We start from the raw sequence: 461,373 nt of genomic DNA, 5'->3' as shown, positions 1-461,373 counted from the left end.
CCATCACTTCTGGAATATCATCTGAAGCTAACGTAATATTCATTTTATCCTCGTAGGATGTATTGGGTGCCCAGGTAATATCAATGTTTTTGCCAGTGTACGCTTCTAATTGCTTCAAAATCTCGTTGTCACTTGCAGGTGGTTCAGTTTCAATGTACGGCGATAAAATCGAAATCGTATCATAATCTGTTGCTGAACCTGCTTCCTCCTTCCCACATGCCGACAAAAAAGCGACTGATAGTAACCCCAAACCAAGAATCGTACTTAATTTTTTCACTACTTTTCCTCCTTATATTTTGTTGTTGAGCCCGATTAAATAAACCGCTTTCAATACCAAAAGCATAACGAAAAGCAGGATTTCCAGCAATTGACATTTTTTGTTAATCGTTGATATATGGCTAGGTAGGGAGTTTTGCTCTACATTTGCAGGTATCGTAAATTATAGGAAAAAAGAATAAATAGTTCTTCGTGTTCTTAGTTCGCTCAATCAATTTAATTATCGCAGTTTTTCTGATTCCTATCATTCTTAAATTCTCGTTGTAGAAAGGGTAGCCTAAGTACTGATGTTCTTATTCGTGAGAGATTTGGAAACACCTTATCATGAAAAAAAGACCAACTCATTGGTCTTCTTTGATAATTCATCAGTTTTGTAGTACTAAGCGGATCACCACTTATTCATATTTGACAGAAAGAGTACTACCGCTCATACACATCATTTTGATCCAAGGTTGGCGCTAACGCAGTGACGATCGTTTCCACCATCTTTAAGTTCTCAACCCCTGCAATCTTGCCGAACTCATCGGCATGGATGGAAAGATTTTTCAATGTTAGATTGCGGATCGGTTCTGCTGGGCTGGCCTCGATGAAAAAAGCACGCACGCTTTGTTGTCCTGTTTTGGTGGCTTGCACGTTTTCAATAGTAATGTCGCAGACCTTTGCTGGACCTACTGGAATAGCTGGTTGTACCATCAATTTGTGCCAATAGTCGGGAATCTCTTCCGCATAATCAGCTGGCAGTTCTGGATAACTATAATCTGGGTACCAATTTGTTTGTAAGAGAAAAGGAAAGCCAACATCCTTCATCGTTAAATCCGAAGCAGTGACCTTGCGTATAAATCCACCTCGATTGTTGGCGGATTTGATCCGAAACCCTGCGCCAGTTTGCTCAAAGACGACTTTTTGGATTTTGATCTCTTCGATCCCACCAGAAGTTTCACTACCAATAGCAATTCCTGAACCATACCCTAACTGACAGTCTTTGATCGTGATTTTCCGACAGCTTCTTTGCTGGGCTATGGCTTCTGCCCCACGTCCCGCCTTGATCGAGATATTGTCATCGTTGCAGGAAATGTGGGCATTTTGAATCGTGACTTCTTCACAGGAATCAATATCGATGCCATCAGTACTAGGCCCTTTTCCATTGTCTATCGTGATGCCGTCGATCAATATGTGGTGAGAATACGTGATTTGGGTATTCCAAAAACCCGACTGTACCGACGAAATGCCTTTGATGGTTACTTGCTGACTTTCATAAACAAGGATATTCCGTGGACGCTTGCAATCATAATCTGCTGCCCAGCGTAAGCCTTTCTTTGCATAATCCGCCATCATCCCGCTGGCTTCATCTGTTCCCCAAAACGTTTGCCACCATGTTTCTCCACGACCATCAAGTTTTCCTTTTCCAGAGATCATGACATTTTCTGCGTGAAAAACATTGATCATCGCTGCAGGCCACTTCATATTGATCCCTGCGACCCGATTATCTACTGCGGGATAATCGGCCAGTTCTTGACTACCATACAGAATCGTATCCTCTGAGACAATCAAGTGCACATTGCTTTTTAAAAACAATGCGCCGATTTGATAGGCGCCGGGTGGTGTAATCACTGTTCCCTGCACAGTTGATGCTTGGTCAATTTCTCGTTGCAATAATTGCGTGATATCTTCCATTCTTGCTTACCTCCTACGCTTTTGTTTTAAGCTGTTGATAGGTTTGTCGATACCCATGATTGTAAAAATTGCGCATCGCCAACCTTTTTTCATCTATCATTTCGTTGGATAGAACTGAGTGCTTCTTACTGGCGCTGTCCATCAAGTAAAGCGTTCCTCTTGGCACATCTCGTTGTCTTTTCCCATGTGCTTTCTGGCGTCCTTTTCCCTACATTCTTTACTATAGTCCCCTTATCGGGAAATGAAAGTCCTTTTTGATTTCTGGGGATCGTCTTTTTTTGCATCGTCCTTTCTTGTTAGAAAAATGCGCCTTTTTGTCTACAAAAGCAAAAAGGCGCAACCTGTCAAGGGAGGAAATAAGGTGCTTAACTAACTGTTTCTCATTAGGAGAACCAACGCAGATCATTTTCAAAAGCTTGTTCTACGTGAGTTTCTTTTGTCCCACCATGGATAGTTCGACTGTTTCTTGGCAACTTATTGCGTCACTTATGGCCGCTCGATCAATGATCGCTGCCTCTTTAAAGCTGACCTCCTGACACTGTTCAAAAATCATTTTCTTTTGCCCTTTAGCTGATTCAAAGGCAACTGACTCAAAAGCAACGCGTTGGATCGGTGAAACCTGCTGTGCTTGTTCATCGACAAACCCTTTTAGCTCGACCAAAGGGTTCTGCCCTACGATACGGGTATTCTTGACCAAAATATCCGAAATGATTGGTAACTGTTGGGCTGCCTGACCATCGGCATTGTAAGCGACAGGATGAGCCATGAAACGATCCAACAGGCAATCGATGATCGTCACTTGACGAATATAGCCACCACGATCATTCTGCGCTTTCAATTCTAGCCCATAAAGCGTATTGGTCAGTTGACAATCTCGAAAAGTGATATTTTCGACACCACCAGATTGCTCACTACCAATCGCGATGCCATGTCCTCCTCGAATAGCCAAATCAAACAACCGAATATTTTTCGCTGGTCTATTGATCTGATTTCCTTCTGGATTTTTGCCAGATTTGATTGCGATACAATCATCACCCGTATCAAAAACGGTGTCAAAAATCAGCAAGTTTTGCGAAGAATCAGGATCCCAACCATCGCCATTGTCGATGCCTTTGGACTGAATATTCACTCCATGGGTCACAACGGTGTCACAGTATATCATATGGACAGTCCAGCATGGTGGGTCAATCAACGTCAGCTCTGTCAAATGGATGTTTTTGGCCTGCATCATACAGATCAAACGTCCCCTTACTCGTCTTCCAGGTTTTCCATCAGAAACATATTCTGGATACTGTTCACGGTCTGCATAAGAGTTTCGCATCGCCAGTCCTAATGGATTCCCGCCACCATTGATCGTTCCTTTGCCACAAAGACGGACATTTTCACAAACGATACGCCCTCGATCGCCTTGATCGATATACCCAATGTTGATCAATGAACGGAAGCAAAACAATTCCCAGCCTTCATAACGGCTTAATGGTAAGCCCTCTTGATTCACGCTTCCTAAATACTCGTGAGGGGCAACCCGATACGTTTCTATGTCGAGGCTTGCTTGCAATGTGCCATCTACCTGAAAAATCATATTGCTTTTTAGCTCCAACGCACCAGAAAGGATCACCGCCCCTGTTGGGATCCAGACAGTGCCATTGCTAGGGCAATCGTTGATCGCTTGCTGGAGAATGATGGTACTATCTTCTTTGCCTGCGCTATCAGCATGGTAGGGTGCTTGCGTAACATCTAACACAACACTTTTTTTCTTTGTACGAAAAGTCGTCGTGACTGCGGTATTTGTAAGCAGGCACCCCTGATGATCGAGGCAGATGATCGTTATTTGATACGTTTGATCGGCAGATAAGTTTGTCAACGTCCAATGCGTCTTGTTTGTTGGTCTGGTTTGGATCAAATCGTTGTCTAAAAACAATTGATAACCAAAAATAGCTTGAGCGTGCAGCGGCTTCTCCCAAATAAGGGTCGCTTGATGAGCGCCGATCGTGCTTGGTACGACATGAAAATCAATTACTTGAAATGGTTCCATCGGTTTGTCCTTTCTTCAACGAATTCATTCAATAGAAAAAAGATATTCCAAAACAGCGAATATCTTTTTCCACACTTATTTAAGACCCGTCGTGCTGATGCCTTCAACAATGTATTTTTGAAAAATAAAGAAGATGATCAACACAGGCAGTAAGGAGACCACAGACATCGCGAACATCGCTCCCCAATTGGAGGTGCTGCTAGCATCTAGGAACTGCTTTAAGGCAATCGATACCGTGTAGTTTTGCGGACGTGTAAGGTACAGCATCGGTCCGATCAGTTCTTCCCATTTCCAATAGAAAGAGAAGATCGCAGCGTTTGCCAAGGAAGGCTTCATCAACGGTAGAATCACACGGAAGAAAATACCGACCCGTCCACAGCCGTCCATTTTTGCTGCTTCATCTAAATCTGTCGGGATCGCAGAGACGAATTGAACCATCATGAAAATAAAGAAAGCTTGTCCGAAGTATGAAGGAACGGTTACCGGACGAATCGAGTTAAGCCAGCCTAATTGATTAAACCAAAGATACTGAGGCACCATGATGATCTCTTGCGGCAGCATCATCGTGACCAAGATACAAGCAAACCAAAAGCCTTTTCCTTTGAAAGGAATTCGACCAAATCCATAAGAAATGACAGCCGAAGAACAGACCGCCCCTACCATTGAAATCAACGCGATTTGCAACGAGTTGAAAATATAGCGAATGAAGGGAATCCCTGCGATCCCTTCAAACCCCTTGGTAAAATTTTCTAACGTCCAGCTTCGGGGGATCAACTCCGTTGCCGTTCGAAAAATGTCACTACTAGGTTTAAAGGCACTAAACAGCAGCCAGAAAATCGGATAAAGCATCAGTAATGCAGCAACTAAGATCACGGCATCAAAGAAATAATTTTGTTTTTGTTCACGCATCAATCAAACCTCCTCGTTTTCTTTAAACACCCAAAATTTCGATGTTGCGAACAACAGAATCGTAATCAACCCGACGATGACCAGTAAAATCCACGCTAAGGCTGAAGCATAGCCCATTTTGAAATCGGTAAAGGCTCGTTGATACATGTACAAGGAATAGACTAACGTGCCGTTACGAGGTGAACCCGTCCCATTCGAAATGATAAACGCAGGTGTAAACGTCAAAAAGGCCATGATCGTTTGATAGATCAGATTGAAAAAGATGATTGGTGTCAGGACTGGAACCGTGATATTGAAAAACTGTCTGATTTTTCCTGCCCCATCAATTTCCGCCGCTTCATAATAATCTTTCGGAATATTTTTCAAACCGGATAAGAAAATCAACATCGACGAGCCAAATTGCCACGCTGCTAATAAAATCAAGGTCATCAACGCTAAGCCAGGACTTTTAAAGAAGTAGATCGGGTCTAAGCCGATCGCCGCTAGTACGCCATTGATCAACCCTGAATCGCCAAAAAGATTCCGCCACATGATCGAGACCGCCACGCTCCCACCTAAAATCGAAGGGATATAAAATAATACCCGATAAGCGCCGCTTAATTTCGATGGGCGGTTGATCAGCATCGCCACTGCTAATGCGACGATCAGCCGTAAAGGGACTGCCAACACAACATATTTCAGCGTAACAGTCAGTGACTGAACAAACTTGGGATCATTCGTAAAAATCGTCTTAAAGTTATTCCAGCCAACAAATTGCGCCTCTGTCAATAAATCATAGTCATGAAAAGACATAAAAAGAGAAATCCCCATCGGGACGATAATAAAAGCAAAAAAGCCAATGATGAAGGGTGAGATAAATAAGTAGCCTGTAACCATATTCTGTTTTGATTCTGGTAATCGATTAAACCAGCTTTTGAGTTTCCCAGGTTCTTTTGCCGTGGGTGATTTTGATTGTAGTTCCATAATTTTCACTTCCTACCTCCTATAGTTGATTACGCTTACAAGTTGATTTTAACGAAGTGCTTCTTAAGAATGAATAGAAAAAAAAGTACAGAAATGTGAAAAACTAGAGGACCTATTTTTTTCCCCCATTGTTTCTCCTAAAAAAACGCCTTTACTGAAAAAGTCAGTAAAGGCGCCGCATCTATGCTTATTGATAGTTTTCTGCAAAAATTTCTTCGCAGCGTTGCGTAAAGGCATCATAAGTTTCTTCTGGTGTCATCGTGCCATAAGTGATCTCTGCGTACAGCTCTTTAAAGTACGTGTTGATTTCAGCAAACCCAATTGGTGGGATTGGGGATGGATCACCGACGATGTCTGCAATATCATCTAAGAAATCAGAGGACTCTTGTTCTTCTGGTGTCATGTCGGCATAAAGCAATTCTTTGATGGCATCATTGGAAGGAATCCCCCGCTCAGTACCGATGATCTTATTGGCTTCTTCACTATTCACTAAAAAGTCAACAAACTTCGCAGCTGCTTCTTTTGATTCAGAAGCATTCGCGATCGAATAAAAGAACCCTGGGCGATACGCCATCGCCCCGTTTTCTGAGTCGAATGGACGAGCCAAGTTGATTTCGACATCTTCTGCGGCGGAGGCCTTATAGGTCAAGTATTGATTGGACCAAGTCATCATATAGGCTGCTTTTCCTTGTGAAAACGGATATTGATCCATACTGTTGGCATTGCTAGTCACTTCTGCGGTTGGCATTGCTTTGGCTTGCGTAAGATCTGCGATAGCCCCCATAAATTCAACCCAGTTTTCTTTGGAAAAACCGATCTCTGGTTTGCCGTCTGCATCGTATTGGTATAGATCTTCGCCTTTAGTACGTAAAAAGTATTGCAAAATCGTACTGTTGTCATTGTTATCATTCCAACCATAATCACCGGTTGCTTCAGCGATCGCTGCCGTACTTTCTACAAGGTCATCGAAGGTATAATTGCTAAAGTCGATCCCAGTGCCCCCTTGTTCTACCAATGATGGATTGTAGAGCATCGCCATCGTATTGACAGAAGTTGGTATGCCAAAAACTTTTCCATCTAACTCGCCAGTTGCTAAAATTGATTCTTTGATATCATCGGTTTGAATCTCATTGCCGATAAATTCCGACATATCTGCTAATTGATTTTTCGTTCCATATTGCGCAATGTACTGCACATCCATCTGGATCACATCAGGTAATTCTCCAGAAGCCGCTTTTGTTGCTAGTTTTTTCCAATGGTCATCCCAAGAACCATATTCATATTCAACTTTAATGTCAGGATTTTGTTTCTCAAATTCTTTGATCGATTCGATATACTTCTCGTGTCTGACTTCTGAGCCCCACCAGGTAAAGGAAATCGTCGTTTTCCCATCTGCATCAGCTTCTGAGCTTCCGCTACTATTGCCGTTGTTGCCACAAGCTGCTAAGGTCGCCCCAAGAAACAACAAGCTCGCTGCTTTTAAAAAAGTTTTCTTCATTCTTCTACACTCCTTTTTGTTTGCGCTTACAAGGTGATTGTAATGGAAATCCTCGTTAATAAAAATGAAAAAACAAGAGCAAATATGTGAAAAACTAGACTGTCGTTTTTGCTGAAGGCTAAGCCTTCACGGGCAATAGCTAGAAAAAAATAGAAAAACAGATGAAAAATGTAAAAAAACAGACATGCTCTATTTTTTCCAATATACTATGCTATACTAGCGTTGAAAAGGCTTACTTTTCAAAAAACAAGGTAGGTGGAAACAATGAAAAAAATACAAACCGGACTGTTTCGTCTTTTTACGGTAACAGCTTATTTTGCTAAATTAAACCTTTTATGGCTTTTCTTTACCCTTTTAGGGTTGGGGATTTTTGGCTTCGGTCCTGCCACCGCTGTCACGATTAAATGTTTACATGATTTTCGTAAAACTGGCCATGACTATTCAGCTGTTGCCTTCTGGCAAGCCTACAAGCAAGCCTTTCGCACCTTTTCCCTTTTTGGCATCGGATTATTGAGTACAGTACTCCTGTTGTTGTTTAACTTACGGATTACTCATTTTTTCCCGACTGAAATGGCTTGGCTGCGCCCTGTCTATTTACTTTTAACGATTCTCCTCCTTTACACTGCATTCATCAGCTTTATGACCTATGCCAAAGCCGAACAACACGCTTGGAAACAGACCTTGTACGTCAGTATCTTTCTAGTCTTTCGCTACCCACTGCAAGGCCTTGCCTTGTTGTTTACCTGGTATTTATTGTTTCTCTTATTGACTGCCAAAACCTCCTTGTTACTCGTCTTTGGACTAGTGATTTTCTTGTTTTTCGCTGAATTTTTTCATGGTCAGATGATTGAAAAAACCAAACAATTGCAAGCAAAGCGAGGCAGTGTCCATGAAGTCCCAGAAGCTGATCAATCACTTTAAAAAGCAGCCTTTTGAGCGACAGTTACATTTTGTCTTTTTTGCGACGGTGGCAATTATCGTCTCATTGGCTGTTCTCCTGACCTTAGTTTGGCGACAAGTCTACATGGCGCAGCTGAAAGAAGCCGCGTATAAAGATGTCTCGATCATTTCAACAAATATCGCCAAACGTTTAACTGCCGTCGAAACCCTCTCTTTTCGCATTATCGATAGTGCACCGATCCAAAATGGCCTACAAAGGATCTTGGCACAAGATTCCTTGCAATCCTTAGAGGCGATCGACCAAAAGAATGCCTTAAGTGCAGAAATCAACGCCCTCGTACGCAATGAATCAACGATTCAAAACGTCTATCTCTTTACCCCAACGAACGAAAACATGATCAACTTTCTAGCCGAGACCGACCATATCTTTAATGGCCAAACCATCAAAGATATGATCGAGACTTTGCCCGATAAGCCTGCCAAAGGGAGTTGGTTTTTTGCAAAAGACCTTTCTCAAGGTGTCTATCTGCGAAAAATCTATTCAACAGCCGATCTTTCTTTAACCTATATTGGTACGGTGATATTTCTAGTCAATACGTCCTTCTTTCGTAACGAGATCGAAAGTCTTCCTATTGTCTCTGAACAAAACCAATTTTTCATGGCGTATCAGAACCAATTTTATAGTACCGCAAATGACGAGCAAACCCTCGCTGCGGATCAAAATACCTTGCAGCAGAAAATGGGAACCTTCCAGCGATCGATCGGCTCCATGACGTTTGATAATCGCCAGTACTACTATGCAATGGATCGGAAGACGATGCCGAATATGACCTTCATTTATTTACTGCCTGAAAACCAAGTCTTAGCGGATCTTTATAAACTACAAGGCCTTTCCATCGCTGTGAGTTTACCTTTTTTATGTTTGATTATTGTTGTGATTCGGAAAATAAGCAATCAGCTGACCCGTCCTTTAGCTGACTTGGCTTCGCAAATGGCCGTTCTGCGGAAAACGAAAAAACTGGCCTCTTTAAAGACCCTCGCTGTCCCAGAAAATAGTCAAGAAGAGATCATGGTCCTTTACGAAAGCTACAATACGATGATCGATGAATTAAATGCCTTGATCAAGGACAATTATGAAATGCGTATTTTGTCCCAAGAAATCGAATTTAAGGGATTGCAAGCGCAATTAGATCCACATTTTCTCTACAATACGTTAGACTCGATCAACTGGATCGCCATTGAAAATCAGCAGTGGCAGATCTCAGAGATGGTCACCTCCCTTGCCTATTTGTTTCGTAAAAAAATCGATACCAAGTCTGACTTCACAACGCTACAAGATGAATTAGATATCGTGCACGCCTATATCAATATTCAAAACGTTCGCTTCGGGAAACGGATCGAGTATATCGAAGTAATTTTGGTGAATGACTTGTCCTTTAAGATTCCTAAGTTACTGATTCAACCATTGATTGAAAATGTCTTTAAATACGCCGTCAATGATATGAAGGAGACGTGTCGCCTCATCCTTACGATTGAACAACAAGCAACTTTTCTCCAAGTCAGTGTCTCTGACAATGGCCCTGGTTTTAAAGCCAACTTCTCGATTGAAAAAGAAGGCGGCATCGGATTGACCAATATTCAAAAACGATTGCAACTGCATTATGGTGATCAAGCGTCCTTAGCCATCGTCTCCTCGATTCCCTTCAAAAAGACGACGGTGCGCTTTGTGATCCCCTTAAAAGGAGTGAGTGAAACATGAAAAATATCCTCGTTGTTGACGATGAACCCTTGATAGCAAGTGGTGTGGCTAACCTCGTTGCTTCTTTTGATTTCCCATTAGTGGTCAAAGGAATTTACACAGACAGTGAAGAAGCCTTGGCATTTTGTCAGCAAAACATCATCGACATCGTGATTACCGACATCAATATGCCTAAAGTCAATGGACTTGCCTTGATCAAAAAATTAAAAGCCATCAATCCTGCGATTCAAATCATTATTTTGACAGGCTTTGGCAGCTTCTCCTTTGCCAAAGAAGCGATGGCTTTAGGGGTCAAATTTTTCCTTGAAAAACCTGTTTTTCCGAGCAAGCTTTCAGAAGCGTTGGCTGAGACGATCGAACGCTCTGAACGTCGCCAAATGGAATCTACTCTCTATTTAAAACAACAAATTGAACAATACATCAATAGCTGCGGAGAAGAACCGCTGCCTGAATCGTTCGTTTTTCCATTTTGTATGTACTTATTTGATTCGAAATTCTATCACGCCATCGCTAAGCGGATCGAAAGCTATGAGAACCATCACGAGTTGGTGATCGGTCATCAAAACAAAGTTGGCTATATCCTGAACTTCAGTACGGAAAATACCTTTAATCTCTTTTTTAAAACGAAGGTACAGGCTGCGCATCTAGGAAAAGGGATCGCCATCAATTGCTGGGTCGAAACTCCCGAAAAATTTTTACTCAGTTATCATTTAGGCAAGCGGAACTTGGATAAGGAGTTTTATTTTGATACCTTTGAAGTCATCCAAGAAGCCCAAATCTCACAAGAAAATGTCTATGAAAATAGTCTCTACATGGAATACCGTGAAAAACTTTTGGCATTGATCGACAAAGGCGAACTGACTTTAGCACAAGTTCTTACGGAAAACTTTTTTTCTACCTGTCGCATGGAGCTTTACCCTGTCCAACTATTGCGGCTGCAGGTCAACGATTTGTTATCGGCAATTTTTGAAAACCATCGCATCAAGAAAGACATTTACTTTGATGACTATTCCCCAAAGATCATGCTCTTGAATAATTGGCACGAACTCCAGTTTATGCTGCTTCACTGTATCGATTTGATGCGGGGCAGCTTAGACGATAGCGAGAACATGCAGTTGTCCCAAAAAGTCAACCTGATCATCGAAGAATATTATGACCATGAAGCATTGTCATTGAAATGGATCGCCGCCCATCTTTTGTACTTAAATCCTGAATACTTAGGTAAAACCTATTACAAAGAAACCGGGATTCGCTTCAATCAAAAATTAGCCGAATACCGCATCCAAAAAGCACAAGAACTGCTGAAGAAAAACTACAAAGTCTACGAAGTGGCAGCGATGACGGGCTTTAGCAATGCGCCTGAATATTTTGTTCAAACGTTCAAAAAGATTACTGGTATGACACCAAAGAAATTTTTGAAGCAGCAAGAAAAAGTACTCCTCTCTTAACGTTTCTTCTATACGAAAGCATTGTTTTGTTATTTCAACAAAAGAGGTAGTCCGCTCACGAATGTGAGCGAACTACCTCTTTGACTAACCAGTGATTGATGTCAAACAACTGATGCGACCGTGTTCGTTTTAAGAAATAAACATTTTTGTCTAGCTTACAGCGTAAAGACTTGCTTTAACTCCTGTGTCACTGGCGAATCATCCGAATTTGTTTCCATAAGTTCTGCCATGTACTGCCACCATTTTTGGTTGATTTCGGTTGCCGCTAACTGCTGCCAACGGGTTTCATCTTCAATCTCAAGGTAGCCAAACAACGCAAGGGTTTCTGGATCTAAGAAAATCTGGTAGCTTTTCGCCCCGTGTGCTATGAGCTGCTCTTTTAGTTCTGGCCATAGTTCGCGATGCCGTTTTTCATATTCTGCTTCATAACCAGGATGTAGCTTCATCCGAATCGCTTTTTTGATCATCTTTGTCTGCTCCTCTCTTTATTACGTAAGGTGTTCTGCTTAACAAAATGAAACCAATAGTTCAGTAAATGCTAAAACTGTCAGTGATTGCCCGTAAGGCATTGCCGTAATCGCGATGTTTTTGTAGTACTCCAAGTCTTCTCCCATTCCAGTACCGATGGAAACATTTTGGACTTCTCCATCTTCTGCGACTTGTTCGATCAAACCGGCTAAAGCTTTATAGGCAACATCTTCCCAAGCTTTGTCAATGTAACGCTTATGAACGGCTTTTAAAATCCCATAGGCAAAACCAGCCGTCGCAGAAGCCTCCACATACGAGCTAGGATCGTCTAACAAGGTGTGCCACAGGCCACTTTCATCTTGCATTTCTTGCAAGGCAGTTAGTTGGTCTAAGAAGGTATTGATTAAGAAGCCACGTAACGCATCTCCTTCTTGCAAGTCGAGAATTTCAATGATCTCAGGAATCGCAATGGTGATCCAGCAGTTGCCTCTTGCCCAAAGCGCTTGTGCATAATTGTGGCGTTCTTCAAAGGTCCAGCCGTGGAACCAAAGCCCAGTTTTTTTATCCACTAAGTATTTGATATGGATCATAAATTGTTGTTTTGCTTCTTCGATATAAGCCGGACGATTCAGCAACATGCCAATTTTCGCCAAAGGCAAAGCGGTCATCATCAAGGTATCGTCCCAAAGCTGGTTGCGATTTTCTGGTCCATAGGTCGCATGCTGCAGACCATTTTCATCGGTTCGCGGCATATCATGCATGACCCATTCCGCCCATTGTTCAAGGTAAGGTAAGTAACGAGAATCTTTGGTGTCTTCATAAAGATACGCCATTGCTAAAAGCGGCGCCATCGTGTTGACATTTTTAGGGGGCGCGCCTTCTAACATCCGCTGCTCAAACCATTCTTCCACAACTTGGAGCGCTTTAGGATTTTTGGTGATTTGGTAGTTTTTATAAATGCCATATAGTCCCACCCCTTGCGGCCAGTTCCAAATCCCCCAGCTTTTATCATCAACGATCAAGCCGTCAAAGTCTAATAGAAATTCACCATTATCATCCTTGATCGTCGTTAAATTTTCGATCATGCGATCAATTTTTTGTTCCACGACACGTTTTTCCACAAATAACTGTTCTAAAATCACCATTGGGTTCATCCTCTCATTTCTCTTTGATAGATTGATCGTAACACGCTTACATTTACACGAAAATAGCAGTTATTGACACTTTACTATCTATTCTTGTATGATAAAATCAAACGAGCACGAAAGGAGCCAATCATGGAGAAGCAAAGTGCGGACACGATGATCAACGATCGCTTTGAGGCCTTTCATATCAAAGACATCGTAGAAGAAAACAATACCCTTTATCATTACCATAGTTTTTATGAGATTCACTGTACCTTAAAAGGATCAGCGGTCTTCTTTATCGATGGCGGAGAATTCCCTCTAGAACCTGGTACGATCATCTTGATTCCTCCGAATGTCTTGCATCGAATCGTCCATCAAACTTCTGATTTTTTCGAGCGAACCTACCTGTATATCAATCCTAGTTATCTCGCTGCCCTCTCCACTGCCCAAACAGATCTCACTGCCTGTTTTCGTAGCAACGGCGGCATCAACAGTCGTATTTTATCGATCGATGCTGACCAACTAGACCGGCTACTGCGACCTTTGCGCAAAAAAATGGATAGCAATTATGGTGCCGACTTACTTTATCAAAATCATTTGATTGCGTTTTTGATTTCCATCAATACGATTGCCTATCAGGAAAAAGAACCGCTGTTTTTATCCGACTCACTCTATAAAAATAAAGATATTTTGGCTGCCATTACCTATATCAATCAGCATTTGACCGCTGATCTCTCCTTAGAGACCGTCGCCAAAGCCCTTTTCATGAGTCCATACTCGCTTTCTCGGACCTTCAAAAAAGAAACTGGCGTCGCCTTTCATGCCTATGTCGTCAAGAAACGACTCTTAAAGAGCAAAGAAATTTTACGTAAAACCAGAAGCGCCACCGCCACCTTCGAAGCTTGCGGCTTCAACTCCTATACCCATTTTTTACGCTGCTTCAAACAAGAATTTCAGCTGACACCTAAAGAGTTTTTACAAGAAGAAGCCCAAAATCAGTTTGTCCGTTTTACACATTTTGCAGGAAAAAAATAGCAAGCAGATGAAAAGCGTCCACCATTGGCTCGTGTAAAAAAAGAGTTCCTGCTTCTCTATCCTGAAATTACATGACACAATACAAAAAGAATGACACATTTTCTCGTGTCATTCTTTTTGTATATTATAAAACTTCCCCATTTGAAGCGATCACTTTTTTATACCACTCAAAGGATTTTTTCTTGGTTCGTTTCAAGGTGCCCTTGCCTTGATCGTCTCGATCCACGTAGATAAAGCCGTAGCGTTTACTCATTTGACCGGTGCTGGCTGCTACAAGATCAATACAACCCCAAGTAGTATAACCAAGTAGTTCCACACCATCGATCGTCACCGCATCTTTAAAGGCTTGAATATGTTTTTTTAAATAGTCGATTCGATAATCGTCTGCGACAAACCCATTCTCATCAGGGGTATCGATCGCCCCTAACCCATTTTCTACGATAAACAACGGTTTTTGATAGCGATCATACAATTGATTCAATGAATTTCTCAGTCCTAACGGATCAATCTGCCACCCCCACTCAGTCGATGGTAGATGTTCATTTTTAATTGATGGAAAGAGATTCCCTGTCGCTTGCGCATAGTCTTCTGAATGGGCACTGACCGTTCGCGAACAGTAATAAGAAAAACTGACAAAATCAACCGGCGAAGCCGCTAAAATCGCCTCGTCCTCAGGTGTTATTTTGATCGTTAAGCCTTCTCGTTCAAATTTTTTCAAGGCATAATTGGGGTATTTGCCTCGGGCTTGCACATCGATAAAGAAATAGCCTTCGCGATCACGATTGATTGCTTCTTGGTAATCTTCAGGTCGGCAAGTATAAGGATAATGACTGCCACCAGCCAGCATACAACCAACTTGATTGGTCGGATCGATCTCATGAGCCTTTTGGGTTGCTAAGGCACTGGCGACTAACTGGTGATGCGCTGCTTGGTATTTGATTTCTTGACGATTGTCCCCTTCTTTAAAGACGATCCCGCCACCTACAAAGGGCTGATGCAGCAAAATATTGATTTCATTGATTGTCAGCCAATATTTGACCAACCCGCGATAGCGCTGGAAGACGGTTTCCGCATAGGTCACATAGAAATCAATGAGGCGGCGATTTTTCCAGCCCCCAAATTCCTTGATCAAATGCAGCGGAACATCGAAGTGGGCAATCGTGACTAATGGCTCGATTTGATGTTTTCTCAATTCTTTGAAGATTTTCTCATAAAAAAGCAATCCTTCTTCGTTGGGCTCTTCGTCATTGCCATTTGGAAAAATCCGTGACCAAGAAAGTGACATCCGGTACACGTTAAAACCCATTTCGGCAAAAAGGGCAATATCTTCCATATAATGGTGGTACATATCAATGGCCGTTTGGGCTGGATAAAAAGAATCTTCCTGCCATTCCAACATTTCCAGTTCACCCGCAGCGACCTTTGCGCGATCAGGACCAATTGGTAAGAGGTCGACATTTGATAAGCCACGTCCTCCTGCTAATACGCCACCTTCTGCTTGATTGGCAGCCGTTGCACCACCCCATAAAAAATCATCTGACAATCCCATGTTATTTCCTCCTAGACTTTGACTACAAGTACTTCCTCTTCTTTAGCTACCAATCCTTCTTTCACAAGTTCGACTGTGGTATATTGTGGTGTATTGGTAACGATGATTGGTACTTGTGTGAGATATCCTGCAGCTTTTATCTGCTGCACATCAAACGTCAGCAATCGCTGCCCTTTTGTAACTTTTTGCTCTGCTTCTACTAACGCATCAAAATACTGACCATTTAGTTCCACTGTGTCTAAACCGACATGGATCAACAATTCAATTCCGGTGTCTGAAACCAAGCCAATCGCGTGTTTGGTAGGAAAAACAGCAGCGACTTTTCCATCAAACGGCGCAATGACTTCACCGATGGGTTCATCGACCGCAAATCCTTTTCCGAGTGCTTCAGAAGCAAATGCGTCATCTTTGACTTGATTCAGTGGAATCACATTTCCTGGTACAGGATTGATCAATTGGGTATCTTCTAAGACTACTGCTTTCATCTCCGGAACATCAATTGTCACTTTTGTTTCATATTTGAAACTTAAGGCATAGGTAACGACCGCACTCACCACAGCAGCAATCACCAATGCGAGAATGATGTTCCAAAAATAGCGCATCGTATCATCACCGATATATAGTAAGACTGCTGGGAGACCAGACGAACCGGTCGCAAAGCGATGCGTATTGGTCAAGCCAGCATACAAACCACCAGAAGCCCCACCAATCATTGCCGCAACCAACGGATATTTTTTGGGCAAATTGATGCCATATAAAGCGGGTTCGGTAATCCCCATGTAGGCAGTAATCGCCCCTGATACCGCCAACTGCTTAGTTTTTTTCTCTTTCGTACGCAACGCAACAACTGCTACTGCGGTTGCTTGAGCAATGTTTGAGACCAATGCCCCTGGACCAAAAATACTGTCATACCCAAGTTCTGCCATTTGCATCACCCCTAAAGGAGCAATCCCATTGTGCAATCCAAACATCACCATGATTGGTAAAAAGCCCCCAATCAAAACCGCTGGTACCCAGCTAGCATGGACACTTAAGAAGGTAAAGAAAGTTGCCAAATAGCCACCCAAGATACTACCGATCGGTCCAAATAGCGAGAAGGCTAATGTACCCATTATCAAGAATGTTAGCATTGGAACAAAAACCAGTTCTACTGATTTTGGAATCACTTTGTTCAAAAACTTTTCGACATACGATTGGAAAAAAATCACGATCAGGATCGGAATGACTGATCCCGTATAGTTTGCTAATGTAAAAGGAATAACCCCAAAAAAGTGAACGGGTTCGCCTGCTGTGACCAAGGCACCCCAATTAGGATGCATCATCATAGCAGCCACTGAAGCGGCTAAAATCGGATTGCATCGCAATTTTTGTGCCACAGTGAAGGCCAGGATCATTGGTAAGAAGAAGAAAACACCATCTGCAAAAAGATTCAGCATGTAATAGGTTTGCGAATCAGCGGTGATCACATCAAAGACAATCAACAAAGCCAAAACTGCCTTAACCATTCCAGCACCGGACAATGCCGGAATAATTGGTTGAAACGTTCCTGCCACAAAATCGATCACTGCAGCTGCCGGTCCTTTTTTCTCCCCAGGTTCCGACGCCCCTGATGATTGAAGCGAAACCAATTTTGTGACTTCTTCATAGACATCTTTGACATGTGTTCCAATCACGACTTGATGTACCCCTGCGTTATTGATGTATTTGGCAACCCCATCGAGTGCCTCTAGTTCTCCTTGATCTATCCGCTTTTCATCTTTGACTTTAAAGCGTAATCGTGTTTGACAATGATAGGCATCCGTGATATTTTCTTGTCCCCCCAGATACTGGACGATTTTTTTTGCTAATGATTGATAATTTTCACTCATACATTCCACCCCTAGATAAATTTCAAAGAAAATCTATGTTGTATGTGCTCACCGGTAAAACATACTGTTCTTTCTGCCAGCAATGTACCATTTTTAGATTGCGGTTCCAATACATTTTCCTAAAGTCGAAATGGATTTCACCTTTTCATTAAATACCGCTCTTTTTTCGAAATTTATTCCATTAAAAGACCAAACATCGCCTTGACGAAGCCACTAGAAACAATGATATAATTTACTAGATGATTGTGTTACTTTTGATTTACTGCGATCATAATAGGCTTTTAAACGTAATGGATCTACCAACCAAAAAGAACACCCCGATGATCCCGCAACAACGGATCAAACCACTGCTTCTTCCCCCAACCATTGAAGCAATCCTTATTGAATCACCGATTTGATCTAGCCGGTTATGAACGGCTATTTTGCGTTGGCTTTATAAAAAACAGGCGAAGGGAACGACGGAAAATGACAAATGCGAAACAAGCAATGCCTCCAAAAACGATTTTTTTTCATGAAGACGCTTTTCAAAAAACAGATCAAACGATCATTCGCTGGTTAGGAAACTCTGGTATTCTTCTAAACAGCCGTGGTACTTGTATCATGGTCGATCCGGTCCTAGAAGGATTTGACCTGCCGTTACTGATCGATCTGCCAACCAAACCGTCGGCAGTTCCTCACTTAGATGCGGTATTGATCACCCATTCGGATAACGATCATTACAGCATTCCGACAATTGACAAACTAGTTTCTGTTACCGACAGCTTTCATGGACCCAAGTATGTCGCCGAACTTATGCAAGAGCACTTTCAAGTTGCTGCCCAAGGTCACGAAATCTATGATTCATTCACCGTTAAAAATTTGGAGATTTCTTTAACAAAGGCGTATCACCTTTGGCAAAATGAGACGACAAAATTTGACCGTGTCTTCCAAATTGAGGACTATTGCGGCTTTTGGATCGATACCCCGGATGGTTCCTTATGGATTCCTGGCGATTCTCGTCTTTTACCAGAGCAATTAGAGATGCCTCAACCAGATGCGATCTTGTTCGACTTTAACGACAATGCTTGGCATATCGGCTTTGAAAACGCCGTGAAACTGGCAAATACCTATCCTCATGCTGACTTGATCCTCTCCCACTGGGGTACAGTGGATGCTCCGCATATCGATGCCTTTAATGGGGATCCTGAAACTTTGTACGATCGGATCGTCAATCCAAAGCGGATTCGTCTTGTCGCTGCCGGTGAGCCGATTGAATTGAAATTAACCACTTCCAACAATTTAGAATAGGGAAAAAGGACCACACCGTTTTTGGTGTGGTCCTTTTATTCTTCTGCCATCTCTTTAAACGTCGTTTTTCGGCTCGTCTCTAAAAAACGAGCATTGGTGATTTTCATTTGGATATTTTCCTGATAATCGAGGGAAAAAATCTTAGCAAACAAAACTGTCAAAAGGAATTGAATCGATTCTTCTGTGGAAAAATTTCCGATTTTAGAATACAGTTTTTCTCGGCTAGCAATCGTTAAGACGATCGTCGAATAGTCCCGCAAATAGTTCTCTCCACCACTCGTAATACTGATAATCGGCACACCATTTTTCAACAATGTTTTCACATTTTTCATAGGATACGTTTCTGAATTATTACCAGAATAAGAGATAAGAATGGCACAATCCTGTGGGGTCAGCGTATTAGAAATCAAGCCAGATTCATCCGCATCTGCAAGAAAGGCTTTTTTATGGATCGTGTTTAAGTTGCGTTTAAACAGCTGTCCGAAATAAGAATTTGGACTGCGCCCATAGATGACGATGGTTTGAGCTCCATTGATGAGCCGAGCGGCTTGATTCAGGTCTTTCACTGTCATAAGTGAAGCTGTTTCTTTAATCGTCTGTATGCGCAAGTTCGCCAAGTTTTCAATGATTTCTAATGTATCTGCCGCCTCACCAAAAGGAATGTTCACATCGATCGTTGCTGAGCCATCATCAAAATGAGCCAATTCGTGCATGAAGGCATATACAAATTCTTTCCAACCAGAAAAGCCAAAATATTTTGCAAAACGGACCAGCGTCGGCTTGGAAGTATGGGTCAGTTTTGCGATTTCTTCCATGCTATACTCACTAACTTTTTCTCGATTGCTTAATAAAAAGTCACCGATCGTTCGTCTCGCGTCATTTTGTTTAAACGCTGCTTCTTCAATTTTTTGAAAAAGATACATCTGGTTCTCCCCTCTGATTGCTGCTGTTAGTTTTACACGTCCCATTCATTCACGTTTCTTTCTATTAAAAGCAATGAAGGTGATGAATTGAAGACGAAAAAGCGTGGAGCACGCCAGCGTATGCCTACCCTCGTTCAAAATACAAAAAGAATTTATTTCCTAAAAGGGCGATCATACCAATCAGACATAGCATGCCCCCTGATAAGATCATCTGCATCCCTGCTGTTTCATTGCCACTGACTAGTATCAGCAAGCGTGATGCATAAGGTGCTAACGTGACCCCTAAATTGTAAGCAACGATCGAAACGATCGTGCCAAACTTAGCTTCTGCTTCACCACCAGTTGTCAGTAAGTGAGTGAAAAATGGCATGATGCTACGAAAGGCAAAACCTAATAGTAAAGAACAACCCAAGAGTAGCCCCACCGTCTGCAAGGGATAGGTCAAATAGATGCTGCTTCCTGCAAGCAATGCCGCAATGGGCAGCAACCAGCGATGTAGGCGACTGTATATCAAGCCAAAGGCATTGCCGGCGATAAATGCCCCCGTCGCAATGGCGGCGATCATGTTACTACCTTCGGTGGCGTCCCCGATTCCTTTTTCCAATAACAATGGTGTGATCTGTAAATTGTAATTGATAAACAAGACAACGATTAGAAACAAGAGCACACCCAGAATGAATGATCGCTGTTTCCGTTCTTTTGAAACCGTGACGTTCGCCAATAACATCTCATTAGTCACAGCCTGTGTTTCGTTTGGAATAAATAGCTGGACAAAGAAGAGACTGATCAGGGCAAAGCCATAAACCAAGAAGGACATTTCCCAACTGATTTTCACTAGCTGCCCAACCAGCAAAGTCATAAAGATACCACCTAAACCACCGACGGCACTTTCTAATCCAAGGGCTTTGGCTTTCTTTTGCGGCTCATTTTGAAACAGCAAACTAATCATTTGAATCGCCAAACGATTGAATAAGCCGATCCCGAAGCCAAGAATCCCTCGAGAAAGAAACAAGACGGGAAAGCTCCCCTGATACCATGCCGGCAGCGTGCCAAAAACTGCCACAATGACCAAGCCGGTGACCATCGTGTATTTTTTGCCGATCCTTTTTTCGATCATGCTGGTAGTAAAAATCCCCAGTAAAAGAAACAATGACGGAATTGTGGTCAGTAACCCAATGTAGACCGCTTCAACTTCTGGAAAGCTTGCCGCAATCGCTGGAACATTGGCAGAAATCGCCGGTGCCGAATAGACGACCATTGCCACCGATAGTAGTGCCAGCAACTTCATAGAAAAAAATTTCATAAATACCCCTTTCCTTAAAAACACCTTTTCTTCCTTGTATCTGAACCCAATAGTCCAAGATGACAAAGTGATCCTTTCACTACCTTATTATTCGCTAGATTATCCTCGTTGACCAATGCTTAACGCGCTTGGGCTTTATGCTTGAAAAGCATTGGTCTTCTGTATTTTGCTAGGTTTCTATGGCGATTGCTGGAACTCATTTATGTTTGTCTAAAAAAAGGAAACCTTGCAGTATGTTTTCTGCTAGGTTTCCTTCGATCATTCATTTTTTAACAATCATATCAGCTACACAAGACACCCTAAGAGAACTTATTTCTGCAGCTGTTCTATGACATCTTTCGTAATTTCCTCAGCAGTGATACCAAGTTCAGATAAAACGTCTGCTGCCCGGTAATTATCATAAAATTTCTTTTCTAAGCCATAGTTTTTGACGGCAATCTCACGATCACCCAGGTAGCTGGCAATCATTTGTCCATAGCCACCCTCTCGTATACCATCTTCCAACGTGACAACGAGTTTGTGCGATCGTGCCACAGCATCCAACAACTCTTTGTCGACCCCTGAAATAAACTTAGGATTGATCACCGTTGGCGTAATTCCATGTTGCATCTTCAATTGATCTGCGATCTCTTCCGCTAGCGCATAAAAGTTCCCAACACCGACGATGGCTACCTGCGTGCCAGCTTGAGTCACTTCATTTTTTTGATCGCTATAGTCAGTAGAGACTGCTACTGCCGTTTCGTTGACAGGTCCAACCGGTACCCGGATCGCAACTGGTGCGTTGGTTTGTTCCAGCGACCAATCCAACATTGCCAGATATTCTTCTTTAGAGGTTGGCGCAAGATAAATAAGGTTGGGAATATGTGCCAAAAATGGAATATCAAAAATTCCCAAATGGCTCTCGTCATTCATGCCGTGAATCGATGCACCATATACCAAAATCGTTCCAGGCAGATGATTTAAGGACAAATCATGGGAAATTTGATCAAAACTACGTTGCATAAAGGTAGAAAAAACGGCCCAGACAGGTTTTGCTCCATTTTTTGCTAACCCAGCAACCATCGATACCGCATGTTCTTCTGCAATACCCACATCTACAAATTGTTTGCCTGCTTTTTCTCTTTGTTCCGGAGAAAAAAGCAGCATCGGTGTACCAGCGTTTACTGCCACGACTTTAGGATCTGTCGCCATTTTTTCTAATAAATAATCCGTCGTTAAGCTGTTGTAGGTTACTTGATTGCCGCCAGCAGAAATATATTCGCCGGTTTCTAAACTAAAGGGACCGCCTGCATGAAACTTTTCACGATTTTCTTCCGCAAACTTGAAGCCTTTGCCTTTGATCGTATGAATGTGTAATAAAACAGGATGATCAACATCTTTCACTTTTTCAAATAAAGTAATCAAGGCAGCGAGATCATTTCCTTCATCCAAATAGTGGTACTCAAAACCAATCGCTTTGAACAGATTGTCTGCTGCTTGCCCCTTGGTTTCCCGCAATGCCCGCAAATTCTGGTACATCCCCCCATGGTTTTCTGCAATCGATTGGTCATTGTCGTTGAGGATCACGATGGTATTGGTGCCTAATTCCACGATATTGTTCAAGCCTTCAAACGCTAAACCGCCTGATAGAGAACCATCACCAATCACGGCAACGACGTTATACGTTTCATTTTTTAGATCACGGGCTTTCGCCACACCATTTGCCAACGAAACTGAGGTGGAGGTATGACCGACCGTAAAGAGATCGTGCTCGCTTTCTTTCGGATTCGTGTAACCAGAAACCGCATCATACTGCGCAGCATCAAGAAAGGCATGGGCGCGTCCCGTCAACATTTTATGGATATAGGTCTGATGAGACACATCAAAAATCAGCTTATCTGTGGGAGAATCAAAGACTTTATGCAACGCGATCGTCATCTCAACCATCCCCAGATTGGGGCCATTATGCCCCCCATGGTGACTGATTTTTTCCAATAAAGCAGTTCGTGCTTCTACTACCAGTTCTTGAAGTTGCCCACTGGTCAATTCTTTTAACTCTTTGGGGCTTTTGATTTTTTCTAATAACATGTACGTACCTCCTGTAGAAATGTTTGAATGATTCGTGTGTTTACTCACAAGGAAAAAGACACGAAGTCGAAATGAGTAGATCGTTCTCTGGAATGAAAAACATGGCCATCGGAGAAAGACGCTCTTTTGAGAATCTCTGTCAAACCAAGAAATAGCAAGTTATCCTAAAGGAAAATCGTGATTTTTCTGAGTTTCAACAATCGCTGCTCATTTCTTCTATCTAAAAAGATACCACCTAGAGTTAACTTTAGGTCAAGCACTTTTTGTGAATTTATTCTATTTTGATCCTAACGTTACGGCACGCCGCCATAATGATACAAAAAAAGATAAGAAGCGCTTGCTTCTTATCTCGGGTTTTACTTGTTCAATGGTCATTCTTAAGAAACCTGAGTTTTTTCATTGACCGCTTATTCTTCTTTCTCTAAGCCAACAAACACTCGCTGTTTACGGTTCGATTCTTCTGCAACAAAGTTTAAAACTGTTTTCAATTCGCTAGGCGTTGCCTTTTTCTGTAAGATCGAGAAGTTTCGATGATATTTTATCATGATTGTTTCTACTTTTTCTTTCTCAGTCATTGAGCTTCTCCTCCAATTCTTCCTTTGTGTATGTTAATGGCAAAGCGAACGATACATTGTCAACTGCCATCAACGTATGAGAATCGCGATTTTGAAAATCTTTTATAAAAATGTTAACGGTCACATTTTCTTTATACAATTCCTTCATTTTAATCAAGTTATATCTTGATTGAAAAAAAGCATTTATAAAATGTTCTTTAGGAACAAAGCGTCCTTCTATTTTTTCACGTTGCTTCGTATAATTCCAAGCAATAAAAGGATCTTGATAGATATAATAGATAAGCACTCATAATTCTTTTTTAAGCATCGCGCAATATTTTGATCAGCTTTTTTAGGGTGTAAAGCAAAAATCATTTATTGCGAGAAGTAAGATGGAAAAAAGGTTTCTGTTAGTGAACTAGAAGCAAAAACAGACTACATTCGTTATGCAGTCTGCTTTTTCAGCTTTTTCTATGAAATTTCTTCTGCTAGTTTACGCATGTAAGCTACGTCATCTTCTGAAAGTTTAATAGCTAGCGCTTTACTATTTTCATCTAATTCTTCTGGCGTCATAGACCCACTCAAAACATTAATATTATTACCCTGCGCCAAAATCCACGCAATTGCTAAGTTCGCAATACTGCAATCATATTTATTGCAAAGTGGCTTCCATTTTTGAATCATTTCTACAACCTTAGCTAAATTTTCTTTTTGGAACCATTTCTTTCCATAGCGTGCTGTTCCTTTTGGAGCAACATAGTCTTTATCAATTGTACCTGTTAAGATTCCCATTTCTAATGGTGAATAAGCTTGAATTGTAATATTATTTTGTTTGCATAATGGCATTAGTTCTTCTTCGATTTGTCGATCTAAAATACTATACTTTGCTTGAATAATATCTAATTGTCCATGTTTTAAATATTCTTTTACATGACCAACATCAACATTTGCTGCACCAATCGCACGAATTTTCCCTTCATTTTTCAGTTCGTTTAACACTTCCATCGTTTCTTCAATTGGAGTAAAATATGGTTCAACAGATTGCCAATGACTCATATAAATATCTATATAATCCGTTTTGAGTCTTTTTAAACTCGATTCAATCTCCAGCCGAATAGATTCTTTCGATAAGTTTTTGTAAAGTGATGTTTCTCCTACTTTGTTAAAAAATGTCCCTTCACGTTCCCATGTAATACCAAATTTAGTGATCACAACGTAATTTTTACGTTTATCCCTAATCGCTTTACCAACTATTTTTTCACTATTACCAAAATTATATCCGGGTGCTGTGTCTAAAAAATTGATATTTAAATCTAATGCATGCTGAATAGTAGCAATTGAAACAGATTCATTATCCTTATTTTCAAAAGCTGGTCCACCTCCGATCGCCCATGTCCCCAATCCGATTCTCGATACTTCAATATCTGTTTTTCCAATTTTCATTGTTCTCAATTCACTGTCTCCACCTTTATCAATATTTTTTGTAATTTTCAATCATTTTTTCGACCTGTTCACGGCTTTTAACACCTTCCGTTGCTCCTAAAGACTCAATGGATACGGCAGCTGTTGCATTTCCAAAATAAGCACATTCCTCAAATTTTTTTCCATTTAGTAATTCAGAAATAAATCCTGAAACAAAATTGTCTCCCGCTCCGATAGTATCAATTTTCGTTGTGGAACTTTTTTTAAATGCAGGAACAATCTTTTCAACATCTGAATTTTTTAGATAGCAGCCTTTACTTCCTATTTTAATCACTACATTTTTTACACCAACTTCTAAAAATACATCTGCAATTTCACTAAGATTTTCTTTTCCTGTTAGTTCAGACGCTTCTTCGTAATTTGGAAAGAAATAGTCTACATATGAAAGTGCCTGTCTAATTTCATCAAACGTTTCATCCAATCGTCCCTTGACCATATCCGCACATACAATCATTTCCTCTTTTTTAGCAGCCTTAAATATTGCCACCAGAGCTTCATTATCCAGTAATGGATTGTTAAAAATACTAGCTAAAGATAATATTTTTGCATTCTTTATTTTTTTTATATCGATGTGTTTCAATGACATTTTCCACAAACTACCATTTCGATTCGTAACGAATGTTCGTTCACCATCTTCACGTACCATCCCAATATTTAAAGACGTCGTCAGCTTTTCATCAACTTTTAAATGATCTATAATCACGTTATTTTTATCTGCAAAATCTCGAATAAACTTCCCTGGCACATCGTTTCCTACTACACTCATCAACGAAACTTTATGACCTAGTCGTGTGATGATGGTTGCCTCATTGATCGCATCACCACCTATTTTCATCGTGATATCACCTATCGGATAAGATACATGGTCAAAAATAAATTTCCCCACTGGATAAAGGGGAATATCTACAATTGCTGCACCAATACAAATTACATCTACATTTGTCATTTTCCATTCATCCTCTATTTCAAATTTGCTACTTGAATTACACCTTTGATCAGTTCACTCTTATTATTAACAGAAAATTCAAATGCCTGTTGTGTATTATCGTAATCAAAGTATTTATCAGCCATTGATAAAACATCAAATTTCTTTTTAGAAATAAGATCTATCGTTTTTTTATAATCATTCGCATATCTGAAAACTGTTTGGATTGATACCTCACGGTTTATTTTCAAAAAATCTATTGGTGTATCTCCAGGAATTGTCCCAACAACCATCACTTTCCCACGACGCTTTACTAACTGCAAAGCCATCTTAGCGGTAGGGATTGCTCCGGCTGTTTCAAAAACAACATCTGCACCATACTCACCAATAATTTCTTTGACTTTCTCAACAATTTTTTCATCTCGACCATCAAACGTAGCCGTTGCACCTAATTCAATCGCTTTGTCTAAACGATTCTGTAATACATCAATTACAACAATTTCAGCAGCCCCCATTAGTTTTGCTGATTGAACTGTCATCAAGCCTATACATCCTGATCCCAATATAACAACTTTTTTACCTAGTAGATCTCCAGCCATTTCCGCAGCATGTATACCTACAGCAGCTGGTTCAACCAATGCCCCTTCCACAAGTGACATATTATCAGGTAAGTGATACGTCATATCTGCTGGATGAGCTAAGTAGTTCGTCAATGCCCCTTTATAATTAGGTTGTGTAGCCATAAAATCAACGTCTGGACAAACATTATAAAACCCCTCCATACAGAACTCACATTTATAGCATGGAACTCCAGGTTCAATACATACTCTATCACCAGCTTTTAAATTGATGACATTCTTCCCGACTTTTTCGATGACCCCAGCTACTTCATGACCTAATCCAATCGTTTGATTAGGATCTTTCGGTGGAATATATGGACCAAATTGGAATCCATGTACATCCGAACCGCAAATACCTACATATCCCACTTTTATTAAAACTTCATCATCTTTTACGGTTGGGAGATCCGTTTCCTTCATTACCATTTTTCCTGGTTTTTCTAAAATAGCAACTGTATTTTTCATAAATTCTTCTCCTTTGATTCCCTTATTTCATTTAAGGTTAAATATTTATCTTTTGCTTCTTTAAAAAAATTACTCTCAATCTCTTCAATAGATTTTTTCCTCGTCTCAATCCCAAAGAGAGCCAGAATCAAGGCACATAATCCTAATGTACAACCTAAAACGATAAAAACAGCTTGTACACCATAGTTCGTTAACAACCAAGCTATAACAAATGGTGTAACGATTGCCACGATACGTCCTATTGAGTTTGAGATACCTGCACCACGCATCTTTACTTTAGTTGGCCAGATTTCTGGTGCATAGACTGCTGATGAAAAACTGTTGAAAATATAAAGAACAAAAATCAAAACTGATCCTAAAACAATAATTCGAGATTCCTCTGTTTGAACAGAATAAACATAGCCAAGAATAGCAATGAGACTTATTAAAACTACACCAAACCACTTTCTGGGAAATCTATCCATGAGCAGTGTAGAAGCAAATACTCCTAATGGTGCCCCTATCATAATTAAAGTAGTCATTAATAGCGATCTTGAAATATCTATTCCACTATTCACAAAAATAGTAGGTATCCAAACTGTAATCGTATATAAAGAAATATTCATTGCTATCAAAACTGTTGAAGCAATTATCGTCCGAACCCCTAAATCTCCTTTAAAAAAAGCTTTGAATGGTATTTTTTGTTGATCATGCTCACATACGTTCTTGCTCCCCTGATCAAAACTTAAAGAAATATCTTTTTCTTTTTCAATTTTTGAAATCACTTTATTCATTATTTGTTCACCATGATCAGATTGGCCATTCTCAAAACACCATCGAGGTGATTCATCCAAATAAACGCTTACAAAAATTAAACTAATTATTGATGCTACTCCTCCAATAATAAAAACCCACCGCCAACCAAATGTCGGAATAACCAAAAAACTTACCATCGCAGCAATCAATGGAGAAAAATTACCAATAAGGGACAGCCTTGCTGACCATCTTCCTCTAACTTTCGCGGGGAGAAATTCAGTGAATGAAGCATATCCAATTACTATCCCCGCCCCCATTCCAACCCCCATCGCTCCTCTACAGAAGATTAAGAACCACATATTGATTGATAATGCAGCTAATAGTGAAAAGAGAGAGAAACAGAGTATACTTGCTTGATAAGCTTTTTTTCTTCCATACTTATCACCTAACATTCCACCTAACAATGATCCTAAAAAGAATCCAGCCATCATCGCAGACGAAAACATTGCATTAAAATAATTGTTAGACCATCCTCTATCCACTAAATCTGCCAAGATGGAACTTCCAGATGAATTGAGAAAACCATTGATCTGCAGTCCGAATCCAATCAGAAAAAAAGTCTGCCAATGCCATTTGGAAATTGGCAGCTGATCTAATTTCTTACCTGCTTGTATCCCGTTCATAAAAACCCTCCAGTCGTTTGTTTGCGCTTTCAATATCTTTTCTATATCTTACTTCAAACAAAGTAAAAAGTCAACGTTTCGGACAATAATTCTTTGTTTCGAAGATTTTAAAGTTTGAAAACCTAAAAAAGCATTCTAAAAAGGATAATTCCTTTTTTAGAATGCTTTTCATTAATAGTATATAAAATATCTTTTCCTCTTCTAGTCAGCTTAATAATGCAGTTCAATTTTATTATCAGCGAAGAACTCGATCCAGTCATCACTTGGTTTTTGATCTGTAACCACATGGTTGATTTGACTTATGTCAGATAAATGAACGAATCCTTTTTTACAAAATTTTTCACTGTCGATCAGAAGCATAACTTCAGTGGCCTGGGCAATCATAAGTTTTTTGATGCGTGCTTCAATCTCATTTGTATCTGTTGCTCCCGCACTTTTATCAATACCTTTACAACTGATAACAGCCATTTCTACATTGTAATTTTCAATTGCTCGTTCTGTCAAATCACCTTGCATTGACAGCGTACGCTTGTTAAAAATACCTCCAGTAGATAAAACGTTAACATCAGATACGATTAGTTCTCTCAACGCCTCAGTTGAATTGGTAACAATCGTCATGTCGTCTCTATCTTTCAACAGCTTCAATGCTTCCATTACAGTCGAGCTAGCATCGGCAGAAATAGTATGAACAGAATCAAGTACTTCTCTAACTTTGATGGCAATTCTTTGCTTTGCTTCAATATTGTGCTCCGCTCTTTTGTAAAATGGTATATTTGAAACAGTTTCTTCTGAGTTTAACACTGCTCCTCCATACGTTCTTGTCAGAATTCCTTCTGATTCTAATTTATCTAAATCACGTCGAATCGTTTCCTCTGTAACTGAAAATTTTTCACTAAGACTTGATACAGAAACTTTTTTCTCATTAATCAAAAGCTGTTTTATTAACGATAATCTATCTTTCGCAGCCATATTTCCACCTCCTTAATAAGTCTATCATAGGAACAAAGCAATAGAAAGATTTTTGAATTTGAAACAAATATTTATTCTGCGTTAAAAAGTTTATCCAAAGTAAAAATCTGTAGTTTAGTTTCCCAAACTACAGATTTCTTTTATTTATCCATTTTACCTTCAGTACCAAATAGTTGAATTTTCTCGATTGCTCTTTGTTTCACTGATTGACGAACGGCTCTTTCTAACTCTAAGAAAGAAGAATTTTGTTTTTCTCGAACTGCATTCATTGCTGCTAAGCATAACTCTGTATGGATATTGATTTTGGAAACTCCAAGTGAAATAGATGTTTTTACATCTTTATCCGGAATACATGATGCACCATGCAAAACAATTGGAATATCAATTGCATCTCTCACTTTTTCTAATACATCAAAAGCGATTTTGGGATCCGAAGAATATTCTCCATGTACATTACCAATTGCCACTGCAAGCGAATCACAACCTGTACGTTGAACAAATTCCGCAGCTTGGTTTGGATCTGTATACTGATAAGCAGATAACGCTTCTTCATAAACGGTTTCATTCCCTACATGACCGAGTTCAGCCTCAACTGGAATTCCTAAAGGATGGAAATAGTCGACAACTTCCTTTGTCAAACGGATATTTTCCTCAAAGGGTTCAGCAGATGCATCTCGCATTACCGAATTCATCCCATGATTAAAAGCATTTTGAACGATTTCTAAGCTACGACCATGATCCCAGTGAGTAATGACTGGGACAGAAGCATTCTTCGCCATCGAGACCATCATTGGCGCAAATTCTTCAAAAATCGTATTTCCTATAAAACCTGTTCCAAATGAGATGATAATTGGTGCTTTTGTTTCCTCCGCAGCTTCAATCACTCCCATTAACATTTCTGCATTCCAAACGTTAAAATGCGGAATTGCAAAACCATTTTTTTGTGCTGTTTCTTCCCAATACTTAATATTTGCTAACATATTATCTCTCCTTAGATACTAATCTTTATCATCAAAGTCATAGGTGAAGATGACCTTAACTGCTTCTTTTTTTGCCATCAAATCAAATCCTTTTTCCCACTCTGAAAGACCTAGTCTGTGAGTGATCATTGGCTGCACTCGAATATCCCCTTTTTCAAGTAACCTAATAGCATTACGCCAAGTGGTTGAATCATATGCCATATGTCCGATAATACTGATTGCCCATGTTGTGATATCATTAATTGGATAATTGAATGGCTGGAATCCCATCCCTACGCGGACTACTTCTCCGTTTGGTCTTAACATATCAATAGCTTGTTTCAACGCAATATTTGCACCTGAACATTCAACAACCAACCCAAGATTTTCTTTTCCACAAATTTCCTGACAACGAACTACTACATCTTCTTTTGAACCATTCACCGTGTGAGTGGCTCCTAATTCTTTAGCGATTGGAAAACGTGTTTTTGTATCCTCCTCTAAGCCAACCATTACAATATTGACTGCTCCCATAATCCGAGCGATCTGCACAGAAAACAATCCTAACGGGCCAGTCCCCATTACAACAACATCTTGTCCAGGCAACAGACTTGATCGCTGAGCGATTGCTTTGTATGCATTGCTGATCGGATCTAAAACACATGCATCTTCATAATCTAAACTTTCTGAAATTTCCCAAATTGCATGCTTGTGGATTCGTAAGATTTCTCCAGGAATTAAACAATACTTTGTAAAACCACCACCCCAACGGTTATTATCTAAACCCAAATTAACCTTGTCGAGGCAGGTGAGGAAATCACCTTTCTCACATGATGGACAGGTACCACATACATGTCCAGAGTTATCAGAGACAATCCGTTGACCAACTTGCCAGTCTTTTACTTTTGAACCTACCTTAACGATATCTCCAGCGAATTCATGACCGCGGATAGAGTTAAACTCATCCGATCCGTTTTCAACACGGAAATGTTTCATATCTGCTCCACAAATAGCAGCTGCCTTAATCTCAACTAAAATATCTTCATCGCCAACTTCTGGTACAGGAACATCTATCAATCGATAACCACCAAATTCTTTTCCATATCTTGCTAGTGCTTTCATAATTTTCCCTCCTAATATTTACATTCTTATATACTCAATTTTCAGATTTTTGTATCCGGTATCACATTTCCGATCTCTTCAACTGATGCACTTCTAGTCTCAATTCCCAAAAATAAAATAATTCCTGCAGTAGCCAAAGACACACCACCAAGTAAAGTAAACACCCCTGTGACCCCAGCATTATTTAATAAATAAGCTACAGCGTATGGTGCTGCAATACCGCTGACACGTCCAACAGCATTTGCAAGCCCAGAACCTCTCAGTTTTGCTGCAGTGGGCCAAATTTCTGGAACGTATACAGCTGATGCATAACAAACATACATGTACACAAAAGTAATTAAAAAGAATCCTAGAATTGAGATCATCATAATTGTGGTCTGTAAAGAATAAAAATATCCTAGCACAGCAATGATGATTAGAAGACCTGCCCCCATAATTTTTCTTGGGATACGATCAATGATAAACGTAGCAATAAAAATACCTATTGGAGCTCCAAACATGCTCATTGTATTCAGAACGACGGAATCTTTTAAATCTATTCCTTGTGTCAAAAAAATAGTTGGCAACCAGTTAATTAATGTATATTGCACGACATTCATAGCAATTAATACAAACGAGCCCAATATCACTCTTTTTAACAGCTCTCCTTTGAATAATTCTGAATAAGAGATTTGAACTTCTTGGATTTTTGTATCCGTTCTTTCTAATTCAATTGTTGGCAGCGGCTTTCCAATAGAACGTTCAACACGCTTTTCGATGTCTGTCATGATTTTGTCAGCTTCTACGTACCTCCCCTTTGATTCTAACCATCTAGGAGACTCAGGAAATTTACGGAAAACGATTGCAAAAAGAATAGCAGATAACCCCGCGGGTATTAAAAATTGGATTCTCCAATTTAGTTCAGGAGCAACTGCTGGTGTAATAAACATTGCAATAGTTGAGCAAATCGGATATGACCAGTTACCAATAAAAGAAGCTCTAGCAGATCATGTTCCACGGTTCCTTGAAGGCACATATTCAGTAAACCCAGCAAACAACGTAACTAGCAATGCTCCTAGGGCAAATCCCATAACCACTCGGCATACGATTAAAAATGTCATGTTAGGTGAGAATGCTCCAACTACCATAGATACAATGTGGACTGCTACAAAAAGCAGATAACTATTTCTTCGACCAATTCTATCGCCAATGATTCCACCAATAAATGCTCCTAAGAACATACCTGCAGTTGTCAACGATGAAAATACCGCACTAAGGTTATTGTTCGTCCATCCTATCTCAGCTAACTGAGCGAGAACCAATCCTCCTATAGCATTGCTCCAACTAACTAATAATCCGAAAGCAACCATTCCAAAAAGCCCCCATTGGGCAGAACTTGTGGGTAAACGATCCAAACGCGCACCAGTATTCGGCTTAATATTCTTGTCCATTTTCTCCTCCAATTTTCAGTTTTAGTAAAAAAGATATTCAAAAAAGATAAACGCTTACAACTAGATGTACTAGGTTTTTATATTCTGTATATTACACTACCATTTTTCCGATGTCAACATTTTTTCTTTGTTTTAAAGATTTTGAATTTGATTCACAGATCATGATCCTTTTATATAATCCTATTTATATTCGTCGCGCATCAATTTAGTTAGTTCTCAATAAAAAAATATTTCCTTAAGTTTTCTTCCTACTAACCTCTCTATCTAACATCTTATAGTAGAAGTTTCAGAAATTTTCCCCTCCACTTTATATTTAATAATGTATGTAATAACTTTATAATTCCTATGTAGAGAAAAAAACTGCCATTAAACAGGATACATTCCCTGCTTAATGGCAGTTTGCTTATTTCCGATACATCTTCAATTCCAAGAACAAATCATTATAGATGCCCAGATACTCAGCACCTAAGTTTTCATAGACTTCGAGGTGTTCCATTAATTCATCGGATGGATAGAATTGTTCGTCTTCGGTGATCTCGTCAGGCAGTAATGCCATGGCTTCTTGGTTAGGTGTGGAATAGCCGATGTATTCTGCGTTTTGTGCAGCGTTCTCGGGTTCCAGCATAAAGTTCAAGAAGGCGTAAGCACCGGATTCGTTTTGTGAGGTCTTAGGAATGACCATATTATCGAACCACAGGTTGGAGCCTTCCGAAGGGATCACGTAATGAATGTGCTCGTTTTCGTACATCATGTCGGCTGCTTCCCCAGAAAATGTGACCGCAACCGATGCTTCTTCATTGGCCATGTACATCTTGATTTCATCTGCGACGATGGCTTTGATGTTTGGGGTCATGGTCCGAAGCTTATTGAATGCCTCTTGCAGCTGATCATCGTCTTTGCTGTTAAGAGAATAGCCTAAGCTGTCCAAACCTAATCCCATCACTTCACGCGCGCCATCGATCAGCATGATGCTGTTTGCTAATTCGGGTTTCCAAAGATCGTCCCATTGGGTGATCTCACCTTCATCAAAGAACTTATCGTTATAGACGATCCCCAGTGTTCCCCAGAAATAAGGGATGGAATATTGATTGCCTGGATCAAAACTCAAGTCCAAAAAGCGAGGGTCGATATTGTCTAACCCTTTAATTTTACTGTGATCCAATGGCTTTAAAAGATTTTGTTCCATCATTTTCTCAATCATGTATTCACTCGGTATGGCGATGTCATAGGACGTACCGCCTTGTTGGATCTTCGTGAACATCGCTTCATTTGAGTCAAAGGTTTCATAATTGACTTTGTAGCCAGTCTCTTCTTCAAACTTACTGATCAAATCAGGGTCAATGTAGTCGCCCCAGTTGTAGATGTTGACAACCTCAGCGCCTGCCATACCAGAGGAGCGTTCCAATTCACGGACACCAAAGAGCAAGATCAGGACGATCGCAACAATACCGATAATCAGAGATTGTAGTCGTTTCATCGCAGATTTGCCACCTCCACACGGCGGTTTTTACGCAATTTCTTCGCGCCGTTTTCTTTACTGATAAAGTAATAGCCTACCACCAGGATCATGGAGAATAAGAAGACAAGTGTACTTAATGCATTGATTTCTAAACTGATTCCTTGACGTGCTCTAGAATAGATCTCTACCGATAAGGTACTAAAGCCATTGCCTGTCACAAAGAATGTCACGGCAAAATCATCGAGTGAATAAGTAAATGCCATGAAATAGCCGGCGATGATGCCCGGTGTCAAGAAAGGCAAAATGATATTTTTAATGACTTGAAAATTATTCGCGCCTAAATCACGGGCAGCATCGATCATTGAATCGTTCATCTCTTGCAGTTTCGGCAAGACCATCAACACCACGATCGGGATACTAAAGGCGATATGCGAAAGCAATACGCTGAAAAAGCCTAAGCTAAACCCGCGGAACAAGTTGCCGATCATCGTGAAGAAAATCAAGAAGCTGGCACCAATGATGACATCTGGTGAAACCAACAAAATATTATTCAAACTCAACAATGCCGTTCTCGTTCGGCGTTTGCGGGTATAGTAGATGCCCATCGCACCAAATGTGCCGATGATCGTTGCCAGTAATGCTGATAAAAATGCCAGCATAAAGGTGTTCAACACGATGATCATCAAGCGGGTATCTTGAAAGACGGATTGGTAATGTTCAAAAGTGAAACCCGTAAAAGCATTCATGGTGCCTCCTTCATTGAAGGAATAGAAAATCAAATAAAAGATCGGCACGTACAAAAGAATAAAGACGACGATCAGATAAAGATTGGACCAGCGAAATTTTTTCATTTACGTTGCCCTCCTTTTTTCTTTTCTCCCGTAAACAGCATCACGAGGAACATGGCGATGATCAAAATGACGCCGATGGTCGAACCCATGCCCCAGTTTTGGGTAACGAGAAAGTGCTGCTCGATCGCTGTACCAAGTGTGATCACGCGATTGCCCCCAATCAAACGGGTCAACATGAAGAGGGAGAGCGACGGAATGAAGACGGCTTGGACACCGCTTTTCACACCGTTTAACGACAGAGGGAAAATCACTCGTCGGAACGTATCATAGCTGTTTGCCCCTAGATCGCGACTAGCACTGATCAAAGAGGGATTCATTTCTTCTAAGGCATTAAAAATCGGCATAATCATAAAGGGCAGTTCGATATAGACGGCAACCGTCAAAAAGCTAAAGTCGGTAAACAAAATCTGCTTTGGTCCAACACCCATGATTTCTAGGAAGTTGTTGACACTGCCATGAATGCCGAAAATCCCAATAAACGCATAGGCTTTTAACAATAAGTTGACCCACGTCGGTAAGATGATCAACAGCAGCCATAAATCTTTGTGACGCAGCTTAGTTAAGAAGTAGGCTGTCGGATAGCTGATCACTAAGGTAATCAAGGTGATCAAAAAGGCATACCAAACCGAGTTTAAGGTCATGATCAAATATTTGCCAGAACCTAAGTAGCTTTGATAATTGACCAGCGAAAAGTTGCCGTTCATATCAAAAAAGGATTGGTAGATGATCAATAAGACTGGTGCAATAACAAATAGCAATAACCAAAAGACATAGGGTATCGCATAAAAACGACGCATTTTCGTCATTAGCTTTCCCTCCTAATCTTCGTAGCTCTCTAAACGAGCATCAAAATCTTCTTCGGACTCATTGAAACGCATGACGTGGATGTCTTCTGGTTCAAAGGAAAGCCCGATCTTGCTTCCTTCAGTGGCTTTTCTTGTAGAGTGAACCATCCATTCGTTGCCTTGTTCATCGTAACAAATGATTTCGTAATGCACGCCTCGGAACAATTGCGTGTCTACTTCAACGACCAGCTTGCCTTTTTCCGCCGTCGTCAAATTCAAATCTTCTGGACGGATCACGATCTCAACGGCTTCATTCGGCCGCATCCCGCCATCGACACATTCAAATTGCTTGCCGACAAATTCCACTAAGTTGTCTTCGATCATCGTGCCTGTGACGATGTTGCTTTCACCGACAAAATCTGCCACGAAATGGTTGATTGGTTCATCGTAAATATCCACTGGTGTGCCGCTTTGGACGATCTTCCCTTTGTTCATAACGAAAATCTCATCACTCATCGCCAACGCTTCTTCTTGGTCATGGGTGACAAAAATAAAGGTGATGCCTAGTCGCTGCTGCAATTCCCGCAGCTCGTATTGCATGTCGGTTCGCAATTTCAAATCCAATGCGGACAATGGTTCATCCAGGAGCAATACTTTGGGCTCATTGACGATCGCTCGTGCGATTGCGACCCGTTGGCGTTGTCCTCCAGACATTTCGCTGATTTCACGATTCTCATAACCAGGAAGCTGCACTAGCCGCAACGCTTCTAAGACTTTTTTATTCACTTCATCTTTTGGTAATTTTTTGATTCGCAGACCAAATGCCACATTTTCAAAAACGTTCATATGTGGGAATAAGGCGTAATCTTGAAAGACAGTATTCACTTGCCGTTGATTGGCAGGAACGTCATTGATTCTTTGTCCATCAAAATAAACGTCGCCTTCTGTTGCGTCCGAAAAACCCGCAATGATGCGTAAGATGGTTGTTTTTCCACAACCTGAAGGGCCTAACAATGTATAAAAGCGACCTTCTTCAATATCAAAACTCACTTTTTTCAAAACTGTTTCATCATCATCAAATCGCTTCACCACATTGTTGAATGAAATTATTGTTTTTCCCACACTCTTTCCTCCTGTACTATAAATAAGAATCTGTCACGACTACAAGCACACGGCTTTTTTTGCCCGCAATATTTTTTAATTGATGCGGCTCAGTCGCCTGATAATAAATCGATTGGCCTTTACGAGCCTTGTACTGCGTTTCTCCTAGTGTCAAGGCCACACTGCCCTCTAAGACATAGATAAATGTTTCTGCTAACGATGGTTCAAAGGTCTTGTATTCGCCCGCTTTATCAAAGGTCAGCAAGACTGGCTCCATTTCTTTTTCATTGGAATCGGGAATCAGCCACTTCAATTCATAGCCATTTTCTTCATCATAATAAAGCGTGCTGTCTTCTTCGCGATAAACCACTTGATGCTGCGCATTTTCTTCTCGGAAAAATTCCTCTGGTGTCACGCCTAAAACTTCTAAGATCGTAAAAAAAGTTTCCATAGAAGGCGAACTCAAATCACGCTCCAACTGTGAGATATAGCCTTTCGTCAAATCGGTCCGCTCGCCTAATTCTTCTTGGGTCAAATTCTTTTGAACGCGCAAATTGCGCAGCTTCTCGCCAATCTCCATGTTCATTCCCCCTTTGATTGACACAACTTCAAATAAAAAAGTTTGCTATAAGTAAACTTCATGTTTAATTTCACTTTTTCTAGTATACAAATAATTGCAAAAAACACAAGCTTTTTTTCTTCATTTTTTTGAATTCTTTTCTCTCTGATCAAAAAAAGGAGTGACGCTAAACGCTTGTATTATAAAGGAAAGGAATGGCGGTCCCGTCATTTTCGCTTTTCACAGGTTTAAAAGAACAACTTCTATTTTAACGAAGAAAAGGTAGATTTAATAATAATCTGTTTTTACTGATTTTTTGATAAGAAGACCTGCCTTTTCTTGCTTCACTGGTTAAAAAAATAAAACTTATGGTATTATGAGTACAAACCATCAAAGGAGTGTCTGAAATGACGAATTTCTCTACCTTTCGTGTCATGAATGAACCAAATTTTACTGCTTCACTCACAACTGCAACCCTTGACGAGCTGCCAGCAGGCGATGTGCTTGTCCGTGTTGATTACTCAGATGTCAATTACAAAGATGCCTTGGCAGCAAAAGAAAATGGCGGCGTGATCCGCACGTATCCGATGACGCCGGGAATCGATTTAGCAGGGGAAGTCGTGGACAGTCAGTCTGCTGATTTTGCCCCAGGCGACCAAGTCTTAGTGACAGGTTATGGCTTAGGGGTTTCTCACCCAGGCGGTTACAGTCAATTTCAACGGGTCCCAGCCGAGTGGCTCGTGAAACGTTCTGCTGGTTTTTCAGCAAAAGACAGTATGACCTATGGCACTGCTGGGTTCACAGCAGCTTTAGCAGTGCAAGAATTAGAACAGCTGCACTTAGCAAAAGACGCTACTATTTTGGTGACAGGTGCTAGCGGTGGCGTCGGCAGTGTCAGCATTGCTTTATTGAAAAAACTGGGCTATACAAATATAGTGGCGCTATCTCGGAAAACCGATGCGCAATGGTTGTTGGACCTAGGCGCAGCGAAAATCGTCAGTCCTGATGACGTGGTACCAGAAAAGGTCAAACCATTAGCAAAACAAACGTTTGCAGCGGTCATCGATACAGTTGGCGGTCCATTGCTTGCGGCAGTGCTTCCGCAAATCGCTTATGGGGGCGGTGCCTTCTTATGCGGCAATGCTGGTGGGATCAAAATCGAAACGACTGTCTTACCCTTTATTTTGCGTGGGATTCGCGTAATTGGGATCGATTCGGTCAATGTTTCCCATGAGATCCGCACGGCATTATGGGAGAAATTAGCGGGTGAGTGGAATGTGATCGATCAGCTTTACACGAAAGCCATCACTTTGGAAGACTTGCCAGAAACATTGGCAGCTTTATTAGCAGGCACGCACCAAGGACGGACGATCGTTGAGGTGTCACAAGCGCAATGAGAATTTTGATTACGGCTGGCGGTACTTCCGAAAAAATCGATGATGTTCGTGCAATTACGAATCATTCCACGGGCTCACTTGGTCAGGCCATTGCCAAGGAATGGCTGCAATACCCTGAGGTGACCATCGATTACGTTACGACGAAAACTGCCAAACAACCGCCGACCGATCCACGAGTTACCTGTTATTTCATTGAAGGGACCACGGACTTGTTGGCGCAGTTGACCGATTTATTGACGACCCATTCGTATGCTGCTGTGATCCACAGTATGGCAGTCAGTGATTTCACCCCTGCTGCTCATTTTTCAGAAGCAGCGTTTTATGAAGCAATCAACGATGCCCTACCAGCTTATGACAACCAGGTCACTCCGGCATTGATGGCACACGTGCTCACACAATCTGAAACAACGGCAGGCAAAGTTTCTTCCAATACTGATCATTTGTTTTTAGTGTTGAAGAAAACCCCGAAAGTGATCCAAACCATCAAAGCATTACAGCCGACAACCTTATTAGTCGGATTCAAATTATTAGTAGACGTAGCGGAAGCCGAGTTGTTTGCGGTCGCACGAAAAAGTCTGCTGGCTAGCCAAGCGGATTATGTGTTGGCCAACGACTTGACGCAAATTTCTGGAAACCAGCATGTCGGACACCTTTTGACACAAGAAGGACAAATCGGGACTGGCCGCACAAAAGCTGAGATCGCAACCTTGATCGTTGACACATTACGCAATGACCTGCGTGCTTAGCTAGATGTTTTTTTAGAAAAGGAGAAAGAAACATGAAACAAAAACACGTTCTGCTTGGCGTCAGCGGCAGTATCTCTGCATACAAAGCAGCCGACCTAACCAATGAATTAACCAAAAAGGGCTATGCAGTGGATGTCTTAATGACTCAAAATAGCACACAATTTATTACGCCTTTGACTCTACAGTCATTATCCAAACGCCCGATCCATGTGGATGTTATGCAAGAACGTCAACCAGATCGCATCAATCATATTGAACTAGCCAAACAAGCCGATCTTTTCTTGCTCGCCCCAGCCAGTGCCAACAGTATTGGCAAGCTGGCGCATGGGATAGCCGATGATTTGATCTCAACAGTTGCCTTAGCGTTGCCGTTATCCGTGCCCCGCTTGATTGCGCCAGCCATGAATACCGTCATGTACGAAAACCCGATTGTTCAAAGAAATTTGGGGATTTTGAAAGAAGTCGGCTTCCAAGAGATTGAACCCCGTGAAGCGTTACTGGCTTGCGGTGATTTCGGCAGAGGCGCATTAGCAGCAACAGAAACGATTCTTGAAAAAGCATTAACTGCTTTGGAAGTACGGAGTGTCTAACAATGAAAAAAATATCAACTTTTGAACTTGTCTTAACAGCTTTCTTTTTAGGAATCTTGATTCTTTTAGCATCGGTTCCCTTTCTTGGGTTTATTCCCTTAGGACCAATCAATGCGACAACGATGCACATTCCTGTCGTCATCGCTTCCATTGTATTAGGCCCTCGAATCGGCGGCTTTTTAGGCGGCGCCTTTGGGATCATCAGTATGGTGCGTTCGACCTGGATCATCACCCCGCTTTCTTTTGTCTTCTCCCCTTTCGTACCGATTTATGGGAGTGATCAAGGAAGCTGGAAAGCGATCCTCGTAGCGTTGATTCCTCGTATTTTGATTGGTGTCGTTCCTTACTTTGTGTACAAAGGCTGTCAAAAAATCTGGAAAAACAAACAGCAAAGTCTTTCGCTACTGATTGCTGGTGTTGCTGGAGGCTTGACGAATACGATCCTGGTAATGAACTTGATCTACTTCTTGTTCCAGCAAGAATATGCGGAGGTTGTGGGGAAAGCTGGCAATGCTGTCTATGCAGCGATTTTGGGTGTAATCTTCGCCCAAGGTGTACCTGAAGCCATTGTAGCGGGAATCGCCACGATGGCAGTTGGAACCGTCCTTTTGCGCTTAGTCATGAACCGCAAAAAAAATCGTATCTAAAAAAATAGCGACCGCCCAAAGTTAGCTTTTTGGCTAACTTAGGCGGTCGCTTCCCTTTTGAGTGTCTTATAAACTTTGTGTCATTTGGAGTGCTTCGACAAGCTCTTGATACTGCTCTTGAGTCAAATACTCTTCATAAAATGTCAGATAATCATCGATATCTGCTTGGGTCAAATAAGGCAGCTCTTGCTTGATTTGCAGTAGCAGTTCTTCAAACTCCTCATCCGTCAGCATATAAGAAGACCAATCATCGGCTTCATCATAGCTATTCCAGTACTCATCATCATAATCATTTTCATCCCCATCGTCATAGCTGTCATCCCAACCATAATCATAGGGAGAAAACAATTCTTCTGGGTCAATCAATTCTTCCGCTGTGGGAATCGCAACCGCAGTATCACTTTTCTTCCCTGTAAAAGTCACCGTGGCTCCGATAGTGGTTTGCAGCTCATCTGCTTGCACGAAGTGAAAAGCCATTTTCTGCTGATTTGTTTTCGTATTGACGGTCATAGCTAGGTCAAACTGCTCGACTTCTTCCAGCATCGTTTCTAATTCGGCGACTTGATTTTGATCGGCGCCGTGTTCTTGAGCATAGGTTGCATAATCTGCCAATTCTTCTTTGGTAAACGTGTGGCTGATCGTATCTCCATCTCTTTTGAAAGCATCCGGTTCAAAGGTTTTCAAATAGTCTGCAAATGTCTCATTATGAAAAAGACTGTTCATGGTAAAGAGGTTTTCAGGCGCTTTTTCTGTTTCGGTCGTCCCCTCGTCGTCCTCTGCAAAAGTTCCTTCGCCAAAGTAAGAATCTAAGGTTTCTTGATCGATGCGCAGGTATTTGCCCTCATATTCCGCAGCGTCTGGTTTTGTCCCATAACTGTCACTACCAAATGCGCTGATATACCCTTGCAGTGTTTCATAGATTTCAGCTGACACATACGCTTCTTGTTTTTCTGGATCGACGATCAGCTTGATCGGCAGCTCCTGCCCCCCAAAAGCGACTGCCAGATTGAGTAAAATCGCTTTGGTTTCTTTGTCCTGGACGAAGTCCCCTTTAAATGACGAACCGACTAACTGTGACATCAACATAGAGGCATACCTATCGGCTTCTTGACCGTATTCGCTGCTGCTGCCCATCTCAAACGTATCGATCGTCGCTTGGAATTCACCAGCATTCGCTGCTTGCTGATTCGTCAACTGTTCGGCAAACTGTTCTTGCGGTAATTTCGTACAACCGCCGAAAAGAAAGGCGAACCCAACAAACAAAATGACGCGTCCCCACTTTTTCATCCTGCTCACTCCTTTTCGTTTATTGTACCGAAGACTGCGAAAGCTTACAATCCTAAGCTCTTTTTATCAGCTCTCATGAAAAAAAGATTGCCCCTCGGGACAATCTTTTCGCTAATCTATTCTTCGCCGATGATTCGGACTTCTGTTTCTAAGGTGACATCAAAGGTTTCTTTGATGACTTGTTGGATATGAGCGATCAGTTCGACGTAATCCGTTGCAGTGGCTTGATCGACGTTCACGATAAAGCCCGCATGTTTTTCCGAAATTTGGGCTCCGCCCCATTTCAATCCTTGTAAGCCTGCATCTTGGATCAGCTTGCCGGTAAAATGACCGACTGGACGTTTAAAGACACTCCCACAAGAGGGGTATTCTAGCGGTTGCTTCAATTGCCGCAATTCTGTCAGTTCATCCATCCGCTTTTTAATTTGCTCTTGATCGCCTTTTGCTAGATCAAAGCGACTGCTCAAAATGATCATCTTTTGCTCTTGCAATTTGCTATGACGATAAGCAAATTCCATTTCTTCCTTGGTATAAGTCACGATTTGACCATTAGCCAGCAAAACGTCGCAGGACGCAAAGACATCTTGGATCTCGCCATCATAGGCGCCAGCATTCATAAAGACGGCACCGCCGACACTGCCGGGAATCCCGCAGGCAAATTCAAAACCAGTCAACGATTCATGCAAAGCGACATAGGTGGTATCGATCAACTTTGCTCCAGCATCGACGATCAAAGAAGTGCCGTCCACCACGATTTGGTTCATTTCTGATAGCATGATCACCACGCCACGAATACCACCATCACGGACGATCAAGTTGCTGGCATTTCCTAAGACGATCCAAGGAATCGCTTGTTCTCGGCAATAATCAAGCAGCTGTTTGGCTTCATCTGCTGTTTTGGGAAAAGCCAAAATGTCTGCCGGTCCACCAGTTTTTGTATACGTATAGTTCAATAAGGGTTCATCTTTTAATAAGGCAATTTCAGGGAATTGCGCAATCATCAAGTCTTTATTCACGAGAAGGTTTCCTTTCACAATAAACATCTCACTTATTTTAGCATGTTCAAGGAAAAGTTGCTACCTCTGGTGAATATGATCTTCAACCAATCCCCCCTCTTGAAGGCAAGCATTCCTCCTTGTTTTCCTCATTCCGCTCACTTGCTTTGCGCTTCTGGCTTTTTTAGGTAAAATGGGAGGCGTAGTGGAAAATAAGGAGGAGTCTTAATGAAATTTATTTCTTGGAATGTGAATGGTTTACGGGCCATCGTTAAAAAAAATTTTTCTGAAGTGTTTGAAGCCCTCGATGCTGATTTCTTTTGTTTGCAAGAAACAAAGCTGCAAGAAGGTCAGATCGAATTGGATCTACCGGGCTATCATCAATACTGGAATTATGCGGAGAAGAAAGGTTATTCTGGCACAGCGATTTTCGCAAAAGAACCTGCACTATCGGTCCGTTATGGATTAGGGATCGAAGAACATGATACGGAAGGTCGCGTCATCACGCTGGAGTATCCTGAATTTTTCTTGATTACTTGCTACACACCAAATTCCCAAAATGAATTGCGCCGCTTGGATTATCGCATGACTTGGGAAGATGCCTTTTTGGCTTACTTGACTGAATTGAAACAACAAAAGCCAGTGATTCTCTGTGGTGATTTGAATGTTGCCCATAAAAATATCGACATCAAAAACTGGAAAACCAATCAAAAAAGTGCTGGGTTTACACCTGAAGAACGGGAAAAGTTTTCGACTCTTTTGGCTGCTGGCTTTACCGATACGTTCCGCTATTTCTATCCAGATGCAGAAGGTATTTATTCTTGGTGGAGCTACCGTTTCAACGCTCGTAAAAACAATGCTGGCTGGCGCATCGATTACTTTGTCGTTTCGGATGACTTAAATGAGCGCTTGCTAGACGCCAAGATCCATATAGATATCATTGGCAGTGACCATTGTCCGGTGGAACTGGATCTCAACTAACCGTAGGAAAACTTCAGTTTTTCTTAACGTTTGTTCGCTTTTCATTCTTTGATTTTGTGCTAGAATGGCAATGAGGTGAGTCTGATGAATTTTATCGCAATGGACTTTGAAACAGCAAATTATCAAAAGCATAGTGCCTGTTCCCTTGCACTAGTCATGGTACAAGATAGCAAAATCGTGGGCGAATATTACACATTGATCCAACCGGAAACGGAATTTTTTTGGAAAAACATTCAAATTCATGGCATCCGTCCAGAAGATGTAAAAGAAGCGCCTAAGTTTCCTGACGTATGGAAACAAATCCAACAATATTATCAACTGAACAGTTTGATCGTTGCGCATAACGCTGGTTTTGATACTGGGGTTTTGGCGGGATGTCTTGATTATTATGGGTTGTCACAACCAAATTATCTTTCCTTATGCACGGTGCGAACGAGCCGCAAGCTGTATCCAGAATTTACGAACCACAAATTAAACACGGTTTGTGAGCAATTACAGATTCCTTTACTAAACCACCATGATGCACTAGAAGATAGTCGGGCATGTGCCCAAATCTTATTGCGTCAAGAAGAAGAATTTGGTATCGATCCATTGAAAAAATTGGTTTTAGTCAAATAAATGAAAACGTGCGTCCTAAAGGCTAGCGCAATGCTGACTTTAGGACGCACGTTTTCATTTAAGGAAGGATTCATTTTAAGTCAGATCGATCCAATAATGACAGATTATAGCGCCATCTTCAGGATCAATGACTTTTTCTGTCAATTTACCTCCGTTGTTTTCAATGACTTTGGCGGAGGCGCGATTGGCTTCTTCACAGGTTACTAACACGTTGTTCAAGCCAAATTGTTTGGCCTTTACCAATGACTGTGCCAACATTGCCGAGCCGATGCCTTGCTTTCGATGGTCAGGGTGCACTGAATACCCGATGTGTCCGCCAATTTGGCGCAAATACGCATTAAGTGTCAGACGCAGATTCAAGAGACCGACCACTTTTTGATCTTGGATAGCCAGATAGGTACGGGCGGGAACGAATCCTTCTGGTACCGTTTCTGCTGTTTTAAAATCCACCAATCCCTCTAGCCAGTCTTTGGCTGTCGGACTTTCTACAAGTCCTGCCCCACCGTGGATGACTTCTTGATTCTTCTCGAAGGCTTGCCGATACGCTTCGATGTGATCGCAGTCTGCGATCGTCGGTTCCCGAAACTCCATTTCCTTCACTCCTTTTTATGATTCAAAAAGACGTGCCATCATCAAGACGTCAACTTTTTGCCCCTCGCGGGTTTGCACCGCTTCTTTCATACAGCCTTCTGTTAAAAAACCAAATTTTTGATACAGATGGATCGCCCGTAAATTTCTCGCTTGAACGGTCAACTCGATGCGGGTCAATTCGCCAACTTCTACTACCCAGTCCAGTAATTCTTCAATCAGGAGCGAACCTAAGCCTAAGCCCCAATAGTCTTTTAAAATCGAGATACCGATCTCCCCGACATGGGTTAATTGCCACTCTTCATGGCCTTTGACTGATGCCAGGGCGATCAATTGTTCTTGATCAAATGCCAACAACAGCAAATAGTCGTCCCGTTCATAGATAGCGTCCAGCTGTTCTGCCAATAAGGCTTCTGGCAACGCCAAGCCGCTTTCGTCCATCAAAAGAAAATCCGTTTCTTCTCCTAGCTGTTGACTGACTGCTAACACAGCTTTGGCATCAGCACCCGTGGCTTCTTTGATCTGTAATTGGATTTCACTCATGGGCTGCCTGCCATTTTGTTGTGATCCGTTGCAAAAAGGCGGTTGCTTTGGTGCCATATGCATGACATTTCACAAAACGTTTTTGTTCATCTGTATCATCTTTTTCCAAAATCAGTTCTAAATAATCCTCTGGCAGGGAGGCTTCTAAGAGATTGCCCCACTCGATCACACACAAGCCATCCCCTTCAAAATAATCATCCAGTCCTAAATCTTCTGCACCGTATTCCACCCGATAGACATCCATATGGTACAGGGGCATCCGCCCATTGGTATATTCACGAATGATCGTATAGGTCGGACTTTTGATCAGTTGCTCGATTCCTAGCCCCAAGGCGATGCCTTTCGTCATGGTTGTTTTGCCAGCACCTAAGTCGCCCGTCAATACCAGATTATCCCCTGGCTCGGCTACTTCTCCAATGATTTTTGCAAATGCTGCGGTTGCTTCTAAGTCGTTAATGGTAAACATAGTCCCCATCCTTTGATCAATCTAATTTACTAGTTGCTAGTATAGCCTGTTTTTCAAGGAATTGTAAAGAAGGAGCTTAGGGAAAATTTCCCGACGATCACTGGATCGTTTCTTTTGCGCTCACTTCCTCCTTTGCTGCCCTCAACTTTCCAAAAGCAAAACAAAAAACTGACCCTCAAGGGATCAGTTTTTCATCAGTGTAGCGATTGGCTGCTTATTTTTCCATTAATGTTTGTGCCGCAGTAATGATTGATAATTTGTAGACATCTTCTTCATTTGAACCACGAGACAAATCAGAGATTGGTTTGTTCAATCCTTGTAAGATTGGTCCAATCGCTTCAAAGTTACCGAAACGTTGGGCGATCTTGTAACCAATGTTTCCTGATTGTAAATCTGGGAAAACAAAGACGGTTGCTTTACCAGCTACTTCAGATTCAGGAGCTTTCAATTGCGCAACTGCTGAGATATACGCAGCATCGAATTGCAATTCTCCATCGATTTGGTATTCTGGTGCCAATTCTTTGGCGATTTTTGTTGCTTCAACGACTTTATCTACTTCTGGTGCTTTCGCAGAACCTTTCGTTGAGAAGCTTAACATAGCAACTTTTGGATCGATTTCAAATAATTCAGCGGTTTTCGCTGAGTCAACAGCGATTTCTGCTAATTCTTGTGCATTTGGGTTTACATTGATGGCACAGTCTGAGAACAAGTATTTTTCTTGGTCACGACCACGAACCATTAAGAAAGCACCACTTGTACGGCTCACACCTGGTTTTGTTTTGATGATTTGTAAAGCGGGTCTTACTGTATCACCCGTAGAATGGATCGCTCCTGAAACCATTCCTTCAGTAATGCCCATGTAAGTCAACATCGTACCGAAATAGTTGACATCTTTTAAGATTTCTTCTGCTTGTTCTTTCGTTGCTTTGCCGTTGCGGCGTTCCACAAAAGCTTCAACCATTTCATCCCAACGATCATAATTTTCAGGATCTAAAATTTCAAAGTTTGATACGTTGATTCCGCGAGCTTCTGCTGCTTTTTCGATTTCAACCGGGTTACCGATCAAAACGGGTTCAATCAATTCTTCTGAACGTAAACGGCTAGCAGCACCTAGGATACGAGGATCTGTTGCTTCTGGAAAAACGATTTTGATATGACGACGCACGATTTTAAATTTTAAACTTTCGAATAATTCCACGGGTAAAGACCTCCAGTTTTTTTATACCCTTCCATTGTACAATAACTGCGAAAAAAAGAACAGATAAAAATCCTGTATTAGTCGATTATTTTAAATATCGTTACCTTTTTCACAAATTCACTCATTCTAAATAACACAGTTTTACAACTGTGTTATTTTTTCTGGCAACGCCCAGGAAATCGGTTCTTCCCCTAACGCCAGCAATGCTTGATTGATCTTAGAAAAAGGCTTCGAACCAAAGAATCCTCGATGCGCTGATAACGGACTTGGATGAGGCGCTGTTATAATAATATGCTTGCTGGTATCTAACAAAGCGGCTTTTTTTTGGGCGGGTTTGCCCCAAAGTACAAAAATGACCGGTTCTTCTCGTTGATTCAATTTTTCGATAATCGTATCTGTCAGCTGCTCCCAGCCACGTCCATGATGTGAATAGGCTTGCCCTTCACGTACCGTCAATACGGTATTCAACAATAAGACCCCTTGTTGCGCCCATGGCACAAGATAGCCATGGGACACAGGTGCAATCCCTAAGTCATCGGCTAATTCCTTGTAAATATTGCGTAAGGAAGGCGGTATTTTAACCCCCGGCTGCACGGAAAACGACAGTCCGTGGGCTTGGTGCGGGCCATGATAAGGATCTTGACCTAAGATGACGACTTTTACGTCATGGTATGGCGTCAGTTTAAGTGCTTCATAAATATGATCCATCGCTGGATGGATCGTTTGCTGGGCATATTCTTGTTTCAAGAAAGCCCGTAGTTGTTGGTAATAGGGTTGCTCAAATGATTCTTGCAATTGTTCTTGCCAATCATTGTCCAATAGTCGTTTCATGGCGAATCTCCTTTGTTTTCTTCTAGGATAACAAATCCCTCCCCTTAGAAACAAGAATTACTCTTCGAAAGAAAAAAAATCCGTGATTTATGGTACACTATTTGTAGAAACGATTAAGAAAGGACGCTGACAATGATCAAATTAATTGCTTCTGATATGGATGGTACGCTTTTAAATGCCAGTATGCAGATTTCAGAAGAAAATATCCAAGCAATCAAGTATGCCCAATCCAAAGGAATCGAATTTATGGTCGCAACTGGCCGTAACCGTAAAGAGGCATTGCCGCCGCTGCAAGAAGCCGGGATCGACTGTGCAATGATCACCTTGAATGGGGCCCAAGTCTATGACGAAGCGGGTAATTCATTATTTACTGTGCCGATCAGCCATGAACAAACTCGTTCGTTGATCGACCTACTAAAAGAAAACGACATCTATTTTGAGATCTCAACGAGCAATGGGATCTACTCGGAAAGTCAGACACGTCGGATCGAAAATTTTGCGATCCATACGGCAGAAGCAATGCCCCATCTCACTCATAAGATGGCGATTGCTATGACAGCTGCCCGTTTAGAATTTTTACCGATCAATTATGTCGATGATTTCAGTGAGTTGTTTTCGATCGAAGAATTAGAATTTTTGAAAGTGATCTGCTTCCACCAAGACGGTGCCCGGGTATTGGGTCCTATCACGAAAATCATCGATGGGTACGGCGATCTAGTGGTGACTTCTTCTGGACAAAACAATATTGAGATCAACCACCGAAACGCGCAAAAAGGAATCGCAGTGGCACATGTCGCCAAAGATCGAATGATCTCACTGGCGGAAGTGATGACGATCGGTGACAACTTAAATGACGTAAGTATGCTGCAACTGGCAGGCGTTAGTTTTGCAATGGGAAATGGCGAGTTAGAGGTAAAAGAAGCCGCGAAGTATTTGACGGACACCAATATTGAGGCTGGTGTCGGCAAAGCAATCGTTCGGGCAATTGATGAAAATCTTTAAACCACGCAGCTTTTTGGGGATACATGAGGAGGCGTAAGTATGTCAGAATTTTTCATCCAAGATAGGCAACTTAGCAGAGTCACACGAACCATTGTCAAAGATGAAACAGGCAAATCACTATTTTTGATGGTGGGACGTTGGGGAACAAAGGGCGATGCCCTCTCCCTTTACCGTTTAAATGGGCAAATGGTCGCTAGTATCAAACAAATCAGCTTTACTTTTGGTACACGCTTTGAGATCTACAAAGACTTTGAGAAAGTCGGTACACTGCAAAAAATCTTTAACTGGCCAGGAGATTTCTACTATATCCAGCAGCTTCACTGGGCAGTCCACGGCGATATCTACAATCATCGCTATGGGATCCATCATTTCAATAAAAAGATTATGGAGATGGACAAAGCGACCTTGTTGACGGGGGATTATTATGTACTGGATGTTGTCGATGACCGGGATGCGCCGGTCTGCATCTGTATTGCGGCCGTCATGGATTACTGGCTGTACAATCGGCACCGCAAAAAAGACCATCCTCTTGAGCTTCGACTAACAAATGGAACCAGCTGAAAAATCAGCTGGTTCTTTTTTGCATATGGTCGTAAAGGTGGCCACTGATTTCTCTTTGGGCCACGACTTCAAAGCCGTGCTTTTCATAGAGCCGCTTCGCATGGGGATTTGCTCGGTCAACACTCAAGCCGATCACCTCATAGCCATCTCTAGAAGCAATTTTTGGCAATGCTTCTAATAAGGCTGAGCCGACACCTTTGCCCCGAAATTTCTCAGCCACACAAATGGTATCTAAGTACCATTCATTTGGTAAAGTCTCTTCATCGATAAACAGCTTCATGTCTTTACTCAAACCGTACTGTTCCAGCACTTTATCTAGAGGCTGATCGATCGTCGCCTCTTCTTTGTCTGGGTATCCAAAGGCGACCCCAGCAACTTCTCCGTCGATCTCATTGACTAGCGCACGGCGAAAGCCGTAACGATAATCGGGTTCTAGCATGGCATCTGCCAAGATTTCTAAGGTCTTGGCTTCTCCGATCTCTTTGACAAACGGCAATTCCATGTCCTTTAAAATGACTAAAACGAGTTCAGCCATGACAAAACGATCTTCTTCTTTTGCAAATCTTATCACGTTTTTTCCTCCTTGCTTCTATACATAGAATAACAATTCTTTTAAGAAAAACCAAGTTGAATCAAAAAAATGTCCTACCTGAAGTTCCCTCTATTTATTCATGCAATTCCAAGGGCAAGCCGTCTGGATCTTGGAAAAAAGTCATTTTCTTATTGGTAAAGGTATCAAAACGAATCGGTTCGCACACAATCCCTTTAGCGGCTAACTCCGCTACGACTGCTTCAATATTTTCCACCGCAAAGGCTAAATGCCGCAGGCCGGCTGCTTCGGGAAAACTTGGTCGTGTTGGTGGGTTTTCCACCACAAACAGTTCTATTTCTGATTCCCCAAAGCGCAAGTCGATTTTTACATCTTTCTTTTCTGGGCGTGCGTGTTCACGAATCACTTCAAAGCCTAATTTCTCTACATAAAATTCTTTGGTCTGCTGGTAATCACTGGCGATGATCGCCACATGATGCATTTTTGAAAACATTATTGCCACTCCTTTGTATTGGACTCCTCTCTCAGTTTAAAGCCTTTGGCTGCATTTTACTAGAAAAGACTGCCGAAGTTCTCCTCTTTTCATAAATGGTTTCTGTTATACTAGAAAGCGGAAGGTGATGAAAAAATGAAACTACTCTATATTTCAATCTCTGGAAATACCCGTGCATTCGTCAACCGCTTGTTGGCCTATGCGGATCAGCAAGATACCCCGAGTACTTGGGAAGCCAAAGAAATTCATGACAATAGTATCTTTGAACAAGAAGACGAACCTTATGTGGTTTTTGTCCCTACCTATTTAGAAGGTGGAAATGGCGTCGATAACGGCGATCAGGAGATCCTCACAGAAACCATGCGGGAATACATTGACTATGAAAACAACGTCGCTCTTTGCTTGGGCGTGATCGGCAGCGGCAACAAAAACTTCAATTATCAATATTGTTTGACCGCAAAGCAATATGCGGAGCAATTTTCGATCCCGTTCTTAGCAGATTTCGAGCTGCGAGGCACGACCCAAGATATTGAAAGGATCTATGCTTGTTTGAAAGAAATCGATCCTGCCCACAGCAACACTTAGCTTTAGCCAGCATTCATTAGCCATTAGGAGGACTTTTGCATATGGAACCACAAACGATGGTCATTTTGATCATACTCGCCAGCATTCTCATCTTGACCGCACTAGATATCTGGAATCGGTACAAAGTACGCCGTTATGTTCGGCTTGCTTGGGGAAAGCTTCCCCGTCAGCCCCGCTTTGATAAAGAAGCGAGTTTGAAAAAGGCTTGGCTGACTGAGAAGAAGTTTCACGATTTTGATAGTGAGGTCGATGACATCACTTGGTATGACTTAGATGGCTTTTCGTTGTTTGAGTCCATTAATCTGACGTTTTCCAGTGTCGGTTCAGAAGCGTTGTATCAGCAGTTACGCAATTTTCGTTTCAAAACGGACAAACAGCTGACCAAATTGATCGACTTTTTTGCTGCTGACAGTGCCGCACGCGAACAATCCCAATATACGTTTGCTCGTTTAGGAAAACAAGATGATAATTTTTCGAAAGCCTACTTAGCCAATGAAGCGGCGCAATCCATCGGTTCTCTGCCTTTCTTTGTCTTTTTAGGTGTGCTGCCATTAGTCGGCATCTTGCTGCTCCTGCTGGGGTTTGTCCAAGGCATCCTGTTGACGTTGGTTAGTGTCGTTTTCAATACGATCTATTACTCCATCAAAAAAGCCAAGCTGGAAACAGAATTGAACAGCATGCGCTATTTGGTTCAAACGATTGCCTGTGGCAGTCAGATTGCTAAAATCAACACACCCCTCCAAGATGAGATCAAACAATCCTTGGCACCATTAAAGAAGATTACTCGTTTCGCTTTCTCGTTTCGTGCCAAAAACGGCAGCGAAGGAGACATGTTGTTTGAATACATCAATATCATTTTTATGCTGCCGTTTATTTCCTATCAAACGGTCACCACTACTCTGTCCAAACACCAACAAGCAGCCATCGATCTGTGGAATTTGCTGGGAAAATTGGAAGTCGCAGCCGCCATTTTAAATTTTCGCACGTATATGCCCATCACTTGCCTACCGACCTTCCAAACAAGCGGAGGTGTAGAAGCAACGGGTACGTATCATCCCCTTCTGAGTGAAGCAGTCATGAATGATGTCACTTGGAACCACAATACCCTTGTAACTGGCTCTAATGCCTCAGGCAAATCGACATATGTCAAAAGTGTCGCCATCAACTGTATTTTGGCACAAACCATCCAGACAGCAGTAGCTGAAACCTTTACGATGGTTCCTGGTCACGTTATTACCTCGATGGCTGTCGAAGATGATCTATTTGAAGGCGACAGCTATTTCGTGGCGGAGATCAAATCCATCAAACGCCTGCTAGATACCGTTGCCACGAAACAGCGCTGCTACTGTTTTGTTGATGAGATTTTAAAAGGAACCAATACGGTGGAACGAATCGCTTCTTCTGCCAGCATCATCCATTGGTTGCGAGCCTACCCATCATTGGCCTTTGTCGCTACCCATGATATTGAGCTGACTGAAATTTTGAAAAATGATTGCCGCAACATTCATTTTTCTGAACAAGTCACGGAAGATGACGGCATCTCCTTTGATTACAAGGTCAAATCCGGTCCTGCCTTGAGCCGCAACGCGATCGCCCTCTTAAAAGTCATGGGCTACCCTGAAACGATCGTTCAAGACGCCTACTACGCCGCCAATGATTTTGATCAAAATCGTAAATGGCAGGAATTATAACTTCACACAAACAAAAGCGCCTTATCCCAGTGTCAGTCACAGGATAAGGCGCTATTTTATGTTTCATTTAGTCAAACAAACCAGTCGTTAAACTGTATTGCTCTCCTTGTAGCACATCATATTGGATCAAATTGTAGGCATCATAGATTTCTTGGGCTTCTTTATCCAACGCAAGAGTCGTCTGCCATTGTCCCTCTTGATAATATTGACCCAGTTCAAAAGCCGGCAACTCATCTTGCAAGGCCAACAACAACTGGTAAAACCCGCTGGTTGGTTGATCACTGGCTTCTAATAGGTTCGGCGCAAAATAAAAAGGACTTGTTACTGGTACATCTTCTGGCGCAAAATTCCCTTGCGAATCAACCATCAAAAATTCGGTTTCATGCAGGGCAGCCGTTTCATTTTGATCCTTGATCTCATCGGCATAAATGCCTGGTAAATGATCGCCCCAAAAGACGACCAGCGTTCGCCGATCCAGCTGCTCTAATTCAGCCACAAAGTTTTTCAACGCTGTACTGCTATAAGAGATATCCTGCAGGTAGTTTTCCAAAGAAGCCATATTGCCAGGACCGCTCGCTTGGTAATTCAATGTATCGTATTTGCCAGCATACGGCATATGGGTCTGCATCGTCACTAAATGGACAAATTGCGGTTGCTGATCGTTTTCCAACAATGCCAGCACTTCTTTGTAGGCCGCCTCATCAGAGATGTAAGGATTATTTTCGATTTTGTCGGTATAGGTCATCGTATCTTGATCGATAAACTGTTCAAACCCCATCACCCCATAGACATCCTTGCGTTTGTACATTGATGTATCGTAAGGATGGATCGCCGTTGCCGTATACCCTGATTGTTCCAAGAAAGAAACCAAGGATGGCAGTTGCGTCAATTTCGGCACTAGCATCGTGTAAGGCGTTGTCATTTGCGGATTCAATAGGCCCATGGCAAAACCAGTCAACGCTTCAAATTCGATGTTTGCCGTACCGCCCCCATAATTTTGCGAAAGCATTTTTCCACTGATGGTTTGATCGGCGACGTGGTAATAGTCTTTCAACGGATCGCCGGTGATCGACAAGCCATTTAAATGGCTCGGGTCGGAAAAGCTCTCACTCATCACATAAACGATATTTGGTGCTTCACTTTCACGGTCTTGGTTTTTCTCCGCCGCCTGTGCATTGTAGGTGTCCGCAATCGCTTGGATCGCTTCTTTGGAATACCCCTCAGGCTTCGTCATGGCATCAACCCGCAAGTTGTACAAAAACCCACCGATAAATCCCGTATTGTAATAGTTCATTTTTTGTGAATACGGAATCCAAAGTGCGGTCTGATTGTAGGCTTTGCGTAAAAGGTTGTTGCTGTCGTTGAAGTGTGAAACATAGACTAAGCCCAGCGAACATACGACCAGCATTGCCCCTCGCATTACTTGTAAACGCCGGTTTAATTTGCGGCTGCGATAGATACTCCAGCCGATCGCCCCGATCGCCGCCAGAGCAAAGAGGATGGCTAAGAAAAAGGCGCCATTGCCGATCATGGTTCGTAGAAGGTCGAATTGAGTGACCATCTTTAAATCATCAGGATAGATTGGTTCTTGGCGATAGACCATCTTCGTATGGTTGGCGTACCCTAAGATTCCGATGACGACACTATAAAAGATGCCCCCGATCAGTACTGAACCTGCCAAACTGGCAAACACCCCATACACCAGCAGTAGCACCCCACAAGCCAAGAAAAACTTTGCTGTATGCCACGAAAAGGCAAATTTCAAGGCTAATTCAACGGAAAGATTGTTTTGACACCATTGCAAATATAAATTACTGAAAATGATCAACAGGACGATGGCGATGCCTTTTAATGCGATCTTCAGATAAGGATGGCTATTTATTTTCACGAAGGAACATTCCTCCTTTTCTACACGTTCTAGGTACCCTCGTATTTTATGCTTTCAAGACAAGAAAGTAAAGCCAGGGCAAGAAGCTTTTGTTATTTTTAAAGAAAGCAACCCTCATAAAAAAAGAGTCTAAGGTTTCTTGCCCCCTAGACTCTTCTTTCTATCCGAATGGACCTCAATCACTGGTTTCGTTTATTTCCAAAAATCATCAAAAATCGTGACGGGCAAGTGGCGTTTGTGTTGCGTTTTGTTCCACCAATTTTCAATGGTTTGTTGGGCTTCAGCCGCAATTTCCTTGCCTTCTAAATAGTCATCGATGTCGTTGTAGGTCACTCCTAAAGCTGCTTCATCTGCCACTAAAGGTTTGCCATCTTCCAAGTCCGCAGTTGGGACTTTTGTATACAACGCTTCTGGCGCGCCTAAGTATTGCAAGAGTTGACGACCTTGGCGTTTGTTCAAACGAAACAGTGGTAAGATATCGGCACCGCCATCGCCGTATTTCGTAAAGAAGCCGGTGATATTTTCCGCGGCATGATCTGTTCCCAGAACAGCCCCTGCTTTTTCACCCGCAATGGCATATTGTGTGATCATCCGTTGACGGGCTTTGATATTGCCTTTATTAAAGTCAGAAACCGCTAAGCCTGCTTCTTCCACCGCTTGCACTTGGGCATCGACGGCGGCTTTGATGTTTACCCGCAGCTCAATATCTGGTTTGATAAATTCAATGGCTTTTTTGGCATCTTCTTCATCTGCTTGTTCCCCATAAGGTAAGCGTACCCCTATGAACTGATAGTTGGGATTCCCGGTTTCGCTACGCATTTCCTCCATCGTCAATTGCGCGATTCGGCCGGCTAACGTCGAATCTTGTCCACCACTGATCCCCAAGACAAACGTATGCAAGAACGGATTCTTTTGCAGATACGCCTTTAAAAAATCAATACTCTTACGAACTTCTTCTTTCGGGTCGATGGTCGGTAAGACTCCTAATTCTTTGATAATTTCTTGTTGCATAGTCATAGAAACGCCTCCTCTTATTTTTTGAAGCAGCTGACTGATCTTAGGACCAGCGCAGTTGCGGATTACAAAATCGCGCCATTGGTCTGTTTGCGTACTTTTTCAATCGTGCGCATTTTATGATCCCAGCATTCTTGCGAGAGATCGACTGGGTATTTCTGTGGATTCAAATCACGTTTGTACTCATCCCAAAGGGAATCCAAGCAATTCGTCGCATAGGCTTTGACGTGTTCTAAGTCAGGCACTTGATACACTTGCTGGCCATCTACAAAGATGTCTTGCAACAATGGACGCGCATCAAAGTTCGTCACTGTTTTGTTGATAAAAGTGTGAACAGGATGGAACATGAACAGTTCGTCTGCTGCTTGGGGATTTTCTTCCCATAGCGTGACATAATCGCCTTCGGACTTGCCGTCCGATTTACGGGTGATCCGCCAAACTTGTTTTTTTCCAGGGGTCGAAACCTTTTCGGCATTGCTGGATAATTTGATGGTGTCGATCATTTCTCCCTGCTCATTTTCGATGGCAACCAGTTTATAAACCGCGCCTAATGCCGGTTGATCGTAAGCGGTGATCAGCTTGGTGCCGACACCCCACACATCGATTTTCGCCTTTTGCATTTTCAAGCTTAAAATCGTATTTTCGTCTAGATCATTGGAAGCATAGACTTTGGCTTCCGTGAATCCCGCTTCATCCAGCTGTTCACGGACTTTTTTCGAGATATACGCCATATCGCCGCTGTCGATCCGCACACCTAAGAAATTGATTTTATCCCCCATCTCTTTGGCCACACGAATCGCATTTGGCACACCTAAACGCAATGTATCATAGGTATCGACTAAGAATACGCAATCTTTGTGGGTTTGGGCATACGCCATAAATGCATCATAGTCATTGCCGTAGGATTGCACGAGGGAATGGGCATGGGTTCCGCTGGCTGGGATGCCAAAAATCTTCCCTGCTCGCACATTACTCGTCGCGTCCGCTCCGCCAATATAGGCCGCTCGAGTCCCCCAAATGGCTGCATCCAATTCTTGTGCCCGCCGTGAACCAAATTCCAACAAGGGATCCGTGCCGATCACGGATTTGATGCGGGCAGCTTTCGTGGCGATCAAGGTTTGGAAATTGACCATATTTAGTAACGCCGTTTCGATCAGCTGCGCTTGTGCCAACGGCCCTTCTACTTGAATGATCGGTTCATTGTTGAAGACCAAATCGCCTTCTAACGCTGAACGAACGGTACAAGCAAACTTGAACTCTTTTAGATACTCTAAAAAGGCTTCTGGGTAGCCGCCGATTTCTCGCAAGTAGGCAATATCCGTTTCTGAAAAGGATAAATCGTTCAAATAATCGATCAATCGTTCCAGACCGGCAAAGATCGCATAGCCGTTTTCAAAAGGCATGTCACGGAAATAGCATTCAAACACCGCATTACGATCGGCTCTGCCTAACTCCCAATAGGTTTGCATCATGTTGATTTGGTAGAGATCGGTGTGTAGCGTCAAGCTGTCATCTTTAAATAATTTCTGCATGTTCTTACTCCCTCTAGCTTACTTCTTCTCATTATAGCAAAAAAAACACAAAAGACAGAAAATCTTGTTTTTTTCAAAAAAAAGTTGGGTTTTTGCCAGTACAAGACAATCCACCTGAGAACAAATTGCTCAAAGCATGGGTCAACCTCCTACTTATTGCGCATTATTTACGCGCTCGTATAAGGTCGCCCCTTTGTTCAACGTTTGATTACTATTGCAACGTGCATGTCCCAACTTCTTTCAACTAGTGTTCTTTCACAGGCAATTGAACAAGAATGACATCTTTTCTCGGTTTAGAAAAGGTGATGCCTCTTGCTTCCATTTCTTTACGAATATTAACATTGACGGTCACGTCTTTGCGATCGACCTTCAGCAAACGATGAATCGCTGTGTCGACTTCTTCCCGACTGATTTTCTTTTTATTGTTGATCAATACTAAAGAAATCGTATCAAAACTATCCACATAGAGAATCTGCGTCCGATCAAGCGAGTACAATTTATAGTATTTGATCGCTATTTTGTCGAATAGGTACTTGGAGATGTTCGGGTAAAAAGTTTCCATATTTAGATTTTGGTTTACTGGGGTTTCAATCAACTTCATGCACAACATCCTCTCTCGAAACTAATTCTGTTAAAATAAAGCGGCCAACACCGCCGTCTTCCGCGCGCTCAATGGTTCGATCACAAACTGCTTTGATCGCTGGGCTGGCATTTGCTACAGCCAAAGAAACATCCACCGCTTCAAACATCGCAAGGTCATTTTCACCATCACCGATCCCGTAGCTTTTGGCAGCGGGAAAAGCTTCTAAAAAGCTACGGATCGCCGCACCTTTGGTCGCCAATGGATCAACGATCTCCAGTGTTTGGACAAAGGATTGAAAAATCGCTGCCGTTTCTGATTGGATCATCGCCCGCAGCCGTTCTCTTTTTTCGTCTGACGCTTCCATCAGTTCGATTTTGATGACCTTTATCTCTGGATGTTCCTTCATAAACTGCAACACGTCGTCTTTATGAAGGCATTCGTTGTAGAAGAACTCGTATTTGTAATCAGCGATGATTTGCCCTCGCTCCCCTAACTCCGCGAGTAACTGCTTGCGGCTTTCTTGAAATTGCGCTTCATACAAATGCGCTTGTGGGGAAATGATGCCATGGTCAGTATGTAAGAAATAAAAAACCTCTTCTGTTTCTAAGATACCAATCACTTGCGCCAAGGTCTTATAGGGCAAGGTATGCGTCAAAACAGGCGCTTCTCCTTTTACCATCAGACCGGCGCCGTTTCCGAAAATCACATCGCAGGAAAGGCCTTCTTCCGCCATCATATCTTGAACAAGCTCAAATCCTCGCCCTGTGACAAACACAAAGTGATCCCCTTGGGCTTGCAAACAACGGATGGCTTCTTTATTGATCTCATGAATCGGGTGCCCCATTTCTTGGAACGTCCCATCAATATCAGAAAAAACTATTTGCATCTTATCTTCCTTTCTTTGTTATAATTATAGCACATTTTAAAAAACGCAAAAAAATTTTCTTGACTTTGTCGTTACGTCAACCTTTAGGATACAGGTGTAAGGAGGGAAAAGCCGATGGAATATACGATCAGTGCCTTAGCCAAACTGTCAGGAGTCAGCAGCCGTACCCTGCGGTATTATGATCAGATCAAGTTGTTACAACCGCAACGCACCAACTCAGCTGGTTACCGTATCTACGGGAGGCAGGAAGTCGATCGCCTACAGCAGATTTTGTATTTTAAGTCTTTTGGGCTGTCATTAGAAACGATCCGCGGGGTCTTGGATGAGCCGCAAGCATCGATCCAAACGGTCTTGTTGCAGCATTACCAACAGCTTTTACAAGAACGAGCAGCCCTGGACAGTCTTTTGACCACCTTAGCGCGAACAATCGATTATTATGAAGGAGAAAAGACGATGACCGATCAAGAGAAATTCAGTTATTTTAAGGAACAAAAAATTCGTGAAAACGAAGCAAACTACGGTGCCGAGTTACGAGAAGCCTACGGTGAGGAGATCATCGAAAAAAGCAACCAAAAGTGGCAGCAGATGACCCAAGTCGATTATCAAGCACTGATCGACAACGAAAACCGCTTATTGCAGCTGTTAAAAGAGCTATTGACTGAAAAGGAAGGGAAACGAATCCCTTCTGACAAAGCCCAAATGGCTTTTGCTACACATCAAGCATGGCTCAAACAAGCAGCACCCTTTTACTCAGCAAAATATCACCGATCTTTAGGGGAAATGTACGTTCAAGACGAGCGTTTTACCGCCTATTACGATCAAAAAGCGGGCGTCGGCAGCGCGCAGCTGTTGAAACAGATCATTGACCATTACACCGAATCCCATTAAAAAAACGATGCGCAAGCACGTCCCCTCAGAGGCTTTGTTTGCGCATCGTTTCGTCTATGCTATCGTTTGATGAACTCATAGGGCATGCGATAGTTGCCGCTTTTTTCCATTATCGCCAATTGGACGGCAGTCTCCCCGCAAGCTTGCAAGTGATGATCGATCGTTGAAAGCTGCAGCAGCTCGCTGATGTATAAATTGTCCCGTCCAATCACAAGCCATTCTCCCGGCGCCTGCGATTGGATCCCAGCAGCAACATGATCCCCATTGGTGAAGATTGCTTCGACCCCTTTATCTGCAAAATAAGCAGCTGCTTCTTTGCCATCTTCTTCCGTCAAACAATCCCAAAAGATCAAGTCTTCGGAAAAGGTCGGAAAATAGTCATGAGCCAAACGGACCGTGATTTTTGAATTGCTGCTTAGCTTACGGCTACGTCCCAATGTCACGCCGATTTTCTGGATACCTTGTTCCTTAAAATACGTAAAGACTTCTTTGATCGATTCCTCTCGATCGATATAGGTGCAGCCGTCAGTCAAATACGGGATATTCTCGCAAAAGACGATGCGTCCGTAAGAACGATAAGGCAATAAGGTTTCGATCGGATTCGCCCGCGAAGTAATGATCAAAGCATCAAAACTTTTCGCCGCAAATTCTTGCAAATATGCTTCCTCTACTTGCGGATCATAATTCGTGGCTAAAAGCGTCACCTTATACCCCCGAGCAAACGCTGCTGTCGTGATGCCGCTCAATAATCGATCAAAATAGGGATGATTGACAAACGGCAGGATCACGCCGATGTTTTTGGTTTTGCCGACACTTAATGCCCGCGCCGTGTAATTCGGAATATAGTTGACCTCTTCCATGACAGCCAGGATCTTACGACGCTTTTCTTCACTGACATAAGGATTGTTGTTAATGACTCGTGAAACCGTTGAGACCGAATAGCCGGTCAAGCGTGCAATATCCCGAATGTTTGCCATGACTCACTGCTCCTTAAACGAATAATTGTTCTTTCATATAGTCTATCACACTTAACCCACATGTATAAAATTCATAGTAATCGTTGTGATGGATAAATCCGATCCGCTGAGACCCGAAGTGTTCATCACACGTCAAGTGACTGATCTCATCCACCGGAATTTCTACTAACCGTTCTTGAAAGAACCCTTTTGGCTTCGTCAATACCAGTTGTTGTCCATCAAATGCCAACGTCACATAACAACATTCCGCACCATTTTTCTTCATGTACGTATTCATTTTTTCATCCCGCCTTCCTTTTTATGAATCAAGCATACTGTATGAAACGCGTCTCAGAGCAAGTCATTTGTTTCACTTTTTAACAAAAACCGATCGACCTTCATGTGAATTACTTCGCATATTTTGCTTTTGTTGGTACAATAAAAAGAGAACAGTGCGAAAGGAAGCGCGATTTTTTTAAGGAGGACCGCAAAGTGACATTAGAAGAAGCTTTTTTATTAGACACCTTGCGATGCCGCTTCAAATTTTTAAGAGAAGAACGCGGATTGAGCCCAAAAGAAGTATGCCAGCATCTCGATGTGCCTTACCCCGATTACACCTTATACGAAGCAGGCGATCGCTTACCCGATGTATTGACGCTGCTACACGCAGCTTCCCTCTATAATGTCTCTGTCGATTACTTACTAGGACAGACAGAACGACCAGAACGGTATTTATGCTAACAATTGACTTTATCGAAAAAACGATCAAACGGTCGTTTTTTCTTTTGTCTCTTTCCCACTTTTCATCGATTAGCAACAATTGTTATCTAATCAAATGAAAAAAATCAAATCATGCGGTTCTTCTTGAAAAAAAATGATAGAATAAACCATCATACATAGAAGGAGTTCAAATAAACATGACCTATGCACTAGAACTAACCGATTTACGCAAAGTCTATGCTACCGGCGTTGAAGCGTTGCGGGGCATAAATTTGACGGTGGAAGAAGGCGACTTTTATGCCTTGTTAGGCCCAAACGGCGCTGGAAAGTCCACCACCATCGGCATTATCACCTCTCTTGTCAATAAATCTTCCGGAAGCGTCAAAGTCTTCGGCTACGATTTAGACAAAGAATTGGTCCAAGTCAAACAACAGATTGGTTTGGTTCCCCAAGAATTCAATTTCAATCCCTTTGAAACGGTCCAGCAGATCGTGGTCAATCAAGCCGGGTATTATGGTGTCCCCCGCAACGAAGCCATCAAGCGCAGCGAAAAATACTTGAAGCAGTCGAATTTGTGGGAAAAACGCAATGTTCGTGCGCGGATGCTGTCGGGCGGGATGAAACGCCGTTTGATGATTGCTCGTGCCCTGATGCATGAACCACGGCTATTGATTTTGGATGAACCGACGGCAGGTGTCGATATCGAATTGCGTCGGGAAATGTGGAGCTTTTTGCGGGAGCTGAACCAAAATGGCACAACGATCATTTTGACGACCCATTATTTAGAAGAGGCGGAAATGCTTTGTCGCAACATCGGGATCATCCAATCTGGTGAACTGATCGAAAACACCAGCATGAAGTCCTTGTTGGCAAAACTGCAATTTGAAACCTTTCTTTTTGATATCGCACCGATCAAACAAGCACCAACGATCACTGGATATCCGATCCAAATGGAAGATGAACAGACCATCGCCGTTGAAGTCGCTCGAGACCAAGGCGTCAACGATCTTTTTGCTCAATTCAGCCAGCAAGGGATCAATGTCCTCTCCATGCGCAACAAATCCAATCGCTTGGAAGAACTATTTTTGAAAATCACCGAAGAAGCACACGAAGCGGAGGAAAACCATGTTTAGTCTTTATTTTACAGCCTTAAAAAGTTTAGCGGTCAAAGAGACCAACCGCTATTTAAGGATTTGGGTGCAGACCCTCGTCCCACCCGTCATCACTACTTCCTTATACTTTATTATCTTTGGGAAAATGATCGGCAGCCGCATCGGCGAAATGGGCGGCTTTTCTTATATGGAATTTATCGTTCCTGGGCTGATCATGATGTCGACGATCACTAGTTCTTACTCTAATGTGTCTTCTTCCTTCTTTTCACAGAAGTTTCAAAAAAACATTGAGGAACTCTTAGTGGCGCCGGTCCCTACCCACGTCATCATTTGGGGCTTTGTCTTTGGCGGACTTGGCCGTAGTATCTTGGTGGGCACATTGGTGACCATCATTTCCCTTTTCTTCGTGCCATTACATGTGTATTCTTGGGTCATCGTTGTCTTAACCCTAGTCATGACCGCCATCTTATTTTCATTAGCAGGGTTGCTAAATGGGATCTTCGCCCAATCCTTTGACGATGTTTCCATCGTGCCAACCTTTGTTTTACAACCATTGACCTATCTTGGAGGCGTCTTTTACTCCATCAGCATGCTACCGCCGATTTGGCAAACGATCTCCAAAGTCAACCCGATCGTGTATATGATCTCTGGTTTCCGCTACGGCTTTTTAGGCACCATCGATGTCCCAATTTTCCTATCCATCGGTATTTTGGTCTTGTTCATTGTTGTCTTATACAGCGTATGCTGGTACTTGATCCAAAAAGGCCGCGGGCTGCGTAGTTAATTGCAAAGAAAAAAGATGAACTTCGTTAACGAAGCTCATCTTTTTTCTTTTATTAGGCATTCAAAACGACTTTTTCCAGTAATGCACCGGCTTGGTGTCTGCCTTCTAAATCAGTACTTCCAGAAAATTGCTGCACGCGATCCATGTTGGTGATCAAAACGATCACCATGGTTTCTTTGCCTTGCTGCTTGATATAAGGCAGATCCATTTGTGCCAGTTTGGTTTGCGGAGTGACTTGCTCCCCAGCTTGAACAAAGACATCAAAGCCTTGACCGCCAAGGGAAACTGTATCGATCCCCATATGCACAAGAACTTCAACGCCGTTTTGGGTTTTGATCCCAACGGCATGTTTTGAAGGGAACACAGTGGTGACTTCGCCACTGACTGGTGCAAAGATTTGGCCATCTTGGGACTCGATGGCATAGCCTTCTCCCATCATTTTCGTTGAAAAAACTTCATCTGGTACATCTTCTAATGGGACGTATTCACCATGGGTCACGGCATGCAGATCCACTTCGTTGGTGTAACGATCGCCTTCTGCTGCTTGATTTGGTACCAAGAACCAGCTCATGGCAAAAGATAAGCCGATCGCCAAGATGATCCCTAAAACGGCATAGATAAAGTATTCCCCGATATAGGCTGGCAAACTAAAGATACTTGAAAGAATGTACCCATAAATACGAACACCGAAGAAACTGATGAAGGCAGAAGCCACAGAACTACCAACTGTTGCTGCGATAAAGGCTTTTTTATACTTCGACAAAATCCCGAATAACGCAGGTTCTGTGATCCCTAACAAGCCAGAAACAGCCGACGATAGAATGATCGATTTTTCTTCTTTGGTTTTGACTTTGAAATAAATAGCTGCTGTTGCGCCGGTGATTGCCATATTTGCCATAAACATCATTGGCATCAGCATATCATATCCTTGATTGGCAAAGTTTTGCAAAGCGATCGGGGTCATGGCATGATGCAGTCCCGTGAAGATTGCGATTGGTCGAATCGCCCCTACCACGATTCCTGCTAAGACAGGCGAGATAGTGAATAACCCAGCCACGCCAGCAGCCAATAAGTTTCCTAGATGGATACTGATTGGTCCAATGACCGTTAATGTCAAGATACCAGCGACAAACAACGAAATCGTCGGTGTAAACACGGTACGCAGCACTTGTGGTAAGAGTTTATCGACCCAACGGTAAATATAACTGAGCGCCAGCACGGCAAAGATAATGGGAATCACTGTCCCTGCATAGTTAAAGACGGGTACTGGCAATACGCCGAACAAACGAAAGGCGGAAATGCTCCCTTCGGCTACCGCATTGGTCATCGTTGGAAATTGCAGCGTTGCCGCGATTGCGATCGCTAAATATTGATTGGTTTTAAAAATCCGAGCGGCAGAAGCAGCAACAAAAAATGGCAAGAATGTAAATACGCCGCTCGCAATCATGTCGATCACTAAATAGGTATCTGTTTGATTAGAGATGACATTCAATGCCACCAATCCAGCCATCAATCCTTTGATCATTCCTGCGCCAGCGATAGCTGGAACGATCGGACCAAAAACGCCAGAAACGGTATCCATAAATAAGGAAACGGCTCCTTTTTTCTCTGATGTTTCCCCTTGGTTCGCTTCATCAAGACCTAATTCTTTGGCTAAAGGTGCATAATAATCAGCAACATCCGTTCCTATCACTACTTGCAGCTGATTGCTTTGATATTTTGTTCCTACGACTTTGGGTGTTTTTTCTAACGCCGCATAGTCGACTTTTTTCTCATCCTTTAAATCAAAACGCAAGCGAGTCATACAGTGCCATGCATTGTTGATATTGTCTGATCCGCCAACATCTTTAATGATCTGTTTTACGATGTCTTCTTTGGTCATCTTTTTTTCCCCCTGTTGTTTGCTAACGGTCCTGATCCTTTTGACGGGCGCCCTTTCAGGTGTTTCCGTTTTCACACACATAGTAGCATGCTGACACAGACTTGTAAAACCAGTCCTTTTTTGATAAAAACAGAATAAAAACGCTATATATCAACGTTTCATTATAAAACACTCAAAAATTGGACTGGTTTTATGGTGTATATCCAGTTTTTATTAGACCAAATTGACAGCGGTTGCCAAGCATGTTTCAATGGCTATAGCAACTAGAGACAAAAATTGGAGTGAATGAAATGACACCAACGATCATCACCGACGTCAAAGCCTTTGCGATCAAACCTGATCGCCATAACCTTGTTGTCGTTAAAGTAGAAACGAACAAAGGCGTATCTGGGTTAGGTTGCGCAACCTTCCAGTTTCGCCCACTAGCCGTAAAAACCGTCGTTGACGAGTATTTACGCCCCCTCTTACTTGGCCGCGATGCCAATCAAATCGAAGATCTTTGGCAAGTGATGAATGTCAATTCTTACTGGCGGAATGGTCCAATCACCAACAATGCCATCTCAGGAGTTGACATGGCTTTGTGGGACATCAAGGGACAATTAGCCGATATGCCATTGTATCAACTGTTAGGTGGAAAAGCGCGTACGGCGATTCCCGCCTATACTCATGCCGTGGCAGATAATCTCGAAGACCTTTACCAAGAAATCGATCGCTTCTTGGCTGAGGGGTATCGCTATATCCGTTGCCAATTAGGCTTTTATGGTGGAAATCCTAGCCAACTGCAAACACCCGATCAGCCCATCGCAGGTTCCTATTTTGATCAAACGGACTACATGGATACGACACTGAAGATGTTTGCTGCGATCCAAGAACGATACGGCAATCAATTCCAAATGCTGCACGACGTGCATGAACGGCTGCATCCAAACCAAGCGATTCAATTTGCAAAAGCCGCGGAACCTTTTAATCTCTTTTTCCTCGAAGATATTTTGCCGCCGGATCAAAACAAGTGGTTGCAGCAACTCCGCAGCCAGTCGGCGACCCCGATCGCGACCGGCGAATTGTTCAATAATCCGATGGAATGGCAAGAGCTGGTCAAAAATCAACAGATCGACTTTATGCGTGCCCATGTCTCACAAATCGGTGGGATCACGCCAGCATTGAAATTGGCTCACTTCTGCGATGCGATGGGCATTCGGATCGCTTGGCACACACCGTCTGATATCAGCCCTGTCGGCTTAGCCGTCAACACCCATCTAAATATCCATCTCCACAATGCCGCGATCCAAGAAACGATTGCGATCCCAGCAAATACCCAATCGGTCTTTGGTGGCAGTCCGCAACCAAAAAATGGCTATTTTTATCCCATCGAGAAAAGTGGGATCGGGATCACGTTTGATGAAGCAGCAGCTGCGGAATTTCCCGTGGTTTACCGTCCTCATGAATGGACCCAGAGCCGTACACCAGACGGCACATTGATCACTCCTTAAACACAACAAAAGACATCTCCTGTCCACCGACAGGGGATGTCTTTTGTTCTCTCTGGGTAAAGACGACGCAACTGGCACATTTGCTTTCCTAAAAATCAATCGATGCGTGAGCGATGGATCTCGCGGTCAAAGGGACGGATGTAGGTCACGGCATAATCAATGGCAACGATATTGCTGAACTCATACACGCGGCCGTCTTCTAAAATCGCCCGATTGCTGATCTGCATTGCCGGCGTCCCCCGCTTGCACAATAAAATGCCCGACTGCGCAGTCGATGTGGTGATGGGGGTATAGCTGGTGATGTAGTGGGAAATGCGGTACCCGCAGCTTTCGACATAGCGTTGGATCGAGTGCTCCACGATTTCTTGTGTCAATTCGGGAAATAGGCTGACAGGCAATTTAGACGTTTCCAGCTGTTCGATTTTGTAATTGACGATCCGCACTCGTTCAAAGGTCCAGACTTCCTCATCTGGGCCTATTTGGAAAATCTGCTGTTCATCCAACGTTGCTGCCGCCCTATTCAAGGAAATCATTTTGGAACGGATGCGGTCATAAGGGGTACGGGTCAAGGAATTAAAGATCATTGGGTTTTTGTCCCATTTTTCATGGATAAAAATCCCTGAGCCTTGAACCACTTTGACGATCCCGATCTCTTCAAGGTTTTTGATTGCTTGCTGGATCGTAAACCGCGAAACGCCATAGGTTTGCGCAAGGGTTCTTTGGTTGGGTAGTTTGCCGGCAGAAAATTCTTCCTGATAGATTTTACTCAACAGATCTTGTACGATAAATTCACGTTTTTTCATAACGGCTCCTTCATTTGAGCGGGAGCGATCTCGCTCATGGACCAACTGCAAGCCTTCATATCGATACGACCACTGGCTTTGAAGACCACCCCTTCATCGACGAGTGCTGCTTTTCGCACATTGGCGGTAGGACCAACTAAGACGCCATCTGCCCGCACGACTCGATGGGCAGGGACATCCTGAGGGCTCAAGCGCATCGCTCGACCGACTGCCCGCGCACCGTTGATTTGTCCCAATTTCCATGCGATCTGACTATAGGAGACGACTTTACCAAAAGGGATCTGCCGCGCCAGCGCATAGACTTCTTCATAGAATGGATTCATACTGTTCGCTCCTTCTTTGATCTTTCTATCATAGTACTGGATTCCCTACCAATAGTAAATGAACAGACGCAACTTTAGCAATAGCCGTACAAAAAATCGATCCCTTCTCTAGTAAGCCAAGAACGAATCGAGTAGTCATTAGTTTGGAAAATCAAAGTAGGTTTTCGCATTGTGATAAGAGATATCTGCGACGATCTGTCCTAAATATATTTCATCTGCTGGCAGTTGACCGTCTTCCACCCATTCACTGATCACCTGACACAAAATCCGCCGGAAATACTCGTGGCGTGGATAAGACAAAAAGCTGCGGGAATCCGTCAGCATGCCGACGAAGTTTCCGAGAATCCCACCTTCTGCTAGGGTCGTCAACTGATGCCGCATGCCAGAATACGTATCATTGAACCACCAAGCAGAGCCTAATTGCAGCTTACCTTTGCTTTCTTCTTGGAACGCCCCCATCAGCGCAGTCAACACCGGATAATCTTTGGGATTCAGTGAATACAAAATTGTCTTCGGCAGTAAGCTTTCCGCCTGAAGCTGCGCCAATGTCCGACTTAAGCCCCTCGCTAGACGATCGTCTCCCATCGCATCACCACCGCTATCAGGCCCTAGTTGTTGGAAAAGCTTTTGACTGTTGTTGCGAGTCGCCATCAGATGCAATTGCGCGGTCCAGCCTTGCTTTGCGTATTGGCGCATCAAGTCAATCAGCAAGCCGGTTTGAAACTGTCTGATTTCTTCATTAGTCAGTGTCTCAGTGGTCAAACGCTTTTGAAAAATCGCTTCAAGTGCAGCGACATCATAAGCTTCCTCTCCAAGACGTGACAGACTGTGATCTGCTAAACGACAGCCCTGTTGCTGGAAGTAAGAAATACGTACGGTCAATGCTTCAACTAGCGTTTGATAGCTAGTGATCTCTTTGCTCGCAGCTATAGCCAATTTCTTAAGGTATGCTGGAAATTCTGGATTCTGCAGATTGATTGCTTTGTCAGGACGAAAGGTAGGATACACGGCAAAGGATTCTTCTGCCAGCTTTTGATGATACGTCAACGAATCAATGGGATCATCCGTCGTACAGATCACCTCAACAGCCATCTTTTTGATCAGCCCTCGTGGTGAAAATTCCTTCGTTTGCAGCTGTTGATTGGCTTTTTCCCAAATGCTTGCTGCATTGGCTAGTGTCAACCGTTCATCAATACCAAAGATTCGCTTCAATTCCAAATTGGTCCAGACATATAATGGATTGCCAATGCAAGCCTCCAAGGTCTGCGCCCAAGCACAGAATTTTTCGTAGTCGTCAGCATCGCCAGTGATCAAAGATTCTGCAACACCATTGGCACGCATCAAGCGCCATTTGTAATGGTCTTCCGCCAGCCACGCTTGGGTGAGATTGGTGAAGTTTTGGTTTTCGAAAATCTCTTTCGGCTCTAAATGGCAATGGTAATCAATGATCGGCTGCTTTTTTGCATACTCATGGTACAACTGTTTGGCAAAGCTGTTTTTCAAAATAAAATCGTCAGTTAAAAACATTTCTTCGCTCCTTTTCTTAACGCCCCACGCTCTTGTCGATGGCTTCCCACAACCCTAATAAGTAGGAAGCGCCGATCGCCCGATCATACAAGCCATAGCCTGGACGTCCCGTTTCTCCCCAGATCATTCGCCCATGATCTGGTCGAATGTAGCCGTCAAAGCCATTTTTGTACATCGCTTCTAGGATCTGATACATGTCTAATGAGCCTTCAGAGGAGAGATGCGGTGCTTCATAAAAGTCTTTGTCATTGCCCAAGTATTGAATGTTTCGAACATGAGCAAAAGGAATCCGATCCCGGCGACAAAACTCAGCCAAAATCTCATAGACATTATTGTCTGGGTCTTCGGCGATACTGCCAGTACAAAGTGTGATCCCATTTGACGGACTGTCGACCACGTTGCAGACCCAATCCAAATCATCGCGGTTTTTAACGATACGCGGCAGACCAAAAATCGAATAGGGGGGATCATCTGGATGAACAGCCATCTTGATGCCGACCTCTTCACAGGTGGGAATGATGGCTTTTAGGAAGTAAGCAAAGTTTTCTCTTAATTTGTCATCATCGACATCCTTATACGCAGCAAACAATTCTTTGACATGTGCCAAACGTTCTGGTTCCCAGCCTGGCAAGGTATAGCCAGAGCTTGACTCCTCAACTTCTTTGACGATCTTTTCTGGGTCTTTGTCGATTCCTTCTTTTTCAAATGCCATCGTAGAAGAACCGTCGGCTAAGCGATAATCAAGATCCGTTTTGATCCAATCGAAAATCGGCATAAAATTATAGCAGATCACTTCGATCCCATATGCTGCCAAATTTCGAATCGTTTCTTTGTAGTTTTCGATATACAGGTCTCTCGAAGGCAAGCCAATCTTGATGTCATCATGAATATTGACACTTTCGATCACCTTGAGGGAAAGTCCAGCTGCTTCGACTTCTTCCACGAGCGCCTTGATCCGTTCTTTCGGCCAAACTGCCCCAGCAGGTAAATCAAAGAGTGTGCCGACAATGCCTTTCATCCCAGGAATTTGCCGGATATCTGCTAACTTGATTTTATCGTATTCTTTTCCATACCAACGAAATGTCATTTCCATTTTTTATTCGATCCCTTCTACTGTTTCATGTAATGTTTTACGGACTGCGCCGGTTCCTGTTAGCATCTTAGCGAACAAGTGGCCCACGTTTTCAGCGATCCCTGCTTGATAGAGATCCAAACCAAAAATCTGCGGATTTGCTAGGATTGGTCGAATGATCCCTTGAACATCGGCGGCTGTCCCTAACTGACACTCCCATAAAATCTCTTGTAATTCTGCTAAGAGGGGATCAGGACTTGGGCCAAATGGATGGCCTTCATCATCGATCGCTAATAGATAACGCAACCAGCCTGCAATCGCTAAGGGAATGAAAGTCAGCTCAGAAGCCGAGCCTTCTTTTTCCACATACTTTTTGATGGTTTCGCCAAAACGGATGGCGATTTTCTGTGAGGTATCTGCGGCGATCCGCTGTGGAGTGTCAGGAATCAGCGGATTGGGTAAACGAAGGCCGACCACCTCATCGATAAATTTCTTTGGCTGAATGATCTCAGGATCTTCCACTACCGGCAAGCCTTCACGATAGCCGATTCCTTTGATCAAAGCAACAATATCAGGATCGGACATTTCCGCAGCAATGGATGTATAACCGAGTAAACAGCCGAACAAACTCATTGCGGTATGCAGTGGATTCAAACAAGTTGTGACTTTCATACTATCGGTTTTGTCGACGATCTCTCGACTCGTCAAGATCACCCCCGCTTTATCTAAATTCGGGCGACCATTTGGAAAATCATCTTCAATCACCAAGTAATGAGTCGCCTCTGTGTTAGCAAACGGAGCGATATTCGTTCCTTTATCGGTACGGATGACTGGCAGCTGCTCGATCCCAGCTGCTGCTAAATCTTCTGCAACTGCTGTTGAAGGATTTGGTGTAATCCGATCGATCATTGACCACGGAAACGTCACCTGCGCGTTGTTTTCTAAGTATCGGACAAACGCTTCTGAAACATGCCCTAGCTTTTGCCATTCTTTTGCGATGGTGACAATCGCCGTTTGGAAACGGAGCCCATTTTGCGAAAAATTATCGGTGGAGACCATAGCGATCGGAAGTGCCCCTGATTGAAAACGATCCCATAAAAAGCTAGCCAAAATGCTCATTGTATGGTTGACCTGATGGGGACCCGCAGCAAGATCCGCTTGGACAACAGGTAAAAAATTCCCCTGACTGTCTTTTAAGCCATAGCCTTTTTCTGTGATCGTTACGGTAACCAACTGTAGTGACGGCTCCTGAAATACTTTGCGTATTTGCTCATAACTCGCAGCACGGGAAGGATGGCAATAATAACTAGCCGCCGTTGACTGGAGCAATTTTTTCTCCAACCGTCCCCCTTCGTCCATGATCACTTCTAAAATATCATTCTCGTAAGGGGCATATACTTGATCAATCACCTGTTCATCAAAGGTTTCACAAACTACGATTCCTTTTGTCAGTGCTTGTTGATCGATCAACGTTTGGGCTACTTCTGCGTGAAATGCCCGATACAAATTTCCCCCACCAAAGTGTAGCCATTGAAACTGAGTATCTGATTGATCCGTCACTTCTTTGGGAACGATCGGCATCGTAACTCCTGCCTGCTTCAAGGCAGCAAAATCAAACATCCTACTTCCTCCTTTTTCTTGAAACTGATATATTAGTATTCTAGTTCATTCTATACTGAATTGCAAGCCTTTACAAAAGGTTATTCAACTTATATACTAGTTTTATTACTCAAAACTATCCCTAGGTACCTTCCTTCAGAGTTTTTCTTTAGAAGGTAATTGAATGCCTGATACAGAAAGAAGCGTTTATGTTGAACCCTACAAATTTTCAATCACAAGCTTATGAATCAATCAAAGAGTTGATCTTAACCGCCAAACTGATTCCCGGTCAAAAAATATCTGAAAAGGAATTGGAGCAACGGCTAATCATTGGCAGGACGCCGATCCGTGAAGCAATTATTCGTCTGCGCCGTGAAGCACTGATCCATGTCGTTCCCCAAAGCGGCACCTATATTTCTAAAATCAGTATCAAACAAATTGAAGAAGCTCGTTTTGTCAGAGAGACGCTTGAAAAAGAAGTATTCGTAGCTGCCTGCCAAGCCGTTACAGAAGAACAGCTGAAAGAACTAGAAAAACTCGTTATTTTGCAGCGGACCTATGCCCAATTGAAGGATGAAATCGAGTTTTTCCAACTCGACGAGGCCTTCCATCAGTTGATTTATAAAATCGCCGACAAAGAAAATGTCTGGAATTGGCTACAAACGATCAATCTGCCTTTAAATCGCTTCCGCTTCTTACGTTTAGAAGTGGAGGAATTGTCTTGGGAAATTATTTTGCGGGATCACGAAGAAATCTTAGCCACTTTAAAAGAAAAAGACCAAGCCAAAATTGCTCCCTTGGTCGGACAACACATTGATGTCATTGATAACGATTTGATTTTTGTGGAAAAGGCCTTTCCCGATTACTTTACGGAGTAAAGCTATTTGAAAATCATGGACCCTAAAAACCACCCTCGTCGAGTAGATAGCCTACTTGACGAGGGTGGTTTCATACGCTGAACAAGCGAGAATACGCTCATTCGATTGGGTGATAACTAAAGCCTTGGCCCAGTACTTCTGAGACATTATTGACGATCACAAACGCTTTTGGGTCAATGGTCTCAATGATTTGTCTGATCTGCATAAACTCTTGGTCGCTGGCCACGATCAGCAACACTTGCTTGTCGGCTTGCTGGTAACCGCCTTGGGCAGCCAATAGAGTGGCACCACGAGCTGTTTTATCAAAGACCGCTTCTCGAATCTCGTTCACGTGGTTCTCACTTAAGATCATAATGGATTTCTTCCGGTTAAAGCCCGTTTCAATGTAGGTCATCACACCAGAGGTGATCACGATCGATAATATCGCAAACAAGAACTCTTCAAACCCGAAAACGAACAAGTTCATGGAAACAACGATCGCATCGGTCGCCAGCAAGCCAATCGCTGGATTCAAATTAAAGTATTTCTTGAAAATCAGCGGTGGAATCGTTGTGCCGCCGCTGGAAGATTGATTTTTGTACAAAATCGCTACACCTAGAGCAAAAATCGCACTGCCAAATATCACGGAAAGCAGCCGATCTTCAGCCACCATATATTCTGGGACTAAAGCAATTGCTACTGGAAAAGCAAAACTACCATAGAGGACTTTCAGAAAAGGCCCCTTCCCTAAGAAAGCATAGGCCAGAATAAGCATAAAAATATTCAACACCATAATAACAGCCGCTCGATCCCAACCGAGTGCTGACTCTAATAAAATACCGATTCCGCTGACACCGCCAGCTGCCACATGATGCGGGCCTAAAAATAAATTGATGCTTGCCGCTAGCAAAAAAAGTGCTGCGGTAATTTTTCCATAAGTTTTCAGAATTGTCATTTGTTTCCTCTTTTCTCTGTCATTTTCACAAGGTGATTTCGTCAGTGACCGCCCAGCAGCCATTCTTACTCCTCACTATACGCCCATTTGATGTCTCCGACAAAATTTATGTTTAGCCAGAGGGAATAACCGGAAATCTGTTGGCTGATTGCTTGATTCAATCGTTCTCGCAAGGGATCTTGCCGCCCTACTGTATCGAGAGGACTGGCAGATAAAATCACTACATCTAATTCCACAATAACTTGATTACCGACTTTAGCGGTACGTAACACAAAGTCCACCACTTCTTCTGCGCGCAATTCTTCTTCAACGATCGTCATGATGGACTCTCGTAGTTCTTCTTTCGGTGTTGAAGAAGTCAATTCCAGAATGGCCGCTTTCAACTCTTTAATAGAAAGCTGAATAAAGAACAAGGTGATCCCGATGGAGATGATTGGGTCGACATACATCGCGAAATCTCCATAGGGACTGGCTTGGATCAGCCATGACACAAGAAATGAACCGACGACACCCAGACTAAAGAAAAAGCCGAAACGCCATTGTTCTAGTTCCACCCAATAAAAGGGATGAGTCAGTGGTTTCTTTTTTAAGTACAGGTAAAAGGAAAAGCAGTAGATCGTTCCAACCAGTGAGAAATACAAACCTATTGGATCAATCATGCCGTCACTAACGTGTAATAAACTAAAGGCAGACTCAATAATCCCATAAATTGAGATCAGCAAGATGATACTATATTGAATAAATACCACTAATGGCATCAACGCTTCTTTGCCGAATGGGAAACGTTCAAAATCTTGGGCTTGGATATACTTTGCTACATATAAAGCAATTAGCGACATCACTGCACCAATCAATGTATAAACTCCATCTAACAAGAGAACGTTATAACTGACCAGTAACCCAAAAAGCAAGGCACCGCCGCCATAGATACTCCCAGCGACAATCGATGCCAGCAAGAGCTTGCGTATTTTTTTCTTTTCACTCATGATATTCCTCTTTCTTTTTTTCAAAAAAACTATCAATTTAATTGCATTCTTCTATCTATAAGCCTATCTTCCCATATAAATAACATAAAAAACAGTCATTTTTTTCATACAAAGCGGAAAAAAATAGTGTTGCTGTCACTCACTCTTCCTAGTCCTCGTTACAGATACTCGATTTCCCCGGCCTATTCTTTTTACATTCTGGTGTAAATCCCCTTGACTACGCAGATTGATTCCCTTATCATCAAGGGTAACCATATTCAATCAGAATTTTCAGAATATTCCGTTATATTTTTCATAACGGCGATTCATTGGAAGACAGGGAGGATGAAGAGAGTGAATGAAGCAAAACAAGTCCCGTGGACAGGAGAACCCAACCAACGAGCGATCAACTATTTGAATGAAGAAGGCAAAGTGATCGTCTGCCCCACCAAAGTCGGCTATATTATTGCCGTCTCTGATAAAAAAGGGCTGGAACGCAAGTTTTCGGCAAAGAATCGCAAACGTAATAAACCAGGTGTCGTTCTTTGCAGCTCATTGGAGCAGCTACACGAACTAGCTGAATTAAATGCGGAAACCGCCGCTGTTTATGAAACGTGTTGGAACAATGACGTGTTATTCGGCGCGATTTTGCCTTGGAAAGAATCAGGAAAATCCTATATCCCAAACGATGGCTCAGAGGAATTGATGACGGACGTTCGGGGAACTAGCTGCTTCGTGATTAAATTTGGAGTTCCTGGCGAGCAGATTTCTAAAGAGCTTTGGGAGCAGAATAAGAAGTTGCTTTTCGCCAGCTCAGCGAATCCTTCAGGCAAAGGAAATCGCGGACTTGTTGAAGGGATCGGCGAACAAATCGCGCAAGAAGCCGATCTGATCATCGAAGGCAACGACTATGTTGCATCGATCCAACCAGACAAAACGCTGGAAACCCGCTATGAGCAAGGAGTCATGGTTTCTTTCGTTGACCAAGACGGCAACTTGATTCCAGAGCAAGGAGACCAACGCTCCATCACGCCAGCACCTGTCTTGATCCGTAAAGGACTCGATGTTGAAAAAATCCAAATGTACCTTTCTGATCAGTTCAACTCATGGGACTATCGCCACGGGGAGTACTATTAATCTTTCATCGTCAACAAAGAACCGAAGAACCAGCTAGCTGCCTCCTTTTCAAGGAAAAACGCTCAGCTCGTTCTTCGGTTTTTCTATCGCGTCTCATACATTTTTTGCTACTGTTCCGTTTGAATCTTCAGCTTTCTAGTTAGCGGAAGACCTCATGGCATTCCTTTCATTCAATTACCCTTTCTCCATGCTATGAATCAGTGTCTCTTCTTTTATAAATAAAATTCAACTGGAAGCTATCTACTTATACAAAAAATATGAGCATTATATATAAATCATTATATTTTTTACGAAAAACGAATCCATAATTAGGATCAATATTTTTATCTATTTTAGAATTCCAATTCTTTCTCTGCTATAATACCCTCATAAACACATAGGAGGAACTCTATGAAAAAGCATTCCTCAATTGCTTTCTAGGGGACGACGCCAATGACAGTGACTTTGGACTACACTTACTGCTGGGTTGTGGGCTGCCGCAACACAGTGCTTAGCACAAAACAAAAAAACTAAGCGTGGTACGGATTGCGAAATCGCATGAAGCTGGAAGCAGAAGTAATCGTTACGGACGGTGAATGTGTCCCTAGCCAAAGAAGCCTGATGAAGAACGAACGGAACCCTTTTCTCTCAAAAGAAATCATTCTTTTGGAGGAAAGCAAAATGAGAAAAGATGAAAACACGACCTTTGTTTGTAAAAACTGCAGTACGCCTGTTGCCCCCTTGACCAATGGTTCTTACCGCAACCATTGTCCCCAATGCCTCTACTCGTTACACGTGGATATTCGCCCGGGTGATCGTCAAAATACTTGCCATGGCCTGATGCGACCGATCGACTATCGCCAACATTCCCAAAAAGGCTATCAGCTGCTGCATGAATGCACCCGCTGCAAAAACCAGCAGTGGAATATCGTGGCACAGGATACGCAACAGCCAGACCATTTTATTGAGTGGTTGGCACAAACCGCTGCGTATCACTAAAAACCAAAGAAGACCATGCTTCAGGCTGGTCTTTTTTTGGTTATCAGAACAACGGACCCCTTATACCACTAACTGCTCATAGACATTGTCGTCATAAGAAGCGCTTACTCTAACCTAAAAAACAGCCCGCTGTTTCGTCGATTGGTTGACGAAATCAGCGGACTGTCCTGCTAGTGTCTTCTTAATGATTTTACGTTGGTTTGCGCTTATTCAAAAACGAATTGATTTACAACATGTTTTTAATTGACATATGTTTGAATTCTATAAGAGCTATCATATCAACGTTTAAATACATAAAGGAACAGATGCTCTATCTGATATATGTCAAATACTTACCTTAGATAATCTTTTTCTTGCCCCTTTTCTGCCTCCTAAAATTCCATAGCTAGCTTTACAAAACCATCGACTGTTCGTATAATTTTTTAAAGGGGCGATTTTAAATGTTTGAAGATATGATTGCAGAACAAATCGATGAAAAACTTTCCACCGAATACGCTGCCGTTTCTGATGATGAGAAGGTTTTCTTAGATTTATCTATTCTTGCTGTGTTAGCACAAAGCGATAAATCCATTACTGTAGAACGTGAACGCATCATAAAAAATGGTAAATTTTACGACCGTATGATAATTGAATCTCCACTTAAATTTAAAAATAAGAGGTAGATTAATTTGAAGCAAGAAAAAAAGCTCCCTACTCTAATTGAGTAAGGAGCATTCCAAATATGTCATGAATTTACAATTACAATATGCTGAAAAACATAAAAGTATTTTAGACAATATTCTAAATAATAATATCTATTAGAAAAAAATAATGCTAAAATAAAAAAGAAGAGTGCTAGACGTGATAAGATGGCTTCCCCAAAATTTCATCTTATCCTAGCATTCTTCTTTTTTGTACATGTTGCATATCAAATATTATAGTAGTTGCTTACTTTGTGCAAGCAAAACGTTGTAGAATATAATAAAATGATTTTTTTCACAAAAAAAGCCCCCTACTCAGAAGAGTAAGGGGGCTTTTTACGTTCTCTTTCTGTTCGTATGTGTAAAATATTATACTCTTATTATCAGTCAGTGGTCGACTGAAATACTGATAAGGAGGTTAAGCATGGAAATATTAGTTGGTTGTCCTAAGTGTCATGAGCAAGATAATTCATTTTTTACCGTTGAAATAGACGAAGGGTTTTTCAAAGGAAAAGATGTATGCTGTAATAATAACCACAAAACTTTTTTTATCTCTCAGGATAACAGATATCAATATCTATTCCAACAAGCTATAGAATCATACAATTTAGGTTTTTATATCGAATCTTTCAATGCATTGCACTCTGGCTTAGATGCCTATAAGAAGAATTTTCTCGCTGCTTTTCTTTATAATGAATCAAAAGATATTGATAAAGTTAATTATTGCTTAAAGAGTCTAAATAGATCTGAAAGAATTGCAGGGGCATTCTCAAGCGCTTTTTTCAGTTTATCAAATGGAAATTCGATTGAAGAATTACCCAATAAAATTGTTAATTTTAGAAACATCGTTGTTCATGATGGGATTATTCCTTCGAAAAATGATTGTGAGAAAGCGGGAAATTTAATCTTCAAAATAGTATCTCAAGCAAATGCCGTTTTATGGGATAGATTCGATAAAGAAATAGATTTTCATCCAATCATGCAAGTATATCAAATGGAAAATACCAATTCTATTTTAAGTAAGAAAGGCTTTAAAACTATTTTTGAAAATCCGGAAGAATATGAGCAACGAGGGTACATTTCTCATGTCTTTAGTTTAAATATTTTATCTTCAACAAGTGTCATATCAAATGCAGACATTTCTGACAAATTATTTTCGGAAGCTGTGAAAGAAAGATCATTTCTAATATCAAATTTTTAAGCTCCAACATAAATTTTATAGGATTGATCTACTTGTTCAATTTCTATTTCGTCTATTTCGTTCTCATAGCTTCCATCATGAGCGACTCCGATGATTGTGACTTCTTTGTCAGATTCTAGTTCTGATAGTATTCTAATAAATTCTTTTACTGTCATGTTTTCCACCTCATTTTTTATGTACAAGCCCGCCAAAGCGGGCTATTTGTTTACACTTTTTTAAGAGTGTCATCGCGCAAAGTAATGTACCTAATTACACTACCCAATCGAGTTTTCCCTCTAGTGTAAACTGTACCATCTTTCCCTTTGATTTTGACAACCTCATCAACTGCGATCCTTTGGCCAACTGCTGCATTCCAGCCTGATTTAGTTTTTAATTCTGGTTCGCAATAAAACGTGTCTGCTTTTATTACTTCGTACCATCCTGTTTTCGTTTGATAGGTTACTTTCTTTGCCACTTCACTTGTCCCCCCTGTTTCAAAACCATTCTCAATATCCTTTTTAAATTGCGCTCGAGATATTCCACGCTTTTTCAAGTAAGGATATGGATCTACATGATCGCTCTTGTTGTTTGGTTGATTGTACGTACAGTATTCGTGTGTAAGAATACCCATATTGCCGGAATCTAGTTTCAACGGCAAACCCGCTTCTTTAGCTAAACTACGCAATAGTTCAACGTAGATTTTGTAATCTTCATCGAACTCCGCTTGCGTTTTATGACTTTCGATCAATTCAACTTGAGCATATCCCCATGCATTCCATCCGCCGCCGACATCATAAGCGCCACGATTCACGGGAGCAGTTTGAATGACTCGTCCATTCCCCACGACATGAGAGAAAAATCCACTTTCAATAGGTCGCCGCATATGGTAATCAGCTTCGTTTTGAGCGGTAGAAGTTGGATTCCCTGTACTGTGTGCGTGGATTTGACCATAAGGCGTTACACCTACTTGTGGTGTGTTTGGGCGAATCTGTTTTTCAATCTTTACCATGTTTATCCCTCCAATTTTTGTATGAAAATAGAGCAGCCAATTGGCTACTCCTTCTTTTGTGTGAATTCTTGGCCATCGCCATAATCTGGTTTCTGATCATTACCGCTTAGATTTAATAGTTGTACAAATAATTGATGCATCCCTGTTGAAGCAATCCCACTAACCGCACCATAAACAATCGCTTCAACAGTCAATCCGTTGATCAGCGCTCCTAGGATCGCTCCTAAAACAATAACTATCACTGGAATGTAGCCATTGGCCACTGCTGCAAATACCGGCGTTGACTTGATCAAATACCCCACTACCAAACACGCTACTACAATCACCGGTACTAAATATTCTTGTAAGAAATTCAAATCCATTTTTACTTCCCTCTTTCTTTCCATAAAGATTTTAATTGTTCACCATGCTCAATCAATCGATCGTTGTGTTTATCCAAGCGCTCATCATGCCGCTTTAATTCATCATGAATTGCAACACGATCTGATTTACTTGCTTCTAAATCTCTGGTTAATAAATCCAAATTATGAGCGAGTTTGGTCAGATTATCTGCAATCTTTGTAAAGTTAGACATTACTGGTTTGATTACAAATGCCAGCATTCCCACGATTGTCATAATCCAACCTGCCCAAGTTGCTAACTCCCCAACGTTTAACATATGCCACCTACTTTCCTAAAATAAAAGCAACCGACCATTAAGCCGATTGCTCCTGCTACTACGTATCCTATTCTTTGGTTCCTTCTGGCTTTTTTGCTTCGCCAACAATTTTTGCAACATCTTCACGCAAAATCTCCGGAACGCTCTCGATTGTTCGTTTTCCTTCAATCACGTGAGTTGCATATAACATTTTTAACGCTGAAAATTCCATGGGTCATCCCTCCTTCACTTTGAAAAAAATACATAGTCTGATAATTCCATAAATGCAGCTTGAATCATTTCTGATTCTTCTTGCAGTTGTTTGTTCTCTTGTTTTAACAGTTCTAGTTCAGTGAGTTCTTTCGGTCTATTCTCATCTACGATCGACTGGATAAATAAACTCATTTCTTCCGGGTCATCGTTCATCTCGTTCAAAAGGATCGATTCAAACAAACGGTTTAATGCATCATCGAATCCCGGTCCATTCAAGACTTTTTCAATGTATTGCTTTTTGAATTCTTCTCGCATAATCGATTCTCCTTTTAAAATATATCAGCTCCTGCATATCCCATGTGGATTGTGAGCCATTCGCCACCAGATAAATTAACGTAGTCATTTTTTCCATATCTTGAAATTTCAATGTAACCATCCACTGTAACTCTTACTAGGAGAGTGTTCATTCCTGTGCCTTGAGTTCTAATTTGGTACGTTCTTCGAGGTCTTGCCCAGATCGGCAACTGTGTGCTCACTCTAACCAAATCTGCACTGATCGTTACAGCTCCGTTAGGCTTGAATGCACCAGTGAGCATTACTTGGCGTCCTGTTCTAGAAGCAATTGGTGCATTTTCACCGGTAGTTGAATATTGGCTAAACCCTGATGCAGCGGTGAGCAACGTCTCATTAACTGTTACAAGATCGTTGTATGTTAAGAATGAGCTTGTTAGATCACCCAACCCTCGAGAATCGGCTAATCGAATACCAGAAGTAGTATACGAGGCACGTTGGCTGTAATTTGCTGGATCGTTGACGAAAACATAGAAGCCGTTGGAATCTTGAATCACGCCGCCTTCTTTAATCTTTGCCCCAGTCGATTTGTTGTAATCTTCCCACATAGTGACGTCTTCACCATTCTGGGTCGTTTTCTGACCTTTGCGCCACATTTGAGCAGTACCATCTGGAACGCTTTCTCCACCCCAGAAATCAAATGGACTGACTAAAGTAACACCCGTTAACGTTCCGGCAGTGACATTCCCCAAATTAGCAGTGATTGCAGACAATGTGGTAGCTACTATATTATCCGCTGTAAAAATATAAAGATTAAACTTGCTGCCATTCCATTGATAGGTGGCACCGATAATATAGCCACTCGCTCCGGTATTTTGCCAAAGCATACCAACATAAGGATCAGTTGGTACTGTTGATTGACTGATGATACCAGTTGGATCACCCTTTTCACCTTGTTTGGCAACAGTGTATGAAGTATTTGTTGTATTATCCGTGAAAGTTAAAACGGTTCTGGTCCACAAGAAGTTTCCAGCAGCAACCGTAGGAATTGATGTGCTCCACCCACTACTAGGTGCTGCTGTTCCGCTAGTAGAACTAGCAAAATTAATAGTTGTACTTTTAATCCCATTACCTGTTGCTCCCGTTGCTCCTGTCGAGCCAGTAGCCCCTGTTTCCCCTTTTGCCCCCATCTTCCCAACAGAATAAGCAGTTGAATTGGTGCTATCCGAATAAGTAAGAACAACCCTTGTCCAAAGGTACTGATTCTCAGAAACGCTAGGTATTGAAGTACTCCATGTTCCTGTAGGCGGTGTTGTGCCAGATGTACCAGCCTGATAGGTAGTAGCGCTGGACACGATCCCTTTTCCATCAGTTCCGTTTGTTCCGGCTGGCCCTGTAGCCCCTTGCTTGTTCTTTACTACAATCATTATTTTTTGAATAGTCACAGATTTGTATACCGCTTGATAGGTTGCCGTTCCGACATCTACGGATAGAGCAGTTACTGTATAGCGACCAGCCGAGTTAATGGTGCTGGTCATTCCCGTTTCGGAAACTTTCGAATACGTTACGCCAGATGAGAGTTTTGTCTGACCTTCATAAACAACAAAGTCTCCTACTGCTTTTGAGAAATCTGTTACGGATCCTGCTGCAGTTGCAGGCACGATAATAGAATCATTTGAAAGATACCCACTGATGACTTCTTTTGCATCTTGTCCGTTCGCTCCGTCCTTACCGTCAGAGCCATCCTTACCATCTTCTCCTGCTGGTCCTTGTTGTCCCATGAAGGGTGTCCATGGTTTGTAATCGTCAGGATTATCAGACCCAATTTGATTCGTATCTGAATAGAATCCTTCGTATTTTGGATAGGCATTTTCGTAATCATCTTTAGGGCTGGGCGTGTATAGTACTGGTTTAGCCCCTTTTTGTAGTTTGAAACCTGTTTTATAGGTACCCCCTGAGCTGTCGGCTGACCAACGAATGAAAGCTGTCGTTGATCCGACTGGTGCGAATTGCAATTCACCAGAACCTGATGATGCCCTTTGTAATAATTGTCTACGTATAAATATTTTATTAGAATCATACTCTGCAAGCCTTCCATATCCTGCGCCCTCATATGGCTGAATCGATGAAAATATATCTCCCGGTGAAGCACCGATATAATCCGTTGAAAAATTGTTGTTACTTACTACTAGTTCACCGACACTACCAATGTAATTCTTTTCAATAGCAATCGCATTGTAAACCAAATTCTCATTCGGATAAACCTTGGTAAATGTACCGTCCGCCATCATCCATGCTGGATGAGGAAAATAGGTTTCCCCTTCTTTCCCGTCTTTCACCTTCACAATACTTAACGTATCGCTTAGATTGTCCAAAGTTGCGGTAATGGCGATCAGTGTCCAATCTTTATTGTTCCACTGTGCACTTGTTAAAGTTTTGGTGTTCCCAGTTCCGCCGAGAGTGATTGCGGTTTGAGCAGTGCTTCCAATATAAGGAATAGCAGTGAACGTTGCAGTTCCAGTGACGTTTTGAAGCTTTGCCGATATATTTATCGTCTGTGTCGTCTTAGGCGTGTCATCGGCATTAAAAGCCATGTTTTCAGCTGAAGCAGTTAGATAAAGCAGTTTGGCATCCGCTCCGTTCGCTCCCATCTTTCCTACAGAATACGCTTCAGTCTTTGATTCATCTGTATAAATCAGTGTTGTTTTAGTCCAAAGATACTGATTTGCTGATACGGTCGGAATTGTTTCTTGCCACCCACTTGTAGGCGGCGTGTTTCCGCTTGTTCCTATTGCATAGCTGATCGATTTATCTTTGATGCCTAATCCAGATTCACCCTCAGCACCCATAAGCGTAGGCGTTTGTGTTTCGGATGTTGTGTTATCGGTATATGTTGTGACAACCCTTGTCCAAAGATACTGACCAGCTGGAACATTAGGTCGTGTTGCTGACCATGAGGTTGGTGGGATCGTTCCACTCGTTGATTGTGCATATGTTGCAACCGGTGTGCCAAGTATCCCTCGGCCATCGTCACCGTTTGCAACTTTGACTAAACTAATTTCATCTTGTACTACTGGCATTCTCCCACCTCCTAATAATCAAATGACCGATCGGTGCCTTTGCCAAAGCGAATCAAATCGACATGCCTTGTTTTTGTGTTCAATACGATCACATCCCATAAATCTTCTTCTAAAACCCCTAGCAGTCTGTCCCCTTGGTCTTTCTTCGGACGGCTCACAGAACAGCCGATAGAGTAGTTCACTGTTCCGTTAGTATCTTTACTGATTCGATCGTTGTGCATGTGTCCATGCGCTAAAAAAGCAAGCGTTCCTTTATGACCCTCAAAGTCACAAGAAATACTTGCTGTGAAGTCTGTATTTGCATTGTATGTCCGACTGTACGTACCACCAGTAACAAAACTATCAATGATTCCATCAATAATTTCGTAGTTATATGCGTAATAATCCATATCTGTTTTATAACGTTTGCCAAACGGATAATGTTGATATATGGATACAGTCGTATCAGTTGGGGTGTCTTTCAACACATCATATAGCCATTTTATTTGGGCTTGACGATAGCCAGATACGTTGATATCAATATATTTTGCAAAGCCATCGTCATCTAAACTAATAGGTACATCCTGTGCATTTAGTATAATCACTCTATTTTTCTTATCAGGCACATCGTAGTAATAATACCCCTTCTTATCGAGAGGGTTTTCTACTATATCGAAGATCGTGCTTGGTCTTGTAGCAATTTGGTACATCTCTTCATGTGTGATCACTTGGCGAAGTTTGCCGTGCAGTGAGGTCATTGCAGTTTTAGGCTGGTAATTCTTCACGGTTTTCGTGATCGAATTCGTAACATTGTCTCCCCATGAATTGTTGCAATGGTTTCCCCAAGTCACAAAGTATGGTGCGTTTGACATCCCCAACGTGCTGACTGCTTCTCGATAATTAGACAGTGCGATATTTTTATTAGCTGTTGATCCATCATGTGTATCGCCGTTTAGAACGACATAATCGACATCTACAAAATTGGTAAATTCAGCAACGTTTTTAATATGGCTATTACTACGTCCATAGTTTTCAAGATCGCCACGCCCTATGGAATCAGTCGCATAATGTGTATCTGATATATGGACGCTAGTGATCGTGTCTTTGGTTTGCAAACGCAAAACCTTGCGGGCTACGTCACGCAAACCGTTTAAAAAGTAAATAGCTTGAACAAAGTGGTTATCAAATATTGTCAAAACACAACGGATACTGGACACCTCCGTGAAATCATTAGATGTAACTTGTACCGTCGCTCCAGATTGACTATTTAGTTCCTCCCATGCGGTATCGTGGTTGCCAGATTTATCAACTTTGAACCATAAGATATCCTCCGCTGAAACACTGGATGTAATATCCATACCATCTTTATAGATCGTTGCAGTGATATTTGTTGTTTTTTCTTCTCCGTCAACAAAGCTAACCCCATTATCCGGAATCAACTTGATTAAATACATACTGTTTGGTTTGTTCATTTGCTGCTGCCTTGCCGTGAGATCGCTGCTGATAAGGCTTTTTAGTAATTCGTAATTTCCGATTGTCGCTTTCCTGTCTCTCTTATTACTACCGTTTTGAGAAACTTCCAACACTCTGGCTTTCATCCGGAGAGGCGGATTAGATTCTTCATCAACGAAAGTTACATAGTCACCTATTTCAAATTCATCATCTCTAAAAAGAAAATCTACTTCTGCTGAAAAATTCGGTTGACTTCTTTCTTCGAGGATAGATCGCAATTCATTATAATTATCAATTTGTGCAGTACCTGTACTTGCGGCATATCCTCTCTTAAAGCCACTAAATCTCTCTTCAGAAGTATTTCCCAAGCCATAAATAGCATTCGATTCTCTATCATAAATAATCGATTCACCTTTTCGAGTAAAGAACCGTCCGTCTCCAAATCCAAGATCATCAAATCCGTGATTGGTATCTTGTATTGAGGTGATCAAATTATCAATATCCGTCGATCTCTGCCAACTAACAATATCTTTAGATGAATAAAACACCAACCCGGTATTAGCCGATCCTATTTTAAAATAAATATTGACCTTCTTTCTCACAACTTGTAAGTTCTGTAGTTCAATATCAAATGACATTTCACAATTAAAAGCCTGACATATTTTTTGTAGTCTAGCCAAAGGAGTCTCATCCGTGCTCGTATCAACTATGCGCTTAATGTCTGTTCCTAGTTCATTTACTCCAATCTCCCAGCCAGTATCGTATAGTTCGCGGTTTACATAGTAATCAACGTACTGTTCACTATTACTCGTGAATATTGTGGCTGAACCGTTTTGCAGCTCTAACCCTAAGTCTACCGCTGAAATAGCACGGCTCTTACCGTCAATATCTACATTTTTTCTGATATACAGACAGACGTCTTTACCTCTTGAATCCCGAAAGATGACGAAATTGGCTAATTCTATGTTTGAAGACTTATAAGGGGCGTTGGGATCGAAGGTATTTGTTTTGGGACCGGTTTGAGTGTAAATATCCATAGATAATGAGTTAAGCCTTGTCCCATTTTTTAAACCCACAGTATGAATGTCATCCTTGATAACAATACCTTTGTCGGCTTTAGTATCAATTTTTGCAACAAGCTGAAATTGTCTTGTTAGAAAATAATAAATCACACATATCGCTCCCTTATGGTCAATTCACCAGTAAAACTTCCGTCAGAAATAGCTACGAATTCTGAAAGACCTTTTTCAGCCCAAAAAGCATCATCGCTTCCTGCAACTCGGTACTCTTCTGCTGGAATGCCATTTAGAAAAACATCATTAGTTTCCCCGTCTACAAATAGCTGGTCTCCTTCATAAAATACACGAGGAACAATATCGTTCCCTTCAGAAATTAATTCAGTTATTCTTGTATGAGTTAACTTCATACTCATAGTTCTAAAATCTCGCCACTGAGAAGCAAAAACGTTGATTTGCTTAACAGATAGCATTGCAACAGCATTGTTTGTCCATTCTCTGGTTTTGGATGACCAAACTTCTTTCCATACATTATTAATCAATTCTACTCGCACTAGCTTAAAACTAAATTTATTATTGAATTTTCTCATTTGTATATAGCCGAAGAAACCACCATTGTAAGTTAGTACGTTTTTGGGCAATGATTCTTCGTGAAATCTGTAATCACCTACAAAAAAGGAAAAAGTGACTTTGTCAGCAACATTTGTGTTGTCTTTCATCTCAAATCCCAAGACAAAATTATTGTCTGAATCCGAATAGTTTATTTCAAAAAGTCCTTGGCAGGAAGGGCGCTGTTTAGCATTCCCCGTAGGCTTAAACTCAATTCGATGATAGACCTCTATATCCTGTAGGGCTATAGTCAGTTCTCTAGTTAATGTTGGGCCATGCCAATACCCTTTCTTTGACGTATCAAATGATCCGAAACTTGTCGCAGTAACATCTGTGCTACTCCACGTCCAAGACCCTTCAACTTTAGAAGAATTCTCTCCGTCTTGATAGCGCCATCGAGGTCTTCCCACGTTTGTACTCCATAGATTTTTAGTTGCTGTTCCCATGTCGTCGTTCATTATTTTATTTGACAACTCAACATCTTCATCCTCACTAGGAAGCGAAGTTCCAAACTGAACGATCGATTCGTTACCGACAATGCCGATTGAATGAGCATCGCTTTCAAAAAGAATACTTATGTCGATCGGCGTTTTTTCAGTTCCATTGTTTTCAATATTGGCCACAATACCTTCGCTAGTTGATTGGAAAGGAAAATGTCGTTGATCAAATGAATGTGCCACACCATCCGGAATAAGGAATTTGATGGATCCCTTTCCTAGAAAGACAATTTCATCAACTGGAATATCCCCATCTGGGATGGCTAGATAATACTTATCTGGTTCATCTTCAAACCACAAAGGCACCGGCTCACTCACGTTCAAAATGTCAGCCAGTGCTCTTTTTTTAGTGATCAAGTCATATCTAAGTACAAAGGGCATTGTGATATAGCCTTCATCTGTTAATGATTCGACTAACCTTCTTTGCCCTCTGCCCATGGTAACTAATTCATTGTTTCTGCTTCGACCGATATTTCGTTGCAGTTTGGAGGTGATTCTCAGATAGTCATCTAAGTCATGTCCGTTGAAATTAGCGTTCAATTTAATCTACCCCCATTAAATAAAGTTTCCAAATCATTCATTTCTTGCATTTCATTCTGCAAAGGCTTAGCAATCGCCTTAACAATTTCTCTCTCTCCAATCTGGAAAGTAGCTTGGACTGGTCTGTTGGCGATTTGCGCAACTAAACCAGCAATCCCTGAAAGGTTGCCTGATTGCGAATAGTTGTTGATGATTTGACTAGTGCCGACCATAGCGCCGATATTTTGAGCTCCTGCAGCTATTTCTGGTTGGATAGGTCTCATCAAACCACTTGCCAAACCATCCATTGCCGAAAATGCTTTATTTGCGTATTTTTGGATTCCTACAGCTACTCCTTCTGGAATAAATCTACCGACCTCATCACGCATTATTCTTGACGGCGAATGAATTTCCATAGCTTTTTTCATTCTCGCAGTTATTTGGCTAGCTACACTCGATGCTGCTGCAAGTGCAGCTCCTGAATTACCTCTTATACCGCTAGCCAAACCATTCATAGCTTGATTACCTACCATGTTCATCTGACTTGGTAGAGAGCTAAATGCTTGGGGTATTTGATTAGATGTTTGTTTAGAAATTGTAACTGCTTTTTTCATACCATTTATTATGGTCGTAGTTAGTCTATTTACAGCTGAATTAACCAATCCATTACCATTGTTAATACCTTGTGTTAAGCCTTGAATCAGATATCCACCGAACTGGTTAAATAGTCTTGATGGTGAATTTATTCCTAAAGGTGATTTGAATCTATCTGTTACTTTTTGAGCCAAGTTTTCACTGGCTGTCCCAGCCTGATCAGCACCCTCATTAATTCCAGAAACCAATCCCTCCGGAATATTTTTGCCTATAGAGCCGAAATCAGCCGAGGCCATTTGGCTACTAAGCGTTTCTTTAGCTGAGGTAACTAAGTTTATTACAGAATCAGAAATTCCTTGCCCATCAGTATCGAATGCCGTTTTGAAAGCCTCTATACTTGTACTTCCTGCATTTGAAGCTACTTCATTAAACTTCTGGAATTCTGCATCAGAAGCTCCTACTAGTGCAGCAACTTGAGCTGCCGATTCTGGTCCAGCATCTCTTAACTGCTGCAAAAGTCCTTGATCAAGTCCTCTTTCAGCCAAGGTATTGATATTATCTGCCCACTGACTAATGATTTCCTGATTCTTAGCCATGTTTTCAGTCATCTGTGAAACAGATAGTTCTGATTTAGTATTAATCACATCGTAAGCATTTGTCGCTGTCTCTTGCAAAGATTGATATTGACTGCGCATTGCGTCCATTGCCGATTGTTGCGCTTCATTAAGCATGTCGTAGCTCAAACTTGTATTCGCATTAGCTTCTTGGATAGCAGCCGTAGCCTCTGATTCTGCTTGAGAATACGCACTCAACGCATCTTGTCTTCCTTGCATTAGAATTTCGTATTCGGAAGCATTTGTTTTTTCTTGTTCATGAGTTTCCTCGAGTGCAGCTTGCTGTTCTCGAAGTGCAATGTTGTTTTCTCTTCGGTTTTCAGTACTTCGTCCAGCCAATTGTTCTTCCAAATCAGAAATACTTTCTTTGAGTTGTTTGGACTGTGTTTCTAATTGGATTTGCTCTTTCATATTCTCTGTTATTGCATCGTTATATGCAGTAACTTTACTTTGAGCTTCATATGCTTCTGTCTTTTGTTTAATTAAATCAATGGACTGATTTAAATAGCCAGTTTCTTCATCATAAACAAGATTCAGATCAGAAAACTTACCGTTTAACTGGTCAACAATATCCATTAAATCAGCTTTTTTTGTTTTTGTAAGATCTGTTTGAGAATACAATTCCGACAAGCTAGAAATAAGTGAATCAGAAACTTTGGATTCGGTATCTAGGCTGCTAATGCTTTTTTCTCGCTCAACACGACTTGATTTAATAGAATCATTGAGATCCCTATAAACCTTAGTTTCTTGTTCAACTTTTTCTTTTGCTTCTTTAGATTTCTTGTTGTTTATTACTAATGCTGTTGTTAAAGCGGCAATACCACCAACAATCCAACCGATTGGACCTGTAAGAAAAGTAATAGCTGCGCTCAAGGCTGTTGTGGCAGCCGTCATTATCGCAGTTGCAGCTGCAGTCGCTGATATTGATCCAGTCAATACGCCATACAATACGTTGCTTAGTGTTAGCATACCGTTGTTGGCAGCTGTTGCTGCCATACCGACCTTTTGTACACCTATTTTAGCTATTTCTGCTTCCATCTGAGCTTTTGTAACAATAACCATATTTTTACCACTGCTCAAAGCAGCATCGAGAAGTGTATTTTGATTGGACATAAAGGAAGAAACTGTTTGAATAATTTTTAACGATGCGTAAGCTGCCGCTAATCCGACTAATGCAGGTGATAAAGGTTTAACAATATCAATTGTCGTTCCCAACGTAGAAATAAAGAGGCTTACGACTGGAGTTGATGCTTTAATAGTTGATGTTATGAATTTAAAGGTAGTGTTGACTCCTGATTTTAATCCATCTAAATTTTTGGCGATACTTTTTCCAGTTGCTTCTTTTGATAGGTCATCAAATGCCTCTAATACATTTGCTAGCCCTTTAACAGCAGCATTTCGTAAGTTACTAAATGAAGTAGATATGCCCTCACTATTAATTTTTGCTAACTTTGCCAACTCACCTGTTCCTGTACCTAGTTCAATTAATGAATTGTTGAACTCTTCAAATGTCTTGTCGCCTTCTTTAAGAGCATTGTATAGGTCAAGTTGCGCGGTTTGACCAACAAATCCCATAGCTTCGGCAGTTTTTTGTAAAGCTAGCGGCATCGTTTCTTGTAAACTTCTCCACGACTGCATGTCTACAGCGCCTTTAGATAGCATTTGATTGTATTGAACCATACCACGACTAGCATCTTCTGCACTGGCTCCGCTTGCTAGAAATGCATTGTTAAGAGCTAAAACCGTATCTGTAGATTTGCTTAGGTCTCCTGTGATTGCAGTAAGCTGCTGCGTTTGAGATACTACATCATTAAGTTTAGTGGGCAAACCTTCAATTCCATCAGATAATTTGTTGATACTAGCTGTAGATTCATCAGCAGAAAAACCCAATGCCGACATAACTTTAGGAAATTTTTGCATGGTATCAAATCTATCTATAGCAGCATCTAAAGATTGCTTCATTACATTCAAGGCGGCAGAAGCTACCTTGACTAAACCAAGAGATGTGGCTATTGTTTTAAGACCACTAGAAGCTTTTTGACCTGTCTTGCCAACATTATCAAGATCTTTATTTAAGACTGCAATTTGCTTGCCATCTACTATGACGGCAATTTCAACTTGTCCATCAGCCATCAACTTCCACCTCCTCTTGGTTCAATGAGTATTTCTTTTGTAATTTGTTCATTTCATCAAGGTAATCTTGAGATTCCCCACCCTTTGGCTGCCAAGTCCTAATCTGTATGATCTTGGACATAATAGAGTCATCCGGCAATGCATTTAGCAAGGCTTGAAATTCCATCCACGTCAACTTACCTTGTTGATCAAATAAATTAATTCCTAACGCAAAAAAAGACGCGTAAATGAACTTAGCGTCTAGTTTAAAATCAATTGTTTTCTCTGAAGCATTAGGCATAGGTTCTCCAAGGATGTCTCGTTCAATAAACGTTTCTTCCCCTATGTCTATGTAGTTATTTCTTGCATACAAATAAATCTCAGTTTGTTCTTCAAAAGTTAATTCGAAATCTTCTACTAAATGATCATCAGAGACTTCATATTCAACTAGTAAATCACAAATAAGATCAAGCTTTTCAAACTCCTCTAGATCAAAATCATTCAGAATGTCCAAGATATCCAATACATTGTCAAAAGAAAGATCAAGTTTGAAAATACGACTGCCAATTTGCAAATCATTGACTAAAGGATCATTGAGGCGCATTGAATTCACCTACTTCTTGTTAGCTTTTCGTTTTTGAGCCTTCTTTTTCAAAGCTTCAGCTTTCTTTTTGTTGTACTTATCAGCTCTTAAAGCTGTTTCTTCAAGGATTCGATTAGCAATTGCTTCCGAAAAACTATCAAAATTAACAATGAGTGGGTCAATATAAGGGAATCGATCGTAAATCTTTTCAAATGCTCCTTCACCGAGCAATGCATCATAATCAATTTTCGAGATTTTTTTGCTGATTTCTAAGGCCTTACTTACGTTTTCTTGTAATAAAGCAACTTGTTCTGGATCATCTTCATCAATTTCGCCAAATGATTCAATCTGCTCAATTTCATTTTCCAACTCAAGTCTTTTTGCATCCGCCTCTTGTTGATTAATAAAAAACTTCTGTAGTTCTTCTGCGGATGTTCCAAAGAAAAATTCAACTCCTGCTACTTCGATTGGGAATCCTTCTCTTTGAATGTCAAATTTCAATACTTCTGCTGTCATAATTACCTCCTAGAATGAGGAGAGAGGCCCTATAGCTTCTCTCCATTAATTAAGATGCGGAGTTCTTTACTCTCCGCCTCCACTGGGTGGCGCTGTTACTTCAGGTGTTCTTACATAAGCGATACGGCCGCTAATAGTTTCTTTGGCGCTGGCATCTCCACCACCCGCTTTTGGTTCAAAGATTTTAGCTACACCAATAACAGTAGATCCGTCAGTTTCTTCAATTTTGTGCCATACTTTACGTCCCTCATCGTCAGAACGACGTGCTTTAGCAACAATTTGATGCGCTTTATCAGCAGGATCGTACTGCCCTTCAAATGTCCAAATTTCAGTACGTGATAACAACGTTTCTTCTGCCGTACCATCTAATGAATCGTAGAATACAGAAGAATCTGTTTCTTCATTAGAATCATCCGTCATGGTGGCAATTCTGTTCCCAAAACGCTGCCAAGCAGTATCCCCTGTTGGTGGTGTGTCATCCCCTGTATATGGTGCTAAATAGTGTTTTCGTTTAAAGTTTCCATTTGTTGCCATCTATAATTCCTCCTCGTGTATTGTTACATTTGCTGTTACATCCAATAAAAAAACGAACCAACCTTGCTCATCAGCTTCACTAATGAATGGTTTGTTCGCTATTACTAACCCGTTATACTCAAAGCTATTGTCATTACTAGTAACGCTCATTAAAGCTTCGAGATAGTTCTGAATGATCCAAAGAGTATTGTTGATCAACTCGCCATCTTTAGACTTCATAGCGATTTGATAATTAAGGTTTACATCTTTAGTTCCATCCATATATTGTTGTACCACTCTGCTGCCGGGCGAAGGGTAAACGACCAAAGTTTCCTTATCACTCAGGTAACCAGTACGCATTTTCAATGGCAAATTAATGGTGTTTATAGAATCTTTCAGTCTTTCAACAAAATCCATTAAAACCCAGCTCCTCTCGAAAATGCTTTAACCCAATCTGACATAAACATCCCTTGTGCTCTTAAATCCCATCTTGGGCCTGTTCCTGGTGTAGTGTACTTCCATCCTCCCGGAGCAAAAAAATGACGTCTCGCATATGGTCCATCCCAAATTAGTAAGGATGCATTATATGACAAGTGACCAGTTGACCGTAAAATGCCTTCTCTTTTTGGTACAAAAGGATTCATATCCGATAACATTTGGTTTCCCATCGCATACCGACCACGCTGAATGTTAGGCTCTGAAAACTTTTGTTTAACCCCAGATAGATCTACTTTTACAGAAACCACCATCAAACCACCTCTAATTCATAGCAATAAACTTTAGGCTCATAAGGCTCAACGATAGTATCCACTTTTGTAATTATCATTGTTCGACTACCAATTGTTAACCTAGACTGTTCAACAAATTTAGGACAAGGTGTCGTTAAATTTGGATAGCAAAAGATGACGGCGTTATATAAAAGCTGCTTACCACTTGAACTATTAGAATATTGTGACCCACGATCGATACGAACATTCTTGATCTCTTTCTCAGGTGCATATTCTGCCTTGCCCCAGTCACCATCATCTGATAAGTACTCTTCATAAATGAAACTATCAACTAATGTTTCTAAAGGTGGTTTTTTTACTAACATCTTTTAACACCTCGATATAAAAGACCCGTTCCTTCCAAGTAAATATAAACATCTTCGGGAACGAGAGCCTTACTTTCGTTTTCACCGCTTGCATTGTACCTACTTCCATTGGAAATTTGTGTACGGCCTAGCGAGAAGCTCTGAGGAGCCTTGTTTATACTTTCAAAAGTGTTACCATCCATTTCAATGAAGTACTGAATCTGAGCACAAATTGCATTCTTAAATCTATTAGATCTAAATGGTGTATCTTTTGATAATTCATTAAATTGATAAAAATTACCCGTCAGATTATCCAAGAGAATTTCAGACTTGTTGATATTTTTATCAAAGTCGCTTTTTTGATCATCTCCACTGCCAGTTAGTGATTTGTATTCTTCAAAACTCAAATAAGGCATAACTACCTCCTCCTAAAAAGAGGAAAGCAATTAGCCTTCCTCTGGTTCATTTAGTGTTAGTACGTGGGTATCAGTGAATCCACCGTCTTCAGTTGTACCTGTCGTAGTATAAACACCAGCAGGAACATCTGCAGACCAAGCAATTTGCCCAGAATCGCTAACAGTTAAACCGTTTGTGGTGGGTGTAATCTGATAATCAACAACTTTGTTAGTAGCATTTTCAGGAGCTACTGTTGCTGTTAACTGTCGAGTGCCAGCAGTCCCCGCAACTGCTGTTGATGTTTTAGGCGAAAGTGCGACACCTGTAGCGGGGGTTGTTACTCCCCCAATTTCACTACAGCGAACGCTTCGTCTTTAACAACCATGAACCCGACTGTCATAGTAGCTTTTAGCGCAACCATGTCACGCTCAGCAAGGTTGATTGGATTGCCATCAGATGCAGTGATCGTAGTCAACGTTGCTTGATCAAGGATTTCATAGTTCAAACCTTTTAAGATGCCGTAATAAGCATAGTTCCAGTCGCCGACTAACTCGCCAGTTTCTGTTCCTAAAGTAGATTTAGGCGTGTATGCAATAGGAAGACCCAAGATATCATCAACTCCACTAGTGGTAGCTGTGTTGAAGATTGGCATTCCGTTACCATCTTTAGTCGAACGATATTTAACACGTTGCTTACGAGTCGTAGCAATACCGTTTGGCTCTAAATCTTCCTCTTCAATGAATGCGATCGCTTCATTGATGTCATCGTACTTATTGGCCGTTTCAGTTACAACATTTCCTGCAGCAGTTGCTGCACCTAAGATGTTTTTGGCAAAAGGTGAGTTCACACCAGTAAAGGCTGACTGATCAAATTTCTTATCAAAAGCTTCTGCCACTTCAGGACGCATTAATTCAAAGAAATTGCTAACTGAATAGTCCAAGTTTTCACGGGTAGTTGGGATAATTACACCCAATTTGTAGGCACGCATTTCCGCCTTAACAAATGTTGGCTTGCTAGTTTGGATACGTTCAGCTTCAGATACCCAGTAAGCGCCAACGCCCGTCATGTAGGTAAATTCTTCAATTGGCTTGCTCATAGGTACTTGCTTAGCCAATCGCATGATAGAAGAACCTTGTTTAACATCTGTTAAGATCTGATCAGAAATGCTGCGTGGGATTTCACCAGTACGTGCAGATTGCATAGTAACATTATCTGGATCAAAAGTTGGTGAAGCAAAGAATTGAAGATTCATTTTTAACATTTTGTTTTTTTTCATTTAAATCTCTCCCTATTTTGTAATTCTAAATTCGTTTAGTTTTTCTAATGTGGGACCAGTTACATTATTGTTGCTTCCAGTTGGATTTCCATCCGTCACAATTCTAGGTTTGTCAGTTTCTGTTGATTCATCAAATAGAAACTTCTTGTTTTCTTGTAAACTTTGCAATTGTTCGTCAAACCCCTGTAGCTTGCCGTCTACAACTTTAATTGTATCCTTGTCTAATTGCCCAAGAACAATGTCTTCATCAAGTGCCTTGGCTTCTTTGAGCGCCAATTTGATAGCAAAATCTTTCTGTTGTTCCGAAAGTTGCTTATCAGAATTAGTTTTGGACTCATCGAACTTTGCCTGCAAATCAGCAAGCTGCTGTTCAAGCGCTTCGTTACCTTTTGCAGATTCTTTAAGAGCATCTAGTTCAGATTGATTAGCTTGCAGTTCCTGTTTGGCACTGTCCCGTTCCCCTTCAATGGTAGCTACTTGCGCATTGAGTTGCGTTACGGTCTTACCATGCAAAGCCATCACTGATTTCGCTGTTTCTTCATCAATTCCTAGTGCAATCAAATCTTCTTTTTTCATTTTCTTCCTCCTAAGTGTTTTTAGAGTGGCAACTCCCACTATGAGCCGACTTTTAGAGACTTTCGAGCAGGTCTAAGATAAAACAAAAAGACATTAAGCATGCCTCGAGCTAGATATTTGGATCACCTTCACTTTCTGGCAAATTGCCTACCAGATTTATTCAATCTTTTTTCAGGAGGTTTCTTTTTATATCCAAGTGGGGTAACCGTTACGCATCTATCAACCAGATCTGATTGATCAGCATAACTACCGTAATGCAATTCTTCAACTTCAATTTGTACATTTAGATATTGCGGTTTGTACATAGAAATTCCTCCTTAAAAATCGTCGTATCTAAAATCTTTGAGCAAAGTATTGACTGGTGTGTATACTTTTTCTCTAGCGTAGTTCCTACTCAAATACTCGTTACTATCAACAAGTTGCCGAATCCTTGACTGTGCTAATCTGATCTTCTTACCCCAGTCCTTTGCATTACTGCTTTGACCTAAGGCATCAGAAACCATACGATTTTTCTTGAACTTAACTACTTGCCGCTCAAGGTATCTTTGTCGGTCCATCAACTTGGCAACTTTTGCATTTTCTTCTTGGCTAAAAGTAGGCTGATTATTCGTATTAACACCCGGGATAAAAGGAATATGAAGATGCTGGCAATTTACACCTCTGTGTCCAGAGGGTTCTAAGTATCTAGCTTTCCAATAAGGATCGTAGATACTACGATATTCTTCGTCTGCCTGATCCATTGGTCTTAAATCTGCTACATTACCTTGAATCAAAGAGCAAGCATCACGAGCACCCATATGGCTTGTTACCAAAACCGTATGGATTCCATACTCAAACATTCTTTCTTTTCGAACCTTGTCATAGGTATTATTCAGTGTGGATTTTAAAACAGTGCGCACATAACGCTCTATGCTCCATGTGTGACCGCCTTTATCAATAAAGGTACTCTTAATACCTTTTTGTGCCCATTGTTGCACCGTGCGTTCCAGAGCTTGCTCAAACGTAAAAAGACCACTGTTGAAAGCAGCGGCTGTTTTGTTGATTATATCTTGGTACATATTGGTCGTTGCAGTAGCATAACCAAAATTAGTTGAAATCAAAGTTTGGTTGACGTAGTTAGTTATATCTAACCAAACTTGGTTGTGGTAGGCTCTCATTACATTGTCTAAATTACTGGGAATAGGTAATGCAGCATAAGGAATGGAGCCATCCACGCTTGCTACGAGCTTTTCACCAGTTGATTCAAACATTCTAGTGATTTCAGATTCAGCTAAACCTGTCATTTTAGCAATAACATTAGCTGCATCACGATTAAAAAGATGCAACTCTTGCAATTTGCTTCGCTGCCAGTCGGTTATATCATCATGACCTCTGTTAAGTCTTATCATAATTAGACGTAATAATTCGCCTTCTAACGACTGGTAAAGGTGAGACATGTTGCTAGACCATATATCCAATTGATGGGGTGTGAGAGCCATTCAAATCACTCCTTATACCACTTCCATAATTTGTTAATTGATAAATCAAATCTTGGTGGCATTTTATAATTAAACACTTGATATGACGTTGGAATTCCGAGAACTTTAATCATTATCAAGTACCAAAGAAATGATTTTTTGCGTGTAGGTTCCCACCATTGATCCCATTTCATACCTCTTCCTCCATTTCTTTTCTTAACAGAGATATTTCTTTATTGATTCTTTCGGCGAGTTTAACTTTCATATTGCCAGGAGGGGTACTGGATTGCTTAATCAGCATTCCTCTAATCTTCTTGTTTGTATACATAATGGTAGTTTGACCAAAACAGTGGATACATTCAGCGTATTCATGAATGATTCCACCTTTTAAATGACTGGATTTCCTTACAAGCGGGGTTAGCTCACCGCATAGACCGCATTCAAATAGTTGAGAACTCATTCTTCATCCCCCAGTTCTTTGTTGACAACCAATTGTTCGTTTTCTTGCGGATCCATTCCCAACGCTTCATCTTGGATCTCACGAACAATTTTCAAAGCTTCTTTCTCAGTAACTCCAAATAGTTTTTCAATTGCTCTTTTTCTTGATGTCAATTGCCCGGTGATCAATTTAGCGTAGTAATCTGCTTTCTGTTCTTGACCTTGGAATACTCCGTCATCAAAATCGATATTGATCCCTAGATCTCCGTTGTGTGAGTAGAGTTGGTAAGCCTCGGCTAATTCAAATATTGATGTGATCAACTCTTTCAAAGCTTCCTCAACAATCAATACATTATCCGATCGTGTAGAGAACGTTTCTGAATTCTCACTGATTATTTCAGTTGCAGTTTTTACGGAATTGCCATCAAAGCTGAATGTACCACTCGAAAAACCTGATTGAAGTTCAATTATGCGTAGAATGAAATTTATACTTTCAATAAATTCAGATGATCTCAAGCTTGGAGAGAATTCATCTATGAATGGATCATCAGCTTTAAGTCTTTGGAATACTGAGGTTTTCCTATCAAAGTTCCTAATAGGCTCACCATATTGGTTGAATCTATATTTGAAAAAATGATCGCTAGCAATTATTTTCCTACCAGCTTCTTCAATCTCCCACATAAACTGATCATATTTGTCATTAATATCATTAAACTGCCGCTTAGCATTATCAATAACACCTAATGACAGAGGACTAGATAAATCTTTGTTGTTCTTGCCAGCTAATTTAATATATACAAACAATGGTCTGGTAAAGCCTTTCATAGCAACTTCATCTTTCAGCAGTTTATATTTTTCTAAAGACTTCAAAGATACTTTGTAACCTAGAACACTTTGTTCTTCTGAACGATACAGTTCATTACGAATGTAATACGTTCCGTTTTCCCATTCATGAAACTCCAATAAAGTGTAGTAAACGTTCTTGGTCCCTTCTGTAACCACAGAAACATTGGCTATAGCTGCTTCAGAAATGTCATTTGTTGAAGATTGTAAAGGAAAAAATGTGTCTGCTCTACAAAATGCAATTCTTATTTCGTTAGAATTGCTATCAACGTATGGTCTCAAAGCAAGACCGCCGATTGCATATCCGGCTTCCAACTCTTCGCCAAAGTTTTTTGTAAACTTACTTTTTCTGAATACATTTTGAAGAAAATCATCCGCATTGGAATCATCAAGACTAATCGTACACCCATCATTAAACACAAGCTTAGATAATTTTCTTGATATAATCTTAGGTGTGTTAAGAGAGTGATAAGACCGTGTTGTCCATTCATTTTCACTATTTAGATAACTAACATCAGGAAAATCACCTGCAAATATTTTCTTGTTGTCAATAATTCTGAGGTATTCCTTATCTGTAACTGCAATCTTCGGATGATCCACTATACTGTTCAAAGTTTCAACCATACCTATTCTTGCACCTCCAGTCCTAAAAAAGTTTTTTATGCGTTCAAACATTCTCCCACCTCCTAAACGAGATAAGTTTTAGTGAAATAATTGCCTGCGTATCTTAACGTGTCAAGATAATGATTGTTTTTATCTACAGGAATACCGTTGTCATTTCTGACATACATCCCAATTTCTTTAATAGCATTATAAAAGTCATACTCTGATTGACCAGAATATAAAAAAAGCGCCTTTTTGGTAAATAGGTTTTGTACCCTTTCGATACCTACTTCAATTTTCAAACCATTGCTGCTAATTTTATCTTTACTATTGTTGTCGGCTTTATCTGTCATGATCCCTAATAAGTGAAGCTCTTCTCTGAGTGATTTACACGCAGGATCTACAAAGAAATAATTAAAGTGGGGATAATTCCACTTCTTGTAACACCATTCTTTGAAGATTTTTATTTCCTTAGCATATGTACTCATAGCTTTAGTGATTCCCGTGTCAGCACCACTATGATAGTAATTAGACAGTTGATATAAGTAATACCGTCCTTCATCAAAGGTCACCAAGCAAAATGTACATGTTGTAGCATCAGATTGACCTCCATCAGCTACAAAGAACGTTTCAATGGGCCGCCCCTTTATGTTATCTGTCATATGGGTATCAGTATCAAACATAGAATAGATGACACCCTCAGGCATAGATCGTTCACCATACCAGTCACGCTTTAGCAGATAGTCAGATGCAGACAATTCTTGATATAATTCTTTCTTTCGTTCTTCAGATAGAATCGGGTTATCATTTGGCGTCCAATGCCGAAATAGGTATCTCCCTGATTTCTCGAAACGATCCAACAACTCTAAATTTGGATGATTTGGCGCTGGAGGATTTTGCTCACCTAAGTGGTATCGCTGTTTAGCTGCGAATGTACGACGGAAACATTCATTTATAAAAGCTGGGTGAAGTAAATTAAATTCTAAAAAAACTACTGAACCAAGGGACATACCAGTTATAGCGCCAACACTGTTAACTTTCCCTCCACCCTTGTAGTAAATCTTCTTCTCGCCATTAGGAGCATAGAGCAGCAAGTGATCGCCATGTTCATCGTGTCTGACGTCTGAAGCACCATCGAAGATATGTTGCAACCCAAACCCATCACCATCCATAAACATACGATAAGCTTGTTCTTGATTGTACGCAGATACAAGATGGTTTTGGTCTGGTGAGTGAAGATAAAAGTCTGCCATTTTAAAAATGTCAGCGGTTGTCTTTCCAGATCTGGGAGTTCCCTCATTAAGCTCAAAGGTGATTCCTTCAGTGGCCTGATTGATGTTCTGTTGTTGTTTCTGACTGAACGTTATTCCCACCGCCATCACCTCCAGACTTCACATCTAACAAAGCTTGAAGCAGGGCATTAGTTTTGCCGCCTTTCATTAGTTTCTCGGCTTTATTTGTAGCAATCTTGGCTTCAGCCGCAGCTTTTTCGATTTGAGCATTACGCAAGTCATCAATTTCAATATACTTCATAAGTTCAGCCATAGCTTTTTGCTTGTCATAGAGTTTGACAGAAACGCCGTCTTTTCCTTTTTTGACTTCTTGTATAAGCGTACCATCAACATCTGCACTACTCTTTAGTGAAACCTGTGATGATTTGTACGTTTCCAACTCACCGGTGAACTCGTTTAATACCTCTTTCTTTTCACCTGAATCATCATACTCATAGAGCTTATGTTCAGTTGATGAGAACTCAACAAAATCGGTGATATCGGCAAATGCCTGCTTTGCATATTCTCTTATCAAGTCTTTTACATCCAGAAAGATATCTTGCTGCAGTTCTGCCTTCAGTCTTTTCAACTCAATCTTTATGCTATCTTTTGCTATCAGTCTTATACTATTAGATCTAGCAGAATTGTAATCACATTGGTATGCTTTCTGATAAGCCTTAGTAGCGTTGAAACACTCTAGATAATAAAGGCAAAACAGTTTTTGTTGCTCTGTTAGACCATCATTGTCTATTACTGGTTGCACCTCTTTTTTGTGTGCAACCTTTTCTTTCTTGGTTGCACCCTTTTTTTTAGGAGGCGCATTCCACTTTCTAGACTTCCAAGATTTAACTGTATTGATAGATACATCATGTTTAGCGGCTATGTCTTTGTACTTCATGCCGTTTTGATAATCTATGTATGCTAACTCCCATTTCTGCACATCAACGCCACCGCCTCCGTAATGTTTTAACCACAAAAAAACGGCCCATAACCGGACCGCTTTCTTTTCATCTATACTTTAGTAGGAAGTATCAAAGATCATGTGAGTAATCTAACTGACAACTCCCAAAGCCACTGGTGAGGACTTGAACCTCACTTACGAGTCGTACACATTCTATGCATAGCCTCTGCATTTCCCCGGTCTGCCACAGTGACATGAATATTTTAAAAATACTAAAGTAACCTACACGACAGCTGATCTACTATCTGCTGCACCTTCCCTACCCATGCCTCGGTCACTTAATTTTCGTTCGCCTTCAGTAGCGAAACACTTGGGCACCTTCGTCCCTGATTTAGTTTTTGCTGCCGAGCAGTCAGGATAACTACAACCCTAATTGACAGAGATGGATTTGAACCACCGACCTTACGAGTATCCGTCGTACGCTCTACCAACTGAGCTACCTGTCGGGCTTAAATAGATTTTCTTGATGGGTTCAAGGTTATCAGCCTTAATTAATTACATCTTACTTTATCTAGAATTTTCAGAATAACCATCAAGTCACTAATGCCAATCAGGAATGCAGGATTTGAACCTGCGACCTCTACTGCCCAAGAGTAGCGCTCTACCAAGCTGAGCCAATTCCTGTCTTAAGACGGCTAGCGAATGAAGATAAGGAGTGTGTTCAACTCCATTCATTTTAAATTTTTGGGTGCCGTCTTAATTAAATACAGGGCGCTAAAAGGAGAATCACGAAAGTAGGTCTGCCAATGAATCATAAAGGAGTGCGCCCTGATATTTACAATTTGTTGATGATACTATTGTATTACGCCAAATGTCAAAAATGTCCTATTTTATCCCTAACTTTTCCCTATTTTTTCCCTAATTTTTTAGAGTGATCAATTCTCCCATCTTATATGCTTCTGCAAATGCGATCAAAGCCTGTGCTTTTAAGCGTTCAATATTCTTGATGCTGTAGTGAAATTCTTCCTTCTGGCCATACGAGGTGATCCTGTATCCAGTTATGCTTGCTGCCAACTCGTTGATCGTACATGGGTTCTTTACGCAGTATGATTTTTTCAGTATCTTCTGATAAATATCAGGCAATTGCTTAATAGCATGATCGATTTCAGCGATTTTTCTATTATAGTTTTGATGTTGCTTGGTTATTCCTCGAAACATCATAGCAGTTTTATGCTCCTGTCCATTACGGCTGCTTGGGCTTTTGGGCATGTCACTGTATTGTATGGCTTGAGTTAGATCATAGACACTGTCGTCAAAACTCACATGTCTCTTCATTGACATATAGTCTCCGAGAAGATCACGTGCTTTTTCACGAGTTTTGTTCTCATCAATTTCTGGAAATAAGCTCATAGCCTCGACCCCTCCGATATGTTAGAATTTATTTGTGGTTTATAACTTAGTCGGAGAAATCCGGCTTTTTTATTTCTTTTTAGCAGTTCCATTAGCTTCTGCCTTTTGTTGCAATCTACGCTTCTTCTTTTTTATTTTTGATTTTTTCTTTGGCAATGGCTTGCTTCTCCTTTTCATCTAATTCTTTACCGAAAATCACACTTGCAAATACCGCCGCTATTACAGCTACAAATATCAAAACCGCTTCTGTCATTTTCTTACCTTCTCAATTTCCCGCTCTATCCATTCATCTTTCGTTGCTAGCAAGGCGCCTTCTTTGGAGTAATATTCATTGATCAATCTTGCTGGATTTTCTTTGGTTCCCACACCTTCGAACGAAACCACATGAATAACTTCCATCATTTTAACTTCACGAACATGATTTGATTTCTTAGGTAGTACCATTTTTACCCTCCACTTTCCATCGCATCCCTGACTAACGGATCATTGATAATAATCTTGTACTTCATCTGCTCATACTGCAGCTGTTGTTGTAACTGCTCAATCTGCTTCTGTTGGTCCACTATTGTATAGGATGATGAAATAGCTAAAACAGACAAAACGAATATAAAACATGCTTTTATCATCATTTCTCTGACACCTCCATAAATTTGCTGATTACTTTTTTATTTATTTTGATATAATTTTCTTATCAGCGAGTGGTCCGCTGAAATAAATGAAAGGAGCACACCCATGTCTATTAATGTTTCATTAACTCAATTCTTAACATACACATCAAAAGTGAGTACAAGCGCCAAAATAAAGGCTGTGAGAGATATTAAAAATTCGCCTGGCTATCATCCATCGATTGATTATTGGAAGCCTTTAAGAGATGAGATTAAAAGGTTACACGAAAATAATCTACCAATTGAAAACTTGAATAATCTCTTACTCAGCATTAATGAGAAAAAAGTTAAAAATTACACCGGTGCCATAAATACCTACATTCAATTTATTAAAAAGAACGATGTAGCTTACTTCAAAACTGGTAAATCTTTTTGGAAACTTACTGATGATTTATTTGTAGGTGCCTCACCTGAATTAGGCCTTATAGTTAACGGTAAAAAACTTTACGTTAAGGTTTATTACAAGAAAAAATCTTCTGATGCAAAACTGACAAAACGTAACATACAATCATCACTCACATTAATGCAACTGGCAGAAAAAGATTTTCAAATGGAACCAGATTCGAATTTTGCTGTTCTAAATTTGCAAAATGGTAAAATTATCGAAGCTGGTCCATTGAAAAGTGAAGATGTTCTTGAACTAGAAGTTGATGCTCAAAACTTTGTAACAACTTGGAACCGGGTCTGATAGCACTACATTTCAGACAGCTCCCCTTGAATTTGAGCACAATTCTCACAAATAAAGATTCCATCTTCTAATTCTAGTTCGGCACTTGATTTGCACACTACACATTTTCGCTCCTTCTTACCGCAAGTACTTTGGAGCGAATTTTTCTTCCGATCTTGCTCCTTTTTTGAATCAGTTTCCATCTTATCCCTCCGTTCATGATATAATCGCCATAGGAGGCGATCGTATGAAATTTCATAATTATAATGATGCAGATAAAACTTACCTTGGTATAGCTGTAGCTTTTTTTATACTAGGACTAGGCTCAAAGTTCTATTGGATTCCAGCTGTTTTATTTTTATTAGTTGCTTTCCTAAAAGATTAGATACTTAGGTATCTTTTTTTCGTTATCGCTGACGATTGCTTTCTATATGTTTTGAAATGACAATTCATTTCATTTTATCGTTTGTGAAACTATTTATTTACCGAGTCATTTCATTATGCTATCCTTAGGAAAAGGAGTGAAATAATGAAATATTTTGTACAATGTTTACTAACGACCTTTTCGTTTGCAGTAGTCGCAATTCTGATTGGGGTTATTTCTAAAGATTTTACATTCGAAACAATCCCTTTTTCGGAAATTTTATACTCAACTCTGATCTTCTCTTTAGGATATATAGCCGCTACACTTATTAATGTAATCTACAGAAAAGTTAAATCCAGAAAAAAACTAATTAAATCTATTCATCTATTTCGTCGGATAACTGACTAAATCAATACTTCGAACAAGCTTTCAAATATCCCAACTGGAATACTATTGCCGGCCTGTTTGTATAACGCTGTTTTTCCATTTACTTTGCTCGCTTTTTCGTAGTCTTGCACATCGTACCCTTGCAGTAGCCAGCATTCTTTTGGTGTTAGCAGCCTAAATTTTCCATTTCCAATATCAACTATTCCTGAATTCGGGCATCTTAATTGTTTAGTAGTAATTGTCCAGGCGTATTCATCTATCTTTTTCAGTCGTCCGCCAAAACCTGTTGAATCGTTGTTTATTTTGGCTAGCATGCTTGGTTGATTGATCGTGTACTCACTTGACACTTCGTTTTCCAAAAATTCATGTATTGATTTCATCTTTTGCCTTTTCAGCACGTTAAAATTAAACGGTTCGCCTAAAATCGATATAGTAAATACTCGTTGACGAAACTGCGGTAAGCCAAACTCTCTTGCATCCAACACTTCAAAGTTATTTGAATATCCAAGCTTCTCCATTTCATCCAGATACTGATTAAAATTCTTACGCATGTGTTTGTGTAGCACACCTTTGACATTCTCCCAAATCACAATCCTTGGCTTCCAAATTCCCATTTGTTTGATAATGTTCAGCGTTTCCCACATTAAACTCGAGCGTGTGCCACTACCCTTATCAGCGCCTAATTTTTGCCCAGCAATAGATATATCCTGGCAAGGTGATCCGTGAATCAAAATGTCTGGTTTGAGATTCCAATTGATTACTGATTGAGTTTTAAAAGGCAGTTCATTTGCAAAGATAGCGTTGTAGCTATCAACTGCCCTCTGATCAATCTCCACATAATCAATCGATTTGGTCGGTATTCCTAAATTTCTCAATGCGATTCGAGGGCTGCCAATCCCTCCGAACAATTCTAAAATTTGAAGCACTGGCTTCACTCCTTCTAGTTGTGTATTTCTTCCGATTCTGGAATTATTTCAGGTCACTGGACTTAACGAAAACACCATTGACCATTTTTCCAGTCCGTCCTTTGATTTCGTCATAAGCACAATTCAAGCACTCGTATAAATCCATGTCGTTTTGCAAAGCTAAAATAATTATGGTCACTGCAACATCTCCGATGCCATCACGTAGTGCATCCTGATCATTTCTAGCTAATGCAGCCGCAACTTCGCCAGTTTCTTCGACAACTTTAAGCATCTGCTTGCTAGGGTCTGCCTTATCAAGCCCCTTATTTTTCGCCCATTGTTCTACTAGCTCAACTAATTCATTCATTCTGATACCTCCGCATCACTAAAGAATAGGATCAAATAACCATTATTAGCTTCAACTGGGATATAATATCTTTTGTTTTCTTCAAAGTTTTTAACAAATTTTGAAACAAGACGAACAAAATCCTTTGAAGAGAAACGTTTGTAACTCTGAATTTTAATAGGCATGGATGCAGCTGTTTTCCCAGATTCACAAATACAGATTTGGCCTGATTTTGGATCAACACCCACTTCTATGAATCCTTTATCAACGATTCGTGTGATGGCACTCTTATTAATTGTTAATGCCCCATTGCTCAACACCGCTCTAGGCACCGATTGCACCTTATTTTGAATAACAATAGTCTTAAATCCTTCTAACATTTCGTTTCCTCCTTTAGACTTATGCACATATCAACAGGTTTATCCACAATATATTGTAGGAACGTATTTTCGCCTACTATATATTGATTAGTTTGTTCTTTTATAGCCCAATTCAATCAAAAACTCTTCCCTTTGGTTCAAAGCGTTACGATAAATCGCTTGTACACCAATGTGATCCGCATAGGCTTTGCCTTCTTGACTAGTAATGAAACGATAGGTCCTTGCTGTTTCATCTACTAAAATCGCGTGAAATTCGTTATAATAAATTCTTTTCAAAATATTCACCTCAACTTACAAACTTTTGATGGGAGATCTTCACTTCATCATCATTAATCATCGAGTAAGCCATCGTAGTCTCAATATTTTCATGACCGAGGAACCTAGAAACGAGTTCTATAGGCATCCCGTGTCTTCTCGCAAGTGTTGCAGCTGTCCTTCTGAATCTGTGTGGGTGAACATTCAAAACACCTGCACGCTCCCCTAGACGCTTGACCAACTTTTGGACTCCGGCAGTAGTCATCTCTTTCCCTCTCGTCTGTCCATAAAATAATGGACCAGTGATGTGAGGCATCTCTTTTAAGTAATGATTCAATGCTAGCTTTGCCTTGGCATTAAAGTATAAAGTTCTTTGCTTGTTGCCTTTTCCAATCACTTCAATCGAATCATTTTCTTGGTCATAGTCACTAAAATTTAGAGAAACCAATTCAGAGACTCGACATCCGGTACTCAATAGCAGTTCGATGATGAGCGTTTCTTTCGCATTAGATGCAGCACTTCGCAGCTTTTCAACTTCAAGCTCGCTGAATTCTTGTTTGCGCCTTTTGGGTACTTTTATCTTTTCCACCCTTGCGCCAGGATCTCGATCGATAAACTCTTCGATATAAAGCCAGTGAAAGAACCTAACGATGCAGCCACGTTCACGAGCAAGCGTACCTTTAGATATTCGATCCTGAATTTCCCTATTAGCAATAAACAATCGGATGTCATTTGTGGTGATATCCTTAAACGGCTTCCTAAGCTTACTCATGAAGAAATTGATCGTCTGCATATAAAGTTTCAATGTTCCGTCTGAAAGCCCCTGAATCTTCTTTGAAACCATAAATTGATGGTATGCAGCTGCATCGGATCTCTCATCATAGATCACTACATCAGTTGAAGTTTTAACTAAGTCGAAGGAATCCAAATGCATCAATAGGAGCATGTTTACTTTCCTAAGTTGTTCTGGATCCAAATCATTTTCTAAATCTCCAACAATTTTATTAATCAGCGACTCCTTACTGGTCATCGTTCACTCCTAACCGAAACTCTTCCGAATTTCATATTCGTGGTCGATCAACTCTTTCAATGTATCTTTGGGATATAATTTCTTGCCCGACCGCTTTTGATGCTGCTCACACAACCACTGAAACTTTTCTATGGTTGCATCATCCATTGCATATCTGGGTCTTTTTTTCTTCGTAGCCAACAGGTGGGACACCTCCTATTAAATGGTGGGACACCCCTCGAATTATTCTTTTTTTCGATAGAATCTTTTGAACCTATCCGGAGTTTTATCTCTGATTAACTTATCTAGGTGGGTACTTGATATCTTGCATTTATCACGAACCTGCTTTTTGCTTCCCGTGTAGATAATGCTGCCATCATAGATAACTTCTACCAGAGGAGACTTGCGACCTCTGGCATTTGCAGACTTGACCCAAACCTCGTCTCGAAGCTTTTCCCACTCTTTTTGAACATTGGGATTTGTATCAAAGTCAGGACGTTCAGCCAGATAAATGAGCCGTTCACGTTTTTCACGACGTAACTGCCGTTCTTGATTGTCCATTCGCTTGTTCTCCTTTTAATTTTTTGTATAATCGCTGAGCTTCTTCCCACAGCTCATCTGTAGTTGCTTGCGTAAAACTATTGCCAAAATAATCAGCACTCACTTTTTTTTCCGAAATTAACCAATGACGATATAGCAGCATGAATGTTCGAAATTTGGCTTCTGCCCCTTTGCCACTCGTATCACCAGTTTCCTCTACGTAACCGATCATCGAATCTAGCGGGAACTCCATCAGCTCTTGTTGCTTTTTCGGCAATAAATTATGGATCAACTTGACCGGTTTGCTAAAATCCTTCTTCTCTTCCTGAGACATCTAAGAATCTCCTCCGATCTTCTTCAGTCACTTTCGGTTTATTTCTAGAATAGTTGACTGGCTCATTTGCCCATTCAGGCAATTTTTCCTGTCTGACATACGGCTGTTTTTTACGAATTGGCTGATTGGGTTTTGTTTCATCTTTTTTAGCCCAATTACGAATCGTTGCTAGATAATTTTTATAGGTTTTACCTGTTGATTCACAGTATTCAGAAACACGATCGATTCTTTGTTCCCAATCATTGGGAAACTCGCTCTTCAGCTTTTCCAACTGATCGTCGCTCAAAAGAACATTTTTATATTCTCCATATTTATGACGGACTGGCTTAGACTTCGATTTTTTCGAAGTCGGTAAATCTCCTATATATTCTTTTGTACTATTAATTGTATTATTAATAGATGTATTATTATCTGGACAGATTTCTTGCCTAGGGGTGGGTAAGTTTTCTTGCCTAGGGTCGGTAAGATTCCCTGCTGGGGCAGGTAAGTTTTCTTGCCTAGGGGTACTGATACTAATCCAGCGATTTTCAATTTCTTTACTGCCATTTTTGTACTTTACTATTCGATTGATGTGACCATTATCTTCAAGGGATTTAAGCCATGATTTTATTGTTGTTTTGCTAACTCCGTATAATTGGGCGAAATAATCATTACTTGCCCAGCAATAGCCTCTTTCATTTGATAAAGCGGTTATCTCGCCATACAGAAGTTTCGCACTTGGTATCAACCTGTTGTCATATCTAACGCTTGCCGGTATGATTGCAAAGTAACTTCTGTGAATTGCCACGTTATACCTCCTTTGTAGCCTTTTTAAATAAATCTTCCGTTTCATATTCTTTATCAAATCGCATGATCTGGGCGTTGTTCATAATTCCGATCTTAATTAATGCCTCTTGGTCTAAATAGACTGGTTTGATTTGATATTTTTGAATAAACTCTTCTTGACCTAAGTTGTGAGCGACATTGTGGTACTTCCAACTCAAAGCAACAAACGGAAACTTACGATGATCGACTTTGTTCCTGTGCCGGTTTCCTACCGCCGTTACATGGTGGATCTGCGCTCCTGATTGACCAGTTACTGCGCATTTACGGTATTTGCAGCAAAAGTAGAAGAAACTGTCGTGTTCCAGAAGGTAGTTATAGCGCCTTGGCAACTGAACTCCTTCTGCAACAACGTATTCGATTAGAAAGTCAATCCATTGGTTCATCTCTGATTTTGTTGCTGTAGCATGACTGAACTCGCAATCGTAGGTATCCTGATAAATTTTTCGCATTTTCTCTTTCGCTTCATAGCGTGGAATATTTTCACTCCCAGCGATATCTTTGATCAATGAATGAGACAATGCATTTTGCTTCGCACTTCTGGGGTCATTATCTATAAACTGGATTTCTGCGAATCCCTCCTGCCCCCTGCGGATCGTTTCAAGGTGCTCTGGATTCACATTCTCATCAACCTCCAGTAGAAATCTGTTCCCCTGTTGCTTTAGAATCTTGGCTAGCATCACTCAATCACATCGACAACTTCGATCCCTAATTGCACAATACTTTGATTTAATAGACTAAATTGTTCATCTGAGCCTTTGAGTTTCAGCGTGACCACGTTGCATTGCTCGGATACTTCCTTTTCTTGTGTAGGCTCCTCAATAATTTCACCAGTTTCTCGATCAATTGGTACTGAAGGAACTGGCTCTTTCTTCTCAACTTTTTGAATGACTTCCTCTGCTTTGGAAATACGAGCTTTTTGTTCTGCGACAACCTGATCAATTTTAGTCATAACCTCATCCACGTTAAGCCCCTGATCAAGCAATATTACCCATGAAACAGGATCCAAGTGGACTGCTTTCGCATACCCTTCAACAACTCTCTTATCAATGAACGCTTGTTGTCTTTTAGCTACAAGCTCATTGATTGCCACCGCAATGTCTTCACTAGTCGCTTTTTTCAACTCTCCTTTAGTTGTTGTAAAAGCTCCTTTGTTTGTCCATTTATCAAGTATTTGTATATCATTCGGATCAACCCCAACAACGGCGCACAATTCATTGATTTTTGCTTTTACTTTCTGCAATCGAGAATCACGTTCTGTAGATTCGAATTTATCAAGACTTTGAGAAATTCCTTCTTTGGCAGCTTCCATCTGATCAACAAATTTCTTGATCTTGGCTTCAAATGCTTTTAAAGGCTCAGAATAGCCATTTTTCACTTCTTTTCGTTTTTCTTCAAGCAACTTGATAATGTTATTCAGCGAAGACCGTGCGTCTTTAGCTCCTTGGATATCTCCTTCACTAAAGGTCAAACTTTTGTAGTGATTTGCGGTATTTTCAACAAGCGCTTCAAGCTCCGCTTCATTTTTGATTTCAATGGTACTTGGTGTATAGTCAATCTGAATTGATGTGTCTGTTTTGATTAATTCATTCATCCGCTATTTCCCCCATGTAAAAGATTTGGCTTCTTGCTGCGGCTTAGGATCTACCACAGGTTTGTTTACTTTTTGTGTTTTTTGTTCTGCTTTTTTCAACAGTAATTTCATATAACCAATAACTTGTTGGTAATACTCAGGGGGGACTTGATCCAAATGATCGAATCCGTTTTTCCCAAGAATATTCGCTTCGATGACTTCTGGTTTTGTTTGAGTAAGACCAGAAACTTCTGCTACACACCTATGGAATATTTCTAAAAATTCTTCACGCATTTGATCATCAGAAACGCTATCAGCTGTGTTTTGAGAATCAGCATCAATTCCATCATCAATTAGGTACAAGCCTTGTAGTGCGTATTTACGAGCATATGAAGATGCCGATCCAGTCACTTGGCTATCATCCATTTTGGGTTTCGCATCAGCTTCTCGAGCATATGCTTCCACCTGCAATGAATCCTTTCCATCAGTTAGGGTAGCGGTCGCTTTGATATAGAAGCGACCATCCATAAATATGGGCATGTCTGTCAAAGTTAGCAAAAGACCATGGTTTAGATTATGTGGCTTTACTGCTTTCAAAATATCTTCTGCGTTTCGGAAGTTGTATCCTCCAAAGTCGCTGTAATTACTTTTTGGGACCTTTAATTCCGCTTGGATTTTTATCAGTTTCTGATTAAAAGTCAGTTCTAATTCACTCATAACGGCACCGGCTTTCCTAGTTTTGATTTGCAGTACTCCAATAGGTCATCCTCGTAGATGAATTGATCATCAATGGAATAGACTAGGTCACCTTGATATAGAGGATTACCACGCCAATCAAATGCTATAGGGTCATTTTCCTCTGGTGGCAATTGTCTTGCCCCTAGACTGTCAAATTGATCCATGATACACTCTCCTTGAATACATTTTGTTTGTGACTCGATGCTTGGCGGCTGAGTCACTTTTTTTGTTTCATTCGTTCGATATGTTGTCTTGATTGGATCAAGGGCTTGTTGTGTTTGTACCATCGATCAGCAATGACTTTACCGATGCGCAAAGCTTCTGCTCTATTCATACCGCTTTACCCTCCGTTCGAAAATAGCTTCGTCATAAAGCATTAGCCACCATATAGCCAGAACTGGGAAAGCAATTTTCAACCACGCTGGTACATCTCCTGTAATCAATACCCCGACTGCGAATGTGGAAAGAATTAATGCTACACGTCTGAGCCAATACACTTTTTTCATGCCCGATCCTCCATATCCAATTCTGTTTGAATCTGATTGATTCGTTCCTTGGTTACAGATGACGGCTGCCAATGATCAATGAACCCCAAGACCTTTGGAAAGTCCTTGTCTTTGATACGGCCGCGATTCGGAACTCCAAATAATTGTTTGATGCTTGATCCCAAATCCTGAAACAACATGCTTTTTGCACTTTGGCCAAGATGCTGATCCTTGCAGATCTGATAGACTTTCTTTTGAACCGCACGATCGATGGTTCCTTTGTCTTCAGTAGTGATCAGTTTGTTTTCTTCGATGTCCACTAGACGAGTGTCGATGTCATCAAGACGTTTACTCGCTTCTTCGTTTGCTGCCAATGCCAACAATGCAAGCCCTCGTGGTGTATCTGGAATTTGTGGTTGTTGCCTGATGTGATTTTCCATTTGATTGAATGCTTCAATGTATTTAAGTTTGAACGCATCTGCTTTTTTGCCTGTGAATCCTACAGCGATAAATGTCCAACCGTCCCGATTCATGTAATACATCTTCTGTTCTCTTCCTCTAGAATCTCTATAAGACCCCAAGGCAAACATTTTTTCGTAATGCGCTGAATTTTCAGCCGATTGAATCTTGGATTCAATAGCCTGTATTACGTTTTTGTGTTCCTTCTCAAAACTTTCAGCTAAATTTAAGCTGGTTGTTACTGCTTGCTGATCTTTCATAATTACCAAGTTTTCCATTGTTACAAATCCTTTCTGTTTCTAATTGGTGTGACTGAGTTTGCTTACTCGAAAACTATTTGAAGCTTTCCACCGTCTAAACTTTTTGTATGACTCGACATCAATTATGATTTCTTTACCGGTGACAGCACTATACCCTTCGCAAAATGGAGATTTTTTGAATTCTTTCATACGACGTTGATAAGTCGATTCTGAATACTTGAACTTTTCTTTGAACTCAGCCTTGCTTAACTCCTCTGACAAATTAATCACCCCATTTCCAAGCCACTAAACTCTCAATAGATTTACAATTAAGTGATTTTTAAAACTTCTTTTACTAATCGAATATGCTCTTGGGCTTTAGCACCATCTCTTTTTCCGTTCAAGATGTCAGACATATATGGTGTGGAAATTCCAACAATCTTAGCTAATTCAGTTATTGTCATTCTTCGTTTCCGTAGTTCCATACGAATCTTAAGATCTAAATTCTCACTCATAAATTTCGCCTCCTTTTCTATAAATTACTTTCAAGAGCTAAAACATTAGCTAATTTTCTAAAATGCATTGACAATCCATTAGCGTTTACGCTATTATATAGACATAGCTAAACAAGACTATAAAAAGCCTGATATTACAATACTTCTGAGTTTCCCGACCTAGAAATGTATCTGACTGAATGGCGTTTTTGCATTCTTTTTTTAGCTAATGAATTAGCTTATGAACATAGTATAATAGCGTAATAGCTAAATGTCAACTGATTAATTAGCGAAATAGCTATTTTATTTATCATGAGCGTTAGAAAGGTTGATACCATTGACTTTGGTGGAACGAATTAAAATGCTTGCTGATGAAAAAAAGACTAATTTTGCTGAGATTGAACGTAAAACAGGTATTTCAAACGGACAAATTAGAAGATGGGATTCTTCTTCTCCTAAGGTAGAAAATCTAAAAAAAGTGGCCGATTTTTTGAATACGTCTATAGACTACTTAGTTGACGGCAAGGAGAAAACGGAAAATGATGGAGACATCAATTCTTTGTTTAGAATCAATACATCTAATCTAGATCCAGAAATAAAAGAAGAGGTAGAAGAGGAGTTAAGAAACTATAGTGAGTTTTTAATACAAAAAGCGTTAGATATGAAAGCAAAAAGAAATCGTAAGTAGGTGTTGGTGTGAATTTTATTGACGAGGAACTGTATTTTGAGGCCTCTAATTTGGCTAACAGTATTTGTAAGGAGGTCGGCTTAGAATTTGATATTCCTATCCATAAAGTTAAGAATGTTCATATAAAGAATTACATGGAGCAAGTAAAGAATGTAGCTTTTATTGATGTTAGTTTTGGAGAACATCTAGATAACTTACTTCTGGGATCTATTTCTAAAGTTTTCGGAGAAATTATTATTTCAATAAACAAAACAATGATTTGGGAAAGGCGATTATTTACTTGCATGCATGAAATCGGACATTTTTATTTCGATTTGGATAGCCTTAATGCAGGAAACCAGTTGACAGATATGATGAATGAGGATGGATATCTTCCAGACGATTTACCAAGAGAATTCCGAGCGAACGTTACAGCAAGTGTATTGATGTCTAATGATGACGCTCTTAGATTTGCCATACAAAACTTTTCTTCATTCAATAAGGTTGCGGAGTATTTTTGTATGAGCAAATCTGCTCTCAGAGTGCGTCTAACTGAATTTTTAATGTACCACTTTAATTGCTCACCTAATTACTCATATGAGCTTGTAAATGACTATGTGTATTCAAATGGTCGTGATTTCAGAAAAATAATAAACAAATAAGCCCATGCAGCGAACATGGACTAGTCATTTCTTATGAATCTCAAATTCATTATATCAAAGAAATGAGGATAATATATGAAAAAGTTATTTGTAGTTATTTTGTTTGTTAGCACACTATTTTTAAGCGCTTGCAATAAAGCTGATTTCAAAAGCCACGAGGAAGTGAGTGTTTATCCATACATTTTAAAACCTTCTGATGTAAAAGTTGATGGCGATAAACTTAAATTAACTTATGAATGGAAAGATGCTAATGCAACAGAAGATAGCATGGATAAAATGACCTTCGGAAGCACTGGAATATTGTTCTTTGCCGAGCAAGGCGGGCAGAATCTTGAATCCATAGATGACGAAGATTTAGGATATGGAAAATACGTGTACCCTGACTCTTTCAGTTCTGTTTACCCTTCATTTAAGTTGTTAAACGAAGATGATGATGTCATTATAACTATTACACGGACAACAACGTCAACTGACCAAGCTGAGCAATTTACTATAAAACTAAAATAAAAAAACACGCCCCAACAACCAATGAGAGAGCGTGAATTAACAAAGTTAACCAATAGGCTTTTTTGCTATGCCTATTATAACAAATGATAGGAGTTAAGAAAAGTGTGGGTTGAACAAGTAGGAATAAAAAAATTTAAATATACAGAACGATATATCGATCCTTTAACAGAAAAGAAACGAAAAGTTTCTGTTACTTTATCTAGTAATTCGCGTCAAGCATGGAATCAAGCGAACATAATTCTGACAAAGAAAATAAATGAAAAACTTGATCAAAAAGAAATCTGTCCCACTACATTCGGTGAACTTAAAGTAAAATGGGACGAAAAATACAAGCCTACAGTGAAAAGCAGCTCATATAAAACCACTAAGGGTTACATCAATCTTATCTCAGAGTTCATCCCAGATGATGCATTAGTAAAAAACGTTACCAGAAACATGGTTCAGGACATGCTAGATACTTGCTATTTTGAGCGTGATTTATCCTATAATTACGTTCTTCATCTCAAAACATTCACAGGTATGATATTCAAATTTGCAAATATTCGTTACGGATTGGACTATAATCCAGTAACTAACGTCAGACTTTCACGAAAACCCAAAACACAAGATGACATAAAAAAAGAAAAAGAAAAGTTTCTCACAAAAGAGGAAATCACATTACTCACGGAAGCTCAGAAAAGCCTCTTTCAGCAAATTAGATATTCCCTAATTACAAAATTCTTGTTCTTAACAGGTATCAGATATGGAGAAATGGTTGCATTAAGAGAATCGGACTACGATGGAAAAAGCGTTACTGTATCTGGAACATACGATTATGATAATAAAGTAAAAACTACTACAAAAACCAGCGGATCCTATCGGAGAGTTGATTTACCGCAAGCTGCTATTGAAATCTTGGATAATCTTGTAATTGAGAATATAATTCTATTTGGAAAAGATGATAAATTTATTTTTACGACATCCGAAAATAATCCGATCTCTGTACAAGCTTATAATGCTTCCCTGCGTTCTTGTGCTAAATCTATTGGATTAGATAAGAAAGTTTCATCCCACGTCCTCCGACACTCACATATATCGCTTCTAACAGAATTAGGCGTACCATTAAAAGCGATTATGGATAGAGTCGGACACGAAGATTCTAAAACAACGCTTAGGATCTACACCCATACCACAAAAAATATGCAGGATGATCTAATAGATAAACTTGATAACATTTTAATCTAAATTGCCCCTTATGTGCCCCTTATCTTTCCGAATACAAAAAAATGAACGCCAAAACCGTTGATTTAAAAAGGTTGTGGCGTTTCATTATTCGAAAACGAATTGATTGTGATACAGTTCCGCATAAAAGCCGTCGGCAGCCACCAACTGATGGTGATTGCCTTCTTCAATGACTTCGCCGTCCTTCAAGACAACAATACGATCGGCATTCAAAATCGTCTTCAAACGATGGGCGATCACAAAACTGGTTCGTCCTTTGATTGCTTCATCCATTGCTCGTTGAATTTTCGCTTCAGTCACGGTATCAACGTTACTGGTGGCTTCATCCAAAATCAACAATTCTGGATTGGTCAAAATCGTTCGGGCAATACTCATCAATTGTTTTTGACCAGTACTGAAAAGATTATTCTCTTCGGTGATCTCCGTGTCATAGCCTTTTTCCAACGTCATAACAAACTCATGGATATTGGCTTGTTTCGCTGCTGCAATGACTTCGACTTCAGTCGCTTCTGGTTTCCCAAAAGCAATGTTTTCACGAATCGTCCCTGAGAACAACACGGATTCTTGCAAAACGATCCCCACTTGAGAACGCAGCAGATCCAAGTCTAGCTCCCGAATGTCGATGCCGTCAAAGGTCACAGAACCACCATTCACATCATAGAACCGATTCAACAAGTTCATGATGGTCGTTTTTCCAGAACCAGTCGGCCCGACCAATGCGACCATTTCGCCTTTGTTGACCGTGATCGAGACATCTTTTAGGACTAATTCTTGACTGTCATACCCAAAGTCCACATGATTCAAAGCAACCGCCTCTTTGATGCCCTTCACTTTGATCCCGTCTTTTGGTTTGATTTCATCAGGTTCATCAAACATTTCATTGATTCTGCGCGCACCGGTGATCGCCAACTGAATCATGCTGTAACCAGAAGAGATCTGCATCAACGGTTGGTAATATTGCTGCGAATACTGGACAAAGGTCACAACTAATCCTAAGGCAACGGAACGTTCTAAGTCACCGTTCAATGCTAACCAGCCACCAAAGAAAATCACGATTGCCGTGTTCAACAAGGACATCCCTTGCATCAAGGGGAAAAGCAGCCCAGAGTAGACTTGCCCTTTGTAGGTAGCTTCGCGGACTTGTTGGTTGTGGACCAAGAAACCGTCGATGGTTTCTTCTTGCAGTCCATTGGTGATGATGATTCGTTGACCACTGATTTTTTCATCGATATAGCCGTTTAATTTTCCGACTTCATCTTGCTGTAGATCGACATATTTGCGGGCTTTTTGGATCACGATCACCGCGATTAATACCGCAATCGGGGTAGAAGCAATCGTTGCCCATGCCAATTCAACGTTTTGACGGAACATCATGATCAAGATTCCCACCATTAAGACTACATTGGTCAGCACTTGCAACAATGCTTGGTTCAGACTGTTTTGAATGTTATCCAAGTCACTGGTGAAACGGCTCAAAATATCACCGTCTTGATGGGAATCAAAGAATTTGATCGTCAATTTTTCCAGTTTATTGAATAAGCCGATCCGCATTCTGTTGGTTGATTTTCCCACCACTTGCGTGAACAATATACTATAAACAAAATTGGCTGCACTGGCTAAGACATAAAAAATCAACAGTTTCCAAATGATCGATAGAAAAGCCGATTTATCATCGACCCCTTGCATCAAACCACCAACATAATTCGCCAACTCTTGGAACGCTTCTCCGACAAAAACTGGTGCTTGCACTTGCAGATACGTTGCCAGAATCACCGTTACAAAAATGAATAGAAACGACCACTTGTATTGTTTTAAGTAATGATAGAAAAATTTACTCGCTTTGAACAAATCTGTCATGGTTACTCCTCTCCTTTCTGTGTTGCGAAGATTTCTTGATAGATGGCATTGTTATTGGCTAAAAATTCATGGCTTCCTTCACCAACCAGACGTCCATTATCTAAAACGAAGATACGGTCGGCTTTCACAACAGAGGCAATCTTTTGCGCGATAATGATCGTTGTCGTGTCTTTTAATTGTTTTTCAAACGCTTCGCGAACCAATTTCTCCGAACGCGCATCTAATGCACTCGTACTATCATCCAAAATCAAAATTTTCGGTTCACCGATCACGCCTCGAGAAATCGATAAGCGTTGCTTTTGTCCTCCAGAAAAATTGCTGCTGCGCTCGGAGACCGGCGCTTCAAAACCCGCTGTCAATTTTTGAATAAATTCACTGGCTTGGGCGATTTCTGTTGCCCGAGACATCTCAGACTCTGAAGCATCTTTTTTCCCTTGCCGCAAGTTTTGGGCAATCGTTCCTGAAAAGAGGATCGCTTTTTGCAAGACAAAGGCGACCGTTTTACGCAAGCTTTGTTCATTGACTTCTTTTAGGTCAACGCCGCCAACCCGCACGATACCTTCCGTTGGGTCAAACAAACGGGGAATCAGCTGCGCCAGTGTTGATTTGCCGGCACCAGTCGCTCCTACGATCCCAATCATTTCGCCAGGTTTGATGGTAAAACTGATATCCGTTAGGGCATTTTTTTCATCCCCAGGGTAATGGAAGCTGACGTTTTCAAAAGCGACACTTCCAGACAATTCTTGTTCTGGGACATCTTGGTATTGCAGATCCGGTTCGGTATCTAGAATCTCTTTGATCCGTTTTAGCGAAACTGCAGCCCGTGATGTCATCATCATCATCATGCCGCCGATAATGATCGCCATCATAATTTGCATCAAATAGTTCATGAATGAGGCAATTCCCCCAATCAAGGTTGGGTCATCTTTCGCTAGATCACTGACAAAGAAAATCGCGCCGACCACTGCTAAGTTGGCCGCCAGCATAAAGGAGGGGATCATTACAGAGAACAGGGTTCCTACAATAATATTATGCTTCGTTAACGTTTCACTGACTTTGGAAAAGCCTTGCAGTTGGTTGTCTTCTTGGACAAAAGATTTCACCACACGAATCCCCATCAAATTCTCTTTGGCGATCCCATTGATTTTGTCGATCAAGTTTTGGATGATCATAAAGTGTTTCCCCATCCGTGTAAAGGAGAGTGCCGTAATCACTAGAACAGCGATAATCAGTAAGACGATGATCCACCACAGTTGTGGCATGGTTGCCATCGCCAAAATGAAGGCACCGATAAATAAGAACGGGATGCGAAACAACGATTGTAGTGAGATCATCACTAAGTTTTGAATTTGCGTGATGTCATTGGTCAAACGCACCACTAAGTTTCCTGCCGAGAAGGTTTCGATATTACCAAATGAGAAGGTCTGGATTTTCCGAAACATTTCTTCTCGAATATCGGCACTAACGCCTTGCGCCACTTTCGCAGAAAAAACCGTATTGATGATCCCTGCAACAAGGCCTAGCAATGCTAGCCCAATCAGCTGCACACCAATTTTTTTCATTTCATCATTGTTTTCGGTAATAATTGACTCTAGCACTTGCTGCAAGAGCTTCGGCTGCCATAATGCAGCAACGACCATTAAAATGACCGATAATAAGGCAATGCCAGTTGCCGCTTTGTACTTTTTGACATGGCGTAAGACCAGATCCATATACGTACCACTCCTTTGTGTTTAGCAGAAAAGACTGCCAAAAAATTTCGGTTGCACAACAATTTACCATGGATCACGACTAGAAACAAGCGAACAAATAAAACAAAAAGAGCTTTCATGAAAGCTCTTTGAAAATATTTCATAAACGTTGGCGAAAATAACGAATAATAAAGGGATTATGATGATCCTCAAGAGGGTCTTCCTTATTTTCTGTCGCTAAATCTTTGACTTACGATTCGCTGTTTTCCAGCTCACTTTTTTGTTTTTTTGTCAGTTTTTGTTTGACTAGATCGTAGGAAACCAAAATCATTTGTTCGATGTTTTCTTCCATCAAGGCATCAGATGCCAACTTGATGGTATTCCAATGGGTCTTATTGGCATAATACCCCGGAATGATGACGTCAGGAAATTGTTCTCGCAGCGTTTCGTTGACCTCGGGCAGATTTTTCAAAGTCAAAAACGCTGTTTCTTCTGCTTGCGGACTCATGATCCCAAACTGTTTTCCTACTAAATCAAAGTAGATTGCATCCCAATCTTCGCGGTAATAGACTTTGGCTCCCGGCAAGCCTTCCCCAAATGCTTGAAATCGCTGCATTTTTTGTGCAATTTTTTCTTCAATCGATGTACTCATTGTGTTTCCCTCACTTTCTACTATCAAAACCGTCATTTTCTGTCTCAATTTTTGACAGATTGAATCGCTTTCTGCTCTATTTCCTACTATTATACATGGTTGCCGTGTAAAAAGGGATTTTTATCAATGGCATGTCGCCTGAAAATGACTCTTGAGAGTGGCATGCGGCGTTACATTCATTCATCTCTCTCAGAAGATACAAAAAAACCCTTATCAGCGAGTAAGATGTACTCGCCAATAAGGGCAATTGATTACTAGATGTCATGGACAAGATTCATTTTAGAATCTTAGTACCAACCATTTGCTTCCCAGAATGCTTTGGCAGCAGACCAAGAACCATAACGTGATGCTACATATTCATCGGCAACCTTTTCTTGGTTAGCAGCTGAATAGTCACCATTTAAGTAAGAGTTAGTTAATTGGTAACGACCATAGTATTGTCCATTTGTCGCTGTGTAAGAACCACCAGATTCTTTGTTTGCGATCCATTCTTTTGCTGAAGCTTCTGAGCCGCTAGCTGAAGAGCTATAGCTTGAGCTGCTTTGAGTGCTTGCAGCAGCAGATTGTGTGTTGCTTGATTGTGAAGCTGCTGGTTCACTTGGTTGTTGGACACTTGCTGCAGCAGTCGTGTTTGCAGATTCTGTATAAGTGGCAGTGCCATCTGTAGGAATGATCAATGCTTCCCCAACAAAAATCAAGTTTTTATCAGCAATCTCGTTTGCTTCAACGATCGCATTGATCGTATCATCAGAGCTATAACCATAAAAGTTAGTAGCGATTGTTGATAATGTATCACCAGATTGAACAGTGTATTGTTCGTCTGCAAAGGCGTCTTTCCCACCTAAGAAAAGGCCGAAACCGGCAAGGACAGCTGTACTAAGTAAAACAGTTTTTAAAGACTTCATATAATTAAATCTCCTTCTTTGAAACTCATTTTGCGTCATTTGAGATGACTCAAGCGCATAAACAAGTCTAACACCGAAGAATATTTCATAGGTAAAGAAATCATTACAGATGATTACGAAAACGACAGTTGCCTTACGTTTCGTAAGAATCGAAAAAGACTATCATATCAAGCTTTTCTCTGCTGTAATTTTTAACATTACAGTTATTTTGTTTCTAGGTAAACCAGTTAACCTTAGAAAACCTTTCCTATATTACAAAAAACCCTCTTTTTACACAGGTTTGTAACAAAAGAAGGAACGAGACAAGGTCTCATTCCTCATTTACTTCCTATTTTTTCTTCACTGGGATCAATTTATTCATGACGATCGCCGCAATAGCGCTTAAAGCAATCGGTGAGTCTAATAAATATTGTAAGAATTGAGGCGCAGATTCTTTGATTTCTGCTGGCATAAACAACAAGCCGATGGCAATAATCAACGGTACCCCGATAATATACAACTCACGCTCGGAAAACTCTTCATTCTTAATGACCCGAAAGCCGCTCAACAAAATAATGACACAGACGACCGCGAACACGCCACCGATGACAGCAGAAGGTACTGCATGAATCAAGGCTGAAAGTTTTCCCATAAAGGACAATAGGATAAACCAGACGGATGCCATCACAAAGACTTTTTTACTAGCAACCCCTGTGATCGAAATGATCCCTGCATTGGTAGAATAACCAGTCACAGGGGTCGTTCCTACTAAGGCGGCAACCAAGCAGCCTAACCCTTCGCCGATCACGCCTTTATTGATCTGTTCGTCCGTAACAGGCTCTTCTGTCACGGAACTGACCGCATACCAAGTACCTGTTGTTTCTGCTAGGAGTACCATATAGATCACTAGCATCGTTAAGATCGCTGAAACATCAAAGTGCAGGCCATAGTTTAGAAATACCAGTTTTGGCAGACTAAAGAAAGAAGCATCCGCCACTGACTGAAAATCAACGCCCCCCATAAAGGAAGCAATCACGGTACCGATAACCAATGCAATAATGACTGAACTGATTCGGAAGTATTTTCCCATTCCCGGAAAATAATCACCTAACATGGAAAACAAGATCAAAATCGCCGCAGTAATCGCAGCTAACAACATGTTTTGATTGGCACTTAATGTTTCAGTGGCAGGATAGATATTGCTGGTAAATGCCGTTGGCAGCAAGGTCAACCCAACGATCATAATGATCGTCCCACTCACGATCGTAGGAATAAAATGACGAACGATATACTTATAAATGCCCGTAAAACCTAGTAAAATGACTGCTGCGGCACCAACGATGCTGGCACCTAACACCGTGTCCATGCCGTTGGCACCAAAATAAATACCGATGATCGCTCCAACGGGGACAAAGGATGGTCCTTGACATACGGGTAATTTCAAAAAAAAGAGGACTTGGATCAAAGAAGCGATCCCTGCTCCTAAAAAGGTCGATTGGATCAAACCTGATGCGTCTGAAGAGGACATCGCCACCGCCGTTGCGATAATAAATGGCGGCACATACACGTCCATTGCCAACACATGCTGTAATCCTAAAAGTACTGCTTGACCAAAGGGAATGTCTTCATTCATTCCGATCGTTAAATATTTGTTTTTCGTTGATTCCACTGTCTCATTCTCCTCATTTTTCGTGTACTTTTTTTCCTTGGACCCAGACTTGGCGAATATTTTGCATCGTTGCTAAGTACAGGATTTTTTGTAATCTTGCTTCGGGTGAGGTGAACACACCGAAGTCAGGCAAAGGATTTTCTTTTTGGCGCGTATCGATCACTTGCACATCAAACGCATAACCTTCTTTGATGACACCTACCGGTAATTTCAGTGCCTCACCGCCGCCTTTTGTCGCCAATGAGAACGCATCGATCACGGATATACGAGAATCGGCTACTCCTCGTGTGTTTTGAGGAAGCGTGACATCCACGCCATCTTCTAACATTCGCGAAGACATCACAGCTTGTTTGATGTTGTCATACAAACTCGGTGAAAAACCGCCGGAGATATCCGTTCCTAAACCAATCGTGACCCCTTGCTCTTTCAAGCGCTTGATTGGGATCACACCATTGGCAAAGTAGGCATTTGAGATGGGACAGTGCGCAACTGCGGCGCCGCTTTCGACAAAACGGGCGCCGTCAGCTGGGCTGATGAAATTGCCATGAGCCATCACTGCTTTTTCTCGCAACAAGCCGAAATCTTGCAGCACTTCGGTATCCGTTTTGCCAAATCGCTCTTGAACAAAGTCATGTTCCCATTGCCCTTCACTGCAGTGGGTCTGAACATGGACATCATATTTTTGAGCCAATGCGCCTAACCCTGCCAAGCCTTCATCGGTACAGCTCGGGACAAATCGCGGAGTAACCACAGGATAAACGCCTTGAGGTGCGGTCTTTGCGATTGCTTGTACTTCTTGAATAAAACGTTCTGTATCCGCTAATGCCTCTTCTGTTGATGCGTCCCGATAAAAAGCAGGATTGGCTTGAGGATCGTCCATAACGACTTTTCCGACTAATCCCCGTTGACCAAGAGCGGCACAAATCTTCGCCAATTGAAGGCTCGCTTCTAGATGGATCGTTGCAAAATAAAGAACCGTTGTCGTTCCTCTTGCCAATAGCTGTGCCACCAAATCTTGATAGACAGCTTTGGCAAATGCTGGATCGGCATATTTTGCCTCCAGTGGAAACGTGCATTCATCTAACCAGACATTTAACGGTTCATCTAACGCGATCCCTGCTTGCGGCCATTGTGGTGCATGGACATGCAGATCGACAAACCCTGGTAAAAAACACTGGCCTTCAGATAAAGCCTGCAGATTCTCTGATGCTTTCGCCAGCTCTGACTCATACCCTTGATCTGTTTTAGCAGTGACTTTTGTGATGATCCCTGCGTCATCGACTTGAATCAAAGCTTCTTCTATATACTCCAATTTTCCATCACTTGACGTATGGAAAACATCTCCTTTAAAATAGCGAATGGTTGCCATTTGGTTGATTTCCCCCGTTCTCTAAGACATTGTCAGGAAAAAGCTGTTCATTTAATGTTCCTTTTTCACTAACACGATGTTCTTATTTTAACGCTATTCGAAAATAGTGCAATAAAATTCACTATCATAAAGGAAGATAAAACGATAAATGTTCGGTTTTTATGCGATTTCAAAAAAAGCAGCCACTGTCTTGAATCAAGATAGTGACTGCTAAAGACGCTTATTCTTTTGTTTTCTTTGATTGTCGGCGAAATACCACCAGTCCACCTACTAGCAAACAGAGTACTCCTGCAATCGAGCCCCATTTTGCTGGCTCTAAAAAGCTTTGGATTCTTGAGGTTTGATTCGTTGCTGTCGTTCCTGATAGCTGAAACAAGAAAGCTAGCGGCTGATGTTCAAAACGAAGAATAACAAATAGGAGTGTCATCAAAAGAAATTGATGTACCAGACTCCCTTTGTTTTGTGTGGCATACTTGGCTAAGCTCTGCTGTTCAATTGCTTCCGGTTTTGCCGCCAAATACTGTTTCGTGAGCCATTGATTCAATCCCGCATTAAAGAAACTAATGACAAATAAACTTATTGGGATCAAAAAATCGCTGCTAAATAGAAGAACACCAACCATCAATCCAAGCAAATACGCCGGTACTAACTGTTTTTCTAGCAAGCGTGCGAGTTTTCCTCCGAGAAACATTGCGCCAAAAAGGCCCAGTGCATACGGCAAGTAAACATGAGTACTGAGCGCTTGTGCCCCAAATCGACCGGTAACATAGACCGAGCCGAAAAGAAAAAGAAAGTTACCGATCACTCCCCGAATAAAGGTGAGGGTGTTCAAGTGAAGCGGCTGTCTCCACGACTTACTGCGTTTCGTTAAAGTGATCAGCAGCAAAGCAAAGAGAAACAAGAAACCAGTGATCGCCCACTCAAAGAGGGCATTCGACTTGATCAGCCTGGCTGCTCGCAAGCCAAACAGTAAGAGAAAGAAAAAGAAATACAACAAAAATTGCTTGTTGAATAACTGGTTGCGCTGCATCAGCGGTCTTTTCGGTAGGTTTTTGAAGGTTTGACTACTCTTAGCCGCCAGCACAAAGAGTGCAAGATAACTGCCAAATAGACCAATGCCTTGAAGGTCATCAGGCAACCGTAAGGCAAACAATAAAACGAAAAGAAAGAACAGCGCCTCCTTCCAATCATTTTTCAGCGGCTGTTCAGTGAGCTTGGCTTTTTGGCGTACCATCAGGTCAGCTGGCGGCAACCAAGAAGCACTGATCCCCAACAAACCAGCAGCTGGCAAGAGTGCAGCGCTCCACCAAGTGCTCAAGATACCTACCAATGCGCCGGCGCCGCCGATCAAGACACTGGCTGCTAAGAGCGATGGTGCGAAAAGCGCCGTTAGCGTCTGTAAGAAAAAGACCCCTGTCATGCGAAAGGTATAAAAGAGCGCAAAGGCTAATGCTGCACTTAGCGACTGCTCTTTGCTCAAAGATAAGAAATAAAGATACGGGATGATCGTGATCGTATTGCTAATGATCAAAAGTGCGGTATGGGATTTTAAAGCTTTCATCGTCCGACTCCTTGCCTTGATTTAAAGTTCCATCTTTCTTCTATCCTACACTTTCAAGCAATCCTGTCAACTTGCGTGCCAAATTTAAGCAAAAAGAAACCAAGTGTGTTGTCAAAAGACTGACACTTCGTTTCTTTTTCTTATTGCGATTTTCGGTTAGGAGCCAGTAGACTGAATTGTTTGCTTAATTGCCTGAATTTCTTCATACAACCCTTGAAACTCTTTTGCAAGCTCACTCATGATGTCTGCGCTCATCAAAAGATCTTCCGCATGACTTAGTAGTAAGGACATCCAAACTTTGTCCCCTTGTGCTTCTTGTTGAACTAACTTCCGATGTGCCAAATGGGCTTCATGATAGTGTTCTTTTCCTTTTTCGATTGCTTGCAGTGCAGCCAGATTCTGGGCTTCTCTTCCTTTTTGAATACTTTCAAAAAAGCAACTTCTTGCCATACCCGCTTGCGAGATAATCTGAAAACAAATTTGTTCTTTTTCTTCCATTCTACTCTCCTATTAGTTCAAGTGCTTGTTCCAATGCTTTTTTTCCATCCATCATGCCATAGGTGCGCATGTCGATACTGGCTGCTGGACAAGCAACTAAACCTTGGACTTCATTTAATCGGTATGAAACTTGCGGTCCTAACAGTACGCAATCAGCATCTTTTGCTGCAGTCGTGACCGATTCAATAGAGAACGCATCGATCGCCACCGTTTCTCCTTTTTCTTGCGCTGCTTTTTTCATATTATTTACTAAGACGCCAGTAGACATGCCGCCAGCGCAAACTAATACTATTTTTTTCATCATTGTTCCTCCATTTTCTCGTTATTTGTTACTCAACGACTGCCGCTTGGGTTTGCAGATTCTTTTCTTCAGCGAGTGCTGCTTTGTCTTGCAGACGCATAAAAGGGATGTAGATGATGACACATAAGATAAATTGAATCAATTGTGCAATGATCCCTTGCCAGCCATTCACTAAGAAGCCACCGAAAATAATCGGAAATCCAGTTGGGATATTGACTCCATTGTGATAAGGCAAAAAGCCGACAATTGTTAAGAGATATACTGACAACACGGAAACAGCCGGTGTTAACATCAAGGGAAGCAGCATTCTGATATTCATCACCTGAGGAATCCCAAATTTGATTGGCTCAGAAATACCAAACATGGAAGGGATCAAACCAATTTTACCAACAGCTTTTAGCTGCTCTGATTTGCAACCAAAAATAGCCAGTAAAGCGACTGCAAATGAACGAGCCCCGCGATTGTTCAAAATAAACCCAATCGTAAACAAATGTGGTAATGCTTGGCCGGCACTGTACGCCGCCAGATTATCAAGCCCTGGTTGGTAAAAGACCAACATCAAGATCGGATAAACAGCCAACACTCCGTGAATGCCAAAGAACCAAAGAAATTCGATAAACGCCACAATGATCATACAAGCAAAAATATTCGCTCCTAGCAAGGTCAATGGAGCTTGTACCCAAGTATAGATCATATCTGTCAGCGTGCCGTAAGGAGTTGCCGCCATGCCCACATAAATGATGCCCATAATGGCTGAAACAATAATTGCTGGCACGATCGCTGCAAAGGATTTGTTGACGATCGGCGGTACCGAATCCGGCATTTTGATCATCAAATTCTTCTGTACACATAAAATGTAAATTCTGGCACCCAACAATCCGCCAAACATGGCGACAAACATCCCACCGGAGCCAAGGGTCGACAACTCCATCGTACGGGTTTCTTCTAAAGTCGAAATCGGACTCAAGATCAAAAATGATACCAAACTCATGATACCGGCATTTAGTTGATCCGCATTTAAATGCTCGGCTAATTTATAGCCGACTAGAAAGGCGACATAAACGGAAACGACATCGATTGTCATCGCGTTGACTTGGGTTAATAATGCTTTCAAACCAATTTGTTCCATTATCTGTTGCGTTGCCCCAATGTCGATCGCATTGATCAAGGAAGCAATGGAACTGATCATCATGACGGGCATTAAGCCCATCATTGCATTGGCAATGGCTTTCATATAAATATTGTTTTGTACTTGAACGGCTGCAGCTAGTATTTTATCTTTCAGTGTATTCATAAGGTCCTCCTTCACTTAATCCCGCAAGTATTTATCTTTAAGCAGCTGGATTTTCTGCTGTGAAAAACCCAGTTCTTCTTTTACATACGTTTCAATCCCCCCATGAGCCTCAATCAAATCCAAAGCGGTTTGTAAAAAACACCGATCAGCTTCTTTGAAGTATCGCATTGCTGCCACAAAATCGGGGTTGTTCGTTTCTTCTTGTATCAGCTTGAGACTCTTGGTATTTTTCTCCCTTTTGTACTCGTTGGTCAGCAGGTAATCTTCCATGACCTCTTCATAACTGACACCCAACAGTAACTGAATCAGGGCAACCCCATACCCGGTGCGGTCTTTGCCACCACGGCAGTGCTGAACCACTGCACCTTCAGCTTCCAAATGAATGTCCAATACTTCTTTAAAAACGGTCTTGCATTGACTGTTTTCAACAAATTCATAATTTTGCCGAATCATCAATTCTTTTGCAACTTCGGCGGTGATTTTTTCTGCAGAAAGTGCCATTGGCTCCCCTTCTTCTGAAGAAGCTAAAGCAGCAATATCAGCAATTGGCGTCAAATAAAGGATCTGAGCATTCCCAATGGGTTTGTCTTCATTGTCTGCTCTTTCTTGGGCATTGCGGTAGTCAATAATTTTCTCAATTCCCAGAGCTGCTAATTTTTTCTGATCGGCTTCTGTCAATTTGCTCAATTCGTCTGAGCAGTATAGTTTTCCAGTCACTACGTATTTGCCCTCTTTGGTCCGATAGCCGCCAAAATCGCGAAAATTATACGCACCTTCTAAGGTTACTTTTTCATTTGTCATATACTACTCCTTTAAATAATTAATGAACGTCATAAAGTCCGTTGTCGCAGCTAGTTTGTTTACTTTATCCAACGAAGAACATTGTTTGATCAAATGATCATTCAGCGGTTTCACTTTTAAATGATCTTGTTCCGCAATCACTAATAAGAAAACGAGACGAACCGTCTGTTTGTACCAGAACACTGGCTTTTTCAAGTTTGCAACGGCAATCACCGTTTCTGAACCAATCAGTGCATTGGGATGAGGGAAAGCGACTGACGGCAAGAAATCGGTTCCAAAAAAGGCTTCTCGTTCAAAAACTAAGGTTTCAAAATTCTCAGGCATTGAATACTGTTCTTTGATTTGTTGGCATAAAAAATGCAACACCGCTTCTTTTGTTTCAAATTCTTGTTCACAGATGAATAACGATTCCTTAAAGTAGTTCAAAAGCACTTCTTCTGTGAAGACAGCGGCCAATGCGGCTTCGATCTTTTTGATCATATCCGGTTGCATAAAATAATCAACATTCATAACAGGAATCGTTCCTTCGTAAGGAAGTGGAATCGAAGAAAAGATAAAATCGAACTCCTGCTCTTCGATCATTTGCAAAAATTCATATTGATTGCATACCGTGACTTTCTTGATATAATTGCGAAAATAAAACTCAAATTTCTCTTTAAGGAAGGTATTGGCCGCTCGGCCGAGGTCATTGACCACTAAAATATACTTGCGCTGTGTTTGCGAATCTTTCTTATTTAAAGCCACATCAAAGTGCATCGCCAAATAGCTGAGTTCATGATCACTGATGGTCTTTTCAAATTGCTTTGCAATGACTTGACCGGCAATAATGGCTAAATCATAAGCGACATTACAGTGTACCTTCACCTCATTCAACAAAGGATTTTTCAGCTCGATCCCCAATTCGATCCGATCGATCAGCGGAGCAAAGTGCAACATCAACATCGTTTGCAGATCCAAGTCTTTACTGAAATCGATTTGGCGGCTTTCCTTGATCGCTTTTAAAATTTTGCTGACCAATTCTGCTGCTTCATCAGAAACAGTCATCTTTTCATTTCTAGGGACTACTCGTTTGCCAACGATTTGCCCTAAAACATAATTTCGCTCGTATTCGGTAAAATGTACAGCACACTCTTTTTCAATTCTGGCGATGATTCGCTCTCCTAGTAATGTCTGTTCATCATTGGTCCTGCCGCTGATCGGTAGGTTTCGATCTAAGTAGCGGCCGCTTTGCATGCGTAAGACAGCGATCGCTAAATGATTTACCAGATTGTTCAAAATAGCCTCCGACATGGGGTAGGCTTTTTGCGAAAACTCCGACGAAACGATCGCTTTTATCTGCTGGTGAAGAAGCGACGGTGTATCTTCGCTGATTGTGCCCTCTTCTAACTGCTTGATATGGGTTCTTTGCAAATAATTACTAGCCATAAACCGTCTCAAGTCAAATTCGCTGCCGCTAAGTTTCATTCCGTAATACGGCTTCGTTTGAATGGAGAGCTGGTAATGGCTTAGTATCCGTCGCAGCTTTTTCAATTCTTGAGATAGCTTGCTTTGAGAAATGAATAAGCGTTCGCAAAGCATTTCGGATTTAATATACGTTTCTTCTTGAATAAAGAATTCAATAATTCTAGAAACAAAGTCGTCATTGTGGGCCGCTTGTTCTTTCCTTCGCTGAAAAGCTTCTTCGTTCGTTATTTGTAAATACAACCCACTCCCTTTTTTCGCTTGAATCATACAACCGTATCGTTCTTGATGCTGGTTGATTTCTTCTGCATAACGGCGAACGGTTTTCCTGCTAACACCCAACTCGGTAGCAGCCGCTTTACTCGTCATAAAACCGTCATGCTCCGAAAGTGTTCTTAACAACAATAGGCTTAATTTTTCCATCTCTCTCTCCCTCGCTTACTAGTTTAGAGTCAAACCCAAGCAACCTCCATAGGTATATCTTCCCTTTCATTAGGGGAAATTTCTACAAGAAGTTTTATGAAATAAGTCAAAAAAAAAACGCCGCAAGCGAAAATCCTTGCGACGGGACTGGTTCTATTTAATGGAACAAGCTTCTTATAACTAAACAGCGATAGTCGAGGTGTATTACTGGATCCAAAGTCCATGCTTCTCTTTGACAATGTGCAGCTTGCTGTCAGGCAGCAGCCAGCATTCGATTTCTCCTCCTTGAAGCTTCACTTTGATTGCTTCTTGCTGATAAGTGATCGTAAACGTCAATGATTCGATTTTCTGCGGCAAATGATTCGCCAGATGAAGTCCCCGATCATAGGTCAGACCAGCAAAACCATAAATCAAACTCAACCAGCTACCACCCATATTGGCTGCATGAACACCATCTACAACATTCTTTTGCAAATCGTTGAGATCCATCAGTGCAGTATCCATGAAGTAGCGATACGCTTTTTCAGTGTCGCCGATTCGGCTAGCCATCACACTAAAGATGGAACGAGACAACGAGGAGTCATGGGTCGTCACCTGCTCGTAATAGTCATAGTCTCTTGTTAATTGATCTGCTGAAAATTCATGGGTAAACAGCATCTCTGCTAAAACCGTATCTGCTTGCTTGCATACTTGATACTTATAAATAACCATTGGATGATAATGAAGCAGAAGCGGATAATTCTCAGATGGTGTTTCCTCAAATGGCCACAGCGCTTGATCTAAGAACGAATCATCTTGTTTCGTTAACTGCCGCTCTTCGTCATAGCCGAAGTACATCAAGTCAGCCGCTTTTTCCCAATCAGCAATCATTTCTTGATAGACATTGTAGCGTTTTGCCAGTTCGACCGCATAGCGTAAGTTATTTTGTACCATTTTGTTTGTATAAAAATTGTTGTTTACCAAAGCGCTGTATTCGTCTGGTCCTGTCACTCCATGAATACAAAATCGCTCTTGTCCTTCTTTTATAGCAAACGTGCCATAATGAAACCAGAATTTCGCTGTTTCAAAAACGACTTCTTGACCAATTTCTTCAATAAAGGTTTGATCACCCGTGATACGTTCATATAATTGAAAGCCATACACGATATCGGCATTGATATGCAGCTGTGCTGTACCTGCTGGATAATAGGCACTCGTTTCATTACCGTCAATCGTGCGCCAAGCAAACAAGGCCCCTGCTTGATTCAATTCTTGTGCTCGTTTTTTGGCTTGCGGCAAAATACTTGCACGATAGGAAAGCAAGCTTTTGGCTATCTCGGGGTTCGTATAAATGAAGAACGGCAGCAGATACATTTCTGTATCCCAAAAATAATGTCCTTCATATCCTTCACCCGTCAGCCCTTTTGCGGCAAAATTCGTTTTCCCATCACGCCCAGCACCTTGATTCAAATGAAACAAATTGAATCGAATCCCTTTTTGCAAATAGTCATCACCCACAATTTGAATATCGCTGGCTTGCCAGAAAGATTGATAGTAATCCGCTTGTTCTTTTAATAGGACAGAAAACTTGTCGACGCTCTGCTGAAATGGTGTCTCACCAATCCTTTGCAACAATTTGACCTGAAAAATCGAAGTTGACGGTTCTCCAACAGTCAAATGCTGCTTTTCTTGATGTAGCTGAATAGCGATTTTCTTTTGACTATTTGGTGCTGTCCATACTTGGTATGCGCCCATTTGTTCTTTTTCCAATTGATGATTCTTACTGGCAACTCGAGGATCATCTATTTTATTGACAGAGAATTGCTGATTTAATGTGTGGGAGAGTTCGATCGGTTCTGAAAAATCGGCTGTTATCACTTCATAGCGACAAACATAGAGTTCACTGCGCGTCATTGACGCAAACGAAGTTAACCCCAACTCAAAAGACTTTCCAGTCGGAGTAGTGATCCGATAACTTTCCGTTAGAACCCCATCAGCTAATTTAAGACTCATTTGGGTTCGTTCGACTTGCCATTCCTCAACCGAAGAATCCTCCTCGCCGATTTTCAAAATAACTCCACGCAAGTTGGGCAGTTTGCAAATCGTTTGATGTTCTTTTGCATACCCATAAGCCCATTCGCCATACTGAATCGGCTCGCTGTCAAAAAAGCCGTTGACAAACGCCCCAGGATTTCCTGGATACAGTTGATTGACCTTCAAAGGATGCCCTGCACGGACGCCGATTTGCCCATTTCCTAAAGCGAACAATGTTTCTAGATACTCCATTTTCTGATGGGACAGCTCATCAGCTGTCAATAGAAAGTCGTTTTTCTTCATCCTTTATCCTCCAAGTCTTTTGGTTTATTCCTCGTTATCTTCACTTAGTTTCTATCCTACACTTCTAGCCATTGATTGCAAGGCTCAGCACTTCGTCCTTTTGCCACAAGCATCTCTTTAGAGCCGAGCAGCGAATGTATGATACCATGAAGCAAACACGAAAGAAGGCGATTTCTTGGATTTATGGCTTACAAATGTACAACTTGAGACGAGTTATTTAAAAGAAGGCGATTGGTCTTATGGAACCAAAACAGAAAATACAGCAATCGGGATCAATGATGGAAAAATAGCGGAAATCGTGCCGATGACCGAATGGCAGGCATCAAGCGAAGCGACGATCATTGATGGGGAAAATCAGTTATTGTTGCCAGGATTAATCGAAAAACATTGTCATTTGGACAAAAGTAAATTAGGTACTCCTTGGCGTCCAGTAACGCCGGCAGCTAGCTTGGTAGAACGATTTGAAACTGAGATTCCCCAATTAGATGCCTTACCACTATCGATCAAAGAACGTGGACAAGCGCTGATTGATTTAGAACTGCCTCATGGTGCGGTGATGTTCCGCTCACATATTGATATTGAACCAATGACTCAGCTGCGTTATTTTGATGCAATTACCGAATTAGTTGCCGAACAACCTTTTGGCTCGGAGTTGGTCTTATTCCCACAACATGGCTTATTGCGCTCAAATGCTGCTTATTTGATTGAAGAAGCCTTAGCAACGGGCAAAGCATCTTTTATTGGCGGTGTTGATCCTTATACACTCGATCAAGATTACCAGGCTTCCTTACGGACAACTTTTGAACTTGCTCAAAAAGGACATGTCGGGATTGACCTCCATCTTCATGATCGGCAAGAAGCTGGCAGAGCGACCGTCAAAGAAATGATTCGTTTGACGAAGGAATTCAATATGCAAGGAAAAGTGGCGATCAGTCACGCCTTTGGTCTAAATGACTTTGAAGGCACAGAACGCAAAGAAGTCTTTCAAGCCTTAGCAGACTTAGAGATCCATATCATTTCAAGTATTCCCATCAGCCCTGGCACGATTCCACCGCTTAAGGAATTGCAAAGCTATGGCGTTGCTGTTCATATTGGTTGCGACAACGTCTATGATTCCTGGTCTTCTCTAGGAGATGGTTCTTTACAAGAAAAACTGGCCCGCTATTTAGAGATATTTGCCGTCAAAAGTCAGGAAGACTTGACGCAAGCATTAGGTTTAGTCACGGATGGCAAAGTGCCATTGGATAAAAACGGTGCGCAGCAATGGCCTAAGGTTGGTGACTCAGCTGATTTCTTACTGACACCAGCTGCTTGTACGGCAGAATTCGTTGCCCGCAAAGGCTTCGTCAGCAAAAGCTTTTATCGAGGAACGGTTGTTTTCACCGCATAAATCTTACCTATATAAAAGGCATCTGCGCTTCTTTTTAGAGGCGCAGATGCCTTTTTTCAGGAATAGCCGTAGTTGTACATAGTCTTTCAAACCTCTTGCGTTAAAAAAATACGAAAAGACGATCATTCTTTAATTCTCACCATCTACATGTCCTCTCCAAATTACCTATGAGACTATGCACGATACTTTGTGATCAGATGTTTAGGATTCATTACCTTTCTCTCTAAACTGATACGATTTAGTGTAACCAAATGTGTTTAAATGATCAATGCCTGTGCAATATAGTGAGTCATAAACTGCCAGACCGAGTTGTTTTCCAAAAGAAACTTCCCCTTTTCTTCTGTGCATACTTCAATAGTCGGTCCAGCAGAAAGTCCGCCAAGTAGTCTTTATGATACCTCATAGTTATCTTTTCGGTAGCGATATAGGTAAATATTTGCATCGCTTTTTTTTCAGCGTCTTCTTTCATTTCCCCACACATTCCAGTATTCATATCTGCTGTTCAAAAAACAGGAAGCATATAAAATCGCATTAAAGTCCGCCAAAATCAATATTGTGTCCACCTGGTTTTGGTAATGATAAAATATGCTCCTAATCATCAGCCGCTTTATTCGCACTAACGGGTATAAAACTGTGCACTCTTAGAGTGACCAATGAATAGTGATTAAAAAAGCAAACAATTTTCTTTGTTGATTTTTATGGATCGATTATCTTTGCTCTTTTGAAACAATTATTTTCTAGTTATCCAGCAAGACTACAATTGACTTGTGTATGACCTAAATGGATTCCAAAACTCATTTATTTTTCCACCTTAAAATCAAAATAGTCCATTACTAATTCACAATACATCATATTTGCCCAAGAAAACCATTCTCGGGTGTAATCACTTGGATCATCAACATTGATTCCTTCATGCATCAACTTTGTACCAGCGTCAATAGCCGTTAATTGATCAAGGATACTGGCTTTTTCTGTTTTGTCTTTCGATGTTAATCCCGTCATAGCCATTGCGATCGGCCATACGAAGTTCTCAGGTGTATGAGATGAACCAATGCCGCTTGCATACTTTCCTTGATAAAAATAAGGATTTTCTCGACTAAGGAGTGTTCTTCTAGTTGCTAAATAGATTGGATCTTCCATTGAGCAGTACCCCAGATAAGGTGCTGAAATCAAATTTGGTACATTGCTGTCATCCATAATCACTGCATTGCCAAATCCGTCTACTTCATAAGCGTAAACTGTCTCTCCTTTTTTATTTGTCGTGTAGGCGTATTTGTCAATCCCTGCTTGGATCTCCTCACGCAGAGTTGAAGCAGAATCTACGATTTCAGGTTCTTCTAAAATAGTGGTAAAAATGAACTTCAAGTAATCAAGAATCACAACAGCAAACATATTGGAAGGAATCAAATAACCATACCGGCATGCATCATCACTAGGTCTAAATCCCGACCAAGTCATTCCCGTCTTAGCAACTGGCGTTCCTTTGCCCCCATTTGTCAGTGTATCTTCTTGTCTCACAGTGTCACGTGTAAAACGATAGGTAGATTGCTCATGATCTTGTTCAATGCGAAATACATCGATGATCATCTTCGCTCCTTTGACAAAGGCAGCATCAAAATGATCGGTACGTCCCGTATTTTTATAAAGTAAATACGCCAATTGCACAGGATAGCACAGAGAATCAACCTCGTATTTTCGTTCCCAGATCCAGCCATTCATCCTCGTATCATCCTCTTGATGCCCGGCAAAGTTTTCCGTTTCATTAAAAGCATTGGCATAAGGATCAATAGCGATAAACGTAAATTGTTTTTTTACTAGACCCGCAATCATATCAGCCAACCCCTGGTCTTTTTTTGCAAGGTAAAGATAAGGACGGACTTGTGCTGTTGAATCCCGCAGCCACATCGCGGGTATATCTCCAGTCAACACAAAGGTACTGCCATCACTCTGCTTTTTTACTGTCGTAAGGACGGTATTGGCAAACGCTGCCTGAAAACTTTCTGCCCACTTGGAGTGCTCTACTCCGCATAGCTCGGTGATTTCTTCCATAAATTCTTTCACAACAGTTGGTACTTTTTGATAGGGCATTCTTTCCACCTCTTGAAAAGAAAAACTGGTTTCCCAGTTTTTCTAAAATTTTTCTATTGCCGCGGCTGCTTCCAATGCCATGACTCCCGACAATTGATCTGATAAATAAACACTTTCAGGCAATTCCTCCACAAGCCAATCTCGGTAAGTCAGCAAATGATGTTCCTTTGTACTATGCTGTAAGAGCAGTTCACAGCTGGAAATAACAAAGTATTTAATGAAGGAAGCATCCAATCCAAATTGTTGTGCTTTTTCAAACAATAATTTTAAGTATCGGTATTCGATTCCCTTAAATAATCCGATATCTCCTCCATCTCCTTGGTCATCGAACACACCACTTGCCCCAATTGTTTCAATGGACGTTTTTGCACAACGCAGTGCTTCTTCTAAATAAGTGGGATCCTTCGTTACATGAAAAAACTCGATCAAAGCGCCAATATACACTCCTTGATTATAGGTAAATTGCCATTGAACATCGACTTTTCCATCACCATTTCGATTGATACCATCTTCTACAAATTTTGTTTCAGGATTCACTAAGTGCTCTCTCATCCACTTGAGCGTCTCATGACTAGTGTTCAAATAGCGTTCATCTGCTTCTATTTGATACAGTCTTAGGGCTAAAATCATAATCGGTGCGTTTACCGGAGTATTTTTATAATCAAGCTGTGTTCTTTTCCACGCAAAACCGCCATTCATGTGATCATTCCAGGCTGTATCAAAAATATCGAGACAGACTTCCCGCGCATCTTCTAAATATTCCTGTTTTTGAGTCAATTCATACAAGCGTAGGCCGGCTAAAGCGTTCCAAAGCATGTCGTCGTAGTATTCATGAAGCAGTGTTCCCTGATTTCGCTGTTTATTATAGCGATAAGTCTCTTCCGCAGCTTGCAAGTACTGTTCTTTCTTTGTTCTCAAATAAGCATCAATGCGGACATCGACTAAATGAGCAATCCACCAATAGTTGAAAACAGTGTTTTCTTCCACATTTCTTAATGGATACACATTGTTTACAAATTGCTCTGGTGTTTCTGCTTTGTAGAAATAGTCAATACTTTCCTGAGCAAGCTCCGCATAGTTATTAAAATCGGTCATTCTCCTGATCCTTCTTTCAAAATTTTATCACCTTGCTGTTGGGCATTTTCAAGGGCTTTTTGTGCATTGATTTTTCCAGAAAATACATTTTCTAATTGTGGAATCAATGCGAGTCTCTCAACATCAGAGTAACCAGTCACAGTTGGACGGATTTTAGCAAAATCCATCGTTTCCACAAAAGCTTTATATTTTTCATTTTCCGTAAAGTAAGGATCTTGCGCTGCCTCGATATTTGCTGGCAACCACGTTGAGATTTTAGCAAATTCAACACCGACATCTGGATTTGTAGTCCACCATTTAATAAAGTCCCATGCAGCGTCTTGATTTTTAGCAGTTTTCGGAATCACTAATCCGAATCCTCCTGTCAATGCGCCTTTATCACCATTTGGCCCTGTCATCGGCGGTACGATACCGTATTCCAATCCATCTACTTTATCATAGTCAGCCAATGCCCAAGGACCATTATATGCCAAAGCTACTTTTCCTGCGGCAAAGGCATCAGACCCGTCGTTAAACCCTTGTTGATAAACTTTTGCTTCATTCATCAGCTTATCCCAAAAGTCCAAAACTTCCATACCTGCTTCAGAGTTAAACGCTGTTGCAGTATTATCGGTATTCAACATACTGCCGCCTGCTTGTTGAAGCCACATATTGAACAAACCGACATCATCTAATGAAAAACCAGCCTGGACAAGTGTATTTCCGTCCCATTTTGTCGTTTTTTCTGCGACATCTAACAATTCATCCCAGGTTGTTGGCGGTTCGACGCCCGCTTCGTCTAATAAAGTTTTATTATAAAAAAGCGAGCGATTATCTACTAAAAGCGGAATCCCGTATTGTTTCTCTTCATATTGCATCTCTTTCACTGTCTCTTCATAAAAAGAAGTCATATCGATATTGTCTTCCGCAATTAAATCATCTAAATCCAACAGTGCATTTTTCTGAGCGTACATTGCCGTATTCACCCGATCCCATAAAATGACATCTGGAATCTCGCCGCCAGCCATACCAGTCAGTAGCTTTTCTTCTACATTGTCTTGTACTTTATAAGCAACCTCATATTTATCCTGGCTATCATTGTATTGATTGATCAATTGATTCAGCTGATCAACTTGATCACCGCTCCACGATCCCCAAAAGGTAATCGTTTGCTTCTCCCCGTCTGTCTGGTCAGTCTGCTCATTACTGCTGCCGCAAGCACCTAGCAATGTGATCGCCCCTGCTAACAGAAATCCTTTTAAAACTTTTTTCATTTCATTTCCTCCTCTTTTTTATTTAATTCCAGCATCGGCCATTCCTTGAACATAGTTGCGTTGTGCAAAAATAAATAGGATGAGTACAGGCAATGTTGCTAAAATAGTACCTGCCATCAATGGTCCATAATTAGTATTATAATTGTATTGAAAAGCAGCCAGCCCCACTTGAACAGTTTTCATTTCTTCAGCATTCAAAACGATCATTGGCCACATGAAGGCATTCCATCCTGCTTGAAAAGTCATGATACCTAATGTTGTTAAGGCAGGCTTGGCTAAAGGAAAATAAACATTCCAAAAAATTTTGAACTCAGTGGCTCCATCCATCCGTGCACTTTCACCAAGCTCTCTAGGCAGCTGTTCAAAAAATTGCTTCATGAAGAAAATTGAAAAAGCACCTGCAGCCCCAGGAAGCAAAATCGCCCAATAAGAATTGATCAAACCCAGCCCGCCGGAGCCGACAAGATTATTTCCACCAGCTAAAGGAAATCCCCGTAAGACGATAAATGTGGGAATCATCGTGACGATTCCTGGCACCATCATCGAAGCTAAAAAGACTAAAAAAATTGTTTTTTTTCCTTTGAATCTCAGTTGTCCAAAAGAATACCCAGCCAATGAACCAAAAAACAGATTCGTTGCGACACCTCCAAGTGCTAAAATCAGCGAATTTTTTAGATAAGTCAGAAACGGCATCGTCTTAAAAACTTCCCGATAGTGATCAAAGGTAAACTGACTTGGTATGATATTCATTGAACCGCTGAGAATCTCACTATCTGATTTGAAGGAAGTTGATATCGTCCATACAAATGGAAGCACTGTTGTTAAACTGACTATAATCACCATGAAATACCAAGAAACTGTTCGAAAAGATTTTATTTTTGTCATAACTTTTCTCCTTTAATTTGTTTCTTTATTTGTCAGACGCATGTTGATCAAAGAGAAAACGAAAATAATCATAAACAGCAGAAATGACAATGCAGAGGCATAGCCCATCTCCAGACCACCAAACCCTTTATTATAGATATAGTAAACAATCGTGATGGTGGAATTTCCCGGACCGCCTTTTGTCAGCATGTATGCTTGATCAAAAACTTGAAATGCACCAATGATCAACTGTGTACTAACCAAAAAAGTAGTTTTAGACAATTGCGGCCAAGTAATGCCGAGAAATTTTTGCCATGAATTTGCTCCTTCAATATCCGCTGCTTCATATAACGCTGGATTGATTCCTTGAAGCCCTGCCAAGAAAATCATCATATTTCCACCGAAACTCATCCATACACTCATAATTACGATTGCAGTCATCGCCCAGTTTGAGCTGTATAACCAAGCGGGGCCATTGATTCCAATCAATCCGAGCAATTGATTTAATAACCCAACTTGGGGATTCAATAGCCAATACCAGATGGTTGCGGTAGCAACTGATGAGCATAAAACCGGAAGATAGAAAAACGTTCGAAACAAGCTTGTAGTCTTCATTTTTCGATTGAGGAGCATTGCAGCTCCTAAAGAAACGATCAATCCTAACGGAACATATAGAAAGGTATATACAATTGTATTTTTTAAGGAAATAAAGAAAAATTCATCCTGAAAAATTCTAGTAAAATTTCTAAACCCAACCCAATTGGGACTCTCTATAATATTGTAATCCGTAAAACTGTAATAAAGCGCCATAATAATTGGAACAATTGCAAACACAACAAGTAAGAAAACCGGCACCAATATAAACCAATAAGCAATATTTTGCTGTTCATTTATCCCGCGTTTGTTCTTCTTCACGATTTCCATCAAGCAACCCCCTTATTCAATATAACATTAAAAAGATTTATTATATTCATTAACTTTATAATCGAATTATATATAATAGTTTTGGCAATGTCAACGGTTTCATAAATATTTAATCGAATAAACCGCTTGCTTTATCAATATAATATATTTAATATATAGATAAATGCGATTATTAATGAAATGGAGGCGTGAAAATGAGTAAGCCATTGTACCAAGTCATTTATGAAGAATTAAAACAACAAATTGAATCAGGAGTCGTCTCCTTGAACGAGACATTACCGACAGAAAAAGAACTATCAACATCCTACAAAGTAAGTACCATCACAGTAAAAAAAGCCCTTGATCTTCTAAAGGAAGAGGGCTACATTCTCCGAAAGCCTCGAAAGGGCTCAGTTGTTGTCAATAACAAAAAAACAGATATTTCGCCTAAGAAACTAATCGTTGGATTGATCATCACAAATTTTACTGACTTTTTTGGCGCGCAAATTCTTCGTTCTATCTTAAAAACGAATGAAGAAGCAATACATTTTATTGTAAAAATAAGTTATGGCGATCCTGAAACAGAAAACAGATTGATTCAAGAACTCGTTGAGATGGGAATTCAAGGGCTTGTCTTATTGCCTACTTCCTCAGAATACACTTCTCCTAAAATTCTTGAACTAATTTCGAAGAATTTTCCAATTGTGGTTATTGATCGTTTGATGGCGAACTTACCGATATGTAGCGTTCAAACCGACAGTTTTTCAGCAGCCAAAGAACTGACTAGTTATTTATTTGCCAAGGGACATGAAAAACTCGGATTGATTACTTCTGACAGCAGCGTCTCAACGATTGACGAACGTGTCAATGGTTTTTTAGCGGCGCATGTCGATGAGAATCGGGCAGTCAGTCAAAATCAAATTTTATCAATGATCGATTCTGTCGTTCCAAATTCTTCTCGCAGTATTGAAGACGATGTAAAGTTGATTGTCAGTTTTTTAGAAGAAAACACCCAAATCACTGCTCTTTTTACCACTGAATATAATATTGCACTCCTTGCAAAAAGTGCGATCGAAAAAATCGGCAAACGAGTGCCCCAAGACTACTCCGTCGTCTGCTTTGATCACCCAACAATAAATATTTTTGATCTGAATGCTTTCGTTTTTACCCATATCAAACAAAACCAGACAGCCATTGGTCAGAAGGCGGTTGAAGTTTTGTTGCAAAAAATTGCTGATCCTGAAGCAATTGAAAAAATCAATTTAGGGTACCGTTTAATTGAAGGAGACTCAGTGGTGTCCAAAACACATTAACTTCAAAAAAACTTCTGATCAAGAATCACACTTGATCAGAAGTTTTTCTAATTCTCCGCTTTCTGCTTCATAAACTCTGCTATTTCACTTTTCAGTGGCATCCCTGTTTGAGCCCCCAGCTTTTGAACGGACAGACTAGCTCCATTATTCGCCATAGAAACGGCTTCATAAAAATCGGCTCCTTCCCCTAAAGCTGCTGCCAAGATGCCATTAAAGGTATCCCCCGCACCGGTAGTGTCTACAACTGAAACTTTGTTCGATGGAATCGTCACAACTTGTGACTTTTCTACAAATGTTACCCCTTTGCTTCCTCGTGTGACAACGATTCGCGTAGCGTAGTTTTTTTGCCAATCAGCAATGATCTGCTCAATTTCGTCTTCCAAAATGGCCTCTTTACCGATCAAAGCGGCAAATTCCGTTTCATTTGGTGTCAAAATATCAATATATGGCAGGAGTTCCGGTACGATTTCATTGTAAGGAGCAGGATTCAAAATCGTTAGAACTCCTTTTTTCTTGGCAAGAATCAATGCTTGTTTGATTGTTTCCACAGGAATTTCCAGTTGAGTAAGTAAGATATCCCCTTGTGAAAGTTCACTGATTGTTTGCTGAACGTAGGCTTCATCGATCAGTCCATTCGCACCGGGGACGACAGTGATACAATTATCCTCTGCTAATTTAAAAATACTCGCAATTCCTGTGAACATATTTTTTTCACGGGAAACAGCCGATAAATCGAGAGTTTCTCTGCTGAGGTGCTGAAGAACCTTTTCCCCAAAAGTATCTTCCCCGATTTTCCCTAAAAATTTTGTTGATGCACCGTAACGAGAAGCTGCCACTGCTTGATTTGCTCCTTTGCCCCCGACAAAATAATCAATTTGCTCCCCAATGATCGTTTCGCCGATCCTCGGCATTCGTGTTGTCGTGATCACGATATCCATGTTCACACTACCTAAAATCGTTATCTTACTCAAAAAATCACCTATTTCTCTTGAATATATAAAAAGGACCAAAGGCTTCCCGACCCTCAATGGTCGTTTCACCAACCTTTAAAAACCCTGTTTTTACAAATAATCGCTGCATGGGCAGATTGGTATGATTTGTGATTGAAAGAAGTGTTTCCCCTTCATCACACTGTTGTTCCAAACAGCTTCTGATCCACTGGCGGCCAAAGCCTTGCCCCGCTTGAGATGGTCTCGCAACGAGTCGCTGAATCGTTCTTATCCCATGATATTTTTTGCTACAATTTGACAATGAGTCAACTGACAAAACACCGGCACTTACAATGTTTTTATTTTCATCCTTCAACACCAACAGTTCCTTTTTCTCGATATCCTTCGCTAAGATTTCTAGGGAGGGATAAGTATCAGTCCACTGGTAGATTTTCCTTCTATTCATCTGCTGCTTTGCTTCGATGAACATTTGAAAAATCTCTGCTAATTCTTGCCGTGACGCCCTTTGAAGTTCATTCATGACTCTAGTAAGGGAGCAATACCAACGACAAAATGACCACTGCTATAATCCCAACGATCGTTGGAACGCTGGTTCGTTTCAGTAACCGAACAGGGCTGACGTCGATTGAAGAAGACACAATCATAATTACAGCGGCAACTGGTGAGATCGTTCTGCCAAGATTGGCGATCATCTGCATTGGCAAGGCGATTAAAATCCCGTCAATACCCGCTTTAGCGGCAATATCGGGAATCAGTTCAATCACAGCGTAAAACATCGCCAATCCTCCGCCACTCAAAATACCGAACAATGCGGTTGCGCCGCTGAATATCAATGCCGTTAACACGCCAGCAGATTGAGAATTTTCTACCGCACTCATTAGTGAATCAATCACTCCTAAGCTTTGGATAGCTGTGGTAAATAATGATCCACCCACAACCAACATGACTACTTGACTAAACCCTTGTCCCATTCCTTTGAATAGTTCCACTGCACTTTCTTGCGCGATTTTGAAAGATTTCTTTCTCAAACATTCAATCAGTAATGCGACAAAAAAGGAAATCATCGTTAGGACGAAAATATCCATTGTTACACCTTCTTTGAATATACCGATTATACCAACGATAATGATCAACACCAAAGGAAGGAGTGGTAAAATTGCATAAAATCCAGGAACAGCCGTTTCTTCTGACTTACTTTCAATTTCTTTTAGTTCTACAAAGGCATCTTTGCCTTCTTTTTTATCACAATACGTTTGCCAAAAGTAATGAACAATGGCCATGATCAGCAATGTTGGGATGGAAATTTTCGCATGGTACAGAACATAAGTTAAGATGTTGTAATTCAATGTCTGAGCCGCAATCACATTATCCGCACCTAATGGCGTCGGCATGATCGTGGCAGTCATTGCGATAACTCCGGCTGCTGTTAAGGAAGAGATACCAATCCCTTGAAGCAGTGGATAAAGGATTGCCATCAAAATTATTGCCAAACTAGATGCACTTGGGACGACTAACGACATCAAATTCCCTAATAAGAAAACGATCGGAATAAATAATGCCTTAGACTTGATTTTGGTCATTGGCTGAACCAGGATATTGACAGCTTTTTGATTGGCACCAATGAGATTCATATAACCTGAATATCCGAATAAGATCATGATCACTAGACCAGCAGAACTTACTTGAGAGATGATCGTATCTTTAAGCTTTAAAAAAATATCGAATAAGGCCAAGCCAGTCCCTTCGCCTTCTGGGTAAAGCGGATTTCCTAAAGCAACGGATGCACAAAGCAAGACAAGTGCCCCAATAATCAAAATCAATGCTGGATTATAACTCTTAATAATAAAATATCCGACGATCCCCAAAACAACGAGTACTAAAATCGCTTCTATCATTTCTTTCCCCTCCTATTTACACTTGCTGATTGCCTGTAAAAACCATTCTTTAAAGAGCGCTTCATCGATATCGACACAAACACGGCAATTGTTTTTCTGCTTCAGACGATTGTTGAGATCGACAATTGTCGCACCTGCTGTGTAGGCTCCTTGTGTTTCGATCGCAACAAAAGTCTCTTGAACAGTGAACATCTCTGGACACAAAAGATAAGCGATCGCGCAACTGTCATACATTTTCAGCCCCGTGCCAAAACTGCCACCACGGTATTTTTTGAATAATTGAACCATCATATCTCCGGTTTGATTCATTTCTTTGATTTTTGCACTGTCTTCTGGGTAAACAAGCGCTTTGGCGCCCACATCTAATGGTGCTACAGAAAGTGGTAAGCCGCTCTCAAAAACAATCGTTGCAGCCTCGGGGTCAATCGCAATATTGAACTCTGACAATACACCAAAGTTTCCTCTGCCTAAGGCTCCGCCCATTAAAACGATCTCATCGATTTTTTCTTTGACTTCTGGATAAAGCTTAAGCAAAAGAGCAATATTCGTTAGAGGACCTAATGCGACAATTGTGATTTTTTCTTTATTCTTTTTGATCGTTTGATACATCGCTTCCACAGCTGAAGTTTCCAGCAGCAATGAGTGATCTGGTTCTGGAAATGAATAGCCGGCCATTCCTGTGACCCCATGAACATCGCTGGCATCTTTGACTGCTCGCGTTAGTGGCTGAGATGCACCTTGTGCTGCTGGAATCGACAAATCCCAAAAGGAAAGCAGTTTCAGTAAATTATTGGTGACATGTTCAATACCGACATTTCCGGCCACTGTCGTGATCAACTTGACCTCCAAGACTTCACTAAATAGAGCAATTCCCAACGCAACTGCATCATCGATCCCCGGATCCGTATCAATAATGACTTCTTTTTTTGACATACGTATTCTCCTCTCACCTTTGATAAAACGTTTTATCATTTTCCTAAAAAAAGCGAACATCTGATAAAGCGTTTTATCTAATGTTCACACAAAGAATAGCATTGTTTTAAAGCGCTGTCAATAGTGAAAAAAGAGTTTCGCTAGGAAACTCTTTCAGTCACACTGTTCTTTTTTATCAATCTAGGTGTCAATTGGACGTAACGTGGCTTCTGTCCGCTGATTGCATTCATCAAGGCAAGAACCGTTTTTTCACCTAAATCATTTACATCTTGTTCCACAGACGTTAAAGATACTTCTAAAAGATCATTCAAAACAAGATTGTCGTATCCTACGATCGAAACATCTTCTGGAACCTTGATTCCTAGTTCTTTGGCACGCTTCATAATTCCCAATGCAATCAAGTCGTTGCCAGCAACAATGCCGGTTACTTCTCGGTTTTTTAAGAGAATGTCTGCTTTTTCATAGGCGTCTTCAAATTGGAACTTTGTTACCACATGCCAACTGTCTTTTCGTTGGAGATTGAATTCCTTCAGCGCATCTAAATAGCCTTGGTATCGATACACACAATTGATATTTTTATCAGGGTTCATCATCGTACCGATCTTTTTGTGTCCTTTTTTTATTAGCTCACTGGTAGCAATGTATCCCCCATGCCGATTATTATAAAAGACTTGATCGACCTCAAAGTTATCTATTCCTCTATCAACCAAAACGATTGGAACCGAAAGATTCTTCAATCGTTCTTTGGTTTGTACCTCATCCGCGTAGGATTCGGTTGAAAGGGCGATGATCAACGCATCAACGTTGCGGTCAATCAGGAGCTGAATCAATTCCTTCTCAACGTCAACTTTATCATCTGAGTTGACCAAAATCAGCAGATACCCCTGTTTTCGCAGCAAATCTTCTAAGACCTTGGCCAAGTTGGCAAAAAAAGGATTGTTGATATCTGGGATGATCAGTCCGATCGTATTGGTTTTTTTCAAAACCAGGCTTTTAGCCGCAGCATTCGGCGTATAATTATTTTCTGCCGCCAAGCGCTTGATTTGCTGTTTTTTTTCTTCTGTGATCCGAATCGGTTTGTCATTTAACACTTGAGAAACGGCTGCGATCGATACACCTACTTCTTTTGCAATGTCTTTTAATCTGACTTTCACTGAATACCCCTTTCGCTTTCCTAATTTTGTAAATGAACCAAGCACTCAATCTTATGTTTTCAGTAAATCCTTTTTATACTGCTGAAAAAACGGATTTGAGAATTCGACAAAGATGATTGATTAAAGATTATACTGTTTTTTGCATTCCTCTTAGATGTTCCACTTCACCCAATCAGCAAACAATTCTGGCCAACGGACAACCGATGCTTCGATCCCGTGTTGATTGCCGTTGGCGGTTTCCGGTGTTCCTAAACTTAGTCCATGACCACCGCGAGGGAAAATGTGCAGCTCATAAGGTATATTAAATTTGCGCAGCTGTTCGGCAAAAAGGAGGCTGTTTTCCGCCAAGACTAATCCATCTTCTAACGTATGCCAAAGAAACGTCGGCGGTGTCTGTTCATTGACTAAAGTCTCTAAGGACAAAGCGGCTTTTTCTGTTTCATAGCGTTCTGCTAATAATGAACGGAAGGAATCTTGGTGCCCAAGTTCACCACTAGATAAGACCGGATAACTCAACAGTAACCCGTTAGGACGCCATTCTTCATTGGCTCCTTGTAAAGCCTCTGCTAGAAAAGGTTGCTGCCAAGACACACCCAGATTAGCAGCTAAGTGACCACCAGCTGAAAAACCGGCAACAATGATTCTTTCAGGATCGACGTGCCAGACCTCATGATTGGTGCGCACAAGACGAACGGCAGCCGCCAATTCCTTTAAGGCTAACGGATAGACAGCCGGTTTGATACTATAATGCAACACAAAGGCTTGGAAACCAAAGCTCATCATTTTGATGGCGATGGGTTCCGCTTCGCGATCAGACAACATTTCATAGCCGCCGCCAGGACAGATGATGACCGCTGGTCGAACACGATCTGGTTCCATTTCAGGAGAATTTTCCATGACATACGTGGTTAAACTGGCTTGGCTTTCTGGTAAAAGTGCGGTTCTTTTTTCATGTATCACGGATTGCGCCTCATTTCATTGTAATTTTATAGACAATTGGTTGGTCGGTTTCAATTGGTTCAAAAGTTAGTTGCAAGCCTTCATCGGTCACTTGCCAATCAACAGGCTGTTCTTCGTATCCTAGAATCGTCACGGTTTGGATGATGCCGTGAAATTCTGGCAAATTTTGATCTTTAGACTGGGCCAGTGCTTGGATCCTTGCGTGTCCATTCTCAGGACTTGCCATGCCAATAGCATACAACGAATCCCCCTGAACCGTAAAGCGGAAATCCTGGCTCGTGTATGTCGTCGCCTGTGCCTCTTGAAATTGTCCTGAGACAACGGTCGTGGGTCCTTCCCCAGCTTTGCGCCATGGTTTCGCTTCATAAATGGCTTCACCGTTTACATCAAGCCACGTGCCGATTTCTTTTAAGATCGTTTGATCTTTTTCTGGGATCGAACCATCCCCTTTCGGCCCGATATTCAAAAGGAGATTGCCATTTTTACTGACGACTTCGATCAAAACCTGTAAGATCTCACGCGTTGTTTTGTAATCCAACGTTGTGGTATAGCACCATGAATTACGAGCGATCGCTGTATCTGTTTGCCAGTAAAAAGGTTGTGGTTCGGCAAATTTTCCCCGTTCGATCTCCACAATACCACTGCCAAACATCATGGCATCATGTTTGTAACAGATAGCAACTTTTTTGCCCCATTCAGCCCCACGATTGTAATAGTAAGCAGCGAAAAGTTGCAGGTGCTCCTTGAAGGCTTCGTGTTGGATCCACCAATCAAAATAGAGCAGCTCTGGTTGATAGTTATCGACTAATTCACAAGTTCGCAGTAGCCAATCATCTAAAAACTCTTTTGATGGATATGGCTCGCTATACAAATCTTGATTATCAGGTTCTGGCATAGCAGGCCAATAAAAGTCGCCTTTTTCTAACGGTTCCTTGATGTCGCTGTCGAATTCCTTACCGTGTCCCATAAAAAACCAATGTTCGGCACGATGAGATGAGGTACAAAAATGCAGGCCTTGTTCCTCAGCTGCCTCTTTTAATTCCGCAAGAATATCTTTTTTCGGTCCCATAACTGCCGCATTCCATTCAGACAGCTCGCTTTTGTACATCTGAAACCCATCGTGATGTTCTGCAACGGGAAAAAGATAATTGGCACCGGCTTGTTTGATCAGTTGAATCCACTCATTTGCATCGAATTTTTCTGCAGTAAACATGGGAATAAAGTCTTTGTAGCCGAAGTTTTTTTGCGGACCGTAGGTGTTGATATGGTGATCGTATTCCGGATGGTCTTTGATGTACATATTTCTGGAGTACCACTCGTTATTAAATGCAGGAACACTATACAATCCCCAATGAATGAAGACCCCGAATTTTGCTTTGGGGAACCATTCTGGTAGAACAAAAGCGCCCAATGACTGCCAATTTGGGAAAAAGGGGCCTTGGTGCGCGACTTGTTTGATTTTTTCGATCGTGATCATGGATCATCCTCCTTGTGAAAAGCAGCGAATCACTGCTATATTTTTTTCAGACAGCTAGTATCGTTATCTAGTTTTACTTAAAAAGAAAGAGAGGCAAAAAACGTCAACTCGTTTTCTGCCAGACTTTCTTCTTATGCAATTTAAGCAACCGGTTCGTACAGATTCGCTGTCATTTATTTCATAATCTCTTCTCTTGCTTTATTTTGATTCTCAGCATTTTCAATATCAACAGCCAAGACATCTTCATAACCTAAACCAATTGCGGTTTTCTGCATTTCATCTTTTAACTGTTCAAATTCTTCTTCGTTAGAAGCAAAGACCATTTTCCATGAGAATTCTTTGATCGTTGATCCGATCTGACTTCGTAGCGTAGAAATTTCAGAGCTATCTTCTGGGGTAACAAATGTAGCACCTGGTGCTACCATGATTTGATCATTTTCTTGTAAAAATTCGATGGCACTTGAAGCACCGCCCATTTGAGACGACCAGTCTTCTTTCAATGCATTAGAAGTGGCTTCTGCATACGAATCCCATTGATTGAAATTATAAGGATAGCCCGTATTTGGGTTTTCATCGATCAGCAAGACAGAGTTGAAATTCAATGCTGAACCACCGTCTTTATAACTGCCACCACCAAATTCTTCTGGTACATCTGCATCGCCATCGATCAATGCTTCTTTCCCGAAATCTGTTAATACGGGCGCACCATCTTCGCCGACTTCCCAAGTCAATCCTTCTGGACCGGAACCACCGACGGTTTGAGACGAATTCGCCATAATTCCTTCTGGGGAGTATAGCCAATCGATAAATTCAGAAATCCTTTGTGGATCATCTGCATTTGAACCGATGCCAATGAAAAGATTTCCACCGTTGACTTTAGCACCATCAGAATAATTTTTTTGATCCTTGATCGGTGCCAGCATGAACCCAACACCTTCATCCATATTTTTGGTCGTGTTGTAAGCAGATTGACCTAACCATGGGAACCACGAATACAAAACTTGGCCGCCTTGGAATTTTGAATAAAGAGTGTCATAATTTTGCGTCGTAGATTCAGGATCAACTAGCCCCATTTGATTTGCTTCATAATAAAACTTCAACGCACGCATATATTCTGAATCATCATCCAACAGCCCTTGGATATCACTACCATCAGCTCTCGCCAATGCATATCCTACTGTATTATAGCCATACATTTGGGCTAATTGAACTGCATTTGACATGGAATCACCGTCCCAATCGCTGAACAAGGAGAAGCTATAGACGCGTTTACCATCTTCGGTTGTCCCTTTGGCTTCTTGCATTTGTTGAAGGATTGGAAGCAGATCTTCCAAGGTATTCATTTCTGGATAGCCGACTTCCTTATAAAGATCCCAGCGCAAGTAAGGCCCTACATTCAAATCAAGTCCTTCAGAAGAAGTATCAGGAGCAGAAGTGGAAACCTCTGTTGGAAAACCATAAATTCCATCTTGTCCTTCATTCAAAAATTGGACAGCACCATCATACTGCTTTAAGTTCTCCATTGATTCATACAATTCGGATGATTCATACAGTAAGCCGCCTTGTACCAATTCATTGTACTCTTTTCCATTATTGATGATAATCAAATCACCTAAATCACCGGCTGCGGTACGAGTTTGATACAAGGTATCACCGTTACCTGCGACATTAGGCGCAATGATATTTAACTCAATATTGAACTTATCCTTAACTAATTCACCAAACCATCCGCCTTGGATGCCCATATAATTAGCAACACTATTGTAGACATCGATCGTTAGTGTTTCACTGTTATCATTAGAACTTTCATTCGAAGATTCATTCGATGAACCGCAGGCAGCTAACCCGAGCAAGGCTCCCCCGCATACGAGACCCATTACTGTTTTTTTCAACCATTTTTTGCTTTCCATTTGTTTTTCCCCTTCCTGTTTTGTTATTATCTACCCTTTGACCGCTCCTAACATGATTCCTTTTACAAAGTACCGTTGGAAAAGCGGATAAATAAACATAATTGGTAACACAACGATCACTGAAACGGTCATCCGAATCGATGTAGGTGTTTGTGTCGTGGCTGCCGAGGCCACACTAGATAGCGCACCGCCGGAATTTTTGACCATCTGGGCTAGTGAATTGGCTTGATTAATATAGGTATACAGCAGATATTGCAGTGAATAAAGGCTTTGATCGGTGATATAAATCAATGTATCTTGGAATGAATTCCACTGAGCAACTGCCGAAAAAATTGCAACAGTTGCTAATATCGGCATACAGTTTGGCAAAATGACTTTGAAGAAAACTTGCAGAATGTTTGCTCCATCGATTTCAGCTGCTTCCTGTAGCGACTTTGGAATCGATTCGATATAGGTTTTCACCAAAATGATATTAAATGGTTGAACAATCGCCGGCAAAATATAGACCCAAAAGTTATTTGTTAAACCAAGGGTTTTCATGGTGATGAACATTGGGATCAGTCCTGCATTAAAGTACATGCTGATAATGATAAACCGATACCAGAATTTTCTTTTCCACATTTTTTCTTGCGTGAACATGAAGCCAAGAAAAGCAGAAGCTAGTACTGTACAAGCCGTACCAATGACTGTTCGGGCAACCGATACGATGGCCGCAGCGGTCAATCCGCTTAATTGAAATACTTGTCGATAATTTTCAAAATGAATCCCTTTTGGTACAAACCGAACATCGCCTAATGCACTTAATTCGTTGTTGCTGATTGAATTAATGATCAGATAATAAAAGGGATAAGCGCAAATCAACGTGATCAAAACAAAAAATGTATAGTTTAAAATCGTAAATGCGACGTCGCCTTTGCTGCGCGCTTCTTTTGTTTTCTTTTTGGTTCGTTTTCGATTGAGATTTTCTGATAATTCCATGACTATCCCTCCTTAGATGATCGATGACCCTCTGATTTTCTTTGATGCAATATTAACGATTGCCAAAAGAGCGACGCTGACTAAACTTTTCAGCATACTGATGGCAGTTGCTAATGACAAACTATTGCCGCCAAGACCGATGTTATAGACATAGAGGTCCAACACTTGGATCGTTTCTTTATTGAAGGCATTCTGGAATACAAAGTACTGATCCATCCCGTTATTAAGCAAATTAGCAATCGACAGCATCAACATGACTAAAAACGTGGGCATCAGCGCAGGTAGCGTGATATGGCGCATCAATTGAAAGCGGCTGGCGCCGTCAATTCGTCCGGCTTCATACAATTCAGGATCGATCCCCGCAATCGCCGCTAAGTACATAATTGCTCCCCAGCCCAAACCTTTCCAGATGTTCCATAGACACATCATCAGCCACGTATGATTGCCGCTGTCTAAGAATTTGATTGGATCTGTGATCAGTCCCCACTCTTCTAGCAGTGTGTTCAATAGGCCCGTCGTAGAAAAGAGACTGAAAGCAATGGTATAAACCAACACCCAGCTAATAAAGTTGGGCAATGTAGTCAACGTCTGCACCAAACTTTTAAACCACTTCCATTTGACTTCATTTAAGAGAATTGCAAAAGCCACAGGAAAAATCGATGTAGCAATACCTAAAAAGCTCATCGCAAAAGTATTTTTCATGACTTGCACGATCTGTGCAACTTGCGTTTCACTTGAAATCAGCATGCGGAACCACTTTAATCCGACAAACTCACTTCCGGATAATCCTAACGCCGGCTTGTAATCAAACAATGAATAAATCCATCCGTGTAAAGGAAAATAAGCAAATAAAAATACTAAGCAAAGAAAAGGCAAGACACAAAGGAACATGATCTTTCCTTCTCGGTTTGCCCTCTTGCTGATAACCGGTTCTTTATTTCTTCCAATTTCCATTTTCATCCCCCTCGCATTGTAAACGCTTTACATTAATTATCCTATCATCTCATCTTCTATTTGCCATCTGACAAAAATGGACTTTGATACGTACATTTTAGACATTCTAAATAACAACTTGTCCAGAAACATTATTAAATCAGCATTTAACATAAAAAAACAATTTTGATAAGGCTTTCAAAATGCCTGATTTACATGTAAACTACAAATAACATCAACGAGGAGGAACAGTTAATGAAGTTCAAACCCGACAGTACGTTTCATCAAGTAACGACGACACTCATCCATTTCATTTTTTTAAATATTGTTTATCTTTTATTATGTTTGCCCGTCATTACCATTGGCTGGGCCACATCCGCTTTGTATGAAGTCTGCCTCAACTATGCTGATGGTGAAAGAGGCGAATTGATACCTGACTATTTTCAAGCCTTAAAAAGCAATTGGAAACCAGCAACTGTCGTATTTTTTGTCTTGCTCCTACCATTGGTAATCTTGATTTTCAGTATTAGCTTCTGGTTTTCCCTCAAGACACTCTTTGCCGGTATCGTTGGCATAGTTGCTTTGATTTTAGGCAGTTATTTCTTGATCGTGCTGATTTATAGCTTAGCATTGGTTGGTCGATATGACACGACGATCAAACAAACCCTTAAAAATGCGATGTTGCTGCCGCTGGTTGAACCACTGCGTTCAATGATGCTGTTGTTAATACTAGTGATTACCAGTGTATTATGGTTATTCGTACCGTTTTTCAGAATACTCTTTCTGATGTTCGGAATTGCTTTTGTTATCTACTGCAGTTGCTTTCTCTTATTAAAGATTTTCACCAGATATCAAGCGTGAGGATGATTGAATGAAACATTCCTTTGTAAAACACCTCAACCAGTTCTCTATTCGTCGACAGTTGTTTATTATCTATCTGCCGATTATTATTCTTTCGACCGTCACTATCGGTTTGATGTTGGTTTGGGACTCTACCAAACAATTGACTGGCAATTATCAGCATCTTACAGAGCTGAATGCTCAGCGTGTCAAATCTATTTTGTTCGATACCACTAACACTTTGACCAACTCAGCCAGCACGCTTTCTAATGATACGCATTTACGCACGATTTTGACAACTGCTTTCTCAGAAGAACAAGAAGCAGTTGATACGATTAGTGAGTATGAACGTATCGATGAAATACGTAGTTTACAAACTTCGATTGCTGATTTGACCATCTATACTACAAATGAGACGATTCCAGATTACAAGTTCTTTCGCCAAGCGGATGATGCGATCAAAGAAAGCCTCTGGTACCAACGAGCAATGAAACAGCCGGATGCTTTTTTAATGACCTCTGAACAAGAGGGGGAAATGAATCGGCTCACCTTATATAAAAATCTTCCCCTGCCGCTCTCTGAGGAAAGAGCCGTTTTAGCCATTCAAGTGGATTACAATTATTTAAGTAACCGACTTCGTAATTCTTCCTATAAATTAGAACTGCAACTGAACGATGATGTCAACTTTTACAGTGATACGATCAATCAAGTCGGGGAACCAATTCGTTTTTCAAGTGATTCTGAACTAAGTACAGCAGACACCTTTCTCAAGAAAAATGATGATCGTTTTCTGATTGCAAAAAGCACCTTACCCATGAGTAACAAAGAAGACATCATCACGATTTATAGTGCGGATACCAATGCCTATCGCAATCTACGCACCAATCTGATCCGGTGGAGCACGATCGTTTTGGTGATTTTGATCACTACTTTCATCATCGTCTTTCTCTTTGCTCGATTCTTTACTAAACGAATCTCTCAACTGCAGCAGGCGGTCTACTTTGCCTCGATCGAGGATTATGATTTCTTTCAAAATATTAGCGGCGAAGATGAAATTTCTCAGATCTCTCTTGATTTCCATAAGATCATTCAACGAATCAAGAAAAAAGAAGAAGAGATCTACCGTTCGCGTCTGGCACAGCAAGAGCTATTGACTCAGCAGCAGCAAATGGAATTTAATATCTTAGCGGGGCAGATCAATCCCCACTTTTTGTTCAATACGTTAGAAACGATTCGCATGATGGCGCTGACTTCCGGCAATTCAGACGTCGTTTATGCCATCAAATTACTGGCAAAATCGATGCGCTATACGCTAGAAGCCCACGGGACCAAGCGAACGAGTTTAGAAGAGTCCTTAGATGCCGTTCACGTATATGTCAAGATCCAGCGGATGCGCTTTGGCGATCGAGTCAACTTTTCCTATTCAGTCTCCAATGAGATCGACCAAAAAGAGGTCCAAATATTGCCCCTCCTGATTCAGCCATTGGTGGAAAACGCCATCTCCCATGGCTTGGAAGGCATCACCTATCCAGGGTTTGTCCGTTTGACGATCACCAAAGACGGCCATGATCTGGTGATCGTGGTACAAGACAACGGCAGCGGGATACCGCCAGAAAAACTCGAACACTTGCAGCAAAAAATCAAGACGCCCTCCACCCATGCCAAAAAGAACATTGGGCTAGCCAATGTCAATCATCGGGTCAAAATGTTTTATGGACCTGAATACGGCTTAACGATCGAGAGTGTGTTGGGCAGCGGCACACAAGTCACCTTGCGGATCCACGATCTAAGCCAAGATTCATTTTCTCCTCGCTAAAACAGTAAAGCCCCCCCTTCGATTCCTGTTTCAGAAATCGAAGGGGGGCTTTTGATTGATTAGAAATCCCGCACACGAAGGGTTTGTTGTGGTGAAGAAGCACTGGCGTAACAGCCCACCATGATTCCAGTAAAGACACCACCGACTTCAGTGGTCAGATATTTTGTTTCTCCACTGCCTAAAGGCTGTGCTTGTCCTTGTTCATCAAGAACAGAAAAACGATAGGTTTCTTTATCGGCGCTCAGCTGAAAGGTGACCGTATCCGCTGCATAAGGCAGTTTCTTTTCCACTTTCCATAAGGAACCGATTTGTCGGCGGAAAACCAGCTGCTGACTGGTCGCTGTTTTTTCCAGGTATCCCTCATAGTGATGGGTGGCATTTAAGAAAACCGTCAATCCCACTTGTCCATCCGTTAGTTGCCGACAATCAAAGGTTGCCTGAAATTGTTGCTCAAAGGCGGTTTGTCGTTGGAACACAGCCGCGAGTTTGCCTTGATCAGACAGACCCGTCTGATTAGGATGCAGCAAGAAGCTATGTGGCTCTTCTTCAATCAACGTCGGGTCCCATTCGAATAAAGTAACGTAATCAGGCTTGCTGCTCTCCTTTCGTGTTTCCTTTGGTGCTGCCGCTGTGTCTACCTGAATGGTTTCTGGTAAATGACCTTCCTCGCCAAACACCGGCCATGGGTTTGACCAGTCCACTGGCAGTAGGCATGTTTCCCGCCCTAACAAATGCCTCAAAGGATAGCTGATGGGGCGTACTGCTAGACAGACTGCCCACCAGTTGCCTTTAGTATCTTGCACGAGATCCGCATGCCCTGCGGCTTGCAGTGGCAAATTCGTACTGCGATTGGTCATCACTGGATTGTTGGGGCATGCTTCGTAGGGTCCCGTCAAGGAACGGCTGCGGGCCATGGTCAGCATATGCCCATAGGACGTTCCGCCTTCGGAGATCAACAGGTAATAATAGCCGTCTTTTTTATACAAGTGGGGGCCTTCTGGATCAGCCGCTCCGCTGCCCGTCCAAATGTTTTGGCGCGGGCCTAGTTCTCCAGAAGCCAAATCGATCGTCCGCAGATAGATCTCCTTATGGGTGCCTAAGTAATAGGTCTGTCCATCGTCATCTGCGAAAATCGTCGGGTCGATCCCAGGAGTGTCCAACCAAATCGGGGCAGACCATTCACCGTCGATGTCATCCGTCCAGATCAGAAAGTTGCCTTCTCCTCCTTCGTTTGCGCCAACGTTGGTGCAAACGAGGTAAAAGCGGTCCTTGATAAAACGCAAGGTTGGGGCATACAGACCAAAAGCATTGGGATTTTCAGTCGATAACTGCAGCTGCTCAGGTCGCGAAAGTCCATGGCCAATCAGCTGCCAGTCTGCCAAGTTTTTACTGTGATAGATTGGTAATCCAGGAAAATATTCAAAGGTACTCGTCACCAGATAAAAGTCTTCACCGACACGGCAAATACTGGGATCTGGATGAAATCCAGGCAAAATTGGATTCGTGATGGTTCGCATGGGCATCTAGAACTCCTTTATCGTGGTTTGGTCAGCCGTCAGCTCATGGCTCGTTTTTCCAGCAGTCGTGTGAATCTGCAAGGATGCTTGCTGGATGCCAGTCAGCTTGACGATCAGTTCTTGATCGACTCTTTCGACAGCCACCTCGCCAAGCCACTCACCGTGGTGATCATAGATAGCGGCAGCGGTCTTGTCTTGCGGATCAAAAAGATGGATCGTTGGATGTTGGGCATAGTCATAGACTGCTTTGGTTTGTTCATAGCCTTCGATAATGACTTGATTTGGTCGGACTAACAGTGGCAAGTGGAAATAGTCATAGGTTTCTTGGTACCAATGTCCGCCCTCGTAAGCTTTGCCAGATAAATAGTCGATCCAATGCCCCTTCGTCTTCGGTACGTAAAAGGAGACCGTTCCTTGATCATTAAAAATGGGCGCAACTAAAAGGTGTTCCCCCAGCATGTATTGGCGATCCAAATGATGGGTCATCTCGTCTTCAGGAAACTCTAAGACCATCGCCCGCATCATCGGAATCCCCGTTTGAGCAGTTAGCACCGATTGGGCTTGCAAGTAAGGCATCAAGGACAATTTTAACTTGGTGAAGGCTTTGGCTACCGCCACGGCTTCGTCGTCATAAACCCATGGCACTTTGTATTCCCAGCTGCCATGGTAACGGCTATGGGAAGACAGCAGACCAAATTGTGTCCAGCGCTTGTAAAGGTCTGGAGTTGAGCCAGCTTCAAATCCAGAGATATCGTGGCTCCAATACCCAAAGCCGCCTAACCCAAAGGACAGACCTGCTCGCAGTGACTCTGCCATCGATGGATAATCTGAGGTACTGTCGCCACCCCAGTGTACAGGCAAACGTTGCGAACCAACCGAAGCTGCCCGCGCAAAAACGATGGCTTCTTCTGCTCCCTTGACTTCTTTCAGCAAGTCAAAGACGACTTTATTGTATAGGTAGGCGTAATAATTGTGCATTTTTTCTGGATCAGAGCCGTCATAGTACACCGCATCGGTGGGAATCCGTTCCCCAAAATCCGTTTTGAAGCAATCCACACCCATGTCTAATAAGGTACGCAGCTTGCTATTGTACCAAGCGACCGCTTCAGGGTTGGTGAAGTCGACGATCGCCAAACCTGCTTGCCATTTGTCCCATTGCCAGACATCTCCATTGGCGCGTTTCAAAAAGTAGCCATTGGCCATCCCTTCATCAAACAAGGGGGATTTTTGCCCAATGTAAGGATTGATCCAAACACAGATTTTCAATCCTTTGGCTTTCAAGCGCTGCAGCATTTTTTCCGGTTCTGGGAAAGTTCGTTCGTCCCACGTGAAGTTGCACCACTCGTATTCCTTCATCCATAAACAGTCAAAATGAAAGACCTCAAGGGGAATCTCACGTTCTGCCATACCGTCTACAAAAGACGTCACGGTTTGTTCATCATAATCCGTCAAGAACGAGGTACTTAGCCATAACCCAAAGGACCATGCAGGCGGCAGCGACGGTTTTCCCGTCAAATCAGTGTAGCGCTGGATCACTTGTTTCAGCTCATCACCAGCAATCACAAAGTATTGTAGCGATTGTCCTGGATTGCTGAATTGAACACGCGAAACTTTTTCACTCCCCACTTCGAATTGCACCCGATCTGGTGAATTGACAAAGACGCCATACCCTTTATTACTTACATAAAACGGAATATTTTTATAAGCTTGCTCTGTACCAGTGCCCCCGTCGGCATTCCAAATATCAACACTTTGGCCATTTTTCACGAAATTAGTAAAGCGTTCCCCTAAACCATAGATCGTTTCTCCCACATCCAGGGTCAACTGTTCGCTGATATGGGTATTTGCTTGCGGATCAATCACTAAGGCTTTGCTGCGAGGCTTGCTTTGGGTAATCAGCTGTTCTTTGTAATAAAACGAAGCTGTCACATTTTCCTCTTTGGTGATTACGACTTGCAAGTCTCCCGAGCGAAAAACATATGATTGCTCGTCTTCTGAAATATCAGGAGTGATCGCTTCTGTCATCAATTCAAAATCGGGGGCTTTGGCTTGGACCCCTTTATAGTTATAGAGGGTGATCCCAATGATATTGCTTCTAGGGGTAGTGACTTCCATCGTTAACAATCCGCCATCCAGCGTTGCCCCTTTATGTCCGACATAGCTATAAGGCAGATATAAAACCAATTTGTTTTCTTCTTTACGGGCATCGTAGACATGCACCGCAAATTTCACATCAAATCCTTCACGAAATAACCAACCGCCATCTGAAAATTTCATTTTTTTCCTCCTTGTTGGATCAATGTCAACGCCCCTAACAGACCAGAATCATTATAGTAACGACAAGTCTCGATCGGCACTTGGAAATCCGGCCAATGGGGGTTCTCATTGATTGCTTGTTTGATTATAGCTAATAGATCAGGGTTTTGGCTGATGCCGCCGCCGATCAGTATTTTTTCGGGATTCATCGTGACAGCTAGGTTGTAAATCGCAAGTGCGACATAACGTGCCCACTGTTTCAGAATCTCCTGCGTTTCAGGATCACTCGACCGCTGCTGCATGATGGTTTCGCCTAAAATCTCCTCTGATTCAGGAATCGCTTTTGCCCGTCGATAGGCAGCAATCAGTCCTCTCGTTGAAGCTAGATCATGGAGGGTCGCAAAAGAAGATGCTTGAAAATCAGTGATCATCATCCCGAATTCTCCTGCCCGAAACCCATTCCCGTGAATCAACTGGCGCTGATGAACGAGCGCGCCACCAATACCGGTGCCTAATGTAATCATGACAAAATCTTGTACGTCAGTAGCATTGCCGGTCGAAAGTTCTGCTAAAGCAGCACATTTCGCATCATTTTCGATCCAGATCGGATAGGACTTGGTTAAACGCTGCTGTAGCTCTTGTACGACAGCACAGCCGTGTAAAGGAGCCAACGCCCCCGCCATGATCGCTCGGCCATTGACTGAATCAATGAACCCAGGAAAACTCAGCCCAATTCCTTCGATGACATGCGCTTGCTCGACTTCTTGTATTTTGGCAGCTAAGGCAGCAAAAAATTCATCCCGGGTATTACTCGGGGTTTTGATTTTGCCTCGGTCCAGCCATTGATTCTTCTCGGTAAAAACCCCGAATTTGATATAGGTCCCGCCTACATCAAAGCACAGGCGTACATCTGTCATTTCTCCTCCTCCGTTCGAAAAGCGCTTACAGTTTCATCTAAATTATATAAAAGAAAAAAAAGAAAGCCTACCAAGCAATTTAGTCATCGTTACCCTAAAAAATAGATGTCCGTAGAAAATCACGGACATCTTTGTGGTTATTCATTTTTCCGAAACTCATTTGGTGAAACCTGATGGTATTGTTTGAACTTTTTGTAGAAATAATCAACATTGCTGTAGCCTACCAATTCAGCGACTTCGTAGACCATTAGATTGGAATGACGCAAGATTTCCACCGCCTTTTCCATTCGCACTTCATCCAAGAACGCCAAATAATTTTTACCGGTTTCTTTGCGAAACTTCTTGCCTAGATAGGCACTATTGTAATTGAAACGTTCCCCGATTTTTTTCAAGGTCAAATCTTCTTGATAATGCTTTTTTGTATATTGGATCAATTCTGCAATGATATCGATTTGGTTCAAACTGCTGGCGACTGTTGCTTGCAAGGCTGCTAGTTTTTCGGCGATGACCTCTTGCAGCATCGGAAACGTTTGGGCGAGAAAAATCTGCTGATGCACTTCGTCTGTCGACCATTCGATCGCTAAGGCTACTTTTTCACTGATTTGATGCTGCAGCCATTCGATGTCGCCATTGATTTGCCATTTGATCTCTTCTTCCAATGCCAATGAATGATAAAAGGTTTGATAATAGCGGAATAACGGCTGTTCCAACGGATCGTTTGCCAAAATCGCTTTTACTAATTCTTCACGCAAATCGCTTCGTTCTTCTGCTTCTTGGGTCGTATCCAAAACATGGTGAGAAATGACTTGATTGGGAAATAAGAAAATCAATTTACTCAATGTCTGGATGTCGATCATCAATGGCTTCAAGTTATCTTGCGCCGCAAACCAGCGGGAGATCAAGATTTCTTGATGAGCCATTTTTTTGCGGCACCACGTATCGATCGCCTTGTCGGGAAAGCGTTCCTCGTTTAACAAAACCAAATACCGATGATGCCGATGGATCAAGGTGATGACTTGCGCCACTTGCTCCTGCAATTTCTCAACCAGCTTTTGGGCATCTGCCTCCTCGGGAAGTCGCAATAGCTTGATGGCTTGTGCCTCTTTGATCCCCGTTTGATCCCCGCCAAACAATTTCTCCATCAACTGACTCTTCTGATTTTTCTGCTGATCGGTCTTGGCTTTTTGATCGATTTTCGTCAAAATACCGATCAGCTCTTCTTCATCAACTGGTTTCAGCAAATAGGTCACAGCGCCCAGTTGCAACGCTTGCTTGGCATAGTCAAAATCTGAGTAGCCGGACAAAATAATGGCAAAAAACAAAAGACCTTCCTCCGATGCTGCTTGCACCATCTCAAGACCATTTTTTCCCGGCATACGGATATCAGCGATCACAACGTCTGGCTTCAATTCACGGATCATCGCCAAGCCAGCTTCGCCGTTTTCCGCCGACCCGACGATTTGATACCCCAGACGTTCCCAATCGATGATCAGAGGCAGTCCATTTCGGATCGACGCTTCATCATCAACGATCAACACTTTACGCATTTTCCAACCTCCATTTTCAGCTACTCCTTCGTTACATCATGTTTCACTTGTCAAACTTGCCCCGTTGGTGCGAATCACCTCTTGATACCAATAAAAACTATCTTTCGGGATGCGCGCCAACTGACGTTCGCTTTGATTGTCGCGATCGACATAAACAAACCCATAGCGTTTTTTGTATCCATTCAACCAACTTAGTAGATCTGTAAAGGACCAAGCACAATAGCCGATCAGCTCAACCCCATCCGTGATGGCCTTTTGCAATTCAACCAGATGTTCCTGCAAATAGGTGATGCGGTAGGGGTCATGGATCTGTTTGTCTTCTGTCAATTGATCGATGGCGCCTAACCCATTTTCAGTAATAAAAATCGGCAAGTCATAATTGGCTTGGATGCGCCGCAAGGCTACACGGAAACCAACGGGATCGATCTCCCAGCCCCAATCTGTTTTTTTCAAGTGGGGATTTTCCGCCGTCGCAAACATGGTTTCTTCTGGTGAGAACTCGCCAGCTGCCGCTTGCATCAAATACGGATCGACTTTAGAAAATTCTTTCTTTTCAGCTGACTGCTTTTGCAAATTGTTTTGTTGGGCCGTCCCACCGTGATAGTAATTGATCCCTAAAAAATCAGGTTTTGCCTGTTTTAATAGTGCTTGATCTTCTGGAGTGACTTCAGGAGCCAAGCCAACTTTGGCTAATTGCTTGTAGACAAATTTCGGGTATTCGCCTTTGCAATAGACATCTAAAAACCACGCGTTGTTGAAGGCTTCGCCATTTTCTGCAGCCAGCACATCTTCTGGGTCACAGCTAAACGGATACATCGGACCATAGCCAAAACTTGGACCAATCTTGCCCTGAGGAACCAGCTCATGGAACAAATTGATCGCCTTAGCATTGGCAAGGTTGATGATATGATTGGCTGCATACATCCGTTTTAAGTCCTTCAAGCCTGGTGGGTGTGCCGCCCAACGGTACCCAAGAGAAGTGAAGACATTTTGTTCATTCATGGTGACCCAATAGGTGACTTTCTTTCCTAGGCGTTCAAAAAGGATCCGACAATACCGTTCAAATGCTTCTGCTGTTTCTCGGCCTTCCCATCCTAAGTATTTGTCTTGCAAAGCCTGGGGAAGGTCCCAATGATACAGCGTCAAAATCGGCTCTACTCCTTGCCGAAGCAATTCGTCCACCAGCTTTTCGTAAAACGCCACACCCGCTTCGTTGACCGCGCCTTCGCCATCAGGTAAGATTCGTGACCATGCCACACTGAAACGATAGGCTTTCAAGCCCATTTGTTTCATCAGAGCAACATCTTCTTTGTACCGATGGTAATGATCGATCGCTACTTTGCCGTTGGTTTCCTCAAAGGTATTGCCGGGAATTTGAGCATAGGTGTCCCAAATCGATGGACCTTTGCCGTCTTCTGCCCACGCACCTTCAATTTGATAGGCCGCCGAAGCCGCCCCCCATAAGAAGTTTTCTGGGAAAGGATCTAAGTTTGTGTGAAACATCAAGTTGCCTCCTTCAATTCCTAAACCGAGTTAAATCGGTTACATTTTATCGTATCATAATTTGGTTGATTCGTAACAATTGCCAAAAGATATTTTTTAGGTGAAAAAACTGTCGCTCCTCAGAACGACAGTCGTTTCTTATTAAAACAGGTAATCATTCAAACGAGATTTCACATATTCAATGTGGCTGGATTCTAATTCGATTTGATCATGCGCCAATGCGTAATCTGTCAGTGTTTCTAAGTTTTCCTCATCAGCAACGATCTTCGCTCCGATGCCTTCTTGGAAAGAGGCGTATCGTTTTTCCTTCAACTCGTCTAAAAAGCGGTCTTCTTTTAGTTTGGCTGCTGCTTTCAACGCTCGGGCATAAGTATCCATACCAGCGATGTGGGCTAACAACAGATCTTCCATTTCAAATGACGAACGACGGACTTTAGAATCGAAGTTGATTCCTCCCGGTGCGATGCCGCCGTTTTCTAAGACTTCGTATAAAGCGAGTGTCGAGTCAAAGACGTTGGTTGGGAATTCATCCGTATCCCATCCTAACAGCATATCTCCTTGGTTGGCATCCAGTGAGCCTAATGCGTTATAGCTGCGGGCAACAGCGATTTCATGTTCAAAGGTATGGCCAGCTAATGTTGCATGATTGGCTTCTAGGTTTAACTTGAAATCTCCTTCTAAGCCGTAGTGCTGAATGAAGGCCATCGTTGTCGCTGCATCAAAATCATATTGGTGTTTTGATGGTTCTTTTGGTTTCGGCTCTAATAAGAACTGCGGTTTATGACCGATTTTTTCTCCATAAGCGATCGCCATTTTGAATAGACGGGCGATGTTGTCTTGTTCAAATTTCATGTCTGTATTCAACAAGGTTTCATAGCCTTCACGGCCGCCCCAGAAGACATAGTTTTCACCGCCTAATTTTTTCGAGATATCTAAGCCTTTTTTAACTTGGGCTGCTGCATACGCGTAAACTTCCGCATTATTGGTGGAAGCAGCGCCGTTGTTGAAACGAGGGTGTGAGAACATATTTGCTGTATTCCATAATAGTTTGATTCCCGTTTGTTCCATTTTTTCTTTGATCAAATCGGTGATTTCGTCTAAGTTTTGGAAAAATTCTTCTAACGTTTCTCCCGCAGGTGCCACGTCAACATCATGGAAACAGAAGAACTCTGCCCCTAATTTTTCGCAAATCTCAAAGAAGGCTTCTACTCGATTTTTCGCCGTTTCCATTTCGGTGTCACCAATCCACGTCCGTTTGTTGACAGGTGCGCCGAAAGGATCAGAGCCGTCTTGCGTCATCGTATGCCAATAGGCGATTGCAAAACGTAGATGATCTTTCATTTTCTTGCCTAAAACAACTTCTTCGGCATCGTAGTGGCGAAATGCAAACATATTGTCTGTTTTAGGACCTTCGTAGCGGATTTTTTCGATCTCTGGGAAATAAGACATTGTTCAATCTCCTTTATATTAGTTATTTAGCGAAACAAACTAACTGTTACACTGTAAATAGTATGACAATTCTCGTCATTAGTCAAGCGTTTTCATTAGCTGTTTTCAATCAATTTCTTGCAACGCATGACAAAGGTTTGCTGTCTGAGCGTAGACTTTCTGATAAATAGGATAGACCTTTTGATATTGGGCAACATTTTCTGGTATCGGCTGAATCGTTTGATCAAAGGATACAAAAGCTGCCACACAAGAAGCAACATCCTGAAACAATCCGCTACCGATTGCTGCCAACATCGCTGCCCCCATACCTGGCCCTTGTTCCGTTGATAGCGTAAGGATCTCAGCATTAAATATATCGGCTTGCATTTGCAGCCATTCTTGATTCTTTGCACCGCCTCCCACAGAAATGATTTTTTCAAAACGCCGATCCGCCACTTCTTCCATGATCATTTGCGCATCCTTCAGTGAAAACGTGATTCCTTCGAGCACCGCGCGACTGAAATGCGGCAGACGATGGCGGGTATCAATACCAATAAAGCTACCACGAATCTGACTATCCGTATGCGGGGTACGTTCCCCTACGATATATGGCGTAAAGAGCAGTCCGGATGAACCAGCTGGAACCGTATCGATATCTGACAACAATTCTGCAAAATCCTTTCCTTTTGCAAATGTTTCTCTAAACCAGTTCAAGGAATTTCCTGCCGCCAAAGTCACACCCATTGAATAGACTTTTCCAGTGACAGCATGATTGAAGAGGTGTAGTTTGCCTTTGTAATCCACCTTGCTGCTTTCTTCGTAAGACAAGAAAACACCACTCGTACCAATGGAAACCATACCAATCCCTTCCTCAACGATTCCAGATCCTAAAGCTGCGCAAGCATTATCCGCACCGCCAGCATATATCCGAACATCCTGTGCAAAGCCAAATCTTTCTTTTAATTCCGGTAGCAGTGTACCCACCTCATCAGAAGATGCATACAAGGTCGGTAGCACCGCTTCAGAAATCGAAAATTTCTCTAGGACTTGATTAGACCAACACTGATTTTCGACATCCAAAAGTAAAGTGCCCGCAGCGTCTGAAAAGTCCATTGAATACTTGCCTGTTAAGATAAAACTCAAATAATCCTTTGGCAACATCAAATGGCGAACTTGTTTCCAATTGTCTGGTTCATTCTCCTGCACCCATAGTATTTTGGGTAAAGTGAATCCTTCCAAGGCAACATTTTTGGTGATGCTTAAAAGCGCACTGCCAAATTCCGCCATGATCCGCTGACATTGTTTTGTCGTACGCACATCATTCCACAAAATCGCCGGGCGAATGACTTCATTCTGTTCATCTAATAAAACCAAACTATGCATCTGTCCAGAAAAACTAATCCCTACCAATTCTTTTTTTAGTTGTGGCGTCTTCTCGATTAGCGCCTCTATGACGAGCAAAGTCGCTTGCTTCCAATCTTCCGGTTCTTGTTCACTATATCCTGGTTTAGGAATCGCCAATGAATAGTCCGCAGAAGCGGTAGCGATCATTTTGCCTTTCTCATCAAAAACGAGTCCTTTTAATGCACTCGTTCCTAAATCTAAACCTAAAACGTAGGCCATATGCTCCCCTCTTTCTTTTCAATATTTTTTTATTTTCTAACTCTTGTGACTATTTTTGCCTTTTTTATTGATTTATAAGCTTACTTCCAGAACCAATGACCGACGTCCTGATAATACCTCTGCACGTTTGCTTGGACTGACGGTATCGATAAACAACGTTGCTTTGTCCCCAAGTACCTGTCGCTGACCAGCTTGATTGGTTACCGCCAGATGAGCCTTTGGAATATTCAATGTCACAGATTTTGATTCCTTTGGTTTCAATGGCACACGTTGGAATGCAATCAACTTTTTATTTAAAACCTCTTCCGCAGCATCGGTTTTGCCATAAACTTGTACGACTTCTTCAATCGCATACGCACTTTGATTTTCGATAGTCACTGACACACGGAGAGTGTCTGGATCAGTGGCGACTATCGCATTACCCAAATGGATGGTCCCATAAGTTAAACCAAAACCAAATGGATATAACGCTTCTTCTTCGAGATAGCGGTAGGTTCGATTCTTTAATGAATAATCTTTGAAATCAGGTAACTGATCTGTATTTTTGTAGAATGTTACTGGCAGCTTCCCACTCGGACTGACTTTACCAAATAAGATGTCTGCCGCTGCTTCCCCCCCGCGACTGCCTGAATACCAGGTATGGAGAATCGCCTTAAGTTGGGGATGCTCTTCTAAACCATTTAAAGAAATTGCAGACCCAGCAGATAACAAAAGAACCACCGGTTTATTCAAAGACAATATTTTCTTTAATAAACGTTCTTGCACTGCCGGCAGACCCAATGTTTCCTTATCACCAGAGCCATAGACATTGCCGGAATCACCTTGCTCTCCTTCTATCGTTGGATCTAATCCCAAACAAAGAACCGTTACATCCGCATGCTTAGCCGCAATGATTGCTTCTGATTCTCTTTCATGTGGTCGCGAAAGCACTGATTCTGCATGTTCATTATACAAGTGACAGCCTTTCGCGAAAAAAACACGACCTTGGTCTTTCATCGCTTCTTGAATACCTGAAAGATACGTCACATACTTTGAAGCTGTGCCAAAATAATTGCCTTGCAGCGCCTCGATACTTGCTGCATTTGGTCCAATAACAGCAATCGACTGAATGTCTTTTGACAAAGGTAAAAAAGCTTGATTTTTCAAAAGCACCATCGATTTTTGCGCTGCTTCATAGGCTATTTGGTTGTGTTCGGGGGAGTCGATTACTTCATAAGGAATCTGATCATATTCGTTTTCTTCAGCGAACATCCCTAACCGAACCCGCGTCGTATAAAGCGCAACAACGGAATTTGTGATTTCTTCCTCAGTCACAAGACCTTGCGCCAGCGCTTCATGAAGATAGTGAGAGATATTTCCCGCACACAAATTACAACCGATCTTCATTGCTAATGCCATGGTTTCTTCTGGCGTCTTCGTATAATGATGATGTAAATGAACATCCTCTAGAGCAGCATAATCTGACACAACATGCCCTTCAAACTGCCATGCATCCCTCAAAATTTCCTGGAGCAGCTCTGGATGGACACAAGCAGGAATTCCATTGACTGCGTTATATGCTCCCATGAAACTTTCAACATCCGCTTCTTTCACTGCTGCTTCAAAAGCAGGAAGATAGGTCTCATAGAGATCCTTTTGATTCACTTGCGCATCAAATGAATGACGATCTGCCTCTGGTCCACTATGAACCGCAAAATGTTTTGCACAAGCAGCCAACTTCAGATACTCACCGTCTCCTTGCAATCCTTTAATGAAGGCAACACCTAAACGCGCAGTCAAGTATGGATCCTCCCCATAGGTTTCTTGCCCTCGCCCCCACCTGGGGTCACGAAAAATATTGATATTTGGTGACCAATAGGTCAGTCCTTTATAAATATCGTTGTCACCCTCCTCGTGGTATTGGTTATATTTTGCTCGACCTTCTGTTGCGATAATGTCGGCGATGGTCTCTACTAGCGCATCGTCAAACATTGCGGCCAAACCAATTGACTGAGGAAAGACCGTTGCCACTCCAGCACGCGCTACTCCGTGTAATCCTTCGTTCCAATAGTTATAATCCGCGATTGATAAACGGTCGATGGCTGGTGCGCGAAAATTGATCTGGGCAATTTTTTCATCTAACGTCATTTTTCCAACAATGCTTATTGCCTGTTGCTTGGCTTTTTTGTGTGAAATCATAGTGCCTCCCTTTGAAAATTTTTTCTTTAAATAAGTTTTTTTACTGTACAAACTAACCTTTTAATCGGATAATAAGTGATAGAACAGAAATTGTCAAGCGCTTTCAAACTAAGGTGTGGTATTTTTTATGATCTATCTTGTGCATTTTCTAGTTGAAAGGTACACTAGTACCAACAGAAATAGTAACCAGTTGAGCTATTTATTCTACATATATAGTGTCTCACTTTATACGCTATCTATTTCCACCAATCATATTTTTAAAGGAGCTTATCATGATCATTAATAAACTTGGCATTCGAGAACAAAACGAAGCCATTGTATTAAAAACAATTATTGACAATCAGCACATTTCACGAGCGGAAGTCTCTCAATTGACGGATTTAAACAAAGCCTCTGTCTCTCAAATAACCAAAAAGTTGATAGAAACATCCTTTGTCAATGAAGTTGGTATTGGCGATTCCACGTCAATTGGCGGAAGGAAACCGATCCAATTACAATTTAACAATCGGAACAGTTTCGCGATCACTTTTGATATTGGCTATAACTACATCAAAGGCATGCTCTCTTATATTGATGGAACAATTATCCATTTTCTATCAAGAACAGATTTGCCCATCACAAAGAATAATATACTATCAATTATTTCGGAAATGATAGAAGAACTTTTGACGCATTCTCCTGAGACGCCTTATGGATTAGTGGGCATCTGTCTCGCGATTCACGGCATTGTTGCTAACGGAAAAATCACATTTACCCCTTACTATGATTTGGAAAATATCGATTTGATTACACCAATCAGCGAAACATACAATACCCCCGTTTATATAGAAAACGAAGCAAATCTCACCGCCTTAGGCGAATACTGCTTCTCTTCTGAATCAGCGAATCTTATCAGTATCAGTATCCATAGCGGTATTGGTGTCGGTATCGTTGTCAATGGCAAATTACAAATTGGTGCCCATGGCGCATCTGGAGAAGTCGGCCATTCGATTTTATTCCCTAGAGGTAATCCTTGCCCTTGCGGAAATTTGGGCTGTCTAGAGCAATATGCTTCTAACAAAGTTTTATTTGATACTTATAGCAGCTATACAAGTACAGATTTTGTCAACTCTGATGTGTTTTCTGAAGCCTACCTCTCAGGTGAAAAAACTGCCATCGATCTTGGGTTACAAAATGTTGAATTTCTAGGTATAGGATTGAACAATTTGATCACTATGTCTGATCCAGAGGAAGTCTTTATTAATAGCTCAGTCTATCGAAAAATCCCAGGACTTATTGAACAGCTTCGTGCGCAGTTGAGTAGTCAATTCACGCAAGGAACGATTCTCAAGAATAGCCTTTTGGGTGAGCAAGCGCCCCTTTATGGCGGAGTTGTAGTCGTTGCCAATCATTTTCTAAATATTCAAGACTTACGTTTCTCATCCCTTGTATTAAACAATGAAATCGTGTCATAGTTTCATGCTTGAAAAGTAGTTTTTCATATCGACTTTGATTAAAAACTACTTTTCAAGTCTTTTTTATCCCTTAATCAACAGCATATCGCTTATTTCATCCACTTCTTCAATCTAACAAAATCATATGCTAAATATGATCATTCAACGCATCAAGCGTGCATAAGTACTCATTTTTCACAAAAACTTTCGTTGACAAAGGCAAATCTCCTGTAATGTCCACCTTTTTTAGTGTTGAGTCTGCCCATTGTATTGAAATCGTTGTTTGATTTGGTAAGCAGACGTCCAACAGTCTTCCTTGATTCCAAGCATTTGGTAGCGCCGGCAATAAATCCAAACGTTCGTTATAATAAAACACCAAAGCTTCGATCACACCAGAAGTAAAACCAAAATTCCCATCGATTTGAAACGGCGGATGATTATCTAATAAATTGGGTAAAACAGATTCGGATAATTGTTTATTCATTGTCTGCAGACAGGCTTCTCCATCATAGAAATGCGCCCATAAATTGATCAACCAAGCCGCACTCCACCCAGTATGTCCCCCGCCGTTTTCTAACCTTCTCATAAGTTTTTTTTTCGCTGCGTCTTTTATTTCCGCTGTTTCTTCTCGTAAATGATGACCAGGAAAGACGCCATATAAATGAGAAATATGCCGATGTCCTGGCTCAGCATCTTCATAATCATGATACCATTCCATTAATTGACCGTATCTCCCGATTCGATGTTTTGGCAGTTTTGGCAAAGCTTGCTTTACTTCCTCTACTAAATCCCCCCTATGCAGCGCCCTGCAGCCAGACAAATAATTGGTGAACAATTCCCATATCAACTGATTATCCATCGTAGCCCCATAGCTTACAAAGGCCAAGACACCTTCTTTAGTAAAAAAACTATTTTCCGGAGACACAGAAGGATTTGTCACTAACTCCCCATTAGGCAATTCAATCAAAAAACCTAACAAAAAGCGGACGGCTTCTTCGACAACAACAAAGTATTTGTCCAAAAAAACTGTGTTCTGATGATAGAAAAAATGCATCATAATATGATTTGCTAGCCACGCACCGCCAAAAGGCCAATACGTTGCTGGCAAAAAATCATCTTGAGGGGCCGTATCCCCCCATAGATCCGTGTTATGATGAGCAACAAACCCCTCAATACCATACATTTCTTTGGCCGTTTTTTGACCATTGGGCAACATCTTCAGTAAGTGATCAAATAAAGGCAGATGACATTCACCTAAGCCGCAAGACTATGCTGGCCAATAATTCATTTCAGTATTGATATTGATCGTATATTTTGAATCCCAAGGTGGCATCAGATCTTTGTTCCAAACACCTTGAAGATTAGCAGGCAATGTTCCTGGTCGACTGCTTGAAATCAGCAAGTAACGGCCAAAGTGAAACATCAACTGTATCAGACTTGGCGATACCTTTCCAGTTCGTGCTTGCTGCAAAAGAACAGGTAGTTCAGCCGTTTTAGCAGTTCCTAAATCAAATGAAATTTTTTGATATAGCCTTTGATAATCCCGCAAATGCTTCGCTTTCACTTTCCTCCATGAATCAAGCGTCAAAGAAACGAGTTTCTCTTTGCAATAACGAAACGGATCATGTTCTCTATAGGTTGTCGCAATAGTCGTATAAACGATCAGTTCTTGAAATGATTCTATCGTTAGATACTGTCCAATCAAATGTAGCTGCCCATCAGTCACAACCTTTACCTGTTGCGCATAAGCAACACCCTGCTCTCCGGTTTGACCAAGAATCGTGAGCACACCTTGCTTCTCATCTGCCTGACATCGTAGTTCGTGATAGAGACCTCGGGAACGGGTCAGATGTATGCCAAATTTGGTGTCCTTTTTTTTAGAGGCTTGGACTCGGTACGCCATCAGGTTGTCAGGATAACTAGCCAATAATTCAACTTGATAAGCAGTCTCATCGACCTCATAAATCTCTATGACTAGTGCCCGTTGCAGATCGAGTGCCCGTTGATACTGTTGCAACTTTCCTGACTGCTGATTGCGAAGAATCAACTCCCCTGCAGGCATATAGTGTCGTTGAAATTCTGGAATACCAGTCATAGAGGTCTGCATCAAGTCTTGTGCTTGAATCAATTCCTCCTTAAAAATCAATGACCGAATCTCAGGTAAATTCAACCTACTTGCTTGACTATTTCGGTCGCGTGGCCCTCCATGCCATAAACTGTCTTCATTACATTGAAGATGCGCATCTCGAGGAGACCCAAAAAGCATCCCACCGAGTTTGCCGTTTCCCACTGGCAACCCTTCTTCCCAAACCTGACTTGGTGTTGAAAACAGTAGTTTTTCCATGGTCTGTTTCTATACCTCCTTTTATCTTCTTTAAATCATCCGTCAAAAGTTTATTGGAACGATGTATTCAAAAAAACGGTCATAGCTTGCATCTAAAGCGATGACCTTTGTACCAACTTGAATAAAATAATACTAGCTATGCGATGAGAAAAGACGCATCAAACTGCTAAAAATTGCCCACATCCTTTTCCCTATGGCGAATGTAGTGAAAATCAGAAAAGACAGCAGTTCCTCCAGTTGTCTTCGTTGCATAATGAAACAAGCCAAAACGACAGCCAGTAAAATGATCCATTTTAAAAGCTAGCTGATGATCCGGTCCAATCTGTTGAAATCCTGTAGGTGACTGGAAGTAGAAACGCGCTTTGTCATTCATATTCAAGAAATCGACTTCAACACGAATACGAACTACCTCATCTGACAACGGGAATCGTTCCCATTCCTTTCCGGCTGTTTCATCGGCAGGCATTGCCTGTAAGCTCATATTATCCAATTCTCTTGATTTCATGATCACAAACAATCCCGCTGCCTCCCTTGTGATTCCAACGAAACCATACGCGCCTTGAAAAGCGCTTAAACCTGCTATGTCTCCAACCTTCAATTGACTACCGTCAATGGTAACTTCCCCCTGACAAGCTGGAAACCACATACGTTGGGTCAATGTATTGGCTGCTTCGGTGATATTTTTGCTGAGTTTTATCGCTTTAAGAGAAAATTTCCCTGTTTCTGTATCTAGCTTAAAGCCTGCCACGGTAGGCTCATGATTGAACTGCCACTGGGGATATAGTCCATATGGCGTAGGATAGCTTTGTCTAAAATCATCGCTGCCTACAAGGGCTGGTCTTGAGGTATCTTGCGCCGCTTCAATGATGGTCACCTCAACTGGAACTTTCCCGTCCTCACCAAATATTGGAAATTCATTTTCCCAGTGAATAGGAAGAAGAATCGGTAATCTCCCCACAGCACCATGGTCTTGAAAGAGGACTGCAAACCAATTTCCCTCTGGTGTGTCAACAATTCCTCCTTGAGCGACTCCCTGATTACAATAGCCTCGGTCATCATCAAGGACGTCTTTCCCAATAAAATCATCCGTTAAGGAATTTGCTACATAACAAGCCTGGATTCGCCGCCAATAGGATGGATGGGAGTGAATCAAAAAAATATAATATCGCCCATTTATTTTGTATAAATGAGCACCTTCATAGCCTAAGTTTGGATTATCTTGATCAGAAATAATCAACCGATGCAGACCACCGGGCTTTGGACCACTCAAATCCGGATGTAACTCAGTCAACCAAATATCCCGGTTTCCATAAGCGATATATACGCGGTCTTCTTCAAAGAGGACTGAACAATCGTGATAGAAGCCAGCCATAACTGATTTTTCCCAAGGACCCGCCATTTCTTTTGCTTTATATACATAGGTTTTTTGGGTATCATTTGCAACAAAAAAAACATAAAAATAGCCATTATGATAACGTAAACAAGCTGCCCACATTCCTTTGCCATAGCTATTTTTTCCACATTGAAGTGTTTGTCCTTCTGTACTATCTAAGCGATCATATACAAAGGTACAGTGTGACCAATGAACCAAATCAGAAGAGGATAATATTTCACAACCAGGCATAAAGTGCATCGTCGTTGTCACCATATAATACGTATCATTTACGCGGATCACATCCGGATCTGGATAATCTAATGGGATGATGGGATTTACAGCTTTTGACATACATACCTCCTAGTTGTCAATGTTTTCTAATTGCAGCCATGCCGCATCAACATAACCACTAACTTCGTTCGAAGTAGTTGTATAAATTCCTAAGGTACAGCCCACAAAACCGCCAGCAACTTCCGTACTTAAATAATGCGTATCAATTTCTTCCGCAATCAACTGTCGATTACCCTTCACGATTGCGTATCCAGCCAACTTCTGACCAGCCCCTTCTAAAATAAGGGTCACTTTGTCATCGACCTGCTTCAACTGTCCATGAATCGTTTCTTCTCCACCAATGACCGTCACCAATCGAATAAAATAGTCCTGATCTTCCTTCACTGCAACCAAACGAATAAAATACTGATCATTTTGCAGAATCACAAGCCCCGCTTCTCCGCCTTCTGTCAAGTGCAATTCCAAAGGCACTGTTAGGCGATAGTTCATTGACTGCTGTCTCACCCCAATGTATGTTGGAGAGTCAATTACTTGTAGGGTTTTAGACGTTGGTGTTAAGCGCAGCCAACCAGGTCTCACAGTGGGATCATAATGTTTCATTTCAGGATTTCTTAGAAACAAAAACGCAGGCGTAATCTTATCAAAAGTATACTTGTCCTGCGTTTTTCCTGTTATCATAGGCAACGCATGTACTTGCTCCATCAACAGTCTTCCTTCTCCTGGATTGACAACGGGCCAGCCATCTTCCCAAACGACTTCTGCCAAAAAAGTTTCTCTGCCAAGATTGCTATAGCCATCGAAGATACGACTGGCTAGACAAGTCATATACCACTTTCCCTCTGCTGTTTCCACTAAATCCCCATGACCAACATTTTGGACGGGATAATTTTTGCCTAAATGGCGATGTGTCAAAATGGGGTTATTTTTGTTGCCTATATAAGGACCGGCAATTTGCTCACTTCTAGCAATGGTGACACAATGGTTTGATCCTGTTCCACCTTCTGCAATCAGTAAATAATAATAACCATCTTTTTTGTAAAGATGAGGGCCCTCTGGCCAAACAACATCCCGCAAAGCACCGTTCCAAATACCTGTACTAACCCCAATTAGTTTGCCTTTTTGCAAATCAAGTTCCTGGAGCCAAACTTCCCAATCACCATTATATCTAGGTCCTTCCGGTCGTGCCCGTGTCCCCACATAGTAACAACGCCCATCTTCATCAAAAAACAGACTAGGGTCAATGCCTGGAGCATCTGGTAACACAATTGGCTCAGACCAAGGTCCAGCTGGATTGGTAGCAGTGACGTAAAAGTTGCCTCCATGGGTAACATTGGTGGTGATCATATAGAAAATCCCTTGATGATAACGAATGCAAGGGGCAAATATTCCTTGGGAATGCCTAGCACCAACCAATGGCAACTGTGACGCTCGATCAAGAACATTCCCTATCTGGTGCCACTTGACCAAGTCTTTACTATGATAAATTGGTACGCCTGGAAAATAAGCAAATGTTGAGGTGACCAAATAATAATCAGAACCTACTGCACAGACAGAAGGGTCGGGAGAAAACCCCTCTAAAACAGGATTAGTAAAAGTTTGCATGAAACACACTCCTTAATAAATGTTATAATTGCCACTCAAGACTAAAAAGGAAAAAGCATACAGAAAATTATCATAGTATCTACGTTCGCCCGTCCTTAATGGGGTTTCCCAAAACTGGGCAACAAATTTTCGTGCAAACGGCGCATCCATAATTGCTGCTGAGACTGCAGCGTTCGTCGCTAACAAGCCAACTGGATGCAAAATGGGTTCTTCAACACTTTTTCCTTCTATCGTATAAATCGTATATTCATTGCCTTTTGCTGTGGTCGCAAAAAATGCTTGAAGCTTCTCAAGCCGCTGACATAACACAGCATCTCTACCATACCATTGACTATCTACCGCGACATTCAAGGCGGTGCGATAGGCATCACTAAAGAAGTACCCGTGGCCACTTTCTTCACAAGGATGCCCTTGGTAATCAGCATACTCTGCATTTAAACCCGTTTCTTCATGGAGTGCTTTCTTCAAGTACGCTCGACTAGCCTGCGCCGCCTCTTTCCAAAATAAACGGTCCTCTTCATTGGCATATAACGCAAATTGCTCATAAAAATGAGGCACGTGATAGGAAGGGTCAGAAAATTCTACCTCTGGAACAAATTTGATCAATTTATTTTCTATATTCCACATCGGAAGTCCTTCGTATCTGCCTCCTTTATGAATACAATAGCTCAATAGATTCCTAGCATGCTGACTATACTGATATATACCTTCGCCATCTCCCCAGCGATTCCGTGCAAAAAACAAGGCCAACGCGAAAAATTCTTCTCCATCCGGTGCAGGTCCATCCGAATTTTTGATGCCATTGGGGTGTACAGACCAAGCAAAATAATTGGCATGACGTCCGGTTTTCATGAACATGTTGGTCATCGTCCAATTCCATAAGCGGTCAAAGACATCTTTACGATTATATTGAATAGCTAACAGCATGCCATAGGACATACCCTCGGTTCGTACATCGCCATTGCCCGTATCAACGATATACGCCGAGTCAGAATCCACTTCAAAATAAAATTTATTTGGCCCTTCAAAAATTTCATGCCAAATAAGTGCCAATCGTTCATCAATTTGTTCCTGACTGTAGCCATAGGCCAACAGCACATTTGTAGGTTCTTTCATAACTACCTCCAATTTCTTTATAAGCGTACGCGCTGTCCCTTGACGACAAAGTGTGATCAATGACAGCTGTCTCATCCGTCAGAAAGCCTCTATTTTTCCTCATAACTAAAATAATCAAAATCTGCCGGTTGTCGATAACCAGAGTAATCAACGCAAGCCATTCCCACAAAGGCACCCGTAAAGAAACCACCGTAGGACTGGAGCACATAGTCGTCGGACAATACCGCCGCATCTAGTACAACTGGTATTCTTTCCCAGTTGATGCCGTCAAAGGAGTAGCTGTAAGTGTATGTTGATATTGCAGCCTCTGTTTTGAAATACACGTAAGAACAGTCTTCAGGAACAGCAATAGCCTGATCCTTTAGATACGAAGTATACACACCCCGATTGTTTTCACTGACCTCGATGACACGACCGTTTACTGCGTTCCATGTAAGATGAATCATTGACCAATGTTGGGTATTATAATAATTTGTCAAACCAGCCATTTGCTGAAAAGTAGTAGGTACAAAGGAAACCTTTGTTTGGGCTTCAAAACAAAAATGTTGCCATCTCCTCGCCACCAACGATACCTCATGTTCATTCGTTAATGACCCTTGACCAAACAACCGTAAGTGTCCTGGTGCCTCAGCCAGTGTACCGATTTTCTCAGTAAAAGGAACCCGTAACGTTTGAAAGTGATGATTCAATACTTCTGAATCAAACTCATCTTTTATGGGACAAGTTGGCGTATATGGTGTGATCGTTGCATCCTTAGGGGCATCTACCTCTATCACCCCATGTTTTCCACCAACAATAAACGGCCAACCCTCCTCATCCCATGCTACTTTTTGAATGGCCGTTTCTCTGCCAAGCGTACACCAGCCTCTAGGATCATGTACAGATTCGGTTGGGTGATGCCATGGACGGCCAACCAAATGGGCGAAATAATATTCTCCAGAAGGCGTATCTACTAAAGCACCATGACCGCATTTTTGCAACGGTGAGTCTGGTTGATCAAAAGCCGTTAAAAACGTTGCTGGCTGTTCCTCATAAGGACCAAACAGATTCGCTGATCGAGCAACAACCTCTTGATGGGCATATACCGTTCCTCCCTCTGCACAAAATAGGTAGTATTGACCGAATAATTTATAGAGATGGGGGCCTTCTGTCAGCTTTACTGAAGTGCCGGTATAGATAATCTGTGCAGTTTCAGGAAGCAAACGTTGTTCTTGATGAGAATATTCGGTTAATTTGATACCATGGAAAGGATGTTTATACTCTCGATGATCCCACTCCATTTGAACAATATATTTTTTCCCATCATCATCGTGAAACATCGAGGCATCAAAACCCACCCCATTCAATTTGATTGGCTGGCTCCATGGTCCTTCAATCTTTTCGGCAATAGTTAGATAATTGGTACAATCTTTAAAGGCCCCCTCTGTGACCTTCACATCTGTATAAACTAGCCAAAACTTTCCATCAGCATATGTCAGATCCGGCGCCCAAATACCGCCAGAGTCCTTATTCCCTTTCATGTCCAGCAACTCAGTCGTAGATAAAGGAAGAGATACTAATTTCCAATGAATCAAATCCTTCGATTCATGGATGCGTACACCTGGAAACCATTCAAAAGTAGAATTCGCAATGTAATACGTATCCTTTACACGAACAATCGCTGGATCTGCATGAAAACCTGTTAAAACTGGATTGATAATTTTCACTTTGCCATTCCTCCAAATTCATTTGTTCTATTCATTCACCAAAATATCAATCAGACTCCTGAGAAATGTTTCTTCAAAAAGGAGAAAGATACAAGCAAGATCTTTATCATAGAAAATGTAATTCTGTTAACGGAAGTTTTTCCGCAATTGCTTTTCCTCCTTCTGAGGACAGATGCAATCCATCCCCACAATCAAATGATTCCTTCAAATAAAGTGGTTGCTTTTCATTTCTGACAAAGGAATCGAAATCTAGCACACCATCGTACAGACGGGTAGAACGAATCCATGCGTTAACTTCTTGTCTCAAACTTTCTGTCACCTTAGAATAATAACCAGAATTTCCCATTGGCATAAGTGTCGTAATAAAGATAGGCACTTGTCTCAGTCGTGCTTCTTGAGCATAAAAGATATAAGCTTCGATGATTGCTTTGTATAATTTGTCAATATCCGTCCCATGATCCGCTCCTAACACATCATTGATCCCATAAGAAATAATGACTCCAGAAAGACCCTTTACATGGAACACATCATTTAAATAGCGTTTTACTCCAGCACGACCATGCCGTTGAAAAGTATCAGCAGTAGGATCCGTATCTTGTAACATTCTGCCGCCACCAATCCCTTTATTGATAATAGAGGTATTGGTGATTCCCTCTGTTAAGAGTCGCTGTTTGACATGATCTATCCAAAACCCCTGCTGCGTAAGCGAGTCGCCAAAAGCAGCAAGAACATTGCCCATGCCATCACCATGGATCCCGACGATTCCATAGATATAAAACATGCGTTGATTTTCTTGAACTATTCGGAATTGCTCTTTTTGGTCAAGAAATACTTTTGATTTATTTTCTATAATCTTATTGATCACCTCTTGTTGCAGACGAGCATAACTAACAAGACCACTGGTTAAAGTTACTTCATTCTTTGTTAAGGTTTTTATTTCTAAAATATCCCCACAATCAAATGGTTGTTCAATGGCGTCACTCACTGATTCCCCGCATCCACCATGAATAGTCAACTGCTCTTTTTTATTGAGTGTTACCCTGTGTAATTCAGATTTTCCTTGAAGTCGGTCATCCAGCAATTGTAGGGTGACTTCATCAAACAAGATATCTTCTATACCATAGAGGTTGCCAAAAACCACTCGCAGCTTATTCCCTTTATGATTTAAGCGAATCCGAATCGTTTGCTCCTGACCAGCTATTTTGCTTGGCCATGAACGATAATCTTGTTGCTGGTATCCCCATAATTCATTCCATCGCATACCTTTTTCTCCAATACTGATAAAATTATTTTTTTAAAGTGGACATAGTGCAACCTTCTATCCCTTCTTTTTGCATTGCCTTGATTATATCTGGTAAGGCTTGCGCTGTTCTTTCATTGCAATGTAATAAGATAACATCGCCATGCTGCCAATGTTTTGTCACATTTCTGTATATTTCTTCCATAGTCGTTTCTTCTTTCCAATCTTGCGAATCCAATGTCCAAAGAGTAATTTTTTTGTCTATATTTTTTCTCTGATTCTCCAATAAATGACCGAAGGGTGGACTAAACCAAATCTTTTGCTTACCTGTTGCCTGTTGGATTGCTTTATCGGTTTCGTCAATCTCCCTTTGAATATCTTTTTCAGTAAGTTGCTTAAAGTCCGGGTGTGTAAAACTATGGTTGCCTATTTCATGTTCAGCTTGATCCATTTTAGCAATCAGTAGTTCTTGCCCCTTTATCTTTTCACCCCAAATAAAAAATGTACCTGCAACTGAATATTTTTTAAAGTCAATAAAATTGATTCCGTAGCCTTGTTGGATCCATCATCAAATGTTAATGCAAGTTTCATTTCTACACGCATGCTCCCTTCTTAAAAAAAGGCAGACGATCTGTCCACCTTTTGCTCCTGACCTTTAATCATCTACTTTAGATAGAATAACTGATTCACTAGCGTAATCTTTTCTACTTACTTCATTTTCTTTTCGCAGCTGCATGTTACTATTTTGGACCAATAAAAAATAGGTAGCCAAAGAAACGAATACAAAGACGTTTACCTTAGTTGATATCGCTGTTCCGTGTAAATTTATCTTCAATTTCTCTTATGATTAACTTTGTATCTTTGACAAGAATATATGCAAATAAAATGATAACCAATGGCGTAATGGCCGGTGAGATATACAATGAAAACACGACAAGTAAAATGGTATAGCTAATTAATTTCAAAGTTGTCACTAAATCAGTCAAAAGATAAGTGATGCTTAAACGCACAATATCTCGTAGTCGAAAAGAAAATTTCATTGCAATGACCAGACTATACTCATAAATGATAGTAGCTAATAGCAAGAGAAGGATAAAAAACCAAGAAGCAAAATCAAGTTGCGTACTTTTAAAGTATGTATAATCGACAATACAGATTACAAAAATAATTGAAAAGAGTATCGTTAACAAGTAGCTATCTTTCAAATTTTTGCGCCATTTTTTCCAATACGTAAAAAATGGTGCAGATACTTCTGATGATTGCAAAGCCTCTACCATTGCAATCAAAGCACCTACCCCTGGACCCATCAAACTAAAAAACAATGCATACAACAAAATATTATTTATGGTAAAAATGAGAAAAAACATCCCTATTCCTGCTGGAACAATAGATAATAAAAAAGCCATTTCTACCAAAAAATAACTTGATATTTTTTCTGACCAACGGTAATATTTTCCTTCTGTAGCATCACGATGCTCCTCCATAGATTTCCCTTCTTTCAAAACAATAATTGAAATGCGTCGTTGCTGCAGGAATAAGGCTATCCGAACGATAGGTCTAAAAGAAAAATGTACTATTTATCGTACAAGAAATCTGCCTGCAATCAGACCATATCGTTCAAATATTCCTTAACCTTTAATGCAAAAATATCTTTGGAATGCTATTCATTATTCTTCTGATATTCTTCATACGCATTATTGACCATGTCCAAATAGCGGTCAGAGCCTTTAGAGACGACTTCCTCGGCATATGCATCCCAATCAGATAAATCACGTTGCCCGACAATAAATTGAAGCGTACTTTGATCAACAAAGTCTTTGATCGGTGTCGCCAATAATGACGCTTGTTCTTGATCTGTTTCGCTTAAAGGTGCCGCTGGTTCTGCTTCTGTCTGCTCTCTCTTGTCAGCCATTTCTTCCAACCATTTCACTTCTTCATCACTCATTGTAGAATAAAGCAAATCAGTTGAGCCGCCATAAGCAAAATTACCACCGGAAAATCCGTAGTCTTTCTGTAAATCTTTCGTCCCGCTTGGATTCAACCCTTTAAAGTTAATATCGCTTGTTAAGGTATATTTGTCATCTTCAAGTGTGTAGGTTTCACCTTCAACCCCCCATTTTGCAAAAATCTGACCTTCATCAGAATACCAAAGCCAATCAATTAATTGTAAGATTGCTTTGAAGTTAGGACTATCTTTGATTTTTGAAGAAATCATGATACCATTTTCTAGCTGATTCCCGCCAATAACAGCCCCTGCTGGTCCTTCTGGTGTAAGTCCTTTAACAACCTCATAATTTCCTTCGCCTAAATTACTATCCATTGTAACGCCCATGTTGATCAATTCTTGACCGTTTGTAGAGATGACAAATGTCTCCCCAGTGACAAATTTCTGAAGTGCTTGTTCATCATCTTGCGTGAAGGATTCTTTATCCATTAATCCTTCATCCACTAAACTATTAAAATAAGTCACCATTTCTCTATACTCATTCGTTGTTCCAGTATAGACAAACTCACCCTTATCCTCATCAAAAGTTGTACCGCTATACCCCCAGCCACCTTTTGTGCCAAAGGATGCAGCTGCATAATTCAATAGCGCTTGACCTTGCCATCTGTCAGAGAAAGGAACTTTATCAGGATATTTTTCTTTCATATTTTCAAGCAGCGTTTTGAATTCATCCCAGGTTTCGGGTATTGACCAACCATTTTCGTCTAAAATATCTTTCCGATAAGCAAGCGTGTAATCTGGCCATACATTTTCATGAAGCCCTGGTAAATTATAGTATTTTCCGTCAGATTGTCTTAGTGTATCTAAAGTCGATTCTATATCCCACTTCTCTACTTTTTCCTGGAAATTCGGCATATATTCTATATAATCACTAACAGGAAGTATAGCTCCAGAAGTAACAAAAGCATTTTCTGTGCCTGGATATGATTTAGGAATGATAATTGGTGATTCTCCCGCACTGATCATCAATGATCGTTTTTGTTCATAGTCAGATGAAGGAATAACAGTCATATCAAACTCAACGTCCGTCATTTCTTTTAATTTACTAAAAAATAACCATTCTTTGTCATACGGGTAGTTTGGATGATCGCTAAACATCATCGATATAGTTAAAGGTTCTGTTGCTTTAAATTGCTCGCCTGCTTTAAAGTCATCCATAGCACCGACAGAATGATCATCATCAATTTTAACTGTTCCGTTATCCCCAGATCCATTCTCATTATTACTACTACTGTCCGAATTTCCACAAGCACTCAATACCAAAATCGATACACTTACTGTCAACAAACCTAAGAAAACCTGCTTAAATTTTTTCATTTCCGTGACTCCTTTGATTTATTATTGTTTTACAGATCCTAGCATAATACCAGAAACAAAATATTTTTGGACAAATGGATAGACCGTTAGAATGGGCAAAACAGTTAAAACCATCGTGACAGCTCGAATATTTGCTTGCACTTGCTGAGAATTATCAGAATCCATTCCTCCTGTAGCATTTCCACTTGTTGCACCTTTGATCATATTGCGTAAATAAACCGTTACTGGAAACAATTCCTTTTTATCAAAATATAGAAATGCCCCAAACCAGCTGTTCCAATTTCCTACTGCATAAAAAAGGACCATGGTTGCTAAGATTGGCTTTGATAAAGGTAAAACGATCTTCATCAAAATACCATACGTGCTTAGACCGTCAATCTCTGCAGCTTCTTCTAAAGAATCCGGAAGATTCTCGAAGAATGCTTTCATTATTAGCATATTATAAACACTCAAAGCACCTGGAATAACTACGGCCCATATTTGATTTAACCATCCAAGGCTTCTTATCAATACATAATTCGGAATCAATCCACCATTAAAAAACATTGTAAATACTGTAAAAGCAATAAAGAACTTCTTCCCACGCAGCCTCTTTTTAGATAATGCATAGGCAAAAATCGTTGTCACAAACATTGAAATTGCGGTACTTACTACCGTATAAAGAACGGTATTGCGATAATTTATCCAAAACATTTTATCTGCAGAAACAATCTTATATGTTTCTAAATTAAATCCCTTAGGATAAATACTTATTTGACCTGAATTAATATATGCCTCACTACTAAATGATTGTGCAACGACATTTAAGAAAGGAAACATTGTCATAAATACGACTAAAATCAAAAATAAAATGTTAAAAAAAGTAAATATACGATATGATTTCGATACTTTCATTGCTATTCCTCCCTACCATAAACTCGTATTTGTGATTTTACGTGAAATAAAATTAGCAGATAGTATCAAAATCAACCCTATTAAGGATTCAAAAAGCCCAATCGCTGTCGCATAACTAAAATTACTTGACTCTAAACCAATACGATATAAATAAGTTGATATGACGTCGCCTGTCGAATAGGTCAATGGATTATACAAAAGCAACACTTTTTCAAAACCAACGCCTAAAAACCCACCAATATTCAAAATGAACATGGTTACCACTGTGGGTAAAATTCCTGGAATCGTTACATGAATTGTTTGTTTCCAGCGGTTTGCACCATCTATTTTTGCAGCTTCATATAATGTTTCATCAATATTCGTCAAAGCGGCCAAATATAATATAGCGCCCCAACCCATGCCTTGCCAAACTCCAGATATCACATAGATAGGCCGAAACCATGCAGGATTTTGCATAAAATCAATGGTCGTTCCTGTAAATAGTTTGACGATTTGATTAATTGCACCATTTGTGGCTGTCAGTTGTAGAATCATGCCAGCCACAATTACCATTGACAAGAAATGTGGCAAATAAGATGCTGTTTGAACAAACTTTTTAAAGCGGGTCCCTTGCACTTCATTCAACAATAACGCGAATATAATTGGTATAGGGAAAGTCAGAATACTACTTGCTGCCCCTAAGATAACCGTGTTTCTGAAGACATTCCAGAAACTGGGATCATTCCAAAACATTTGAAAATAGCGGAATCCTACCCACTCTTGTCCAAACATGCTACCACCAGGAACAAATCTACGAAAAGCAATAATATTTCCAATCATAGGTAAATACCTAAAAATCAATAAAAAAGTGATTGGGATAACCAATAAAGAATATAATTGCCAATCTTTTCGAACCTCTTTCAGCAATGACCTTTTCTTTGCCCTTGTACTTTCCTTACGTGTCGTTAATTCCATGAAATATCCTCCCTCATTTCCTATATTTTTACACTTTTCTGCTGCACCACCTCCTCTTGATGTAAGGCAAACTCAAGTTGATTTACATTGTTAACTAACCAATCGATTCTTAAAGCAACTCCCACACCTTGTCAAGCGCTTACACTATTGTGGTACCTTATCTTCCTTCCCTATATTTTCTGTTAGGTGATTGAAATTCTCTCTTCTCTTTTCCATGCCAAATCTTTATTATAAAAGCTAAGCCAATCATCCGCATTTTTTTCTAATTTGGCGTCATACCTAACAACTTAATAGAAATCTTACGTTAGTAAGTTTTCTATACTAATATACCTATTGATACATATCCTTTCCTAAAATATGGATAACATTCTTGTTATTTACTTTATCTTGTAGAAACTTTTGTTTTCTACTAAAATTAGTTATAATAATCCCGTACCTTTGTCTTTTTCTAGTACGGAATCATTATTTCAACTTTGCCTCTCACAATAATGAACCGAACAAATACAACTTTACTCTTTCGTTAGGAGATTAATTTATGTTATTCCTTGAAGACTACCATAATGGAACCGATTTCGAAATATCTAGTTATCATCCAGATTCACTAAATTATATGGAACATTTTCATAGAAGCTTCGAACTATTAGTTTGTCTGGAAGGAAACGCGAATATCACCCTTAATTCTAAAATATACCAATTATCCGCAGGAGAAATTATGCTAATTCTCCCTTATCAAATACATGCTATCCACACAAAAGAACACTCGTTATTGGACATTCTTATCTTTTCACCAGAATATATTCATGATTTTTATACAAAAATCAAAACATGTTCGCTTGCAAAACCAATCATATCTGTACAAAAAGAAACCATCGATTTTCTCTATCCAGCTCTTTTTCAGACAGACTCCTTATTTTATAGAAAATCAGCACTATATCATATTCTTTTTCTGTATGAAAAAGAAACAACATTAATACCTGCCTCATCATCAGAACAGTTGATTATTCAAGGGCTAATTTATATCGAAACGAATTTTTCCAAATCAATCACCCTGAAAACCCTTAGTGATAGTTTAGGTTACAGCAGCGTTCATGTGTCAAAAATAATCTCCGAAAAATTAAACAGCTCTTTTCCTAAGTTACTAAATCGTTCTAGAATTAACCACGCAACATTTTTACTGACCCACACTTTACTGCCAATTTCTGAAATTTCTTGTCAAGCTGGTTTTCAAAATGTGCGAACATTTAATAGGAGCTTCCAGCAAATACTGGGTACTACCCCCTCAATTTATCGAAACAATTATTTCAAAACACGTTAACACGTCATGAATAAATCAATATTGACAAAATGATGGTAGTACCCCTCCTTATATTGGTTCATACACGATAATTGATGCTTGTCATCTGTTACTTCTTTGCAGCAATAAACATAAAACTTTCAAAATCAAAATTTGAACCGGGTAAGAAAATAAATGAAACATCCACTGACCCTAGAATGGTTTCATCAAACATGAATGTTGTCTGTTGATAATTGACACTTGGCGCTATATCCATTAGAACACGCTTTTCATTCGTACCTATCATTAGCTTTAAGTGAATCGAATTTGTTGTTTCCGGTGAACGTCCGTTGATCCGAATTCCTTTCACCGGTTGTGAAAATTCAAACCCTTTAAAATCAATCGTCACATTGTTGCCAATCTGTTCAATGGTATTTCCTTTGATCTGAAAAGAATCCCCATAGATGCCGTCATTGTTCACAACTGAAATTGTTTCAAATGATCGCACATTCCTTTCAAAGAAAAATTCTTTTAAGTGCACTTTTTGTTTAAATACAAAGGTGATTGTTCTTAAACCGGTGAGCGAATGAGCTAATGAATAGCTTGCTTCTTGATAGGTATTCCAAATACTTCCTTTATCATAAGTCACGACATCGATTTTTTTTCTATCACTGGAATCGGGTGTTCCTTGCCAAATCTCTATTTCGAAAGAATTGCTTTCCAATGGAAATAGCGATAATGTTAGTTGATTCGCTCGAGTTTCACCAAAATCAACTTTATCAAAAATCACCCAACTCTCTCCTTCTCTCAAGGTAGCGACTCCCCGTTCATTGCCATTGGTCAATACAACATTGCTTCGAGAATAGAGTCCTCCTGATATCGCTTGATATGGATCCAATCGCATCTCTTTTAGTCCGCTAAAGGTCATCTCGATTTGTCCATACAAGTCGATATGTTCTTTGCCATTTTTGACACCGCAACGCACATAGGCAAGTCCGTTAGCATGAGGAATAATTTTTACCTGTCCCGCTGACTCTTCCATGTGACCAATATCCGTATCGATTCCCTTGACATCAGTAAACCGCCAAAATAATGGTTGCTTTTGTGCACCTTCAGGATACGTGTTAGCCTTAACCAAAATCGTTCCATCTGCTGCTACTTCTTTTACCAGTTCTATTTTCCGTATAGGTATCATTGCTGGTGTTTTCGAATATACTTCAGTGCTGATTGGCTTTGCTGTACCATTTGGAATGTTTACCTTGTTGGAGAATAGTGTAAGCTGATTGTCTGGCAAACCATCACTTTCCAAAGTAATTTGAATTTCACCTGCTTGTTGTGTACTCGCAATTATAAGCAGTAATTTACCATTAAATAATCGCTTGCTATTTCCTTTGAATTCAGCGTAATCCGTACTATCCCCATTATCGATTCCCACGAGTCGACCTTCTCCAGAAACACTGACCGATACCTGATTATTGGCATTTTTGACAGAATTCCCTGCACTATCTAGGCCATTTACTTCGATGAAGACCAAGTCCTGACCATCCGCTGCCAAGAACATTTTATCAGGTTGTTGCCTCATCTCCACAACATCTCCAAAAGAGGCTTCTACATCCTGAGCAATCACTCGTCCTTGCTCATCATACCCGACTGCTTTTAATTCACCCGGTTCATATGGAATCTGCCATGTGTAGATCAGTTTTTGGCCATGAACCAAATCATGAGCTTCTTTCCCCATAGATTTATCATTAAAGAACAATTCTAGACTAGGACAATTTGTTGTGACACAGACGTCGATCAGTTGCCCCGGTGAAAAGTCCCAATAAGGAAAAACGTGAATCATTGGCTGCTTTTTATATGAAGTCCATCCTGCTTTGATCGTATAAAATGCATCTTTCGGGAACCCTGCAGTATCAATTTGTCCCAGATATGAATTTTTTGATGCATAGGGAGTGGGTTCCCCAATATAATCAAATCCAGACCACAAAAATTGACCTAAAGAATAAGAACAATCTCTTTCTACCAAAATACAGGCTTCGATACTTTCAGCGCCCCAACTGGTACGACTATTTCCTAAAGATGAGCATTGATGATCGTCATCAGCTAGTGTTGTCTGACTTAAAGGAAAATGATAAACCCCTCGACTTTGGGCAACTGATGCTGTCTCACTTCCATAAATGACCCAGTTAGGATAGGTCTCGTGATGCGCGTCATATTTTGATTCTGTATAGTTATAGCCAACAGCTTCTAACATTGCTGCTGCTTTTTGGGTGTTTTCCCAAAGAAGATAATTTGACCCAAAGGTAAGCAGGGCATTCCTGCGGTAATCATATTTCTTTACAAGCGCCAACAGGTAATTGGTCGTTTCTAACCCATCCGGACGACCGTGTGTATCATAAATCTCATTTCCGATACTCCACATAAATACCGAACTGTAATTACGATCGCGTTTGATCCAAGCAGCAACATCTGTTTCTACCCATTCATCAAAGAAACGTGCATAATCATTGGGATTTTTGGGATAACGCCAAATGTCTACAAATTCTGATTGAACCAAAAAACCTAATTCATCTGTTAGCTCATAAAACTCTTTCGAAAAAGGATTATGGGCTGTACGGATGGCATTCACACCCATCTCTTTCAAAATAAGGAGTTGTCTGCGAATTGCTTGCCGATTCACAGCACTTCCCAGAGCACCCAAGTCATGATGCTGGCAAACACCTTGCAACTTTATATGCTGGCCATTCAGCTTGAGACCATCATCAGCATCTACTTCGATTTTTCGAAATCCCACTCGATGATGAATCGTTTGGATTTGGTCTTTGACAACGACTTGTGTCTCCAATCGATAAAGGTGTGGACTATCTGGATCCCATAATAACGGGTCATTTATAGTTAATGTCGCACAATTGGTGGTTTGATGTCCAAGCCCAACTTCTTGTTGGTCAAAGGCCACTACTTGATGATTTGCATCAAATAAACGATGCGCCAAACGCACCTTTTCATGATAGCCAGAACGGTTGGTCATCACAGTATCAATCGTCAAACTCCATTGATGCATACTTTTCTTTTCTTGATGAATATAATAATCATCAGGAGCCACATACACTTCCCCTAATTCATGCAGCCAAATATTACGAAAAAGCCCTGCACCGGTATACCACCTTGAATTGGCACCTTCTTGTTTTGCCCGCACAAAAAAGATATTTTCCCCATCAACAAGATAATCCGAGATATTGACTATCTGTGGTGTATAACCATACCTCCACTCAAAGACCAATGTATCATTCACATAGATTTCCGTATTCATATGAATACCATCAAATTCAAGAACAAAATTTTTGTGCTGACGCTCTGCTATCATAAATTGTTTTCTGTACCAGCCTTCACTTTGACGGTAAAGATCATTCGTCTGGTAAATCAACCAGTCGTGCGGTATCTCTACAGGCTGGTATTGCTGCTGTTCTGACATGGCCCGTGACAGTTGAAATTCGTCACACAAAGGCGCTTCTTTAAAATACCAATCCTCATTAAACAATCGCTTCAATGTACTTCTTCCTTCCCCGCTGCTTCTCACAGCACATTTACCATTTCCTTATTTATAAATTGTTCTGTGCTTTTCATCATTGATTCCACTGTGTCGATAGAAATACGTATTGATCTGATCGCGCCATTCCACTGCTACGCGATACTGTTCAACCAATCTTTGTCGAACATTTTCAAAATCCTCTGTGCTTACTTCTGTGGCAAAACTTTCCCATCTTGCCATATAGGCTTCAACTTTTTCTACACCTTCAAAATGATTGTCATAAATATCTTGGATCAGTGTTTTACCATTGTGCAACTGGTGCGTATAAGGTACATGGTGGAACCATAACAATAAATGATCTGGACAAGTATCAATATGATTATAGTAATCCATGACGGCAGGTGCATACTGTGTAACAAATCCAGTACCTTCTATCGTACGATCGTTGCCAATCCCATTTCTATCTGCAAAATGATAGGTTCCCCACCGATCATATTCATAACCGTCAATATCCGGACCATAATGGTGATTCGGTCGACACATGAATCCAACACCATTTGGCGCTGTATACTGTTCATATGTTCTTCTAGAGCTGAGCAGAATATCAAGCAAATCAGATTGGCGTTCTTCCGATAAGTCAAAGGTAAGTCCAATCCATTCCTGAGCAATCTCTTCGCTGGATAAATCATTATCCCAAGTCAATCGCCCATAGGCATACAAATTACTCTGCATCAATTTATGACCTGTCCAATTGTTATCCATTCCTACAACACCAACAGCACAAATACCGGATTGTGTTGGATTTGGTGAATTTGTTTTGATTGCTTCTTTGACTACACTATGCGGATAGTCATATTGTGTATCAAAGTTTAACGCTTCTTTCCAGACAGGTGCTTGATAGTAAATTGCTTTTTGCTGACCAGTGTATTCTTGTGTAAGTTGAAATTCAATGATATGATTCGTATTTCTTAATGCCCCGAACAATGGTGAAATTGGTTCCCGAACTTGAAAATCCAAAGGGCCTAATTTGATTTGAAGGCTGACATTTTCGTCAAATTTCCCATCCAATGGCAAAAAGTGGTCATACGCTGCTCTAGCACGATCAATAGAACGGTCACGCCAATCTTGCTTGCAATCGTAGACAAAACAGCGCCAAATGCACATACCACCGTAAGGCTTTAAGGCTCTTGCCAACATATTCGCGCCATCGTCATGACCACGTCCATAAGCAAATGGACCTGGTTCCCCTTCGGAGTCAGCTTTCACTACGAATCCGCCAAAATCAGGGATAGCGCGATAGATGTTTCGACATATTCTCTGCCAGAATTGCTGTACATCTTCAGACAATGGATCAGCCGTATCAAGTCCACCTAGCTTCTTCGGAGAAGCAAAATTGATACTGAGAAATGTTTTGATGCCATATGAAGCAAAAATATCATTGATCATTTTGATTTCTGGTAGATTTTCTTCTAGAATAAGTCTGGTCTCTAATGCATGGACATTCACATTATTGATACTTAGCGCATTGATTCCAACCGAAGCGAGCAAACGCGCATAAGCGCGAACAAGTTGAAAATCTCTGCGAAATCGATTATTGCTAAAAAAAATAGATTCCCCAGCGTAGCCTCTTTCAATGGAACCATCCATATTGTCCCAATGATTGATCATACGTAACTGTTGACTTGGGCGCAACCTGCTTATTGCAGGTATTGATTGACCTAAAGCCAACTGTTGGTATAGCTTGAAAAAACCATAAAGTAACCCTTTAGTATCAGTACTTTGGATAATAAAGCCTTGATTTTTTCTTTCAATCTTTGTTTCTCCTGTGTGCTTTTCTGATGAATCGTCCAAGAGGAATTCCAAATTCCCTGAACCAGCAACTTGTTCCATTGAGGGAAACAGGATAGCGATTTCTTCAATGATTGTCTGAATAATTGCATCCTCTCCTTGAATTGAAAAGGTTTTCAATTCTTTGTTGTATACTTTTTTTGTTAGCCAAGCTGTGTCTCGCATCTTTTTCTCCTTTTATTCGTTTTATTATTTTAAATTAGTATAGCAAACTAACATACTTATTTAAAGCCTAAATTATCTTTTAATAATATCAAATAAGAAACGCACATATAATACACTTGAAAAAATCTATCTTCCCACACGAATGTCTTTCTAAGATAAAATATATTCAAAAAATCCTATTGTCTACACTTGCGTTCGGGGGAGTGTTTGGCTTTCTTCATCTACACCCTCAAGGTTGCCAACTTACCTTTTACTAGCATTGCTATTCCCAAAGCGCACTGAAAATCACTTTATATAATACATGCAAAATGCTTTTTCAATATATATTTAAAATCCATTCTCTTCAAACACTTGATTAATCCAATAACCAGATTTTTTGATTGTTCGTTTCCGATTGTTTTCCAAATCAACCTAAATAAAGCCATATCGATTCTTACATGCGTTTGTCCATGACCAATTATCCATGCATGACCACATATGGTAGCCAAAATAATTGGGGCTTTTTTGAATCGCTTGATACACATATCTCAAATTATCAGTAACAAATTCGCAGTGATTATCACATCCAACTGATGGAGGCTTCATTGTTGACGCCAGATGATTGCGGCATTTTTATCTCTCATACTGGAAAATCAAGAGAAACCATTGAACTAGCTCAAGTTGCCAAAAACAATGGTGCCAAAATTATCGTCATTACTAGCCATGCTGCTTCCCCTTTAGCCAAACTCGGCGACGTGGTTTTCATCTCTATTTCCGAAGAAACTGAGTTTCGCTCAGAGGCATTGGCATCCAGAATCGCTCAACTGAGCATCATGGATTCCCTCTATGTCATCTTAATGTTTATTAATCGAGACAAAGCGCAACAATCGATTGCCAAAATTCGGCGCTCCATTTCAAAAATCAAAGAACCCTGAGAAGGGAAGAAAAAAACTTAACATTTTTCTGTGTTTCGCTAAATCTTTTGTGAATCACAGTTGATATGCAAAAAAAACTTGTGCGTTTTTTCTGTACTCTTCTTTGGTTTCTTAACAACTTCTTCAGTTCTGAATCTCAAATGCGCTGAGCCTGCCAAAAATCTTGTCCCTTACTCTTGCTGATGGTCGCAAAAAAACCACATCACAAAGCTATCCGCTCTGTAATGTGGTTTTTTAAGACTCTTTTTTTTGGTAAATCAATAACGACTAGACACAATCTCTGCTCCAAAGGGCATCAACGCTAAGCGCGCCATTTTCAATGATTGCACCGCAAATGGAATGCCGATGATCGTGATGGCTAGAAGGATTGCGCTAGCTAAATGTCCTAAAGCCAGTGGTATACCAGAAAAAATCAACCATAAAATATTGAGAATCACGGACACGCCACCGCCACGGTAAACGATGTCTTTCCCAAATGGTGCTAATGACAAAGTCGCAAACTTAAAACATTGCAGACCAATGGGAATGCCGATGATGGTGATACACCATAAACACCCAGCCAAAAACCATGAGATCGCACCGATTAAGCCGCCAAAGACAAACCAAATCACGTTGCCTAAAAAATTCATCTGATTACCCTCCTTCTTTTTTAATGAAGACTGCTCCTGTTTTAGCAAAGAAAGCAGAGGACATCGTTAGCACTCAGACGTGCGCTATCGTCTGATGCTCCTTCCCCTGCGCGCTTCTCTTTTTTCTTAATACAAGCGAAATATGTTATTTTGTAAAATGCTTATTGCCCAGAATCAACGGTTGATTCGCTGCTATTGTTGGACTCATTTGAGTCATTTCCGAAGACACCGGTGATCGAAGACCAGATGCCGCTAAAGAAGCTCTTGATATTTTCCCAGAGGCCCTTAGAGGTTTCTTCGATTTGCTTGCGGGCTTCTGACAGATCCAATTCTTTGATGAAGTCATCGAAGATATTGTTGTCTCGCATGTCGCTCATCAAAGAGGTCAATTCAGAAATTTGATTTTCCGTAACGATTCCTTCCAGTCCGTTGTCTTTCAAGGCTTTTTCTACTGTCTCTTGAATATCGGCTTGGGTTAATTCCGTACCATCTGCGGTTTGAGCAGCCAAATCGGTTTTCGCTTGTTCTTGCGCTGCATTCAAAGCTTCATCGGAATAACCTTCTTTGTCTTTATTCTCTTCGGTGATCGTAGACAGTACATCCATCTCATCTTGAGCTACGGCTACTCGATTCTGATTGATGACACCGCCTGATTCTTCAACGATTTTGTATACCCCAGCTAAAGCTCCGGAACCGTCGATCGGTACGGCAGAAGCGACCGTTAGCTTCGCATCAGTGATCCCTGCCGTCAGCGCCGCATTTTGATACTGGGCTGCGGTGATGCGGGTAATGTTATCTGGTGTCGCGATATCGACAGTGATTCCTGCCCCGCTTTCTAGCGTCTGCATTCTGACCGAGCTATAGACCGCCCAATCTGCGGTAAAGCCACCATCGGGAATGTATTTCATCAAGTCAGTACCGTTTGTCGTATAAATCGGTGTTTCGCCTTGAATGCCCAGACGTTCAAGTGTGTAGTCTTCTTGTGCTTTCGTCAAGGCATTTCCGATCGCCACGGCATTGACTTGCAAACGATCTGAACTGCTGTCAGAGGTACTTGTTTGACTGTCGGTAGTGGCTGTCGTTGCGGTAGAACTGCTTGTTGCAGTGGAACTGCTCGTCGTTGAATTGGTTTCGTCAGCAAAAACTTGTGGTGCTGCTAATAAAACTTGGCTAGATACCAAGAGAGTCGCTAAAATCATCGCTGGTTTTCGAGTCTGTTTTTTCATCACTATATCCTCCAAGTGTTGATCTCTTTTTCAAGGATTTTTCCCTCTTACTGCTGTTATTGTACTATAGGTTTTCTTGCAAAGCCTACGTCTAGGGTCTGAAATGAAGAAAAACTTAGAACTCTGCTACTATTTAAAAAAAGTGTAACTTGGTTTTATCCTTGGTGCAGCAATACTTTAGGCGTTTTTCTTTTCATCAACTGTTTTTTTAGCAAACCCAACCGCATAGGATTTTAAACGGCTACCCACTTTCCTCAAGCCGAGAAAGACTCCCGTTAAAACTATCGTATAAAAGAACAATGGAAACCCTGCGAGTGAAGAAAAGATCAGCTGCCAGAGTAAACAAAAACCACCGAATCGTTTTGATTTGGTGGTTTTTTGCTGACTTTCTTATCCTAGCAAGATCATTGCGATCGCCGCCAAGGCGTTGTTAAGAAAATGCATGGCGATGGCTGTTTCTAGACGCTTAGTTTTAACATAAATCAACGCCATGATCAATCCCATAGCACCGTAAATCAGAAACTCGACCAGATTGGTGACGGAATGGATGATACTAAAAGCCGCCACACTTGAGATGATCCCGACTATCGGGTATTTCTTGAATAAAAGGCCAATGAATCCACCACGGAAAACGATCTCTTCCATGATTGGCGCCGCCACGGCAATCAATAGAAAGATCAAAAGCGGATTTTCGCCTGTAAACAGTTCCCCTAACACTGCATCATTGGCGGTCGCTTCTTGATCGGAAATATGCTGCAGATACATGGTACCACCAACAGCAATAACTCGTCCTAAAACAAAGCCACCGATGATCCATAACCAGTTGCGCTTCGTTGACCAGCCAAAGTCAAAGGTGGCAAGTCCTAGCTTCCGAGCCAAATACATCATCAGGCCAATGTTTGCCAAAAGCAAGGCAATCAATCCGTAGCTCATCATCGCAGGAATCCTCGGCTCTCCGGCTTCCAAATAATAGATTTTTACCACACTGAATACGGTCATCCCTACTTGACTAAGTAAGAATAAGCCAATCAAAACAAATAAGTTCTTTACTGCTTTCATGATCTCCTCCTTTTTTCTCATTGCATTTTGCAGGATTGGGTTACGACAAATCATGACACAGCTCATCACTTGGTTCCCCATATATCCAGAAGCAAGCCGCTATCGGCTTGTTTCTAATGATACTGAGTTTCTTCAGTATTTACAACAAATAAAAAATAAAAACAGTTATTTTGCGTATTTTATCCAATAAACCACGTTTTTTCTTTTGCTGCTCTCAAAAAAATATAAGTAATGTTTGAAAAAAGCGCTCTCTTATGCTACACTGTTCCTACTTTTGTTTGGCTGACGAACCGCTGCCCCAACCATGTTCGTTTGGACCAACTCGTTGCGAGTATTCGATTTCGAATGCTCTTTTTGTCGCGTTTGTCAAAAGAAAGTGAGTGAATCCAAATGATCCAAGTAGAACACCTCAGCAAGACCTTCCAAGTATCCAAGCGAAAAAGCGGCTTTCGCCAAGCAGCCAAAGCCTTTCTTTCTCGTGAAACCACCACCGTCCATGCGTTGCAAGACATCAGCTTTACCATCAATGAGGGCGAAATGGTTGGCTACATCGGGCCTAATGGTGCTGGAAAAAGTACCACCATCAAAATCATGTGTGGGATTTTGACCCCTGATCAAGGCGTTTGTCACATCAATGGTCGTACGCCTTGGCAAGAACGTATCCAACATGTCAAAGACATCGGCGTCGTCTTCGGTCAGCGCAGTCAACTTTGGTGGGATGTCCCCGTCAATGACAGCTTTGATTTGATCCGTGATATCTACAAAGTAGACGCTGCTAGCTATCAGCGCAACCTAGAAGAATTAGTCACCTTACTAGATTTAGGTGAGATCTTAAAAACCCCGGCTTGTTCCTTGAGTCTCGGTCAGCGTATGCGCTGTGAGATCGCCGCCTCCTTACTCCATGACCCCAAAATCTTATTTCTTGATGAACCCACCATCGGTTTAGATGCTGTATCAAAAATTGCTGTGCGTCAGTTCATCAAAAAAAGAAACCAAGAAAAAGGTACCACAGTCATCCTGACGACCCACGATATGCAAGATATCGAGGCGCTGACACAACGAATTCTGTTGATCGGCAAAGGGCAAATTTTGCTGGATGGTCGCCTCGATGAACTAAAGCATCGTTTTTCTGATGTCAAAACGCTGGAGATCGACTATCAAGGGAAGGAGCCCCTTCTGCCAGAAAACGTCCAGCTGCTTCAAAAAGACGTTGGTCGCCTGGTTCTGAAGCTTGATCCCAAAGAAGTGTCAGTCGCTCAGCTGCTCAGTCTGCTCAGCAATCAAGTCGAGATCACCGATTTGGCCGTTGCCAGTATCACCGCCGAAGAAATGGTCGCCAAGCTGTATCAGGAGTATCAAATATGAGGAAGTATCAGGCATTTTTCCGCATTCGCTTTATCAATACCTTGCAATACCGCTCGGCGGCGATTGCCGGGATGGCTACACAACTAGCTTGGGGCTTGATGGAAATTCTGGCATTCCACGCCTTTTACCAAGCAGATCCTAGTGCCTTTCCCATGACCTTTCAACAAACCGTCTCCTATGTTTGGCTCCAACAAGCCTTCTTATCCTTATTTATGTTGTGGTTCTTTGAGGCAGAAATTTTCGATACCATCACCACAGGGGCGATCGCCTACGAACTTGTGCGGCCGATGGATCTATACAATCGCTGGTTTTGCCAGTCGGCTGCCAATCGCTTAGCAAAAGCCCTCTTGCGTTGTGGACCAATTTTTGTGATTGCCTTTTTACTACCAGCCCCTTATCGCTTGATTCTGCCAACAAACGTCGCTGCCCTGTTCTTGTTTCTTTTGTCTATGGTGCTGAGTTTAGGTGTAGTGATCGCTATGTCGCAGCTGGTCTACATCTCAACTTTTTATACATTATCCTCCATCGGGGTGCGGATCGTCATCAGCTCCATCGGTGAATTTTTAGCTGGCGGGGTCATTCCTCTGCCTTTCTTTCCGCAGCCTTTTCGCCAATTCGTGGAACTATTGCCTTTTGCTTCCATGCAAAACGTCCCGCTGCGAATTTACAACGGGGATCTGACTGGCTTTGCGCTTGTTTCCGCATTGCTCTTACAAGCGTTTTGGCTCGTACTTTTGATCGTGATCGGAAAAATTTGGCTGCAGCAGGCACTCAAGCGTGTCGTTGTGCAAGGAGGTTAAGGAATATGGTTTATTGGCATTATTTTTGTATTCATATCAAAAGTCAGATGCAGTATAAAGTTTCCTTTATGTTAACTGCTTTGGGACAATTTCTAGGTTCCTTTACTGCTTTTTTAGGCATTTGGTTTATGTTTACCCGTTTTCATCAAGTGGATGGCTTTACCTTTGAGGAAGTCCTGCTTTCCTTTGCGACGGTTTTGTTTGCCTTTTCAATTGCGGAATGCTTCTTTCGCGGGTTCGATCTTTTTCCACAAATGATCAGTAATGGCGAGTTCGATCGGGCACTCGTGCGCCCCCGCTCCTTGATCTTTCAAGTCTTAGCTTCCAAAATGGAGTTCTCGCGTCTCGGTCGTTTTATTCAAGCCTTGCTGTTGTTTGCTTATGCGATTCCCAATAGTGGAATTGCTTGGCATTTTGGAAATGTCCTGACTCTTTTTCTAATGATCGTCTGTGGCGCCCTCTTTTTCGCCCTGTTGTTCTTAGTGTATGCCGCCATTTCCTTCTTTACGATCCAAGGACTTGAATTTATGAATATTTTTACCGATGGTGCCCGAGAATTTGGTCGCTACCCATTTAGTATCTACGGAAAACACGTCTTGCGTTTGTTGACCTACGTCGTGCCGATGGCTTGGTTTCAGTATTATCCGTTTTTGTATGTCATTGGTCGCGTAACTAATCCTTGGTGGATCTTATCGCCGTTGGTTTGTCTGCTCTTTGCCTTTCCCGCCTTCTTCTTTTGGCGAGTAGGTTTGAAGAATTATATTTCTACGGGTTCATAAATAAAAAGGAGCGCCTCTCTTTGAAACTAAGAGAATGCGCTCCTTTTTTATTCGGTTATTTCAAGTGAAAAACAGCTTCTCCTTGCTGAATATCGCCGTCAGTTCGCAGGCACTTCCCGCCTTGTTCCTCCATGAAGACAACGATCACCATGGTCTCTTTGCCCATTTCCTCAACTGCTGCTACATCCATTTCTGCCAGCAGCTCACCTGTCGTGACTGACTGGTTTTCTTGGACCGCGATCGTGAAGGGCTCCCCTGCTAACGCCACTGTTTCAATTCCCATATGGATCAAAAGGGAACGGCCATCCACCAACTCAACGGCTAAGGCATGCTGTGTTGGAAAAATCGTTCGAACCGTCCCGGCTGCTGGTGCATAGATTTTTCCGTGATGGTGAGAAACGGCAAATCCATTTCTCATCATTTTAGACGAAAATACCTCATCTGGTACTTCTTCGATCGGTAGCAGTCGGCCTGTTGCCGGTGCGCAAATTTCTATTTTTCTTTTAAAAAGCATCCGTAATTCCTCCTTAGATTGCCGACAGTGTTCTCTGACAGCTAGAATAGATAAGAAAAGCTACGAAGGGCAATAAACCAAAGATAAAGATGGCAGTATCGAGGGACAGCACCTGCGAAAGAAAGCCGCCAGCTAACGGCGAAAGAAACGATGCCGCACCAATGTACACACTGATCGATATCAGTTGTCCAGAAGAAAAAACAGCTGGCGGTGTAATAGCACTGATAATCATTCGACTGCCGATGGTAAATGCCGGTACAGTGAAAAACTGCAGAAAACTGGCTGCCAAAAGTAAGAATGGGCTACTAGCAAGCCAATAGACAAAAAATTGTAAGGTTAAAAATATGCCTGCAATCAAAATCAAGCGCTCATTTTTCCATTTAGCAATCATGCGATTCAGCAAAAGGTACGCTGGAATTTCACAAAAGGATTGGATCGACCATTTCAGACCAACAAATTCACTGCCTCTTTCCATTGTAATCAGCTTGTCGATAACGACCGTATTGTTCGCAACGATCGTCAAGTACAAGAGAAAGAACAGTCCCGTATAAACCAAAAAGCGTCGATCTTTGCATAACAGAAGAATGTCTGCCAGCGAGACACCGCTGTTTGTTGCTGTTCCTTGCTTTTGCGGTAAGGCGTTTTTCTCTGGGATCGTTCGTGAAAATGTATAATTGATAAGCAAAAAGAGGAGCAGCGGCAAACTAAACCAGCGATAATTATTGGAAAATAAAAAGAATGGCACGCAGACACTCATCATACTCCACCCTAAAGAGCCGTTTGCTTTGATTGAAGCAATTCTTTTTGAAGTACTGGACTCCGATAATACCCAGTTATCGAGCACCGTTGCTGTTGTATTGGCTAATCCACCCGCAATAGCCAATACCAGAAGATGGATCAGCCAGTGGTCTTTTCCTAACCAATAAAAACTAATGGAGAAGAAAACCAGAAAGATCATCAGAAGCATCGAAATACGTTTTAATCGTTTGCTCTTGTCCGAATAATAGCCGATCACTAACTGAAAAAGAATTGTCGTGATGCTGTAGGAGGCTAAAAACCAGCCTCTTTCAAGCGCATCATAGCCTTGCTCAGTTAAAAAAGGAACGATTTGTGTCATCAAAATCGCCATCGTTGCATATTGAACAAAATAGATTACTTGAAATTTGTGTTTGATTTCCATTCTTTGTTTATGATCGGCTGAAGGAAATTCCTACAGCCGATCCCTTTCCTTTTACCTGCTGGACCTATTTAAGTTCTGGCCAATATGGTTCGTTCGCCACAATCATTTCATCTAATATTTCTTTGGCGACTTTCGCACTTGGTACAGTTTTGTTCATAGTAAAGGACTGCCACAATTTTTGGTAAGACTCTTGTTCCCAAGCATCAACTGCCAATTTTTCAGATGCGATCTGCTGCTCCATCAATCCCTTTTGGAATGTTGGAATATCACCAATCGACAAGACTTCGTAGCCATCTTTTCCAACTAGACAAGGCAGTTCCACCATTGCATCATGGGCAAAGTTGGCAATTGCGCCGTTGTTTTCAACAATAAGAATCATGCGTTCTTTCGTATTAAAGGTTAGTGCGCAAGCAAGGTCTGTAATAAAGGACGCATGTTCGTTTGAGGCAAATGTTGTATCAACTGCTGTGTTGTTTGCAACGATTCGTCGGCATTCATCAAACACATACTTCTCTCGTCCGTCAATGATCTCATTGGCACGGGTATACTCTTTGTCCGCATGAGCCACCGTTTCATCAGCCATCAAATAATATTTCAGATAGGTATTCGATAAAAATTCTGGTTCAATTTCGTGCAGATCTTTAGCCGCCCACATCGTTTCCAACCAACTGCTTTCTTTATGCTGGCCTTTTTGTGTTTGTTCGGTGTAGCCGTACTTTTGAACATGCGCACTGATTTGAGGCATCAAGTCATTGCCGTCATGGTCTTTGATGCTGGTCCACCAGCCAAAATGATTCAAGCCGAAATAGCTCGTCTCAAATTCTTTTCGATCCTTCAACCCAATCACTCGCGCCATGATATCTTCCAAACAAACTGGCATATCACAAATATTGATGATTCTTGAATTTGGTCGGAATCTTCTGGTGGCTTCGGCAACGACTGCTGCTGGGTTAGAATAGTTCAAAAGCCAGGCATCTGGCGAGTATTTTTCCATGTAGTCGACTAGTTCTAAGATCGGTCCAATCGAGCGCAGGCCATAAGCTAAACCACCAGGTCCGCAGGTCTCTTGTCCGACAACATTATGCCTGAAAGGAATTTTCTCATCTTGTTCCCGCATAGCATATTTGCCGACACGAAGCTGTGCCATTACGATATCGACATCCGTAAAAGCTTCCTTTGGATCGGTTGAATAATCGAACTGTACTTCTGGCGCTCGCTCGGCAATAATGATCGCACAAGCTTTTGCTACGGTTTCTTGTCGCTTTTCATCGTTGTCATAAAATTTGATTTTTCTAACTGGAAAGCGCTCTTGACTTTCTAATAACATCATAACTAGCGATGGTGTATAGGTACTTCCGCCACCTGCAATTAAAATTGAACTTTTTTTCTTACTCATGGTACTTGTTCCTCCTTGTGATTCTGTTTTATTCGGCCATTAGTTCTTCGAATGATTCTCTAACCGTTGGTACCGTTAATCCTACAATGATTTGAATGCCGCCATTTCCAGGGTTGACCAATCCTGAGGCACCTGCTTCTTGAAACTGCGTACTATCTGCAACTTTGTCGGCATCCTTAACAGTCAAACGCAGCCGTGTCGCACAATTCGTTACATCAATGACATTGTCTTTCCCACCTACCAAGTGCATATAGGCCTGTGCTTGCCGCACATGTTTTGGTAATTTTTCTTCTTGCTTTTTGTTGTCATAATCTGCTTTTGTATACAACTGCATTGCTGCAGTATCATCCTCACGTCCAGGCGTTTTTAAGTTGAACTTCTTGATCATAAAGGAGAACACAAAATACCAGATAGCGGTAAAAATCAGCCCGATAATGATTTGGGTAATATAAGTTGAACTGTGAAATTTCCACAAGGGCAGCCAATTTAGACCTAACCAGTTGATCAATCCGCCGCCAAAGTCCCCGACAACCCCGAAAGCATAGGAGATTGTGGCGATCGAAGCATCCAGTAAAGCATGAACGAACCATAATGCTGGTGCAACAAACAAGAAAGTAAACTCGATTGGTTCAGTGATTCCGGTCAAAATAGCCGTCAATGCTGCCGGTGCAATCAATGCGATCACTTTTTTCTTTTTATCAGGCCGAGCCGCTTGGATCATCGCTAAACTCAGACCTGCCGTTCCAAAGACTTTCGACATTCCTGATAGTGAGAAACCGCCAAACGGATAGAGTTCTTTCAGCGAAAATGCAGTAGTTTGGAACTCGCCAATGTGGGAGGCCCAATAAACGGCCATTCCCCCTTCGACAACCGCACTGTCATAGGCAAACGGTGCATAAACAAAGTGATGCAAGCCTGTTGGAATCAGTATTTTTTGCAAGAACTGATAAATAAAGACACCGAAGTTTCCTGATTCAATGAAAAAGCCTTGCATGCTTCTCATTCCCTCTTGGATAACTGGCCAGACAAAACACATGAGTACTGCCAAAGGAACCATGGCAAAAAAGGAAATCATGGTTACAAAGACTGATCCGCTGAAATTCGACAGCATTTCTGGCAATTCTTTTTCATAGAAGCGATTGTGGAGATAGACAACGATTCCCGAAATCAGCAAGCCGCCCATCATGCCGGTATCTAGGGTGATGATTCCTGCAATCGAGGTCAACCCAGAACCAGCAGTTGCCCCTTGAGCTAAATCTACCGCAAATGATTCTGGCCACAAAGTTAAAATTGCATTTACAAAATAATTAAAAGCGATATAAGTAACGAGTGCCTCCATCGTAGCGCGGGCGGCGTATTTTTTAGCTAGACTGATCGGCAGCCCTACTACAAATAAAAGCGGTAATTGGAAGAATGGCGTCCAGCCTCCTGCTGCGATCACATTCCAAAATTTGAACCAGAGGGTATTTGGTGCTGCGATATCCCCCATAATCGTCTGATTCGAAAATAGCAGAGAAAAGCCGATAACGATCCCAAAAAAGGAAAACAGCATGACCGGTGCCAGCATCGCTCCGCCGAACCTTTGAATTTTTTTCATCATAGTTTTTCGTCCTTCACGTTTTTTAGTTAAGCGCTTTACTGATTCTCATTTTACTATTAAAATGATGCTATGAAACCCTTTTCCGTTGTTTAAAAGTTTCTCACATTTGAAAGGTTTTTTTCACATAAAATGTGAATTGTCACACATTATCAATGGAGAGATAAAATGAGGAGATAGCCTATGCTGCAAGACCGTATCACTACCTACCAGTCAAGATTAACCGAGAATGACTTTTTGATCTGGTCCTACATCACAACTCACAAAAAGCACTGCTTGGCAATGTCCATCAATGATTTAGCCAAGGAGTGCATCGTTTCTAGGACGACGATTATGCGCTTTTGTCAAAAAATCGGCTTTGATGGCTTTTCAGAATTCAAATACCATTTAAAGAACGAGGTACAACAAGAAAATGCCCTACTCTCTGAGATTGAAGGCGAAATTCTAGACAATCATATTCAAACGATTGAAAATTTAAAAAAGAAAGATTTTACAGCATTGTGCAAGATGATGGCTCATGCCAAACGAATCTTTGTCTATGGTTCAGGGGACATTCAAAACCTTGTTTCCAATTATATGAAACTCTTATTTTTGCCTAATGGACTACTTGTCTACGATTTTGGTGCGATCTCAGTCAATGAACAATTTTATCGCATCATCGAGCCAGATGATTTAGTGATTTTGATTACTTTAAACGGTGAGTCACCCACCGTTGTCAAACTAGCAAAGCAACTGAAACAACGCAATATCAACACGATCGGGATCACGAAGCTGAGAAACTCAACGGTTTCTAAACTCTGTTCTGAAACGATTTTCTTTTTAAATCCAGAGATCCAGTCAACCGAAAATGCGATCGCTCCCTTTGAAACAACCGCCACACTTTTCTTTGTGATCGAGTACTTATTGTTAAAATATGATGCTTGGCAAAAACAAGCCGCAAGCGTCTCAGAGCCATAAAAGTTCTCTTGATTTTCCTTCATTCATTTAACTTACAGTATTTTGAAAGACGCTTGAATAAGCCATTTTCAGCCAATTTCTGCTAGGAAAAGCCGCCAATCTCTGGTAAGATAAATAAAAACGTAAAAGAGGACCAGTTATGGAATATTTAGCGATTTTACTTGTTTTCTTTCTATTGAATGTAGTGATACTTGTACTTGGATTGAAGAAGAAACGAATCATGCTGCTTTTTCTGTCACTCTCTGGTTTATTGTTGGTTTGCTTGATTGCCATTTCTTACGTTTTCTTCTATTCAAATACACTTTAAGTCGGCAAAATAATACTCATTTTTTGATTTGCATCCACAAGCATTGACTCCTCGCCAACGTCTGGCCTATAGAAATTGTCAAATATAAACAAAAAAACCAGAATTCCGGATAGGAGTTCTGGTTTTTTTTAAATACAGTACTGATAAAAATCATTCAATAGCCTTGCATAAACAAGCGTTGATAATCAGATATTAAAAGACGCATCTATGTGTAGATGAGGCTCACATTTCTTACCATTATTGATCAACAAAGATTTAAGAATGACCACCCCTTCTCTTAACTAGCCGAACTTAGGTCTCATCAAGAGAATTGTTCCTGAAAAAATTTTTTCTGCCAAGAATCTTTAGACAAGTGTCTTTCTTCTTAGAATTTGTGGAATTTCGTTCAACTCGCTAATTTGTTCATCCGCCTCTGATTGATCAATATAAAATGACTGTTTTAAAGCTATGGTATAAATTTCTGCTGCTTTTGCGGCTTTAATCCCCACCACTGAGTCTTCTATCGCAAAAAAATAAGAACACGCGAGCGCTTGCATTTGTTTCAGATAAATTTCTGGATGAGGCTTGCTTTTTCTCAGGGATTCCCCACTACTAACGCAATCAAAATATTTTTCAAGATTACACTGAGAAAGCATGTTTTCTATCTCTCGCAATGGTGAGGACGAAGCCAATCCAATCTTTACTCGTTCTTTTTTTAATTCTCTGAGTAAAGGTTCTGCCTCTTTTCGCAAAACTTGCTGGAAATTGATGGGATAATCTTTTTGATACTTTTTGTACAATAAATACAACTTGCTTCGCAACGCTTGATCATTAGGAACTAAAGTTTCCCAGATTCCTTTTTCCGTCTTTCCGACATACTCTTCCATGTTTATGGATCCTGGTGCGATCTTGATCTTTTGAAAGAAATCCATTCTTCTTTTGAAATAAAACTCTTCACTATCAATCAAAACACCATCCATATCAAAAATAATTCCGGTAGTCATCCTATTGCACTCCTATCCCTGAATGATATCATTTAATAATCTTAGTTCTAAATCCGGTATTTGAATAGTATATTCTGCTTCAATATCATAAAAGGCCGCTCGAATTTTTTCTATATCTTCTCTATTTTCTTTTTTGTACTGTTCAATGTCGCTTTGATCATCAACACTTTCTTTACGTAAAATCCTCTCGATCATACAGCTGCAGTGTAAATATAAAAGAAAAAGCTGATTATTAGAAAATTCGATTTCCATTAATTCAGCTGTTTCTCGAATTGCTTTTTGGACAGATGCCAATACTTTATCGGGATCTAATATCGTCAAATTTTCAACGATTTTACCAATGGAAAAACGGAAAATTAATGCCTCTTGCAGATTCTCAGATTCAATGGTAATTTCTTTTCCCAACAATCGAAGAAACTCACCAATGGCTTCCCCATTAATCAAACGATCTAATCCAATATACGGTATTCCCGAAATTTTTGGGTCCTCTGTTCCGACAATCATCATTACATCATATAAGTGAAACGGCATCTCATATTTTTTATTTTTACTTAATTTTTTATAATCGTATGGAATAATCATCAGTTCTTTCACAGAATCACCCAAACATTTCGTTAAAATTTCTTGAATCTGGGTTGCACTTCCTATACCGGTGTAACAACAGGTAATAATTGCTTTCTTTTTTCTCGTTGACGGAAACAGCAATTGCTTTTGCAAAACCAGTTGGGGATCAATTTTCTGTTCAATTTCAGCGATGCTTTTGTCTTCTAAAATAGATTGTCCTACTTCTAACAAAAGCGGCGTATTGACATGGTCAAAAACAAGCAAGGGTCCTTTCAAATGATCACTCAGACCTTTTCCAATTTGGTTTAAAGAACCCATATCGACCAAAAGAATCAATCCTGAATCTGTTCGATACTCTTCGAGAAAACGAATAAGCTGTGCCTCTATTTTCTCTAAAGTAATATCTAGTGGCATATCATATGCATGAAAGACATTTTTGTTTAATAAACGATTCGCAACATTTGCCATGCTGCTTGCTGTTGAATACCCATGTGCTAAGACAATACTCTTAATTCCTGTAGTCACATTCGTAATGTTTAAACTATACAAATAAATAGTAATAAAGAAAATATCTTCCGTATAAACCGGCTGATCTAATCGTTCAGACAGTATAGTTAAAATTTTTTTTGCAAACCAATAAGATGTTTCCATTACACTTGATAAAAAATCACTTAGCTGCTCTTGTAGACCATCTCTTTGCAGATCTTCTTCCGCAAGCACCTGATTATCTTTCATGAATAAATAATTTGCTAGTGCAACAACACGATTTCCATCTTGCGCAAATCCATAGCTGTCACGCAGAAAATCAATTGTTTGCCGAATATGATAAATTAAAATAGTATACAAAGACTGTTCTTTTTCATAATCCTCTTGAAAGATCAAACTATCCATAATTTGAGTGACTTTTTCCACCATTTTGTTGATAAAGATCGACGCATCAGTTTTGTGTGTAATCATATCAAAAAATTCTTGAATCAATTGTTCAAAAAATTTCACTAGCAGATGGTTTTTTCTCTCTAAACGCAACTGTCGCGTTTCTTTAGGGTAATAAAGTCGATCTGTTTTTTTCTTTCTTGGCTTGTCTAATTTTTCCTTATATTTACAGCTATATTCTAATGGCATATCCAACAATCTGACTTGGATCAATGGTTGATTTTTTTGATGAATGTACGCATTTCCACAAGCATATTTAACAATATTTTTGATATTCCCCACATTGCCTTCAAAGTCACTATCTAGCAAAAAATGAATCAGAGCATTAGAAACCGATAATTTTCTATTTAATATTTTACTTTCTGAAATAAAAAATTCATCAATTATCGCTAATCGTTCTAATGAAGGTCGTTGATGAAATCTTGGCAAATTGACAACTACTGGAACTCGCCGGATAAAAGTCGGCAAAAATGTCTTGTAAATATTTTCAGTTGTAGCAAAAATGAGCCGAACTTTAGATTTTCTGCGTATGCTGTTATCACCCATCGGGGAAAATTCGCCAGAATCCATAAAGGTAAACAATTTCTCCTGCCCCTCTTCCGATAATCGGTGCACTTCATCCAGGAACAAGATCCCTTCATTAGATTTCTCAATAACGCCATGGTGTTCTTCCGTTGCACCAGTAAATGCGCCTTTTGTATAACCAAACAAAGCTGCCGATAATAATTCGGGATTATTTACATATTGTGCACAGTTATAAGCGATAAATGGCGCATTTTTATCGATTACTTTTTACTCCACCGCATACTCGAAAATTTTATTTGCCATAAACGTTTTCCCTGAGCCGCTGGCACCAATCAGTAATAAAGGCAGTCCTTGTCCTGGATAAAGAACCGCTGTCTTGATTTGATCAATCACTTCTTTCAAGCTGCCTTTAGCACCGATCACCTGATCAAGCGCTGGGACTTTCTTATACCATAACAAGCTCTCCAATGAATCAATTTCCGTCTGTGAAGTAAAGATATCTAAGCATTCTAGCGCCTTTTTATGTAAGAATAAAACAGGATAATTTTTCACTTTTATATACTTCCCTTGCCGAACCCCTTCATTCAAATAGCTGCTGATCGTACTTCGCTCGAGCTGTAAAAATTGTGAAATATTACTTGCTGAATAATTGATCGTATTCGTTGTTTTCACTTCTAGAGTCAATTGATACAAATAGTCATCTAACCGCTTCAAGTTTCCACCTGCTTTCACCATCTATCATATTACCTGTATTCTAGCATAGGTAAAAAACGTCTAATTAAGGGAATAGGTTGGCTTAAAAACTATAAGCCAACCTTGTTATCACTTCTTTATCTATTAATAAGACAATTTCCACATGTATCGTCTTTTCGTTAGTGGATGCTGTCTTGCTGCAGCCAACTCTTCTGCATATACTCTAAACACAGCCGTGATAACGAATGGATTAAAATAATCTACAACTTCTTTCTCAATGTGTGCAGATAATCCATAATCCAAAGCATCTATCACTTCGGTTTTTGTGTCAAAACGTTCAAGGAAGGCCAGCGCTCTTGCATCAATGCTTCTCGTTTTTCCATCATTCATCAATAGGATAAATGGAATATTTTTATCCACAATCTCAAAGGGACCATGGAAGAATTCACCGGAATGAAAAGTTCCTGAATGGATCCATTGCATTTCCATCAATAAACAAATCGATGTAGAATAGGCTGTTTCTAGTGTTGCTCCACTGCTCATCACATAAATAACTTCCTCATCTTTGAATCTTTGAGCAAATTTCTTTGCATCTTTGCGAGCAGATTCAGCACTGGTTTGTACCAAGTCATAAATTTTCGCAAAACTTTTTTCCATCTTTTGATAATGGGCATACCCTTCAATTTGGTGTAAAATCTCTACTGCCAACTCTAAACAGTAACCTGTTTTTTCTAATTTTGCTGCATAGTTTTCGCCGAAGCGATGATAAATCACATAGTCGGCATCTTTTGTCAAAGGCGAATCCACACTTTGTGTTAGGCTAATCACCGTTGCCCCTTTTTCTTTAGCAACTGCATTTGCTTCAACGGTTTCTGGTGTGGTACCGCCTAAAGAAGCAGAGATAACGATAGTCGTATCATCAACAGATACTGGCGTTGCATGATTGAACTCATTGGCTGTATAATGACTAATACGTAATGTTTTGGCATTTTGCTCTAAAAAATATTTCGCAGGGTATAGATCTGCCTTGGATGCCCCGCATCCTACAAACACGATCGATTTCACTTCTTTCTTAGCAGCAATTTCTTTAATAATTTCTTTTGAATTCAGCATTTTGAATTCCTCCTTATTTATTTTTTAACCAAAGTTTCTGGTTCATTCCTATTGCAATATACCTAACAAGCTCAGCACAATGCCGCCAGCTAGACAAATTGTCAACATCCAGCCAGTTTTGACTTTCTTTTGCAACAACCAATACATGAGAAATGTCAGACCTAATGGAAGAAGCTGCGGCATGATATTGTCTAACACTTCTTGTAAAACAAACGCATCATTCATCTGAATAGGCGTCGTAATGCCGATCATACTGGCGATCATCGAGCCAATTACCATCAAACCGACGATCGAACATACATACATTACTTTATCCATCAACCCTTCTTGATAAAGTTTGGCTAGATACTTATTTCCCATGGTATAGCCGATTTTCCCACCATAATAAGTAACTAAGAAAGAAGGTACAAATGAAATAATCATTGCTAAAATGGGGCCCAAAATACTGCCTTGTTGAGCTAAATTGATTCCCAAACCAAAAGCTAACACTCGGATAGTTCCTTGAAAGAATGAATCCCCTATGCCTGACAGTGGTCCCATTAGAGATGTTTTCACAGCGGTAATTGATTCAGGATTAAAGTTTTCATGATCTTCGTGATACTGTTCTTCCATGGATGCAGCTAATCCCAATACAAAAGCACTCGTTTGGGGGGTGCAGTTGTAATATCTCATATGCCGTTCATACGCCTCTTTTTTCAAAGCATCGTCTTTCGACTCTTTGTATATCTCATCTAGTATGGGGGCGATTCCATACATGAAGCCCATATTCATTTGACGTTCATAATTCCAAGAGGATTGAATGGCCCAAGATCGCCATAAAAATTGCCGGTATTTCCAAGCGTTCTGATCTTTTTTCTTCATTAAGTTTCCCTCCTTATAATTCATCTAATGGATCAGGTTCTCCATGACTGTTGCCAGTCTCTTTACTATGAATTTGAATCATTACAAAAGCGGTAATACAAGCAAAAGCAGCTACACCAGTCACACTTAAATTAGAATAGGCAGTAATCAAAAAGCCCAGTAATAAAAAGGGAACAAGTTTTTTGGTTAACATTGTTTGCAACAGTAACGCAAAACCAAATGCTGGTAAAATTTTACTTGCGACAGTAAGCCCGTTCGTTAACCATTCCGGGATAGCTTCCACGATTTGTGATACCAAGTTCGTTCCAAAATAGATTGCTAGAAAAATCGGAAGAAAGTACATTAAGCTATAGAGGGCTGTCCCATACAATATGTGAATTCTCCTTGCTTTTTGATATTCGCTTCTCTCGATAAATTTATCTGCAACGTGTGTCAAATTTGACAAAATCGTACGCATCAGAATGCCTAACATCTGTCCTAAAACAGAGATTGGAATCGCAATGGTTAAGGCTGTTTCAGCATTGGCATTGGACAAAATAGCAAAAGAAGTCGCAATGATCGATGCCATGTTCATATCCGGCGGTGCTGCTGCACCGATATTGACGATACCCAAGGACATTAACTCCAATGAAGCACCAACCATTAATCCTTTTTCTAAATCCCCCAAAACCAAACCAACCAGTGTACTTACAATAAGCGGCCGTTCAAAATTCATTCTTCCCAGCAGTCTTGAATCTAAAATACAAAAAACACCAATTAAACCTAAAGCAATTGATTGGATGATCATCTTCCTTCCCCCTTTATATCATTGTGTTTAAATCCTCTTTCTTAGAGGTTGGAACCTGTTGTATAAATTGAGCGATTCCCTGCTCTTTTAAACATTTCGCATCAGCAATTTCTTCTTCGTTTAAAAAGACTGCATTGCTGAATTGTTTGGAACCTGTTTTTTTTATAATCCCCCCATAGTTGATTTCTTTTATTTTTGGATATGCTTCACAAAATTTTCTTACCTCCTTTGTGTTCCCAAAAATCAGCATAATATTCTCATTCAAAGTCTCAATTTTGGGTATTTTTTCTAATAGCTCCGCCACAGAAAAAATATGTAATTTTACCCCTGTCGGCTTAGATAGATTTAAAGACATTTTCTTGAAATCATCTTTTGCAGCTTCAGTATTGGCTACAATGATTCGGTTAATATTCAGTGATTTACTCCAAGAAAAAACAACTTGTCCATGCAATAATCGGTGATCAATACGTACTAACTTAATCATAGTTCATCTCCTTCGGCGGTTAATCCTACCAATAATTTCTTACAATCCACGAGAGAGTTTTGGCTCTCTAGGATAATATTACTTAAATCATTTTCATTAATCGGTCCGCAATGCGTTGCTAAAGAAATAACCAGCGGTAAATTCATTCCTGTAATCAGTTGTATCTCTGGGTGTTCTTTTATAATCGTCATCATGTCATTATTAACACTCCCCCCTAAAATGTCTGTTAATATATACGTATTGTTTGTATCTGTCTCCCTAAGCATTCTGTTTATTTGCTTTAAAACAGGTTCATCCTCGTCTCTAAATGCAGACAAAGCATAAATAGGAATACTATCTCCTATGATCATCGTGGCTGTTTGTTTTAATCCTTGAGATAATTCCCCATGGCTGACAAGAATTATTGTTACCATTTCCATTCCTCCTATCCTTTCACTTTTTATTAGCAAAGAGTATGCCAACTTAAAAAGCATTGGTATCACTTGATTTCTTTAATTTTTCTCAACACTTTTGTATGACTAGTGAAAGTGTTGGATAAAGTGTGGCCGAATCCTTTTAGACTTAACGAATAGGAACAACGATTGAAGATTATAGGATTTTTATTGCTTCTACGAGCGATTTGCTCCTCTGGTAAAATAAAAAAAATTTTTCTACTAGCAGCTGTTATGTTCAAAATAGCGCTTTTGCAGATATGTTTGGTTTTCTACAAGAATTATTAGTTCTTTAATGGATCGATCAATAAAATCTTTAATTTTTATGGGTCTTACTCCTACCTAAATTGAAAAGCTGCTTAACAGCAAAAAAAGAGCCTTCCTTTGATAAGGAAGGCTCTTAATAATGTTGCAACAACATTTATTTTGTTTTTGTCTAAAATTATTCTGCAGCGTTTGTGTCTTTGAGACCGTATTTTTTGTTGAAACGGTCCACACGTCCGTCTGCTTGTGTGAATTTTTGACGTCCAGTGTAGAATGGATGTGAATCAGAAGTTACTTCGACACGGATCAATGGATACGTGTTGCCGTCTTCCCACTCAACAGTTTCTTGAGAATTCTTTGTAGAACCTGATAAGAATTTGAAACCAGTAGTTGAGTCCATGAATACAACTGGATGATAATCTGGATGGATATCTTGTTTCATTTCTTCTTCTCTCCTTTGCCCTGGCTCATTTGCTTCACCAGAGTTGATTTGTCGATTTTACAACATGACTATCTTACCATGTTTGGTTTTTAGATGCAATTATCTTTTTATATTTCTTTTTTGCCGCTTGTCTCCGAAATGGACATCATGAAAAGCCGCTAAAAACTCTTCATTGTTCTTCGTTTTGCGCAAGAATTGAATGAATTGTTCTGTGAACTCTAAGGAATCCCCTAACATGTTGTTGCGCAAGCGCCAAGTTTCTTCCAATTGTTCACTGCTCATCAGCAATTCCTCTTTACGAGTACCAGATTTCTTGATGTCGATCGCAGGGAAGATCCGACGTTCTGCTAAGCTGCGAGAAAGCTGCAGCTCCATATTGCCGGTTCCTTTAAACTCTTCATAGATGACATCATCCATGCGGCTGCCGGTATCCACCAGTGCTGTGGCAAGAATCGTCAAACTGCCGCCTTCTTCAATATTACGGGCAGCACCAAAAAATTTCTTTGGTTTGTACAAAGCAGCTGGATCGATCCCGCCACTTAGTGTACGTCCGCTTGGAGGTACCACTAAGTTGTAGGCTCTTGCCAAACGAGTGATACTATCCATCAGAATCACGACATCACGCTTGTCTTCTACCAAACGCATCGCCCGTTCTAGTACCAATTCAGAGACACGGGTATGATTGCTAGGCTGCAGGTCAAAGGTTGAAGAAACAACATCGCCTTTGACACTGCGTTCCAGATCAGTCACTTCTTCTGGGCGCTCGTCGATCAAAAGAACGATCAATTCCACCTCAGGATAGTTGTCAGTGATCCCATTGGCAATTTCTTTCAATATACTGGTTTTCCCAGCTTTAGGCGGAGCAACGATCAGTCCCCGTTGTCCAAAACCCACTGGCGACAGCATGTCGATCATCCGAGTAGAAAGGCGTCCTGACGTTGTTTCTAATTTTAAATGACGATTCGGATAAAGCGGCGTCAACGCTGGAAAATGCGGACGCTCTTTGGCATCTTCTGGATCTTTGCCATTAACAGACTCAACGTGCATCAATCCATAATAGCGCTCAGATTCCTTGGGCGGGCGCGCCTTACCGGCGACTTTATCGCCATTACGCAAACTAAACCGACGAATCTGTGACGAAGAAATATAGATATCTTCTGCACTCGGTCCGTAGTTGATTGGGCGTAAAAAACCGTAGCCTTCTTGGCCTACGATATCCAAGATTCCTTCCATATAAAAGAAGCCTTGTTTTTCCGCCTGCGCCCGTATCACAGCCAATGACAATTCTTTTTTATTCATTTGGCTGTAATAAGGAATTCGAAACTCTTTGGCAAAGGTGTAGATTTCTTTTAAGGTTTTGTTTTCCAACTCTGCCATCGTAAGATAATCGCTCATAATTACTCCTCTATCATTTGAATATCAGCTCCAAGAGCCGTTAGTTTTTCGATGATATGATCATAGCCGCGCAAAATGTACTCGACATTAAAGACGCTGGTCGTGCCAGTCGCCATCAATCCGGCAATGACAAGGCAAGCTCCTGCTCGTAAATCAGAAGCGACAACTTCTGCTCCGTGCAATTGGCTTGGTCCGCTGACAAAAATCATGTTGCCTTCTGTCGTTGCTTGTGCGCCCATTCGTGCTAATTCAGGAATATGGTTGACCCGTTTGGCGTAAATCGTGTCCATGATTTCCGACGTTCCTTTTGCTTTTAGCAATAATGGTGTGATCGGCTGTTGCAGGTCTGTGGCAAATCCTGGATAAGGATAAGTTTTCACAGTCGCTGGTTTCAAGTCTTTTGAGGGATGCACATAGATTTCATCTTCACTAATATCCATTCGCACGCCGATTTCTTCCAATTTCGCAATGTAGCTTTCTAGATGCTCATAAATCACATTTTTGACAGTAATGCCTTCCCCCGCTGCTGCGGCTAAAGAAAGGTAGGTTCCTGCTTCGATCCGATCTGGAATGATGGAATGACGACAACCGTGCAATTCTTCCACGCCTTCGATACGAATTTCATTGGTACCTGCACCTCTGATTTTCGCTCCCATATTATTTAAAAGGGTGGCAACATCAATGATCTCAGGTTCCCGTGCGGCATTTTCAATGATCGTTTTGCCTTTGGCTTTTACTGCTGCCAGCATCACATTGATGGTTGCTCCGATGGAGACCATATCTAGGAAGATCCGTTCGCCAGTCAAGCCTTCTTCTTCGGTACGCAAATACATAGCACCATGTTCATTGGTGACTTTTGCGCCAAGTGCTTCGAAGCCTTTAATATGCAGATCGATGGGTCGCGGGCCTAAGAAGCAGCCGCCAGGCAATCCAACGACGCCTTCACCAAACTTCGCCAACAATGCCCCCATGAAATAGTAAGAAGCTCGTAGACTATTGATTTTTCCGTTAGGCATCGGGATCGAAACGATGTTTGTCGGATCGATCTCAAGCGTATTGTTTTCAAAATGGGTCTTCACACCCATGATTTCGATAATCTCAATTAATGAGTGCACATCTTGGATGTCAGGCACTCCTTCTAAAATGACCGGTGAATCAGCTAAGATCGCTGCCGGGATCAATGCGACTGCACTGTTTTTTGCGCCGCTAATGGTGACTTCACCTTTTAAGGGTCGATTGCCGTTGATGACAATTTTTTTCATGGAATTCCACCTATACTCTTTTTTAATTTATGTGTATCATTCCAATTTTAGCACAGATCCCTCAAAGAAAAAAGATGCAGGATATTTTTGATCCCCGCATCAAGAATATTTTCTTGGAAAACAAAAAAACTCTTAGAATCAGTGATTCTAAGAGTTTTGATCTTTGATTAAGATTAAGCTTTACCAGCTGAACCGAACCAGTCGATGTGTTCTTCTGCATCTTTAACGATTGCAGCAACACCTGGTGCTAATAATTTACGAGGGTCGAATCCTTTACCTTCTTTATCTTTGCCAGCTTCGATGTATTCACGAGTTGCTTTAGCAAATGATAATTGGAATTCAGTATTTACGTTTACTTTAGAAACACCCATTGAGATTGCTTTTTCGATTTGGTCTTGAGGAATACCAGAACCACCGTGTAATACTAATGGTACATCAGAACCTACTGCATCAGCGATTGCTTGTAAGTGGTCAAAAGCAAGGCCTTTCCAGTTTTCAGGGTATTGACCGTGAATGTTACCAATTCCGCAAGCTAGGTAATCAATACCAGTTGCAACCATTTGTTTACATTCTTCGATGTCAGCTAATTCGCCAGAACCGATGATTCCATCTTCTTCTCCGCCGATTGAACCAACTTCACACTCAACAGAAACGCCTTTTGCGTGTGCTTTTTCGACAACTTCTTTAGCCAATTTCAAGTTTTCTTCAAATGGTAAGTGAGAGCCATCAAACATAACAGAAGTGTAACCAACTTCGATACATTCCATTGCTGCATCATAATCACCGTGGTCTAAGTGGATTGCAACTGGAACAGTGATGTTCATTGAATCAACCAAGTTTGTAACGATGTCTTTAGCAACTTTGTATCCGCCCATATATTTGGCAGCACCCATTGAAGTTTGGATTAGAACTGGCGCTTTTTTCGCTTCAGCAGCTTTTAAAATCGCTTGTGTCCATTCTAAGTTGTTTGTGTTGAATCCGCCGACTGCATATCCGCCTTGACGAGCAGCTTTTAAGAATTCAGCTCCTGATACTACTGGCATAAAAAATTCCTCCTAAGTTTTGAAAAACTTTATTTGTTAAGCAATGCTTAACCGACAATGCTATTTTAGCAAAGATTTGCGGTATTTGCTACTAAAAAGAGGAATTTCTCTTTTCAAAAAAAGATTGCACAAATATAAAAATCCAGCATTTTCATCATCTTTTCTGAAAGTCTACGATTCTGTAAGGTTTTGCTCTCCTATAAGCGGTCGTTAGATAACAAATCAGCATGTGAAAATTCGAGAAAAATTTCACATATTTTTTCGTCATTTTATCATAATTTTCCAGTAAATCCTTCCTTCTTCTCCTCTGAGCATAAGAATAGCCTTGTGAAAGCGGCTATATTATTATGTAAAAAAGGAGGGATAAAATGAAAAAAGCGCTTATTGGATTTTTGGCAGTCATCGGGGTTCTTTTCTTGGCAAGTTGCAGCTCGGGGGCCAAAGAAGAAACCAAAACATTCACAATGAATCAAAATGGGGTTTCGATGGAACTGGTCTTCACTTATGAAGGCGATAAAGTAAAAACTCAGACTGCGAACAATGTCATGCCTTATTCAGCAATTGGGGTAACGACCAAAGAAGAAGCACAGACGGTACTTGATCCGATCGCAGAACAGTATCAGCAAGTCAAAGGGTTGGACTATTCCCTCGACTATACAGATAGTGAAGCGACTGAATCCTTGAAGATCAATTACGACGAGTTGGATTATGATTCAGCAAAACAATTGCCTGGGGTTAGTTTTGAAGGAAATACCGAAAATGGGATCAGCATGGAACGTACAGAGGAAATGCTCTTGGATCAAGGGTATAAATTAAAAGAATAATCCTCTCTAGGCACCAGCAAATCAACACGCGTTTCCGCTGGCGGATTTCATTCGAACTGTTAGCGAAAAAAATAATGCATCAGCCTGAAACTTCCGGTCGTTTTGACGGAAGTTTTTTGTATGCAGAAACAGATGATTTCCACCAACGCTCACGCAAGTGTCAACCTTTTACGGATTACTGGGATCGCGCAACTCAAAAAACTCCCCATCTTGAGATGAGGAGTTTCGCACATTCATTTTTTGGTTTGCGGCTAGCGATTATTACGCTTGATGGTTGTCTAATGAAGCACCAACAAATGCTTTGATCAAGCGTTGTGGGCGTGTTGGACGAGAAATCAATTCTGGGTGGAATTGGCAACCCACGAAGAATTTGTTTTCTGGAATCTCAACGATCTCAACCAAACGATTGTCTGGTGACACACCTGAGAAGACCATACCATTTGCTTCAAAGATTTCACGGTATTTGTTATTAAATTCATAACGATGACGGTGACGTTCTTGAACAACTTCCTCCCCATCATAAGCTGCAGCTGTTTTGGTGCCTTTTTTCACTTTACATGGATACAAGCCTAAACGCAATGTTCCACCTAAGTTTTCGATGTTTTCTTGGTCAGCCATCAAGTCAATGATGTTATTGGCTGTTTCAGGATCCGTTTCTGCGGAGTTGGCATTTTCCAAGCCAACGACATTGCGGGCATATTCCACACAAGCCATTTGCATCCCTAGACAAATCCCTAAGAATGGCACATCATTTTCCCGAGCATAACGGATCGCTTCGATTTTCCCTTCAATCCCACGATCACCAAATCCACCAGGAACAAGGATCCCGTCTACTTCACCTAAGTAAGACTCCACATTTTCCCGTGTGATTTCTTGGGCTTTGATCCAATCGATCTCGATGTCTGCATCAAAGGCAAAACCAGAATGTTTCAAGGCTTCGACAACTGATAGATAAGCATCTGGCAATTCCACATATTTTCCGACTAATGCGATGCGTACTTTTTTCTTCAAATTCAGCACCTTTTCTTCCAATGCTTGCCATTCAGTCATGTCAGCAACTGGTGCGGTCAGTTTCAAATGATCACACACGATTTGATCCATGCCTTGCGCTTGCAGTGCCAATGGGATCGAATAAAGGGTCTCAACGTCACGAGATTCGATCACGGCTTCTGGTGCCACATCACAGAATTGTGCCAATTTGTTTTTTGTTGATTGTCCTACGGGTTGTTCTGTCCGAACGACCAAGATATTTGGTTGAATCCCTAAGCCGCGCAGTTCCTTCACACTGTGTTGGGTCGGTTTGGTTTTCATTTCGCCCGCTGCTTTCAAATAAGGAATCAGCGTCGTGTGGATGTACATCACATTGTCTGAACCTACGTCTGCTTTCATTTGACGCAAAGCTTCTAGAAACGGCAATGATTCAATATCCCCTACTGTACCGCCGACTTCTGTGATGATCACATCTGAATCAGTCATTTTGGCTGCCCGCATGATTTTTTCTTTGATCTCGTTGGTAATGTGCGGGATCACTTGAACAGTCGCGCCTAAGTATTCTCCTTTACGCTCTTTCCGCAAAACTTCTGAATAGATTTTTCCAGTTGTTACATTTGAGTATTTGTTCAAATTGATATCGATAAAGCGTTCATAGTGACCTAAGTCTAAGTCGGTCTCTGCTCCATCATCGGTTACGAATACTTCACCATGTTGGTATGGGCTCATCGTTCCTGGATCGACGTTGATGTACGGATCGAATTTTTGAATGGTTACTTTCAAGCCGCGATTTTTCAACAGACGTCCTAATGATGCTGCTACGATCCCTTTACCAATAGAAGAAACCACACCGCCGGTTACAAAAATATATTTTGTCATAAACTGAAAAACTCCTTTAATCTATTTTACAGGAAAAGCATTTAGAAAATAAGAAAAGCTCCCTATCCATAAATGAATAGGGAGCGAAAATTCTAAATCACTTTCTGACTCTTGTAAAGAGTGCCCAAACAGAATGATACATTCTCACCTAGCAAATGTCAAGAAAACTTTATCTGATTTTTTCAGAAAAAACGGAGGTTTCCAAACGAAGCGCTTCACGCTTCAATGCAGCTGGTTCCTCCTTTTTCACGCCGGCATTCTAAGGTTACTCTTTCTTAAACAACCTTCATGTTTTCTGCACAACTTTTTGCAATTTTTTCATTGCTTCTTACGAAATCGTTGAACTCTCTTTGGCATAATACAAAGTGTAGATGAAGTCTGGCGCTTTACTCGTTTTGGTAAAAATGATCGGAACGTATTTCTGGTTATTTTTGGCAAAGACGAGGTGCAGGTTCGATTCCTGCCTTCTACGCTAGTGATGCGGTTGAAAGAGGGCTCTGAGAATCAATGGTAGTAATCCTTAGATTATTGTTTCACCAATGAAACAAAATCAACGTTCGTCCAAGCATTTCCTGAAGCCTTGCTGTAAACCCCGATTTCACAAGCACCTGTTGTAATTGGAATGTCTTCGATTGTAATTTTTGTCCATTCACTTGTTTTAACAACCGCAGTATTTAGTTCCGCTCCACCATAATTTTTGACATATAACTGATTGGTATCAAACTCTCCCCCAGACATTACATAGGCACTTAATGTGTAAGTACCATTGCTTATACCACTAACATTTTGATAAGCTGATGCCTCGTAAGCTTGGTCCTGCCAAAAAGTTAATTTGTAGTCTCCAAAAAAAGTCCCAGCTTCCGTTTTGATCGTACCTTCAGCTGTTCCTTGTTGAAACCACGTTTGCCAATCGGAAGGACTAGTCGTTGGTCCATCGCTCTCGAAACTTGCATTTTTAACCAGATTTGTTTGCGCCCCTGCTTGTTTAAACGCACGCAAGCTTGGCAAGGCGTTTCCAGCAAAATCAAACAGCGCCTGGTTGTCCCATTCGTTTCCCATAGTGGATTGAACACCGAGATAATTCATACCTGCTTGTGTTGCCCAACTCACGTTTCCGTTGTACCAAAGAGGTTCCCAGTAAAAGAAGCCCGCCCCGCGATCATTCGGCACCGCTTGAATACGATCGGCTAGATCCAGCAAATACTCTGCTTGTCCTGTCGGTGTTGGTTCATATCCCCCCGCCGTTGCTTCGGCTTCGCCAAAAGCATTTGGCATAGTATCGGCATTCGCTGTTGTATGCCCATAAGCTGTTTCAACTACGATCACTTCTTTGCCATACCGTTGGCTGATCGTATTCATATTGGTTTGAAGTTCATTCATTGAACCGTGCCAATACGGATAATACGATACTCCAATTAAATCAAATGACACACCCCGACTGGTGATTTCATCAAACCACCAAGTAAATGCTCCTGTATCGCCACCATCAGCTAAGTGGAGCATTACTGGAGTTGTTTTAGGTTGAGTGTCTCGAACAGCTTGGACACCGGACTTCAAAAAAGTAGTCAATCGATCAAACTCACCCCCGTCTTCTCCCCAAGACTTGCCATAAGGCCAGAGCATTCCACTATTCAGTTCATTGCCGATCTGAACCATATCAGGATAAACGTCTAGCTGCTTCATTTCCGACAGAACGTTCTTTGTATAGTCATACAATGCCGTGTTCATTTCTTCAAAGGTCAGATCTTGCCACGCTTTAGGAACATTCTGTTTCCCAGGATCAACCCAAAAATCACTGTAATGGAAATCTAGCAACACGTTGAGTCCAAGATTTTTTGCTCGTTTTGCAAGGGCAATCGTCGTTTCCAGATCATTTGTCCCTGCCCCATAACTTTCTCCGTTACTATTATAAGGATCCTGCCACAAACGCAGTCGAACATAGTTGACACCATTATTTTTTAGAATCTCTAAGGCATCTTTTGAAATACCATCTTCATAATATTTTGCACCAGATTTTTCCATATCTGACAAGATTGAAATATCTGCTCCGCGAATAAATTCGCTGGCAGATGCTTCAACTGTTTTTGAAACAGCCCCCAAAGTCCCTATCACAGCTGTAAATAAAGCGACTTTACGTAACCAAGCTCCCTTTTTCATTCATTTGCTCCTCCTTTATTGAAATTGGTTCAGAATAAATTGAACGGCTTTTTCAGGATCTCTCGTTAATCCGATATATTCTGCTCCTTTTGTCGCAACCAGCTTGATTCCTAAGCGATCGGTATCTTCTTTGATATCATCATAATAAGAATTGACTTGCGGTGCTAAGACCACCATATCAAAATCCTGCAGCATTTCGTAATGAGAACCATAAGCACCCGCCATTGCACTGATCGGTGCTTTCGATTCAGATGCGCCTTCTTTTAAAGCATTAGCTAACATCGCACTTGTCCCTGCTCCAGCACAAAGCACCAACACATTGATTTCTTTATTTGTATCGCTGATAATTTGGCTCGCTGCCACAGGTACTTCCTCAGGTATAGCGGCAGAAGCACCTTCCTCGGTTGCGATCACTTCCGCTTTTTGTGCTTCTTGCTCTACTAAAACAGCATCGTATGCTTTACAAAATGGTAGATAGATCAGGAAGTCAACGACGATTAGAACCGCTGCTAAAACAAAGGCTAACACCCCCATGCCCGTTCCTAGAACCAGACCGATCGGTGCCGGAGTTGCCCAAGGTAAAACGTACATAAAACTGTTCATGCCTAGCACATCGACAAAAAACTTAAACAAGCAAACGTTTACAACTGGTGTTAACAAAAACGGAATGAAAAAATAAGGATTCAAAATCATGGGTGCTGCAAACAACAATGGTTCATTGACAGCAAAACTTACTGGAATAAAGGAAGCTTTCCCGACTGCCTTCAATTGTTTGGACTTAGCAAAGAGTAGGAAGATAAAAGGAACGACCAATGTGGCCCCAGTTCCTCCCATAGTTCCTACAAAATTTCCTAAACCGACTGTCAGTACTTTTGAAGCTTGCTCACCGGAATTGAACAATTGCAGATTGGTTTCCACATTGGCATAGATAATTGCTGCAATTGCTGGTTCCACGATTGACGGTCCATGAACACCGACAAACCAAAATAGCGCCATCGCTCCCCAGATGATAGCGATTCCTAAATAACCGTCGGCTGCTGTGAATAATGGCTGCAGCACAGTAATGATTGCTTCTGCAAATGAGATTTGGAAAATTTGCCGAATACCTAAATCAATTAAAACGGCCGCAAATACTGAAAAAGAGAAAGGAAAAATATCTCGGAAGGTTTGCGAAATCGTACCAGGAACTTCTTTAGGCATCTTAATGGTAATGTCTTTCAGCACACAAAACTTATATAAATTAACTGTTAAAAATGCAGCGACAAAGGACGCCAATAGCCCCTTTGTCCCCATGTATTCCGTTGAAAATCCGCCTTCGATCGGAGAGACGCTTAACAACAGGAAACTTACCACAGAAGCCAGCATCACAGAAGTCGTGTTGATCACTTTGTTTTTCGGTAAGCGGCGATTCATCGAATCAGCCAAGCAGCGAGCAGTGGTTGCTGAAACAAGTAACCCTACAACCCCCATCGAATAATTATAGACTTTCCACAACCAAGTGGAGACAGCTTCAGGCCATTGGTAACCAAAAATCTCAGGAACCGCAGCAATCAAAATGAATATGCTTGAGAATAAAATAGCCGGCATCGCTGTTAAAAATCCGTCACGAACGGCTCCCAGATAACTATTGCGTGAGATTTTTTCAAAAAACGGTTTCCCTTTTTCGATTTGTTTAATGATTCCATCCATAGCGTTCTTCTCCTATCCTTGATTCTGCTTGTACAGTGCAATAAAGTCTTGAATCAGATCCCTCAGCAACAAAGTGGTCATTAAATGGTCCTGTCCATGAATAAAAATGAATCCCATCTCCATCTCTTTTCCCGATGCTTCTTCCGCTAAAATTTTCGTTTGCGAATTGTGTGCAAGAGTTAAATTTTCGTCGGCTTCTTTCAGTGCTGAATCAACATGCTCAAAGTTCCCTTGTCTTACTTCTTTCAATAATTTCAATAATGTACTGCGAGCGTCCCCTGAATAAGCAACGATCTCAAAACCAAGCATTTGTAATTCCTCTTTATTCATCTTTTCTTCCTCCATTATTACTTATTAAATAATCGTTTTGGTTTCACTAACTAATTTGTACCAGTATGCTGACTCTTTCGGGTAACGCTTCTGGGTTTCAAAATCAACATAAAACAAGCCATACCTTTTGTTATACCCATTTGTCCATGAGAAAAGATCCATAAGCGACCACAAAAAATATCCCTTCACATTTACCCCAGCTGTTATCGCCTTGCTTAAGGATTCCAAATAGACTCTCAAATAGTCGATTCTCGGCTGATCCATAATGATGCCATCTTCAAACTGGTCTTTATACCCCATGCCGTTTTCAGTGATATAGATTTTGTTGTAATGCGGGTAATCGCTTTTAATTCGCAACAACAAGTCATAAAGACCTTCTGGATAAATCAGCCAGTCCCAATCTGTTCGAGGAATTCCTTCTTTATAAATGCGTTCTCCGATCCCCTTCACTTTATAAACAGAGGTCCCTTTTTCACCCGTGCCATTATGATGGATCGCGTTTTCTCCATCGTAAGCTTTGACAAAATGGCATTGGTAGTGATTGATCCCTAAATAGTCATTACGCGTGGAGGCTTTTTTCAATTCAACGAAATCTTCTTCAGGAAAATGATAGCTGGCCTGATTTGCTTCACATATCTCATCAAGAGCAGTCAAGGTTTCAGTTGAATAATAGCCTAAATAAGTAGCATCTAATAAGAAGCGGATCGTCAATGCATCGTCTAAAAAGGCTGCATGCTTATCTTCTGGAGCATCTGTTGCCGCATATTTCGTCTCCAATGAGTGAACGACACCGATTTCGCCTTGAAGTTCGTTTTCTTTGAAATAGTTCACAACACGTGCATGGGCAACCATCATATTATGAAGACAGGCGATGATTTTTGTAAAATCATATTTGATTCCTGGTGGGAAAACGCCTAACAAATATTGATTGGTCGCAACAGGATAGATTTCATTAAAGGTACTCCACACTTTCACTTCTTTGAATTCATGAAAACAAAAAATGGCATAGGAAACGAATGCTTCTATTGTTTCTCGATTCAAAAAATCTCCCTGGTCAAACAAACGTTTAGGGGTATCAAAATGATGCAATGTCACAAACGGCGTTACGTTTCTTTTCGCACATTCTTCGAACACACGATGATAAAAAGCGATTCCTTCTGGGTTTGGTTCCCCATCACCATCAGGAAAAATTCGACTCCATGCAATGGATAATCTTAGCCCATTCACACCAAATCGTTCACACAATTCAATATCCTTTGCATATTGATGATAAAAATCACTTGCCGGATCGGGACTGAATCTACCCTGTTCCTCTAAAAAATCATCCCAAGCAACAGCACCTTTGCCGCCCTCCTTAGTGGCTCCTTCAACCTGATAGGCTGCTGTGGCTCCACCAAAAATAAAATCTTCTGGTAATTTAAGCATGTACATCTCTCCTCAAATCTATAATCAGTTTCCGCACTTTCTAACTGATTGAATTGTAATCGCATCCAAAACATTTGTCAACAAAAACAAACATAAATAATCACAAAAATCGAAAAAAAATGATAAAACCCATTGAAATGAACATATATCACGCAAATAATTGTTTGTTTTTGTTTGAAACAGATTGACTGTTATCCGATTATATGGTAGATTATCCTTAAATTAGAGGTGAAGACGATGCTGAAAAAAGAAAGATTGTTTACTATCGTAGAAATGGTCAATAAAAAAGGAATCCTTACCGTTAATGAAATCATCAATCAATTAGATGTTTCTGATATGACCGTTCGCAGAGATTTAGATGAATTAGAAAAATCGGGCAAGCTGCTACGTGTCCATGGAGGGGCGCAAAGTCTTTCCTACACTTTAGATCAAGAACTTTCTCACACCGAAAAAGCCACTTTGCAGATTCAAGAAAAAAAAGAAATTGCTGCCGCAGCAGCCTCCTTGATCCAAGAAGGTGAAACGATTTTCTTAGGGCCTGGTACAACAATCGAACTTTTGGCGACTCATTTACTCAACAAGAAAATCCGAATCATTACTAATAATTACCCAGTTTTTGATATTCTTGCGCAAGCAGATGGACCAGAAATTTTGCTAATTGGCGGTGATTTCCGTAAAAATACCGGTGCATTTGTTGGACCGATCACTAACGACAATTTAAGAAGATTAAAGTTTACGAAAGCATTTATCAGTTCAAACGGTGTACACAACGAAGCCATTTCTACTTATAGTACAGAAGAAGGAGAAGCACAACAGATCGCATTAAATAATTCCCGTAAGAAATATCTGCTCGTTGATAACAAAAAGTTCAACCGAGATGATTTTTATGTATTTTATAATTTGCATGACTTCGACCTACTCATTACGGATCGTCAAATATCACCTGAGCTGCAAGAGCACTATGCACAATATGTCGATCTGCAAATTGCTGATTCAACCGAAAATACCACTATAGGAGCGTAACTATGAAAGGGATTATTTTTGATTTCAACGGAACTATGTTTTTGGACTCTCATCTGCATGAAGCTGCTTGGCTGCACATGATTCATGATCATACAAAAAATGGTTTATCAGATGAGGATATTTTAAAAAATATCCATGGTCGAACGAATACGGAGATTTTAAAACATTTCATTTCAGAACATTTGACCGCCTCTGAGATCGCCGTATTGTCAGAAGAAAAAGAAAGCTATTATCGTATGCTTTGCTTGCAAAATAAGAACGATCTCCAATTGACAAAGGGGCTTGAAGCGACTCTTGATCAGCTGACTGACCAGCAGATTCCATTAACGATTGCCACCGCTACTGTTAAAGAGAATGTTGCTTTTTATTTTGATACTTTCGATTTAGCTCGCTGGTTTGATTGGGATAAGATCGTCTATGACGATGGCTCTTTTCCTGGAAAACCGCAACCGGATATTTTTCTTAAAGCGGCTGGCAAATTGGGCTTAGCTCCTGCAGATTGTCTTGTTATCGAAGATGCTTATTCAGGTTTGCTTGCTGCCAAGCGTGCTGGGATTGGAACAATTATCGCAATTGATCCATTCGGTAAGAATAAATCAGTATTTGAACAGGCACAGCTAAATAAAGATGGAACCATCAAAGATTTTACTGATTTTTGGACAGAGTGCCTATCTGTCATATCCATTAATTCTTAAGCGATTCTATTAAAAACAACTGAGATGCATATCTCCTTTTATAAAAAACTGCAGTGAAATGACATGAAGACACGTGTCATTTCACTGCAGTTTTTTTCATTTTCGTTTAGTTCTTACTCATTCTGCTGAAATTTCTAGATTTTCTCCAACCAATCATTGTCATTCTTTTTGTTCTTTGAGAAAATAAGCACAACTCAATCGATTAATTTAACGTTTTCTCGATTTTTTTCGATTTTTCCAGTTGAAAGATGTTCACTTTTTTTATTTTCAGTTGTTGTATTGTTAAGGAGGGAGAAAAATGCGTTTGGATGCTTACGAACATTATTTACTGCAGTTAACGAATGACTTGGTTCATTACCTGCAGTCCCTCGGCGCTTCTCAACAGGATGCCGAAGATATTGCTCAAGAAGCAGTTGTGAAAATCCTTGAAATCGATTCGGTCTTATCCGCAGAAGCGATTCGTCCGTGGCTATTTCGTGTGGGGATCAATGGTTACTTTACTTTATATAAACAAACAAAGCGACGGCGAGAAATCGTCAGGCAGTATTTGCCAGTGACTGCTTCTAGTATCAACTGGCAAGAAACTGATGATGATCTTTATGAAGCACTTCAAAAATTACCCGTTTCTACCTCCACCCTTTTGATCATGAAGTACGCAGAAAATTTGAGCTTAAAAGAAATAAGCTTCTTACTGAATCGCTCGGAAGATAGCATCAAAACAGCATTATACCGAGGAAGAAAACAACTGAAAAAAAGAATGGAGGAAAAGAATCATGACTATTAAAGATCAAGAATTTAAAAAAATCGTGAAAAAAGCTCGACTAAAAAACACACGTAGGACAATTGTTATTGCTGTACTGTCTTTGTTCGTATTGATTGGTCTACCAGGGGGGCTTTATTTAAACTATTACAATTATGGTCCTTTTCGAGGAGAAAAAATAGCGGGTGTTCCAGATAATCATCTAGTTCAAGTCGAAAATCAAATGGATCTTTCCAGACTGTTATTTGATTTTGGCTCGCAGCTAAAATTTAATACCCAAGCTCAAGCGATGACGGTTTACTTTGATCACTATCACAAAGGTGAGAAAACAACCCACAAGTTGATTGCTTCCTTAATGACAGATACCAAAAGCAATTATAACGGTTATTTAACGATTGGTATTTCTAAAGGGGAAAAAAAGCTGCTCGTAAACTTATCTTCCAATGGCGGAGCATCAGAAACAACGACAGATCTTACGGCATTTCAGTATATTTCTCTTGGAGAAGACAAAGATCTTCCCGGGGGAGCAATCTACCACATTGAAGAAGATCCCCTAGAAATCAAAAAAAATGTTGAGATTCCTTTGATTTATATTGCACAAGGTGGCGACCTAAAATTATATGATGTGATGGAAAATAACTTGTCCGAAGAAAATTTAAAAAGCATTGAAAACGTCTATTACATTTACTTAATAGTAGAATAACGAAAAAAGACCAGTTCAGGATGCCTGAGCTGGTCTTTTTTCTGTCATACTGTCGATTAATTCCGACGGTTGTTATTACCGAATAAAATAATCAAACGTAAGAGCTGCAATAAGGTTGCTACGGCAGCTGCGACATACGTCAACGCTGCGGCAAAGAGCACTCTTCTTGCTTGTGGTACTTCATCTTCTGTTAACAAGCCACCATCTGCCAAAATACGGATCGCCCGTTTTGAGGCATCGAACTCGACTGGCAAGGTCACTAATTGGAAAATAAACGCCAATGAGAAAGCCAACAAGCCTAAGTTGATCAGAAACGATCCTCGTAATAGGACCCCAATCAAAATCAATGGGATCGAGATGCTGGTTCCGATATTAGCGATCGGTACGATCGCATGACGCAAACGCAAAGGAAAATAACCTTTGGCATCTTGGACTGCGTGTCCACACTCATGTGCCGCAACACCGATTGCTGCTACCGAAGTTGATTGTGCAGTGGATTGCGATAAACTCAGCATTTTGTTGCCAGAATTGTAATTATCCGTCAAATCACCAGCGATCGCTTGCACACCCACATTATTGATTCCTTGGCTTTGCAAGATGTACTGCGCCGCTTTTGTGCCGGTAATATTATTTTTACTTCTGACTTTGTCATATTTGTTAAAGGTACTTTTGACGTACGCTGACGCTGCTAGTGAAATCACCATACCGATAATTACAAGAATGAAAGTCGGGTCATAAAAAAAGCCGAACCCGTATCCGCCCATACCATACACGATAAAATTCCCCCTTTTAATCTTTGACCTTATTTTACCATTAAAGTGGTGAAAAAATTATGAAGATGACTGGAAGATTTTGTTTTTAACCTTTTTTTACAAATTCTGATTTTAGTTTCATTGCGCCGAAGCCATCGATCTTGCAATCAATGTTGTGGTCGCCTTCGACTAATTTGATGTTTTTCACTTTCGTTCCTTGTTTGATGGCGCCAGATACGCCTTTGACTTTCAAGTCTTTGATGACCGTTACTGTATCACCATCGACTAAAATATTGCCGTTGGCATCTTTATATACGGGTGCTTCTTCCGCCGCTTGTTGCTCTTGCCATTCGTTTCCGCATTCGGGACAAACAAACAGCCCGCGGTCTTCATAAGCGTACTCAGATTGGCAATTTGGACAGTTAGGAATTTGAGTCATAGTGTTGCTCCTTTAAAATATAATTTTCGCTGTAAAAAAACAACTCACCATCAGCATACCGAAAAACCATTAGCGGTGCAACCAAAAATCAGTGACCTGTAAGTAAAAAAAATCGCTTCTGTAGAGTAATAACAGAAGCGATAACTCAAGTGTATTCGAAAAGGAACTACAAAACGTTGGGTATTATTTTGAGAAATGATTCGCACAAGCATCGCCGACCCACTGGATGATTTGTACCAGAAGAATCAGCAGGAGAATCACCACAATCAAAATCGCCGTTTCATAGCGATAATAACCATACTGAATTGCTAAATCGCCAATGCCGCCTGCGCCAATTGTTCCCACCATCGCTGAGTAGCCTAAAAGACTGATCAAAGTTAGCACAAATCCACGAATCAAAGCTGGCAGACTTTCTGGTAAAATCACTTCGCGAACGATCTGTCTCGTCGATGCTCCAGAAGCGACGCTGGCTTCAAGGACGCCATAGTCGATTTCGGCAAATGCGGATTCAGCGATTCGGGCGTAAAAAGGAATCGCGGCAATCGATAAAGCAATCGCACCACCCGCTGGGGTATAAGGATCACCGATCAGCATCGCTGATAACGGAATCAGCGTAATCAATAAGATCAAAAATGGCAGCGAACGGATTGCATTGACGACAAAATCGGCCAGATGATGCAAGAAAATATTTTTATGAAAAAGGTTACTGCCGACTAAAAATAGGACTAATCCAATCAATAAGCCGAAAACTACTCCTATAATTGCTGAGGTCCCCACCATAAAGAATGTTTCCCATAGTGCTTGAGGCAGGTTTGTTTTTAAAATCTCAATCGTTTCAGCCATTTTTCTCACCTATCTTTCTTAGAGAAAAGACGTTCGCAGCTAAGTGTTCTCGGGCTTTTGCTGCTTCTTCGTCGGGTCCCGTCAAATAGATATACAAAATACCGATCACATCTTTTTTGATATACTCAATTTTCCCATGGATGATATTGATCGACACATCGTAGGCTTTCGCTACAGTCGAAATCAGTGGTTCTAACGTATACTCACCTTGGTAGCGCAATTCCAGCAAGTCGCCTTGCGTGAAAGATGCTAGAATCTCTTCAGGAAGCGTCAGATCCAAGTAGCGGCCTACCAGTTTTTTCGTAATAGGCTGTTTAGGCTGACTGAACAAGCCATAGGTCGTTTGTTCTTCAACGATGCGCCCCTTTTCCATCACTGCCACCCGATCAAAAAACTTACGGGCAACATCCAATTCATGAGTGATAAAGACGATGGTGATGCCTGTCTGTTCCTTGATTCGGATCAACAATTTCAAAATTTCTTCGGTCGTTTCAACATCTAACGCACTGGTAGCTTCGTCACACAACAAAATCTCAGGTTCGTTGGCAATCGCTCGTGCAATGCCGATCCGTTGCTTTTCTCCCCCAGACAAATTATTCGGATACTCGTGAATTTTGTGAGGCAGATCCACCATTTCCAACAGTTCCTTGATCCTCGCTTCTTGCTTTTCTTGCGGATAATGTCCAGCACGCAAAGCAAAGGCTAAATTTTCCTTGATGGTTCGATTATGGATCAGATTGAAATGCTGAAAGATCATCCCGATTTTTTGTCGTACTTCACGCAAGTGTTTGCCTTTAGCTTGCGTGATGTCTTGACCATCAATCAGAATTTGACCACTAGATGGCACCTGCAGTAGATTCAACGTACGAACCAAAGTACTTTTCCCGGCCCCGCTCAATCCGACGATCCCATATACTTCTCCAGCTTGAACGGAAAAATCAACGGAATCCACTGCTTTTTTGATTTCTTTTTTATGAGTGAAGGCCACTGATACTTGTTTCACTTCTATTTTTGCCATAGGATCCCCTTCTTACTCAGTCCAAAATTTCGGTTGATCAAAGTTGCTGAACGGTGATTCGGCAATCGCTTCTTTAAATGCGTCACTTTCTAATACTTCCGTAACTGCCTTAGCAAAATCACTGTCTTCTTCTTCGGAGGACACCACAAAGACATTTTTATATTCTTCTTTCAATGACTCCAACGCCAAAGCATCTGCAGGATCAAGAGAAGCCGCCCAAGCGAAGTTTCCTGGTACTAAAGCTAAATCGACGGTATCTAACGAACGAGCCAATTGAGCTGCGTCTAATTCTTTAAAAGTCAGATTCTTCGGATTTTCTTCGATGTCATTCACTGTTGCTTTCGTTTCGTCGATATTGTCTGCGATGGTGATCAACTCATTGGCAGCTAACAGTTGCAAGGTCCGAGCTAAATTTGAGGCATCATTGGCAATCGAAACAGTCGCCCCGTCTGCTAACTCATCCAAGCCGGACAGTTGCTTCGAATAGATGCCCATTCCCAGTGTGGGCACTTTTTGTAATGCCGTAAGGGATAACTGGTTATCTGCCGAAAATTTTTCTAGATAAGCCGTATGTTGAAACAAATTGGCATCGATTTGGCCATTCGCCAAGGCATTGTTCGGCTGAATATAATCATTAAACACTTTGGTCGTGAGTTGATACCCTTTTTCTTCCAGTAATGGAGAGATCACCTCTGTCACCATGTCCCCGTATGGTCCCGGCGCTACTCCAACGACTTTTTCTTCCACTGCATTTACACTGTTTTCACCAGACTGCGTATCCTCTGTGCTGCTAGTATTGCCACAAGCTGCCAATGTAATTAAGACAGCAGCAACTAATCCAACGATTCCCTTTTTCAACTGTTTCATTTCTTTGTTCCCCCTTTTTATAATAAAAAAACGTCCTTTCTCCATCATAGAGAAAGGACGAAACAACCTTGTTCGTGGTACCACCTTTAATTTATTGGCTGAACCAGCCAACCTTATCAGTTTATTAACTGCTTTGCTGTATCGGGCAATCCCGCTGCACGCTTGCTTTTGCTCACGTCCAAACGCTCCAAGTCCATCTTCAGTCAAACGGCTGTGCTCTTTCTCACCAATCCGAGCTCTCTGATCCAATCGAAACTGACTTACTCTTCTTATCATCGCGTGTTTTTTAATTTGTGTTTAACTATACGATAGCCTCAAATGAATGTCAATTCTTTTTTTCACGAAAATATCATCTTTTTGCAATAATTTTCACAGTGTTTACAGAGCCAAATTCTCATCTAGAATCAAGCCTTCAGAGACCATAACCGCATCGCCGATCAATTCTAATGCGCCCTGATCGACATCAACTTCGACCGTTAACTCGCCACCTAACACGTGCAGCAAGACATTCGCTGCCGCTTGCTGGTGACGTTTGGTCACGACATACGCAGTGGCACCAGATCCTGTGCCGCACGCATAGGTAAAACCTTCTACCCCTCGTTCATATGTGCGAACGATCAGCTCACCCTTCTCGTCTTCTTCATAGAAATTGACATTGGCCCCTTTGGGGAAAACCTCCCAATAGCGTATCTCTTTGGCAAGTTCAGCCAGCTGTTCCAACTCAGTTTCTGCCAGACCAGGATAGTGAACCACCGCATGAGGGATTCCTGGATCACCCAGTTCCACATAGTCCACGAAAGAAACCGTTGGATTCGGGTACGCTTGATCAAATGTAGTCACGGTCGGTGGATTCAAGGTTACTTTGTAGTGTTTTGCCGACAAGCGCCATGCAGGGACATCGCCAGCAACTGTTTCGATGGTCATCTGCTCGCCAGCAATTCCCTTCTCAAAGGCATAACGGGCAATACAGCGAGCGCCGTTGCCGCACATTTCTGCTTCCGTCCCATCAGCATTGTAAAACCGCATCCGAAAATCAGCGGTTCCTGTGGGGAAATCCACTGCCATGACTGCATCCGCGCCGACAGAAAATTTCCGATGGCAAACTTGAGCAGCAAATTGCGACAGTTGTTCACGGGAGAATTTCAATGTGCGGTTATCGATTACGATAAAATCATTTCCTGCACCTTGCATTTTTGTATAAGGAATCGTCATGTTGTCACCTGCTTTTCAAAATTTTACTTGCTGGAAGTTCCCTCTTTTAGAAACGAAGGAACCACTTCATTTTGCAGCATTTGCTCGTAGGACTGGCGTTTAACGGCTAATTCCGCTTGGCCGTTTTCTACAAAAACGACTGCGGGTATCTGTAAATTATTGTAGCTGCTGGCCATCGAATAGCCGTAAGCTCCTGTTGCGAACGTAGCAAACAGATCCCCAGTTTCAACGGGCGGTAATGCAAGATCTTTTACTAAGATGTCTGTGCTCTCACAAGCTTTACCAGAAATGGTGATCTTCTGTGTCGCTGCTTCGGAAGCGCGGTTGGCTAAGATCCCAGTATAAGTTGCTTGATAAAGACCAGGACGAATATTGTCTGTCATGCCACCGTCAATGCTGGCGTATGTTCTGATTCCCGGCAATGTCTTGATACTGCCGATGGTGTGCAAACTAATGCCTGCTTCTGCGACGATACTGCGCCCAGGTTCAATAACGATGGTCGGACGTTCGCTCTGGTGCTGCGCATAAAAGGCGTCGATTTTTTCCATCACAGGATCTAAAAAGTAGCTGTAGGGTTGGCGAATATCTGCATCTGTGTATCGAACGCCAAAGCCGCCGCCAACATTTAGTTCTTTGATCCAATAATCAAAACGTTCATGAATAGTTTGGACAAGGGCCAAAGCCGCATCAACTGCCGCTAGATGTGAGCGATTGTCCGACAATTGACTGCCGACATGAAAATGCAGGCCATAGAAATCCAATTCAGGTGCTTGAATCACTTCTTCCACTAACGGAAATAAGATTTCTTCATCTAAAGGAATCCCGAATTTTGAATCTTTTTGTCCGGTCGAGATAAATTGATGGGTGCTGACCGAAACCTCGGGTGTGATGCGCAACAAAATTTTAGCAACGACTTGCTTTTCTTGACATAACGCGCGGATCAAGCCGACTTCTTGAATGCCATCAACGATGATCCGTCCTACGCCATAATCAAGGGCGGCTGCTAATTCTTCAATGGATTTGTTATTGCCGTTAAACTCGATGTGTTCTGCTGGAAAATCAGCTTGGATCGCTGTATACAGCTCTCCACCGCTAACCACGTCTAATGAAAGTCCTTCTGACTTAATCACTTGCAGCATCGCTGTGGTACAGAAAGCTTTAGCGGCATATGCTGCCCGTGTCTTGCTGTAGCGCGTCAAAAACTGCGCCTGAATCTTTTGGCATTCTTCGCGAATCTCCGAAACGGAATACACGTAAAGGGGAGTTCCAAAGGTTTTTGCCAGCTCAACGGTATCGCAACCGTCAATGTATAAGTGATTGTTCTTGATTTCTTTTGCCATCGCTTTACTCCTTGTCTGTCGGCTCGTTCAACGCCTCGATCAAACGAACGTAGCATTCGATGCCTTGCAATAGATTTTTTTCGTCAAAATTCATTTTGCTGCTGTGTAAAGGGTGGACATAACCTTTTTCTTCATTTCGGGTACCGACAAAGAAAAAGACGCCGGGGATTTCCTTTTGGTACATCGAAAAATCCTCTGCCAACATATATGGCGGTGTTTCTCGGTAGCTCTCTCCGACCACTTTTTCCAATACTTCCACCATCTCAGGATCATTGTCCACGACACGATAAAGATGCTCGAATTCGACATCCGCCGTGCAATCATATCCTTTGGCGATTTCTTGTGCGACAGTGGTGATTCTGCGTGTCATCGTTTCATAGACTTCATCTTCAAACGCCCGCATCGTTCCTTTTAAAACGACCTTGCCGGGAATGATATTTTCCGCATCTCCCCCATGGATCTTCCCAAAAGTGATGACCCCAGCAGAAAGCGGGCTGATATTGCGTGAAATGATCGAATGCAATCCTTGAATGATCGCAGCCGCAGCTAAAATGGCATCATGACCTTGATGAGGCTGGGCACCATGGGCACTCGTGCCGTTGATCGTTAGATTGATCTCGCCGTTACGGGCCATCATCGGACCTTTCCGACTCGCAATGACTCCTTCGGGAAAGTCTGGGAAGACATGTAGCCCCACGATTTTTTCCACGCCAAAATCTCGTAAGATGCCTTCATCGATCATCAATTGAGCGCCACCGGGGCTTTCCTCGGCTGGTTGGAAAATCAAAACGATCGTTCCACGAATCACTTCAGGATGCGTCGCTAAGTATTTGGCAAACCCTAGCATCGTTGCCATATGGCCGTCATGACCGCAGGCATGCATTTTCCCTTCATGTTTGGAAACAAAAGAAACACCGGTCTCTTCTTTGATCGGTAGTGCATCGATATCCGTTCGAAAGGCCAGTGTCTTTCCTGGACGATCGCTGCGAAAGACCGCAATCAAGCCGGTTTCAATCACTGGATAGATTTCTTTGATTCCAAAGGATTGCAACTGACGCAGCAAGTATTCCTTTGTTTTGAACTCAGTTAACCCTAATTCAGGGATTGTATGTAATTCACGACGAAAACGAACCACGTCTTCGGTTAATTCTTTGACTGCTTGCGATACTTGCATGTTAAAACACCTTTCTATTCATTCCTTTTAAAAATATCCATAAAAACCAGCGAATATTCAGTTTTTCATTGATATTGTTTAATATTATAGTATATAATTCGAATAATCTATAGTATAAATTGTCGAAATGTTTCGATTTTTATTGAAAATTTTACCCCTCGTTTTGGTACACTTATACGTAGAGTAACGAAAATAAATTGGTTGAAAGGATGTGTCGTAGTTTGACAATATTCAAAGGTTCTGGCGTTGCGTTGATCACCCCTATGCTTCAAGATGGTTCGGTGGATTTCGATAAGCTGAAGGAGTTAGCGGAGTGGCATGTGCAGCAAGGAACGAATGCAATCATTGCATGCGGTACGACCGGTGAAGCATCCACGTTAGACGATGAAGAACATATCGCGGTGATCGAAGCGGTGGTAAAACAAGTTGCTGGTCGAATCCCCGTCATCGGCGGAACAGGCTCCAACAACACCCAACATGGGATCCATCTTTCAAAAGAAGCACAGCGCGTTGGTGCTGACGCATTATTGGTTGTAACACCCTACTACAACAAAGCGACCAAGAAAAGTTTAGTCGCTCACTATGAAGCAATCTGTCAAAGCGTTGAGCTGCCAGTGATCTTATACTCCGTCAGCTCAAGAACCGGCTTAAATTTAACACCTGAAGCTGTGGCAGAACTGAAAAAAATCCCTAATATCAAAGGCATCAAAGAAGCCAGCGGCGACATTTCGCAAATCGCAGAAATCGCTCGTCTTGCGGATGATGACTTTGCGATCTACTCAGGAAATGACGATCAAGTAACCCCAATTCTAGCTTTAGGTGGCTCTGGCGTGATTTCAACGATCGGCAATATCGCTCCGAAACAAACGGCACAACTCGTTTCTGACTTCTTAAATGGTGATGTAAAAGCCGCCATCAAAGAGCAATTGCGACAAAAACCGTTGATCGATGCGATTTTCAGTGAAGTAAATCCTGTGCCGATCAAAGCAGCGGTCTCCTTGCTAGGCAAATGCGAATTGCATTATCGTTTGCCTTTGGGTGTCCCAGAAGATGCGACCCTCGTTCATTTAGAAGAAGAAATGACCAATTACGGATTGCTGTAAGGAGGAGTTTTTGGTGAAACAGATTTTATTAAGCGGTGCAAACGGTCGCATGGGCAAAGTGTTGCAAAGCCTGATCGCAAAGCACCCTCAGTTAGAAGTGGCCGCCGGCTTGGATCGTACCGAGCAATTAGATGGTCCTTTTCCAATCTATGATCGTCCAGAAAAAATCACGCAGCCAATCGATTTGGTGATTGATTTTTCTCATTATAGCAATGTGCCTGCCTTGTTGAACTATTGTGTCGAACAGCAGCTGCCAATCGTGGTTGCTACAACTGGTTTGACGGAAGACACGCAGATGATGCTGCCGTTAGCTGCTAAAGTGATTCCGGTTTTCTATTCTGCCAATATGTCGTTGGGGATCAATGTACTGATCAAAGCACTACAAAGTATCACCCCCGCATTAGAAGCTGACTTTGACATTGAGATCATCGAAAAGCATCATAATCAAAAACTTGATGCACCAAGCGGTACAGCTTTGCTGTTGGCAGATAGTATCAATGACAGCTGCGAAACAAAAAAAGAGTATCTCTACGGGCGTGAAGGCAGTGATCTAGTAAATGACCGCAAGCAGATGGGCATCCATGCCGTTCGCGGCGGAACGATCCCTGGGGAACACATTGTCATCTATGCTGGGCAGGATGAAATCATTGAATTAAAACACACTGCGTTCTCCCGCGAAATCTTCGCCAATGGTGCGCTAAAAGCAGCGGAATTTTTAGCCGATCAACCAGCCGGTTTTTATTCCATGCAAAATCTAATCGACAAGTAAAGGTGGTCTCTCATGACAGAATTACAATTTTCCGATCCTTATCAATTAGCAAAATATATCAAAGAAGCAAATAAACAAACACCTGTAAAAGTCTATATCAATGGAGATCTTGGAGACGTCCAAGCAGATGGCATCCAATTGTTTGGTAACGGCACCTTCTATTTCGTGGTTGGTGACAGTCAAAAAGTAGCTGAGTTTTTAACCGCGCACCAAGACAAAATCACCGATCACTATCTGGAAAATGATCGCCGCAACTCAGCGATCCCTTTGTTGGACTTGACGAAAGTCGATGCCCGTATCGAACCAGGTGCCTTTATCCGCGACCAAGCCATCATTGAAAAAAATGTCGTTATCATGATGGGGGCCGTGATCAACATTGGTGCCGTCGTTGGTGAAGAAACCATGATCGACATGGGTGCGATTTTAGGCGCCCGGGCAACCGTTGGGAAAAAAGCCCATATTGGCGCTGGTGCTGTCTTGGCTGGCGTTCTTGAGCCACCTTCAGCAAGCCCGGTCATCATAGAAGACAATGTTTTGATCGGTGCAAATGCCGTCGTCCTTGAAGGTGTCCGTGTTGGCGAAGGTGCAGTCGTCGCTGCTGGTTCTGTGGTGACTGAAGATGTCCCTGCTGGAGCAGTCGTTGCTGGCTCACCAGCCAAAGTCATCAAAATGAAAGACGAGAAAACGAAAAGCAAAACCGAATTTTTAGACGATCTACGGGGCTAAGCCGCGCTTTTTCTCAAACATAAGCAAAAAAACGCAGTGCCGGTTCAGTGATGAGCCTGCGCTGCGTTTTGTCTAAAAAAGGGCGTGCCGAAAGCTTTTGGCACGCCCTTTTTTATTGGCAAATGTGCTTGTAAAAGTGTTTATTCTGCTTGAAATTCTTTGATTGCTGCTTGGATCTCTTGATAGATCACGGCAACTTCTTCAAGGTCTTTTGCGTTTGCTCCACTGGCAAGGGGATGTCCGCCGCCATGATGACGTTTGGCGATCTCATTGATCACTGGACCTTTCGAACGCATCCGCACTCGGTAATAGCCTTCTGGTTGTTCGACAAAGATCGCCCAAGCCAACACCTCATCGATTTTCCCTGGTAAGGAAACGACTGCTGAGGTTTCCGAATCCACTACGCCAAAACGCTGCTGCAATTCTTGTGATAGGATCACTTTGCCAGCACCAATCTCATCGATTTCGATGTTTTCGTAGACATACCCTGAAAGGCGGGCAACACTGCGAGAGACTTGATCCAATTGCCGATTGATCTTCGGAGCATCAAAGCCGTAATCCAATAGTTCAGCCGCTAAGCGCAGGGTTGTCGCTGTCGTTGCCGGATATAAAAACCGTCCAGTATCACCAACGATGCCCGCATACAGCAGACGAGCCGCTTCTTGCGTCATCATCAGCTCGTTTTGAAACATTTGCCAAAATGAAACGATCATCTCACTACAGCTGCTGGCTTTCGTATTGACCCAGACCAGCTCTCCGTAAGGTTCATCATTAGGGTGATGATCGATTTTGATCAATTTCGCCCCTTGATCATAGCGTTGGTCACTGACCCGTGGAGCATTGGCCGTATCTGTAACGATCACTAGTGCCCCTTTATACAAATCATCAGGGATCGTCTGCATCAGCGCCAAGTAATCCAATCCTTCAACGGGTCCGCCGACTTGATAGATTTCTTTTTTAGGAAAACTAGCTCGTAAAATTTCTGCCAATCCCACTTGTGATCCTAATGCATCTGGATCAGGGCGCTGGTGCCGATGGATAATGATTCGGTCGAATGCTTTGATTGTTGCAAGTATTTCTTCTTGTACCTTCATGAATGGTCTCAACTTTCTCTCTAAAATTTTTCCATAAGTGCCGTTTTCGATGATTTATGGGCGTTCCATTACTTGGCATACCACGATCGCTTTTGCCACTAAGGAATTTTCGATCGATACTTCAATATCGATTTTCGCCGAACGTCGCCCCAGTTCTAGAATCTTCGGTTGAATGATGATCTCGCTTTCTAATTGGATCAAACGGAAGTAATGCAGATTGACTTGTTCGATCCAACTATTGCGCCGTTGATTCAACTGCATGGTACGTTTTGCCGTATTAGCGATCACTTCACTCAAGACACCAAAAGAGATCGTTCCGACTTCATTGACCATTTGAGGCGTCACCGCAAAGCTGAAATGCGGCTGCGGCAATTTGTTCCCTTCAAAATCTTGTTCGATGACTTGCATCTGTCCCGAGATTTGGTCTGAAATCGTATCTGAAATTTGTGTTTGTCGTTGGACCATCTGCATCGCTTTCATGATGTCTTGGCGTGTAACGATCCCGATCAAAGAAAGGTCATCTGCTACGACGGGCATCACTTCTAAGCCATCCCAAATCATCTGATGGCTGGCAGAGGCCACACTCATCTCTTTTTTTACGACCCGTGGTTCCCGGGTCATGATTCGTTCGATGATCTGCGTGTCAGGCTTTTCTAGGACATCTTTGGCTGTGATGATCCCAACGACCCGCATATTCTTGTTGACGACTGGATAGCGGGAGTGGTTGGTAGACTCCGAAAGCAGTTTGTAATCCTTGACCGTATCGAAGGTGTGCAGATACTTGGTTTTTTCCAATGGCATATAAATGTCACTCACCAGCATGATGTCCTTTTTGATCAGCTGGTCGCTCAAGGCACGGTTGATCATCGTTGCCACGGTAAAGGTGTCATAGGTCGTTTGTAAAATCGGCAGCTCCAATTCGTCTGCTAAGCGACAGATTTCCTCTGAGGTTTCAAAGCCCCCCGTGATCAAGACGGCTGCGCCATCTTCCAGTGCCAACTTGTGGACTTCGTTACGGTTTCCGACGATCACTAAAGAACCAGGCGTGATGTAGCGTTCCATTGCCGATTCCTTCATGGCGCCGATAACAAATTTGTTCAAGTCTTTGTCTAAACCGGCAGCGCCGCCTAAAACATCGCCTTCAATGATTTGGACGACTTCGCCGAAAGTTAGTTTTTCAATGTGTTTCTTTAGTTTCCGTTCGATACGGATGGTTCCCACACGCTGGATCGTTGAAACCAAGCCGATATTTTCCGCATCTTTGATCGCCCGATAGGCTGTTCCTTCACTGACATTCAAGTCTTTTGCGATTCCCCGCACCGAGATGCGATCGCCTACAGGCAGATTCTCGATATGCGCTAAAATCAAGTCGTGTTTTGTCGCCATAATTATCCCCTATTCCTACTACGAATCTTCCTGTTGCTTAAACTTCTAATGTCTCACCGACTGCAAGGATTTGGCCCACACCTGCCGGCAATAAATTCACGAAGGTTTGCGGATCTTGCTTGATCATTGGAAACGTATTGTAATGGATCGGTACTACTTTGCTCGCATTTAAAAGCGCTGCTGCTGTTGCAGCATCTTGAACGCCCATCGTAAAATTATCCCCGATCGGTAAAAACGCCACATCGATGTCGAAACGTTCACCGATCATCGCCATATCGCTAAAGAGGGCAGTATCGCCAGCGTGGTAGATGGTTTTGCCTTCTGCTTCTAAAATGATCCCCACTGGATTGCCCATATAGATCATCGTGCCGTCTTCTTCAAGACCAGAGCTGTGTTTTGCTTCCACCATTGAGATTTTGCCAAACGGAAACTCAAAAGAGCCTCCCATATTCATGCCATGCGTCTCAGCAACGCCTTTGCGGGCTGCATAGCGGCAAATTTCAACGACACTGATCACTGGCGCTTCGTTTCTTTTGGCGATCGGCACCATATCCCCAATATGATCACTATGACCATGCGTGATCAAAAGCCAATCGGTTTCTACTGTCTCTGCATCCAAATCAGTCAGAGCATTTCCAGTAATAAAAGGGTCAAACAACAATTTTTGGCCATCCGCTAATTGGATAGCAAGCACTGAGTGTCCGTGATACGTGAGTTTCATACAACATTCCCCTTTCCATCTAAGTAATACAGTCTAATATTTTTCATTATAACAGATAACGCCAGAAATCCAAAAGCACAAATTCTGGCAACTTTAATACATCCGTCCTTTTTCTGGTTCTTGTCAAGAAAAATAAAAAAACTGTTCTACCCTTTCTGAATAAGGAATAGAACAGTTCGACCTGATGACTTCAAGCGATCATAGCGTTTTCTTACGTCCGCCTTGTTTATAGATGCGCCAGACTGTTAAGAATAACGCTGTGATACAAAGAAGGAACGCCCCAAAGAAGGTGATTTTCATGCCATAGGCAAAAATATCTGCCCGACCTGCGATATAGGTCGTCACATGCTTCCCATAGGCTTGACTCATTGCGGCATAAAGAATCGTCGTTGCTAAGGATATCCCTAAGACCATGCCCAAGTTACGGGCAAAGGAATTTAGACTACCTGCCACCCCAAGATTTTCTTTGGTGACGCTGCTCATCACCATCGTATTGTTGGGGGATTGGAACAACGAATTGCCTAACCCCATGATGGCAGTAGCGACGACATAGTACCAAATCGGCGTATGCTGATTCATAAACATATACATCAGCTGAGTGATGGACAGCAACGCTAAGCCAGCTAAGACCAAGATCTCCGGTCCTACACGGTCCGTCAAATAGCCGCTAAGTGGTGAACCGATGACCATCATCAAAGGAAAGACCATCATCAGCATTCCTGCCACACTCGGCGTTAAGCCTCGGGCACTTTGCAAGTAAAAGGGAATCACGACATTGACAAAAAAGTTTGCAGAAAAGATCAGCAACGCCGTGATCAGGCTCATGGTGAAAATTTTATTACGAAAGATCCCAAAGGTAATCAGCGGTTTGCTCACACGCGCTTCTACTCGCAAAAAGACGATGAATGCCACTAAGGCGATCCCCACCAACAGCAGCGGCAGCCACGTTAGAAAGCCACGCTCTTGTCCAAGAAAAATGCCGCCGAAGAAGCTGATAATTGCAATTGAAAACAGCACAAACCCGGTTTTATCGATGGAATCATGACTCATGGTGATATCTTTTGGCAACACCTTTTCTCCAGCAATCATCGTCAGAATACCGACTGGAACATTGATCCAAAAAATAAACGGCCAAGAAAAATGCGCCAAAATCACTCCGCCTAATCCAGGACCGGCGATGGATCCTAACGAAACAAAGGCACCAATCATCCCTAAGGCACGTCCTCGTTCACTCATAGGAAAAACTTCAGTAATGATTCCGGTATTTGTCGCCATCGTCATGCTGGCACCGATCGCTTGCACGACTCGGGCAAATAGCAGAAATGCTAAGGAATGATTAAACCCGCATAACAGCGAACCGATAATAAAAATTAGCATCCCCAAGCGGAATACTTTGATCTTGCCCCAACTATCCCCTACCTTACCGAATAACAAAAGGCAGGCACAAACGATCATCAAGTAGACGGATACGACCCACTCCGCTTGATTCATAGGGACACCCATATCTGCCGAGATCGTGGGCAAAGCGATATTTACGATACTCCCATCCAGTGTTGACATAAAGGTAAACATCGAAACAGCAATGAGAATCCACCACTTTCTCTGTTGTACTACGGGATTTTCTTGATAACTATTCACAAATCGACCATCCTCTCTTTGCTTGTTTTGTTCCTCTAGTCTTAGGGGGACAACTTTGTATTATTGATCGAAATCCATTCGCCGTCAATCCTTATCTGCTCATCACGACCAAAATAAGGGTCATTTTGTAAAAAAACCGCCACCTGTTTTCTTACATAAAAAAAGACAAAAGCTTCGGTGAAAAGAAATCGGCCGTCAAACGGCTATTCTTTCACCTACTTTTGTCAGTAGGTCAAAACGAATTATTTACGGTTGCGATTTCTTTGGCTTGATTCCATGATGACCGGCAAGATGACTGGACGGCGTTTGGTTTGTTCAAACAAGAAACGACTCAAACGATCACGGATATCTTGTTTCAATTTGCTCCATTCAAACTCTTCATCATGAAGGTGTTTTTCTACGATTTCTTCCACGATCTCGCCACTTTCACGAATCAGATCGCGACTGGCTTTCACGTAGACGAATCCGCGAGAAGTGATTTGTGGTGCAGAAATAATTTTCTTTTCGCGACGATTGATCGTCACTACCGCAACGAAGATTCCGTCTTCAGATAAGACTTTGCGGTCTCGCAGGACGATATTCCCAATGTCACCGACACCGATCCCATCGATCATGACGTTTTCCGCTGGGACCGCACCTGCGGCAAGCATTTCGCCTTTTTTGTATTCTAACACATCTCCACGTGCAGTAATGAAGATATTTTTCATCGGAATTCCGACCTCTTGCGCCAAGTCCACATGGGCGGCTAATTGGCGGTACTCGCCTTGAATAGGGATAAAGTACTTCGGTTTCATCATATTCAACATCAGCTGCAGATCATTCGGGTTGGCATGACCAGAAACACGGAAATTATCCGAGATCTGTTTCACGGTACCGCCAGCGCGATAGATGATATCTTCCGTTTTCGCAACCACCGTTTCCATTGCCGTTGTCGGCGTCGTTGTGATGTAAACAAGATCTCCTTCTTTGATACGCAGCGTCCGGTGAGAGCCGTTGGCCATTTTTTGCAATGCTTTGATTGGTTCACCCATGCGACCTGTTTCTAAAATCAGCAACTGTTCGTCTGAGTATTTTTTCATTTCTTTTTGGGTGATCAGCAAGTCTTCGGCTGGTAATTTTAATTTCCCTAACTTCATGGCCGTTTTAATGATCCGACCAAAATCTTGCCCGGTCAAAACGACTTTGCGATCAGAACGAAACGCCGCATCTAATACTTGTTGCACCCGTTGTAAATTGCTAGCAACGCTAGCGACGATGATCCGACCTTCCCAGTAACGGATATTGTCATAAACTTCATCTTGGATCGTCAATTCAGAAGCGATCGGCGTTGGATTTTCGGCATTTGAAGACGTGCTTAGCAATGCTAAGACTCCTTCTTTTCCAATTTCCGCTAAGCGGCCAAAATCGGTTTGATACATAGGGATCGCTGTTTGGTCAAACTTGAAATCTCCTGTATAAACGATATTGCCAGCTTCTGTTTTGACGCTGATCCCAACAGAATCAGGGATAGAGTGGGTCGTACGGAAAAAGCTGATGGTCGCATGACCAAAGTCGATCTCCGAATGTTCATCGATCACATGAAAATCTTTGAAGCGCTTGGTAGCTTCATTTTTATTCACGGTCAATTTTGCTAGTTCGATCGTTAACTCGGTCCCAAAGACCGGTACTTGGATATTCTCCAAGAAATAAGGCAATGCACCAATCGCATCTGCATGCCCATGGGTCAAGAAGACACCCGCCACACGGTCGGCATTTTCTTCTAAATATGTGAAGTCTGGAATCACTGTATCGATCCCTAATAATTCATTTTCTGGATAACGGACACCGCAATCCAGCACAAATATATCCTCGCCAACTTCAGCAATGTACATGTTCTTTCCGTTTTCGCGTACACCGCCAAGAGGAATGATTTTTATCGTTTCCACTTTTATTCACCTCTTAATTTTTTTCTACTGTATTATTTCCCAAGCATAAGCCGTCCCTATTATTATACAACAAAAAAAAGAAAAGCGTGGCATTCACCACACTTTTCTGAAAAACTTATGGTTTACACATGAACTAATCCTTGCTGATGCAAGCTTTCGGCGATTTGAACGGAGTTCCATGCCGCACCTTTCAGCAAATTATCAGAAACGACCCATAAATGCAAGCCGTTTTCGACATCCAAATCTTTGCGAATCCGACCAACAAAGGTTTCTGTTTTGTCCACACTGGTCAAAGCTTGCGGGTACACTTGTTGACTCGGATCATCTTGCAAGACAGCTCCTGGCGCTTCGCTGATCCACTGTCTGACTTCCTCAACACTAGCATGGTCTTTGGTCTCGATATAAATCGACTCTGAATGACCGCTAAACACAGGGATCCGCACACACGTAGCTGCTACTTTGATCTGCGTATCTTCCATGATCTTCTTCGTTTCATTGATCATTTTCCACTCTTCGTAAGTATAATCCTCTTCGGCGAAAACATCGATTTGCGGCAAGGCATTAAACGCGATCGGGTAGTGCTTCTTGTCGCTGCCTGCTGGTAAAATCTCAGGGTTTAGTTCATCAGCGGCTTTGCCGGCTAATAATTCTTGAGATTCACGAGTCAATTCAGCCAAGGCTTGTGCACCAGCACCGGAAACTGCTTGATATGTTGAAACCAAGACCCTCGATAAACCGACTTTTTGACGAATCGGTTCTAATGCCACCATCATTTGAATCGTTGAACAATTCGGATTGGCAATGATTCCTTTATGTTGCGCTAATGCATGAGGATTCACCTCAGGAACGACTAGAGGAACATTCGGATCCATCCGAAAATGACTGGTATTGTCGATTACGACTGCACCGTGTTTGACTGCTTCTGGAGCAAATTGTTTTGAAATGCCACCACCGGCACTGAACAATGCAATATCGACTCCCGCAAAGGAATCTGCGGTCAGCTCTTGAATAACGAGCGGTTCATTTTTGAACACAAGGGTCTTACCAGCAGAACGTTTGGATGCCAACAACGTTATTTTTTTGATCGGCAACGTGGTCTTCTCCAACATCTCAATCATTTTTGTTCCTACTGCGCCGGTAGCTCCGACAACTGCTATGTGATACCCTGTACTCATCAAATCACTCCTCGAATAAAAATACATTTTTACTAGTTTATCATATCTTGTAAAAAAGAAAAGACCTTTCGTGGAAAGAAGCGCAAAAAGAAGGCAGAACTATCTAAATTTTCAATCGTTTTCCCCGTTTCGGTAAAAAACTACCTATATTTAAGGGTTATCATTTGTCACATTTAGGTGTTATAGGATATAATACCGACAGAAGGAATTTTGGGGAAGATTCTTTCCAACGTGCATGGGGAAATTAAAAATACCCAAAACATTGAATGAGGCAAGAATTGCATATGCAATTCTTGCCTCATTTTTATGCTTCATTCGATTCTTCGTTATTTACTTTCACGATAGCAAAGCCTTTGTTATCGATGATCATCGTCTCATCTTCCAGTTGGACAAACTGTTCCATCAAAATTGAATCAGGACGAGAGAGTGTAAGTTGGTCCTCGCCAGTGTTGAAAATACCGATGATCCGCTGTGCCCCCAACTCTCGTTCAAAAATGATCAGACCATCTTCTTCCGAAACCCAGTTCCAACTCAAGGAACCTTCAGATAAGACTTTTTGGTTGTCTTTGCGTAGTTTGATCAATGACTGGGTGAAATGCAGCAAATCACGATCTTGCTTTTCCTCATCCCAAATCATACATTTACGGCAATCCGGGTCCATATCGCCGGTCAAACCAATCTCATCGCCGTAATACAGGCAAGGAACGCCTTGTTGCAGATACGTAAAGGCCATCACTTGGCGCATCAAGTCTTTGTCTCCCCGAGCCAAAGTTAACAAACGCGGGGTATCATGAGAATCCAAAATATTGAACTGCACTTGGTTGGTTTGCTCCCGATACAACATCAGCTGGTTATTTAATTCCGAAACCATTTTCGTCATAGAGATCTCGTCTTTGACAAAATATTCAATGATTGCATCCGTAAAGGCGTAGTTCATCACTGCATGAAACTCGTCGCCTTGTAACCAGCGTTGAGAAGAATGCCAAATTTCCCCAAGGATATAAAAATCATCTTTGGCCTCATCACACACTTGGCGGAATTTTTTCCAGAAGAAGTGACTAACTTCATTCGCCACGTCCAAGCGCCAAGCATCGATATCAAATTCTTCGATCCAATAACGAGCGATCTTCAACAAATAATCTTGCACATCGGGATTTTCCGTATTGAGTTTCGGCATATGCGGCGTAAAGGCAAAAACATCATAAGTGATGTCATAAGCGTCTTCAAAGTTTTCCCCTTCTTTGTAGTTGACAGGAAACTCATTGATGTGGAACCAATCAGCAAACGGCGAATCTTTGCCGTTTTTAATGACATCTAGCCATTGATGCGAAGTATCCCCCATATGGTTGAAAACAGCATCCAACATAACTTTGATGCCGCGTTTGTGGCATTCCTCCACTAATCGTTTAAAGGTATCGTTATCACCAAAAGCAGGATCGATGGCCAAATAATCGATGGTATCATACTTGTGATTCGAATAGGCCTCAAAAATCGGACAGAAATAGATCCCATTGATCCCTAGATCGACAAGATAATCCAAATGATCGATGACCCCTTGTAGATCCCCACCGAAAAAGTCTTGGCGATCGGGATTTTTTGAGCCCCACGGCAATACACCTTCTGGATCATTTGATGGATCCCCGTTCGCAAAGCGCTCAGGGAAAATTTGATACCAAACCGTTTCTTTCGCCCACTCGGGAATTTTGAAACGATCGGCTTCTTGGAAGTAAGGCATCCGAAAATAATTGTTGTTCATTTCTAAATATTGCTGTTCAAAGGGGTAGACCCCGTGATCCCCATAGAAGACATGCAACCCATCGTAACTTTCGATGGAAAAGCCGTAAGACAAACGGCGGAATTCTGCTCCGACCGATACTTGCCAATAATCATGCAAGTCCGTGGAAAGAATTTTTTGCATTTCAATTCTTTGTTGGTACCACGCTTCTTTATACAGTGTGTAAGGATCACCGCAAAGCAGCTGGACATGGCGGACGTCTTGACGGGCGGTACGCAAACGGATATGCATTTTATCCTTCTCGTACAAATACGCAAATTCACTTTCGGGACGATGATAGATGGCAGTAGTATTCATAGCAGACTCCTTTGACTTGTTTGATATACTCATTGTCGCACAAATCAGAAGTCAAAACAAGAGAAAAACGCAATCGGTTGCTTTATCTAAAAAATCGATAATATAAGTCAATATGAAATTAATTCAGTGATTAAAAAGCAAACGATTGCTTCACCCATTTTTAATCAAACGGTGTCTTCTTCTCACATTGATTGCCAGTCCGTAAAATGTCATATTTCCGCAAGATCCCCACCGCCTCCGTCAACGACTGACTCAACTGCTGGATATCTTCCGCAGCCATTTGAGCGGTTTTGGCATTCAAGCGGTCTTCCACTTGTTTTTTCTTTTGGACAAACAACTGCTTCCCAGCTTCTTCCAAATAAACATTGACGTTGCGACGATTGACGCCGTTGGTTTTGCGTACCACAAAGCCAGCCTTTTCCAACCCCGAGATCGAACGACTGATTTGGACTTTTGACGTACCGATTTGCTGAGCCAACTCGGACATCGTAATTCCTTCATTACTAGAGATCACCACGAGTTCCAAGATTTCCATTTTGGTCAATTTTAAATCTTCCAGACCGATTTCTTCAAACAATATGTTTCCCATCAGCGAAAAGATCTCCGCAAACACCGCCATATTGAATGTTCCTAACGCTTTTTCCATACTCTCCCTCTTTTCTGTCTTTAGTTTAGTATAAATTATTTGTTTAAACAATGATAATCGTTGATTTTTGTTAACCATTATGATAGCGTGGTTACATAATGAAAATAATCGTGAAAACGGCAAGAAAAGAGTGACCCCATGTTAGAATTAAAAGATATCAAGAAGTATTATACGGTTGGCTCCAGTACTACGAAAGCCCTCGATGGCGTCTCGGTCGCCTTTCGTAAACAAGAGTTTGTTGCCATTTTAGGGCCAAGCGGCTCTGGGAAAACAACCATGTTGAACGTGATCGGCGGCTTAGATAATTACGACTCTGGTGATATGATCATCAATGGCAAATCAACGAAATCCTTTAAAGATCGTGACTGGGATGCCTATCGGAACAATTCGATCGGCTTTGTCTTCCAAAGCTACAATTTGATCAGTCATTTAGGCATCATCGACAACGTCGAGCTTGGGATGACCTTGAGCGGTGTGTCAAAAGAAGAAAAACGCGCAAAAGCAACCGATGCTTTGACGCGTGTGGGCTTAGCTGAGCATATGCACAAAAAACCAAATCAGCTTTCTGGTGGTCAAATGCAGCGGGTAGCGATCGCTCGTGCCTTAGCAAATGATCCTGATATCCTTCTTTGTGATGAACCAACAGGTGCCTTGGATTCAGAGACCAGTGTCCAAATCATGGAACTGATCCAAGAACTATCAAAAGAAAAATTGGTCATCATGGTTACTCATAATCCTGAATTGGCGCACAAATACGCTGGACGGATCATTGAGTTCAAAGACGGACGAATCATTAAAGATTCGAACCCTCATGTCGAAGGACAAAAGAAAGACCAATTCGAATTAAAGCACACAAAAATGAGTTTCATGACTGCCTTACGTTTGTCGTTTAACAATATCCGCACCAAAAAAGGGCGCACCTTCTTGACAGCCTTTGCTTCTAGTATCGGGATCATCGGAATCGCCATTGTTTTGTCACTGTCAACGGGATTCCAAAAACAAATCGACAATACCCAGTCAGAAACATTAGCTCGTTTTCCGATTACGATCTCGCAAGTAGCCACTGAACAAGATCCATCAGCGATGGGTACGCGGGATAAATCGGAAGATTTCCCTTCAGATAAAGAGGTCACTGCCAAATTAAGTGATACGGATCGTGCAACTCATATCAACAAAATCGATCAAGAGTTTCTCGATTACATCAACGACATTGATCCTGAATTAAGCAACAATATCGGCTACACTCGTTCCACTTCATTGAATCTTTTCCGCAAGATCGATGACAATGTGGAACAAGTCAGCTTCTCCAACGCGTCGCCTGACAATGAACAGACCAATGCCATGATGTCTGCCATGAGTGCCTCAACCGGTATTGGGGTTTCGACTTTCCCTGAGCAGTTATCAGAGGATAACGGCAATTTCTTAAAAGACAACTATGACCTTTTAGAAGGCAGCTACCCAAGTGCCAGCACAGATGTCGTTTTGATCGTCGATGAAAACAACGTAACGAATGTCAATGCATTGATCAATCTCGGTTTTGATATTGAAGATGGTGACACGGTTTCCTTCGACGATATCGTGGGAACAAAAATCACATTGGCGTCTAATGATGCCTTTTACACCGAATTGCCGACTGGAAACTTCATTCCAAACCAAGATTTAAATGAAGTTTTCGATAACAGCAACAACAAAGAATTAACGATCAGCGGAATCTTACGTATCAAGCAAAACTCTACGATGAACTTGCTTTCAACCGGCATTGCCTACAGTGATGCCCTCGCGCAAGAAGTCATCAAAGAAAACCAAGACTCAGCGATCGTCCAAGCACAAAAAGATAGCGACACCAACGTGATGACGAATGAACCCGTTGACGAAAGTGCCAAAGATTCATTGATCGCTTATCTTGGCGGCAGTGATTTACCAAACAGCATTATGATCTATCCAAATGATTTCAGTGCCAAAGAAAAAATCCTTGATTACTTGGATGACTTCAACAAAGGCAAAGACAAAGAAGACCAAATCGTTTATTCCGATTTAGCCGGTACGATGACTCAATTGACTGGTGGCTTGATGGATGCAATCACCTATGTCTTGATTGCTTTTGCAGGCATCTCCTTGGTAACCAGCATGATTATGATCGGTATCATCACTTACACCTCTGTACTAGAACGTACGAAAGAAATTGGGGTCTTAAAAGCATTAGGTGCTCGTAAAAAAGACATCACCCGCGTCTTTGATGCCGAAACCTGTATTTTAGGGATCGCTTCAGGGGCTTTAGGTGTCCTGATTGCTTGGTTAGCTACATTCCCGATCAACGCGATCTTATATAGCATGACTGATCTCGAAAATGTTGCTCAATTAAATCCGGTTCACGGCCTGATCTTGATTGCCGTCAGCACCGTCCTAACCATGATTGGCGGCCACATTCCAGCTCGAATGGCAGCGAAGAAAGATGCAGCGATCGCTTTACGCGCCGACTAATTTTATAAAAAAAACCAACAGACAGCAGCCATCCCCTTGGCTGCTGTTTTTTTGTCCTTTCCTTCTGACGTTCAAAAGGTTTCTCTTGAAAAATCCATAAATGAGGAATACAATAGATTTGATTTTAGGCACACCTAAAAAGATAGGACGTGAAACGATGAATGAAGAAAAAAAATTGATCCAAGCGGCCAACGATCCTAGCTTGGAAGAAATAAATAATACAGTTGCCATCCCAAAAAACGGCAGCTTTTGGCGCAATCTCTTAGCGTTCTCTGGTCCTGGGGCATTGGTAGCCGTGGGCTATATGGACCCAGGAAACTGGATCACCTCGATCGGAGGCGGTGCTGAATATGGCTATCTCTTACTTTCTGTGATCTTGATTTCCAGTTTGATCGCTATGCTACTGCAATACATGGCAGCCAAGCTAGGGATTGTGACCCAGATGGACCTTGCGCAAGCAACTCGTAAACACACCAGCAAAGGCTTAGGCTTTGTCTTGTGGATCGTCACCGAATTGGCTATCATGGCAACGGATATCGCGGAAGTGATCGGAGGAGCGATCGCTCTCAATCTACTATTCGGCTTACCTTTATTAGTTGGGGTCATCTTAACGATTTTCGATGTACTGCTTCTGCTCTTTTTAATGAAATTGGGTTTCCGAAAAATCGAAGCGATCGTCATGACACTTATTTTGGTCATTATGCTGGTCTTTTGTTACGAAGTCATTATTGCTCAACCAAATTTGCCTGCTGTCTTGCAAGGCTTTATTCCCCAAAAGCAAGTCTTGAACCATGGACAGCTGACAATGGCGTTGGGGATCGTTGGTGCGACTGTGATGCCCCATAATCTCTATCTGCATTCTTCGATCTCCCAGTCACGAAAAATCGATCGCAGCGATACCCAAGAAGTGGCAACGGCCGTGCGGTTCGCTACTTGGGATTCCAATATCCAATTATCCGCTGCGTTTTTGGTCAATTGCCTGCTTTTGATCTTAGGAAGCGCCTTGTTCTTTGGTCATAGTGAAGAAGTCGGCACCTTCTCCGCGCTGTTCGATGCATTGCAAGATTCCTCCATTGCTGGTGCTGTCGCCAGTCCAGTCTTGAGCGTTCTGTTTGCTGTGGCGCTCTTGGCATCTGGTCAAAATTCAACGATCACTGGGACACTGACGGGGCAAGTCGTGATGGAAGGATTTATCCATATGAAGATCCCTACTTGGGCGCGACGTCTGATCACCCGTGGCTTATCGGTGATCCCCGTCTTGCTTTGTACGATTTACTTTGGCGGCAACGAACAAGCCTTGGACGATCTGCTGATTTATTCGCAAGTCTTTTTAAGCATCGCCTTACCCGTTTCGATGATCCCGTTGGTTCTTTTTACCAGCTCAAAAAAAATCATGGGGGAACGCTTCAAGAATCCGCTATGGGTCTCTACCTTAGGCTGGATCTGTGCCATTGCACTGACGGTCTTGAATGTCCGCTTGATCATCGAAACACTCGGCAACTTCTAATAGAAAAAAAGCTTACGAGCTAGCCTCGTAAGCTTTTTTTGGTTAATTCGTTTCTAAATCATGTAAAAACAGACCGCTCAACAGTTTTGGTTCAAACCAAGTTGATTTTGGCGGCATAATTTCTCCCGCATCGGCTACTGCCAACAGATCGGTCATTTGCGTTGGATACATGGAAAAAGCCAATGTCCATTCTCCGCTATCTACCAAACGTTCCAATTCTTCTGGACCACGAATTCCGCCAACAAAATCAATGCGTTTGTCTGTCCGCACATCTTGGATCGCGAAAATATCAGCCAGCACGTATTGTTGTAAAAGCGACACATCCAGCTGTCCTACCGCATCTTGCGGCACAGCTTCCGGTTTGATGGTCAACTCCCACCACGCATGGTTTAGGTACAGATGAATCGAACCACGTTGCGCTGGTTTCTTCCTTGTAGTTTCTCGAATGGTAAAATGCTGGGCTGCCTGCTCAAAAAAGGTTTCTGGCACTGGTACCCGCAAAACCCGATTGTATTCCCAAATCGCTAATTCATTTTCTGGGAATAAAATCGCTAAAAAGCGGTCGCTTTCTTGACTGCTTTGGCCATCGGCTCGCTTTTGCAAGCCGACTTTGACTGCTGACTCTGTGCGGTGATGCCCATCCGCAATATAAAGGGCATTTACAGCTTGAAACTGCTGGGCAAAAGAGGCGACTAGCGCTGGATCATCGATCAGCCAAACACGATGTTGCACCTCATGATAGCTGACAAAATCATAGATTGGCGCATGCTCTGCTTGCCACGCATCGATCGCTTCTTTGACTGCTGCTGGTTGCCGATAGCTCAAGAAAATCGGACTTGTATTGGCATCACATGCCAGAATATGATTGATCCGATCGATTTCTTTTTCTGGACGGGTAAACTCGTGTTTCTTGATTTTCCCAGCGACGTAATCATCGATCGAGGTACAGGCGACAAGCCCAGTTTGGCTTCTACCAGCCATCGTCAATTCATACAAATAATATGCGGGCGCCGTTTCTTGAATCAACCAGCCTGCTTCTTGAAAAGATGCAAGATTTTCCGCCGCTTTTTGATACACCTGTGGATCATAAGGATCGATTCCTGGCAAGTCGATCTCCGAACGGTCGATGTGGAAATAGCTGTAAGGATTGCCTTGCGCAAACGCTGCGGCTTCTTGTGAATTGACCACGTCATACGGTAGCTCGGCCACTTTTTCTGCCAATGAGGCTTCTGGACGAATGGCTTTAAACGGAAATACTTGAACCATTAATACCCAACCTCCTGATTCTTGATGACCCGTACACGAACGATGTTTTCGTTCTCCCGCAGTTTATCGGCTAATTGATTCAATAAGGCTTCATCTTCAGAAGCGACATCGGCTAGGGTGTAAGCAAAGTCTTCCCGTCCACGATTCAGCATATTGTCGATATTGATTCCAGATTCCGCAATGATCGATGAAATCTGACCTAACATATTCGGTACATTGCGATTGATGATCGTCAGACGATAAGGCGAATGAAAAGCCATCTCAACAGTTGGAAAATTCACTGAGCGCTTGATGGTTCCAAATTCCAAGAATTTTTTCAATGTTCGTGCTGCCATCTTGGCACAGTTGACTTCGGCTTCTTCTGTTGATGCACCTAAATGCGGCAAGACGAGGACTTTTTCATTGTGCAGCAATTGTTCATCCGCAAAATCAGTCGTATAGCCCGCTAGACGGTCGGCTTTTAACGCACGTAAAACGGCATCTGTATCGACGATTTCTTTACGAGAAAAGTTGAATAGCTTCGTTGTAGGTTTCATTTTCGCAAGTTCGGCTTCCCCGACGAGATGATGCGTGTTTTCCATTAGCGGCACATGAACCGTAATAAAATCACAGGTTGAAAAGACTTCCGCAATATCATTGGCACGCTTGACCCGACGAGAGATCGTCCAAGCAGTATCCACTGACACGTAAGGATCATAACCGACTACTTCCATCCCTAGACGATAAGCATCGTTGGCGACCATCGCTCCAATAGAACCAAGGCCGATGATTCCTAACTTTTTGCCTTCTAACTCTGTTCCAGCAAATTGACTTTTTTGCGCTTCTGCTTGTTCTTCCACATTATCACCGCTCAAGGTTTGCACCCATTGGGCACCTCGTAAAATCGGACGGACGCTTAAGAGCAGACTAGCGATCACTAATTCTTTGACCGCATTGGCATTGGCACCTGGCGTATTAAAGACGACGATCCCTTTTTCAGTACATGCTTTGACGGGAATGTTGTTGGTCCCAGCCCCTGCACGGGCAACACCTAAGACACTTTCAGGAAAAGCGTAATCGTGCAATTTCTGGCTGCGCAGCAAAATCCCTTGCGGTTGGTCGCTTTCGTTGATGGCATACTTTTCTTTTTCTAAACGCTGTAATCCTTCTGGTGCGATCGCATTGAATGTTTTGATTTGGAACATTTATTTGACCTCCGCTTCAAATGATTTCATAAAGTCGACTAACGCTTGAACGCCAACTAATGGAAAGGCATTGTACAAGCTTGCTCGCATTCCTCCAACGGAACGATGCCCTTTCAAGTTCTCAAAGCCAGCTTTGACAGCTTCTTCATTGAAGCGCTGATCTAATGCTTTATCCCCTGTCACAAAAGGAATATTCGTTAGTGAGCGGCTATCAACAGCCACAGGACTACTGTAAAGAGCAGAGGCTTCGATCGTTTCGTATAAAAGCGCCGCTTTTTGGCGGTCTTGTTCTAAAATGGCAGGAATGCCGCCTAATTCTTCCAACCATTCAAACACCAATTTAGCAATATAGATAGCATACGTTGGTGGTGTATTGTACAATGAGTCATTTTTAGCCTGTAGACGATAATCCAGCATTGGAGCGAAGACAGCATCATCATTGAGTAAATCTTCTCGGATAATCACTACCGTCAACCCTGCAGGACCAATATTCTTTTGGGCCCCAGCATAAATCACACCGAAGTCTTCTACGCGATAGTCATTGGCTAAAATATTTGAGGACATGTCTGCTACGATCGGCACATTGCCAGCCTGCGGAATCGTTTGAAAGGCCGTCCCTTCAATGGTATTGTTCGTGGTGATATGCAAATAAGCCGCTTCTTGATCGATCGCATCTTCTGAAATTTCTGGAATATAGGTAAAGTTTTGATCCTCACTAGAGGCAACGACTTCCACCGTCACGTTTCCAAGCGCTTTTGCTGCTTCAATAGCTTTCTTCGACCAAGAACCGGTATTTACGTATAAGGCTTTTTTGTTTTGTGCAAGATTCAAAGGGATCATACTGAATTGGAGACTCGCGCCGCCTTGTAAAAACAGTACCTGATAGTTTTCAGGAATTCCCATTAATTTTCGTAAAAGTGCTTCTGCATCTTTAATGATCGCTTCAAACAAGGAGGATCGATGACTCAGCTCCATAACGGACATCCCACTTCCGCGGTAATTCAAAAGTTCGGATTGTGCTTTCTCCAATACGGGACGGGGCAATACGGCAGGACCAGCCGAAAAGTTATAAACTGTCATACAAAAAATCTCTCCTTTATGTTAGATGTGAAAATCATTATAACAGATAGCCGAAAATGAAAAAAGCCTTAAAAGAGAAAATAATTTTGAATTTTCAGAAAAGACTACCAATTTCTTAACGTTCGTCATTTCGGCATTTTTTCAAACAGCCAGCGAGAAATTTCATTGTAAACGATCTCGCGGTTGCGCTCATTCAAAATCTCATGACGGCCATGTTCGAGCAAATACATCGTCACGTCAGCATTTTGCTTCAGTTGCTGAGCCAATTGGCGGACGCTTTTGCCATAGTGCCCAACAGGATCGTCTCCACCTGAAATCAGCAGCAGCGGCAATTCTGGATCAATCTTGCGCAGTTGGTCCGGATCACTGGCAGCTTGTGTCAATGTAAAGAGATCCTTGTAAGCTGCTAAAGAAAAATGAAATTGGGTGTAAGGGTCCTTCAAATAGCGATCCACTTGCTGCGGATCACTGGTCAACCAGTCCTTGGCGGTTCGATTGGGACGAAAACGCCGGTTGTGCTGACCAAAAACTAGCTGTTCCATTACGTGATAAGGCCATTGCTGAGCGGCAAACGGGCGCAACAAGTTCGTGACAAGTTTGACTCCTTGCATCAGCACGGCTTTTTCCATCGTGGTGCCCATGATGATCGCTCCTGACAATGGATGTGGCTGACTAAACAAATAATTCCGCAAAACCAGCGACCCCATACTGTGCCCTAAGATAAAGTATGGTCGGTCTGGGTAGCAAGCAGCGGCGTACTGATGGACCACTCCCACATCTGCCACTAAATAGTTGGCGCCCTCTTTTTCACCAAAATGCCCATAGGCCTGTGTTTCTTTCAAGGATTGCCCATGCCCTAAGTGATCATGACCGACCACCGCATAGCCTTGCGCAGTCAAACATTCCGCAAACTCGTGGTAACGTTCAATGTGTTCGATCATTCCGTGGACCAACTGAACTACACCGATTGGTTTGGTATCTGGGATCCAAGATAGGACATAGATTGAATCTTTTTTATTAGATGATATTAATACTTTACTTGACCGACTCATCTGGCTCCTCCTTCAACTCACTTTAGTTACTTCCTACATTATACATATAACTCACCTCACGAAAAAAGTCGGCTCCTAAATTCCACAAAAAAATAGACACAAATCTAAATGATTCGCATCTATCTCCAATTTACAAAGTACTAAAATCATTATTTATTCCGCCGTTGATTTATTTTTTTGATTTTAGCTAAATCCACCTTAGATACTCTTTGAGAATCCAGTAGACCGTTGACTTCCTGTTCTACATCCGTTAATTGGGTATAACAATAGCCAGTGATATATGGTAGATCTTGTATGGCCTGATGGATTGCATCAAATCTTTCTATAAATGCCTTCTCGTCCTTTACCTGATGACCATAACCCCAATCTTTCTCAGAATCTGACGTAAATGCGATCCCACCAAACTCAGAAATAATGATTGGCTGGTTTTGATATCGGTAGCCATGAGCAAAAGCAAACCAATCGTTGTTGAACATTTGTTGATTGTTCACTATCGAATCTTTATCCATATAACGCTGTTTAAACAATCCACCTACCTCTTCATAATCATGCAACGTTAGAATATCTGAAATAGTATGTTCCCATCCGTCATTAGTAATAACTGGTCGATGGCTATCGATAGCTTTGGTCATATGATAAATCCCCTCTGTCAATTGTTGGGGTTTTATCAATGAATGAATACCTTTAACACCCCATGATTCATTGAAAGGAACCCACGTAATCACGGAAGGATGGTTGTATTGCTGCCCCACAATTGATAACCACTCTTTTGCCAAATGTTGAATCGCAGTATCGTTGAAAGTGTACGTAGATGGCATTTCAACCCAAACAAGTAATCCCATCTCATCGCATAGGTACAAGAATCGTTCATCTTCAATTTTCTGATGTTTTCTTAATCCGTTATACCCCATCTCTAATATTTTTTCTAAATCAGTTCTCATTGCATCTATCGAAGGTGGGGTGATCCCAGATTCAGGCCAATAACCTTGATCCAAAATCAAACGTTGATACAATTTTTCATTATTCAGTAAAATTTGCCCTTCTTCAATCGCTATCTTACGCATTCCACAATAACTAATGACTTCATCGATGACGAGAGCGTCTTCATCAAGTAACCGATATTGGATATCATATAGCTCCGGATGGAGTGGGTGCCATACCCTTGTCCCCCAACAAGCATCTTCATGAACTCTTGTGTCCATCATCACGGGTGTATTGTTGTGAGTAAGCGTAGTTAATGATTTACTAACTAGTTCTCCAGCAAAACTCAGATTGATTTCTAGAGACAGATTTTCTTCGATTAACGACGTATAGCTTCCTCTTTTTTTCACTTGCGGTTCAAAAATCATTTGGTCATTATCTAGATCCGGTGTTACTTTGACTTGTTCTAAATAATAAATTGGTGTTTTTTCAAGCCAGACAGATTTCCAAATTCCTGTCGTTTGGACATACCAACAACCAAAATTATCTTTCAACCAACGTTGTTTTCCTCTTGGTTGGTCATTGGCCAATGAATCCTCTACTCGAACAATCAATTGATTCTCCCCATCTCGTAGTTCACTGTCGATTAAAAAAGAAAAACGACTATATGCCCCTTGATGGCATCCAATTTTCTGCCCGTTGACCCAAACTTCTGTTAAATAATCCGCACCTTCAAAATACAGTGTGAGTGGCTGTTTTGCTTCAGCTTGAAATGTTTTTTGATACCATAAAATAGCATGATGACTCTCATCATGTATCCCACTTGCCTGAGTTTCATAGGTAAATGGTACGTTAATCATCTGGCACTTCTCAAATCCCTGAAACCAATTTTCTTGTCTACCCTTATTATCATCATCAAAGGCGAATGCCCACTCCCCGTCTAAGGATAACCACTCTTTACGGATAAACTGTGGCCTTGGATGTGTTTTACGCTCAATTTTCATATGTTTACTCCTCATCTATTTGAATAATTTCCTCTCGGACGACCTAAGCAGTATTCACAGCAAACTATTTTTAAGACTGATTTTTATTCTACCTCTTGATAGAAATAAACTAGCCGGAACCGTTTGACAGTATTTAGATGGATCCATGATTTCCGTTTGTACCACATCATTTTTATCAGTATTTCATTGTAGTGATTCTGATAAATTAATGCATTCAGATGATTTCACTTGATCATTAACTATAGCTGGCATACGATGAGATCTTAGTTGATTTTTGATGCCGAAATAGATAATGCATCGTTTTATAATGAAGCTTAGTCGCCCAAACATTCTCAAGATCATTTGACATTTCCCAAATCACTTTTTATTCGCCTACAGCGATAGCGTCAATTTTAGAACGATAGCTAATCGACTTGAGGTACGTGAAACTGATCATTGATTTTTTTTATTTCAGATAATGTAACTTTTGGCTGGCGGTCATAGGTAAGCAATCCGTTGATTTCTTGTTCTACATCCGTAATTTGCGTGTAACAATAGCCCCATAACCCCACAGATTGATAAACAGCAGATAGAATTCTTTGATAATTTCTGAGAAAATCTACTTCATTCTCAGCAGATGTGTATCCCCAGCCAGGCTGACCAGACACATCAAAACCGATACCACCAAATTCCGTCAATAAAATAGGCTGATCATGATAAGTAAACCCTTTAGCAAAGATAGGCCAAGCAGAAGTCATTCGTGACATCAAATTTTCCCTTGTACTCAGCGAGTCCTTAAAATATTCATATTTCTCAGGTTCTGCTTCCGTTCCATGAGAGTAATTATGGAGTGCACAAATATCAGTTTCCGTCATCGCCCACCCATCGTTCGAAATTACCAAGCGAGTTGGATCCAAAGCATGGATCATGTGATACATCGCTTGAGAGAAGTGCTGTTGTTGACGATCATGACCAATCGAGGGAACTCCCCAACTCTCATTGATCGGTACCCAGGTAACGATTGATGGATGGTTGCTATCCCGATCAATAATCTCGGTCCACTCATGCATCAAACTAGCAACGGATTGTTCATTATAAATTGCCGGTGCAGCACATTCTCCCCAGACTAGAAATCCTAAGGAATCAGCCCAATACAAAAAGCGTGGGTCTTCGGTTTTCTGATGCTTGCGACATCCATTGAATCCCATTTCTTTCGCCAGCAAAATATCCTTCTTAAAAGCCTCATCCGTTGGTGCAGTTAGTAAGCCAGTTGGCCAATAACCTTGATCTAAAATCAATTTTTGATAGTATGGTTTATTATTTAAGTAAACCATCCCTTTTTCAGTATGGATTTTACGCATTCCGAAGTAACTTTTTACAGTATCGAGAATCATATCTTTTTGCTTCAATATAAACTGAACGTTAAATAATTTTGGATTTTCTGGCGTCCAAGCCCATCCGTCATTATGAAAATTTGTCCGGAAAATATGTTCTTGAAATAATTCAACGTCGAAAACAATCTTTGCTTTATTTAAAAAAACAGATCCTACAGCTACCAGGACCTCTCCGAATGTAATCTCATAGTTCAAAGATAAATCACTGACTAGCTTACTCACCTCAGCTGTAATTTCAATTTTCCCATCATCGAATCGAGGAACGAACTTGGATTTTAATAAGTGAATCTCGTTCACCACTTCTAGCCAGACGGTCTGCCAAATGCCAGTAGAATTTGTGTACCAGATCGCCGATGACTCTGGCTCCCAAAATTGTTTCCCACGAGGAGTACTTTCGTCGTCATGGCGATCAAATGCTCGGACAGCCACTTGCTGGCAACCAGTTCCGTTCAGCTGAGGAGTAATATCTAAATCAAAAGAGGTATGTCCACCCTTATGATTTTTGACATGTTGACCATTTATATATATATCTGCCTCATAGTCAATAGCTCCAAAATGCAGAATCACAGATTCTCCTTGATTGGCTTCCACCTCAAATTCACGCATATACCAAACAATATCGTGCGGTGTGCGGTCACCGATTCCACTTTCTCTGCTTTGGTAAACGAAAGGCACATTAATCTTCTGCTGATAGATCATGGGATCATTGATCCACCCATTTTGTATACCTTCATTTTCGTCATCAAACATAAACAGCCATTCACCATTTAAGTTCGTCCATGTATCACGGACAAACTGCGGCCTTGGATATTCTTTTCTCTTCATACTTACCTCCTGCTAAATCATCTTTTCTTTCATTTGAATAGACTTATTTTTTGCTATTAACAGCACCCCAGCTGCCATTGCTAAAATTAAACTTAAAATATCTAGAATGAAATATGATAACAATCCTTGGATCAACAGATAAACGCCTATTTTGAAATGAACGCGATCATCTTTGATATACTTTTTGCTCAGCAAAATATTACTAATCCCCAAACCAATTAGCATGACACCAAAACTACTAACAAATAAAAAAATGTTGCCATAGCTTACATTCAATTGTTCAAGGTAAACCTGATTGTCACTATTTACCCCCAAGAGATTCAATTGGTTGCCTAAACCGTAAAAGATGATTGTAATCAGTCCATCGAAGATTTGCCATCCCCCCATAATCAGGACTAAGCGTCGTTCGATTCTTCTTTTCATCACTTTATCCTTTCACTCCAACCGAAAGTGACATCGATTGCAAGAAGTATTTTTGAGCAAATAAGTACAATAGAAATGTTGGAATGATGGCAATCAATGCACCTGCCATCAATAATGTTGGCTGTGCTTGATACATTCCTTGAAGCAAACGCAATCCCGAAGTAATTGGCATTTTCTCGATATCATTGAAGACAATCGACGGCCACAAAAAATCATTCCAAGATCCTGTGAATGAAAATAACGAGACAACAAGCAAGACTGGTTTGATCAAAGGTAAAATAATACGCGTGAAAATTGTAAATTCACTTGCTCCATCGATTTGAGCAGCCTCATCAAAATCTTTAGGAATATTGTCCATAAATTGCTTGACTAAGAAAATATTGAATACTCCGGCCGCACCAGGTACGATCATCGCCAATGGTGTATTGACCCAGCCAAAAATATCAACAATTTTATAAAGTGGAATTAGGTTAACAACTGAAGGAAACATCATTGTTGCTAATAGAAAAGAAAACAAGACATTCTTCCCTCTGAAATGTAAACGACTATATGCAAATGCAGAAAAAGAAACGACAATCAGCACTAACAAAGTGTGACTGATTGCGATCAACATCGAGTTCAAAAACCATCTAACCAAAGGTGTACTCGTATTGTTGACAAGGAGTTCTGTATAGTTAGTTAGCACCCATTCTATAGGCAAAATTTTGAATCCAGCAGTCATCAATTCCATTTCTGACTTAAACGAAGTTAGGACGCCATATAACAAAGGAACAAGCCAGATTGTGGACATTAGCAAAAGAAAAACAAATGCAACAAACGATGAAACAGATTTTTTTTTCATTCTTACAGACCTCCCTTAGCTTTTCACTCGTAAAAACTTGAACTGAATGGCGGAAATAACCATGATACAGAGACCTAGGATAACTGCCATTGCCGAAGCGATACCAGCGATTGATTGACCTGATCCAAAAGCATTTTGCTGAATATACATCAGTAAAACTCGTGTCGAGTTGTTTGGACCACCACCAGTCAACATCAGTGGCTGTCCATAAACATTGAATTGAGCAATCGTTGTCATTACTACCGTATATAAAAGCTGTCCACGAATCGATGGTAAGGTGATTTTAAAAAACTTTTGGATGGCAGTTGCACCGTCAATATCCGCAGCTTCATAATAATCTTTGGGAATCCCATTCAAAGCTGCTTGATAAATAATCATATTACCGCCAATCGTCCACCAAACCGTTACCACGACCAAAGCAATCCAAGCATAAGGCTGTGTACCAGTCCAAGGTGTCGTTGTATTGAATAGTGTGTTGATTGGCCCATAGTTGACATTAAAAATCAGTGTCCAAATAATCACGATAGCTGAAATTGCGAAAAGTGACGGCATATAGAAGATAGACTGAAAAAGTTTGCTTAAAAATGGCTTTGTATTCAATGCCGCTGCCAACAATAAAGGAACCATGATACAAAAAGGAACAGTACAAATAACAAAAATAAAAGTATTGGTCAAACCTATTCTTAACTGGGTATAAAAAGTAGACTCAGTATTGAAAAATAATTCTTTATAGTTATCCAAACCAACGAATGTCGGTGTATTGAACAAATCCCAATCAGTAAAAGAGATGTACACACCAAAAATTATAGGTATCAGAAAAAAAATCAGAAAAATGATTAAATGAGGTGCAATGAAAAGCCATGCTGACCATTCTTTATTGGTAGATTTTTTCGTCTTTGTTTTTTCTATTGACGTAATCATACATTTTGCTCCCTTCTAAAGAAAACAGTATCAGCACAGATCTAAGCTGATACTGTTTATGGTTAATTATTTGTACTGTCTTTTGAAATCTTATCAGCTACTTCTTTTTGCATACCAGAAGTAAAATCATCGACTTCTTGCTTGCCAAAAATCGTATCAAATCCGTGTGCATCTATATATTCGGAGACATAACCATTATATTTATAATCAAAAATACTCAATGTTGCTTGTTGTTCTGGAGTCGAGATAAACAGCGACTGTGGCATCTCTTGATATTCTTCATCGTTCAAGATGTCCAATGTAGCTGGGTTTTGACCGGCCTTCGCCCACTCAAGCGAGTTTGTACGAATCCATTCTAGAAAGTCCATAATACCTTTTTCTTTCTCTGCGCTACGCTCTTCACTTTTAAAAAGGACAAATTGGTGAGAAGATGCCCAGTTAACTGTTTCACTCAAGTTATTAGATAATTGTGGTGAGTTAGTCAATCCCCATTCAAATTCAGCTTCTTTGATATTGTTTTGCATCCAAATACCTTCTGGAAAAAAGATTAATTTTCCAGCAAGGAACAACTGACTAGGATCTTCACCATCTTTTGTTGTAACTCCTTCGTCATATAGTTCTTTCCACATACCAATCGCATCTTTCGACTCCGACGTATCTAAAGTTGGATCCGTTCCATTTTCGGTAAGGATACCACCATTTTGTTTCATCAAGGATAAGAAATTAGGCTTTACCCAAGTAACAGCAACGCCACGAATATCATCTGCCGCAGCTTTTTTACCTGATTCTTTGATTTCATCAAAAGTTAAAATATTATCATCTAATGCACCGGGCGCATATTTCTCTACTAATTCTTTGTTGTAATATGTGCCCCAACTATGGATATCAAGTGGAATGCTATATCGTGTGCCATCTAGCTCTCCAAGATTCCAAGCTTCTGCTACATAATTATCTTTATTGATATTTTCATAATCGCCTAGCAAGTCATCATAACTTTCTAGCATACCATTGTCTTTATACTGCTTGATCCGTTCTGCGTGAACAATGTTTAGATCGGGAATGTTTTTCCCCGAATTAACAACTGTTGGGATTTTTGAATACATATCGCCTTCTTGTAATGACACATTTTTAATTTTGAATTCAGGATCAGTTTTGTTATAAGCATCAATCATTGCAACCATGTTTGATCCATCCGCCCCCGTAAATGGATTCCAAAAAGTGATTTCATTCTTGTTGTTTCCTGTCCCTCCCGAAGAACCACCGCAACCAGCCAAGACACCTGTACAGACCCCCAATATTACCCATTTTGCTATCTTATTCACTTTCATCGTCACCCTCCGTTTTACTAATTAGTTAATCCATTAACCTTCGACTGCCATTTACTATTTAACCAATCAGTAGATTTTTATTATTGTTTTCGTTTACAAAATTTAAGTTAACACCTGTTGCAAACGCTGTCAATGTTATGATATAGTAATTTTACAAAAACAACTTTTTGGTTAATGAAGATATAAGCTCAAGCCACATCCTCAGCACACATTTTAACTAATAAGTTAAGGAGACAGAAGAAATGGAGCTAGATTTAACGAAACATTCCCTACCGGTTTATGAAGCGTTGGCAAGTGAAACACGCTTGAAAATAATTCATTTCATCGGTAACGAGAAAAAAAGTATTAGTGAAATTGCCAAAGAATTACATATCAGCAGTGCGATTACCACACGTCATGTACAAAAAATGGAAGATGCTGGACTCCTCGATTCTGAACGAGGGATTGGCACCAATAGAAATAAAAAGATGGTTTTTTTGAAAGTAGATGATATCCACATCACTTTCCCCGAGCGAATCTACCAAGCATTCAGACTTCATTCTACAGATTTAAACATTGGACACTTCACAGATTTTTCTGTCAGTCCAACGTGTGGACTGGCGACAGTTAAAGAAGTAGTAGGAAAGTCCGATGACCCAAAGTATTTCTTGGATTCTAATCGAGTTAATGCAGCCTTACTGTGGTTCAATCAAGGCTTTGTGGAGTACAAAATCCCGAACCTCTTACAAGAATCTGAAACCCCTGAACTGTTAGAGATCAGCATGGAATTAGCCTCAGAATTTCCTTTGTCGAACAATATTTGGCCTAGCGATATTTCAATATTTGTTAATGATGTCAAAGTAGCTATTTATACAGTTCCGGGAAACTTTTCTGATACTCGAGGTCGATATACTCCGTTATGGTGGAACGATCGTTTTAGCCAATACGGTTTACTCAAGCATATTCGAATCAATAAACTAGATACTGGTATTGATGGTGAATGCTACTCAGAAGTTACCATTGATGATTTGCAGTTACATAATTCCCCTTTTATAAAATTACGATTAGAAATTGAAGAAAATGCTAAAAATAAAGGAGGGCTAACCCTGTTTGGAAAAGGATTTGGAAATCACAACCAAAATATTCTTGTGAATGTATATTATTTAGATAATTAATGAACAATCATGTAGACAAAAAGAGCAGTATAATTTATACTGCTCCCTCTAAACATTGAACTAACAATAGGAAAAATAACTGTGATTTAAACTATCTTTATCCGTATCTATCATATGTTGATTATTATGTTGAAATATCGGCTATTCTCCTATCCGAACATTCATAATAAGCGGTTCGCTTTTCAATGATGCCTATATTGCATGGTAGATTCGTTTAAACAAACTATATGAAGTAGAAAAAAGTCCCTCACCAATTATCTGGCGGGGACTTTTTCTCTTACGCTATGGCAAAAATGCGTTCGATCAACTGCATCACTGCTCGGACTTCTTCGTTTTTAACGATAGGTTCGGCACCGTTGCGTACAACGTTGTAAAAATTCTTGTAGAAAGGTTCAAAATCCGCTTCGGCTTTCGGGAAAGGAATTTCTTTGGCTGCCAATTCCGATGGGGGTGCCATCGTTTTCGTCAAGCCGACGCCTGCTTGGACTGGTTTTGGTGCGGCCACGTCTTCGCGACCTGTTGCTTGCACCATTTCCCCATTTAGATCCCAATCGGTGATGGTGGCTGTTCCTTCTGTTCCTTTGATGTACCAGCGAGGCAATTGCGTGTAATTGGAGGTTCCAACTTCCACGATTGCTTTGACCCCATTTTCAAAGGTAATCAAAGCGAAGAACCCATCATCGACTTCTTCCCCCAACACAAAGCTAAGATCCGCTTTAACATCTTTCACTGGACTGTCGATCAGCCATAGCATTTGATCCAGCAAGTGAACGCCCCAGTCTAAAAGCATTCCCCCACCTTGTTTTTTCACATGGCGCCAGTCTCCTGGGATGCCGTTCGCCCCTTGGACCCGTGACTCTAATTGGAACAAATCACCGATCTGTCCATTACGGTACAGTTCGCGTACAAGTAGAAAATCAGGATCCCAACGGCGGTTTTGGTGAACCATAAAGGTATTGCCGGTTTCTTGGGCAACCGCCACGATCTCATCTAGTTCCGCAGTATTCAGCGCAACAGGCTTCTCGCAAACAACATGTTTGCCGGCTTTCAACGCAGCGATCGATAACTCTTTGTGCAAGTCATTAGGTGTGGCGATCAATACTGCTTCGATCGTCTCATCGGCTAAGACTTCATCATAGCTTTTAAAGATCTTATGGCCTTTTTCTTGGGAGATCGCTTGACGTTCTTCATTGATATCGTAAGTTCCTACGATGTGGATTCGTTCGTTTTCATTTGGTAAGATATTGTGGACATGGTACGCACCCATGCCGCCATATCCGATTACTGCAAAATTGATTGCACTCATGTCTGACACTCCTCGGTTTTCTTCTTATGCCCACCACATGGATGAAGCTTCTTCACGGATCATAATCGTCTTCAAGTTACTGATGGCACGAGTCAGTCCTTCATCAATGGACATGATTGGATCTTCATGTTCAATACTCAAGACATAATCATACCCATAAATTCTAAGCGCAGAAATAATATCTGACCAGACTTGTAAGCTGTGGCCGCAACCGACTGAACGGAAGGTCCAAGCTCGGGTTTTGACATTGCTATATGGCTGCATGTCCGTCAAGCCATGCATGTTGATATTGTCTTGGTCCAAATACGTATCTTTGGCATGGAAGTGATGGATCGCATCGGCTTCCCCTAAGATTTTGACCGCTGCCACTGGGTCGATCCCTTGCCACCATAAATGACTTGGATCCAAGTTACAGCCGATGGCTTTCCCCGCAGCATCCCGCAGTTTCAACATCGTATAAGGAGTATGTGCCAAAAAGCCGCCATGAAGTTCGATCCCGATTTTAACACCAGCCGCTTCCGCTTCCGTGTTGATGCCTTTCCAATAAGGAATCAGTTTTTGTTCCCATTGATAATTATAATTGTCATCGTATTCCGTTGGCCATGGCAATACTGGCCAGTTGACTTGCGTATCTGTTGCATTTCCGCCTGAAACGCCTGAAAATCCATTCACAACAGGTACATTCATTAAGCTGGCTAATTTGATGGTTTTGCGCAAAAGTTCATCGGCTTCTTGCGCTTCTGCTTTTAGTGGAGAGATTGGGTTGTTGTGACAGCTCAAAGCTGAGATTTCCAATCCTTTATCAGCTAATTTCGCTAAGTATTCTTTTCGCTCTGCTTCACTTGCTAGTAAACGGTCAATGTCTAAGTGAGCATTGCCGGGAGAACCACCGGTACCGATTTCAACGGTTTGGAGCCCTTTTTTCGCTACTTCATCAATCATCTCTTCAAAGCTAAGTTGATTGAATAACGGGGTAAAAACACCTAATTTCATTTTCTTTCCTCCTCAATTGCTTGAAAATGCCCATACGTTGGGTAACGATTTTCTGTTGGTGCACACCAACGAGCCGCATTTTGGATCACTTTTTGCACTTTGGGATTGTAATAGCTTGGGAATGTCTCATGACCAGGCTGGAAATAGAAGATCTTGCCATTCCCACGGCGGAATGTACAGCCGCTGCGGAAAACTTCACCACCAGGGAACCAGCTGACAAAAATCAATTCATCCGGCGCTGGAATATCAAAGTGCTCGCCATACATTTCCTCTTGCTCTAGTTCGATCCATTCGCCGACTCCTTCAACGATTGGGTGGCTTGGATTGATATTCCAGATCCGCGCATGCTGATCGTCTACCCGCCATTTCAAATCGCACGACGTTCCCATCAAGGTTTTAAAGATTTTCGAAAAATGGCCGGAATGCAAGACAATCAGTCCCATTCCTTCCCATACACGCTGCTGCACACGAGCAACGATAGCATCATCGACTTCTTCATGCGCCATATGGCCCCACCAAACCAACACATCCGTGTCAGCCAACACTTGCTCCGTCAACCCGTGTTCTGGTTCATCAAGGGTCGCCGTTCGCACTTGGAAATCATCCTCTGCTAAAAACTTGGCAATTTGACCATGGATTCCTTCTGGATACATTTTTTGGACGGTCTCATTTGTTTTTTCATGACGAAACTCGTTCCATACCGTAACATGGATCATTGGTAGACCTCCTCTACGATGTTTTTTAATTGCAGATAATCAATCCCGCTGGCTTCTAAAGGAGCGAATTTTTGAAACGCTTCCTGCTCGACGATCAGCCATGGTAGTTCTAATGCTTTAGCTGCTTCTACATACGACTTGATTGGTAAAATCCCATTGCCGATCTCGGTGCTTTCCTGCGGCTGCTCTTGCATATCTTTGATATGAACCAAACCGACCTTCGTTTCGCGTTCCTTTAGCCAAGGTAAAACAGCCACGTTTGCAAAGGCTAACCAGTAAAGGTCGGCTTCCAAACGCAGTTGCGGATTGTCTTTGATCAGTTCATCGATCATGGATTCTCCAGCAACTTCAGTAAATTCATGGGCATGGTTGTGGTAGTAGCAAGTCAGCCCTTCTGCTTGCAACTTTTGGGTGATCTGGGTCAGCTCCGCAGCAAAGGCTTGCCATTTTTCCAAAGAATCAAAGCTGGCATACGGAATCACGATCCGTTGATTGCCAATCGTTTTTTCAAAAGCGACGGTTTCTTCAAAACGATCTTGCAATGCTTCAAACGGGATATGGGAAGCCGCGACCGACAAATCCAACTGCTCCAGCATTTCTTTGATCTGAGCAGCACTATGTCCATGATAACCAGCAAATTCAACACCGTCATAGCCGTTTTGTTTTACTGTTTTCAACGCTTCAAAAAGGTCTGTCTTGCAGTCCTCTTGAATACTCCAAAGCTGTAAAGCGATTTTCGGTTTTGTCATTTATGCTCGCTCCTTTTCTTCCAGCAGTTCTTATAGGTAGACTGGCTCACCGGTTTGCGATGATTTGTAGATCGCTTCTAAAATCTCCGTCACGACCATTGCTTCTTCAGGTTTGACCACTGGTTCGGTATCGTTGATGATCGCATGGATCCACGATTGTGCTTCTAAAATTTCTGGCGTCTCCCCGTTTCCTTCATAAAAATCAACGCCGCCTGTTTCAAGTTCGATATTTTTTTCATACAGCAAGCTGTGGTCTTCCCCATTGATGGTCAAACCGTTGTTCATATCCGCACCGGCTTTGCTACCCATCAGTGTCGTTTTGGCTTCTTTCACGTCCAAACTGTTGAGTGCCCAGCTGGCTTCTAAGAAAATCGTTGCGCCATCTTCCATGACCACAAAACCAAAGGCCGAATCTTCTACTGAGAATTTCTCTGGGTCCCAAGGGCCCCAAGCATTTGCGGCATTTTTGGTTTGTGACAACTCATGATACGCTTTTCCGACAACAAATTTTGGTTTGTAATTGTTCATCATCCATAAGGTCAGATCCAATGCGTGGGTACCGATATCGATCAACGGACCGCCGCCTTGCGCCTCTTCATCAAGGAAAACACCCCAAGTTGGCACAGCCCGACGACGGATCGCATGAGCTTTCCCAAAATAAATGTTTCCTAATTGTCCTTCGGCGCACACTTCATGAAGATAACGAGAATCTTTTCTGAAACGGTTTTGGTAGCCGATCGTGAGTTTTTTTCCTGTTCTATTGGCTGCTTCGATCATTGCTTTGGCTTCTGCCGCTGTTTTTGCCATTGGTTTTTCACACATGACATGACAATCCGCTTCTAGTGCGGCAATCGTCAACTCAGCGTGTGAGGCGTTTGGTGTACACACATGGATCACATCTAGATCAGCTTGTGCCAACATCTCTTGATAATCGCTGAATACTTGGGCATCTTCGGTCCCAAATGCTGATTTCGCTTCAACTGCACGTTCAACCAGCAGATCACAAAAGGCAACCATTTCTACTTCTTCTACTTGAGACAAGGCAGGCATGTGCTTGCCGTTTGCGATCCCACCGCACCCAATGATTCCAACTTTAACTGTCATATCTTTCCTCCTGAAAACGCTTATTATTTTCTACCCCCTCATTATAGCGAAACATCGAAAGCAGTTCTTCCCAGTTTCCATTGAAAAAATTCCCGAAAATTATCTTATGAAACTTTAACAAAAAGAACCACTCCACAATTTATGCAAAGCGCTTAAAAAAACACTATCGAGAAAAAAATAGTGCCAAATTGACAAAAAAACAGTCGACAAGCAAAGGCTCATCGGCTGTTTCTATCAATTTTGATTCAGTTGTTTCTGGTACTGCAACGGTGATTGACCAACGGCTTCCTTAAAGACATGGTGAAATGTTTTAACACTGGCAAAACCTGCTTTTTCAGCGACTTCTGCCATGGGGATCTTTTCATTGGCCAAGATAAATTTGGCTTGATTGATGCGGTATTCCGTCAAAAACTGCATGAAGGTCTTGCCAGTATTGGTTTTAAAGAAACGCGTGAAATAATGGGGACTAAACCCTACATGTCTTGCGGTGTCCTCCATCGTCAAGACTTCTTGGTAATGAGATTCGATGTACTCAAAGACATCATTCAGACGCTGCAAGGTTTCTTTGTATTGTGCGGCCGTTCGTTTTAGCGGATTGACGGCTTGTTTGCGCTTAGGCAAACCTTGATAGCACTCCCCGATCAACTGGTAAAGCAGCCCGAGAGTCAAATAACGCATCCCAACAACATTTTCCTCTTCCAACTGATACAACTCGATCAAGAGACCTGTTATTTTTTCCGTAAAACTCGTTGGCCAATTTTTGCTGTGGGGCTCCCCTTCTTCAAAGAGTGTCATCAAGGATACTTCATTTTCTCGAAGCAACGGCTCTTCAAAAAGCTTCATATCAAATTGATAGACATAGCGTTCACTCTCAGGCGATGCTAGAAAATAGTGGGGTTGCCCGCTGGAAAAAAGATACAGATCCCCTTCCTCCAACTCAATGATCGTATCGTCAACACCAATATTGACCGTGCCGCGCTTAGCGTAAATGATCTCGATTTCTTTATGGACATGGGGGTAAACGATGGTCAGACCATCATTTAGAAACGTTCGAAAACGAAATTCACTTTCAAATTCAGGAATTTCAAGGTACATACTCATGGCTGACCGACTCCTTCGCTCTATTCTTATTTATTATAAGCGAAAAATTGTCCAAGAGAAAACCTTTTCTCAGCCAATCATAGTTTCTTCTGCTTTTTTGTGGTATCGTATTCAAGAAAAGGAGTCTTGTTTATGAATTATTATGATCAACATCTGCATACATTTTTGTCTTTTGATTCAGATGAACAGTTTGAGAATTATCTTGCTTACCAGCCTGCCTACTTCGTTGCGACAGATCATTTCGATTTGAAGAACCCCTATTCGGGATTCCGTGATGATATTCCTGACTATGAATTACTAGTAAATACCCACCAGAAGCTGCAAGAGACCACAGCGACGAAACTCTTAAAAGGCATCGAGATTGGTGTCGTGCCTGGTCAAGAACAAGAAATCTTGCGCTATCTTGAAAGCCATCCCTATGACTTGAAATTGATCAGTATCCATCAAAACGGTACCTTTGATTATATGGACGATGCCGTGTTGAACAAGGACAAATTTGCAGTCGCCAAACAATACTTTGACCAAATGGCCCACGTGTTGGACTCGTTTTCTGACGGGCATATCGTGACCCACTTTGATTATGGCTTGCGTCGTTTCCAATTTACAGCTGAGGAATTGGCCGCCCATTTTGAAACAGAGTTAACGACGATCTTCAAAAAAATCGTTGCCCGTGACTTAGCGATGGAAATCAACGCGAAGAGCTTTGGCCCCTATCAAAATGCCCACCTTTATCAATATGCTATCCCGCTGTATCAAAGTGTCGGTGGTAAATTGTTCACCCTCGGCTCTGATGCCCATAAAGCCAGTGACTATCGGTTAGATTTTGCAGCGATGAGCGATCTATTGCGTTCCTTTGGTGTCAATCAATTAGCGGTCTTTCAAGGTAGTGAACGGTTTATGGCGAATCTGCCTGCTCAATAGCGTCACCTTTGAAAGCACTCTACAACAACACATTTTCAATAAATGGACAAAAAAACGGCGAACCCTAAAAGGATACGCCGTTTTTGCATTTTAAGAACAGATTTACTTAGGTTATTCCGCTGCTAAAATATCTTCCTTGGCATGGATCATTTGAGTCAAAAAGTCGCAATAAGGCGTTGGTACTTGGTACTTGCGGCCTTTTCGTGAGATTGCGCCATTGATATAATCGATTTCGGTTTTGCGATGATTATTGATCAAATCTTGATACATGGATGGATAGTGCATTCCGATGCCTTCTGGGTCATAGGTTTCCTCAATATGGTGGACTACTTCGGATACATCCAGTTCAACAGATTCATAGGCAGCAACTGCCGCAAATTCTTCCACGATCGTTTGGACCATCGCACGCGCCGTTGAGGTTTGTCCGAATTGGGCAATATTCACATTTAAAATCGAACACAAGCCATTTAGGGTGCCGTTGACACAGGCTTTGCGATAGATGGAGTAACGGATGTTCTCAGAATAAGACGCATTCAACCCAGCATCAGCCAAGACTGCCGCCAATTGACGGGCATCTTCTTCTTTCCCCGGTTCGATGTTTTGCAGTTCTACAGAACCATCCCCAAACAAACGAACATTACCAGGACCAATCAAGTCCGCCGTCCAAATGGTATTTCCTAAAAAGATTTTATCCGTGCTGACATATTTTTCAATCGTGTCCTCATGACCGATCCCGTTTAATAAGCATAAGACTTTCGTTTGCTCTCCGATCATCGGTTTGATCGTTTGCATCATTTGATCCAGTTGCATCGCTTTAGTAAAGACCAGGATCAAGTCTGCTTGTACAGTCGTTGGGATCTCATTTTGCGAATAGATCGAAAAAGGGACTGCGATCTCTTCACCGTTTAAGTTTGCTCGTAATCCGTGTTCACGGATCGCTTCGATATGCGCAGGCCAGCCGTCGATTAACGTGACGTCATTTCCGCCTCTTTTTAGCATAATAGCAAAACGGCTGCCCATAGCACCTGCACCAGCAATAACAATTTTCATCTGAATTCCTCTTTCCTCTTCCACAATTAGGTATAGTTTACTCTAAAATCGTGAAATATGCGAGAGCCTTGCGTTTTTTCTCAATAGGAAAGAAAAAAGAACGATTGGAATAGTTAGATTTTTCAGATAATTAAAAAACAATCGTTTCCAATTCTGTCCATTCAAAAAAGCCGCACGGAAGGTGGAAAAACTGACTGAGCTAAGCCAGTTTTCGGACTCACGTGCGACTCTTTTAATCATTCATTTCCTGTGAAACAGTTGTCGGTTTAGGCAGTGACTGTTTCATTTTTTGGTGCAAAGTTTTTTAACCGTTCAGCTTTTTCTGCTTCTGTGATTCCATGTTGCTCCACGTAACGGTTGTGTTCGTGGATGGCACAATCATAGCTGCAGGCACCTAAATGGGCAGCCTGATTTTCCTCAGAAGTTAAGAATTGGCGATTGCATTCTGGGTTGGCACAGTTTACATAGCGCTCGCAAGGTGTCCCATCAAACCAGTCGCGGCCGATGACTTTTTTATCTACATGATTGATTTCCACACTGATGCGTTCATCAAAGACGTACATTTTCCCATCCCAAAGCTCGCCTTGAACTTCTGGGTCATTCCCATAAGCAAAGATACCGCCATGGAGTTGGGCCACATCTTCAAAGCCTTCTCGCAGCAGCCAGCCTGAGAATTTTTCACAACGGATACCACCAGTACAATAAGTAACGACTTTTTTATCCATGAATTTTTCTTTATTATCGATGATCCATTGCGGCAACTCACGGAAGCTGCGGATATCGGGACGAACGGCTCCTCGGAAATGGCCTAAATCATATTCATAATCGTTACGGGCATCGATCACCACGGTATCTTCATCTAACAACGCTTCTTTGAACGCTTTAGGATCTAAATATTTTCCAGTCATTTCTAATGGATCGATGTCGTCTTCAAGGTTCAATGAAACCAATTCTTTGCGCGGACGAACGAATAGCTTTTTAAACGCATGTTCTTCTACTTCGTCGATCTTATAAAAAATCCCTTTAAAACGGGGATCAGCTTCCATTTTTTCCATATAGCGATCCGTTGCTTCAACCGTTCCAGAAAGTGTGCCATTGATCCCTTCATTGGCTACTAAAATACGGCCCTTGATGCCAATTTCTTTTCCAAATGCTAAATGCTCCTTGGCGAAGCTTTCCGGATCTTCAATTGTTGTGTATTTATAAAATAATAAAACGCGGTATGTCAAACCAATTCCTCCTTTTTTTTGCACCCTACAGTATAGGTTATCACGTGACAAAAAACGAGTTTTATGCTTGTACCTTTTCACACAATCTTTTTCTTTTATAAACAGTTTCATTGATTGGTTTTATTGAGCTCTGCCACGAAAAAAGCTGTGACTTGATCCATCGTTTCTCCACGAACCAGATGGCGTTCTTCTCGCGAGATAAACTGCAAATTTGCTTCTGGATTTTCTGCCACAAAGGCTTCCACATCACCATAAGGAATTTTCTCGTCTTGGGTACCATGCCAAAACAAAAGAGGACGCTGTCCCAATTTCTCTGGTTGAGAAGACAGATCGTAAGCATCCATCCAGCTTAAAAGCTGACCATAATCCTCGGGTACAAAGAACCCAGCAGCGCCAGCGTGCATTTGGATGCGGCCACGGTATTTCAACATGGAAGGAGAACCCATGATACAAGCTGCCGCTGTGATTTCTGGATGCTGGCACAATAAACCGCACGTGGTCATCCCTCCCATGGAGACTCCGCCAACTGCGATCTGACCGTTGACCAAACCAAGATTTTCAAAAAAATCGACTAAGTAAGAAAACTCAAATAGATTGGTTTGGATACTTTGCCAAAAAGTTAAAGAAGGAATCTCCGATAGCTGGGTCTTACGCTCCCCATGATTGGCTGCATCTGGCAAGACCACCCGAAAACCTTCTCTAGCCAACTTTCTGCCTTGTGTCAACACTAATTCTTTACTCGTCTGCCAGCCATGGTAGTAAATAATCAATGGCAGCGGCTCATAAATCATTTCTTCTGGTACAACTTCTAAGACCGGAATATTTCCGATTTTTCTTTTTCGAACAGCTAATTTCATTCTTTTCCACCTCAGCTTAAGTATACAAAAAGTCGCCAAAAGCGCCACTGATACGCTGTAAAAAAAGATCATACCCGAAGAGTATGATCTTTTTTTATTTATGAATGTAAGACCGCTTCTCGAGCCAACGCCAAACAACCGAGGGTTCCAGCGTTGTCTTCTAATGCTGGGGTCACGATATATTTGCTTAACTCAGGTGTTTCGACATACCCATTGACCAATTTTGCAAATGCGTCGTGGACGTTTTGCAGCATATGGCGTTGTTTCATCACACCACCACCAAAAATGATCACATCTGGAGAAAACATCAAGGTTGTATTGTAGGCACATTGAGCAATATAGGAGGCTTCGATTTCCCAATAAGGATCATCTTCTGCAACCTCTTGTCCTTTTTTCCCTAAGCGTTTTTCGATGGCTGGTCCAGCTGCCATCCCTTCTAAACAGTTGCCATGAAATGGACAGCTGCCAGCAAAGTCATCTTCTGGATGAGGGACGACCAGCATATGCCCCATTTCTGGATGACTAAAGCCTTCGATAAAGCGCCCTTCTTGTAAAGCCCCGCCGCCAACACCTGTACCGATCGTGTAATAAACGACACTACTCAATCCTTTGCCACTGCCGAAGACATACTCACCATAGGCAGCCGCATTGACATCTGTTGTCCAAGAAATCGGGATCGGAAATTCTTTTTTCATGGTACCGATGAAATCAAAATTTTGCCATGCCAATTTCGGGGTCGAGGTAATGTACCCATAAGTGGCAGAATCGCGATGGATATCGATAGGCCCAAATGAGCCAATCCCAATCCCTGCTAAATCTGCTTGGTATTGTTTGAAGAAACCAATGACTAAAGGCATTGTTTCCTCAGGTGTCGTTGTCGGAAAGCTCACTCTTTCCTTGATTGTCATTTCTTCATCGCCAATGGCGCACACAAATTTTGTGCCGCCTGCTTCAATCGAACCGTATAACATGCACATCGCTCCTTTTTTTCTAACTACTTGTTGAACTTGACGCTGCGGCATCATCTGCTTTGACGCGATCGATGGCTACCACTAATGCAATGATCAGGTCATCTAGATCTTCTTCATAGATCACAACTTCATAGGTATCGCCCCAAGAGATCCATTTTTTGTGGATCTCTGCGATTCGCTTACCGTTGCGGTTGACCACAAAATCCATATCCCACCAATTGCCGTCCACATCGATGCCTTCTGCACTGATGGAATAGCGGGCTTTAAAAAATGTGAAATGTTTTTCTAAAACGATCGCTTCTTGGCCGTGGACTTCCACAAAAAATTTTGGTAATAAACTGAACACTTTTTTGGTGATCTCCGCGATCGGTCGCTGCTGCTCATTGAAGATCGTAAAACTTTTCGGGATCTTAAAAAAACTGCCTTCGACATAATAGCGAGGGTTTTGTAAGTCATCGGTCACGGTAAATTTTTCGCCGATGCTGAAAACCTTCTGTTTGATGTAAAGTTTCTTCAAATGCTACACTCCTTTCTCTTTGACATCGCCCGTATTGATCACCGGCTGCGTGCCTTTATCGGTAATGATCGACACCAATAAATTATTGATCAGTTGGACTTTGCGGTCATCTGTGAAATTGATGTCCTGTCCGTCTTCGATTTGTTCTAACGCCATTTGTGTCATGGAGACGGCCCCTTCAACAATGATTTGCCGTGCTGATAAAATTGCTTTAGCTTGTTGGCGCTGCAACATCGCACTAGCGATCTCAGTCGCATACGCGAGGTGATTTAAGCGGGTCTCCAAGACTTCGACCCCGGCAACAGCCAATCGTTCTTGCAATTCTTTTGCCAGTTCTTCCGAAACTTCATTGGTATTGCCTCGCAACGTCAGATCATCGTCATTGAACGTGTCATACGGGTATTGCGTCGCAATATGACGAATCGCTGTTTCACTTTGGATCTCAATGAAATCTTGGTAATAATCGACATCAAACAATGCTTTCGCCGTATCTACGACTTTAAAAACCACCACCGCCGAGATCTCGATCGGGTTTCCGTCTGAATCATTGACCTTCAACAGCGAACTGTTAAAGTTACGAACTTTCAATGAAACATTGATTTTTTGGGTTAAGGGGGTTGTCACAAACAAGCCGTTGTCTTTAATGGTTCCTAAATATTGCCCAAAAAAGAGGATCGCTTTGGCTTGGTTGGGTTGTACGATCGTTAACGAACTAAGGAAAAGAAACGAAACGATCCATAAAAGAATACTGAGAACGATTTCGAGAACGCTCTCATTTACGAACCCATGATAAAACAAATAACCGCCGCCAACTAATAACCCGATCAGCACAACTAGTGCTAAATACCCATTCACATGAAATGTCTGTTTTTCTGTCATTTTTATTCCTTCCCTTCTTGCTCTTATCTTACCTTGGTTAAAGCCGCTGTGCAAATGTTCTTGCGCATATCAGGGACGATTCCCAATCAAGCTATTTTGTTTTCTGCAACTTTCCCGTTACAATTAAGGTAGGACAAAATTTTTCACAAAAAAGGAGTAATTCTTATGGCACAAAAAATTGACTTAGAAACGAGTAAATGGTCGTTGGAATCGATCATTAAAACGGTCGGCACCGATCTTTCCTCTGTTGTAGAGGTACAAAACAAAGATGGCATTGACGTTGTAGTGATCTCGAAAGACGAGTGGCAACATCTTTTGGAATTACTCGATGCACGTCATGCAGAAGGCTATCGGTTGGAGCAAGAGCTTCCTGAAGAAATTTTAGTTGACGTTGCCGATACCGACAACCAATACACCGAAGAAGGCGAGTTAGAAATGGAGCTGCCTGAGCGTGTGCATCCAGCACCAGATTTTGAACTCGATTCAGAAGAAATCGTTGAAAGTGATGACGTACTAGATTAAACAAAAAAGCAAAACGGCCACGGGCACGTTTTGCTTTTTTTATAGCTCTTTTTCCTGCTTTTTGGTAATGACCGCTTGCAATCGTTCGATAGCAGGTTGCAATTCTTGCTGTGCTTCTTCTTCGGGTTCTAACTCTGCACACCGTTGCAGTCGCTCTAACCACATCTCTGGTTCTTTGACGCCCAACTGGCCAATGGCCCAATAAGCTGTCCCTCGAATCACTGGGCGCACGTCTTCTGTCGCACAGCGCCAAATCGCTGGCAAGGCACTGCGGTCTCCCACATTGGCTAAGGCGATGATGGCATTACGCTGCAGCGGTTTTTTCCCCCGCCAAGAGCCAGATAGATGGCCAAATTGTTCTTTGAAGGCTTTGTTTGATAAAGACAGCATCGGTTGCAGTTTTGGATAAACGGTATCGACTTCGGGCTCCATCTCTTGATGAAAATGGAAGTCCTTCCCCCGATTATAAGGGCAGACCAGCTGACAAATATCGCAACCGTAAATCACGTTATGCATCTTTTTGCGGTACTCTTCTGGCATCATGCCCTTCGTCTGGGTTTGATAGGATAAACAGCGCTGGGCATTCATCCGACCATCGCCCAATAACGCTTTGGTGGGGCAAGCCGTCACACAACGCATGCAATCCCCACAACCAAACGGGACTTCTTCATCTGGTTCAAGAGAGATATTAGTGACGATCTCCCCGAGATAAACAAACGAACCAAACTCTTCTGTGATCAGCAAACCATTACGACCGATAAAGCCAAGACCCGCCCGCTGCGCTGCCGCCACATCCACCAATTCCCCTGTATCGACTTGCGGTGCGAAACGCCATTCGACTTGTTCTTCCATCGTTTGCGCTTGTTCTTTGATAAAGGCGATCAAGCGATCCAACCGTTCTCGCAAAATATCATGGTAATCGATGCCCCACGAGGCACGGGCAAACATGCCACGTTTTTCATCCCGCGGGACTTTCTCTTTGATTTTTGTCGGATAAGCTAAAGCGATCGCAATGATCGTTTGCGGATTTTCAAATGTCCGTTCAGGATAGATACGCTCTTCGATCACGGGATGCTCAAAACCAGAGGTATGGCCTTTGGCTTTTTGTTCCCGCAAGGAAGGCTCCAATGCCAAAAACGGCTCCGCTGAAGCAAACCCGATCTTGTCGATGCCAAGCCGCTTGCTTTCTGCAATAATTTTTTCTTTTAAAGACATGCTCGCTACCCTCTTTTGTCCGCTAAGCATCTGCTTCTCGGCTTTTTCTCTTCCCCTATTATACGTAAGCACCAGAAAAAAGTCGATGGTGCGGTTTGTTCCCCCCGTTTTTTTCTTTCTTTAAAAGAACACGTGTTGATTGTTTAAGATTTTAATTAATTTTATCGCTATTTTCCTCGCAACGATTGCATTGAATTTTTCGAATGCTAGACTAGATAAAGGAATCAGAAAGAAATGAACAAATGAAATGGAGATGCTTATGACTCAATTACCCACCGGCTTGACTGCAGCAGAAGTCGCCAAGAAAACCCAAGAGGGGCTGCACAATGATTATGAAACCAAAACCAGTAAATCAACTGCTGCGATCATCAAGGACAATTTACTGACGTTATTCAATTTTCTCAACCTATTGATTGGCGTTTTTTTATTTGCCGTAGGCGCCTATTCCAACATGTTCTACTTAGCGATTATTTTTGTGAATATCACCATTGGGATCAGCCAAGAATTGCACGCACGTAATTTAGTAAAAAAACTCTCACTTGTTTCACCGCAAACGGTACGAGTGATTCGAGATGGTCAAACCCATGAGATTTCAGCCAAAGAATTGGTCTTAGAAGACTCAGTCATTCTTGGTGCTGGGGACCAAATCCCCGCTGATATGACGGTGCTTTCTGGACTAGTCGAAGTCAATGAAGCGATGCTGACTGGTGAAGCCGATCTGGTTGTCAAAGAAGCAGGTGCTTCCTTACTCTCAGGAAGTTTCATCGTCAGCGGTGAAGTGACAGGAAAAGTCATTCATGTCGGTGCAGAAAACTACGCAGCGAAACTAAGCAATGAGGCGAAGGTCCACAAACCGATCCGCTCTGAGCTGCTTGCTTCGATCCGTAGTGTATCCAAATTCACCAGCTATGTGATCGTTCCTTTAGGGGTGATTTTGTTCTTCCAAGCCTTTATGATGCGAGATGCTGGGATCAAGGAATCCGTCGTCGTTTCTGCCGCTGCCTTATTAGGAATGTTACCAAAAGGACTTGTCCTGCTGATCAGTATCGCCTTGACGACAGGTGTCATTAAATTGGCCAAAAAACGGATTTTGGTCCAAGACATGTATGCCGTTGAAACCCTGGCGCATGTCGATACCCTTTGTCTGGATAAGACGGGGACGTTGACGGAAGGCCATATGGTTCTCGAATCGATCGTTCCTCTCCAAGCCGACAGCGACCCTAACATGCTCTTAGGGAATTATTTGGCAGCCAGCACAGATAACAATTTGACGATGCAAGCATTGCGTCAAGGCTGCCCTGAGCTAACGGATCATCAGCCGATCGAAGTCGCTGCCTTTTCTTCACAGCGCAAATGGGGTGCTGTGGCTTTTGAACATCTAGGAAATGTCTATCTTGGCGCACCTGAAAAAGTCGCTGGCTCTGCTGCCTTGCCGCAAGTCAAAAAAGCGCAAGAAGCAGGTCTTCGGGTGTTGATTTTAGCTGTAGAGACCGATCCAAAAGCGCCAGCATCCTTTGACCCAACCAACGCACAAGCGGTGGCTGTCTTGATTTTATCCGATATCATCCGCCAAAACGCAGAAGAAACCTTGGCTTACTTAGCGGATCAAGGCATCGATCTAAAAGTGATCTCTGGCGATAATCCAATAGCTGTCGCAGCGATCGCCCATCGTGCAGGTCTTGCGAATGCCGATCAAGCTATCGATCTTTCTACCTTAACGACCGAAGCAGAAGTCCGAGAAGTTGCGACACGCTATACGGTATTTGGTCGTGTGACCCCTGAACAAAAGAAACTACTTGTCCAAGAATTAAAAGCCAATCAACGGACCGTTGCCATGACGGGCGATGGCGTCAATGATGTGTTGGCGTTACGAGAAGCCGACGTCAGCATTGCAATGGCTGCTGGCGACAGTGCGGCTCGTCAAATCGCTAACTTTGTCTTATTGGATTCTGACTTTACTACGTTGCCAGATGTTTTATTTGAAGGACGCCGCGTCGTCAATAACGTCACCAAAGCGTCGGGAATCTTCTTTATCAAGACGATTTACAGCTTCTTGCTCTCTTTGGTTTGTATCCTGACATCCAGCGCCTTTCCGTTCTTGCCGATCCAAATCACATTGATCGACTTAGCAATTGAAGGCTATCCTTCTTTCTTCCTTTCTTTTGAAGAAAACAAAGCACCAATCAAGGGGCGCTACTTGCCGACGGTCTTACTCAATGCGTTGCCAAATGCCTTGTTGGTGTTAGTCAATTACTTTGCGATCCGCTTTTTACAAACCGACTACGGTTGGTCGCAATTTGATACAACGACCTTGTTGTACTATTTGTTGATCGGGATCAGCTGTATCGCTGTGATTCGCGCTTGCTTGCCATTAAATCCATTGCGATTGTTCTTAGCGATTACCACTACCGTGGGGATCTATGTCGCAGCAATGCTCTTCCACGGGTTGCTGGAAGTCGGTTTCTTGACCGCCGTAACCTTGCCTTACTTCCTTGGCATGATGGCATTGAACATCTGCCTGTACGTGGGGCTTTCTTTCCTAACGAAGCGCTTTTCAGCCAAAATGCTTGTTAAACAATCCTAACCAATTCTGCCGCATCGTCTTTCTTTATCCAGAAAGACGATGCTGTTTTTTTGTCCTCTCCATAGGTGCAACCATACAAGAAGAAAGAAATTTGGTATACTGAACCTGTAGGCGGTTTCAACAAGGACGGTGTTTCTTTGGAAAAGGCAACCCCCTTGTCAAACAGCCAAATTTAATCAGAAAGTGTTGGTGAAATTGGATGAAAAAAAGTATTTTACTCGTTTCTCACAGTCAGCAACTCACCGAAGGATTAAAACAGATGATCGAAGAAATGGCTGATGGCGAGTCAGTCACGATCTATTCTTTAGGCGGGACAGCAGAAGGAGAGCTGGGTTCTGACGCCACGAAAATCGTGGATGCCGTCAACGAATCCGCAGACGCTGAACTGATCTTAGTCTTTGCCGATCTAGGCAGTGCCGTTTTGAATGCCGAACTTGCATACGACATGCTGGAACCTCAGCAACAAGAACGCTATCACCTGATCGACGCGCCACTGGTGGAAGGTGCCTTTGCTGCAGCGATCACCGCTGGTTTCAGTGATGATTTGGCGCAAATCGTTGCAGAAGCAAAAAAAGCAGCCGAGAAAGGATGGCATGAAGCATGAAAAAAATCATTAATGATCCCTCAATGATCGTAGAAGAAATGTTGGCCGGTATCGTAGGCAGTTATCCTGAACTGGTCCATCAAGTCGCCGACTCACGGGTGATCGCTAAGAATAATCAAAAAGAACAAGTCGGTCTTGTTTCTGGCGGTGGGAGCGGACATGAGCCGGCGCATGCTGGCTTTGTCGGTGATGGGATGCTTAGCGCCGCCGTTTTAGGCGATGTCTTCACCTCCCCGACCCCCGACCAGATTTTGACGGCTATCCAAGATTCTGATCAAGGACAAGGCGTCTTGCTGATCGTCAAAAACTATACTGGCGATATCTTGAACTTTGAGATGGCCAAAGATATGGCAGAAATGGAAGAGATCACGACGGAGATCGTGGTCGTGGATGATGATATCGCTGTTGAAAATAGCACCTATACTGCTGGCAAACGAGGAGTTGCCGGTACGGTCTTAGTCCACAAGATTTTAGGCGCAGCTGCTCGTAATGGTGCCAGCTTAAGCGAATTAAAAACATTGGGCGATGCCTTGGTTGCATCGATCAAAACCATTGGGGTCGCATTAAAAGCGGCAACAGTTCCTGAAGTTGGGAAACCAGGTTTTGACTTAGCCGATGATGAGATCGAGTATGGCGTGGGCATCCACGGCGAACCTGGTTACCGTCGTGAAAAACTGAAACCCTCACGTGAACTAGCACAAGAGTTGGTGGAAAAAATCTTAGCGGATTATGAAAAGACCCCAGAAAAAGTCGGTGTCTTGATCAACGGTATGGGTGGTACGCCGCAAATGGAGCTGTTCGTTTTTGCCAATGATGTCGCGAAATTACTCGCAGAAAAAGACATCCCTGTCTCCTTCCATAAAGTCGGCAATTTCATGACTTCCATCGATATGCAGGGACTTTCACTGACCTTGATCGACTTCAGCGAAACGGATCACACCGATGCGTTAAATGAAGCCGTCACAACAATAGCCTGGTAAAGGAGCGAATAAAGATGCAATTGACAACAGAAACGGTGCAAGCATGGTTAGATACCTTCACGAAAGAAATCGAAGCAAACAAAGCCTATTTGAGCGATTTAGATACACCGATCGGCGACGGAGACCATGGCAACAATATGGCACGCGGCGTATCTGCTTATCAAGAAGCTTATGCCAAACAACAGCCAACGACGATCAGTGATACCTTTAAAGTCTTCTCGATGGCAATGATCTCAAAAGTCGGCGGCGCTTCAGGTCCCCTTTATGGTTCGGCGTTTATGAATATGACCAAAGCAACGAAGGAACTAGAAACGATCGACTCCTTTGAACAATTAGGTACGATCGTTGAAGAAGGCTTGACGGGCATCAAAATGCGGGGAAAAGCTGAGTTTGAAGACAAAACGATGATCGATGTTTGGCAACCTGTCGCAGAAGCCTTGAAAAAAGGTGAATTGACCAAAGACACGATCGAAGCAGCGAAAGAACATACCAAAGAACTCGTTGCTAAAAAAGGCCGTGCCTCTTATGTTGGTGAACGTGCCATCGGTCATGTCGATCCCGGATCGGCTTCTAGTGCGATTTTGTTTGACTCACTATTAACGGTGATAGAAAAGAATTAAAAAACGCTGCTCTTACAAAGCACCGTTTAAGACAAAAGACAAACCTTATGATTACGTAAGGTTTGTCTTTTTCTTGCTTATTCCTCTTGTAAAATCGTTTGGGCAACTAGCTTCACGTATTGATCCATACCATCTGGATTTGGATGGACCCGATCTTCATAAAACCATGACTCTTGGTCATTACTCAAATCATACCAATCGATCAAAGTCATATTGTCGTATTTTTCCGCCATGCGCTCCAACATCCGATTGACTTCATTTTGCCAGCGCTGTGTCGGTACCCGCACATTGATCCAGTAGACTTTGCGATCACCGATCTCATTCATAAAGCTGTCAAATTGGGCTTCTGTAAAGGAACCATTCGTTCCGAGCCCTACAAGGACGGTATCCCGTAAAAGATTTTTTTCTTTCAAGTCTTTGATCAATTCAGGGCTCGCATACAGCTGGCGCCCAACATCCCCATCAACTACCGCTTGGGTAAAGACTTCTTTCAAGTCAGCCGTTGCATCCAGCATCACAGAATCACCAAAAGCCGTGATTTCAAGAGATTCTGCTTTTTTCACTTGGGCTGCTGTTAAATCATATTTTTCCATGATATTTTTTTCATCTTCACTCGTGCTCGCCTCATCGTCTACTTCATTGCCTTCAGCATTCGCATTCTTTTGCGATTGCTCTGCCGCTTTTTTATTGGCCGCAATGTTGTCTTTCAACTGCTGTTGCTGGGCATCGACATAATTCGTCGGTGCGGTCACGACGCCAAACAAAGCAACGAGGGTAATCAGTAAGCTGGGCACTAACCACGGTTTTTTCCAACTAAAAATTGGTTTGCTGAACCAGCCGCGGACCGTTCTGAATGTATCTTTGTAATGGAATTTACGCATTGGGTTTTCGATAAACCGATAGGACAATTCACTGATAAACAAGATCAAGAATAGTTCCACTAACGTGTGCATCAGCACGTTCTCCCCGATATTCCCCACTTTTGCTTCGTAAAAAATCATCACTGGAAATTGATACAAATAGATCCCATAACTACGCTTGCCGATATAACTGAAAATCGGATTACTCAATACCCGGTTCAAGCTGGCTCCGGGATGAGCGGTGACTGCCACAAGAATCGTACATAGGATACTGATCAAGAACATGCCGCCATAATAGACAAAGGTCAAATGATCATCTAAGAAAAAGAACGCTGCGATCAGACCAGCCAAGGAAGCAAAGCCAGAGATATTCAAGACCCGTTTGGCTTTTTGCGGTATCTCTTTCTTCAAATGGGTACTTGGCCAAATGAATGCTAAGGCACTCCCCATCCAGATCGAAAAGAGCCGCGTATCCGTTCCATAATAGACCCGTGTCGGATCAGCGCCTGGTGTGTAAAGGACTGCTAACAGAATTGCCGACAAAATCGTGACTGCAGCAGTAAATTTAAAGGCGCGATGCCTCTGCTTGCCGATTTTCATCAACAAAATAAACACTAAAGGCCAAATCAGATAGTTCTGTCCCTCTACAGCCAGCGACCACAGATGGGTAAAGGGGGATTCATTACCGAACCGATCAAAATAGGATAACCCATGATTGATCTGCCACCAGTTGTTGTAATACAGCAACGAGCTAACAAAAACCCCGCGCAAATTATTCAACAGGTTTCGCTGAAACAACGTGATATACGCTGCTGAGATAAGCAGCATCACCACCATTCCTGGATAGAGCCGTTTCATCCGCCGAACATAAAAATCTTTGACTTTGATTTTGCCGTTTTGATCCCACTCTTGCCTCAGCAAGTCAGTGATTAAATAACCTGATACGACAAAGAATACTGGAACTCCTAAATACCCGCCTCGCATATGAGTAGGTAGTAAATGATATAAAATAACGCCGATGACTGCCAAGGTTCGAATGCCGTCAAACCCGGTAATATAGCGGCTTGTGCTTAAACGTTTATTCATTTTTCAACCACTTTTCTCTAATTGATCCAATTGTTTCATAAAAAAACAATTTCAGCATGAACGCTATTGATTCCATACTCTCATAATTTACCAGAAATCCCCCATATAAAGCTAGCATCATCTGCTATATTTCAAAAAAATTAATTTTTGGCGAAAAAAAAGTACTTCTATAAAGAAATACTTTTTTCAACTCGTTTTTCACAGTTCTTCTTCATAAAAGCGACCCAAAATCTGGACATTTTCTGCAATACTGACAAAGGCTTTTGGATCGGCTTCTTTCATGGCACTGCGCAGCATCGGCAGTTCAAAGCGTGTCACTACCGTCAGCAAAACCGTTTGTTTGTCATGCTTGTACGCCCCTTCGGCTTCATTGATGATGGTAATCCCTCGCCGCATATGTTTTTGGATCGTTTGAATGACTTCTTCTGGGTTGCGGGTGATGATCGTCACCTGCATTTTCTTTTGCTTCGTAAAAACCGCGTCCGTTACTTTTCCACTGACAAAAATTGCGATCGCACTATACAACGCATATTGCCAGCCAAACAAGATCCCTGCGGCGAACAAAATAACAATGTTAAAGAAAATCGATATCGAGCCGATCGTCTTCCCTGTCCGTTTGCGGATGGCAATGCTGACAAAATCCAGCCCTCCAGAAGAAAGACCATTCTTCAAGGCATAGCCGATCCCCACTCCGTTGATGGCACCACCGAAAATCGCACAGATCATCGGGTCCGTCGTGACGGTTTCTTCTGGCAAAATTTGCACGAATAAGGATGTCAATAAAACAGTGATTCCAGTAAAGATCGTAAATTTGTGGCCGATCTTAAACCAGCCAAGAAAAAATAATGGCACATTCAACAATAATAGCGCAAGAGATAAGGGGATATAAAACCCGATCCATTCTCTTGAGATCGTAGTAATGATCTGAGCGACACCGGTAATGCCGCTGGAATAAATATTGCCCGGCTGATAGAAAAAATTGACCGCAATCGATGCCAGCAGTGCGTACACGATCGAGAATGAAAGTTTGTTGGCATATTCCGGATGAGGGAGCCATTTAAACAGAGGAGTCATTGCATTTCATAGCCTCACTTTTTTGATTTGCCTTTATTATACTTCAGCTCATAAAAAAAGAAACGAGCAATGAAAGAAATGGGTGAATTCTCATGAACTTTTTTCATTCATTCACCAATTTCTATTTCATCACTCATTTCATCATGATTTAACGCTTATTCGTTTTCTTCAACCGTTGTTACATCGATGTTCAAGTCAAACAACTGCATTGGCGAAACGGTACTTGGCGCTTGTGACATTGGATCAGCTGCTTTCCCATTTTTAGGGAAGGCAATGACTTCGCGAATGTTTTCTTCACCAGCCAAGAGCATCACTAATCGGTCTAACCCAAGGGCGATGCCGCCATGTGGTGGGAAACCATAATCCAAAGCATCCAATAAGAAGCCAAATTGATTTTGCATCTCGCGACGTGAGAAGCCTAGCGCTTCAAACATTTGCTCTTGCACCTCGCGTGTATGGATACGCAATGATCCGCCACCTAGCTCGTAACCGTTTAGCACGATATCGTAGGCTTGCGCATAGACTTTTGAAGGGTCTGTCGTTAACAACGGCAGATCGCTTTCTTTTGGCAATGTGAATGGATGGTGAGCAGAAACATAGCGGCCTGCTTCTTCATCGTATTCAAATTGCGGCCAGTCAGTAACCCATAGGAAGTTGAATTTGCTCTCGTCGATCAAGCCTAATTCTTTTCCTAATTTATTACGGATCGCACCTAACGTTGCTGAAACGATCTCAAAGGAATCGGCACCAAACATCAGAATATCGCCAACTTCCGCATTGGCTGCTGCAATGATCGCGTCGGTCGCTTCCGTCAAGAATTTAGCGATCGGTCCTTTCAATCCATCTTCTTCAACTTTGACCCAGGCCAATCCTTTGGCACCAAATTGACCAGCGTAATGACCTAGATTGTCCATGTCTTTTCTGGAGTATTTGTCTGCAGCCCCTTTGGCGTTCAAGACTTTCACAACGCCGCCTTTTTCAAGAGCCATTTGGAAGACTTTAAAATCAACGTCTTTCACAACTTCTGATAAGTCGATAAGCTCCATGTCAAACCGTGTATCTGGTTTGTCACTGCCGTAGCGTCCCATTGCCTCATCATAGGTCATCCGTGGGAATGGCAAGGTAACTTCGATGCCTTTGACTTCTCGCATCACTTTTGCCAATAGCTCTTCCGTATAGGTTTGGATTTCTTCTGCCGTCAAGAAAGAGGTTTCGATATCGACTTGGGTAAATTCTGGTTGACGGTCGCCCCGCAAATCTTCGTCACGGAAGCAACGTACGATTTGATAGTAGCGATCGAAGCCAGCACCCATCAATAACTGTTTAAAAATTTGTGGTGATTGTGGCAACGCATAGAAATGACCTGGATAGATCCGTGAAGGAACCAAATAATCCCGCGCGCCCTCTGGTGTTGATTTTCCTAGATAAGGTGTTTCGATATCTAAAAAGTCGTTCGTGTCTAAGAAATTGCGGATCGCTTGCGTCGTTTTCGCCCGCATCACGATGTTGTTCGTCATTTTTGGACGACGCAAGTCTAAATAACGGTATTTCATGCGAATCTCGTCGCCAACGGTTTGATCATCTTCAATCAAAAAGGCTGGTGTTTTTGCAGTGTTTAAAATCGTGATTTCGCTGATCATCACTTCATAGGCACCTGTCACCATTTTCGGATTGATGGCTTCTGGTGCACGATTGATGACTTGACCCGTTACTTCTAATACATATTCGCTGCGGCATTTGTCCGCGATTTCCCAGGCTTCTTTCGAAACCTCAGGATTGAAGACGATTTGCACGATCCCTTCCCGGTCGCGTAAGTCAATAAAAATCACGCCACCTAAGTCACGGCGCTTTTGCACCCAGCCTTTTAGTGTCACTGTCTGGTTTAAATGGGTCTCATTTACTAACCCGCAATATACTGTACGTTTTGTCATTCTTTTTCTCCTCACTCAAACATTTTGGTTGTCATTTCATCGTAGATCTCATCGAAGCGGGCATAAAGATCCGCTAACGGAAATTGTTTTTCTTCACGGCTTGCCATGGATTTGATATTGATCACTTGTTCTGCTAATTCTGTTTCGCCTAGAGTCATAACCAACCGTGCTCCTTGTTTATCAGCAGATTTAAACTGGGCTTTGGCTTTACGATCCATGAAATCACGATCGGCAGAAAAACCGAAATTACGGATCGCTTGCACGACTTTCAACGCTTCTAAATTGGTTTCTTGTCCCAAACCAACCACATACGCATCTAACTCATTCAAAGCAGGAATCACAACTTCTTCGGCTTCCATAGTGATCAATAAACGTTCGATCCCTAAAGCAAAACCAAAACCAGGTGTTGCTGGTCCGCCTAGCTCTTCCACTAAATGATTGTAACGACCGCCGGCACAGATGGTGGCTTGCGCCCCCATTTTTGGTGCCTCACTCATGATCTCAAAAATCGTGTGGGTATAATAATCCAAACCGCGCACCATATTTGAATCGATCTCATAAGGGATCTCCAACGCATCCAGCATACTCGTTACGGTTTCAAAATGTGCCTTGGCATCTGGTGTTAAGTAGTCTAGGATCGATGGCGCATCCGCCACGAATTTTTGGTCACGCTTGTCTTTGCTGTCAAGGACCCGCAAAGGATTTTCATGCAAGCGGCGTTTTGAATCCTCACTAAGCTCCGCTTCATGGGGCGCTAGATAATCGATCAACGCTTGGCGATAGTTTTGGCGTGTTTCTTTGTCGCCTAATGAATTGATGACCAAGCGCAATTGACCCAGTCCTAATTGACGATAAAAATCCATTGCCATCGCCATTGTCTCAACATCGGTCGCTGGATTTGCTGAACCGAAAACTTCGACACCGATTTGGTGGAATTGACGCAAACGGCCTTTTTGCGGACGTTCATAACGGAACATTGGTCCCATGTAAAACACTTTATAAGGCTTCGTATGTTCTGGTCCGAATAGTTTGTTTTCGACATAAGAACGAGCGATCGGTGCGGTGCCTTCTGGACGCAACGTCACATGACGCTCTCCTTTATCGTAGAAATCATACATTTCTTTTGAAACGATATCCGTTGTGTCCCCGACACTGCGGGCGATCACTTCAAAGTGCTCAAAAATCGGTGTCCGAATTTCGTTGAATTGGTAATCGCGAAACACTAAGCGTGCTGTTTCTTCCACAAATTGCCATTTTTCGGATTCTCCTGGCAAAATATCGTTGGTTCCTTTTGGACGTTGGTAACTCATCGTATGCATCCTCCTATTTGTTTCATGGTTGCCCATGTTCTTTGCTTTCATTGCTTGTTTGCTTATTCACCTATTGCTTGTTGCTCATTGATGTGGGTGGGTTGTTCTCGTGTTTGACTTTTGGGTTATTGCGCTCTTTGCCGTTGGTTGCTGGTCATCATTTCGTTGGCTTCGACTGCAATTGAACAAAGCAAAAAATGCCAAGTACAGCTTTCATGTCTCACTTCTTACGCCAGTCATAGTGATTCCTAGTTCGGTTACTACGCTCCCTGCACTCGCCTAGTACTGTTCATCATCTATTCTGCCTTGCTCTGCAAGCCAATCCCAGTGATTTCTAGTTTGGTTACTACGCTCCCTGTGGTCGCCTAGTACTGTTCATCATCTATTCTGTCTTGCTCCGCAAGCCAATCATAGTGATTCACAGCAAAAAACTCGCCCTTGTTTTTTATACAAGGGCGAGTTTTGATTACACGCGGTACCACCTAAATTCGAGAAATGTTCTTCTCCTCTCGATTAACGCTCGGTCACGGAACAGCTTTTCTTCTGTTCATCTCCAGATTGTCTTTCCTTTACACGTCCTAAACTGCTTTCAGCCGGGGCAGTTTTCTCTTTTAAGGAGTAGAATAAAGTACTCGATCCTTCACTGATTTTTGATATTATCTATAAACTACAAGAAAGCTATGAAAAAGTCAAGGTGTTTCACTGTCTTTTTCACTCCGCTGCTCTCTAGTAGCATTTTCTCTAGTGGCCAACGCAAAGAAGCTCTCCTTCTGTTTGCTTTTCTTCCTTTTTGCGTTATGCTGAATAACGAAGGTTTTGTTTCTATGAAAGGAGCTGTTTTTATGTCTTTATATTCAGGCTATATCCGTCAACCACACTACTATGAGACCGATCAAATGGCGATCATCCATCACGCCAATTATATTCGCTGGTTTGAAGAGGCCCGCGTGGAGTTACTCGCGTTCTTGGATTTACCGTATCATACCATCGAAGAAGCGGGCTTGATCGTTCCCGTGCTGGAAGTCAGTGCGCAATACAAAACGATGATTCGTTACGAAGATGAGGTGCGAATCGATGTTTTGGTCGACAAATATACGGGCACGCGTTTGGATTTTCGCTATGAGATCTACAAAACTAGTGATGGTCAGTTGGCAACGACGGGGACTTCAAAGCATTGTTTTTTAGCAAAAGAGACCAATCGCATCGTGCAGCTGAAGCGTAGTTTTCCTGAAATCCATCAACGATTTGCTGATTATGCCGCCCTGTCAGGGGAATAATCAATTCTGATCACTCATTTAAGTCAAAATCCTTGCTTTTTGAAACGGCTTTCGTATAATCAAAAGTAATTTCAGGGAAGGATGATGGCGATGTACGTGATTAAAGTTTTGCATGGTTACATTGGCAAAGATGGTCGTCGCACTCGTGAAAAAATTCCAGACAAGTTATGGGTCTTTGAAGATCGGAAGCAGTCCGAAGCATTTGCAGATAAAATTGGTGGTCGCGTCAAACCGTTAACTGAAGTCAAACAGCATACGTAAAGAAATAAGCCGTTATCGTCTTTTGCGCATAGACGATAGCGGCTTATCTTTTTTACTGCGAAACAGGATTAGTCATCTAATTCGGTTTCTAGTACTTCACCTGTTTGGGCATTGATTTTCACATCTGTTTGTTTGTTGCCATCTTCTACTTTGACTTCCCAATAGGTTACATTCATTTCTTTGTCTAATGACCAATCTGTTGCTTGACCACCGCCAGCTTCTTTCACGGCGATATCAGAAATTTCTTCCAATGAAAGCAAGTTGGTTAGGTCCAATTGATCGGCATCTTTTTTGACACCGTTTTGTTCATCGGCATCCAATTTTTCCGTTCTTTCTTCAGAAGTTTCTTTGGTTTCTGCATCGATCTTTAATTCAAACTCATTCGTGTCATCCACGCCTTCTACTTGGTAGAAGTAATTGCCAAAAGAAGTATCCAAATCAATCGAAGTGATCGCTGCATCTGGGTATTTGTCTTGGAATACTTGGATCGCTTCTTCCACGGTCACCGTAGGTAAGCCGCCGTTGGCGATCGCTGCACTGCTTGAAGAGCTGTCTGTTGCTTGTGACGACGTTGTTTCACTTGATGAGGCAACTGCTGTGCTTGAGCTGCTGTTTTGCGCAGGTTCTGAATTTCCAGTGTTGTTTTGTGTACATCCTGCCAATAATCCCAATGCGGCAATTCCGAATAAAATAGTTGTTTTTTTCATGTTTCATTCCTCCAATTGTTTGTGTATTCCCTTTTTCTATATATTTAGAATAACAAGTTCCTCATGAAAAAGAATCAAAAATGCTTGAAGAAAATCTAAAAAAATCTTCATCTTTCTCTTTCATTTGGAAAGGCAAGTTTAAAGATACTGCCTTGCGGTTGATTGTCTGTCACGGTAATTTTGGCATGATACGTGTCTGCCAGCTGTTTTACCAATGAAAGCCCGATGCCTGAACCAGCAATCTGGCTGGAACGAGAATCTTCTACTCGATAGAACCGTTCGAAAATCAAGGCTTTCTTATCATCGGGAATCCCAATGCCAAAATCGGCGACGGTCAAAGACATCTGTCTCTGCTCTTGCGTCAAGGTCACATGAATCGGCTGATCGGCAGGTGAATACTTCGCGGCATTTTCTAACAGGTTTTGGATGATTTGCTGGAAGTCACGTTTATGCGCACGTTTCATACATTGGTTCTCCACAAAATATTCAATCGATTGCGGAACGATCGTCGCTTGTTTTTCACACTCTTCTCGGACGATCTGGGAAACATCAACAAGGGTCATTTCATCTTGGGATTGATTTTTTTCTAGGTCCAACAATTGATTGCTCAATGTTTCCAAACGCTTCGACTCTTTGTCGATAAACGCCATTGAGGAAGGAATGACTTCGGGATGTTTGGTTCCACGCCGCTGGATCAATTGGACATGTCCGCGAATCGCAGCTAAAGGTGTTCGCAGCTCATGGGAAGCATCGGCAACGAACCGTTTTTCCCGCTCAATCGTCTCTCGCTGTTCTTTCAATAATTTATTGAAAGCCAAGGCCACCGAACGAATCTCGATGGGCTCTTCAGAAACCGTCAGTTCTCCTGTTCGGCTTTGTTCAATGGCAGCAATTTCTTGCGCCATGCCGGTAAGTTTCTGACTCCATTTCCCGACACTCCAATAAATCAGCAGGCTGCCAATCACAACAGCGATCAGATTCAAGAAACTGCTGATCATAAAGAGACCATAGGCTAATTCCACACTATCCTCCCCGTTGATAGCGATCGTCACCTGATCCCCATCGACTTCTTGGGTTTTCGTGTAATAGATGCCATCCTCTGTAAAAACGATGTCTTCGAGAAATGGCAGCACTCGTCCTTGATTGATATCGGCAAAAATCTCTTCCGCATCTTCTGATGAAACGACACTGCCATCGGCTAAGATCACTTGCAGGGCGTCTTCTTCATCTGCCGAAACATAGGCATTGACGAGAGTGTCCCAAGCATCCCCTGATGCCTCGCCTTTTTCGATGGCTTCAAGGATGTTGCTGGCACGATTTTCAATATGTTCAAACAAATAACCTACGGACAATAGAATAAACAGCAGATTGAAGAGAATCAACAGACCAAAGAGTATCAAGGAAAAGCGGCTCGTCAATTGAAACTGGGCTGTTTTTCTACGTTGGTTGACTGACTTATTCTTCATGGTCGGTCCTCAAGACATAGCCTAATCCTCGAACGGTTGCGATCATTTTGCCTTTGCCGCAAACATCTAGCTTGTTCCGCAGTGTACGGATATAGACATCTACAACATTCGTTTGACCGTCGTATTCATAACCCCAAATCTCATTCAATAGGTCATCTCTTGTTTTGACGACCTCGGGTTCTTTCATCAATTCATATAAAATCCCAAACTCTTTGGGCGTCAACTCAATGGTTTCACCGGCAACCTGAACCAAGTGCTTGGCGATGTCCATCATCAGCTCCCCCGCCACTAATTGGTTTTGCTGGTTCTTTTGTTGTTTGGCTTCTCGTTGCAACCGCCGATCGATCACCCGAATTCTGGCAAACAGTTCTTCGATTTCAAAAGGTTTCGTTAAATAATCATCTAATCCGACATCAAGCCCCGTCACCACATCGGCGGTTTGATTTCTGGCGGTCATCATCAAAATCGGAATGTCGCTTTCTTTGCGTATCCGCCGCGCCACTGTGATGCCATCATAGATTGGCAGCATCCAATCCAATAAAATCAGATCAAAGGCATTTGCTTGCTGATTGAACAAGGCCAATGCCTCTTGCCCATCTTTGGCCCAGACCGTGTCATATCCCTCAAAAGTCAATTCGGTCTGAATAAAACTGGCTAAACTTTCTTCGTCTTCTACTAGCAAGATCTTCAAGGCCATATGCGCTCCTCCTCCTGTTTTGCTTCTATCATAACGGATTTTTTCGAAACTTCCTAACTGATTGAAAGAAAAAAATCATGAAGATTTTTTCATGTTCAACAAAAAAAGACGGCATGAACCAAGGTCCACTCCATCTTTCATTTATTCCATATTTTTTGCTAGCTGATACGTGCCAACGAGTTCTCCTTTTTCAAGTTGAAGCACGTAAGGACATGTTTCAGCTAAAAACTCACAATCATGACTGATCACCGCTAATAAATCAACTTCTTTAGCAACTGTTCGCAACAGTTTTGCGACTTCCTCCATTTGCTGCAAATCTAATCCACTCGTTGGTTCATCAAAAAACAACAAACGTTTGCCAGAAAGCAGGGCACTGCCGATGGCAACTCGTTGTTTTTCCCCACCCGACAAGCTTTGTGGATGACGGGCAAGGAGTGGTGTTAAGTGCAACAATGAGACAATTTCTTCAAAACGAGCTGGGTTTTGGGCTTTGATCAGCAGCTCTTTTTCCACCGTTTCAAAAAACAGCTGCAAGTTGACATCCTGCATCACAAGAAAGCTTTCCTGCAGCAGCTGCTTTTGGGTCCGCTTTTGTCCATTGATGGCAAATACTGCTTCTGGGCATTTTTTCAATCCTGACAGGGCTTGCACCAACGTACTTTTGCCAGCACCATTTGGTCCAACGATCCCCACAGCTTGCTTCGTCGGCAATTGTAGTTCAGGCAAGTTGAGCGCCCAATTTCTGCTGTTTGCCGAGCGTTTTGATTGCTTGATCTGCAGATGCGTTGCCGTTAATCCAGATTTTTCTGGCAAAGATTCTCGGCAGTGCTGAGTTTCCAATGCCGCCTCACCTACTTTTCGCAATCCCAACTCGTGAATTGCCTCCTCTGATAGTGACAAAAGCTGAGCTGCTGGATAAGACGCCCGCAATCGTCCTGCTTCTAATAGACAGAAGCGATCTGCCAGTGGCGCCAAATACGCCAAGCGGTGTTCGGCGATCACAATGGTTTTCCCTTGTTGTTTTAAAGAAGCCAATCCTTGAGTCAACTTTTGGATCGCTTCTTGATCCAAATTACTGGAAGGCTCATCCAATAAGAACACATCATGGGGCAACATCGTGGCTGCAGCGAGAGCAATCAGCTGCTTCTCCCCACCAGATAGGTCAAAGACACTAGCATCAAGCAATGGGGTCAGGGAAAACTGCTGTGCTACTTCGGTGATTCGCTGCCGAATGTTTTCTGGTGCGACGCCCGCATTTTCCATCGAAAAAGCCAACTCCGAATAGACATCCGTGGTGAAAAATTGAGTCTTGGGATTTTGAAAGACGACGCCAATCGTCTGGGCATAATGGGAGAAATCGGCAACTGGCAAGTCTGTTTCGCCTACACGGATCTTCCCTTGTACTTCGGCAGGATACAGCTCAGGGATCAAGCCATTCAAAACATTGAGCAGGGTCGTTTTGCCGCTGCCGCTAGCGCCGCACAAAACGATGACTTCCCCAGCTGCGACCGTCAAAGAGAGCTCAGATAATACGGTTCGATTTTCTCGTTTCACTGACACTTGTTCTAATGTGATCATCCAAGCCACATCCTTTTCACGATAAAGCCGCCTAATGCTAAAAAGACCAAGCCATCCCACCAGCGCAGCTTCAGTTCGTGGACGGTGGTATGGGGAGTTTCTGATGCTACCCCGCGAACCAGCGCCGTAGCCGACAGTTCGGTTGCGGTCTTTTCAGCCGACATCAGTAATGGGATCAAAAAATACTCCGCACTTTGCAGTGGATGAAGCAAGATCGATCCTGCCGACAGCGAGATGCCGCGAAAGCGCATCGCTTGGCGAATACTTTTGAAATCTTGTACCAATGTGGGAAAAAAACGAAATAAGACTGCCAGCGGGACTAATAATACGTTGGGCACGTGCATTTTTTGCAGCGCAGCCATCCACTCACTGTTTTTCGTCCCGCTAATGGCAAAAGCCGCCGCCATGATCGTTGGCAATAAGCGGCGATAACCGATGGAAAAGAAATCCAGCAACACGATTAGTACGTGGTTGCCTTGGCGAAACAAAAAACTATCTGCCATTGTCAGCAAGACAAACACGCCATAGAGCAGCAAGCCTTTTTTCCAAAAGCCGCTGACTATAAATAGCAGCAGCAAGAAAGTGACAAAGGCAAACTCATCGATCCAGCTGATGGTCACCATCATAGTAAAACTAGCAAAGAGAATCACCGCTAATTTGCTGCGGGGATCAAACCTTGTTTTCGACACATTCCTCACCCTTTATGCGATTGGATCGTTGGTTGAAAATGTTTTTCCATCAAGCGACTGCCGATACCTAAACCAGCCACCGCACCAATCAAAACCGCCAATGCACAAAGCCCCAACATCAAATTGGAGGTATGAGCAAACACACCGGCAATGTAGGTTTCATCTTTTCCGCGAGCTACTAATGAATCGATGTAGGCATTTTTCATAAACCACAGGGGCAAGATCGGGCCCATCAAGCCAAAACTAAAGACGATATAACTCGCCAGTACGCGAACGTTCTCTTTGAGCTTTGTTTTGTATTGGATCAAATCAGCTGCTAAGGCACAAATCATATTGGGCAAAAAGGCCAATGGAAAATGTCCTGAAATCAAAAAAAAGAGCCCTACAACGGTACCCATAATGGTGATTGCGCCAAATTTCGGTACTTTATTCAATAAAATCAGATAGATAATGCCAGAAAACAAAGCGGTGACTGCTGGAATAAATAAATTATGAAAACCTGGGATCACAAAACGCAAAATCAATAGACAGACGCTCATTAAAAGAAAATAGATCGCTGTATAGATCCCTACTGCAATTAAATCTTGAACCTTTAGTTTTTTCACTGCGTATACGCTCCTTCTCGCAAGCACTCAATGAAAAAACCGTTGCTGCTTGCTTGTACAAACTTATTTTTACAAAGCCTCAGTATAGCACAAAGCAGACGTTTTTAGGGGGAGATATGCTTATCAACAGTCGATTTTCTTCTAGAACGGAACCAACAAACAGAGGTGTCTTCTGAATGGCTCCATTTCAACACACAGGAACCTTTAAAGATGCACTAATGGAAAATGATGCTTTCACACGCTTAGTTGTTTTCTCCTCTTCCCAGCTTTGCGAAATTAATGAATAATAGATAAGGACAAACACTAAAAATCAGCACAGACTCGTCATCATTTTCTTTGTTAAGAAACCAGCAGGTTCTTCTATAAAAAACAATAAGCAAGCTGACTGTCGCTTTTTCGTTGAAGAAAATCAATGCTGTTGTGCTATGTAAACAGTATAAAACCAACTGTAAAAACATTTTGACACTTGATTTCAAGGCATTGTCAAAGACATTTGATCGTTAGAACGCAGACATTGTCCTACACTAATGGTAGAAGGAGCGGATAAAATGAACTTAAGCAAACAAATAAAAAAACATCGGGAACGATTAAGTCTCTCTCAGGAAGGGCTGGCAGAAAAACTCTATGTCTCCCGACAAACGATCTCAAATTGGGAGAATGAAAAAAGTTATCCTGATGTTCACAACTTATTATTGCTCAGTGTTCTATTTGATGTTTCTTTAGATGAATTAGTCAAAGGGGATGTTGAACAAATGAAAGAAACGATTGAGAAAACAGCAATGGATCGCTACACGAAAATAATGTTGGTCTTTACATTGTTGGCCGCATTATCTGTTGGGCCTGCTCTCTTTTTACCAGGAAACTGGTGGATTGCCCCTCCTCTATGTTTTTGGCTCGTCTCCATGTATGCCGCATTGAAGATCGAAAAAATCAAGAAAACCCAAAATATCAAAACGTATAAAGAGATCGTTGCCTTCATGGAAAATCAAGACCTCGATGCCATTAGGAAAAAGCGGGACATCAAAAAAGATTTCCTCTCAAAAACCGTCATCGTCGTGGTCTTTGCCTTGATTGTTGGCATCATCGCATGGCTTAGTACACTGCCGCATTTACTGATGCGCTGACAAAAAACAGGTTGAAGCTGCTTTTATGATGAAGCCGCTACAACCTGTGTTTTTTTCAATTCAATGATCTCATCCGCATAAATCAAATTTTTCGGGCGATGGGTGATCATAATGACTAGTTTATTTTTCAATTGGTCTTTGATCGCTGCAAAAAGCTTTTCTTCTGTTGTTTCGTCTAAAGCAGATGTGGCTTCATCAAGAACAATGACTTCTGCGTCTGAGAAAAATAATCGGGCAAAAGCGATTCGCTGTTTTTCCCCACCAGAAAGGTTGGCTCCTTTTTCTCCAATTTCAGCAGACAGTCCTCCCATGAGTCCCTGATAGAATAAGCCTAATTGACATTTTTCTAATACCGCTATGATTTCCTCGTCTGCGATTTCCTTATCAAAAATAATATTCTCTTTCAACGTTCCTTGGAAGATTGGCGCATCTTGCGATAGATAAAAGATATGCTGATAGTAATCATTTAAGTTGTAAGCAGCCAAATTTTTGTGATTAATCAGAACTGCACCGGTCGTCGGCTGATACAAGCCTAAAATCGTTTTGACCAGCGTTGATTTTCCTGCGCCACTTTCTCCTACTAACCCATAAATCGCTCCCCGCTTCAGCTCCAGTGTGCTATCGGTTAAAATTTTCTTTTCTTGAAGTATGACGGATAGATCCTTAACTGTGATGTAGTTGATGGTCTCAGACAAAGCATCTCCTTGCGTTAAAGCTTTGTCATCTGGCAGATAGAAAAATTCATTTAACCGTGCAAAGGCAACTTTATCTAAGCTGTATTGAACAAAAATCACGTTAAATATTGCAACAGGCGTGTAGATTCGATCCACATAAATAATCAATGCTGCTAACCCGCCCAAGCTGACCGTAATCTGATTTGTAAATACCAATACCACAATTGCGACTTTGATCAATGCGACTAAAACTGCAAAAAAACCAAAGAAAAACTCATGGATCATCGTCATTTTCGTCAAACGTTCTGTTGTGTCAGCAGACATATTTTTATATTGTGCGATCTCTTTTTCAAACCGTTTATTGATCCGAAACGTGACCATTTCCGTTAATCCGCGGATAAAGGTGCTGTTCATGGCTTCTTCTGAAACTAGCGCACGTTCTTTGAGAGAGCGTAAAACTTTCAAAAGCAAATTGGTCACAATAAACACCACTAGATAGCCTATAAGGATCGCTGGAATCAATTTTTTATCGATCATAGCAATAAAAGCTAAGTTAAACAGTGTTTCGGGAAGCAATTCTTTAAACAAGCGTCCATAAAAATTCAAATGGATATTTCTGCCTGCCGTTGCTCCCGCTTCGGTTTTCTGTAAGAGTGCTCCAGAGCCGATCTGTAAGTATTCGGAATAGGTAATCTTGCTGATTTTCACTAAAGCTTGTTCTTTGAGATAGAAATACATGCTGTTGTACAATGTTGTTTTTGGTTTCTGCTCGAGATAGGACAAAAGTGGTACCAGTACTAGCGTTAACCCATAGATAAAAACAACTGGCCAATCAAGTGTCTTACCAAATGAATCGAGTAATTTTTGAAAATAAAAAACATTCGCGGCACTCAAAAATGAGACCGCAATTCCAATCCCAATATATACCGTCAATCCTTTTTTAAAATGCCGCCATAAATCAATCGCCATCGTAAGCTCCTTTTGCTGCAGTGTTCGTGAAAAAGTCGTGAGATAAATAAAATAACCGCTTTCAAAAGTATAATCTATTTTTCGCTTAATGGAAAGAACCGTATGAAAGATAGTGAGAAACCATTCCTCGGTCATCGAGAAAAACAAAAAAACCCCGCTCAAAGAGCGGGGCTAACGTTGTTGCCAACGATTGATTATTTGTTTAAAGCGTCTTTTGCTTGGTCAGCTAATGCAGTAAATGCTGCTGCATCGTTTACAGCCAAGTCAGCTAACATTTTGCGGTTGATGTCGATTTCAGCTAATTTCAAGCCGTGCATCAATTTTGAGTAGCTTAAGCCATTCATACGAGCCGCTGCGTTGATACGAGCAATCCACAATTTGCGGAAGTCGCGTTTCTTTTGACGACGATCGCGGTATGCGTAGTTGTATGAATTCATTACTTGTTCTTTTGCTGTTTTAAATAGAGTGTGTTTAGAACCGTAGTAACCTTTTGCTAATTTAAGCACTTTTTTACGACGTTTACGAGTTACTGTTCCACCTTTAACACGTGCCATGTATAATTCCTCCTAATATGAAAATCGATAATTGTTTGTATACGTGAAGCTTGGGTTACGCAATTATTTCATGCGTGCTAGTTGTTGACGGATACGTTTGTAATCGCCAGCTGAAACCATTGAAGCTTTACGCAATTGACGACGTTGTTTTTTTGTTTTGCCGTGGAAACGGTGACTGGTAAAGGCACGGAAGCGTTTCAATCCGCCGCCGCCAGTGCGTTTTACGCGTTTTGCTAATCCGCGGTGTGTTTTTTGTTTTGGCATAACTAATTTCCTCCTCAAAATCTTTCGTTATCTGACTTTAAACTGAAACTCAGTGAGTCATTATTTATCGTTTTTTGGTGCTAATACTAAGAACATACTGCGGCCATCCATTTTTGGCTTTTGCTCAACAGTTGCCAAATCAGCAGTTTCTTCCGCCAAACGATCTAACACTTTCTGACCAATTTCTTTATGGGTAATGGCACGGCCTTTGAAACGGATCGAAGCTTTCACTTTGTCCCCTTTTTCAAGGAATTTACGTGCATTACGCAATTTTGTGTTGAAATCATTGACGTCGATCGTTGGACTTAAACGAACCTCTTTAATGTTGATTACTTTTTGTTTCTTACGAGCTTCACGGTCTTTTTTCTGTTGCTCAAAGCGGAATTTCCCGTAATCCATAATTCTTGCTACTGGCGGCTTAGCATTTGGTGCCACCAATACCACATCAAGGTTTGCTCGTTCTGCAATTTGCAATGCTTCAGCTTTACTCTTTACACCAAGTTGTTCGCCGTTTTGATCAATCAAACGCAATTCACGTGCACGAATGCCGTCGTTTACCATCATATCCTTTGCTATGGTCATTCACCTCCGAGTTTTTTGAGAGAAAGAAAAGCTTGTCGATTCGAAATCAGACAATAAAAAAACGAGTTCTTCACGAACCCGCACGTACTCCACACAAATAAATGGTAGGAATCCTATTCTGCCCAGCGATATCTTCACTCAGGCGAGAAGCGGGTGCTTCTGCTTTTATTTCTCAACTTTTATAGTATACTGCTTTCCCCTCTTATTGTCAACAGTTTTCATGATTGTTTCAAAAAAAAGCCGGAGTATACGCTCCGACTTTCGTGTTTCTTATTCTGCTTTCAACGCAGCCATCGTGATGTAGTTGTATGGTTGGTTGAAGTGAGGCAAGAAGAAGATATCTAATAGCTTCATCTTGTCGATCGTTACGCCTTCTTCGATCGCTAGTGAGAACATGTGGATGCCCATTGCGATTTCAGATGTACGTGACGCCATTTGTGCACCAACGATGCGGCGTGTTTCTTCTTCATAGACGATGCGGATCTTAACTGTCGCATTTTCTTTCATGAAGCCTGGTTTTTGGGTATCTTCGTAATCAGAGTATTTCACTTTCATGCCATTACGTTCGGCAGCTTCGACTGACAAGCCAGTTGAAACCATGTTGTAGCCGAAGATCGAAATCCCGTTTGATCCTTGAACACCCGTTGATTCTAGAGACGTTCCGCCGATATTATGGGCAGCGACGATCCCTGAACGTACGGCATTCGTTGCTAATGCGATATAAGTGGTTTGTTGCAAAGCATTTGAATACACAGTTGCACAGTCACCGACTGCGTAAACATCTGCATCGCTTGTCCGTTGATGGCGGTCCACTAAGTACGCGCCGTTAGCAAACAATTCCAAATGATCTTTGCCTAACTCGTTGTTTGGTAAGAAACCGATCGCGTTGATCACTAGATCAACTGGGTATTCGCCGTTGTCTGTTACAACTGCTTCTACTTTCTCTGTTCCTTTGTATTCACGTGCTAATTCACCGAAATGCAATTCAATGCCATTGTCAGCTAAGTTTTTGTCCATATCTTCTGTGAACCATTTGTCGTAGTAGTTTGGTAATGCCCGTGTCGCTGCATCAAAAAGCAACACATTTTTGCCACGGCGTTTTGCTGCTTCAGCAATTTCAACACCGATGTAACCAGCACCGATAACGGCAACGTTTTTCACGTCTTCTGAGGCTAACTCTTTATCAACCGTTTGTCCGTCTTGGAATTTTTTCAAGAAATGGATGTTTTTCAAGTCACGTCCAGGTACTTTTGGTGAAATCGGAACAGAACCAGTTGCGATGACAACTTTGTCATAAGATTCAACGATCGTTTCACCTTCACTGGTCACAGCGTGTACTTCTTTTTTCTCAAAATCAATATGGTCAACCACTGTTTCCATATGGATTTTTGCACCTTTTGCTTCAAAATCTTCACGTTTTGTATAGAACAAACCTTCGTATGAATCGATTTGACGTCCAACCCATAAAGCAGTCCCACAACCTAGGTAGCTTAAGTTTGTATTACGGTCGATCATTACAACCTCTTGGTCTTTGTAGTTATCTAATAGTGTATTGGCAGCAGCAATCCCCGCGTGGTTTGCACCGATAATAACTGTTTTTGTCATGGAAAATTTCCTCCTTTTGTTTACATTGTCATTATAGCTCGCTTGTGAATTTGAAAACTATCAACTTTTTCGCGATTTTAAAAATTTGTGACAGTTTTCCGTTGATATACGTCACTTTCTGCGGGTTAAGTTTCTATATCAAAATTATTTTCGTCTTGCAAGTAAAAATATTGTGAAAAAATATGTATTCAAAACCAAAGGTTTTCCTTGTTATAAAAGCATTCTGCAAACCGATTGAATAAATTTCACAATACCCCACCGCTTTTTCGTAACTATCGTGGCATCGATTCGCCGTGTTATACTGAGAGAAAAACATACAGGATGGGATCTTGATGAAGAAAAAAATCGTATTGCCACTACCGCCCTTATTGTCGGCATTAGAGCCACAGGATTTTTATTTAGAAGAAGAACTGCTTTTCGAAGGTGCTTTCTTCGAAGGCGGTGACTATAGCTATGATGCTTGCAAAAACCTCATCTTGAAGCAATGTCATTTCAAGAAAGTGACGATGCAAAAAACACGCTTGAGTCAATGGGAATGCCAAAATGTCCTCTTTGAGAACTGCGATTTTTCTAATCTGGAATGTTTTGGTGCCAGCTTTCATCGGGTTCACTTTAAACAGTGTAAATTGACTGGTACGAATTTTGCGGAAAGCTATTTCCGTGACTGTACCTTTGAAGATTGCGTGGCGAACTTTGCTTCTTTTAGCAATACCAATTTACGGACGATGCTGTTTCGTCAGTGCCAACTAAACGACAGTGAGTTTTATGAGATGGATTGGAAACACTTGTCGCTACAAGAAAACCAGTTGAACAATAGCAACTGGTTTCACACAAAATTAGCAACTCTAGATTTTCGGACCAATCAATTTCAAAAGATCGCGTTGTCCTTTGAACAATTGCGGGGACTAACAGTCGATCAAGAACAAGCCTTGGTCATCGCCGCCGGTCTAGGTTTGGTGATCGACTAACGAATTCTGCGCCATAAAGCAATCAACATCCAGACGGATAACACTAAACTAATCAGCAAGGCAATGCCCCAACCGAAAATACTATTGGTAAAAGGCAGCGGAACATTCATGCCAAAGAAACTGGTCACGATGGAAGGCACAGTCAATAAGAGGGACCAAACAGTCAAAAACTTCATGGTATCATTCAAGTTATTGTTTAACAGATTATTGTAGGTTCCAGATAGTTGCTCTAAAATTTGAAAAGCCAGCAACGTCATTTCCACTGCCTGTTTGGCTTCGATCAGGGCATCATCCAGCTGTTCCCGCTCGTCATCATCCATCAAACGATAAATGGATAACGCTTTGATCTGCTCCAAGAGGACCGCATTTTGTTTCGTAGCAGAGACTAAAAAAACCAGTCCAACTTCCAAATCAGACATTTGCAGCAGGTTTTTATTGGTGGTTTTTTCCCGTAGTCGCTGATTCAAGCGAATCCGCTCACTATTGACTTCTTCGACTAGCGGAAAAAACGTGCCAGAAATCAAGAATAAGCTTTGAAACAAAAAATGAATGGGCGTTTGCAGCGGGTTTTGCAGGATCAAGCGCTCCATCATTGGAATCACATAACGGGTATTGTGGGATGCAAAAGTAAAGAGTTGCTTCCTTTTTAAAATAAACGTCATCGGGCTGGTCTCAAAATGATTGTCACGCTTTTCTTGCTGAGGTACATTGAAAACCAGCAGCAATGCTTCCTCTTCGGCATCATATTCGACCCGTGCGCGTTCGTTTTTATCTAAAGAGTACGTAAGCATCTCGTCAGACAAATGATATTGTTTTTGCAGTGCCATCACGCTTTTTGCGTCTTGTTGGTCGACTTGAATCCATTCATAGTTTCCGTCATAAAAGACATGTTTGTTTTCCACAATCCATCCTCCACTCTTGCTTTCTTCTATTATAAAAGAAAACAGCCAGAAGCCCAATCAAAGGACTTTCCTGGCTGTATCGGCTATTACTTATTTACGGGCGTCTTTCAAGGCCTCTTCCACCATTGTTAAAACGGCCTGTGCCGCTTGTGGGTCTTCGACAAAATTGAATTGATCGCCATCGATCTGGATTTTTGGACTCTCATTGTATTTTTCGTACCACTGATCATAGCGTTTGTTCAACTCTTTGTAGTAGTCGTATAACGAAGGATCAAAGGTCAATTGTTCGTATTCCCGTCCGCGTTTTTCAATACGCTCCAGCATCGTTTCAAAAGAAACGCGAATATGCACCAAGAGATCTGGATGCTTTTTGTGGGCTGCATACGGCAGCTCTTCTAACATATTGGCTAACAATTCATCATAGACTTTGACTTCGGTATCGGTTGCTCGCCCAAGGTCCGCATTTAAATGGAACAACAGTGAATCCTCATAAATGGAACGGTCCAAGACGTTATTGTCATCTTTCATGGCTTGCTTGATACTTTCAAATCGTTTATTTAAGAAATAGATTTGCAGTAAAAACGCATATTTATTTGGATCTGCATAAAATAATGGTAACACTTCATTGTCATCGATCGATTCATAAAAGGCTTGACTGCCAAAATGATTGGCGATCAATGCGGTCAAACTTGATTTACCGGCACCAATCGTTCCTGCTAATACGATCACGCTCATATCCCCCAACTCACTCATCACTAAATATTGTATGTTGCCTTTGCGATACCAACTATACAATACTATATCTTGTGCCGTCAACTGAAACTTTTGAAGCACAGATCAAGATTTTTTTCAATAAAAGTTTAAAGATTTTTGCTTTTTTTTGAAATCTCATACGGAATGCTTAACGAAAGAGCCTTCTTCTAGTAAAATAGGAAAGGATCTTTAATTAAATTGTGTTTTCGTCAGGAGATAGTTACAATTGACTGACAAACGATAAATGAATCATGTGGGGTAAGCTCCCTAGAGAAATGAGGAAAATAATGTCAATTGGTACTGGCATAGCTACAGGAAAAATCATCTTAATGGGTGAACATTCAGTTGTTTACGGTGAACCAGCAATTGCTTTCCCTTTTGCGGGAGCAAAAGTACAAGTCGAGATCACAGCAAATGAAACAAACACCTTGATTTCAAGTTACTATCACGGTCTGCTTGAAGAAGTCCCCAGCCACTTAAAAAATGTCAAAGACTTGCTGCATCGTCTGCAACAAGATTTCCACACGGATCCTTTTGCAACCTCCATCGTCAGCACCATCCCTTCTGAACGGGGAATGGGTTCTAGCGCGGCGGTCGCTGTTGCACTGACTCGCGCTTTTTTTGATTGGATCAAAAAAGACTTTACAAAAGAAGAATTGATGACCTATGTCAACTTTTCTGAAAAAATCGCTCACGGCAATCCTAGCGGGATCGATGCTGCGGCAGCCAGTGGGACGGATGCCATTTACTTCATCAAAGGGCATCCCATCACTTCGTTTCCCCTCACGATCGACGGTTATTTGCTTGTCGCTGATACTGGCATAAAAGGGCAAACGAGAGAAGCTGTCAAAAGTGTCGCCCATCTTTTTGAAACCAGCAAGCAGCTGGCTAGTCAAGCGATCCAGCGTTTAGGGATCGAAACCAAAAGAGCCAAAGAGGCAATTATTGCCAATCAATTAGAAATATTAGGCGAAAGCATGAACAATGCCCATCAGGCCCTGCAGCAGTTAGGGGTCAGCAATCAGCAACTGGATCAGTTGGTTTCCTTAGCGTTGGCACACGGGGCTTACGGGGCAAAGCTGACCGGCGGGGGCCGGGGCGGCTGTATGATCGCACTAACCAAAACGAAGGAACAGGCTGAGAATATCAGCCGTATTTTATTGTCCGATGGCGCTCGTGCGGCATGGATACAAGGATTAGGAGTTTATGAACATGTATAAGGGAAAGGCTCGCGCCTACACGAATATCGCATTGATCAAGTATTGGGGAAAACAAGACGAAACCTTCATTTTACCGATGAACAATAGTTTGTCCCTGACCCTCGATGCCTTTTACACAGAAACAACGGTGGCTTTTTCACCCGATTTTACGCAGGATCGCTTTACGCTGGATGGCGTGGTGCAAACAGACGCTGCCACCAAAAAAGTTACGGACTTTTTGGATCTGGTACGAAAAAAAGCGGACTGCCCGTGGTATGCCACGGTGGAAAGTCAAAATTTTGTTCCAACCGCTGCCGGACTTGCCTCTTCTGCCAGTGGATTAGCGGCATTGGCGGGTGCCTGTAGTGAAGCACTGGACTTAAACTTGTCGGAGCAAGAGTTATCACGTTTGGCCCGTCGCGGTTCTGGTTCGGCGTGTCGGAGTATCTACGGCGGCTTTGCTGAATGGCATCAAGGTACCGATGAGACTTCTTTTGCCACCCAAGTGACGTCGAATGGCTGGGAAGAAGAATTGAGTATGATCTTTATTTTGATCAGCGCACAAGCCAAAGAAGTCTCCAGTCGTGAGGGAATGCGCCGAACCGTTGAAACCTCGAGCTTTTATCCGGGTTGGCTTACTGCAACTGCGACCGATCTCGTGAAAATGAAACAAGCGATTGCCGAGAAAGACTTTACTGCTTTAGGTGAAACGACCGAGGCAAACGCCTTGAAAATGCATGGAACGACCTTAGCCGCCGAACCACCTTTTACTTATTGGTCTTCTGAATCTTTACGAGCTATGGAATGTGTCCGAATGCTGCGAAAAAAAGGATTGGCTTGCTATTTCACGATGGATGCTGGTCCCAATGTCAAAGTTTTATGCCAAAAACAAGAAGAACAAACGATTTTACGTGAATTAAGTGCTCACTTTGCCTCAGAACAATTAGTAACTGCTCATGCGGGTAAAGGATTAGCCTTTTTACCGGTGGAAGAATCTTCCGCCATCAACTAAGAAGCCATTAAGAAGCCATCGATTAGGAGTGTCGAAATGATTGAACTATCCGTTCCCGGAAAACTATTTATTGCTGGTGAATACGCGGTTGTCGAACCTGGTCATCCTGCAATCATCGTTGCCGTTGACCAATTTATTACGGTCACTGTGGAAGAGGCCCGTAAAAACGGCAGCATCCAGTCTGCCCAATACAGCGACCTGCCGATTCGCTGGACGCGTCGCAAAGGCGAATTAGTCTTAGACCATCGGGATAATCCTTTCCACTATATTTTGGCAGCCATTCGTCTGACGGAAAAATATGCCCAAGAAAAAGGCATCCCCCTTTCCTTTTACGATTTAAAAGTGACCAGTGAACTGGATAACTCGAACGGCCGCAAATATGGCCTTGGTTCCAGCGGCGCCGTGACTGTTGCCACAGTCAAAGCATTGAATCTGTACTATCAAATGGAAATGGATCGGTTGACCCAATTCAAAATTGCGGCTCTTGCCCATCTCGCTGTTCAAGGCAATGGGTCTTGCGGTGATATTGCGGCCTCTTGCTATGGCGGCTGGATCGCTTTTTCAACCTTCGACCACGATTGGGTCTTAGCCAAACAAAAAGAACATACCTTAACAGAATTGATTGCCTTCGATTGGCCAGGATTATCGATCCGTCCCTTGACGGTTCCGAAATCTCTTCGATTGCTGATTGGCTGGACAGGCTCTCCTGCCTCTACTTCTGATTTAGTGGATCAAGTCTATCAATCCAAAGAAGAAAAAGAAAACGCCTATGCTGCCTTTTTAACAGCCAGCAAAGACTGCGTCAATCGATTGATCGACGGCTTCTTAAATGAAGACAGTCGCACGATCAAAAAAATGATCACGGAAAATCGAAAGCTCCTGCGGGAGTTGTCTGCACTGACTGGTGTACCGATTGAAACCCCCGCACTTAAAAAGCTTTGTGATCTAGCAGAAAATTATTGTGGCGCAGCCAAATCTTCCGGTGCCGGCGGCGGCGATTGCGGCATCGTGATCGTTGACCAAAAAACCGGTATTTTACCATTGATGAGTGCGTGGGAAAAAGCCGAGATCACCCCATTGCCGCTGCATGTTTACCATTACCGGGAGGACCTATCATGAATCGAAAAGATGAACATGTTTCCTTAGCAAAAGCGTTCCATAAAGAACACAGCAACGATTTTGATGCAGTTCGCTTGGTCCACCAATCATTTCCACAAATTGATGTGGCTGATGTGTCGATTGCGACAACTGTCTTTGATCGCTCATTTTCCAGCCCTTTTTTCATCAATGCCATGACGGGCGGCAGTGAAAAAACCTTAAAAATCAACCAAGAGTTAGCAGAGATCGCACAAGCCTGTGAGTTGATGATGGCAACCGGCTCTGTTTCGGCTGCCTTAAAAGACCCAAGTGTCGCTGACTCTTTCCGCATCGTCCGCAAAGCCAATCCTGACGGCTTCTTATTAGCCAATATTGGTGCGGGCAGTCCCGTTGAAAATGCACAACGGGCAGTAGAACTGTTTGGCGCCGACGCCTTGCAGATCCATCTTAATGCACCACAAGAATTAGTGATGCCCGAAGGCGATCGTCAATTTAGCCAATGGCTGTCCTTATTGGAAAAAACGATTGCTTCCGTTGCCGTTCCTGTTGTCGTCAAAGAAGTCGGCTTTGGGATGTCTCGTGAAACGATTCAGCAGTTACTGGCGATTGGCGTACAAACCATTGATGTTGCTGGCAGCGGCGGTACAAGTTTTACTCAAATCGAAAATGCTCGCCGGAAAAAACGTGAATTGGCGTATCTTGATACCTTCGGCCAATCCACCGTGATTTCCTTGCTGGAAGCAAACGAGATCCAACAGCCCTTTACCCGCATCGCTTCAGGCGGGGTTCGGGATGCTTACGATATCTTCAAAGCGCTTTGCCTTGGTGCGGATAGCGTAGGACTATCCGCCACGATCCTCGTGCTGCTTTTGTCAAAAGGCAAAGAAGAAACCATCGCCACCTTGCAATCATGGAAGGAACAGCTACAGCTGCTCTACACTATGGCAGGACAGACAAGTACCAAAGACCTCACCAAGATCCAGCTGATTTTTTCTGGTGCTGTCAAAGAGTGGTGTGAAGCACGTCAGATTCCCTTAGCAAAGTATAGTTTGCGTTAAGCGATCCAGTCGCTGACTACCACATCGAACAAGCAAAAGTAGTACAATTCGTTTTTTATTGTACTACTTTTTTTGTGTTTATTTTTCTATAATAACGGATTCTCCATTTACAATCCGGGCATAAATGTTATTTAATCGCTACTTGATAATCACTTTCATTATCAGGTACGTTGTTTTTTTACCATCTTGGTTTCGAATGTGCTATGCTCAAGTTGAGGGAGGAACAATCGATTATTTCTTGAGAAAAGGATCGGTTTTTCATCCCTAGACTACATTCAAAAGGAGGCATTTCTTATGAGTAAATCCGAATCGTCGGCTGTTTTTTCAACGATCGCTTGTTTGCTATTGATGGCAACTGGCTTTCTTATGGCATCTTTTTCCATTCCTTATAGCTTTGTCCCTTATCTGTTAGCGATTCTTGCCGGGGGTTGGAAACAAACCTGGGAAGGCACGCAAGAATTGGTGCACGACAAACGGTTGAACGTCGATTTGCTGATGGCGTTAGCCGCCATTGGTGCCTGTATCATTGGTCATTGGTTTGAAGGGGCGATGCTGACCTTTATCTTTTGTTTGAGCGGTGCCCTTGAGGAATATACGACCAACAAAAGTACCCGAGAAATTAGTTCATTAATGGCACTGCAACCAACGACTGCCTTAAAAATGATTGAATCTGGCGAGCTCGTCGAAGTACCAGTCGAAGCCCTTCAGTTAAAAGATACGATTATGGTGGCCAAAGGCAGTGCGATCCCAATCGACGGTATCGTGATCCAAGGAAACAGCAGCGTCGATGAGGCGGCTATCAGTGGCGAATCCATTCCTGTCGAGAAACGTTTAGGCAGTGAAGTCTTTGGGGGAACCATCAACCTCGGACAGCCATTGTACATTGAAGTTACTCAAACGAGTGAAAACACCCGCTTTGCAAAAATCATTCAATTGGTGGAAGAAGCACAGCAAATGCCAAGTCAAACGGCGACCCTGATAGAGAAAATCGAACGGATCTATGTGCCAATCGTCTTGATCGCAGTCCCACTAATGATCGTTTTGTGTACGTTTTTCACGAATTGGGGGTTCCAAGAAAGTTTTTATCGTGGCATGGTCTTACTAGTAGTGGCATCCCCTTGTGCCTTAGTCGCCTCTGCTACTCCTGCGACGTTAGCAGCCATTTCTCACGCTGCTCGTTTGGGCGTTTTATGCAAAGGCGGACAAGCCTTGGATGCCTTTGCCAATGTCAAAGCGATCGCTTTTGACAAAACCGGAACGCTGACTCGCGGCAAACCTGCTGTCACTGATGTCCACCTGTTGCTGGATGAACCCTTTATCCCCCAACTGATTGTTGGGATGGAAAAACAATCAAATCACCCATTGGCTGAAGCGATCTTGGCGTATTTCCACGATGAAAGACCATTGGAATTAGCAGTGGAAGAACAAGCGGGCGTCGGTCTAGCCACCACTTACCAAGCTGCCCATTGGACGATTGGAAAAGAAGTCGATCTAACCTCTGTTGCTGTCAGTGAGCAAACCCGCATTCAAGAATTGAAAGCAGCCGGTAAAACCTTGATTTATATCAATCGTGACCGTGTATTAGCAGGGTATTTAGCACTATTGGATCAGCCCCGTCCTGAAGCTCGTGAGAGTCTTGCCTACTTCAATAAGCAAGGAATTCACACGACGATGCTGACGGGTGATCATTTAGGTACTGCCAAAGTGATCGCCGCAGAAATCGGCTTGTCTGACTACGAAAGTGATTGCCTGCCTGATGAGAAAACCACTCGGATCAAAGAAATGAAAGAAACCTACCAAATCAATGCGATGGTCGGTGATGGGATCAATGATGCTCCATCCTTAGCGACCGCAAGTGTGGGGATCGCGATGGGCGAAGGAACCGACGTCGCAATGGATGTGGCGGACATCGTCTTGATGAAAAATGATTTGCTGCGCTTGGTCGACAGTCACCGTTTGGCTAAAAAATTACAGCGGATCATCAAACAAAACATCGTCTTTTCTATCAGTGTCATCTTGTTGCTGATCGCTTCAAACTTCCTTGAATTTCTCACGCTACCTCTAGGGGTCGTGGGTCATGAAGGAAGCACGATCTTAGTTATCTTAAACGGGTTGCGTATGCTTTTGCCATTACACAAAGAAACACCCCAGCAAGCCAAACCAACCCGCAAAGATTGCGATGATTGTGTCTTGTATCAACAGTCTTTGCATACGTGACCACTATTTGCACTAGCAAAAACGCCCATTGTTGGCACTTCACTAGAAGTCCAACAATGGGCATTTTTACTGTATTTTTTCTACTTATACTTGATTGGCAAGTTGCTCCGTGTAGAGTTTGCCATCGTACATCTTAAAGAATGGATAATAGCAGAGAATGGAAACCCCTAAGTTGATCAAAGCGATCAGGATGGCTCGGAAATCACCGCCGGTTCCTAAAAACGCCCCAATTCCGACTGGTGAAATCCAGGGAATTCCCGTAATGACTTTATCGACAAAGCCAAACGAGCTAGCAAAGTAAGCAATCGTCACATTGATCATAGGAGTTACGATAAAGGGGATGATCAAATACGGATTGTAGACGATCGGTGCCCCGAAGATCACTGGTTCATTGATGTTAAAAAGCCCCGGTAAGATTGCTGCTTTTCCTAAGACTTTGAGTTGTTGCGATTTTGCCACAAACAGCATCAATAAAACCAATCCAAGTGTACTTCCTGCGCCGCCCATAAAAATATACATGTTCACGAAATCCCCAGCAAAAATATTATTGGCACCATCGATATTTTCCGTTAGAGCCACCAATAGAATGGGATTGATGAAACTATTTTTAATAACTGCCGTCCCATGAACCCCCACTGCCCATAAGAGGTGGATAAGGAGCATAATCACGATGATCCCTAACCAAGAACCCGTCAACTCTTTCACGAATTCAAAGGGTTTGGACAGCAATCCGTGAAGATCCGTGTGGAAAACCGCCAGTACTCCATTGATCGCCACCATCAAAAAGGCAATCAAAATCGCTGGGATCAATGACGCAAATGCTTTGCTGACTCCATCAGGAACCCCTTCAGGCATCTGGATGGTGATCTTTCTTTTTACACAAAAACGATAGACTGACGTAGCAAGTACTGCGGTGATAATCCCGATGAAGATCCCTACTCCACTGAAGCGAGTGATCCAACCGCCTAAAGCGACCCCATTGTAAACAATGGCGGTTTCGCTTTCTGATTGTAGCAATTGTGCAGTACCATCTGTGATATCGACCTGAATGATCGTCATTAAAAAGGCAAACAAACTTAATAACGCTCCTACAAAACTGCTCATAGTCAAATGCTCTTCTTTATGATAAATCTCAGTTAAATAATACCCTGTTGCTAAACAATAAAAAACAGCAATCGAGCCGACAGACATCGTGGTCACGACACTATAGAGCGGTGAAAATCGTAAAATCGTTTGTTCGAAAAAGCCAGCCAGTGGTGGAATGATCTGCGGTAAATTATTGATGATCAAAAAGATCGATCCGACGATCGTAAAAGGGACCGTAATGATCCCTGCTTGCATGATTGCGCGAATAAAGCGTAAATTCGCCAACTTATTCAAAGGCGGCATCAAACGCGTTTCTAAAAAGGTAAAAACACTTGTCATCGTTACTCCTCCAACGAAGGGATAGCCCCTTCTTCAATCAGCTTTTGATACCAATAAAAGCTGTCTTTTCTCACTCGTTTTTGTTCTTTTTCCTGTGCATCATTGCGATCCACGTAAATGAAGCCATACCGTTTTCGAATCCCCTCGTGTACACTGATCAAATCAATGGCAGACCACGGACTGTATCCGATCAGATCCACCCCAGCATTGATCGCGGCTAAGCATTGATTGATATGCTGCGACAAATAATCGATTCGGTACGGATCATGAACCGTGCCATCTGCTTCTAGATGGTCTTCGGCCCCTAAGCCGTTTTCAGTAATGATGATCGGCAAGTGGTAACGATCATAAAGTGTTTGCAACGTCGTTTTCAGTCCTAAGGGATCGATGGTCCAATTGAAGGCATTTTTCTTCAAGAACGTATTGGTGAACCCTTTGTAAAAACCACGCTCCATAATGTCTTCACTTTGCTGATCACTGATGCCGTTTTTCATGTCTCCAGTTTCCGTCGGCTGCTCCACTGTCACCGTGGTGTAGAAGTTCATTGCGACAAAGTCAGGCAGAGCCCGTTTCATCAACGCCTCATCCTCCGGACCAAAGTCAATCGTGAGGCCGTTTTGGTTCAAATAATCTTGAAAGACCGTATTGTAACGACCGAAGCAGGCGAAATCAAGGTACGCCCAGTTCCGGACACTGTTGAAGTACAATGCTGCTTGATTGTCTTCTGGCCGACTAGTTGCCGCATAGACCAACGAAATATTCGGCACCGGTCCGATTTTGCCATTCGGAACGATTTCATGACACGCTTCGAAGGCATATTTTTCAGCAATCATCAGGTGATGAAATTGCTGGTATTTTTCTGATAATGGAATCTTTTTCCCTAATATTTTTTGATCCACCAACAGCATGATATTTGGTTCATTGATCGTCAGCCAGTGCGTCACTCGATCCCCATAGGCTGTAAACAGCGTTTTGGCGTATGCGGCAAATGCCTCAACGGTGCTGCGTTTTGTCCAGCCGCCTTCGTCTTCCAATGCTTGCGGCAAGTCAAAATGGTTCAACGTTACAAAGGGCTGAATGCCGTGTTTCAGCAATTCATCAATGACATCGCTGTAATGATCCAATCCTTTTTGATTAATAGTACCGCGCCCTTCTGGAAAAATTCGCGACCAAGCGATCGAAAAACGGAAAATTTTGATCCCCATTTCTGCTAGCAAGGCGATATCCTCTTTGTACTGGTGGTAATGGTCGACAGCCACAGTAAAATCCGCGATCTTGTGGTTGTCTCTTGGACGAGTATCTTGGACACTCAGCCCCTTGCCGTCGGTTTGATATGCCCCTTCGGTTTGGTGAGCGGAAATCGATGCTCCCCATAAAAAATCAGTTGGAAATGTTTGTTTCATATCGTACTCCTTATCCTAAATAAGATGCGTTTAACATCTTAGAATTATTGCTTGCATGGCAAAGACAATATTCTGAATTATCTCTTATTTTTCGCACTAAAGCAAAAAATAACTCCTGTCAAGTAAGACCCTTTTGAAGAGCTGCTACTTAGACAAAAAAAAGCAAAGTCTAGTTTCCTAGACTTTGCTTTTCAATGCGATAATTTAGAAGTAGCAGCTTATTTTTGTTCTGCTTTATCTTCGTTCAATAGTGCTTTTCTTGAAAGATTCACACGGCCTTGTTTGTCGATTTCTGTGACCTTCACTAAGATTTCGTCGCCTTCTTTGACAACGTCTTCTACTTTGTTGACCCGTTCGTTCGCAAGTTGTGAAATGTGAACTAAGCCGTCTTTGCCTTTGATCAAGTTGACAAACGCACCGAATTTTTCAACACGGACAACTTTCCCAAGGTACACTTCGCCAACTTTTACTTCTTTCGTCAATTCTTCAATGATCTTGATAGCTTTTTGGATCATTTCTGCATCAGCAGAAGCAATCGAAACTTTTCCGTCTTGATCAATATCGATTTTCACGCCAGTTTCATCAATGATGCCATTGATGGTGTCGCCGCCTTTACCGATTACATCTTTGATCTTCGCAGGATCGATTTGGATCATTTCGATCTTCGGTGCGTATTGGCTTAACTCTTCACGAGGAGCAGCCAATGTTGATGTCAATTCATTTAAGATTTCCATCCGTGCTTTTTTCGCTTGATCTAATGCTTCTGTCAAGATTTGTTCAGTGATTCCTTGAATCTTGATATCCATTTGTAACGCAGTGATCCCATCTTTGGTTCCAGCAACTTTAAAGTCCATATCGCCAAGGTGATCTTCTAAGCCTTGAATATCAGTTAAGATTGTGTAGTTTTCACCATCAGATACAAGTCCCATTGCGATACCTGCAACTGGTGCTTTGATTGGTACCCCTGCATCCATCAATGCTAAAGTTCCAGCACAAATACTTGCTTGAGAAGAAGAACCATTTGATTCTAATACTTCTGCAACGAGACGGATTGTGTAAGGGAAGTCTGTTTCATCAGGAATCACTTGTGCTAAGGCACGTTCGCCTAATGCACCATGACCGATTTCACGACGTCCTGGTGAGCCGGCACGACCAGTCGAACCAACAGAAAATTGAGGGAAGTTGTAATGGTGGATGAACCGTTTTGATTCTTCAACCCCTAATCCATCAATGATTTGGTGTTCGCCTAAAGGTGCTAATGTACAAGCAGACAATGCTTGGGTTTGTCCCCGAGTAAATAGACCAGAACCATGAACACGTGGCAATAAGCCAACTTCTGATGCCAATGGACGGATTTCGTCTAATTGACGGCCATCCGGACGAATCTTATCGATGGTGATCAATTCGCGAACCACATCTTTTTCAAGATCTTCCGCGATTTGTTTCACTTCTTTCAAGAATTGTGCTTCCTCTTCATGTCCAGCAAATTTTTCTGCATACACTTCTTTCACTGTGTCTTTGACTTTATCGATCTCGTCTTCACGAGCCAATTTTTCTTCAGTCATAACAGCAGTTTTCATTGTTTGGTAGTAGCCGTCGAAGATTTCTTTTTTCAAGTCAGCATCTACTTGTAACAGTTTGACTTCCATTTTTGGTTTGCCCACAGCTGCGACAACTTCTTCTTGGAAGGCAACCAATTCTTTGATAGCATCAAAACCGAATAATAACGCACCTAACATGTCTTCTTCAGAAACTTCTTTCGCTCCTGATTCAACCATGTTGATAGCTTTTTTCGTTCCAGCTACTGTCAATTCGATATCAGTTTGTTCTGCTTGTTCTACTGTTGGATTCAAGACATACTCGCCATTGACCCGACCAACATCAACACCAGCGATCGGTCCGTCAAACGGGATATCTGAAATAGACAATGCTAAAGAAGAACCTAACATTGCCGCCATTGCTGGCGTACAATCTTGTTCAACACTCATTACGATGTTTGTTACTTGTACTTCGTTACGGAAACCTTCCGCAAACATTGGACGGATCGGACGGTCGATCAAGCGGGCAGTCAAGGTTGCTTCCGTACTTGGACGTCCTTCACGTTTGATAAAGCCACCAGGTACTTTCCCTACGGCATACATTTTTTCTTCATAATTGATTGTTAATGGGAAAAAGTCGCTATCTTTTGCTTCCTTAGATGCAACCGCTGCACTTAGGACAACCGTATCGCCATAACGAACCAATACAGCTCCGTTTGCTTGTTTGGCTAATTGGCCAACTTCTACTTCTAATGGGCGGCCGCCCCAAGTGGTTTTGAATACTTGTTTTTCTGTCATGTTCTGCTCCTTTTCATCGGATCCCAGCAAGTCACTACTAAACAAATGAAAAAATCGGAATGTCGTTCCGCTGCTTTCATTTGGTTAGTAGGATGCTGCTTACAAGGACCCAAAATTCTTTTTAGCTACGCTTTTTGATTCACCAGTCAAAAGGCCGCTCTTTCGGTGTTTCACTTTTTAGATGGCTCGAGATCACCTGTCAGACTGCATCAGCTGTTTTAGCCGACAATGCCGTCGCAGTGATTCCGCTGCTTGGTCACTACGCTCGTTTCCCTCGCCTAGTAGGTTTCATCATCTGCTCTGTGCGACTTACGCCGCCCAGTCGCAGTGATTCCGCTGCTTGGTCACTACGCTCGCTGCTCTCGCCTAGTACTATTCATCATCTGCTCTGTGCGGCTTGCGCCGCTCAGTCGCAGTGATTCATAGCAAAAAAGTGAGATTCGGGTTGAACCTCACTTTTCTTTGTTTGATTAACGACGTAATCCTAAAGCTTGGATTAATTCGCGGTAACGTTGTACGTCTTTTTGACGTAGGTAAGCTAATAAGTTACGACGATGTCCAACTTTTTTCATCAACCCACGGTATGAATGGTGGTCTTTTTTGTGCATACGTGCATGTTCGTTCAAATGGTTGATTTCTTCTGTTAAAACAGCGATTTGAACTTCTGGAGAACCAGTATCTCCTTCATGACGTGCAAATTTGTTGATGATTTCGTTTTTGCGTTCTTTTGAAATTGCCATGTTTTTCACCTCTTTTTCTTTTTCCCCTGCGACTGAGTAAAACGTTGGTGATTCGTTAAACCAAGTAACAGGTACTGTGCTTTTCACACGTAATTACTTTACTTGATTCTAAGTAAAAAAGCAAGTTTATCTACCTATTCTTTTCGTTTCTTTTGAAAGCTCCTCCAAAACTTATGTTATACTTAGGATACTACTCTATCTAAAGGAAGTGTAAGGATGAGCGTTCTTTCCCGAATCGAGAGCATGAAAAATGAATTATCGCTTTCTGAGAAGAAACTCTTCGCATTCATGGAGGCCAATCCTGAAAAAGTGCCGTCGATGACTGCGAGTCAATTAGCAGAAGCCACTGGGATCAGTGCGCCGACTGTCGTACGCTTTGCGAAAAAAACCGGCTTTGCTAGTTTGACAGATTTAAAAATACAATTATCTGCGGAATCCGGCTTGCGCCAAAATGCCAATGAAAACTTGGGCTATGCCGATGTTGAATTAAATGAGCCCTTTCATGCCATCACATCTAAATTAAGCCACAATGCACAGGTGACTATGAATGAGACGGCCCATTTGTTAGAAGAACAGCTGATGTTGGCTGCCGCTGAACTGATCGCGACTCGTGAACGCATTTTTGTCTGCGGAATCGGTGCTTCCTCATTGATCGCACAAGATATCCAACAAAAATGGACTCGTTTAGGCAAGATTGTCGTGTTTGAAAATGACTACAATCTCTTGTTGCCGCAACTCGTCAAAAACGAGAAAAAAAGTCTCCTCTGGGTCATTTCCAACAGTGGACACACGCCTGAGATGGTTCACTTAGCAGAAATCATTAAAAATCTTGGCGTCCCGATTCTGTCACTCACCCGCTTTGGCAGTAATCCGTTAACAAAGTTGGCGGATGTTCCCCTGCAAGTGTCCCGTTCCAAAGAAGCCAACCAACGTAGTGCTGCTACGAATTCGATTATCGCCCACCTATTGGCGGTCGATGTCCTTTTCTATGTCTTTTTAAGTAAGAATGAAAAGCTGGCACGCAATATCTATGCCTCACGCCAAGCCATTGCCGATTTTCGTGAGAAGTATTTATAAAATAATCATAGCCAAAGAAGTCCGCAGGAAAGTTTTCCTGCGGTATTTTTTCTTCTAAGGACACTTTGATCAATCAAGGGCATTCTTGGCAGCTACTTCTGCCAACCAAAAACTGGACGCTTTGGGATAACGCTTGAAGTCATTTTTCAAATCCACTCGATAAAACCCATAGCGGTTTTTATATGCGTTCAACCAGCTCCAGCAATCCATAAAGGTCCACATATGGTAGCCGAAACAAGGAGACCCGTCTTCGATTGCATGATGCAGCTGACGTAAATGGTCTTCAACAAAGGCGATCCGATACGTATCATTGACCTGCCCCATGGCGTCCATGAACCGTTCTTCCTCAGATACCCCCATGCCATTTTCGGAAACAAACCATGGCATGTTTTGATAGTCGTTCTTTAGACGCATCGCAATATCGTAAATCCCTTCTGGATAGATTTCCCAGCCGCGATGAGGATTGATTTTTTTCTCTGGCCAATCGTACCCACGAAATAACTGACGCGGCTCAAAGGGACCGGATGCTGCATTCTGCGGAAGTGGTGCTTGGATCCGCAACGGTTGATAATAATTGCAACCAATAAAATCTAGGGTATTTTCACGAAAAATTTCCGCATCTGTTGCTTCATATTCAGGGGACAATTGATGCTCCTTGAATAAGCTAGTTAGCTTTTCAGGAAATTGTCCATAAACGACACAGTCCAAAAAACTGCGAATATACAAGAGATCTGCCCATTCAGCGGCTTCTCGATCAGCCGCTTCTTGGCTTTTTGGGTAAACAGGTGACAGATTCAAGATGATGCTGATTTCTCCCTCAGGTAGTGCGAGTTTACGAAACTCAGCAACCGCCTTCGCATGAGCTAGCAAAGTATGATAACCCACTTGGATCGCCCGCTTGAAATCACGCACTTGCGGCCAATGAGCATCTCCATAATACCCACATTCAATATGCACCAACGGTTCATTAAAGGTCGCCCATTTTTTCACTAGATCGCCGAATTGTTCAAAAGCAGTTTTTGCATAAAATGCAAAATGGTCCACGGATTCCCGCGCCTCCCAGCCTCCTTTTTCCATCAGCCACCAAGGCATGTCAAAATGAAACAAATTAATGATCGGTTCGATGCCTTGGTCCAACATTTCCTGAAAATATGCCCGATAAAACCGGACTGCTGTTTGATTCAATGTTTTTCCATCTGGTAATAAGCGGGTCCATGCAATCGATGTCCGATAGGAATTCAAGTTCATGGCCTTCATGTTTGCTACGTCTTCCCGGTATTGATAGTAGGTATTTGAGGTGTCGCTTGGTCCGACACCATCGTAAAAGCGTGACGGCTCCAACTCAAACCATTTGTCCCATGTAGAGGGACTTTTGCCGTCAACCGCCGCGGCCCCCTCGGTTTGCGGTGCTGACGCGGCCGCTCCCCATAAAAAGTTTTTTGGAAAGTGAATCATTCTTTTGCTCCTTTCTGAGTTACCTGCCACGTACGGTCAGGGTTGGATCGTTGAAATACAAATCGATACTGCTGACCTGCTGTTTCGACTTCCAGACAAAACGATGCAGTATCTTTCAAAGAAATTGCCAGCTGCTGCACTGATGCTTCATCGATCACGAGTTGAAAAGCTACTTGCCCTTGATTAGGCACCCATACTTTTTGAAAGCCACACAGGACTTTTTTCCTCGGCACATATGCTTTTGTGTACTCTTTTAGATAACATTGAATGACTTCTTTGCCAGAAACTGCAGAATGATTTTCGAGTGTGCCGCTAACGATAATGCCTTCACCTGCATATTCAGCCGAAACCGCGCTGCAAGTAAAAGAGGCATAACTAAGACCATAACCAAAAGAATATACTGGTGCGCCGTTTTGATCGAGGTAGTCTTTTTGAAACGCTGTGTTGCGATAATTATAACAGACTGGCAGCTGTCCAACCGTATCAGGAATAGAAACTGCTAATTTCCCACTAGGAACCGTTTCGCCAAAAAGAATCCGAGCAATCGCTTCCCCTCCATATTGGCCGGGATAGCCAGCGTAAAGCAGTCCATCGAATACTTCTTTCAACGGAGCTAAGCAATGCGGTCGTCCAGAAATCACGATCCCAATCAGCGGCTTTTTCCTCTTCTTCAACGCAAACAGTAAATCCAACTGGCATTGCGGCAAATCGAGGGTAGCTAAGTCGATGTTTTCTCCGCTGGTCATTTCCTGAGATCCCCTTAAGGCGGCGCCGTTTTTGTCAAAATCCGTTGTGAAATCACGGGCACTGGAGCCACCAATCGTCACTAAGATGACATCAGCGTCTTCTGCGATCTGACAAGCCCGCCGTCGTTGCGCCGTTGTTCCATTGGCGATTTCGCAGCCTTTTTCGTAGGCGAAATCCACTTGATGCGTATTTAATTTGGTCAACCCTTCCCAAAGAGTCATACACATTGGTTCCTCCTTAAATGGGGTATAGTCCCCCAGCTGATGATACAGCTGTTTAACATGAGGGCCAATGACAGCAATTTTTTGGCGCGTTTTCTTCAAAGGCAAAATGCCATTGTTTTCTAGTAAGACGACGGATTCTTCTGCTAATTTTAAGGAAGCTTGTCGGGCCTTTTCTTTGTCTGGCAATGAAACGTGGGGCGTTGCTTCTTTAAACAAGCCAAGTTTTTCTTTCAAAAGAAGCACACGCCGAACCGCCTCGTCGATAACCGTTTCCGCAATCAGTCCGTCAAGGACAGCTTCTTCCAATACAGGGAAAACTTCGTCCCATAAACTAACATCCACACCGCTGGTCAAGGATTTGGCGGCCGCTTGTGGGTGGCTCCCCAGCCAGTCAGCAATTCGATCCAGCCCACACCCATCGGCCATCACAATTCCCGTAAAGCCACTTTCTTCTCGTAAAACCTCTTGTAACAAATAAGCATTAGCATGGCAAGGAACACCATCTAGATCATTGTATGCAGCCATACACCCCAAAGCCCCAGCAGCAATCCCCGCTTTCATTGGTGGCAGATGGATCTCGCGGAATTCCCGATCACCGATTGCCACTGGCCCTGCATTGTGTCCCCCCATTCCTGCACCTTGAGCAGCAAAGTGCTTTAACACCGCTAAAACGTTCTGTTTTTCAATCGTTGCTTTTGATCCTTGTAACCCTCTGACGGCTGCTTTGGTAAAGCTACTGGTCAAAAACGGATCTTCACTGAAACATTCTTCTGTTCGCCCCCAACGAGGATCTCTAGCAATGTCCAATGCGGAAACCAAGCCGACATGGGCCCCTTTTGCCCGAATCTCTTGAGCAGTGATGGTTTGGGCCGCTTGATACAGCTCTGGGTTCCAACTAGAACCAACACTAAAATTGACCGGAAACGTCGTCGCTTCCAAACCTTGGTGACCGTGAGGACACTCTTCACTGAGAAGGGCCGGAATCCCCAGCCGAGTGTGCTCCTGCAAATAAGTTTGAATCATAAGGGATAGCTCATAGGACTCCGTGGTCGTCAGGCCGGTTTGCTGATTTCTACCTGACCAAGGATCAGCCCGAAACACGCCATAGATCCAGCCAAGACTGCCAAAACGAGCTACTTCTTTTTTAAAGGTTTCAGTTAAAATAATTTCCCCATTGTTTTTTTCGTAAACTTCCCAACCATACAGACGCTGATTCAGCTGGCCAATTTTTTCTTTCAATGTCATTTGTCGTAAAAGTGTCTCAATCATATGCTTCTCCATTTCTATTTAGTCTTCTAAATAAAGCATGATGGTCTGGATCTCAAAAGGCTGGAAATGGATTGTGATGCTTTGGGCATCCAGCGGCTCGACCGGCAGTTCAGCGACGGTTTCTTCCAAAAGATTCGTTAAAACCGCTTTTTTGATTCTTTTCTGGCAGCGCATTTGACAGGCGCTGGTTTGATTGTGATATTCATACAACCGCACGATCAGTGCCTCTTCATCTTCGGCTTTTTTCACCGTATCCAGTAAGACATTCTTTTGGTCGACTGCTAGAAAAGCTTCTGCTGATAGTTGTGGCACACTTGGAACGGTTAGAACGGGAACATTCAATGCCAAAGCTTCTTCCATCGTTTGCGCGTCTTGCCAAGTTCCTTCGTGGGCGTACAAGGAATAGGTAAACTCATGAAGGCCTTGATCCGCTTCAGGATACGGATCAATCGGTGATTTAATCAAAGAAAGCCCGATTTTTTGATAATCCGTATTGAACCCATATTTCGAATCCGTCAAAATACTAACCCCATAATTCCCTTCTGAGAGATCTACCCATTTTTGTCCACAGCTCTCAAAACGCGCTTGGTCCCATGACGTGTTTTGATGCACAGGCCGTTTTACCTGCCCGAATTGAATATCAAACGTTGCTTCCAATGTGTTAACATCAATCGGCAGCAATGCCTTTAACAGCAGTTGATGCTGGTGCCAATCAACCGCTGTTTCAAAATCGATTCTTCCCGTGCCATGGTAAAAATGCAGCCATTGCGTAATAAAAGAATCTTCAAACTGACGTTTGATCTTCAAGGTATCGCGAATCTCCCCTTGCTCAACAACCTCAGCTGAGAGAACTTGCTTCACAGGATAAGGCTTCTTCTGGTAATAAATATCAATGTCCCACGCATCATAATCCATTGGCAGATCTTCGTAAGCCACTAACTGATTCAACCGCTCTCCTTTTGGCACGATTTCTCGCTGCTGCCGTTTGTCAAATGAAGAGATGATGTCAAAGTGTTTGTCAAAAATCACTTTAAAATCAACCGTTTCAAACGATTCCTCCAGCCGCATTGCCACTTGCTTTGATTGAGGCATAGCTGAGACAGGGGTCAGTGTTTTGCAGCTCAATCCAGCCATTGCGGGAATTTTGACTAAGAGCCGGTCATCATAGGTCCGCTGAGTCAGGTAAGCTTCTTTGATCCCTGTCTGATCGTCTAAATAGACCAGACCCGTCCGCTCTTGTCCCAGCGGATTAAAGACATGCCATGAATTAGCTTCGGCTGCTTGCGCCGCTGGAATCAAAGCTTCGATCAGCTTGCAACCTTTATCAAAGAGCTGTTGATACTCTTGATCCGTCTGATCATAAACTTCTTTGATTGAGCTTCCCGGTAGAATGTCATGGAATTGATTAAATAGCAGCTGTTTCCAAAGTTGTTCTAATTCAGCTTGCGGATAACGATTGATTGCACAAATACTATAAAGTTTTTCAATCGTCTGTAAGAAAAATTCTCCTTGGCGATTGGCCTTCTTGTTTTTGCCAATCGAAGTCAGTGTTCCACGATGGTATTCAAAGTACAATTCGCCGTACCAGACCGGGCCAGTTTTTTCCTTAAAAGAATCTGCCAGTCGATCAAAAAAGCCCCCCACATGATTGCCAGTAATCGTCGGCATATCTGGCAGTGTCTTTTGCAGCCGTTTCTGGACTTCTAGCATCTCTTTCGTCGGGCCTCCGCCACCGTCACCATACCCATAGGCAATCAAAATTTCGTCGTGCTGATCTTTTTGCTGATAACGTTCAAAACTGCCTTTGATCGTGTAAGGATCTAGCAATCCATTATACGTCGTATAATAATCTCTTGGACTGTATCCTTCACTGATGGTGGTAATAAAATGCGTCAAAACGCGGCTGCCATCAATTCCTTGCCAATAGAAGGAATCATAAGGAATTTGATTGAACTGGTTCCATGACAGCTTCGTCGTCATAAAGTAGGGCGTATTTGTTTTGCGTAAAATTTGCGGCAAGGCGGCTGAATAACCAAAGACATCCGGTAGCCATAAGATGCGGCTATCGACTTGAAATTCCTCTTTCATAAACCGTTTGCCATAAAGGATCTGACGAACCAGCGATTCCCCTGAAGTCAAATTGCAATCGGCTTCCACCCACATCGCCCCGTCAACTTCCCATCTTCCTTCTCGAACTTTTTCTTTGATTGCAGCGTAAAGTTCAGGATAATGTGTTTTCATGGAGAGATACAGTTGTGGTTGGCTTTGAAAAAACGTGTAATCTGGATACTCCTCCATCAATTTCAAGACCGTCTGGAAACTGCGCTCGCCTTTTTCAATTGCTTGCTGCGCCGTCCAAAGCCACACCAGATCGATGTGGGTATGGCCGACAGCCGTCACTTTTTGTTTTGGTGTATGCGCTGGTAAGTAACATGACGCAAGCAGTTGCTTTGCTTTTGCGAGACTTTCATAAAATGCCGCTGAGTAGGGCGTACGAAAATCCAAGACATTGGCGACTTGGCCAAGGACTTGTTGATAAAATGCTTCGTCACCGCCAAAGGCACGAATGGCACGCCAACTATCAAACAGCGTATAAAAATCAAACCAGAGTTCATTGACGACAGGATCCAATGCCAATAAGTTGATATGCAGTGGGAATGGTTTATCGGAACGGCCCGAGAACAGATCAATCTTCAGTTTGACTGCTTTTTGTTGATATCCTTCAGCCAAAGTGACCTCTCGATGATTGACATCGATAGCTTGGACATAGGTATCGTCCAAATAAATTTTGATTTGGGGATTGGTGGTGTTGTCCCACTCTGAGAGACTTGAATAGACTTGTAAGACGACACAAGGATTCCCTACCCAGTCAGCGGGAACTTGAAAGCTGCCTTTCAACTGATAATAGGTGTTTTTTTCTCCGAAATAACTCCCTTGTTCATACGGTACCCAATCCTCTTGTTTTAAAAAAAGCGGGTCTATTGGCTGTTGATAGCGTACACGGTACTGTTTTAATTTGTAGAAAATTTTTCGGATGCGTTCAAACTCGTAAGGCTGCATAACTCTCATTTTTCTTTTGACTCCTCTATCCTAAAAAATTTCAGCTCTTTCACCAATCAATAGCCAACGACTTTTTACTGCTTGATCGCTTTGATCAAACTGCAGGTGTACCAGAAAATAATCCTCACGGAGAAAACCCCAGCAAGCTGCTGTTCTACCAAGACTTGCTGTATGGTTTGTATCATGAAAACTTAACCGATCTTTCTTTAGCATCCCACTATCAAGCATTGGCTCAAGAGTTGGCCGCTGTGAAAGCAACACGGGACACACAAACGATGTTTGCCTTTTATCAGCAGCTGGCTGATGTTTTGGCACAAAAAGCCTGTATTACCAACCAAATCACCAGTGCCTATAAAAGCAAGGACTTCACGGAATTGCACCAAGCAGTCGATGAGCTCAGTGTCTATAAATCCGCCTTGCAATCCCTTTACGAAGCCCATCGTCAAGTCTGGTTTGACTGGAATCGTCCGTTTGGTTTTGAGAGTATCGATCTGCGTTATGGGGCCCTGCTGATTCGCTGTGACACGACGCGCTGGCGGCTGAATGCCTTCTTGGACGGGGAGCTCGATACTTTGGAAGAATTGACTCAACCGTCCTTACCGATGGTGACCCCTTTCAGCGGCAACACTTCTGTGGGTCGCAATTTATTTCATGGAATCTATAGTGCGGGGAAAATTTCTGATGTTTAAAAGAAGGAGTGAGAAATTATGAAAACATCCTTGCTGCGCCGAACCATCATCGTGAGTTTGCTGGCTGTTGTTAGCCTATTCTTTCTCTATTTTCTAACAACCGATTCTTTTGCTCCAGTTCATGCCCAACCTTCAGAAAAACTGGAGATGACAGGTAATATTACAAATCAAGCAGCGGCGGAGGCTTGTTTGGCAGTGCTGAAAGAAAATTTACAAGCAGCCTCTGACCAAGACGCGACAGCTTATGCCGCCACGCTCGTGGCAGCGGCGCGAGCAGAGACGACCCAAGAATTGGCTGCTTTTTTTGCAGAAGAACAGCTGCAGCACACGCTGCTTTCTTTTGAAGTCGTTAAACAAGAGACAGGATCCATGCTGGTCGCGGCGCAACAGAAAACGATCAGCCCAAAAGATTCTTCCTACCGTGATCACATCACAGAGGCTTACCATACTTTCGTTAAGGAAGCAGATGGCTGGAAAATTCAAGAAACAGTCATGACGAATACAGAATTTCTTTAAGTGAGTGAAAAAGGAGTGATTTTTAATGAGAACGTATAGGAATTGGCCTGCCATCTACCCTGACCCAAACTGGTTTCTCCATGATCGGTTTGGCTTATTCATCCATTTCGGCCTATTCAGTATTGGCGCTCGACACGAATGGTTTATGACGACAGAAAAAATTGAACCTACCACCTATCGCGAGAACTATTTTTCTCAGTTTGATCCTGATCTTTTCAACGCGGAGGAATGGGCTCAAACCGCAAAGAAGGCCGGTTTTCAATACATGGTCTTCACGACGAAACATCATGAAGGCTTTGCCCTTTGGGACACCGCGCTCAGCGACTACAAAGTAACCAACACCCCATTCAAGCGAGACCTCTTAGCAGAACTGCTGCCGGCATTTCGCAAGGTCGGCATTAAGGTCGGACTGTATCATTCGCTGATCGATTGGTATCATCCAGATTTCACGCTCGACGGCCTGCATCCGCAACGAGAGACTATTCAAGCCCGTCAAACCAATGACCAGCGGGACATGCACCGTTATCAAGATTTTTTGGCTGGTCAAGTCACCGAACTATTGACCAATTATGGGACCATTGATTATATGTGGTTTGATTTTCCTTATAGCCATCGAGATTGGGGCTGGTCAAAAGGCAAAGGTGCCGCCGACTGGGATAGCGAACGGATCGAAAAAATTTGTCGAAACTTGCAACCGAACATGCTGCTGAATGACCGTTTGGATTTGGGCCGCGGGATTACCACCCCTGAGCAATTCCAACCAGACAAACCATTAGAAGCAGATGGATTGCCTTTAATATGGGAGGCTTGCCAAACGATGTACGAAACGTGGGGCTATGATCGTGATGCTCAGCACTGGAAATCCAGTGAAATGATGACCAAAATGCTGATTGACACAGTAGCAAAAGATGGGAACTTTCTCTTAAATATCGGCCCGACTGCTCGTGGAGAAATCAACTTACCAACTCGCAGCCATTTAGAAGCTATCGGTTCATGGATGCATTATCATCAGCAAGCGATTATCGGCTGTGGTGCCAGCTCTTTTCAACCGCCTATTGACAGTCGCTACACCCAAAACGGGAATAAACTTTACTTGCACCTCTTCTCCTACCCCTACAAATCCTTGCTTCTTCCGGGGCTTGCAGGATGCGTGAAGCATATCCGTTTCTTACATGATGGCTCCGAGTTGTTTTATCGAGGATTTGATCCCGAGGAAGTCCTCACTTCAACGGAAGCCATCATCAACAAAGAGGACCTTGTTCTCAGCTTACCCGTCTGCCCACCAGATGTGTTGGTGCCAGTGGTCGAGATCGCTTTAAGAGAAATGTAAGCACCCGTTGCACTATGCTAAATGAAGAATTTATTTATACAAAGACGTTGCCCTTACTTTCTTTACAAAAAAATGACTAGAAGCTGATCGCTTTTAGTCATTTTTTATGGCTATTTTTTCAAGAACTCCCGCAAATTTGTCTATACGAAAGTAGCCAACCAGCTTGTTGAACAGGTGATGAGAACATCCAGACGAGTTGCTTGCTTAATCCTTCCTTAACGGTACTTACCACGGGAGGGTCAAAGTTCCTTAGACAAATAAAGAACAAGATCGTCATTGTTGCAACAAGGCGCATTCATCGCACAATTCTGATTATTGAACCAAACACCAGATCCATCTGGAATATAGCCTTGTTTTACATACAGTCTCTGGGCCGATCCATAACCAGTGTGTAAACCTACCCCCAATGTCACCACGGCAGCTATTTCTCGTGCCTTTTCTTCGGCTGCTTTTAAAAGCTGACTGCCTAACCCTTGTTTTTGATAGGATTCAAAAACATTAAAATCCGCAATTTCTGGATACAAGCCTTTAAATGGCCCGTGCTTTGCTAGAGGGACCAAAGTCAAATACCCGGCAGTTTTGTTGTTTATTTTGGCAAGCAAAACGTATCTCCCCCCCGCTTCTTGCTCATTTAAATACTCCATCAAGAGCTGCTGGCGAGAAGGCCACCCTTGCTTTAAAAACATTTGATCCATTTCAAGAATATCTTTTCTCTTCAACGGTTGAATATCTATGATCACTTATTTGCTCCATTTCTCCCCTCACTCGGAGTTACGTTCATTTTATCAAAAATACTATTGGCTGTTGTTTCACTTGTCGCTAAACTTATTCAGCATAAAGAAAGCAACAGGGATTGTTAGCGATGCGCCCTTTCACCCAATTCCTCTAACAATCAGCTGAATGTCGCTTCCCACCCATCATAAAGCTTTTGAAATGTCTCTTTTGGTCGGTTTGGCTCATTATAAACTTGTTGGCTAATGGCCGCTTGGAGCCAAAAAATCGCTTGGATCACTTCACGGCTAGTCTGAGCCTCAGGTACATCCGCCCAGACGGATAAGGCGATCGCCTGTGTTTGGGCAAGCTGTTCCTGTGCAACTTGTTGTCCATTGGCAAACGTCGTCAACTGGAATTCATTGCTGATTTTTTCGTAAGTTGGATAGGTATACCCTGCCGCTTCTCCTAAGACATAATAGAAAAAATTATCATTGTGATTGATCATGGTATAGCCCTTTTCAAAAAAGACATCCACCGGCGCCATATTTTGGTTCCAACGGGTCCAATAGGAGATTTGGCAATTCTCCGTCAACGTTGTCTGCTCTTGGCGATTCAAGCGGTAAAAACCATCATTCCAGACCCGCACAACAAAGCCGAGACTTTCAACAAAGGCCGCCAGCTCATTGACATAATCAATAAAGACTTCGATTCCGCTGGCTTTTTCCCCATAGCGCTCGCGGGCTGCTTCGATCATTTGTGGAAAGTTTTCTAACTGGTCAAAATCAATAAACTCATCGGCCCCGATGTGAAAATAGGTACTGTCTTCAAACAGTCGCGCATATTCCCGATAAACTTCCTGAATAAAGGCTACCGCTTCTGAATCCAAAATGTTTAGTGCTCGATCATCACGCGTGCCAGCTGCTGTCGGCAATTGCCACTGAGGTTTTTTTGACAGGACTTGTCGCAAATGACCAGGAGAATCAAAATCAGGGATGATGGCAATTTCATGGTTTTGGGCATACGCAATCAGTTCACGAATCTCCTGCTTGGTCAAATATTCTTCCGAAACAATTTCTGGAAATTGCTGGGATTCAATCCGAAAGCCTTCGTTTTCCGAAAAATGAAGCTGCAGATGCGTAAATTGGAAGCAAGCCATACTGCGGACGATTGCTTTCAAATCAGTTAGAGAATAAAATTTACGCCCGATATCGATCATCAGACAGCGTTCTTTAAGCGCTGCTAGATAGCTTTTCTGTGCTAATTGACCTGTCGCTTGATCTCGGCCATATTTGGTTAACGCGTAAAAGACGTGTTCTGGCGAGGACACACTGATTGTTTGGGTTTCAAATCGAAAATCAGCATCCAGCTGCGGATCGACCACTATTTGCGGGAGCGGTTCCTTCGCCGACTGCCAACCTATCTCCTCAAAAAAGACGGCAGCTCGTTGCTGAGCTTCTTTCAAATCAACTGGTTTATTCATCTCATTCTTCCTCTTACTTTCAATAACTTACGTTCAATAATTTCTCATTTTTTGGTTCATTTCACGGTATTGCCCTGGGGTCACACCCACTATTTTTCGGAACTTTCTCGTATAGTTGGAAACATCATAATACCCATTGTTACGAATAATTTCTTTGATTGGCAAATCTGTTTCAATCAGTTCTTCTTTGATTTTTTTCAGCCGTAATTCTTGAATATATTTGGAGAAGGTTTTGCCACTTTCTTTTTTTACAAAACGGCTGACATAAGAGACAGATACACCTACTTCCTCTGCCACCGATTCTAGCGATAGCTGAGAGGAATGATAATTTTCTTGAATAAAACTGAAGATTTTCTCATTCATTTCCGACTCGTCATCCAGCGGCTGTTTCTGCACCTTTGTACAAATCTGCTGGGCAATCGTTAACAAGGCCGTCTGCAATTGGTTCAAGCTGTTGAAATCGGCACTTTCAGAAGCAGTATGCAGTACCTCTGCCCCCACCAGTTCACCGCCGACTTGCGCGATCGTATTCAACAAGTAGTAGCCGTACATTTTTTGGACACGAGGAGAAGTCTGTTTGCTCTCGCCTTCTTCAATCAAACGTTGGATCGTTTCACTGGCAATTTCAATATTTCCTTGATTCAAGGCTTGGATCAATTTTAATTTTTGATTGTCTGGATAATTGATCGGTAAATGTTTGGTCTCTTGGGAAAGCTCCGCATAGTAGCTAATTTGCTTCCCTTGACTTCCTTGATTTTCCAGTGCCGCCAATCCTTCGATATACGATTCATTAATAGCCGTTAGTTGATCCACCTTCATCCCGACACCCATTGCGGGTGTTAGGGAGATCGCTTGGGTAATTTTTTCCGCGATAGCATCTACAATTTCTTTTTGTTCTTTGCCATCAACAAAGCCAACGGTCAATGCCAGCATTTCTGTGGACAAAATTTCAGTGGCATATGCCGTATAATCAGCCTCTTTGATTTCTTCGATATAATCAATTAAAAATTTCTTATCCCCTTGCTTGGCTTTGGTATCAACAGTTTTCGTATCAATGGCGATCACAAAGTAATTCGACTTAGGAAAACAAACATGGACAGCTTCCAAAAGAAGAGCCAATTCTTGTTCTGAACGGAAACGTCCACTCATTAATTTGCGCAATACTTGTTCTCTCGCATGGGGTGTTTGTAAACGAACTTCCTGATGCAGTTCTTGGTGCTCTACCAAAAATGCCGCTAGCGTATTATGGACATCATCCATCGAATGAAGAGTCATTTTTGGATCACGATGAAACTCCTGAACCAGATTTTCTATTTTGCGAATCGGCCGATAACTGCGTAAACCAAGCATCACGACTGCGGTGATACCCGTAAACAATATGGCGATAAATACTAGGACGAACTGTTCTTGCACACGGTTGACTGAAGCCAATGCTTGATTCGGATTGGCGACAGCTACGACCGAAATATTCAATTCTTTGTTGGCAATTGCTTGAACAAAATACGTCGATTGTTCAAACCGCATTCGTCCTGTTTGAATGCCTTTTTTCATTCGCTCAGGATGATTTAAAAAGCGTGCTAACTCATCATTGGTGGTACTGGCTAATAACTGATACTCATCATTGATGATATAGGTATTGCTGAGCCCATCACTATTGCTTAAATCAAGGATTCTCTTCAAATTGTTTTCTTTGATTTCATAGATTGCTGCGCCGTAAACGGTCATTTCTTCACTTTGAATTGGTACGATATAAAAGAAACGCGAATATCGCTGTTCTCCACCAGCACCTTCCAATGTCAGTAACGTCGGCGCTGGAGAGTCCAATTGTGCGACCAATTGAACTTGGTCCATATCGTTTTTTGGCAGTACCTTATTCAAGAATGTGTCGACTGACAGTGAGCCAACGGTTGAATAAAGGGTCGCCGGGGCTTCTTTATAATATAAATAGACCTCTTCGACTAGATCGTTAGTGATTTTATATGTCTGCATCGCTTCTTTTGCTTCTTTAGTCAAGTAAGGATGCTGTAGGTATTTCAATGAAACAACATGATCATTGGTCATTTTTTGCGTCAGATAATTCAATTGAATAAACGTATTTTCTAAAGAATATTTCAACTGAATCAATTGGTTTCTAGCGGTCAGCATCACCTGTTCATTGATACTTTTGACAGAGGTATCATACCAAATCCATGACACGGCTAAAAAAGGCACTAAAAACACGATTAAATAAGAGCTGATGGCACGAATGATTCCCCTAAATAGTTTTTGACGATTCAGTTCCGTGTACTTTCCCATTTGCATCACCTATTCTCTGTTATTTCGAAAGCTCAAAAACGCTTTCATTTATCGGTACTTATTTAGGAGAAAAGAATGTATGATACTCTAATAAAATACGCTTTATTTCAATAAAAAACAATGCTTTTTTACAAGTCAGCTATCAGGCTTGTATATTCTTAACCAGTTATAACAAGCCCCCAACAAATTAGATTCATTGCCGAAACGACAGGCACAAATTTTTGGCACGATAACCGTACTGGGAATCTGCTCAGCAATCATAGCTAATCGTGCGTTTACATGTGGGATCAAGAAACGGCTCGCACTGATTCCACCGCCAATCAAGATGATTTCCGGATCAATCATATATTGCAGGCTATAGCAAGCTGCCGCCAGCTTATCGACAAAATCAGCTACTACTGGCAGACATCGCGGATCTTGTTCTTGAACCAGTGTATCAATACGCTGACCATTGATTGTTGGGTCTCCGATGCGTTTTGCTGTTTTCTCTACTAAGGTTCTGGTTGACCCTGCGATGCTCCAAAGTTCCCAATCCTTCCTTTCGGTCGGAAAAAGCATATACCCAAACTCTCCTGCTAGTAAGTGTTTGCCGCGAACCAGTTGATGATCGATCATCAAGCCACCGCCAACGGATGTACCTAGAACAATTGTCGCAAAGGACGCACAATTTTGAGCGTGACCCAACCACTTTTCTGCCAATAACGCACAGTTGCCATCATTTTCGGCAGCCACTGGACATTGGTATGTACTGCGCAAATGCTTAACCAGTCTTTTACCAAATCCTTCATATAAAGGTGATGTCATCCCGATTTCTTGGCTTCGGGGATCAACCAGTCCCGTTGAGCTAATAGCAATGCCATCAAATGCTGCTGCATAACATGCATCGATCTGTCGACATATACGTTGCGTGACTGTGGAATATTCCTTGTTCATGGGAAATTGAGTCAATTGTTTACGTTCCCCCTGACTATTCACTAACCCACATTTAATAGCAGTACCGCCAATATCAATTGCTAAAATCCACATTTTGTTGACCTCACAAGGTTTTCTTTTGTCTTAGATTCAGTATACGCAACCGATGTTTTTCTCGACCATATGTATTTCTTGCAGCAATGTGTCAAATCCTTTAAAGCATTGAAAAAGCGCGAAATAGAAGATTTTTGGCATTTAAAAAGAGGACCATTAAAAAGCCAGCGATAACTTCGTAACTTATTTTTCTAGCACTTGAAAGAGCTGATGTCCCCCTCAACTTCACAAGAATTTGCCTCATTCAAAGCAAAAAAACGACCTCATTGGATGTAGTTAACTGAGAAACTAAAAAAGGAAGCCGTTGCATCTCTTTTTCTAATGGGATAAGCGATGTGGGTAAAAACAAAAAAATCGATCACACATAAGGCATCAGCCCATGCGTGATCGGTATTCGATTTAATCATTGATTTTTAGAAATAGATTGAAAACTTTCTAAGAACATATTGGCAAATTCTTGGTAGCAAACAGAACATAAATGCGTAGTAAGAACACTTCATTTTTTTCTCTGACTTATCATTGTTCCTTTGATTCATAAAACCTCAAAAAACTTGTTTGCTCTTTAAAAACAGTTCCTGTTCCAAATAATCCACCAACGGAACCAAGTACTTTTTATCCGTCCAATCACAATCCTGTCCATTGGCTTCCATGAGCGCCTTCGTCTGTGGGTCATAGGTGTGTGGCTCTTTTTTAGCGGACGCTTTTCTTAACATTTTCACTAAGGTTCGATCAAAAAAGGTCATTTTGCTTTCCTGCCATTGCCCTCTTCCGTAAAAAAGGGGAATGTCCTTTAGCGGACCCGTGAGATTCTGTTCTCTGAGTTTTTTCACCACATCTTCTTCAGGAGCAGAGGCTCCCGCACAAAAGATAAGTATCTCTTTGTCTTTTAGCTGGTTGCTATTCTTTTTTGAAAAGGACAGTCCAGCAATGCCGGAAGCATAGATTCCCCCACAGAAGATAATTGTGTCATAATCCATTACTTCAGCTATTTTCGCTTTTGGAGTTTCTACGCTAGAAAAACCTGTTGCTTCTTGAAGCCAGTGAACATACTTTTTGACAGCGCCGTATTTCGATTGGTAAACAATAATGCCGTTTTTCATTGGGGAACTCCTCCCTGCAGTTAGGACTGCGACTTATTTTTCTGTGGAATCTATTGCCTGTTTCAAAAACATTTCGTACGCTTTTTCCTGTTGTGCATAGATTTCATCTAGTGGAATACCGGGTGTCGTTACTGAGAAAATCGTGCCGATTCCGATGGTGTAAATCAGCATATGCAAGTGTAGCTGTTTGGCGGTTTCTATGCTAATGTTCAAATCGGCGGCAATCCTTTTTGCTACTTGAGGATTCGTTTCCAACTGATACAGCTCTTCTAATGAAGAAACATTCGCTCTTTTTTGTAAGACAAAAATTCTCAAAATATGGGGTTCTTCTTTCGCCAGTTGCACATACGCATGTCCGGTACTACGAAACAAATCACGCTTGTCAATATGGGCTGCTAAATACTCTTGTAAAAATTGCCGTGCTCTCTGTTCTACCTCGGTCCGCAGCCCCTCCATATTGGTGCAGTAACTATAAATCGGCTGGACTGAACAGCCTAACGTCTCGGCAATGTTCTTGACGATCACTTGCTCCATACCGCCTTTTCGCGCAATCTCAAAGGCAGCATCAACCACCATTTCCTTTGTTATTCGTTGTTTTGGCATCCATCATACTCCTATACCTTAGTTATATAAACAATTTATATAACTCGATTATATTCTTTTGTTCCTTCGAAGTCAATTGAGCTCAAGACAATATCCCTCGCTCTTTCTATTGAATAAATAGCTGTCGATTTCTCCCAAATCACCGTTCATAGGTTGTAGATCATCCGTTACTTCCCAATGATTGCTGACTCTTTTATCCGCACAAAAAAGATACAGCCCACAGAAAAAGGCTGTACCGTTGATAATACGTATGGACTCTTTTACATTCGAAGTTGCTAGACTTCGGGTGTCTCCTCTGATGGTGCTTCGGGGATCGGTTCTTCGTCTTCATACAAGGAGGAAACCCGCGTATACCATTCAAATACATGGGTAATGATCACCTTGGCAGCTGCATAGACAGGAATCCCTAAAATGACCCCAACAAGGCCAAATAGTTTTCCTGAAGTCAAGAGGACTAAAAGAATCGTGACAGGATGGATCGACAATTCGTTTCCTAAAACTAACGGTGAGATCAAGCGTCCTTCAATGGTCTGCTCAATGACAAAGACGATCAGGACTTGGATCAGCAATACCGGCCCACCAACAATTCCTAAAAAGACCGCTGGAATCATGGCCAAAAAAGATCCTAAATAAGGGATCAAATTTAAAAAGCCAGCTGCAATGCCTAGTGTGATGGCATAATCTAAGCCAATAATACTAAAGCCGATCATAAACATCACTGCGACCGCAAACGCCACTGTCAGCTGTCCCCGAATATAGGAGGATACCTGGTCATTCATTTCTTTTAAAACGATCAGTGACGGCTGGCGCATTTTGGTTGGTAAAAATTTGACAAAATAAGGGGCTAGTTTGCGGCCATCTTTCAGTAGGTAGAACAAAATAAACGGCATGGTAATGACCGCTAAAACGATCGTTGCAACAGCCCCGAAGAAACTACCTAGATTTTGAATCGTGCTGCGGGAAAGGTTTTGGACGATATCCGTCAGAGAAGAAATCAACTTCTCATTGGAAGCTTCGACCTGCTCTTGGACTTGCGAGAAGATTGGATCAGACAAGATTTCATTCACCTTATTCTCAATAATCGTCAAGTAGCCTGGCAAATTATCCGCAAAACTCATGGATTGCTCTTGAATCTTAGGGATGATTACCACCACACCCCAGACGATCAGACCAACCACTAAAATAAAGAGACCGAAAATACTGTAGATTCGCTTGATCCCTTTGCGTTCTAAGTAGTCAACAGTTGGATTCATCAAGTAATATAAAATGCCCGCCAAAATGATTGGCAATCCGACGATAGCTAAAAATTGCCAGACAGGTTCAAACAAATACGACACTTTCGTAAAGAGCAGCAAAATCAAGAGAATCAATAAAATGACCAGCAAGCTGGTCACTGCTTGATTGTTTAAAAACCATTTCCAAAACCAGGAATGCGGCTTTTTCTGCGTTTCTTTCATGACATTCTTTGCCTCCTAGTTGTACGTCACTTGCATGCCGACTTCGAGGTTCGGCAAAACAGTTGGCGTTAAATAAATCGCACTTGAAAGCGGATCTTCAGCCGGCTCTTCGTCAAAGACAAAGGTCACATGCTGGATCGTTTGCAGGATTTGGTTAGCCACCGTTCCTACATATTGGACTTGATAGGTCTGATCACCAAAAGTGATCTGATCCCCTTTTTTGACGACTAACGCTTGCGAATCAGGAATCGTTTGAATGACTGAATATTCTCGCAGTGTGTCGGTCGCTTCTTCCCCAAAGAAGATGATCATTCTTTCTTGTGAATCGATCGCTTGTGGACCAATTTCTTTGATCGTCCCTTTTTTCATATGACAAACTCCCCTTTCTATCTTCTCGTTTATTATAACATAAAGAGTTTTTCTACCCGCCCAAAACCACATTCTATGGTAGAATTAAAGAGGAATGAAACTATTAGGAGGTTTTTTTATGTTGCAAACGATTTATTTAGGTACGTACACTCGTCGCGAAAGTAAAGGGATCTATTCGATCGCTTTAGATACGGAAAAAAGAACACTGACCGATTTGACCTTATGTGCGGAAGAAAAAAGTCCGACTTATCTTGCCCGCAGTAAAAAAGAAGCAGTTTACAGCGTCACAGAAGTAGCTGGCAACGGCGGCGCCGCTGCTTATACTCCAGACTTTACCTTGCTGAATACCGCAACGGAAGAAGGCGCACCCCTTTGCTATGTAGCAGTTGATGAAAACCGTCAGCTTTTATATGGTGCCAACTACCACAAAGGTGAAGTGAATGTTTATAAAATTCTAGAAGATGGCAGCATCGACGCAACGGACAGCATCTACCATGATGAACCCGTCGGCTCTCATGAAAACCAAGACAAACCTCATGTCCATTATACTGACTTAACACCAGACCAACGTTTAGCAGTTTGTGACCTTGGAACGGACCGGGTCTATACTTATGATATTTCAGAAGATGGCAAACTGACAGAAGTTGCCGTTTATGTGGCAGAAGACGGAACTGGTCCACGTCACTTGGTCTTCCATCCAAATAACCAATACGCTTACTTAGTGGGCGAATTAGACAGCTCATTGACTGTTTTACGCTACAATCAAGCAGATGGCAGTTTTGAGAAAATCCAAAAAGTGCCAACGATCCCTGCGGACTTTACGGATTTCAACAGTGGCGCTGCGGTACGTATCTCGAACGATGGACGTTTTGTTTACAGCTCAAATCGCGGCCATAATTCAATCGCTGTTTTTGAAGTAACCGATGAAGGCGCTGGCCTGGCTTTTGTTCAATCAATCTCGACAGAAGGCGACTTCCCTCGCGATTTCGATTTGGACCCGACAAACGATTATCTGGTTTGTGCCAACCAAAATTCTGATAACCTAACGTTATACAAACGCGATGAAGCCACTGGCAAATTGACTGTCTTAGAAAAAGACATCTACGCACCAGAATGTGTCTGCGTCTTATTCAAAAAATAAAGTTTTGGAGGATTCCCCCATGTTTGATAAAACACCAAAGGAACTTGTGCTCAAAGATTTTTCTAATATCTACAATAAATGTCAGTCAACCTTTGAACTAGTGACGAGCCGCAAATACAATGAATCATTGGTCCTATTAACGACTGCGGAAACGTATGCGATCGCTGAAAAAGCCTATATTCGCTGCGATACTGCCAAAGAGCTGCAAACAGCGGAAGTCATTGCTTTCTTTGATGCTTTTGAGATCTATTATTTTGAATTAAAACAAGTCCTTTTTCATGATGACGATGACTTTGTTTCTTTAAAAAATCGTTTAGAAAAAATGAAAGACACTTACGAAGCATTGACAGCCTCATTTCATTTGTTATGATGAAATCAAATCAAAAGTGAAAAAGGTGACGTTATGAACCAAGAACAAGTGTTGGATCGTTTACGAGAAGAATTGGCCATGCCGTTTTTCGAAGCAAAACTAGAAGACAAAGCCTATTCCGAAGAAGACTACCAACAAGTCAAAGCGGATTTGGTAAAATACTTTGATGACTATGTACGCAATGTAGAAAATTAAGAAACAGCCTGCGATGATTCCTTCATCGCAGGCTGTTTTGCTATTATAACGTCACTAGAAAGTTTTGATTCGTCGTAGCTTCGATCTGAGGATGCTGTTTTAAATAGTCAGCAATCAGTTCTGTCATATCGACTTGGATCTCACGAACGATTTTTTCGGCAGAAAACATGGCGTAGTTGCCACCACCTACAGCACGGTATTGGTTGATGACGATCTCTAATTCTTGGTCCATCGCAATGGCTTTTTCTTCAAAATCCAAGCGGGTGATTCGTTGACCGACGGGTTGGCTAAGATCGATCGTATACTCGATGCCTTCATACATATCGTAATTATAATATTGCGGTTTTGGCTCAATAAAAGCAGGATTGAACACGATCTGACCGTCAACAACGGCTAAATAATCCGCCGTTTGTTCTAAAGCGGCTTTTAATTCAGCACCTGTTACTTTGACTACAGCTAACGTATTTGGGTAAATATAATTGGTGATCACATCCCGCATCGTGATGGTTGAGCCAAAGCCCTTGCCTTCATTGTTGAAAAGAGCAGTGCCAGAAATTTTGGCGCCGCTGGCAGCCATCTGAACACGATTGATAAATTCAATATAAGGATGCTCTTTCAAGCGTGCCCCCATCGGATCGGTGATTCGCATATCCCCACTGACTTTGCCTAACGGCTGATCTAGCCATGTTTGTAATTCTTCTTCGATGGGTGCTAACAAAGCCAACGTCTTTTGATCTGGGAGAGCATCCGCAACAGGGATCAACGCAGCCGTACTGTTTGTGACATGAACCCCTGTCTGATTTTTTTCAACCGTCAATTCGATGGCGCCGATAAAGCTTCCACGATAACCGGGCTGTACAACGGGAACACCATTGATTTTTGTGGCGATCTCACGATGCTGGTGTCCTGTGAAGAAGGCATCGATTCCTGAGACTTCCTGCAATAATTGATAGCCCTCATTTTCGCCGGTCAATAATTCAGTCGGTTCCCCAGTGACTAAATCACGCTCGAAGCCGCCATGATAACTGACAACAACAATATCGGCTTGTTCTCGTAAGTAAGGTACATAGTTTTTCGCTGTCTCAACGATGCTGACAAACTGCATCCCGCGAATCGTCGCAGGCTGTTCCCAGTGAGGAATATACGGCGTCACCATTCCTAAGATCGCGATCTTTACCCCTTCTTTTTCAATGATGGTGTAGGCTTGTCCAAAAAATGGTTCTCCCGCTTCATTTAAAATATTCGCTGCCAGTACTGGTGTTTGGTAGCTGGCGATCGCTTCTTGCAAATAAGGCAGACCGTAGTTGAACTCATGATTGCCTAAGACATGAACATCAACGTCTAGGTGGTTGACGACAGCGGTCAATGCGGCAACGGAATGCTGGCTCTTGGCGATGTAATAGCTTAAGGGCGAGCCTTGGATAAAGTCGCCATTTTCGATCGTTACGACCGGCCCGGAGGCTGCTTGACGTAGCTCTTTCATTTTGGTGGCAACTTTTGCCACGCCGAATCCTTGTTCCGTATCATCGGCAAAATTGGTTGGATAGACATAGCCATGCATATCGCTCGTTTCTAAAAACGTGATTTTCATTCAAAAGACTCCTTTTCCCCTCAATAGACCAAAAGGGCATGCGCATAAGTCGAAAACCCTCGAAAGCCAGCATTTTCTGCTTCCTTGTGTCTTCAAACCTTATGGCACAAACCCTTTGGTGTTTCATTCTCAGGTGTTTCCCTGATTATACCCTATTTTGACGAAGAAATTCAGAATTATTGGTTCCAAGCATCTTCTAATTGTGGTTTCGCGTTTTCAATCAATTGATCGACATCTTGATCTGTATTAGACAAAATGTTTTCCATGATTGAACGCATTTCATTGTAAGCAGGATCAGCATTTTCAATCACTGGGATCGAGAACAATTCTTTGGTTGCATCTTCTAATTTGGCAGCGACTTTTGTTTCAGGATTGTTTTTGTATTCATCGCTTTCCAAAACAGATTCAACAACTGGCATGTAGCCGGTATCGATCGCCCATGTTTTTTGCGCTTCTGGCGAAGTTAAGTATTTCATGTATTCAAAAGCAGCGGTGCGTTGCTCTGGTGTTGCGCTGTTGAACATATACAAGTCAGTTCCTTGTTGCAAGTTGATTGGTTCTGGACGAGCTGCTACGTCATATTCAAATTTGCCTTCGGTATCTTTTTTAACAAAGCCTTCCCCTGCGATGGAGCCGACATACATTGCGATTTGCTCGTTGGCAAATGGACCAGACAAGTATTTGTCAGAACCAGCGATTCGGAAGTAGCCGTCTTTGACACCATCTAGGTAGTAGTTGATGACTTCTTTTGATTCATCGCTGTCTAGTTGCAAGTCTTTGTCAAAATCAACGCCTTGATTTTTCATTGCGATGGCGTAGTAGTTATTTAATGAGTCAAAACCAGCACCGACGACTTCACCGTTTGATTTTTCGTAGATTTCTTGAGAAGCTTCTTTTAATTCTTCCAGGTTTGTTGGTACGTCAATACCATACTCGTCTAACATGTCTGCATTGTAAAACAGCATTTCTGTAGATTTGTTGAAAGGAATCCCGTATTGCACGCCGTCGATTTGTGCACCATCTAAAAGGGCACTGCGGATCTCTTCTTGGTCACCCCAACCGATAGTATCATCGTTGATGTATTCGCCAAGGTCAACTAGCATGTCATCTTGGGCAGCATTCCTTAACCAACCAGGATATGCTTGGGTGATAGTTGGCAGATCTTTTGGTGAAGGCAAGGTTGAATTCACCTTTGCTTGCAAATCAGGATAGCTTGATTGGTTCTGCAATTCGATCTTGATGTTTGGATTTTCGTCCATGAATTGCTCGGTCAATTTCGTCAATGATTCTTCTTGCGCACCATTCATTGCATGCCAAAAGGTGACAGTCGTATCTTCGCTTAGTTCTGTAACGATTTCATCACTTTCGGTAGAACCAGATGAATCGTTGTTGTTTCCACAAGCCCCTAATACCAATGTCGCGGCTGCAGCTGCTGCAAATGCAAGTTTCTTTGTTTTCATTTTTTCCTCTCCTCTATCACTCTAAAATAATTTTTTCACCGCGTTGCGGCAATATTCTTTCACCATACGGATTCACCAGATTTTCTGGTTTCAGCGTATGGATTGGAACCAATCGTTGGGGCTCGATCCATGCAATGATCTGATCTAAATCAGCTGGTTTCGCATGTCCCGAGTTTGGCAAACGGACAAATTCGATCTCCAGTGCTGCCAATTGATCCAAAAAGACTTGATAAGCTGGATCAAAATCGCCTAACGGCTGCGCATCACTGTGAATATACAAACCACCCGTCTGCAAGTTTTCAAAATGCGCGACTGCTTGCCAAAGGTACTGGCTCGTGTCGGCACATAATGCCTGATAAGAAATGGCGAAGGCTGGATCGAGAGTCGCTGGTACTTGATCATCGATCGTATAGAACGGTACATCTTTATTGAAAATTTCTTTCAACAAAGCAGCTTGCGTCGCCTCTAAAACAACCGTCCGCGGCGCGGCTTCAACAAGCGCCATAAAGCGCTCGACATTGGCTGGATAGCCATTGAAAGTAATTTGTCGTTGGGGATTTTCTTTGACCAGACGCACGAAGGTCTCGATCAATTCTGTTTCACTTTCCACTGTGATCGCTTTGGGGTCCGGTTCTCTTTCTGGAAAGCTGATGCTGACCCCTTCCATCATCAATAGATCCGTGTGTTTGGCTAACTGACAGAATTCTTTGGTACGCTCTGGATGATAGCCATGCAAACGCAAATCACCGGTATAAGCGATAAAATGATCTGGCGTGCGAATCAACAAAGCTGCCGCACCGTACGCATCATGATCGACTGGAATGATCTCGACTTCGATTTCCCCGACCCGAATCACATCATGGGGTTCTAAGCCGATCAATTCACGGACAAAGCTTTTTTCTTCATGAGGAACGGGCAGCAAGAAGTCCCCTTTTTGATTCAACACTTCGAGGATCGCTTTGGTTTCCTTCAAGGTGTACATAGGAATATTTGGGTCTAAAAAGTTGATCATCTTGGAATGATCCAGATGGGCGTGGGAAAGAAAAACTGCTGTTTCTTGGTATTCTTTCGTTTCGCTTCCTTGGTACGTGTAATCTAAGCGTGGATCGTAGACATTTTTCAGTTCTGGTATCCAGCGATGCGCAACTAACGTTTGTAATTCTTCATCTGGTAAGGGTGTTTCTGGATGATACTCCGAACCGAAGTCAAAAAAGATATGGGCATCTTTGTACGCAACTTCGATGACGGTCCCTCCAATCGTTAAGATCCCGCTATGAAAGGTAATCGTCGTTTTATCCTTTGATGCCATCTTTAGCCACTCCTTTGATAATTTCTTTTCTAAAGATCAAGTAAATGATCAGAATTGGAATGACGGTCAAGGTCGCTGCCGCCATCTGTAAATGAACATCGCTGCCGCTTTCTGTGGTAAAGGCAGCCAAACCATTATTTAAGAGGCGGTATTTTTTCTCATTGGTCACTAACAACGGCCATAAGAAGGAATTCCAGCTAGAGATGAACGTCAGAATCCCGACTGTCACTAAGGCTGGTTTTGACATGGGGATCAAAATCCGGCGGATATAAGCTAGGTCGCTGGCACCGTCAATTTTGGCTGCCTTATAAAAGGTATTAGAAATACTTTGTAAATAACCGTTTAAATAATAGATGTAAAAAATACTGGTCAAAAAGGGAATGATCAAGGCACTATACGTATTCAATAAGCCCATTCGAGCAATCGTATTGTAATTGGTGAAAATGATCGATTCATAAGGAACCATCAATAACGAGATCATCAAGCCAATCACGAGACGTTTGTATTTGAATTCAAGACTTGTTAATGCAAAGGCAGCTAGAATCGCAGTGATCAGCGTCGCGATAGTCGTCACCGCAGAAACGAAGACCGTATTAAAGAAGTAGCGTAAAAACGGTGCTCGGGTAAAGACTTCCCCGTAGTTGCTCCACTGGAAAGACTCCGGCATGATCGTCGGTGGAATACTGGTTGCTTCACTGTAGGTCATTAGCCCAGCCAAGATCATATAGACAAAGGGAAACAGCGTGATCACTGCTAAAATTGCTAAAAACAACATCGAAACAATCGTCACAATTTTTTTCATTCGTTTATTCGCCCACTTTCTTCAAAAGTTTATTTTGGATAAAGGTGACGAGCAAAATAATGATGAACAAGATCACGGTTGCCGCCATTGCAATCCCCGGACGTCCGGCAATATGGAATTTGTCATAAATATAAAAGACTGCTGTCGTGGCACTACGAGCGATCCCTGGCTGGCCGCCAAACAAAGCATATACTTGAGTATAAACTTTAAAGGCACTGATCAGATTGACCGTCAACAAGAAAGCAAAGGTCGGGATCAACTGCGGAAAGGTGATTTTCCGAAAAATTTCGCCATCGGTAGCGCCAAACATTTTTGCGATTTTATAGTGTTCTTTGTCGATGTTGCGCATTCCTGCCAACAAGATAATAATGTTGAAGGCGAGGCTCGTCCAAACGCCGAAGATGATCAAAGTCGTCATACTCATGTTGACGTTATCTAGCCAGTTGACTGGCGCAATGCCGACAAGACCTAGCAGATAATTAATGATCCCGTAAGAGCCATTGAAAAAGTAACGAAACACGATCCCGATCGCAATCGTACTTGTGACATAGGGCATAAAGAAGATCGTTTCAAAAAAACTTTTGTATTTGACTTTTTCAAAAATGATCCAAGCAATCGCTAATGAGAGAATCAGCGAGATCGGCACGACCGCAAAAGCAAACAGTGCTGTGTTTTGCAGTGCTCGAAAGAATACGGGGTCCGTTAAAACCCTTTGATAGTTCTCAAGCCCAGCATACTGTTGGTTAATCAAGGTTCCTTTTTGGAAACTCATGATGAAGGAACGAAACAGCGGATACACACTGAATAAGAAAATAATGACCAATGAAGGCAGTAAAAACAGCCACGCCTTTGGTTGATTCTCAGGGTTATAATTTTTTTTGAACATTAGTAGACCCGCTCTCCTTTTTCATCAAAGATAAAGGCTTTTTTGTAATGAAAATCAAATGACACTTGCGCGCCTTCTTCAATGATTTCTTCAATACTAACGATCGATTTCATATGTTTGTCAGCCAGATCAAAGTTCAAGATTCGTTCTCGTCCGATCAGCTCCACACTCTTGATTTCTGTTTGGAACAAACCTGCTTGCAAGGTGGTCAGCACATCTTCTGGACGAATACCTAACGTATATTGGCCGTCTGTCAATGGTTTTTTGAAGCGAATGTCAGTAAAGCGGTCAACTGGGATCGTAAACGCTGGATGGATCATTTGTCCCTCTTTGACTTCTACTGGCAAGATGTTGATGATTGGATTACCAATAAATTTCGCTACGAAAAGATTGTTTGGTTCTAAGTAAAGGTTTTGCGGATCATCATTTTGCTGAATGATCCCTTCGTTCATCAAAATGATCTTATCACTGATAGAAAGAGCTTCTTCCTGGTCATGAGTCACGAAGATCGTGGTGATACCTACTTCTTTGACTAACCGACGGATCTCTTCACGGATCTTCAAGCGCAAACGGGCATCTAGGTTACTCAATGGTTCATCTAGCAGTAACACTTCTGGACTTTGTACCAAAGCACGAGTAATAGCGACCCGTTGCTGCTGTCCACCGGAAAGGGTTCCAGGTTTTTTCTGACTTAATTCTTCAATATTGGTCAGTTTCATGAACTTCTCAGCAATTTTTTGTGCTTCATTTTTCTTGATTTTTTTCTCTCCGACTGTCAAGGGAAACATGACATTTTCTAACACAGTCATATGGGGATAAAGGGCATAATTCTGAAAAACAAACCCGATATTGCGGTCTTTCGGCTCCGTCTTAACAACGGAAGTACCATTAAAGCGGATATCTCCATCGGTGGGACTTAACAACCCCGCGATCAAATTCAATATCGTCGATTTCCCGCAACCACTCGGTCCCAACAAACAAACCAAATCGCCTTTTTCTATTGTAAAATCTACTGCTTTCAAGGCTTCAAACTTATTATCGAAAACCTTCTTCAACCCGACTACTTCTATCAAAACTGCCCCTCCATTTTCTCTTTTTCCTCCGAATAGTTGACTGGCATTTCAAGTCACAAAAAAAACGAACTCTTGATGTTTCGGTCAAACGCTCAAAGAAATTCGATTTTAATCATAACAAACGAATGTTTTTATTCGATACTATTATTGTAAATGTTTTGTAAAAATCATTGGGAATTATGAAAGAATTTTTAATTATTTTGCCTAATAATGAGAAAACGATGAGTGGCTCAAAGAGGATTATCCCCACTAAACACGAACATTTCGTCATTTTTCGAAAATTTTCATGAAAAAATGAATGAATTTTATCAAATATATGCAGCTGTGTATAATAACACTATTTTTACACTTCTTTTTTATCAAAAGCATCCTTAGTATTTATTTACTAAACCTGCCAGTAAATTCCCGTTTAAAATAACAAAAAAAGAACGATTTATTTAAGAAAACAATCGTCCTTTTTTCTCTTTATTCATTCTTTTTCATCGATCGTCAACGTCAGCAATTTCGTTGAGACTTGCTCAAGAAAATAACGGTCGTGTTCAATGATCAGCATAGAAGGCTCCACCAAATGGATCACTTCCTCTAACTGCTTCTGATTGAAGACGTCCAAATAATTCAGCGGTTCATCCCAGATAAACAATTCCGCTGGTGTTGCTAATGATTTGGCTAGCTCCACGCGTTTACGTTGCCCCTTACTCATTTGCTGGATCGGGGTTTGAAAGACAGTTCTTTCCAAGCCAAGTTTTTTTAAATTATTTAGCAGATCTTGATAATTCAAGCCATGCTCTTGGGCAAACTCTGTCAGCATCCCACGGTTGTCCTCATAATTTTGCCGGACGTAACTAATAGTGATCCCGTGGGCTGTTTTGATTGTCCCTGTCTGCTGTCCATCGAAAGTACCTAGAATACTCGCAATCAAACTGGACTTGCCAGATCCGTTGGCCCCTTGAATCCCCAAGCGCTCTTTTTGACGGATCGCAAACGTCAGCGGTTTAAACAAAGGCTGCTCATAGCCGAGCTGAAAATGCTCTGCTTCCAGCAACACGTCATGATGGCTAACCAGTGGGGTCATTTTCAGAGGATCGATCCACTCAATGTCTTTTAACAACGCAGACTTGTCTTGAATTTGATCTTCCATCCGTTTAACGATCGCTTTCGAGCGCTTCATGGTCCGTGCCGCTCGGGCACCGATCGCCCCCGTATCATAGATTGCCCCGCTGCCTTTTTTGGTCGGCGACCCTAATTTGTCCCGTTCACGCCCTCGGGACCACTCCGCTTTTTCGTCTGCTGTCTGCTTCAAACGCCCGATTTCTTTTTTCAACTTGCTGTTTTGTTCTTGCTCATAGGCATCTTTTTGCTGCTTTTGCAGCTCATAGACTGAATAATTCCCTTTGTACAACACCAAGCGGCTTTTTTCGATCGCCAATACATGATCGACGACTTCATCGACAAACTGTCGATCATGGCTCACAACGATAAACCCGGTTTTTTGCTGCAAATAGCGGGCAACATGTTGGCGAGCGGTCACATCCAAATGGTTGGTCGGTTCATCGATCAAAGGAAAATTCTCTTCATCAACGAACAACCGCGCCAATAGGACTTTCGTTTGCTCGCCGCCAGATAAAGTCGCAAAGGGACGCCAAAGCACTTCTGGATCAAGTTGCAGCAGGTTCAATTCCCGCTCCAAACGCCACTGCTCAAATTCGCCAGATTCCTGTAAAACAAAAAGCGTCAATTGCTGATCATCAGCGACGGTTAAGGGAAAATAAACGAATTGTTGCTCATGGGTGATCGAGCCGCTATAAGGCAATTCATTGAGCAGCAGACGCAGCAAGGTCGTTTTGCCGCGACCATTCCTGCCAATCAACCCTAATTTCCATTGTGTATCAAGGTTCAAGTTGGCATCCTCAAAAAGCAACCGTTCCTGGCTATCAAAGCCAAAAGTTAAATGATTAATACTGATATTCGACATAAATATACCTCGTCTCTATTCACGGAATAGAGTAGACCTAAAGCTATTTTCAGAATCAGTTTTTAGAGGTACACAAAAAGATCCCCCATTGAAAAAGTCAACCAATCCTGAAAATCTGCAGACTATCCCCTTGGAGGAACAGTTTCATGCAGCTTTCAACAAATTGGTTAATTTTTCAATGGAGGATCCCTCATTTCGTTTAATAGTGCCCTAAGTATAGCATTGATCGACAAAAAAGCGCAAGTTCGGTACTCACTGCTGCTTTATCTTTCTATTTTATTCACAAACTAAACCCGTTATCGCTGGAAACGTTTCATTAAAAAACACTTGAAAAACAAAAAAACCATCAGGTTGGTTAGTCCTGATGGCAAAAGGAGTAAAATGAAAAATAAAAAGGTTGTTGGTTGTGAATTCATTATACCTCCGATAAAAAAACTTTACATGTGAAAAACATAACAGTTAAATTAAATAACTCTTGTTTAACTTGAATGTTTATCATTTTTTTAACAATAAAGCGGTCATCCGTTGGATAGCAAAAGAAATTTCATCCGTTGCTTCATCTTGCTTAGCTTCTGCCGCATCAAAGGCTTCTTGGTCGATTTTGTTATCCAGACTCAAAATCATCTCATCACAGCCGGCAACATATTTCATATACGCCCGCTCGAATTTTTTATGGATCCCCATCACATTCGCTGGTGGACGCAATTTGCTGATTTTTTCCAGCATCAAGCGGTATTTGTCCGTGCCTTCTTTAAAAATTCTGGTAATCTCAGCTAGCCGCTCAGGTGTTACCTCGGCTTCTTTTTTCTCGTCAATCGCTTTGCGGATCTCTTCATAATTGGGATTCATTTTCTCCCCGATTGCTTCTGTTTCTTTGACAAGATCGTTGATTGTTTGTACATAAAAACCTAAGTTTGGTCGCACAGTGGGTTCCCTACTTTCTTTGTTATTATCTTCTATTTTACCGTTTCTTACTGCAAATGAAAAGGTCAAGAAACAGACACAGGGTTTATCGAAAATAAGCCAGCAAAAAAGGCCTGCTGCCCATGGAGAAGGACAGCAGACCATTGATTGTTTTTTCGTTTATTTTGGCTTATTTGCGTCCCATTGCTCGTTGGATCGCTTTGACAATCTCAACGACTGGAATAATCGCAAAGGAGGCGCCTAAAACGATGCCCCATTGATACAAGTCAAGATGTGCAACACGGAAGATATCATTTAATCCTGGCACGATGAAGATCACCAGCATCAACGCAAAGGACAACAGGATCGCCCAGTTGAAGGCTTTGTTTCTAAATGCCCCTACTTTAAAGAGCGACTGATGGATCGATTTGACGTTGAAGGCATGGAACAACTGCATCAATCCTAACGTGGCAAAAGCCATCGTTAAGGCATCGGCATGGATCGCATCGTACGTATTGTGAACGGGCCATTGGATCGCTGACCAATAAACGAACAGCACGGTTGCCGCTTCTAAGATCCCTTGGTAGATGATACTGCTCATCACACCACCAGAAAAGAAGTTGGAACTGCGTCCCCGCGGTGCATGTTTCATTAAATCTTTTTCAGCAGGCTCCATTCCTAAGGCAATTGCTGGGAAGGTATCCGTTACTAGATTGATCCAAAGCAAGTGGATCGGCAATAGCGAGTCCCAACCCCACAAGGTTGCTAAGAACAAGGTCAAAACTTCCCCTAGGTTAGCGGCTAGCAAGTATTGAATCGCTTTTTGAATATTGGAGAAGACTTTTCGTCCTTCTTCCACTGCTACGACGATCGTAGCAAAGTTGTCATCGGCTAGGACCATATCAGAAGCACCTTTAGAAACTTCGGTACCTGTGATCCCCATGCCGACACCAATATCGGCTTGCTTCAGTGATGGTGCATCGTTGACCCCGTCACCGGTCATAGCAACGACTTTGCCTTCTTGTTGCCAAGCTTTAACGATGCGAACTTTATGTTCCGGTGATACCCGCGCATAGACTGAATAGTGGGCTACTTTTTGAGCAAACTCTTCATCGCTCATTTTATTGAGTTCAGCACCAGTCAAGACGGCATCATCATCGCCCGGTTTGATAATCCCTAAACGTCCCGCAATGGCTTCAGCTGTATCGCGGTGGTCTCCGGTGATCATGATTGGACGAATTCCAGCTTCTTTGGCTAAACGTACCGCATCGGCTGCTTCTGCCCGTTCTGGATCGATCATTCCGACTAAGCCAGCAAAGACTAGGTCATTTTCGACAATTTCTGATTCTAAGTTTTCTGGTACTTGGTCTACGTATTTGTAGGCCATCCCCAATACCCGTAACGCTTGTTTTGCCAGATCGGTATTGTTAAATAAGATTTTTTCTTTTTCCTCATCGGTCATTGGCAGCTCTTGGCCATCCAATAGCACTTTTGAGGTTCTGCCTAACAAGACATCCGGTGCACCTTTGACAGCAACTAAATAGCGGCCGTCTTCTTGTTGGTGGATCGTACTCATTAGTTTTCGGTCAGAATCAAATGGCAGATCCGCTATCCGTGGTTCTTGATTGACTAAATCTCGAACATGGAATCCTTGATCCATCCCAAATTGTACCAAGGCAGTTTCGGTCGGATCACCGATCAAGTTGCCTTCTTCACCAAATTTTGTATCATTGGCAAAGTTCATGACTTTTAATGCCATGTTGTCTAACGGAATATCTTCTGAAGCAGCATGTTGTTTGTTGTTGACATACAATTTTTCCACGGTCATTTGATTCAACGTCAAAGTACCGGTTTTATCAGAAGCGATAATGTCCGTTGCCCCAAGGGTTTCAACCGCAGGCAATTTACGGATCACTGCATTTCGTTTCGCCATGACTTGCGTACCTAAGGCTAAGATAATCGTTACGATCGCTGGCAGCCCTTCTGGGATCGCCGCTACTGCTAATGAGATCGAAGTCAATAGCATGTCGACCCATGACGTATTGTTAAAGATCGTTCCAACAAAGAACATGATCACTGCAATGATAATGATGGCGATCGTCAGGAATTTTCCTAGTTCATTTAAGTTACGCTTCAACGGTGTTTCGGTTTCTTGGGCGCTAGCCAGCATGCCAGCGATTTTCCCAACTTCAGTTCCCATCCCTGTATTGACCACGACCCCTTTTCCGCGGCCATAGGTCACATTACTGTTTGAATAAGCCATATTGACGCGATCGCCGATCCCGACATCCGTTCCTTCGATGACAGTCAATTCTTTTTCGACTGGTACGGATTCACCGGTCAAAGCGGCTTCTTCAATTTTTAACGAACTTGCTTCTAAGAGGCGTAAATCCGCCGGTACGACATCGCCAGCTTCTAATAGGACAATATCCCCCGGAACCAATTCATCGCTCTTGATGGTGACGGTATGACCATTACGCAGGACATTGGCATTTGGTGTGGACATTTCTCTTAGTGCTTCGATCGCCTGCTCTGCCTTTGCCTCTTGAACGACACCCATGATCGCGTTGATAATGACAACTGCTAAAATAATAATTGAGTCCACGACTTCATGGGAAACGACTGCTGAGATAATCGCCGCCGCTAGCAAAACGATGATCATCAAATCTTTGAATTGTTCAAAGAATTTTTGTGCCATCGATTTCTTTTTGCCTTCTTCTAATTCGTTGGGACCGTACTCAGATAAGCGTTTTTGTGCTTCATCGTTCGTTAATCCATTGGCATCTGTTTGCATTTCTTCCAGAACATGCTGCGCTTCTTGCGCATAAAACGCCTGCGATAGCTGTTCCTTTTTGTTTTCTTCTGACATGTTTCTCCTCCTTTTATAGTTACTCTTCCTTTATTGTACATGATATGAAAAAAAATAGACTTATGTATGCACTGTCTAAGCATACATAAGTCTCACTGTTTAAGACAGCACCAGAAATTTCTTTCAGGATGGTGATACTGCCGCAGATAAAATCCGCCAATTACTCCCTCATGTTCATATCAATAACCTACATTATACAAAAACTTTTCGGGTCTGGCAATTTTATTTTCGCTGAAATTCAACAAAGGATTTCTCCTAAAAATCAAGCGATGATCGAGCCGTTTGGCATGCCTTTTGGTGCCTCCACGATTTGCAGACGACCATCATTGTCTTCTGCCGAAAGGATCATTCCTTGGCTGACTTGCCCCCGCATTTTCCGTGGTTTCAAGTTGGCAACGATCACGACTTTTTTGCCGATCAAATCTTGTGGTTCTGGATAAAATTCAGCGATCCCCGATAAAATTTGACGATCTTGATCATCTCCCGCAGCTAAGCGGAATTGCAGCAGCTTGTCGGCGCCTTTGACTTTTTGACAGTCAACGACTTCTGCCACTTTTAATTCGATCTTATCGAAGTCTTCGTATTTGATTTCGGCTTTCTCTGATTGCAGTGTGGTTTCTTCTGGATCCCATTTCACCGTTTCTTCTGGACTTTGCGTCCCTTCAGCCATTTTCTTTTGGATATAAGCTACTTCTGTTTCAAGTTCCAAACGAGGGAAAATCGGTGTGCCTTTGGCAACGACTTTCGTACCACTTGGAAATTCACCGAAGCGCAAATCTTTCAGATCCATGGCAACAGAAGCTAACCCTAGTTGTTGGAAAATATTGGCTGGTGTTTCTGTCATCACCGGTTGTAATAAGATCGCGACGATGCGTAAGCTTTCCGCTAAATGAACCATCACACTATTTAATTCTGCGCGCTTTTCTTCTTCTTTGGCTAACACCCATGGTTGGGTTTCGTCAATGTATTTGTTGGCGCGAGAAATCAATGTCCAAACTTCGGATAATGCCGTACTGAATTCCATTTTGTCCATGGCTTCATGGTAACGACCGACCACATTGGCAGCAGTCGTTGACAACTCGCTATCAAAAGGTGTCACTTTTGAGGCATAGTCCGGCACTAAACCATCACAATATTTATTAATCATAGCGATCGTCCGATTCAGCAAGTTGCCTAAGTCATTGGCTAGATCGTAGTTCAAACGAGAGACGAAATCTTCTGGTGTAAATACACCATCGCTGCCAAAAGGAACCGCCCGTAAGAGGTAATAACGCAACGCATCTAAGCTGTAGCGCTCCACTAACATTTCTGGATAAACGACATTGCCTTTAGATTTCGACATCTTGCCGTCTTTCATCATCAACCAGCCATGACCAAAGATTTTTTTCGGCAATGGCAAGTCTAATGCCATCAGCATGATTGGCCAATAGATCGTATGGAAACGCACGATTTCTTTCCCAACCATATGAACGTCAGCTGGCCAGTATTTTTGGAACAAGGAATCGTCGTCTGAACCATAGCCTAATGCCGTAATATAGTTGGATAACGCATCGATCCACACATACACCACGTGTTCAGGACTAGCAGTGACTGGGATGCCCCATTTAAAGGTCGTTCTGGAAACAGCCAAGTCTTCTAAGCCGGGTTTGATGAAATTATTCAGCATTTCATTTTTACGTGATTCTGGTTGAATGAACTCTGGGTGTTCATCATAGTATTCAACCAAACGATCGGCATATTTGCTCATGCGGAAGAAATAAGAAGATTCCTTCACCAATTCTACCTCATGACCACTTGGCGCTTTACCGCCGATGACTTTGCCCTCTTCATCGCGGTAAACTTCTGCTAGTTGCGTTTCGGTAAAGTACTCTTCATCAGAAACGGAATACCAGCCTTCGTATTCCCCAAGATAGATATCGCCTTGATCAAGCAATTGCTGGAAGATTTTTTGAACGGCTGTTTTATGGTAGTCATCCGTTGTACGGATAAATTTGTCATAACTGATGTCTAGTGTGTTCCATAATTTCTTGACGTCAGCTGCCATTTTGTCGACATATTCTTGCGGATCTACGCCAAGTTCTTCTGCTTTTTTCTCGATTTTTTGACCGTGCTCATCGACACCCGTCAAATAAAAGACATCAAAGCCCATCAATCGTTTGTATCGTGCTACCGCATCACAAGCGATCGTCGTGTAAGAATTCCCGATATGCAGCTTGCCGCTTGGATAATAAATTGGCGTCGTAATATAGAATGTTTCTTTTTCAGCCATGGACGCAAGTCCTCCTTTTCACTAGTAAAGTGTATACTTAGGTAGTATACAGTTCGCAACCCAAAAATGCTATAAATTTAATCAAAAAAGCGGACAACCTAAGACCTTTCTTCATGCTCTAAAAGAAGCAAAGGAATCGTTTTGGTCCTTAAAACGCAGCAAATAAACCAGCAGATTTGAGTATTTCTTTTCTACTAGTTATCATAGCGCAGATAGCCGTTCACTTCAATGTTCTAGGGGAAGAATCTTGCTTAGATATAAAGGGTGCTGGTGAGGGAGTTGCTTCTTTTTTCTGATCGTTTTATACCTTCCAAGCGGCAACTAGCGATTATTCGATCATAAATTCTATCATCAGCGTTTGTGGTCCCTCTTCTTCAATCGTCACTTCTTTGATCAAGCGATAGGTTCCTTTCGGCAAGGTGCCAAAATACTCCGACCAATTGATTAGGAAAGTTGTTTGACTGTGGGCAGAGGCATAAAGACCGATGTCTTGAAAAAACACGTCTTCTTTAAAAAGGAGCTCCCGCCATTCATCCCCCTCGAAAACATCCACTGCAAAGTAGTTGTCGTAGATCACCCTCTGATCGGAATGATTGTTTAGTTTGAAGCGTCCAGATGTTGCTGTGCTGGTTTCCACTTCCAGACGAAGGGTTGCTTGTTGAGTTAATGGGGGTCCCATAAACGTATCGGCGGGGATTCGATTGACACTTTGCCCAACCATCAAATCCGTCGGCTGCTCTTGCAGGTGACTGAAACGAGTACAGCCGCTAATAATCAACAACATCAACAACATCAACAAAAAAGCAAGAAACTTGATCGCTTTCGCCTCTTTTTCCCCCTCTCAAAAGAATTCTCTGCGGCTCGCCTTCTTTCTTCCAGTATACCTATTTTCGTGCCTTTTCAGCAGCATTTCTAGTCATTTATTGCTTTTTTTTTTGAGAAAAAGGGTCTGAAGAAGCTTCTTGCAGGCGGTCTTTGATTAACAGGTACTTCTTTTGCTATAATGAGGAAGACTTCACTTATAGAAAGGAACGCTATGACCCGAAAAAACAAACAGCATTTTTTGCTTTTAACCGTGCTTTCTGTGGGGCACTTGCTCTTTTCAACCACAGGTTACCCCTTTTTGTTTGCTTACTTCAACAGCCATGATTACGCGGCGCTTTTTGCGACAGCGCTGGCAATCCTACGGGTAGCTTTTCTGCTCTGGATCGCTCTTTGGGGTTATTCAGCGCTCAAAGAACACCCTCGGTCTTCTTGGCTTTATCTCGCATTGTTTTTCATTAATTTGATCGTTCCTTATTTTTTCCGTTAAGGAAAACCATCGCGCTCAGTTACTTACTTTATCTAAGGCAGGAGAAACCAATGAAAGAATTTACCTCAAAATCAGCTGAAAAGCACTACTATGAAAAAGAAGCTTCTGAAGCAGACTTTCTTACGTGGTATCAGGCACAAGATCAGCCAAAATACGAGAAACCCTCCGTAACCGTCGATATGGTGTTGATGTGTTACAACAAAGAAGAAGAACAACTCAAAATTGCGCTGATCCAAAGAAAAGGGCATCCTTTCCGTAATTCTTGGGCATTGCCAGGGGGCTTCGTCAATCCCAATGAATCGACAGGCCAAAGTGTGATCCGTGAGACCCAAGAAGAGATTGGGGTCACCATCTCCAAACAAAACATCGAACAGCTGCATACCTTCAGCACCCCTGGTCGTGATCCACGTGGGTGGGTAATCACCGTCAGCTATTTGGCATTTATTGGTGAAGAGCCCTTGAGTGCTGGGGACGATGCGAATCAAGTGCGCTGGTTCTCTCTGGAAAGAAAAGCCAATCAAATCTATTTGACCAGCGGTGAGATCGAGATCATTCTTGACCTGGTGACTGGCGCCTCTGTTGGAAAAGATACGTTGGCTTTTGACCACAGCGCGATCATTCTCAAAGCCTTCAAACGGGTTGCCAATAAGATGGAGCACGAGCCGCAAGTGCTTCTTGTGTTAGGCAAAGACTTTACGATCACGGAAGCCCGTAAAGTATTCGCCAAGTTTTTAGGGATCGATTTTAAAATGATTGATCATTCCAACTTCAAAAAATCCATGCTCCAATATTTTACGGAAGTCGGCGAAAAGCCCGTCGGCATCGGGCGTCCCTCAAAGATCTATCGCTTAAATGACGCATTTTTAGGTGATAAAATGTAAAAAAATACAACCCCCTGTCAGACCTTAGTTTGACAGGGGGTTGCTGGTTAATCATAATTAGTGAACGTGGTTCCTAGAAACAAAAATCTTAAAGATTTTTTCTATACCCTAGGCGATCCCTGGCGTTCCTTCCAGTTCAAGTGGCTCAGCTACTCATTTCGCCTGAGAGCCGTTCTAGCTTCTGTTGGTCCTGCGTATCCAACGTGACAAAACGCAGTTCTTTGCCGTACCACTGCGCTTTGTACTGGATTTTGCGAACGAATTGATGCCAATCACTGATGCTGTAATGACCAGCTTTTAAAACCGTATCTTCTGCGATTTGTTCCAAATAGATCGTATCATACTGTTTTACGAGATGGTAGCTGACTTGATCGATGAATTCCCGCTTTTGACAGCAGTGAAAACGATAAAGGCGAGCGACCTTTCCTTTTAGCTTCTGATAATTTCGTGCCTGAGTCAAAAGGATTTTTTTCCGTTTGACCGCCGTAGCTTTCACCTGAAGTTTGCGTTCTGCTCGTGTCAGCTTTTGCTTCGTTTGGATGGCATGTTCACAGGTGATGGGTACCGGCTGGTTGGCTTTGACCAACTGCTGTGGATCATAAACAACCGCGATAGACGCTTGCTGTTTCGGGAGTGGCGTGATCTCTTCCAAACAAAGGATCGAGATGTAAAACTCTTCGTTATTTTTTGCTGAGATCGTTGCCGATTTGATTTTCCCTTTGATCTCCCGATGCTTTTTTACGGGAACCAGTGTTTTGAGCTTTGGCAGCTTGATTTGATCCTCTTCAAAATAAATGGTGTGCTGCTGATTATTGGTGGTATACGATTGCCAGATACTTTTTTTGGTTTTCATTTTTGGAAAGCCAGCCCGCTTTTGAAAGTAATTTCGAAACGCTCGGTCCAGATTCCGTTGTGCATTCGCCAATGCCAAACTATCGGTCTCCTTCAAAAAAGGATACTCCTTTTTTAGTTTGGCTGGCGTCAACCCTTGCTTTGCTTCATTGTTGGCCAGCTCTTCCATCTTCGCCTCCAGCAGTTGATTGTACGTAAACCGTACACAGCCGAAGGTTTCGATGAAAAACTGTTTTTGCTGTCCATTAGGATAGATCCGAAATTTGTATGCTTTTAAAACACCCAGTTTCATCTCCTCCTAACACTCCCTATACCTTTGACGCTAGTTCCCCTTTTTTTGTGCTAACTTTTCTTGGTAGATCTTGGCTTCTTTTTTCGTGGCATAAACGAAATGTCCTGGTGCGATCTCTTCCATTGCTCGTTCTTGGTTATCGTTTGGTTCGCTGACGTATTTGATCCGTTTGCGTTGACGCTCATGGTCAGGATCTGGCAGCGGAATCGCTGATAAAAGACTTTCAGTATACGGATGGACCCCGTAATGATAGATTTCATCGCTGGTGCCTACTTCTAGCAGTTTGCCGTTGTGCATCACGCCGATCCGATCGCTGATGTGTTTGACCATCGATAAGTCATGAGCGATAAACAAGTAGGTCAATTTATGCTCTTCTTGCAGATCTTGCAACAAGTTAACGACTTGGGCTTGGATCGAAACATCCAATGCCGAGATCGGTTCATCACAGATAATGAATTTTGGATCGACGGCTAACGCGCGGGCGATCCCGATCCGTTGACGTTGTCCCCCTGAAAATTCATGGGGATAACGGGTCCCGTGACTTGGGTTGAGTCCGACCGTTCGCAAAAGTTCATCCACCCGATCATTGCGTTCTTTTTCATTTTTGGCTAATCCGTTGATATCGATCCCTTCAGCAATAATGTCCCGAACTTTCATCCGGGGATTCAAGGAGGCATAAGGATCTTGGAAGACCATTTGGACTTCCCGGCGAAAATCAGCCAGCGGTTTCTTGCCTTTGATTTTCATAACATCTTGTCCATCAAAAAGAACTTCGCCTCCGGTAGGGTTATTCAAACGAATCACCGTCCGTCCAGTGGTCGATTTTCCACTTCCGGATTCGCCTACTAGACCAAAGGTTTCTCCTTCATAGATTTGGAAGGAGATATCATCGACGGCTTTGACTTCGTCTTTGCGGCCAACGTTAAAATATTGTTTAAGATTCTTTACTTCAAGTAAAACTTTTTCCAACCGTTTCTCCTCCTTTAGACAGATGCCTGAGTATTTTTTTCTTGGAATTTTTTCCAGCGAATCAAGATCTCATCCGGCGGAGTTACCTTCGGTGCTTGCGGCGCTAACAGCCACGTTGCTGCTTTGTGAGTCGGTGAAACATCAAAGAACGGTGGTTGCTGTTCTGCATCGATCTGCAAAGCAAATTCGTTTCGTGGATAAAAAGCGTCCCCTGTTGGCGGGTCCAACAGATCCGGTGGTGAACCCGGAATCGCGTACAAACGATCGCCTGTCCCTTCTAATGTCGGCATCGAGCCTAACAAGCCCCAAGTGTATGGATGTTGTGGGTTATAGAAGATCTCTTCTGCGGTCCCCACTTCGACGATTTTCCCACCGTACATCACGGCCACCCGATCCGCCACATTGGCAACGACCCCTAAGTCATGGGTAATGAAGACGATGGAGGAATTGATTTTCTTCTGGATATCTTTTAATAACTCTAAGATTTGTGCTTGGATCGTTACATCCAATGCAGTCGTTGGTTCATCTGCAATCAAGATCTGCGGGTAACAGATCAACGCGATCGCAATGACGATCCGCTGCCGCTGACCACCAGAAAATTGATGCGGATAATTTTTCAAGCGTTTCTCAGCATTCGGGATGCCGACAAGGTTCAATAGTTCCAACGCTTGTCGCAAGCCTTCTTTTTTACTGATTTTGTTGTGCTTCATCAATGATTCTGCCACTTGCTTGCCAATCGGCATCGTTGGGTCCAATGAAGTCATTGGATCTTGGAAAATCATGGCGATTTCCTTGCCACGGATTTTTTGCAGTTCTTTTTCGGATTTTTTCAAAATGTCCGTCCCATTGAAGAGGATCTGGCCATTATCGACATTGGCATTGCTGGCTAACAACCCCATGATACTGCGGGTCGTCACGGACTTGCCGCTCCCAGATTCGCCCACGATCGCCAAGGTTTCTCCTTTGTATAGATCGAAACTGACATCGCGGATCGCTTGGACTTTCCCAGCAAAGGTGTCAAAAGAAATTTCTAAGTTTTTCACTTCTAAGACTTTTTTCATAGCAATCACTCTTTCATTTTCGGATCAAAGGCATCACGCAAACCGTCTGCCAGCAAGTTGAACCCAATCATAATCACAGACAAGGTCACAGCTGGTACCCACATTTGGTAAGGCAGGAACAAGAAGGTTTTGTAGCCATCGCTTAGTAACATCCCTAAAGATGCTGAAGGTGGTTTTAATCCTAGCCCAATAAAGCTTAGGAAGGCCTCGAAGAAAATCGCCGAGGGGATACTGAACATCATTTGTACGATGATCACGCTGGAAATATTCGGTAATACGTGTTTCATCGCAATCTTGAGGCGACTTTCCCCCAGCGTCGTTGCGGCTAAAACGAATTCTTGATCTTTTAGTTTCATCGTTTGGGCCCGTACGATCCGCGCCATTGGAATCCAGTTAGTGATCGCCATTGCTGCCACGATCGAGAAGATCCCAGGTTCAAAAACCACCAACATCAAGATCATTACCACTAAGTTGGGAATACCAGATAAGATTTCTAGAAAACGTTGCATCACATTATCGATCCGTCCACCTAAAAGACCAGAGATCAGGCCATAGGTTACACCAAAGATGATGTCAAGCATTGCCGCGATAAACGCGATCAACAAGGAAATACGTGTTCCTACAAATAGACGACTCAATAGGTCACGACCCAAGCCATCCGTTCCTAAAAGGAAATACGTCCCGTCAGGAACATTGGCAGCTGCATACTTATCTACTAGCTCGCCTCCCACCATCGCATAGCCGTTTAAGCCATTGATGTTGATACCAGGAATTTTCGGCGGCAGATTTGTAAAGGTCACATTTTGCGCAGTTGGATCATGTGGCGAGACAAAAATCGTAATGATTGAGATCGCGATAATGATCAGCAGCAAAATGATTGAGAAAACAGCGGCTTTGTTCTTTTTCAGACGACGCCATGAATCTTGGAAAAACGTTAATGAAGGGGTTACGATCGCTTCACGCTCTTCATTGGTATTTTTTTGTAACGGTTGAAATTTGGCTGCATCGATGGCAGCAACATCATTTGCTGTGTAAGGTTTCTCTGCCATTAGCCACGACTCCCTTCTGAAACTCGGATCCGCGGATCAACGATTCCATATAAAATATCAACAACAAGAATAACAAAGACCAACATCGCGGAATAAAGAATTGTTACCGCCATGATCGTTGGATAGTCATTGGTCATGATTGATTTTACGAACTGTTCACCGATACCTGGGATCGCAAAAATATTTTCTACGACAAGAGAACCCGTCATCAAACCGACAGCTAGCGGTCCTAACAGCGTCAATAACGGAATCAAACTGTTCCGCAAACCATGCTTGAAGGCAATTTCCCAGCGGCTCAACCCTTTTGCTCGTGCCAACTCGACATAATCACTATGCAGCACTTCCACCATCTCGGTTCGAATAAACCTGGCGGAATCCGCTAACGGTGACATCGCTAAGGCGACGGTCGGTAGAATCGTGCTAGCAAAGGTCTCCCACTTAGCAATCGGCAAGATCCCTAGTTTGATGGCAAAAATGTATTGCAGCAAAACGGCAAAGACAAAGTTAGGGATCGAACGCCCTAAGATCGCCACTAAGGTAGACGTTGTATCGATCCAAGTATTTTGCTTCATCGCAGAGATCGTTCCTAAAATGATCCCAAAGAAGGTACCAAAGATGATCGCTTGTAGCCCTAGTTGCAGTGAAGGTCCGATTCTTCCTGATAGTAAATTCGCTACTGGCTGGTTTTTAAATTGGAAAGAGATCCCAAAGTCACCTTTTAGTAGATTGGTCAAATAAAGCCAATATTGGGTAATGATCGGTTTGTCCAATCCTGCTTGCTCATTTAGCAAGGCAATTTGTTCTGGACTTAATTTTTCAGCATTCGTATATGGCGTTCCTGGCAAAAATTGCATCAAGAAAAAGGTGATCGTGGCAATCAGCCATAACGTTAAGACCATGTAGAACACTCGTTTCAATAAATATTTCAAAAAGCTGTTCACGCAGTTTCCCCCTTAAGTATTTTGACTTCTATTCAATAATTATGTAAATTAACATAGTACGAATCATTAAAAAGGAGTCAGATCATGAAAATAAAAAAAAGTAGTGGGCTCATACCCCTCCTATGCCTCGCAATTTCTGGCGGATGGTTAGCCATAAAAAATGAATTTTCCATAGCAGCTCTTTCAGATGCCCTTTTCTTGTGGGCGCTGTTCTTTTTGATCATTGGCGGTTTTTTATGGGTATTTGCTTCTGGTTTCTTTGACCATTTTCAATATTCCATGAAGAAAGCTTTTTCCAAAAATAAAACAGATTATCTGAAATTATCCCAAGTTGGCAAACAGAGTTACGCCTTTTGGTTATGGCCTGGTGTCTTCTTGTTATTCCTTTCATTGCTCTTTTTAATGATTGCTACTAGTTAATTTCATTCTTATATTTTTACTCGTTGAAATGAGAAGCAAAAGGCTGAGACAAGAAATTGTCCCAGCCTTTTCTTCGGCATTTCAAGTCAACTACTCGTGATTATTCGATTGATGTCCACTTGTAGTCGTATTGTGCGCCTGCTGCGTGAGCAACAACACCTTTGACTTTTGTTGCACGTAAGTGTGCTTCCGCTTTTTGATAAACTGGAATGACACCTTGTTCATTCATAATGATTTTTTCTGCATTGACTAAATCTTCCCAACGTTTGTCAGGGTCATTGGCATTGGTCGTACCTGCTGCTTTTACAGCTGCATCGTATTCTTCACTGCTCCATTGACCACGGTTGTATGAGTTGCCTGTCGTAAACAAGTCAGTAAAGCTACTTGCATCGGCATAGTCAGCACCCCAACCGCCCATTACTGTATCAAAATCACCCGCATTTGAACGATCCAAACGAACAGAGAATGGAACTGGACTTAACGTGACTTTCACACCGTCCAATGTTTTTTCGATCGTGTCTTGCAAGTACTCAATGATTTTCTTGGTTGAGTCTGTATCAGAAGCTAAAATATCAAATTCTAATGAATCGATTCCTAATTCTTCTTTGGCTTTTTCCCAATATTCCTTTGCTTTCTCTTGATCGTAGCTAATGACGCTGCCAGCTGCTTCTGTGAAGTCTGTATGATCGCCAGGGCTGAAGGTCATGCCTTCTGGTACCAAACCACTTGAAGCAATTGAACCATCACCTAAGATTGATGTTACTAAGGCATCACGGTCGATCGCATAAGAGATTGCTTTACGCAAGTTTTCGTTACGGAAAGGTGAATCTTCATCACGTTGATTCAATTCTAAGTAAGAAGTCGTTGCTTCTGGTTGAGAAACGAATGCTTCGTCGTTAGCCATCTGTTGCGCCAGTTCACCTGTTAGGATGACATCATCTGCTTGACCATCTTGGAAAAGATTCAAGGCAGTTGAGGATTCCTTCACGACGCTTACGTTGATCGTTTGTAATTTAACAGTATCTTTGTCCCAATATTGGTCGTTCTTTTCATAAGCCCATTCCGTATCCGTTCCTGGTCCATCAAACCCAGTCAAGACAAACGGTCCATTATAGACAGCATTGTCGCTAGTTGACGCATATTGATCGCCATTTTCTTCGACCACTTTTTGATTTTGTGGGAAGAAGGATGGGAATGCTAATAAGTAATCAAAGTAAGGTGTTGCTTTTGCTAGGGTGATTTCTAATTCATAATCCCCCACTGCTTTGATGCCTAGCTCTGATGGATCCGTATCGCCTGCTGTGATGGCATCTGCGTTCTTAACTGGTGAAAATAGATACGCGTATTCTGATGCTGTTTCAGGTTTGACTGTCCGTTGCCAACCATAGACGTAATCTGCTGCTGTAACAGGGTCACCATTTGACCATTTCGCATCTTCACGTAATTTGATCTTGTAAGTCAGTCCATCCTCGCTGACTTCAGCTGCTTCAGCTGCACCAGCAGGTTGTGGTGTACTGTCAGCATCCAAACGATACAGTCCTTCATATACATTGTTCAATGCACTGAAGCTGATCGTATCGGTTGCTAATGAGAGATCCGCACTTGGCATTTCTTGTGAAACCACTACGTTAAACACTTGTTCTGCACTGCTGTCGCCGCTTGCTGCTGTGTCATTGCTTGAACTATTTGTTCCGCCCGTTGTACAACCGGCTAACGCCACGCCACACACAGCCACTAAACCATAGGCCCATTTATTCTTCATCCTGTCCTACCCCTTAATTGAATTAATTTTCAGAATAATCATTCGATTTCTGAAGTTAGATAAGATTTTAATTAATAATTATTAAAAAAGCAATCCTTTTTTCGATAAAAAACACCTTTGGAAGAAAGTTTTCTTGGTATTTACTTACCTTACTCTCATCAAACACTCGTTAAATACTATTTTTCCTTTCTTTATTTATAAGAAATAAAGCAAAAATAATAATAAAAAAACATGGTTAAATGTAACTTACATTCGTTTTCTGTCTTTCTTTTTCATTTGATCTGTCAAAATGAGAAACCCCTGATAGAAGTGTAAATATACAGCAATCGCCAATGATTTTTATCAAAACAGGCCAAAAAAAGACCTGATCGCATGCTTGCTGATCAGGTCTTCTCGCCTTAAGGACACTTGTTTCATCTCCGAAAGGATGTCCTTCAATGATTAATGGATCGCGCCGCCAATTGCTTTTAGATCTTCTTTGTCGGCATAATCAACGATGGCTTCCACCGCTGCAGTCAATCCTTTGGCGATGTCTTCGATGCTCATTGCAGGCTGTCCTGCTTTATCGACGACTTGCTGAGGAATAAACGGCACGTGGATAAAACCGCCCTTCATTTCAGGGTATTTTGTATCGATCATGTATTGTACTTGATACATGATGTGGTTGCAGACGAAGGTTCCAGCAGTATTAGAAACGGCTGCAGGTATTCCTGCTTTTTTCATGTTTTCTACCATTGCTTTGATCGGCAGTTGTGTGAAGTAGGCAGGCTTCCCTTCTGTTTGAATCGCTTCATCGACGGGTTGATTGCCTTCATTATCAGGAATCCGAGCATCGTCCACATTGATCGCCACTCGTTCTGGTGAGATGGCGAACCGTCCGCCCGCTTGACCGATGTTTAAAACGACATCTGGGTGGATCTCTTCAATTTTCTCTGCGACGATCGCTGCTGATTTCCCAAATACAGTGGGGATCTCTGCTTTCACGATCTGTGCACCATGAATTGTATCTGGCAGTAATTTCACTGCTTCTAAGGCAGGATTGATTGCTTCTCCGCCAAATGGATCAAATCCAGTAATTAATAGTTTCATTTCCATCATCCTTCCCTCTTTGTTTTACCACTAAAATGCCCAAAAGTACATTAAAGCGATGTGGATCACTAACAACAAGAATGCAATTGGGGCTTGTGCTTTAATGACGCCATTGGGGTCTTTCATCTCTAACAAGGCCACTGGCAATGCGTTGAAATTGGCTGCCATCGGAGTCAGCAATGTGCCACAAAAACCAGCAGTCATTGCCAACGCACCAGCAACGACTGGGTCGCCGCCTTGCGCCATCACAAAAGGTACACCGATGCCTGCAGTAATAACGGTAAATGCCGCAAAACCATTTCCCATGATCATAGTAAAGATCATCATTCCTAAACAGTAAGCCACGACACCGATAAAACGATTGCCTTCTGGCACGACACCAGAGATTCCTTGAGAAATCACATCACCGACACCAGCAGCGTTAAAAATGACACCTAGTGCTGCTAATAACTGCGGCAAGATACCGGCAGTTCCGACTTGACGAAGCATCCGATCGGAATCGTCCAGCACTGTTTTCGGTTTAGCGGAAGTCAACACGACTGCCAACAAGAGCGCTAAGATCGATGCGATCCCGATTCCAACTTGGCCTCCTAATGGTGTATAAGAAATCACCACAGCGATCAATGCTAAGCTGATACATGGTACGAAGATCGTACTACCGATCCGTTTTGCTGACGCTTCTGCTTTTTCATCATCAACGTCCACGATTTTACCAATCTGCACTTGTTTGAAGAAGGTCAAACAGCCCATCAAAACGATCAAAATCCCGTCCACAAGATACGGCAAAAAATTTCCGAAAGCAAAGACGCCCCCTAGCAGTAACCAAAAGGCAGAGGTGCCCAATCGTGTAGGATGGTCTGCTTCACGAAAAACCCGGACAGCCGTCATGATCGACAGCAGACCAATCAAGATATAAAAGAATTCTAGTAATCCGTTAACGATTCCTTCCATCTATTTCTCCTCCTTCTTGCCATATTTTTTTGCTAATTTGCGATCAAAGAGCAAGTTCGATAACGTGGCAATAACTAAGACGATCAATGCGATCGGCAATGATGCTTGCGCGATTGAACTAGCTGCCACATCATATCCAAGTGATTGCAACGTTCCTACGATCAACAGCACACCAGAAGCAGCCACGAAGGTATTTTGCGCAAAGAAATTCCCGAAATTTTCATTAGCGGCAGCCCGAGCTTTGATTTTTTCCTGATCTTTTTCATCCAGTTCCCCAAATTTATTTTCCCCAGCAGCTTGCGCCATTGGGTTAACGATTGGGCGGATAAATTGCGTATGTCCTTGGATCCGAATAGAGAAAAAGCCAGCAAGTTCCCGAATAAATAAGTACAAACTCAAAAACTTCCCTGGTGTCAAGCCTTTGATTTTTTCAATCAATATGACGGCCTGCTGTTTCAAGCCAAAACGTTCCGACAAGCCGACCATTGGTAACGTCAGCAAGAACAGTGTCACGAGTCGATTATTGACAAACGCTTCTCCTAACATTGTTAAAAAATCAACAACAGAAATCCCCGACACAAGCGCGGTGACAAAACCAGCAACGATTACGACAGCAATAGTATCTAGCTTCAGCAAAAAGCCGACTAAAATAACTAGAATACCAATTAATTTAATCCATTCCATCAAATCATCCTTTCACGATAAGTTATTTTTAATGAATACCAGCCTTTAGTATAATCTATTTTTTTCTTGTAAAACAATATTTTTTGAATTTTCTTTGCGGGAATACGCTTTCTTCAAGGCGTTTTTTAAATGTTTAGATAATAAAAAACAAAAAGAAGAACTGCGCTTGTGCAGTCCTTCTTTTATTTTACATGTTTAAGAAGCAGAGGCTTCTTTTTTCATTTGTTTGCTTCGCAGCTGTCCGCAAGCTGCGTCAATATCTGTCCCATGTTCTTTACGAATCACACAGTTGATGCCGTTTTTCTTTAAAATGTCATAAAAAGCTAACACATCGGCTTTTTTACTTCGAGCATATTGGTCATGTTCACTCACTGGGTTATAAGGAATCAAGTTGACGTAAGACAATTTCTTTTTATCCTTCAATAATGCTGCCAACTGACGGGCATGTTCCGGTCGGTCGTTGACATGATCCAGCATGATATACTCAAACGTGATGCGGCGATTGGTTTTTTCTAAATAATAATCGACCGCTGCCATTAGTTTTTCAATTGGGAAGCTCCGATTGATCCGCATCATAGAGGTTCTGACTTCGTTATTTGGGGCATGCAGCGAAATGGCCAAGTTCACTTGCAAGCCGTTTTCCGCAAACTCTCTGATTTTATGCGCTAAGCCGCTGGTTGACACGGTAATATGCCGCGCGCCGATCGCTAAGCCTTTCGGGTCGTTGATAATCTGTAAGAAATGCATCACATTGTCATAGTTATCAAAAGGTTCGCCGATCCCCATGACGACTACGTGAGAGACTCGTTCTCCCTCGTTGCGTTCATCAAAATAGTGTTGCACTAACATGATTTGAGCCACAATCTCGCCTGCCGTTAAGTCTCGTTGTTTCTTTAATAACCCACTAGCACAAAAGGTACAGCCGATGTTGCAGCCGACTTGGGTCGTCACACAAACGGACATGCCATATTCTTGACGCATCAAGACCGTTTCAATCATGTGATTGTCTGGCAATTGGAATAAATATTTGACGGTCCCGTCACTGGCTTCTTGTACCACCATCTGTTTCAGGGGATTGATCACAAAGGCTGCCGACAGTTTCTCAATCAAAGGCTTCGGTAGATTGGTCATTTCTTCAAAGGTAGTTACTCGTTTTTCATAGAGCCACTCCCACACTTGGTTGGCCCGGAATTTCTTTTCATTTTGTTCAGTTATCCACAAAGATAAATCTGATTTGGTAAGTCCATAAATCGATGGGTTCACTTTTTTCCCTCTTTTCAAACTAGTCGCTACATACTATAACTGAATTCTTTGTGAAAAGCAACCGTGCCTTGTCCCTTCCTCTCAGTCTTTCAGCAGCAATTTTTTGTTGCATTGCTCTTTTTTAAAGGTCTCCTTTATTCCGTTTAACGGTTCATTTATCCATAGAAACACTCTCACAAAGACATGCACAAAAAAAGCAGGAGCCGAACCTACTCCTATGAACAAAATAGAGCGGTTCTTTCCTGCTTATTTCGGCTCTTTCCCCATGAGCGTTGCTTTATTGACAAGATCACCCTTCAAAAGAAAGGACTCGGCCTTCTTTTGCGGTCAACATCCCCCGTTGCGGTGGCTGTAGCTGTAAATAAAGCTGGAGTGACATTTCTAATATTAGTTCTTTGTCTCCTTGTTGAAAAACGCCATAATAATAGGTCTGTTCCCGTTTCTCTTCATATGTATGACTCACAAGGTAATACCCTTGTTCCATGGTTTCATTGCGCTTTTTGGTTTCTGAAAGAAAACGGCGAATATGTTTATAAGTAAAGAGAATCAATAAAATGACAACTGCTATTAAAAATAAATACCCCATTGCTGTTTTACACCTCGATCGTTGATGTGGCAAAGGTCGGCTCCACACCAATACTGATCATCAAAGCAGCATCGACTTCACACATCACTTTATCGTCTAAATGACAAACCTTTTCTTTCAACCGACTTTTGTCGATCGTGCGGATCTGTTCCATCAAAATGACGGAGTCTTTGCCAATCCCTGTGCAAGAAGCGGAAATCCCAATGTGGGTTGGTAATTTCGGCTTCGCCATTTTTGCCGTGATCGCCGCAATGATCACAGTGGGACTGAAGTGATTGCCCAAGTCATTTTGAATGATCAAGACCGGCCGTATTCCGCCTTGCTCCGATCCAACGACTGGTGAAAGATCGGCAAAATAAATATCTCCCCTTTTTACCATAGGACCACCCTAACTTTTATATTCTCGCGGAACCCTTGCTGAGAGGGTGCACGCTACTTCATAGTGAATCGTTTCTAACTGGTCTGCAACATCCTGCATCGTAATTCGTTTCCCATGATTCTCACCAATCAACGTGACCGTTGTACCGACAGCAAAGGCTCGTGGCAAACGAATCATCAGTTGATCCATACACACCCGACCGACGATTTCACAAGGTTCGCCTTCTACTAAGATCGAGAATCCTTGCATTTTTCGTAACCAGCCATCCGCATAACCGATAGGCACGGTGCCGATCCATTCCTGACGGGGCGTGATATATGTTTCACCATAGCCAATCCCCGCTCCTTTTTCAAGTAATTTCACTTGGATCAGTTCAGAAACAAGTGAAAGGGCTGGTTTTAAGGAGAATGGTTCCTTCAATGTATGACCTGACGGATTCAATCCATACATCGCGATCCCAAAACGGACCATATTCCCAACAGCCTCTTTGTGCCACAAGGAGGTGGCACTATTGCCTGTATGTATATATGTCGGCAAATAAGGCAAAACAGTTAAGACTTCTTTAAATCGCTGGTGCTGAGTTTCCCAATAAGTCGTATCAGCTTGATCGGCTGTAGAGAAATGGGTAAAGATTCCTTCCCAATCAAAAGAGGGATGATCTTCCAACCAAAGAACGGCTTGACGCACTTCTTCTGGGGTTAAAAAGCCGATTCTCCCCATGCCGGTATCCACTTTGACATGTACTTTAAGGGATGTCTTTATAGGATTTTCCTTTAAATAAGTATCAGCTTCTACCAACCAGTCCATCGAAGCGACTGGAAAAGAAAAATCGTATTCCGCAAGTAAGGGAATGTCATGCACGTTCACAACTCCTAAAATCAGTAGCGGCTCATTGATCCCTGCTTCTCGCAATTCGATCGCTTCATCAATCGTCGCAACGCAAAAACCTACTGCGCCGCCTTCTTTGGCTGCTTGAGCCGTTTGTACCGCTCCGTGTCCGTACCCGTTAGCTTTGACTACCGCAAAAAGAAACGTCTCACTTGGTAAGTGAGCAATCTCATTTTTGATGTTTTCGGTAATCGCTGTTGTATCAATAATCGCTTTCGTTGGTCTATGGTAAGCAACCACCATTTCCAGTTCCTTCTTTCTACTAGTGCTTGATCAGACAAACAAATTAAGTTGGTTTTATGTAGTCGTCTGTTCGTCCATAAAGTATCGTAATTTTCTTCACCAAGTGACGACTTCCACTCAGATTACTCGCTATCCGATACTTCTAAGATAATTTGTGCAAAGGCAGTATCGTTTGTATGAGTGATACTGACAAAAATTTTTTCTAAAGGGTGCGGTGCTTTGGTGACGATCGGTGCACCAAATTCATTGGTCAAGACTTCAATATCGTGAAAAGAAACTTTGCCGATCCCTGTCCCCCAAGCTTTCGAGAACGCTTCTTTGCAGGCATAGCGCCCCCCGAGGAACTCAACTTGACGTTTCAGGGGCAAACGGGCAAATAATTTTGCTTCCTTCTCTGTTAAAATACGCGTTATAAACTGCGGTTTTTTTTCAATTAATTCTTTCATTCGAGGCAGCTCGACTGCATCGATCCCGATTCCTTTGATCATTCTTCTCGCTACCTTTACTTAAGATAGGGGTTTCCAAATTGGAATTGGCCCTTGTTCAGCTAGTTACCATTCTACCAAAAAAATGGCGAATTACCATTCAAATCTGACGAGTTTATACGGAGATTAAGATTTTCAATCACTGGCATTTGTTTTTTATATAAAAAAAGACCTTGCAAGTTTCCTTACAAGGTCCACAAACTTAATTAGTCTTGGTTATTTCTGATAACAAAACCGCGTTTTTTGTCGTTGCTGCGGCGATTGTTTTTACGGGCACCATCTTTTGAATAGTTGCCGCGGGCTTTGTTGCCGTTGCCGCCGCCACGGTTCCCACCGTTTTCTTTGCGGTTACGATTGCCGCCATTGCTGTTATTGCTGCGACGACCATTTTTGTTGAATGATTTTTTCCCTTGAGGCAATGGACGCTCTGGTGTGATCTTGACTGGTGCTAAATCAGCAGGATCTTTCGCCATGGTTTTTAGAAGCAATGCTGCTAAATCTTGTGCAGAATAACGTTCTAATAGATCGTCAGCTGCTTGCAAGTATTTATCCAAACCATTTTCATCCAATTTGGTTTCAACAGATTCGATTGCGGCACCTAGTTGACCTTTGAATGCTTCTTTTTCGGTCGGTGGGCGCATTGGTGTCATCCGTTTTTTCGTTAAGTTTTCAATGACGTGCAGATAGCTCATTTCGTTTGGTGTAACGAAAGTCACAGACATTCCGCCTTTTCCAGCACGGCCAGTACGTCCGATCCGGTGAACATAGCTTTCAGGATCTTGAGGAATATCGTAGTTATATACGTGTGTCACGCCAGAGATATCCAATCCACGAGCTGCAACGTCTGTGGCAACTAAGATATCTAGTTGACCACTTTTGAATGAACGCAAAACGCTCATTCGTTTTTGTTGAGAAAGGTCTCCATGAATACCTTCTGCTTTATAGCCGCGGGCTTCTAAGCCGCGCGCCAATTCATCGACACGACGTTTCGTACGACCGAAAACGATGGTCAATTCTGGCGTTTGCACATCCAATAAGCGAGTCATGATATCAAATTTTTCGTAATCTTTTGAACGAACATAGTATTGATCAATCAAATCAGCGGTCATTTCTTTGGCTTTGATCTGTACATGTTCAGGCTCTTTCATGAATTTCACGCCGATATTTTTGATTGCTGGCGGCATTGTTGCTGAAAATAGCAACGTTTGACGAACATCTGGAACTTGGCTGATGATTTTTTCAATATCTTCCAAGAAGCCCATGTTCAACATTTCGTCTGCTTCATCTAATACAAGTGTTTCAACGGTGCCTAATTTCAAGGTATGGCGGTTGATATGGTCTAACATACGTCCTGGCGTACCAACTACGATATGGGGACGATCTTTTAGTTGACGGATTTGACGGCCGATATCGGCTCCACCGTAAACTGCTTGTACACGAATTTTTTTGTCTTTACCAAGACGGTACAATTCTTCTTGGGTTTGGATCGCTAATTCACGGGTTGGGGCAATCACTAATCCTTGTAGTTGATGGTTCGTTGGGTCAATTTTTTCTAACATTGGCAAACCAAATGCGGCGGTTTTACCAGTACCGGTCTGTGCTTGACCGATCACGTCTTTGCCTGCTAAGGCTAATGGAATCGTTGCTTCTTGGATGGGTGTTGCTTCTTCAAAGCCGGCACGCTCAACAGAAGTCAATAATTCGTTGGATAATTCTAGATCTTTAAATTTCAAATGGATCCTCCTAGGCTGGTCATCTTTTCGATGCCTGTTTTTCTATCATCGAAGCGTAGGTTAGTTCTTCAGAAACACAAGAGTAGTCCCATTTACTCTTATCTTTCTCTTGGTACCGAAAAACCGCTTCACGAAGGCATTATAAAAGGCTAAAACAAGTGTTGTTTGTCTCAGCCATCATTTTATCTCAAAACGTCAATGTTTTTTACAGTAATCATTCTGTGCTTCATCTTTCGGCGTTAGATAAGTATAACACGCTTTGAAAGTTTCAGCAAGATTTCAACTCCCTTTTACATTCCTTTTAGTGCATCAACGACTTCACTCAGGCCCATGCCATTGCTGCCTTTGATCACTAGGCTATCGGAAGGTTCTAAAGTTTCTATTAAGGAGGCGATCAGCTGTGGTTTTTCATCGATCGCAAAATAGCGCACCTTATCAGCAAGTGGTGACTGAGCTAGTCGTTTTTGCAATGCTTGCATTTCTTTGCCATAAAGAAAAACTAGTTGGAACGAGTCGTCTAAGTGTGCGGCCATCTGCTCGTGCATTTGTGCAGAATCTGGTCCTAATTCAAGCATATCTGCCAATACGGCGATCCGTCGTCCTGCTAAAGGCAATTTGCGGAAGCTATCCAATACAAGACCCATGGCCGTCGGATTGGCATTGTAAATATCGCTCAAAATCGCTGCCCCATTACCAGCAGTCACCCATTGGGTCCGATTTTTCGTCAATTGAAAATGCGCCAAGCCTTCCTTGATCGCTTCATCTGCTACACCAAAATGACGTCCTATCCCGATCGCGATCAAGGCATTTTTGACATTATAGCCGCCTAAGACCGGCAGGGTAAAGGTGGTACCTGCTACCGTAAAAATCGTCTGATCTTGCGATTCCTCCACGATGTCTCCTTGTAGATCTCCCTCAGTTAAGCCAAAAGTTTCAATGGTCTGCGTTAAATTGGGAACAAAGGGCTCTAACAATGGTTCATCAGCTGGCATCATAAAGAAGCCGTCTTTTTTCAATCCTGCGGTGATCTCCATTTTCGCTTTGGCGATCCCTTCTCTGGACCCTAAGTTTTCAATGTGGGCTTCGCCTATCAACGTGATAGCGGCAGCGTCAGGTTCTGCTAAGCGCGAAAGGACTTCGATTTCACCTGCATGATCCATTCCCATTTCTAAAATCAACACTTGGGTATCTTCTGGCGCATGCAAGATAGTCAAAGGCACGCCTAGTTCATTGTTGTGGTTGCCTTGGGTTTTATAGGTCTGGTACTTTTGGGCCATGACCGCTTCCACCATATCTTTGGTGGTCGTTTTCCCGTTACTTCCAGTAATACCGATGATTTTCGGTGCAAGCTTTTCTTTATACGCTCGTGCCAATTGTTGAAACGCTTTGACGGTATCCGTGACAGGAATCACAAGGATGTCTTGCGGCGGTTCGATCGTAGGGTGGCTCCACAGTGTGGCGATCGCACCATTGTCTTTGGCTTGTTGGGCAAATTCATGGCCGTCACGGGTCCCCGCTAAGGGAACAAAAAGACTGTTTTCTTTGATCAGACGGCTGTCGAATTCCACAGAGGCAAGTGGCGTTTCATTTTCAATTTGCTGACCAAATACGGCAGCGGCTTCTTTTACAGTAAAATTCATCAGGTTCGCTCCTTTTTCCTAAAAAAAGAAAGCACAAGATCGCTTCAAGTATTTTCCTTGAGTTGAGCTGGCTTTCTTCCTGCTATTTATTCTGCTTCGTTTTCTGCTTCTTTTTCTGTTGCTTCTACATTGGTCAAGAACGAACGTCTTTGATTGAAACGATTCATCCCTAATTGGATCAATTCTTCAATCAAATCCCCATAAGGCAAGCCGGTCTTCTCCCATAGCAGTGGGTACATGCTGAATTCAGTGAACCCTGGCATCGTGTTCAGCTCATTTAAAAAGAGCTCATTTTTATTGGTCAAAAAGAAATCACAACGGCTCAATCCGCTGCCGCCTAGCATTGTATAGGCTTTTTTCGCAAACTCTTGGGCTTTGGCTTGTGTTTCTTCGGGAATTTGTGCAGGAATCTGCATCTCGATTCGGTTGTCAATGTATTTGGAATTGTAATCATAAAAGGCAACATCTTTCACGATTTCTCCCGGCATGGTGGTCCGCACGTCTTCGTTTCCAAGAACAGCGACTTCGATCTCACGAGCTTCGATTCCTTGTTCAACGATCGCTCGGGTATCGTAGCGATACGCTTCTTGCAACGCATTTTGCAGTTCTTCGCGGTTCTCGGCTTTCGAGATACCGACACTTGAGCCCATGTTGGCTGGTTTGACAAACATCGGATAAAGGAGACTGCCTTCGCATTGATCAAAAATCTTTTTCGGATTTTCTTTCCACGCATTTTTCAAGACTGGTACATACGGAACTTGCGGAATTCCCGCAGCTTGCAAGATGTACTTGGTCATGATTTTGTCCATCCCGCAGGCACTAGTCAAGACACCGGCTCCGACATAAGGCATTCCGATGGTTTCTAAAAACCCTTGGATCGTGCCGTCTTCGCCGTTTGGTCCATGGAGCAATGGAAAGACGATCGCGTTTTCTTCATAAATTGCCCCAGGTGAAATTTCTTCCCCTTTGGTCTCTTCGTTGGTCAATGCCAAAGTATCTGGTGACGTTGGCGCCTCAGACAATAATGGGCCTTTTAACCAGCGTCCTTCTTTGGTGATCATTACTAATTGAACTTGGTAGTAATTATAATATACAGCATTAACAACTGAAAAAGCGGATAACAGTGATACCTCATGTTCTGCACTGCGTCCCCCGTATAATAAAATGATTTTCAAAAGAATTTCCTCCTGTATTCATTGATTCTACCAAACTAAGTCTTCCACATTTTAGCACAAAATCGACCGACCGGCATTAAATCTTGCAGAAATTTCTTTAAGCTTACACAGTCGTTAGTTGAATGTTTTTCATTTTGTCAGTACTATGAATATATCACGGCACGTTTAAAGAGGTGGGACTTATGACAGAACAAACCGCTCCTTCTAGAAAAGGACGATTAAAACAAATCGTTCAAGTCTTTTTGAAATACAAAGTCGTTCAAAATATCAGCAAACAGCAGCACCCCGAAATGGTGCGTCAAGCGTTTGAAGAATTAGGACCAACATTTATCAAGATCGGGCAGATGCTTTCGGTCCGCAATGATCTGCTTTCCAGCACCTTCGTTGATGCCTTCAAGCAGCTACAGGACAATGTCAAAAGTGATCCATTTCCCAAGGTCAAAGCACTGCTGGAAGCAGAACTGCAGCAACCGCTAACGGAAGTTTTTTCCGCTTTTGATGAAATTCCAGTCGCCTCAGCTTCCATCGGACAAGCCCATCGAGCAAACTTGCTCAGCGGCAAAGAAGTGATCGTCAAAGTACAGCATCCGGGGATCATTGCGGCGATCCAAGTGGATCTCGATCTTTTTGAAAAAGCCCTGCCGTTGGTTCGCGCAATTCCAGAAGCCAATGTAGTGGATTTAAAAAGCGTGCTAAGCGAAGTCCGACGATCCCTTGCCAATGAAACGAATTTTTTGCAAGAGATGAAAAATGCACAGGAATTCTACCGCAACAATCACCAAGACCCGCAGTTGGCATTGCCTAAAGTTTATCCCGAATGGTGTACTCAAAAAGTATTAGTCATGGATTACATGGCCGGTGAAAGCTTGAATTGCTTGCTGACCCGCAACAATCAAGACATCGTTTATGACAATCAGTCCGTGAAAGCCGTGAAAAAACAAGTGGGCACGCTATTAGTCGAAAACTTTATGAAGCAAGTCTTTGAAGATGGCTTCTTTCACGCTGATCCGCATCCTGGCAATCTTTTTTTACATGTCTTCACAGATCAAGCCAATCGACCAAAACCATTTCAGGTCAAGCAGCGCGTCGGTGTCCTTGGCGGTGTCGATTATTCGTTGAAATGGCAAGAAGAAGCGGTCATGCCGCCTTACCAAGTGATTTTCTTGGACTTTGGGATGATGGGGCATTTGGATCTGTCTTTACGCAGCCGTTTAGCCGATGCGTTGATTGCTCTTTATACCCAAGACACCCAAGAAGTCGGTAAAGCTGTCTTGCGGTTGTGCAACAGCAGCGGCAGTTCCTTTGACGAAGTCGCCTTCTACCAAGACCTACAAAAATTTGTTGAAAACTACTATAATATGCCGCTAAAGGATATCGACTTGCAAAAAGTGATGGCGGAAGTGATCACGATCTGCCATGATAACCAACTGCAGATGCATCGAGACATCACCTTGCTGATCAAGGCTTTTGGCACCTTGGAAGGTGTGATCAAAGCTTTAGACCCCGAATTGTCAATGATGGAAGTCACTCAGCCCTTTGCACAAAAATATTTCCTACAGCAGCTGAGTATTGAAGATGAGGTGAAAAAAAGCGCCTTGGCAACCGCAAAAAGCTTGCGGGCACTTAGCCATCTTCCTGATCGGACCTTGGCTGTCTTAGACACGTTTGCGACTGGTAAACACCGGTTGAATCTAGAAATCCGCGAACAAAAACAGCTATTGGACCGCTTTGATCAGATGGTCAATCGACTGGTGATCGGTATTATTCTAGCTGCGGTCATCCTTGGTTCTTCTTTATTGGTGGTGGCTAGTCCGCAACAAGGAGCTTTCGTCCATCAGATGGGGATCTTCGGATATACCTTGGCATTTTTCGCGATCGTGGCTTTAGTTGGTAAATACTTCTATGATCGTTTTCGTAAGAAATAAATAAGCACCTTCAATTCCCGTGTTTCATGCAGAAGCTGGGTCTTGAGGGTGCTTATTTTGCAAGGGTCTGTCGCAATTCGTTTTCAAAGATTCGTTTGAAGGCTTCCCGATCCTCTTTCGTAAAAGGTTTCGGTCCTTTTGTGCGCTTGCCTGCTTTACGCATCTGCGCACCTAAGTAGCGTTGTCCGAGTAAAAAATCGATCGTTTCTGGCAAATACTCTGTGCCATTATGGTGAAAAACCCGCGCTTTTTTCGGCAAGACCAACGAGGCTAAGCCATAATCTTGGGTGACGAGAAAATCGCCGGGTTCTATTTCCTTCACGATTTCATAATCCGCGCGATCCGAGCCTTTGTCGACATAGACAAAGTGAACGTGGGCAGGATAATCTTTGGTCGTATAATGATCGACACTGGTCACGATCACTACCGGCAGCTGATACTGCTGAGCCAGTTCAATCACTTCATTTTTCACTGGCGAACCGTCGCCGTCAATAAAAAGCCGCATCTGCTTGCTCCTCTCACAAATTTCTTCGTTTACAATTACTTCTATTGTAAGAGGAGCACCTAGAAGATGCAAGCAGACTTTGCGGTATTTTCATTTCAGTCTTGCTCAATGAGGGAACTAGAATGACGATCTTTCTTTCACTAACGAGCAGTTAAGCTCACCTATCAACTTTAGAAAAGGCTCGTTCCTTCAGCTCATAAACGACATCGCAAGCCTTTGCTACTTCTTGTTCATGGGTCACTAAGATAATACATTTTTTTTGCTCATGGGCAATTTCTTGAAACAGTTTAACGATTTCTTTGGAGGTCGTTTCATCCAAGTTTCCAGTCGGTTCATCGGCTACGATCAGCTCATGCTCACAGCACAACGCGCGAACGATAGCGACCCGCTGCTGTTGCCCACCCGATAATTGGGTCACTTTTTTCAGTGCCAGCTCTTCTGTGATGCCAACTTTGGCTAAGTTGGCTAAAGCATAGGCCTTTTTATCGGCTTGCTGTGACTTGGCGATCGCCATGGCTGTGATCACATTGTCCAGTGCCGACATATAAGGCAGTAGATTATAGGCTTGGAACACGATGGAAACATCTTTGCGACGATATTCCCGCAATCCGATTTTCGCTAACGTTTCTTCGTTGTAAAGGATCTTTCCTTCTTTCGGGGTATCTAGGCCCGTGATCAGCGACAAGAAGGTTGTTTTCCCCGATCCGCTGGAACCTAAGATCGCATACATCTTGCCAGGTTCAAAGGTCAAATCAACGCCACGAAACAGCGCTTCTGCTTCGCTTTGATACCAATAGCCTAATTGTTCTGTTCGTAATGTCATGTCGTTCCTCCTAAGAAACCAAGATTTTTTTCGGATTCAACCGCAAAATGCCCGCGGAAGAGAGTAAGATCGAGCCAAAACTGATCCCTAGACCGAGTAATGCCAATAGACCAATTTGTTGAGGGGAAACGGTGATTTCTAAGGACTCCACTTCTGCTGATTGGGTGAAGGATGGGAAAGAACCACCACGATTGCCGCCCATTTGCGGCATCTCCCCGCCTCCAGGACCAGCGTTTTCAGTGGCTGCTTGGTCAGTCGTCGTCTCCGTTTGTTGCGCCAATAATTGCTCTCCGACAGCATTACCGACAAGATTGCCGCTAGCGGCCGCAATCCCTAAAGCAAACACCATACAGACAAAAATCTCTGTGAAAAATTGTAGAATCACTTTGGCCCGTGACTCACCTAAAGAGAGCAATACGCCAATCTCATAGCGACGTTCCCGAATCGACATCATCACGATCAACGTCAAAATAATGATACCGGCAGCAGCAACTAAGACAATAATATTTTTTGCAAAGCTAGCGACATTATTCAACGGTGTCAGCATCGATTGATACATTTGATCGTTGGTTTGGATGCTGTAGGTTTCTGTATCGATCAACCCTTCTGCTTCTTCCACGAATGCTGTCATTTCAGACGGATCACTCAAGGTATAAGTTGCCGAATCAATGGTGTCCTCATTGCCGCTCAACGTATTGGCAAGGGTATAAGAAGCAAAGATCGTGTTGGCTGGGTTGAGAAAGTTAAACATTTGGCTCATGCTGTTGCCAACTTCACTCGTTTCATAGATCCCTTTGATAGTCACTTCTACTTCATTGTCCTCTGCATCAGTGATCGAAAACGTATCTCCGACCGCCAAATCATTCGCTTCAGCTAGTGAGGATTCGATCAGGACTTGGTTCGTACCTTCATCCTCAGAAGTAATGCCTTCCCCATCCGTGATCGTCGCTGTTCCTTCCGAAAAAGTCGTATACGCCGCACTGGTTGATACGCCAGTGATTTGGAAATCACCTGTACTCATACTCCCACCAGGCATACCTCCTGGCATACCGCCCATTTGCCCCGACTCGCTGCTATCGGTTGCTTCTGACTCTGTCGAGGAGTCACTGCTAGAGATCGGTTCGATCCCGCTGACGGCATCAGCGGAGGTACTGACTTCAAAACTATATGAAGCAACCCCGTCTAAATCAGCGATTGCTTGGGCATCTGTGATCGCTACGGGTGTCGATTGAAAACTCCCTGGATCTGGTCGGGTGCTCTGGTCATCGCTGTCAGATGAAGAACTTCTTTGCTGAAAAGCCTGCTCACGGTTGGCTTGCAACGTCACGGTTGCGCCGACACTTTTCTGAGCATTTTCAGTCGCTACTAGCGCTGCACTGCGAATCGTCAAACCCGCCAATACAAAAATCAAGATTGCAGAAAATACAGCGATCAGCAACAGGCTCCGGCCTTTTTTCGCCCATAAACTTTGAAGACCTCGTTTCAAAAAATTCATCTTTGTTCCTCCTGAATAGCTATTTATTGTCTTTCGACTATAAGGATCCTAGCTTAAATTGAACTTAAACCATCTCCTGATTTTTTGAATCGTAGAAACAGACCGCAGCTGCTTCCTGCGATCTGTTGATTTTTTGGATAAACATTTGGTGATGATTGGCGAAACTTCAACTAACGACCAAAACCACCGCCCATCTGATTGGTTGTCGCCGTTGCACCTGATTGGGTCAAGTTAGCGATCGTATCCGTGACGGACAATGTTCCTAATTCTGTCCCATCACTAAGGGTTCCGCCAGCATAATAACCGGAGACTGCTTGTGCATCATTTGTTCCCCCACTGACCAATGTATAGCTGCTATCGGTCAAATCTGGGCTAGAAAGAACCACGTGTTGGTAGCTTTTGCTTGGTGCATAAGACAAGATCGTCTGTCCTTGACTATCCTTTAAGGTCACTAGGGTCTCTGCTGATTGGGTTTGATCGAAACTGATTCCGATCGACTGTTGACTACCACCGCTAACGTTCATGGCCATATCGGTCGTGCCTGCCGCTAACAAGACGCCGCCGGTGAGTTCAAATGTGCCGTTATAGTCCAAAGCACCATTACCTCCGGTCGTTGGACCATTTACGATGACGACGCCATCACTCATGGTGACATTGCCATTACTATCTAGGCCGTCCCCTTCGGCATCAATGACCAACGTTCCACCAGTGATCGTGATCTGTTTACTGTCATCCGCGGTATCGCCACCGCCAGGGCCGCCACCAAAACTGTCTTGACCAAATTGTCCCGTTGTTTCATCCGTATCACTGCCACCACCGGCATTGATCCCGTCATCGCTAGCCACGACGTGTGTCGTGCCACCAGCAATCGTGATTACACTTGCTTCTAGTCCTTCATAGGATTCTTCGATAGAAATCGTTCCGTCGGAGATCGTCAATTCATTGTCGGCGTGGATCCCATCATCGCCACTGCTGGCAGTGATCGTACCACCTGCAATGTTGATCGTATCATTGGCATGCAAGCTATCATCCGCACTATCGATCGCAAAGGTACCACTGGTGATGGTCATCACACCGCCAGCTTTCAATCCTTTGTAACTTTCATCCGTCACTAGCGACTGACTTTGTGCCCCATCAGCCGTTTTGATCGTAATATCAGCTGATTGTACGCTTAAATTTGTTTCTGCTTGAATCCCGTCACGACCACTTTGGATCGAAAAAGTACCACCATCGATCGCAACGTAGCCTTTTTCCTCATCTTCCGTATTATTCGCTTGGATACCATCTCCTTCAGTGGTGTTCAGTGTGTAGTTCCCCGCCAAGATCGATACGGAATCTTTTCCTTTGATGGCGTTGTTTTTCGCTGTGATTTCAATCGTACCACCTGCTAAAACCAAATCATCTTTGCTGCGCAGTCCGTTGCTGTAATTTCCTGTGATCACCAGCGTCCCATCGCCATTGATGGACAAATCTTCTTTACTATAAAAGGCAGCATCTGGTTCTGTCTCGCCTTCAGCCAAGGTGTAGCTGCTGCCATCCGTCAGAGTATTCGTCGTATCACTGGCTAAGGTCGTGATGACTTTTTCTGCTTGTTCGATGACGACGGCCGCCCCGTCTTCATTGGTGATCGTGACACCTGCAAAGATCAGATGGACTTTTTCTTCTTTGTTGACGTTGACAACCAGTTGCCCATTACTTAACGACCCGCTGACGACATAGGTGCCGGCTTGGGTGATCGTCACGGTTTGGTCTTCCACTGAAACGCCATCAACAGCCGTCGTGTCGCTGCCATTCAATTCAAGTTGCGTAGCAGTTGCCTCATCGTAGGAAGCATCAACATCTTCTTCTTCGTAACTACCGTAATAGTCCACAGAATCATCAAGGGTCGTTGAAACGTTGGTCACTGCGGCCGAACCAGAAACAGCTGCTGCGGAACTGGAACTGCTGCTCGTGCTAGTACTATCGGTTTGCCCGCAAGCGCCTAAGAGCAGTGATGAGAGCAAGAGTGGATAAATGAGTTTTTTCATAAAAGGTTCCTCCTTCTACAGCTCATCGCGGTTAGCGGTGAGCTTGCCTAAAACAACAGGTAAATTGCCATTACGAACCCGAACTTCATCAATGATTTGCTTTTCTTGCGCTTGGTCTTTTAACAGCAACTGATAGCGCAATTCATACAAGCTTCCCATCGTCGTCGTTCGAACCGATGTCAGTTTGGCAGAATGCGTATATTTTTCAAAGAGATCATCGAATAATTGCGGATAATCCAAATCTTCCGGAATCGTGACCTTCAGTTCCCGTTCACTCGTAGCTTGTCGATCGCCAAAGGGCACCGTATATAAAAGGGTCAAGAAAAGCGCCACGATAATGGAAAAAATGACCACATAGCCGACATACCCCATCCCAGTTGCCAGACCGATCCCCATCGACCAAAAGACGCTGGTGATCTCTCTAGAACCCCCGGGAACCGAGCGGAAACGAATCAAACTGAAAGCGCCTAAGATCGCCACCCCTGTGCCAAGATTGCCGTTGACTAGCATGATCACCGATTGAACGAGAATCGGTAAGACTGCCAAGGTAATGACGAAGTTTTTCGTATAGACATTGCGGATCATATGGATCGCTGCCACTAATAACCCTAAAAGCAATGAGGCGGCGATACAGATCAATAAGCTACTCCATTCAAGGGTGCTCGTATCGCCAGAAAATAGACTAGATAACATGTAACCGTTCCTCCTTCTTGAATAAATGCCGTTGATAGGTTTGGGCATACTTTGAAAAGCTGCCTTTGCGCACACTGTATTTGTTCAGTAGTTCCACAAACCATATTGGATAAGAGCCGAGGGCTTTGACTTCCATCAACACTCCGACTTCCGGTGCGACTAGCGCACCGTCACTGCCAGAACCTAACATGAGATCACAGGTGCGAAAGCGAATGTTTTGATCGAACGTCACGCGAAATTCACTATCATCATCAACAAACAGCGACAGGCGATCATAGGCAATCAAGACTTTCGGCAGTAGGTCCGGGTTTTTCTTAAATAACCAGTGGATCTCCGCGGCGATTTGCGGGGCTTCCTCCATTGACGGCAAGACCCCCGTTTGCATCCAACGGCAATAGTCAGCATAGGGCATCGGAACGCGGCGTTTGTAGACCACGCCACTGACTTTCTTTTTGATCTCTAAAAAAATCAACTGTTGTTCTGTCGGTACCCCATAGCTACGGACCCGAAATTTTTCTTTGTATTTCGGTTTGTCCATCGAATGACGAATAAAGCGGTAATCCTGGGTATCGTAATACAAGGACATAATCGTGTGTTGCCCATATTCATCGATCGCCATTTTTTGCTGCAACTCGCCAAGAAATGCTGGAAATTGCTCCTTAGTTAATAGATATTTCGTCTCTTTTCTTTGAAAGACTTTTTTTAATTTCATAAAATGTTCCTCCCTTGAAATCCATGCACTGAATTTACGGCAGCTATCTTAAATGCAGCTTAAGACAAAACAGTTTTTTTAAGCATTTTTTATGCTATTCGTGCTATTCTTATCCTTAAAGAGGTGGGAACATGATTAAATTATTAGTAATCGAAGATGACAAAACATTATCTGAAAATATGAAAGAAATCATCAGCGAAATCGGTGAAGTCACTCAAGCATATGATGGCAGCGAAGGCTTGTACGAGGCAGAAACGGGGATCTATGACTTGATTATTCTTGACTTGATGATGCCTGAGATGAACGGCTATGAGGTGCTTTCAGCATTGCGAAAAAAAGGACTCCAAACACCCGTCCTGATTTTGACCGCTAAAGACGGCTTAGAAGACAAAGTAACCGGCTTTCAAAAAGGGGCTGATGATTATTTGACTAAGCCTTTTTATCGGGAAGAGTTATTGATGCGGATCAAAGCGTTACTAAAACGCTCCTTAGGTTTGTTCAATGAAAATACACTGGAATATAATGGATTGCTCTGTAACCTTGGCACCAACGAGGTCAGCTACCAAGGAGAGCTTTTACCGATTCAAGGGAAAGAATTTGAGCTACTACTTTATTTTCTACAAAATAGAAACATTATTTTGACCAAGGAACAGATTTTTGATCGCATCTGGGGATTTGATTCAGAAACGACCCTAACTGTCGTCGAAGTCTACATGAGCAATCTGCGAAAACACTTGCGCCAGACAGGAATCGACAAAGAGATCCGCACGTTGCGAAATGTCGGCTATATCATGCAAGGAGCCTAGTCTATGAACAAAGAACGCACTAAGAGACAACGACTGCACTCTTTTCTCCTAAATGTCAGTGCCTTTGCCTTGGTTTTCTTACTTTTAGGAACCATCGTCCTCCAATTATTCAACCAATCGGCTTATCGACAAACCGACATTTCTTTGGAACAAGCAGTCAAAGATACCCGCTTGATCCAAGCAGAGATCAGCGCTTCGCAATCCAATCTAGAGGTATTGCCGCCGGATAGTGCCATGCCAAAGATCCCTGGGACCAATCGCTTCAATACCCAGTTGATCCTCTGGTCTGAGGACGGCGAGATTTTAAACAAACAGACCTTAGGCGGACGTTTTTCACAATTGGCAAGTCTATCTTTAGATACGAGCCACTTAGACAGTATCACGTCTTTTTCAGTGGTGGATCAGTCCTTGTCAGAGGAAGAAGAAACCCTTTTGTTTCGCTCAATCACCACTAAAGCCCCAACCAATGACGCCGGGGTCGGCTATATCCAAGTCTTAGCGAACACCAATCAAATCAAAAATGCCATGAACAATTTCCAAACCATCTTGATTTTATCGATGATTTTTTTCTGGATTCTCTCGATCGGGATCAGCTACTTGCTTTCCAGCTTGAACATGCGCCCGATTTTAGCCTCGTGGAAGAAACAACAAGAATTTGTCGAAAATGCTTCTCACGAGCTGCGCACACCATTGACGATCATTCAAAACAGTCTGGAGCGCCTGTTTACCAAGCCCAATCATACGATCATTGAAGAATCTGAAAGCATTGCCCAAGCGTTAGCGGAAACCCGGCGGCTGACTGGTTTAACGGCGGACCTGCTGACGATCGCCCGCAGTGATTCCAATCAACTGCTGTTAACGAAAGAAACCGTCGAATTAGCTCCGTTTATCGATGACTTAGTCAAACCTTTCAAAGAAATTGCCGAATTGGATCAAAAACATTTTATTGTCGAAAATTTTGCCAAAACGACCGCTTGCTTTGACCAAAAGAAAATTCATCAAGTCCTCGTGATTCTCCTAGATAATGCCTTAAAATATACCAGCAGCGGTGATAAAATTACGCTCTTATCGGAGATTTCTAACAAGCAATGGCTGCTCGAGGTCAAAAATACTGGCCCAACTATTTCCGATGAAGAGAAAGCTCGCATCTTTGACCGCTTCTACCGCGAGGATCGTTCCCGCTCCAAGGAGACCGGCGGCTATGGTTTAGGCTTAGCAATCGCCAAGCAAATCATCGAAGAGCACAAAGGACAAATCCAGGTCAAAGATTTGCAGCCACGAGGGGTTATTTTTCAGATTCGCTTACCTAAAGAAGGATAAAGGAGAAAAACAAATGCAGGTCATCACCCTTAAAGAACAACCTGAATACTTAGCAGAAGCCATTCGTTACTTCCAAAATCAGTGGGCTAGCCCCAACTCCCTCATGGTTTATGAGGATAGCCTGACCCATAGTTTTTCAGCAAATCCTTTGCCGCAATGGCTGCTGCTGGTCAACGAAGAAATCGCAGCAGACGGACGTTATCAAATCATCGGCTGCGGCGGCTTGATCCCCAACGACTTCATCAGTCGGATGGATTTGACCCCTTGGCTTTGCGCCTTGTATGTGGACCCTTTGTGGCGTGGCCAAGGCGGTACCCGCCTTTTGATCGAAACAGCCAAGCAACGTGCTGCTGGAGCTGGTTTTGATTCTCTGTATCTATGTACGGATCTTTCTACTTTTTATGAGAAGTTTGCTTTTGAACCGATTGGCACTGGTTACCATCCTTGGGGAGAATCTTCCACCATTTATCGCTGTTCCCTCACTTAAATAAACAAAAAAAGCTGTGAACAAAAATGTTCACAGCTTTCTTCACTCACAGTACTATTGCTAGTAGAATACCCTATCTCCACAAAAGGAATATTCCGACACCCTACAAATCCGGTAGGTTGCTTACGCGGTGTGCCTCTGCTATCAATCTGGTCAGCTAATGCTAGACCTTCTCGACTCGTCGCATGAGGATTACTTTACCATAAAATTAGTCGGAATACTACTGTTTTTTATAAAATTAAAACTGCTGATACGCATTTCTCAAGAAAGAGTGCTTATCAGCAGTTTTTCATGAATCAATGGTTATTTTTCAATAGAAACATTCCCATCGACGGTTAAAAAAACTTAGGATAAGAAGGTCGCTACTTTGGTCGTAATCAAATCGATGGCTACGTGGTTTTCGCCGCCTTCTGGTACGATCACATCAGCATACCGTTTTGTCGGTTCGATGAATTGATGATACATTGGTTTTACGACCGTCAAGTATTGTTCGATCACAGAATCCAACGTCCGGCCACGTTCTTCCATATCACGTTTGATTCGGCGAATAATCCGAATATCATCGTCTGTATCAACATAAAGTTTAATATCCATTAAATTACGTAATCGCTCATCTTCTAGAATCAAGATCCCTTCCAAGATAATGACTTCTTTGGGTTCTTGAATGATCGTTGCTTCGCTGCGAGTATGAGCGACATAATCATAGACAGGTTTTTCGATCGTTTGATATGCAAGCAGCTGCTGCAAGTGATCGATCAACAAATCAGTATCAAATGCAAAAGGATGGTCATAGTTGGTGTTCAACCGTTCTTCAAAGCTCAGATCACTTTGGTCTTTATAGTAGGAGTCTTGTTCAAGCATCATAATAGAATGGTTGGGGAAATGATTAAAGATCGCCCGACTCACGCTTGTTTTTCCACTACCTGATCCACCTGTCACACCAATAATAATGGGCTTGCCATTCGTCATTCAATTAACCTCTTTCATCTTAAAAAATTCACACTGGTTCTATTATAGCGAAAATTCGGCAAATTACTACTGTTTCTGAAGAATCAGTGCTGTAATAAAGGAAGTAATTGCTGCAAACGTTCGATCTCATAAGTAGGCTGAATCTCACCACTGTTTTTTTTCTTTGGATTGAACCAAATCGTATCGATCCCTGACAATTGTCCGCCTAAGATATCTGAAGTCAGTGAATCGCCAATGATGACTGTTTCTTGTTTTTTTACGTTTGGTATGCGAGCAAACACGTAGTCAAAATATTCTTTCATTGGTTTTTGATACCCTGTATCTTCTGAAACAAAAATATCACGGAAATAGGGCTTTAATTTGGCATCTTCCAAGCGGCGGTATTGGGTTTCAGAAACCCCGTTGGTCACCACGTATAGGTCAAAATGCTGCGCCAACTCCGCTAAGATCTCATCACTGTTGTCTAACAGTTTATGTCCTTCATTTAGAAATTCTCGGTACGCCAATTCAACTGCTGGGCTATCGACCTGAATGCCTTGCGTTTCAAAAAACAAACCGAAACGCTCATTGATGACTTGGTCTCTCGTGATTTTTCCTTGCTCAAACTGCTGCCACAAATCATGATTGATGGTTTGATAGCTTTGTTTGCGCTCTGGGGTCATTTCCAAGCCATGAGCTTCAAATAGTGCTTTTAAGGCTTGATCTTCGGTATCTTGAAAGTCGAGGATCGTGTCATCGACATCAAATAATAATGTTTTATACTTCATTTTCTCCCTCTTTCTCAGCGGAAATGCGCCGCCAATCCTTTTAATTCTTCTTGTCTCAACGAGCGATAACTGCCCACTGCTAAATCATCTGGTAGAACCAGCGAACCCATCGCTGTTCGTTTCAGCTGAATCACTTTTTTTCCCCGAGCTAGAAACATCTTCTTCACTTGATGGAATTTGCCTTCAGCAATTTCTAACGAAACAAAGGAACGATCCACTCGTGCATCGATGATCGTTAGGGCAGCTGGTTTGCAAGTGACACCGCCATGAAAGGTGATCCCTGCGGCAAATGCTGTCACATCCTCAGGGGTCACCAAGTCATTGACCACCACTTCATACCGCTTGGTCACTTTTTTGGTGGGATGTAGCAAGTCATAGCCTAACTGACCATTCGTCGTAACTAATACCAACCCTTCCGTGTCCCGATCCAATCGACCGACGGCATAAAGATCTGGGTGCTGATCCTTTGGTGCAATCAAATCGATCACTGTCTGGTGCTGTTGATCCAGATTGGCTGTAACGACACCATTGGGCTTATTGACGATATAATAGCGTTCCTGTGTTTCCAGCTGCCGCCCCGCAACCATGACTTGATGCAAGGCACTGTCGACATTGCGCTCGGGTCTTCGCTCAATCCTTTGATCCACAAGGACCTTTCCTTGCTGGAACAACCGCTTCATCTCTTTCCGAGAAGTATTCAATTGTTGCTCGATCACTTTATCTAAACGCATAAGTTCTTCTCCATAGTGGCTATTATAGCTCAGGATCTAGCGAAAGGAAACTGCTGGGATTTCATATGATTTGACTTTCTTTGTCTTTTTGCGTAAGGTTAAAGAGTAAAGTAAATATAGTTTCTCATACACAGCGTTATGACCTGGTGGAGAAAAGTTGAACCAAAACTTTCTGGGGCAGTTGTGTACACAACTGCCCTTTTGCGTGTTTTCACTCACGTACCACTTAATGTGCAGAGTTAACAAAATTTGCTTAAAAAATCTCGTTATTAACGAGAAAATTTTAGGAGGAATTGAGTTATGTCAGTATCATTAGAAGTTACGAAAAGAGAAGTTCGCCCACGTTCTTTACGGAACAAGTTGCGTCACGAAGGAAAAGTACCTGCAATTGTCAATGGGTACAAAGTAGAAAGCACACCGATTGCTGTCAATGCAGCAGAATTAGAAAAGATCTTGCGTGAAAATGGATTGAATACCGTTATTACGATCAGTTTAGAAGGTAAAAAAGCCAATACACTGATCAAAGAGTATCAATCAGATACCTTCACACGCAATTTAACCCACGTTGAATTCCTATCTGTCGATATGAATGAAGAAACCGAAGTAGAAGCAGAAGTAACCTTGATTGGCGAATCTGCTGGTGTCAAAGCTGGTGGTGTTCTAGCACAAAACTTGTATACAGTCGTTGTATCAGCAACACCAGACAAATTGCCGGAACGTGTTGAGATCGATGTAACGTCATTAGAGATCGGTGATTCATTAACAGTGGCTGATCTGCCTAAGAACGACGAGTACACGATCGTGACCGATCCAGAAGAACAAATCGTTGCGGTTACTGAACCACAAGAAATCTCTGAAGATGAAGAAGCCGGCGAAGCTGCTGAGCCAGCAGTTATCGGTGAAGACGAAGAATAATCATAGACCGACATTCTTATAATCGCGTCTTCAATCAACAGACAGTTCTAAGAAATGTAAGACTCTTGAAGGGCTTTCCCTTTAAGAGTCTTTTTCATTCTTACGAAGGGCTAGTGCGCTGCAACTGGCTATTTTCCGCTGAAAGGCGTCATTGGAAAACTTTGTCCAACCATCCCAACAAATTTTTAAGAGAATATTTAAAATGCGTCGCTGACCAAAAAGAAAAGCAGAAGTAGTTGCATTTTTGACGGTTCTTCATTATGATAAATAGACAAATTTGATGTTAATGGCAAGCCTACTTGAAGGAGGGGTTTATTATGTTTGAAACATTTGATGATCACCGCAGTCGTTACGCTTCTGGCGGTATTGTTCAAACACTACCTAGCGAACTGATCGATAGTATATGGTTAATCATTGATCTTGATTTAAAAGGGTTTATTCCGTTGACAAATCTGCTCACCTTTGAAGTCCAAAACAATCATGGTCGTGTCACCCTGCTTTTTTCTCAAGCCCAAAGTCAAATCGAACTTGGTGTTGATCTACCGTACCGGTATTCCGACCTGTATCCCCAAAAAGTCTATGTATATGACGATGGGCAACGGCAAACGATTTTATTGCCTAGTGAGACCCGTTAACGTCCATTCCTATTGATTTTTTATAACGATACCTATATAAAAAACCACCCTTTTTGTTTTAGAAGGTGGTTTTTTTTTGCATCCCTCCTCTCATTTAATTTTATCTAGCAGCAATTTCAAATAAATGCTCGACAAAAACCTCGTTTTTTATTACGTTTTATTGACTATTTTTTGTGCATTAAAATAACGAGTGAATTTCCCTTATAATAAGGACAGTTGTAAAATTCAGCTGAAAGAGGTGCATGATGTTGAAAAATATTCTTGAAAAAGATATTATGCAAATGCTGCGACTGTCCACAACACTCTTAACCGAAAATCCCCTCCCCTTGAGTAAAGCTGCTGCCGCCCAAAATCTCTCTGTCAAAACGATCCGTCGACTGTTATCAAGCTATTTAAACGAGGATCTTTCCTTCCACTATGATGTAGAACAAGGACATATTCGCGCAAACCATCGTTTGCAGCAGCCATCAACCGGCCACTCCCTGTCCCATACAGAAATGATTGCTGCACTGTTCAACAAAAGCGTGAATTATCAGCTTCTCTTGCTCTTGTTAAAAATGCCGACTATTTCCTTTGCAGATCTCTACAAACGCTATTATCTTAGCCCATCCAGTTTGCATCGGCGCTTTTCAGCCTTTTCCAGCTTTTTAGCACCTTATCAACTAGCTATCGATCGCCGCAGCTATCCTTTGATTACTGGCAATGAACGACAACTGCGCTATTTGCTTTTTCGCCTTACCCTCTTAGCAAACCCAACGCTTTCCCCCAAACAAGCGTTTCAAGAACTGAAGAAGATCCATCAGTTACGAGCAAAGGCTTTTTATCCTAGCACCCCCGCCCCGTTTACTCAGCAAATTTATCCAACATGTTTTGTGCCACGTTTTTATTTAGTCGATGAACGCAGCTACTTATTTTTATGGAAACAGCTGCTAACACTGGAACCTTTCTATGTGCCAACAGAAGAAGCCTTCCTTTTGCGACGAATCATCACGCCGATTTTGTTGGAGCATCCGCTCCAACAGCCGTTAGAGGTTCTTTTGCCGAAAATTTTTCAAACCCATCTGCTGGGGGCATTGTTGGAAGGCAATTTATTTGTCTATCCGCCACTAAACCCTCGCTTATCTGAACGTTCCCGACGTTTGGTCCAGGCTTTATTGACACAGCTTCCCCATTACGAAAAACTTTTAAAGAAGCACCCTGAGCTTCCCTTGCTTTATGAATGCATTTGGCAAGAGCTCTCTTTTTTCCAACCGATCATTGCCTTTCCCCAACAAAAAGAGCGCCCGCTTGAATAGCGGTACGCTCTTTTTAAAATCATTTTACTGTCAGTAAATTATTGTGCGTCAGCATCAACGATTTTCACTGAACCTTGCCATTGTTTTTCAACAAAGTCTTTGATTTCGTCTGAATGCAACACTTCGATCAATTTCTTGATTTTGTCGCTATCTTCATCACCACTGCGGACAGCGATCACGTTGACATAAGGAGAATTATCCGCTTCTAACAAAACAGAATCATCCGCTGGATTCAAATCGATTCCGAAGGCGAAGTTCGCATTGATGGCAATTAGGTCTGCTTCGTCGTTTTGATAAGCAGTCGCCAAAAGAGATGGATCGACGTCATGTTTAAATTCTAAGTTTTTCGGATTTTCAGCAATATCATCAAAGGTTGCCGTTTCTGTATCAACGCCGTCTTTTAAGGTGATCAAGTCAGCATCTTGTAAAATCGTTAGGATACGACCCCAGTCAGACTCAGAAGTGGAGGTAAGAACCGTTGCACCATCTTCTAGTTCCGAAATATCAGAGATTCGTTTTGAGTAAAGACCCATTGGCTCGATATGGATCGCACCGGCATTGACAAAGTCATAGCCATTGTCTGCGATTTGTTTGTTTAGATAAGGAATGTGTTGGAAGTAATTGGCATCGATATCACCATTTTCCAATGCTTTGTTTGGCAACACATAATCATCGAAGGTTTTGATTTCAAGGTCAATGCCTTCTTCTGCTAGTAAAGGTTTGGCTTGTTCTAAAATTTCCGCATGAGGGGTAACTGATGCACCGATCACTAATTTTGTTGATTCTCCCTCAGCCGCAGATGAGTCAGAGCTTCCTGAATTTGAGCCCGTTCCGCAAGCAGCTAAAGCGGCAGTTAATAATAACGTTGTTGCAATACCAAAAATCTTTTTCATATCCATTTCCTCCCATATTTTCCACTTTTTGTTCTTCGTTTCATTTACCGTTTGTCGGTGGCCTTCGCAAGGAAATCGCCGACCCCTTGGATAATGAAAACGATAATTAAAATAATCACTGTTGCGACAAGGGTAACAGTGTAATTTCCACGTTGAAATCCTTCTTGCCAAGCCAAAGCGCCTAGCCCACCGGCACCGATCGCGCCTGCCATGGCGGTATAACCAATCATTGAGATCGTTGTGACTGTCAGTCCTGAAATCAATGCCGGAACACTTTCTGGGATCACGATCTTATAAATGATCTCCCAGTAACTAGCGCCCATCGCTTCTGCTGCTTCAATCACACCGGGATTGACTTCACGAAAAGCAATTTCCACCATCCGAGCATAAAACGGTGCTGCCGATAATACTAATGCTGGGATCGCTGCTTTTGCCCCTAGGAACGAACCGACTAATAACGTTGTAAAGGGAATGATCAAAACCATTAAAATCATGAATGGTGTTGAGCGAAAGGCGTTACTGATGATGGAAACCACATTGTAGAAAATGTTGGCTCCCGCCGTTTGTTTACGCCCTAGTGAATAAAGCGCCAATCCTAGAAGCAAACCGATCACAACCACTAAAACCATGGAGAAGAAAGTCATAAACAAGGTGTCTAGGGTTGCTTGCTGCATGTTGGCCCAATCGACTTTTTCAAAATTAAAATAGGTTTCTACAAATGACTTATCCACGTTCAATCACCTCCACGCCTACTTGCTGCTCTTTGAAAAAGGTAATCGCTTTTTCGATCTCATTTGCTTCACCTGTCAATAAGACCGTCAAGCCGCCAAAGGATCCTTCATTGGTTTGTTGGATCTTTCCATAAACGACATTGACATCGATCTGGAAGCGGCGAATTGCTTGTGAAATGACTGGTTCATTGGCGTTGTCTTGCGTGAATGTCAAGGTCACTAAATGCCCTTGCGGATTTTCTCGTAAGAAGGCTTGCCGTAGTTCTTCGACATCTTCTTCTGGTTCCAAATCTTGCTGAACAAAACGTTTGGTCACTTCTTGCTGTGGGTTACGGAAAACCGATTGGACTGATCCTTCTTCCACGATCTGCCCATGCTCCATCACCGCGACCTTGTTGCAGATTTTGCGAATGACGTTCATTTCATGGGTAATCAGCACGATCGTCAAATGCAATTTTTTATTGATAGAAAGCAAGAGATCCAGCACTTCTTCTGTTGTTTGTGGATCTAACGCACTCGTTGCTTCATCACACAGCAAAATTTCTGGTTCATTCGCTAATGCACGAGCAATCCCGACTCTTTGCTTTTGTCCGCCAGACAATTGTGCCGGATAGGCAGTTTCCCGTCCTTCCAACCCAACTAACTTGATCAGCTCTTGCGCCCGTTGCCGTCGTTTTGCTTTTTCAACGCCTGCCAACTCCAATGGCAATTCGATGTTCTCCGCCACCGTTCGAGACCATAATAGATTAAAGTGCTGAAAAATCATGCCGATTTTTTTACGGAAGTTTCTCAATTCTTTGTTTTTCAATGCCAAAATATTTTGACCGTTAATGACTACATCTCCTGCTGTCGGCAATTCTAAGCCGTTCAACAAACGAACTAATGTACTTTTCCCAGCACCAGAGTAGCCAACGATTCCATAGATATCGCCTTTTTCCACTTGCAGTGAAACATCATTGACGGCGTGGACAGCCGTTTGCTTTTTGCCGAATGACTTTTTTACATGCGACAATTCGATTAATGCCATGTTATTCCCATCTTTCCTCTTTGGTTGGTTAAACACAAAAAAAGCTTTCATCCTCTGTACATTATACTGTTACAAAGGACGAAAGCACAACTTCCGCGTTACCACCTTGATTTACTGTCGATTCACATCAACAGCCTCGCTCAGTACTTGAATTGCTTCGCATACTGCTGCACTGTAACGGGTGCCTCCCGTGATAGGCTTGTTTCCACTCACCTATCATGCTCAAAGACCATCTTCCATCCTCTCACCGTCGCCCATTTGCACCAAACAGGGCTCTCTGTGTACGTTAAGAACATGTACTCTTCTTTTCAAAGCATTCATTTATTGAGCAAATTATAGCAACGTCTTATCCGACTGTCAATTCTTTTTGAAAAAATAGTCGTTTTTACAGATTTGACTTACAAAGCTTCAAATTGACTTGGGTCAACCTCTTTGAAGCTGACCAGCCAAGCATTCATTTCGTCTTCATCATTTAAGGTATCAATGGATTGATCGATTTTTTCATTTACGGAAGAAATCACGCCCGTCAATGGACTTGGAAATTCACTGACTGCTTTTTCCGCTTCTAGCTCAACAAGGGTCTCTCCTTGTTTTAAAGCAGTTCCTGCTTTTTGAATCGAAGCAAACGTGACCGCACCAAGTTCTTCTTGCGCTTCTTTTGTTAAACCGACACAATATTCTTTCCCGTTAAACAAAACCCACAAATTATCTTTTTTTCTTAAGCATTTCTTTTCCATGATTCTAGTAAGACTCCTTCATATTCATTTTCTTTAAATCCATTAATCAAAAAGCGGTCGCCGCTAACTAGCAGTGGGCGCTTGATCAACATACCATCGGTTGCCAGCACGTCGGCTGCGTCTTGGGCAGTCATGGTCGGCACTTTTTCTTTTAATTGCAATTCACGGTATTTCATGCCGCTTGTGTTAAAGAAACGGGTTAACGGTGCTTCGCTTGATTGGATCCAAGCCAGCAATTGTTCCGGTTGAGGCGGTGTGGTCACCATATCGATCGCTTCAAAGGGAATCTCGTGCTCTTCTAACCAACGCTTCGCATTTCGGCATGTACTGCATTTTGGGTACCAATAAAATGTAATCATGTGAACTCCTTAAAGTGTTTTTGGTGCGGTCTCAGCTTGATAGCGCATCGATAAAATCAAACCGATCCCAATCATATTGCTTAATAGGGCAGATCCTCCTTGGCTAATAAACGGCAGTGGAATCCCCGTCAACGGTAAGAGACCGATGTTTGCGCCAATGTTTTCAAACACATGGAAGAGAATCATCATAATGATCCCAGTTGCCAAGTAAGCATAAAATTCATTGTTGGTATCGAAACATACGCGGATCATCCGATAGATCAAAATAAAATACAATAAAATGACAAACGCGCTGCCAATAAACCCAAAATTCTCACCGATCACCGAAAAAATCATATCGGATTCTCGGACTGGTACATACACATCGCTGACATTAAATCCTTTCCCGAACATCCCGCCAGAGGCGATCGCCATCAGAGCGTACGCCAATTGGAAGGATTGCCCTTGGGTATCATGAAAAGGATCTAGCCACGAATCGATACGGGCGAACTGGTACTCTTTAAAGATCCCTGTATTGTACAGCAACTCACGACCAACATCGGTAGTCACTAAGAAAATCGTTCCGCCGCCGAGAATCACGAATGCCGCAATCACTGGCACAACGATTCGCCAAGAGATCCCCGACATCAAGAAGACCCCACCGAAAATCGCCAGAAATACCAACATCGTACCAAAGTCGTTTTGCAAGGTGATCAGGATCAGTACTGGAATCGTGACGGCCAACATTTTCGCAATCAGCAACCCATCTGTTTTCAGATCTCGTTCCCGATGCTTGACATTGTGCTGTGTGACGACTAAGGCCAACATCATAATATAGGCGATCTTCATCAACTCTGACGGCTGGAGAGTAAAGGCCCCAAAACGGAACCAGTTTTTTGACCCTGTCGAGGCAGCCATTGTCCGGTCGTAAAATTTCAAAAGCGCCAACATGACGGCTAATCCGGCTCCATAAATATAGGGAGTCAATTTCCAAAGCCATTTTGATTTGATCTGCATGATAATAATCACCGCAATAATACCTAGCACATACCATAAAGCTTGAAACCCTAAAGTTCGCAACATATTCGGGTTATTTGGATCGTGGGTCAACGCCACATACAAGGACGCCACACCAATCAGACATAATAAAAATACGGGTAGAATCACACCGTAGTCAATTCGATTATCGTTCGTTTTTATTCGTGAATTTTCCATGTCCACACTCTCTTCTGTAGAATCTTTATCCATTATAGTGATATTTGAGGAGAAAAGAAAGGATTGTCCACGAGCATTCACAAAAAATTTAGAAACTTTAATGATTTTCGGGAAAAGAGGGTTAAAAACAATCCGAAATTGTTTAGAATTACAATGAAAGAAGGGCTATATTCTGATTCATATCTGATCAATCAGAGTAAAACGATCGTATATGTACTAGATAGGAAGTTCAGCGACATACTTTTCAATGAAAACTCGCTGAATTCGTCTATTCTCCTTACTTAATAAAATATCTTATTCTTAGTATTCTTCTTTATTTTTGATAAATCTTTCCTCAATGTAACAGAATAAAGCAACTTTAACTCCATGATAGATCGCCACCTAGTTTTCGTTTCAAATAGATAGCAACAAATGACTACTCTTAACTACTTTTTCCAAAATATAAATTGATACATGACAAGCCTAATTTACCACATTAATGTGGTAATGAAATGTTATTTACGCCACCACATAATTTCACTAGAATACAATTAAGGAAGCGCTTCCGGAGGTGAACCAATGATTTTAAATAATCGAGAACAACTGCTGTTGCAACTACTATTAGAACAAACGGAGTTTCGCCCTGCCTCTTTTTTTCAAAAGCAGTTAAATGTATCCCAAAAAACGGTTTATAACAATTTAACGACTTTAGAAAAGAAACTAAAAGATTCGGGACTAGCTCTCAAAAAAGTACCAAGAAAAGGAATCTTTTTATCTGGTTCTGAATCAGCAAAACAGAATGGTTATCGATTGTTAGCAAAAAAAGAGACTAAACTCGAACTATTTTCACCTAATTATCGTAAAATCTTTATTTTCGCTAACTATCTGTTTTCAGTAAAACCAATGCATTATCAGGAATTCTCTGAATATTTTTATATTAGCAACCAGTCAATAAAGAAAGATGTTGATGAAATCGTTGCTTTCTGTCGATTCCATCAAGTATCAACAAAAATGACTACTAGCGGACTCAAGCTAACCTCAGTTGAATCTGCTGCTCAAAACGTATTCAAATCTTTTTTAGAGAAGTATACCGACGCCAAAGCCAGTGAAAATCTTTTGGTCAACAATCTCTTTGACTCTAAGGTTCTCGATTTAACGAAGAAATTTGTCTCAGACATGACTCAAACAATCGGCCATCCAGTCAATAATTATTCTATTGAATCTTTGAAGCTTTCATTGCGAATTTTTCTTTCAAGACTTCTTATAGATAAACACATTGAAAAACAAGAGCAGCTAGTATTTGACGAACTTAGACGAATGAAATTCTATATGATCGCGGTTGATTTTTCTGAAATGATCCAACAGCAACTACCTGTTCAATTTAGTGATACAGATATTCAATATGTATGTTCCTTGTTATTAGCACACGGTATCGAGCCTTTTGGTCAAATGGATGAGCCTCACGAATCTACTATCACAAATTGTACGAAACAAATTATTCAAAAAATGTCACATATGTTAAACGCAGATCTGACACAAGATAAATTATTGCTGCAAACATTATTGGCTCATATCGTTCCCATGATCCATCGATCAAAGACAGGAATTTTATTGAAAAACCCACTGATAAAAAGTATCAAAAAACAATACTCAACAATGTATACATTGACCAAATATGCAATTGGAGATTTAGAGGAGCGATTTCAAATCTTATTAACAGAAGACGAAGTTTCTTTTCTGACGATCCATTTTCAGCTAGCCTTTGAAAAGATAAAAATTACTAACCATATACTAATTGTTTGCCAATCTGGTTTTGCTACATCGGAGTTGATTTTTAACCGTATCAAACAAACGATCGCTGCTGATACCGTATTGGAGATCATTCCTTTGAGTAAACTGGTCAGTACATCTCTTGAAACTGTTGATCTGATCATATCAACTATTCCATTGGACATTACAGCACCGCCAGTTATTTATATTTCGCCGCTTCCTACTACCGAAGAAATAGGAAGAATCTCAGCAAAGATATCTAATCTTAATGAGAATGAGAAAAATTTTTACTCAAAAAAATACCAGAAAACGACTTTATTACAAAAATATTTAGATCCTACTTTCCTTTTTGTCAAAAAAAAGTTTCGAACAAAAAAAGATGTACTGGATTTTTTAGCAGATGATTATCTGAAAAAAAAGCTTGTTACAACAAAATTTAAGCATTCTCTATTTGAACGAGAGGAACTAGGAAGCACTGGCTTAAAGACGGGAGTAGCCATTCCACATGCTGATCCACATACAGTGAAAGAAACAAAACTTGCTTTTCTCACCCTCGATGCGCCAATTACTTGGGGAGACACAAAAATCCAACTAATTGTTTTGCTTGCGATTGCTGAAGAAAACATGATCGAGGCAAAAGAGTTGATCGCTTCGATTTACGGATTGTTTAACTCAGCCGAAGAAATTCAATGGATCGTTAATAGTCAAACGCAAGAAGAACTGTATCAAAGATTGTTAAGAGGAGGAAATTGATCATGTTTTTTGATCACCAAATCGTATTACTTGAAAAAGATTCTAAAACAAAAGAGGAAGCTTTTCGACTATTAGCAGACGAACTCATCAAAACTCATTGTGTAAATGATCAGTTCTATCAAAATATCGTACAGCGAGAAGAAACCTTTCCTACAGGTTTAAAAATTAACGGCATTGGGGTAGCGATCCCACATACGGACAGCAAATTTGTTTTACGATCCCAAGTCGCTTTTATGTCACTTGCCTCTCCCCTTTCATTTATTGAAATGGGTTCGCAAGAAAAGAAAATCGATGTATCTCTGTTGTTCATGCTTGCATTGAAGGAACCACATGAGCAATTGGGTATGCTACAAAATCTTATCTCTATGTTTCAAACACCAGGGGTTTTGGAAGCCCTATCCTCAGTAACGACTAAAGAAGCGTATCTTTCGATTATTGAAAAAAATGGCCTGCAATAAAAAGGAGGAACAATTATGTTAAATGCATTACAGTGGTTCGTTGATCTAGGTTCAATCGTTGTTTTGCCTATTTTAATTTTTATTTTTGGAATAATTTTGGGAACCAAGCCTGGCAAAGCCTTTACTTCAGCCTTAACTGTTGGTGTCGGGTTTGTTGGATTGAATTTGGTGATTGACCTTCTAAGCAGCAGCTTGGGTCCTGCCGCCCAGCATATGGTTGAACGTCTAGGATTAAATTTGACAACGATTGATGTCGGATGGCCTGCCGCAGCGGCAATTTCTTACGGGACGATTTTAGGAAGTCTTGCCATTCCGATTGGTGTGGTCCTAAATGTTCTACTCATCATTTTAGGGCTGACTAAAGTATTGAATGTAGATATTTGGAATATTTGGCACGCAGCCTTCATCTCTTCTCTGATTTATGCCCTCACTGGAGACTTTGCAATGGGGATCGCGGCCACCGTCATCTATTTGATGATGATTCTTTTAATGGGAGATATTTTAGGTCCGATCATTAATAAGTTCTACGGATTTCCTAATATCACTTTTCCTCATGGTACCGCCGCACCAGGATTCATCTTTGCACTTCCGATGAATTGGCTCTTTGATCGTATTCCAGGACTAAAAGATTGGAAAGCAGATCCAGAAACCATTCAGAAAAAATTTGGTGTCTTTGGTGACTCTACTGTTATGGGCTTTTTGATTGGTCTCATCATGGGAATACTTGCCGGATATGACACAGCAGGTGTCGGCCAATTAGCCGTCCAAACAGGCGCTGTGATGGTTTTGATGCCTAAAATGGTTGCTTTACTGATGGAAGGTCTAACGCCTATTTCTGAATCTGCAAATGAATTCGTCAAAAAACGGTTTCCTGGAAGAGAGCTTTACATCGGTATGGATGCAGCATTATCGGTTGGTCATCCAGCTGTCCTATCTTCCTCATTGCTGCTAGTTCCGATCACTATTTTGTTAGCCGTAGTTCTACCTGGCAATACGACCTTGCCTTTTGGTGATTTAGCAACCATTCCCTTTCTGATTTGCTTGATGGCTGCTGTTTTTGGAGGAAACATCATTCGAACAGTAATTGCTGGAACGATTTATATGGTAAGCATTCTCTATATTACTTCGTGGGCAGCACCGCTTGTCACTACTGCTGCTCGATCCGCAAACTTTGATCTACAAGGAAACTCTATGATCACTGCTATGGCTGAAGGTGGTTTATGGACCACATTCCTTTATGTCGGCTTAACCAAAATATTAAGCTGGGGCGGTTTAGCCATAATTGGCGTCTCTGTTTTGTTTGGATTGATTTATGTAAATAAAATTCGTCCCAAGAAACAAACATCGAAATTATAGGAGGAAATGATAATGAAAAAACTATTGATTATGTGCGGTACAGGTGTTGCAACTTCAACAATTGTAACAAATAAGGTAAAAGAATGGCTGAAAGAAAAAGGGATGACTGATCAAGTGAAACTGTATCAATCCAAAGTGGCAGATGAGATGAATAAAATTGATAACTATGACATCGTGGTGAGTACAACGGTTGTTCCAGACTCAATCAAAGATCGCGTAATTATGGGGCTGCCACTCTTAACAGGGATTGGTACAGAAGAAATGTACGCGGAAATCGAAAAGAAAATCAAAGAATAAGGAGAATGCCCTATGTTGGTCACAACAAAAGAACTATTCGCACATGCAGAAAAACACAATTATGCATTACCTGCAGCAAATTTTTTCGACTTAACTAGTGCAAGAACATACGCGGAGACTGCTGAACGTTTAAACAAGCCTTTGATATTGGCCTTCGCTCAGTCCCATATGAACATGTTGACTTTAGAAGAGGCTGCCATGATTGGAAAATTTTTGGCAAAGAAAAGCACTGCACCTATCGCTTTGCACTTAGATCATGGTACCGATGAAGAGGTCATCAAAAGAGCCATTCATCTAGGTTTTACTTCCGTAATGATCGATGCTTCTGAGGAGCCATTTGAAGAAAATGTCCGTCGGTCAAAGGAGATCGCCGATTACGCTCATAAAAATGGTGTCGTTGTTGAAGCCGAAATCGGGCACGTTGGGTCGGAAAACAGTCTGGAATCAGCCGTAAATAGTCAATCTATTTACACAGAACCTTCTGAGGCTGTTACATTTGCCAAATTAACCGGGGTTGATTCGTTGGCAGTTTCTATTGGCACCTCTCACGGACATTATCAAGGGATACCCAAAATAAATTTTGACGTTTTAAAGGAAATACACCATGCCGTCAATGTTCCTCTTGTTCTGCATGGCGGATCCTCTTCTGGCGATGAAAACCTTGAAAAATGTGCCTTAGAAGGTATCCGGAAAATAAATATTTTTACTGACTTTGTCACTGCTGCTATGAATGAAATTCACAAAAATCAACCAAATGACTATTTCGATTTACTTCATTCAGCAAGCAATGGAATGTCCAAGACACTCGAGCACTATTTTACAGTCTTTCATACCAAACCTTACCGTGAAGGAGAAAGCTAATGAAAAAAAGAACTTTAAGAACACCATTCTTTGTCATCAATCCCAAAGCCTATCTTTATGGAAAACAAGCATTGGCATTGGCAAAAGCTGCTGATGAGTTGTCATCTTTGTATGACATCGACATTCTATTTACTGTTCAGCATGCAGACGTTTCTTTAATTAAACAGGCAACAACACATTTATTCGTCACTGTCCAACATTTAGACGGAATCGAAACTGGTCGTGGAATGGGCTATGTTTTACCCGAAGCAGTGGCAGAAGCCGGAGCTGAAGCTACCTTTTTAAACCATGCTGAACACCCCATGACATTGCAAGAACTGACTAAAGCGATTCAGCGCTCAAATGAATTGGGTCTCTTAACAATTGTCTGTGCGAATTCATTGAGTGAAGCGAGAGCCGCGGCTTCCCTAAAACCCGATGTGATGGTTTGCGAGCCAACCGAACTAATTGGGACAGGACAAACCAGTGATCTTCAATACATGACGGAAACAAATCGTGTTGTTCGGGAAATTGATCCAGAAATCCTGATTTTGCAGGCTGCTGGTATATCTAGTGCTGCCGATGTTGAAAAAGCTTTGTCGTCAGGTGCTGATGGTACCGGAGGGACAAGCGGTATTGTGCAAGCAGATGATCCAGTTCAAACCCTTACAGAAATGATCAAACAAGCGGTGAAGCACAAAAAGGAGGATTAAGACTGTGAAATTTTTAAAAGAGCAACTGACGTTAACTTCTAACGGGAATCGAGTGTCTTACCACAACATCACAGAAGAAGTGAAAGCAATGGTTGAAAAAAGCGGAATTTCAAATGGAATCTGTCTCGTACAGTCTCCCCATACGACTTGTTCTGTTATCTTTGAAGAATACATGCATGATATAGACTTTAACGGAGATGAATTTCTTCAAGTTGATTTAAACCGAATTCTCGATAAAATTATTCCTCGTGAACTATCAGAAAATACCGATTATCGTTATCCTGGACCAAAGCATTTAGAATTTTTGATGAGTCTGGACGATCCAAACTACCCAACAGATCCAGCAACGATTTTAAACGGCGATGCACATATTCGCTCGAGTTTTTTCGGTGCAAGCGAAAGCTTTATTTTAAGTAATGGCAAGCTAGAGATCGGCTCTGTAGGCTATATCTATTTTGTTGATTTCGATCAAAATCGTGTGCGAAATAGGACATGCCATGTAATGCTAATGGGCGAATAAGAACAGTTATCGGGTAAATCAGGAAAAATTTAGATTACTTATCGCCTACAAAAGAAAAACCATGAATCCTCTAAAAGAAGATTCATGGTTTTTCATTTCTTATGCCAGCTATAGGGATCGAACCTACGACCTACGCGTTACGAGTGCGTTGCTCTACCAACTGAGCTAAGCTGGCGTTGTATGGCACAAAGAAAATTATATGCAAAAACGGTTGTTTTGTAAAGAGGTCTGCTGAAAAAAATCTACTTACTGAAATTTTCCGAAAATTGTGATATAATAGAAGTATCAAGGAGGTTTTTACATGGCAACATTTGGTAAATTCGAAACAACAATTGTCCCGTCACAAGAAGGTTCAACGTTTGAGGTCGCTACTCCTGTCATGTTCACGTTCCATGGGAAGAAACAAACTGGTACCATCACAAAGCAGTTGAAAAACTCTGCGGTGGTCGAGCTGAACGAAACCCCAGAAAACCAGAAATTAGTTTCGCAAAGTAATGGTGTATTGATCATCAATTACAAACAATTAACCAAACTATAACCCGTTTAATGCAAGGAGAAAATCAGTTGATTTTCTCCTTTTTTCATTGTCTGTTTTTTTGAAAAACGCAAAAAAAGCCATGGATAACCGATCGAACCGTTTTGGCTGTCGATCTTCTTCCATGGCGTCATTGACGAGGCAAAACTTCAGTTGCCTTTTTCGTATTTGTATTGATTTATTTTGTACCGAATAGACGGTCACCGGCATCGCCCAAACCAGGAACGATATAGCCGTGTTCATTTAGCCGTTCATCAAGATTTGCAGTGTAGATGTCAACATCTGGATGGGCATCTTGCAATGCTTTCACGCCTTCTGGTGCAGCAACTAAGCAGACGAATTTCATGTTTGAAGCACCACGTTTTTTCAGTGCATCGATCGCCATGATCGCTGAACCACCCGTAGCTAACATTGGGTCAACGATAAATAATTGACGTTCATCGATATCTTCAGGTAATTTTACGAAGTATTCGTGTGGTTCTAGCGTTTCTTCATCACGGTACATCCCGATATGACCAACTTTTGCGGCTGGGATCAATTCAAGGATACCATCAACCATGCCTAGACCTGCGCGCAGGATCGGAATGATCGCTACCTTTTTACCGGATAGTGTTTTTTGTGTTGATTCTTCAATTGGTGTTTCAATCACTAGATCTTCAAGCGGCATGTCGCGAGACACTTCATACGCCATCAACATTGCGATTTCATTAACAACTTCACGGAAAACCTTTGTTCCACAGTTCTTGTCGCGGATCATTGTTAATTTGTGTTGGATCAGCGGGTGATCGATTACTTGAAATTTACCCATTTAAAAAAATCTCCTTTGGTTTTTCTCTTATTTTAAAGCAAATCGGCTCTTGTTACAACCATCTGCCCTAGGCAATACTGCTTTTCCTCAAAAAAAGGATTGTGTTAGAAGGAAGGAGACAAGACGGCATGTAACACGCCTCTACGTTCATTCTAGCCCCTTTTTCACTTTTGGTGATCAAAGAGCTGGAGCGCAAGAAAAACGCGTGAGACGTCTTGTCTGACCTTAACTTCTGTCACAGTCCCATTTTATTTGTTTTTGTAAAGTGGATAGTTGTCCGTCAATTCTTTGACTTGCGCCGCTACTTCTGCCAAGACGGCTTCATCATTTGGTTTTTCTAAAACTTTGACGATCAATTTCGCCACTTCGACACAATCTTCTTCTTTAAAGCCACGACTAGTGATCGCTGGTGTCCCCACGCGAATCCCACTCGTTTTGAAAGGACTTAATGATTCGAAAGGAATCGAGTTTTTATTGACGGTGATATTGACTTGATCCAGCAAGGCTTCTGCTTCTTTTCCGTTCAAATCAAAGCCACGCACATCGATCAATAATAGGTGATTGTCTGTTGCACCAGAGACCAAGCGGGCTTGTGGTGCTTGGTTGAAGACTTTCGCCATTGCTTGCGCATTGCGGATGACTTGTTCAGAGTACTCTTTGAACGACGCATCTTGTGCTTCTTTAAAAGCGACAGCTTTCGCTGCGATCACGTGCTCTAATGGTCCGCCTTGGATGCCAGGGAAAACGGCACTATTGATTTTTTTCGCTAAGTCTTCATCATTTGTTAAAATCAAACCGCCTCGAGGGCCGCGTAATGTTTTATGGGTCGTAGAAGTCGTGATGTCCGCATAAGGAACTGGGTTTGGATGAAGACCAGCCGCTACTAAACCAGCGATATGCGCCATATCCACCATCAATTTTGCGCCAACTTCATCAGCGATTTCACGGAACTTCGCAAAATCGATCGTACGTGAGTAAGCACTGGCACCGGCAACGATCAGTTTCGGTTGATGCTTGCGCGCCAAAATACGAACGACATTGTAGTCAATGACTTCTGTTGCAGGATCAACACCATAACTAACAAAATTATAGGTCTTGCCGCTGAAATTCACTGGTGAGCCATGGGTCAAATGACCGCCTGCGGAAAGATCCATCCCTAATACTGTATCGCCTGTTTCGATCAACGCTAAATAAGCTGCTGTGTTGGCTTGAGAACCAGAATGCGGTTGAACATTGGCATATGCCGCACCGAAAATACTTTTCGCCCGTTCAATTGCTAAGTTTTCTACCACATCAACAAATTCACAACCGCCATAGTAACGACGACCTGGATAACCCTCAGCGTATTTATTTGTCAAAATACTACCTTGCGCAGCCATTACACCTTCTGAAACGATATTTTCAGACGCAATCAATTCCAAATTGTTTTGTTGACGATTCGTTTCTTTTTCGATCGCTTGCCACAATTCGGGATCAAACGTTTGATAATCCATGCTTACAACACCCCTTTACCTTAATGGTAGCATTGTATCACATTTCTTCATAAGCTACCTATAATGAATTCTGGTTTTTTGCTAATTTTCTTGAAAGAAACTTTGATTTGCAGCTTTTTTCAACCGATTCATATAAGCAGCCCCTAAGCCGCTTTCTGGAAACGTGGGTGCAAATAAGATATCTAGCTCAGCAATCGATTCATCTAACGCCCGTAACCCCGCAAACAGCCCTTTTGTCGCGGCTTCCACACTGTCATCAAAAAATAAATAAATGGCTGCCGCTTCAAAGCGGACTTGCTCGGCGATCGTCGGTCCAGCTAAAACACCTACCTTAAGCTGCTGTTCTTTTGCCCAAGCCATGGCTGCCGACCAATCTTGGTCATTGACCATCATGACGTTAGTATTCGGTGCATAGTGCTTGTATTTCATGCCTGGCGCTTTGGGTGCTTCACTTTCTGTTACTAAGTGCTGATCGACGAGGACTTTCGTTTGTAAGACTGCTTCAAGCTGTTCTTTAGAGATCGCACCAGGGCGTAAGATGACCGGCGGCGCCGTTGGGTCACTCAAATCTAAGACTGTTGATTCGACACCGATCTGCGTCACCCCATCATCCAAGATGCCAGCAATTTTGCCTGCCAGATCATGCTGAACATGCGCAGCTGATGTTGGGCTTGGTTTACCAGATGTATTCGCGCTAGGACCAACCAATGGCTGTTGGGCTTGTTTGATCAACGCTAACGTCTTGGTGTTGTTGGGCATCCGAAACGCCGCTGTGGATAAGCCGCCAGTAACGATGCTAGGTAAACTGTCTTTTTTGATCGAAAAGATCAAGGTTAAGGGCCCCGGCCAGAAAGTTTCCATCAATTTATCAGCGAAGGGATGCTTGTTATCCACAAACGGTTCCAACTGCTCTGGCTCGGCAATATGAACGATCAAAGGGTTATCACTAGGTCGTCCTTTGACTTGATATACTTGCGCAACAGCATTGGGCAAAAGCGCGCTAGCCCCTAGTCCATAGACGGTTTCCGTCGGGAACGCCACTAATCCCCCCTCAGCTAAAATAGCTGCTGCTTCGTTTAACTGTGATTGATTAAAAATTTTTGTTTCCACAATTTATCCACATCCTTTTTTGAGAAGTTTCCACACTTATCAACATTTTCTTGTTTCTTTTCCACATTTTGTGGATAAGTCGTTTGTCAAGTGTGGATAACCCTGTTTATAACTCGGTTTATTTAGAAGTCGTTCATTTCATAAGGTTTTTGCAATTTTTCCTGTGTAAAAAAATTTATTTATCCACATCTTGTGGATGACTGACGAACACCATCCGGTCTTGACCCGCAAGATCTTTTACTACGGTGACTTCTTTGTTGGGAAAAGCGGCTGCAAACAGTTGTTGAACGGCGGGTCCTTGCTGAAAGCCGATTTCTAGCGCCATTTGCCCACTTGGCGCCAAACACTTCGGTGCTTGCTGTACTAATTGCTTATAGATCGCTAACCCTTGTTCTTGAGCAAAAAGCGCCATTTTAGGCTCTTTTTCCCGTACGCTGATATCCATCAGCGGCCACTCTTCAGCGCTGATATACGGCGGGTTGGAAACGATCAGATCCCATTGCTGATCTGCCACAGGCTCTAAGGTATTTCCTTGGAAAAAGCGGATCTCTGCGCCTAAGGTTGCCGCATTTTCTTTAGCAACGGCTAATGCCTCTGCTGAAAGATCCACGGCACTTACGGCCCACTGGGGACGTGCCAATTTCAAGGCAATGGCGATCGCTCCAGTACCTGTGCCGATGTCTACGACTCGTAGTGGCTGATCTGCTGGTAATTTTGCCAAACACTTTTCCACCAGCTCTTCGGTTTCTGGACGCGGGATCAAGGTTGCAGGAGTCACTTTTAAGCGATGCCCATAAAATTCTTCATACCCCAGTAAATATTGCGGGGGTTCATGCTGTAGCAGCTGTTCAAGATCTGCTGCGATCTGTGCCTCATCTTCCCTTAGGATGGGTTGGTCCATCTGCAGCAGCCAATCGAGTTGCTGCCAGTTTTTTCGCTGTAAAAACAGGTATTGGATCGCATACCCGTCCAGCCCTTTCGTTTCTAAAAAAGAAGAAGCCCGTGAAAGGACTTCTCGATAGGTTTTAGCCATTTTGCATCTCATCTAATTTTGATGTTTGATCGTAAACGATCAGTGCATCAACAATTTCATCGAGTTTTCCAGCTAAAATTTGATCCAATTTTTGAATAGTTAACCCGATACGGTGATCTGTTACGCGGTTTTGTGGGAAGTTATAGGTCCGAATCCGTTCAGAACGATCGCCGGTACCCACTGCTGATTTACGGTTTGCATCGTATTCGCTTTGTGCTTCTTGCTGCATTTGGTCATAGACCCGTGCCCGCAAGACTTTCATCGCTTTCTCACGGTTTTTCAGCTGTGAACGCTCATCTTGCATCGCAACAGCGATCCCTGTTGGCAAGTGCGTCAAACGAACAGCAGAAGCTGTTTTGTTGACGTGCTGACCACCAGCACCAGAGGCATGGTAAATATCGGTTCGAATATCTTTGTCTGCGATATCGATTTCGACTTCTTCTGCTTCAGGCATAACCACGACCGTTGCCGTAGACGTATGGATTCGGCCTTGTGATTCGGTAGACGGTACCCTTTGCACTCGGTGGGCGCCGCTCTCATATTTCAATTTTGAAAAGACGTTGTCGCCGGTGATCATCATGATGACTTCTTTGTAGCCGCCGATCCCAGTGACGTTGGCATCCATGACTTCGACTTTCCAACCTTGGTTTTCCGCATATTTTTGATACATATTGAAAAGATCGCCAGCAAATAAGGCTGCTTCATCGCCGCCTGCTGCACCACGGATCTCCATGATGATGTTTTTGTCATCATTCGGATCTTTTGGCAATAACAAGATTTTGATGCGTTCTTCTAAAACATCTTTTTCTTTTTTCAAGTCAGAGAGTTCTTCTTTGGCCATCTCTGCCATTTCCGCATCAAGGTTTTCCCCAAGCATTTCTTCGGTATCCTTGATTCCTTCAACGACTTCTTTGTAACGGCGGTAGACTTCCACCGTTTCCCGTGTATTGGCTTCTTCTTTTGAAAGCTGCATGAAGCGTTTGGTGTCAGAGATCACGGCTGGATCACTTAGTAATTCGCCTAATTCTTCGTAACGGTCTTCGATTGCTTGTAACTGATCGTACATTGATTATTCTCCTTCTTTTTTCATTCCCGGGTGAAAGTAATGCTTGCGGCAAACTGGATAATACGCTTCATTGCCGCCGATTTGTACTTGATCGCCCTCGTAAACGGGTTTTCCGTCGATATAGTGCAAGTTCATGGTTGCTTTTTTATGACAGAACCAGCAGATGGTTTTCATCTCTTCGATTTTATCTGCGTAAAGCAGCAAGTATTTTGAGCCTTCAAATAATTCATTACGGAAATCATTTTTCAAACCGAAGGCCATCACAGGGATACCTAACTCATCCACGATTTTGGTGAAAGCCAGCACGTGATGCTTCTTTAGGAACTGCGCTTCGTCGATCAAAATACAATAAGGTTTATAACCCAGGTCTTTGATCAAATGGAACAGATCCGTTTCATCAAAAATCGGGATCGCGTCTCGTTCTAAGCCGATGCGACTCGAAACATTTCCCACGCCACTTCTCGTGTCCAATCCGCTTGTCATGATCACGACTGGTTTATCTTGTTCTTCATAGTTGTGAGCAACTTTCAGTATCTCGATCGTTTTCCCACTATTCATTGCGCCATATTTAAAAAAAAGCTGTGCCATCTCGCCCATCCTTCCTCATACTCCTTTGGTATTATACTTGAAAAAGGAGAATTTTTACAGACTTAAATTCGACACATGCCGCCTTTTACGCAAGAGTTTTACGAAAAGTTAACGGATTTTTTTCCGCCAGCATCTCTTACTCGTTTCTGGCTTTTTGGGCCACTTCTGCCAATACTTGACAAGCCAGTGGGTATTCTGGATTTTCAGCCCCATTGATATCCGTTGCAATGATCGCAAATCCAAGCTGCTGATAGAGCTTGATTGCTGCGTGGCTCCAAGTTTGCGTATGAAGATACATCGGTTCGTTGGCTGCCTCCAAGACAGAAACGACTTGCGTGACCAAGCCGCGAGCGATCCCTTGGCGCTGGGCTTGCGGCATTACTGCTACCCAATGGACTAGTGGAACCAGTGTGCCGTCTTGCTTGGCTTTTTTCCAAGCGGTAGCCGTACCGACCGGTGTACCTGATTGATCAAGGGCAAAAAACATTCGCTGTCCTAGCTGTGCTTGCTCGGGCATAAATTCCTTTTCAAAATACGCCAATGCCTCGGCCTCATTGTCAAACTCTCCGACGGATGTTTCGATCCGTGCCCAATGCCTTTCGTCTCCTGCTTGGTAGCTGCGTAGCGAATAGTTATCGGATTGAAGGGGCTGGATCGGTGTGTTTTTGTGCGCTCGCTTCATCCAGATTTCTGCATATGGAATTGATTTATCTAACATTGGTTGTGCCCCTCTCTCATTGGTTTTTTCCTTGTTCAAAGGTTTATATGAGAATCAATTTGGAATCAATCATGTAATTTCTTTACTAGAAAAATTTCTGTTAGCTGATTTTGCGTATGGGCGATTCTCCCAATTTCGTCATAACCCATTCGCTGATAAAAATCTGGCGCTTGAAAATCAAAGGTCGCCGTCTGACAGTTTTCACAGCCAAATGCTTTCAACTGCTGTTCAAGATCCGTAAGAATCTGCTTGCCATACCCTTTTCCCCGCTCGGATGCTTTGACCCACAGGGTGTCAAGATAGCCGATATGATACATTGAGGCGTAGGCAATGCCACCAGCAATCACCACACCCTCTTTTTTGATTACACTGCTAAAGTTCTGATAGGTCTCTGTTTGTGTAAATGGTTTTTGGTGCTTTGTGTAAGCTGTTAATGCTGTTTCTAACGCAGCCAATTCTTGGTCTGTTCCTTGTTCAATGATTCGCGTCATATTCAATCACTCCTTCTTGTTTCTTGATAATCTGCGATGATCTGATCGACCGTTTCTGCTATCGTTAGGCCTTCTTTGATCAGTCTTTCCTCTGAAGATCCTTTTGGGAAAAGCAAGTCTCGCTCAAGCCACCATTTACGCATCGTTTCCTCGGAAAAATAGTCTCGCTGCATTCGGGTCTGATGTCTTTTGACCGTTTCCTCAAAAGAAAGATCAAAATAATAAACTAGCTTTTTTTTGGGAAAGAGTTTCATTAGAAAGTCGAGAAAGTCTTGGTATTTTTCACGAGAATAAATTCCTTCAACAAGTACCACCGGCACTTTCCCCTTCGCATATAGGACAGCTTCTTTCATCAAACCGCTGGCTAAATTATTAGGGGTATCTTTGACACAAAAAATTTCTCGCCGAAAAACATCTTGTGAAATCAGCACTGCCTCTTCCCCAAAAACGTGCTGAACAGCTTTGGCAATAGTGGTTTTGCCGCTGCCAGAATTACCTCGAAGTAAAATCAAAATACTTTCCATGCAAACTTCCTTTCTTCATTGCCCTGTTTTCTAAGCATATCTCTTGTTTTTCTCTACTAGAAGCATACCATAGAAGCAAAGGAGGAATACCTATGAAAGATACGGCAATTTTTGCTGGCGGTTGTTTTTGGTGCATGGTGAAGCCTTTTGATTCGCTGCCAGGCATCCTCAAAGTGGTTTCTGGCTTTACTGGTGGCCATGTGCCTAACCCAACCTACCAACAAGTAACGACAGGTACCACCGGTCACACCGAAGCAGTTGAGATCACCTTTGATCCTGAAGTCATCTCTTATGAAGAATTGGTTGCCATCTATTGGCAACAGACAGACCCCACAGATGCGTTTGGTCAGTTTGCCGACCGTGGTGATTCCTATCGTCCAGTGATTTTTTACAATAGTGAAGAACAAAAAGCGATTGCGGAAAAATCAAAGGCGCAGTTGCAAGCTAGTGGCCGCTTTGACCGTCCGATCGTAACGAAGATCGAACCAGCAGAACCTTTTTATCCTGCAGAAGACTATCATCAAGATTTTTACAAAAAAAATGCAGCCCATTACAATGCTTATAGCGAAGGCTCCGGTCGAGCCGGCTTTATTCGCCAAAACTGGGCTTAACTTTTTGGGGAACGTTCATTACAATTCATCACTAACAGCCGATCTGCCTCGTCAGCAGATCGGCTGTTTTCTGTTTTTTTTTGCCAAAAGGAAATTGACAGTCAGGGCATTTTCACGATACACTGATTAGAAAATTCTGACGATTATAAAGGAGTGTTTGTTTGATGTTAGCCAATGAAGTCCGTCCAGGTCCAAACCGTTATATTACGGGCGATGGGGTCTTAACTGATTTGCCAGAGTATTTACGAGAGTTCCAAGAGGTAGCAGTAATTACTGGGGAGCAGTCATTCGATGTGTTTTCGAACTATTACCCTCATTCATTCGACTACCCGATCTACCGTTACGATGGATCATCGAGTTATGAAAATGCGCAAACCTTAGCTGAAGCGATCCAGCAAGCAGATGCCGTGGTGGCAATCGGCGGCGGCAAGGTCGCTGATACAGCAAAAATCACCGCCCAAACCCTTGGTGCAGAATTGATCGTGATCCCTACATTGGTTTCTAACTGTGCACCCTTCACCCCGGTGATCGTCGCCTATTACCCCGATCATACGATTTGTAAAATCGACTATGCCAAAAAAGGTGCCTACATGACGATCGTCGACACCCGTTTTTTACTAGCCACACCTGTTGATTACTTTATCGCAGGGATCGCTGATACCTTAGCCAAATATTATGAAATGGAAGCCATCGTCCGCAACATGGCAGAAGACGACAAGACTGCCTTAGTACGGCTAGGTTTCCAAAGCGCTCTTTTGATCAAAAACTTGCTGATTGCCGATGCGATCCAAGCCGTCAAAGACTTAGAAACCGGGCAGCTGACCCCCGCCTTTGCCCGCATCACCGATGCGATCATTGCTTTGGCAGGCGAAGTTGGCGGTTTTGCAGTCGAATTTGGCCGCACGTCCGGTGCGCATGCGCTGCATGACGGCTTGTCTTATTTGAGTGAGACCCATAGCGTCTTGCACGGCAACAAAGTCGCCTACTGCATTTGGGTCCAGCTTGCCTATACCAATGATTTTGATGTGATTGAAAAATTACGGCCGTTTTACGAAGCTTTGCACTTGCCAATGAAGCTGAAGGATCTCCACGTGACGCGCCTTGATCGGGATTACTTCGCCTCGGTTCTGACCTATGCTGTCAAAGAAGAAGAAACCTTTATTTTGATTGATCCTGCGATCACACCCGAAAAAGTCTATCAGGCGATCGAAGCGGTGGAGGCGCTGTAAACCGTACACATTGCTAAACAACTTTATATCAAAAAAACTGTTTCCCTAATGCATTTCGGAAACAGTTTTTTTATTTGATGAAACAGACACCCAGTAGCGATCCTGGCGGCGCATGTTCTTAGTGGGCAACCACAACTGGCGCATTGCCCATCACTGCACGGCTTCACCCAGCAACCCATTTTCTAAGCAGTATTGATAAATGCCTTCCTCGGCTACGTGACCGATCACTTCGTCGGCGATTGCTTTTAACTCGTCCGAAGCATTGGCCATTGCGAGACCCCAGCCGACTGCCTCTAGCATCTCAATGTCATTGTTGCCATCGCCAAAGGCAATGGCTTCGGATTTATCCAAGCCATAGTAAGCCAGCATTTTGGCAATGCCGCTTCCTTTCCCACTGCTGGCTGGAATAATATCGACTGCCCGATCCCACCAGGCGGTGATTTTCGCCTCTGTGGTATTTGCCATCACTTTGGCGTAGTCTTCTTTCCCTGAGCCAAGCATCACTTGGAAAATGTCTTGCTGCTGGATCACCTCATCAAAATCTTCTGCCACGATCACTTCTTGGTGGGCAAAGGAAAAATACTCAACTAAATCAGCATCTTTGCCATTGGCAACCGTTCGGTCCTTCGTAGCGATCGCTACTGGACGCTTGAGTGCCGTGGCATTTTCTATGATTTGCTGAACATCTTTTTTAGGAATGGGGTTTTGGTGGATCCCCTCGGCTTGATTAAAACAATACGATCCGTTAAAGGTCAAAAACGCATCAAAGGTCACGCCTTCAAATTGCGGCAACGCGATGGGACTTCTGCCAGTCGCAATGCACAACAGGATCCCTTGCTTCTTCAAGGCTTTTAATGTGGCTAACATTCTTTCAGAGATTTGCTTTTTGCTCATATCGATCAGTGTGCCATCAACATCGAAAAAAATAATTTTTACGTCTTTCATGATCTTCCCCATTTCCGTCTCGATTGTCAAAAAATTTGATACGCTTTTTTGTCCGCTTTCTCGCTATTGTTCCGTGCGGATCGTCGCTGTTATCTTTTACTTCTTTTATCTTCTCATAAATTGCTAGCGATTTCTTCTGAAATCGCGAAATCCTTACTGATTTGCTTCGAGTTTTTAAGTTTCTTAAACAATCAAGCTGCCGCAAGAACCACAGCCTGATCATTTCTTCTCAACGACACTTTCCAAAAGCTTTTCCTTGCACAATTTCTGCCGCTCATAAATTCTATCCTGCTTTCTTTCAAATCTACTTGGTTCTTTGGTATACTGGGGATAGTTTATTTAGTGAGGGGTTTTTTGTAATGAACTTTACCCGCTTTGCTCGCTTGACACAGCGCAGGAGCAAAACATTTATTTCCCAGAATGTGTCTTCGATCCAAGTGATCGTTTTTTATTATATCGTGATGACGGTGGTCTCTTTGGGGCTTTTTTCACTCCCCTTCTTTCGGGAACCCGGCTCTCATGTCGCGTTTATCGATCTGTTCTTTATGGCGGTCAGCACGGTCAGTGTCACAGGGTTGACTACCTTCCCAATCAATGACGTATTTAACGACCGCGGGGTCATTTTATTGGAAGTCCTCTTTCAAGTCGGTGGTTTAGGGATCATGATGATCTCGACCTTTTTTGCGATCGTTTCACGGCGCAAAATCAGTTTAAAGCAGCGCCAGTTGATCATGACGGATATGAACCAGCCGAAGCTTAGCGGGATCGTTCGGATGATTCGAACGACGTTTACCATCATTTTAGTTTGTCAGTTGGTAGCAGGCACGATCTTCGCTGTTTATTTTCATCTTTACGGGTATTATGACAATTGGCGAGACGCGATCTTTTATGGGTTTTATCAAGCGATCTCTGCTGTGACCAACTCTGGCTTTGATGTGACGGGCAATTCCATCTTGCCGTTTTCCCATGATTATTTCTTCCTGACGTGTATCATGATTTTGATTTTTATCGGGGGGATCGGATTTCCAGTGATCATGGACTTTCGGGAATGGGTCCTTTTTAAAATGAAAAAACAACGCCGCCGCTTGCCGTTTCGCTTTTCTTTGTTCACAAAAATTGCTGTTTTGGCTTTCGTGATCCTCTTTGTCGGCGGCACATTAGCGATCTTTTTCCTTGAGAAAGATTATTTATTCAAAGATTACAGCTTTAGTGGTATGTGGATGAACAGCATGTTTTATTCTATGACAACGCGGAATGCTGGCTTGCAGATCCATGACTTAGGCAACTTCCAAACCACGACGTTGATCGTTTTCTCCTTGCTGATGTTTATTGGTTGTAGTCCCAGCTCTGTTGGTGGCGGGATTCGGACGACGACCATTGCCATCATTGGGCTGTACCTCTATGCCTTCTTAAAAAGTGAGGATAATATCAATATCTTTGGTCGCCGCATCGATCAAGATGACGTCCGCAAATCGGTGGTAGTCTTCATGCTTTCGATGGGCATGTGCTTCTTTTGTGTCTTATTCTTGACCGCCATCGAGGATATCCCTTTGATTGCCATCATTGTTGAAGTTTCCTCGGCCTTTGGAACCACAGGGCTTTCTTTAGGAATCACGGGCGATTTATCAACTATTGGCAAACTCGTGATTGCTCTTTTGATGTTTATTGGCCGTGTCGGTATGCTGTACACTTTGATGTTATTCGTACCAAAAGAAACACGTGACTTAGGTTACGAGTACCCAACGGAAAAAATCATTATCGGTTAAAGCAGCAGCAAACCTGACAGAAGGTTTGCTGTTTTGCTTTTCAAGCCTTTGATCAGCTCAAGTGAAAGAACCGTTTATCAACATGGTCTTTGCAGAAATTTAAAGAATCGCAAAAGCAATTTAACCTTTTTCTTGGTATATGGTATGATAAATTGAATTTGCACAACGAAAGCATTCGCTCTAATGGAGGGTTACATTATGGGAATACGAAGTCATCTGGCTGTTTCAGTCGGTAAGACCTCTCAATGGGTATTAAAGAACTTTTTCAAAGGTGGCTCAAGCCTGCCTGGTAAATTAGCATTAAAAGTTGATCCACATATATTAGATCATTTGGCGAAAGATTACCAAGTCGTCGTGATCACAGGCACTAACGGCAAAACATTGACGACTGCCTTGACTGTCAATATTTTGCGCCAAGAATTTGATGAAGTATTGACGAACCCAACCGGCGCCAATATGGTCCAAGGGATCGTTTCAACCTTTCTATCGGCACGCCCTAAAAAAGGCAAAAAATTTGCGGTTTTAGAAATCGATGAAGCCAGTCTCAGCAAAGTAACGAAGTACATCAAACCGGAATTGTTCGTTTTCACCAATATTTTCCGTGATCAAATGGACCGTTATGGCGAGATTTATACGACCTATAAAATGATCGTTGAAGGTGCCGCAAACTCACCGGAAGCAACGATCCTCTGCAATGGGGATTCGCCACTGTTCAATTCGGTAGCAACTGTCAATCCGCGGAAATACTATGGATTTGATCATTTACCAGATGAAGAGCAGATGGCCCATTACAATACGGATGGCGTGTTGTGTCCTGAGTGTCATCACATTTTGCATTATAAAATGATCACCTATGCCAATCTTGGAAAATACTACTGCCCAAATTGCGGCTTCCATCGACCAGAATTGGATTATAAACTGACGGAAATGACCGCAATGGACAACACCTCTGCTGATTTTGTGATCGATGGCAATGACTATCGCATCGAAGTCGGTGGGATGTACAATGTCTACAATGCGCTGGCGGCAACTGCGGTTGCGGAATATTATGGCGTAGCACCTGCAAAAATCAAAGCTGGTTTGGCCTATGACGAAAAAGTCTTTGGTCGCCAAGAAGTGATCCGCATCGGGGACAAAGAATGTACGTTAGTCTTAGTTAAAAACCCTGTTGGTTTGAACCAAGTCATCGATATGATCGGCCTGTCGCCCTATCCTTTCTCGCTAGTCAGCTTGTTGAATGCCAACTACGCAGATGGGATCGACGTCAGCTGGATTTGGGATGGCGACCATGAAGCGTTTGCCGATATGGGGATTCCTCAAGTGATCGCTGGTGGTGATCGTCACAAAGATATGGCGTTGCGGCTAAAAGTTGCGGGGATCCCTGAAGAGAAAATCATTGAAACCCCTGAACTTGATGACGTCATCAAGCAAATCGCAGACTTACCTACAGAAAAAGTCTATATTTTAGCGACTTACACTGCAGTCTTGCAGCTACGCAAAAAACTTGCGGAAAAAGGCTATATCAAAGGAGGAATGAGTCGTGACTAAGTATCAACTGAATGTTGCCCACTTGTATGGAAATCTTTTGAATACTTATGGCGACAACGGCAATCTCTTGATGCTGCGCTACGTGGCCGAAAAATTAGGCGTGACCTTCAACGCAGAAGTCGTCAGCATTCACGAGCCCTTCGATCCTGAAAAATATGATCTCGTCTTTTTCGGTGGGGGACAAGATTTTGAACAAGTGATCGTTTCACAAGATATCCAATCAAAAAAAGAAGCCTTGACCAGCTATATCGAAAATGATGGCGTCATGCTGGCGATCTGCGGCGGCTATCAATTGCTAGGTCATTACTACATCGGTGCCAACGGCGAGAAAATCAAGGGGATCGGCGCCTTGGATCATTACACCTTGAGCCAAGAAAACAACCGGTTCATCGGTGACATCGTGATCCACAATGAAGAATTCGATGAGACCTATTATGGCTTTGAAAACCATAATGGCCGTACTTTCTTAGGTAAAGGGGAAAAACCATTGGGGAAAGTCATCCAAGGACAAGGAAACAATGGTGAAGACCAAACGGAAGGCGTAGTTTACCGCAATGTGTTCGGCTCTTACTTCCACGGACCGCTCCTTGCAAGAAATGAGCATTTGGCAGAGCGCTTGATCCGCACCGCCCTTGCCAATCGTTATGGCAACGTCGAAATTTAAATACACGTACGTAGCAAACAAACCTGTTTTTCGCAGGTTTGTTTTTTTATGGGAAATTTCCCCGCAATTGCCACCTTTTCTCTTTGTTTGCTTCTACGTTCCTATGCTGCCTTGTTTCATTGTAACCGCTATCTTTCTTTTCTATACTGAGGTTGTAGTAAAAATTGAAAGGAGATGTTAAGAAATTATGATGGAAAAAGTTCAGCGGTTTGGCGGTGCGATGTTTACCCCGGTTCTCTTGTTTTCATTTTCGGGGATCATGGTCGCGCTGTGTATTATCTTTAAAAATCCGATGCTTGTGGGGAGCATCGCCACTGAAGGCTCTACTTGGTACAACATTTGGACGATCATTGAAAACGGTGCGTGGACGGTCTTCAACCAAATGGAATTATTATTTGTCATTGGATTACCGATCGGTCTCGCAAAAAAAGCCAATGCGCGAGCGGCAATGGAAGCCTTTGTCGTCTATATTACTTGTAATTATTTTATTTCTGGCATGATCGAGTACTTTGGCAACTTCTTCGGTGTCAACTTTGCAGCTGATCCCGGCGGTGAGAGTGGCTTGAAAATGATCGCCGGCATCAAAACATTAGATACTGGTATTATCGGAGCAATTTTTATTTCGGCGATTGTCGTCTATCTTCACAACAAATTTTTCGATACGAAGCTGCCTGATTTTCTCGGAATCTTCCAAGGCTCTTCCTTTGTCGTGATCCTCGGATTCTTTTTGATGCTGCCAGTTGCTTTCTTGATCGCATTGATTTGGCCAAAAGTCCAAGCTGGCATTGGGTCCATGCAAGGGTTTCTAGCAAGTGCTGGGGTCTTTGGGGTCTGGCTCTATACTTTCTTAGAGCGAATATTGATCCCCACAGGTCTCCATCATTTCGTGTATACCCCCTTTGTTTTTGGTCCCGCTGTCGTCGAAGAAGGGATCTCCAAATACTGGATGGCACATTTACAAGAATTTGCCCAGTCCACCAGACCATTGAAAGAGCTTTTCCCTGAAGGGGGCTTTGCTTTACATGGCAATTCTAAGATCTTTGCTGCACCAGGGATCGCTGCTGCTTTTTATTTCACAGCCAAGCCTGAAAACAAAAAGAAGGTCTTAGCGATTTTGATCCCTGCCACTTTAACTGCCGTTTTAGCTGGTATCACTGAGCCATTGGAATTCACCTTCCTCTTTATCTCACCACCCCTCTTTGCGGTGCACGCTGTTTTAGCAGCGACCATGGCGGCAACGATGTTTGCCTTCGGGGTCGTTGGAGATATGGGGGGCGGCTTGATCGATCTGTTGGCGAAGGTCTGGATTCCGCTATTTCAAAATCATCGCAGTATGATCTTCACGCAGCTGGTGATCGGGTTAGCCTTTACTGCCCTTTATTTCCTTGTTTTCCGCTTCTTGATCCTCAAATTTAAGTTAGCCACACCAGGACGGGAAGAAAACAATAGCGAAGTCAAACTGTACACCAAAAAAGATTACAAAGAAAAACAAGCCAACACTGGAACGCCAGTGATTGCTGGTGCCAATCGCTATACTGAACAAGCCGCAGTCTACTTAGAAGGGTTTGGCGGTCGCGACAACATTGATAAAGTCACTAATTGTGCCACTCGCCTAAGAATCACCGTCAAAGATCAAGACCAAGTGCTGCCAGATGATATCTTTAAAGGCGCTGGTGCCCATGGTGTCGTTCGCAACGGCAACGCCTTCCAAGTGATTGTTGGCCTGGATGTGCCACAAGTGAGAGAACAATTCGAAAAATTATTAGCTGTATCAGACTAAGGAGGAAACAAAAATGAAAAAATTTTCAATCGTGATCGCCGGAGGCGGCAGTACTTTTACCCCAGGAATCGTCTTGATGCTTTTGGAACACTTGGATCGTTTCCCGATTCGCCAAATCAAGTTTTACGACAATTTGGAAGAACGACAAGAAAAGGTGGCACAAGCTTGTGAGATTTTATTGAAAGAACGCGCACCCGAAATCAGTTTTTTAGCAACCACTGATCCCGAAACCGCGTTTCAGGATGTCGATTTTGTGATGGCGCATATCCGAGTTGGCTTGTATGCGATGCGCGAAAAGGATGAAAAAATCCCTTTGAAATATGGTGTGGTCGGCCAAGAAACTTGTGGTCCTGGCGGGATCGCTTATGGGATGCGTTCTATCGGCGGTGTATTGGAGTTAGTCGATTATATGGAAAAATATTCTCCTGATGCGTGGATGTTGAATTATTCCAATCCCGCAGCGATCGTCGCAGAAGCGACTCGTAAATTACGCCCTGATGCCAAGATCATTAATATTTGTGATATGCCAGTGGGAATCGAAGAACGGATGGCGCAAGCGATCGGCTTAGCTTCTCGCAAAGAATTGGTGGTTCGCTATTATGGCTTGAATCACTTTGGCTGGTGGACAGATATACGAGACAAAGCTGGCAATGATTTGCTGCCGCAGATTCAGGCGCATGTGGCAAAATACGGCTATTCATTGCCAGAAGAGATCGAAGCGAGCCAACATGCTGATGCTAGCTGGATGCACACCTTTGCCAAAGCAAAAGAAGTGTACGAGGTTGATCCATCCACTTTGCCAAATACCTACTTGAAGTATTACTTTTTCCCTCAAGATGAAGTGGCGCACACCAACCCATCTTTTACACGGGCAAATGAAGTCATGGCTGGTCGCGAAAAACACGTCTTTGGTGAATGCCAACGCATCGTAGAAAACCAAACAGCGACTGACACCACGCTTGAAGTGGATGAACACGCCAGCTACATTGTTGACCTTGCACGAGCGATTGCTTATAACACGCAAGAACGAATGCTGTTGATCGTGCCTAACGAAGGAGCGATCGTCAACTTTGATGAGCAGGCAATGGTAGAAGTGCCTTGTATCGTCGGCAGTAACGGAGCAGAACCAATCACACAAGGCAAGATCCCTCGCTTCCAAAAAGGATTGATGGAACAACAAGTAGCCGTAGAAAAATTAGTCGTGGAAGCTTGGGCAGAGGGTTCTTATCAGAAGCTATGGCAAGCACTGATTCTTTCAAAAGTGGTACCAAATGCCCGTGTAGCCAAAGAATTACTCGATGAATTGATTGAAGCAAATCAAGCCTTTTGGCCAGAATTACACTAGCCAGCGTTCTTCGCCTCCCCTCCTGGCTTTTCAGCTATACTTAATCCATAAGGAGGGGTTTTTGTGAAATTACAGTATTTGATTCAACAGCACCAATCAGAGTTAAGTGAACTTGATCGTGGCATTCTGAACTATATTCTTTCCAACGGCGATACTGTTCTATCTATGGGGATCGTCGAGCTATCCGAGCAGGTTCACGTCTCAAAGTCATCTATTTTACGGTTGACGAAAAAACTTGGTTTTTCTGGCTATTCCGAGTTCAAATATTTTCTACGGCATCAGCAAGAACAGATAACAACGATTTCGCAGCAAAAAACGATTTTTGAAAAACAACAAGAGGATATTTTCGCCACCCTCAACTATGTAAAAACGGTAGACTTAGCTGCCCTCAACCGCTTGTTTGACCGCAGCAAAACCATCTACTGCTACCCAACTGGGTTTTCCCAAAAAAAAGCACTGGAGGAGTTTTCCAAAATGATGCTTTCTATGGAAAAACGAGTGATCGTATTGCCGAACAAAACGGAATTTGATATGGTCATGCCGATGATCACTACCGAAGATTGTGTGATCATCGCCTCACTCAGCGGCGAAACAGAAAACGTCAAAGAGAATCTGACGACTTTTGCGATTCGTCAGATTCCCCTTTTGACATTGAGTGCGCCAGGAGATAATTATTTTGCTCGCCATTCAACGTTTCACCTGACCTATTATTGCGATTTTTTTCAAATCGGTCGCAAGAAAATCCCTAGCCAGTCTTTGATCGGACTGAGCTGCTTGATTGATTATTTGATCCGTTCCTACGGACTATTCACTTTACAGGAGGGCAACCATGACTAAACGAAAATGGGCGTTTCCATTGATTTTACTGAGTTATTGGCTTTTGATCGCCGGTGCTTACTATCTTTATCTTTCCTTGACTGCCTTCAACCATGGGATGACCTTTGCCCAGTACCTCAACTCGCAACCGTTAGCCGCTTTAGGGGTCTTGTTAAGTAGTCTCCTTTTGCTGCAAGGGGCTTGCCTGTACTTTATCCAACGGTTTTCCATGAGTAAAAAAGGCCTTTTGGGACAGTATTTATTCCTGATCTTCTTCCAGCAGTTACTGACAGCGAATGTCATCGGCGCAGGACTCGTCTTTTTTACAAGAAGAAGTCTTTCGAGTCAGGAGGAAAACGCAACCTGGGGCGAAAAGAGTTTTACCTATGGGGCATTAGCATTCATTCTTTTATTGAGCTTATTCTTTTTCCTCCTTGTTCGATCAGCGATTTAACTTCCCCAAAAAGAAAAGCAGTGCCGGTTGGCACTGCTTTTTGCTGTCGTTTCTGCTAGTTTGGCTCTGTTTTTGAAGCAAAAACCACTTTGATTCCAAAGTGATCGCTGACGATCGGAGTACGCGTTCCGTCAAAAACGACTTCATATTCCGTTGCTTGCAGGTCTTTGGATGTAAAAACATAATCGATTCGCAACGCTTCTCGATTGTCTTGCCAACCATCAATGGCTTTAACGACAGAGGCTTCCCCGATCGTTTCAGCAGCCGTTAAAAAGCTGTCTTGCAGCTGTAAGGAGCTGTCAAGGACCAGTTGATGCCCAGAACTGGCGGCATCGTTGTTGAAATCACCTAGGATCAATAAGGTATCAGCCCGTTCTGCTAAAAATGCTTCTGTCTGTTGCCACTCGTAGGCAAATTTACCGTCTTGCCACCAAGAAAAATGACAGCTAATGACTTGTACGATCTGTCCATCGGCTTCAGTCACGCCGCTCAGGTTTTTGCGTGTGGTATGATCCCAGACATCCGTGGCTTGTGAAGCAAGGTATTCTTTGGCAATGATGGGCTGTTTGGACAATAAGGCATTGCCTTCGTGGTAAATGTCATAGCCTACATGACTGTAAGTCCATGACCAATAGTAATCACAGTCTAACAGTTGCAGTTCTTCCACTAGGCGTAAAGCAAAATTGTCCTCCTTGATTTCCACCAGCGTATCTGTTGGGCAATAAAGCCCATCAGGAACGATGGTTTGAGCAGCGATCGTTTGGTTGACTTCTTGCAAGGCGATGATGTCATAGTCGCCTGTTGCAATCTCTTTGGCGATCATTTTGCATTTTTCTAGCTGATTTTCTTCTAACCAGCTATGGGTGTTCAATGTTAATACCTTCATGAATAAGGCTCCTTCTCTCGGTTTGCTTGTACGATTCCATTTTAAAATAAAAGAGAGCAGGTCAACAAAAGAGTCGACCCGCTTGTCATTTTATTATAGTTTTACGATTCCAACAACTGCGGCTGCTTGTTGCTTGCCGATTTGGGTCAATTCAAAGGAATCGATTTGATCGCTGTTGGTCAACACTACAACGATGGTGGTGTCTTTGCCAGCAGCACTTACTGCAGCGAGATCCATCTCCGCTAACTTGTCACCCACCGCCACTTGTTGTCCTTCAGTGACAGCTACCGTAAAGGGTGCACCGTTTAAGTCAACGGTATCTAATCCCATGTGAACCAATACTTCGATGCCTTCATCAGAAAGCAAGCCGATCGCATGCTTCGTTGGGAAGATGTTGGTGACTTTCCCGCTGATTGGTGCGACAACTGTCGTCTGCTCTGGACGTATACCATAACCGTCACCCATCATTTTTTCCGCAAACACTTGGTCTTTGACAGAGGTGATCGGCATCACTTCTCCAGTGGCAACAGCAGCTAGTTCAGCTGTCACGCCTTGGCTTTGATGGGTAGTCGTTTCTACTGGTGCTTGACTAGCAGTCGGTTCGGGAATCGTGACACCAGAATCTAAGATATCTTGAATGTCTGATTTTAAGACATCTGCTTTCGGTCCATAGACTGCTTGCACGCCATTGTCTTTTACGATCAAGCCTAACGCCCCTGCGGCTTTCCACGCTTTTTCATCGCCGACCGCTTCTCGATTTTTCACAGAGACCCGTAAACGAGTCATACATGCATCAACGTCGGCGATATTTTCACGTCCGCCTAATAAATGAATGATTTTCACGACTTGCGAATCTGGGTTCAAATTGCCATCCGCCGAAGCTGTTGCTGGCGCATCGCTGGCTCCTTCTGTTTCGTAGTTGCCGTTTCTACCTGGTGTTGCAAAGTTGAATTTTTTGATCAAGAAGTTGGCCAAGAAATACATCCCAACACCAAAGACGATGGTCACTAACACAAAGTTGATCAAATCTTGTCCTAAGCCGGCATTGATCGCCATTGGGGTACGGGTCAACAACTCGATATTCCCAAAAGAGTGGACCCGTAAGTTGACGATATCCGCCATCGCAAACGCCGCCCCTTGTACGACTGCATAAACGATGTAAAGCGGTACGGCAGCAAACATAAACATGAACTCCAACGGTTCCGTTACCCCTGTCAAGAAGACAGCGATAGCAGCTGATAAATACATAGAGGTATATTTGTGCCGTTTGTCCGCATCGACATTGCGATACATGGCATAAGACAAGCCCATCAAGATCCCAGATGAACCAATCATTTGTCCAACTTTAAAGCGGGCAGGAACAAAGTTTTCCAATAAAAATTGATATTGTGACGTATCGCCAGCATTGCGCATGTTCACTAGATCCGTTGCCCAAGCAAGCCATAAGGGGTCTTGTCCAAAGACTTGGGTGCCGGCTTGTGCGCCAGAAAGAATCGTGTAAGTTCCACCTAATTCGGTGTAATTGATCGGGATCGTCAACATGTGATGCAGCCCGAATGGTAAGAGCAGCCGCTCCAAGGTTCCAAACAAGAACGGTGCTAAAACGGGCGCACTTTCTTGTGATTGCGCGATCCATAAACCGAAATTATTGATACCGGCTTGAATGTAAGGCCAAACGATCGATAATACTAATGCGACGACCACTGAACGGGCAATCACCACGAAAGGGACGAAGCGTTTGCCGTTAAAGAAGGAAAGCGCATCCGGTAATTTGCGGAAATTATAGTATTTGTTATAGGCTGTTGCCCCCACAAAACCGGCGATGATCCCGACAAAGACGCCCATGTTCAAAGCCGGTGCTTCTAGTACACTAGTAAAGAAGCCGTCGATCATGATCTTTGTCCCAAACAACGTATGGGTGAAGGCGCCTTCTTCGGTTAACATCGCGCTTGTCACGCCAAAGATCGAACCAGTGATCCGGTTGATCAAAATAAAGGCGATCCCAGCAGCAAATGCCCCACCAGCTCGCTCTTTTGCCCAACTACCACCAATAGCTAATGCAAATAATAAGTGCAGGTTACCAATAATTGCCCAACCAATGTTTTCAATGACGCCTCCTGTAGTGATCAAAAATGCCCAGTCGGCATTGATCATTGGGATCGTTTTCCCAATACTGATCATCAAACCAGCGGCTGGCATAACAGCGACAACCACCATTAGCGCTTTTCCGAATTTTTGCCAAAATTCGAAGCTCAATAATTTTTTCATCTTCCTTCTTCCTTCCCTGAATCGATTTACGCAATCGGTTTCTTAATGATTTCATTCTAACGGAGAAAAAAGATTTTGTAAACCCAGAAATATCAAAAGGTATTCTATTCGCTTTTTCGCCTTTATCTAACTGAATCTTTCCTTCTTTATGTTTCCCAACAGGAAAATCTACAAACGCAACAACTTTCACTTGACGATGCAATCGTTTGCGCTTATGATAGAGATATCAAAAAGATTCTGGAGGGACTTTCATGAAAAAAATCCAACGATTGTTCGAGATCGATCCATGGAAAATCGCGACATCTACCTTAGATAAAGAAAATCGTCGACTGCAAGAGTCGCTAACAAGCATCGGGAATGGCTACATGGGAATGCGCGGCAACTTTGAAGAACAATACAGCGGCGATCATCACTTAGGTACTTATATCGCTGGTGTCTGGTACCCAGACAAAACCCGTGTCGGCTGGTGGAAAAACGGCTACCCTGACTATTTTGGCAAAGTGATCAACGCGGTCAACTTTATTGCAATGGACCTATTTGTCAATGACCAATTAGTCGACTTAGCAAAAATCAGCCCAAGTGATTTCCGTTTAGAACTAGACATGGAAACCGGGATTTTACGCCGCAACTTTACTGTCACTTTGGCAGGCGCCACCGTAAAATTCTCTTTTGAACGCTTCTTGAGCATCGTAAAACGTGAACTTGCCCTCATTAAGATGGACGCTGAGATCATTGAAGGCGACGCTGAGATCAAAGTCGTTTCTAAACTAGATAACAATGTCCATAACGAAGACAGCAACTACGACGAACGTTTCTGGGAAGAATTGGCTCATGGCCAAACCGAAACCTTCCATTATTTGACCACTCGGACCGTAGAAAATAATTTTGACATTGAACGCTTTACTGTCACTTCTGCTATGCGTCATAGCCAAACACCGATCGATTCCGTGAAAAGCGAGCTTTGCGTTGCTGATACCTTTGCCTTTTCTGGAACAGCCGGTGACACCTTCTCATTGATCAAAGAAGTCTTGATCGTTACGAGTCGTGATGTTCCCGCTCATGATCATCCAGCAAAAGTCACCGAATTAGGCACTTTATACAAAGCAGATTACGATGCATTGCGTGCAGAACAAGTCGCTGCTTGGAAAGCCCGCTGGGATTTAGCCGATGTGATCATTGAAGGCGATGCTGCAGCGCAACAAGGGATTCGTTTCAACCTGTTCCAATTGTTTTCAACCTATTATGGCGAAGACGAGCGCTTGAACATTGGACCGAAAGGCTTTACTGGTGAAAAATATGGCGGTGCGACTTACTGGGATACCGAAGCCTATGCAGTTCCATTGTATTTGGCATTAGCAAAACCAGAAGTGACCCGTAACTTGTTGAAATACCGTCACAACCAATTGCCGCAAGCCCATATCAATGCGCAAAAACAAGGCTTAGCAGGTGCCCTTTACCCAATGGTGACCTTCACTGGGATCGAATGCCACAATGAGTGGGAGATCACTTTCGAAGAAATCCACCGAAATGGTGCCATCGCTTATGCCATCTACAACTATACGAATTATACTGGCGATACAAGTTACCTGAAAAAAGAAGGATTAGAAGTGTTAAGCGCGATCTCACGTTTCTGGGCAGATCGTGTCCACTATTCAAAACGCCAGCAAAAATACATGATCCATGGCGTTACAGGACCAAACGAATACGAAAACAATATCAATAACAACTGGTACACCAATAAAATGGCTACTTGGGTCTTAGCTTATACCTTAGCCAGCTATGAAGCCTTCAAAGACGAAGCGACTGTCACGATCTCTGACGAAGAACAAGCCAAATGGCAAGACATCATCGACAATATGTACTTCCCAGAAGACCAAGATCTTGGTGTGTTCGTCCAGCATGATACCTTCTTAGACAAAGACTTGATGCCCGTTTCCGATCTTGATCCAAAACATTTGCCGTTAAACCAAAATTGGTCGTGGGATCATATCTTGCGCTCTTGCTTTATCAAGCAAGCCGATGTTTTGCAAGGGATCTACTTCTTCGGCGATCAATTTAGCAAAGAAGAAAAACAACGGAACTTTGATTTCTATGAGCCGATGACAGTGCATGAATCTTCCCTTTCTCCAAGTATCCATGCGATTTTAGCAGCGGAATTAGGCATGGAAGAAAAAGCGTTGGAAATGTATGAGCGGACTGCTCGTCTTGATTTGGACAATTACAACAATGATACCGATGATGGCTTGCACATCACTTCTATGACCGGCAGCTGGTTAGCGATCGTTCAAGGTTTTGCTCAAATGAAAACTGATCACGATCACTTAGGGTTTGCGCCATTCTTACCTAAAACTTGGAGCCGCTACGCCTTCCACATCAACTATCGTGGACGTCTGCTCTTTGTTTCCGTCAATGAGTCAACGGTGACTTTGAAGAAAATCAGCGGTGAGGCATTGCCAATCAAGTTGTATGGCAAAGACTATGTTTTAGAAGACGAAATCAGTACAGCGATCAACTAAACAAGCCTTCTGAAAGAAGAAATGTCTGCATTTCTTCTTTCTTTTGATTGGCTCTACCCTTGTGCCGACACTTTGTGATACTATAAGCTAAAAAAGGAGGGAAATCAGTGAGCATTACGGTCAAAGATGTCGCCAAAAAGGCTGGCGTCGCTACATCCACGGTTTCTCGTGTCGTAAACGATCATCCCAGCATTTCTGAAGATACCAAGAAGAAAGTGCGCAAAGTAATGGCAGAAATGGGCTATGTCCCCAATCTTGCGGCTCGAAATCTCGGCAAACAGATATCCAGTGCCATTGGCGTGATCTTGCCGCCTCTTGATTCGAAAGAACGACTAGGAAACCCCTTTTATTTAGAAACGATCGAAGCCATCAATGAAGAGGCCCGCCATCATCAAATGACGGTTGCAGTTGCCTCCGCCCGTGACTTTGCTACATTACTAAAAAACGTGGAACGGATGCACCTGCAAAAACAAGTAGATGGCTTTATCTTGGTCTATTCCGATGAAAAAGACCCCATCATCGACTATCTGGTCGAAAAAGAAGTCCCTTTTACCTTGATTGGTCAACCATACAGCAATGAAGACAAAATCGTTTTTGTCGATAATGACAACCAGTTGTTAGGCAAGCAAGCAACTGAGCATCTGATCGCCCAAGGGCATACGAAGATATTATTTGCTACCAATACGACCCATGAAAACCTGTATTTCGAGCGTTTCTTCGGCTACCAAAAAGCCATGATGCTGGCAAATCTCCCCTTTTATCCAGCATTGACCTTTGAAAAAGCGGAAGATTACGTCACGTTTGAAGAAACGATCAAAGAATCCCAAGCAACAGCCATCGTCGTGATCGATGATCTGTTCGCTGTGCGGATCATTCAATTAGCAACGATGTATGGCTACAAAGTCCCCGACGACTTATCCATCATCAGTTTCAACAATTCGATCTTTGCTACTTTGACCCATCCGTATTTGACTAGTATCGATATCAACGTGTTGTCCTTAGGAAAAATCGCTACCGAACGGCTGATGGCGCAATTGAATCACGAAGATTCAAACGGCGTACAGCTGGTCGTACCACATAAGCTGATCAAACGAGAAACGGTCTTAAACCGCAACCAGTTGAACTGATTCGCTGGGTCTGATCCACTTCCCCTTACATGCAAAAGCACCCGCTGTCCCTAAGGATAGCGGGTGCTTTTCATATTATTATTTATACTCTTTGCTTTCCAAGCGGAACAATGGACTCATTGGTGTATTTTCATGAATGCGGCGAACGGCTTCCCCCATCAATTCAGCACAAGAAATGTAGTGCAGTTTTTCTGGATGGCGTTCTTCGCTAGTCCAGCAAGAATCGGTGACACAAATACTTTCAATCGCTGATTGATCCAAAATTTCTTTAGCTGGCGGTGAAAGCAAGGCGTGAGAGACACAAGCATACACTTCGCTGGCACCAGCTTCCTTCAACAAGTCTGCCGCTTTTGCCAATGTATGGCCGGTATTTAAAATGTCATCAACCAAAATACATTTTTTCCCAACAACATCACCAATCACATAGCCGCCATCGGCTTCATCTTGATCGACGATCGCGATCGCTGTATCTAAGTATTCTGCCAAACTACGGGTCCGTTGGACACCGCTGTTTTTTGGTGAAACCACGACATAGTCGTCACCCGTCATTTTTTGTTCGCGATAGTAATGGGCAAACAATGGGATCGTAAAGAGATTATCCACTGGGATGTCGAAAAATCCTTGAACTTGGACGGCATGCAAATCAAGCGTCAAGATTCGAGAAGCCCCTGCTTCCACCAGCATATTGGCAATCAATTTTGCAGTGATCGGCTCATGCGGGTTGGCGGTTCGGTCTTGCCGTGCATATGCGTAATAAGGCAAAACGACATTGATGGTCTTCGCACTAGCCCGTTTCATCGCATCGATCATGATCAATAGCTCTAAATAGTGATCATTGACGGGTTCATTCGTCGATTGAATGATATAAATATGGTCGCCCCGCACACTTTCTTCAATATTGATGGCAATCTCTCCATCACTAAACTGTGTCACTTTTGACTTCCCTAGTTCTGTACCGAAAACTTTCGCAATGTTTTCTGCTAATGGTAAATTTCCATTTAAACTAAAAATTTTCAACGAACTATCTTTATAACTTTCGCCCATGATTGCCTCCAATGAATGTGGTTGTTTTCTTCTATTCTAGCACAAAGTGACTGTTTTTTTAACCGTCTCGTTCAAGGAAGTGTGACGGTACCGTTTACCCAACTGGCGGGAATCACTTTTTTGTAGTTGCCCCAGTTGTCGTGAATTTTAAAATAGCGTTCTCCGCTGGCGGTTTCAGCGTAGGCGTAAGCCACGACCCAATGATTGCCATACGTGCTGCCTAAAGGCTTCAAAATACCGATGATCACCGGTTTGCCTTCATCGATTCGTTTGCACGCTCGATGCCAGCCGCCAACAACAGTCGCACGTCCGCGGTAAGGCAATTGGAATTGATCGAAAAACCGAGTCAATCCATGACTGACCTGCCAAGCGATCGTCGGCAACCCATGAGGCTGAATCAGCACCCGCAGCATTTCCGTCACTACTGTCAGATCCCGCTGTTTTTTTCTACGAAATGCTTTTGGGATGATCGTTTCGTCGATGTAATCTTGATAGTAGGCCAAAAAGACGGCTGCCGCATAGGTGCCGCATAAATACCCTGAAGGAGTGACCCACTGCTTATACGGACGAAACCGCTCTTCGGCGATCCCTTTCCACTCTACTTGTTCCATCTCGTTCACCTGCCTTTTTTCTTATTATACCTTAGATTCTCCTCCTACTTGGATCAAAACCCTTTTTCGCCTAGAAAACTTTTCTTTGCGTCCTTACAGATTTTGTTTCATAATAGTAGAAAGCGAGAGGAGCGAAAGACATGACAACCTTGTTAAAAGATGATTTTTATGACTATGTAAATGGCGAGTGGCTGGAGACCGCTGTTATTCCAGCAGATAAACCCGCTACGGGTGGATTCCAAGATCTCGTTGACGGAATCGATTCCTTAATGATCGCAGAATTTGAAAATATGGCACACGATCCCCATGCTACGCCAAAAGGCCGCATGAAGGATGCTGTGGCTTTTTACCGCTTAGCCAGCGATTTTGCCCAACGAGAGGCAGCTGGCGCTACTGAAGCAAATGCACTATTAGCAAAAATCGAAGCGTTGCCTTCTTATGAGGAATTGAATCAGCAACTGGCAAGTTTCGTTTTAGAGGGCATTGCCTTGCCTTTCCAACTAGATGTCGATGCAGACATGAAAAATGCGCAAATGAATACTTTGTCGGTCTATCCGCCTGCTACTATTTTGCCGGATAAAACCTATTACACAGAAAATCCCCAAGCAGGCGAAATGCTGCAAGTCTACTTTGAGATGGCCGTCAACGTGTTAGTTGCTTACGGAAAAGACCAAGCAGAAGCGGAATCGTTGGTAGAGCAAGCGATCGCATTTGATAAATTGATCGCTCCTCATGTCCGCAGTGCGGAAGAAAGTGCGGATTATAGCAAAAACTACAATCCTCGCTCCTTGGAGGAATTTGCAAAGCAAGCCAGCAAGATCGATTTTAGACAACTCTTGACGGCCCTTTTACCAGGGACACCAGAAGAGCTGATCGTAACGGAACCCGCTTACTTTGAAGCCTTTGACATTATTGTTTCTGATAGCCATTTTGAACTCTTGAAAGGCTGGATGATCGTCAACCAAAGCTTGCGCTATACTAGCTATCTGAGTGAAGAATTGCGTCAGTTAGGCGGAACCTACAGCCGCTACTTATCAGGGATCGATGAAGCGGCTCCCCAACAAAAAGCGGCTTATTACTTAACGATGGGTCATTTCAGTCAAGTGATCGGTGATTATTATGGACGCAAGTACTTTGGGGAAACAGCGAAAAAAGACGTCAAACATATGGTGGAAACAATGATTGCTGTCTACCAAGAGCGTTTGCGCAACAACACGTGGTTAAGTGAAGAAACCCGCCAAAAAGCGATTATCAAATTGAATCGTTTAGGCATCCATGTCGGGTACCCTGATCAAGTTCCTGTCATTTATGACCAGTTGCATACCGATGAAGAGAAAAGTCTGCTGGCGAATGCCCTGCATTTCAATCGTTTGTTCCGAGAAGATGCCTTCAAAAAATGGCAGCAGCCTGTGGATCGTGAGGAATGGGAAATGTCCGCCGCTACCGTAAATGCCTACTATCACCCATTTAAAAACGTGATCGTTTTCCCAGCGGCAATCTTACAAGCGCCCTTTTATAGTTTGGAACAATCCACCAGCGCAAATTATGGGGGGATCGGCGCGGTCATTGCTCATGAGATTTCCCACGCCTTTGACAACAACGGGGCAAAATTTGATGAATATGGTAATTTAAACAATTGGTGGACAGAGGAAGATTTGACACACTTTGAACGCTTAGCTCAAGCGATGATCGACGAGTTTGATGGCCTGCCCTTTGCCGGCGGTACCGTCAACGGCACATTGACTGTTTCTGAAAACATCGCCGATGCAGGCGGACTAAGCTGTGCGCTAGAAGCAGCGCAAAAAGAAAGCGATGTTTCTTTAGCAGACTTCTTCACCAATTGGGCAAAGATCTGGCGTACAAAAGCCAAAGAACAATACCAACAGCTCTTACTGTCGATCGATGTCCACGGACCAGCTAAACTACGGGCCAATATCCAAGTTCAAAATATCGATGAATTCTATACAACCTTTGATATCAAACCTGGTGACCCGATGTATCGTGCACCAGAAGATCGTGTGCAGATTTGGTAAACAAAAGCGCAAGCAGATTTTTCTGCTTGCGCTTTTTCTTCGCCAATTGTTTATTTCTGCAAAGCTTTTTTCATCATACTGATCACAGAATCGAATTGGGAATGCTCATTGACGACTTGATCGGCTTTTTGCCGATTGGGGCGGTCTTTTAGAAAGTCGAAGATTTGGTTTTCATTCTGGATGCCTAATTTAGCCATAAACTCATCCAAGTTCTGAAAATCCGTATACTTTTGTAAGAAGTCATTGTTCAACAACGCCTTCACATCAAGATCCCCTTTTTGATACGCTTGATAAAGGCTAGTCAGTTCACTGAAACTGAAATTTGCTTTTAATTGATCCATCCATCCCATTTATGCTTCCTCCTTCGCAGAAATGATTTTCGCGCCTAGGGTATTTTCAAAATGGCGTAGTGCCCATTCATGTCCGACCGCGTCAAAGCTGGCAACGGTATCTGCATCGATCACCAGTTGGTAGCCTAAATTATAGGCATCCACTGCTGTATGCAAGACACAGATGTCGGTACAAACGCCGGTCAGGTACAATTCCGTAATCCCTCTTTCCCGCAGACGGATGTCTAAGTCGGTACCGCTAAACGCGGAGTAATGGCGCTTGTCGATCCAATAGACATTTGGCGCTTCCTGATAGTTTTCATAAAGCGGTGCTAGACGGCCGTAGAGATGTCGCCCCGTACTGCCCGCAAGATTGTGGGGTGGGAACAAGCGGTTTTCAGGATGATAGTTGTCCGTTTCCTCATGACGATCAATGGCAAAAACGACATACTCACCGGCTTCGATAAAGGCTTGCGTCCGAGCTACTAAGGCAGCTTCAATCGCTTGCCCAGCAGCACCCGTGGTCAATCGTCCCTCATCTGCAACAAAATCAAACGTATAATCAATGGATAGTAATGCTCTCATGCTTCCTTCCTCCTCGTACGGATCGGCTCTCCTGTTTTTTAAGTTACTTTAATGTTTCAACGAATGCCAAGACCATTTCAGCGGAACGCTTGCCAGCTTCTAAGATAAACTCATCAAAAGAGACGGTTGCTGCGTGGTCGGCGGTGTCGCTGATCGCGCGCACGATCAAGAAAGGAATATTGAATTGCTGCGCGGTCTGTGCGATCGCGGCGCCTTCCATCTCACAAGCCAAGGCATCTGGAAAATGTCCTAAAATCTCCTGTACTTTTTGCGGGTCATGAATGAAGCTGTCACCGGTAACGATCAGTCCCTTTTTCACGGTATGATGGGTCGCTTCTGCGGCTTTCGTCATCTCACTGATCAAATAGCGGCTGGCTTCATAATACAAAGGCATCCCACCAGGCAACTGGCCATATTCATAACCAAAGCCCGTCACATCGACATCAAAATAGGCCACTTTATCTGAGATCACTAAATCCCCTACTTGTAAACCGGCACCGATCCCACCAGCTGATCCAGTATTGATCACCATATTGACCCCGTATTGTTGGATCAATAAACTAGTGGTGATCGATGCCAGAACTTTGCCGATACCTGAACGAACGACGATCACTTCATGATTGCCGATACTTCCTGAAATAAATAGTGCGCCGCCGCGTTCCCAAGAAAGCGGTGAAATCAACTGTTCCCGCAACGCCTTGATTTCTTCCTCCATTGCACCAATAATACCAATTTTCATGTGTTTGCCTCCTGCTTCTCGTTTATTTTTCACCCTTTAAAATGAAAAACAACAGAAATTCCCACGTATCTACTGACGTGTTTTTCTCCTTTCATGATAAACTAGTTTTGACGAAACGAACAGTTTTTTGTCATTATAAAAGGAGGCACTTATGTCTGAAATTTTCAACGCCATGGCAGCAAAATACGATACCCCTGAACGGATCGCGTTAGCACACTTGGTCACCCAAACTCTTGAACCTTATTTTAAAGACAACCAGCACCAAACTCTGATCGATATCGGCGGCGGTACCGGCCTAGTAAGTCTGCCCTTAGCAGCTTATGTCCAGCACTTAGCTATCTGGGATACTGCCCCTAACATGATCGAGGTTTCTGAAAAAAAAATCAACCAACTGCAGCTGGCCAATGCTTCTGCAACTGTCCACGATCTGCTGCAAGAATCCTTACAAGCAAAAGCAGACGCGGTGCTGCTATCCCTCGTCTTGCTGCATATTCCTGACACAGCCCCTATGATGGAAAAACTATACGCCTTGCTGCAGCTGGGAGGAACCCTTTATCTAGTGGATTTCCTCAAAAATCCCGCCGTGTCTCACCCGCTGGTTCATAATGGGTTCGATCCTGCCGCATTGACTCAACTGGCTGAGACGACTGGTTTTGCAGTTACTTCCTTTACCGTTTTTCATGAAGCGGATCATTTGTTCATGAATCAGCCAGCTGCCATGTTTTTAGCTATTTTGAAAAAGCCGACCGAATAACAAAAAAGCCGCACTTGCAGAAGATGCAGAGACGGCTTTTTCTTAGTACTAGATGAATCACAACAAAAAGATCGCTAAACCGACGACGACTAACAATAAAGTGACGATCACGATGGCTTTCATTAAAAAGCGATTCAGATCCCGAGATTTTTGGTTCTCGCCCGCACGGGTCTTCGTGATTTCTTTGTTTTTCTTGCGGACTTTTCGGTAGTGGTTATCGATTTGTTTTTCTTTTTGTTTCCATTCTTTCTTGCTTTGTTTTTCTACGATTTGCTGATTGCGTTCAGCTGCCGCTTGTTCTTCTTCGCGTCGGCGTCGAAGCTCACTGCGGGTGATCAATGGTTCTTTAGGCAAGTCCGTTCCTCCGTTTCAATTCCAGCAACTCCCAAAATTGGATCGCAAACACGGTCTTCGCATCACAGATCGTTCCATCAGCGATAGCGGCTTGTGCCTGCTCTAAGTTCAATTCATAGACTTCCAGCACTTCGTCTTCGTCTTGCGGTAATGGATTGGTCACTTTTTCCAGCTCTTTCGCATAATAGACGTGCAAGATTTCATTCGCAAAGCCTGGTGAAAGGTACATAGAAGAAACGTGCTCCAGCGTTTTTGCACGATAGCCGGTCTCTTCTTCTAATTCCCGGGCACCAGTCAAATCCGGACGAGCACCTTCTCCTGGATCGATTTTTCCTGCTGGTATCTCTAAAATCACTCGCTCTAATGGTTTTCTGAATTGGCGAACGAACAGCATCTTGTTCTCACTCGTCAAGGCGATCACGGCCACACCGCCTGGGTGAAAGACGAGTTCTCGTTTGCTGGTCCCGCCATTTGGCAAGGAGACATCATCAACCACTACATCAATGATTTTGCCATGGAAAATTTCATTTCGTTGGATCGTTTTTTCTTCAAAATCTTTAAATTCTAACATCTATCGACACCTAACTTTCCTCATACGTCTTATCTATCAAACACTTTAGCATAATTTAGAAAAAATATCTTCTTAAGAAATAGCAAGAAAGCTTATGAATTTACTAAATATCGGAAAATCCACCCCAAGTCTGATATTTTTCTTTTAGTGAACATGCTAAAATAAAGATGTCGAATAACCCAATCTACTTGTCCAAGAGATTTTTAGGAGGAGGAAAAATGAAAAAAAACATCTGGCTGATCGTTGGTGCGATCGTCCTCATCAGTATTATTTTTAACGTAGTAGGCGATTCATTTGCGAGCCTATTATTAATCGTCGGTGCGATTTTAGTCTACGTCGGTATCAGAGGACGTAAAGTTCCAGCAACCGATCCACAAGTTTTGCCTTCTTTAACGAGAGAAAGAGAAGCCCATTACTTGAAAAGCGGGATGACTACTCGTGAGATCGAATTGTTCCGGGAAACGATGAATCAGACGAAACACCAAATCGATAAATACCAAAAAAATATCACTAGCAATAACAAGTTAAAAGCCATTGACTTGCGTCACGATGCTTTGCGTGCCTCAAAAGCTCTTTTCAAAGAACTCGTAAAAGAACCAACCAAGCTGCCTTTGGCAAGTCATTTCCTTTATACCCACTTGCCCAATATGGTCGATTTGACCGATAAGTTCATTGAAATCAATAGCCATGAGATCAAAAGTCGTGAGACCTATGATAAAATCGAAGAAAGCACCCAAATCATCGAGCAAATGGCTTCCTTGATCGCCAAAGACTACTCCCAATTTGTAGCAGACGATCTTGATGACATGGATGTTGAGTTATCCATTGCCAAACAAAGCATAAAACGAGATAATGAATAGGGATAGATTCTGATTGGCAACAAGAAAAGAATCTAAAAAAAATCTAGCCCAGGCTAGATTTTTTTCGAAAGCAGACAATTATTAGGAGGAGTTATTATGAGTGAAACACCAAATCAAGCAAAACCCGTAACGGATACGCTTGACGATTTATTGAACAACCCATTTTCAACCCCTGTCGACACTTTGACCACCACTCAACAAGCGGAAATCAGTCAGCTGAAAGAACAGCAAACGGCACCGCGTTTGATTGATAAATTACCGCCAGAGCGTCAAGCACAGGCCCAAGAATTAGCCAGCAAGATCGATGCGACCGACCAGCAAGCGGTCATCACCTATGGTGCAGCTGCCCAAACCAAACTTGGAGAGTTTTCCCAATCCATGTTGAACCATGTCCAAGCAGCTGATATCGGCCCTGTGGGCGACTCATTGACGGAGTTGATGTATCGCTTGCAAGAAGCCAATCCAGACGAACTGCGTGCAGGGGAAGGCAACTTATTCAAGCGAATGTTTGGTAAAGTAAAACAATCCATTTTTGAAATCACCGCTAAATACCAAAAAATCGGTGCCCAAATCGACAAGATCGCCGTCAAATTGGATAAAGAAAAAGACGGTTTGCTAAAAGACAACATGATGTTGGAACAGTTGTATCAAAAGAACAAAGATTACTTTGATGCATTGAACATCTACATTGCCGCTGGCGAGTTGAAGATGCAAGAATTGCAAACCAAAATCATTCCTGAAGCCATGAAAAAAGCAGAAGAAACGAATGATCAAATGGACGTACAGATCGCCAACGATTACACGCAATTTCTTGATCGTTTAGACAAACGGACTCATGACTTGCGCTTGGCACGTCAAATCACGATCCAACAGGCACCGCAAATTCGCCTGATCCAAAACACGAACCAAGCGTTAGCAGAAAAAATCCAAGCTTCTGTCAATACAGCGATCCCACTATGGAAAAACCAAGTGGTCATTGCCTTGACTTTATTGCGTCAAAAAGATGCAGTTACGGCACAACGCCAAGTTTCTGAGACCACCAATGATCTATTGAAGAAAAACTCAGAAATGTTGAAAGTTTCTGCTATTGAAACAGCGAAAGAAAACGAGCGCGGCATCGTCGATATCGAAACCTTGCAAAAAACACAAAACGACCTTGTGGAAACGATCCAAGAAACATTACGGATCCAAAAAGAAGGAAAAGAAAAACGTCGTGCTGCCGAAGTGGAATTGGGTCATCTAGAAGAAGACTTGAAAGACCGCTTATTGGATTTAACTAGCAACAAGTAAATTTCACCTATCAAAAGAGGACTTCCATTCATGGAGTCCTCTTTTTTTGAAAAATTTTATTTAAGTGAAGGCAGCGATCCAATCTCAATGAAATGAAACTTCAAAGTGATTGACGCCTTCTTGGTCTACCGTCAAACTGATTTGTGCCTGCAACATTTCTGTGATGGCTTTGGCGATGGCTAAACCTAACCCATAGCCACCGTCTTGATGGTTGCGAGAAGGATCCCCGCGGTAGAAGCGGTCAAAGACATAGGGATTTGTTTCTTCTGGGATCGGACAACCACTGTTGGAGACTTGCAGCACCGTTTTTCGTTGGCGTTCAACGAGTGCCACTGTGACGGTTTCTCCAGCGGGCGTGTATTTCAAGGCATTGTCTACCAATATCATGGTCAATTGCCGCAAGGCTTGCTCATTGCTTTCAAGGCTAACCTGTTTAGCGATCTGTTCCTGATAGTGGATCCCTTTTTCCAGCGCAATGGCCTCCATGCTTTGATAAACACTTTGCACGACTTGAGTGGCATCAATCACCGAACGCACGACTTCTTGCTCGGCACTTTCGAATTTGGTCAATAGCAGTAAGCTATTCACTAGCTCATCCATCCGTTCGGAACCTAACTGAATGTTTTCCAGCCATTTCATTTGGCTTTCCAAGGTTTCTTCTGGACTGCCAGCTAATACTTCGGCATTAACTTGAATGATTGCCAGTGGTGTTTTCAACTCATGGGAAGCGTTAGAAACAAACTCTTTTTGTTTGCGCCAAGCCAGTTCAACTGGTCGCAAGGCTCGATTGGCGACGTAAAAACTAGCGATATAGATACTGGCTAAAGCTAAAACGCCGATGAGCAAAAGCGTGTTTCTTAAGTTGCTTAGACTGGTTTTGTAGTCGGTGACGTCAAAGAACAGCACTTGATAAAATGGCTCGTAATTATTGATACTGGTGGAATATTCCCCTATTGCATCGTGATTGATTGAGTATTGATTGAAAGAAGTCACTAAAAAGAGCGCATACCGCCAATTTCGGCCATTCACCTTCACTTCGTTAGGAATCTCCCCTTGTTTCGTCGCTGCATCGACCAATGCTTCATAAAGCTCGTTTTGATCGACGCTCTCATCAATACTTTGAATCACGACATCCATTTGATCCACGTCGACTAGAGCGATTTCTCTGAACTCACTGGTACTATTCGTGATGGTCAACATCATTGGATACTCAGGTTCTGTCAGTGATTGCCTTACTTCGTCCTCCTCTAGAGGTGCCGCACCTAAACTGTTTGCTTCTTGCGAGATTAGTGATTGAATCTCATTTTCGATTTGCGTGGCATTCAAAATATAGATAAAGGTAAAGGCACCTAAGACAATAATCGAGGTCAATGCCATATTGAACCATAGCATTTTATTTCGCAATTTTTTTAACATGGCGGCTCCTTGCTCTGCAAAATATACCCGGCATTGCGGATCGTGCGAATGCCGATATCCGCTTCTAGCAGCGTCAGTTTTTTTCGCAGCAAAGATACATAGATCTCAACACGGTTTTCTTCCACATCGGGATCAAAGCCCCAAATCTTATTGATGATGGTTTCTTTTGATAAAATCACTTTAGGTCTGGCTAAAAATAGCTCCATCAGTTTCATTTCTTTTGGTGACAGCACCACTTGATTGGTCTTCGTAGCCAACTGCAGCTCATTACGCGCCAAGACCACATTGCCAAATGCTAACTGGTCTTCTTGGTAATCCAAGTCTTTTCTTCTGCCTAGCGAACGGATCCGCGCCAGCAGCTCTTTCATTTGAAAAGGCTTCGTCAAATAATCATCGGCTCCTGCATCTAAGCCAAGCACCTTGTCATCGACTTCGCTTTTGGCCGTCAACATAATGATCGGCGTCCGGATGTTTTTCTTGCGTAACGTCTTTAGCAATGTGATCCCATCGATTTTTGGCAGCATGATATCCAAAACGAGAATGTCATATACACCACTCGTAGCATAATCTAATCCGGTTTCGCCGTCAAAGGCCAAATCAACGGAATAATGGTGTTTCTTCAATAAGCTGGCAACCGCTTCTGCGATCGATGGCTCATCTTCTACGAATAAGATCCGCATCGGTCAGTCCCCCTTCTACACTCATCATTTCTTTTTTCAATCACTTTTCGGTAAGCACAATCATTCCTTTAGGATCATTCCAATTGTTCTCCAATAAAACGTTCTGTTGAAACGATCCGCATGTGTACACTTGATTGATGAATCCACATGTGTAGCAACAATGCTACCATACCGCTTAGTAAAAAGACAAACAGCTTTTTCCTAAGTTCTTGAAAATTCTCTTGATGACGCATGGGTTTCCTCCTTTTGCAGGTTGACTAAAAAAAGAAAGCGACTATTCAGGATCAGGTGCCGCTGGGGCTGTCTGATTGCCTAAACTGATATCAAAGGTGATCGTATCTTCTAACGGCAGAAACTGATTGAACTTGCTCATCCCCACGATCGTTCCGTAGGGTTCTGCTGAGTTGACGTAACGGACTTGATAGCTGATGTTCGCCCCTTTTGAACGGAATTCATCAAAGAAAAGCTTTTGCAGATCTCCTTCAAGGTATTCTCCTCGACGATAATCTCTGATATACGGTTGACCTGCGGAGTAGACGACGTCAATCCCTTGGTCATCTTTGCTAGTCAGGACTGTCCCGGCGGACTCGCTTTGGGAGATCAGCTGTCCGTAAGCCAGACTCTGAGTAAACTGCATCCGCACCCGTACATTGACGCCCTCAACAGCGTCCTGGGCATCATCTGGTAAAATCGTTGAAAAGTCCGGTACGGTGACTCCTTTTCCTAGGGAAATCGTTACTTGAAACGCATCCCGTTTCGCGATTTTTTCTTTTGGTGCCACGCTTTGTTCAATGACTTTGCCTTCTTCCACAGTGTCTGAAGCCTGTTCTTTGACTTCTAGGTCCAGCTCATGGACTTTCCCCCATGTTTCTACCTCTGAACGGGTTTTATCCTTAAAGTCAGGTACCTCAATATCTTTTTCAAAGGTTTCTTCGCCTTTTGAATAAAAGACTCGTCCGACATCTCGACGATGATAGTTTTCTCGTGAGACTTCTTTATTGGTAAATTCTACTCGAATCGGTGCTTTTTCCTCGATCTCATCGTGGTATTCATCGACGATCGTCAAATTGCTGGCTTGATTTTTTTCGATCCACTCTGCTGCCTCGTCTCTGGTCATTTCCATAAAGTCTGGCAACGCCAATTTCTCTTCTGGATCTGGTCCTTGGCTAACCGTTAGATGCAACGTGCTTCTTTTTCTGACTCGGCTTCTGGCAGCTTCTTCTTGGGCAATCACTTGATTGGCTGGGGCTTCATTATAAGCTGGTGTGACAGCAACCGCAAGATCATGTTCCGCCGCCCATTCCCTGACCTCTGAGATCTCTTTGTCCACAAAGTTATCCAACCGGACATACGCCAATTGGAAAAATAAAAAGCCGCTGAGTATAAAGAGTCCGAGCAGGGCAGCTAGTCCCAGCAGCCTTTTTTTCCGCCGCTTCTTTTTGAAGGAGGGATCGTGTTCGATCCCCTCTTCTAAAGAAGCTGAACCCTTTTCTTTGCGGGAAGCACGGGAAGAAGGTGCTTTAGCTGTAGCTGATTCCTTGTTTGGCTCTTTCGGTTCTTCTTCAAACTTTGATAAAAAATCACTCATAGGCTGTCAACGCACCTTTTTTTAAGTAAAATGTCTGATCTGACTGCTTGGCAATCTCAGTCGAATGGGTCACTACGATGATGCACTTGTTGTGGATCGCCGCTAGTTCTTTAAAAATATCCACGATTTCTTGTTCCATGCCTTCATCTAAGTTCCCGGTAGGTTCATCGGCTAAAATGATATCAACATTGGTCGCTAAGGCACGAGCGATGGCGACCCGCTGCTGTTCCCCACCGGAAAGCTGATTGACGAAACGATCGGCTTTCGTGGAATTGATGCCGATATAGTCCAGCAAACGATACGCAATTTGATCGTGCTGATCTGGTAGTTTGTTGTCTGAAATCGCCATTGAAACAAGGACGTTTTCTAAAGCCGTCAAATAAGGGATCAAGTTGTAACTTTGAAAAATCAAACTGATCTTGTTGCGGCGATATTCTTCATAACCGATCGTTTTGATATTTTTTTCTTCAAAAAACACTTCCCCATCGGTTGGCTGATCCAATGCACTGATCAAGGAAAGAAAAGTGGTCTTTCCTGAGCCTGATTTTCCTAAGATCGTGTAAAATTTGCCTTTTTCAAAGGAGATATTGGTTTTATCTAAAATTTTCCGGCGATTCTCGCCATCTTGGTAGTAATACGTCATGTCTTTTGTTTCTAAAATTGCCATGTTCATCGCTCCTTACAGCATGATTTTTTTCGGATTCAACCGTAAAATATACAACAGCGGCACCACTGCCGAAAGCAAGATCGTCACGATCCCAGTCGCTAAAAAGGCGATCACATAAGATAAGGTATTTTGAACGCGAAACGCCTCGTTGATCGTCGCTTGGTCGATTTTCGGTGCACCCACAAAGAATTGTTCCATCCCTGCTTGGTTTGCCTCTAGCATACTGCTGGCTAACAAAGATTCAGAAACCATCTTGCCCAGCATATTCCCTGTAACCAAGGAGATCAGCATTGCACTGATACCAATCAACAGGAGTTCGATCACGATTTGTGCAAACACGTATTTCCGGCGTTCCCCTAACGAAAGGTAGATACCTAACTCATATTTACGATCTCGGGTAAACAACACAATAATCAAGGAGATAATAATCAAGGAAGCAATCACCGCAATCACTACGACATACGAGGAAATTTGTGATAAGCGATTCATACTGGTTCCCACACGGTCATACTCATCCGTAGAAGCATTGACCTTATAGCCATTTGGCAAGAGTGGTGTCACCTCTTGTTTGAATTGTTCTGCATCTTCTGGTTGATTCAAAATAAATTGCGGGGTAAAGAAATCCTTATCAGAACCAGGATCTGTCGCTGGAAATGCCACTTGTTGTCCCGTACGTTCCTCTTCAACAATCGTTTTCACAGCATCATTTGGCATATAGATCCGATTGAAGGGACTATCATCAAAAAAGGACGAACTCGAATTATCATTTTTTTCATTCGCTTTTTCTAAATTTGTGTTTTTAAAGATTCCGACGATTTCAATTGGGTAATCATTGCCTTTTTGTTTCTCTGGCTCCTCACCAGACGAATAGTCGATAAACTGTCCATCTAAGACCATGGTGTCACCAACGACTAAGCCGTTTTCCTGAGCCAACTCTTCAGAAATCAACCCCACACGTTTTCCGGTACGCTGTTCCTCTTCAGTGAAGAAGCGTCCCTGTGTTAAATTCACCGTGCCTTCTTCAAAGTCTAGCGGCTTTAAGAGATTGGTTCCTGCTAAATGGATCAAGGAAAGCATGCCCCCAACGATCATGACATTGTCATCATCTTCTTGAGGACTAAAACGATAAGGTTTGAAGTTTTCAACAGCAATCGATGCTTCTCGCAAATAGTCATACTGTTTGACTTCCGAGCGCTCGCCAATTTGTTTGATCAGCTCCTCCGGCAGCGGCTGAATCTCCTCCATACTTGCGCCGCCCTCACTATTTGCCATCAAGGCTTCATAGTCGATATCGATCGTTGCGAGGGAACCTAATTGGTTTTTGATCTGCTTTTCGACATTTTGAGTCGACTGATTGACCGCAATTGCGCCAGCGATCACATTTCCTAAAATTAGAATAACAGCAAACAATATTGCAGATTTTCCTCGCTTTCTCGTCACACTCAGCCATGCCCGTTTCATATAATTCAATTGCCAACATCCTCTCTTTTTTTCTCTAACAAAAGCATACTGGATGAACCTTTAGTGAATCTGTCATTTGGAAAATTTCTCAAAAAAAGCAGATTCATAGAGGACGTTTGATCAAGAAAGACTGTCGTTGCAATGATCAGCACCAGAAATGGCCACTATTTGAATAACAAAAAAAGCCTCCTAAAACGCTGCTTATAGGAAGCTCGGCTATATTTACACAAAAAAAGACAAAGACCGCATCCGGGTCTTTGCCTTTTCACAATCCTATTCGTCAATGTTCTCATTTAATTCGCTGTTACGATAGCCATATACAAAATAGATCGCGATTCCGATCACTAAGGAGATCCCAAAAACGATCCAAGTCGCCGTTTTCAGGCGTGTCATCAAGAAGAGACAGCTGGCAACGGACAACAAAGGCAATAACGGTACCAGTGGTACTTTGAATTCGCCTTTAGCAGGGGGGCCCATCATCTTCCGCAGCTTGATGATCCCTAAGGACATCAAGATCATATACGACAATGCCGCAATGTTGGTCAATTCTGCTAAGATATTCAATGGGAAAGCTGCTGCAAAGAAGAAAGCAAAAACACCGGCGATATAGGTCGCTTTCTTTGGTGTTTGATGTTTTGGATCGATGGCTTGCATGGCTTTTGGCAATAACCCATCTTTACTGATGGCATATAACAGACGCGCCAAGGAGTACATCATAGCGATCGTCACTGTTAATAAGGTCAAGATCGCCCCTACGGAAATGATTGATCCGACAACCCCATGACCGACATAACGCATAGCAAAAGCCACCGGATCATTGACTCCTAATTCAGCAAACGGCACGATCCCTGTCATGATCAGGGTAACAACGATGTACAGTACCGTTGCGATCGCAATCGAACCAATGATCCCCCGAGGGACATTTTTCTTGGCATCTTCGACTTCTTCCGCCGCCATTGCGACAGCATCGAAGCCAAGAAAAGCAAAGAAGACTAACGCTGCACCATTAAAGACGCCTGAAAACCCAAAGGGCATAAAAGGCTGCCAGTTGTCTGGTTCCACGAAAAAAGCACCAAAGACGATAAACAAGACGATCACGCCGAATTTCACCCATACCATGGCATTGTTCAAACGTAACGCTTTTTTCGCTTCTTGGCTAACCCATAAGGTTACAAAAATAATGACTAAACCAGCGATCAAATCAATGTAGGTCCCTTTGCTTGGGTCATAACCGCCAGTCAAAGCGGTTGGTAAATGGATATCCGCACTGGCCAAAAAGCCTTGCACATAGCCTGACCAGCCAGATGCCACCGAAGAAACGGCCAATAAGAACTCGCAAATCAAAAACCAGCCTGCCAGCCACGCGGTAAATTCACCAAAAACGACATATAAATACGAGTAGGCGCCCCCTAAAACAGGGATCCGAGAAGCAAATTCCGCAAAAGAAAGCCCTGATAACACAACAACGATACCAGCTACAACAAAGGAAAGAATCAATGCCGGTCCGGCATATTCAGCAGAAGCAGTCCCTGTAACAACAAAGATACCTGTGCCGATAATGGCGCCGATCCCCAACATAATCAAATCTTTTAACTTCAACTCTTTTTTTAAATTCGTCACACTTTCCCGTTGTATGACTTTTTTTCGAAATAAATCCATAATTCCTCCTCAAACATATACGTTTATGTTGCTTTCATATACCCTAGCAAAACACCGCCGATAATCACCAGCAGACAACCAATCACCACATAACGCAGTTCTTTCTTGGTTTTCTTTTCGCCGAGAATAAAAATCCCGCCTAGCGTTGAAATGATGATCCCCATCTGCGACAATGAGAAGCCCACCGCGAGTCCGACTTGCTGAACCGTGATCAGCATGCAGACATTGCCGATGCCCCATAACAACCCTGACAAAGTATTTTTCCCTACAAAACGATCGACCTTCGTCTTTCTTAAAGCAAACATACTAGCTCCGATCAGCATTCCGATACTTTGCGGCAAAATGATCGCTAGCGGATCCAATCCTGCCCAAGTAATCAAAATCGTATAGGCGCCGTAACCAATCGTTGATGAAATCAAGGACCGAAATCCTTTAGGAAAATCAAGCATCTTGCTGCCGGCTTCTACCGGACTTTCGCCATCTTGGCGAGCGGTCAGATAAGCCCCGATCACCAATAGGATCAAGGCGGTGACACCTAGCGCATAATCGCGGGTCTGGGTCCATTCTGCGAAAAACAATGCACCGGCGACCGTATTTAAAATTAGCTGCATGCCGGTTGAAAGCGGTAAGCCAACAGACACACCTAAATATTTCATACCATGGAATTGACCGTTTTGACCGACGGACCAAAAGAGACCAGACAAAAGACCGATCAAAATCACCTTTCCATCAATCACTGGCATCGTCACAAAAAATACGACCAGAGAAAAGAAAAAGGCACCAATCGTCATTCCTAGCGTTTGCTGGTTCGCATCCCCGCCAAGTTTGGCACTTACCAAACCAATGCTGCCCCAAGCAAACATTGGTACTAATGCAACGAGTATCTCCATTTCATTCATCCTTACCATTCAATTTTAAACACAGGCTTTAGTGTATCAGTGAAAACGTTCTAGGGACAAGTGATTTTTGTCAATAAACACAAAAAGATACTCGAAAAAAAGCAGATTAGCGTTTTTCCTCATAATAACTTAGTAACGGGAAGAACAGCGTCATGGTGGTTCCTTTTCCAACTGTCGACGAAGCCGTTAGCTCGATGCCTAGTTCCTTCGCTAAACTTTTCGCTAAAAAGAGCCCCAATCCCGTCGAGTGGGTGTCCGTTTGGCGCCCATTTTCGCCCGTAAAGCCTTTATCAAAGATGCGCCGCATGTCTTCTTTAGGAATGCCGATCCCACTATCTTGCAAGTGGAGATAGGTCCCTTGGGCATCTTTTTCGATCCGAATCGTCAGCTGTCCATTTTGTGGTGTGTACTTCACGGCATTGCTGACCAGTTGGCGAAAGATAAAGCCGAGCCATTTTTCATCGGTCAACACTTGCTGGTCCTCGCCTTCAACAGCATAATGCAAGTTCTTTTGGATAAAATAATTGGCCTGACTGCGCAAAACCGGCTGAACGACGGCTTTCAATGAAATTTCTTGGACCAGATAATCTTTTGAAAAGCTATCCAAACGGGCGACGTACAAGACTTGCTCGACGTATTCATTCATACGGTTCAATTCATTTTCTAGTAAGATAAATTTTTCATCAGGAATATCAAATTCGATCGAATGCAGCAGTAACCGCGAGGCGGCTAACGGGACTTTGATTTCATGGACCCACGAATCGATGTATTCCTTTTGCTCTTCTTGATTGCTGACCACTTGCTGCATCAATTCTTGGTGCTCTCGGATCAACTGATTGATGTAGGATTCGATCCGTTCTTCTTCTGCCGAGCGTGCTCCTTGCAAGTAGTTTTGCAGCAAGCTGTCTCCGGGCTTGGGGGTGATTTTTTGCCAAAAGCGCCGCTTAGATAAGTAGCTGATTGCTAAAAAGAACACCATCAAGACACTTTGCATCAAAAAGAGATACCCGACTGTGCCCCAATCCATTGGGGAATGAGGAGTCAGCCAAAAAACTAAGACCGTCAACACGAAAAAGACTAGCCAACCGATAAACAGCAGCCAACGATCTTTCAAAAAACTGCGCAAAACCCGCCACTTTGTCATGGTACGATATACCCTTGACCAACCTTGGTTTCAATGTAGCCATTCATCCCCGCTTGTTCGATTTTTCGTCGCAAACGATTGATATTGACCGTCAAGGTATTGTCATCTACAAAACGCTCGTCATCCCATAAGGCCCGCAAGAGTTTTTCCCGACTTAAAATCTTGCCGTGATTTTTCATCAAAATATACAGCAGGCGGTATTCGTTTTTGCTAAGATCGATGCTTTCGCCATTGATATACATGCTGCTGTTGTCGATATTGAGGGTCAAACCGTTATGCACTAATGTTTCGCTGCTGCTTTCTACATAGTTGTAGGAACGGCGCAATAAGGCATTGATTTTTGCAATCAGAACGTCGATCTCAAAAGGTTTTGTCACAAAATCGTCCGCTCCCATATTCATGGCCATGATCATATCCATATTGGTGTTGCGGCTAGAAATAAAAATGATTGGTACTTTGGAAGCTTCGCGGATTTTTTGACACCAATAGTAGCCATCAAAAACCGGCAAGTTGATATCCAGTAAAATCAGTTGGGGCTCTTGTTCTTCAAAGTCAGTCAACACTTGATGGAAATCCGTGGTGCCAAAGGTCTCAAACTGCCATTTTTCTAGTTCTTCGATAATTAGTTGGCGAATCACCGCTTCATCTTCTACTACCATTATTTTTGCCATATCCGTGAATTCCCTCACTTTGCGTAATTTTCTCCTCTTTACTTTATCAAATATCAAAAACGAATGCGAACATTAATCGCCGTTTTTAGCAAACCCTAAAAAACCTCGCCACTGACGGTAGAAGCCAGTGGCGAGGCAAAGCAAAAACGTCTATTGGTTATTCGATGATCTCTACCGTCTCGATCAGTAATTTACCGATAAACAATAAGATCCCATCGAAAAAAAGCACACTCATGTTGACACCTAATAACATCGATAACCGTTCAACGACATCGATTTTTGGTCGTTTGTTCAAGTAACGAAACAAGAAAAAATTCACACCATATGTCACTGCCATGATCAGCAGCATCAAAATCACCATTTTAGTTCCCTGCTTTTCTTCAAATTTTTGGTTGCTGTGCTAAAAACTGTGTCAGCTTGCTTTGATCAATGGCTTCATACTGCGATAGAAAGCGACCGATCGCTTGAACGACTGCCGGTAGATGACCTGCTTCGTCATTTTCAATCTGCAGCACGAGCAATGGTTCGTGCAGGCTCATTCGTAGCAAGAACCAGCCTTGACCATAGGGACCCGTTAGATTGATACGAATGCCTTCCTCGTTTTCTGGATCGATCTGCCAGCCTGGAATCAAATGATTGGCTAAATCAGCGATCACTTGGCGACCATAGTCTTGATAGTCGGCTTGTTGGATCGCAAAGCGCAATTCTTGGGTCTCAGCGGGTTGTTGCAATGCTGCGATCAGCTCATCCAGTGTCGTGCCTTGCTGTTGTAATTGTGGCAGCATCATCAAGAGCTTGGCGATCACGTACGCCCCGTCATCTAAAAAGAAATTTTCTTTAAACGCGGCATGCCCGCTGGTTTCGATGGCTAACTGTGTGTCCAGTCCTGCTTCATTCAGTTCGATCGCTTTGTTGATCACATTACGATAGCCAGAAATATAGCGTACTTGCTGTCCCCCCAGTGCTTCGATAAAGGTTTTTAAATGATTGGAGGTTGGCGAATTGGTGACGATACGTGTGCCAGGGTGTTCCGCTAAGATGATCTTGCTTAATACAGCGATCATATTGTTGCGGTTCAATGGCTCACCGCTTTTGGTCACGACGGCTGAACGGTCGACATCGGTATCGAAAATAATGCCTAGATCGGCTTGTTCTCGTAAGACGGCTTCACGGATACTCGCCATCGCCTCTTTATTGTCTGGATTGGGAATATGGTTAGGAAAATGCCCATCTGGTTCTAAAAATTGCGAGCCATTCGTATCTGCTCCCAGCGGAATTAACACTTTTTCTGCAAAAAAGCCGCCGGCACCATTGCCTGCATCAACAATGATCTTTAATCCAGCCAATGGTTTTTCGGTATTGGTGCCCATTCCTTGGCGAATCTTTTGCAGCAGATCTTGGGCATAAGGCGTCAGCAGGTCTTTTTGCTGATAGCTTCCTTTTTCCGCTGCCTCATGAACGGTAGTGTGGGTCAAAATATAGTGGATATCGGATTTTTCCGCACCGCCTTGGCGGCTGAAAATTTTTATTCCATTAAAGTAATAAGGCAAATGACTCGCTGTCAGCATCACACCGGCATCACAGTCAAAATCTTCAAATTGTGTACTCATAAACATGGCTGGTGTCGTTGCCAAGCCGCAATCGATCACTGCCACGCCTTCTTGCTGCAGCTGTGCCATCAACACTTCTTGCAGTGCTTCACCACTCAAGCGACTGTCACGACCGACTGCCACGCGAAAAGGTCCGCTGCCCTTTGTTGCCAACCAGTTGCGCAAGCCTGAAGCAACTTGCCGGACCGCTTGCTCCGTCAGTGTCACCTGTTCTTTTTCAGTGGCGATCGCAATTCCCCGAATATCAGAACCATTTTGTAATTCAACGATGTTCATTTCCTCCACCCCTTCTTGTAACCGGAATCAATTTTATTATACCAGAGAAACAAGGAAATGAAATTGCTTTTTAGTATTTTTTACTATAAATAATTTGCTTCATCTATTCTTTAAAAGGAATCCCTTCCAGTTGCAGTAATCGGCGTTTGGTTGCTAACCCGCCCCGATACCCCGTCAAGCGGCCGTTTTTTCCTAACACACGATGACAAGGAACCACGATCATCATCGGGTTACGCCCCACTGCATTGGCGACAGCTCGAACAGCGGTCGGACGTTGGATGCGCAGCGCCAAGTCACTGTACGTAGTCGTTTGTCCATAAGGAATTTGGGTCAGTGCTTGCCAAACGGTTTGTTGAAACGGCGTCCCGACAAAATCAAACGCAAAAGTAAATGTCACTGGTTCACCTGCGAAATAAGCTTGTAGCTGCGCTTCAATTACTGAATCAAGGTCAGCTGTATCACTGATTTCAGCCAGCGGAAAGAACTTGAGTAATTCATGATGATCCTGCTGCCGACCAAAATATACTAGCCCTTTTTCCGATTGGACCACTTCATACCACTCATCATCTAAAACGATCTTTGCCAATGCTAGTTTCATGTTTTCACCTCATGGAATCCATTTTTCGCAGCACAACTGCTTACGTGCTGCCGCCGTTCTACGGCTGTCTCAGTGACAGTATACCATTTTTTCGAGCTGCGCAAAAAAACCGATTGGCTTATTGCCAATCGGTCGTTGCAAATAGTGGGAAAATAGGTTGCTCTCCAGCTGCTCCAACTTTGAGCCATAGCACTGGCAGGATCAATCCAATTCGATTTTTCCAGTATATAGCTGATAATAGGTGCCTTTTTCAGCCAATAGCGTTTCATGGGTCCCCCGCTCAATGATGCGGCCATGATCCATTACCATGATGACATCGGAGTTTTGGATCGTTGACAATCGGTGGGCGATCACAAACACGGTCCGTCCAGACATCAAACGGTCCATCCCTGATTGGACGATCCGCTCTGTACGGGTGTCGATACTTGAGGTGGCTTCGTCTAAGATCATCACTGGTGGATCAGCGATCGCTGCGCGAGCAATGGCCAACAGCTGCCGTTGCCCTTGGGAAAGTCCTTCGCCATCCCCCGTGATCACGGTATCGTATTTTTCTGGCAAATGGTTGATAAACATGTCGGCATTGGCTAATTTCGCAGCTGCCAGCACTTCTTCATCACTAGCATCTAGTTTCCCAAAGCGAATATTTTCGCGAATCGTTCCGGTAAACAAATGGGTGTCTTGCAAAACGATCCCTAAGGAGCGGCGCAGGGATTCCAGATGGATTTTTTCAATATTGATACCATCATAGCGAATCTTCCCATCTTGGATATTGTAGAATCGATTGATCAGATTGGTGATCGTTGTCTTACCAGCACCTGTGGCACCGACAAAGGCAACTTTTTGTCCGGGTTCTGCATAAAGATTGATATCATGTAAGACCAGTTGATTGTCGACATAACCAAAATCAACGTCTTCAAACCGCACGTCTCCCGTCACTTCCGTATAGGTAATGGTTCCATCCTCGTGGGGATGTTTCCACGCCCACGTGCCGGTTCGTTCTTTGGTTTCAACTAGCTGACCTTGGGACCATTTGGCATTGACCAGTGTGACGTAGCCATGATCGATTTCTGGCGTTTCATCTAATAGGTTGAAAATTCGCTCAGCACCGGCTAACGCCATGATCACAAAGTTGATTTGTTGTGACACTTGGCTGATAGGACCATTCAATGAACGGCTCAGCTGCAAGAAAGAAGCGATCATCCCAACCGTTAGTCCAGAAACACCATTGATGGCAAACAGGCCACCAATGATGGCGATCAAGACATATTGGACATTCAGTAAGTTCATCATGATCGGCATCAAGGTATTGGCATTGACATTGGCTTTAGTGGCACTTTCTTGTAGTTGGTCATTTAAGGCATCAAATTCTTCCATGACGATCTTTTCATGATTGAAGATCTTGACGACCTTTTGCCCGTGCATCATTTCTTCGATATACCCGTTGACAGCGCCTAAATCTCGTTGCTGGGCGCCAAAGAAGCGGCCGCTGCGGCGAGAAATGATGCGGATCACATTTAGCATCAAAATAACCGACAGCATCACGAACAGAGTCAATGGGACACTGATGGAGAACATGGCGATAAAGACGGAACAAAAAGTTACTGCCGCCATCATCAGGTTCGGAATACTTTGAGAGATCATTTGACGCAATGTATCCGTATCATTAGTAAAATGGCTCATGATGTCGCCATCTGAGCGGGCATCAAAGTAGCCGACGGGCAGAGACTGCATATGCGTGAACATTTGGTCCCGGATTTTTTTCTGTGTCCCTTCACTGATTTTGACCATCATAAAGTTATAGGTCAGTGCGGCCAAGATTCCAATCAGGTAGATGATCGCCATTTGAACGATCGCCCGAAACAAGCCGCCAAAATCAGGATTGGCTTGCCCTAAGAGGGGTGTGATATGATCGTCGATCACGACTTGTAAAAACAACGAACCGCGTACGTTGGCAAAGGCACTTAACAAGATCATGACCACGACGAACAGGAGTTGTCCTTTGTAGTCGCCAAACATCGTTCGCAATAAACGTTTCAATGTGCGCTTGGGATTTGCTGCTTGTCTATTCTTCACCTTCACCAAATCCTTTCTGCTGCGAATGGTACACTTCTTGATAGATGGCATTGTTTGCCAACAATTCTTCGTGGGTACCGATGCCATTGATTTTGCCATCATCCATTACGATGATTCGATCGGCGTCTTCGATCGAGTTGATCCGTTGAGAAATAATGATCGTCGTCGTTCCCGGAATTTCTCGTTTCAAGCCTTCGCGGATACTGCGATCGGTTTTGGTGTCGACGGCACTGGTAGAATCATCGAGGATCAAGATTTTCGGTTTCTTCAACAAGGCGCGAGCAATCGTCAACCGTTGTTTTTGCCCACCGGAAACATTGTTTCCTCCTTGCGAAATCTGTGTTTCATACTTGTCAGGAAACTCTTGAATAAAGGGATCGGCTTGTGCGATCGTTGCCACGCGCTGGATCTCTTCATCCGATGCCTCTTCATTGCCCCAACGCAAATTGTCGTTGATAGTGCCGCTAAAGAGTACGTTGTTTTGCAAGACCATACTTACTTGGTCCCGCAATGCTTCTAAATCATAGTCGCGAACATCATGACCGCCGACGATGACACGCCCTTCAATCACATCATATAAGCGCGGGATCAGCTGGACGAGGGTGGATTTCCCACTCCCGGTTCCACCAATTATCCCAATGACTTCACCGGATTCGATGTGTAGATTCGCATCCGTCAGCGCCAACTTGTTTTTGTCATTGGCGTAACTAAAGCCAACATTTTCAAAAACGATGGAGCCGTCTTTGATCTCTTTGACCGGATCGGCGGGATTTTTCAAGTCACTTTCTTCATCTAATACTTCCACGACCCGTTCTGCCGACGTTCGTGCGATCAAAATCTGCACGAAAGCCATCGACATCATCATCAAGCTCATCAAAATCTGCATCGTGTAGTTGAACATGCTGACTAATTCACCAGTCGTCAGGCTACTTTGTTCCACGATCAACTGGGCACCAAACCATGACAAGAGCAGCATACATGTATAGACTGCAAATTGCATCAATGGCATGTTAAAGGAAACGATCCGTTGCGCCAGCGTGAAATTCCGATAAACATCGGTGGACACTTCGCCAAACAGTTCTTCTTGCTGTTCTTCCCGAACATACGATTTCACGACACGAACCCCTTGTAAATTCTCTTGCACCACATTATTCAAGCGGTCATAAATGCGGAATACTTTTAAAAACAGTGGGTGGGCAAAACGAATCACTAAGGCAAGGCCAATCGCTAAGATCGGTAAAACAACTAAGTAGATCGTCATAAGTTCTGGGCTGATGGTGCTAACCATTGCAAGTGAGAAAATCAGAACTAACGGGCTGCGGACCAGAATACGAATAATCATTTGATACGCATTTTGGACGTTGGTCACGTCAGTGGTCAAGCGGGTGATCAAACTGGAGGAAGAAAAGCGGTCAATGTTTGAAAAGGAAAAATCTTGGATTCGGCGAAACAGATTGTGCCGCAGGTTGCGGGCAAAACCAGCCGAAGCGATCGCTGCGGTTCGTCCGCCAAGCGTTCCTAAAAGTAATGCGATCAAGGAACATAAAAAAAGCAAGCCGCCATCTCTTAGAATCACACCGGCGTCTCCTTTTTCGATCCCTTGGTCGATCATCATGGCCATGATCAGGGGCATAATGACATCTAAGGCAACCTCTCCTGCTACATACACAGGGGTCAGCAAGCTGTCCTTCTTATAGCTGCCAACATTCGCGAGTAATTTTTTTATCATTTGTTTCGTCCCTTCTATAGATGGCACTGCGGAGCCATTTTTTATCGTTACCATCAAGTTTACTTTATCGATCCAGCGATTTCAAGCGGCTCGCTCGTGTTTTTTTTTACAATTAGTAAGTAAAAACACCCTTCCAAGGAAGGGTGCTTACCTTTTGATGCGGTTTGAAAAAGCGCTTGGTAGGAATTATTCGGTAGCGTTTGAACCAGCGGTACTGATCGGTTCATCGGTATCGTCACCGCCATCATCTGCCGGCGGTGTTTGGGTACTGCCTTGCAGATTGCCACGACTGATCCCGATAGTGATCCACGTTTCTAAGGGAATAAACTCGCCGTAGCGGCTCATTTCAACGACGGTTCCTTTCGGTTCCGCCGAATCGATATAGTAGATTTCGTAATAGACATTGGCGCCTTTTGATTTGTATTCATCAAAGAATAGTTTTGGCAAGTCGCCTTCCGTTGCTTGGAAACGGATGTCTTTCAAATACGGTCTGCCTAATGAGTAGACGACTTTGACAGTTGGCAAAGTATCGCTTTCGCTGTATTCTTTGCCGGCTTCCTCCGACTGACTCAAGAAACTACCATACGCCACTTGATCGGAATAGACCGTGCTGACTTGCAGCGGGATCTTCGATTCTAGACCTTGGGCTTCTTCGATCGTGTATTGTGAAAAATCTGGAACGGTCAAAGCCTGGCCTTTTGAGACCTTCACCACAAATTCTTCTTTTTTCGCAAGTTTGCTGCCTTTGACTGGTTCTTGTGAAACCACCAGGTCTAGGGCGACACTGTCAGAAAAGACGGTTTCTTCTTTGTATTTCAAGTCATTCTTTTTCGCCCATTCGGAAGCTTCACTTTTGGCTTTGCCTGTAAAATCAGGTACTTCAATATTTTTTTCAAAAACTTCTTTGCCCTTTGAATAATAGACACTCAAACGGTCTTTGCGTTTGTATTCGGCTAAATCAAGCTCTTTGTTGGCTGCTTCTTGTTTAATAAAAGCTTCTGCTGCTACGTTGTCGTCAAATTGTTCGATCAAAGAGAGGTTCTCGGCTTTATTGCTGGCGATCCATTCTTTTGCTTCGGTCACTTGCATCGCTGAAAAATCTGGCAGCTCTAAGCGTTCTTCAGGATCAGGCCCGAGACTCGCCGTCAGTGTCAATGTGGCACCCTTCTTGATCTTTTTGTCAGGGTCAACACTTTGGTCGATTACTTGGTTGACGTCTTTGTCAAAGTCATATTCTTGCTCCACTTTGATAGCGACGCCTTCTTCCATGCCCCACGTCCGCGCTTCTGACAGATCTTGGGCAGTGAAATCCGGCACCTTCACATGGGTCATCTGATAATAGACGATCCCGATCACGGTAACCGCCAAGGCGGTCAGTAGGGCAATCAGCAAGATTTTTTTCTGCTTACGCTTTTTGTAGGTCGGATCAAATTCCGTTTCTTCTTTCCCAAACCGGCTGACTGGTTCCTTTGATGCTACCTTCTCCGTCGAAGAACTCGCCGCTTTTGCTTCAGTCGTCTGTGTTTGTTGACGGGCTGCCGAACGACTCAGTGGCTCACTAGCGGTCGACTCTTCTGATTGGTGAACCGTCGTCGGCTCTGCTGGTTTGCCCGCCTGCTCCGCGCCACTTGCGTTTTGATCTCCGATAGGTTCGCTGGTTTTTTTCTCGCGATCGGGCGTGGGTTTCTTTTTGCCATCATAGTTGTCCGGGCTAAAATTTGATAAAAAATCACTCATGTTTGCTCAACACACCTTTACGTAAATACAAGACTTCATCCGCTTGTTGAGCGATCTCGTTGGCGTGGGTCACGACGATCACACATTTGTTGTGGACGTGTGCCAGCTCTTTAAAGATATCGATGATTTCTTGTTCCATTTCTTCATCCAAATTCCCGGTTGGTTCGTCCGCTAAAATGATATCGACATTGGTGGCTAACGCCCGGGCGATCGCTACCCGTTGTTGTTCCCCACCAGATAATTGATTGACGAGACGATCGGCTTTTTCTTTAGTGATGCCTATATAATCCAGCAAATTGTACGCCAATTCTCGTTGATTGTCTGGCAGCTGATTTTTCGTAATCGCCATCGGCACTAAGACATTTTCGACTGCACTCAAATAGGGAATCAGATTATAGCTTTGGAAAATGATACTGATGTCGTCGCGGCGATAATTCTCATGCCCGATTTTTTCGATATCGGTGCCTTCATAAAGTACTTGACCGCTTTTCGGACTATCCAACGCACTGATCAAGGACAAAAACGTCGTTTTTCCCGAACCAGATTGTCCTAAGATGGCATAGAAAGTCCCTTTTTCAAAAGAAACAGAGGTCTCTTTCAGTATATAGCGACGCTGATCGCCGTCTTGGTAATAGTAATCGACTGCTTTGGTTTCTAATAAAGTCATCGTTGGTTCCTCCTACATCATGATTTTCTTTGGATTCAAGCGTAAAATATACAATAGCGGTAAAATCGCTGAGAGTAAGACAGTTCCTAGACCTAACAGCAGATACGTGATGATGTAGCCTGCTGAGAAGGACACTTGATAGGCATTCTTGATATCCATGTAATCAATATTAGCTGCCATCAAACCGCCATAATAAACACCGCCCATATCATTTTGATTGCTCATCCAATCGTTTTGCATCAAGGTATTTGAAACGGCCCCACCTAATAAGTTCCCGGTCACTAAGGACAATAGCAGTGCGGCTAAACTAACCAGCAAGACTTCAATTACGATCTGTCCAATGACTTTCCCACGGCTTTCCCCCAAGGAGAGATAGATGCCTAATTCTTGTTTCCGATCTCGTAAGAAAAGTAGGACCACTAAGGAAATGATAAAGATGGTTGCGATCGATGCAATGATCACGATGTAATTTGCGATCACCCCTAAACGAGTAAAGCCACCGGCGATCTGCTCGTATTGATCCGTATTGGCAATGACACGATAGTATTGGGGCAATAAGGCACCGGCTTCTTGTTTAAAGGCTTCGACGTCATCCGTTGAATTTAGGACAAAGATCGGCTGATAATAGGCGTCTGACTCTTCTTCGATCACTTCTTGACCCCAAAGCTTTTCAGACTGCAATTTGTTAAAATCTTGCACTAAATTATTGCTAGCATAAAAGGTGTTGATTTGATCCATCACTTGCCATATCTGATCACTATTTTGAGAATTGCTCTGATCTGATGAATTGCCTTGATTGCTTTGATCCTTTTTAACGACAGAAAAGATCCCTGCAATGGTCACGGGATAATCAAAGGTTGCGACACGATTGCCACTTTCAGCTGTTTCGTCCGTCGCATCCTCACTATCGTCACTCACTGCTTCGCTTGAGCCTTCTTCCATCATGACTTCTGCCCGTGTATCCCACACCAATTGATCACCGACACTCAGGTTATTCAATTCTGCGATCTCTTTACTGATCAATACCGCGTTCGTCAACTCACTGACATCTTTTTCTGTCAATCCCTCGCCTTCCTCCAAGCGAATCAAGCCTTCTTGCATGTCTAATGGTTCAACCAAATTTCCACCCTTCAAGGTGAAATAGTTGCCACCCATGCCGACCGATCCATCCTCTGGCGTATAGGCTTTCAATTTTGTTGTTTCTAACCAGGCTTGATTTTGGTAATCAAAGTATTTTACATAGCTTAACTGACCGATTTGCTCATAAACATCCAATGCTGGTGGTTTCGGATAAAAATCCTCTCGAGACCGCTCTTCATCCGAAACATCTGCGTTGTCTTTTTCAAAACCTTCCCAATCCATTTCCACCGTAGCTACGTTCCCCATTTTGCGTTTCGTCTCTCGCTCCACGTTGGCAGTGGATTGTTGAATTGCTACAGCACCAGCGATCACATTGCCTAAAATAAATAGAACTAAAAATAAAATAAATGATTTCCCTTTTCTTCTGGTGATACTTTTTAATGCACGCTGCCAAAAGTTCATTGTTATTTCCTCCAGTGACATTATTTTTTAACAATTATTCCATACTTCTCCCTTAAGAACAATCGCAATAAAG

General features: G+C 42.3%; 427 protein-coding genes, 3 tRNA genes, 5 pseudogenes and 4 other annotated features (1 of these 439 running past the window's edge). Of the genes and pseudogenes, 108 read left to right on the top strand and 327 right to left on the bottom strand.

Translation table 11 applies throughout. From position 1 onward, the window contains the following. From A5870_RS03815 to A5870_RS03785, 6 genes are all read right to left on the bottom strand, one after another. On the bottom strand, positions 1–277 hold the 5' portion of the coding sequence (locus A5870_RS03815) for an extracellular solute-binding protein (RefSeq protein WP_086291867.1). It extends 1,238 nt beyond the left edge of the window; only the first 277 of its 1,515 coding nucleotides appear in the window; the start codon lies at positions 275–277; its stop codon lies beyond the left edge, outside the window. Positions 278–696: 419 nt separating this feature from the next. Beyond that, entirely contained in the window at positions 697–1,950 is a 1,254-nt protein-coding gene (locus A5870_RS03810) for a glycoside hydrolase family 28 protein (protein WP_086291866.1), read from the bottom strand. Positions 1,951–2,371: 421 nt separating this feature from the next. Next, a complete protein-coding gene (locus tag A5870_RS03800) occupies positions 2,372–3,985 on the bottom strand; it encodes a glycosyl hydrolase family 28 protein (protein ID WP_086291865.1) in 1,614 nt (537 codons plus the stop codon). A 75-nt stretch (positions 3,986–4,060) separates the two neighbouring features. Then, positions 4,061–4,894 carry a carbohydrate ABC transporter permease gene (locus A5870_RS03795; RefSeq protein WP_005234188.1) on the bottom strand — a complete coding sequence of 278 codons (834 nt, stop codon included), beginning with the start codon at positions 4,892–4,894 and terminating at the stop codon, positions 4,061–4,063. Between the two features lie 3 nt (positions 4,895–4,897). Continuing rightward, positions 4,898–5,857, bottom strand: a complete 960-nt coding sequence (locus A5870_RS03790; protein ID WP_016608843.1) for a carbohydrate ABC transporter permease — start codon at positions 5,855–5,857, stop codon at positions 4,898–4,900. A gap of 187 nt (positions 5,858–6,044) precedes the next feature. Next, a complete protein-coding gene (locus A5870_RS03785; RefSeq protein WP_016608844.1) occupies positions 6,045–7,355 on the bottom strand; it encodes an ABC transporter substrate-binding protein in 1,311 nt (436 codons plus the stop codon). Between the two features lie 264 nt (positions 7,356–7,619). Here A5870_RS03785 and A5870_RS03780 point away from each other — a divergent pair, with 264 nt between their 5' ends. Genes A5870_RS03780 through A5870_RS03770 form a run of 3 tightly spaced genes read left to right on the top strand, consistent with a single transcriptional unit; the run spans position 7,620 to position 11,462 of the window. Continuing rightward, positions 7,620–8,276, top strand: a complete 657-nt coding sequence (locus tag A5870_RS03780) for a DUF624 domain-containing protein (protein ID WP_010749870.1) — start codon at positions 7,620–7,622, stop codon at positions 8,274–8,276. Next, positions 8,245–10,014 carry a sensor histidine kinase gene (locus A5870_RS03775; protein WP_016608845.1) on the top strand — a complete coding sequence of 590 codons (1,770 nt, stop codon included), beginning with the start codon at positions 8,245–8,247 and terminating at the stop codon, positions 10,012–10,014. The genes A5870_RS03780 and A5870_RS03775 overlap by 32 nt, the downstream gene beginning before the upstream one ends. Continuing rightward, complete coding sequence (locus A5870_RS03770; protein WP_086291864.1) at positions 10,011–11,462, top strand: response regulator; 1,452 nt, start codon at positions 10,011–10,013, stop codon at positions 11,460–11,462. The genes A5870_RS03775 and A5870_RS03770 overlap by 4 nt, the downstream gene beginning before the upstream one ends. A 155-nt stretch (positions 11,463–11,617) precedes the next feature. On the opposite strand, the gene rhaM is transcribed toward A5870_RS03770, so the two are convergent. Both rhaM and bglB read right to left on the bottom strand, forming a co-directional pair. Beyond that, on the bottom strand, positions 11,618–11,929 hold the full coding sequence (gene rhaM / locus A5870_RS03765; RefSeq protein WP_086291863.1) for an L-rhamnose mutarotase: 312 nt from the start codon (positions 11,927–11,929) through the stop codon (positions 11,618–11,620). Between the two features lie 39 nt (positions 11,930–11,968). Then, positions 11,969–13,075 (bottom strand): beta-galactosidase BglB, encoded by a 1,107-nt coding sequence (bglB, locus tag A5870_RS03760; protein ID WP_086291862.1) that lies wholly within the window; start codon positions 13,073–13,075, stop codon positions 11,969–11,971. A gap of 132 nt (positions 13,076–13,207) precedes the next feature. Here bglB and A5870_RS03755 point away from each other — a divergent pair, with 132 nt between their 5' ends. Continuing rightward, positions 13,208–14,092, top strand: a complete 885-nt coding sequence (locus A5870_RS03755; protein ID WP_086291861.1) for an AraC family transcriptional regulator — start codon at positions 13,208–13,210, stop codon at positions 14,090–14,092. A gap of 124 nt (positions 14,093–14,216) precedes the next feature. Here A5870_RS03755 and A5870_RS03750 read toward each other — a convergent pair whose 3' ends face one another. Together A5870_RS03750 and A5870_RS03745 are read right to left on the bottom strand one after the other, a co-directional pair. Then, positions 14,217–15,641, bottom strand: a complete 1,425-nt coding sequence (locus A5870_RS03750) for a 6-phospho-beta-glucosidase (protein WP_086291860.1) — start codon at positions 15,639–15,641, stop codon at positions 14,217–14,219. Between the two features lie 11 nt (positions 15,642–15,652). Further along, positions 15,653–17,509 (bottom strand): beta-glucoside-specific PTS transporter subunit IIABC, encoded by a 1,857-nt coding sequence (locus tag A5870_RS03745; protein WP_086291859.1) that lies wholly within the window; start codon positions 17,507–17,509, stop codon positions 15,653–15,655. A 465-nt stretch (positions 17,510–17,974) separates the two neighbouring features. Here A5870_RS03745 and A5870_RS03740 point away from each other — a divergent pair, with 465 nt between their 5' ends. Then, positions 17,975–18,796 carry an MBL fold metallo-hydrolase gene (locus tag A5870_RS03740; RefSeq protein WP_086291858.1) on the top strand — a complete coding sequence of 274 codons (822 nt, stop codon included), beginning with the start codon at positions 17,975–17,977 and terminating at the stop codon, positions 18,794–18,796. Between the two features lie 35 nt (positions 18,797–18,831). On the opposite strand, the gene A5870_RS03735 is transcribed toward A5870_RS03740, so the two are convergent. From A5870_RS03735 to A5870_RS03650, 18 genes and pseudogenes are all read right to left on the bottom strand, one after another. Further along, on the bottom strand, positions 18,832–19,719 hold the full coding sequence (locus A5870_RS03735; protein ID WP_242596050.1) for a MurR/RpiR family transcriptional regulator: 888 nt from the start codon (positions 19,717–19,719) through the stop codon (positions 18,832–18,834). A 124-nt stretch (positions 19,720–19,843) separates the two neighbouring features. After that, the gene (locus tag A5870_RS03730) at positions 19,844–21,022 is read right to left on the bottom strand and encodes an MFS transporter (protein WP_086291856.1); all 1,179 of its coding nucleotides are present in this window, start codon (positions 21,020–21,022) and stop codon (positions 19,844–19,846) included. Positions 21,023–21,331: 309 nt separating this feature from the next. After that, a complete protein-coding gene (locus tag A5870_RS03725) occupies positions 21,332–23,089 on the bottom strand; it encodes a 1-deoxy-D-xylulose-5-phosphate synthase (protein WP_086291855.1) in 1,758 nt (585 codons plus the stop codon). A 407-nt stretch (positions 23,090–23,496) separates the two neighbouring features. After that, entirely contained in the window at positions 23,497–23,664 is a 168-nt protein-coding gene (locus A5870_RS17275; RefSeq protein WP_086291854.1) for a hypothetical protein, read from the bottom strand. After that, entirely contained in the window at positions 23,657–23,950 is a 294-nt protein-coding gene (locus A5870_RS03715) for a zeta toxin family protein (protein ID WP_252086052.1), read from the bottom strand. Before A5870_RS03715 ends, A5870_RS17275 begins: the two co-directional genes overlap by 8 nt. Positions 23,951–24,114: 164 nt before the next feature. Then, positions 24,115–25,137, bottom strand: a complete 1,023-nt coding sequence (locus A5870_RS03710; RefSeq protein WP_286088803.1) for an aldo/keto reductase — start codon at positions 25,135–25,137, stop codon at positions 24,115–24,117. Further along, entirely contained in the window at positions 25,115–26,071 is a 957-nt protein-coding gene (locus A5870_RS03705; protein WP_086291853.1) for a carbohydrate kinase family protein, read from the bottom strand. Before A5870_RS03705 ends, A5870_RS03710 begins: the two co-directional genes overlap by 23 nt. Positions 26,072–26,085: 14 nt before the next feature. Then, a complete protein-coding gene (locus A5870_RS03700; RefSeq protein WP_086291852.1) occupies positions 26,086–27,135 on the bottom strand; it encodes an NAD(P)-dependent alcohol dehydrogenase in 1,050 nt (349 codons plus the stop codon). Then, entirely contained in the window at positions 27,132–28,553 is a 1,422-nt protein-coding gene (locus tag A5870_RS03695; protein ID WP_086291851.1) for an MFS transporter, read from the bottom strand. The genes A5870_RS03700 and A5870_RS03695 overlap by 4 nt, the downstream gene beginning before the upstream one ends. Positions 28,554–28,763: 210 nt before the next feature. Next, the gene (locus A5870_RS03690) at positions 28,764–29,522 is read right to left on the bottom strand and encodes a DeoR/GlpR family DNA-binding transcription regulator (protein WP_086291850.1); all 759 of its coding nucleotides are present in this window, start codon (positions 29,520–29,522) and stop codon (positions 28,764–28,766) included. A 140-nt stretch (positions 29,523–29,662) separates the two neighbouring features. Beyond that, positions 29,663–30,502 carry a class II fructose-bisphosphate aldolase gene (locus A5870_RS03685; protein WP_086291849.1) on the bottom strand — a complete coding sequence of 280 codons (840 nt, stop codon included), beginning with the start codon at positions 30,500–30,502 and terminating at the stop codon, positions 29,663–29,665. A gap of 18 nt (positions 30,503–30,520) precedes the next feature. Then, positions 30,521–31,603: a zinc-binding dehydrogenase gene (locus A5870_RS03680; protein ID WP_086291848.1), complete on the bottom strand. Its 1,083-nt coding sequence runs from the start codon at positions 31,601–31,603 to the stop codon at positions 30,521–30,523. Positions 31,604–31,644: 41 nt separating this feature from the next. Then, positions 31,645–32,952, bottom strand: a pseudogene (locus A5870_RS17470) (MFS transporter). A gap of 484 nt (positions 32,953–33,436) precedes the next feature. Continuing rightward, on the bottom strand, positions 33,437–34,510 hold the full coding sequence (locus A5870_RS03670) for an ABC transporter substrate-binding protein (RefSeq protein ID WP_086291847.1): 1,074 nt from the start codon (positions 34,508–34,510) through the stop codon (positions 33,437–33,439). Then, positions 34,507–35,343: an ABC transporter permease gene (locus A5870_RS03665; protein WP_005228535.1), complete on the bottom strand. Its 837-nt coding sequence runs from the start codon at positions 35,341–35,343 to the stop codon at positions 34,507–34,509. Before A5870_RS03665 ends, A5870_RS03670 begins: the two co-directional genes overlap by 4 nt. Beyond that, entirely contained in the window at positions 35,340–36,149 is an 810-nt protein-coding gene (locus A5870_RS03660) for an ABC transporter permease (RefSeq protein ID WP_005234157.1), read from the bottom strand. The genes A5870_RS03665 and A5870_RS03660 overlap by 4 nt, the downstream gene beginning before the upstream one ends. A gap of 12 nt (positions 36,150–36,161) precedes the next feature. Continuing rightward, complete coding sequence (locus A5870_RS03655) at positions 36,162–37,250, bottom strand: ABC transporter ATP-binding protein (RefSeq protein ID WP_005228533.1); 1,089 nt, start codon at positions 37,248–37,250, stop codon at positions 36,162–36,164. A gap of 16 nt (positions 37,251–37,266) precedes the next feature. Next, positions 37,267–37,809, bottom strand: a complete 543-nt coding sequence (locus tag A5870_RS03650) for a helix-turn-helix domain-containing protein (RefSeq protein WP_015510239.1) — start codon at positions 37,807–37,809, stop codon at positions 37,267–37,269. A 386-nt stretch (positions 37,810–38,195) separates the two neighbouring features. On the opposite strand from A5870_RS03650, the gene A5870_RS03645 reads away from it, so the two are divergent. From A5870_RS03645 to A5870_RS03630, 4 genes are read left to right on the top strand one after another with little or no spacing between them, the layout of a single operon-like run. Continuing rightward, a complete protein-coding gene (locus tag A5870_RS03645) occupies positions 38,196–39,185 on the top strand; it encodes an acrylyl-CoA reductase family protein (RefSeq protein WP_086291846.1) in 990 nt (329 codons plus the stop codon). Beyond that, entirely contained in the window at positions 39,182–39,931 is a 750-nt protein-coding gene (gene coaB / locus A5870_RS03640; protein ID WP_005228529.1) for a phosphopantothenate--cysteine ligase, read from the top strand. The genes A5870_RS03645 and coaB overlap by 4 nt, the downstream gene beginning before the upstream one ends. A gap of 32 nt (positions 39,932–39,963) precedes the next feature. Then, complete coding sequence (gene coaC / locus A5870_RS03635; protein ID WP_005228528.1) at positions 39,964–40,521, top strand: phosphopantothenoylcysteine decarboxylase; 558 nt, start codon at positions 39,964–39,966, stop codon at positions 40,519–40,521. 2 nt (positions 40,522–40,523) lie between these two features. Continuing rightward, positions 40,524–41,168, top strand: coding sequence for an ECF transporter S component (locus A5870_RS03630; RefSeq protein ID WP_086291845.1), 645 nt, complete (start codon positions 40,524–40,526; stop codon positions 41,166–41,168). Between the two features lie 66 nt (positions 41,169–41,234). Here the strand turns inward: A5870_RS03630 and A5870_RS03625 are convergent, their stop codons facing one another. After that, positions 41,235–42,455, bottom strand: a complete 1,221-nt coding sequence (locus A5870_RS03625) for a hypothetical protein (protein ID WP_086291844.1) — start codon at positions 42,453–42,455, stop codon at positions 41,235–41,237. A gap of 116 nt (positions 42,456–42,571) precedes the next feature. Next, the gene (gene murB, locus A5870_RS03620) at positions 42,572–43,456 is read right to left on the bottom strand and encodes a UDP-N-acetylmuramate dehydrogenase (protein WP_371875350.1); all 885 of its coding nucleotides are present in this window, start codon (positions 43,454–43,456) and stop codon (positions 42,572–42,574) included. Positions 43,457–43,678: 222 nt separating this feature from the next. Between murB and A5870_RS03615 the strand changes: the two genes are divergently transcribed. Next, positions 43,679–44,431 carry an exodeoxyribonuclease III gene (locus tag A5870_RS03615; RefSeq protein WP_086291843.1) on the top strand — a complete coding sequence of 251 codons (753 nt, stop codon included), beginning with the start codon at positions 43,679–43,681 and terminating at the stop codon, positions 44,429–44,431. Between the two features lie 84 nt (positions 44,432–44,515). Then, a complete protein-coding gene (locus tag A5870_RS03610) occupies positions 44,516–45,049 on the top strand; it encodes a 3'-5' exonuclease (protein WP_086291842.1) in 534 nt (177 codons plus the stop codon). A gap of 75 nt (positions 45,050–45,124) precedes the next feature. On the opposite strand, the gene A5870_RS03605 is transcribed toward A5870_RS03610, so the two are convergent. From A5870_RS03605 to A5870_RS03585, 5 genes are all read right to left on the bottom strand, one after another. After that, a complete protein-coding gene (locus tag A5870_RS03605) occupies positions 45,125–45,640 on the bottom strand; it encodes a GNAT family N-acetyltransferase (RefSeq protein ID WP_086291841.1) in 516 nt (171 codons plus the stop codon). A gap of 15 nt (positions 45,641–45,655) precedes the next feature. Next, positions 45,656–46,180, bottom strand: a complete 525-nt coding sequence (locus tag A5870_RS03600; RefSeq protein ID WP_086291840.1) for a GNAT family N-acetyltransferase — start codon at positions 46,178–46,180, stop codon at positions 45,656–45,658. Next, positions 46,173–46,646: a tRNA (adenosine(37)-N6)-threonylcarbamoyltransferase complex ATPase subunit type 1 TsaE gene (tsaE, locus tag A5870_RS03595; protein WP_077451938.1), complete on the bottom strand. Its 474-nt coding sequence runs from the start codon at positions 46,644–46,646 to the stop codon at positions 46,173–46,175. The genes A5870_RS03600 and tsaE overlap by 8 nt, the downstream gene beginning before the upstream one ends. 214 nt (positions 46,647–46,860) lie before the next feature. Beyond that, positions 46,861–47,844, bottom strand: coding sequence for a phosphate acetyltransferase (gene pta / locus A5870_RS03590; RefSeq protein ID WP_008380699.1), 984 nt, complete (start codon positions 47,842–47,844; stop codon positions 46,861–46,863). Positions 47,845–47,985: 141 nt separating this feature from the next. Then, complete coding sequence (locus tag A5870_RS03585) at positions 47,986–48,675, bottom strand: uracil-DNA glycosylase (RefSeq protein WP_077451940.1); 690 nt, start codon at positions 48,673–48,675, stop codon at positions 47,986–47,988. A gap of 132 nt (positions 48,676–48,807) precedes the next feature. Here A5870_RS03585 and A5870_RS03580 point away from each other — a divergent pair, with 132 nt between their 5' ends. Both A5870_RS03580 and A5870_RS03575 read left to right on the top strand, forming a co-directional pair. Further along, a complete protein-coding gene (locus tag A5870_RS03580; protein ID WP_077451942.1) occupies positions 48,808–49,677 on the top strand; it encodes a Cof-type HAD-IIB family hydrolase in 870 nt (289 codons plus the stop codon). 39 nt (positions 49,678–49,716) lie between these two features. After that, entirely contained in the window at positions 49,717–50,238 is a 522-nt protein-coding gene (locus tag A5870_RS03575) for an LURP-one-related/scramblase family protein (RefSeq protein WP_005228514.1), read from the top strand. 4 nt (positions 50,239–50,242) lie between these two features. On the opposite strand, the gene A5870_RS03570 is transcribed toward A5870_RS03575, so the two are convergent. Both A5870_RS03570 and gloA2 read right to left on the bottom strand, forming a co-directional pair. After that, positions 50,243–50,809: a GNAT family N-acetyltransferase gene (locus A5870_RS03570; RefSeq protein WP_005234129.1), complete on the bottom strand. Its 567-nt coding sequence runs from the start codon at positions 50,807–50,809 to the stop codon at positions 50,243–50,245. A 94-nt stretch (positions 50,810–50,903) separates the two neighbouring features. Continuing rightward, complete coding sequence (gene gloA2 / locus A5870_RS03565) at positions 50,904–51,281, bottom strand: SMU1112c/YaeR family gloxylase I-like metalloprotein (protein WP_086291839.1); 378 nt, start codon at positions 51,279–51,281, stop codon at positions 50,904–50,906. Positions 51,282–51,416: 135 nt separating this feature from the next. Here gloA2 and nrdI point away from each other — a divergent pair, with 135 nt between their 5' ends. Continuing rightward, entirely contained in the window at positions 51,417–51,866 is a 450-nt protein-coding gene (nrdI, locus tag A5870_RS03560) for a class Ib ribonucleoside-diphosphate reductase assembly flavoprotein NrdI (RefSeq protein ID WP_086291838.1), read from the top strand. 41 nt (positions 51,867–51,907) lie between these two features. Next, on the top strand, positions 51,908–53,557 hold the full coding sequence (locus tag A5870_RS03555) for a MutS-related protein (protein ID WP_086291837.1): 1,650 nt from the start codon (positions 51,908–51,910) through the stop codon (positions 53,555–53,557). Positions 53,558–53,624: 67 nt separating this feature from the next. On the opposite strand, the gene A5870_RS03550 is transcribed toward A5870_RS03555, so the two are convergent. The 5 genes from A5870_RS03550 to A5870_RS03530 form a co-directional block, all read right to left on the bottom strand. Further along, positions 53,625–55,445: an LTA synthase family protein gene (locus A5870_RS03550; RefSeq protein ID WP_086291836.1), complete on the bottom strand. Its 1,821-nt coding sequence runs from the start codon at positions 55,443–55,445 to the stop codon at positions 53,625–53,627. A gap of 192 nt (positions 55,446–55,637) precedes the next feature. Further along, positions 55,638–56,462, bottom strand: coding sequence for an ammonia-dependent NAD(+) synthetase (nadE, locus tag A5870_RS03545; protein WP_077451952.1), 825 nt, complete (start codon positions 56,460–56,462; stop codon positions 55,638–55,640). A gap of 62 nt (positions 56,463–56,524) precedes the next feature. Further along, positions 56,525–57,991 carry a nicotinate phosphoribosyltransferase gene (locus A5870_RS03540; RefSeq protein WP_005234120.1) on the bottom strand — a complete coding sequence of 489 codons (1,467 nt, stop codon included), beginning with the start codon at positions 57,989–57,991 and terminating at the stop codon, positions 56,525–56,527. A 244-nt stretch (positions 57,992–58,235) separates the two neighbouring features. Then, the gene (locus A5870_RS03535; RefSeq protein ID WP_077451954.1) at positions 58,236–58,592 is read right to left on the bottom strand and encodes a DUF1827 family protein; all 357 of its coding nucleotides are present in this window, start codon (positions 58,590–58,592) and stop codon (positions 58,236–58,238) included. Next, complete coding sequence (locus tag A5870_RS03530) at positions 58,579–59,460, bottom strand: HAD-IIB family hydrolase (protein ID WP_086291835.1); 882 nt, start codon at positions 59,458–59,460, stop codon at positions 58,579–58,581. The genes A5870_RS03535 and A5870_RS03530 overlap by 14 nt, the downstream gene beginning before the upstream one ends. A 114-nt stretch (positions 59,461–59,574) precedes the next feature. Here A5870_RS03530 and A5870_RS03525 point away from each other — a divergent pair, with 114 nt between their 5' ends. Next, a complete protein-coding gene (locus A5870_RS03525) occupies positions 59,575–60,348 on the top strand; it encodes a MerR family transcriptional regulator (protein WP_086291834.1) in 774 nt (257 codons plus the stop codon). Positions 60,349–60,407: 59 nt separating this feature from the next. On the opposite strand, the gene A5870_RS03520 is transcribed toward A5870_RS03525, so the two are convergent. Next, complete coding sequence (locus tag A5870_RS03520) at positions 60,408–61,325, bottom strand: LacI family DNA-binding transcriptional regulator (RefSeq protein WP_086291833.1); 918 nt, start codon at positions 61,323–61,325, stop codon at positions 60,408–60,410. Positions 61,326–61,338: 13 nt separating this feature from the next. Further along, positions 61,339–61,602: a hypothetical protein gene (locus A5870_RS03515; RefSeq protein ID WP_005228502.1), complete on the bottom strand. Its 264-nt coding sequence runs from the start codon at positions 61,600–61,602 to the stop codon at positions 61,339–61,341. Positions 61,603–61,796: 194 nt separating this feature from the next. On the opposite strand from A5870_RS03515, the gene A5870_RS03510 reads away from it, so the two are divergent. The 3 genes from A5870_RS03510 (at position 61,797) to A5870_RS03500 (ending at position 63,920) form a co-directional block, all read left to right on the top strand. Further along, a complete protein-coding gene (locus A5870_RS03510; RefSeq protein ID WP_077451962.1) occupies positions 61,797–62,045 on the top strand; it encodes a helix-turn-helix domain-containing protein in 249 nt (82 codons plus the stop codon). A 176-nt stretch (positions 62,046–62,221) separates the two neighbouring features. After that, a complete protein-coding gene (locus tag A5870_RS03505; RefSeq protein ID WP_005234114.1) occupies positions 62,222–63,157 on the top strand; it encodes an ABC transporter ATP-binding protein in 936 nt (311 codons plus the stop codon). Next, complete coding sequence (locus A5870_RS03500; protein ID WP_005228499.1) at positions 63,150–63,920, top strand: ABC transporter permease; 771 nt, start codon at positions 63,150–63,152, stop codon at positions 63,918–63,920. Before A5870_RS03505 ends, A5870_RS03500 begins: the two co-directional genes overlap by 8 nt. A 52-nt stretch (positions 63,921–63,972) precedes the next feature. On the opposite strand, the gene A5870_RS03495 is transcribed toward A5870_RS03500, so the two are convergent. Then, complete coding sequence (locus A5870_RS03495) at positions 63,973–65,802, bottom strand: glucose PTS transporter subunit IIA (protein WP_086291832.1); 1,830 nt, start codon at positions 65,800–65,802, stop codon at positions 63,973–63,975. 290 nt (positions 65,803–66,092) lie between these two features. On the opposite strand from A5870_RS03495, the gene A5870_RS03490 reads away from it, so the two are divergent. Continuing rightward, on the top strand, positions 66,093–67,292 hold the full coding sequence (locus A5870_RS03490) for an enolase C-terminal domain-like protein (RefSeq protein ID WP_086291831.1): 1,200 nt from the start codon (positions 66,093–66,095) through the stop codon (positions 67,290–67,292). 95 nt (positions 67,293–67,387) lie between these two features. On the opposite strand, the gene A5870_RS03485 is transcribed toward A5870_RS03490, so the two are convergent. The 5 genes from A5870_RS03485 to A5870_RS03465 form a co-directional block, all read right to left on the bottom strand. Next, positions 67,388–68,095, bottom strand: coding sequence for a GntR family transcriptional regulator (locus tag A5870_RS03485; protein ID WP_086291830.1), 708 nt, complete (start codon positions 68,093–68,095; stop codon positions 67,388–67,390). Then, a complete protein-coding gene (locus A5870_RS03480; protein WP_008380664.1) occupies positions 68,092–68,418 on the bottom strand; it encodes an MGMT family protein in 327 nt (108 codons plus the stop codon). The genes A5870_RS03485 and A5870_RS03480 overlap by 4 nt, the downstream gene beginning before the upstream one ends. A 138-nt stretch (positions 68,419–68,556) precedes the next feature. After that, positions 68,557–69,945 carry a glucuronate isomerase gene (gene uxaC, locus A5870_RS03475; RefSeq protein ID WP_086291829.1) on the bottom strand — a complete coding sequence of 463 codons (1,389 nt, stop codon included), beginning with the start codon at positions 69,943–69,945 and terminating at the stop codon, positions 68,557–68,559. A 16-nt stretch (positions 69,946–69,961) separates the two neighbouring features. Beyond that, entirely contained in the window at positions 69,962–71,038 is a 1,077-nt protein-coding gene (gene uxuA, locus A5870_RS03470; protein WP_086291828.1) for a mannonate dehydratase, read from the bottom strand. Between the two features lie 3 nt (positions 71,039–71,041). Further along, positions 71,042–72,637 carry a mannitol dehydrogenase family protein gene (locus A5870_RS03465; protein ID WP_086291827.1) on the bottom strand — a complete coding sequence of 532 codons (1,596 nt, stop codon included), beginning with the start codon at positions 72,635–72,637 and terminating at the stop codon, positions 71,042–71,044. 188 nt (positions 72,638–72,825) lie between these two features. On the opposite strand from A5870_RS03465, the gene A5870_RS03460 reads away from it, so the two are divergent. Next, positions 72,826–73,494, top strand: a complete 669-nt coding sequence (locus A5870_RS03460) for a GntR family transcriptional regulator (RefSeq protein WP_077451980.1) — start codon at positions 72,826–72,828, stop codon at positions 73,492–73,494. 97 nt (positions 73,495–73,591) lie between these two features. Here A5870_RS03460 and A5870_RS03455 read toward each other — a convergent pair whose 3' ends face one another. Together A5870_RS03455 and A5870_RS03450 are read right to left on the bottom strand one after the other, a co-directional pair. Further along, the gene (locus A5870_RS03455) at positions 73,592–74,428 is read right to left on the bottom strand and encodes a YitT family protein (protein WP_081117936.1); all 837 of its coding nucleotides are present in this window, start codon (positions 74,426–74,428) and stop codon (positions 73,592–73,594) included. 65 nt (positions 74,429–74,493) lie between these two features. Next, a complete protein-coding gene (locus A5870_RS03450; protein WP_077451984.1) occupies positions 74,494–75,414 on the bottom strand; it encodes a cation transporter in 921 nt (306 codons plus the stop codon). A 324-nt stretch (positions 75,415–75,738) separates the two neighbouring features. Between A5870_RS03450 and A5870_RS03445 the strand changes: the two genes are divergently transcribed. The 4 genes from A5870_RS03445 (at position 75,739) to A5870_RS03430 (ending at position 79,389) form a co-directional block, all read left to right on the top strand. Further along, positions 75,739–76,530, top strand: a complete 792-nt coding sequence (locus A5870_RS03445; protein WP_170924035.1) for an L-threonylcarbamoyladenylate synthase — start codon at positions 75,739–75,741, stop codon at positions 76,528–76,530. A gap of 660 nt (positions 76,531–77,190) precedes the next feature. Further along, on the top strand, positions 77,191–77,508 hold the full coding sequence (locus A5870_RS03440; RefSeq protein ID WP_170920085.1) for an RNHCP domain-containing protein: 318 nt from the start codon (positions 77,191–77,193) through the stop codon (positions 77,506–77,508). A gap of 440 nt (positions 77,509–77,948) precedes the next feature. Further along, positions 77,949–78,170 (top strand): hypothetical protein, encoded by a 222-nt coding sequence (locus tag A5870_RS03435; RefSeq protein ID WP_086291825.1) that lies wholly within the window; start codon positions 77,949–77,951, stop codon positions 78,168–78,170. Between the two features lie 442 nt (positions 78,171–78,612). Next, complete coding sequence (locus A5870_RS03430; RefSeq protein ID WP_086291824.1) at positions 78,613–79,389, top strand: hypothetical protein; 777 nt, start codon at positions 78,613–78,615, stop codon at positions 79,387–79,389. On the opposite strand, the gene A5870_RS17270 is transcribed toward A5870_RS03430, so the two are convergent. The 31 genes from A5870_RS17270 to A5870_RS03285 form a co-directional block, all read right to left on the bottom strand. Next, positions 79,386–79,544, bottom strand: coding sequence for a hypothetical protein (locus tag A5870_RS17270; RefSeq protein ID WP_170924036.1), 159 nt, complete (start codon positions 79,542–79,544; stop codon positions 79,386–79,388). The genes A5870_RS03430 and A5870_RS17270 overlap by 4 nt on opposite strands. 50 nt (positions 79,545–79,594) lie before the next feature. Next, positions 79,595–80,377 carry an N-acetylmuramoyl-L-alanine amidase gene (locus A5870_RS03425; RefSeq protein ID WP_286088804.1) on the bottom strand — a complete coding sequence of 261 codons (783 nt, stop codon included), beginning with the start codon at positions 80,375–80,377 and terminating at the stop codon, positions 79,595–79,597. 44 nt (positions 80,378–80,421) lie between these two features. Next, the gene (locus A5870_RS03420) at positions 80,422–80,739 is read right to left on the bottom strand and encodes a phage holin family protein (protein WP_086291823.1); all 318 of its coding nucleotides are present in this window, start codon (positions 80,737–80,739) and stop codon (positions 80,422–80,424) included. Positions 80,740–80,741: 2 nt separating this feature from the next. Further along, positions 80,742–81,035, bottom strand: a complete 294-nt coding sequence (locus tag A5870_RS03415; protein ID WP_010749285.1) for a hypothetical protein — start codon at positions 81,033–81,035, stop codon at positions 80,742–80,744. Positions 81,036–81,102: 67 nt separating this feature from the next. Then, complete coding sequence (locus tag A5870_RS17265) at positions 81,103–81,246, bottom strand: CD1375 family protein (protein ID WP_170924037.1); 144 nt, start codon at positions 81,244–81,246, stop codon at positions 81,103–81,105. A 14-nt stretch (positions 81,247–81,260) separates the two neighbouring features. Further along, a complete protein-coding gene (locus A5870_RS03410; RefSeq protein ID WP_086291822.1) occupies positions 81,261–81,542 on the bottom strand; it encodes a hypothetical protein in 282 nt (93 codons plus the stop codon). Between the two features lie 14 nt (positions 81,543–81,556). Continuing rightward, positions 81,557–84,598: a hypothetical protein gene (locus tag A5870_RS03405; protein WP_086291821.1), complete on the bottom strand. Its 3,042-nt coding sequence runs from the start codon at positions 84,596–84,598 to the stop codon at positions 81,557–81,559. 11 nt (positions 84,599–84,609) lie between these two features. Beyond that, on the bottom strand, positions 84,610–87,201 hold the full coding sequence (locus A5870_RS03400; RefSeq protein WP_086291820.1) for a metallophosphoesterase: 2,592 nt from the start codon (positions 87,199–87,201) through the stop codon (positions 84,610–84,612). After that, the gene (locus A5870_RS03395; RefSeq protein WP_170924038.1) at positions 87,198–88,691 is read right to left on the bottom strand and encodes a distal tail protein Dit; all 1,494 of its coding nucleotides are present in this window, start codon (positions 88,689–88,691) and stop codon (positions 87,198–87,200) included. Before A5870_RS03395 ends, A5870_RS03400 begins: the two co-directional genes overlap by 4 nt. Next, positions 88,688–92,011 (bottom strand): tape measure protein, encoded by a 3,324-nt coding sequence (locus tag A5870_RS03390; RefSeq protein WP_086291818.1) that lies wholly within the window; start codon positions 92,009–92,011, stop codon positions 88,688–88,690. The genes A5870_RS03395 and A5870_RS03390 overlap by 4 nt, the downstream gene beginning before the upstream one ends. Beyond that, positions 92,004–92,594 (bottom strand): Gp15 family bacteriophage protein, encoded by a 591-nt coding sequence (locus tag A5870_RS03385; protein WP_086291817.1) that lies wholly within the window; start codon positions 92,592–92,594, stop codon positions 92,004–92,006. The genes A5870_RS03390 and A5870_RS03385 overlap by 8 nt, the downstream gene beginning before the upstream one ends. A gap of 9 nt (positions 92,595–92,603) precedes the next feature. Further along, a complete protein-coding gene (locus A5870_RS03380; RefSeq protein ID WP_086291816.1) occupies positions 92,604–93,089 on the bottom strand; it encodes a hypothetical protein in 486 nt (161 codons plus the stop codon). A 66-nt stretch (positions 93,090–93,155) separates the two neighbouring features. Further along, the gene (locus A5870_RS03375) at positions 93,156–93,623 is read right to left on the bottom strand and encodes a phage tail tube protein (RefSeq protein ID WP_086291815.1); all 468 of its coding nucleotides are present in this window, start codon (positions 93,621–93,623) and stop codon (positions 93,156–93,158) included. Beyond that, positions 93,624–94,019, bottom strand: coding sequence for a phage tail terminator protein (locus tag A5870_RS03370; RefSeq protein ID WP_086291814.1), 396 nt, complete (start codon positions 94,017–94,019; stop codon positions 93,624–93,626). It lies immediately after the preceding gene. Then, positions 94,019–94,351 (bottom strand): minor capsid protein, encoded by a 333-nt coding sequence (locus A5870_RS03365; protein ID WP_086291813.1) that lies wholly within the window; start codon positions 94,349–94,351, stop codon positions 94,019–94,021. The genes A5870_RS03370 and A5870_RS03365 overlap by 1 nt, the downstream gene beginning before the upstream one ends. Beyond that, complete coding sequence (locus A5870_RS03360) at positions 94,351–94,695, bottom strand: putative minor capsid protein (protein WP_086291812.1); 345 nt, start codon at positions 94,693–94,695, stop codon at positions 94,351–94,353. Before A5870_RS03360 ends, A5870_RS03365 begins: the two co-directional genes overlap by 1 nt. Further along, positions 94,689–95,090, bottom strand: coding sequence for a hypothetical protein (locus A5870_RS03355; RefSeq protein WP_086291811.1), 402 nt, complete (start codon positions 95,088–95,090; stop codon positions 94,689–94,691). Before A5870_RS03355 ends, A5870_RS03360 begins: the two co-directional genes overlap by 7 nt. Before the next feature lie 317 nt (positions 95,091–95,407). Then, positions 95,408–96,346, bottom strand: a complete 939-nt coding sequence (locus A5870_RS03345; RefSeq protein WP_086291810.1) for a phage major capsid protein — start codon at positions 96,344–96,346, stop codon at positions 95,408–95,410. Positions 96,347–96,358: 12 nt separating this feature from the next. Further along, positions 96,359–96,922, bottom strand: a complete 564-nt coding sequence (locus A5870_RS03340) for a phage scaffolding protein (protein WP_086291809.1) — start codon at positions 96,920–96,922, stop codon at positions 96,359–96,361. Positions 96,923–97,050: 128 nt separating this feature from the next. Further along, positions 97,051–97,227, bottom strand: a complete 177-nt coding sequence (locus A5870_RS17260; RefSeq protein WP_170924039.1) for a hypothetical protein — start codon at positions 97,225–97,227, stop codon at positions 97,051–97,053. Between the two features lie 12 nt (positions 97,228–97,239). Next, entirely contained in the window at positions 97,240–98,400 is a 1,161-nt protein-coding gene (locus tag A5870_RS03335) for a phage minor capsid protein (RefSeq protein WP_086291808.1), read from the bottom strand. A 169-nt stretch (positions 98,401–98,569) separates the two neighbouring features. Continuing rightward, entirely contained in the window at positions 98,570–98,839 is a 270-nt protein-coding gene (locus A5870_RS03330) for a hypothetical protein (RefSeq protein ID WP_086291807.1), read from the bottom strand. Then, positions 98,836–100,335 carry a phage portal protein gene (locus tag A5870_RS03325; protein ID WP_086291806.1) on the bottom strand — a complete coding sequence of 500 codons (1,500 nt, stop codon included), beginning with the start codon at positions 100,333–100,335 and terminating at the stop codon, positions 98,836–98,838. Before A5870_RS03325 ends, A5870_RS03330 begins: the two co-directional genes overlap by 4 nt. Before the next feature lie 11 nt (positions 100,336–100,346). Next, positions 100,347–101,642 carry a PBSX family phage terminase large subunit gene (locus tag A5870_RS03320; protein ID WP_242596068.1) on the bottom strand — a complete coding sequence of 432 codons (1,296 nt, stop codon included), beginning with the start codon at positions 101,640–101,642 and terminating at the stop codon, positions 100,347–100,349. Continuing rightward, the gene (locus tag A5870_RS03315; protein ID WP_242596067.1) at positions 101,584–102,510 is read right to left on the bottom strand and encodes a terminase small subunit; all 927 of its coding nucleotides are present in this window, start codon (positions 102,508–102,510) and stop codon (positions 101,584–101,586) included. The genes A5870_RS03320 and A5870_RS03315 overlap by 59 nt, the downstream gene beginning before the upstream one ends. Before the next feature lie 358 nt (positions 102,511–102,868). Then, positions 102,869–102,941 (bottom strand) — tRNA-Ile (locus tag A5870_RS03310). A gap of 104 nt (positions 102,942–103,045) precedes the next feature. After that, a tRNA-Pro gene (locus A5870_RS03305) sits at positions 103,046–103,119 on the bottom strand. A 234-nt stretch (positions 103,120–103,353) separates the two neighbouring features. Continuing rightward, complete coding sequence (locus tag A5870_RS03300; protein WP_086291803.1) at positions 103,354–103,845, bottom strand: ArpU family phage packaging/lysis transcriptional regulator; 492 nt, start codon at positions 103,843–103,845, stop codon at positions 103,354–103,356. 115 nt (positions 103,846–103,960) lie between these two features. Next, positions 103,961–104,098: a hypothetical protein gene (locus A5870_RS17255; protein WP_170924040.1), complete on the bottom strand. Its 138-nt coding sequence runs from the start codon at positions 104,096–104,098 to the stop codon at positions 103,961–103,963. Continuing rightward, positions 104,095–104,289, bottom strand: coding sequence for a hypothetical protein (locus A5870_RS03290; RefSeq protein WP_086291801.1), 195 nt, complete (start codon positions 104,287–104,289; stop codon positions 104,095–104,097). The genes A5870_RS17255 and A5870_RS03290 overlap by 4 nt, the downstream gene beginning before the upstream one ends. 2 nt (positions 104,290–104,291) lie before the next feature. Further along, a complete protein-coding gene (locus tag A5870_RS03285; RefSeq protein ID WP_086291800.1) occupies positions 104,292–104,474 on the bottom strand; it encodes a hypothetical protein in 183 nt (60 codons plus the stop codon). Positions 104,475–104,577: 103 nt separating this feature from the next. Here A5870_RS03285 and A5870_RS03280 point away from each other — a divergent pair, with 103 nt between their 5' ends. Beyond that, positions 104,578–105,198: a hypothetical protein gene (locus A5870_RS03280; protein WP_060792021.1), complete on the top strand. Its 621-nt coding sequence runs from the start codon at positions 104,578–104,580 to the stop codon at positions 105,196–105,198. 5 nt (positions 105,199–105,203) lie between these two features. Here A5870_RS03280 and A5870_RS17250 read toward each other — a convergent pair whose 3' ends face one another. After that, positions 105,204–105,380, bottom strand: coding sequence for a hypothetical protein (locus tag A5870_RS17250; protein ID WP_155642941.1), 177 nt, complete (start codon positions 105,378–105,380; stop codon positions 105,204–105,206). Between the two features lie 44 nt (positions 105,381–105,424). Here A5870_RS17250 and A5870_RS17245 point away from each other — a divergent pair, with 44 nt between their 5' ends. Continuing rightward, positions 105,425–105,562 carry a hypothetical protein gene (locus tag A5870_RS17245; protein ID WP_155642942.1) on the top strand — a complete coding sequence of 46 codons (138 nt, stop codon included), beginning with the start codon at positions 105,425–105,427 and terminating at the stop codon, positions 105,560–105,562. A 383-nt stretch (positions 105,563–105,945) separates the two neighbouring features. Here the strand turns inward: A5870_RS17245 and A5870_RS03270 are convergent, their stop codons facing one another. The 16 genes from A5870_RS03270 to A5870_RS03195 all read right to left on the bottom strand — a co-directional run bounded on the left by A5870_RS03270 (position 105,946) and on the right by A5870_RS03195 (position 114,528). Then, positions 105,946–106,854: a DNA cytosine methyltransferase gene (locus tag A5870_RS03270; protein ID WP_086291798.1), complete on the bottom strand. Its 909-nt coding sequence runs from the start codon at positions 106,852–106,854 to the stop codon at positions 105,946–105,948. 43 nt (positions 106,855–106,897) lie between these two features. After that, positions 106,898–107,200, bottom strand: coding sequence for a MazG-like family protein (locus A5870_RS03265; protein ID WP_086291797.1), 303 nt, complete (start codon positions 107,198–107,200; stop codon positions 106,898–106,900). Next, positions 107,197–107,559, bottom strand: coding sequence for a hypothetical protein (locus tag A5870_RS03260; RefSeq protein WP_086291796.1), 363 nt, complete (start codon positions 107,557–107,559; stop codon positions 107,197–107,199). Before A5870_RS03260 ends, A5870_RS03265 begins: the two co-directional genes overlap by 4 nt. Positions 107,560–107,646: 87 nt before the next feature. Then, positions 107,647–107,835, bottom strand: a complete 189-nt coding sequence (locus A5870_RS03255) for a hypothetical protein (protein WP_086291795.1) — start codon at positions 107,833–107,835, stop codon at positions 107,647–107,649. A gap of 10 nt (positions 107,836–107,845) precedes the next feature. Beyond that, on the bottom strand, positions 107,846–108,844 hold the full coding sequence (locus A5870_RS03250) for a tyrosine-type recombinase/integrase (RefSeq protein WP_086291794.1): 999 nt from the start codon (positions 108,842–108,844) through the stop codon (positions 107,846–107,848). Positions 108,845–108,853: 9 nt separating this feature from the next. Continuing rightward, entirely contained in the window at positions 108,854–109,024 is a 171-nt protein-coding gene (locus A5870_RS17240) for a hypothetical protein (RefSeq protein ID WP_176277848.1), read from the bottom strand. Positions 109,025–109,066: 42 nt separating this feature from the next. After that, a complete protein-coding gene (locus A5870_RS03245; protein ID WP_086291793.1) occupies positions 109,067–109,384 on the bottom strand; it encodes a hypothetical protein in 318 nt (105 codons plus the stop codon). Beyond that, entirely contained in the window at positions 109,353–109,697 is a 345-nt protein-coding gene (locus tag A5870_RS03240) for a hypothetical protein (RefSeq protein WP_086291792.1), read from the bottom strand. The genes A5870_RS03245 and A5870_RS03240 overlap by 32 nt, the downstream gene beginning before the upstream one ends. Then, positions 109,669–110,484 (bottom strand): helix-turn-helix domain-containing protein, encoded by an 816-nt coding sequence (locus A5870_RS03235; protein WP_086291791.1) that lies wholly within the window; start codon positions 110,482–110,484, stop codon positions 109,669–109,671. Before A5870_RS03235 ends, A5870_RS03240 begins: the two co-directional genes overlap by 29 nt. Before the next feature lies 1 nt (position 110,485). Next, positions 110,486–111,139 (bottom strand): putative HNHc nuclease, encoded by a 654-nt coding sequence (locus tag A5870_RS03230; protein ID WP_252086053.1) that lies wholly within the window; start codon positions 111,137–111,139, stop codon positions 110,486–110,488. Between the two features lie 59 nt (positions 111,140–111,198). Beyond that, positions 111,199–112,113, bottom strand: coding sequence for a DUF1351 domain-containing protein (locus A5870_RS03225; protein WP_086291789.1), 915 nt, complete (start codon positions 112,111–112,113; stop codon positions 111,199–111,201). A 3-nt stretch (positions 112,114–112,116) separates the two neighbouring features. Next, positions 112,117–112,809, bottom strand: coding sequence for an ERF family protein (locus tag A5870_RS03220; protein WP_086291788.1), 693 nt, complete (start codon positions 112,807–112,809; stop codon positions 112,117–112,119). Continuing rightward, a complete protein-coding gene (locus tag A5870_RS03215) occupies positions 112,806–112,994 on the bottom strand; it encodes a hypothetical protein (protein ID WP_034858430.1) in 189 nt (62 codons plus the stop codon). The genes A5870_RS03220 and A5870_RS03215 overlap by 4 nt, the downstream gene beginning before the upstream one ends. A 162-nt stretch (positions 112,995–113,156) precedes the next feature. Continuing rightward, entirely contained in the window at positions 113,157–113,336 is a 180-nt protein-coding gene (locus A5870_RS03210; protein ID WP_086291787.1) for a hypothetical protein, read from the bottom strand. Further along, positions 113,333–114,052 (bottom strand): Rha family transcriptional regulator, encoded by a 720-nt coding sequence (locus A5870_RS03205; protein ID WP_086291786.1) that lies wholly within the window; start codon positions 114,050–114,052, stop codon positions 113,333–113,335. Before A5870_RS03205 ends, A5870_RS03210 begins: the two co-directional genes overlap by 4 nt. A 290-nt stretch (positions 114,053–114,342) precedes the next feature. Further along, on the bottom strand, positions 114,343–114,528 hold the full coding sequence (locus tag A5870_RS03195; protein WP_086291784.1) for a helix-turn-helix domain-containing protein: 186 nt from the start codon (positions 114,526–114,528) through the stop codon (positions 114,343–114,345). Between the two features lie 325 nt (positions 114,529–114,853). Between A5870_RS03195 and A5870_RS17150 the strand changes: the two genes are divergently transcribed. The 4 genes from A5870_RS17150 to A5870_RS03175 all read left to right on the top strand — a co-directional run bounded on the left by A5870_RS17150 (position 114,854) and on the right by A5870_RS03175 (position 117,567). Beyond that, positions 114,854–115,195, top strand: coding sequence for a helix-turn-helix domain-containing protein (locus A5870_RS17150; RefSeq protein ID WP_252086091.1), 342 nt, complete (start codon positions 114,854–114,856; stop codon positions 115,193–115,195). A gap of 8 nt (positions 115,196–115,203) precedes the next feature. Then, positions 115,204–115,836: an ImmA/IrrE family metallo-endopeptidase gene (locus A5870_RS03185; RefSeq protein WP_252086054.1), complete on the top strand. Its 633-nt coding sequence runs from the start codon at positions 115,204–115,206 to the stop codon at positions 115,834–115,836. A 75-nt stretch (positions 115,837–115,911) separates the two neighbouring features. After that, positions 115,912–116,343, top strand: coding sequence for a hypothetical protein (locus tag A5870_RS03180; protein WP_086291783.1), 432 nt, complete (start codon positions 115,912–115,914; stop codon positions 116,341–116,343). A 102-nt stretch (positions 116,344–116,445) separates the two neighbouring features. After that, positions 116,446–117,567 (top strand): tyrosine-type recombinase/integrase, encoded by a 1,122-nt coding sequence (locus tag A5870_RS03175; RefSeq protein ID WP_086291782.1) that lies wholly within the window; start codon positions 116,446–116,448, stop codon positions 117,565–117,567. Positions 117,568–117,651: 84 nt separating this feature from the next. Here the strand turns inward: A5870_RS03175 and A5870_RS03170 are convergent, their stop codons facing one another. The 13 genes from A5870_RS03170 to A5870_RS03110 form a co-directional block, all read right to left on the bottom strand. Further along, complete coding sequence (locus A5870_RS03170; protein WP_086291781.1) at positions 117,652–119,421, bottom strand: ABC transporter ATP-binding protein; 1,770 nt, start codon at positions 119,419–119,421, stop codon at positions 117,652–117,654. 2 nt (positions 119,422–119,423) lie between these two features. Then, a complete protein-coding gene (locus tag A5870_RS03165; RefSeq protein WP_086291780.1) occupies positions 119,424–121,133 on the bottom strand; it encodes an ABC transporter ATP-binding protein in 1,710 nt (569 codons plus the stop codon). A 229-nt stretch (positions 121,134–121,362) separates the two neighbouring features. Then, a complete protein-coding gene (locus A5870_RS03160; RefSeq protein WP_008380641.1) occupies positions 121,363–121,764 on the bottom strand; it encodes an MmcQ/YjbR family DNA-binding protein in 402 nt (133 codons plus the stop codon). A 287-nt stretch (positions 121,765–122,051) separates the two neighbouring features. Then, positions 122,052–122,669 carry a LysM peptidoglycan-binding domain-containing protein gene (locus A5870_RS03155; RefSeq protein WP_008380639.1) on the bottom strand — a complete coding sequence of 206 codons (618 nt, stop codon included), beginning with the start codon at positions 122,667–122,669 and terminating at the stop codon, positions 122,052–122,054. Between the two features lie 328 nt (positions 122,670–122,997). Beyond that, positions 122,998–124,281, bottom strand: a complete 1,284-nt coding sequence (locus tag A5870_RS03150; RefSeq protein ID WP_016612741.1) for a uracil-xanthine permease family protein — start codon at positions 124,279–124,281, stop codon at positions 122,998–123,000. 49 nt (positions 124,282–124,330) lie between these two features. Next, positions 124,331–125,686 carry a guanine deaminase gene (guaD, locus tag A5870_RS03145; RefSeq protein ID WP_086291779.1) on the bottom strand — a complete coding sequence of 452 codons (1,356 nt, stop codon included), beginning with the start codon at positions 125,684–125,686 and terminating at the stop codon, positions 124,331–124,333. 220 nt (positions 125,687–125,906) lie between these two features. Next, on the bottom strand, positions 125,907–127,247 hold the full coding sequence (locus A5870_RS03140) for a hypothetical protein (protein WP_086291778.1): 1,341 nt from the start codon (positions 127,245–127,247) through the stop codon (positions 125,907–125,909). 156 nt (positions 127,248–127,403) lie between these two features. Continuing rightward, positions 127,404–127,745, bottom strand: coding sequence for a PTS lactose/cellobiose transporter subunit IIA (locus tag A5870_RS03135; RefSeq protein ID WP_061053195.1), 342 nt, complete (start codon positions 127,743–127,745; stop codon positions 127,404–127,406). A gap of 1 nt (position 127,746) precedes the next feature. Next, positions 127,747–128,046: a PTS sugar transporter subunit IIB gene (locus A5870_RS03130; protein ID WP_010749922.1), complete on the bottom strand. Its 300-nt coding sequence runs from the start codon at positions 128,044–128,046 to the stop codon at positions 127,747–127,749. Positions 128,047–128,074: 28 nt separating this feature from the next. Then, on the bottom strand, positions 128,075–129,340 hold the full coding sequence (locus A5870_RS03125) for a PTS sugar transporter subunit IIC (RefSeq protein WP_086291777.1): 1,266 nt from the start codon (positions 129,338–129,340) through the stop codon (positions 128,075–128,077). 15 nt (positions 129,341–129,355) lie between these two features. Continuing rightward, on the bottom strand, positions 129,356–130,141 hold the full coding sequence (locus A5870_RS03120) for a tyrosine-protein phosphatase (RefSeq protein ID WP_086291776.1): 786 nt from the start codon (positions 130,139–130,141) through the stop codon (positions 129,356–129,358). Between the two features lie 3 nt (positions 130,142–130,144). Continuing rightward, positions 130,145–132,025, bottom strand: coding sequence for a BglG family transcription antiterminator (locus tag A5870_RS03115; protein WP_081117926.1), 1,881 nt, complete (start codon positions 132,023–132,025; stop codon positions 130,145–130,147). A gap of 204 nt (positions 132,026–132,229) precedes the next feature. Further along, complete coding sequence (locus A5870_RS03110; protein ID WP_081117925.1) at positions 132,230–134,341, bottom strand: glycoside hydrolase family 65 protein; 2,112 nt, start codon at positions 134,339–134,341, stop codon at positions 132,230–132,232. A 175-nt stretch (positions 134,342–134,516) separates the two neighbouring features. On the opposite strand from A5870_RS03110, the gene A5870_RS03105 reads away from it, so the two are divergent. After that, positions 134,517–135,731 (top strand): amidohydrolase family protein, encoded by a 1,215-nt coding sequence (locus tag A5870_RS03105; RefSeq protein WP_086291775.1) that lies wholly within the window; start codon positions 134,517–134,519, stop codon positions 135,729–135,731. Between the two features lie 798 nt (positions 135,732–136,529). Here the strand turns inward: A5870_RS03105 and A5870_RS03095 are convergent. The 5 genes from A5870_RS03095 to A5870_RS03075 are packed head-to-tail and all read right to left on the bottom strand — an operon-like array spanning position 136,530 to position 141,955. Beyond that, entirely contained in the window at positions 136,530–137,819 is a 1,290-nt protein-coding gene (locus A5870_RS03095; RefSeq protein ID WP_086291773.1) for a glycoside hydrolase family 125 protein, read from the bottom strand. A gap of 42 nt (positions 137,820–137,861) precedes the next feature. Next, positions 137,862–138,914, bottom strand: a complete 1,053-nt coding sequence (locus tag A5870_RS03090) for a glycoside hydrolase family 76 protein (RefSeq protein ID WP_086291772.1) — start codon at positions 138,912–138,914, stop codon at positions 137,862–137,864. Continuing rightward, positions 138,911–140,167 carry an ABC transporter substrate-binding protein gene (locus A5870_RS03085; RefSeq protein WP_086291771.1) on the bottom strand — a complete coding sequence of 419 codons (1,257 nt, stop codon included), beginning with the start codon at positions 140,165–140,167 and terminating at the stop codon, positions 138,911–138,913. The genes A5870_RS03090 and A5870_RS03085 overlap by 4 nt, the downstream gene beginning before the upstream one ends. An 18-nt stretch (positions 140,168–140,185) precedes the next feature. Further along, the gene (locus A5870_RS03080; protein WP_086291770.1) at positions 140,186–141,052 is read right to left on the bottom strand and encodes a carbohydrate ABC transporter permease; all 867 of its coding nucleotides are present in this window, start codon (positions 141,050–141,052) and stop codon (positions 140,186–140,188) included. Between the two features lie 12 nt (positions 141,053–141,064). Further along, complete coding sequence (locus tag A5870_RS03075) at positions 141,065–141,955, bottom strand: carbohydrate ABC transporter permease (RefSeq protein WP_086291769.1); 891 nt, start codon at positions 141,953–141,955, stop codon at positions 141,065–141,067. Positions 141,956–142,149: 194 nt separating this feature from the next. On the opposite strand from A5870_RS03075, the gene A5870_RS03070 reads away from it, so the two are divergent. Continuing rightward, positions 142,150–143,247: a GntR family transcriptional regulator gene (locus A5870_RS03070; protein WP_086291768.1), complete on the top strand. Its 1,098-nt coding sequence runs from the start codon at positions 142,150–142,152 to the stop codon at positions 143,245–143,247. A 47-nt stretch (positions 143,248–143,294) separates the two neighbouring features. Here the strand turns inward: A5870_RS03070 and rbsK are convergent, their stop codons facing one another. The 10 genes from rbsK to A5870_RS03020 all read right to left on the bottom strand — a co-directional run bounded on the left by rbsK (position 143,295) and on the right by A5870_RS03020 (position 154,458). Further along, positions 143,295–144,218 (bottom strand): ribokinase, encoded by a 924-nt coding sequence (gene rbsK, locus A5870_RS03065; RefSeq protein ID WP_086291767.1) that lies wholly within the window; start codon positions 144,216–144,218, stop codon positions 143,295–143,297. Positions 144,219–144,222: 4 nt separating this feature from the next. Beyond that, positions 144,223–144,717 (bottom strand): GNAT family N-acetyltransferase, encoded by a 495-nt coding sequence (locus tag A5870_RS03060; protein ID WP_086291766.1) that lies wholly within the window; start codon positions 144,715–144,717, stop codon positions 144,223–144,225. A 4-nt stretch (positions 144,718–144,721) separates the two neighbouring features. Next, positions 144,722–146,092, bottom strand: coding sequence for a C4-dicarboxylate transporter DcuC (dcuC, locus tag A5870_RS03055; RefSeq protein WP_005234077.1), 1,371 nt, complete (start codon positions 146,090–146,092; stop codon positions 144,722–144,724). Between the two features lie 12 nt (positions 146,093–146,104). Then, a complete protein-coding gene (gene rihC / locus A5870_RS03050) occupies positions 146,105–147,025 on the bottom strand; it encodes a ribonucleoside hydrolase RihC (RefSeq protein WP_086291765.1) in 921 nt (306 codons plus the stop codon). Between the two features lie 140 nt (positions 147,026–147,165). Then, positions 147,166–148,179, bottom strand: coding sequence for a LacI family DNA-binding transcriptional regulator (locus tag A5870_RS03045; RefSeq protein ID WP_252086055.1), 1,014 nt, complete (start codon positions 148,177–148,179; stop codon positions 147,166–147,168). A gap of 150 nt (positions 148,180–148,329) precedes the next feature. Beyond that, entirely contained in the window at positions 148,330–149,139 is an 810-nt protein-coding gene (locus A5870_RS03040) for an alpha/beta hydrolase (protein ID WP_086291763.1), read from the bottom strand. A 10-nt stretch (positions 149,140–149,149) separates the two neighbouring features. After that, complete coding sequence (locus A5870_RS03035; protein WP_086291762.1) at positions 149,150–150,616, bottom strand: alpha-L-fucosidase; 1,467 nt, start codon at positions 150,614–150,616, stop codon at positions 149,150–149,152. A 173-nt stretch (positions 150,617–150,789) separates the two neighbouring features. Continuing rightward, the gene (locus tag A5870_RS03030; RefSeq protein WP_086291761.1) at positions 150,790–152,526 is read right to left on the bottom strand and encodes an ABC transporter substrate-binding protein; all 1,737 of its coding nucleotides are present in this window, start codon (positions 152,524–152,526) and stop codon (positions 150,790–150,792) included. 30 nt (positions 152,527–152,556) lie between these two features. Beyond that, on the bottom strand, positions 152,557–153,504 hold the full coding sequence (locus A5870_RS03025; protein ID WP_086291760.1) for a carbohydrate ABC transporter permease: 948 nt from the start codon (positions 153,502–153,504) through the stop codon (positions 152,557–152,559). Positions 153,505–153,516: 12 nt separating this feature from the next. After that, positions 153,517–154,458: an ABC transporter permease gene (locus A5870_RS03020; RefSeq protein ID WP_015510289.1), complete on the bottom strand. Its 942-nt coding sequence runs from the start codon at positions 154,456–154,458 to the stop codon at positions 153,517–153,519. A gap of 234 nt (positions 154,459–154,692) precedes the next feature. On the opposite strand from A5870_RS03020, the gene A5870_RS03015 reads away from it, so the two are divergent. Next, positions 154,693–155,298: a YesL family protein gene (locus A5870_RS03015; protein ID WP_086291759.1), complete on the top strand. Its 606-nt coding sequence runs from the start codon at positions 154,693–154,695 to the stop codon at positions 155,296–155,298. Positions 155,299–155,308: 10 nt separating this feature from the next. Further along, on the top strand, positions 155,309–157,093 hold the full coding sequence (locus A5870_RS03010) for a sensor histidine kinase (protein WP_086291758.1): 1,785 nt from the start codon (positions 155,309–155,311) through the stop codon (positions 157,091–157,093). Between the two features lie 59 nt (positions 157,094–157,152). Here A5870_RS03010 and A5870_RS03005 read toward each other — a convergent pair whose 3' ends face one another. The 8 genes from A5870_RS03005 to A5870_RS02970 all read right to left on the bottom strand — a co-directional run bounded on the left by A5870_RS03005 (position 157,153) and on the right by A5870_RS02970 (position 170,062). Beyond that, positions 157,153–158,616: a glycoside hydrolase family 43 protein gene (locus A5870_RS03005; RefSeq protein ID WP_086291757.1), complete on the bottom strand. Its 1,464-nt coding sequence runs from the start codon at positions 158,614–158,616 to the stop codon at positions 157,153–157,155. Beyond that, positions 158,617–160,887, bottom strand: a complete 2,271-nt coding sequence (gene yicI, locus A5870_RS03000) for an alpha-xylosidase (protein ID WP_086291756.1) — start codon at positions 160,885–160,887, stop codon at positions 158,617–158,619. Continuing rightward, complete coding sequence (locus A5870_RS02995) at positions 160,884–161,783, bottom strand: ROK family protein (protein WP_081117913.1); 900 nt, start codon at positions 161,781–161,783, stop codon at positions 160,884–160,886. The genes yicI and A5870_RS02995 overlap by 4 nt, the downstream gene beginning before the upstream one ends. A gap of 137 nt (positions 161,784–161,920) precedes the next feature. Then, on the bottom strand, positions 161,921–163,330 hold the full coding sequence (locus A5870_RS02990) for a response regulator (RefSeq protein ID WP_086291755.1): 1,410 nt from the start codon (positions 163,328–163,330) through the stop codon (positions 161,921–161,923). A 36-nt stretch (positions 163,331–163,366) separates the two neighbouring features. After that, on the bottom strand, positions 163,367–164,833 hold the full coding sequence (locus tag A5870_RS02985) for a glycoside hydrolase family 1 protein (protein ID WP_074535428.1): 1,467 nt from the start codon (positions 164,831–164,833) through the stop codon (positions 163,367–163,369). Positions 164,834–164,974: 141 nt separating this feature from the next. Then, positions 164,975–166,282 (bottom strand): xylose isomerase, encoded by a 1,308-nt coding sequence (gene xylA, locus A5870_RS02980; protein ID WP_086291754.1) that lies wholly within the window; start codon positions 166,280–166,282, stop codon positions 164,975–164,977. A gap of 105 nt (positions 166,283–166,387) precedes the next feature. After that, complete coding sequence (xylB, locus tag A5870_RS02975; RefSeq protein WP_086291753.1) at positions 166,388–167,884, bottom strand: xylulokinase; 1,497 nt, start codon at positions 167,882–167,884, stop codon at positions 166,388–166,390. Between the two features lie 72 nt (positions 167,885–167,956). Next, positions 167,957–170,062: a glycoside hydrolase family 3 C-terminal domain-containing protein gene (locus A5870_RS02970; protein WP_086291752.1), complete on the bottom strand. Its 2,106-nt coding sequence runs from the start codon at positions 170,060–170,062 to the stop codon at positions 167,957–167,959. Between the two features lie 272 nt (positions 170,063–170,334). On the opposite strand from A5870_RS02970, the gene A5870_RS02965 reads away from it, so the two are divergent. After that, positions 170,335–171,516: an ROK family protein gene (locus tag A5870_RS02965; protein WP_086291751.1), complete on the top strand. Its 1,182-nt coding sequence runs from the start codon at positions 170,335–170,337 to the stop codon at positions 171,514–171,516. Positions 171,517–171,643: 127 nt separating this feature from the next. Here the strand turns inward: A5870_RS02965 and A5870_RS17830 are convergent, their stop codons facing one another. From A5870_RS17830 to A5870_RS02905, 12 genes and pseudogenes are all read right to left on the bottom strand, one after another. After that, positions 171,644–171,871: a glycoside hydrolase family 95-like protein gene (locus tag A5870_RS17830; RefSeq protein ID WP_441316176.1), complete on the bottom strand. Its 228-nt coding sequence runs from the start codon at positions 171,869–171,871 to the stop codon at positions 171,644–171,646. Between the two features lie 12 nt (positions 171,872–171,883). Next, positions 171,884–173,839, bottom strand: a pseudogene (locus tag A5870_RS17825) (glycoside hydrolase family 95 protein); the annotation flags it as partial. Positions 173,840–174,005: 166 nt separating this feature from the next. Continuing rightward, a complete protein-coding gene (locus A5870_RS02950) occupies positions 174,006–175,565 on the bottom strand; it encodes a glycoside hydrolase family 43 protein (RefSeq protein WP_086291748.1) in 1,560 nt (519 codons plus the stop codon). Between the two features lie 9 nt (positions 175,566–175,574). Further along, a complete protein-coding gene (locus A5870_RS02945) occupies positions 175,575–177,107 on the bottom strand; it encodes a glycoside hydrolase family 43 protein (RefSeq protein ID WP_086291747.1) in 1,533 nt (510 codons plus the stop codon). Positions 177,108–177,119: 12 nt separating this feature from the next. Continuing rightward, positions 177,120–178,223, bottom strand: a complete 1,104-nt coding sequence (locus tag A5870_RS02940) for a glycosyl hydrolase family 8 (protein WP_086291746.1) — start codon at positions 178,221–178,223, stop codon at positions 177,120–177,122. 89 nt (positions 178,224–178,312) lie between these two features. Further along, on the bottom strand, positions 178,313–179,929 hold the full coding sequence (locus A5870_RS02935; RefSeq protein ID WP_086291745.1) for a glycoside hydrolase family 43 protein: 1,617 nt from the start codon (positions 179,927–179,929) through the stop codon (positions 178,313–178,315). A 106-nt stretch (positions 179,930–180,035) separates the two neighbouring features. Beyond that, on the bottom strand, positions 180,036–181,190 hold the full coding sequence (locus tag A5870_RS02930) for a GDSL-type esterase/lipase family protein (protein ID WP_086291744.1): 1,155 nt from the start codon (positions 181,188–181,190) through the stop codon (positions 180,036–180,038). 25 nt (positions 181,191–181,215) lie between these two features. Next, on the bottom strand, positions 181,216–181,704 hold the full coding sequence (locus tag A5870_RS02925; protein ID WP_254907653.1) for a polysaccharide deacetylase family protein: 489 nt from the start codon (positions 181,702–181,704) through the stop codon (positions 181,216–181,218). 262 nt (positions 181,705–181,966) lie between these two features. Next, complete coding sequence (locus tag A5870_RS02920; protein WP_086291742.1) at positions 181,967–182,653, bottom strand: DUF624 domain-containing protein; 687 nt, start codon at positions 182,651–182,653, stop codon at positions 181,967–181,969. A gap of 176 nt (positions 182,654–182,829) precedes the next feature. After that, positions 182,830–184,491: an ABC transporter substrate-binding protein gene (locus A5870_RS02915; RefSeq protein WP_086291741.1), complete on the bottom strand. Its 1,662-nt coding sequence runs from the start codon at positions 184,489–184,491 to the stop codon at positions 182,830–182,832. A gap of 21 nt (positions 184,492–184,512) precedes the next feature. Beyond that, on the bottom strand, positions 184,513–185,385 hold the full coding sequence (locus A5870_RS02910) for a carbohydrate ABC transporter permease (RefSeq protein ID WP_086291740.1): 873 nt from the start codon (positions 185,383–185,385) through the stop codon (positions 184,513–184,515). Between the two features lie 12 nt (positions 185,386–185,397). After that, the gene (locus tag A5870_RS02905; RefSeq protein ID WP_086291739.1) at positions 185,398–186,339 is read right to left on the bottom strand and encodes an ABC transporter permease; all 942 of its coding nucleotides are present in this window, start codon (positions 186,337–186,339) and stop codon (positions 185,398–185,400) included. A gap of 535 nt (positions 186,340–186,874) precedes the next feature. Between A5870_RS02905 and A5870_RS02900 the strand changes: the two genes are divergently transcribed. Beyond that, entirely contained in the window at positions 186,875–187,654 is a 780-nt protein-coding gene (locus A5870_RS02900) for a helix-turn-helix transcriptional regulator (protein ID WP_086291738.1), read from the top strand. Positions 187,655–187,742: 88 nt separating this feature from the next. Here A5870_RS02900 and A5870_RS02895 read toward each other — a convergent pair whose 3' ends face one another. From A5870_RS02895 to A5870_RS02885, 3 genes and pseudogenes are all read right to left on the bottom strand, one after another. Then, positions 187,743–191,159 (bottom strand): DUF4982 domain-containing protein, encoded by a 3,417-nt coding sequence (locus A5870_RS02895; protein ID WP_170924043.1) that lies wholly within the window; start codon positions 191,157–191,159, stop codon positions 187,743–187,745. 48 nt (positions 191,160–191,207) lie between these two features. Beyond that, a complete protein-coding gene (locus A5870_RS02890; RefSeq protein ID WP_086291736.1) occupies positions 191,208–193,154 on the bottom strand; it encodes an alpha-glucuronidase in 1,947 nt (648 codons plus the stop codon). A 327-nt stretch (positions 193,155–193,481) separates the two neighbouring features. Next, positions 193,482–193,715 (bottom strand): annotated as a pseudogene (locus A5870_RS02885) (family 1 glycosylhydrolase); the annotation flags it as partial. Here A5870_RS02885 and A5870_RS02880 point away from each other — a divergent pair. After that, positions 193,706–194,068: pseudogene (locus A5870_RS02880) on the top strand (MurR/RpiR family transcriptional regulator); the annotation flags it as partial. The pseudogenes A5870_RS02885 and A5870_RS02880 overlap by 10 nt on opposite strands. A gap of 257 nt (positions 194,069–194,325) precedes the next feature. Here A5870_RS02880 and A5870_RS02875 read toward each other — a convergent pair. The 3 genes from A5870_RS02875 to A5870_RS02865 form a co-directional block, all read right to left on the bottom strand. Then, positions 194,326–194,697 carry a YccF domain-containing protein gene (locus A5870_RS02875; protein WP_086291735.1) on the bottom strand — a complete coding sequence of 124 codons (372 nt, stop codon included), beginning with the start codon at positions 194,695–194,697 and terminating at the stop codon, positions 194,326–194,328. Between the two features lie 161 nt (positions 194,698–194,858). Next, the gene (locus A5870_RS02870; protein ID WP_081117899.1) at positions 194,859–195,923 is read right to left on the bottom strand and encodes a DUF1002 domain-containing protein; all 1,065 of its coding nucleotides are present in this window, start codon (positions 195,921–195,923) and stop codon (positions 194,859–194,861) included. A 390-nt stretch (positions 195,924–196,313) separates the two neighbouring features. After that, on the bottom strand, positions 196,314–196,982 hold the full coding sequence (locus tag A5870_RS02865; RefSeq protein ID WP_086291734.1) for a CPBP family intramembrane glutamic endopeptidase: 669 nt from the start codon (positions 196,980–196,982) through the stop codon (positions 196,314–196,316). 390 nt (positions 196,983–197,372) lie between these two features. On the opposite strand from A5870_RS02865, the gene A5870_RS02855 reads away from it, so the two are divergent. The 3 genes from A5870_RS02855 to A5870_RS02845 are packed head-to-tail and all read left to right on the top strand — an operon-like array spanning position 197,373 to position 199,926. Further along, positions 197,373–198,347, top strand: a complete 975-nt coding sequence (locus tag A5870_RS02855; RefSeq protein WP_086291733.1) for an ABC transporter ATP-binding protein — start codon at positions 197,373–197,375, stop codon at positions 198,345–198,347. Then, a complete protein-coding gene (locus A5870_RS02850; RefSeq protein ID WP_086291732.1) occupies positions 198,344–199,147 on the top strand; it encodes an ABC transporter permease in 804 nt (267 codons plus the stop codon). Before A5870_RS02855 ends, A5870_RS02850 begins: the two co-directional genes overlap by 4 nt. Positions 199,148–199,152: 5 nt before the next feature. Beyond that, the gene (locus A5870_RS02845) at positions 199,153–199,926 is read left to right on the top strand and encodes an ABC transporter permease (RefSeq protein ID WP_086291731.1); all 774 of its coding nucleotides are present in this window, start codon (positions 199,153–199,155) and stop codon (positions 199,924–199,926) included. Between the two features lie 55 nt (positions 199,927–199,981). On the opposite strand, the gene A5870_RS02840 is transcribed toward A5870_RS02845, so the two are convergent. From A5870_RS02840 to A5870_RS02825, 4 genes are all read right to left on the bottom strand, one after another. After that, the gene (locus A5870_RS02840; protein WP_086291730.1) at positions 199,982–200,440 is read right to left on the bottom strand and encodes a PTS sugar transporter subunit IIA; all 459 of its coding nucleotides are present in this window, start codon (positions 200,438–200,440) and stop codon (positions 199,982–199,984) included. Positions 200,441–200,453: 13 nt separating this feature from the next. Then, positions 200,454–201,620 (bottom strand): MFS transporter, encoded by a 1,167-nt coding sequence (locus A5870_RS02835; protein WP_010749958.1) that lies wholly within the window; start codon positions 201,618–201,620, stop codon positions 200,454–200,456. Positions 201,621–201,684: 64 nt separating this feature from the next. Continuing rightward, a complete protein-coding gene (locus A5870_RS02830) occupies positions 201,685–203,016 on the bottom strand; it encodes a 6-phospho-alpha-glucosidase (protein ID WP_086291729.1) in 1,332 nt (443 codons plus the stop codon). A gap of 28 nt (positions 203,017–203,044) precedes the next feature. Then, on the bottom strand, positions 203,045–204,616 hold the full coding sequence (locus tag A5870_RS02825; protein ID WP_086291728.1) for an alpha-glucoside-specific PTS transporter subunit IIBC: 1,572 nt from the start codon (positions 204,614–204,616) through the stop codon (positions 203,045–203,047). Between the two features lie 180 nt (positions 204,617–204,796). Between A5870_RS02825 and A5870_RS02820 the strand changes: the two genes are divergently transcribed. Continuing rightward, the gene (locus A5870_RS02820; protein WP_010749961.1) at positions 204,797–205,570 is read left to right on the top strand and encodes a MurR/RpiR family transcriptional regulator; all 774 of its coding nucleotides are present in this window, start codon (positions 204,797–204,799) and stop codon (positions 205,568–205,570) included. Between the two features lie 27 nt (positions 205,571–205,597). Here A5870_RS02820 and A5870_RS17235 read toward each other — a convergent pair whose 3' ends face one another. The 12 genes and pseudogenes from A5870_RS17235 to A5870_RS02765 form a co-directional block, all read right to left on the bottom strand. Beyond that, the gene (locus A5870_RS17235) at positions 205,598–205,843 is read right to left on the bottom strand and encodes a hypothetical protein (protein ID WP_016608418.1); all 246 of its coding nucleotides are present in this window, start codon (positions 205,841–205,843) and stop codon (positions 205,598–205,600) included. Positions 205,844–206,221: 378 nt separating this feature from the next. Beyond that, a complete protein-coding gene (locus tag A5870_RS02815; RefSeq protein WP_086291727.1) occupies positions 206,222–206,860 on the bottom strand; it encodes an HAD family hydrolase in 639 nt (212 codons plus the stop codon). A 12-nt stretch (positions 206,861–206,872) separates the two neighbouring features. Further along, positions 206,873–209,617: pseudogene (locus A5870_RS02810) on the bottom strand (sigma 54-interacting transcriptional regulator). Positions 209,618–209,719: 102 nt separating this feature from the next. Next, on the bottom strand, positions 209,720–210,688 hold the full coding sequence (locus A5870_RS02805) for an SIS domain-containing protein (protein ID WP_086291726.1): 969 nt from the start codon (positions 210,686–210,688) through the stop codon (positions 209,720–209,722). Positions 210,689–210,736: 48 nt separating this feature from the next. Further along, positions 210,737–211,549: a PTS system mannose/fructose/sorbose family transporter subunit IID gene (locus A5870_RS02800; protein ID WP_086291725.1), complete on the bottom strand. Its 813-nt coding sequence runs from the start codon at positions 211,547–211,549 to the stop codon at positions 210,737–210,739. Positions 211,550–211,562: 13 nt separating this feature from the next. Continuing rightward, entirely contained in the window at positions 211,563–212,336 is a 774-nt protein-coding gene (locus A5870_RS02795; RefSeq protein ID WP_086291724.1) for a PTS mannose/fructose/sorbose/N-acetylgalactosamine transporter subunit IIC, read from the bottom strand. Positions 212,337–212,349: 13 nt separating this feature from the next. After that, positions 212,350–212,820: a PTS sugar transporter subunit IIB gene (locus A5870_RS02790; protein ID WP_086291723.1), complete on the bottom strand. Its 471-nt coding sequence runs from the start codon at positions 212,818–212,820 to the stop codon at positions 212,350–212,352. Further along, positions 212,817–213,233, bottom strand: coding sequence for a PTS sugar transporter subunit IIA (locus tag A5870_RS02785; RefSeq protein ID WP_086291722.1), 417 nt, complete (start codon positions 213,231–213,233; stop codon positions 212,817–212,819). The genes A5870_RS02790 and A5870_RS02785 overlap by 4 nt, the downstream gene beginning before the upstream one ends. 460 nt (positions 213,234–213,693) lie before the next feature. Further along, the gene (locus A5870_RS02780; protein ID WP_005233979.1) at positions 213,694–213,957 is read right to left on the bottom strand and encodes a type B 50S ribosomal protein L31; all 264 of its coding nucleotides are present in this window, start codon (positions 213,955–213,957) and stop codon (positions 213,694–213,696) included. Between the two features lie 99 nt (positions 213,958–214,056). Beyond that, positions 214,057–215,352 (bottom strand): transcription termination factor Rho, encoded by a 1,296-nt coding sequence (gene rho / locus A5870_RS02775; RefSeq protein ID WP_005228301.1) that lies wholly within the window; start codon positions 215,350–215,352, stop codon positions 214,057–214,059. A 2-nt stretch (positions 215,353–215,354) separates the two neighbouring features. Further along, positions 215,355–216,614: a UDP-N-acetylglucosamine 1-carboxyvinyltransferase gene (locus A5870_RS02770; protein WP_060791464.1), complete on the bottom strand. Its 1,260-nt coding sequence runs from the start codon at positions 216,612–216,614 to the stop codon at positions 215,355–215,357. A gap of 173 nt (positions 216,615–216,787) precedes the next feature. Next, the gene (locus A5870_RS02765) at positions 216,788–217,657 is read right to left on the bottom strand and encodes a class II fructose-bisphosphate aldolase (RefSeq protein ID WP_005228297.1); all 870 of its coding nucleotides are present in this window, start codon (positions 217,655–217,657) and stop codon (positions 216,788–216,790) included. A gap of 368 nt (positions 217,658–218,025) precedes the next feature. Here A5870_RS02765 and A5870_RS02755 point away from each other — a divergent pair, with 368 nt between their 5' ends. Next, positions 218,026–218,481, top strand: a complete 456-nt coding sequence (locus A5870_RS02755) for a YehR family lipoprotein (RefSeq protein ID WP_086291720.1) — start codon at positions 218,026–218,028, stop codon at positions 218,479–218,481. Between the two features lie 261 nt (positions 218,482–218,742). Here A5870_RS02755 and A5870_RS02745 read toward each other — a convergent pair whose 3' ends face one another. From A5870_RS02745 to lacG, 5 genes are all read right to left on the bottom strand, one after another. Beyond that, the gene (locus A5870_RS02745; RefSeq protein ID WP_086291718.1) at positions 218,743–220,350 is read right to left on the bottom strand and encodes a CTP synthase; all 1,608 of its coding nucleotides are present in this window, start codon (positions 220,348–220,350) and stop codon (positions 218,743–218,745) included. Between the two features lie 525 nt (positions 220,351–220,875). After that, complete coding sequence (locus tag A5870_RS02740) at positions 220,876–222,507, bottom strand: glycoside hydrolase family 53 protein (RefSeq protein ID WP_086291717.1); 1,632 nt, start codon at positions 222,505–222,507, stop codon at positions 220,876–220,878. A 15-nt stretch (positions 222,508–222,522) separates the two neighbouring features. After that, on the bottom strand, positions 222,523–224,196 hold the full coding sequence (locus tag A5870_RS02735) for a PTS lactose transporter subunit IIBC (protein WP_086291716.1): 1,674 nt from the start codon (positions 224,194–224,196) through the stop codon (positions 222,523–222,525). Between the two features lie 12 nt (positions 224,197–224,208). Next, positions 224,209–224,526, bottom strand: a complete 318-nt coding sequence (locus tag A5870_RS02730; protein ID WP_010749967.1) for a PTS lactose/cellobiose transporter subunit IIA — start codon at positions 224,524–224,526, stop codon at positions 224,209–224,211. A 24-nt stretch (positions 224,527–224,550) separates the two neighbouring features. Continuing rightward, positions 224,551–225,951 carry a 6-phospho-beta-galactosidase gene (lacG, locus tag A5870_RS02725; protein ID WP_086291715.1) on the bottom strand — a complete coding sequence of 467 codons (1,401 nt, stop codon included), beginning with the start codon at positions 225,949–225,951 and terminating at the stop codon, positions 224,551–224,553. 237 nt (positions 225,952–226,188) lie between these two features. Here lacG and A5870_RS02720 point away from each other — a divergent pair, with 237 nt between their 5' ends. The 4 genes from A5870_RS02720 (at position 226,189) to A5870_RS02705 (ending at position 229,132) form a co-directional block, all read left to right on the top strand. After that, positions 226,189–226,974 (top strand): DeoR/GlpR family DNA-binding transcription regulator, encoded by a 786-nt coding sequence (locus A5870_RS02720; RefSeq protein WP_005228279.1) that lies wholly within the window; start codon positions 226,189–226,191, stop codon positions 226,972–226,974. Positions 226,975–226,976: 2 nt separating this feature from the next. Then, entirely contained in the window at positions 226,977–227,669 is a 693-nt protein-coding gene (locus tag A5870_RS02715; protein WP_005228277.1) for an HAD family hydrolase, read from the top strand. A gap of 298 nt (positions 227,670–227,967) precedes the next feature. After that, on the top strand, positions 227,968–228,453 hold the full coding sequence (locus A5870_RS02710) for an RNA polymerase sigma factor (protein ID WP_005228274.1): 486 nt from the start codon (positions 227,968–227,970) through the stop codon (positions 228,451–228,453). Continuing rightward, positions 228,443–229,132 (top strand): hypothetical protein, encoded by a 690-nt coding sequence (locus A5870_RS02705; protein WP_005228272.1) that lies wholly within the window; start codon positions 228,443–228,445, stop codon positions 229,130–229,132. The genes A5870_RS02710 and A5870_RS02705 overlap by 11 nt, the downstream gene beginning before the upstream one ends. A 56-nt stretch (positions 229,133–229,188) precedes the next feature. On the opposite strand, the gene A5870_RS02700 is transcribed toward A5870_RS02705, so the two are convergent. The 8 genes from A5870_RS02700 to A5870_RS02665 all read right to left on the bottom strand — a co-directional run bounded on the left by A5870_RS02700 (position 229,189) and on the right by A5870_RS02665 (position 236,777). Continuing rightward, positions 229,189–229,896 (bottom strand): zinc metallopeptidase, encoded by a 708-nt coding sequence (locus tag A5870_RS02700; RefSeq protein ID WP_005228270.1) that lies wholly within the window; start codon positions 229,894–229,896, stop codon positions 229,189–229,191. Positions 229,897–229,990: 94 nt separating this feature from the next. Further along, positions 229,991–230,323 (bottom strand): zinc ribbon domain-containing protein YjdM, encoded by a 333-nt coding sequence (locus A5870_RS02695; protein WP_086291714.1) that lies wholly within the window; start codon positions 230,321–230,323, stop codon positions 229,991–229,993. 183 nt (positions 230,324–230,506) lie between these two features. After that, complete coding sequence (locus A5870_RS02690) at positions 230,507–231,166, bottom strand: methionine ABC transporter permease (RefSeq protein ID WP_016609383.1); 660 nt, start codon at positions 231,164–231,166, stop codon at positions 230,507–230,509. Beyond that, on the bottom strand, positions 231,159–232,184 hold the full coding sequence (locus A5870_RS02685) for a methionine ABC transporter ATP-binding protein (protein WP_086291713.1): 1,026 nt from the start codon (positions 232,182–232,184) through the stop codon (positions 231,159–231,161). Before A5870_RS02685 ends, A5870_RS02690 begins: the two co-directional genes overlap by 8 nt. Positions 232,185–232,196: 12 nt before the next feature. Beyond that, complete coding sequence (locus A5870_RS02680) at positions 232,197–233,051, bottom strand: MetQ/NlpA family ABC transporter substrate-binding protein (protein WP_086291712.1); 855 nt, start codon at positions 233,049–233,051, stop codon at positions 232,197–232,199. A 50-nt stretch (positions 233,052–233,101) separates the two neighbouring features. Continuing rightward, positions 233,102–233,336: a binding site (T-box leader), on the bottom strand. Between the two features lie 93 nt (positions 233,337–233,429). After that, a complete protein-coding gene (gene dapF, locus A5870_RS02675) occupies positions 233,430–234,263 on the bottom strand; it encodes a diaminopimelate epimerase (protein WP_077452097.1) in 834 nt (277 codons plus the stop codon). Between the two features lie 23 nt (positions 234,264–234,286). After that, positions 234,287–235,603 carry a diaminopimelate decarboxylase gene (gene lysA, locus A5870_RS02670; protein ID WP_086291711.1) on the bottom strand — a complete coding sequence of 439 codons (1,317 nt, stop codon included), beginning with the start codon at positions 235,601–235,603 and terminating at the stop codon, positions 234,287–234,289. Positions 235,604–235,607: 4 nt separating this feature from the next. Next, the gene (locus A5870_RS02665; protein WP_005228259.1) at positions 235,608–236,777 is read right to left on the bottom strand and encodes a M20 metallopeptidase family protein; all 1,170 of its coding nucleotides are present in this window, start codon (positions 236,775–236,777) and stop codon (positions 235,608–235,610) included. 221 nt (positions 236,778–236,998) lie between these two features. Here A5870_RS02665 and dapA point away from each other — a divergent pair, with 221 nt between their 5' ends. The 3 genes from dapA to dapD are packed head-to-tail and all read left to right on the top strand — an operon-like array spanning position 236,999 to position 239,375. Further along, entirely contained in the window at positions 236,999–237,880 is an 882-nt protein-coding gene (gene dapA, locus A5870_RS02660; RefSeq protein ID WP_086291710.1) for a 4-hydroxy-tetrahydrodipicolinate synthase, read from the top strand. A gap of 13 nt (positions 237,881–237,893) precedes the next feature. Beyond that, on the top strand, positions 237,894–238,649 hold the full coding sequence (dapB, locus tag A5870_RS02655) for a 4-hydroxy-tetrahydrodipicolinate reductase (RefSeq protein WP_086291709.1): 756 nt from the start codon (positions 237,894–237,896) through the stop codon (positions 238,647–238,649). Between the two features lie 12 nt (positions 238,650–238,661). After that, positions 238,662–239,375: a 2,3,4,5-tetrahydropyridine-2,6-dicarboxylate N-acetyltransferase gene (gene dapD / locus A5870_RS02650; protein WP_086291708.1), complete on the top strand. Its 714-nt coding sequence runs from the start codon at positions 238,662–238,664 to the stop codon at positions 239,373–239,375. Between the two features lie 140 nt (positions 239,376–239,515). On the opposite strand, the gene A5870_RS02645 is transcribed toward dapD, so the two are convergent. The 8 genes from A5870_RS02645 to A5870_RS02610 all read right to left on the bottom strand — a co-directional run bounded on the left by A5870_RS02645 (position 239,516) and on the right by A5870_RS02610 (position 250,052). Then, the gene (locus A5870_RS02645; protein WP_086291707.1) at positions 239,516–240,469 is read right to left on the bottom strand and encodes a DHH family phosphoesterase; all 954 of its coding nucleotides are present in this window, start codon (positions 240,467–240,469) and stop codon (positions 239,516–239,518) included. Positions 240,470–240,523: 54 nt separating this feature from the next. Next, the gene (locus A5870_RS02640; protein WP_005228249.1) at positions 240,524–241,855 is read right to left on the bottom strand and encodes a DRTGG domain-containing protein; all 1,332 of its coding nucleotides are present in this window, start codon (positions 241,853–241,855) and stop codon (positions 240,524–240,526) included. 37 nt (positions 241,856–241,892) lie between these two features. Then, positions 241,893–242,576 (bottom strand): metal-dependent hydrolase, encoded by a 684-nt coding sequence (locus tag A5870_RS02635; protein WP_005233945.1) that lies wholly within the window; start codon positions 242,574–242,576, stop codon positions 241,893–241,895. Between the two features lie 198 nt (positions 242,577–242,774). Continuing rightward, the gene (locus A5870_RS02630; RefSeq protein ID WP_015510327.1) at positions 242,775–244,214 is read right to left on the bottom strand and encodes an MFS transporter; all 1,440 of its coding nucleotides are present in this window, start codon (positions 244,212–244,214) and stop codon (positions 242,775–242,777) included. 242 nt (positions 244,215–244,456) lie between these two features. Next, on the bottom strand, positions 244,457–246,139 hold the full coding sequence (locus A5870_RS02625; protein ID WP_010749981.1) for a ribonuclease J: 1,683 nt from the start codon (positions 246,137–246,139) through the stop codon (positions 244,457–244,459). Positions 246,140–246,261: 122 nt separating this feature from the next. Further along, positions 246,262–247,314, bottom strand: coding sequence for an aspartate-semialdehyde dehydrogenase (locus tag A5870_RS02620; protein ID WP_081117864.1), 1,053 nt, complete (start codon positions 247,312–247,314; stop codon positions 246,262–246,264). A 304-nt stretch (positions 247,315–247,618) separates the two neighbouring features. Continuing rightward, complete coding sequence (locus A5870_RS02615) at positions 247,619–249,406, bottom strand: glycoside hydrolase family 13 protein (RefSeq protein ID WP_034872136.1); 1,788 nt, start codon at positions 249,404–249,406, stop codon at positions 247,619–247,621. 160 nt (positions 249,407–249,566) lie between these two features. Next, positions 249,567–250,052, bottom strand: coding sequence for a MarR family winged helix-turn-helix transcriptional regulator (locus A5870_RS02610; protein WP_061053279.1), 486 nt, complete (start codon positions 250,050–250,052; stop codon positions 249,567–249,569). 138 nt (positions 250,053–250,190) lie between these two features. On the opposite strand from A5870_RS02610, the gene A5870_RS02605 reads away from it, so the two are divergent. Both A5870_RS02605 and A5870_RS02600 read left to right on the top strand, forming a co-directional pair. Beyond that, positions 250,191–252,533 (top strand): ABC transporter ATP-binding protein/permease, encoded by a 2,343-nt coding sequence (locus A5870_RS02605; protein WP_086291706.1) that lies wholly within the window; start codon positions 250,191–250,193, stop codon positions 252,531–252,533. A gap of 157 nt (positions 252,534–252,690) precedes the next feature. Further along, on the top strand, positions 252,691–254,040 hold the full coding sequence (locus A5870_RS02600; protein WP_086291705.1) for an Nramp family divalent metal transporter: 1,350 nt from the start codon (positions 252,691–252,693) through the stop codon (positions 254,038–254,040). A gap of 42 nt (positions 254,041–254,082) precedes the next feature. On the opposite strand, the gene A5870_RS02595 is transcribed toward A5870_RS02600, so the two are convergent. From A5870_RS02595 to A5870_RS02550, 10 genes are all read right to left on the bottom strand, one after another. Continuing rightward, entirely contained in the window at positions 254,083–255,306 is a 1,224-nt protein-coding gene (locus A5870_RS02595) for a DUF1015 domain-containing protein (protein WP_086291704.1), read from the bottom strand. Next, complete coding sequence (locus A5870_RS02590) at positions 255,306–256,490, bottom strand: phosphoglycerate dehydrogenase (protein WP_081117859.1); 1,185 nt, start codon at positions 256,488–256,490, stop codon at positions 255,306–255,308. The genes A5870_RS02595 and A5870_RS02590 overlap by 1 nt, the downstream gene beginning before the upstream one ends. Continuing rightward, positions 256,491–257,570: a 3-phosphoserine/phosphohydroxythreonine transaminase gene (gene serC, locus A5870_RS02585; RefSeq protein ID WP_086291703.1), complete on the bottom strand. Its 1,080-nt coding sequence runs from the start codon at positions 257,568–257,570 to the stop codon at positions 256,491–256,493. Between the two features lie 125 nt (positions 257,571–257,695). Then, positions 257,696–258,622, bottom strand: a complete 927-nt coding sequence (locus A5870_RS02580) for an alpha/beta fold hydrolase (RefSeq protein ID WP_086291702.1) — start codon at positions 258,620–258,622, stop codon at positions 257,696–257,698. Between the two features lie 149 nt (positions 258,623–258,771). Next, positions 258,772–260,547, bottom strand: a complete 1,776-nt coding sequence (locus tag A5870_RS02575) for a glycoside hydrolase family 2 protein (RefSeq protein ID WP_077452123.1) — start codon at positions 260,545–260,547, stop codon at positions 258,772–258,774. A gap of 404 nt (positions 260,548–260,951) precedes the next feature. Next, positions 260,952–262,745, bottom strand: a complete 1,794-nt coding sequence (locus A5870_RS02570; protein WP_086291701.1) for a glycoside hydrolase family 2 protein — start codon at positions 262,743–262,745, stop codon at positions 260,952–260,954. Positions 262,746–262,757: 12 nt separating this feature from the next. Further along, entirely contained in the window at positions 262,758–263,168 is a 411-nt protein-coding gene (locus A5870_RS02565) for a hypothetical protein (RefSeq protein ID WP_139345162.1), read from the bottom strand. A 4-nt stretch (positions 263,169–263,172) separates the two neighbouring features. Then, entirely contained in the window at positions 263,173–264,009 is an 837-nt protein-coding gene (locus A5870_RS02560; protein WP_086291700.1) for a carbohydrate ABC transporter permease, read from the bottom strand. Positions 264,010–264,024: 15 nt separating this feature from the next. Continuing rightward, positions 264,025–264,930 (bottom strand): carbohydrate ABC transporter permease, encoded by a 906-nt coding sequence (locus A5870_RS02555; RefSeq protein WP_086291699.1) that lies wholly within the window; start codon positions 264,928–264,930, stop codon positions 264,025–264,027. A gap of 62 nt (positions 264,931–264,992) precedes the next feature. Beyond that, positions 264,993–266,258 (bottom strand): extracellular solute-binding protein, encoded by a 1,266-nt coding sequence (locus A5870_RS02550; protein ID WP_077452134.1) that lies wholly within the window; start codon positions 266,256–266,258, stop codon positions 264,993–264,995. Between the two features lie 242 nt (positions 266,259–266,500). Here A5870_RS02550 and A5870_RS02545 point away from each other — a divergent pair, with 242 nt between their 5' ends. Further along, on the top strand, positions 266,501–267,412 hold the full coding sequence (locus A5870_RS02545; protein WP_077452136.1) for an ArsR/SmtB family transcription factor: 912 nt from the start codon (positions 266,501–266,503) through the stop codon (positions 267,410–267,412). A gap of 277 nt (positions 267,413–267,689) precedes the next feature. Here the strand turns inward: A5870_RS02545 and A5870_RS02540 are convergent, their stop codons facing one another. The 6 genes from A5870_RS02540 to A5870_RS02515 form a co-directional block, all read right to left on the bottom strand. Beyond that, on the bottom strand, positions 267,690–268,718 hold the full coding sequence (locus tag A5870_RS02540) for a Gfo/Idh/MocA family protein (RefSeq protein ID WP_086291698.1): 1,029 nt from the start codon (positions 268,716–268,718) through the stop codon (positions 267,690–267,692). 24 nt (positions 268,719–268,742) lie between these two features. Beyond that, the gene (locus A5870_RS02535) at positions 268,743–269,711 is read right to left on the bottom strand and encodes a sugar phosphate isomerase/epimerase family protein (protein ID WP_005228209.1); all 969 of its coding nucleotides are present in this window, start codon (positions 269,709–269,711) and stop codon (positions 268,743–268,745) included. Continuing rightward, positions 269,708–270,427, bottom strand: a complete 720-nt coding sequence (locus A5870_RS02530; RefSeq protein WP_086291697.1) for a ThuA domain-containing protein — start codon at positions 270,425–270,427, stop codon at positions 269,708–269,710. Before A5870_RS02530 ends, A5870_RS02535 begins: the two co-directional genes overlap by 4 nt. Continuing rightward, entirely contained in the window at positions 270,424–271,176 is a 753-nt protein-coding gene (locus A5870_RS02525) for a sugar phosphate isomerase/epimerase family protein (RefSeq protein WP_086291696.1), read from the bottom strand. The genes A5870_RS02530 and A5870_RS02525 overlap by 4 nt, the downstream gene beginning before the upstream one ends. A 30-nt stretch (positions 271,177–271,206) precedes the next feature. Then, positions 271,207–272,280 carry a Gfo/Idh/MocA family protein gene (locus A5870_RS02520; RefSeq protein ID WP_005228203.1) on the bottom strand — a complete coding sequence of 358 codons (1,074 nt, stop codon included), beginning with the start codon at positions 272,278–272,280 and terminating at the stop codon, positions 271,207–271,209. A gap of 234 nt (positions 272,281–272,514) precedes the next feature. Beyond that, positions 272,515–273,381 (bottom strand): AraC family transcriptional regulator, encoded by an 867-nt coding sequence (locus A5870_RS02515; protein WP_086291695.1) that lies wholly within the window; start codon positions 273,379–273,381, stop codon positions 272,515–272,517. Positions 273,382–273,513: 132 nt separating this feature from the next. Between A5870_RS02515 and A5870_RS02510 the strand changes: the two genes are divergently transcribed. Next, positions 273,514–274,302 (top strand): PHP domain-containing protein, encoded by a 789-nt coding sequence (locus A5870_RS02510; RefSeq protein ID WP_086291694.1) that lies wholly within the window; start codon positions 273,514–273,516, stop codon positions 274,300–274,302. A gap of 111 nt (positions 274,303–274,413) precedes the next feature. Here the strand turns inward: A5870_RS02510 and A5870_RS02505 are convergent, their stop codons facing one another. The 6 genes from A5870_RS02505 to A5870_RS02480 all read right to left on the bottom strand — a co-directional run bounded on the left by A5870_RS02505 (position 274,414) and on the right by A5870_RS02480 (position 279,805). Then, a complete protein-coding gene (locus tag A5870_RS02505) occupies positions 274,414–275,352 on the bottom strand; it encodes a 2-dehydropantoate 2-reductase (RefSeq protein WP_086291693.1) in 939 nt (312 codons plus the stop codon). A gap of 266 nt (positions 275,353–275,618) precedes the next feature. Next, complete coding sequence (trhO, locus tag A5870_RS02500; RefSeq protein WP_086291692.1) at positions 275,619–276,581, bottom strand: oxygen-dependent tRNA uridine(34) hydroxylase TrhO; 963 nt, start codon at positions 276,579–276,581, stop codon at positions 275,619–275,621. Positions 276,582–276,688: 107 nt separating this feature from the next. Next, positions 276,689–277,438 (bottom strand): alpha/beta fold hydrolase, encoded by a 750-nt coding sequence (locus A5870_RS02495; RefSeq protein WP_170924044.1) that lies wholly within the window; start codon positions 277,436–277,438, stop codon positions 276,689–276,691. Between the two features lie 98 nt (positions 277,439–277,536). After that, positions 277,537–278,409, bottom strand: a complete 873-nt coding sequence (gene scrK, locus A5870_RS02490; RefSeq protein ID WP_086291690.1) for a fructokinase ScrK — start codon at positions 278,407–278,409, stop codon at positions 277,537–277,539. 19 nt (positions 278,410–278,428) lie between these two features. Then, positions 278,429–278,926, bottom strand: coding sequence for an LURP-one-related/scramblase family protein (locus tag A5870_RS02485; protein ID WP_005228181.1), 498 nt, complete (start codon positions 278,924–278,926; stop codon positions 278,429–278,431). A gap of 3 nt (positions 278,927–278,929) precedes the next feature. Then, on the bottom strand, positions 278,930–279,805 hold the full coding sequence (locus A5870_RS02480; RefSeq protein ID WP_005228179.1) for an SPFH domain-containing protein: 876 nt from the start codon (positions 279,803–279,805) through the stop codon (positions 278,930–278,932). A gap of 165 nt (positions 279,806–279,970) precedes the next feature. Between A5870_RS02480 and A5870_RS02475 the strand changes: the two genes are divergently transcribed. Continuing rightward, a complete protein-coding gene (locus A5870_RS02475) occupies positions 279,971–280,327 on the top strand; it encodes a hypothetical protein (protein WP_005228172.1) in 357 nt (118 codons plus the stop codon). A gap of 39 nt (positions 280,328–280,366) precedes the next feature. Here A5870_RS02475 and queG read toward each other — a convergent pair whose 3' ends face one another. Continuing rightward, positions 280,367–281,542, bottom strand: a complete 1,176-nt coding sequence (gene queG, locus A5870_RS02470; RefSeq protein ID WP_005228165.1) for a tRNA epoxyqueuosine(34) reductase QueG — start codon at positions 281,540–281,542, stop codon at positions 280,367–280,369. 259 nt (positions 281,543–281,801) lie between these two features. On the opposite strand from queG, the gene A5870_RS02465 reads away from it, so the two are divergent. From A5870_RS02465 to dhaL, 4 genes are all read left to right on the top strand, one after another. Further along, positions 281,802–284,126 (top strand): HAD-IC family P-type ATPase, encoded by a 2,325-nt coding sequence (locus A5870_RS02465; RefSeq protein ID WP_086291689.1) that lies wholly within the window; start codon positions 281,802–281,804, stop codon positions 284,124–284,126. A gap of 199 nt (positions 284,127–284,325) precedes the next feature. Next, positions 284,326–284,730 carry a dihydroxyacetone kinase phosphoryl donor subunit DhaM gene (gene dhaM / locus A5870_RS02460; protein WP_005228160.1) on the top strand — a complete coding sequence of 135 codons (405 nt, stop codon included), beginning with the start codon at positions 284,326–284,328 and terminating at the stop codon, positions 284,728–284,730. After that, on the top strand, positions 284,727–285,710 hold the full coding sequence (gene dhaK, locus A5870_RS02455; RefSeq protein WP_010750002.1) for a dihydroxyacetone kinase subunit DhaK: 984 nt from the start codon (positions 284,727–284,729) through the stop codon (positions 285,708–285,710). The genes dhaM and dhaK overlap by 4 nt, the downstream gene beginning before the upstream one ends. Before the next feature lie 14 nt (positions 285,711–285,724). Next, positions 285,725–286,330, top strand: coding sequence for a dihydroxyacetone kinase subunit DhaL (dhaL, locus tag A5870_RS02450; protein ID WP_086291688.1), 606 nt, complete (start codon positions 285,725–285,727; stop codon positions 286,328–286,330). A gap of 77 nt (positions 286,331–286,407) precedes the next feature. Here dhaL and A5870_RS02445 read toward each other — a convergent pair whose 3' ends face one another. From A5870_RS02445 to hisS, 4 genes are all read right to left on the bottom strand, one after another. Then, on the bottom strand, positions 286,408–288,276 hold the full coding sequence (locus A5870_RS02445) for an acyltransferase family protein (protein ID WP_086291687.1): 1,869 nt from the start codon (positions 288,274–288,276) through the stop codon (positions 286,408–286,410). 198 nt (positions 288,277–288,474) lie between these two features. Continuing rightward, a complete protein-coding gene (locus tag A5870_RS02440) occupies positions 288,475–289,350 on the bottom strand; it encodes a YitT family protein (protein ID WP_005233887.1) in 876 nt (291 codons plus the stop codon). A gap of 155 nt (positions 289,351–289,505) precedes the next feature. Then, a complete protein-coding gene (gene aspS / locus A5870_RS02435) occupies positions 289,506–291,281 on the bottom strand; it encodes an aspartate--tRNA ligase (RefSeq protein WP_010750005.1) in 1,776 nt (591 codons plus the stop codon). Positions 291,282–291,292: 11 nt separating this feature from the next. Continuing rightward, complete coding sequence (gene hisS, locus A5870_RS02430; protein WP_086291686.1) at positions 291,293–292,591, bottom strand: histidine--tRNA ligase; 1,299 nt, start codon at positions 292,589–292,591, stop codon at positions 291,293–291,295. Between the two features lie 448 nt (positions 292,592–293,039). Then, positions 293,040–293,244: a binding site (T-box leader), on the bottom strand. A gap of 189 nt (positions 293,245–293,433) precedes the next feature. On the opposite strand from hisS, the gene A5870_RS02425 reads away from it, so the two are divergent. Further along, a complete protein-coding gene (locus tag A5870_RS02425) occupies positions 293,434–293,868 on the top strand; it encodes an acyl-CoA thioesterase (protein ID WP_008379539.1) in 435 nt (144 codons plus the stop codon). A gap of 90 nt (positions 293,869–293,958) precedes the next feature. Beyond that, complete coding sequence (locus A5870_RS02420; protein ID WP_008379536.1) at positions 293,959–294,129, top strand: hypothetical protein; 171 nt, start codon at positions 293,959–293,961, stop codon at positions 294,127–294,129. Between the two features lie 68 nt (positions 294,130–294,197). On the opposite strand, the gene A5870_RS02415 is transcribed toward A5870_RS02420, so the two are convergent. From A5870_RS02415 to A5870_RS02390, 6 genes are all read right to left on the bottom strand, one after another. Beyond that, complete coding sequence (locus tag A5870_RS02415) at positions 294,198–294,836, bottom strand: PepSY domain-containing protein (protein WP_086291685.1); 639 nt, start codon at positions 294,834–294,836, stop codon at positions 294,198–294,200. 107 nt (positions 294,837–294,943) lie between these two features. Further along, entirely contained in the window at positions 294,944–296,302 is a 1,359-nt protein-coding gene (locus tag A5870_RS02410; protein ID WP_086291684.1) for a sensor histidine kinase, read from the bottom strand. Beyond that, positions 296,292–296,999, bottom strand: coding sequence for a response regulator transcription factor (locus A5870_RS02405; RefSeq protein WP_086291683.1), 708 nt, complete (start codon positions 296,997–296,999; stop codon positions 296,292–296,294). Before A5870_RS02405 ends, A5870_RS02410 begins: the two co-directional genes overlap by 11 nt. A gap of 141 nt (positions 297,000–297,140) precedes the next feature. Then, the gene (locus A5870_RS02400; RefSeq protein ID WP_086291682.1) at positions 297,141–298,577 is read right to left on the bottom strand and encodes an ABC transporter ATP-binding protein; all 1,437 of its coding nucleotides are present in this window, start codon (positions 298,575–298,577) and stop codon (positions 297,141–297,143) included. Beyond that, positions 298,574–299,275, bottom strand: coding sequence for an energy-coupling factor transporter transmembrane component T (locus A5870_RS02395; RefSeq protein ID WP_086291681.1), 702 nt, complete (start codon positions 299,273–299,275; stop codon positions 298,574–298,576). Before A5870_RS02395 ends, A5870_RS02400 begins: the two co-directional genes overlap by 4 nt. Next, positions 299,272–299,871 carry an MptD family putative ECF transporter S component gene (locus A5870_RS02390; protein WP_016609843.1) on the bottom strand — a complete coding sequence of 200 codons (600 nt, stop codon included), beginning with the start codon at positions 299,869–299,871 and terminating at the stop codon, positions 299,272–299,274. The genes A5870_RS02395 and A5870_RS02390 overlap by 4 nt, the downstream gene beginning before the upstream one ends. A 548-nt stretch (positions 299,872–300,419) precedes the next feature. Between A5870_RS02390 and A5870_RS02385 the strand changes: the two genes are divergently transcribed. After that, positions 300,420–300,995 carry a helix-turn-helix transcriptional regulator gene (locus tag A5870_RS02385; RefSeq protein ID WP_086291680.1) on the top strand — a complete coding sequence of 192 codons (576 nt, stop codon included), beginning with the start codon at positions 300,420–300,422 and terminating at the stop codon, positions 300,993–300,995. 23 nt (positions 300,996–301,018) lie between these two features. On the opposite strand, the gene A5870_RS02380 is transcribed toward A5870_RS02385, so the two are convergent. From A5870_RS02380 to nox, 5 genes are all read right to left on the bottom strand, one after another. Further along, entirely contained in the window at positions 301,019–302,638 is a 1,620-nt protein-coding gene (locus A5870_RS02380; protein WP_086291679.1) for an ABC transporter ATP-binding protein, read from the bottom strand. A 194-nt stretch (positions 302,639–302,832) separates the two neighbouring features. Next, on the bottom strand, positions 302,833–303,192 hold the full coding sequence (gene rplT / locus A5870_RS02375; protein ID WP_010749133.1) for a 50S ribosomal protein L20: 360 nt from the start codon (positions 303,190–303,192) through the stop codon (positions 302,833–302,835). 63 nt (positions 303,193–303,255) lie between these two features. After that, the gene (gene rpmI / locus A5870_RS02370; RefSeq protein WP_003128650.1) at positions 303,256–303,456 is read right to left on the bottom strand and encodes a 50S ribosomal protein L35; all 201 of its coding nucleotides are present in this window, start codon (positions 303,454–303,456) and stop codon (positions 303,256–303,258) included. 60 nt (positions 303,457–303,516) lie between these two features. Continuing rightward, positions 303,517–304,038 (bottom strand): translation initiation factor IF-3, encoded by a 522-nt coding sequence (infC, locus tag A5870_RS02365; protein WP_005228103.1) that lies wholly within the window; start codon positions 304,036–304,038, stop codon positions 303,517–303,519. 47 nt (positions 304,039–304,085) lie between these two features. Next, positions 304,086–304,209 (bottom strand) — a sequence feature (ribosomal protein L20 leader region). A 99-nt stretch (positions 304,210–304,308) separates the two neighbouring features. Then, positions 304,309–305,643 (bottom strand): H2O-forming NADH oxidase, encoded by a 1,335-nt coding sequence (gene nox / locus A5870_RS02360; RefSeq protein WP_081117741.1) that lies wholly within the window; start codon positions 305,641–305,643, stop codon positions 304,309–304,311. A 332-nt stretch (positions 305,644–305,975) separates the two neighbouring features. Between nox and A5870_RS02345 the strand changes: the two genes are divergently transcribed. Next, complete coding sequence (locus tag A5870_RS02345) at positions 305,976–306,611, top strand: pentapeptide repeat-containing protein (RefSeq protein ID WP_086291676.1); 636 nt, start codon at positions 305,976–305,978, stop codon at positions 306,609–306,611. Here A5870_RS02345 and A5870_RS02340 read toward each other — a convergent pair. Both A5870_RS02340 and A5870_RS02335 read right to left on the bottom strand, forming a co-directional pair. Beyond that, positions 306,608–307,513, bottom strand: a complete 906-nt coding sequence (locus A5870_RS02340; RefSeq protein WP_086291675.1) for a magnesium transporter CorA family protein — start codon at positions 307,511–307,513, stop codon at positions 306,608–306,610. The two genes, A5870_RS02345 and A5870_RS02340, sit on opposite strands and share 4 nt — an antisense overlap. A gap of 90 nt (positions 307,514–307,603) precedes the next feature. Then, a complete protein-coding gene (locus A5870_RS02335) occupies positions 307,604–308,248 on the bottom strand; it encodes a deoxynucleoside kinase (protein WP_170924107.1) in 645 nt (214 codons plus the stop codon). 305 nt (positions 308,249–308,553) lie between these two features. Between A5870_RS02335 and mvk the strand changes: the two genes are divergently transcribed. The 5 genes from mvk to A5870_RS02310 all read left to right on the top strand — a co-directional run bounded on the left by mvk (position 308,554) and on the right by A5870_RS02310 (position 314,850). Beyond that, the gene (gene mvk, locus A5870_RS02330; protein ID WP_170924045.1) at positions 308,554–309,486 is read left to right on the top strand and encodes a mevalonate kinase; all 933 of its coding nucleotides are present in this window, start codon (positions 308,554–308,556) and stop codon (positions 309,484–309,486) included. Continuing rightward, a complete protein-coding gene (mvaD, locus tag A5870_RS02325) occupies positions 309,479–310,477 on the top strand; it encodes a diphosphomevalonate decarboxylase (protein ID WP_086291673.1) in 999 nt (332 codons plus the stop codon). Before mvk ends, mvaD begins: the two co-directional genes overlap by 8 nt. Positions 310,478–310,513: 36 nt before the next feature. Next, a complete protein-coding gene (locus A5870_RS02320; RefSeq protein ID WP_086291672.1) occupies positions 310,514–311,596 on the top strand; it encodes a phosphomevalonate kinase in 1,083 nt (360 codons plus the stop codon). Further along, positions 311,593–312,633: a type 2 isopentenyl-diphosphate Delta-isomerase gene (gene fni / locus A5870_RS02315; protein WP_086291671.1), complete on the top strand. Its 1,041-nt coding sequence runs from the start codon at positions 311,593–311,595 to the stop codon at positions 312,631–312,633. Before A5870_RS02320 ends, fni begins: the two co-directional genes overlap by 4 nt. A 294-nt stretch (positions 312,634–312,927) precedes the next feature. Beyond that, positions 312,928–314,850: a heavy metal translocating P-type ATPase gene (locus tag A5870_RS02310; protein ID WP_086291670.1), complete on the top strand. Its 1,923-nt coding sequence runs from the start codon at positions 312,928–312,930 to the stop codon at positions 314,848–314,850. Positions 314,851–314,934: 84 nt separating this feature from the next. Here the strand turns inward: A5870_RS02310 and celB are convergent, their stop codons facing one another. The 4 genes from celB to rpsO form a co-directional block, all read right to left on the bottom strand. After that, positions 314,935–316,275 (bottom strand): PTS cellobiose transporter subunit IIC, encoded by a 1,341-nt coding sequence (gene celB, locus A5870_RS02305; protein WP_086291669.1) that lies wholly within the window; start codon positions 316,273–316,275, stop codon positions 314,935–314,937. A 2-nt stretch (positions 316,276–316,277) separates the two neighbouring features. Next, a complete protein-coding gene (locus A5870_RS02300) occupies positions 316,278–317,678 on the bottom strand; it encodes a glycoside hydrolase family 1 protein (RefSeq protein WP_086291668.1) in 1,401 nt (466 codons plus the stop codon). A gap of 218 nt (positions 317,679–317,896) precedes the next feature. Beyond that, the gene (gene pnp, locus A5870_RS02295) at positions 317,897–320,014 is read right to left on the bottom strand and encodes a polyribonucleotide nucleotidyltransferase (protein WP_086291667.1); all 2,118 of its coding nucleotides are present in this window, start codon (positions 320,012–320,014) and stop codon (positions 317,897–317,899) included. 470 nt (positions 320,015–320,484) lie between these two features. After that, on the bottom strand, positions 320,485–320,754 hold the full coding sequence (gene rpsO, locus A5870_RS02290; protein WP_005228072.1) for a 30S ribosomal protein S15: 270 nt from the start codon (positions 320,752–320,754) through the stop codon (positions 320,485–320,487). 216 nt (positions 320,755–320,970) lie between these two features. Here rpsO and A5870_RS02285 point away from each other — a divergent pair, with 216 nt between their 5' ends. Next, positions 320,971–321,831, top strand: coding sequence for a MurR/RpiR family transcriptional regulator (locus tag A5870_RS02285; RefSeq protein WP_086291666.1), 861 nt, complete (start codon positions 320,971–320,973; stop codon positions 321,829–321,831). 69 nt (positions 321,832–321,900) lie between these two features. On the opposite strand, the gene A5870_RS02280 is transcribed toward A5870_RS02285, so the two are convergent. Genes A5870_RS02280 through A5870_RS02270 form a run of 3 tightly spaced genes read right to left on the bottom strand, consistent with a single transcriptional unit; the run spans position 321,901 to position 328,595 of the window. Further along, positions 321,901–323,286: a glycoside hydrolase family 1 protein gene (locus A5870_RS02280; protein WP_086291665.1), complete on the bottom strand. Its 1,386-nt coding sequence runs from the start codon at positions 323,284–323,286 to the stop codon at positions 321,901–321,903. Further along, a complete protein-coding gene (locus tag A5870_RS02275) occupies positions 323,283–325,538 on the bottom strand; it encodes a glycoside hydrolase family 3 N-terminal domain-containing protein (protein WP_086291664.1) in 2,256 nt (751 codons plus the stop codon). Before A5870_RS02275 ends, A5870_RS02280 begins: the two co-directional genes overlap by 4 nt. Before the next feature lie 6 nt (positions 325,539–325,544). Then, positions 325,545–328,595, bottom strand: coding sequence for an alpha-mannosidase (locus tag A5870_RS02270; RefSeq protein WP_086291663.1), 3,051 nt, complete (start codon positions 328,593–328,595; stop codon positions 325,545–325,547). A 50-nt stretch (positions 328,596–328,645) separates the two neighbouring features. Between A5870_RS02270 and A5870_RS02265 the strand changes: the two genes are divergently transcribed. Genes A5870_RS02265 through A5870_RS02255 form a run of 3 tightly spaced genes read left to right on the top strand, consistent with a single transcriptional unit; the run spans position 328,646 to position 331,121 of the window. Beyond that, positions 328,646–329,275 (top strand): hypothetical protein, encoded by a 630-nt coding sequence (locus tag A5870_RS02265; protein ID WP_369596788.1) that lies wholly within the window; start codon positions 328,646–328,648, stop codon positions 329,273–329,275. A gap of 18 nt (positions 329,276–329,293) precedes the next feature. Beyond that, positions 329,294–329,791, top strand: coding sequence for a hypothetical protein (locus A5870_RS02260; RefSeq protein ID WP_086291662.1), 498 nt, complete (start codon positions 329,294–329,296; stop codon positions 329,789–329,791). Between the two features lie 25 nt (positions 329,792–329,816). Then, positions 329,817–331,121: an alpha-L-fucosidase gene (locus A5870_RS02255; protein ID WP_086291661.1), complete on the top strand. Its 1,305-nt coding sequence runs from the start codon at positions 329,817–329,819 to the stop codon at positions 331,119–331,121. 239 nt (positions 331,122–331,360) lie between these two features. On the opposite strand, the gene A5870_RS02250 is transcribed toward A5870_RS02255, so the two are convergent. From A5870_RS02250 to A5870_RS02215, 8 genes are all read right to left on the bottom strand, one after another. Further along, positions 331,361–331,861 (bottom strand): GNAT family N-acetyltransferase, encoded by a 501-nt coding sequence (locus tag A5870_RS02250; protein ID WP_086291660.1) that lies wholly within the window; start codon positions 331,859–331,861, stop codon positions 331,361–331,363. A 152-nt stretch (positions 331,862–332,013) separates the two neighbouring features. Continuing rightward, complete coding sequence (locus tag A5870_RS02245; RefSeq protein WP_086291659.1) at positions 332,014–333,315, bottom strand: family 20 glycosylhydrolase; 1,302 nt, start codon at positions 333,313–333,315, stop codon at positions 332,014–332,016. Positions 333,316–333,348: 33 nt separating this feature from the next. Further along, the gene (locus A5870_RS02240; RefSeq protein WP_086291658.1) at positions 333,349–335,616 is read right to left on the bottom strand and encodes a helix-turn-helix domain-containing protein; all 2,268 of its coding nucleotides are present in this window, start codon (positions 335,614–335,616) and stop codon (positions 333,349–333,351) included. Between the two features lie 129 nt (positions 335,617–335,745). Further along, positions 335,746–336,636 carry an ROK family protein gene (locus A5870_RS02235; protein WP_086291657.1) on the bottom strand — a complete coding sequence of 297 codons (891 nt, stop codon included), beginning with the start codon at positions 336,634–336,636 and terminating at the stop codon, positions 335,746–335,748. A 542-nt stretch (positions 336,637–337,178) separates the two neighbouring features. Then, positions 337,179–337,736, bottom strand: coding sequence for a flavodoxin domain-containing protein (locus tag A5870_RS02230; protein ID WP_086291656.1), 558 nt, complete (start codon positions 337,734–337,736; stop codon positions 337,179–337,181). 33 nt (positions 337,737–337,769) lie between these two features. Beyond that, positions 337,770–338,339, bottom strand: coding sequence for a TetR/AcrR family transcriptional regulator (locus tag A5870_RS02225; RefSeq protein ID WP_086291655.1), 570 nt, complete (start codon positions 338,337–338,339; stop codon positions 337,770–337,772). Between the two features lie 275 nt (positions 338,340–338,614). Next, a complete protein-coding gene (locus tag A5870_RS02220) occupies positions 338,615–339,796 on the bottom strand; it encodes an AI-2E family transporter (protein ID WP_086291654.1) in 1,182 nt (393 codons plus the stop codon). Between the two features lie 15 nt (positions 339,797–339,811). After that, on the bottom strand, positions 339,812–340,165 hold the full coding sequence (locus A5870_RS02215; protein WP_086291653.1) for a PTS glucitol/sorbitol transporter subunit IIA: 354 nt from the start codon (positions 340,163–340,165) through the stop codon (positions 339,812–339,814). Between the two features lie 118 nt (positions 340,166–340,283). Between A5870_RS02215 and A5870_RS02210 the strand changes: the two genes are divergently transcribed. Genes A5870_RS02210 through A5870_RS17230 form a run of 3 tightly spaced genes read left to right on the top strand, consistent with a single transcriptional unit; the run spans position 340,284 to position 341,871 of the window. Then, on the top strand, positions 340,284–341,306 hold the full coding sequence (locus A5870_RS02210; RefSeq protein WP_086291652.1) for a lactonase family protein: 1,023 nt from the start codon (positions 340,284–340,286) through the stop codon (positions 341,304–341,306). A gap of 19 nt (positions 341,307–341,325) precedes the next feature. Then, positions 341,326–341,676: a hypothetical protein gene (locus A5870_RS02205; protein WP_005233740.1), complete on the top strand. Its 351-nt coding sequence runs from the start codon at positions 341,326–341,328 to the stop codon at positions 341,674–341,676. 33 nt (positions 341,677–341,709) lie between these two features. Beyond that, positions 341,710–341,871, top strand: a complete 162-nt coding sequence (locus A5870_RS17230) for a hypothetical protein (RefSeq protein WP_010749117.1) — start codon at positions 341,710–341,712, stop codon at positions 341,869–341,871. 43 nt (positions 341,872–341,914) lie between these two features. Here the strand turns inward: A5870_RS17230 and A5870_RS02195 are convergent, their stop codons facing one another. The 11 genes from A5870_RS02195 to A5870_RS02145 form a co-directional block, all read right to left on the bottom strand. Next, the gene (locus tag A5870_RS02195; RefSeq protein ID WP_086291651.1) at positions 341,915–343,462 is read right to left on the bottom strand and encodes a bifunctional metallophosphatase/5'-nucleotidase; all 1,548 of its coding nucleotides are present in this window, start codon (positions 343,460–343,462) and stop codon (positions 341,915–341,917) included. A gap of 176 nt (positions 343,463–343,638) precedes the next feature. Further along, positions 343,639–344,922 carry an ABC transporter substrate-binding protein gene (locus A5870_RS02190; protein WP_086291650.1) on the bottom strand — a complete coding sequence of 428 codons (1,284 nt, stop codon included), beginning with the start codon at positions 344,920–344,922 and terminating at the stop codon, positions 343,639–343,641. Between the two features lie 16 nt (positions 344,923–344,938). Then, the gene (locus A5870_RS02185) at positions 344,939–346,231 is read right to left on the bottom strand and encodes an MBL fold metallo-hydrolase (RefSeq protein WP_005228016.1); all 1,293 of its coding nucleotides are present in this window, start codon (positions 346,229–346,231) and stop codon (positions 344,939–344,941) included. After that, positions 346,215–347,033 carry a carbohydrate ABC transporter permease gene (locus A5870_RS02180; protein ID WP_005228015.1) on the bottom strand — a complete coding sequence of 273 codons (819 nt, stop codon included), beginning with the start codon at positions 347,031–347,033 and terminating at the stop codon, positions 346,215–346,217. The genes A5870_RS02185 and A5870_RS02180 overlap by 17 nt, the downstream gene beginning before the upstream one ends. A 4-nt stretch (positions 347,034–347,037) precedes the next feature. Next, positions 347,038–347,919 carry a carbohydrate ABC transporter permease gene (locus A5870_RS02175; RefSeq protein WP_008379450.1) on the bottom strand — a complete coding sequence of 294 codons (882 nt, stop codon included), beginning with the start codon at positions 347,917–347,919 and terminating at the stop codon, positions 347,038–347,040. Next, on the bottom strand, positions 347,919–348,992 hold the full coding sequence (locus tag A5870_RS02170) for an ABC transporter ATP-binding protein (RefSeq protein WP_086291649.1): 1,074 nt from the start codon (positions 348,990–348,992) through the stop codon (positions 347,919–347,921). Before A5870_RS02170 ends, A5870_RS02175 begins: the two co-directional genes overlap by 1 nt. Before the next feature lie 469 nt (positions 348,993–349,461). Then, complete coding sequence (gene abc-f, locus A5870_RS02165; RefSeq protein WP_086291648.1) at positions 349,462–350,964, bottom strand: ribosomal protection-like ABC-F family protein; 1,503 nt, start codon at positions 350,962–350,964, stop codon at positions 349,462–349,464. Positions 350,965–351,459: 495 nt separating this feature from the next. Beyond that, on the bottom strand, positions 351,460–351,888 hold the full coding sequence (locus A5870_RS02160; protein ID WP_005228008.1) for a hypothetical protein: 429 nt from the start codon (positions 351,886–351,888) through the stop codon (positions 351,460–351,462). A 169-nt stretch (positions 351,889–352,057) separates the two neighbouring features. After that, entirely contained in the window at positions 352,058–354,736 is a 2,679-nt protein-coding gene (locus A5870_RS02155; RefSeq protein ID WP_077452262.1) for a cation-translocating P-type ATPase, read from the bottom strand. Between the two features lie 262 nt (positions 354,737–354,998). After that, positions 354,999–357,005, bottom strand: coding sequence for a methionine--tRNA ligase (metG, locus tag A5870_RS02150; protein ID WP_077452263.1), 2,007 nt, complete (start codon positions 357,003–357,005; stop codon positions 354,999–355,001). A 328-nt stretch (positions 357,006–357,333) separates the two neighbouring features. Further along, positions 357,334–357,789, bottom strand: a complete 456-nt coding sequence (locus A5870_RS02145) for an immunoglobulin-like domain-containing protein (protein ID WP_242595972.1) — start codon at positions 357,787–357,789, stop codon at positions 357,334–357,336. 252 nt (positions 357,790–358,041) lie between these two features. Between A5870_RS02145 and A5870_RS02140 the strand changes: the two genes are divergently transcribed. Together A5870_RS02140 and A5870_RS02135 are read left to right on the top strand one after the other, a co-directional pair. Beyond that, a complete protein-coding gene (locus A5870_RS02140) occupies positions 358,042–358,317 on the top strand; it encodes a hypothetical protein (protein ID WP_081117773.1) in 276 nt (91 codons plus the stop codon). Between the two features lie 50 nt (positions 358,318–358,367). Continuing rightward, positions 358,368–359,198 carry an NUDIX domain-containing protein gene (locus A5870_RS02135; RefSeq protein WP_005233702.1) on the top strand — a complete coding sequence of 277 codons (831 nt, stop codon included), beginning with the start codon at positions 358,368–358,370 and terminating at the stop codon, positions 359,196–359,198. A 145-nt stretch (positions 359,199–359,343) separates the two neighbouring features. Here the strand turns inward: A5870_RS02135 and A5870_RS02130 are convergent, their stop codons facing one another. From A5870_RS02130 to opp3b, 5 genes are read right to left on the bottom strand one after another with little or no spacing between them, the layout of a single operon-like run. Beyond that, positions 359,344–360,342: an RNA-guided endonuclease TnpB family protein gene (locus A5870_RS02130; RefSeq protein ID WP_081117774.1), complete on the bottom strand. Its 999-nt coding sequence runs from the start codon at positions 360,340–360,342 to the stop codon at positions 359,344–359,346. A 30-nt stretch (positions 360,343–360,372) separates the two neighbouring features. Further along, the gene (locus A5870_RS02125) at positions 360,373–361,311 is read right to left on the bottom strand and encodes an ABC transporter ATP-binding protein (RefSeq protein ID WP_005227998.1); all 939 of its coding nucleotides are present in this window, start codon (positions 361,309–361,311) and stop codon (positions 360,373–360,375) included. A 14-nt stretch (positions 361,312–361,325) separates the two neighbouring features. Continuing rightward, positions 361,326–362,378, bottom strand: a complete 1,053-nt coding sequence (locus A5870_RS02120; RefSeq protein ID WP_216593164.1) for an ABC transporter ATP-binding protein — start codon at positions 362,376–362,378, stop codon at positions 361,326–361,328. Then, positions 362,378–363,421 carry an ABC transporter permease gene (locus A5870_RS02115; RefSeq protein WP_086291646.1) on the bottom strand — a complete coding sequence of 348 codons (1,044 nt, stop codon included), beginning with the start codon at positions 363,419–363,421 and terminating at the stop codon, positions 362,378–362,380. The genes A5870_RS02120 and A5870_RS02115 overlap by 1 nt, the downstream gene beginning before the upstream one ends. After that, positions 363,421–364,362: an oligopeptide ABC transporter permease gene (gene opp3b, locus A5870_RS02110; RefSeq protein ID WP_005227991.1), complete on the bottom strand. Its 942-nt coding sequence runs from the start codon at positions 364,360–364,362 to the stop codon at positions 363,421–363,423. Before opp3b ends, A5870_RS02115 begins: the two co-directional genes overlap by 1 nt. Positions 364,363–364,446: 84 nt before the next feature. Here opp3b and A5870_RS02105 point away from each other — a divergent pair, with 84 nt between their 5' ends. Next, a complete protein-coding gene (locus A5870_RS02105) occupies positions 364,447–364,782 on the top strand; it encodes a DUF3899 domain-containing protein (RefSeq protein ID WP_005227990.1) in 336 nt (111 codons plus the stop codon). Positions 364,783–364,882: 100 nt separating this feature from the next. Here the strand turns inward: A5870_RS02105 and A5870_RS02100 are convergent, their stop codons facing one another. From A5870_RS02100 to A5870_RS02045, 12 genes are all read right to left on the bottom strand, one after another. Beyond that, complete coding sequence (locus tag A5870_RS02100) at positions 364,883–366,544, bottom strand: peptide ABC transporter substrate-binding protein (RefSeq protein WP_086291645.1); 1,662 nt, start codon at positions 366,542–366,544, stop codon at positions 364,883–364,885. A gap of 441 nt (positions 366,545–366,985) precedes the next feature. Continuing rightward, positions 366,986–367,633, bottom strand: a complete 648-nt coding sequence (gene pcp / locus A5870_RS02095; RefSeq protein WP_005227979.1) for a pyroglutamyl-peptidase I — start codon at positions 367,631–367,633, stop codon at positions 366,986–366,988. A 30-nt stretch (positions 367,634–367,663) separates the two neighbouring features. Further along, positions 367,664–368,584 (bottom strand): DUF979 domain-containing protein, encoded by a 921-nt coding sequence (locus A5870_RS02090; protein WP_086291644.1) that lies wholly within the window; start codon positions 368,582–368,584, stop codon positions 367,664–367,666. After that, positions 368,585–369,268 (bottom strand): DUF969 domain-containing protein, encoded by a 684-nt coding sequence (locus A5870_RS02085; RefSeq protein ID WP_005233676.1) that lies wholly within the window; start codon positions 369,266–369,268, stop codon positions 368,585–368,587. Between the two features lie 195 nt (positions 369,269–369,463). Then, on the bottom strand, positions 369,464–370,531 hold the full coding sequence (rlmN, locus tag A5870_RS02080; protein ID WP_244353136.1) for a 23S rRNA (adenine(2503)-C(2))-methyltransferase RlmN: 1,068 nt from the start codon (positions 370,529–370,531) through the stop codon (positions 369,464–369,466). Positions 370,532–370,820: 289 nt separating this feature from the next. After that, entirely contained in the window at positions 370,821–371,117 is a 297-nt protein-coding gene (locus A5870_RS02075) for a hypothetical protein (RefSeq protein WP_077452272.1), read from the bottom strand. A 7-nt stretch (positions 371,118–371,124) separates the two neighbouring features. Further along, complete coding sequence (locus tag A5870_RS02070) at positions 371,125–371,496, bottom strand: type II toxin-antitoxin system PemK/MazF family toxin (RefSeq protein ID WP_005227961.1); 372 nt, start codon at positions 371,494–371,496, stop codon at positions 371,125–371,127. Positions 371,497–371,505: 9 nt separating this feature from the next. Continuing rightward, on the bottom strand, positions 371,506–372,627 hold the full coding sequence (gene alr / locus A5870_RS02065; protein ID WP_086291642.1) for an alanine racemase: 1,122 nt from the start codon (positions 372,625–372,627) through the stop codon (positions 371,506–371,508). 122 nt (positions 372,628–372,749) lie between these two features. After that, positions 372,750–373,115 (bottom strand): holo-ACP synthase, encoded by a 366-nt coding sequence (gene acpS, locus A5870_RS02060; RefSeq protein WP_077452274.1) that lies wholly within the window; start codon positions 373,113–373,115, stop codon positions 372,750–372,752. Positions 373,116–373,318: 203 nt separating this feature from the next. Then, the gene (gene cshA, locus A5870_RS02055; RefSeq protein ID WP_077452275.1) at positions 373,319–374,845 is read right to left on the bottom strand and encodes a degradosome RNA helicase CshA; all 1,527 of its coding nucleotides are present in this window, start codon (positions 374,843–374,845) and stop codon (positions 373,319–373,321) included. Between the two features lie 290 nt (positions 374,846–375,135). Then, the gene (locus tag A5870_RS02050) at positions 375,136–376,485 is read right to left on the bottom strand and encodes a UDP-N-acetylmuramoyl-tripeptide--D-alanyl-D-alanine ligase (RefSeq protein WP_086291641.1); all 1,350 of its coding nucleotides are present in this window, start codon (positions 376,483–376,485) and stop codon (positions 375,136–375,138) included. A gap of 86 nt (positions 376,486–376,571) precedes the next feature. Next, positions 376,572–377,660 carry a D-alanine--D-alanine ligase gene (locus A5870_RS02045; protein WP_086291640.1) on the bottom strand — a complete coding sequence of 363 codons (1,089 nt, stop codon included), beginning with the start codon at positions 377,658–377,660 and terminating at the stop codon, positions 376,572–376,574. A gap of 182 nt (positions 377,661–377,842) precedes the next feature. On the opposite strand from A5870_RS02045, the gene A5870_RS02040 reads away from it, so the two are divergent. Beyond that, entirely contained in the window at positions 377,843–379,585 is a 1,743-nt protein-coding gene (locus A5870_RS02040) for an ABC1 kinase family protein (RefSeq protein ID WP_086291639.1), read from the top strand. 52 nt (positions 379,586–379,637) lie between these two features. Here the strand turns inward: A5870_RS02040 and A5870_RS02035 are convergent, their stop codons facing one another. The 6 genes from A5870_RS02035 to A5870_RS02010 all read right to left on the bottom strand — a co-directional run bounded on the left by A5870_RS02035 (position 379,638) and on the right by A5870_RS02010 (position 385,840). After that, the gene (locus A5870_RS02035) at positions 379,638–380,090 is read right to left on the bottom strand and encodes a YaiI/YqxD family protein (protein WP_015510428.1); all 453 of its coding nucleotides are present in this window, start codon (positions 380,088–380,090) and stop codon (positions 379,638–379,640) included. Between the two features lie 157 nt (positions 380,091–380,247). Beyond that, positions 380,248–380,913 carry an ABC transporter ATP-binding protein gene (locus A5870_RS02030; protein ID WP_081117782.1) on the bottom strand — a complete coding sequence of 222 codons (666 nt, stop codon included), beginning with the start codon at positions 380,911–380,913 and terminating at the stop codon, positions 380,248–380,250. Between the two features lie 10 nt (positions 380,914–380,923). Then, positions 380,924–382,408, bottom strand: coding sequence for an ABC transporter permease (locus tag A5870_RS02025; protein WP_077452279.1), 1,485 nt, complete (start codon positions 382,406–382,408; stop codon positions 380,924–380,926). Positions 382,409–382,578: 170 nt separating this feature from the next. Beyond that, a complete protein-coding gene (locus A5870_RS02020; protein ID WP_086291638.1) occupies positions 382,579–384,435 on the bottom strand; it encodes a carbohydrate-binding domain-containing protein in 1,857 nt (618 codons plus the stop codon). Positions 384,436–384,450: 15 nt separating this feature from the next. Next, the gene (locus A5870_RS02015) at positions 384,451–385,128 is read right to left on the bottom strand and encodes a DUF4956 domain-containing protein (RefSeq protein ID WP_077452281.1); all 678 of its coding nucleotides are present in this window, start codon (positions 385,126–385,128) and stop codon (positions 384,451–384,453) included. Beyond that, positions 385,118–385,840: a polyphosphate polymerase domain-containing protein gene (locus tag A5870_RS02010; RefSeq protein WP_077452282.1), complete on the bottom strand. Its 723-nt coding sequence runs from the start codon at positions 385,838–385,840 to the stop codon at positions 385,118–385,120. Before A5870_RS02010 ends, A5870_RS02015 begins: the two co-directional genes overlap by 11 nt. A gap of 131 nt (positions 385,841–385,971) precedes the next feature. Between A5870_RS02010 and A5870_RS02005 the strand changes: the two genes are divergently transcribed. Genes A5870_RS02005 through A5870_RS01995 form a run of 3 tightly spaced genes read left to right on the top strand, consistent with a single transcriptional unit; the run spans position 385,972 to position 388,453 of the window. Then, the gene (locus A5870_RS02005; RefSeq protein WP_077452283.1) at positions 385,972–386,646 is read left to right on the top strand and encodes a response regulator transcription factor; all 675 of its coding nucleotides are present in this window, start codon (positions 385,972–385,974) and stop codon (positions 386,644–386,646) included. 3 nt (positions 386,647–386,649) lie between these two features. Next, positions 386,650–387,966: a sensor histidine kinase gene (locus A5870_RS02000; protein ID WP_086291637.1), complete on the top strand. Its 1,317-nt coding sequence runs from the start codon at positions 386,650–386,652 to the stop codon at positions 387,964–387,966. Between the two features lie 13 nt (positions 387,967–387,979). After that, positions 387,980–388,453: a GNAT family N-acetyltransferase gene (locus tag A5870_RS01995; protein WP_086291636.1), complete on the top strand. Its 474-nt coding sequence runs from the start codon at positions 387,980–387,982 to the stop codon at positions 388,451–388,453. Positions 388,454–388,798: 345 nt separating this feature from the next. Here A5870_RS01995 and udk read toward each other — a convergent pair whose 3' ends face one another. From udk to A5870_RS01980, 3 genes are all read right to left on the bottom strand, one after another. Then, positions 388,799–389,422: a uridine kinase gene (udk, locus tag A5870_RS01990; protein ID WP_005227927.1), complete on the bottom strand. Its 624-nt coding sequence runs from the start codon at positions 389,420–389,422 to the stop codon at positions 388,799–388,801. A gap of 83 nt (positions 389,423–389,505) precedes the next feature. Further along, a complete protein-coding gene (locus A5870_RS01985; protein ID WP_086291635.1) occupies positions 389,506–390,189 on the bottom strand; it encodes a YjjG family noncanonical pyrimidine nucleotidase in 684 nt (227 codons plus the stop codon). A 14-nt stretch (positions 390,190–390,203) separates the two neighbouring features. Next, positions 390,204–390,920, bottom strand: a complete 717-nt coding sequence (locus A5870_RS01980) for a 16S rRNA pseudouridine(516) synthase (protein WP_086291634.1) — start codon at positions 390,918–390,920, stop codon at positions 390,204–390,206. A 300-nt stretch (positions 390,921–391,220) separates the two neighbouring features. Here A5870_RS01980 and A5870_RS01975 point away from each other — a divergent pair, with 300 nt between their 5' ends. From A5870_RS01975 to A5870_RS01965, 3 genes are all read left to right on the top strand, one after another. After that, positions 391,221–391,835, top strand: coding sequence for a 50S ribosomal protein L25/general stress protein Ctc (locus tag A5870_RS01975; RefSeq protein ID WP_086291633.1), 615 nt, complete (start codon positions 391,221–391,223; stop codon positions 391,833–391,835). 317 nt (positions 391,836–392,152) lie between these two features. Then, the gene (locus tag A5870_RS01970) at positions 392,153–392,470 is read left to right on the top strand and encodes a DUF960 domain-containing protein (protein WP_005233624.1); all 318 of its coding nucleotides are present in this window, start codon (positions 392,153–392,155) and stop codon (positions 392,468–392,470) included. A 242-nt stretch (positions 392,471–392,712) separates the two neighbouring features. Then, positions 392,713–393,765 (top strand): helix-turn-helix domain-containing protein, encoded by a 1,053-nt coding sequence (locus A5870_RS01965; protein ID WP_086291632.1) that lies wholly within the window; start codon positions 392,713–392,715, stop codon positions 393,763–393,765. 38 nt (positions 393,766–393,803) lie between these two features. Here the strand turns inward: A5870_RS01965 and A5870_RS01960 are convergent, their stop codons facing one another. The 6 genes from A5870_RS01960 to A5870_RS01935 form a co-directional block, all read right to left on the bottom strand. Next, complete coding sequence (locus A5870_RS01960; protein ID WP_077452288.1) at positions 393,804–394,658, bottom strand: MetQ/NlpA family ABC transporter substrate-binding protein; 855 nt, start codon at positions 394,656–394,658, stop codon at positions 393,804–393,806. A 44-nt stretch (positions 394,659–394,702) separates the two neighbouring features. Beyond that, positions 394,703–395,389, bottom strand: coding sequence for a methionine ABC transporter permease (locus A5870_RS01955; RefSeq protein WP_060791558.1), 687 nt, complete (start codon positions 395,387–395,389; stop codon positions 394,703–394,705). Next, positions 395,382–396,416, bottom strand: a complete 1,035-nt coding sequence (locus A5870_RS01950) for a methionine ABC transporter ATP-binding protein (protein ID WP_077452289.1) — start codon at positions 396,414–396,416, stop codon at positions 395,382–395,384. The genes A5870_RS01955 and A5870_RS01950 overlap by 8 nt, the downstream gene beginning before the upstream one ends. Positions 396,417–396,487: 71 nt before the next feature. Continuing rightward, positions 396,488–396,737, bottom strand: a binding site (T-box leader). 77 nt (positions 396,738–396,814) lie between these two features. Beyond that, entirely contained in the window at positions 396,815–397,153 is a 339-nt protein-coding gene (locus tag A5870_RS01945) for a glycine cleavage system protein H (RefSeq protein ID WP_010749086.1), read from the bottom strand. Further along, entirely contained in the window at positions 397,135–397,512 is a 378-nt protein-coding gene (locus tag A5870_RS01940; protein ID WP_005233612.1) for an arsenate reductase family protein, read from the bottom strand. The genes A5870_RS01945 and A5870_RS01940 overlap by 19 nt, the downstream gene beginning before the upstream one ends. A gap of 9 nt (positions 397,513–397,521) precedes the next feature. Then, positions 397,522–398,706: an FtsW/RodA/SpoVE family cell cycle protein gene (locus A5870_RS01935; RefSeq protein WP_034872154.1), complete on the bottom strand. Its 1,185-nt coding sequence runs from the start codon at positions 398,704–398,706 to the stop codon at positions 397,522–397,524. A gap of 558 nt (positions 398,707–399,264) precedes the next feature. Between A5870_RS01935 and A5870_RS01925 the strand changes: the two genes are divergently transcribed. The 7 genes from A5870_RS01925 to A5870_RS01895 are packed head-to-tail and all read left to right on the top strand — an operon-like array spanning position 399,265 to position 405,392. Beyond that, a complete protein-coding gene (locus A5870_RS01925; protein ID WP_086291631.1) occupies positions 399,265–401,208 on the top strand; it encodes a BglG family transcription antiterminator in 1,944 nt (647 codons plus the stop codon). Positions 401,209–401,210: 2 nt separating this feature from the next. Continuing rightward, positions 401,211–401,666, top strand: coding sequence for a PTS sugar transporter subunit IIA (locus A5870_RS01920; protein WP_005233600.1), 456 nt, complete (start codon positions 401,211–401,213; stop codon positions 401,664–401,666). A 15-nt stretch (positions 401,667–401,681) separates the two neighbouring features. Then, on the top strand, positions 401,682–403,022 hold the full coding sequence (locus A5870_RS01915) for a PTS galactitol transporter subunit IIC (protein WP_016612941.1): 1,341 nt from the start codon (positions 401,682–401,684) through the stop codon (positions 403,020–403,022). Between the two features lie 12 nt (positions 403,023–403,034). Continuing rightward, positions 403,035–403,319 carry a PTS sugar transporter subunit IIB gene (locus A5870_RS01910; protein ID WP_010749080.1) on the top strand — a complete coding sequence of 95 codons (285 nt, stop codon included), beginning with the start codon at positions 403,035–403,037 and terminating at the stop codon, positions 403,317–403,319. A 12-nt stretch (positions 403,320–403,331) separates the two neighbouring features. Further along, the gene (locus A5870_RS01905) at positions 403,332–404,180 is read left to right on the top strand and encodes a class II fructose-bisphosphate aldolase (RefSeq protein WP_086291630.1); all 849 of its coding nucleotides are present in this window, start codon (positions 403,332–403,334) and stop codon (positions 404,178–404,180) included. Further along, positions 404,180–404,872 carry a triose-phosphate isomerase gene (locus A5870_RS01900; RefSeq protein WP_086291629.1) on the top strand — a complete coding sequence of 231 codons (693 nt, stop codon included), beginning with the start codon at positions 404,180–404,182 and terminating at the stop codon, positions 404,870–404,872. The genes A5870_RS01905 and A5870_RS01900 overlap by 1 nt, the downstream gene beginning before the upstream one ends. 4 nt (positions 404,873–404,876) lie before the next feature. Further along, positions 404,877–405,392: a YjbQ family protein gene (locus A5870_RS01895; protein ID WP_086291628.1), complete on the top strand. Its 516-nt coding sequence runs from the start codon at positions 404,877–404,879 to the stop codon at positions 405,390–405,392. 102 nt (positions 405,393–405,494) lie between these two features. Here A5870_RS01895 and A5870_RS01890 read toward each other — a convergent pair. Beyond that, positions 405,495–405,567: transfer RNA gene (locus A5870_RS01890), tRNA-Thr, on the bottom strand. A gap of 126 nt (positions 405,568–405,693) precedes the next feature. Here A5870_RS01890 and A5870_RS01885 point away from each other — a divergent pair. Then, positions 405,694–405,930: a hypothetical protein gene (locus A5870_RS01885; RefSeq protein ID WP_005227896.1), complete on the top strand. Its 237-nt coding sequence runs from the start codon at positions 405,694–405,696 to the stop codon at positions 405,928–405,930. A 175-nt stretch (positions 405,931–406,105) separates the two neighbouring features. Here A5870_RS01885 and upp read toward each other — a convergent pair whose 3' ends face one another. The 9 genes from upp to A5870_RS01835 form a co-directional block, all read right to left on the bottom strand. After that, a complete protein-coding gene (gene upp, locus A5870_RS01880; RefSeq protein ID WP_005227894.1) occupies positions 406,106–406,735 on the bottom strand; it encodes a uracil phosphoribosyltransferase in 630 nt (209 codons plus the stop codon). Positions 406,736–406,983: 248 nt separating this feature from the next. Beyond that, positions 406,984–408,228, bottom strand: a complete 1,245-nt coding sequence (gene glyA / locus A5870_RS01870) for a serine hydroxymethyltransferase (RefSeq protein WP_008379359.1) — start codon at positions 408,226–408,228, stop codon at positions 406,984–406,986. Between the two features lie 81 nt (positions 408,229–408,309). Further along, on the bottom strand, positions 408,310–409,338 hold the full coding sequence (locus A5870_RS01865; RefSeq protein ID WP_086291627.1) for an L-threonylcarbamoyladenylate synthase: 1,029 nt from the start codon (positions 409,336–409,338) through the stop codon (positions 408,310–408,312). 175 nt (positions 409,339–409,513) lie between these two features. Then, positions 409,514–410,371 (bottom strand): peptide chain release factor N(5)-glutamine methyltransferase, encoded by an 858-nt coding sequence (prmC, locus tag A5870_RS01860; RefSeq protein WP_086291626.1) that lies wholly within the window; start codon positions 410,369–410,371, stop codon positions 409,514–409,516. Further along, a complete protein-coding gene (prfA, locus tag A5870_RS01855; protein ID WP_005227884.1) occupies positions 410,364–411,437 on the bottom strand; it encodes a peptide chain release factor 1 in 1,074 nt (357 codons plus the stop codon). The genes prmC and prfA overlap by 8 nt, the downstream gene beginning before the upstream one ends. A 3-nt stretch (positions 411,438–411,440) precedes the next feature. Continuing rightward, positions 411,441–412,025 (bottom strand): thymidine kinase, encoded by a 585-nt coding sequence (locus A5870_RS01850; RefSeq protein ID WP_005227882.1) that lies wholly within the window; start codon positions 412,023–412,025, stop codon positions 411,441–411,443. Between the two features lie 136 nt (positions 412,026–412,161). Next, positions 412,162–412,743 carry a GNAT family N-acetyltransferase gene (locus A5870_RS01845; RefSeq protein ID WP_086291625.1) on the bottom strand — a complete coding sequence of 194 codons (582 nt, stop codon included), beginning with the start codon at positions 412,741–412,743 and terminating at the stop codon, positions 412,162–412,164. Between the two features lie 65 nt (positions 412,744–412,808). Then, positions 412,809–413,234, bottom strand: a complete 426-nt coding sequence (locus tag A5870_RS01840) for a GNAT family N-acetyltransferase (RefSeq protein ID WP_077452298.1) — start codon at positions 413,232–413,234, stop codon at positions 412,809–412,811. 2 nt (positions 413,235–413,236) lie between these two features. Beyond that, positions 413,237–413,758, bottom strand: coding sequence for an AAA family ATPase (locus A5870_RS01835; RefSeq protein ID WP_086291624.1), 522 nt, complete (start codon positions 413,756–413,758; stop codon positions 413,237–413,239). A gap of 92 nt (positions 413,759–413,850) precedes the next feature. Here A5870_RS01835 and msrA point away from each other — a divergent pair, with 92 nt between their 5' ends. Together msrA and A5870_RS01825 are read left to right on the top strand one after the other, a co-directional pair. Next, complete coding sequence (msrA, locus tag A5870_RS01830) at positions 413,851–414,369, top strand: peptide-methionine (S)-S-oxide reductase MsrA (protein WP_077452300.1); 519 nt, start codon at positions 413,851–413,853, stop codon at positions 414,367–414,369. A 164-nt stretch (positions 414,370–414,533) separates the two neighbouring features. After that, entirely contained in the window at positions 414,534–415,598 is a 1,065-nt protein-coding gene (locus tag A5870_RS01825) for an iron-containing alcohol dehydrogenase family protein (RefSeq protein ID WP_086291623.1), read from the top strand. Positions 415,599–415,748: 150 nt separating this feature from the next. On the opposite strand, the gene A5870_RS01820 is transcribed toward A5870_RS01825, so the two are convergent. Beyond that, positions 415,749–416,543: an HAD family hydrolase gene (locus tag A5870_RS01820; RefSeq protein ID WP_353615781.1), complete on the bottom strand. Its 795-nt coding sequence runs from the start codon at positions 416,541–416,543 to the stop codon at positions 415,749–415,751. Between the two features lie 308 nt (positions 416,544–416,851). Between A5870_RS01820 and A5870_RS01815 the strand changes: the two genes are divergently transcribed. The 7 genes from A5870_RS01815 to A5870_RS01785 all read left to right on the top strand — a co-directional run bounded on the left by A5870_RS01815 (position 416,852) and on the right by A5870_RS01785 (position 424,916). Beyond that, positions 416,852–418,309, top strand: coding sequence for a TrkH family potassium uptake protein (locus A5870_RS01815; protein WP_226818252.1), 1,458 nt, complete (start codon positions 416,852–416,854; stop codon positions 418,307–418,309). 198 nt (positions 418,310–418,507) lie between these two features. Continuing rightward, a complete protein-coding gene (locus tag A5870_RS01810) occupies positions 418,508–419,857 on the top strand; it encodes a Mur ligase family protein (protein WP_077452305.1) in 1,350 nt (449 codons plus the stop codon). Further along, positions 419,850–420,521: a type 1 glutamine amidotransferase gene (locus A5870_RS01805; RefSeq protein ID WP_005233555.1), complete on the top strand. Its 672-nt coding sequence runs from the start codon at positions 419,850–419,852 to the stop codon at positions 420,519–420,521. Before A5870_RS01810 ends, A5870_RS01805 begins: the two co-directional genes overlap by 8 nt. Before the next feature lie 187 nt (positions 420,522–420,708). After that, positions 420,709–422,301 (top strand): alpha-glucoside-specific PTS transporter subunit IIBC, encoded by a 1,593-nt coding sequence (locus A5870_RS01800; RefSeq protein ID WP_016609922.1) that lies wholly within the window; start codon positions 420,709–420,711, stop codon positions 422,299–422,301. A gap of 13 nt (positions 422,302–422,314) precedes the next feature. Beyond that, positions 422,315–423,646, top strand: coding sequence for a 6-phospho-alpha-glucosidase (locus A5870_RS01795; RefSeq protein WP_008379332.1), 1,332 nt, complete (start codon positions 422,315–422,317; stop codon positions 423,644–423,646). 63 nt (positions 423,647–423,709) lie between these two features. After that, positions 423,710–424,483 (top strand): MurR/RpiR family transcriptional regulator, encoded by a 774-nt coding sequence (locus tag A5870_RS01790; protein WP_086291622.1) that lies wholly within the window; start codon positions 423,710–423,712, stop codon positions 424,481–424,483. Continuing rightward, positions 424,476–424,916, top strand: coding sequence for a hypothetical protein (locus A5870_RS01785; protein ID WP_005233546.1), 441 nt, complete (start codon positions 424,476–424,478; stop codon positions 424,914–424,916). The genes A5870_RS01790 and A5870_RS01785 overlap by 8 nt, the downstream gene beginning before the upstream one ends. A 55-nt stretch (positions 424,917–424,971) precedes the next feature. On the opposite strand, the gene A5870_RS01780 is transcribed toward A5870_RS01785, so the two are convergent. Together A5870_RS01780 and A5870_RS01775 are read right to left on the bottom strand one after the other, a co-directional pair. Next, positions 424,972–425,802 carry an endonuclease/exonuclease/phosphatase family protein gene (locus tag A5870_RS01780; protein WP_086291621.1) on the bottom strand — a complete coding sequence of 277 codons (831 nt, stop codon included), beginning with the start codon at positions 425,800–425,802 and terminating at the stop codon, positions 424,972–424,974. 93 nt (positions 425,803–425,895) lie between these two features. Then, entirely contained in the window at positions 425,896–428,070 is a 2,175-nt protein-coding gene (locus tag A5870_RS01775) for a PTS transporter subunit IIBC (protein ID WP_086291620.1), read from the bottom strand. Between the two features lie 251 nt (positions 428,071–428,321). On the opposite strand from A5870_RS01775, the gene A5870_RS01770 reads away from it, so the two are divergent. Next, entirely contained in the window at positions 428,322–430,586 is a 2,265-nt protein-coding gene (locus A5870_RS01770) for a glycoside hydrolase family 65 protein (protein ID WP_086291619.1), read from the top strand. 107 nt (positions 430,587–430,693) lie between these two features. Continuing rightward, positions 430,694–431,713 carry a LacI family DNA-binding transcriptional regulator gene (locus tag A5870_RS01765; RefSeq protein WP_005227844.1) on the top strand — a complete coding sequence of 340 codons (1,020 nt, stop codon included), beginning with the start codon at positions 430,694–430,696 and terminating at the stop codon, positions 431,711–431,713. 78 nt (positions 431,714–431,791) lie between these two features. Here A5870_RS01765 and A5870_RS01760 read toward each other — a convergent pair whose 3' ends face one another. Together A5870_RS01760 and A5870_RS01755 are read right to left on the bottom strand one after the other, a co-directional pair. Then, a complete protein-coding gene (locus tag A5870_RS01760) occupies positions 431,792–432,757 on the bottom strand; it encodes a ribose-phosphate diphosphokinase (RefSeq protein WP_010749060.1) in 966 nt (321 codons plus the stop codon). A 71-nt stretch (positions 432,758–432,828) separates the two neighbouring features. After that, positions 432,829–433,368 (bottom strand): C39 family peptidase, encoded by a 540-nt coding sequence (locus A5870_RS01755; protein WP_086291618.1) that lies wholly within the window; start codon positions 433,366–433,368, stop codon positions 432,829–432,831. A 140-nt stretch (positions 433,369–433,508) separates the two neighbouring features. On the opposite strand from A5870_RS01755, the gene A5870_RS01745 reads away from it, so the two are divergent. After that, positions 433,509–435,401, top strand: a complete 1,893-nt coding sequence (locus A5870_RS01745) for a M13 family metallopeptidase (RefSeq protein WP_086291617.1) — start codon at positions 433,509–433,511, stop codon at positions 435,399–435,401. A 50-nt stretch (positions 435,402–435,451) separates the two neighbouring features. Here the strand turns inward: A5870_RS01745 and A5870_RS01740 are convergent, their stop codons facing one another. The 3 genes from A5870_RS01740 to A5870_RS01730 are packed head-to-tail and all read right to left on the bottom strand — an operon-like array spanning position 435,452 to position 437,054. Further along, positions 435,452–435,751, bottom strand: coding sequence for a hypothetical protein (locus A5870_RS01740; protein WP_005227832.1), 300 nt, complete (start codon positions 435,749–435,751; stop codon positions 435,452–435,454). Beyond that, entirely contained in the window at positions 435,752–436,315 is a 564-nt protein-coding gene (locus A5870_RS01735; RefSeq protein ID WP_005227824.1) for a cysteine hydrolase family protein, read from the bottom strand. It lies immediately after the preceding gene. A 43-nt stretch (positions 436,316–436,358) separates the two neighbouring features. Continuing rightward, complete coding sequence (locus A5870_RS01730) at positions 436,359–437,054, bottom strand: 5'-methylthioadenosine/adenosylhomocysteine nucleosidase (RefSeq protein WP_005227823.1); 696 nt, start codon at positions 437,052–437,054, stop codon at positions 436,359–436,361. Positions 437,055–437,205: 151 nt separating this feature from the next. Between A5870_RS01730 and A5870_RS01725 the strand changes: the two genes are divergently transcribed. Next, positions 437,206–437,808 (top strand): class I SAM-dependent methyltransferase, encoded by a 603-nt coding sequence (locus A5870_RS01725; protein ID WP_086291616.1) that lies wholly within the window; start codon positions 437,206–437,208, stop codon positions 437,806–437,808. 57 nt (positions 437,809–437,865) lie between these two features. On the opposite strand, the gene macP is transcribed toward A5870_RS01725, so the two are convergent. After that, positions 437,866–438,162, bottom strand: coding sequence for a cell wall synthase accessory phosphoprotein MacP (gene macP / locus A5870_RS01720; protein WP_005227820.1), 297 nt, complete (start codon positions 438,160–438,162; stop codon positions 437,866–437,868). Further along, positions 438,155–438,733 carry an NUDIX hydrolase gene (locus tag A5870_RS01715; protein ID WP_081117807.1) on the bottom strand — a complete coding sequence of 193 codons (579 nt, stop codon included), beginning with the start codon at positions 438,731–438,733 and terminating at the stop codon, positions 438,155–438,157. Before A5870_RS01715 ends, macP begins: the two co-directional genes overlap by 8 nt. A gap of 218 nt (positions 438,734–438,951) precedes the next feature. On the opposite strand from A5870_RS01715, the gene A5870_RS01710 reads away from it, so the two are divergent. Further along, complete coding sequence (locus A5870_RS01710; protein ID WP_081117808.1) at positions 438,952–439,593, top strand: 5-bromo-4-chloroindolyl phosphate hydrolysis family protein; 642 nt, start codon at positions 438,952–438,954, stop codon at positions 439,591–439,593. Positions 439,594–439,689: 96 nt separating this feature from the next. Then, complete coding sequence (locus tag A5870_RS01705; protein ID WP_060792554.1) at positions 439,690–440,883, top strand: toxic anion resistance protein; 1,194 nt, start codon at positions 439,690–439,692, stop codon at positions 440,881–440,883. A gap of 84 nt (positions 440,884–440,967) precedes the next feature. Here the strand turns inward: A5870_RS01705 and A5870_RS01700 are convergent, their stop codons facing one another. The 18 genes from A5870_RS01700 to A5870_RS01615 form a co-directional block, all read right to left on the bottom strand. Continuing rightward, complete coding sequence (locus A5870_RS01700) at positions 440,968–442,299, bottom strand: sensor histidine kinase (protein ID WP_086291615.1); 1,332 nt, start codon at positions 442,297–442,299, stop codon at positions 440,968–440,970. Continuing rightward, positions 442,293–442,979 (bottom strand): response regulator transcription factor, encoded by a 687-nt coding sequence (locus A5870_RS01695; protein WP_086291614.1) that lies wholly within the window; start codon positions 442,977–442,979, stop codon positions 442,293–442,295. The genes A5870_RS01700 and A5870_RS01695 overlap by 7 nt, the downstream gene beginning before the upstream one ends. Positions 442,980–443,053: 74 nt before the next feature. Beyond that, positions 443,054–443,212, bottom strand: a complete 159-nt coding sequence (locus A5870_RS17225) for a hypothetical protein (RefSeq protein WP_170920075.1) — start codon at positions 443,210–443,212, stop codon at positions 443,054–443,056. Between the two features lie 41 nt (positions 443,213–443,253). After that, entirely contained in the window at positions 443,254–444,567 is a 1,314-nt protein-coding gene (locus tag A5870_RS01690; RefSeq protein ID WP_086291613.1) for a PASTA domain-containing protein, read from the bottom strand. Next, positions 444,560–445,234, bottom strand: a complete 675-nt coding sequence (locus A5870_RS01685; RefSeq protein ID WP_008379303.1) for an ABC transporter ATP-binding protein — start codon at positions 445,232–445,234, stop codon at positions 444,560–444,562. The genes A5870_RS01690 and A5870_RS01685 overlap by 8 nt, the downstream gene beginning before the upstream one ends. A gap of 12 nt (positions 445,235–445,246) precedes the next feature. Continuing rightward, a complete protein-coding gene (locus tag A5870_RS01680) occupies positions 445,247–446,695 on the bottom strand; it encodes an ABC transporter permease (protein ID WP_086293375.1) in 1,449 nt (482 codons plus the stop codon). A gap of 273 nt (positions 446,696–446,968) precedes the next feature. Next, the gene (locus tag A5870_RS01675) at positions 446,969–448,354 is read right to left on the bottom strand and encodes an APC family permease (RefSeq protein ID WP_086291612.1); all 1,386 of its coding nucleotides are present in this window, start codon (positions 448,352–448,354) and stop codon (positions 446,969–446,971) included. 23 nt (positions 448,355–448,377) lie between these two features. Next, on the bottom strand, positions 448,378–449,244 hold the full coding sequence (locus A5870_RS01670; protein WP_086291611.1) for a GRP family sugar transporter: 867 nt from the start codon (positions 449,242–449,244) through the stop codon (positions 448,378–448,380). 115 nt (positions 449,245–449,359) lie between these two features. After that, a complete protein-coding gene (gene sapS, locus A5870_RS01665; protein WP_077452325.1) occupies positions 449,360–450,397 on the bottom strand; it encodes a two-component system sensor histidine kinase SapS in 1,038 nt (345 codons plus the stop codon). Next, positions 450,394–451,068 carry a two-component system response regulator SapR gene (sapR, locus tag A5870_RS01660; protein WP_005227794.1) on the bottom strand — a complete coding sequence of 225 codons (675 nt, stop codon included), beginning with the start codon at positions 451,066–451,068 and terminating at the stop codon, positions 450,394–450,396. The genes sapS and sapR overlap by 4 nt, the downstream gene beginning before the upstream one ends. A gap of 157 nt (positions 451,069–451,225) precedes the next feature. Beyond that, the gene (locus A5870_RS01655) at positions 451,226–451,429 is read right to left on the bottom strand and encodes a hypothetical protein (RefSeq protein ID WP_005227790.1); all 204 of its coding nucleotides are present in this window, start codon (positions 451,427–451,429) and stop codon (positions 451,226–451,228) included. A 19-nt stretch (positions 451,430–451,448) separates the two neighbouring features. After that, a complete protein-coding gene (locus tag A5870_RS01650) occupies positions 451,449–452,954 on the bottom strand; it encodes a phosphomannomutase/phosphoglucomutase (protein ID WP_086291610.1) in 1,506 nt (501 codons plus the stop codon). A 103-nt stretch (positions 452,955–453,057) separates the two neighbouring features. Continuing rightward, the gene (locus A5870_RS01645; protein WP_086291609.1) at positions 453,058–453,552 is read right to left on the bottom strand and encodes a methylated-DNA--[protein]-cysteine S-methyltransferase; all 495 of its coding nucleotides are present in this window, start codon (positions 453,550–453,552) and stop codon (positions 453,058–453,060) included. A 201-nt stretch (positions 453,553–453,753) separates the two neighbouring features. Further along, positions 453,754–455,676 (bottom strand): ABC transporter ATP-binding protein, encoded by a 1,923-nt coding sequence (locus tag A5870_RS01635; RefSeq protein ID WP_229045650.1) that lies wholly within the window; start codon positions 455,674–455,676, stop codon positions 453,754–453,756. After that, positions 455,615–457,354 (bottom strand): ABC transporter ATP-binding protein, encoded by a 1,740-nt coding sequence (locus A5870_RS01630; RefSeq protein WP_081117814.1) that lies wholly within the window; start codon positions 457,352–457,354, stop codon positions 455,615–455,617. Before A5870_RS01630 ends, A5870_RS01635 begins: the two co-directional genes overlap by 62 nt. A 186-nt stretch (positions 457,355–457,540) precedes the next feature. After that, positions 457,541–459,091 (bottom strand): PASTA domain-containing protein, encoded by a 1,551-nt coding sequence (locus tag A5870_RS01625; protein ID WP_086291606.1) that lies wholly within the window; start codon positions 459,089–459,091, stop codon positions 457,541–457,543. Further along, the gene (locus A5870_RS01620; RefSeq protein WP_086291605.1) at positions 459,084–459,758 is read right to left on the bottom strand and encodes an ABC transporter ATP-binding protein; all 675 of its coding nucleotides are present in this window, start codon (positions 459,756–459,758) and stop codon (positions 459,084–459,086) included. Before A5870_RS01620 ends, A5870_RS01625 begins: the two co-directional genes overlap by 8 nt. A 12-nt stretch (positions 459,759–459,770) precedes the next feature. Beyond that, positions 459,771–461,321 (bottom strand): FtsX-like permease family protein, encoded by a 1,551-nt coding sequence (locus tag A5870_RS01615; protein WP_086291604.1) that lies wholly within the window; start codon positions 461,319–461,321, stop codon positions 459,771–459,773. Positions 461,322–461,373: the final 52 nt, after the last annotated feature.

The organism is Enterococcus sp. 2G9_DIV0600, from assembly GCF_002140615.1.
Classification (GTDB): domain Bacteria; phylum Bacillota; class Bacilli; order Lactobacillales; family Enterococcaceae; genus Enterococcus_D; species Enterococcus_D innesii.
Note: the sequence above shows the minus strand (reverse complement) of the source record. Positions and strands in the feature narration are given on the sequence as shown.

Coding starts and splice junctions, on each gene's coding strand:
- A5870_RS01775 (WP_086291620.1), bottom strand. CDS start 428,070: ATGAAAAAATTATTGAGCTTCGAATTTTGGCAAAAATTCGGAAAAGCG.
- A5870_RS03125 (WP_086291777.1), bottom strand. CDS start 129,340: ATGAATACACTGAAAGATAAAATACTAGCTGCAGCCGTTCAAGTACAA.
- A5870_RS03705 (WP_086291853.1), bottom strand. CDS start 26,071: ATGACAAATGTAGATGTAATTTGTATTGGTGCAGCAATTGTAGATATT.
- A5870_RS02285 (WP_086291666.1), top strand. CDS start 320,971: ATGAGCGTTCTTTCCCGAATCGAGAGCATGAAAAATGAATTATCGCTT.
- A5870_RS03695 (WP_086291851.1), bottom strand. CDS start 28,553: ATGAACGGGATACAAGCAGGTAAGAAATTAGATCAGCTGCCAATTTCC.
- A5870_RS02785 (WP_086291722.1), bottom strand. CDS start 213,233: ATGGTAACAATAATTCTTGTCAGCCATGGGGAATTATCTCAAGGATTA.
- A5870_RS01975 (WP_086291633.1), top strand. CDS start 391,221: ATGTCAGTATCATTAGAAGTTACGAAAAGAGAAGTTCGCCCACGTTCT.
- A5870_RS02050 (WP_086291641.1), bottom strand. CDS start 376,485: ATGAATTTTACTGTAAAAGAAGCCGCTGCCGTATTTGGTCAGCAAATT.
- fni (WP_086291671.1), top strand. CDS start 311,593: ATGAATCGAAAAGATGAACATGTTTCCTTAGCAAAAGCGTTCCATAAA.
- A5870_RS03385 (WP_086291817.1), bottom strand. CDS start 92,594: ATGCGCCTCAATGATCCTTTAGTCAATGATTTGCAAATTGGCAGTCGT.
- A5870_RS01710 (WP_081117808.1), top strand. CDS start 438,952: ATGAAAAAAAACATCTGGCTGATCGTTGGTGCGATCGTCCTCATCAGT.
- A5870_RS03010 (WP_086291758.1), top strand. CDS start 155,309: ATGAAACATTCCTTTGTAAAACACCTCAACCAGTTCTCTATTCGTCGA.
- A5870_RS03180 (WP_086291783.1), top strand. CDS start 115,912: ATGAAAAAGTTATTTGTAGTTATTTTGTTTGTTAGCACACTATTTTTA.
- A5870_RS02520 (WP_005228203.1), bottom strand. CDS start 272,280: ATGACAGTTAAAGTTGGAATCATTGGGTGCGGTGGGATCGCAAACGGC.
- A5870_RS01695 (WP_086291614.1), bottom strand. CDS start 442,979: ATGCGGATCTTATTCGTAGAAGATGAGCCATCGATCGCAGAAGCGGTT.
- A5870_RS03415 (WP_010749285.1), bottom strand. CDS start 81,035: ATGTTAAACGTTGGGGAGTTAGCAACTTGGGCAGGTTGGATTATGACA.
- A5870_RS02020 (WP_086291638.1), bottom strand. CDS start 384,435: ATGAAAAAACTCATTTATCCACTCTTGCTCTCATCACTGCTCTTAGGC.
- A5870_RS02210 (WP_086291652.1), top strand. CDS start 340,284: ATGTTGCAAACGATTTATTTAGGTACGTACACTCGTCGCGAAAGTAAA.
- A5870_RS02300 (WP_086291668.1), bottom strand. CDS start 317,678: ATGAAACAAACATTTCCAACTGATTTTTTATGGGGAGCATCGATTTCC.
- A5870_RS02710 (WP_005228274.1), top strand. CDS start 227,968: ATGCGTTTGGATGCTTACGAACATTATTTACTGCAGTTAACGAATGAC.
- A5870_RS02695 (WP_086291714.1), bottom strand. CDS start 230,323: ATGACTCAAATTCCTAACTGTCCAAATTGCCAATCTGAGTACGCTTAT.
- A5870_RS03095 (WP_086291773.1), bottom strand. CDS start 137,819: ATGCCCTATCAAAAAGTACCAACTGTTGTGAAAGAATTTATGGAAGAA.
- A5870_RS02770 (WP_060791464.1), bottom strand. CDS start 216,614: ATGAAAAAAATTGTCATCAACGGCAATCGACCCTTAAAAGGTGAAGTC.
- A5870_RS03390 (WP_086291818.1), bottom strand. CDS start 92,011: ATGGCTGATGGACAAGTTGAAATTGCCGTCATAGTAGATGGCAAGCAA.
- A5870_RS02615 (WP_034872136.1), bottom strand. CDS start 249,406: ATGAATACTACTGCCATCTATCATCGTCCCGAAAGTGAATTTGCGTAT.
- A5870_RS01770 (WP_086291619.1), top strand. CDS start 428,322: ATGAAAAAAATCCAACGATTGTTCGAGATCGATCCATGGAAAATCGCG.
- A5870_RS01910 (WP_010749080.1), top strand. CDS start 403,035: ATGAAAAAACTATTGATTATGTGCGGTACAGGTGTTGCAACTTCAACA.
- A5870_RS03155 (WP_008380639.1), bottom strand. CDS start 122,669: ATGAAGTCTTTAAAAACTGTTTTACTTAGTACAGCTGTCCTTGCCGGT.
- A5870_RS01745 (WP_086291617.1), top strand. CDS start 433,509: ATGACAACCTTGTTAAAAGATGATTTTTATGACTATGTAAATGGCGAG.
- A5870_RS03015 (WP_086291759.1), top strand. CDS start 154,693: ATGAAGTTCAAACCCGACAGTACGTTTCATCAAGTAACGACGACACTC.
- A5870_RS03375 (WP_086291815.1), bottom strand. CDS start 93,623: ATGGCAACAAATGGAAACTTTAAACGAAAACACTATTTAGCACCATAT.
- A5870_RS03075 (WP_086291769.1), bottom strand. CDS start 141,955: ATGGAAATCGTGAAGAAGAACAAACGCGGGATAAATGAACAGCAAAAT.
- A5870_RS02220 (WP_086291654.1), bottom strand. CDS start 339,796: ATGAAAGAAACGCAGAAAAAGCCGCATTCCTGGTTTTGGAAATGGTTT.
- A5870_RS03265 (WP_086291797.1), bottom strand. CDS start 107,200: ATGAATGAATTAGTTGAGCTAGTAGAACAATGGGCGAAAAATAAGGGG.
- A5870_RS03440 (WP_170920085.1), top strand. CDS start 77,191: ATGAGAAAAGATGAAAACACGACCTTTGTTTGTAAAAACTGCAGTACG.
- A5870_RS03215 (WP_034858430.1), bottom strand. CDS start 112,994: ATGGATCAATTTGACAGTCTAGGGGCAAGACAATTGCCACCAGAGGAA.
- A5870_RS03780 (WP_010749870.1), top strand. CDS start 7,620: ATGAAAAAAATACAAACCGGACTGTTTCGTCTTTTTACGGTAACAGCT.
- A5870_RS01735 (WP_005227824.1), bottom strand. CDS start 436,315: ATGAGAGCATTACTATCCATTGATTATACGTTTGATTTTGTTGCAGAT.
- A5870_RS02025 (WP_077452279.1), bottom strand. CDS start 382,408: ATGAATTTTTTGAAACGAGGTCTTCAAAGTTTATGGGCGAAAAAAGGC.
- infC (WP_005228103.1), bottom strand. CDS start 304,038: ATGACCATAGCAAAGGATATGATGGTAAACGACGGCATTCGTGCACGT.
- dhaK (WP_010750002.1), top strand. CDS start 284,727: ATGAAAAAAATCATTAATGATCCCTCAATGATCGTAGAAGAAATGTTG.
- A5870_RS02900 (WP_086291738.1), top strand. CDS start 186,875: ATGTTATTCCTTGAAGACTACCATAATGGAACCGATTTCGAAATATCT.
- A5870_RS17235 (WP_016608418.1), bottom strand. CDS start 205,843: ATGGCAATCAAGCAAACCAACAATAAACCAGAGAGTGACAGAAAAAGC.
- A5870_RS02090 (WP_086291644.1), bottom strand. CDS start 368,584: ATGGAAGGAATCGTTAACGGATTACTAGAATTCTTTTATATCTTGATT.
- A5870_RS03795 (WP_005234188.1), bottom strand. CDS start 4,894: ATGCGTGAACAAAAACAAAATTATTTCTTTGATGCCGTGATCTTAGTT.
- A5870_RS03290 (WP_086291801.1), bottom strand. CDS start 104,289: ATGGTACTACCTAAGAAATCAAATCATGTTCGTGAAGTTAAAATGATG.
- A5870_RS03220 (WP_086291788.1), bottom strand. CDS start 112,809: ATGAGTGAATTAGAACTGACTTTTAATCAGAAACTGATAAAAATCCAA.
- A5870_RS02515 (WP_086291695.1), bottom strand. CDS start 273,381: ATGAGTATGTACCTTGAAATTCCTGAATTTGAAAGTGAATTTCGTTTT.
- A5870_RS03515 (WP_005228502.1), bottom strand. CDS start 61,602: ATGAATACGTACATGAAGAAAAATGGTGCGGAATGTTGTTATGTGACG.
- A5870_RS02685 (WP_086291713.1), bottom strand. CDS start 232,184: ATGGCAAAAATAGAAGTGAAACAAGTATCAGTGGCCTTCACTCATAAA.
- A5870_RS03605 (WP_086291841.1), bottom strand. CDS start 45,640: ATGGAGTTTCGGGAACCGACGATCGCAGACTGCGATCACATCGAAGCG.
- A5870_RS01800 (WP_016609922.1), top strand. CDS start 420,709: ATGATGGAAAAAGTTCAGCGGTTTGGCGGTGCGATGTTTACCCCGGTT.
- pnp (WP_086291667.1), bottom strand. CDS start 320,014: ATGACAGAAAAACAAGTATTCAAAACCACTTGGGGCGGCCGCCCATTA.
- A5870_RS03380 (WP_086291816.1), bottom strand. CDS start 93,089: ATGACAGCAGAAGTATTGAAATTTGACATTCAAAGAGAAGGATTCCCA.
- A5870_RS02985 (WP_074535428.1), bottom strand. CDS start 164,833: ATGTTTCACACAAACTTAGATCCTTTCCCAGAAAACTTCTTATGGGGG.
- A5870_RS02570 (WP_086291701.1), bottom strand. CDS start 262,745: ATGAAGAGAAAAGAATATCCAAGGCCGCAGTTTGTCCGTGATACATGG.
- A5870_RS03700 (WP_086291852.1), bottom strand. CDS start 27,135: ATGAAAAATACAGTTGCTATTTTAGAAAAACCAGGAAAAATGGTAATG.
- A5870_RS01900 (WP_086291629.1), top strand. CDS start 404,180: ATGAAAAAAAGAACTTTAAGAACACCATTCTTTGTCATCAATCCCAAA.
- A5870_RS02145 (WP_242595972.1), bottom strand. CDS start 357,789: ATGTTGTTGATTATTAGCGGCTGTACTCGTTTCAGTCACCTGCAAGAG.
- A5870_RS02595 (WP_086291704.1), bottom strand. CDS start 255,306: ATGGTTCAAGTATTTCCGTTTAAAGCCATTCGTCCAGAAGCCTCATTG.
- A5870_RS03320 (WP_242596068.1), bottom strand. CDS start 101,642: ATGGCGGTGGGAATAACGTTCAGTCAGAAACAACAACAGAACATCAAT.
- A5870_RS02730 (WP_010749967.1), bottom strand. CDS start 224,526: ATGAATAAAGAGGAATTACAAATGCTTGGTTTTGAGATCGTTGCTTAT.
- prmC (WP_086291626.1), bottom strand. CDS start 410,371: ATGGCTAAAACCTATCGAGAAGTCCTTTCACGGGCTTCTTCTTTTTTA.
- A5870_RS03410 (WP_086291822.1), bottom strand. CDS start 81,542: ATGCGAGAAGAATTCAAAAAGCAATACATTGAAAAAGTCTTGAATGGA.
- mvaD (WP_086291673.1), top strand. CDS start 309,479: ATGTATAAGGGAAAGGCTCGCGCCTACACGAATATCGCATTGATCAAG.
- A5870_RS02085 (WP_005233676.1), bottom strand. CDS start 369,268: ATGGAATGGATTAAATTAATTGGTATTCTAGTTATTTTAGTCGGCTTT.
- A5870_RS02270 (WP_086291663.1), bottom strand. CDS start 328,595: ATGAGAGTTATGCAGCCTTACGAGTTTGAACGCATCCGAAAAATTTTC.
- A5870_RS02890 (WP_086291736.1), bottom strand. CDS start 193,154: ATGCGAGACACAGCTTGGCTAACAAAAAAAGTATACAACAAAGAATTG.
- coaB (WP_005228529.1), top strand. CDS start 39,182: ATGAGAATTTTGATTACGGCTGGCGGTACTTCCGAAAAAATCGATGAT.
- A5870_RS17225 (WP_170920075.1), bottom strand. CDS start 443,212: ATGCGTCATCAAGAGAATTTTCAAGAACTTAGGAAAAAGCTGTTTGTC.
- A5870_RS03060 (WP_086291766.1), bottom strand. CDS start 144,717: ATGAATGAACTTCAAAGGGCGTCACGGCAAGAATTAGCAGAGATTTTT.
- A5870_RS03785 (WP_016608844.1), bottom strand. CDS start 7,355: ATGAAGAAAACTTTTTTAAAAGCAGCGAGCTTGTTGTTTCTTGGGGCG.
- A5870_RS01655 (WP_005227790.1), bottom strand. CDS start 451,429: ATGGTGATTTTGATGCTGCTGATCATGGCAGTGACATATGGTGTGAAT.
- aspS (WP_010750005.1), bottom strand. CDS start 291,281: ATGACAAAACGTACAGTATATTGCGGGTTAGTAAATGAGACCCATTTA.
- A5870_RS02610 (WP_061053279.1), bottom strand. CDS start 250,052: ATGGAAAAAGCGTTAGGAACATTCAATATGGCGGTGTTTGCGGAGATC.
- A5870_RS02590 (WP_081117859.1), bottom strand. CDS start 256,490: ATGTTCCAAATCAAAACATTCAATGCGATCGCACCAGAAGGATTACAG.
- sapR (WP_005227794.1), bottom strand. CDS start 451,068: ATGGCAAAAATAATGGTAGTAGAAGATGAAGCGGTGATTCGCCAACTA.
- A5870_RS02130 (WP_081117774.1), bottom strand. CDS start 360,342: ATGAAACTGGGTGTTTTAAAAGCATACAAATTTCGGATCTATCCTAAT.
- A5870_RS02205 (WP_005233740.1), top strand. CDS start 341,326: ATGTTTGATAAAACACCAAAGGAACTTGTGCTCAAAGATTTTTCTAAT.
- A5870_RS02830 (WP_086291729.1), bottom strand. CDS start 203,016: ATGAGTAAGAAAAAAAGTTCAATTTTAATTGCAGGTGGCGGAAGTACC.
- A5870_RS02780 (WP_005233979.1), bottom strand. CDS start 213,957: ATGAAACAAGATATCCATCCAGATTATCATCCAGTTGTATTCATGGAC.
- A5870_RS03110 (WP_081117925.1), bottom strand. CDS start 134,341: ATGAAGAAAAACGACTTTCTATTGACAGCTGATGAGCTGTCCCATCAG.
- A5870_RS02665 (WP_005228259.1), bottom strand. CDS start 236,777: ATGCAAGTATCGCAAGCAGTCAAAGAATTAACCGAAGACGTGGTTCGT.
- A5870_RS02215 (WP_086291653.1), bottom strand. CDS start 340,165: ATGAAAAAAGGGACGATCAAAGAAATTGGTCCACAAGCGATCGATTCA.
- A5870_RS03225 (WP_086291789.1), bottom strand. CDS start 112,113: ATGAATGAATTAATCAAAACAGACACATCAATTCAGATTGACTATACA.
- A5870_RS03800 (WP_086291865.1), bottom strand. CDS start 3,985: ATGGAACCATTTCAAGTAATTGATTTTCATGTCGTACCAAGCACGATC.
- celB (WP_086291669.1), bottom strand. CDS start 316,275: ATGACAAGTGTTTTTACCTTTTTAGAAACGCGTTTGATGCCGCCTTTG.
- A5870_RS02075 (WP_077452272.1), bottom strand. CDS start 371,117: ATGGGGTATTTATTTTTAATAGCAGTTGTCATTTTATTGATTCTCTTT.
- A5870_RS17275 (WP_086291854.1), bottom strand. CDS start 23,664: ATGACTGAGAAAGAAAAAGTAGAAACAATCATGATAAAATATCATCGA.
- alr (WP_086291642.1), bottom strand. CDS start 372,627: ATGGTGGTTGCTTACCATAGACCAACGAAAGCGATTATTGATACAACA.
- A5870_RS01825 (WP_086291623.1), top strand. CDS start 414,534: ATGTTAGCCAATGAAGTCCGTCCAGGTCCAAACCGTTATATTACGGGC.
- prfA (WP_005227884.1), bottom strand. CDS start 411,437: ATGTACGATCAGTTACAAGCAATCGAAGACCGTTACGAAGAATTAGGC.
- A5870_RS01680 (WP_086293375.1), bottom strand. CDS start 446,695: ATGAAACGGGCATGGCTGAGTGTGACGAGAAAGCGAGGAAAATCTGCA.
- A5870_RS02635 (WP_005233945.1), bottom strand. CDS start 242,576: ATGAAACTCACGTATCACGGACACTCAGTGCTTGCTATCCAATTAGCG.
- A5870_RS02380 (WP_086291679.1), bottom strand. CDS start 302,638: ATGGCGATTGATTTATGGCGGCATTTTAAAAAAGGATTGACGGTATAT.
- A5870_RS02535 (WP_005228209.1), bottom strand. CDS start 269,711: ATGAAATTAGGTGTTTTTACCCCGTTATTCAATCAACTTAGCTTTGAA.
- A5870_RS01965 (WP_086291632.1), top strand. CDS start 392,713: ATGATGTTGAAAAATATTCTTGAAAAAGATATTATGCAAATGCTGCGA.
- A5870_RS03530 (WP_086291835.1), bottom strand. CDS start 59,460: ATGCAAATAGTTTTTTCTGATATTGATGGGACGTTCCAAGAAATGGGG.
- A5870_RS03300 (WP_086291803.1), bottom strand. CDS start 103,845: ATGAGCTTATTTCCAGAAATTGATGAGAACAAAACTCGTGAAAAAGCA.
- A5870_RS03775 (WP_016608845.1), top strand. CDS start 8,245: ATGAAGTCCCAGAAGCTGATCAATCACTTTAAAAAGCAGCCTTTTGAG.
- A5870_RS02040 (WP_086291639.1), top strand. CDS start 377,843: ATGACAGAACAAACCGCTCCTTCTAGAAAAGGACGATTAAAACAAATC.
- A5870_RS02225 (WP_086291655.1), bottom strand. CDS start 338,339: ATGCCAAAACAACGAATAACAAAGGAAATGGTGGTTGATGCTGCCTTT.
- A5870_RS03525 (WP_086291834.1), top strand. CDS start 59,575: ATGGAATATACGATCAGTGCCTTAGCCAAACTGTCAGGAGTCAGCAGC.
- A5870_RS03360 (WP_086291812.1), bottom strand. CDS start 94,695: ATGTTAGTAAAAAAACCACCTTTAGAAACATTAGTTGATAGTTTCATT.
- A5870_RS02000 (WP_086291637.1), top strand. CDS start 386,650: ATGAACAAAGAACGCACTAAGAGACAACGACTGCACTCTTTTCTCCTA.
- A5870_RS03405 (WP_086291821.1), bottom strand. CDS start 84,598: ATGCCAGTAGTACAAGATGAAATTAGTTTAGTCAAAGTTGCAAACGGT.
- sapS (WP_077452325.1), bottom strand. CDS start 450,397: ATGACAAAGTGGCGGGTTTTGCGCAGTTTTTTGAAAGATCGTTGGCTG.
- A5870_RS03030 (WP_086291761.1), bottom strand. CDS start 152,526: ATGGAAAGCAAAAAATGGTTGAAAAAAACAGTAATGGGTCTCGTATGC.
- A5870_RS02310 (WP_086291670.1), top strand. CDS start 312,928: ATGAGTAAATCCGAATCGTCGGCTGTTTTTTCAACGATCGCTTGTTTG.
- A5870_RS02940 (WP_086291746.1), bottom strand. CDS start 178,223: ATGAAAGAACCTACAAATGTGCTGTTGGCCTATGGCTACAGTCAGGAA.
- A5870_RS01935 (WP_034872154.1), bottom strand. CDS start 398,706: ATGGAAAATTCACGAATAAAAACGAACGATAATCGAATTGACTACGGT.
- A5870_RS03140 (WP_086291778.1), bottom strand. CDS start 127,247: ATGAAAGCTTTAAAATCCCATACCGCACTTTTGATCATTAGCAATACG.
- A5870_RS02415 (WP_086291685.1), bottom strand. CDS start 294,836: ATGAAAAAAACAACTATTTTATTCGGAATTGCCGCATTGGGATTATTG.
- A5870_RS02280 (WP_086291665.1), bottom strand. CDS start 323,286: ATGATTCACTTTCCAAAAAACTTTTTATGGGGAGCGGCCGCGTCAGCA.
- A5870_RS03645 (WP_086291846.1), top strand. CDS start 38,196: ATGACGAATTTCTCTACCTTTCGTGTCATGAATGAACCAAATTTTACT.
- A5870_RS01960 (WP_077452288.1), bottom strand. CDS start 394,658: ATGAAAAAGATTTTTGGTATTGCAACAACGTTATTATTAACTGCCGCT.
- A5870_RS02100 (WP_086291645.1), bottom strand. CDS start 366,544: ATGAAGAATAAATGGGCCTATGGTTTAGTGGCTGTGTGTGGCGTGGCG.
- A5870_RS02575 (WP_077452123.1), bottom strand. CDS start 260,547: ATGAAAATTGAGCGTAAAACACATCCAAGGCCACAGTTTATCCGTAAA.
- A5870_RS02140 (WP_081117773.1), top strand. CDS start 358,042: ATGACCCGAAAAAACAAACAGCATTTTTTGCTTTTAACCGTGCTTTCT.
- A5870_RS02855 (WP_086291733.1), top strand. CDS start 197,373: ATGATCCAAGTAGAACACCTCAGCAAGACCTTCCAAGTATCCAAGCGA.
- A5870_RS02620 (WP_081117864.1), bottom strand. CDS start 247,314: ATGAGTACAGGGTATCACATAGCAGTTGTCGGAGCTACCGGCGCAGTA.
- A5870_RS03435 (WP_086291825.1), top strand. CDS start 77,949: ATGTTTGAAGATATGATTGCAGAACAAATCGATGAAAAACTTTCCACC.
- A5870_RS01835 (WP_086291624.1), bottom strand. CDS start 413,758: ATGGAAAGTATTTTGATTTTACTTCGAGGTAATTCTGGCAGCGGCAAA.
- dapD (WP_086291708.1), top strand. CDS start 238,662: ATGACAGAATTACAATTTTCCGATCCTTATCAATTAGCAAAATATATC.
- A5870_RS02015 (WP_077452281.1), bottom strand. CDS start 385,128: ATGTTATCTAGTCTATTTTCTGGCGATACGAGCACCCTTGAATGGAGT.
- A5870_RS02795 (WP_086291724.1), bottom strand. CDS start 212,336: ATGATCATCCAATCAATTGCTTTAGGTTTAATTGGTGTTTTTTGTATT.
- A5870_RS02640 (WP_005228249.1), bottom strand. CDS start 241,855: ATGGCGACAAAACACGACTTGATTTTAGCGCATATCGAGAATCTGCCT.
- A5870_RS02335 (WP_170924107.1), bottom strand. CDS start 308,248: ATGAGCGTGATCGTATTAGCAGGAACGATTGGTGCCGGTAAATCAAGT.
- A5870_RS02155 (WP_077452262.1), bottom strand. CDS start 354,736: ATGTCAGAAGAAAACAAAAAGGAACAGCTATCGCAGGCGTTTTATGCG.
- A5870_RS02410 (WP_086291684.1), bottom strand. CDS start 296,302: ATGAAGAATAAGTCAGTCAACCAACGTAGAAAAACAGCCCAGTTTCAA.
- A5870_RS03500 (WP_005228499.1), top strand. CDS start 63,150: ATGTTTAGTCTTTATTTTACAGCCTTAAAAAGTTTAGCGGTCAAAGAG.
- A5870_RS02765 (WP_005228297.1), bottom strand. CDS start 217,657: ATGCCAGTAGTATCAGGAGCTGAATTCTTAAAAGCTGCTCGTCAAGGC.
- A5870_RS01925 (WP_086291631.1), top strand. CDS start 399,265: ATGATTTTAAATAATCGAGAACAACTGCTGTTGCAACTACTATTAGAA.
- xylB (WP_086291753.1), bottom strand. CDS start 167,884: ATGGCCTACGTTTTAGGTTTAGATTTAGGAACGAGTGCATTAAAAGGA.
- A5870_RS02645 (WP_086291707.1), bottom strand. CDS start 240,469: ATGAAGGTACAAGAAGAAATACTTGCAACAATCAAAGCATTCGACCGA.
- A5870_RS17270 (WP_170924036.1), bottom strand. CDS start 79,544: ATGACAGTAAAAGAATTTATTAGAATACTATCAGAACTAGAATCTGAC.
- A5870_RS03810 (WP_086291866.1), bottom strand. CDS start 1,950: ATGGAAGATATCACGCAATTATTGCAACGAGAAATTGACCAAGCATCA.
- A5870_RS02945 (WP_086291747.1), bottom strand. CDS start 177,107: ATGCAAACTTTTACTAATCCTGTTTTAGAGGGGTTTTCTCCCGACCCT.
- A5870_RS03600 (WP_086291840.1), bottom strand. CDS start 46,180: ATGAGTGAAATCCAATTACAGATCAAAGAAGCCACGGGTGCTGATGCC.
- A5870_RS02580 (WP_086291702.1), bottom strand. CDS start 258,622: ATGAGTCGGTCAAGTAAAGTATTAATATCATCTAATAAAAAAGATTCA.
- A5870_RS01850 (WP_005227882.1), bottom strand. CDS start 412,025: ATGGCACAGCTTTTTTTTAAATATGGCGCAATGAATAGTGGGAAAACG.
- A5870_RS03210 (WP_086291787.1), bottom strand. CDS start 113,336: ATGAAAAAAGTGTATTGGCTCAGACGTGTAGCATTAATTCTTTCCACA.
- A5870_RS03485 (WP_086291830.1), bottom strand. CDS start 68,095: ATGAAAAAACGTGAATTTATCGTACAAGATCTGTTGAGTAAAATCTAT.
- A5870_RS02005 (WP_077452283.1), top strand. CDS start 385,972: ATGATTAAATTATTAGTAATCGAAGATGACAAAACATTATCTGAAAAT.
- A5870_RS03250 (WP_086291794.1), bottom strand. CDS start 108,844: ATGACCAGTAAGGAGTCGCTGATTAATAAAATTGTTGGAGATTTAGAA.
- A5870_RS01625 (WP_086291606.1), bottom strand. CDS start 459,091: ATGAGTGATTTTTTATCAAATTTTAGCCCGGACAACTATGATGGCAAA.
- A5870_RS01685 (WP_008379303.1), bottom strand. CDS start 445,234: ATGGCAATTTTAGAAACAAAAGACATGACGTATTACTACCAAGATGGC.
- A5870_RS03460 (WP_077451980.1), top strand. CDS start 72,826: ATGTTGAACCCTACAAATTTTCAATCACAAGCTTATGAATCAATCAAA.
- A5870_RS03170 (WP_086291781.1), bottom strand. CDS start 119,421: ATGACAGATTTGTTCAAAGCGAGTAAATTTTTCTATCATTACTTAAAA.
- A5870_RS02495 (WP_170924044.1), bottom strand. CDS start 277,438: ATGAAATTAGCTGTTCGAAAAAGAAAAATCGGAAATATTCCGGTCTTA.
- A5870_RS03330 (WP_086291807.1), bottom strand. CDS start 98,839: ATGAGTTCTCAACTATTTGAATGCGGTCTATGCGGTGAGCTAACCCCG.
- A5870_RS02505 (WP_086291693.1), bottom strand. CDS start 275,352: ATGAAAATTGTTATTGCTGGTGCAGGTGCTATGGGCAGCCGTTTTGCT.
- A5870_RS03770 (WP_086291864.1), top strand. CDS start 10,011: ATGAAAAATATCCTCGTTGTTGACGATGAACCCTTGATAGCAAGTGGT.
- A5870_RS03615 (WP_086291843.1), top strand. CDS start 43,679: ATGAAATTTATTTCTTGGAATGTGAATGGTTTACGGGCCATCGTTAAA.
- A5870_RS02180 (WP_005228015.1), bottom strand. CDS start 347,033: ATGAAAAAAATTGTGACGATTGTTTCGATGTTGTTTTTAGCAATTTTA.
- A5870_RS03465 (WP_086291827.1), bottom strand. CDS start 72,637: ATGTTTGATTTTGCTGCCTTGAAGCAGGCAGGAGTTACGATGCCGATC.
- A5870_RS02320 (WP_086291672.1), top strand. CDS start 310,514: ATGATTGAACTATCCGTTCCCGGAAAACTATTTATTGCTGGTGAATAC.
- A5870_RS02745 (WP_086291718.1), bottom strand. CDS start 220,350: ATGACAAAATATATTTTTGTAACCGGCGGTGTGGTTTCTTCTATTGGT.
- A5870_RS02680 (WP_086291712.1), bottom strand. CDS start 233,051: ATGAAACAGTTGAAAAAGGGAATCGTTGGATTAGTTGCTGCTGTCTTA.
- A5870_RS01615 (WP_086291604.1), bottom strand. CDS start 461,321: ATGTCACTGGAGGAAATAACAATGAACTTTTGGCAGCGTGCATTAAAA.
- A5870_RS03420 (WP_086291823.1), bottom strand. CDS start 80,739: ATGGATTTGAATTTCTTACAAGAATATTTAGTACCGGTGATTGTAGTA.
- A5870_RS03745 (WP_086291859.1), bottom strand. CDS start 17,509: ATGAGTGAAAATTATCAATCATTAGCAAAAAAAATCGTCCAGTATCTG.
- nox (WP_081117741.1), bottom strand. CDS start 305,643: ATGACAAAAACAGTTATTATCGGTGCAAACCACGCGGGGATTGCTGCT.
- A5870_RS02510 (WP_086291694.1), top strand. CDS start 273,514: ATGAATTATTATGATCAACATCTGCATACATTTTTGTCTTTTGATTCA.
- A5870_RS03035 (WP_086291762.1), bottom strand. CDS start 150,616: ATGATCACGATCGAAAAAATCAAACAAGTCGCGCACCAAGGCCCCTTT.
- A5870_RS01630 (WP_081117814.1), bottom strand. CDS start 457,354: ATGATAAAAAAATTACTCGCGAATGTTGGCAGCTATAAGAAGGACAGC.
- tsaE (WP_077451938.1), bottom strand. CDS start 46,646: ATGTTTACCATTAACGACTTAGAAGCAACCGCAGCATTTGCAAAAATC.
- A5870_RS03660 (WP_005234157.1), bottom strand. CDS start 36,149: ATGACGAAAATGCGTCGTTTTTATGCGATACCCTATGTCTTTTGGTTA.
- A5870_RS03130 (WP_010749922.1), bottom strand. CDS start 128,046: ATGAAAAAAATAGTATTAGTTTGCGCTGGCGGCATGTCTACTGGCGTC.
- A5870_RS01780 (WP_086291621.1), bottom strand. CDS start 425,802: ATGAAGGTATTAACATTGAACACCCATAGCTGGTTAGAAGAAAATCAG.
- A5870_RS03755 (WP_086291861.1), top strand. CDS start 13,208: ATGGAGAAGCAAAGTGCGGACACGATGATCAACGATCGCTTTGAGGCC.
- dcuC (WP_005234077.1), bottom strand. CDS start 146,092: ATGATAGAAGCGATTTTAGTACTCGTTGTTTTGGGGATCGTCGGATAT.
- mvk (WP_170924045.1), top strand. CDS start 308,554: ATGTCAATTGGTACTGGCATAGCTACAGGAAAAATCATCTTAATGGGT.
- lacG (WP_086291715.1), bottom strand. CDS start 225,951: ATGCTTAAATTACCAGAAGATTTTATTTTTGGTGGAGCCACAGCAGCC.
- A5870_RS02835 (WP_010749958.1), bottom strand. CDS start 201,620: ATGGAAATCAAACACAAATTTCAAGTAATCTATTTTGTTCAATATGCA.
- A5870_RS03625 (WP_086291844.1), bottom strand. CDS start 42,455: ATGAAAAAGTGGGGACGCGTCATTTTGTTTGTTGGGTTCGCCTTTCTT.
- glyA (WP_008379359.1), bottom strand. CDS start 408,228: ATGGATTATCAAACGTTTGATCCCGAATTGTGGCAAGCGATCGAAAAA.
- A5870_RS03070 (WP_086291768.1), top strand. CDS start 142,150: ATGAGTAAGCCATTGTACCAAGTCATTTATGAAGAATTAAAACAACAA.
- uxuA (WP_086291828.1), bottom strand. CDS start 71,038: ATGGAAATGACATTTCGTTGGTATGGAAAAGAATACGATAAAATCAAG.
- A5870_RS02190 (WP_086291650.1), bottom strand. CDS start 344,922: ATGAAAACAAAGAAACTTGCATTTGCAGCAGCTGCAGCCGCGACATTG.
- scrK (WP_086291690.1), bottom strand. CDS start 278,409: ATGTTATACGGTTCGATTGAAGCAGGCGGCACAAAATTTGTGTGCGCC.
- A5870_RS02105 (WP_005227990.1), top strand. CDS start 364,447: ATGAAAATAAAAAAAAGTAGTGGGCTCATACCCCTCCTATGCCTCGCA.
- A5870_RS02545 (WP_077452136.1), top strand. CDS start 266,501: ATGGAGCTAGATTTAACGAAACATTCCCTACCGGTTTATGAAGCGTTG.
- A5870_RS02600 (WP_086291705.1), top strand. CDS start 252,691: ATGAATGAAGAAAAAAAATTGATCCAAGCGGCCAACGATCCTAGCTTG.
- A5870_RS02605 (WP_086291706.1), top strand. CDS start 250,191: ATGTTAGAATTAAAAGATATCAAGAAGTATTATACGGTTGGCTCCAGT.
- A5870_RS03195 (WP_086291784.1), bottom strand. CDS start 114,528: ATGAGTGAGAATTTAGATCTTAAGATTCGTATGGAACTACGGAAACGA.
- A5870_RS03610 (WP_086291842.1), top strand. CDS start 44,516: ATGAATTTTATCGCAATGGACTTTGAAACAGCAAATTATCAAAAGCAT.
- A5870_RS02705 (WP_005228272.1), top strand. CDS start 228,443: ATGACTATTAAAGATCAAGAATTTAAAAAAATCGTGAAAAAAGCTCGA.
- A5870_RS02715 (WP_005228277.1), top strand. CDS start 226,977: ATGAAAGGGATTATTTTTGATTTCAACGGAACTATGTTTTTGGACTCT.
- A5870_RS03490 (WP_086291831.1), top strand. CDS start 66,093: ATGACACCAACGATCATCACCGACGTCAAAGCCTTTGCGATCAAACCT.
- A5870_RS02920 (WP_086291742.1), bottom strand. CDS start 182,653: ATGGAGGAGCATCGTGATGCTACAGAAGGAAAATATTACCGTTGGTCA.
- A5870_RS03245 (WP_086291793.1), bottom strand. CDS start 109,384: ATGGACAATCAAGAACGGCAGTTACGTCGTGAAAAACGTGAACGGCTC.
- A5870_RS01715 (WP_081117807.1), bottom strand. CDS start 438,733: ATGTTAGAATTTAAAGATTTTGAAGAAAAAACGATCCAACGAAATGAA.
- A5870_RS02530 (WP_086291697.1), bottom strand. CDS start 270,427: ATGATCCATGTTACGGTATGGAACGAGTTTCGTCATGAAAAAACAAAT.
- A5870_RS01645 (WP_086291609.1), bottom strand. CDS start 453,552: ATGAAACTAGCATTGGCAAAGATCGTTTTAGATGATGAGTGGTATGAA.
- A5870_RS17230 (WP_010749117.1), top strand. CDS start 341,710: ATGAACCAAGAACAAGTGTTGGATCGTTTACGAGAAGAATTGGCCATG.
- serC (WP_086291703.1), bottom strand. CDS start 257,570: ATGACAGTTTATAACTTTTCGGCTGGTCCTGCCGTATTGCCCCGTCCC.
- A5870_RS02990 (WP_086291755.1), bottom strand. CDS start 163,330: ATGCGTAAAGTGTTGATCGTTGATGATGAAGCGTCGATCCGAAATGGA.
- A5870_RS02840 (WP_086291730.1), bottom strand. CDS start 200,440: ATGCTTTTTAAAAGAAAAATAGAAATTTGCGCACCGGCAACAGGCCGA.
- A5870_RS03580 (WP_077451942.1), top strand. CDS start 48,808: ATGATCAAATTAATTGCTTCTGATATGGATGGTACGCTTTTAAATGCC.
- A5870_RS01840 (WP_077452298.1), bottom strand. CDS start 413,234: ATGACGCGAATCATTGAACAAGGAACAGACCAAGAATTGGCTGCGTTA.
- A5870_RS03340 (WP_086291809.1), bottom strand. CDS start 96,922: ATGAAAAAAGAAGATTTGATTGCACTAGGAATTGATGAAGAAACAGCG.
- A5870_RS02240 (WP_086291658.1), bottom strand. CDS start 335,616: ATGCAAATGGGAAAGTACACGGAACTGAATCGTCAAAAACTATTTAGG.
- A5870_RS02845 (WP_086291731.1), top strand. CDS start 199,153: ATGGTTTATTGGCATTATTTTTGTATTCATATCAAAAGTCAGATGCAG.
- A5870_RS02740 (WP_086291717.1), bottom strand. CDS start 222,507: ATGAAAAAGGGAGCTTGGTTACGTAAAGTCGCTTTATTTACAGCTGTG.
- A5870_RS01940 (WP_005233612.1), bottom strand. CDS start 397,512: ATGATTACATTTTATTGGTACCCAAAATGCAGTACATGCCGAAATGCG.
- rpmI (WP_003128650.1), bottom strand. CDS start 303,456: ATGCCAAAACAAAAAACACACCGCGGATTAGCAAAACGCGTAAAACGC.
- A5870_RS03630 (WP_086291845.1), top strand. CDS start 40,524: ATGAAAAAAATATCAACTTTTGAACTTGTCTTAACAGCTTTCTTTTTA.
- A5870_RS03260 (WP_086291796.1), bottom strand. CDS start 107,559: ATGTTAGAAGGATTTAAGACTATTGTTATTCAAAATAAGGTGCAATCG.
- A5870_RS03005 (WP_086291757.1), bottom strand. CDS start 158,616: ATGCCCATGCGAACCATCACGAATCCAATTTTGCCTGGATTTCATCCA.
- A5870_RS01620 (WP_086291605.1), bottom strand. CDS start 459,758: ATGACTTTATTAGAAACCAAAGCAGTCGATTACTATTACCAAGACGGC.
- rho (WP_005228301.1), bottom strand. CDS start 215,352: ATGAGCGATTATCTTACGATGGCAGAGTTGGAAAACAAAACCTTAAAA.
- A5870_RS02865 (WP_086291734.1), bottom strand. CDS start 196,982: ATGAAAGCAGTAAAGAACTTATTTGTTTTGATTGGCTTATTCTTACTT.
- A5870_RS01755 (WP_086291618.1), bottom strand. CDS start 433,368: ATGGAACAAGTAGAGTGGAAAGGGATCGCCGAAGAGCGGTTTCGTCCG.
- A5870_RS03345 (WP_086291810.1), bottom strand. CDS start 96,346: ATGAAAAAAAACAAAATGTTAAAAATGAATCTTCAATTCTTTGCTTCA.
- abc-f (WP_086291648.1), bottom strand. CDS start 350,964: ATGTCGAATATCAGTATTAATCATTTAACTTTTGGCTTTGATAGCCAG.
- A5870_RS02475 (WP_005228172.1), top strand. CDS start 279,971: ATGGCACAAAAAATTGACTTAGAAACGAGTAAATGGTCGTTGGAATCG.
- A5870_RS02850 (WP_086291732.1), top strand. CDS start 198,344: ATGAGGAAGTATCAGGCATTTTTCCGCATTCGCTTTATCAATACCTTG.
- A5870_RS03555 (WP_086291837.1), top strand. CDS start 51,908: ATGGAACCACAAACGATGGTCATTTTGATCATACTCGCCAGCATTCTC.
- A5870_RS02815 (WP_086291727.1), bottom strand. CDS start 206,860: ATGACTACCGGAATTATTTTTGATATGGATGGTGTTTTGATTGATAGT.
- A5870_RS03365 (WP_086291813.1), bottom strand. CDS start 94,351: ATGGTGGTTTCTGTAAAAGTAGATCTATCTGGGGTTAAACAAAAGTTT.
- A5870_RS01785 (WP_005233546.1), top strand. CDS start 424,476: ATGACTAAACGAAAATGGGCGTTTCCATTGATTTTACTGAGTTATTGG.
- A5870_RS03650 (WP_015510239.1), bottom strand. CDS start 37,809: ATGGAGATTGGCGAGAAGCTGCGCAATTTGCGCGTTCAAAAGAATTTG.
- A5870_RS01650 (WP_086291610.1), bottom strand. CDS start 452,954: ATGAACATCGTTGAATTACAAAATGGTTCTGATATTCGGGGAATTGCG.
- A5870_RS01705 (WP_060792554.1), top strand. CDS start 439,690: ATGAGTGAAACACCAAATCAAGCAAAACCCGTAACGGATACGCTTGAC.
- dhaM (WP_005228160.1), top strand. CDS start 284,326: ATGAAAAAAAGTATTTTACTCGTTTCTCACAGTCAGCAACTCACCGAA.
- A5870_RS03495 (WP_086291832.1), bottom strand. CDS start 65,802: ATGACCAAAGAAGACATCGTAAAACAGATCATTAAAGATGTTGGCGGA.
- A5870_RS01670 (WP_086291611.1), bottom strand. CDS start 449,244: ATGGAGATACTCGTTGCATTAGTACCAATGTTTGCTTGGGGCAGCATT.
- A5870_RS02135 (WP_005233702.1), top strand. CDS start 358,368: ATGAAAGAATTTACCTCAAAATCAGCTGAAAAGCACTACTATGAAAAA.
- A5870_RS02440 (WP_005233887.1), bottom strand. CDS start 289,350: ATGACTCCTCTGTTTAAATGGCTCCCTCATCCGGAATATGCCAACAAA.
- A5870_RS02875 (WP_086291735.1), bottom strand. CDS start 194,697: ATGAATTTTTTAGGCAACGTGATTTGGTTTGTCTTTGGCGGCTTAATC.
- A5870_RS03285 (WP_086291800.1), bottom strand. CDS start 104,474: ATGATGATAAAAGCATGTTTTATATTCGTTTTGTCTGTTTTAGCTATT.
- A5870_RS03325 (WP_086291806.1), bottom strand. CDS start 100,335: ATGTTTGAACGCATAAAAAACTTTTTTAGGACTGGAGGTGCAAGAATA.
- A5870_RS02245 (WP_086291659.1), bottom strand. CDS start 333,315: ATGAATAAACCAGTTGATTTGAAAGAAGCTCAGCAACGAGCTGCCGTC.
- A5870_RS03685 (WP_086291849.1), bottom strand. CDS start 30,502: ATGTTAGCAAATATTAAGTATTGGGAAGAAACAGCACAAAAAAATGGT.
- A5870_RS02260 (WP_086291662.1), top strand. CDS start 329,294: ATGAAAACATCCTTGCTGCGCCGAACCATCATCGTGAGTTTGCTGGCT.
- A5870_RS01810 (WP_077452305.1), top strand. CDS start 418,508: ATGGGAATACGAAGTCATCTGGCTGTTTCAGTCGGTAAGACCTCTCAA.
- A5870_RS02550 (WP_077452134.1), bottom strand. CDS start 266,258: ATGAAAGTGAATAAGATAGCAAAATGGGTAATATTGGGGGTCTGTACA.
- dapF (WP_077452097.1), bottom strand. CDS start 234,263: ATGACGATTCCTTATACAAAAATGCAAGGTGCAGGAAATGATTTTATC.
- murB (WP_371875350.1), bottom strand. CDS start 43,456: ATGATTGCGCAATTCCCTGAAATTGCCTTATTAAAAGATGAACCCTTA.
- A5870_RS03355 (WP_086291811.1), bottom strand. CDS start 95,090: ATGCCTTATTTGAGTTTTGAAGAATACAAATCACTAACTGGCAGTGGA.
- A5870_RS02720 (WP_005228279.1), top strand. CDS start 226,189: ATGCTGAAAAAAGAAAGATTGTTTACTATCGTAGAAATGGTCAATAAA.
- A5870_RS03080 (WP_086291770.1), bottom strand. CDS start 141,052: ATGACAAAAATAAAATCTTTTCGAACAGTTTCTTGGTATTTCATGGTG.
- A5870_RS02735 (WP_086291716.1), bottom strand. CDS start 224,196: ATGGATGGAATCATTAAACAAATCGAAAAAGGGAAACCGTTTTTTGAA.
- A5870_RS03750 (WP_086291860.1), bottom strand. CDS start 15,641: ATGGGATTGTCAGATGATTTTTTATGGGGTGGTGCAACGGCTGCCAAT.
- A5870_RS03690 (WP_086291850.1), bottom strand. CDS start 29,522: ATGGCTGCGAAAGATAGATTATCGTTAATAAAACAGCTTTTGATTAAT.
- msrA (WP_077452300.1), top strand. CDS start 413,851: ATGAAAGATACGGCAATTTTTGCTGGCGGTTGTTTTTGGTGCATGGTG.
- A5870_RS01845 (WP_086291625.1), bottom strand. CDS start 412,743: ATGTTAGATAAATCAATTCCATATGCAGAAATCTGGATGAAGCGAGCG.
- A5870_RS01885 (WP_005227896.1), top strand. CDS start 405,694: ATGGCAACATTTGGTAAATTCGAAACAACAATTGTCCCGTCACAAGAA.
- dhaL (WP_086291688.1), top strand. CDS start 285,725: ATGCAATTGACAACAGAAACGGTGCAAGCATGGTTAGATACCTTCACG.
- A5870_RS03115 (WP_081117926.1), bottom strand. CDS start 132,025: ATGGAAAAATTAAGCCTATTGTTGTTAAGAACACTTTCGGAGCATGAC.
- A5870_RS03025 (WP_086291760.1), bottom strand. CDS start 153,504: ATGGAATTATCAGAAAATCTCAATCGAAAACGAACCAAAAAGAAAACA.
- A5870_RS02030 (WP_081117782.1), bottom strand. CDS start 380,913: ATGACATTACGAACAGAACAATTAGGCTATTGGTATCAAAGCGAAGCA.
- uxaC (WP_086291829.1), bottom strand. CDS start 69,945: ATGTTTTTAACTGACGATTTTATTTTGAAAAACAGCTTTGCCAAACAG.
- A5870_RS02950 (WP_086291748.1), bottom strand. CDS start 175,565: ATGTCAAAAGCTGTAAATCCCATCATCCCATTAGATTATCCAGATCCG.
- A5870_RS02970 (WP_086291752.1), bottom strand. CDS start 170,062: ATGATTTCACACAAAAAAGCCAAGCAACAGGCAATAAGCATTGTTGGA.
- nadE (WP_077451952.1), bottom strand. CDS start 56,462: ATGACTATGCAACAAGAAATTATCAAAGAATTAGGAGTCTTACCGACC.
- A5870_RS02445 (WP_086291687.1), bottom strand. CDS start 288,276: ATGAATAAACGTTTAAGCACAAGCCGCTATATTACCGGGTTTGACGGC.
- A5870_RS02185 (WP_005228016.1), bottom strand. CDS start 346,231: ATGGCATCAAAGGATAAAACGACGATTACCTTTCATAGCGGGATCTTA.
- A5870_RS02560 (WP_086291700.1), bottom strand. CDS start 264,009: ATGAAAAAAAAATCTGTTTCATCGTTTGTTGCATTTGTTTTTCTTTTG.
- A5870_RS03730 (WP_086291856.1), bottom strand. CDS start 21,022: ATGAAATTTTTTTCTATGAAGTTGCTGGCACTACTATCGGTGGCAATG.
- A5870_RS17265 (WP_170924037.1), bottom strand. CDS start 81,246: ATGGAATTTTCAGCGTTAAAAATGTTATATGCAACTCACGTGATTGAA.
- A5870_RS03740 (WP_086291858.1), top strand. CDS start 17,975: ATGACAAATGCGAAACAAGCAATGCCTCCAAAAACGATTTTTTTTCAT.
- A5870_RS01700 (WP_086291615.1), bottom strand. CDS start 442,299: ATGTTAAAAAAATTGCGAAATAAAATGCTATGGTTCAATATGGCATTG.
- udk (WP_005227927.1), bottom strand. CDS start 389,422: ATGACGAATGGCAAGCCCATTATTATTGGTGTGACAGGTGGATCAGGT.
- upp (WP_005227894.1), bottom strand. CDS start 406,735: ATGGGTAAATTTCAAGTAATCGATCACCCGCTGATCCAACACAAATTA.
- A5870_RS03735 (WP_242596050.1), bottom strand. CDS start 19,719: ATGTATCTTTTTCAAAAAATTGAAGAAGCAGCGTTTAAACAAAATGAC.
- A5870_RS02035 (WP_015510428.1), bottom strand. CDS start 380,090: ATGCGGCTTTTTATTGACGGCGACGGTTCGCCAGTGAAAAATGAAGTG.
- A5870_RS02385 (WP_086291680.1), top strand. CDS start 300,420: ATGAACTTAAGCAAACAAATAAAAAAACATCGGGAACGATTAAGTCTC.
- rhaM (WP_086291863.1), bottom strand. CDS start 11,929: ATGATCAAAAAAGCGATTCGGATGAAGCTACATCCTGGTTATGAAGCA.
- A5870_RS01980 (WP_086291634.1), bottom strand. CDS start 390,920: ATGCGTTTAGATAAAGTGATCGAGCAACAATTGAATACTTCTCGGAAA.
- guaD (WP_086291779.1), bottom strand. CDS start 125,686: ATGGCAACCATTCGCTATTTTAAAGGAGATGTTTTCCATACGTCAAGT.
- A5870_RS02425 (WP_008379539.1), top strand. CDS start 293,434: ATGTCTTTATATTCAGGCTATATCCGTCAACCACACTACTATGAGACC.
- A5870_RS03280 (WP_060792021.1), top strand. CDS start 104,578: ATGTCTATTAATGTTTCATTAACTCAATTCTTAACATACACATCAAAA.
- A5870_RS03480 (WP_008380664.1), bottom strand. CDS start 68,418: ATGAATCCATTCTATGAAGAAGTCTATGCGCTGGCGCGGCAGATCCCT.
- A5870_RS02400 (WP_086291682.1), bottom strand. CDS start 298,577: ATGATCACATTAGAACAAGTGTCAGTGAAACGAGAAAATCGAACCGTA.
- A5870_RS03430 (WP_086291824.1), top strand. CDS start 78,613: ATGGAAATATTAGTTGGTTGTCCTAAGTGTCATGAGCAAGATAATTCA.
- A5870_RS02525 (WP_086291696.1), bottom strand. CDS start 271,176: ATGACAAAACCGAAAATCGCTTTACAGCTTTGGAGTATTCAAGAGGAC.
- A5870_RS02910 (WP_086291740.1), bottom strand. CDS start 185,385: ATGAAAGTATCGAAATCATATCGTATATTTACTTTTTTTAACATTTTA.
- A5870_RS01915 (WP_016612941.1), top strand. CDS start 401,682: ATGTTAAATGCATTACAGTGGTTCGTTGATCTAGGTTCAATCGTTGTT.
- A5870_RS02420 (WP_008379536.1), top strand. CDS start 293,959: ATGTACGTGATTAAAGTTTTGCATGGTTACATTGGCAAAGATGGTCGT.
- A5870_RS03425 (WP_286088804.1), bottom strand. CDS start 80,377: ATGGTAAAGATTGAAAAACAGATTCGCCCAAACACACCACAAGTAGGT.
- A5870_RS02565 (WP_139345162.1), bottom strand. CDS start 263,168: ATGAAAAGAAGAATCGAACGACGCTTAGTCCTGATTATGGGGGGATGG.
- A5870_RS03090 (WP_086291772.1), bottom strand. CDS start 138,914: ATGACCGATTTTAATAACTATGCGGAGCTTGCTCAGGAAAGTATTGAC.
- A5870_RS03160 (WP_008380641.1), bottom strand. CDS start 121,764: ATGAGTACATCGATTGAAGAAAAAATTGCACAAAAAATGCAGCGATTT.
- A5870_RS03135 (WP_061053195.1), bottom strand. CDS start 127,745: ATGGAAGAAAAAGAACAAATTTGTTTTCAGATTATCTCGCAAGCGGGT.
- A5870_RS03790 (WP_016608843.1), bottom strand. CDS start 5,857: ATGGAACTACAATCAAAATCACCCACGGCAAAAGAACCTGGGAAACTC.
- A5870_RS03085 (WP_086291771.1), bottom strand. CDS start 140,167: ATGAAAAAAGTTTTAAAAGGATTTCTGTTAGCAGGGGCGATCACATTG.
- A5870_RS03520 (WP_086291833.1), bottom strand. CDS start 61,325: ATGGCAAACATTCGGGATATTGCACGCTTGACCGGCTATTCGGTCTCA.
- A5870_RS02995 (WP_081117913.1), bottom strand. CDS start 161,783: ATGACAGATGTACGCCTGTGCTTTGATGTAGGCGGGACCTATATCAAA.
- A5870_RS02930 (WP_086291744.1), bottom strand. CDS start 181,190: ATGCGATGGAATGAATTATGGGGATACCAGCAACAAGATTATCGTTCA.
- A5870_RS02755 (WP_086291720.1), top strand. CDS start 218,026: ATGAAAAAAGCGCTTATTGGATTTTTGGCAGTCATCGGGGTTCTTTTC.
- acpS (WP_077452274.1), bottom strand. CDS start 373,115: ATGATCAAAGGAATCGGGATCGATGCAGTCGAGCTGCCTCGAATGAAA.
- gloA2 (WP_086291839.1), bottom strand. CDS start 51,281: ATGTTTTCAAAAATGCATCATGTGGCGATCATCGCCAGTGATTACCAG.
- A5870_RS02905 (WP_086291739.1), bottom strand. CDS start 186,339: ATGGAATTAACGACACGTAAGGAAAGTACAAGGGCAAAGAAAAGGTCA.
- A5870_RS03370 (WP_086291814.1), bottom strand. CDS start 94,019: ATGGATTTTGTTGAAAGACTGAAAGATTCTATAAACACCATTAATTTG.
- A5870_RS02690 (WP_016609383.1), bottom strand. CDS start 231,166: ATGGCTGAAACGATTGAGATTTTAAAAACAAACCTGCCTCAAGCACTA.
- rplT (WP_010749133.1), bottom strand. CDS start 303,192: ATGGCACGTGTTAAAGGTGGAACAGTAACTCGTAAACGTCGTAAAAAA.
- metG (WP_077452263.1), bottom strand. CDS start 357,005: ATGGCTGAAAAAGAAACATTCTATATTACGACGCCAATTTATTATCCA.
- A5870_RS03120 (WP_086291776.1), bottom strand. CDS start 130,141: ATGACAAATGAAAAAGTAACCTTAGAAGGTGCGTATAATTTTCGCGAT.
- rihC (WP_086291765.1), bottom strand. CDS start 147,025: ATGTCAAAAAAAGAAGTCATTATTGATACGGATCCGGGGATCGATGAT.
- A5870_RS03455 (WP_081117936.1), bottom strand. CDS start 74,428: ATGACAATTCTGAAAACTTATGGAAAAATTACCGCAGCACTTTTTTTG.
- A5870_RS01730 (WP_005227823.1), bottom strand. CDS start 437,054: ATGAAAATTGGTATTATTGGTGCAATGGAGGAAGAAATCAAGGCGTTG.
- A5870_RS02465 (WP_086291689.1), top strand. CDS start 281,802: ATGACTCAATTACCCACCGGCTTGACTGCAGCAGAAGTCGCCAAGAAA.
- A5870_RS03020 (WP_015510289.1), bottom strand. CDS start 154,458: ATGGAAATTGGAAGAAATAAAGAACCGGTTATCAGCAAGAGGGCAAAC.
- A5870_RS01985 (WP_086291635.1), bottom strand. CDS start 390,189: ATGAAGTATAAAACATTATTATTTGATGTCGATGACACGATCCTCGAC.
- A5870_RS03725 (WP_086291855.1), bottom strand. CDS start 23,089: ATGTTATTAGAAAAAATCAAAAGCCCCAAAGAGTTAAAAGAATTGACC.
- A5870_RS01675 (WP_086291612.1), bottom strand. CDS start 448,354: ATGGATTTATTTCGAAAAAAAGTCATACAACGGGAAAGTGTGACGAAT.
- A5870_RS02345 (WP_086291676.1), top strand. CDS start 305,976: ATGAAGAAAAAAATCGTATTGCCACTACCGCCCTTATTGTCGGCATTA.
- hisS (WP_086291686.1), bottom strand. CDS start 292,591: ATGAGTTACCAACGTCCAAAAGGAACCAACGATATTTTGCCAGGAGAA.
- A5870_RS01905 (WP_086291630.1), top strand. CDS start 403,332: ATGTTGGTCACAACAAAAGAACTATTCGCACATGCAGAAAAACACAAT.
- A5870_RS02805 (WP_086291726.1), bottom strand. CDS start 210,688: ATGCTGAATTCAAAAGAAATTATTAAAGAAATTGCTGCTAAGAAAGAA.
- A5870_RS01920 (WP_005233600.1), top strand. CDS start 401,211: ATGTTTTTTGATCACCAAATCGTATTACTTGAAAAAGATTCTAAAACA.
- A5870_RS02870 (WP_081117899.1), bottom strand. CDS start 195,923: ATGAAAAAACAGACTCGAAAACCAGCGATGATTTTAGCGACTCTCTTG.
- A5870_RS02230 (WP_086291656.1), bottom strand. CDS start 337,736: ATGAAAAACGGCATTATTGTTTACCAATCGAAATACGGCGCTGTCAAA.
- A5870_RS17250 (WP_155642941.1), bottom strand. CDS start 105,380: ATGGAAACTGATTCAAAAAAGGAGCAAGATCGGAAGAAAAATTCGCTC.
- A5870_RS02790 (WP_086291723.1), bottom strand. CDS start 212,820: ATGATTAAGTTAGTACGTATTGATCACCGATTATTGCATGGACAAGTT.
- A5870_RS03680 (WP_086291848.1), bottom strand. CDS start 31,603: ATGAAAGCACTAGCAAGATATGGAAAAGAATTTGGTGGTTATCGATTG.
- A5870_RS02820 (WP_010749961.1), top strand. CDS start 204,797: ATGCTGCAAGACCGTATCACTACCTACCAGTCAAGATTAACCGAGAAT.
- A5870_RS03165 (WP_086291780.1), bottom strand. CDS start 121,133: ATGGATCTGGTCTTACGCCATGTCAAAAAGTACAAAGCGGCAACTGGC.
- A5870_RS02405 (WP_086291683.1), bottom strand. CDS start 296,999: ATGGCCTTGAAGATCTTGCTAGTAGAAGACGAAGAAAGTTTAGCCAGT.
- A5870_RS03205 (WP_086291786.1), bottom strand. CDS start 114,052: ATGGAAAACTTGGTAATTATGAAAGATCAGCAAGCAGTAACAACCAGC.
- bglB (WP_086291862.1), bottom strand. CDS start 13,075: ATGGTGATTTTAGAACAGTTATTTGTGGAAAAACGTGTCGTGGAACAA.
- A5870_RS03585 (WP_077451940.1), bottom strand. CDS start 48,675: ATGAAACGACTATTGGACAATGATTGGCAAGAACAATTGCAAGAATCA.
- A5870_RS01760 (WP_010749060.1), bottom strand. CDS start 432,757: ATGGGCGAAAGTTATAAAGATAGTTCGTTGAAAATTTTTAGTTTAAAT.
- A5870_RS02915 (WP_086291741.1), bottom strand. CDS start 184,491: ATGAAAAAATTTAAGCAGGTTTTCTTAGGTTTGTTGACAGTAAGTGTA.
- A5870_RS02070 (WP_005227961.1), bottom strand. CDS start 371,496: ATGGTAAAAAGGGGAGATATTTATTTTGCCGATCTTTCACCAGTCGTT.
- A5870_RS17245 (WP_155642942.1), top strand. CDS start 105,425: ATGAAATTTCATAATTATAATGATGCAGATAAAACTTACCTTGGTATA.
- A5870_RS03575 (WP_005228514.1), top strand. CDS start 49,717: ATGTCAGAATTTTTCATCCAAGATAGGCAACTTAGCAGAGTCACACGA.
- A5870_RS03150 (WP_016612741.1), bottom strand. CDS start 124,281: ATGAATGAAGACATTCCCTTTGGTCAAGCAGTACTTTTAGGATTACAG.
- A5870_RS03540 (WP_005234120.1), bottom strand. CDS start 57,991: ATGCAGAAATTATTTAAAGATGACAGCTTGACGCTACACACCGATCTC.
- A5870_RS01945 (WP_010749086.1), bottom strand. CDS start 397,153: ATGGAAAAGAAATGCTTAAGAAAAAAAGATAATTTGTGGGTTTTGTTT.
- A5870_RS02255 (WP_086291661.1), top strand. CDS start 329,817: ATGAGAACGTATAGGAATTGGCCTGCCATCTACCCTGACCCAAACTGG.
- A5870_RS03335 (WP_086291808.1), bottom strand. CDS start 98,400: ATGGCTCTCACACCCCATCAATTGGATATATGGTCTAGCAACATGTCT.
- A5870_RS02275 (WP_086291664.1), bottom strand. CDS start 325,538: ATGGAGAAGCATATGATTGAGACACTTTTACGACAAATGACATTGAAA.
- A5870_RS01635 (WP_229045650.1), bottom strand. CDS start 455,676: ATGCCATCTATCAAGAAGTGTACCATTCGCAGCAGAAAGGATTTGGTG.
- nrdI (WP_086291838.1), top strand. CDS start 51,417: ATGAAACTACTCTATATTTCAATCTCTGGAAATACCCGTGCATTCGTC.
- A5870_RS02115 (WP_086291646.1), bottom strand. CDS start 363,421: ATGGCAGAGAAACCTTACACAGCAAATGATGTTGCTGCCATCGATGCA.
- A5870_RS02700 (WP_005228270.1), bottom strand. CDS start 229,896: ATGGGCGGATACGGGTTCGGCTTTTTTTATGACCCGACTTTCATTCTT.
- rpsO (WP_005228072.1), bottom strand. CDS start 320,754: ATGGCAATTTCAAAAGAACGCAAAAACGAAATCATCAACAAATTTGCA.
- A5870_RS03670 (WP_086291847.1), bottom strand. CDS start 34,510: ATGAAACGACTACAATCTCTGATTATCGGTATTGTTGCGATCGTCCTG.
- A5870_RS01795 (WP_008379332.1), top strand. CDS start 422,315: ATGAAAAAATTTTCAATCGTGATCGCCGGAGGCGGCAGTACTTTTACC.
- A5870_RS01740 (WP_005227832.1), bottom strand. CDS start 435,751: ATGGGATGGATGGATCAATTAAAAGCAAATTTCAGTTTCAGTGAACTG.
- A5870_RS03445 (WP_170924035.1), top strand. CDS start 75,739: ATGAAGAGAGTGAATGAAGCAAAACAAGTCCCGTGGACAGGAGAACCC.
- A5870_RS02195 (WP_086291651.1), bottom strand. CDS start 343,462: ATGAAAATCACGTTTTTAGAAACGAGCGATATGCATGGCTATGTCTAT.
- xylA (WP_086291754.1), bottom strand. CDS start 166,282: ATGTCTTATTTCCCAGAGATCGAAAAAATCCGCTACGAAGGTCCTAAA.
- lysA (WP_086291711.1), bottom strand. CDS start 235,603: ATGGCAAAAGAAATCAAGAACAATCACTTATACATTGACGGTTGCGAT.
- A5870_RS01970 (WP_005233624.1), top strand. CDS start 392,153: ATGTTTGAAACATTTGATGATCACCGCAGTCGTTACGCTTCTGGCGGT.
- A5870_RS03240 (WP_086291792.1), bottom strand. CDS start 109,697: ATGTCTCAGGAAGAGAAGAAGGATTTTAGCAAACCGGTCAAGTTGATC.
- A5870_RS01950 (WP_077452289.1), bottom strand. CDS start 396,416: ATGGCATTAATCGAATTGTCGCATGTAAAAAAGTCATTCGGCAAAAAG.
- A5870_RS02175 (WP_008379450.1), bottom strand. CDS start 347,919: ATGTTCAAAAAAAATTATAACCCTGAGAATCAACCAAAGGCGTGGCTG.
- A5870_RS01995 (WP_086291636.1), top strand. CDS start 387,980: ATGCAGGTCATCACCCTTAAAGAACAACCTGAATACTTAGCAGAAGCC.
- pcp (WP_005227979.1), bottom strand. CDS start 367,633: ATGAAACTATTAATTACTGGATTTGATCCATTTGGCGGAGAAGCAATC.
- A5870_RS03535 (WP_077451954.1), bottom strand. CDS start 58,592: ATGAAGTTGATTGAAACCCCAGTAAACCAAAATCTAAATATGGAAACT.
- A5870_RS03665 (WP_005228535.1), bottom strand. CDS start 35,343: ATGAAAAAATTTCGCTGGTCCAATCTTTATCTGATCGTCGTCTTTATT.
- queG (WP_005228165.1), bottom strand. CDS start 281,542: ATGTCTTTAAAAGAAAAAATTATTGCAGAAAGCAAGCGGCTTGGCATC.
- A5870_RS17260 (WP_170924039.1), bottom strand. CDS start 97,227: ATGTACAAACCGCAATATCTAAATGTACAAATTGAAGTTGAAGAATTG.
- A5870_RS02555 (WP_086291699.1), bottom strand. CDS start 264,930: ATGATTACGTCAATAGAAAAAACAAAGACGAAAAAATCTACCAATAAA.
- A5870_RS02965 (WP_086291751.1), top strand. CDS start 170,335: ATGATCATTAATAAACTTGGCATTCGAGAACAAAACGAAGCCATTGTA.
- A5870_RS03505 (WP_005234114.1), top strand. CDS start 62,222: ATGACCTATGCACTAGAACTAACCGATTTACGCAAAGTCTATGCTACC.
- A5870_RS01690 (WP_086291613.1), bottom strand. CDS start 444,567: ATGAGTGATTTTTTATCAAAGTTTGAAGAAGAACCGAAAGAGCCAAAC.
- A5870_RS02480 (WP_005228179.1), bottom strand. CDS start 279,805: ATGACAGAAAAACAGACATTTCATGTGAATGGGTATTTAGCACTAGTT.
- A5870_RS02010 (WP_077452282.1), bottom strand. CDS start 385,840: ATGAAATTAAAAAAAGTCTTTCAAAGAAAAGAGACGAAATATCTATTA.
- A5870_RS01820 (WP_353615781.1), bottom strand. CDS start 416,543: ATGAAAGACGTAAAAATTATTTTTTTCGATGTTGATGGCACACTGATC.
- A5870_RS02235 (WP_086291657.1), bottom strand. CDS start 336,636: ATGTGGATTTTAGCAATTGATATTGGCGGTACTGCTATTAAATGTGGG.
- coaC (WP_005228528.1), top strand. CDS start 39,964: ATGAAACAAAAACACGTTCTGCTTGGCGTCAGCGGCAGTATCTCTGCA.
- A5870_RS02825 (WP_086291728.1), bottom strand. CDS start 204,616: ATGATGAAAAAAATTCAAAGGTTCGGCGGAGCGATGCTGGCACCGGTC.
- A5870_RS17255 (WP_170924040.1), bottom strand. CDS start 104,098: ATGACAGAAGCGGTTTTGATATTTGTAGCTGTAATAGCGGCGGTATTT.
- yicI (WP_086291756.1), bottom strand. CDS start 160,887: ATGAAATTTTCAGATGGCGGTTGGTTATTTCGTGAAGGATTTGATGTG.
- A5870_RS02800 (WP_086291725.1), bottom strand. CDS start 211,549: ATGAAGAAAAAAGATCAGAACGCTTGGAAATACCGGCAATTTTTATGG.
- A5870_RS03450 (WP_077451984.1), bottom strand. CDS start 75,414: ATGAGTGAAAAGAAAAAAATACGCAAGCTCTTGCTGGCATCGATTGTC.
- A5870_RS02540 (WP_086291698.1), bottom strand. CDS start 268,718: ATGAGTGCAATCAATTTTGCAGTAATCGGATATGGCGGCATGGGTGCG.
- A5870_RS01725 (WP_086291616.1), top strand. CDS start 437,206: ATGTCTGAAATTTTCAACGCCATGGCAGCAAAATACGATACCCCTGAA.